The organism is Streptomyces sp. 3211.6, assembly GCF_003634815.1.
Classification (GTDB): domain Bacteria; phylum Actinomycetota; class Actinomycetes; order Streptomycetales; family Streptomycetaceae; genus Streptomyces; species Streptomyces katrae_A.
The window spans coordinates 280,858-722,645 of the sequence record NZ_RBXC01000001.1; the positions used below are offsets into that span (position 1 = coordinate 280,858).

Below are 441,788 nucleotides of genomic sequence, written 5' to 3' on the forward strand. Positions count from 1 at the left end.
GGGTCCTCCCCGGTCACGGCGACCGCCGCCGGCTGCCCGCCGACGATATGGCCCGGCGGTTGAGCGCGCTGGCGGAGCGCACCCGGCTGTTGCGCCCCCGGCCGATCGACTTCACCGCCGTGCGCTGGTGAACGCACAGGCCGGAGATCCGGCCCGCCGCGTCAGTCCGTCCGCGTCCGGTACGACGGCGCGGGATGCGTGCGCCGTGTCCGCCAGCATCAGGGAGAATCCCGGCATCCGTGACTTCGAAGAGCGTGTCGGCCCCGCCGGGGTAGTTCCTGTGTGCCAGTTCGCCAGGCGGCAGCGGGGCCACGAACGCGGTGAAGTCGTCTTGAAGGAGCTGGGCTCTGGGGCTGAGTTCCGGCTCGACGGCCACGGACACCAGCGAACGGAGCCGCAGTAGTCGGGCCACTGCGGCTGTGCTCTCCGGCGTCACGCGGAACCATCTGCACCCGTGAGCGCCGTGCGCCCAGCGCGCTCGCAGAGCAGGGTCAGGCGCTCGGATGCCTTCGCCGCAAGCGGTCGGCGCGAAGGCGGGCGGGCGGGCGACCGCGAGGGCGCACGCTCTCGTGGCGGCGCCTTGGTGTGCCGTGTCGTGTCGTGCCGTGGCTAGGCGTGCCGTGCCGTGCCGTGTCGTGTCGTGGCTGACTCCAGCAGGCCTGTCCCCCATCCACCAGCGCCCTTCCGTGACGATCACGTCCGGCCCAGTCGGCCGGGCCGTCTCTTGCTCGTTCCCCGGATGTCCGGGGGCTCGGCCGGCATCGCCGCCTCGGCATCCGCTGCCCAGGGGGTGGGGGCCGATGCATCCATAGGCCCCTCCTATGAGGAGCGCCGTGGCCGGCATCCGGCACCCTCCGGCGTGCATAGGTTCGGTCTATGGGCTCATCGGGTCGACCGCCCTACTGCCGGACGTCCTCCCCGGTCGAAGGTGAGAGAGCAACCGCACCAGGTAGGGACGAAGAAGTGAACGTGAAGCACATGGCGGCGGCCACCGTGGTCGCAGCGATGGCACCGATGGCCCTCGGGGCCGCCCCCTCGATCGCGGCCGAGCGGTCCGACACCGGGGCGAGCGTGCCGGGCCGGGGCTCGGCGGCCGACGCCGGGTCGCCCGCCGAGGAGGACCGGCCGTCCACCTCGCTGGTACATCCCCCGGAGGAGGGGACGCCCTCGCCCGAACAACCGACGGCCACCCCGACACCGCCGCCCAACCCCGCTCCGGCTCCGGCTCCGGCTCCGGCTCAGGGGGCGGATGGCGCCCGGGCCGCCGAGGCGCCGGTCCTGGGGCTGGAGGACGTGCCGGAGTCGTTCGAGGCGGGCGGGGGCTGGGGCGAGTTCTCCGTCACGGTGGACCACTCCGGAGGCAGCGAGCCGGAGCGCTACCGCCTCGTCCTGATCGTCGGATCCCCGCCGGTCAGCACGACGACGGCGGGGTCGTCGTTCCCGTGCACGCTCCCGGCAGCAAGGGCCACCTTGCCGAGACCGGGGCCGACGCCCGTCCGCAAGCACCGGCGCCGCAGGCGGGCAGGCTGACGGCCACCCGGCATCGGCCGGCTCGCGCTGCTCGGGATGCGGTCGGGGCCGACGCGACGGGGGACTACGGCGAGGACGGCGCCGCTCCCCCAGCGTTCGTGGGTCAGCCCTGTTCCCTGATCGGTTGCCTCAGGCCGTCTGCGCGTGCAGGGAGAGCACCGCGCTGAGTGCGACGCCGCCGTCGAGAAGGGCTCTGGAACGGGTGGTGATGCTCGCGTCCCGGGCGGTCAGGGCAGCTGCGACGTCCGGCGATCGGGGGGTGCGCCTCAGCTGCGGCATGAGGGCCCGAAGGGGCGGGATGCGGTACCCGGCCTTGCGGAGCTGGTGGACGATCCGTGCGTCGCGCACCTGGGCCGGCGTGTACCGCCGCGTTCCACTCGGGTCCCGGTCCGGGACGACGAGTTGCTCCGCGTGCCAGTGCCGCAAGGTCGACGGACGCACGCCGAGCGCAGCGGCGAGTTCGGAGACGGTCATCGCGTCCGTGGGGTGCACGTCTTCGATGCGCTCGGCGGAGATCGCGCGGGCGGCCTCTCTGGCCTGGCTGAGCTCGGCGCGCTCGGCGGCGAGGCGGGCGTGGGCGGTGTCGAGCAGGGCCAGAGCCGGGGCGGTGGGGAGCTGGTGGAAGGCACGCACGATCTTCTTCGCCTCGGTGGGCCCCGTGGCGGCGGCGAGGGCCCGGTAGGCCAGTGCGGACTGCAGGTGCACTTCCGCGTAGATCCGGTAGCCGGTGGCCGTGCGTGTCGCCGGGGGAAGCACGCCGTCGCGCTCAAGGTTGCGGATCTGCTGGACGGAGTACCCCGTGCGTCGCGCGACGGCAGCAGTACGCAAATGGCCTGATTTGAGACTTACCATCCTGCATTCCCTCTGTTCAGGCCTTCAACTCTCCACAAGCACTTCAATGCAACGCTAGAGCACATGACCATCGACGAGATCATCGGCTTCGTGGGCGGCCTCGACGGCGTCCTGATCACCCAGCCCGCACCCGGCGACGGCACACCGGAGATCAGCTGGGGCGACACCTTCTTCTCCTACGCACCCGACGGCACCACCCCGACGGCTGCCCAGCCCTTCGCGACCATCGTGACCAAGGACTACCCCGGCGACGAGGCGTCGCGCCTGGACCGGCCGGACACCTTCCGCGTGAACATCGCTGCCGGGCAGGAAGCGTTCCGCAAGTGGACCGGCCGCTCGCCCCGCGACCCGTCCGGCACCGAGCCGGACCCCAGCGCCACCGACACCGTCATCGCGCACCCCGTCTACGGCGCCGCCGGCTGGCTGACGGTGGTGAACCCGGGCGAACGCACCCACGCCGCGACCCGTGAACTGCTGCGCACGGCCCATGGACTGGCACGCGCACGCCACGAGCGACGCACCCGATCGACCACCTGCTGAAATCGCCCCGCCCCGCCCCACGGCCGGCCGCCTGCCCGTCGGGCGACACCCATCGCCGCGTCCCGGCAGTCCCCGTCCCTGGCCTCCACTACCCTTACGGCGACGATCATGGGATGGGGGCGGTCCGGGCATGACAGCGGGGAACGGGGCGGGAGCGCGGCTGCGGGCGGAGGACCCGCTGGAGATTTCGGGATACAGGCTGCTGGCCCGAATCGGCGAGGGCGGCATGGGAACCGTCTACCTCTCCCGCACGCGCGGCGGGCAGCCCGTCGCGCTGAAAGCAGTCCGCCGTGAATACGGAGACGATCCAGGATTCCGTCGGCGGTTCGAACAGGAGGTCCAGGCAGCCCGCCGGGTCCAGGGCTACCACGTCGTCCCGGTCCTCGACCACGACACCACCGGCGAGCGGCCCTGGCTGGCCACCGCGTTCGTCCCCGGCCTCTCGCTGCACGAGGCCCTCACCGCGCACGGCCCGCTGCCGCTGCCCGCGGTCCTCCAGCTGGTCGGCTGCACCGCCCGGGCACTGGAGGCGATCCACGCGGCCGGCATCGTGCACCGCGACCTCAAGCCCGGCAACATCCTGCTGAGCGACCAGGGCCCGTACGTCATCGACTTCGGCATCGCCCGCGCCGCCGACGCGACCCAGCTCACCGCCTCCGGCGGCGTCGTCGGCACGCCGCAGTTCATGTCCCCCGAGCACGCCCTGGGCGAACCGGTCGGACCGGCCTCGGACATCTTCTCGCTCGGCCTGATCGCTGCCCTCGCAGCCACCGGCCGCCACCCCTACGGCGACGGCGGCGCCCTCACCCTGGCCGCGCAGATCGCCAACACCGCCCAGCGCCCGCCCCGCCTCGACCTCTACGACGACACGCTCCGCCCCCTGCTCGAACGCTGCCTCTCCCATGACCCGGCCCGCCGCATCACCCCGGGGGAACTGGCCGCCCTGTGCGAGAGGGCGACGGGCCGCAGGCTGGACGACTTCACCCGCTGGCTGCCGGACCCTCTGGCCGAAGAACTGACCGCCCGCAGGCATGCCGCACTCAGGCCGGAGCCGGAACGGGAGCCCCAGCCGAAGGCGGAGCCGGAGCCGACGGTCGCCGATTCGGCACAGCCTCCACCGCGTCCACCGCACAGCCCGACCTTCGCCTCCGCCCCGACCTCGGCACCGTCCACGCATCCCCCCACCGCACCGGACGCCCCACGCCGCAAGCGGGCCGGTCTCGTGGCCGCCGCCGCGGCCGTCGTCCTGGCGGCGGCCCTGACGTGGGCGGTGTCCCACTCCGGCAATACCCACGTCGACACGCCTGAGCAGAGCGAAGGCAAGCCGCCCGCATCCCCCTCGCCGTCCGCATCCGACGACTCCGGGTACACCGTCGTCTTCCGGGACCGACCCCTTGTCCTGCGCTCGCCGGGCGGCGCCAACATCGTCAGGGTCGACCTCGACGTTCCCGAAATCGTGCAGGACTCCCCGGGCAGGGAGATCATGCTCAGCGAGGTATCGGGGGGAAGGTGGGAGTTCTACACCCCGATGGGCAAGAGCACCGGAAAGACGCCGCAGCAGTGCCTCCAGGGCGCGCAGGCTGACGTACTGCCCTCCGAGATCAAGGCACAGGACCTTCCCGCCACCCTGCCCGTCGGAACTCTCATGTGCACGGTCACCACCGACGGGCAGCTGGCCATGCTGGAAATCACCGCCATCACCACCGGACACGGCAACCTGCCCGACTACGCCACCCGACTCACCCTCTGGCAGAAGCGGTAGGAGCTGTCCTTAGCCGGTCGGCTGGGCCGCGTACCTGCTGTCCGCGGACCTCTGGGGCCGGGTCCTGCAGAACGCGGAGGAGCGGGCGGCACCAAGGCTGCGGGAGGCGTCATCCCTTGCGCAGCTTCCTGGGGCCCTCCTGGGCGTCCACGCCGGTGTAGGCGTCGTCGTCCTTGCCGCCGCTCGGACGCTGTGAGCGGCCGCGGGGTCCCAGGTCGTGGTGGCCCTTGTTGCGGCTGCCCTTGGCGAGGTCCTCGCCGCTGCGCGACGTGCTCTCCACCGGTACCACCTCGTCGGCGCCGTCGGACGGCGCTGCCTTGCCCGTCTGACCCCTGGCCTTCTCGGGCGGTGTGTCGAAGGAGCGCCGGGCGCTGGGGTTGTCCTGCGTGTGGGTGGCGTCGACATCCGGTGACCAGCCGTGTTGCTCGGTGCCTTCGTGCCGGCCGGGTCCCTCACCGTGCGGGACGTGCGATTTCGGGCTTGTGGACATCAGGTCGCCCTCCTCGGATCGACGGAATGACTCGCTCCTCGCGCCTGCCCAGGGCTGAGCGGTCCAACCCCTGCGGCGGCGGATGTCGCGGTTACGCCCGTGACTCAGCAGGCCTGCGACCCTGAGATACGTCGTCCGACGGCGACCATGTGGCGCATGACGGGGATCGGGATGACAGGGTTGTGGGCGGCGTGTTCGGCGCTGTCGGCATCGAGTAGGAGTCTCACGAGCGCATCCGGCGGGAGGGACGGGTTCTTCCAGGCCCGCCGGCGCACGGCCTGGTCCGGATCGGCGGTGAGCCGTCGCAAGGAGTCCGGCGAGAGCCGGCGGTCTTCGCCGGCGGCCATGCGAACGAGCGGGTCTGCGTCCAGGCTCAGCTGCTCGATCACGGCGCCCGTGGCTGCGGGGTCGTCGAGTGCGAGTGCCCGCAGGCGCGGGTTCGGGTCGGTCGCGTAGCGCAGCAGGCCGTCGCGCGGGAAGTTCGGGTGCCTGCGCGGCCGGCCCGGGAAGGAGAGGCTGCCGTCCCACCACGATGCGACCTCCAAAAGCACCTCCGGCGGCGCGTCGTCACAGGACTCGGCGAGGAACAGCCGTACCACGCGGTCCTCATCGCGAGCGAGCAAGGCAGCCACGTCCTCGGGGAGGCGCGCTGCCCGCGCAACGCTGCGGCGTACGAGCAATTTCGGCGAAGCTGCGAGCCGGCGCATGGCTTCGGCGTCGTCGTGGAGAGCACCGACCCACCACAGCCCGGTCGTATGGCCGTCCGGATCGATATCGGGCATCTCGGCGGCTGCGGCCGCGATCTCATCGGGGGTCGCGGGCGGTGCGGCACCGGGGTGCGGAGCGCGTCCGATGCCACGGCCGCCGCGCGCGAGCCGCCGTGCTGCCAGGTCCTCTTCCGCGAATTCGGTCAGCAGCTGTCGCTCGCGCGGACTCTGAGCGGTGGCGATCAGCCGCTCCCACTGCTCCTCGGCCAGGCGGCCGCAGTCGGCGGCGGTGGCACGTACACGCCTTCCGGTGTGGACGACCGCCGCGTCCAGGACGTCGGGTGGCAGGTCTTCACGCCACAGGAGACCGGGTTCGTCAGCGTCCAGGAGGTCAAGGAGCACGTTCACGGGCGCCGCGCGATTGAAGCACAGCCCGGACAGCCACGAGAGTCCCACTCTCCGTTCGACGTCGCTGGTGGAAGTGAGCGTGAGCCAGGCGTCGCACGCGTCGACGAAAGTGTCTGTCACCGGGGAAGGCTAACGCCCCTGCGGTTCCTCCGACGCGGCGCGACGGAGTCGGACTCGGTGGCCCGAGACCGCCGGCCCAAATGCAGTCCGCCGCCCCGGTGCGTCAGGCCGGGGCGGGAATCGGTTGGGTCCTAGCGTGGGTCCGGAACGATCCGGGCGTACCGGCGCCCGGATCCCGGTCTTTCGGAGGCACCTGACCATGACCGTCGAACTCTCTGAGCTCACCGGGGACTACGTCCTCGACCCCGCCCACACCCGGATCGGCTTCGTCGCCCGCCACGCCATGGTGACCAAAGTCCGCGGTGCCTTCCACCAGTTCGAAGGCACCGCCCACCTGGACGGCGCCGATCCGGCCCGCTCCACTGTCCAGGTGGTGATCAAGGCCGAGAGCATCGACACCGGGGTGGAGCAGCGTGACCAGCACCTGCGCACCAACGACTTCCTGGACGCTCCCAACTTCCCCGACATCACCTTCCGCAGCACGTCGGTGGAGGCTCACTCCGACACCGAGTACCGCGTCACCGGCGACCTGACCATCAAGGACACCACCCGCCCGGTCACCGTCGACTTCGAGTACACAGGCAATGCCGTCGACCCCTACGGCAACCTGCGGGTCGGCCTGGAAGGATCGGTGACCATCTCCCGCAAGGAGTTCGGCGTGACCTGGAACGCGGCCCTGGAAGGCGGCGGCGTGCTGGTCGGCGACAAGGTCGTCCTGGAGTTCGACATCTCCGCGATCAAGCAGGGCTAGCGGTGCCCCGCCGGCCGCTTCACCACTTGCCGGACAGCTTGCCGAGGGGGTCACCCCCCGTACCGGCCCGCTTGACGCGGCCGGCGACCACGAGGGCGTCGCTGATCCATGCATGTGCCCTCAGCGTGCTGCCGAGGTGGCCGGCGAGGGCCTGCGTGAGCTCCTTGAGGCGGGCATCGCGGTCGAAGACGTCGAGGACGAAGGCGGCCATCGGTGCGAAGTCGCCGCCCCGGGCCGCGCGCACGGCGGAGGCCATCGTCGACCGTATGCGGGGCAGGCCCGCGGCGTTCTTGAGTGCACGCCAGAACCGGGCGTCGCTGTACCCGGGCAGCTCGTCGAGGAGGGCGGAGAGCTGTTGCTCGTCGTACGTCACGGTCGGCTCCTTCGTGTAGGCGTCCAGTATCGGAGCCGCCGTTCACGGAAGGGGAGGTTCCGCGGAACGTGCCGCGGGACGGGGCGGCCGCGGTCGATGCCCCGGCTTCGGGAACATGGACATCCGCCCCTCCCGACGCCCCTTTCACTACTTCCTTAGTGAAAGGGTGGTGAGTCGACGTGGTCGAGTACCGCATCGACCGGCGCAGTGGTGTGGCCACCTACCTCCAGATCGTGCAGCAGACCAAACAGGCCCTGCGACTGGGCCTGTTGCGACCCGGGGACCGGCTGCCCACCGCCCGCGAGGTGGTCGAGGCACTTGCCGTCAACCCCAACACCGTGCTCAAGGCGTACCGGGAACTCGAACGCGAGGGCCTGGTGGAGGGCCGCCGGGGGCTCGGCACCTTCGTCCGCCGGACGCTCGGCGAAGGCGGCGCCGCCGACGCCGCGTTGCGCACCGAGCTCGCCCGGTGGCTGGCGCGGGCCCGGCGCGCGGGACTGGAGGAGGACGACATCACCGCACTGTTCACCGCCGTGCTGACCGGATCCGAGGACGAAACCAATCAGGGGGACGAGACATGACGGCAGTTTTAGAAGTGCACGGCCTCGGACGGAGGTTCAGGCGCAGCGGCTGGGCCCTGCGCGACTGCCCCTTCCGGCTCCCCGCCGGGCGCGGGGGCGTACGCGGCGGTGGACGAGGGCCCGCGCTTCGGGGCGTGCGGGCCGCTGCCTATGCTGCGGCTCATGGGATTGGACCTCACGCTGTTCATGGCGGACTGGGGGCGGTTGGGCGCCTTCCCCGTCGGGGAACGGATCGACGCGCTCGACGGGACCGTCTGGCCGCCCGGTGGTGACGAGAGCCTGAGGTACGGGCGGTCCGGCGGGTGGCAGTGGCCGCCGGGCCCGGGGGCGGCGTGGTGCGCCGCGTACGAGTTCTTCACCACGACCGGCTCCTACCGCCCGCACTCCCGCGCCGGCGACGGATGGGCGGACATGCGCCCGTTGGCCGACGTGTCCGTGCGGGAGGCGATGGACGCCTTCCTCGGTGGGCTGATCTGGGATGCGGATCCGGACGATGATCCGGCGCTGACCGGTGGGGAGGGGTTCTTCCCGCCGGTCACCGACCCGCGGCGTCCGCACCTGCTTCTGGTCTGCCCTCCGGAGGAAGTGGAGAGGAAGGTTCCGGCCTGGGATGGGGTCGAGCCGTGCCTCGACGGACTGCGTGCGCCGTTCGCCTCCGAGTGCGAGGGCTGGGCGGGCCGTCCGGACAGCTTCGAGGGCTTCGCCGCGCTGCTGCGTGAGTGGGGCGATGTGGTCAGGGAGGCGGCCCGGCGCGGTTGGGGGTTGGTGGGGGTGCCGTAGCCGGGGCGGGATGCTGCGGCGAGGAGGCGGTCTGCCTCCCGGCCCCCGAGAAGGCGCTGCGTCTGCGGCCGGCAGCGGTACTTGGCACCTGGTCAGCGGCCCCGGGCGAAGGCTGCGATCTCGGCCGTGCCGGGGCGGTATCCGTCGGACGTGTCCACGAGGAGGGTGGGCGCGGCCAGGGAGATGTCGACGAACTCCTCGGGGCGGTAGGCGCCCGTGGAGAGGCCGGTGAGGAGCCGGCGGTCGTCGTGTGCGGCTCGATGCGGGTCCGAGTCGGCCCGGTCGGTCATGCGCTCGGTGATGGTGTGTGTGGGTGCGGTGCAGCGGATGATCCGGAGGTCGGCGAGACCCGTGAGGGGTTCGAGGCCGGGGCGCCAGATGCGGTCCTGGTAGGCGGCCTCGGCGACGACGGTGACGCCGGCCCGGAGGAGTACGCCGAGGGTGTCGAAGAAGGCGTGCAGGGCCGGGACGTTGAGGGGGTCGTCCCCGCCGGCCCGGTGCGCGGCGGCGTTCATGACCATGCCCTGCTTGATCTCGTCGCGGACGATCGCGGGGCATCCCAGTTCCCGCGCGAGGCGGTGCGCGAGGGTGGTCTTCCCGGTTGCGGGCGGTCCGCTGACCACCACGATGGTGGGTCTGACTGGCATGCGGCGAGCTCCCGAGGGTGAGCCGGTGCGCCGGAATCGTTCGGTTGGGTGTGGGGCGATCCGAGGGGGCGCGGCGCGGGGGCCAGCCTATCGGTCCGGTGCCTCGTACGGGGCCGGCGGAGGGCCGCATGCATTGATTCCGGCCATCGGCTCGTGCCGCCTCGCCTCTGACGATTGGACAAATGATCGAATGGACGACCACGATGACGCATCCACATCACGACTGCCCGGGGGGCGATCCGGGCAGGTGGTGCTGTTTCTCCGCTCGGTCCGCACCGTCCGCACCGTTCGCGTTTTCGACCTCGGAGAGACTCGTCATGAATTTCGACGACCCGAACAGCCACCGCACCCAGCAGCCACCGCCGTACGGCTACCCCCCACAGGCACCGGAGCTCGCGCACTGGGGCCTGCGCGTGGGCGCCGACCTGCTGGACACGCTGATCATCCTCGGCCCGATGTACGCCCTGGGCTTCATCGACCTGGCCATCGCCGCCGATCCGGACACGGCCGGACCCGGCGTCTTCTTCACGGTCGGTATCCTGTACGCGATCGCCATGGGCTTCTTCCAGATCTTCCAGGAGGGTTCGACGGGACAGAGCATCGGCAAGAAGGCGGTCGGTATCAGCCTGCGCCGCGAGGCGGATGGCAGCACCCTCGGCTTCGGCAGGTCCTTCGTCCGCAAGCTGGCCCACGTCCTCGACAGCCTCCCCTGCCACATCGGCTGGCTGTGGCCGCTGTGGGACGAGAAGAAGCAGACCTTCGCCGACAAGGTGTGCGGCACCGTCGTCGTCCGCATGCCCAAGGGGTGAGGCCGCTCCCCCATCCGGGAAGCCGCGCGGCGGGAGGTGTCGGTTCTGCGCATGGAGGGATGGGACATGGTCGAGCTGTACCCCGCGATCGAGCCGTACGAGAAGGGCATGCTCGACGTCGGTGACGGCAACCTCCTGTACTGGGAGGTCTGCGGGAACCCGGACGGCAAGCCCGCCCTCGTGGTGCACGGCGGACCGGGTTCAGGCTGTGGCACCGGCGTGCGCCGGTACTTCGACCCGGAGCGGTACCGCGTCGTCCTGTTCGACCAGCGCGGCTGCGGACGCAGCACCCCGCACGCGAGCGACCCGGCGACCGACATGCGGTACAACACCACCCGGCACCTGGTCGCCGACATGGAGCGCCTGCGCGAGCACCTGGGGATCGACCGCTGGCTGCTGCACGGCGGCTCCTGGGGCTCCACCCTGATCCTGGCCTACGCCGAGGCGCACCCCGGGCAGGTGTCGGAGATCGTCATCTCGTCCGTCACCACCACCCGGCGCTCGGAGATCGACTGGCTCTACCGCGGCGCGGGGCGCTTCTTCCCCGAACAGTGGGAACGCTTCCTGGCGGGTGCCCCGGGCACTGCGCGCCACGGGGATGTCGTCACGGCCTACGCGCGGCTCACGGAGCACCCGGACCCCGCCGTGCGGAGCAAGGCCACCGCCGACTGGTGCGCCTGGGAGGACGCGGTCCTGTCCGGGGAGACGAACGGCGCTTCCAGGCCCTACGGCGACCGCCCGCCGGCCGCGCAGCTGGCCCTGGTCCGCATCTGCGCCCACTACTTCTCGCACGGCGCCTGGCTTGAGGAAGGAGCCCTGCTCCGCGACGCCCCTCGGCTGGCCGGCATCCCGGGCGTCCTGGTGCACGGCAGGCTCGACCTGGCGGGCCCGCTCGACACCGCGTGGGAGCTCGCCCGCGCGTGGCCCGACGCCGAGCTGGTCATCGTCGACGACGCCGGGCACCTGGGCGGCGATACGACCACCGCCCACGTACTCGGCGCCCTCGACCGTTTCGCCGGCCGGCCATAGGACGGGAGGGCCGGCGCGCCCACCAGATCTGCGAGAGCCCCTGCCGAGCGGGATCGGCTATCGGTCGCGGGTCACGCTCCAGGCCGGCATGTGCTCGAAGAACGCCACGGCCTCCGGCCGCCAGTGCTCCCGCCACGTCGCGGTCTGGGCGGCGGCCTGGCGTGCGTAGCGGTCGGCGTCGGCGCGCAGTTGCCGGTCGATGCCGTGGGCTCGCGCGAGGGCACGGATGCGGTCGAGGGTGTCGTCGTCGCAGCCCGCGGCTCCCAGAGCGTCGTTCAGCAGCTTGCGTTCGCTCGCGTCGCAGACGGCCAGGAATGCGCGGACGGCGTAGCTGCGGCGACCGGAACGGATGTCGGAGCCGACCGGTTTGCCGAGGGTTTGCGGATCGCCGAACAGGTCGAGCCAGTCGTCGTGGATCTGGTTGGCGATGCCCAGGGCGGTGGCGTAGCTGCGGAGTTCACCGTCGTGCGGGGCGAGGTCGGCGCCGGCGGCGAGCAGGCCCAGACGCAGCGGGGCGAGGATGGAGTAGCGGGTGGACTTGTACTCGGTGACCTCGTGCAGGAGCTCGGTGTCGGGCGCGGGGTGGAAGTCGCGTTCCAGGTCGAGGAGTTGACCTGCCACGGTGGCGGCCGCGGTGTCGGCGTGGACGGCGGCCATGGCCAGGGCGCGGTCGGGGGGCAGTGGGCTGGTGAGCAGGACGCGGCCGGCGAGGAAGGCGGCCAGGTCGCCGGCGAGGACGGCGAGGGCGAGCGCGGTGCCGGGCCGGTCCGGGAAGTCCTGGCGGTACGCGTAGTAGGTGGAGGGTCCGCCGCGGCGTGTGGGTGCGTCGTCGATGATGTCGTCGTGGATCAGGCCGTGGGTCTGCAGCAGCTCGATGCTGATGGCGGCCTCGTCCAGTCCGGGAACGCTCTCGTCGGTGACCAGGCCCGCGGCTTCGTGGAGCAGGGTCACGCGCAGCCGCTTGCCGCCGCGCAGCGACAGCTCGCGCACCAGTTGGAGGGCGCGGGCGGCGAAGGTGCCGTGCCGGGGTATCTCCAGGCGGCTGCCCGCGGGGTCGGTCAGGGAGTCGAAGTAGGTGGCGAAGCGGGCGTCGAACCGGCGCTGATGGCCGGCCGCGCGCCGCCAGGCGGCGGTGAGGGCGTCGTTCACCGGCCCAGCCTGCCACGTTCCGCGCTCCGCGCGCTTCTCCTGCCGATCCGGCCGGGCGCCCCGCCTCCCCGGGCCCGCAGGACGGACGACTGGCGCCGGGGAGGGGGCTGCGCCGCGCCGCTCCGGCGCGGCGGGTCGCTTCGGCCGTGTGCCGTCAGTCCATGAGCTTGTACGTGCACGGCGCGGCCGACTTGCCGCCCTGGTTGTCGGCGACCTGCTTGCCGTCGACCTTGATGGTGCACGGGGCGGGTACGAGCATTCCGTCCGCGCCCTTGACCGAGCCCGGCACCACCAGCACGGTGACGCCGACCTTGAGCTCTGCGTCCTCCAGCTGCATGGATTCCGTCTTCGTCCAGGGCAGCGTCACCTGGTCGAAGTGGTTGGTGTTCCCGTTCCACATGATCTTGGCCTCACCGGTGCCGCCCACCTCGAAGACCACCTGGTGGGGAACGCCCTTCTTCTTGGCCGCCGAGCCCTTCGCGCCGCCGCCGGCCGGGGCGCTCGGGGCAGCGGGCTCCTTGGACGGGCCGGCGTCCTTCTTCTCGCTGCCGCATCCGGTCAGCAGCGCCGCCGATGCGAGCAGGGTGATGGTGAGGGTTGCCGTCTTGCGCATGTGTGTACGTTCCCCGTGAGTTGACGTGAGACCTGTGCAAGAGGAGACCGTAGATCATGGGCTCCGGCGGAAGGACACCGCCCGGCGGACTCGGCGACCTTCAGGGCTCCGCCGGGGTGGTACCCCTGTGCAATGATGTAATGATCCTTATGGCAATGGGATCATTACAGGTGGGGGGAAGCGTGTCCGAGGAGCAGCTCACCGGCTGGGTGAAGCAGTGGATCGACGGCTGGATCGTCTCGCGCGGTGCGGCCGACCCGGTCGTCGAACCGTGGGGCTGGACCGTCGCGGTGGGGGTTTCCAAGGAGGTCGCGCGGCATGTGCTGCCCGTGCCGGCGGAGGCCGACGTCCGGAAGCTGGCCGACGCCGCCCCGCCGGCGACCTGGCTCAAGCTCTTCGCCCCGGACGAGGTGGTGCGGCCCTGGGCGGGGGACGAGTGGGAGATGGGCGTCGCCGGCTTCCTGATGACCCTTCCGCTCGCCCCGGCGTCTCCCGGCCCGGCGCCGGCCGGGTACACCGTGACGACGTGGTGCCGGGGCGGGGTGGTCAAGGTCCTGGTCCGCTCCGGGGACGGGCGGCTCGCCGCCCGGGGTCAGGCGGGGCTGGCCGGTCCGGTCGCGGTGCCGGACCAGATCGAGACCGCCCCGGACCAGCGGCGCAGGGGCCTGGGCGCCCTGGTGATGCGCACGCTGCAGCACGCCGCGCGGGAGGCGGGGGCGCGGGACGGGGTCCTGGTGGGCACCCCCGACGGCAAGGCCTTGTACGAAGCCCTGGGCTGGACCCTCCGCTCCCCCATGGCGAGCCTGGCCCGCCGCGCCGACTGACGTCGCCTACGCCCCGGGCCTGTGCGGCCCGTTGCCAAGGGCTGCCCAGTAATCCCCGGTGGATCAGCGCACGGCGTCAGATGCGGTGCATCGCAAGGCGGAGGGGCGCCCGCATACTGGGCGTATTCGGGCGTCCCGACAACGCCGCGAGGTGCCGTAGCCGGCGTCGTGCGCCCGCCGGGGATTATCGTCGCCACCCTCGCCCACGGGCGGGAGCGCGACACCGCCCTCGCGGCGGGACGCGCCCTGCGCAACGCCGGGCTGGGGGCGGGGGCGCTCCTCGCCATGGCCTGCCTGGCGGGCGGGACCTCGGCCCTGCGGGCGGCGGCGGGGGTCACCGCGGCGGCGTATCCGGCCGCCGCCGTCCTGGCGTGGTCGGTGCGCGTGCGCGCGGGGAGGCCGGGGGCGGGGGCGGACCGGTCCCCCGGGGTAGCGGGGCAGGAGGAAGCGCCTCCGCGCATGCGCGCCCTCCTGGCCGCCAACGTGGTGTACGTCTTCTGCCTCAACGTCCCCGAGATCGCGCTCCCGTTGGTCGCCGGTGTGGTCCGCGGCGGTCTTCGTGGCCAACACGGTGCTCGTGGTCACGCTCCAGGTCCCGGTCACCGTCCTGATGGCGCGCTACGCCCGGCGTACCGCGCTGTTCATCGCCGGTGTCGTCCTCGCGGCCTCGTACCTCGGCTTCCTGACGGTGACGCTGCTCGGCGAGGGTGGCGGGCACGGGCAGGGCTGGGCCGCGGCGGGCATCGCGGCCGTCTCCGTCGTCTGCACCCTCGGCGAGATCGTCTACGCCGGCAGCGCCACCGCCCTGGTGACGGCCCTCGCTCCGCCCCGGGCCCTGGGACGCAGCCTGGCCCGCTTCGAGCTCTCCTCCGGCTTCGGGCTCGCCGTCTCGTCGGCCGTGATCACCGCCCTCGCGCCGCACGGGCCGGCCGCCCTCTGGGGCACCCTGGCCGCGGCCACGCTCTTGTCCGCCTCGGCGGTCGCCACCGAAGCGGACCCGGCGGCGCCGAAGTGATGGCGGCTGCGGCTGCCCCCTCCCCCGGCCCTCGTTGCCCCGGGGGTGGCCGGGGAACGAGGGAGCCCCGTGCACAGGAGTCACTCAGCGGGTTTAACGGAGGGTGATGCGGCAACAACACGTGGTGACAGGAAGTCAGAATCGACGGAAGGAAGGGAACATGGCCCTCGTCACCGTGCTCATTCTCGTCGCCGCCCTCACCCTCGTCGCCCTGCTGGCCCTGGCCCCCAGCGCCCCGGCGCGGCGAAATCCCTCCCCGGGCCGACGCCGCCGGGTCACCGGCGGCCGTGCCCGTGCGCGCAGCCTGACGGACCTCCCCCACCAGCGGGGCTTTCGGCACCACGCCCGCTGACACGGATCCCCGCAGACACCGGCGGCGTTCAGGCCCGGGGCGGCGTGTCATCCCTGGTGGGAGGTGAGGGTGAAGTTGCTGTAGCCGCCGCTGTCCGTGGTGGCCGGCGAGGGGCTGTACACGGTCCCGGTGTCGTTTTGGCGTGCTTGAAGGGGAAGCGCGTCGTAGGCGGACAGCGGCGCGCCGTCGACGGTGACGTAGGAGAACGGAACGTTGACGGCCGGCGGCCAGGTCGAACCGAGCGTGAAGACGTGCGGACGCTCGACGACGACCTCGGCGCTCTCCGAACGGGCCGCAGGAGCCTTCTTGGTCAGGGTCTGGCGTTGCCCTGGGCGTGAGAGGTTGTCGAGGGTGAGGATGTAGTCGGCGGGGTCTGCGGTGCTGCGGACCACTGAAGCCGACATCCGGTCTCCCGCCTGCACGAGCATGGGGACGGGCTGTTCGCGCGTGTCGACGCCCGCGTTGACGACCTCCCAGAACGCCCGGTGCTCGGGGTAGAGGTCGCCCAGGCAGGTGGCGTGGACGCCGACCTGGACCAGGCTTTCCGTGGAGCTTGCGTCGAACCCGTCGAGACCCACCCAGACGCTGAGCTGGTTGTCGGGGTTCTCCTGACGGCAGCTGAAGGCGGGTTCGGTCCACACCGCGGTCACGGCGCGCGGCGCGGCGTTGACCGGGCTGCTGGGTACCAGGTAGCCGGCCCAGTTGCTGTACGGGCTGTCCGCCAGGGAGATGTCGTCGATCTGGACCCAGGAGTCGGTGCCGGGGGCGTTGTAGCCCGCGTAGAGCGTGACGGAGGTGTTGGTGCCGGAGTTGAAGGCCATGCGCAGGAACTGGTAGGCGCCGTTGCTGATGACCTTTCCGTAGTTCTTCTGGACGATCGTGCGGCCGTTCGTTCCACGGGCTCCGAAGTAGCCGGTGGTGTAGTTCCCGGAGGTGCGCACCCAGCCTTCGAGGTAGTACACGGTCTGGGGTTTGACGGGGACCTTCTGTGTGACGGCGTTCCAGTTACGGCTCGAGGTACGGATGAACGCGTTCTTCCGGCCGGTTTTCTGGTAGCCGAGATCGATGTCGATGCCTTTGTAGTCCGGGCCCTCGCCCGACCAGGGAGCGGAGATGACGCGGCTGTTCTGCTCCTCGAAGCCGGCGTCGCCGACGGTGCCGATCGGCAGTGCCGACGCCCGGCCGGCGAAGCCGGTCAGCAGCGTGGCGACGAGCGCTGCCACCAGGAACAGGTGCCACGTGTGCCGCCGTTCGAACGCCTTGTTCCGTCGTGCCTGGATGTACACCGGCCCCCCTCGCGTCGCGTCCCTCCGGGGCGCGTGTCCGTACCCCGGCTACCGGGACGGTAGGGGCGTTGGCTGCCGGCGGCCATGTCTTCCTCTCGGCGCACCGGGGCGTCGACGGGGCGTGCGCCTCCGGCCGCGCGCCTGTATCCGGACGGGCCGTCCGGGTGCTGCGGCCTTCCCGGGAACGTCCGGCCGGCCGGGCGCGGCAGGCCTGGGTCGGCCCGTGGGTCACAGCCAGCCGTTGCGCTGGGCCTGGAGGGCCAGCTGGAAGCGGTTTTCGGCTCCCAGGCGGGCCATCAGGATCTGCAGGCGGCGGAAGAAGGTGCGGCGGCTGATGCCCAGTTCGCGGGCGATGACCTCGTCGCCCGCGCCACCGGCGAGGAGGCGGAGCAGGCGGCGGTCGGCCGGCGGCAGGCCGGCCGGGCGGGTGGCGCGGCCGTGGAAGGGCAGGGCCTGCTGCCAGGTCTGCTCGAACAGGGCGACCAGGGCCGAGAGCAGGCCGCACGGCTGTACCACCAGCGTCGTGTTGTGCACGTCGGCCTCCCTGATCGACAGGGACACCAGCGCGTACGCCTCGTCGATGATCATCAGCTTGACCGGGACGGTCGGCGCCACCCGGGCCTGCTCGCCCGCCTCGATGCACGGCTCGATGGCCGTCTCCAGCCGCCCAGGCACCTCCAGTGACGCCTTCGAGTAGACGACCCGCTGCGTCACTCCGCGGGCGAGGGTCGCCAGCGCGTCGTCGAGGGCTTCGGTCTGCGGGACGTAGGGCGGCGATTCGAGCTGGCGGATCTGCTCGCGGGCACTGGCCCAGGCCTGGCGGAGCCTGGGGCCGACGGCGTCACCGGTGACGACTTCGACCAGGTTGTCGTCGCGGGCCGTGAGCCGCCGGCGGCGGAACGATTCGAATGCGCCGCCCACGGCGATGCGGGAGGCCTCCAGCTCGGCCGCGCGGCGCCTGGCCAGGATCTCCAGGCCGGCGGCGGGAGGGACCGGCGCCGCCACGTCCGCGCCCTCCTCGGCGGCGGCGGCCAGCCCGGCGTCCACCAGCTCCCCGTACGCCCTGGCGAATGCCGTGGCCTCCAGCCCGGCCGCCCGCCGCAGCTTGGCGAGCGGGGCGGGGGCCAGTTCCAGGAGTGACCGGTAGACGCGGCCCGCTGCGGGGCCGATCCCCAGCATCCGCAGGGCCTCGTCCAGTTTCGCGTTCGCCATGCACCGCATTATCGACGACCAGGGGGCGGCTGTGGCCGATCGGTGCCACTGGCACGGCAGGGCCTCCGGAGGACGTGCCGCCGCAGTACCGTCCGGGCATCGCCGGGGGCTCCCGGCAGCCGAAACCGTCCGGAAGAAGGTGCACGACGTGGCGAACGGTCGCAAGAACGGCCTCTACTCGGAGATCTCCGAGGAACTGTCCGCTCTGATGAAGACGGGCTGGGCGGACACCGAACGGCACGACCTCCCGACCGACGCGCAGGCCCCGTACGCGGCCCTGCGCCGCGCCGCCCTCTCCGCGCTCTTCCCCGGCGAGCGGCTGGTGGTCCCGTCCGGCAACCTCAAGACCCGCTCGAACGACGACCCCTACCCGTTCCGCCCGTACTCCGGCTACGTCCACATGACCGGGGACCGGGCCCGCGACGGCGCGCTCGTCCTCGAACCCCGCCCGGACGGCGGCCACGACGCCTCCTGCTACCTGCTGCCGCGCGACGGCCGGGACACCGACGAGTTCTGGCTGGGCTACACCGCCGAGCTGTGGATGGGCCGCCGGCGCTCCCTCGCCGAGTCGGAGCGCGTGCTCGGGCTGTCCTGTCGCGACGTCCGCACGGCGGTGGGCGACCTGGCGGCCGCGCCCGACGTGCCCACGCGCATCGTCCGCGGCGTCGACCCGGCCCTGGAGGCCGCGGTCACCACCGACGCCGGACGCGACGCCGAGCTGGAGGAGGCGCTGAGCGGGCTCCGCCTCGTCAAGGACGACTGGGAGATCGGCGAGATGCGCAAGGCGGTCGACTCCACCGTGCGCGGCTTCACCGACTGCGTCGGCGAGCTCTCGCGGGCGGTCGCCTCCTCCGAGCGGTGGATCGAGGGCACCTTCTTCCGCCGGGCACGGCTGGAGGGCAACTCCGTCGGATACGGCTCGATCTGCGCCGCGGGCGAGCACGCCACGATCATGCACTGGACCGACAACGACGGGCCGGTGCGTCCCGGCGACCTGCTCCTGCTGGACGCCGGTGTGGAGACCCACACCCTCTACACCGCCGACGTCACCCGCACCCTGCCCGTCGACGGCACGTTCACGCCCGTGCAGCGCAGGGTGTACGAGGCGGTGTACGAAGCCCAGGAGGCGGGCTTCGCCGCCGTGAAGCCGGGGGCCGCGTACCGCGACTTCCATGTGGCGGCGCAGCGGTACCTCGCGGAGAAGCTCGTCGAGTGGGGCTTCATCGAGGGCCCGGCGGACCGCGCGTACGAGCTGGGTCTGCAGCGCCGTTTCACGATGGCCGGCACCGGCCACATGCTCGGCCTGGACGTGCACGACTGCGCCCAGGCCCGCACCGAGGAGTACGTCGAGGGCGTGCTGGAGCCGGGCATGGTGCTCACCGTGGAGCCGGGCCTGTACTTCCAGCCGGACGACCTCACGGTGCCCGAGGAGTGGCGCGGCATCGGCGTCCGGATCGAGGACGACCTGCTGGTGACGGCCGACGGCCACGAGAACCTGTCCGCGGGCCTGCCGCGCTCGGCGGACGAGGTCGAGGCGTGGATGGCCCGCGTGGCGGGCTGACCGGCGGCCGGCGGCGTCAGTGGCCGGTGCCGGCCTTGACCACCGCGACGGCCGTTCCGATCGCCGCGTCGATCACACCGGCGAGCAGGGCGAGGGCCGTTCCTCCGCCCATCCGGATGCCGCCGTAGCAGCCCCACCCGAACAGGGTGGCGACGTTGACCCCGGCCGCCGTGTACAGCGCCGTCCTCAGTTCCATCGCGCCCAGTGCCGAGACGCCGATCAGGAGGAGCGGGCCCACGGCCGACAGCAGCAGGGGGCTGCTGACGAAGAGCATGACGCGCAGGTCCCGTCCCCGGGCGAGGGCGCCGTGCGTGACGCGGTGGGCCTGCTGGTCGGCGACGAGCGCGGCCAGCCACAGGCCCACTGCGGCGGTCGCGACCGTGGCCGCGGCACCGGCGGCGTCCGGATGACCGGTGCCCGCGAGGCCGATGACGACGGAGATCATGGTGATCGTCGCGTAGAGCCGCTCCTTGAGGTGCGCCGTGACCGTCGCCGTACCCACCGCGTCCGCCACCCGTTCCGCCACGGGACCCACCGTAGGGTGCGGCCGCGGCGGGCCGGCGGAGCAACACCCCGGGGCCGGCCGGCCACCCCGGGTGCCCCGGGTGCCCCGGCTTCAGGGGCCGTCGGCGCCTGAAGCGGGGTTGCGGCGGCGGTCGCTGCTGCGGCGCAGCCCGTCGGTCTTGCGCACCAGGACGTCGATCCGGTCCGCGAGGGCGGGGTCGTCGGGGCGGACGTGCGGTCCGGCGGCGGCCAGCGGGCCGAGCAGGTCGGCCGGGTCGCTGCCCGAGAGCGCTTCGCGGACCTCTCCGAGCGAGGCGCGCCCGGGCGAGCCCGGGGCCGCGAGGTCGGCCAGCGCGGTGACCTGGCCGGCGAGCTGGCGCAGGTCGGCGGCGTGGTCGCGGGCCCAGGCGTCGACGGTGCGCTGGGCGGCACGGGAGTCTCGGGTGGCCTGCACGCGCTGTTCGCCGGTGCTGCCGGCGGCGCCGGGCCGCAGCCGGAGGTAGCGGCGTTCGGCGGCCTGGCGGCTGGCGACGCCGAGCGGGCCGGCGAGGTCGGCCCAGCTGGCGCCGGCGTCCCGGGCGGTCTCGATCAGGCCGGACTCCCAGCCCGCGAGCCGTTCGCGGACCTCGCGCAGCAGGAGGAGCGCGGCGAGGGCGGCCGCCGGGTCGGCCGGCACGTCCGCGTCGTGCGCGTGGGCGCCTGCCATGGCCCGGTCTATCGCGCCGAGCGCCGCCGCGGCCGCGAAGAAGGAAGAGGGCGGGCCGGGCGGCCTGGCCTCGTCGGATGCAGGGGGCGGGACCACGGCGCCTCCGGAGGTTGTGGGACCTGGTGATGACCGCCGGGCAGTCCGACGCGTCATCCATTGGATGCCAGATCGGGTTGTCATCGTTTCGATGACATGTTACAACAGTGGTACCTGAAGCGCACTGGCACCCTTTGCAGACACATCAGGAGGTTCCCATGCTGATGCGCACCGATCCCTTCCGTGAGCTCGACCGCCTCACCCAGCAGATGATGGGACCGGGTACGTGGTCGAGGCCGTCGGCGATGCCTATGGACGCCTACCGCGACGGCGACGCCTATGTGATCGCCTTCGACATCCCGGGTGTGGCCAAGGACGCGATCGAGATCGACGTCGAGCGGAACATGCTCACCGTCAAGGCCGAGCGCCGGCCGACCGCGAAGTCGGAGCAGGCCCAGATGGAGCTCTCCGAGCGGCCGCTCGGGGTCTTCTCCCGGCAGATCGTCCTGGCCGACACCCTGGACACCGAGCACATCTCCGCCGACTACGAAGCGGGCGTGCTGACCCTGCGGATCCCCATCGCCGAGCGCGCCAAGCCGCGCAAGATCGCCATCGGCGACGGCAGCGTCAAGCAGATCAGCAGCTGACCGTTCCGGCGGCCCGCCCCAGGGCACCCCGCGGTCGGCCGGGAGGCGGAGGGACGTCCCCCTCCCCCTCTGCCTCCCGGCGCCGCCCGCACCCGCTACAGGACGCTCCACCTGCGGAGGCACGCGCCATGACCTTGCGCTGGGACGCCTTCATCGAGCACATTCAGGAGCGCGGCGCATACACCTCCCGCGCGGAGGCCGACCGTGCCGCCCGGGTGGTCCTCGCCCTCCTGGGCGCCCACCTCGTCGGGGAGGACCGGGCGCGGGTGGCCGCCCGCCTGCCCGAGACGTACGCGCTCATCCTGCTCAACCCGCTGCCCGCGCACGAGCCCCTGGACGCGCGGCGGTTCGTCCGCGCGACCGCCGCGTGGATCGACGGGGCCACCGAGAACACCGCCCGCTGGGACGTCAGCGCCGTGCTGTCGACCGTCGCCGACGCCGTGGACGAGGAACTGCTGCAACGCGTCCTCCTCCAGCTCCCGCCCGGCTACGACCTCCTCTTCGGCCGCCCCCGCTCCGACTGACACCCTCCCCGTCCGCCGCGCCCCGTGGGCCTGCGGCTCCGAAGCCCTGCCCACCGGAAGGCGCTGATACGAAAGGCAGAGCCAGACACCATGTTCGACCAGGCCGAACTCCACCGGCCCGCGCCGGTGATGACGTACGAGCAGATGCTGGAAGCCGTGCGTTACGAGGGCGCCTACCCCGACACCGGGCGCGCGGCCGAAGCGGTCCACCACGTCCTGGCCGGGCTCGGCCGACGACTGACCGGGGACGAACGCGTCGACCTCGCCGCCCGGCTCCCCGCCGAGGCCGCCCTCACCCTGACCACCCAGGTCCCCGCCTTCGACACCCTCACCGGCTGGGGCTTCGTCAAAGACCTGGCCTCCCGCACCGGCACCAGCCAGGCCGTCGCCCGCTGGGACACCGGTGCCGTCCTCGCCGTCGTGGCCCGCATCGCCGGCCCCGACCTCCTCACGCGCATCCTGCGCACCCTCCCCAGCGGATACGCCCTGCTCTTCGGACAGGCCGAACTCGCCGTCCGGCCAGGGTGACCGGAGAGGGACGAGCCGGCTGTGAGGCTCAGGCCGGGGCGGCGGTCCAGGCGGTCGTCAGTCCGTCGAGCCACGCCGGCGGCAGCTCCGCGGCCTCCCACTGCTCCCGCAGCGCCCCGGGGGAGGCGATCAGCCGTTCCAGCACGGCGATGCTCGTCACCGAGTGGAGGAGGGAGTAGCGGCCGTGCACCACGGTGGCGCTGTCGGGTCCGTACGCCGCGAACAGCCGCTCGAGCCGGCTGCGGTGGAGCGCGGCGAACTCCGTCAGCCGTCCGGCGTAGCCGGCCCGCTCCCGGGGGCTCATCGTCCCGAGGACGGCGACGAGCACTTCTTCGGTCACCTCCGGGTCCAGCTCCGAAGCCGGGGTGAACGACAGGTAGAGGGGGGTGAGCGCGACCTTGGCCCGCTCCACTTCCATCCGCCGGGCCCGGGGGTGCCCACCGGCCCCGCCCTGGTCCCCCTCCGGTCCCGTGACCCCCGCCAGGGTGCGCTCGGCCACGGCGCCGAGCTCCTCCAGCAGGGCCTCGGCGCCGTCGAGCCAGCCCGACCGGTACTCCTCGCCCTTGTCCCCCGGGACGGTCCGGCCGGCGCCGTCGAGTTCCGCGTGCGCGAGAGCCAGGGCGCCCGCCTCGACGAGCCCGATCAGCTGGCGCGCGTCACCGGAGGGGACCCCCGCCCGGGCGAGGAGCTGCAGCAGCGTCGTCCTCGCGTTGTCGACGCTGACTTCGTCCGGCCATGGCCGTGCCTCGTGGGCCGCGCTCATCGGCTCCTCCTCCTCACCCGGTAGTGAAGTGTCTACAAAGAGATCGCTCCCTGCAACGTCCGACGTCCGCGGGGCCCGCCGCGTTCCCGAGCGTATGCCCCGCGCACCGGCACGGTCAGGCGAGGCTCCACGACCACGTCCCGTCGGCGGTGACGAGGCAGGCGAGGACGACCAGGTCGGCCACGCCCAGGGCGATGCCCAGGCGGGCGCGGCCGGGCCTGCGGGTGCGCCGCCGCAGGGCGACGACGCCGAGGACGACGGCGACCGGGCCGAGCAGCAGGTTCGTCACGAGCAGTCCGACGAGGCCCAGGACGAATGCCGTCACGGCCATCGCATCGGCGTCGCGCCGGGCACGGGCGGGGGCGGGGGCCGCGCCCCGGGCGCTCGCCTGCGACCGGTCGCGGGAGCGGGAGTGCGGAGCCGCTTCGGCACGGGCACGGCGCTTGTCTTCGGTCCGCGTGTTCACCGCGCACCCCCGTGCACCCGGCCGGCCCGCGCGGGGCGGCGGCGGCCCGAGAACCGCTCGCGGGCGGCGAACACGGCGAGCCACAGGGCGATGGCGAGGCCTGCGCCCACGCTGACGGGCACGGGGACGTGGACCACGGCACCGAGCACGACTCCGAGCACCAGCAGGGCACCTACGAGGAAGAGCATGGTTTCGTCCTTCCATTCAGGTAACAGTTGTGCACTGACTACCCAGTCTAATTGGCTTCATGCTGGCGCAGCGCGAGTGTGACGCGCTTGACTGCGCGTCATGACCTTGCACACCACCGGAGTCCGCGAGATGCAGCGCCGCCGCACCCGACGGGCCCTGCTCGACGCGGCCCTCTCGGAGCTGGAGGAGCGCAGCCTCGGCAGCCTGGGCCTCAGGGAGGTCACCCGGGCCGCCGGCGTCTCCCCCACCGCCTTCTACCGGCATTTCCGGGGCATGGACGAACTCGGGACCGCACTCGTCGAAGAGGCCCTGGCCAGCCTGCACGTGACGGTACGGGGGATGCTGGCCGCGACCGGTGACGCCGAGCGGCGCGGCGACGCCGCGGTGCGGCTGGTCGCCGCGCTGGTGCGCAGCAGGCCCGGGCACGTCCGCTTCCTGGTCCGCGAGCGCCACGGCGGGGTCCCGGCGGTGCGCGAGGCCATCGCCGCCCAACTCGACGCCTTCGCCGACGAGATCGGTGCCGTCCTGCGTGCGGATCCCGGCGGCGCCGGCTGGACTCCCGACGACGTGCGGATGCTGGCCCGGCTGCTGGTCGACCACATGTTCATGACGGCGTCGGCGTTCCTCGCGGCCTCGCTGCGGGGCGAGGACTGGTCGGCCGCCGCCGCCACCGCCCGGGCCCAGCTCCGGCTGATCCATCTGGGGCGGGCGCACTGGAGGGCGTGACCCGCCGGGGATGGCCACCGGGCGCCGGCGCGGCGGGGGCGGGCGGGCCGGTACCGCTCAGCAGTCGCGGCCGCCGGGGCGGGCAGCGCGTGTGGCGTCGTGCAGGCGGCGCCGGCCCTCCTCGCCGCGGGACCACATGAACGCCCTCGGCGCACGGGGCACTTGGTTGCTCCACTCGCGGAACTCCATGACGGCCACCACGTCGGACATCCTCCACCCCAGCATCGGCCCCGACGCTTCGGCGACCTCGGTGAGGCCGTCCAGTCGGCCGGCCACGGCGTGGCCGTCGGCTTCGATCGGCCAGGGGTCCCATCCCGCGACCGCGTCCATGACGGCGTGGGACTCGATCAGGTGCGTCGTCGAGGAGGCGATCTCCCGGAACACTCCGTCGCCGGCCTCCACTCCCACGCGCCCGTCGGTGTGGGCGAGGTAGCGGACGGGGCTGGAGACGAGCTCTCCGGTCCACTCGAAGTACCAGCCCCCCGCCGGATCCGGCCACACGGCCGTACCCAGGTCCCAGTTCCACTCCGAGGCGCTTTCCCGCTGCTCGCCGGGGACTCCCGGAGTGCTGCGCCGGACCGTGTAGCGCAGCCCGCCGAGCCTCTGCGCGAAGCCCTCACGAGCGGTCACCAGCTCCAGCGGGGCGGGGACCCGCCGGCCGGTGCCGGTGCGGTCGGGGACCGTCAGCAACTCCGTCGGGATCCGGGGGCCTGCCGGCTCCTGGCGGCGGCCGGTGCGCTCGAGCAGCTTGCGGGCGAGCGGCGAGAGACCGGGGTGGTGGTCCTCAAGGAGGTGCATGTGTTCTTTTCCGTCGGGCGGCTTCTCCGGCGGGCCCCACGTTAGCGAACGGCCAGGGCGCAGGACACGCCGCGGGCCGGGCGCCGGTAGCAGGTGCGGCCCCTTCGGTGCAACGGGCTGGGCATACAGGCTGTACCGGGGCATGTGGACCGCCGCACCATTCTCCGGGGGTGGACGCGGCGCCTACGGTCAAGGACGCCCCGGTGCCGCGTCCACCTGCGCGGATGGACGGCCGGCTCCGCGGTCCGGCGATCGAGTCGGTCCTGTGTTCCTCCGTATCCGTACAGGGAGCCGCCATGTTCATGCGTGAGACACGGCCGCGGCGGGCGTCTTCCGCCGGGGCGAGGGGCCGGCGCGGGCAGCGGCGCGGGCGGACGGCCGCGGTGGCCGCGGCGGTGGCCGTGGCGGCGGGGGCGGTGCTCGTCACCCCCGCTCCGGCCGCCCGGGCCGCCGTCTCGCTGGAGAAGGCCGGCGACTTCGGGCCGAACCCTGGTGCGCTGAACATGTACGTCTACCGGCCCGCCGGTCTGCCCCGGAACGCGGCCGTGGTGGTGGCGCTGCACGGCTGTACGCAGAGCGCCCAGGTCTACGCCGACAACTCCGGGCTGAGCACGTTCGCGGACCGGTACCACTTCCTCCTCGTGTTCCCCGAGACCACGCCGGCCAACAACGGCAACCGGTGCTTCAACTTCTTCGAACCCGGCGACAACCGCCGCGGGCAGGGCGAGGCCGCCTCGATCCGGCAGATGGTCGCGGCGGTGGCGGCCGGCTACGGGACCGACCCGGCCCGCGTCTACGTCACCGGGCTTTCTGCCGGCGGTGCCATGACCGCCGTGCTGCTCGCCGCCTACCCCGACGTGTTCCGGGCCGGTGCCGTCGTCGCAGGCATCCCCTACGACTGCGCCGGCACGGTGGCCGCTGCCTACACGTGCATGAATCCGGGCGTGGACCGCACCCCGGCGGTCTGGGCCGACAGCGTCAGGAACGCCCATCCCGGCTACGGCGGGCCCTGGCCGAGGGTGGCCGTCTGGCACGGGGACCGCGACACGACGGTCGTCCCGGCGAACGCCGACGAGCTGCGCGACCAGTGGACCGCCGTGCACGGCCTGGGCCAGGTCCCGGACCGCACCTCCACCATCGGCCCGGACGGGACCCGCCGCGAGCAGTACCTGGCGGCCGACGGGAGCGTGGCCGTCGAGGTGGACCGGGTGCCCTCCATCGGGCACGGCACGCCGGTGGACCCGGGAACGGGCCCCCAGCAGTGCGGCGCCACGGGGACGGCCCACTTCATCCGGTCGGTCTGCTCCAGCTACTGGATCACCGGCTTCTTCGGCCTGGACGGCTCGGGTCCGGGGGCCGGGGACCTGCCCGCCCCGGGCGGGCTGTCCCTCACCGGTGCCACCGACACCTCGCTCACCCTGGCCTGGAACGGCGTCGGCGGAGCCGCCTCGTACGCGGTGTACCGCGACGGGGTCCGGATCGCGACGCCCGGCGGGCCCCCGTTCACCGACACGGGTCTGAGCCCGGGCAGCACCCACACCTACAGCGTGGCGGCCCGGGACGGCGCCGGCGCCGAAGGGGCCCGCTCGGCCGGGATCAGCGCCTCGACCACGGGCGTGTCACCGAGGTGCTGGACGGCGGACAACTACCAGCAGGTCCGGGCAGGACGCGCCACCACGGACGGCGGTCACGCCTACGCCAAGGGCTCGCACCAGGACATGGGCCTCTACAACACCTTCACCACGCACACCCTGAAGGAGTCGCCGGCCGGATATTTCGTCCTCGCCGACGGCGCCTGCCCCTGATTCCCCCTCCCCTGACTCCCCTCCCCCATACACACGGCCCGCAGGAGGTACCCGTGCACCTTTGCGCACCGGCGGCGCAACGACCACCACGACCCCGGCCCCGTCGCAGCTCACGCTTCGTCCCGCTGCGCAGGGCTTTCGCGGCGGCGGCCGCGTTGGTGACCCTCGCCGCGGGGCCCGCAGCCGCCGGGGACCGCGGCGCGGCGGCCCCGGCGGACGGTCACTGTGCCGGGATGTCGCGGCTGAAGGTGCCCGGAGCCGAACTCCAGGTCCCGGCCTGCCTGGACGAGCTGACCACGGCCGGGACCGTCGCCTCGGGACACACCGACCCGGCCGACTGGGCGGGGCTGACCCCGGCCGGTCTGAGCGTGCCGAGCGGCGTACCGGGGATCCAGGTCGACGGATACTTCCCGGACTCCTCCACCGGCAACACCGATCACGGCTGGAACCACGACTCCCAGTTCGTGATCCGCCTGCCGGACCACTGGAACGGCGGCCTGGTCGTCACCGGCTCGCCCGGGCTGCGCGAGCAGTACGCCAACGACCGGGCCATCGGCGACTGGGTCCTGGCCCGCGGATACGCCTTCGCGGCGACCGACAAGGGCAACACGGGCACCGCCTTCTACCGCGACGGCAAGGCACCGGGGGATGCGATCGCCGAGTGGAACGCACGGGTCACGCAGCTCAACCGCGCGGCCCGCGCCGTCGTCGCCCAGCGCTACCTGCGGCCGCCCTCCCGCACCCTCGCCACCGGTATGTCCAACGGCGGCTACCTGGTGCGCTGGCAGCTGGAGAACCATCCCGAGCTGTACGACGGCGGCGTGGACTGGGAGGGCACCCTCTGGCGGGAGCAGGGGCCGAACCTGCTCACCTTCCTGCCGCCGGCCCTCGCCGCCTACCCCCGCTACGCCGCGGGAGGCGCGGGGGCGGAGCAGGCCCGTCAGGAGCTGCTCGCCGCCGGATTCCCGGCCGGATCGGAGTTCCTGTGGCCCTTCCACCACCAGTACTACTGGGACCTGACCCAGCGGATCTACCGCGAGGAGCTGGACCCCGGCTATGACGGCCGGCAGGAGGCGGGGACCCCGTTCTGCGCGCCGGGCACCCCCGCCTGCGACGCGGACTACGACTACCGCCTGCGGCCCGGGAGCGTTCACGAGGCGGTGGCGAAGATCTCGCTGACGGGCCGCATCGGCAAGCCCCTCATCACGCTGCACGGCACGCTGGACGTCCTGCTGCCCATCAGTCAGGACTCCGACGTGTACGCGCGGATGGTCGCCGACGCGGGCCGCGGCCCTCTGCTGCGGTACTACCGGATCGAGGGAGGAACACACGTCGACTCCTTGTTCGACGCCTTCCCCGGCGAGCTCCGTCCCCTCGTCCCGTGTCACCGCTCCGCCCTGGCCGCCCTGGAAACCTGGCTCGGCCGCGGTGTGCCGCCGCCGGCCGGCCGCACGCTGCCGCGTCCGCCCGCCGGCGAGGACCCGCTCACGAGCTGCCCGCTCACCGCGTAGCCGCGGATCCGGACGGGCCCGGGGGCCGGTCCGGGCGTCAGGTGGGCGGGGCGGCGGGGAATTCGGGGGCGGGGCGGGTGGCGTAGCGGGCCATGGCGGTGACGTGCGCCTGCGGGGTCAGCGGGTGTCCGCCGGCGAGCATGCCCTGGAGGTCGCGGAAGTACTGTGCGTACCGGCCGGGGGTGAACGTGCTGAGCATGACGGCCGGCTCGTCGGTGACATTGGCGAAGGTGTGCGGGGCGCCGGGCGGGACCACGACGAGCGTGCCGGCGGGCGCGTCGTGGCTGTCGGGGCCGACGGTGAAGCGCACGGTGCCGGAGAGGACGTAGAAGCCCTCGTCGTGCTCGGCGTGGCGGTGTTGCGGCGGTCCGGGGGTGTGCGGGGCGAGGACGGACTCGGCGAATCCGATGCGGTGCCCCGTGGTGCCGCCGTCCTCCAGGATGCGCATCACGGTGGTGCCCAGGACGATCTCCTCCCCCTGGCCGGGGAGGACCACGGACACGGCGGGGTCGGCCCCGGGGTGTCCGGCAGGTGCGTGTGCTGTCATGTTCCGATTGCAGCTCCGGGGCCCGGTGCCCGTCCAATACCGTCTGGAGGGTCCCGATACCGGCTGGGTATCGTGGCCGGTCATGGAGCTGAGAACGCTGGTCTATTTCGTCGCCGTCGCCGAGGAGCTCCACTTCGGCCGGGCCGCCGCCCGGCTGCACATGAGCCAGCCGCCGCTGAGCCGGGCCGTCAAGCGGCTCGAAGCGGACGTCGGGGCCGTCCTGCTGGACCGCTCGGCCGGCGGCGTCGCGCTCACCGCGGCCGGGGCGGCGCTGCTGGACGAGGCGCGCGCCCTGCTGGAGCGGGCCGAGCGGGCGCGGGTGCGGGTGGCCGCCGCGGCCGGCGCCGGCACCCTCACGGTCGGCATGCTGAGCGACCAGGCCGACCCGGGCGCCCGCCGGCTGGCCGCCGCGTACCGGCGGCGCCATCCGGGTGTGGAGGTCCGCGTCCGCGAGACCGGCCTGGCCGATCCGACGTGCGGACTGCGGGCCGGGCTCGTCGACGTCGCCCTGACCCGCGGGCCGTTCGACCGGACCGGTCTGACGGTGCGTGAGCTGCGCGCCGATCCCGTGGGGGTGCTGCTGCGCGCGGACGACCCGCTGGCGGGCAGGGCCCGCCTGGAGCTGCCCGAGCTGGCCGGCCGCCGCTGGTTCCGGTTCCCCCCGGGCACCGATCCGCTCTGGCAGGCCTACTGGAACGGTGGCGAGGAACGCGAGGGGCCCGTCGTCCGGGCGGTGCAGGAGTGCCTTCAGGTCGTGCGGTGGAACGGGACCGTCGGCCTGGCCCCGCTCGGGCACGCCCCGCCCGAGGGGCTGGTCCTGGTGCCGCTGGCCGACATGGCTGCGAACCCCGTGGTGGTGGCCTGGCAGCGGGGCGAGACGAACCCGCTGGTGACGGAGTTCGCCCGGATCGCCGTGGCGGCGTACCGGGGGTGAGGGGCGGGCGGGGGCGGTTACGAGTCGTGTCCGTGCTCCTCGTTCCCTTCCTTGTCCCGTTCCTTGGTCGGCCCCCTGTTCCGCTCCTTGCTCCGCTCCTTGTTCCGTTCCTGCCGGTCCCGGAGCTCCTGCGGTGTCCTGCCCCCAACGAGCCTGCTTGCCTCGGGGTGCACGGGGTCCGGGCCGGGGTGGGCGCTGGTCTGCTCCTCGCGGCCGATGCCGGGGGCCTGCCGCTTCTTCTCCATGCCGCCGGCCGCTTCCGCTTCGTGCCGTGTGCCGCCGTCCATGACGCAGCTCCTTTCGTCGACCGGTGGCGTATACCCACATCGAGCCGCCCCACGTCCGCGGCCTGCGGCCCGCGGCCGACCCGAATACGGATGAAGGTGATGAAAAGCACTGATAGGAGGGGCCTCCACTGGGTAGGCCGTGTGGGTACGAGGCCGGAGCGGCGATACGGAGGAGCGAAGGATGTCGAACGAGCGAGCGGGGCAGCGGGCGCGGGCGGAGGACCTGGTCGACGTGTCGCGGCTGGTGACCGCGTACTACGCCCTGCACCCGGACCCCGCCGATCCGGCCCAGCGCGTGAGCTTCGGTACCTCGGGGCACCGCGGGTCGTCCCTCGCCACCGCGTTCAACGAGGACCACATCGCCGCGACGAGCCAGGCCATCTGCGAGTACCGGGCCCGGCAGGGCGTGAACGGGCCGCTGTTCCTCGGGGCCGACACGCACGCGCTGTCCGAACCGGCCCGGGTGACGGCGCTCGAGGTGTTCGCGGCCAACGACGTGGACGTCCTGATCGACACGGCGGACGGCTACACCCCGACGCCCGCCGTCTCCCACGCCATCCTCACCCACAACCGCGGACGCACCGGCGCCCTGGCCGACGGGGTGGTCGTCACTCCCTCGCACAACCCTCCGGGTGACGGCGGGTTCAAGTACAATCCGCCCCACGGCGGACCTGCCGGATCGGACGCCACCGGCTGGATCCAGGACCGGGCCAACGAGATCATCGCCGGCGGCTCGAAGGAGGTCCGCAGGCTCCCGTACGCGCGGGCCCTCGCGGCCCCGGCCACCGGGCGGTACGACTTCCTCGGGGCGTACGTCGGCGACCTGCCCTCCGTACTGGACCTGGACGCCGTCCGAGCGGCCGGCGTGCGCATCGGCGCCGACCCGCTCGGCGGCGCGTCGGTCGCCTACTGGGGGCGCATCGCCGAGGAGCACCGCCTCGACCTGACCGTCGTCAACCCGGAGACCGACCCCACCTGGCGGTTCATGACCCTGGACTGGGACGGGAAGATCCGTATGGACTGCTCTTCCCCGTACGCGATGGCCTCGCTGATCGAGGACCGGGACCGGTTCGACGTCACGACCGGCAACGACGCCGACGCCGACCGGCACGGCATCGTGACCCCCGACGGCGGCCTGATGAACCCCAACCACTACCTCGCCACCGCCATCGACTACCTCTGCCGCCACCGCGCCGGATGGCCGGTCTCCGCGGGCATCGGCAAGACCCTGGTGTCCTCCGGGATGATCGACCGGGTGGCCGCCGACCTCGGCCGGGAACTGGTGGAGGTCCCGGTCGGTTTCAAGTGGTTCGTCGACGGCCTGGCCGGCGGCACTCTCGGCTTCGGCGGAGAGGAGTCCGCGGGGGCCTCCTTCCTCCGCCGCGACGGGTCCGTGTGGACCACCGACAAGGATGGCATCCTCCTCGCCCTGCTCGCCTCCGAGATCCTCGCGATCACCGGGCAGAGCCCGTCCGAGCGGTACGACGCGCTCACCGCCCGGTTCGGCGCGCCCGCCTACGCCCGCATCGACGCACCGGCCACCCGGGAGGAGAAGGCCGTCCTCAGCCGGCTGTCCCCGGAGCAGGTCACGGCCGACGCCCTGGCCGGCGACGCGGTGACCGGCGTGCTCACCAGCGCGCCGGGCAACGGGGCGGCGTTCGGCGGGATCAAGGTGACCACCGAACACGCCTGGTTCGCGGCCCGCCCCTCGGGCACCGAGGACGTGTACAAGATCTATGCAGAATCGTTCCGGGGCCCCGCGCACCTCGCCGAAGTCCAGGAAGCGGCGCGTTCGGTCGTTGCCGCCGCCCTGTCCTCCTGAACCGGAGCGGGGGGGCACATGGGGCGAGCCGCACGGCGCGCCGCTCGCTCCTCGGGTGCTGTCCGGGGTGGTTGCCGGGCCGCCCTCGGGGCAGGAGCGGCCACGGGAATCGGAAGAGGGGGTTTCATGTCCGACGAAACAGAGGCCGTGGTCGAGGCGGAACTCGAGCCGCACGAGCCGTCTCCGGGCGAGGTCGCGGCCCGCGACCGGGTACGGAGGGAGGCCGTCGGCATGACCCACCATCAGGCGGCGGCCGCGCTGGAGCGTGTCCAGGCCGCCTTCGACAGCGCGGCCGAGGCCGATGCGCCCCTGCGGGCGGCTCTGGCGGAGTGGCACCGGATCACCGGACTCCTCGCCGGTCACGGCGGGCCGTACACCCCCGAAGCCGACCCCTACGCCCAGGGCCAGCTGACCGCGCGCCACCGCTGACCCGGCCCGGCGGCGGAGCAGCATTCGGCGAGCTGTCCCCGGTCACGCGCCCCGCCAGCGCCGTTGACCGTCCTCAGGGCATGTGTGCCAGTACCTAGTGGGAGGCGCCTATTCCGGTGGATTCCGCGAACGCCCGGGAACCTGCATCCCCTGAAAATCCCGATGGGAAGCCTTCTTCCTGGAGGGATGATCTCCTCATGGACAGAATTGTTGATCTTGACGAGGCGGCCGTGGTTCTGGCCGGACGGGCGGTGGGCTGGCGGTCGGCCGGTCTCGAGGTGGGGCCGGTGACCTGGAGGGATGCCGAGGCCGTCTGGCCCCAGCCCCTGGAGACCGACAGGGCCCGGGTCCGCGATCCCGACTCGGTGGGCGTGGCCATGGTCGGGCCGGGAGAGGCCGAGCTGTCGGTCGTGCTGTTCCGGGGCGGGTGGGCCGATGTGGACTTCTTCGACGGCCTCGACGACTGGGGTCCCCTCCCGGCCTCGGACATCACCTCGGCGGTGGACTTCGAGGCCCGGATGGATCAGTGGGTCTCCCGTGTCTTCGGGGTCTGCGGCGGCGCCCGGTGAGTGCTGGTCCGGGTCGGTGAGGGTGTCGGTGGTGCCGCGGAGGAGCAGGGTGAACAAGCCGTCGACGGTGGCCGGCCCGGAACCGTGAGACCCCATCCGATGGTCTGGGTCTCGGATGCCCGCAGGTGCAGGTGGTGCGCCCACGCCGAAGGGCCGGTAGAAGCCGCCGGAGGGCCAAGGGCCGACCGGGTTCGCGGCCACGGATCAGCTGCGGTTCAGGTCGGTGTGCAGGACGTGGTGGTCCGAGTAGGGGCTGGGGCGGACGCGGTGGGTGTGCGGGGTGGGGCCGCGGAGGAAGACGTAGTCGAACTTGAGGTTCCAGTCGGTGGTCGGCGTACAGGGGGCGCCGGCCGTCGGCTCGGGGCGGCAGGCGGGGTCGGTGTCCGCGGCGAGGGGCCACATCGGGGCGAGTTCGGGCGCGGTCGGGACCGCGTTGAAGTCGCCGAGGACGATCGCGCGGTCGTGGCGGGCGACTTCCGCGGCGAGCACCCTCACCTGGCCCGCCCGTACCCCTCCCTGCCGGCGCTCGGCGAGGTGGGTGTTGAAGACGCGGACGGGCCGGCCGGCCACCAGTGTGGTGACGGCCAGGTAGCCGCGGTTCTCGGAGCCGCCGTCGGGGTAGGGGACGCTCTCCCGGTCCGTCATCGGCGCCGCGGACAGGATCGCCTGGCCGAAGCCGCCCGGCCGCCAGGGCAGGCCCCCGCAGCGGTTCCAGTTCCGCAGGACCGTTCCGTACTCGACGTGGTAGACCAGCCCGTAGACCTCCTTGAGGTAGGTGCGGATCTCCTCGACGTCTCGTACGCACGCCTCTTGCAGGCCGATGACCTGCGGGGCGGAGGTGGCGATCTCCGTCGCCCGGCCGAAGTTCCGTCCGCTCCCGCCGCACGGATTGCAGATGTTCCACGTGGCGACCCGTTCCGGTACGGCCTCCCCGGGGGCGTCGAACGGCAGCCGGCCGGCCAGGGAGGCCCCGCTGCTCGGCGCGGCACTGGGGCCCAGGAGCAGCAGCATGCAGACCGCGGCCATCACGCCCGCGGCCCACCGCGCGCCCCTTTCCCGCACCATCGCCGCCTCCCCGGAGTGGAACCACATGATCACACGGCGTCCTCGACGCACGATCGAGGTGCTGTCGCGGCGATCGGATCAGTCATGCATCGCGCCGCGGACGGCGAAGGCGGACGCGCCTTCGCGCACCACCCGGCCTCGTCGACGTTCACCAACCGCACACGTGGCCGACGCCCGAGCTGCCGCTCGCCGAGCCGGAGGCCCGGGCAACGGTCGTGGCAGCGGCGGACTCTCGCCAACTCATGCGAAACGATGGGAACTTGAAGCACTCATCAGTAACATCCGACCGGCCAGTGGCACTCCGTCCGAGAAGCCCCCCTCGAAAGGGTCTCCTGCATGCGCCGGACCTCCCGCTTCGCCCCCGTCGCCCTCGCCGCGGCGGCCCTGCTGCTCGGTGTCCTCCCCGTGCGGGCCGAGGCCCGGCCGGCGCGCGCCCCCGACCGCGTCACGGTCGGTGACCGTACCTTCATCGCCGACGGTCAGGGCCGTGCGCTGCAGTGGCGCGGCTTCAACCTCGCCGACAAGAGCGGCCGAGGCGCCGACGCGTTCGCCGACATCCACGAGAGCGACCTCAGGGACATGGCCGCCCGGGGCTTCAACCTGGCGCGCCTGGCGTTCTTCTGGGACGACCTCGAGCCCGCCCCCGGGCACTACGACCGCGGCTACCTGAGCAAGATGCGGCGGATCCTCGACTGGGCCGACCGCTACCACGTCAAGGTCATCCTCGATGCCCACCAGGACGTGTACGGGCCGCACTTCGGCTCCCGTGGCGTTCCCGACTGGGCCACCCGCGACGACGGACTGCCGTTCACGCCGGTACCCGAGGACTGGTTCTCCGAGTACTTCGAGCCGTCCGTGCAGGCCTCCTTCGACCACCTCTACAAGGACGCCGACCTGCGCGCCGCGCACGCCCGGATGTGGATGACGGTCGCCTCCGCCCTGGGCGGGCACCCGGCGCTGCTCGGATACGACCTGATGAACGAGCCGTTCGCGAAGTTCCTGGAGGGCGAAGACCTCCCCGCCGCCGCGGGCCGTTTCGAGGCCGGCGAGCTCACCGAGATGTGGAACCGCCTCGCGCGGGCGGTCCGCCTGGCCGACCGCACGTCGTGGGTGTTCGTCGAGCCCACCGTCATCGTCGGTCTCGGCGTGCCCACCCGGTTGGGACGCATCGACGACCCGCACGCCGGGTACGCGCCGCACTTCTACGAGACCGCGATGGAAACCGGCGGCGACTACGATCCCGACGGCACCTTCATCCCCGCCTACGAGGCCGCGATCGGCGACTATCCGGCCCGCAACCGCATGCCGGTGATCGTCGGCGAGTGGGGCGGCAACCCCTACGTTCCGCACGCCGCCCGGTTCGTCACCGACATGACGGCGTCCCTGGACCGCTTCTCCAGCGGCTGGACGTGGTGGCAGTGGTGCCGGGGCGGCGGCTACTGCTTCCTCGACCAGACGGGATCGGCGAAGCCCAACGCGCGGCTCCTCGTCCAGCCCTACGCGCCGGCCGTCGCCGGTGACCCGCTCGGCTTCGCCTACGACCCCGCCACGCGTACGTACGCGCTCACCTTCCGCACCCGTGACAACGCCCAGGGGCCCACCCTGATCAGCGTGCCCGAGGACACCTACCCCGCCGGATTCCGCATCACGGTCGAGGGCGGCAAGGCCAGGTGGAACGGCCACGGCCAGACCGTCACGGTGGACGCCCACGGCAAGGCCGGAACCACCTACAAGGTCACGGTCAGGCCGAAGTAGCGTCAGGCGAAGCGGCCGCTGCTCACCGGGCCCGAGGAACGGATCCGCTCGCGCGGGCCGTCCGCCCACAGCCCCGCCGCGCGGGTCGCGAACGCGGCCAGGGCGGCGTCCGGGTCCTCGGGGGTCTGCCCGTCGCCCTCCGGCGGGGCGGGGTCCGCCGCCAGGATCGCCTCGGCCAGTTCCTCCGCCGGCCGGCCGTCGGGCTCCCCTTGCCCGGGCCGGCCGTCCTCGGAGAGCCGCAGGCCGGGCTCCCACGGAGCGGTCACGCTCTGCACCAGCAGGGTGCAGACGTCGGCCGTCGCCCCGGGCGTCTCGGTCCAGCAGGTGGCGTGCTCGAAGAGCAGCTCGCCCGGCGCCCGCTCGGTCAGCGCGGCCACCGTGTCGGGGTCGCACGCGGTCAGGTCGTACGCGACCACCAGCACGTCCGGGGTGCCGGGCCGGTAGGGGGAGGCCGGGACACCGAGCAGCCGGGCCGCCGCCAGGCCGAGCGCCCGGCTGCCGCGGTCCGGCAGCAGGCCGACGGAGGCGGGCTTGCGGCCGGTGGCGTCCAGGACCGTCCGCAGCCGCTCCAGGCCGTGCCGGCAGGAGTCGAAGTCGTCCCGGAGGTAGGCCCAGCGGCCGGTCATGCCCTGGTCGTAACCGTGCGGGGAGAGGGTCAGGAGCAGCCCGCCGGTCAGCACGTAGTGCCAGCCGCGCAGGTCCTGGGAGCCCTTCGGCGTCAGGGCCGCGGCCCGGTCGAGCATCCGCCCGACGCGTCGGCCCGGACCGGCCCAGACGCCCTCGGGCTCCGACAGGCCGTCGAACACCTGCCGGGCCGTGTCGATGTGCCCGGCCATCAGCGCGTTGTAGACCGTCAGGTAGCGGTCAGGCCAGTCCTCCATGAGGGAGTCGTGTTCCCGCAGGAGTGCCAGGGCGTCGGAGTGGCGCTCGAGCTGCTCCAGTGACGTCACCAGTTCGAGGAGCACCCGCCGGGGCGCGAGCCGCGCATCGGTCCGGGCCTTGGACCAGCGGCGGAAGAGTCCCCCGGTGCGCTCCGGCGCGGCCGGCTGCGCCAAGGTCAGGCGCAGTGCCTGCCGCAGCGCGGGGGCGGCCAGGGCGGGGAGCCCGCGCTCGACGCACGCGTAGCCGAACCGGTACAGGCCCTCGGCCTCCGCGGGGCGTGCCGCCAGGTCTGCCGAGGCCTCGGCGAGGTCCGTGAATCCGGCGCCTTCGGCCAGCTTGGCCACCAGCGGGGCGATCTCTGCGGACGCGATCTCTTCGGCGGCGAGCCGCAGGGTCCGCATCGACTCCTGGGGGTCGCCGGATGCGAAGAGTTCCCAGGCCTTGGACAGTTCGCTGCTCATGTGTCTCCGGGGATCGGGGGCGAATCCCCTGGATGATCGCTGGCACCCGGCCGTCCGGGCAACCTGTTGTGCGGCCCGTGGTGGAGCAGGTCGTGTCCGGGTGCCGGTCAGTCCTTCTTCAGCTCCTGGGCGAGCATCACGATGATGCCGCTGGGGCCGCGGACGTAGGTGAGCTTGTAGACGTCCTCGTAGGTCGCCACGCCGCGAAGCGGGTGGCATCCGTGCCGTGCCGCGGTCTCCAGGGCCTGGTCGATGTCGTCGACCGAGAAGGCGACGCGGTGCATGCCGATCTCGTTGGGGCGCGTCGGCTGCGTCTCGATCGCTTCGGGGTGGATGTACTCGAAGAGTTCGAGGCGGCCTTGGCCGTCCGGTGTCTGGAGCATCGCGATCTTGGCGTGGTTGCCGTCGAGGCCGACGGCGGTGTCGGTCCACTCGCCGCTGACGGTGTCACGGCCGATGACCGTCAGGCCGAGGTCGGTGAAGAACGCGATGGCTGCTTCCAGGTCGCGGACGGCGATGCCGACGTTCTCGAGTGTGATGGGCATGCGGCGCATGCTACCGAGCCGGGGTGGGCCTCGGCCGTCCCCCGGCCATCGGCATCCGGAGCGTGTCCGCACGGAACGGAACGGAGCGCGGTCCGCGGCCGGTTCAGGGTGTCGGGATGCGGGCGGCCGCCAGGACGAAGGCGTGGCCCGCCGGGTCGGCGTAGCGGCGCTGCGTCGTCCTGCTGCCGGCGGCGTGGTCGTTGCCCTCCGCCGACACGGGACGCGCTCCCAGGGCCACGGCTTCGCGCTCCGCCTCGTCGAGCGTTTCCGGCGTGACGAGTATCCGCAGGTGGGGCTGCTCGGGGCCGTCGGGGAGCGGCCAGCTGGGCGGTACGCGGTCGGGGTCACGGCGGATCCCGAGCACCGCGCCCGCGGGGCCGGCCACGAGGAGGAGGCCGGGTTCGCCCTCGGCCGGGGCGGTCCGGGCGCCCAGCAGGGCGGCGTAGAAGCGGGCCAGGGCTTCGGGCTCCGCGCAGTCCAGTACGAGAACGCTTGTCTTGGGTACCGTCATGAACCCCGTGTGCCCGGTGCGGCCGTTCGTATACGTGACGTGCTGCCCGGGTTCGCACGCGCCCGGCTCCCCGGTGTCTGCCGGGGAGCCGGGGCCGTGTCCGGGGCCGTGTCCGGGGCCGGGGCCGTGTCCGGGGCCGTGTCCGGGGCCGGGGCCGTGTCCGGGGCCGTGTCCGGGGCCGTCAGGGTCGGCGGCCGCGGTGGGCCCTACGGCTGCCGGTTCAGAGGGGGCGGCCTCCGAAGGGAGCGCCCGGGAGGTAGTAGGCGGCCAGTTCGTCGTGGTAGTCGGTGTTGCCGAGGTGCTTCTCGCGGTGGAACTCGGGGGCGTTCTTGATCTGCTCCTTGGTGCGGTCCACGTAGATCTTCTCCTCGTCCACGTCGATGCGCGAGATGGTGCCGGCCGGCAGGAGGACTTCCCTGCCGAAGATCCACACGCCGGTGTCGACCACGATCCAGGCGGAACCTGCCTCGTCCGAGTGCTTGTCGACCTTGCCGATGCTCCCGTCGACGGCCTCGACCTTGAACCCGCGGAGGTCCATGCCGTGCGGCCGGCCCGCGGATTCGCCGTAGTTCCAGAAGTTCTCGGTCATGAGGGGTGTCCTTTCGGGTGGTTGGTTGCTGACCTGTCTCCTTTCCCGGCTGCCCCGTCCGCCGGATCTCACACGGGCCCGGGACGCCCGGTATCGTCGGGGGTGTCCGGGCCGGTCAGGGCGGTCAGGATCCGGTCCGGGGTCAGGGGCAGCTGGCGCAGGCGGCGGCCGGTGGCCTGGCTCACGGCGTTGCCGATGGCCGCGGCGGCGCCGACGATGCCGATCTCGCCGATGCCCTTGCTGCCCATCGGGTTGAGGTGCTTGTCGTGTTCTTCGATCCAGTGGGCCTCGATGGCGGGGACGTCGGCGTTGACCGGTACGTGGTAGGCGGCCAGGTCGCGTTCCGCGAAGTCGCCGAACGCCGGGTCCAGGGTGCCGTGTTCGGTCAGGGCCATGCCCAGTCCCATCACCATGCCCCCGATGAACTGCGAGCGGGCCGTGCGCGGGTTGAGGATGCGGCCGGCGGCGAAGACGCCCAGCAGCCGGCGGACGCGTGCCTCGCCGGTGACCGTGTCCACCTGGACCTCGGCGAAGTGGGCCCCGAACGCGTGCCGCGCGTAAGGGGACTTCTGCTTCGCCGACTGGGTGGTGTCGGCGGACGCGGAGAGCCCCGTGCCGGGCAGCGGGCCGTGGTGGCGGGCCAGCCGGTCGGTCAGGGCGGTGCAGGCGTCGTGCACCGCCCAGCCCCAGGACGCCGTCCCGGCGGAGCCGCCGGCGACGGGGCCGGCGGGCAGCGCGCTGTTGCCGAGGGACAGTGCGACGGCGTCGAGCGGGACGCCCAGGGCGTCGGCGGCGATCTGGGACAGGACCGTGCGGGCGCCGGTGCCGATGTCGGTGGCGTTGACCTCGACCAGGTAGGTCCCGTCGGGCCGGGCGTGGGCCCGGGCGCCGGCCGGGGCGATGTACACGGGATAGGTGGCCGCGGCCATGCCGCTCCCGACGAGCAGCGGCCCCTCCCGCCGGGGCGGCCGGCGGCCGGGCCAGCCGAAGCGCGTCGCGCCCTCGCGCAGGCACTCCACGAGGTGGCGGCTGCTGAAGGGGTGGCCGCTGTCGGGTTCGGTGGCCGCGTCGTTGCGCACCCGGAGCTCGACGGGGTCCATGCCGAGGGCGTCGGCGAGCTCGTCCATGGCCGACTCCAGGGCGTACATGCCGGGGGTCTCGCCGGGGGCGCGCATCCAGGAGGGGGTGGGCACGTCGAGGGCCGTGACACGGTGGGTGGTGCGGCTGTCCTGGACCGCGTACATCACCCGGGCGGGTACGGCGGCCTGCTCGACGAACTCGCGCACCTGTGAGGTGTGGGTGGTGACCTCGTGGGTGAGGGAGGTGAGGGCGCCGTCGGGGCGGGCGCCGAGGCGGACGCGGTGCAGGGTGGGGGCACGGTGTCCGACGATCGCGGCCATGTGCTGCCGGGGCAGGGCCACGGTGACGGGGCGTCCGCAGTGCCGGCTGGCCATGACGGCGAGGACGAGGTGGGGGCGCGGTGTGCCCTTGGAGCCGAATCCGCCGCCGACGTGCTCGGCGAGGACGGTGACCCGCTCCTGCGGAAGCCGGAACAGTCCGGCCAGGACGGCGCGCACCACGGTGGTGCCCTGGCAGGAGTCGTGCACGGTGAGGTGGCCGCGGGCGGCGTCCCAGTCCGCGGTGGCGGCGTGCGGTTCCATGGCGTGGTTGTGCAGGGGCGGCACCGAGTAGCGGACGTCGACGCGTACCGGGGCGGCGGCGAACGCCGCGTCGGGGTCGCCGTGTTCGCGGTGGGCGGGGTAGCCGCCGTTGACTTCCTCGGGGGTGTACAGGCCCGGGTGTCCCTCGCGCAGGGTGACGTCGTGCGGCTCCGTCTCGTAGCCGACGCGCACCGCGTCGGCTGCGGCCCGGGCCCCCTCCAGGGTGTCGGCGACGGCGAGCGCCACGTGCCAGCCGCGGTGCGGTACCCGCAGGTCCTGGAGCACCTGGAGGGTGGGGTCGTCGGAGGGGCCCAGGCGCGGGGCGTCGTAGGGGGTGAGGACGCCCAGTACCCCTGGCAGGGCGAGGGCGGCGGCGGTGTCGACGGAGGTGATCCGGCCGCGGGCGATGGTCGCGGGCACCGGCCAGCCGTAGGCCCGCCGGGGCAGGTTCTGCTCGGCGGCGTAGCGGGCGCTGCCGGTCACCTTGTCGTGGGCTTCGCGCCGCGGGACGGGGGCGCCCAGGGAGGTCCGGGCGGCGGTGTCGAGGGTGGCGGAGGTGGGGCTCATGGTGTTCCTGTCCTGGTCGGTGGCTCCGCTCACGCGGTGGCGGGGGGACCGGGGCGCGTACCGGCGAGGGTGGCGATGGTGTCGCAGGCGAGGTTGCGGGCGAGGGGGATCTTGTACGCGTTGTCGCGCAGTGGCTGCGCCCGGCCGAGTTCCGCGTCGACGGCCGCGCGGACGGTGGCGGGGTGCGGCGCGGCTCCGGTCAGCAGGTCCTCGGTGGTGGTGGCCCGCCAGGGCCGGGGGGCGAGGCCGCCGAAGGCCAGGGCGCACCGGCGGACGCGGCCGTCGCCGGGATCGAGGTCGAGGACGACGGCGACGGAGGCGAGGGCGAAGGCGTACGAGGCGCGGTCGCGGGCCTTGCGGTAGAGCGAGCGGGTGCCGGGCGCCGGGGCGGGCAGGAGGACGCCCGTGACGATCTCGCCGGGGCGGACGACGGTGTCCTGTTCGGGGTGGTCGGCGGGCAGCCGGTGGAGTTCGGCGGCTGGGACGGTGCGGGTGGTGTCCGGTCCGCCGTACAGCTCGACTTGGGCGTCCAGGGCGGCGAGGGCCACGGCCATGTCGGAGGGGTGGGTGGCGATGCAGTGTGCGGAGTGCCCGAGTACCGCGTGGTCGCGGTGGATTGCGTCGCGGGCTCCGCAGCCGCTGCCGGGTTCGCGCTTGTTGCACGGCTTGGAGGGGTCCTGGAAGTAGGCGCAGCGGGTGCGCTGGAGCAGGTTGCCGCCGGTGGTGGCGACGTTGCGCAGCTGGCCGGAGGCGCCGGCGAGGAGTGCCTGGGCGAGCACCGGGTAGCGGGCGCGCACCCGTGGGTCGGCGGCGAGGTCGCTGCCGCGGACCGTGGCGCCGACGCGCAGGGCACCGTCCGGGAGCTCGGTGATGTCGTCCAGGGGGAGGCGGGAGATGTCGATGAGGGCGGTGGGGGTCTCGACGCCCAGTTTCATCAGGTCCACGAGGTTGGTGCCGCCGCCGAGGTAGCGGGAGCCGGGGTGCGCGGCGTGGGCTTCGGCGGCCTCTCGGAGGCTGGTGGCGCGCACGTAGGCGAAGGGCTTCATACGATCGCCTCCGCGCCGGTCCTGGTGGCCGCGGCGTCGGCGCCCGCTTCGGCCACGGCGCGCACGATCGCCGGGTAGGCGCCGCAGCGGCAGAGGTTCCCGCTGAGCCGTTCCCTGAGCTCCGGCGCGGTCAGTGCGACGGGCCCTGCCTGTGGAGCGGGGGCGGTGACCAGCGAGGGGTGTCCCGCTGCGGCTTCGCGGAGCGCGCCGACGGCGGAGCAGAGCTGGCCGGGGGTGCAGTAGCCGCACTGGAACGCGTCGTGTTCGATGAAGGCGCGCTGGAGCGGGTGGAGGGATCCGTCCGGTGCGGCGAGGCCTTCCACGGTGGTGATGGCGCAGCTGTCGAGGGTGACGGCGAGCAGCAGGCAGCTGTTGGCGCGCCGGCCGTCCACGAGGACGGTGCAGGCGCCGCACTGCCCGTGGTCGCACCCCTTCTTGGAGCCGGTCAGGTCCAGGTGCTCGCGCAGGGCGTCGAGGAGGGTGACGCGGTGGTCCAGGTCGAGGTCGCGGCGGACACCGTTGACGCGCAGGCTCACGCGGGAGCGTGTCCCACCGGGGGCGGCGTCGTCCGGGGTGCCGTGCGCGGGCTGGGGTGCGGGCGGGTCGGTTGCGTGGGCCACGGCGAGCTCCCTTGTCGTCCGTTGGGGGAGGAACCTCCGTCCCGCCGTCCAGCCTGGCCCCTCGCGGGCCCGCGCACGGCCCGCGCCCCCGGCGGTCTGCGCGGGCCTCCCCCGTACGGCCGACGGCGGGCGGCCCTTCGAGGGCCGTCCGGGGGGTGGCGGGGCCGTCCCGGGGGATGCCGCCGCCACCGCGTACGTGCAGAGCGCGGCGGGGCTCCTTGCATCACCACGGCCGGCCGTGTCCCCGCCCGGGTCTTGGGAGCGGTGCTCGTGGGCATCCTCGGGCCATGGCCCTGAAAATATCCTGGCTGAACCGAACCGCCGCCCGAGCCGGTCTCGCCGTCGCGTACTGGTTCCCCGAGGAGGCCGGCGGGACCGAGCCGCCCGTCCTGGACGGGCTCGGCACCTCACGCCTGTCGCGCACCGGAGTGCGGGTGGACGGCGACCCGCGGGAGCTGGCCGCGTGGAATGCGGCCGCTCTCGTCTACCTGCGTGAGCTCCTTCCCGCCGTGGAGGAACTGGAGCGGGTCGAGGACCGGGTCCGGCCGTGGCGCAGGCGGCTGGTGGGCCGGCGGTGGGCGCAGGCGGCCTACGGGAGGGCCGAGGAGGCGTTCCTGGACCGGATGGGGCCGGCGGCCGCCGCCTACCGGCCGGTGCGCGAGGCCGTGGAGCGGCGCATCGCCGAACAGGAGGCCCAGCGCGCCGAGGCGGGCCGGCGCGCCTACCGGGAGCAGCAACGGCGGCTGGAGGAGGCCCGGGCGCGGTTCGAGGAGTGGGAGTGGCGCCAGGCGGCCGCGGACCGGCCGCTCCCGGGCGGGAGCACTCCGCGTGAGCTGGCGGTGAGGGGCGAGACGCCTCCGGCGTGGCCGGCGGAGCTGCGGGAGACGGTCGGTGACGTCGACGCCTGGTGGCGGCGCGTCCACGCCTCGGTCCGCAACGGGCGGGCGCGGGAGGAAGCCGTACGGACGGTGGTCGAGGCGATCACCGCGGCGGGGGCGGCCCTGGAGGCCGCCGGCCGGCCCGGCATCAGTGCCGTCAAGGACAGGCCGCACGAGACGCGCCACGGATGGTGGGTGCACTTCGACTGGTCCGGCCTGCCCGAGCCCACGTGGCTCAGGACGCCGCCGGGGATGCCGACGGGACACCTGTACGCGGGGCAGTGGCGCGACAACGACTTCCATCCGGCCCGGATGCTGCTGGTGCCGGGGCCGGCCTACGGTCTGTCGCTCGTGTCCAGCGAGAGCGTCGCGAACGGGATGGCGACCCTGTACAAGTGGCGGGACTGGGAGTCCGACCGGTTCGCGCGGGCCCTGGTCCCCGACCGGCTCGCCCACCACACCTCCCACACGTCCGAGGTAGCGGTGCGCCTGCCCCTGGCCGACCACGCGGATCCGGCCGTCTACGTGCCGTACGCCGAAACGGTCGCACGCCGGGCGGCCGAGGCCTTCCGCGCGGTCGTCACCGACGCCGCCGGGTAAGGGGCGCCCGCGCGACTCCGCAGACCTCGCCCGACGTGCCGCTACATGACGTGCCGCTACATGGGGTCCATGGTGGCGCTCTCCGGGCCGTGCAGCTCCTCGAGCTTCTGGCGGATGTGCAGGGCCTTGTCGGTCAGCCGCCGGCGTTCGTCGGGGTCCGTGGAGCGCTGGGCCGCCCGTTCGAGCTCCTCGGCCTTCTCCCGGATGTGCCGGACCTGTTCGTCGGGCCGGCTCTCGCTGCTCATGGTCTCCTCCGGTACGGGTCGGGTCTGGGCGGGCCTTCACTGAACCACCCGGGGCGGCCCCTTCTCGGGACCTCTGCCGTGGCGTTCGTGGTCTTCACCGGAACAGCCGGGGGCGCGGGACGCCCTCCCGTGGCGGGGTGCGGGTCATCGGCGGGCCGGTGGGGGCGTCGGGGCAGGGGTCCAGGCGGTTTCGAAGTACGTGACGCGCTCGTCCTGCCCGGCCGGCCGCATGCCGGCCGCCGTCATGACGTGGTGGGAGGCGAGGTTGTCGTGGTCGGCATCGCCCTTCACGCGGGTGATGCCCCGGGACCGGGCCAGTCGCAGCAGCGCGCGGAGGGCTTCCGAGGCGTATCCGCTGCCGCGCGCCGACGGGACGAGGCCGTAGCCGATGGTGACGGTGCCCTCCGCGTCCGCGGGTCCGTGGAAGCCCACGCCGCCGATCGCCCGGCCGTCCGGGCGCAGGCGGATCTCGTAGTTGCCGAAGGGCCCCGGATCGCCGGTGTCGGCGCAGGTCCTCAGGAAGCGCCGGGCGGCGAGCACGTCCCCGTCGGTCGGGTACCCCGCCGCCCATCGGGCACCGCCGCCGGGCGAACCCGCCACGACCCGCTCGGCCTCGGCCACGGTCATCGGGTGCAGCACGAGCCGCGCCGTCACGAGTTCGTCCATGGAAGCAAGTTCGTCCATGGAAGCGAGGAGTATCACGCGGGACGGCCGGACCGCACGGGGATTACCGGGCCGCGAGGAGGAGGGCGCGGTGCGCTCGGAGCCAGGAGCGTTCCGCGGTCGTTTCGGCCGCGTCGCCGCGGGCCGGGAACGTCGCCCACGCCTCCTGGCCCAGGCCGCCGAGGCGTTCGGTGCGCGCCGCCTCGCGGGACCGGAGGGCGTCCAGGGCGTCCAGGACCGCCTCCGGGTGTGCGCCGTAGGCGGTGCACAGGGTTTCGCCGTCGCCGCCGTCGGTGCCGGGGGCGCGCGGGGCCCGGGTGAAGCCCGCCGACTCCAGGTGGGCGAGGAGGGCCTGCACCGCGGGCGTCCACGGGCCGGCGGGGCGGCGTATCGTCTCGCCGACCCGTCGTACCGTCGTCACGCTGCCCCGGTCCGTCGCTCCGTCCTCGATCACCGGGCCGGCTTAGGGCCTGTCTGACAATTCCCGCCGGCGGGCCAGCAGGTGGGCGTCGAGGAAGCCGCGCTCGGAGGCCGGGTCGTGGAGCAGCCGGGCGAAGACGGTGAGGCCGGCCCCAGCCAGCAGGTCGGCCAGGCGGTCCGCGGGCCAGCTGTAGGCCGGGGTCACCTTGTGGTCGAAGCGGACCGGGTCCGGGCCGCCGGTCCCGAAGAACGAGACCAGGAACAGGCCCCCGGGTGCCAGGACGCGCGCCTGTTCGGCGAGGAGGGCGGGCAGTTCCTCCGGCGGGGTGTGGATCATCGAGTAGTGGGCCAGTACACCGCCCAGGGCCCCGTCCTCGACCGGGAGCGCTTCCATCCGGGATTCCTCGAAGCGCAGTGCCGGATGGGTCCGCCGGGCGTGGTCGACCATGCCCGGGGAGAGGTCGAGGCCGAAGGCGTCCACGCCCAGGTCGTGCAGCATGGCCGTCAGGTGGCCGGGCCCGCAACCGACGTCGGCCGTCCGCAGGTTCCCCGTCGCGCGCACCAGCTCGGCGAAGGTGGCGATCACGGCCCGGGCGAAGGGCTGGGTCTCCAGGCGTCGGTCGGCGAACATCGAGGCGTAGAGCTCGACGACCCCGTCGTAGGCGGCCCTGGTCTCGTCCTGGTGTTGCGGCACGGAGGAGAAGCTAGCAGCCGCTGTCACGGTGCTGCCGCGCCCGGTGCCGCGCCCGCGGCGGCGCCCGCGGCGGCGCCGGGCGCGCCGCCGGTCACGCCCCGGCCGTACGCGTCGCGGACGCGGAGCCCGCGACCGGGTTGCCCGCCCAGGCGGTGCCCGCCGGGAGGGTCTCGCCCCGCATCACCAGGGAGGCGGGGCCCACGGAGGTGTGGGCGCCGACGGTGCTGCCGGGGAGCACGACGCTGTGCGGGCCGAGCGATGCTCCCGCGTCCAGTCGTACGGTGTCCATGCGCATGATGCGGTCGTGGAAGAGGTGGGTCTGCAGGACGCAGCCCCGGTTGACCGTGGCCCCGTCCCCCAGGGTGACCAGATCGGTCTCCGGGAGCCAGTGCGTGTCGCACCACACGCCGCGGCCGATCCGCGCCCCGAGGGTGCGCAGCCACCAGTTCAGCACCGGCGTACCGGTGAAGGGGCCGGCCAGCCAGGGCACGGCGAGGGATTCGACGAAGGTGTCGTACAGCTCGTTGCGCCAGACGAACGGGGTCCACAGCGGGTGTTCGGCCACCCGGAACCGGCCGACCAGCAGCCACTTGGCGGCGGTCGTCGTCAGCGCGGCGGCCACCCCGGCGGCCAGCAGCAGCGGTACCGCGGCCGCCGCCGCCCACAGCGGCCCGCCGGCCAGCAGGGCGTCCTGCTCCCCGAGGAACACGCCCTCGGCCAGCAGCAGTCCGCAGACCAGCGGCACCAGCCGGCACAGTTCGACGGCGGCCCGGGCGACGACCAGGCGCCGGGGCGGGGCGAAGGTGCGGCTCGCGTCGACGGCCGGGGCGGTGCGCGGCAGTTCGAGGGCGGGCCGGCCCAGCCAGGAGCTGCCGGGGGCGGGGTCGGCCGGGGCGTCGGAGAGGACGCCGACCAGGGCGCCGTCGGGGACGTGCCGGCCGGGGCCCACGATGGCGGAGTTGCCGACGAAGGCCCGGCGGCCGATCCGCGCCGCGCCCAGGTGCATCCGGCCGTCCCGGAGTTCGTAGGGGGCGGCGAGGGTGTCGTCGGCGAGGAAGGCCCCGTCGTCGACGCGCAGCAGCGAGGGCAGCGGGAGGACGGTGGAGATCTCGGTGTTGCGGCCGACCCGGGCGCCCAGCAGGCGCAGCCACAGCGGGGTGGCGAGGCTCGCGTAGAGAGGGAACAGGCTGCTGCGGCAGCCGTCGAGGAGCCGGTGGACCAGCCATGCCCGCCAGGCCACGCCGCCGTCGGCGGGGTGGCTGCCGGGGGTGATACGGCGGCCCAGGAGACGGACCACCAGCGCGACCAGGGCGATCCAGCAGAGCGTGGCCACGAGGACGGAGGGCGCAGCGGCGAGGACCAGGCGCCCGGCGACCTCGCCGAGCGTGGTGCGGTCCTTGACGAGCTGGTAGGTGGCGAGGAGCACCGGCAGCGCCGCGACGGCCGGCAGCAGGGGCAGCAGGAGCAGTGAGAGCGCGTAGGCGGCCCGCCAGCGGCGCCGCCCCCGCGGCCGGGCCGCCGTGCGGAGGGGGTCCCGGCCGGCCCCGGCTCCGGTCCGGAGCCCGGCCGGGGAGCCGTGCCAGGTCTCGCCCGGCGGGATCCGGCCGTCGAGGCAGGCTCCCGCGGCGAGTTCGGCGCCCTCGCCGAGCTCCGCGCCGGGCATCACCACCGCGCGGTGGCCGACCCGTGCGCCGGCCCCGATCCGGACGGTCCCGACCACCAGCCGGTCCCCGTCCAGCCACCACCCGCGGACGTCGGCCTCCGGCTCCACCGCGCAGCCGGCTCCGAACTCGGCGAGCCCGGTCACCGGCGGCATCGCGTGCAGGGCTGCTCCCGGTCCGGTGGCGCAGCCGAGGGCGCGGGCGTACCGGGCGGCCCACGGGGTGCCGAGCAGCGCGGAGACCCCGAAGACGGCGACGGCCCGTTCGGCCGCCCAGAGCCTCAGGTGGGTGCGGCCGCCGCGCGGATGCACGCCCGGGCGCACGCCCCGGGTCAGCAGCCGTGCGGCGAGGGTGCCCAGGGCGAACCGGGAGGGGGCGGCGAAGAGCACGAGCCAGCCCGTCAGTACGAGCCACCAGGGGGTGTACGGGGTCCACACGTGCGGGGTGAGCAGGCCGAGGACGTTGTCGAGGCCGGCCAGGACGACCACCCCGCGCAGGCCGGTGACGGTGTAGGCCGCCGTCTGCGTGAGGAACTGGACCAGGCCGGCCCGGCGCGGGACGGGACGGACCGGGGGCCGCGGGTCCCGGCCCGCGACGAGGGTGCCGGCGTGGGCCGCCATGTCCCGCAGGACCGGCCGCCGGTAGAGGTCGGCCACCGAGATGCCGGGGTGGTCGGGGCGCAGCGCGGAGGCGAGCCGGGCCGCGCCCAGGCTGGTGCCGCCGAGGGTGAAGAAGTCGTCGCCGGGGCCCGGGCGGACGCCGAGCTGGTCCTCCCACAGGGCCGCCAGCCGGGCCTCGGCCGGGGTCAGCCGGGCCGGGGGTGCCGGGTCGGCGGGCAGCGGCCAGGGCAGGGCGTCCCGGTCCACCTTGCCGGAGGTGCGGGTGGGCAGCTCCGGCACTTCGGCGAGGAGCGGGACGAGGGCGGCCGGCAGGAGCCGGGCGAGCTCCTCGCGGGCGCTGTCGCGGACGTAGTCCGGGCCGGGCACCACGTAGCCGACGAGGATCCGCCCGCCCGCCGGGGTCTCGCGCAGCGCCGAGGCGGCCGCGCGCACGCCGGTCAGCGCGCTCAGCGCGGCGTCGATCTCGCCGGGCTCCACCCTCCGGCCGCCGATCTTGACCTGGTCGTCGGCACGGCCTGCGAACACCAGGCCCTGCGGGTCGGCCCGTACGAGGTCGCCGGTGCGGTAGGCGCGGTCGGTGCCCAGGGCCGGGCAGGGCCGGTAGCGCTCGCGGTCCTTGGCGGGGTCGAGGTAGCGGGCCAGGCCGGCGCCGGCGACCGCCAGTTCGCCGACCTCCCCGTAGGGCAGCGGCTCGCCCGCCTCGTCCACGACGGCCAGGTCCCAGCCGTCGAGCGGCAGCCCGATCCGTACGGGTTCGCCGGGGCGCAGGCGGGCGGCGCAGGCCACGACGGTGGTCTCGGTGGGGCCGTAGGTGTTCCACATCTCGCGGCCCGCCACGGCGAAGCGGTCCACGAGCTCCGCCGGGCACGCCTCGCCGCCCACGATCAGCAGCCGGACCCGGTCCAGGGAGCCGGGCGGCCAGAGCGCGGCCAGGGTGGGCACCGTGGAGACGGCGGTGACACCCCGCTCGGCCAGCCAGGGTCCGAGTTCGTGCCCGGCCCGGACGAGCGAGCGGGGCGCGGGGACCAGGCAGGCGCCGTGCCGCCAGGCCAGCCACATCTCCTCGCAGGAGGCGTCGAAGGCCACGGAGAGTCCCGCGAGGACGCGGTCCCCCGGTCCGAGCGGCCGGTCGGCCAGGAACAGCCCGGCTTCGGCGTCGACGAAGGCGGCGGCGCTGCGGTGACGGACCGCCACCCCCTTGGGGAGGCCCGTGGATCCGGAGGTGAAGATGATCCAGGCGTCGTCGCCCGGCAGGACGGGGCGCGGCGCGGTTCCCGGGCCGCGCCCGAGGGGCGGGACCGCGCCGGGTGCGATGGCGGCCCCCTCCCCCAGGACCAGGCAGACGCCCGCCTCGCGGAAGACCGTTGCGGCCCGCTCCTCGGGGTCGTCGGCGTCCACGGGTACGTAGGCCGCGCCGCAGCGCAGGACCGCGAGCACCGCCACGTACAGCTCCGCCGTGCCCGAGGGGACGCGTACGCCGATCCGGTCGCCGGGGCCCGCCCCGGCCCGGCGGAGCAGCGCCGCCAGGGCCTGCGCCTCGGCGGCGAGGCCGCGGTAGTCGAGGACCCGGTCCCCGGTGTCCAGGGCGGGGGAGCTCGGGTGTGCGGCGGCGGTGGCGTCGAAGACGTCGAGGAGGGTGCGCGGCGGGTGGGCCGGGGCGCCGCGGAGTACGGCGGCGTCGCGGGGGCGGCTGCGCGGGTTCGGGACCGGGGGGAGGTGGTGGCCGGAGGGGAGGGTTGACATCGGCAAGGCCTCGGTTTCACGTGCTGGGGTGTGCGGTCCGCCGCTCCGGGGAACAGTAGCCGCACGCCTGCACAGATACCGCCGAGCCGCCCGCGGTTCACCCGTCGCGGGTCGCTGTCCTGAGCGATCGAACAGGTCCCGGCTCCTCCCATGGCCTGGTCAAGTCGCCCGCCGCGCACGGGACCGTGTGGCCGTCGCCCGCGTGTCAGGGCCGGTCCGGCCGCCTCCCCTTGATCAGGATTTGGCCGGCTCATGGCCCGGTGTTCGGTTCCGGCATCCCCCGTTCGACCGCCCGGGCGGAACGGGGGGCGGTCGGCGGTCGGCGGTGGGGCTGGCTGTCAGGCGGACGGGCCGCGGCCGGGGCCGCGGGTTCCCTGTCCCCAGCCGTCCGGGCCGCCTCCGGGGCCGCGCGAACCGCTCGGGCGGTGGGCCGGGGTGACGCCGTGCCGGGCCAGGCACTGGCGGTAGGCGTCCGGCGAGGTGGCGCCCGGCGAGGGCGCCGTGCCGGCGGCGCCGCCGGAGCCGGAGGCGCAGCCCGCGAGCAGCAGCCCGGACGCCGCGAGGAGTACGGCGGTCAGGGCCGCCCGGGACGCGGGGCCGGTGGTGGTCCAGGGCATGTCCGTGGTCTCCTCGGGGCCTCGGTTTCACCGGCGGCCCGTGCACACCGGCGACCGGGACTGAACCGTACGGACGTGGGAGCGGGCCGGGCGTCGCCTGGGAGTTGTCTGGGAACGGGCGGGGGTTCGGGGGCCGTGGCGGCCCGACGGGCGAGCGTTACGCCCTGTTCGTTGCCGTACGTTGCATTCGTCCGGGCCTGCGGCTCCCAGGGAACTCCCAGGAAGTTCCCAGGACCTCCAAAGTGCCGGCGGCCAGCATCCCCTCCATGAAGGTGCTCCCCCGGCGGCGCAGGGCCGTCCTCATCAACTCGACGCTCGCAGTGGCCGTCCTCGCGGGCGTCGGCGGCGCCTGCGCGGCGGTGACCAGTGGTGCCGGCGCTCCCGCTCGCGGCGGTGCGCGGACCGCCACGGTCACCAAGGCGACCGTCCTCGCGACCGTCTCCGGTTCGGGTTCCCTGAGTTCGCCCAACGACGCCGGGGTGAACTTCGCCACCGGCGGCCGGCTCACCGAGGTGGCCGTCAAGGCGGGCGACAAGGTCACCGCGGGACAGGTGCTGGGGAAGGTCGACGCGACCGCCGCCAAGGAGACCCTGGCCCAGGCCGAGGCCGCGCTGACCGCGGCGCAGGCGAACGTCACCAAGGCGGAGGCCGGGCAGGCCCCGGCCACGTCGGGCAGCGGCTCGTCCGCGCGCGGCGGCTCCGCGCCGGCGGCCGCGCCCACCGTGGATCCGGCGCAGGTGGCCCAGGCCAACGCCCAGCCGCGGCACCCGGGGCGCCTCCGGGGACGTCGCCGCGGCCACCGTCGCGCAGGGCGGCGCGGGAGGCTTCGCCGGCGGTGGCCGGGGCTGAGCCGAGAGGGAGGACCGCATGGACACGGCCGTGCCCGAGGCGAGCCTGCTCGTCGTCGACGACGAGCCGAACATCCGGGAGCTGCTGTCGGCCTCCCTGCGCTTCGCCGGCTTCAAGGTGACCTCGGCGGCCACCGGTGCCGACGCCCTCGCCGCGGTCTCCGGGGAACGCCCCGGCCTGGTGCTGCTCGACGTGATGCTGCCCGACATCAGCGGTTTCGCCGTGGTGCGGCGGCTGCGCGAGGCCGCCGGCACCCGGCCGGGCGCCGACACCTGCCCGTGCTGTTCCTCACGGCGAAGGACGGGGTGGACGACAAGATCAGCGGGCTGACGGCCGGGGGCGACGACTACGTCACCAAGCCGTTCAGCCTGGAGGAGCTGATCGCCCGGATCCGCGCGATCCTGCGCCGCACCGGCGCCCCGGGCGGGGACGGCCGGCTGCGGGCGGGCGACCTCGAACTGGACCCGGTGGGGCACCACGAACTGCGGACGGCGCCGGGCCGGGGGGCGTTGTTCCGGGTCCGACTGCGCCCCTGCGCCCGCTGAGCGCGGCACCGGCCGCCGGATCCGGGGTCCGCCCACGTCCCCACCGAACGGGCGACAGGCCCTAGCCCGGTTCACGCCCTGACCCGTGCGGGCCGGGCCGCACGGGTCAGGGTGCCCGCCAGATGTTGGCGAAGGCCGCGTTCTCGATGGACCGCCGCTGGCGAACGGCCTCCAGTTCCATCACCGCGTCGCCGACGGCGGCCAGGACGGTGCCGGCCTCTTCGTCGCCGGGGTCCGGATCGGGCCCGTCTCCGGGCCCCGTGTCGTCCAGGCCCACGGCCGAGGCGAGGACGGCGAGCACGGGTTCGTCCCGCTCACGGCGGTCGAGGGCACGCCGGCGGTCGGGGGTGTCGGCCGGCTCCACCCGGTCGGCCCCGAACGGCGAGCGGCCGCCGCGGGTGCGGACGATCTGCCCCTCCGCCTCCAGGGAGGCCAGGTAGGCGGTGGCGAGGTCCCGGCCCCGCCGCCACAGCCAGTCCTCGACCCGTTCGTAGGGGGTCTCCCGGGTGAGGGCCGACGCCGCCTCGGCCAGCAGGCGGTCGGCGGGAGCCTCCCCGGTGCCGGCCGGCACGATGCGGTCGCCGTCCAGGGTGACGGTCCGGGCCGCGATCAGATCGATCAGCTCCGCTCCCGCGAGGGCGAGCGAGAGGTCGCCCTGCCCCACGGGCCGCTCCGCCTCCGGGTCCATGGCGATGACGAACAGGTCCTTCGCGGTACTCATGTACGGCTCCCCTCGCAGACACCGACGATGGTAGGCCCAGCCGACGGCCCCGGGCGCGAGGAACGCTCCGTTCCGGGGCGCTGGACCGGTCCGCTGCGGCCGGGCCGCCGGGGGTGCGCGGGTGACCCTTGCGCGGCCGGCGGCCTACAGCGCCGGGTAGTCGGTGTAGCCCCGGGCGTCGCCGCCGTAGAAGGTGGCCGCGTCCGGGGTGTTGTACGGGCCTTCCGTGCGCAGCCGGGCCGGCAGGTCGGGGTTGGCGATGAAGAGGCCGCCGAAGGCGATGACGTCGGCGACGCCCTGGTCGATCAGGGCGAGGGCGCGGTGGTCGGTGGGGCCCTCGGTGGCCGGGTTGAGAACCAGCCGGCCGGAGAACTGCTCGCGCAGGGCGAGGGTGGTCTCGCGGGTGCCGGCGGGCTCCATGATGTGCAGGTACGCCAGGCCCAGCCCGTCGAGCTCCTTGACCAGCGCCTCGTACGCCGGCCGCGGGTCGGGCTCGTCGATGTCGTTGAACGGGTTCCCGGGCGAGACGCGCAGGGCGGTGCGCTCGGGGCCGATCTCGGCGGCCACGGCCTTGACGGCCTCGACGGCGAAGCGGATGCGGTTTTCCGGGGTGCCGCCCCACTCGTCGGTGCGCCGGTTGCTGCCGGGGGCCAGGAACTGGTGGATCAGGTAGCCGTTGGCGCAGTGGAGCTCGACGCCGTCGAAGCCGGCGTCGACGGCGTTGCGGGCGGCGGCGGCGTAGTCGGCGACGGTCTGGCGGACCTCGGCGGCCGTCAGTTCGCGCGGGGTGACGAAGTCCTGGGGGCCGTCGGCGGTGAAGACCTGGCCCCTGGCCGCGACGGGAGAGGCGCCGACCGGTACCAGGCCCTCCGGGAGCAGGGACGGGTGGCCGATCCGGCCGGTGTGCATGAGCTGCGCGAAGATGCGGCCGCCGGCGGCGTGCACGGCGTCGGTGACCCGGCGCCAGGCGGCGACCTGCTCGGTGCTGTGCAGCCCCGGGGTGAAGGGGTACCCCTGGCCCACGACCGAGGGCTGGATGCCCTCGGTGATCACGAGCCCGGCCGAGGCGCGCTGGGCGTAGTACTCGGCCGTCAGCACCGTCGGCACTCCGCCCGTTGCCGCACGGCTGCGGGTCATCGGAGCCATCGCGATGCGGTTGGCGAGCTGGGTGCCGCCGACGGTGATCGGTTCGAATGCGCTGGTCATGTGCCCTAGCCCTGCGGCGCCGTGGCGCCCTGTCCGGGGCCGCCGGGCGCGGTCCTGGACGGGCCGGTCAGCCATGCCCTGAGCCGGGTGGCCCGGCTGCACCGCATCGCCGCGGGGCGGCTGCTGCGGGACCTGGGCCTGCACCCGGGGCAGGAGTTCCTGATGATGCACCTGTGGGACAACGGGCCCGTGCGCCAGTCGGAGCTGATCAAGAGCGTCGGCCTGGATCCGTCCATCGTGACGAAGATGCTCCAGCGCCTCGAACAGGCGGGGCACGTCCGCCGCGGCCCCGACCCGGCCGACCGCCGGGCCTCCCTGGTCGAGGCCACGGAGGCCAGCTGCGGGCTGCTCCGGGAGGTCCGGGAGGCCTGGGCCGAGCTGGAGCGTCAGACCCTGGCCGCACTGGACGGCGCGGAGGGCGAGGAGCTGCTGCGGCTGCTGCGGAAGGTGGAGGCGACGCTGTGCGCCCCGGCGGCCGCCGACCCGCAGTGCGGGACCGGGGGCGGCGGCCGCTGAGGCTGCCGGGCCGCCGCTGTCAGGAGAGCTTCACGGCGTCCGGGTTCTCCTTCAGCCAGGCGCGGACCGCCTGCTGCTCCTTGCCCTTGCCGGTCTGCTGGATCTTCGCCTCCAGCCCGGTCAGCTGCTCCTCGGTGAGCTTGAAGTCGCGCAGCCAGCGCGCCACTTCGGGCTCGTCCGCCGCGAAGCCCTTGCGGGCGAGGGTGTGGATGCCGTCGCCCTGGCCCCAGGCACCCTTGGGGTCCTCGAGCTTGGTCAGCGCGTAGGAGGAGTACGCCCAGTGCGGGGACCACAGCGCGACGGCGACGGGCTCCTTCTTCTCGTAGGCGCGCTTCAGCTCGGCGAGCATGCCGGGCGTCGAGCCGTCGACGACCTGGTACTCGCCCTCCAGGCCGTACTCCCCCAGCACCTTCTCCTTGAGGAGCGACATCTCGCCGGCGCTCGGCTCGATGCCGATGATCCGGCCCTTGAAGCGGCCGGACTTGCCCTTGAGGTCGGCCAGCGAGCGCACGTCCTTCACGTAGGAGGGGACGGACAGCTCCAGCGAGGTCGGGCCGTACCAGGAGCCCAGGTCCTCCAGCCGGTTCCCGTACTTCTTCCAGTACTGGGCGTGGGTGACGGGCAGCCAGGAGTCGGTCTGGAAGTCGATGCCCCCGCCGGCGAGGCCGGTGTAGAGCGCTCCGGCCTCCAGCTGGCGGGCGTCGACCTTGAAGCCGCGCCGTTCCAGGAGTTCCTTCCAGAGGAAGGTGGAGGCGATGCCCTCGTCCCAGGGGATGTAGCCGAGGGAAAGGGTGCGGCCCCTGCCGGTGTCGGCGGCGCCCGCCGGGCCGCCCTCCCCCTGGTCCGATCCGGCGAAGGCGCCCAGGGCGCCGGCGGTCAGGGCGAGGACGAGGACCCCGGCGACGGCGTGGACGGGCTGGGGGCGGTGGCTCCACAGCCGGGCCGCGCCGCCGGCGGCCGAGCGGGCCCCGGCCAGGGCGCGCCGGCCGAGCGGGGAGACCTGGCGGCCCAGGGCGCCGGTCATCCGGTCGAGGTACATGGCCAGGATCACGATGGAGAGGCCGGCTTCGAAGCCGAGACCGATGTCGACGTTGCCGATGGCCCGGTAGACGGCGCCGCCCAGTCCGCCGCCGCCCACCATGCCGGCGATGACGACCATGGACAGGCCCAGCATGATGACCTGGTTGACCCCGGCCATGATCGTCGGCAGGGCCAGCGGCAGCTGGAGGCGGAGCAGGACGTCGCGGGGCGCGGTGCCGAAGGCCTCGGCGGCTTCGACGAGTTCGCCGTCGACCTGGCGGATGCCGAGCTCGGTCATCCGCACGCCGGGCGGCAGCGAGAAGACGATGGTGGCGATGATGCCGGGGACGACGCCCACGCCGAAGAAGATGATGCCGGGGATCAGGTAGACCATGGCGGGCATGGTCTGCATGAAGTCCAGCACGGGGCGCAGGACCGCGCTGGTCCGGTCGGAGCGCGCGGCCAGGATGCCGAGCGGGACGGCGATCACCAGGGTGACGAGGGTCGCGACCAGGACCAGGGACAGGGTGGACATGGCCTCGGACCACAGGCCGAGGGAGTCGACGAGCGCGAGGCCCGCGAAGGCGAGCAGTCCGGCGAGGAGGCCGCGCAGCCACCAGGCGGCGATGGCCAGGATCCCGGCGAACAGCAGCGGGGCGGGCGCCGACAGCAGTGCGTCGATGCCGTCGTCGAGGGTGGTGACGAGCGAGCCGATGGCGTCGAACAGCCAGGACAGGTGGCGCTGGAGGAAGCCGACGCCGCTGTCGGCCCAGTCTCCGAGGTGCAGGCGGGGCATCAGGCGGCCACCTCCGTGCAGCGGAGCGCGGGCCGTTGCTCGTCGCCGATGAAGCGCACGAGGCGGCCCTGCGGGACGGCGCCGACGACGGTGCCGTCCGCCGCGGTGACGGCGACCGGGTGCGGGACGCGGACGCTGACGGCGCAGACGTCGGCGAGCGGGGTGTCGGCGCTGACCGTGGGGCAGCCGCACCGGTCGGCGCCGGTGGGGGCCGGCGCCATGACGGCGTCGGCCGTCAGCACGCGCGAGCGGTCGACGTCCTGGACGAAGGAGGCGACGTAGTCGTCGGCGGGACGGGTGAGGATGTCCTCGGCGGTGCCCTGCTGGACGACCCGGCCGCCCCGCATGACGGCGATGCCGTCACCCAGCCGCATGGCCTCGTTGAGGTCGTGGGTGATGAAGACGATGGTCTTCTTCAGGGTGCGCTGGAGTTCGAGGAGCTGGTCCTGCATGTCGCGGCGGATCAGCGGGTCGAGGGCGCTGAAGGACTCGTCCATGAGGAGGAGGTCGGCTTCGGTGGCCAGGGCGCGGGCCAGGCCCACGCGCTGCTGCATGCCGCCGGACAGCTCGTCGGGCCAGGACTTCTCCCAGCCGCCGAGCCCGCACAGCTCCAGGGCCTCCGCGGCCCTGCGCTCGCGCTCGGCCCGGGGGACGCCCTGGACCTCCAGTCCGTAGCCGGCGTTCTCCAGGACGTTGCGGTGCGGGAACAGCGCGAAGTGCTGGAAGACCATGCTGATCCTGGTGGAACGGACGCGGCGCAGCTCGCGCGGGTCGAGGGCGGTGAGGTCCTCGCCGTCGAAGAGGACGCGTCCGGAGGTGGGCTCGAGGAGCCCGTTGAGCATGCGCAGCAGGGTGGACTTGCCGGATCCCGACAGGCCCATGACGACGAAGATCTGTCCCGGTTCCACTCTGAACGAGACATCGATCACAGCGGCCGTCGTGCCGTCGGCGCGCAGCCCCTCGCGGTCGGCGCCTTCTTCGAGCGCGCGGACCGCGGCCGCGGCGTGGCCGGGGTTCCTTGCGAACACCTTGTAGACGTGCTCGGCCTGGAGCGTGGACACATACACCTCACGGGTCGTACCTGAAACGGCGCGCCGCCTCCCGGGAGGACCGGGGGGCGGCGGCGCCGTGGAGCGGGGCGGGATCGGCCCGCGTGCGCCCCGCTCCGGCCGACCGGCCGGAGGGCGGGGTTCCGCTCCAGCGGCCCCCCTGCCCGGCATTCACGGCAGCAAACGCAAAGGTGAGTTACCTCACGTGCCGGCGTCCGCCGGGCCCAGGAGCGCGGCAGCCTCCCGGCGGGCCCGGTCCAGCCAGGAGGCGCGTTCTTCGGCGGTCGAGTCCCCGACGGTGCGGAACACCACCCGGCGTACGTCGCGGATCCCGACGTACGGCAGGACGCACGCCGACCAGATCCGGTCCAGGGGGTCGCCGAACTCGCCCTCCTCCCGCGCCGCGGGGGTGTCGGAGGTGTTCAGCACCAGGGCCCTGCCCGCCTTGAGGAGCCCGGCGGGCTCCCCCTGCGCGGTTCCCGGCTTGTAGGCCACGCGGTCAGCACGGCGGGCGGCATGCCCCACCAGTTCGGGTGGACGAACGCCAGGGCGTCGAGCGTCGCCACCTGTGTCCGGTGCAGCGCGACCTGCGCGACCTGCGCGTCCTGCGGGCTCGCGGCCTCCTCGACCGTCCCCGTCTCGTCGGCCGACAGCAGCGGCGCGAACCCCTCGGCGTAGAGGTCGTACGCCGACACCTCGGCTCCGCGCAGGCGCAGTACCCCGATGTGCATCCGTCCCCCGATGACCGACTCGAATTCGGATCCCCTGCCCCGTCATTGTCTCCGGCCCGGCGGGAAGCCCGGCGCGTTGGGGCGGGCGGCGCAAACGCGGCCGGTCCCCGTCGAAGCGCGCCGAGACCGCCGCACCGGGACGGACGCCCGACCGATGAGTTCTCGCGTGAACGGCAGTCATGGATCATGGCTGGTGCGCGTCGCCCGCGAGGCGGGCGACAGCGCACGAGCCGGATCCGGTTGACAACCGTCGTACGAGACACCGAGGACCGCAGATGCGCACTCTGATCAGCACCGCTTTCATCTCCCTCGACGGCGTCGTCGAGGCCCCGGGCGGCGAGCCCGGCTACCGCAACGCCGGATGGACCTTCAAGGACGTCGAGTTCCTTCCCGAGGCGTTCGCCATCAAGGGCGCGGAGCAGAAGGAGGCCACCGCGATGCTGATGGGCCGGACCAGCTACGAGGCGTTCAGCCCCGTGTGGCCCGACATGGCCGACTTCGCCGACTACAAGGTGCTGCCGAAGTACGTCGTCTCCACCACCCTCGCCGAGGAGGACCTGGTGGCGAACTGGGGCGAGACGACGATCCTGCGCTCCCTGGAGGAGGTCGCCGCGCTGAAGGAGACGGACGGCGGTCCGGTCATCGTCCACGGCAGCGCCACCCTGAACCAGGCCCTGTCGGACGCCGGCCTGATCGACCGCTACCACCTGCTCGTCTTCCCGCTCCTCCTCGGGGCGGGCAAGCGGCTCTTCAGCACCACGGACAAGGACGCCCAGAAGCTGAAGCTGGTGGAACACGAGGCCTACGCCAACGGCCTGCAGAAGCAGGTCTTCGACGTCCTGCGCTGAGGCCGCGCAGCCCCGCCACCGGGCCTCGCTCGTGGCGGGCTGGGGCATCGCGGCGGCCGCGGCACCCGGGGCGGTGACCTGGCCGGACCCTTTCCGTGCCATTACACGTGAGGGGGAATTCCGTGGATTCTCATGAGGGTTCGTCTCACTGCCGTTCACCCGGTGGTGTGTTGCCCGTCGCCTCGGGAGAGGAAGTTCGCCCCCATGGAACTGGACGTACCCGATTTCGGGATCCCTCAGAAGCTCGCCGCCCGCATGAGCATGGCCGAGCAGCACGAGTACCTGCGTGCGCGGTTCACCCGGCGCGGCGCGCTGCGCGCCGGCGCGGTGACGGCGGCCGTGGCGGGGCTGGGCCTGGGCGCGGGCGCGGCCTCGCCCGCGTACGCCGCCGCCCCGGCCCTGCTCTCCTCCGGGGAGCGGCGCGGGGTCGACGGCTCGCTGGCCGCGCCGTTCGGCCGGCACCTGCAGTTCGGGGCCGACCCGAAGACGCAGATGCGGGTCTCCTGGCAGGTCCCGTTCGCGGTGCGCAAGCCGTACGTGCGGGTGGGCACCAGCCCCATGGCGCTCGGCGTGAAGATCGACGCCGAGGTGCGGCACCTGACCACCCCGGTCCTGAACGGCGGCAAGATCGCGGCGGCGGAGCAGTTCTACCTGCACGCGGCCCTGGACCGGCTGCGGCCGGGCCAGACCTACTACTACGGGGTGGGGCACGACGGCTTCGACCCGGCCGACCACCGCAACCTGGGCACGCTGGGCACCTTCACCACGGCTCCGGCCCGCCCCGAGGGCTTCACCTTCACCGCCTTCGGCGACCAGGGCGTCAGCTACCACGCGCTGGGCAACGACGCGGTGCTGCTCGCCCAGAACCCCGCCTTCCACCTGCACGCGGGGGACATCTGCTATGCCGACTCCTCCGGCTCGGGCGGCCCCGGTGACACCTACGACGCCCGCACCTGGGACCAGTTCCTCGCGCAGACCGAGACGGTCGCCAAGACCGTGCCGTGGATGGTGACCACCGGCAACCACGACATGGAGGCCTGGTACTCGCCCCAGGGCTACGGCGGCCAGAAGGCCCGCTGGTCGCTGCCGGACAACGGCCCCGACCCGGTGAACCAGCCCGGCGTGTACTCGTTCGTGCACGGCAACGTCGGGGTGATCGCGCTCGACGCGAACGACGTCTCCTACGAGATCCCCGCCAACTTCGGCATCAGCGGCGGCCGGCAGACCGCCTGGCTCGACCGGCGCCTGGGCGAGCTGCGGCACCACCGCGACGTGGACTTCATCGTGGTCTTCTTCCACCACTGCGCGTTCTCCACGACGAGCTCGCACGCCTCCGACGGCGGGGTGCGGGACGTGTGGGTGCCGCTGTTCGAAAAGCACCAGGTGGACCTGGTCATCAACGGCCACAACCACGTGTACGAGCGGACCGACGCCATCAAGGGGAACAAGGTCGGGCGCAAGGTGGCGATCGGTGAGCGCACGGACCCGACGCGGGACGGCATCGTGTACGTGACCGCCGGCGCGGCCGGACGCTCGCTGTACAGCTTCCCGGTCCCCGACTCCTACGAGGGGCACGTCGCCGACCGCGACAGCGTGGACACCTACCGCTGGGTCAAGGGCGCGACGAAGGCGTCGGAGACGGTGGAGTGGTCGCGGGTGCGGTACACCGACTACTCCTTCCTCGCGGTGGAGGTGGAGACGGGGCGCTTCCCGAAGCTGAAGGTGAGCGCGCTGGCGGAGACCGGCCGGCGGATCGACCACTTCGAGATCCAGCGCGGTCCCGGCCGCTGAGCCGGCCGCGGCGCTCTGTCGCCCGGGGCGCCCGGGTGGTAGACCTGCGTCCTGGAGCAGAGGGGGCGGGGCGGCGTGGCGGACATCAGGCTCGGGGTCCTCGGATACGGCCTGCGCGGGGCCCTGGCCCGGACGGCGCACCGTCCGGGCCGGGGCGCCGTGGTGGCCGCGGTCGCCGATCCCGACCCGCGGGCCCGCGCCGGGGCCGCCGAGGCGTTCCCCGGCGCGCGGATCCACGCGGATCCGCGGGAGGTGATCGGGCAGCCCGGGATCGACGCCGTCCTGGTCCTCACCCCGGACCACACCCACGCCGAACTGGCGGTCCGCGCCCTGCGGGCCGGCCGGCCGGTCTTCGTGGAGAAGCCGCTGGACATCAGCGTGGAGCGCTGCGACGAGGTGCTGCGCACGGCGTACGAGACCGGCACCCGCCTGTACGTCGGGCACAACATGCGCCACATGCCGGTGGTCCGCCTGATGCGGGAGCTGATCGGGCGGGGCGCTGTCGGCGCCGTGAAGACGGTGTGGATCCGGCATTTCGTGGGCTACGGCGGCGACTGGTACTTCAAGGACTGGCACGCCGAACGCCGTTTCACCCACGGGCTGCTGCTGCAGAAGGCCGCCCACGACCTGGACGTCCTGCACTGGCTGGCCGGCTCCTACACCGAGGACGTTCAGGCCCTGGGCGACCTGATGGTCTACGGCGCGGTCCCGCACCGCCGGGCGGCGGGCGAGCCCAAGACGGCCGACTGGGACACCGAGGAGGGGCACTGGCCGCCGGGCACCCAGCGGGACCTCAACCCGGTGATCGACGTCGAGGACGTGTCGCTGATGAACCTGCGCCTGGGCAACGGCGTCCTCGCCGCCTACCAGCAGTGCCACTTCACCCCCGACTACTGGCGCAATTACACCGTCATCGGGGACGCGGGCCGGCTGGAGAACTTCGGGGACGGCCCGGGCGGCGAGGTCCGGGTCTGGAACGCCCGGCGGTCCTCCTACCGGGCCGAGCCGGACGCCCGCCATCCCGTGCCCGCGGGCCCGGCGGGCGGCGGGCACGGCGGGGCCGACCCGCTGCTGATCGACGAGTTCCTGCGCTTCGTCCGCGAGGGCGGGCGCACGGACACCTCCCCCGTCGCCGCCCGGATGGCCGTGGCCGCGGGGTACGGGGCCACGCGGTCGCTGCGGGACGGCGGGACCCCGCGCAGGGTCCCGCCGCTCGATCCGGTGCTGGCCGCCTATTTCGAGAACGGGCAGCGCAGGCCGGCCGGGTGAGGTGCCGTGCCGTGCCGTGCCGCTGGGCGCCTTCGTCTCCGCCCCGGCCGGCCGGAAACGGGGCGGGCGGGCGTTCGGGGGAACGCACGTCAGAGTGGAGGGCGGGGCCCGGGTGGGCCGAACAGGGGACGCGGGCGTTGTAGGGGGTGTCGTCGTTCCTGTGCCGAAAGGAAACTTCTGTGCCCCCTCTGGCCTTACCCGCCGCCGAGACCCTCCTGAAGCGGACCCTCGGCGAGCGCCGCATCGGGCTCGTGGCCTGGCGGCTGCTCGTGCTGCAGATCGCCCATCCCGTCGTCGCCGCGGGCATGGACCGGTACTCGACCTACCGCGCCCACCCCTGGCGGCGGATCGAGCACACCATGGAGAGCGGCAGCCGGCTGTTCTTCGCCGGGCCCGAGGAGCGGCATCTGGAGGTGGCCCGCCTCCAGCGGACGCACCGGCGCATCCGGGGGACGGACGCGGCCGGCCGGACGTACAGCGCGGAGGACCCCGAGGTCCGCGGCTGGGTGATGGTGACGCTGTACGAGTCCATGACGGCCATGCGCGAGCTGTCCGGGGATCCCCTGTCGCCCGCCGAACTCGACGTGCTGTACGCGGAGTTCCTGGACGTGTGTGCCGCCCTCGGGATTCCCCGGGAGGTGCTTCCGGCGAGCGCCGCCGAGGTCCCGGCGTACGTCGAACGTACCGTGCGGGAGGTCCTGGAGAACGGCCCCGAGGTGCGGCACATGCTCCACGGGGTGCTCCGTGAGGCCCCCGTCCCGCGTCGGCTGGGGCGGCTGGCACCCGCCTGGCCCCTGTTGCGCGTGGTGATCGCCCGGGCCGTGGCCGCCCTCACGGTCAGCGATCTGCCGCCGGCCTGGCACGAGAGGTTCGGGACCTCGCGCGGGCCCGCCGGCGCCGCGCTGTCCTGGACGCTGCACCACGGGCTGCGCCACGCCATGCACCTGGCCCCCGACCGGGTGCGCTACCGCCGCCGGTCGGTGAGTGGCGCCCCCGCGCCCGTGCGCGTCGCGGTGCCGCGGGCCCGGAGCGGCGGGGACGCGCGGCCGGCCCGGCTGCGGGCGTTCTTCCGCCAGGTGCTGGACCAGACCGGCAACGGCCGGGTCGACTCCGCGGACCTCCAGGCCATGGTGCACACCCTGTGCTGGCGGCTCGAACTGCCCGCCGAGCGGGAGGACGAGGTGTACGCCGCGTTCGAGGACTGGTGGCGGCAGCTCCGGGAGGCGGCCGACTCCGACGGTGACGGGGGCGTGGACTGCGGGGAGTTCGTCTCCGCGATGCTGGCCGGGGTGGACCGGGACCCGGCGTACCTGGAGGAGGGCCTCGTGCCGGCGGTGCGGGCGCTGTTCCGGGCCGCCGACGCCGACGGCAGCGGCTGCCTGGGGGCGGACGAGTACCGGCTGCTGTTCGGGGGGCCGCGGGTGCACCCGGCCGAACTCAACGAGGGCTTCCGGGAACTGGACGCCGACGGGGACGGCCGGGTCGAGGAGGCGGAGTTCGTGGCCGCGTTCTGCGCGTTCTTCACCGCCCGGACCGACAGCACCGCCGGGACGGGACTGCTCGGCCGGGCCTGAAGCCCGGGGGCGGCTCCGTGCCCCGGTGGTGACGGAGCCGCCACCGGTGGGCCTTGCCTGCATGGCCCTCGCCGCCGTGGCCCCGGCACGTTCCCTCCGTGGGTACTGCTTCCACGGGGGGCGGCCGGCGCCGTCGGCGCGGGTCAGCCCCGGGGCGCGGGCAGGGCGTAGCGCACGCAGCCGTCGTCGGTGGAACCGGTCCGCTCGAAGCCCGCCCGGGCGACCACGCCGTGGGACGGGGCGTTGTCCGCGTCGACGGAGGCGTGCAGCGTGGTCAGGCCGGGCTGTCCGAAGGCCCAGCCGGCGAGGGCGCGCAGCGCCTCGGTGACGTAGCCGTTGCCGCGGGCCGACGGCACGAGGTCGTAGCCGATCTCGGCGTTCCCGTCGGCGTCGGGGGCACCGTGGAAGCCGATGCCGCCGATCGCGCGCCGGTCGTCCTTCCGGACGATGACGTACGGGCCCCACCCCGGCCGGTACGTCCCCTGCTCCCTGGCCTGGCCCACCATCCCGGAGGCGACCCGGGTGCCCTCGCCGGGGCCGTCGGCCGCCCAGGCGAAGCCGCCCGTGCCGCCCGCGTGGAGATCGGCGGCGACCTGCGGGGAGACGTCGCAGAGGACGACACGCTCCGCTTCGACGGGGTCGGAGTACCAGCGCCAGACGGTGCGGCGGGGCAGGTCGCCGAGAGCGGCCCGGCCGGTCACCCACAGCAGGACCTGCCACGGGGTGCCGGCGGTGCGCGGCGCCTGCGGGAAGAGCCGGTCGAGGACCTGCTCGCACAGGCCGGAATCGGGCTCCCAGTCGTGCGTGCCCAGGGCGCCCAGGATGTCGTGGGTGTGCAGCAGGGTCTCCACGACGCCCATGGCGGCGAAGCCGTCCCCGCCGGCCATCCCGTACGGGTGCCAGGCGCGGTCCCCGGGGCGGGCCACGGCCACGGCGGCGGACAGCAGGCCTCCCGTGGCCTCGATGATCTCGATCAGCCCCTCGGGGGTGGTGCCCGGGTCCGCGCTGATCTCGAACGGGACGTACGCGCCGGCCGCGCGCCCGGTGAGCTGGGCCGCGTACGCGGCGAAGTCGCTGCCTATGTGGACGGCGGTGTCGTAACAGCTCCATTCCAGCCCGGCGGCGGGGGCGGACCAGTCGAGATGGGCCACCTTCCGGAGTGCCTCCGCGGTGAGGGATACGGACCGGTCGACTGCGTGGGGGGTCATGATCGTCATGGCTGGACCCTAGGGTCACCGCCTGCGCCGGAGCCACTGGATATCCGCGCGACGTCGGCCGGCCTGTTCCGCCGGGGCCGGCGGATCCGGGATTTCCCCGACCTCACGCCCACGGAGCCGCCGTGTCGGTCCGCTGTCGGAGCCGTCGGTCCGCTGTCGGCGGCTCGTCGGCGGCCCGTCGGCGGCGCACGACACCTTTACGGGAGACGGCCGGCCCCTCCAGCAGGGGCCCCTCTCCCAAGGAGTCATCGTGCACACACCCGTCACGGTCATCGGCGCCGGACTCGGCGGCCTCGCCCTCGCCCGCGTCCTGTACCTCCACGGCATCCCCGTCACGGTCTTCGAGGCCGAGCCCTCCGCGTCCGCGCGCCCCCAGGGCGGACTGCTCGACATCCACGACTACAACGGGCAGCTCGCCCTGGAGGCCGCCGGTCTCATGGACGAGTTCCACGCCATCGTCCTCGAAGGCCACCAGGCGATGCGGGTCCTCGACCCGGAAGGCACCGTCCTGCTCGACCAGCCCGACGACGGCACCGGCGGGCGGCCCGAGGTGCAGCGCGGGGCGTTGCGGCAGGTCCTGCTCGACTCCCTCCCGGCCGGCACCGTCCGGTGGGGGTCCAAGGTCCACGAGGCCCGCTCCCTCGGCGGGGGCCGCCACGAGGTGGCGTTCGCCGACGGCCACCGCCTCGTCACCGGCCTGCTGGTCGGCGCCGACGGCGCGTGGTCGCGGATACGGCCGCTGCTCACCCCTGCCGCACCCCGTTACACCGGCACCTCGGTCGTCGAGACCTACCTCTTCGACGCGGACACCCGCCACCCCGCCGCCGCGAAGGCGGTCGGCGGCGGGTCGATGATCGTCCCCGAGCGGGACGGCAGGGAGATCTTCGCGCACCGGGAGAGCGGGGGAACCCTGCACGCCTACGTGGGGCTGACGGAGCCGCAGGAGTGGTTCGCCGCCGTCGACTTCACCGATGCCGCCGGTGCGACCGCCCGGATCGCGCGGGAGTTCGCCGGGTGGGCGCCCGAACTCACGGCGCTCATCACCGACAGTGACACCGCGCCGCTCCTGCGCCCCCTCCACGCGCTGCCGGCCGGGCTGCGCTGGGACCGGGTGCCCGGGGTGACCCTGCTCGGCGATGCCGCGCACCTCTCGGCCCCGAACGGCGAGGGCGCCAACCTCGCGCTGCTCGACGGCGCCGAACTCGGCCGAGCCCTCGCCGCGCACCCAGACGACACCGAGGCCGCGCTCACCGCGTACGAGCAGGCCATGTTCCACCGGAGCAGCGAGGCCGCCACCTCCTGGGACGCCGCCGGCCACGACCCGGTGCTCGCGCTGATCCACGCCGCCACCGAGAAGCGCGCGTGAAACGGGCCGCGGCGGGCCGGGAGCGGGAGGTTCCCGTTCCCGGCGCGGCCGTGACACGATCCGGCGAGCGGGACCACGTGCCTCAGCGCCGTACGGTGACGCAGGGCTGGCCCGGCTGCAAGCTGCCGCCCTCGTAGAAGTAGCCGCAGATCCGGACGCCGTCGGCGAACGTCCACTGGACCGTCACGTTCACGTAGGCCCGGCCGTAGACGCAGCCGTTGTGGTAGCTCCCCCAGTAATAGGTGTCGGGCTTGCCGGGGTACTTGGCGACCAGGGCGGCCCGGTAGTTGCAGATGCCGTCGGGCTTGGTGCGCACGACGTTGCCCTTGTTGACGCGCAGGCCCGATCCGTCCACGTTGACGCAGACGTAGCCGGGGCCGGTGGAGGCGGTGCAGCCGCCCGCCGAGGCCGCCGCCTGGGGCGCCGTGGCGAGCGAGAGGGCGAGGGCCGCGGTGGCGCCGGCCGCGGCCGCGAGGAGTCGGCTGCCGGTGTGGCGGGCGCAGCGGTGTCCGGTGGCGGACTTGTCCATGACTGGCTCCCCTGCTGGTCGGAGGGGGCACAGTCGAACACGGGCCCGGGGGGCGCGGGAAGGCGTGCGGTCCGGGCGCGCCGAGGCCGCACGCGCGCCCCTGCCCGTCGCCCGCGGCGGGCTCAGTGGAGGCAGAGGCAGAACGGATGGCCCGCAGGGTCCGCGTACACGCGCCAGTTGGCGTCCGGGCGCAGCTGGTCGGTCCGTTCCAGCACGGTCGCGCCCAGGGCGAGCGCCCGGCTCTCTTCCCCTTCGAGGTCGTCGACGTCGAAGTCGAGGTGCAGTTGCTGCGGGCGCTCCTGGCCGGGCCACGCGGGCGGCCGGTAGCCGTCCACGCGCTGGCAGGCCAGGGGCGTGCCCTCGAACCCGTGCACCTCGAACCAGTCCGGATCGTCCGGGTCGGCGACCACCCGGCCGCCGAGCAGCGCCGCGTAGAACTCCGCCAGGCGTACCGGATCGGCACAGTCCAGCGCGACCGCCTGCAGCTTTCGAATCACCTACGACACCCCGTTCCTGGGTCACGGCCATCATGCCCCGTACGGAATCAGCCGTACCCGCGGCCACGACCGGCATGCGTCGCGGCGGGCGGACGCATGCGGCCGTCCGGGCGAAACCCGGGCGGGAGGACCACGTCCCGTCGAGATCCGTGTGCACGCCCGGGCGGACGGCGCCGCGTGGAGCGGCTGGTCCCCCGCGGTCGACGAGGTCGGCCAGGCCCTGGCGCAGGGCCGGCACGAACTCGGTGGACAGGCTCGTCAGGACGGGGTTGGCGGCCGCCGCCACGACGGCCGCGTGCAGGGCGATGTCCGCGTCGACGAACTCCGCCGTGTTCCCGGCGGCGGCCCTCGGCGGCCTTCCAGGGCCGCGCGGATGAGGGCCTCTCGGCGTCGGTCCACGCCGTCCTCGCGGCCGTCAACCGCGCCCGGCGGTCCGGCGCGGGCGCGTAGCGCCCGGCCGGGTGTCCCGGGCGGCCGGTGTCAGCGGTCCGCGCTGCCGTGCGGGCCGCCGAAGGCCTCGGCCAGGAGGGCGGCCGTCCGGGCCACCAGTGCGTTGTCGGCGTCCGCGTCCTGCGCGGGCTTGGTCGTCAGTACCGCGAGGACCAGGGGGGCACCGGCCGGGCGCCAGGCGATGCCGACGTCGTTGTTGGTGCCGTGGGAGCCGCCGCCCGTCTTGTCGCCCAGTCGCCACCCGGCGGGCAGCCCCTTGCGGAACCGCTCGCTGCTGGTGGTGTTCGCGCACAGCCACCGCGTCAGCAGCTCGCGGTCCGGGCGGGCGAGCGCGTCGCCCAGGACCAGCCGGGCGTAGGTGCGGCCGATGGCCCGGGGGGTGGTGGTGTCGGTGACGCGCTCCGGTTCGGCGCTGTTCAGTTCGGGCTCCCACCGGTCCAGGCGCGTCACCCGGTCGCCGAGGGAGCGGGCGAAGCGGGTGACGGCGGACGGGCCGCCGAGTTCGCGCAGCAGCAGGTTGGCCGCCGTGTTGTCGCTGTAGGTGATGCTCACCTCGCACAGCTCGCCGATCGTCAGGCCGTTGGCGAGGTTCTCCGGCCGCTTGGTCCACTCGGAGATTCCGGACCGCTCCACGTCGTCCAGGGTGTAGTGGATGCGGCGGGCGAGGACCGAGCCGTCGTGGTCGAGGTCGCGCAGGACCGCCGCGGCGGCGAGGGTCTTGAACAGCGAGCACATGGGGAAGAGCTCGTCCGCCCGGTGCGTGACGGCCCGTCCGGTGCCGGTGTCCAGGGCGTACACCCCGAGCCGGGCACCGTGCTCGCGTTCGAGCCGCTTCAGGGCCTCGGCCACCCGGGACCCGGCCGGCAGGGGTATCGGTACCGGGGCCGCGGAGGCGGGGGCGGCGCCGGCGAGGACGGCTCCGGCTCCGGCGGCGAGGGCGGTGAGCACGGTACGGCGGGCAGGGCGCATGGGCAGGGACCTCTTCCTTCGGGAAACCTTGTCGATCATGACGCACCGGGCGCATGCGGTGGTTCCGTCCCGGTTGCACCGGGTTCGGCCCCGTCGTCGTCCGGCGGCAGGGTCCAGAAGCGGTCCAGGGTGGCGAGCACGAGCCGGCACACCGTCTCCGGGTCGGCGCTGGCGAGGGGTTCGCGGGCGGCGACCGTCCGCATCAGGCCAATGCCCAGCAGCCAGGCCATGGCCAGATCGGCGCGCAGGGCGCCGTCCTGACCGGGGGCGAGGCCGGCGAGCACCTTCTGGTACTCCCCGCCCAGCTCGCGCAGCGTCCCCGTCGCCTCGTCCCCCCGGCCGACGGACCGCAGGTACACCTCCAGGGAGCGGTCGGCTCCCGGGGCGCTGCGCGTGAGCATCGAACGCAGGGCGGTCTCGAAGAGGTCCTCCGGCGCGGTCGCGTGCAGTTGCTCCAGGCTCCCCCGGGCCACGACCTCGGTCAGCAGGCCGTGTTTGGACCCGAAGTAGCGGAAGAGGAGCGCCTGGTTGGCGCCGGCCCGCTCGGCTATCGCCCTGACCGTGGTGCGCTCGTAGCCGCGCTCGGCGAACAGCTCGCCGGCGGCTTCGAGCAGCCGCAGCCGGGTGGCGGCGGCGTTGCGGGGGCGCTCCGCGGGCTGCGCTCGGGGGGATTCGTCCACGCTGTCGGTCCTCTCGGAAGGTCCGTCAGGATAACGGCCACAAAGCGTCGTTGACCGGCCGGATGGCCGGTCCTAGGTTGTAAGCAGCTGCTTACACCTCAGGGAGGCCGAAGTGACGACCAGTGGCACCACCCCCGTCGCCTATCCCTTCAACACCGCCGAGGGACTGCTGCTCGCCGAGGAGTACGAGCGCGTCCGCGACCGGCCCGGCCTGTTACGCGTGCAGATGCCGTACGGGGAGACCGCGTGGCTGGTCACCCGCTACGCGGACGCCCGCCTCGTGCTCGGGGACGCGCGGTTCAGCCGGGCGGCGGCGGCCGCGCACGACGAGCCCCGGCAGGCCGAGGGCCGTACCGACAGCGGCATCCTGGGCATGGACCCGCCCGACCACACCCGGCTGCGGTCCCTGGTGGCCAAGGCCTTCACCGTCCGGCAGGTCGAGAAGCTGCGCCCCCAGGTGCGCGCGCTGACCGCGGGCCTGCTCGACGAGCTCGAGGCGGCGGGCCCGCCGGCCGACCTCGTCGACCGGTTCGCACTGCCCGTCCCGGTGGCCGTGATCTGCCGTCTGCTGGGCGTACCGGTCGGGGACCGGCCGCGGTTCCGGGTGTGGAGCGACGCGGCGCTGTCGACCAGCTCCCTCACGGCCGAGGAGTTCGAGGCCAACCAGGAGGAGCTGCGCACCTATATGGCGGGGCTGATCGAGCTGCACCGCCGGGACCCGCAGGACGACCTGATGACGGCGCTCATCGAGGCCCGGGACGCGGACGGCGACCGTCTCTCCGAACTGGAGCTGGTCGACCTGTGCGTGGCGGTCCTGGTGGCCGGGCACGAGACCACGGCCTCCCAGATCCCCAACTTCGTGCTCACCCTCCTCGACCACCCGGACCAGCTCGCGCTGCTGCGCCGCGACCCCGGCCTGATCGCCCAGGCGGTGGAGGAGCTGCTGCGGTTCGTCCCCCTGGGCAGCGGGGCGGGCCAGGCCCGCTACGCCACCGAGGACGTCGAGGTCGGCGGCACCCTGGTCAGGGCCGGGGAGCCACTGCTCGTCGCGACCGGCGCGGCCAACCGTGACGCGCTGCGCTTCACCGCCCCCGGGGTCCTCGACATCCGCCGCCCGGCCAACCAGCACCTCGGCTTCGGCCACGGGGTGCACCACTGCCTGGGTGCTCCGCTGGCCCGCATGGAACTCCAGGAGGCCCTGGGGGCGCTGCTGGTGCGCTTCCCCGGGCTGAAGCTCATGGGGGACGTCACGTGGAAGACCGAGATGCTGGTGCGCGGGCCGCGCGTCATGCCGATCGGGTGGTGAACGACGTGACGTGGACCGTACACGTCGACGCCGGGCTGTGCCTGGGGTCGGGCATCTGCGCGGGGACGGCGCCCGAGGTGTTCGCGCTGGAGGACGACCGCGCCCGGCCGCGCGCGGAGCGGGTCGCCGCGCAGGAGCGGGTCCTGGAGGCCGCCGACATGTGCCCGGCGCAGGCCATCACGGTGCACGACGGCACGGCCGTGATCGCCCCCAGGCCCGGCTGACCCTGCGCCGGTCGGGGAGCGATCACTGCGTCGCCGGGGCGGGATGGACGGCCACCGCGTCGCCGGTACGGACGGTCCCCGGCTCCAGCACCTCCAGGTACACGCCGACGCAGGACAGCCGGCCCAGGTCGAGCACCGGCACGCGGTGCTCGCGGGCCACGGCACGCATGATGCCCGCGTCGGGCGGCAGTTCGCCGTGGCCCAGGTTGGGGACCACGCAGCGCGGCGTGGGCACGACGACCCGGAACAGGGCCGGGCCGATCCGGAGCGTGCCGCCCTGCCAGGAGTCCTCGGGGAACCCCGGCCCGCCCGGGAGGTCGACCACCAGGTTGGGCCGGAAGCGCAGGGCGTCGAAGTCCCCCGCCGGGTGGGTCCGCCGGAGGCTGCGCAGGCTGTTGGTGGTGACGAGGTGGACCCGGCCGAAGTCGAAGAAGGTTCCGGCGGCGACCCGTCCCGCGGTGATCGTTTCCCCGGTCGGGTCCACGGACGCACGCGGCCGCAGGACTTCGGGGAGCCCGCCCTCGTAGTCGGGCACCGCGCGTTCGAGCAGCCCTTGTTCCGGCGGCTGGCCCGACAGGGTCACCCGGCGGCCCAGCAGGGACGACAGCCGTGCGTCCAGCTCCGCGTCCCCGGCCGGCAGCACCGCGCCGCCGGGCAGCTCCACCCGGGCCACTCCCGGACCGGCCGACGTGCTCCGGCAGCCCAGCAGGGCGCCCCACTTGCGCGGGTGCTTCGCACTGGCGACCGCGCCGGCCTCGTCCAGCACGGCGAACGTCCGGTCGCCGGCCATCCCTTCCTCCGTGATCCGGGCGCTGGCCAGCGCCTCGCCGAGCATGGACTTGACCGGATACCGGCGCAACGCCGCCACAGTTCCCATGGACATGGACCGATTATCCGATCACTCCCGGCCGTCTCGGCAAGATCGGCGGGGTCGGCCGCCCGGCCCGCTCCGGGGTGCCACCCGTTCCGGGGTGCCACCCGTTCCGGGGCCGGGCGCCTCGGCCGGAACGTCGCCCGGTGACCTGCTCAGACCCCGGTGCGGGTCACCGGGATCCACAGCTGCGCATCGGAATGCGTCGGCTCGTCCCGGTTCTGGCGGGTGCGGAGGAGCTCCGGGCCCGGACGGTACTCGTACGGGTTGGAGGGGATCCACTGTGCGGCCACGTCGGCCCACATCTGCTGCAGTGCCTGCGGGAACGGCCCGCTGTTGTCGAACACGGCCCAGGTGCCCGCCGGGCAGTCCAGGACGTCGAGGTCCTCGGGCAGCGCTTCGGGAGCCGCGGCGGTGACCACGCAGTGGTAGTAGTCGAGTTCGCTGCCTTCCTCGAAGCCGTCCGACAGGCGCACCGTCGCCGAGACCACGCCCTCCGGGTCCTGGTCCGAGAGGCCGGCGATCCGCAGCATCGTCTGCGCCGGGATGCTCTGGATGTGCTCGGCGATGTGCGGGTTGACGCCCCGGTAGATCAGCGGGACGCGGGCCTTCTTGCCGACGACCCGAAATGCTTCCTTCTCCACGATGCGGTATCGCATGGTGCTGTTCCCTTCGATGGTGAGGCGGAAGGACAGCCGGGGCTGTGAGCTGAGAGCGGCGCCGGTACGCCTGGCCTCGCCGGGCCCGACGCCGTGCACGGCACGGAACGCCCGGGCGAAGGCCTCGCCTGAGGTGTAGCCGTAGCGGACCGCGATCTCCAGCAGGGTCGGCTCCCCCGCCAGGACCTCGGCCCCCGCGACGGTGAGCCGCCGGCGCCGGACGTACTCCGACAGCGGCATCCCCGCCAGTGACGAGAACAGCCGCCGGAAGTGGTACTCCGACGTGACCGTGATCCGGGCCAGTTCCGACACCTCGATGCGCTGGTCGAGATGCGCCTCGATGTACTCCATGGCCTGGTTCAACCGCTCCAGCAAACCCCGGCCTCCTTCCCTTTCGATCACCACGTTAGGAAGACCCAAGCCTGCCGCACCCGACAACCTGTGCCCGCTCCGGTCGGGTCCTGCCCGCTCCGCCGCTCCTGCGGGGTCCGGGCTGCCGGTCCCGGTCGGCTACCCTGCCGTAGCCGCGCGGCCGGGGAGGCCGTGGGGGGAGGGAGACATGGAGCACGATCTGGCCGCCCGGCCTGCCGAGGGACAGCTGTGTCCCGACTGCGGGCACACGCTCGTGGCCACCGACGAGCGGTTCCCCCGCTGGTGCGCGGACTGCGACTGGAACGTGGACCCCGCTCCCCCGGACTCGGAGCCCGGGCGGCTCGCCGCGGTCCGGCGCCGCCTGGCACGGCGGCACGGCGAGGAGCTCGCGGCCGCCATGACCGGCGGAGGGGCGGAGCGGCCGCGGCGCGACGCCGCCGCGCTGCTCGCCCTCGGGCTCGCCCTGCTGGTGCACGGGGTCACGCTGGTCCTGGCGGTGGCCGGGATGCTGCTGGTCGTGCTCGGGTGGGCGACCGTGGTCCAGCCGATCGCCGGGGCGGTGCTGCTCGTGGTGGCGTTCGTCCTCCGGCCCCGGATGCACCGGATCCCGCAGGACGGGCCCGTGCTGTACCGGGCCGACGCGCCCCGGCTGTTCGAGCTGATCGACGACGTGGCCGCCGTCACCGGCACCACGGGAGTGCACGCCGTGGTGGTCGGCGGCGACGTCAACGCCTCGGTGACGGCCTGCGGATGGCGCCGGCGCCGCGTGCTGTTCCTGGGGCTCGGGCTGTGGGAGGTCCTCGCACCGCCGGAACGGGTCGCCCTGCTGGGCCACGAGCTCGGCCACTTCGCAGGCGGCGACGTCCGGCACGGGCTGCTCACCCACCAGGCGCTGCGCTCCCTGGACCTGTGGTTGGACACGCTGGCCCCCAGCCGCGCGCACACCGTATGGGACACGCTGTTCAACATCCTGGCGTTCCTGCCCCGCTGCGCGGTGTACGGGCTGCTGGTACTGCTCGATCACCTGACACTGCGCGCTGCCCAGCGCGCGGAGTACGAGGCCGACCTGAACGCGGCACGGGCGGGTTCGACCGGCGGCGCGGTGGCGCTGATGGAACGGCTCCTCGTCGCCGGCTCCGTCCACACGCTGCTGCGCCGGGAGTCGGTGGCCGCCCAGATGACGGGCGGGGCGGCCGGGCGCAAGGCGCGGGAGGCGGCCGAGCGGGGGCTGTGGGAGCGGGTCGCCGCACACGTGTCGTCCATCCCGGCCCACGAGTACGAGCGGCTGCTCCGGGCGTCCGCACGGCGCGGGCACGGCGTGGACGACACCCACCCGCCCACCCACCTGCGCCTGCAGTGCCTGGCCCGGAGCGAGCCCCGGCCGGCCCGGGTCGACTTCGGTGAGGAACGGTCCACGGCGGTCGCCGCGGAGCTCGCCCCGGCCCGTGCGACGGTGGCCCGGCAGGTCGTCAGCACGGTGCGGTAGCGCGGCGGGTGCCTGACTCCTCGCCGTCCGCAGGCACCGCGCGCGCACGCAGGACCATGAGCGTGCCCTCCAGCTGCGCCACCATGGCGAAGGGGAACCGGTCGGCCTCCAGGCAGAGGGCCACGTCATCGCGATGGACCCCTCGGAACCCCTGCCGCACGCCCTCCGCCAGATCGGCGGCGGCGCGCGCCCCGGCGGCGCGCCGCAGGAACTCGTCCGCGGGCACATCGACCCCCGCGGCCCGCCCGGCGATGTACTGAGCGCACGCCAGATCCTCATCGGCCCGGCCGTCGTCGCCCGTGACCACGAACGTGACGCTCGGGCTCCCGCATCCCCGCAGGACCTGAGCCGTCGCCTCCGCGACCACGAATCCGGCGCACAGGATAAGCGGCGCGTCCATGACCGCGAGGGCGCCGACGGTCCCTGCGGCGGTCTTCTGCACGACGGTACGTCCGCCGAGGTCCGTTGACCGGAGGAAGCCGGGCGAGTTGACCGCGTCGAATCCCGGTGCGGGCGCGCCTCCGCCTGCGCCGGGCGCCGGGTGCAGAACCGCAGGGCCACTTCCCCCGGCCCGCCGGGCCCGCTAGATTGAACGCGTTCAGTTGAATGCGTTCAAATCAATAGGGGGAGATCATGGACGTCGGCGAGAGCCAGGCCGTCGCGGTGACCGCCGCTCACAGGCTCCAGCAGGCCTTGGCCGTGGCCGCGGCGGTCATCGCCGCGCCCGTCACGGTCTGGGGGGTCTCGTCCGGGATCGGCGGCCTGTTCGTGGTGACCTGCCTCGTCGCGGCGCTCCCCCTGCCGGCACTCCGAGCGCCCCAGCACTTCGTCGTCACCTGCGTGGCCGCGGGGCTCGGACTGCTCGCGTGGGGGGTGCTGGCCGTCATGTTCGGGATGTTCGTGTACTGGCCCTCGGCGCTGGTGCTCCTGTGCGCCGCGCTCGCGGACCCGCGCCAACGCCCCGTCACCGCCAAGGTGACCGGCGGCCTGGGGGCGGCGATCGCCGCGGCCGCCCTCGCCGGCTACGCCGCCTTCGCCTGGCACTTCTACATCGCTCCCGCACTGGCCGAGCCCCACACCTACCGCGCCGTCACCGAGCGCGGGAACTACCGGAACCTGGGGGACATCGAGCAGCGCCTGGCGCCGCTCGGAGCGACCGGCGTGACGGGCACGGAATCCGACGAGGGCTCCTACCTCGACGTCCGCTTCCCGGAGCACCTCTCGGCACCGGAGCGGGAGCAGCTGAGGGCGTGGATCGCCCGGCTGCCCGGCATCACCGGGGTCGGCCTCTGCCCGGTGTCCACGTGCGGCTGAGGAACCGCGCCCGCGGGTGGCGTCCGGCCGTTCTCGCACCGGTGGGGGGCGGGCCTGACCACATCCTGCGGGTTCGGCAGCGAACCACTCGGCGGAGATCGCGCCGGGGCAACCGGTAGGCCATCCCGGGCCGGTCGCGGGCCCACCGGGCTGCGGACCGAAGAATCTGCCGCCGGCGGCAGCCAGGTCCCCGTAGCCTCCGGTCATGGCCGGCCGGAGCGGGCGGTGCGGGTCCTGGTCTGACGGGGAGGAACGCTTTACCTGTTACTGGATGGCATGTTCCGGTCAACACTGCGAGGCTGCGTAGCGCCGTCCCCCGAACCGGGGCCCGGCGCGTCTCACCCACGGCGCCCGCGCGAGCGGGCCGCCCCCCGCGGTCGTCCGCCGGCTCACCCGGCCGGGGCGGGGCGACCACCGAGCCGGCCGGGATCCCGGCCGCCGAGAAGGAGTTGAGTGTGAGAGCCACCCCCCACAAGGCCTTCGCCGCCACCGTGAGCACCGTCGCCGCGCTGGCCGCGGCCGCGCTGCTCCCCGCCGCGCCGGCCGCCGCCGCGCCGGCGCGCGACACCGCGTCACAGGCCGCCGCCGTGCACGCCGGCCCCGCGTCCCGGGCCGACGCCTGCACCCCGGCCCAGGTGGTCGCCAACGGCGGCTTCGAGAGCGGCACTTCGCCCTGGAGCCAGTCACAGACCGGGCTGATCACCAACCGCACGGGGCAGAGCGCCCACTCCGGAGGCTACTTCGCCTGGCTGAACGGTGTCGGCACGACGCACACCGACACCCTCTCCCAGAGCGTCACCGTCCCGGCGGGATGCAGCACCGCCACCCTGACCTTCTGGCTGCACGTCGACACCGCCGAGCGGACCACGTCGGTCAAGTACGACACCCTGACCGCGAAGATCGGCAGCACGACGCTCGCGACGTACTCGAACCTCGACAAGAACACCGGGTACGTACAGAAGTCCTTCGACGTCTCCGCCTTCGCCGGGCAGACCGTGACGGTCGCGTTCGCCGGCTCGGAGGACTCCAGCCTCCAGACCAGCTTCGTCGTCGACGACGTGGCCCTCGACACCTCCGGCGGCACGGTCCCGCCGACGGACTCCACCCGGACCCCGGCCGCTCCCTCGTACACCGTGAACCTCAGCAGCGACACGAGCGGCTTCGTGTGGACCGGCCATGAGACCGCCTCGTTCACCAACGCCTCCGCCACCCCGCTGAGCGAGGTGTACCTGAGGCTCTGGGACAACTACCACGGCACCTGCCAGGCCATGCCGATCGCCGTCGGCAATGTCACGGGCGGCACCGCCGGCGCGCTCTCGGTCGCCTGCACCGCCCTGAAGATCGACCTGCCGGCCCCGCTCACCCAGGGCCAGAGCGCCACGATCGGCTTCGACCTGTCGATCACCGTGCCCAGCGGCGCGGACCGGTTCGGCCACGACGGGGCGTTCAGCAACATCGGAAACGCCCTGCCGGTGCTCGCGGTCCGGGACGGCGCGGGCTGGCACCTGGACCCGTACACCAACAACGGCGAGTCCTTCTACTCCCTGGCCTCCGACTTCAACGTGACGCTCGACCACCCGAGCAGCCTGCTGGTACCGGCCACCGGCACCTCGGCCGACACCCCCGGCACGAGCGGACGTACGGTCACCAAGGCGACCGCCTCCAAGGTGCGCGACTTCGCCTGGGGCGCCGGACCGTTCAGCAAGATCTCGGGGACCTCGGCCGCGGGCACGCCGATCAACATCTACTCCGTGTCCGGGATCAGCGCGAGCGACGCCCAGTCGATGCTGAGCACCGCGAAAAGCGCCGTCGACGCGCACGCCGCGCGGTTCGGCGCGTACCCGTACGGCGAGCTGGACGCGGTCATCGACAACAACTACTGGTTCGGGGGCATGGAGTACCCCGGCTTCGTCCTCGACCTGGTGAGCACCACGGCGCTGACCCACGAGATCGGGCACCAGTGGTTCTACGGCATCGTCGGTGACGACGAGTACGCGAGCCCCTGGCTGGACGAGGCGTTCACCGACTACGCCACCGACCTGGCGCAGGGCAAGACGGGCACGAGCTGCTGGAACAGCGTCTCGTGGGCGTCCTCGGCCGAGAAGATCACCAACTCGATGGCCTACTGGGACGCGCACTCGTCGCGGTACTCGACCGTCGTGTACGGCTACGGCAAGTGCGCCCTGCACGACCTGCGGCGCCAGCTCGGCGACAGCGTGATGGCCAAGCTGCTGAAGGACTACGCCGCCTCGCACTGGTACGGCGTCTCCACTACGGCCGAGTTCAAGGCGGCCGCCCAGGCGGTGTCGCCCACAGACCTGACCTCGTTCTGGACCCAGCACCGCATCGAGGGCTGACACCGACGGGCACGGTCCCGCCCGGGGGCAGGCCCCCCGGGCGGGACCGGTGCCGGTCCGGCGGTCAGGGCCTGAGGCGTCAGGCCCGCCCGGCCCGCTCGGCGGCCCGGCTGCGGAGCAGTTTCTTGTCCGGCTTTCCCGCGTCGGTCAGGGGGAGCTCGTCGACGAAGACGATGCTCGCGGGCTCGTACATGGCGCCCTTGCGCTCGCGCACCACGGCGCGCAGCTCCTCCTCCCCGACGTCGCCGCCCGGCGTGCGGACGACGACGGCGTGGACCCGTTCCATGCGGTGGGCGTCGGGGACGCCGAGGACCGCGCTCTGCAGGACCTGCGGATGGGAGTTCAGCACGTCCTCCAGTTCCACCGTGTACACGTGGCCGCCCACCACCACGATCATGTCCTTGAGCCGGTCCACGATGGTGACGTAGCCGTCCCCGTCGACGAACCCGATGTCGCCGGTGTGCAGCCAGCCGTCGCGCAGCACCTCCGCGGTGAGTCCGGGCTGCTTCCAGTAGCCCTTCATCACGTGCGGGGAGCGGACGCAGATCTCTCCGTGCTCGCCGGCCGGCAGGTGGCGTCCTTCGGGGTCGCGGACGGCGACCTCGACGCCTTCCATGATCTTCCCGGCGGTCCGCAGCAGCTCCGGGCGCCGGGGATCGTGGTCCTGGGGGGAGAGCATGCTGATGCCGCCCGCTTCGTTCTGGCCGTAGAACTGGTTCAGCACGGGGCCGAAGCGGCGGACGGCCGCCGCGAGGCGGGCCGGGGAGGAGGCGCAGCCGCCGTAGGTGAGCATGCGCAGGCTGGAGGTGTCGGTGCGGTCGACCTCGGGGTGGTCCATCAGCTGGTAGAGGAGCGGCGGCAGCAGGAAGGTGTGGGTGATGCGCTCGCGCTCGACGGCCGCCAGCACGGCGCCGGGCTCGAACCCGTCCAGCAGGACCACGGCGCCGCCGCGGTGCAGCGTGCTGTCCGCCATGAAGCCCGCCGCATGCGCGAGGGTGGTGCACACCAGGGTCCTGACCTGCCCTTCCTCGGACCAGTCGGGGCCGATCGACACCCACTGCCCGAAGGTGGTGCAGATGGCCTTGGGGTGGCCGGTGGTGCCGCCGGTGTGGCGGATCGTGCAGATGTCCTCGGGGAGCGCGGCGCCCTGCAAGGCGTCGGCGGACTCCGCGGCGGCGAGCGCCAGCAGGTCGACGCCGAGGCCGGAGCCGAGGCCGGCACCCTCGCCCCCGCCGAGGAGCAGTACCCGCTCCAGCGGCACCCGCCGCGCCAGGTCGGCGGCGCGCTCGGCGTAGGCGGGGTCGACTATGAGGGCCCGGGTCTCGACGTCCCGGAGGATGTCGGCGTGCACTTCGGCCGAAAGACCGGCGTAGAGGTGGTTGACCGCACAGCCGAGCAGTCCGGCCGCGTAGCGGGCCGCGATCGTCTCGGGGAGGTTGCCGGCGAGGAGGGTGACCGTCTGGCCCCGCTCCACCCCTTGGGACCGCAGGGCACGGGCCATGGCGTGGACGAGGCCGCGCAGTTCACCGGCGGTCAGGCGCCGGTCGTGGTGTACGAGGGCCTCGCGGTCCGGTTCCTTCTCCAGGGCGTCGAGGATCTCCTCGACGTGGCTGTGGAAGCGTCCGGTGGTGTCGTCCATACCCATCCCTATTGGTTGACTTGAGCAACTAGCGGGAGGTTAACGGCCGATGATCCACAAGCCCAAGCCGGACGCCGACATCCAGCCACGTCCGCCGGGCGGTTACGACGACGGGCGCGCCGTCGTCGGCGAGGGGGGTCAGGGCTGCGGTGCCTGGCGGCGGAACACGGGGAGGGCGACCGCGATCTTCACCCCGGTGGAGATCGTCAGGGCCTGGAGGAAGGGCATGCCCATGAGCCACAAGGCCACCATCATGACCGTCAGGACCAGGAACGCGGGCAGCAGGTGGGTCCGCGTGATCACCGTCTTGAGGTGGCCGGCCCGGCTCCGCCGCCGCTCGGGCGTCCCCGGCGGGGGCGCGGTCAGGCCCTGCTCCTCGGCTCGCGACATCGGCGGCTGCCCTTCCCTCGCGCTCGGCCCCGGCAACGAGCCTCGTGCGGGCTCCGGCGGCCTGCCACCGCTGCCGCCCGCCCGCGCCGCCATCCGGGGTACGGGTTCACCTTGCCGGGCAGGTGGGCCGGTTGCGCCGCGGCGGTCGGCGGGGGTGCGTACCCGCAGGTGCTCTGGCGGGCCGGGGGCGAACCATGATTTATGCTTCTGAGCGGCCACGGGGCGGTGGCCGCCGCCGATGCGGCAACTGCGGAACGGTCGGTCCGGCCGGTCGAGGGGGCGACCCGCGTCGCGGCCTTGGTCCGGACGGGGACCACAAAGCTGATCATGTAGATCCTGGGGAATCGAGTGGCCGCCGACAGGCGTCTCGGTGGTGTGGGGCGCCCAGCCCGCCCGCCCCGCGAAAAGAAGATCCCCAGGGAGAAGTGAGGTATGCCAGTGATCTGCGTCGGAGGCATGATCGGGATCGGCAAGACGACCGTTGCCGAACTGATCGCCAAGGAGCTGGGCAGCGAGGTCTTCTACGAGAGCGTGGAAGACAACCCGATCCTGCCGCTCTTCTACACGGCGAGCCCCGAGGAGATCCAGGCGAAGCGGTACCCCTTCCTGCTCCAGCTCTACTTCCTCCAGACGCGGTTCGCCGCGATCAAGGAGGCGTACAAGCAGGGCGACAACGTCCTCGACCGCTCCATCTACGAGGACTGGTACTTCGCCAAGGTCAATCACGACCTGGGCCGGATCAGCTCCCTCGAAATGCAGGTGTACGAGGGGCTGCTCGACGAGATGATGCGCGAGATCGAGGGCCTGCCGTACCGCAAGGCGCCGGACCTGATGGTCTACCTCAAGGCGGACTTCGAGACGGTGCTGCACCGCATCGGGCTGCGGGGCCGTGATTTCGAGCAGGACGAGAGCCTCGTGGAGTACTACCGGACGCTGTGGTCGGGGTACGACGACTGGGTGCACAAGCACTACTCGGCCAGCCGGGTCCTGGTGATCGACATGAACCACACGGACGTGGTGAACAACCCGGAGGACGCGGCCCGCGTGGCACAGGAGGTCAAGGACGCCCTGGCAACGGGCGAGCGCCCGCTCTAGGGGCGGTCCGGGCCTCCGGCTCGTGACCGGAGGATTCGGGTACTCCATCGCCCCGGCCCGGTGGGGTCAGGGCGTGTGGTCGCGGGCGCGTTCGTAGCGTTCGTAGACCACCTGGGAGCCGAAGGTCCTGGTTTCGAGCAGGTTCAGCCGGATGTCCTCGGGGACCGGCGGCAGGAAGGGCGTGCCGCCGCCGACGACGACCGGGTAGCGGAACACGCGCAGTTCGTCGACGAGGCCCAGTCCGATCGCCGCCGCGGCCAGGCCGGCGCCACCGATCCCGACGTCCTTGCCGGTGGCTTCGCGCGCCGCCGCGGCCTCCTCGGCCACCGGCCGCCGGGCCAGCCGGGCGTTGCCCCGGACGGTGTCGAGCGTGCGGCTGAAGACGGTCTTCGGGAGGGCGCACCAGACGTCGGCGAACGCGGACCTGAGGTCGTCCTCGCGCAGCGACGGGTCCGTCTCCCAGGGGAGCATGCACTCGTAGAGCCTGCGGCCGCACAGGAAGGCGCCGAGTTCGCTCGTCTGCTCGAGGTGGGCACGGAACTGCTCGTCGTCGGGGACCGACCACTCGAACCCGCCCTCGCGGTCGGTGATGAACCCGTCCACCGAAACGCCCATGGAGTAGACCAGCACGGCGCCACCACCTTCGCGGGGGGAGTGCGGCGGTGCCCCGGCCGCAGGGCGAGGCAATCACGAAGCCGGCCGCCGGCGCCACCCGGACACACCGAAAGGCCCGGCCGGGAAGTCCCGCCGGGCGTTCGATGTGGCCGGCCTGCGCGCCTGTGCGGCGGCTTAGTACCAGTGGTTGGCCTGCCAGAAGTTCCAGGCGCCGACGGGGCTGCCGTAGCGCTCGTTCATGTAGTCCAGGCCCCACTTGATCTGGGTGGCGGGGTTGGTCTTCCAGTCCGAGCCGGCGGAGGACATCTTCGACGCGGGGAGGGCCTGGACCAGGCCGTAGGCGCCGGAGGAGGAGTTCGTGGCGGTGTAGTCCCAGCCGCTCTCGTGGGTGACGATCTTGTCGAAGGCCGCGAACTGCGCCGGGTCCTTGATCATCTGCTGGGCGATCGCCTTGGCGCTCGTCGGGGCGGCCTGCGCGGGGACGGTGGCGAGCATCGAGCCCGCGACGCCCAGGGCGAGGACGGTACCGGCGAGGGTCTTCTTCGAAGCGGCGATGCGGCGGATGACGGCGTTGGACACGGAGGAACCTTCCGACGGGAACAGGGGCGGTCGCGGCGCATGCCGGAGCATGCGTGAGCCACTCACACGGGGGAGAGGGGTTCGACCGGGCGGGGGGCGCTGCGCCCCGGCCGCCGTGGCGACAACACCAGTTAGCCAGGCCCCCGCCGCCCTGGCAACGCCCCCCTGCTACTAACGCCCTTCGGGGGCGGGGCGGAAGGTCCCGGCCCGGCCGTGAGGGTGTTCCCGCTGGTGAGGAGCGGGGCGGGGGGCCGGGGCGGGGGCTACTAGGCGGGGCCGGATGTGACGTGGGTCCTGTGGGCCGCCTCACCGCCCAGCGGCCCGGATGTCACGTTATGTGTCCGCTCGTACCCTGTCGGGTGCGTGGCCCGGGCCACTTCCGGCCGGTGAATCGAAGGAAACGGGCGCGTCGAACGCAGCTTTCCGGCCCTACGGCTCGCGCGACGGCCGTGGCAGGCCGGTGGTCACGCGGCTCCACAGGGAGCGCGTGGCGCCGAATCCGCTCTCGTGCGTCCAGACATGGGCGCAGCCGGGGCACTGGAGGTGGAGGAGGCTGCCCTTGTTGGAGAGCAGGTAGCGCCAGTGCCGGGAGCAGGTCCGGCGCTCCGCGCACGGCTCGCAGTCCCGGGTGTCCTCACAGCCTGGGCAGGGGACCCACGCCCGGCGGCCGATGTCGGCCTGCGGGTCAAGCGGCAGCACGGCCGCCCCCGCGCACGGGCAGGACTCCGGCCGCCACCAGGTCGTCGTAGAGGCGCTGCTGCTGCGCGTCGAGGCCGGAGTAGAGCAGGTCGTACGCCTCCTCCTCCCCTCTCAGCACCTCCAGCGGGTCCCAGTCGGGGCCGAGCGCGGCCATCACCTGGGCGCGCCGGAGGATCTCCTGCGAGGTGAGGTCGACGGAGAAGTCGGCCGGTTCTTCGGGCGGTGTGACGTGGTGCGAGGACATGAGGCCGAACTTAGGTAAGCCTTCCTTCCCGGTCAAGGGAGGGTGCGCGGAGTCACATCAGGCCACCGGAGGGCGGCGTCAGGGTGCCGGCGGGCGCGGGGTCCGCGGCCCGGCGGGCCGACGCCCAGGGGGTTCGCGCAGGCGTTCCGCATCGGCGGCACCGGTCGGATGCAGCCGAATCGTTTCGACAGCTCAGGGCGGTATCGCGGGGCCGGATCCCGGGGAGCCTGAGGGGGACCGACGGCTCCGGATACCTCGCCCCGGGCGGCCGCGCGCCGCTCCGCGGCAGGGCACGCGCCGCCCGGCGCGGCCGCCCGGCCCCTCCCCCGCAGCCCACCGCCCGCCGCTCCGCCCGCGCCACGACACGGCCGGGACCGCTGTCCGCGACACCCTCACGCCTGGAGGCACCCCCCATGAGCACACCCCAGTGGAGGCAGCTCACCGACCACCTCATGAGCGTTCCCGAGCAGGTCTACGAAGGCTGGAACAGCCGGGACGGCTGGGACAACTACACGCGCTGGGGCGAGGAGTTCGGCGAGAACGGCGTCGCCTGGTGCGTGATCTTCGACTGGTGCATGTACCACGACACCGGCCTCGACGCGATCGTGCCGAAGGTCGACAACGTGAGCGCCTTCGCCGCGTGGGCCAGGGCACGCGGCCAGTGGTCCGAGTACCCCTCCGTCGGCGCCTGGGTCGACTTCGGCGACGGCGCCCACACCGAGATCGTCACCGGCTTCGACGCCGACACCGTGTACACCAAGGGCGGCAACAGCATCCAGGCCGGATCCGAGGACCACGGCCAGGGCAACGGCGTCTGGTCGCACTCCAACCCGCGCCGCAGCAGCTACGTCACCGGCTACTTCGCCCCCCGCTACCCCGACGGGCAGTGCCCGCCCACCGCCGACCCCGGCGACCCCCGCGGCGGGCCCGCGGTCACGGCCTGGCGGTGGTCACCGCCCGCGGGCGCCTTCGAGCCGTTCCCCGGGGCCGGGTTCTTCACCGCCGGCCGGTGCAGCCCGGTCGTCGCCGCCCTGCACGGCCGGCTCGTGGCCGTCGGGTGCGACCGCTACGAGAGCTCGGCGGACGCCGACGTCTGGGGTCCCGGCGACGTCCGCTCCTACCGGGCCTGGCAGCACACGCTCGGCTACACCGGCTCCGCCGCCGACGGGATCCCCGGTCCCACGTCCTGGGCCAGGCTCCAGGTGCCCCGCGTCGAGGACTGACGGTGGGGGCGGACGGCCCGCAGACCGCACGGCCCGTCAGTACGAGTGGTCGACCGTCACGTCCGCCGACAGCCGCAGGGCTGCCTCGGCCGGGGCCCCGCGCAGGCCCAGCAGGGTGAGGGTCAGGGCGTCGATCACCGTGAGGTGGGCCAGCCGGCTGGCGACGGTCTCGAGTCCGAACACCAGGTCCTGGCCGCCCGCGACCAGCGTGCAGTCGCCAGCCTCGCTCAGCGGCGAGCGGGCGTAGCTGGTGAGGGCGACGACCTTGGCCCCGGCCCGCCGCGCGCGCCGGGCGGCGTCCACCGTGCTGCGCGTGGCGCCCGTGTGGCTGATGGCCAGGCAGACCCCGGCGGGCGGCAGCTGCGAGGCGACCAGCTGGGCGGTCAGCGGGTCGGCCGGTGCGTCGACGGCGAAGCCCAGCGCGCGCAGCCGGTACGCGGCGTCCAGCGCGACCGCGCCGGACAGTCCCGCTCCGACCACCAGGACCCGGGGGGCCGCGCCGACCAGTCCGGCCGCGGTGCGCAGCCGCTCCGGGGTCACCGTCACCGCCACGCCGTCCAGCGCCTCCCGGGCCGCGCGGACCGTGTCGCCCAGGGCGCGGGCGGCCGGGTCCCGCCCTGCTCGCCACGCTGCGCCCGCTGTGGGGCCGCGGTCTGGCGGGCGGGCTGCTCTCGCTGCTGGCGTACGGGCTGGTCGTCTGGGCGCAGTCCCGCGGCGACCTCTCCACGATCGCCGCCCTGCGGGAGACCAGCATCGTCTTCGGCGCCCTGATCGGGGCGGTCGTATTCCGTGAGCGGCTCGGGCACCGGCGCATCACCGCCAGCCTCGCCGTCCTGGCGGGCATCGCCGTGCTCCAGCTCGCCGCCGGCTGATCAGGCGGGGACGAGGACGTCCTCGTGGGCCCCGTCGAGGACGAACCCGTTGTCGAAGCGGACGCGGACCGTGACCCGGCTCCCCTCCCCGTGGAAGGCGGTCCACTCCGCTTCCAGGGCGGCGACCTCGTCCTCCAGCCGCTTCCTGCTCTGGGCGGGCATCGTGTGGCCGTAGTCGCCGAGCAGCGCTTTCAGGCGCTCGTACTCGAGGACCGCGTGGCTCGGGGGCCGCTGACCGTCCACCCGCTCGACGGTGCCCTCGGTGCCCGCCGCCAGGGACAGGAAACCGACGACGGCGTCCCCCGGCCGCGCGACCGCCTCGGCCAGCCCGATGTCCACGGTGAGCCTCACCCGCCGGCCTTCCTTCAGGGTCATCGTTCCTTCGCCCCTCTCCCTCGACGCGTGCCCCGGGGACCGCCCGCGGCGCTGCCATTATCGGCGGGGCGGGCCGGCTTCCCCACCGCGGCCGCCGGGCCGGGAGAGTGCGGCGGACTACCGGCGGGGGCTCCCCAGGCCGGTCAGCAGGACGTCCAGGGCCAGGTCGGTCGCCTCCTCCAGGGGGGTGTCGTCGAGGAGGGAGCCCACGGCCAGGGTGGCCAGGCCGTGGACGGTGGAGAAGGCGACCTGGGCGAGGCGGACCGGGTCTCCCGGGCGGACGACGCCCTCCGCCTGGGCCCGGGCGATGAGTCCGGCGGTGGTGTCGAGGCTGCGGTGGCCCAGTTCCCTGAGTTCGGCGCTGGAGTCCTCGGCGTGCTTGGCGCTGAACATCAGGTCCAGCAGGGGCGCGTGGGCGACGGCGAACTCCACGTACGCCCGGCCCAGGGCCGCCAGGCGCGCCGGTACCGGCCCGGGCGCCTCGGCGGCCCCGCGCAGGCGCTCGTTCAGCCGGGTGAAGCCGCTGACGGCGAGGGCGTCGAGCAGGGCCTGCCGGTCGCGGAAGTGGCGGGACGGCGCGGCGTGGCTCACGCCGAGGTCGCGGGCCAGGGCGCGCAGGGACAGGCCGTCCGCGCCCGACTCGGCCAGGACGGTCTCCGCGCGCTCCAGCAGGGCGGCCCTGAGGTTGCCGTGGTGGTAGGGCCCCTCGGTCAAGGCGGGCTCCCCTTTCCTGATGGTGTCATGTTGTCATTGACTACAATGATGGCGCCGCCTACATTCGAGTTCCTTCGACACGTGGAAACGGAGCAGCCGACGATGCCTATGACATACCAGGGAACCGTGGCCCTGATCACCGGGGCGAGCGCGGGCCTCGGTGTCGAGTTCGCCCGCCAGTGGGCCGAGCGCGGAGCGGACCTCGTCCTCGTCGCCCGCCGGCTCGACCGGCTCGAAGGGCTCGCGGCGCAGCTGGAGAAGCGCTACGGGGTCACGGCCCACGTGGTCGCCGCCGACCTCGCCCTGCCCGGCGCCGCCGCGGCACTGCGCGCGGAGCTCGACGCCCGCGGGATCGCCGTCCAGACGCTGGTGAACAACGCCGGCTTCGGCAGCCACGGGCCCTTCGCCCGGCAGGATCCCGCGCAGATCAACGAGATGATCCAGCTGAACGTCGTGGCCGTCACCGAGCTCACCCGGGAGTTCCTGCCCGGCCTCGCGGCCGACGGCCGGGGCGCCCTGGTCACCGTCGCGAGCGCGGCGGCGTACCAGCCGACCCCGGCGATGGCGGTGTACGGCGCGACCAAGGCCTTCGTCCTGAGCTTCACCGAGGCCGTCGCCTACGAGACCCGGCACTCCCCCCTGCGGGTGCTCGCCGTGTCGCCGGGGCCGGTCAGCACCGAGTTCTTCGACGTCGTCGGCAGCCGGGACGCGGCGGTCGGCCGGATGGCCACCCCCGAGCAGGTGGTGACGGCGGCACGCCGCGCGCTGGAGCGGAGCACGACGCCGCCCAGCATCGTCGCGGGCCTGGCCAACCGCGTCTCCGCCGTCGCCGCCGCCCTGACGCCCCGGCGCCTCACCCTGGCGGTGTCGGGGCGGATCCTGAAGGCCTGACGCGCGCCGGCGGGCCCCCGGAAACCGGGGGCCCGCCTCGTCCGCGGCCGGCCGTTCCTCCGCGGCGGGAGGGCGGCCGGGGCCGTCAGTGCGCGGTGATCTGCTGGAGCGCCGCTCCCTGGTAGCGGGCGCCCGCGTTCCAGAGGATGAAGGACTCCATCTTGTTGGCCTCGGCGGCCTTGATCTGCGCCGCCACCTCGGCCGGCCCGTAGCTGCTGCCCATCGAGAAGTCCTGGAGCCACGGGACGATCTCGGTCTGCGTCCCCTTGGCCAGGCGGGCGAAGTCGGCGAGCGAACGCTGCACGATCGCGTACGGGGAGGTGTCGGGCTGCGCGACGCCGTACTCCCCCGGCGCCCAGTGGGACGGGTAGACCATCGGCGCGATGTAGTCGGTGACCTTCACCAGCGCCCCGATGTCCTGGGCGATCTCGGTGGGCCGGGTCGCGGCGATCCCGAAGACCGAGACGCCGAGGTACTTGGCCTGGGGGCGCAGTGCGGTGCGGGTGTCGGCGACGAACGAGGTGATGGACTGCTCGGGCGTGGCGGCGCCGATGCCGGGGAAGCGCATCTGCGTCAGCGGGCCGTCCGGGCGGCGCACGTAGTCGTAGAGGATGTCGTCGAAGCCGAGTCCGGCCGCCTCGACGGCCAGGTCCTGGTTGTACTTGCGGACCACGGGGTTCGCGAAGTTGGTGAAGGACAGGGCCCCGTAGTGGCCGCCGTCGTAGGGCTGTCCGGACGGGGTCAGCACGAGCTGGTCGGACTTGCCGTCCTTCCAGGAGGCGGCGGCGAGCTTGGGGTCGCGGAAGGCCACGATGCGGCCGATGACCTGGGCCCCGGCGGCGTGGAGCTCGTCGATCGCCTTGCGGGCGTCGTAGTAGCCCTTGGCCGCGCCGATCTGACGGGCCAGCGGCACCTTGGAGGCGTAACCGACCTCGCCGTCCTCGTCCTTGACGTCCAGTTCGACCGCGTTGAGCTTGCCGCTGCGGACCAGGGCGAGGACGCCGCCGCGCAGCGAGTCGTCGCCCCAGCCGATGGCGGTGATGTGCGCGGCCCGGATCATCGGGCGGCGCCCGCGGGCGGAGACGGCCTTGGTGGTGGTGTTGCCGGCGCGGTCCACGGCGGTGACCGTCACGAGGGGGGTGCCCTTGGGGAGCGTGACCCGGAAGGCTCCGGTCTTGTCGAGGGTGATCTTCTTGCCGTTGACGGTGACCTCTGCGTCGGTGGAGGCGCTGCCCGTGACGGCCACGGGGGCGGCCGGGTCCTTGATCTGGGGGTCGGCCACCTTCAGTTCGGGCGGGGTGGTGTCCACGCTGAAGCCCACGACCCTGCGGTGCGAGGCGAAGGGCAGGCTGCCGGCACCGTCCACCACCAGGGTGTGGGGGCCTTCCTTGAGGGGCGGGAGGCCGAGTCTCAGCCGGGCGCCCTCGGGGGTGAGGGGGACCGCCGCACCGTCCAGGGTGGCGTGCAGTCCGTTCCCGCCGCCGGGCGCGCCCGCGGCGAGGTAGGCGCTGACCTGGGCGGCCGCGCGGCCGCCGAGGACGGCGCCGTCGCTGACGCCCTCGATGCCGGGTCCGGGGGCGAGGAAGGTCCAGGCCCCGAAGCCCGCACCGGCCAGCGCGAGCGCCCCGGTCGTCGCTATGAGGGCGCGCCGGCGGGCCGGGCGGCGGAGGCGGGAGGAGCGGCCGGAGCGGGGTATGCGGGTGCGGGACATCATGACGTCCTTCGTGCCGGGGGCTGATGGGGCCGGATGTTGCCTCCATTCATTTCCGCTGTGCGGCCCGGCCGCCTCGTTCCGCCGACATTTCACACGAACGGCCGCGAAGGGCTCCGGCGCGGCGGCTACGCCATGCAGGGGACAGTGCGGTATGCGGGCTCCCGGGGCCGGTAGGCATGGCAGGACACCTTCGCCCTGGAGAGGCTCCCGATGCGCCACCCCCTCGTCCCGCTCGGCGCCCTGGCCGGCGCCGCCGCCCTGCTCGCCACCGGCTGTTCCACCGGCTCCTCACCGGCCGCCGGGCGGCCCCCCGCCGCCGCGTCCCCGGCGGCGGCCGCTCCCGTCGTCGCCCCCAAGAGCGCTGCCGAGGTCGGCGCCAACGAACTCGGACAGGTGCCGGTGCTGATGTACCACCAGCTCACCGAGAAGCCGGCCAGCGTCTACGACCGCACCCCGGCCGACTTCCGGGCCGAGCTGGAGCGGCTCGCGCGGGAGGACTACGTGCCGGTGACCGCCCGGGACTTCCAGACGGGTCACATCGACATCCCGGCCGGCGCGCACCCGGTGGTCCTCACCTTCGACGACTCGACCAACAGCCAGGTGCGGCTGGGCGCGGACGGCGCCCCGGCGCCGGACACCGCCGTCGCCATCCTGGCGGAGACGGCGAAGAAGCACCCGGCGTTCAAGCCGGTGGCGACCTTCTTCGTCAACGCGGACGCCTTCTCGGCCACGGGCTCCGCCAAGGCCCTGACCTGGCTGAAGGACCACGGCTACGAGGTCGCCAACCACACCGACCGGCACGAGAACCTGCGTTCCCTGGACCGGGCGGGCGCCGAGCGGGCGATCTCGGCCGGCCAGCGGGCGATCGAGCAGGCCGCGCCCGGGACACGGGTCACCTCGCTCGCCCTGCCCTTCGGCGCCATGCCCGAGCCGGCCGGGATCGCCGCGCGGGGGCCGGGCTACCGCTACGACGGGGTGTACCTCGTGGGGGCCAACCCGTCGGTCTCGCCGTTCGCGAAGGCCTTCACCCCCGGCGCCATCCCCCGGATCCGTTCGGCGGGCCCCAAGGACGAGGACGCCGAGTTCGGTTCCTCGCGCTGGCTGGACAAGCTCGCCGCGGGCGGCAGCCGGTACGTCTCGGACGGCGACCCGGCCACCGTCTCCTTCCCGCGCGCCGCGCAGGGCGAGCTCGCGCCCGCCTTCGCGCAGCGGGCCCGGCCGTACTGAGACCCGCCCCGCGCGGCCGCCGTTCAGCCCCGGACGTGCAGCCCGAATCCGGTGCGTCCCGCGGGCTCCAGCCCCTCCTTCAGGTGCAGGGAGGGGATCTCGTAGTCGCCGGAGTTCTGCCGCCGGAAGGCGATCGGCTCGGTCGTCTCCAGGGTGAGCAGGCGCTCCTCCCAGGCCTTGGCGACGGCCGGGTACTCCTCGTCGGTCATCCGGTCCGTGCCGTACAGGACGAACGGCGGCAGCACGTCGATGCCCGGGTAGTAGAGGATCCCGTGGTGAATCGGGAACAGCAGGTCCTCGATGGGGCCGTTGATCCCGCGGGCGGCGTAGTGCGGCTGCGGACCGCCGGTGGTCACCGACAGCAGGGCCCTGCGGCCCGCGAGGGTGCCCTCGCCGAAGCGCTCCCCGTACTTGGTGTCGCTGTGCTCGCCGACTCCGTAGGCGAAGCGGTAGGTGAACACCCGGTCCACCCAGCCCTTGAGGATCGCGGGCATGGAGTACCACCACAGCGGGAACTGGAAGATGACCGTGTCGGCCCAGAGCAGCTTCTCCTGTTCGGCGAGGACGTCGGGGGTGAGCGCCCCGGCGTCGAAGGCCCGGCCCGAGTCCAGGGCCACCTTCAGCGGGCGCGAGGCGTGGACGCCGTAGTCCCCGGCGTCCACGACCGCCTTCCAGCCCATCGCGTACAGGTCGCTCACCCGTACCTCGTGGCCCGCGCCCTCCAGAGTGGAGACCGCGAGGTCCTTCAGCGCGCTGTTGAGCGACTGCGGCTCGGGGTGGGCGTGGACGATCAACGTCTTCATGACGGCTCCTTCGGATCGGATGCCCTCGATCCTGGGTGCTGCGGCGCCCGCCGTTCAGGGGCTCCGCTTCCGTAGGACGGGACTTCCTGGTACTGGCAGGGCCACCCTCGCGGGGCGGCGGCGCGGCGATACTGGGCGCATGGACGATCTCGCGGGCTTCCTGCGGACCCGGCGCGCCCGGGTCGACCCGGCGGCCGCCGGCATTCCCCCCGACAGCCGCCGCCGGGTCGAGGGGCTGCGCCGCGAGGAGGTCGCGCACCTGTCGGGCGTCAGCGTCGACTACTACGTACGCCTGGAGCAGGGCCGCGCGACCCAGCCCTCCGACCAGGTCCTCGACGCGCTCGCCCGCGTCCTCGGTCTGGACGAGACCGAGCGCGGGCACCTGTGCCGGCTCGCCCGGAAGCGCCGCCGGCCGGCGAAGACCCCGGTCGGACGGGTCCGGCCGGAACTGCTGCGGGTGCTGGGGCTGGTGACCGGCGCACCCGCGCTGGTCATGGACCACCGGCTGGACGTGCTCGCCGGGAACCGGCTGGCCGAACTCCTCTTCGGACGGCCGCTGCCGTCGCTGAACATCGCCCGCAACCTCTTCCTCGAGGAGGCCGAGCACGGTCTGTACGCGGAGTGGGAGTCGTGCACCCTCGACGTCGTCGGGCACCTGCGCCTGGCCGCCGGCACCCACCCGGACGACCCCCGGCTGGCCTCGCTGGTCGGCGAACTGGCGATGGGCAGCGAACGCTTCCGCCGCCTGTGGGCCCGCGCGGACGTGCGGGCCCGCACGCACGGGCGCAGGGCGTACCGGCACCCGCTGGTCGGGCCGCTGGAACTGCACCAGGAGAACTTCGCGCTGCCCGACGGGTCCGGCATGGAGCTCCTGGTGCTCTCGGCGCCCCCCGGCAGCCCCGCCGAGGACGGGCTGCGCCTGCTGGCGGCCCTGGACGCGGACGGCGGGAGCCCCGCGGGCGGCGACCCGTCGCAGCCCCGGTCCCCGGCCGTCACCGACCGGTAGCGGGCCGCCCCGGGTCAGCCGCCGGCGCTGCCTCCCTGGGCCGGCCCAGGCGTACGGCGAGGGCGGCGATGTCGTCGTCGAGGCGGCCCCTGCTGTGGTGGAGGAGGTCGCGGTGCAGGGCCGTGAGCAGTGCGCGGGGCGGGGTCGGGGGCTGCCCGCCCATCCAGGAGGCCAGCGGGAAGAACTCGCCGTCGCGGCTGCGGGTCTCGGCGATGCCGTCGGTGTAGAGGAGCAGCAGGTCGCCGGGTTCGAGGCCGAAGGTGTCCACGTGGTACTGGCCGCCGAGCAGTTCCGCGAGGCTGAGCAGGGGTGAGGGGGTGGCGGATTCGAGGACGCGCAGTCCGTTGCCGTTCAGGAGCAGCGGGGGCGGGTGCCCGCAGTTGAGGATGTCGATCCTGCCGCCCCGGTGCGGGATCTCGGCGAGCAGGGCGGTGGCGAACCGCTCCATCGGCCCGTCGGGGGGAAAGGCGGCGTTGTAGCGGGTGCTGCTGGCGTCCAGTCTGCGTGCGACGTCGACCAGGCCGGCCTCGTCGTAGGCCGCCTCCCGGAAGGCGTTCACGATCGCCGCGGCCGCTCCGACGGCCGGCAGGCCCTTGCCCCGGACGTCGCCGATGAGCAGCCTGACCCCGTACGGGGTGTCGACCACCTCGTAGAAGTCCCCGCCGATGCGGGCCTCGGCCGCGGCCGCGAGGTACAGCGACTCGATCTCGACGTCGCCCAGGCGGCGGGGCAGGGGGCTGAGCACCACCTGCTGGGCCGCGTCGGCCACGAGCCGCACCTGGAAGAGGGTGCGCTCCCGCTGGAGCCGCAGGTGGCTGCCGTAGGCGGCGGCCACGGTGACGGCGATGATCCCGGCGGCGGTCCACCACGTCCCGAGGTCGGGGAAGACGAGGCTGAGGCCGATCATCAGCACGAGGCAGACCGTCCCGAGCAGGACGGTGGGCAGGACCGGCCACATGGCGGCGGCCAGGGCCGGCGCCGCGGGGAGGAGCCGGCTGAAGGCCATCTCCGGCGGCGTGGCGTAGGCCAGGCCGGCGATCACGACGGTCAGGATGACCGGCGACAGCCGCACGAGGCTCCCCCGACCGTAGCGCCGGGGGAGCCGCGGCCGTCCGGACTCGATCACCCTGCCAGGATATCCGGGCAATACGGGCATAGCGCTCTGACGGACCCGCCCCGGCCGCCCGGACGACTACCCTTCGTCACATCGTCCGTCCACTGCGAACGAGGGGAGGGCCCACGGCGGCACCTGGGGCCTGTCGTCAAAGTCCCGTCCGCCCCGGGCGACGACGGGACTTCGACGACAGACCCCAGGCCGCCCGGCACCCGCCATGACCCCCGCCCGGCCGAAGATCACCGACGAGCACCGCCGGAGCCTGCTCACCGCCCGCCACCGGCTCACCCCGGCGCTGCGGGCCGAGACGCCCGAGCAGGTCGCCGACGCGCTGGTCGCCCTGCACGCCACGGACGCCGCCACCGTCCACCTGAGCCTCGCCGCCCGCCTGGTCACCCCGTCGGCGGCCGAGGTGGAGCGGGCCCTGTACACCGACCACACCCTGGTGCGGATGCTGTGCATGCGCCGCACCATGTTCGTCGTGCCGCGCGCCCTGGCCCCCGTGGTCGACGCCTCCACCGCGCGTGCCGTCGCCGCCCGGGAACGCCGCAACCTCCTCAAGGTGCTGGGCGAACAGCTCGGCCATGACGCGCACTGGCTCGCGGCCACCGAGGAGGCCGTCCTCGCCGCGCTCGCCGGGCGCGGCGAGGCCTCCGCCGCCCAGCTCGCCGCGGCCGTGCCCCGGCTGCGCGAGCAGATCGTCATGGCGCCGGGCAAGCCGTACGAGTCCAGGCCGCGCCTGACCAGCCGCGTCCTGTCGGTCCTGGCCGCCGAGGGCCGGATCCGCCGCGGCCGTCCGCTGGGCACCTGGGCCTCCTCCCAGTTCCGCTGGATGCTCGCCGAACCCCATGACGAGCTCCCCGCCGAGCAGGCCCGGGCCGACCTGGCGACCGCCTACCTCAGCGCCTTCGGGCCCGTCACCACCGAGGACCTGCGGTGGTGGACCGGCTGGACCCTGACCGACACCCGCAAGGCCCTCGCCCGTACCCGCGCCGTCGAGGCGGAGCTGACCTGCGGCCCGGGCCACGCCCTGCCCGAGCACGTCGAGGCCCACGCGGCCGGCCGGCCGGGCGCGGCCCTGCTGCCCGCGCTCGACCCGACCCCGATGGGCTGGCGGCACCGCGACTGGTACCTCGACCCCGCCCACGTCCCCGAGCTGTTCGACCGGTACGGCAACGTCGGCCCCACCGTGTGGTGGGACGGCCGGATCGTCGGCGGCTGGGCCCAGCGCCCGGACGGCGAGATCGTCACCCGGCTGCTGCCGGGCGTCCGCACCGGCCGCGAGACCGAGCGGGCGGTCGCCGCCGAGGCGGAGCGGCTGACCGCCTTCTTCGGCGAGACCCGCATCCGCCCCAGCTTCCGCACCCCGCTGGAACGGCGCCTCGCGGACGGGGACTGACCCGCGGGGCGGCAGGGATCCGGCCGGGGGTCAGGGGCGGAAGCGCAGGGGGTGGTCCGCCGGCACCTCCACGACGGCGATGCGTACGCCGTCGGGGTCCGCGATCCACATCTCGATCAGCCCCCAGGGCTCGCGCAGGGGCGGCCGCAGTACCTCGGCGCCCCGTTCCCGCAGCTCACGGTGGGCCGCCTCCACGTCCTCCACCTGGAGCCACAGCCGCAGTCCGGGCGCGGGCGGGGCGTCGGCGCGGCCCGAGACCTCCAGGAACCCGCCGCCGAGGAAGTAGACCGTGCCCCGCTCGGGGCCGGTCCCGAACTCGCGGTGGACCGCGAGGCCGAGGGTGGCGCCGTAGAAGGCGCGCGAGCGCTCGGGATCGGTGGGACGGAGCAGGATCCTGCTGCCCAGTACGTGAACCATGGACCCACTGTGCCGCACACCCGCGTCCGAGCGGTGCGCACTCCTGTGAGAAAGTCGGTGCCCGGTCCGAGCGGGGACGGTGACGGGAGGCGCGATGAACACGGCGGTGGTACTCGTGGCGGACGACGACGCCGCCATCCGGCGGTCGCTGGAGCGCGGGCTGCGGCTGAGCGGATTCACGGTGGTCCTCGCCGAGGACGGGCCCGGCGCCCTCGCACAGGTCGGCGCCAGGACGCCCGACGTGCTCGTCCTGGATGTGTCCATGCCGGGGCTGACCGGAACCGAGGTGTGCCGGAGCCTGCGGGCGCGCGGCGACGAGACCCCCGTGCTGATGCTGTCGGCCCTGGACGAGCTGGCCGACCGGGTGGCCGGCCTGCAGGCGGGAGCCGACGACTACCTCGTCAAGCCCTTCGCGCTGGAGGAACTGGTGCTGCGCCTGCACGCCCTGCTGCGGCGCAGCCCGGCGCGCGGCGGGCGCGACGTGCTGCGCGCCGGGCCGCTGGAGATGGACCAGGCGACCCGGCAGGTGCACCACGGCGGTGCGGAGGTGCACCTCACCCGCCGGGAGTTCGAGCTGCTGGCCGCCCTGGTGCGCAACGCGGGCATCGTCCTGACCCGGGACCAGCTGCTGGACCGGGTGTGGGGCTACGACTTCGAGGTGCGCACCGACGCGGTCGACACCTTCGTCAGCTATCTGCGCCGCAAGCTGGAGGAGGGCGGACGGCCACGGCTGATCCACACGGTGCGCGGTGTCGGCTTCGTGCTGCGGGTGCCCGGGGCGGGGAGCGGATCGTGAAGCTCGCCACCCGGATCGCGCTGTCGGTGACCGTGGTCATGCCGTTGCTGGTGCTGGCCGCGGGCCTGCTGGTGCTCGGGCTCGTCAGCCGCGACCTGCGCCAGCAGCAGGACGCGCGGCTGCAGGACCGGGCCTCGGCCGTGCTGCCCGACGCCCGGGCCCTGCTGGCCGCCGACCGGGGCGGCAGGCCGAAGGCGGAGCAGAACCAGCACCGCAAGGTGCTCGGGGACGCCCTCGACGCGGGGATCCGGGTCCGCGGCGTGGACGGGACGACCGTGCTGGAGGGCGGTCCGCAGCCCGATGCGGCGGTGCGGCTGCCGGACCGGACCCCGGACGGGCCGGTCACGGTCCGCGCCAAGGGGCACGCCTGGCGGGTGCTGAGCGTGCCGGTGACCGGCCCCGCGCCCGGGAACCTGTGGATCTACACTCCGGCGTCGAGCACCGATCCGCAGGTGGCCGCCGTGCGGCGGCGGGTGCTGCTGGTGGCCCTGCTGGCGGCCCCCGTGTCCGGGCTCCTGGCGTACGGGCTGGCGGGGCGGGCGACCGCCTCCGTACGGAGCCTGAGCCGACGGGCCGCCGCCCTCGACCCGGCGGCCGGGGCGGGGGCGTTCGCCGGGACGCCGGTGAACATCGCGGAGGTGGACGAGCTGTCCGCGGCCATCGGCCAGCTCCTGACCCGCTACGACGAGCAGGCCGCGCGGACCGCGCAGGCGCTGGAGACCGCCCGGTCCTTCTCCTCCGCCGCCTCGCACGAGCTGCGGACGCCGCTGATGAGCATGCAGACGGACCTGGACGTGCTCGCCGCCCACCCCGACCTCTCCCCCGGTGAACGGGCCGAGGTGGTGCGGGACCTGCGCGGCGACCACGCCCGGCTGCTCGAACTGCTGGGCGCGCTGCGGATGCTGGCGCTGGGCGATCTGGTGGAGGTCTCCGCCTTCGCCCCCACCGACCTGTGCGAGCTGGTGGACGCGGCCGCCGGCGAGGCGGCGCGCCGGCACGCCGGCTCGGGGCTGGTCCTGGACGTGGAGCTGCCGCCGGAGCTGCGGGTCTTCGGCTGGGACTCCGGTCTGAAGATCATGCTCGACAACCTGCTGCGCAACGCGGTGGTGCACGGCCGCCGGCCGGGCGAGCCGCCCCGGGTCACCGTCCGGCTGCGCGCCCAGGGCGGCTTCGCCGTGCTGACGGTGGACGACGAGGGGCCCGGTGTGCCGCCCGGCGAACGCGACGCCGTGTTCGGCCGGTTCCACCACCGGCCCGGCAGCCCGGGCTCCGGGCTGGGGCTCACGCTGGTGGCCCAGCAGGCGGCGCTGCACCGGGGCACGGTCACCCTCGGCGACGTGCCCGGCGGGCCGGGCGCGCGCTTCGAGGTGCGGCTCCCGCTGGTCTCGCGGGACGAGCCGACGCTACGGCTGCCCGCACGGCGCGACTGGATCTCCCGGGGCCGCTGACGGGGCACGGACCGGCCGACCGGGCCCGGGGCGGCCCGCGGGCACGGCCACGCGTGGGGGGGCGGCCGGCGGGCGCGGCCGCGTGGGGATGCGGGGCGGCCCGCGGCCGCGGCCGCGCGGGGCGCCGGACGGCCGGTGCGCCGGTCACAAGGAATCCACAAAAAGGCTCCCTAGCGTCCTGTCCGGCCGGCGCGCCCACGCCCCGGCCCGTCGCACCGAAGGGGATACCACCATGTTCGTGAACCGTAGGACCTCCGCCGCGATCGGCGCCGTCGCCCTGGCCGGTGCGCTGCTGTCCGCCGGCCCCGCGCAGGCCGACTCCACGGCGCCGAGCCCGGCCCCGTCGGCGAAGGCCTCGAAGCCGGCGCCGAAGGGCGACGGCGCCAAGTCGATCTGCAAGCGCCTGCCGAAGACCGAGTCCCGGATCAGCACGGCCCTGACCCGGCTGAACGGCGACGCCACCGTCCCGGGTTCGATCGCCCGCCTGGAGCAGCGCGTCAACGAGGCCAAGAACGCCGGCCACACCGAGGTCCAGAACTACCTGAACGACCGTCTGACCTTCCGCAAGGGCCTGGTGCCGACCCTCCAGAAGCGCCAGGAGGACCTGAAGGCCGTCTCCACCTGGTGCACCGCGCAGGGGTCCAAGTGAGCTCCGCCCGCCGCGGCGCCGCCGCCCTCGCCGCCCTGGCCGCCGGGGCCGTCCTGCTGCTGACCGGATGCGGCGGCGGCGCGGACGCCCGTCCGAAGGCCGGGCAGTCGGCGGGGGCGGACGACCAGGCCGCGGACATGCAGGCGAAGCTGGACGCCGCCGAGAGCGCGGCCGCTCAGGCGGACGGGGACGCCTCGCAGAACAACTGACCGGCCCTCCGCGCCGACGGCCCGCCCGGCCTCCCCGGGCGGGCCGTCGGCGCGTGGCGGACCCGCTTCCCCCGAAAGGGATCCATCCGGGCGGCCCTCGGAGCGCCTGCGTGCCCCGGACGGCCCGGTCCTTTTCCATGGGTGCCCGTCCCCCACCGGAACAGGCGGCTCCATGACCTCCACCCCGTTCACCCGGATCTCCCGCCGCGGCGTTTTCCTCGCCGCGCTGACCCTCGGATCCGCCACGCTGCTGCCCTCCGCGGCGCGCGCCGCCGCCAACGGCGGGGAGTCCGGGGGCCGGAAGGGCGTCACGGCGCCGGAGATCACCGGGTGCGCCGGGTGGGGAGCCCGGGAGGCCTCCGAGGACGTCGTGGTCCTCGCCACCCGGCCCGACCGGATCATCATCCACCACACCGCCACGGCGAACGTCTCGGACTACTCCCGGGAGCGGGCGCACGCGCTGGCCCGTGCCATCCAGACGTACCACATGGACATGCAGGGCTGGATCGACACCGGTCAGCACTTCACCGTCAGCCGGGGCGCCTTCGTCCTGGAGGGCCGCCACCAGAGCCTGGCCGCACTGGACTCCGGGGAGCAACTGGTGCGGGGCGCCCACTGCGTGGGGCAGAACAGCGTGGCCGTCGGGATCGAGAACGAGGGCACGTACATGACGGAGGAGCCGCCGGCGGCGCAGTTCTCCGCCCTGGCCGACCTGTGCGCCCACGTCTGCCGCCAGTACGGCATCGGCGCCTCGGAGATCTACGGGCACCGGGACTTCAACAGCACGGCCTGCCCCGGCGACAAGCTGTACGCGATGCTGCCGAAGCTGCGCCAGGACGTGGCCCGGCGGCTCGGTGACGACCGGCAGGTGCCGCTGCCGCACTGGTCGGAGCACCTCCCGGCCGACTGGGCCACGGACCCGCAGGCCGTGGCGCGCGCCCTCTCCGAATACCTGCCCGAGGGTCTGCTCGACCCGGCACGCCGCCACTGACCGCCCGGCCGCGCGGACAACCGCCCCCCGGGCGGGCTGACATGACCGCGCTTCGGCCGCGGTGGCTGGCCGAACTGATCTGGCGAAAAACCTTCCGGAACGTTGCAGCATGTGAAATTTTACATGTCACATGTCAACAGCCCGTGTCCCCATCACGCGGCTCAACGGCCCCGGAGGCCCCCACAGATGCGTCCCTCCCGGATATCGAAGGCCGGCGCGCGCAGACTCCCTGCGCTCGGCGCGGCCGTCTTCATCGCGCTCGGCCTGTTCGCACCACCGAGCCAGGCCGCCTCCGGCGGCGCCCAGGCCCCGGCCCGCGCACAGGGGGGCCGGGCCGCGGCGGCAGCACCGGCACCCCGGTCCATCCCGGTCCCCAAGTCCCCCGACGCGACGCGCAACGCGCCCCGGCTGCGGATCTCCGCGCAGGACAGCGCCGAGGTGTCGGCCCCGGCCCCCGCGCCCGCCCCCGCCGCCAAGCCGGCCAGGAACGACAAGTCCGCGCAGCAGTCCCCGTCCGCCACCGCGGCCGACTGCGCCGACCTCTCCGGCGTGATCAACGCCACCGGCGGGGCGCTCGTCCAGCAGCTCACCGCCCTCCCCCGGATCACCTGCACCTACCCGCTGTTCGAGCTCACCGGGGAGAACGCCCGCAAGGCCTTCGGCGAACCCCAGATGGTGACCGTCGCCAACGCACTGCGCGACGCCTCCGCGTCCTACGCGGGCGACAACAGGGCCGCCATCGGGCAGCTGGTGATGTTCCTGCGGGCCGGCTACTACGTGCAGGACAACCACGCGGACACCGTCGGCGACTACGGCACGGCACTGGACGGCGCGTCGCGCGCCGCCCTGGACGCCTTCTTCGCCGCCCCGCACGCCAAGGACCTCACCGACGCCAACGGCGAGATATTCAACGAGGCCGTCACCCTGATCGACAGCACCCACACGGCCGGCCGGTACGCCGGCGTCGTCAAGTGGATGCTCGGCAGCTACGACGGCACCTGGCCGGCCCAGATGGACCTGGCCATGCAGCACGTCGAATGGGTCGTGCAGAACGGGTTCAAGGCCAAGAACGACGACCGCGGCTGGCGGGCCGCCCTCAAGGCCGACCCGTCCCTCCTCGACACCTGGGCCGGCTTCATCACGCGCAACGGCGCGCAGCTCAACCGCCTCGACGTCGTCAGCAACGTGGGCCGCTACCTCGGCTACGCGCTCGACGTCCCCGAGCTCAAGGACCGGGTCCGGCCGCTGCTGAAGGACCTGATCAACCGTTACCCGAACGTCGGCCCCACCGGCCCGATCACCATGAACCTGGGCTGGTACACGCGCGAGTACGACAAGGGCAACTGCGCGGCGTACGCCATCTGCGACCTGGGGGCCCGCGTCCTCCCGTCGGTCCTGCCGATCCAGCAGACGTGCACCCCGGGCCTGAAGATCCGCGCCCAGGACATGTCCCCCGGCCAGCTGGCCGCCACCTGTACCGGCCTGGTCAACCAGGACGCCTACTTCCACCGGATCATCGGTGACAAGGGCGCGATACCCGGCGACCTGAACACCAACCTGGAGGTGGTCGTGTTCGACGACCACAGCCAGTACTCGCTGTACGCGTGGGCCCTCTACGACATCGACGTGGACAACGGCGGGATGTACGAGGAGGGGAACCCGGCCGTCCCCGGCAACCAGGCCCGCTTCATCGCCCACGAAGCCGACTGGCTGCGGCCGTCCTTCCAGATCTGGAACCTCAACCACGAGTACACCCACTACCTCGACGGCCGCTTCGACATGGCGGGCGACTTCGAGGCCGGCATGACCACGCCGACCATCTGGTGGGTGGAGGGCATCGCCGAGAACATCTCGTACGGCTACCGGGGCGAGCGCAACGCAGACGCGATCAACGAGGCCGCCAAGGGGACGTACAAGCTCAGCGACCTGTTCGACACGGTCTACGACCAGGACCCGAACCCCGACGTCAACTCGAACCGGATCTACCGCTGGGGCTACCTCGCGGTCCGCTACATGCTCCAGGCGCACCGCCCCGACGTCGACACCGTGCTCGACAAGTACCGGGCCGGTGACTGGAACGGCGCCCGCGCCTTCCTGAAGCAGACCATCGGCACCCGCTACGACGCCGGGTTCGCGACCTGGCTGACGACCACCTGCGCGACCGGCGACTGCGGTCCCCTGCCGCAGGCCCCGTCCACCCCGGCGTGCACCCTCGCGGACCCGCGCCAGTTCGACGGGAACTGCCGCCGGGACGGCCTCGCGGCCTCCGCCGGCAACTACAGCCACCACTTCGTGTACCTGCCGGCCGGCGTCAAGAAGCTGACGATCACCAGCAGCGGCGGCACCGGCAACGCCGACCTGTACTACAACGGCAGCACCTGGGCCACCACGGGCTCTTACCAGGCCAAGTCCACGGGCGCCGGCAACAACGAGACCCTGACCGTCGACAACCCGCCCGCCGGGTGGGTCTACTTCAGCCTCGCCGCCACGCAGGACTTCAGCGGGGTGAGCCTCTCGACGCAGACCGGCTGACTCCTGTGCCGGGGCCCGGCCGGGCCCCGGCACACACGCCTTCCCGGCCGATCCTGCCCCGGCCCGGCTCTGACCCGGCGGGACGTCAGCGGCCTGACGTCAGCGGCCGAGCGCTCCGCGGACCGTCAGCCCGTGGTGGCGGCCCAGGCGGCGCAGCTCCCACCAGGACAACGCCGTGACGGTGACGGGGGCGCCCAGGATGAACACCGTTCGGACGGCCGCCGGGACCTGGGGATAGGCGCCCGTGACCACGTCCACCAGCGCCATCTCCCACACCAGGACGCCGGCGAGGACCGGTGGCAGCACCTCGTGGATGTCGGCGGTGCGGAAGACGTGGACGAGCGAGAGGCCGATGCCGTACAGCGCGAAACCGACCGACCAGAGGCAGAGCACACCCATGACGATCTTCCCGGGCAGCCCTACGGTCTCGCGCAGTCCGGCCAGTTCCGGCGCCATCGCCACGGGGAAGGTGGCCATCGACGCCATGAGGGCCAGGACCGAGCCGAGCGGGCGCAGGGCCCGGCGCAGGTAGACCCCGCGCTGCGCGCCCCGTGCGGCGGCCACGAAGGCGCCGACGACCAGCGGGAAGGTGCAGACGAGGACCAGGACGCTGGACCAGCTCTGGTCGAGGCGGTCGTCCGCCGCGGCCTTGACGTCGGCGGCGCTCACGACGGCCTTGTAGGTGAGCGTGAGCCCCACCCAGGCGACCAGGCCCAGCGCGGTCCGCCACAGCTGGAGCGTACGGACCTGGGGGTCGTGGACGATCCCGGCCCGGGAGGGACGGAAGGTCCGCTGCGCGGCGTAGAAGGGGTTGCGGATCCCGCGCAGGATCTTCCTGCCGCGCGAGGGTTCGACGTGCGGCGGCACGGCCGGCGGGGGCGGCAGCAGGTGCGCGGGGTACGGGGGGTGGGGGGCCGCCTGCGGCGGGACCGGCTGCGCGTACGGGTTTCCCTGCGGCGGGACCGGCTGCGCGTACGGGTTCCCCTGCGGCGGGTACGGCGGGGGCGGGTACCCCTGCGGGCCCTGGGCGGGCCCTCCGGCCGGTGGCGGACCGCCGCCGGGGACCCCGTATCCGCCGCCGTGGTATCCGCTCATACCCTGCCCCCCGTCCCGCCCCGCCCGACCGATGGCACGCATCGTATCGACGGTTTCACCCCTGGGGGGACACCGGCCGCGGGGTGGTCAGGGCCGAGTCCGCGTGGAGCGTGACGCGCACCGGGGTGAAGGCCGTCGCGTCCACCGGGGGCGCGCCGGTCCCGGGGTTGCGGGCGTAGCGGGGGTGGGCTCCCGCGCTGATCTGCCAGCGTATGCGGTGGCCGGCGGCGAAGCGGTGGGCGGTGGAGCCCATCGGAACGGAGATCCGTGCCTCCTCCCCCGCCTCCGCGCTGACCCGGCCCAGTCCGTCGCAGACGTTGACGGAGCGCCCCTGGGGGTCCACGTCGCACAGGCGGGTGAAGACGTCGGCGTGCCCGGTGTCGGTGGAGACCGTCAGCCGTGCCCGGACCGCTCCCATGACGTCCAGCGGCTCGGCCAGGGGCGGACCGGTGAAGGTCAGGACGTCGTCGCGGGCCTCCAGGGCGGTGTTGTCGCGCGGACCGGCGGTGCGGGAGAGCAGGGGACCGCCGAGGGAGGGGGTGGGGTCGGCCGGGTCGTAGCGGAAGGTGGCCAGCGGCGCGGAGTCCGTGGGGGCCCGTTCGATGAGGTGTCCGCCCGGGGCGGCGTACCAGGTGTCGTCGGTCCCGGGCGGCGGCCAGGCCGCCAGGTCCCGCCAGGGGTCTTCGCCGCCGGTGTGGACGCGCACGGGCGCGGGGCGCAGAGCGGAGGAGTCCTCGCAGAGGTGGGCGCGCAGCCAGGCGAGGCTTTCGCCGAACACCTCGGGCCATCCCCGCTGGAAGGCGGAGGCGTGGGTCCAGGGGCCGACGAGCAGGCTGGTCTCGCATCCGGCGCGCCGCAGCCGGGCGTACTGGTCGAGGGTCTGTCCGGCGAGTGCGTCGTGCCATCCGGTGATCAGGGCGGTGGGCACCCGCAGCCGGTCCGCCGCCCCGGCGAGCGAGGCGCCCCGCCAGTAGGGGTCGTCGGCGTCCGGGTGCGCCATCACCTCGTCCAGCCAGGGGACTTCACCTCCGAGGGCGCGGACGTGCCCTCCGCGCAGGGGCTGCGCCGTGGTGGCCTCGCGCAGGCGGCGCTGCAGGCGCAGGGTGGCCTTGAGGAAGGGCAGGGCGCCCCGGTGCTGGTAGGTCATGCCGAGGCCGACGACGAGGGCGTTCTCCAGGTGCAGCGCGCCGTCCGTGTGGAAGAGGGCGTGGGGGTCGTGGAGGCCCACCTGCACGACCATGGCCTTCAGTTCGGGCGGCGGGTCGAGGGCGAGGGCCCACTGCACGTAGCCGAGGTAGCTGGGGCCGACGGTCCCGAGCCTTCCGTCGAACCAGGGCTGTTCCCGCAGCCAGGAGAGGGTGGCCAGGCCGTCGGCCGCCTCGTTGCGCCAGAGGTGGAACGTACCGCCCGAGCCGCCGGTTCCGCGGCAGCTCTGCACGACCACGTGGAAGCCCTGTTCGGCGAAGAGCAGCCCGTACATGGGGGACCAGGGGATGCCCCGGCCGTAGGGCGAGCGGACCAGGAGGGTGGGGAAGTCGCCCTCTCCCCGGGGGAAGTAGTGGTCGGTGATCAGGGGGGTGCCGTCGGCGGCGGGGACCTCCAGTCCCGGTTCCCAGCCGGCCGCGTGCCGTGCGGCCGGCAGTCCCCGCCAGGTGGCCCGCATCAGGCGGGAGGACAGGGGCGGCTTTCCGGCCGGCGGGGTCCAGGCGGGTCCGGTGGCGGCTGCGGGGGCGGATCCGGCGCGGGGGGTGCGTGCTGGCATGTCTCTCCTCCATCTATTCCCGTACGATGTACGAGAATAGATCATGCTTGGATGACCTGGCGACATCCGCCCCGAAGACCACCGACAGGGAGTGCGAAACCATGCCCGGCGAGGGAAAGTCCGGCGGCGCCGGCGTCGACCCGGAACGGCTCTGGCTGCGCCCGGCCGAGCCCCGCAGGGGCCGCCGGCCCTCCTTCACCCGGGAGGCGATCACGGTCGCGGCCGTAGCGGTGGCGGACGCCGAAGGGCTGGAGGCCGTCACCATGCGGCGGGTGGCCTCCGAGGTCGGCGCCGGCGTGATGTCGCTCTACAGCTACGCCCCCGACAAGGAGACGCTGGTGGAGCTGATGGTCGATCACGTCAGCGCCGAGCTGACGGTCACGGACGCGCCGGCCGGCGACTGGCGCGCAGGCCTGAAGGCCGTCGCCCGCCTCCAGCGCGCCCACATGCTGCGCCACCCCTGGCTGCCGGCGGCCCTGGCCACCAGGCGCTCCCCGGGCCCGAACACCCTGGCCTTCCTGGAGCACGTGCTCGCCGTCCTGCGGCCGAGCGGACTGGCCGGCGCCGCGAGGATGGAGGTCTTCGCCCAGCTCACGGGCTTCGTGGCCGGACACGTCGGCTACGAGATCGCGCAGGCGCGGGCCGCGGAGCCCCCGGGCCGGGCCGAGGCCGAGGCCGAGGCCCGTTACCTGGCCGCCGTCGCCGCCGACGGCCGCCACCCGGAGCTCGCCGAAGCCCTCGCCTCCGCCGGGGCCCCCGCCACCCCGGACGAGACCTTCGCCCGGTTCCTCGACCGCCTGGTCGACGGCCTGGACAGCACCTGAGACCTGGGGCCTGACTCCGCTCAACGGGCCTGCGGATCAAATCGGTTGAACGATCTGATCCCCCTGCTACCGTGGCCCGGTGACTTCGATCAAACAGTTCCAGGTGACCTTCGACTGCGCCGACCCGGAGCGTGTCGCCCGCTTCTGGTGCGAGGTGCTGGGGTACGTCGTCCCGCCGCCGCCGAAGGGCTTCGCCGACTGGAACGAGTTCGACCGCTCGCTGCCCGCCGAACGGCAGGGCTCGGCGTTCGCCTGCGTCGACCCCTCGGGCGTGGGCCCGCGGCTGTTCTTCCAGCGCGTTCCCGAGGGCAAGGCCGTCAAGAACCGGGTCCATCTCGACGTACGGGTCGGCACGGGACTGGTCGGGGACGAGCGCGTGGCCGCGCTGGAGGCCGAATGCGCGCGGCTGGTCGCGCTGGGCGCGGTCCGCGTGCAGCTGCTGCGGGCCGACGGCTTCGACGAGTCGTGCCTCACGATGCAGGACGTCGAGGGCAACGAGTTCTGCCTCGACTGAGCCCCTGCCCCGGGCCCCTGCGGTCTCAGCCCCCGCCCGGCCCGGCCAGGAGGGCGGCCAGTTCGGCGGGGCGGCTGAGCGCGACGCAGTGGCCCGCCGCGATCTCCTCCGGGACCACTCCCAGGCGTTCCCGCACCAGCCGGCGCAGGAAGCCGGGGGGAAGGAAGCGGTCCTCGGTGCACAGCACGAACCGCGTCGGCACATCCGGCCAGGCCTCCAGGGGCCACGGCTGCGCGGTCGCCGCCGGCGAGAGATGGGCCCGTTCCCTCCTCAGCGCCTCGTCGGCCAGGCCGCGGGGCACGTCGTGGTAGAAGCCGACGTAGGGGTCCGTGCTGCCGGTCAGCCCCCGTCCCGGCCCGCCTGGGCCCGCACGGCCTCGGCGTAGCCGGTCTCGACCCACCAGCGGTCCGCCGACTCGCCCGGGGCGGGCACCATCCCGGCGACCAGGACCAGCGAGGCGACCGGGCGCCGGGCGGCGACCAGCGGGGCGGTGAACGCACCGAACGACTGGCCCACGACGACGAGTTCGCGACGGTCGCCGACCGCCCGGACGACGGCGTCGGCGTAGTCGTCGAGCGTCAGCGCGTCGTCACCGCCCGGAAGGTCCGGGGCCACCACGCGGTGCCCACGCGCCCTGAGATCGGCCGCGACCAGGTGCCAGTACCAGCCGACGTCGCCGGCCCCGTGGACCAGCACGAACGTGCTCACGCCAGGACCCGCACGGAACCCGGTCCACGCGTCTTCCAGGAGCGCGGCATACCGCCGACCCTACCGCCCGGAAACCACACTCCACGGCTCCGCCGCCCGTGTCAGCCGGGCCACTCCCAGGGGGTCCTCAGAACGCGAAGACCGGGTCGTCCTTGAGGGCCGCGGACATCATGCACGCGTTGGGAAAGGTGTGCTTCCAGGCGAGGCGTTCGCCGTGCCAGACGCCGTCCGCCGTGAGGGTGAGGGGGTCGTAGCGCTTCGGGCAGGCGCGGCCGGGGGCCGGGGCGGTCAGCAGGCGGCCGAAGTCGCCGCCGGCGGCGTTGACGGCGTCGCACGCGGCCCGGGGAGCGGGGTGCGTGCCGCCGGCGGTGTAGGCGCAGCTGAGGACGGCTGCCCGCAGGACGGTGCCCGAGGCGGCGTCGTTCCCCTGGGTGATGGTGAAGACGAGCGCGGACGGGCCGGACGGGCCGGAGGGGCCCGCGGGCTCGGCACGGGCCACGCCCGCGGTGCCGCCGAGGCAGAGGAGAGCGGCGGCGGAAACTGCGGCCAGGCGGTGACGCATGATCAATTTCCTTTCGAATCGCAGGCTTTGACGGCCTCGGAGCTTTCATCCAGCACCCGAGCAGGAGCGAGCCTTCCAGATACCCAGGCCGACCGCACATGGACGATCGGCTTACGGACACCCGGTCCGGATACCGGAGAGCGGACTTCCGCCCGGTGGCGGCCTTGGCGGGCCGGGCCGGCGGGCCGCCCAGGCTGACCGGATCGGGGCGGTGACGGGCCCCGCGGCCGGTGGTGGCGGCTCCCGTCACGCCCCAGGCGACCCGTGCGCAACGCACGCCGGGCTGGTGACAAACACGACTGTCGCGGGCTCCCCGCGGCGTGCCACCTTTGCTCCCGTCACCGACCGAGGACCGAGGGAGCAGGTGTGAACAACGGGCACGCGGCCTTCTGCGACGCCGACCGCTGGTTCTACGACGCACCGTACCGGCGCGCCGGCGAGAGCTTCCCGGCGGCCGTCGCCCCCGTACCCGAGGGGTGGGGTGCGCACCGCAGCGGCGACTGGCTCGCCCTGCGCCCCGCCGGCCTCGAACTGCCCTCCCAGGGCTGGAAGATCCACGTATCGGCCGGCCTCGACAACGCGGAGCGCGTCCTCGACCGGGTCCACGCCTACTGCACGGAGCGGCGGATCGCCTTCAAGTTCGTGCCCAGCCGCTACCTGCTGCACCTGCGCAACGCCAAGTACGCGGACCGTGCGGCGAGCGGCAAGTTCATCACCGTCTACCCGGCCGGCACGGACGCCTGCCGGCGCATCGCCGAGGACCTGGACGCCCTGCTGGCCGGCGAACCCGGCCCGTACATCCTGAGCGACCTGCGCTGGAACGACGGCCCGGTCCACCTGCGCTACGGCAGCTTCACCCTGCGGCACTGCTACGACGAGCGCGGCGAGCTGGTCCCCGCCGTCGAGACGCCCGACGGACGCCTGGTGCCGGACGCCCGCGGCCCGGTGTTCCAGCCGCCCGCCTGGGCGGAAAAGCCCGCCTTCTTACGGCCCCACCTGGAGCGGCGCGCGGCCGTCACCCTGGAGGACGTCCCGTACTCCGTGGAGCGGGCCCTGCACTTCTCCAACGGCGGCGGGGTCTACGCGGGCCGCGACACCCGCACCGGCGAGCCGGTCGTCCTCAAGGAGGCCCGCCCCTTCGCCGGGCTCGCCGCCGACGAGGCGGACGCCGTGGCCCGGCTGCACCGGGAGCGCAGGGCACTGGAGCGCCTGGACGGGCTGGACTGCGTCCCCGCCGTCCGCGGCACCTTCACCGTCGGGGACCACCACTTCCTGGCACTGGAGTACCTGGAAGGCAAACCGCTCAACACCTACTTCGCCCGCCGCCACCCCCTGATCGAGGCCGACCCCGACCCCGCCGAGCTCGCCGCCTACACCGACTGGGCCCTGAAGATCCACGCGCGGGTGACGGAAGCCGTGGACGCCGTCCACTCCCGCGGCATCGTCTTCAACGACCTGCACCTCTTCAACATCATGGTCGCCGAGGACCCGGACACGGGTGAACCCTCCGTCGCCCTGCTGGACTTCGAGGCCGCCGCCCCCGTCGAGGAGGGCCTGCGCCAGACGGTGGCCAACCCGGCCTTCGTCGCCCCGCCCGACCGGCGCGGCTTCGCCGTCGACCGCTACGCCCTGGCCTGTCTGCGCCTCGCCCTGTTCCTGCCGCTGACGAGCCTGCTCGTCATGGACCGGGGCAAGGCCGCCCACCTGGCGGACATCGCCGCCGCGCAGTTCCCCGTGCCCCGGGACTTCCTCGACGCGGCCGTGCGGGAGATCCTCGCCGGACCGCAGGACACCGCCCCCGGCGGGACGGCACCCGCCGCCGCCCGGCCGTACCTGCCAGCCGCGCCGCAGGACTGGCCCGCCGCCCGCGCCTCCCTGACCGCGGCCCTGCACACCACCGCCACCCCGGACCGTGAGGACCGCCTCTTCCCCGGCGACCCGGCCCAGTTCGCCACCGCCGGCGGCGGGACCGCCTTCGGCCACGGAGCCGCCGGCGTCCTGTACGCCCTGGCCGAGACGGGTGACGCGCCCTGGCCCGAGGCCGAGGAATGGCTGCTCGCCCGTACCAAGGAACCGGCGTCGGGCACCCCGCTCGGCTTCTACGACGGCCTCGCCGGACTGGCCTGGACCCATCACCGGCTCGGCCACCACGACCGTGCGCTCGCCCTCGCGGAACGCCTCCTGGACGAGCCCTGGCAGTCCGCGGGCCCCGACCTGAACGGCGGCCTCGCCGGCATCGGCCTCGCCCTGGACTCCCTCGGCACGTCCACGGGCGAGAGCTCCCTGCACGAGGCGGCCCTGCGCTGCGCCGACCTCGCCCACGCCGCGGCCCCCGCGCTGGGCCGGACGGGCCTCCTCCACGGCCACAGCGGGATCGCCCTGCTGCACCTGCGCCTGTACGAACGCACCGGTGACCCCGAACTGCTCCTGCGGGCCGGCCGCTTCCTCCACCGCGACCTCGACCACTGCGTCACCAGTGCCTTCGGCACCCTCCAGGTGGACGAGGGCTGGCGCACCATGCCGTACCTCGGGGCGGGCAGCGTGGGCATCGGCATGGTCCTCGACGACCATGCGCGCCACGCCCGCGACGAGCGGTTCGAGGAGGCCCGGGCCCAGATCGTCCGGGCGGCCCAGGCGACCTTCTACGCCCAGCCCGGCCTCTTCCGCGGCGCCGCCGGAATGATCCTGCACCTGTCCCGGACCACGACCCCCGGGCCCGGCACCCGCGCCGGGGACATCGCCCGGCAGATCGAGGCCCTGGCCCGCCACGCGCTGCCGTACCGGGGCCACCTCGCCTTCCCCGGCGAGCAGATGATGCGCCTGTCCATGGACCTGTCCACCGGGACCGCCGGCGCCCTCCTCGCCCTCGGCAGCGCCGCGACCGGCGGCCGCGCGCACCTGCCCTTCCTCCCGCCGCCGCGCACCGCGGCGGCCCCAGAGCCGGTCCCCCACCGGGGGGCCGTGACCCCGCACGACACACCCTCGAAGGAAAGGAAACAGCCATGACGCTCCTCGACCTGCAGTCCATGGAGACCCCGAAGGAAGAGAACACCGAGGCCGCCCACCTCCACGGCGGCGGCAGCCGCGCCAGCCTGCTCCTGTGCGGTGACAGCAGCCTGAGCGTCACGACCTGTAACTGACCGGTCCCTTCGGGCCCGGGCGACGTCCTGTCGCCCGGGCCCGCACCACATCCCGCACCACGTGACCGGGGCACCCCGTCCGGGCCCCGGGACAGACGAGGAGCCGCTGCCGATGACCCCGCCCGACGTCCCCGGTGAGAGGGCGACGGCCGATGCCGCCGACCGGGCGCTGAAGGCGGCCGCCCGGCACAGCGCCGGCCGCACCGCCGCGGTGTCCGGCTGCTCGCTGGCCGCCGCGTGCGCGGCGCTCGCCGAACCGGCCGTGCTCGGCCACGCCCTCGACCTGCTGCTGCGCCGCGACCCCTCGGGGACCGCGTGGGCCCTGGGGTGCGCGGCGCTGACCGCCGCCGAAGTGCTGCTGGACGCGGCGACCGCGCGGCTCACCGGCAGCGTCGACGCCCGTTCCACGGCCTGGCTGCGCCGGCGCGGACTGACCGCGCTGCTGCGTACCGCACCGCACCACGCGGCCCGGCACTCCCCCGGCGAGCTCTCCGCCCGGCTCACGGCCCACGCCGCCGGCGCGGGGACCGTCCCCGCCGCCGTGGCGACGGCCGTCACGGCGCTGCTGCCGCCCCTCGGGGGTCTCGTCGCCCTGTTCCTCGTCGACGTGTGGACCGGCCTCGCCTTCCTGGCCGGGGTTCCCGTACTGGCGTTGCTGCTGCGGACCTTCGCCCGTGCGTCGGGAGCCGGCGTCGCCCGGTACCAGCGCGTGCAGCTCGCGCTCGCCGGACGGCTGGCCGAGGCCCTGGCCGGTGCCCGCACCATCGCCGCGGCCGGCACCGTGCGGCGGGAGGCGGCCCGCATCCTCGCACCGCTGCCCGAACTGGCCCGCGAGGGGCGGGAGATGTGGCGGGTCTACGGGGGCGCCATAGCCCGGACCAGCGCCCTGATGCCGCTCCTGCTGTACGTGGTCCTCGGCGTGGGCGGGATGCGCCTCGCCGCCGGGGCGCTCGGTGTCGGCGGCCTGTTCGCCGCCGTCCGGTACGCCGGGCTCGCCGCCGGAGCCGGAGCCGTCACGGGCCGGCTCGCGGCGGTGGTGCGCGGCCGGGCCGCCGCACGCCGCACGGCCGCCCTCCTCGAACTGCCCGAACTCCCGCAGGGGGACCGGGAGTACACCGCGGACGGCCCCGGCACGCTGGAGCTGCGCGCGGTCCGCGTCGAGCGGGCCGGACGGACCGTCCTGAGGGACGTGGACCTGTGCCTCCCGGGCGGCACCACCACCGCGGTGGTGGGCCGGTCGGGCTCCGGCAAGAGCTTGCTGGCCGCCGTCGCCGGACGCCTCACCGCCTGCGACGGGGGCCGGGTGCTGCTCGACGGGACCCCGCTGGAGGACCTTGCCGCCGACGCGCTGCGCCGGGAGGTCGGCCACGCCTTCGCACGGCCGGCGCTGTTCGGGGAGAGCATCGGCGCGGCCATCGCCTTCGGGACCCGGCCCGAGCCCGGCCCGGACGCCGTGCGCGCGGCGGCCCGGGCAGCGGGGGCCGACGCCTTCGTACGCCGCCTGCCCGAGGGTTACCGCACCCCGCTCGCCGACGCGCCGATGTCGGGCGGGGAGCTGCAACGCCTCGGCCTGGCCCGGGCGTTCTGCGGGGCGGGCCGGGTGCTCGTACTGGACGACGCCACCTCCGGCCTGGACACCGTCACCGCCCGCGAGGTGGAGCACGCCCTGGCCCACGGGGTACGGGCCCGGACCCGCCTCGTGGTGACCCACCGCGCCGCCACGGCCGCCCGCGCCGACCTCGTCGTCTGGCTGGAGAACGGCACGGTCCGCGCGACGGGGACCCACGCGCTGCTGTGGCGCGAGCCCGGCTACCGCTCGCTGTTCGGCTGGGACGGGGACCCCGTCGCCGGGCCGGAGGCCGGCGACGGACCGCACCCCGGCGCCGGGCCGGCCGCCGGCGGGGCGGGCCGGTGAGCGGGGACGGCACCGGCTCCTGGCGGCGGGTCGGCGGCGAGGGGCGGCGCTTCCTGCGCGGCCGGCTGCGGACGCTGCGCACCCTCGCCCTGTGGTCACTGCTGGAGTCCGCCCACACCTTCCTCGGCGGGTACGCGGTGGCCCGTGCCCTCGACGACGGCTTCCTCGCCGCCCGCCCCGCGACCGGCCTCGCGTGGCTGGCGGTGGCCGGGGCCGGCGCCCTCCTCGGCGGGCTCGCCCTGCGGGGGGTGTTCGGCGGGCTCGCGGACCTGGTGGAACCGCTGCGCGACGGTCTGGTGCGCCGGGCCGTGCGCCAGGCCCTGGAGCGGGCGGTCGCCGATCCGGCGCGGGCCGGCCGGGACGGGGCGGTGTCGCGGCTGGCGCAGCAGACCGAGATGGCCCGGGACTCCTTCGCGGGGCTGGTGCTCGTCGCCCGGTCCTTCGTCTTCACCGCGGCCGGCGCCCTGGCCGGGCTGGCGGCGCTGGCACCCGTCCTGCTGCTGTTCGTCCTGCCGCCGCTGCTGCTGGGGACGGCCGGCTTCCTGCTCACCCTCCGTCCCGTGGCCCGGGTGCAGCGCAAGGCGCTCGACACCGACGAGGCACTGGCCGCGCGGACCGGTGAACTGGCGGCGGGCCTGCGCGATGTGGTCGCCTGCGGGGGCGGTGCGCGGGCCGGGGCCGGGCTGCGGGAGCTGATCGCCGGACAGGAACGGCTGACGCACCTGCTCGCCCGGTGGACCGCCCTGCGCACCCTGGCGCTGGGCGTGGCGGGCCGGCTGCCCGTCGTCGCGCTGCTCCTGGGCGCGCCCTGGCTGCTCGGCCACGGGCTGAGCGCGGGCGCGCTGGCCGCCGCGCTCACCTACCTGGTGCAGTCGCTGCTCCCGGCGCTCGACGCGCTCATGGGGGCCCTCGGCTCCTCGGGCACCAGGCTCGTGGTGGTCCTGGACCGCTTCTGTCCCCCGCAGCCGTCACCGGCCGCCGGGACACCGGAACCGGAACCCGGTGCGGCCGGTGCGGCTTCCCCGCTGCGGGCCGGCGGGGGGCGCGCGGCCGAGCTGCGCCGGGTGCGCTTCGCGTACGGCGCCCACGCCCAGCCGGTGCTCGACGGCCTCGACCTGGACCTGTCCGAGGGGGAGCACCTGGCCGTCGTGGGTCCGAGCGGCATCGGCAAGTCCACGCTCATGGCGCTGCTGGCCGGCCTCCTGCCGCCCGGCGGCGGGAGCGTGCTGCTGGCCGGCGCCCCGGCCCGCCGCCCGGGCCCCGCCCGGGGCCCCGATCCACGGCGGACCCTGCTGCCGCAGCAGGCGTACGTGTTCACCGGCTCCGTCCGCGAGAACCTGACCCACCTGTGCCCCGGGCCGGTACCCGGGGCGCGGCTGGAGCAGGCCGTGGCGGCCCTCGGGGCGGACGGCCTCGTGGAGCGGCTGGGCGGGCCGGACGCGCCGGTCGATCCGGCGGCGCTCTCCCAGGGCGAGCGGCAGCAGCTGGCCCTGGCGGCCGCCTACCTCTCCCCGGCTCCGCTGCTGCTGCTGGACGAGGCCACCTGCCACCTCGACCCGGCGGCCGAGGAACGCGCCGAGCGGGCCCTCGCCGGCCGGCCCGGCACGCTGGTCGTGGTGGCCCACCGCATCTCCTCCGCGGCGCGGGCCGACCGGGTCCTCGTACTCGACGGAAGCCGTGCGGTCGTCGGCACGCACGCGGACCTCCCGGCCAGGTCGGCCCTGTACCGGGAACTGGTGGGGGTGTGGGACGCCCGGGTGTGAGGGGCCGGGCTCAGACCCAGCCGGCCCTCCGGGATATCCGGATGGCATCGATCCGGTTGCGGGCGCCGGTCTTGCGGGTCACGGCGGCCATGTAGTTGCGTACGGTGCCGCTGGCCAGGTGCAGTGCGTGCGCGATCTCCGCGACGGAGTCGCCTTCCGCGGCCCGGGCCAGCACGCTCAGCTCGCGCGGGCTGAGCGGCATGGGGTCGGCCTCCAGCAGGGCCGAGGCCAGGGAGGGGTCGACGAACCGCTCTCCGGCGGCGACCTTGCGGACGGCCCGCATGAGCCGCCCGGGCGAGCCGTCCTTGTCCACGTAGCCGCGGGCCTCGGCCTGGACCCCGCGCCGGAGCGAGCCGGGCGCCCCCGAGGTGGCGAGCACCAGCAGCGGTGCGCCCGGCTCGGCGAGCGGGCGGGCGGTGCCTCCCGCGAGCCCCAGCGTGGCCGAGGCCCCCGGACAGTCGAGGTCGACGAGGGTCACGTCCGGCCGTAAGGACTCCGCCTCGCGCGTGGCGGACCGCCAGCCGGCGGAGGTCACGTCGAACCCGCCCTCGGATCTGAGCAGGGCGGCGAGCGCCGACCTCACGAGGCTGACGCTGTGCAGGACGAGGACCTTGGTCATCGGGGGCTCTCCTAGCCTGGTGATCGCTGGGCACCAAGCGGGTGCCCAGCAACCAGGCGGTCGGAACGTGCCCGTCCGCGGCGCCCGGGCGCGCGTGGCCGAAGCCCGGCGCCCGGCCGGACCCCGGCGCGGGCCGCCGCACCCGCGCCACGCTCCGCAGGTACGGCCCCGGCACCGGTGGGAAGACGCCGGCCCCGTGAAGCGGTAGGGCTGATTCCGGGCGCCTTCGGGCTCAGCGCGGGGCCGGGCCGCCGTCCCGAGGCTCCGGCCGCCGCCGTTCGCCGTCGCCCTCGGGCGGCAGGAGTCCGGCGACGATCTCGGTGCCGAGTGCGTAGGCCGGGACGCCCGCGGTGATGAGCGCCGTCTCGGCGACGCCGACCAGATCGGCGATCCCCGCTCCCGCGTGGAGCGCGCCCCGGGCGTGGATCCGGGCGGGTTCGGCCCGGCCGAGGGCCAGCAACTGCCCGAAGTGGACGAGCTGTTGGACCCGTGCGCCCAGCGGACTGTCCGTCAGCACGATGTGGCGCAGCGCCGCGAGCGCCTCCTCGGTCGGCAGCCGGCCGGACTCCTGGGCCAGCCTGAGCCGCTCCTGCACGCCGCCGGGGACGGTTCCGAGGGTGGAGCGGTACCGGTCGCGCACGGCCTCGGTGCGGGCGGCGACGGAGGAGGGGGAGGCGGCGTCGGTCATCGTGCGGCCTTCGCGATCGCGTCGCGCACGGCTTCCTGGGCGCCGGGCGGGAAGTCCACGGCCCCGCCGATGGCGGCGGCGGCGATCTCGGCTTCGGCGCTCTCCTCGATCGCCACCACCAGGTGGGCGGTGGCCTCGGGATCGGGGCCGAACACCAGGAGGCCGTGGTTGGCCAGCAGGACCGCGGAGGTGGTGGGGCGCTGCCGCAGCACCTCGGCGATGCCGCGCACCGAGACGTCCGATCCGCGCGGCCCCCAGGGGACGACGGGGACGTCCTCGGCCTGTCCGAAGCGCAGCATCGGCTCGGTGCGGCAGGGCAGCGGCCGGTGGGCCAGGGCGAAGGCGGTCGCGGAGGGCGAGTGGGTGTGGATGACCGTGCCGACTCCGGGCCGGGCCCGGTAGACGGCGGTGTGCATGGCGATGATCTCGGCGCTGACCGACTTGAGCTCGCCTTCGAGGACCTGCCCGTCGAAGCCGACGGTCGCGAGCTGTTCGGCCCGCAGGCCCCGGACGTGCCCGGGCGTCAGGAGCAGGCGCTCTCCGTCGAGCCGGGCGCTCAGGTTGGCGTGCCCGGAGTGGGACATCACCCCGGCCGCGAAGAGCTGCTCCGTGGCCGCCACCAGCCGGCCGGCCCGCTCGTTGCGTACGTAGGCGTCACTCATGACGGATCTCCCCTGCGCTGTCGACGGCGGCTCGTCCGCCGCCGTCCTCGTGCCGACCACTCTTCAACTTGAACTAAGGTTCAAGTCAAGCCGCCTGACCGGGGAGGGCGGGGAACAGGAGGAGTGGAACGTGCGCATGACGATCGGCCGGCTCTCCGAACTCACCGGGGTGCCCGCCTCGGCCATCCGGTACTGGGAGCGGCACGGCCTGCTGCCCGCGCCCGAGCGCCAGAGCGGGCAGCGGCGCTATCCCCCGGAGGCCGCCGAGCGGATCACGGTGCTGCGCAAGTGCCAGCAGGCCGGGCTGACCCTGGTCGAGATCGCGGAGTTCCAGCGGGAGCAGTCGCACAGGGAGGCGATGATCCGGGCGAAGATCGGCGAGATCGAGCAGCGCATGGTCGACCTCGAGCACGCGCACCAGCTGCTGACCCACGCCCTCAGGTGCGGGGAGGAGGACATCGTCAGGTGTCCGAAGTTCCGCGAGCAGATGGCCGCCTGGCGGACCGGGGACCCGGCGCCCTGACCGGCGGGACCGCGGACGGCGCCGGCCGGACGGTCCCCGCCGCGGTGTCGGCGGCGGGGACCGTGCTCCCGGTCTGCCGGATCCGGCGGCCGGTTACTTCTTGATCTGGTTCAGGCAGAGCACGAACTGCTTGCCCGAGCTGCGCCGGGAGCCCCTGGTCTGCTCGTAGTAGCCCAGGTCCGACTTGCCCTCGCAGCGGTTGGTGTCCAGCGTCCCGGAGATCACCTCGACCACCTTGTAGGCGGCGCCGGTGCTCCCGCAGTCCACCACCTGGAGGTCCAGGCTCGCCGCCGTGGTCCCGTTGTTCTTCAGGCAGTCGCCGGCCTTGGCGTGGTCGGCGTCGTCCTGGCTCAGGAAGTAGCCCACCGCGGCCGCGATGAGGACGACCACGATGCCGATGCCCTTGAGGATCTTCATGACGCCGATGCCGCCGCTGCGGGCGGGCGGGGCGGGCGGCGCGGACCACTGCTGCGGCGCCGGATGCCCGGGCATCCCCGGCTGGTTCGGGTACATCTGCTGCTGCGGCGCCCCGGCGTACGGCGGCTGGGCCTGCTGCGGCGGGTACGCGTACCCGGGCTGGGGCGGGTACCCCTGCGGCTGCTGTGCGTACGGGCCGGGCTGGCCGTAGGGGCCGGGGCCCTGCTGCGGCGGATAGGTCATACGGGATTCCCTCGATGATCGGACTTTACGTCGTTTTGACGTGGGCACGCTATAACACCCGGTCACCATCGCCTGAATCCGGCCGCTCCGGCGCGATCCGTCCGCCGGCGCGGGTGTCAGTGCCGCCCGTTCCCGACGCCGCGGTCGGGGGCGGTCATGTCCCCGGTGGCGGGCGTGCCGTCGGCGAGCCCGTACCGCAGGAAGACGGTCCCCTTGGCGCTGGCCTGCGGGGGCTGGAGGAGCGTGAGGCTGGTGGGCACCTCGCCGCCGTCGAACACCTTCTTCCCGACGCCGAGCACGACCGGGTGCAGCCAGAGATCGAGCCGGTCGAAGAGCTTCTCGCGCAGGAGGGTCTGTACGAGGTTCAGGCTCCCCACCACCTTCACGTGCTCGTGCCGTTCGCGGATCTCACGCACCGCGTCCACGAGGTCCGGGCCGAGCAGCGAGGACCCGGCCCAGGAGAGGTCGGGCCGGCCGCGCGAGGCCACGTACTTGGGGACGCTGTTGAAGAGCGAGGCGAAATCGCCGTCCTGGCCGCCCTTCTGGTGCGGCCAGTACGCGGCGAAGATCTCGTAGGTCCGACGGCCGAGCAGGAGGGCGTCCGTCCCCTCGTACGCGGCCGCGATCTGCGCCCCGACGGCCTCGTCGATCAGGGGCGCCTGCCAGCCGCCGAACGGGAACCCCACCGGGTCCTCGTCGGGACCGCCGGGCGCCTGCCCGACCAGGTCGAGGGTCGCGAACATCTCGATGTCGATGAGTCCCATGGCTTGCTCCCTGTGCGTCGGTCTTCTCCGTCAAGAGATAGACCGACGGCAGCCCGCGAACTCATCGCCGCGCCGGACGCGGCCTCACCCCGGCGGCGGCGAGCCGTACGGGGACGGTGCTCACGCGCGGGGACCGTCATCCGCCGCCACCGGGGCGGCACCGGGCTCGTCGTCCCAGTCGGGAACCGTCGTCGTGCCCGACAGCCAGTCGCGGCGCAGGATCGCGTATCCGACGGCGTCGCGCACGCCGCCGTCGGGGGCCGGCCAGGCGTCGCGGTGGTGCGCCTCCTTCACGTAGCCGTTGCGCAGCAGGACGCGGCGCATGGCCGCGTTGTCCTGTCGCGTGTTGGCCTCGATCCGCCGGACGTCGGGGAACTCGTCGAACACGTAGGCCGTGAGCCAGGCCACGGCTGCGGTGCCCAGGCCCCGTCCCCGGTGTCCGGCGCGGATCCGCAGGTCGAACAGCGGCGTGGGGTCGCGCAGGTCCATCAGCCGGATGAGTCCTGCCCGTTCACCGTCCCGGGTGATCCAGAAGGCACGGTGGTCCTCGCCGTCGTAGCCGCCCTCCTCGATCCACTGCCGGGCCTGCGCCGGTTCCACGACGGCCGCGCCGTGGAAGGGCCAGGTGTCGCCGGAAAGGAACTCGACCAGCTGCTCGGCCTGGGCGGGTTCGTAGCGGTCGAAGGTGATCTCCACGGCCGCACTCTAGGGTCGGGGACGCCGGGCCCGGAAACGGTTTACCGGTGGGTAAGGGCCCCGCTCGGGTCGCCGGACGGTGCCTCCTGGGCGGCGGCGGGAGCGGGCCGGCCGGCGCCGCGGGTCCACAGGAGGGCTCCGGCCAGGAGCGCGGCGCCTCCCAGGAGCCAGGGCAGCGGCCCCGCCGGCAGGTGTCCGACGATCAGACCGGCCAGGGCTCCGGCCAGTTGCAGTGCGAGGGACTGGACGGACAGTGCGGTGGCCCTGCCCCGGTCGGTGACGCGGCGGTGCAGGACCTCGTTCTGGCTCGGGCCCGCCGCCCCGAGCCCGAGGTAGACCAGGCCGTAGCCGGTGGCCGCGAGGACCATGGCGACCGCTCCGGTGGCCGCCGAGGTGGCGCCGAGCAGGAGCACGCCGCTCGCGCCGGTGCCGAGGCCCAGCATGACGGCGCGCTCGCCGCTCCCCGCGAGCCGGGCGGCCAGCGGTGCGAGGTGGCTGCCGAGGGCCGCGCAGAGGAATCCGGCGCAGGCCAGGGCGGCGAAGAGCACGGCCCCCGACTCCGCCGCCCCCGTGAGGCCGGCGGCACGGCGGGGGGTGAGCAGTTCGATCGCGGCCACGGCGCCGCCGGCGGCCCCCGCGCTGAGGAACACCCGGCGGACCAGCGCGTCGCGGCCCCCCAGGCGCAGCCCGCCCGCGACGGTGGCCGGGACGTCCCGCAGGACGTGGCGCAGGGTGGCCTTCGGGCGGGGCGGTTCGGGCAGCGACGTCACGACGTACGACACGAAGGCGGCCTCGACGGCCGCGCCCAGCAGCAGCGGCAGGCACAGGGGCACCACCAGCCCGGCGGTGGCTCCGGCGAGCCCGGCCCCGAGGCCGGGTACGAGTCCGGTCAGCCACGGGAGGGCGCCGCCGAGCAGTGTCCCGGCGGCGAGCGCGGCGGAGGTCGCGGACGAGCCTCGGGCCAGCCCGGTGCGCAGGTCGGCGCCGGGGCCGGAGTGCGCCCGGACGGTGTCGACGTACCAGGCTTCGGCCGGCCCGCTGGACAGGGCGCGGCCCGTGCCCAGGAGGGCCATGCCCAGCACGAGCAGCCAGGGCGCGGTGCCCAGCGCCACGAGGGTCAGGGCGGCCAGGTTCAGCAGGCCGGCGGTGGCCAGGACGGCGCGGCGTCCCAGCACGTCGGACAGGCCCCCGGTGGGCAGTTCCAGGGCGGCGGCGGTGAGCGAGTGGACGGCGAAGAAGCCCGCGATGGCCGCCATGGGTATGCCGCGTTCGGTGAACAGCAGGATGAGCGGGGCGATGGTGAGGCCCAGCGGGAGCCAGAAGAGCGCGCAGATCTTGACGTAGCGGCGCAGTGCGGCGGCCGGGGCGAGCGCAGGCCTGGTCACGGGGCGCCGGCGGCGTCGGGCCGGGCGGTGGCCGGCTGCGTGTCGGCCGCGGGGGTGTGCGCCGCCAGGGGCAGTCCGGCGGTCAGCAGGACGACCTGCGCCGCGCGCGGGTCCGCCGCGTCGCGGGCGGTCAGTTCGTCGAGCTTGTGGTGGAGCGCGTCCCAGAGTTCGCCGAGCGACTCGGGGGTCAGACGGGGCAGCAGGTCGCTGATCCCGGCCGCCCCGGCCCACTCCTCCCCCAGCCGCCCGGCGGCCATGTCGGCCTCGTGCCGGGCGAGGGAGGTCTCCAGGTGCTCGATCTGGACCCGGCGCGACAGCCCGACGTAGGCGCGGCTGTCCGCCGTGGCCGCCATCTCCCCGCCGCTCCAGGAGGTCGCCGCGTGCGCCGCACGCCAGCGGCGCTCCCTGCCGTCGCGGTGCTCGGCCTCGGCGACGAAGGCGTACTTCGCCAGGACGCGGAGGTGGTAGCTGGTGGCGGCGGACGACTCCCCGGTCCTGACCGCGAGTTCACTGGCGGTGGCAGGGCCGTCTTGCCGGAGCAGGCCGAGGAGTCTGATGCGCAGGGGGTGGGTGAGGGCCTTCAGGGCCGCGGCGTCGTGCTCGGGATCGAGGACGCGCCGCTGTTCATCGCTGACCATGACGGCAGGCTAGGGCCCGCGAAGGCTTTCCAAAAGTATTTTTGCAGAATTTCTTTGGGAGTTGGCGGAGGGGACGGACCCTCGGCCCTCGACTGGTCAGGGGTCAGGACTGCTGCGGCCGGTCGCGGTCGATGAACTCGTTGGCCTTCTCCTGGCCCATGTCGACCTTGTCGGTGTATTTGCCGCCCGTGCGCTCGTCAATCATGTCGCCCCCGCGTTCCACGGCTTCCTTGGCCTTGTCCGGGTGCTGGCCGAGCATTCCCTTGAGCTTGTCGACGATCGACATGGTGTCCTCCTTCGGACGTGGACGCGTACGTCCCCTCCCAGCGTCCCCCTCCTTCCGGCGGACCGCATCCGCGCCCCGGATCACGTCCGGCGGACACGGACACGGCGGAGGCGGAGACGGCGGCGGGCCCGCACCCATGGGGTGCGGGCCCGCCGAGCCGATGCGTCCGCCTGGCGGACCGGCCGCGGCTACCAGCGGTACCAACGGCCGCTGCCGGCCCGCGGACGGGCGACGAACCCGAGGAGCCAGATCACCAGTACGGCGAGCGCGACCCACCAGAGGACCTTCAACGCGAAACCGGCACCGAACAGGATCAGGGCGAGCAGGAGAACGAGGAGCAGGGGAACCATGACTATCACCTCCGGGCCCTCGCATGCCCCCGGAACCGCCGCGCATGCACGGCCCCGCCGCGGGCCGCGTCACCACTCGGGGTGGACCTCGTGGCTGTCGTAGCGTTCGCCCGAGGCCGTCAGCCAGGGGCGGAAGCGGCCGGGGCCGCTGCGTTCGCCGGTGTAGCGGACCGCCTCACCGGTCTCGTCCGTGACGACCACCGCCCCGGCCTTCTGGGCGCTGCGCAGGGCGTGGGTCCAGTGCCGGCCGCGGTGGCCGGTGCGGTAGTCGGGGATCTTGCACTGGGACATCGGTGTCACCGCCTCGTCGGGCTCGTCGGTCCCGGCGCCCGGGCCGCCGCGGGGTCCGGGCGCCGTGGCACGGGCTGGACAGACGCTTCTACCCGCAAGGGACCGGTTCGAACGTCGTACGGGGCCGGTCCACCGGTCCGGGGGACGGAACGGTTCGGCGGCGGCCGCGCGGGGCACACGCGGGGTCTCGGCACCGTGACGGTGGGGTCACGGCCGGCCGTGCGGACTGCGGGGAGGTTGCCATGGCGGTGGGACCGGTGGGCGTGCCACCAGGGGCCGGTACCGTCCGGAGCACGGTGCCGCAGCGGCTGGACCGGCTGCCCTGGAGCGGCTTCCACTGGCGGGTGGTGATCGCCCTGGGCATCACCTGGGTGCTGGACGGGATCGAGATCACCATCGCCGGTTCGATCGCCGACCGGCTCAGGGACCAGCACACGCTCGGGCTCTCCTCCTCCCAGGTGGGGCTGACGGCCAGCATCTACCTGTTCGGGGAGGTCGTCGGAGCGCTCGTCTTCGGCCGGCTCGCCGACCGGCTCGGCCGGCGCAGGCTGTTCATCGTCACCCTCGGGATCTACCTGCTGGGCAACGCGCTGACGGCCCTGTCCCCCGCTTTCGCCTTCTTCGCCGTCACCCGCTTCATCGCCGGCACGGGCATCGGCGGCGAGTACGCGGCGCTGAACTCGGCCATCGACGAGCTGATCCCCAGCCGCCACCGCGGCCACGCCGACCTGGCCGTCAACGCCACCTACTGGCTCGGCGCGATGATCGGCGCGGCTTCCAACCTGCTCTTCCTCAACCCCGGCCTGTTCGCGCTCGACACCGGCTGGCGCATCGGCCTGCTCGTCGGGCCCGCGATCGGCGTGGCGATCTGGGGGCTGCGGCGCAACCTGCCCGAAAGCCCCCGCTGGCTGCTCACCCACGGCAGGCCCGAGGAGGCCGAGCAGGTCGTCGCCGGGATCGAGCGGGCGGTCGAACGCACGGGGGTCCGTCTGGAGCCCGTTGCCGACAGCCTGGCGGTGGAGTACCGGCAACGTCCGCCGGTCGGCTACCGCGAGCTCGCCCGGATCCTGTTCCGCGACTACCGGCGCCGCTCGGTCCTCGGGTTCATGCTCATGGTGACCCAGTCGTTCCTCTACAACGCGATCTTCTTCACCTACGCGCTGATCCTCGCCGAGTTCTACGGCATCCGGGACGGCGCGGTCGCCTACTTCATCTTCCCCTTCGCCGTGGGAAACCTGGTCGGGCCGCTGGTGCTGGGCCGGTACTTCGACTCCCTGGGGCGGCGCAGGATGATCGGCACGACCTACTGCCTCTCCGGCGCCCTGCTCCTGGTCACCGGCTGGCTGTTCGCCGCAGGGCTGCTGAGCGCGCTCACCCAGACCCTCCTGTGGTGCGTGATCTTCTTCATCGCGTCCGCGGCGGCCTCCTCCGCGTACCTGACGGTCAGCGAGATCTTCCCGGTGGAGATGCGGGCCCAGGCCATCTCCTTCTTCTTCGCCCTGTCCATGCTGTTCGGCGGTGTCGTGGCCCCCTGGCTGTTCGCCACCCTCATCGGCGCCGGCCACGACCCCTGGCGGGTGTGCGCCGGATACGCGGCCGGCGGCGTGCTGATGGTCCTCGGCGGGCTGACCGCGTTCCGCTGGGGGGTCGACGCCGAACGGCGCCCGCTGGAGGAGGTGGCCGTCCCGCTGTCCGCGAGCGTCCGCGCCGCGGGCGGATCCGCCGCGCCCGCCCCGGCCCACGGGGTACGGCCTACCCGGCGGACGCGGTGGTGAGGCGGGTGCACTCGGCGACCACGGCGCGCAGGTCGCCGGTGGTGCGCAGGAGGCGGCGCTGGAGGCGGGCACCGTTGCCGCGTCCGAGGAGGCGGGCAAGCCCCTCGCGGACGCGTTCCAGGTCGCCGGTGTCATCGAGCGCGTCCCGTACGTGCTCCACCAGCAGGTCGAGGACCGCCTCGGGCGGGGCGGGGCTCATGCTGCGCGGGTCGAGCAGCGGGCCGTCCAGGCCCGACCTGGCCGCCCGCCAGGAGGCGAGCCGCAGCAGGCCGACGCCGATGCGGGGCGGGGGCCGTCCGGCGTCCCAGTCGCGGGCGGCGGTCTCCACCAGGGCGCGGGCCAGGGCGGCGAGGAGGACCGGGGTTTCGGGTTCGAGGCAGACGTCGGCGACGCGGATCTCGACCGTGGGGTAGCCGGCGGAGAGGCGGGCGTCGAAGTAGATCATGCCGTCGTCGCGCAGGACGCCGGTGGCGATCATGTCGCGCACCTGCTGGTGGTAGCGCTCCGCACTGCCGAACGCCTCGGTCGGGCCGGCGGACGGCAGGCGGTTCCACACCCGGCTGCGGTAGCTGCCGTACGCACTGTCCTGGCCCTGCCAGAACGGCGAGTTGGCGCTGAGGGCGGTCAGCACCGGCAGCCACGGCCGGATGCGGTCGAGGACGGCCACGCCCTCCTCGTCCGAGGCGATGGAGACGTGGACGTGGCAGCCGCAGGTGAGCTGTTCCTGGGCGGTCAGCCCGAACTGGCGGGTCAGCCAGCGGTACCGCTCGCCGGGCATCGTGGACGGCCGCACCGGCAGCGGGGAGGTGGCCAGGGCGGCGAGGGCCCCGCCGGCGTCGGCGGCGTGCCGGGCCGCCTCGGCGCGCCAGCGGACGATCTCCTCGGCCAGTTCCCCCATCCGCAGGACGGGGCGGGTGGCGAACTCCACCTGCTCGCACTTGAGCTCCGGCTCCAGCGCCCCCTCCTCCGGCCGGTGCGTGCCGTTGCCCTCGCGGGAGGCGGCCGACATCACCGCGGCCGACAGGGCGATCGGTTCCCCCGTCCCGGGATCGACCAGCAGCAGTTCCTCCTCCACGCCTACGCTGCGCATGCCCGTCACGTTCCTTTCGCCGGCTCCGTGCACCCGTCACGTGTCACGTGCCCAGCAAAGACGGTCGCACCCCGCGGACGCCCGTTCCCACGCCGCCGGGCGGGACGCCCGGATCCGATCCCGGAGCCGGCGCGGACTGCGGGAAGGGCAGGCCCGGCCCCGGCCCGCTGCTACGGCGTCGTGCGGAGGCATTCGATCAGGTAGTCGCCCGTCTCCGGGTCCACGGTGACCCCGTGGGCCTCGCTGCCGAAGCCCGGGAAGGCGCGGTCGAAGGCCTCCAGGGCGCCGAGGTAGCGCAGCAGGGGGCCGTCCGGGGCGCCGAGGGATTCGCCGGGCATCAGGACGGGGATGCCCGGCGGGGTGACGGCCACCATCGCGGCCGCGACCCGGTGGGCCGCTTCGGCCAGGGGCAGGCGTTCGGTGCCGCCGCGGATGAGCTGCTGGTAGCAGTACCGGGGCGGGTGGACCGGCTCGGGCAGGTTCTGGAAGGCCTCGTCGAGGGCGCCGATGAACGCGCCCCGGGTGAGGTGCCCGTGCATCTGTGCGCACAGCTCGCGCAGGGTGGTGTCGCGGTAGCGGCCGGGGTGGCGTGCGGTGAGGGCGGGCAGGACACGGTCGAGCGGGGCGTCGCTGTCGTAGTGGGCCTTGAAGTCCATCAGGGCGTCCATGAGGGTGCCCCACTTGCCCTTGGTGATGCCCATCGAGAAGAGGACCAGGGTGGTGTAGCTGTCGGTCTTCTCGACCACGATGCCGCGGGTGGCGAGGTACTCGGTGAGGATCCGGGCGGGGATGCCCCAGGGCCGGGTCTCCCCGGTGGCGGTGACGCCGGGGCAGGTGAGGGTGACCTTGACGGGGTCCAGGAGGCCGTAGCCGTCGGTCAGGTCCGGGAAGCCGTGCCAGGCGGCGCCGGGTTCGAGCTGCCAGCAGGAGGGTTCGCCGGCCAGCAGGGCGGCCGGAGCGTCGGCGAAGGGGATGCGGGTGCCGGTGGCGGGGTCGGTGACCTCCTCGGGCTGCCAGACGCCGAAGAACCAGTCGGGCCGGTCCCCCGCGGCGGCGATGCGGCGGCCGGTGCGGACGACGGCCTGCCGGAACCGGATCGCCTCGGTGACGGCCTCGTCGATCAGCCACCGCCCCTGCGGCCCGTCCATCATCGCCGTCGCCACGTCGAGGGACGCGATGCCGGGGTAGAAGGCGGAGGTGGTGCCGTGCATCATGAACGCCTCGTTGAAGCGGTCGTGCTGGACGGGCGCCCGGGGGGCGGGCCGTACGTGGACCATGGCGCACTGCGACAGCGCGGCGAGCAGCTTGTGCGTGGAGTGGGTGGCGAACACCGTCGGCCGGCCGTCACCCTCGAGGGTGTCCGGGCCCACGGCCATGCCGAACCGCCCCCGGTAGAGGGGGTGGAAGCGGGCGTAGGCGAACCAGGCCTCGTCGAAGTGCAGGCGGGGCGTGCTCGGGGCGAGGGCGCGGGCGGCGGCCAGGGTGTCGTAGCACAGGCCGTCGTAGGTGGAGTTGGTGAGGACCGCGTACTGGGCGTCCGGCGATACGGCCCCCGCCGTGAGGGGGTTGGCGGCGATCCGGGCCGCGACCGCGTCCGGGGCGGTCGCGGTGGGCGGCACGGGGCCGGCCAGTCCGTAGCCGTTGCGGGTGGGCACCAGGTAGACGGGGCGGGCGCCGGAGACGACCAGGCCGTGCAGGACGGACTTGTGGCAGTTGCGGTCGACCAGGGCGATCTCGTCGGAGGTGACGCTGAAGTGGCCCACCATGCGGTTGCAGGTGGAGTCCCCGTGCAGGACGAAGTAGGTGCGTTCGGCGCCGAAGACCCGGGCGGCGTTGCGTTCGGCCTCGCCGATGGGGCCCGTGTGCTCGTACAGGGACCCCAGTTCGCCCACCGAGATGGACAGGTCCGTGCGGAACAGGCGCTCGCCGTAGTAGTCGAAGAAGACCCGTCCAGCCGGGGACTTCAGGAACGCGACGCCGCCGGAGTGGGCCGGGGTGTGCCAGGAGTACTCGTGGGCGTCGTCGAAGCGGCGCAGGGCACGGAAGAACGGCGGCAGGATCTCCTTCATGTAGGTGTGCGCGGCGGCCGCGACCCGGCCGGCGATGAAGGCGGGGGTGTCCTCCAGCGGCCAGATGTAGCCGACGACCGTCTCCGAGACCCACAGCGGCAGGTGTTCGAGGTCGTGGTCGGAGCTGTCGGTCATCAGGAGGAAGACGGGCAGGTCCTTGAAGCGGTGCCGGATCCGGTCGAGGACCTCCGCCCCGCCGGTCGGCAGGTGCGCGTTCCCGCCGGGGGCCGGTCCGGTCGCGGACGGGGAGGGGGCGCCGCCCGTGCGGGTGGCGGCGGACGGGCGGGGCAGGTCCCAGGCCACCACGGCGGCGGCGATGCCCGCCTCCGTCTGGAGCATCGCGCGGGCGTCCCGGGAGTCGGCCGCCCGGCGCAGTTCCAGTCCGCGCTCCTCCAGTTCCTTGCCGATCCGGCGCAGTTGCTCGACGCTCACCCCGCCGCCGAGCGGGTCCTCGCGCAGGGCCAGCAACACCGTGCCGTTCGCCATGGGTTCCATCCGCCTTCCGTCACGGGTGCCCCGGCGGGCCGGGACCGGGCGGGGCCAGTCTGGTCCGGCCCGCCGGGCCGCCGGGCGGTCTTCGGAGGCGGTTCACCCGCAGGTGGGCGCGGCGGTCCCACCCGGTTGACCACGGGCGCGGCAGCGAGCGGACTGGGCCCTGCGGACTAGGGATTGTCAGGCAGGCCCTAGCCGCCCTTGAGGCGGCGGTTGATCTCCTCGCCGATCCGGCGGTTGAGTTCGGCCAGCTGCTCGGGGGTGTAGGCGGTGAGGTCCCCGAGGTCCGGTGGGGCGGCCTGGGGTTCGTCCTTCTGTTTCTGCTCCTCGCGCCGTTTGAGCTCCTGCTCCTCCGGTGAGCCGGGCGCCGCGTACGCGCACCGGATCAGTGCGCCGTCCGCGGCGGTCAGGCAGGTCGCCTCGCGGCCCGCGACCTGGCCCCGGCCCACCACCCGGTAGCGGATGTCCTGTTCGCTGCCGATGGTGGCGGTCCAGGTGGTGCCTCCGGTGGGGACCACCTCGAACACCTGGTCGTCGTTGTAGCAGCAGACGTCCCGGTATTCGGCCTTGATCAGCGCGACGATCGCCTTCGGCGAGGACCAGGTCGGGTCGAGCCGGTGCACGGTCAGGGGTGCCAGCCGGGTGCCCTCATGGCGTGCCGGTACGGTCGCGACGGCGACGACGGAGCTGGCCTCGCCCTGGGGGGTGAGGGGGGTGACGTAGACGCTGTGTCCGCTCGAGTCGCCGTAGCGGAGGGTGAACTCCGAGTCGTTCCCGTCGTTCGCGCCGTCCTTCGAGGCGTCCCAGCCGCTGCGTTCGAACCACCAGTCGGCGAAGCTGCCGACGGCGGCGACCGATTCCCGCTGCCGGGCGGCGAGGCTCAGGGGGTAGGAGGGGCCGGGGACCCGGTCCGTGTCGGTGGTGAAGGTGATCTTTCCCGTGCGGCCGTCGTAGAGCGCGACTCCGGCGGGGCGTTCCGTCACGACCAGGAGCCCGGTCTGGCGTTTGAGGGGGACGACCACCACGGGTGTGTCACCCGAGCAGGTCACGTACGCGTCGTCCGCCTCGAAGCGGACCCAGCGCTTGTGTTCGGAGATCTTCCGGCCCAGGTTGTGGCCGAACCAGCCGCTGATCCGGGCGTCCGCCACGTCCACGTCGAACGGACAGCGCTGCTGCGCGCGGCTGGTGCCGCCGAGGGGAACGTCCTGCACGAGCCCGACCTCGTACCCGGACAGCCAGCCGCTCCGCTCGACGAGGGTGGCGAACCGGTCCGAGTCCGGCAGGTAGGTGATGTCGGCGATCTCACCGGTGACGTCGCCCAGATGCGGGGCGGCCTGCGCCTTGCCGACGAGGTAGGGGGCGCGGGGCGCCAGTGCGGGCACCGGCTCCGTCACGACCTGCGTGGCCTGCATGTAGGCGCGGTCCTCCAGGTACGCGCCGTAGACCAGCCACGCGACGGCGAGCGCGAGCCCGGCTATGGCCCCCAGGCAGCCGAGGACCCCCGCCACGCCGCCCGGCCCGGCGGCGGCCTTGCCGCGCCGCCTGCGCACGAGCCACCGCACGAGCCACACCGCCGCGACGAACGCCGCGGCCAGCAGCGGCAGGGCCAGCCAGGCGAGGAGCTTGCGCAGCTCCCACACCAGGACGGTGCTGTAGTACGGGGCGTACAGGGGCGCGCAGGCCACGAGGACCACGAAACCCACCGGTATGCCGATCCGCAGAGCCCGGCCCATCAGCGCCTCCCCCGACCGCCTGGTTCAGGTCAAGTGTGGGGTGCGGGGCGGACCGTGTCACGGCCCCGCACGCATCGTCCCGTGCCCGTCGGCGGCCGTCAGCCGGGTCCGGGGGCCGTGATGGCGACGAGTTCCACCTCGAAGCCGTCGGCGTTCTCCAGGTAGGCGGCGTAGGTCCGTTCGCCGCCGGCGTGCGGGTGGCGGTCGGGGAACATGAGGGTCCATCCGTGCCGCGAGGCCCGGCGGGCCAGTTCCTCCACGGCGTGGTGGTCCTGGACGTGGAACGCCAGATGGTTGAGCCCCGGCCGGCAGCGGTCGTGCCGGCCGGCGGTGAGGGCGGGGGACTGTTCGAAGACCAGGTAGGCCGCGCCGAGCCGCCAGCTGCGGCCGTTGCTCCAGCTCTGGAAGGGCGTGTACCCCAGGGCTTCCAGCAGCCACCCGAAGGAGGCTGCGGCCCGCTCCAGGTCGGGCACCCAGATCTCGACGTGGTGCAGCGCCCCGTGCTGCCGGCCGGTCCCTTCGGGGCCGGCCGTCGCGTGGGGTGTGGGCTCCTCGGTCATGGGGGTCATCCTCGGCCTGCAGAATCAAAGAATCCGCCCATTCGTAGTGCGGGAATCGGGGTGGTTTCGCCCCTACTGCCGCCCGGGCGCTCCCGCGAACCGGGCACGGGGTGAGGTGTCGCGCAGCCGGCGGTCGAGGAGGACCACGGAGGCGAATCCCGCGGCTCCCGCCGGGCCGCCGCCCTCGATTCCTGACAGCAGGGTCGCCAAGCCCCGTTCATGGGTGGCGAAGACGCGGGGCGGGGCCAGGCGCCGGCGGGCGCGCTGGCCCGAAAGGGCCTCCCGGGTCCCGACGTCGAGGAGGACCATGTGCGCCTGGCGCCCCGCCCGGCCGGCGCTGTGGGCGAGCCATCGGCGCAGCCAGGTCCGGGTGCCGCAGTCGTGCAGGAGCAGCGGGCCGGAGCCCCGCATCGCCCTGCGTATGCGGCGCATGTGGTGCAGCCGCGCCAGGGGCCGGTACGCGCCGTAGGGGAGCCAGGCCGGCGCGAGCGCCTCGCAGGCGGCGCGGGTGGCGCGCGGATCCAGGACGGTTCCGTGACCGGCCCACGCGCGCAGCAGGGTGCTCTTCCCGCTGCCGGGGAGGCCGGCTATGACGACGACCGCGTCCCTCGGGTAGGACAGGCATATGCCCGTATCGGTACGGCCGCGCAGGTCGACGACGCCTCGCGGGGCGATCGGGCGGACGGCTCGGCGGCCGGGATCCACGGCGGAGTTCGCGTTCTTCACGTCAGGGCCGGCTTCGGACACAGCGGACCGTACATCGCGTTTCGGCTCCAGGTCAGGGGGTGGGCGCCAGGCCCCGGTGTCATCGGGCGACGGCCACCACCGTGGCGGCGTACGGCCCCCCTCGACCCTATCCGTCCCCCGGTCGACACCATCGCGCACGCCCCCCACAAGGGAGGGTCATGGAAATGTCTAGATTAGGCAATATGCAATGTCCTTACCGGTTTCGGGGGTGATGGAACGTCAGAGTATGCCCTGCCCGGCCGCACGCCGGGAACAGTTCGGAGCCCGCCCGGCCTGTACCGGGCCGGGCCGTGCCGACCTTTGAGGAGCCACCTGCATGTCCGCTTCTTACGCCACCCGCCGCGCCGTCGCCGCCCTCCTGGCCGTCGGCGCCCTGATCGGCGCCGCGGCGGTACCGGCCGCCGCCGACGACCACCGGCACGACCGCCACGGCGCGCACTCCTCCATCGTCATCGGCGACGTCGAGAACGCGGGCCGCGGACAGGGCAACCGCGCCCTCAACGGCGAGTGGGTCGAGGTCAAGAACACCGGACGCAGCAGCGTCAACCTGCGCGGCTACACGCTGACCGACAAGCAGGGCAACCGCTACCGCTTCAACAGCCTCCGCCTGGACGGCCGCTCCAGCGTCAAGGTCCACACCGGCAACGGCCGCGACACCCACCGCGACGTCTACCAGAACCGCCGCCGGCAGATCTGGGACGAGCGCGACACCGCCACCCTGCGCGACGCCCGCGGCAAGGTGGTCGACACCGAGTCCTGGGGCCGGCGCGGACACCACCACCACGCCTGATCCGCTCCAGCGGCGGCCCGGCCCACCCGGCACGGGCCGCACCCCCGGAGGAACCACGGCGTGCCAGGCGAACCGGCCTGGCACGCCGTGCCCGTGCGCGGGGTCCGTACCCTGGAGGCATGCGCATGCGCCCCACCCTGGACTGGACCCCCGCGGAGGACCTGCCTCCGGGCACCACGGACCTTCGGCCGGTCACGGACGCCCTGCGCGCCGGCGGTGTGCTGGTGCTCAGCGGGGCGGGGATCTCCACGGAATCGGGCATCCCCGACTACCGCGGCGAGGGCGGGAGCCTGAGCCGGCACACGCCGATGACGTACCAGGAGTTCACCGCCGACGCCGGGGCCCGGCAGCGGTACTGGGCGCGCGGCCACCTCGGCTGGCGCACCTTCGGCCGGGCCCGGCCCAACGCCGGCCACCGGGCCGTCGCCGCGTTCGCCCGCCACGGCCTGCTCTCGGGCGTGATCACCCAGAACGTCGACGGTCTGCACCAGGCCGCCGGCAGCGAGGACGTGGTCGAGCTCCACGGGAGCCTGGAGCGGGTCGTCTGCCTCTCCTGCGGCGCCCTCAGCCCGCGCCGCGAGCTGGCGCGGCGGCTGGAGGAGGCCAACGCCGGTTTCGCGCCCGTGGCCGCCGGCCTCAACCCGGACGGTGACGCGGACCTCACCCGCGAGCAGGTCGGGGACTTCCGCGTGGTGCCGTGCGCGGCCTGCGGCGGCGTCCTCAAGCCCGACGTGGTGTTCTTCGGCGAATCCGTCCCGCCGCGCCGCGTCGAGCACTGCCGCTCGCTGGTCCGGGAGGCGGCCTCACTGCTGGTCCTGGGCTCCTCGCTGACGGTGATGTCGGGGCTCCGCTTCGTCCGGCAGGCGGCTGAGGCCGGGAAGCCCGTGGTGATCGTCAACCGGGACCGGACCCGGGGCGACCGGCAGGCCGTCACCCGGGTCGCCCTGCCGCTCGGGGCGGCCCTCACCACGGTGGCGGGCCGGCTGGGCGTGCCGGTCGACGGCCCCGGCTGACCGGGGTCGGCCGCCGCCCGCCGGCCGGGCCGCCAGCGGGGTGCCGCAGCCGGAGCAGTAGCGGGCGTCGACCTCGATCGCGTGCCGGTGGCAGTGGGCGCAGACGAGATGCAGGGCGCAGGTCCGAGGCGGCGTGGCGGGGGCGGCCGGCGCGATGCTCATCCCCCGGCGCCTGCGGTGGACGGTCAGCACGACCAGCCCCTGGGGGCCGGCCAGCAGCGCCCGGACGGCACCGCGCGGCAGCAACGCCATGAATCCCGGGGAGAGATGGGACTGCTCGCCGTCCAGGGTCAGGACGCCCGTACCCGAGACGACGACCATCATGACGTCGACGGATCCCTCGGTGGAGGGCGCTCCCCCGGTCCCGGGCAGATGGCGCACGAGATTGGCGTCGAGCTGCCGCTCGGCCCCTCGCAGTCGCCACAACGCCCCGCCCTGCCCCTCGGCAGCCGCCGCGAGCAGCCCCGCGACGGTCGCGGTCTGCGTCGTGTGCTCCACCTCCGTCAAGGCGTCCCCTCCAGGTCCGGCCGGCGTTCGACGCCCTCATGATCCCGCACCGACGGGCCGGCGCGGGACCGAGGCGGCCGGATGGTGATCCGTAACCCCGCCGGAGCCCGCCCGGTTGTGCCGAGCACCAGGTCAAACCCACGAGTGTGAAGGCACAGTCCATGACGAGCAGTACGACGGCAGCACCCGTCTTCGGCCGGATCCTGATCGCGACGGCGCTCAGCGGTGCGCTGGCCCTCGGCGCCGGAACGGCGGTGGCCGCCGGCCCCGCCGACGAGGGCTGGAAGGGGGAGGGCGGGCTCACGCTGAGCAGCGCGGACAACGCCGAGGTCGACGCCTACGTGGACCGGGCGAAGCAGGCCGAACGGTCGATCAGCACGGACGTGCGCGCCGCCGCCCTCGTCTCGGGCGCCGAGCTGATCGGTTACGAGAACCGCCTCAAGTCCCCCGACTCGCTCAAGCGGAAGGTCGCCACCTCCCTGCGGGAACATCCCGGGCAGCCGGTCGGGGCGGTCCTGGCGGGGCTGGGCGACGCCGTCAGGTACACCCTCCAGTGGCCGGACGGCTCCTACAGCGACGGGGTGTCCGCCGCGTCGGCGCTCCTTTCCGCCTGGGGCAACGACTCCACCAAGTGGTCCAACACCTGGGGCCGCAGCAGCGGTTACAAGGGCCTGAACACCGGCTGGCGCGCGCCCCGCTCCGGGCAGCTGTTCGAGGTCCAGTTCCACACCCCCGCCAGCAAGCACGCCCAGGAAGTCACTCACGTGCTGTACGAGGAGCAGCGGCTGCCCTCGACTTCCCCGGCCCGGAAGAAGGAGCTCCAGGCGCGGCAGGACGCCGAGTTCGCCGCGGTGCCCGTACCGGCGGGCGCCGACCGGCTGACTGCGCCCGCCCGGCTGCCCGCCCCGCTGCCCGTACCGCTGCCCGCCCCGGCGTGACGCTCCGGTCGTGGCGTGGCGGCCGGGCTGCGACCGCCACGCCACGGCTCCGCGGCCGTGGTGTCAGCGGCCCTGGAGGGTCCTGGCGTTGTCGCCGAACGTCCAGTTGCGGGAGCCGTCCCAGTTGAGGGACCAGGTCATCAGGCCCTTGAGCCGGCCGCCGTAGGAGTTCCACGCCTGGGCGACGAGAGCGGGGGTCATGTAGCCGCCGCCGGCGCCCGGTTGGGCCGGGAGGCCGGGGACCTGCTTGTCGTAGGGGACCTTGACGGTGGTGTTCTGGACGACCAGCCCGCGGTCGAGGCAGTCCGTCTGCGCCGTGAAGCCCCTGACGGTGCCCGCCGCATAGGAGTCCGCGTTGCAGCCGTACATGCTGCCGTTGTAGTACTGCATGTTCAGCCACCACAGGCGGCCGTTGTCCGCGTACTTCTTGACGATGGGCAGGTACGCGCCCCAGATCGAGCCGTACGCCACGCTGCCGCCGGTGACGTAGGCGGTCTCGGGGGCCATCGTGAGACCGAAGCCGTCCGGCATCCGGGCGAGTACGCCGTCGATGATGCGGATCAGGTTGGACTGGGACGGGGAGAGCTGCGTGATGCTCCCCGAGCCGACGAGACCGGTCTCGATGTCGATGTCGATCCCGTCGAAGTTGTACTTCTTGAGGAGGGGGACGATGGTCTCCACGAAGCGGTCGGCGACGGCGGCGGAGCCGAGGTCGATGCCGGCCGCGGCGCCGCCGATGGACATCAGCACGGTGAGTCCGTCCTGTTTGGCCTGGCACATCTCCGCGGGGGTGGGCACCTTCACCGTGCTGTCCATCCCGTCCTCCCACAGCACGGTGCCGTCCGAGCGGATCACCGGGAAGGCCGCGTTGACCACGTTGTAGCCGTGGCCGCGGATGCGGCTGTCGGTGAGGGGGATCCAGCCGAGGGGCGGGTGGACTCCGTTGGCGGCGCCGTCCCAGTTCTCCCAGTACCCCTGGAGGACCTTGCCGGAGGGCTTCGGCCGCAGGGCGCAGGTGTCGGGCGCACGCGGGCCGGGGGGCGGCGGGGTGGCCGCCGCGGCGGACAACGGGCTCAGCACGGTCGCGGCGAGCGCGAGTCCGAGTCCCACGAGGCGGATGGTCCGACGGGCCATGGGTGTGCTCCCTTCGCGCCGGCCGCGCCCGGGCGGGCGGGCAGGCGGACAGGCCGGAGTGACCGGGAGGGAAGTGCTGCCGTGGGCGCGGCCGCCCGCGGGGACGGGAGCCCCAGGGGCGGCCGCGGTGTGACGCGCTCCACGGTGATTTGGTCCAGACCATCTGTCAAGGGTGCTGTACGCGTCGGAGGGGAGTCCGGGAGGTCAGGAGACGAGGGGGCCGGCCTCCGCCTCGGTCAGTCTGACCGTGCACAGGCCGCCGCGCTCGGTCTTCACGTCCGTCACCTTGAGCTGGGTCCCCGGGGCGAGGATGTACTCCTCCTCGCCGGTGAAGGCCGAGAAGCTGCGGATGCCCACCGCGCGGGCGGGGGTCACCTCGAAGAGCGTCCGCTTGCCGCGGCTGCCGAGGAAAGAACGGGCCACGCTCAGCTCCGAGGTGCACGAGGAGACGCCCCACCAGGTCACCGTCCCCCCGACCGGGTACTGGGCGCGCAGGTCCAGCGATACGCCGCGCCACAGCGGCCGGGTGTGGGCGGGCAGTTGCGAGACGGCGGAGAACAGCAGCCGCAGGTAGGGGAGGTACGGCACGAGTGCGGTCCGGTCCGGGGAGCGGAGGACGGCGTTGATCTCACGGTAGAAGGCGGACTCGCAGGTGTAGAGGTAGAGCGCGGCGATCGCGTCGGCGGACGGCCGGCCGGCGCCGGCGGCCTCGTCCGCTCGCCGCTTGCCGAACTCGTGGGACCGGTCGATGTGCCGGCCCAGGCCGGGCAGCACCTCGGCCACCGGTGCGAGCGCGTCCCGGAAGTCCGTCGGCGGGGTGTCGAACACGCCGGTGATCGCCGGGAGGACCAGGCCCTCGTCCTTGACGCTGGTGAGCCGCTCCAGGTACAGCTGGTGCAGTTCCATGGTCGAGGCGATGAAGGCCCCCATGCGCGCCGCGACCTCGCCGTCCGCGCCGCCGGGCGGGGCGCCTTCGGGGCTCTGGTTCCAGCCGGTGCTCGGCAGCCAGTCGACCGGCTCGGCGCCCAGGGACGCGAGGGCGTCGTTCACCGTGGCGAAGTGGTCGCCCTCGCAGAAGATGTCGCCCTGGGCGGCGGGGTTGGCGTGGTCGATGTGCCGGACCTCGACGTCCGGGTACTTCTTCTGCAGGCGCAGGACCACCTTCTTCAGGCTGCGGGCGTGCGCCCCCCACCAGGCGAAGACCACACTGCGGTCCTCCTCGTCGGCGTCCTGCTTGGCCTGGAGGATCTCCTCGACGATCCGTTCGGCGACGGGCCTCCAGAACGCGGTGTGCCGGTCGGCACCCATCGCGCCGTCGGCGCTGGCGGTGAGCGCGGCGTTCAGCAGGAGGACGCCCTGGGTGAGCATCGCCTGGAACCACTCCGGCGGCTGGACCGTGTCCCGCTCCTTCAGCAGGGCGCGGACGTCGGCGATCGGGGTCTTCTTCGCGATGCCGTACTTCCACATCGCGGCGGCCTTGATGATGCAGCGGATGCTGACGACCCGGCCGAACTGGCTGTCCTTCCAGTCGTTGAAGGTGTTGTCGAACATGGCGATGCCGGTGGCGCTCTCCGGCCGCGGATAGGGGTTCTGGCCGAAGACGACGACCTTCCACTTGTGCGGCGGGTGGGGCTTGAGGGCCTGGAAGGTCAGCTCGCGGACCGGGACGACCTCCGGGCTGCGGCCCTGGCCGATGAACCGGGCGGCGTCCGGCTGCGCCTCGATGACGGGCTTCAGCAGCGGGAGCCAGGGTTCACCTCCGCCCTTGAAGAGCTCGCTCAGGTGCAACGGGTCGGCCGCGTCGGGCTGGGCGGGGGCGGGGTTGGCGTCGTTCATGGGGGAAGGGCTCCCGGGCGTCGTGCTGGTGGGGTGCGGGGGGCCGGCGTGCCCGCCGGCGGGGTGGGCGCCGTCAGCGGCGAAAGGAATGCCCTTTCGGTGGCACGATCCGCACCCGCCCGGCGGCCGGCCCGTCCTCGATCCCGTCGAGCTGGGCGGTGATCGTGGCGCGCAGCTCGTCGTCGTCCTCGAACCAGTGGTCGTGGAAGAGGGTGTAGCCGGTCCACATCAGGTTGGCGCAGACCCGGGCGGGGACCCGGCCGGTCTGCGCGCCCATCCCGACCAGCGCCACCGACCGGATGCTGCCCGGCGCCCGCCGGTTCTGCCGGTGCACTGCCTGGAACGCGGCGGCGCAGGCCAGGGCCACGTTCAGCGTGTCCCTCACGTTCTGCGAGGACTGCGCCATCGTCGGCGTCGATATCAGGTAGCGGGGGACGGCCGCCCCCGACGGGACGCAGACCGCGCTGCCCACCGGGAGCGTCCCGGCGAACCGGTCCCGGATCGCCCGCTGCACGCGCAGCTGGATGCCGGCTCCGAGGTGCCGCTTGATGGCGGCGTCGACCCCGCCGTCCATCCGGCCCCGGGAGTTGGTCGGCGTGACCCAGGCGTCGACGTCCTCGTCGAGGATCGAACCCCTGCGGATCTCGATCCCGGGGGTGTCCGCGAACGCCGTCCGCCATGCCTGGACCACTCGCTCGTTGACGTCGGTCAGCACCACCTTGAGCGCGGGCTGCACACGGTTGTCGGTCATCGTCCACTCCTGTCGGGAAACGGCCCTTCCAATACCCCCGACGCTAACGGCCGCCACTGACAACGCGGCTGCGGGAAGGGGACGATGACCTGCCGTCACGGCTCCGGAGGCGCTGGTGTGGGCGATGGCGTGGGCGATGGCGTGGGCGATGGCGTGGGCGATGGCTGGAAGGAGACCGTCAACGGGCCTGGGGACGGGGTCGTTTCGGAGGATTCCGTGAAGGCCGCGTGATGCCGCGGGGGCCAGGCGGCAAGCGGCCGCCACACTGAGGGCGTGAGGATCGCCATCATGACGGCCGGGTCGCGCGGGGACGTCGCGCCGTACACGGGCCTGGGAGCCGGACTGGTCCGGGCCGGACACGAGGTCACCCTGGTGACCCACGGACTGTTCGAACCGCTGGTCGCCGGGTCGGGGGTGCGCTTCCGGGCCGTTCCCGGCGACCCGAAGGCCGAGTTGCACTCGGCGCGGGGCCGGGGGCTGCACCGCAGCCGGACCGGGGCCGTGAAGCTGCTGCGGGCCGTGGCGCTGGCGAGGAGGATCGCGCCCGAGATGACCCCCGCGATGGTACGGGAGGCGGGCGAGGCGGACGTGGTGCTGGCCGGCGGCCCGGTCGCCCCCCTCGCCCACGCCATCGCGCAGGGCCTGGACCGGCCGAGCATGGGCCTCTTCCTGCAACCGCTGCACGGAACCAGCGCGTTCCCGCCGCCGATGCTCGGCACCCGCTCCCTGGGCCCGCTGGGCAACCGGATCGGCGGTGACGCCGTCACCGCGGCCGTCGACCACGTCTTCACCCGGGCGGCGCGGTCGCTGGCCGCCGAGCACGGCCTGCCGGTAGGCCGCCTGCCCGCGGCCCGCCGCGCCCGCGAGCGGCAGGGCTGGCCCGTCTGGCACGGCTTCAGCGAGCTGGTCGTGCCCAGGCCCCGCGACTGGCGTCCCGGCCTGGAGGTCTGCGGCTACTGGTGGCCCCACGAGACGACCGGCGAACTCCCCGCGGAGCTCGTCGGCTTCCTCGACTCCGGCCCGGCCCCGGTATACGTGGGGCTGGGAAGCGCCACCGCTCCCGATCCCGGGCGGGTCAGCGCGCGGATCGTCGGCGCCCTGCGCGCGGCCGGACTGCGCGGGGTGATCCAGCGGGGCTGGGCGGGGCTGTCGGCCGCCGGCCAGGACGACATGATCACCATCGGCGACGTTCCGCACTCCCTGCTCTTCCCGCGCATGGCGGCCGTCGTCCACCATGCGGGGGCGGGCACGACCGGCGCGGCCCTGCGCGCGGGCGTTCCCTGCGTCCCCGTCCCCGTGCAGTTCGACGCCCACTTCTGGGCCTCGCGCCTCGTGGAACTGGGCACCGCCCCCAGGGTGGTGCCCCTGCGCCGGCTCGACTCCGCCGCCCTGGGGTCCGCGCTGCGGCAGGCCGTCACGGACCCCTCCTACGGGGAGCGCGCCCGGGACATCGCCCGCCGGCTCGCCGCGGAGGACGGCGTGGCCCGGGTCGCCGCCGCGCTCGAACGGGCGGGGCGGCACTGACCTGTACGAGCAGACCGACTGATCGTCCTTCGCGTAGAGCCCCCAGTCCCGAGGAGAACCCGATGAGCACCTCGCCCATGACACGGCTCGTCCTTGCCGTGGCGGCCACGACCCTGTTCGCGGCGACCGCGGCACCCCGTGCCGGTGCCGCCGCCCTGTCCCCGGAGCCCAAGGCACCGCGGGAGTTCGTCGCGCTGGCCTCCGTCGACCCCACGATCATCCAGGAGATGCGCTACCCGTCGGGGCACAACTTCGTCGGGGAGCGGATCGACGGCTACCGCCAGGCCGTCTGCATCCTGACGCGCCCGGCGGCCCAGGCCCTGCACCGGGCGCAGGCGCAGCTCCTGCGGCAGGGGTACTCGCTCAAGGTGTACGACTGCTACCGGCCGCAGCGCGCCGTCGACCACTTCGTGCGGTGGGCGAAGGACCTGGCCGACGAGCGGATGAAGGCGGAGTTCTATCCGCGGGTCGACAAGTCGCGCCTGTTCGAGGACGGTTACATCGCGGAGAAGTCAGGGCACAGCCGCGGCAGCACCATGGACCTCACGATCGTGGCGCTGCCGGCGCTCCCCGCGCCCCCGCCGCGGCCGGGGCAGGAGTCCGTTCCCTGCTACGCGCCCCAGGCGGAGCGCTACCCCGACAATTCCGTGGACATGGGGACGGGTTTCGACTGCTTCGACACGCTGTCGCACACCGACGACCCGCGCGTCCAGGGGACCCAGCGCGCGCACCGCCTGCTGCTGCGGACGGCGCTGGCCGCGGAGGGATTCGTCAACCTGCCCGAGGAATGGTGGCACTTCACGTACAAGCCCGAGCCCTTCCCGGACACCTATTTCGACTTCCCCGTCGCGCGCCGGTCGGTCGCCGGGCACCGTCCCTGACGGGCGGGGCCGGCGCGTACGCGTCCTCACGCGGACTCCCCCGCGGCGCCGCCGGGGCCGGCCGGGCCGAACCAGCGGGTGAGCGTCTCGGTGAGACCGGCGCCGCCGGCCCAGCAGACGTACCCGTCGGGGCGGACGAGTACGGCCCCGGCGTCGACGGCACCCTCCTCCGCCCGGGCGCGCACCCGCACGATCCGGTCCTTCCAGGGGTCCGCGGCGTCGAGCGGGGTGTCGGCGAGGTCGAGCAGGACGCCGCGCCCGCCGCGCGTCAGGTCGCTGAAGCGGACCTGCTCGCCCTCGCCCCTGACGAGGTCGAGGTCGGGCATCCGCAGGCCCAGCAGCGGGTGTTCGGCGGCGTCGGGAGAGGGGAGGCACAGGTCGAGTCCGGCCATCACACCGGCCATGTACCGGTTGGCCTCGGGCACGCGGAGCAGGTCGGTGAGCACGTCGCGCAGCTCGCCCAGCCCGCCGTCGCGCTGCGGGCCCATGACGACGCCCTGCGCCCGGGTGAGGGCGAGCACCCGGGCGGCGACGGGGTGCCGCTCGGTCTGGTAGGTGTCCAGCAGTTCCTCCTCCGCCTCGCCGCGCAGGACCGCGGCGAGCTTCCAGCCGAGGTTGAACGCGTCCTGGACACCGAGGTTGAGCCCCTGGCCGCCGGCCGGGGAGTGGATGTGGGCCGAGTCCCCGGCGAAGAACACCCGGCCGTGCCGGTACTGCTCCAGCTGCCGGCTCGCGTCGCTGAACCGGGAGGCGTAGCGGATCTCGGCCACGTCGAGCCTGCCGCCGTGGGTGGCGCGCAGCACCTCGCGGACCTCCTCGGCCGTCACGGGGGCGTCGCGCTCGGCCAGCGCCGTGCGCGGGCCGCTGAAGAGGAGCTTGTGCAGTCCGTTCGCCAGGGGCGTGATCATGGCGAAGTGGCCCTCGGGCGAGGTGTGGATGCGCGAGCTGATGTGTCCGGCCGTGCTGTCGTCGACCTCGCCCGTGAGGAGCAGATCGGCGGTGGCCATGCGGACGGTGGCGGCCCGGCCGGGGAACGCGGCTCCGAGGGTCTTGCGCACGCTGCTGTGGGCGCCGTCGCACGCGACGAGGAAACGGCCCCGCAGCGAGCGGTCGCCGGCGGGCGTGGCCATGGTGATCACGACCCCGTCGGCGTCCTGCCGGAGCCCGGTCAGCAGGTGCTCCCTGAGCACCCGGCCGCCGAGCTCGGCGAGCCGGTCCTCGAGGACGGCTTCGAGCTGGTCCTGCGGGAGCAGGACGGGGTGCGGGTAGCGGGTGTCCCACGCCGCGTAGTCCAGCGGGACGGGCAGTCCGGCGAAGTGGCCGCCGACGAGCCGGTAGTCGACCGACCGCCCGAGGGCTCCGTCCAGCAGGCCGCGCAGCGCGAGCACCTCGGCGGTCCGGGGCTGGATCGCCCCCGCCCGGGACTGGAGGTTGCGGCCGGGCATCCGGTCCAGCACGACGGCGGGGACGCCGGCGAGGGCGAGCTCGGTGGCCAGCATGAGTCCGGCGCCGCCGGCCCCTACGACGATGACGCCCGTGACCTGCGTGTTCATGGAGCCTCCCAGGACGATTCCTTCACTTGGTCGATAACTATACCAGGTGCAACTTTCGCCCGAGTACCCCTTCTGCTCTACCGTGTGCGCATGACTGAGCACCTGGGACTGCGCGAACGCAAGAAGCAGAAGACCCGGCAGACGATCTTCGAAGCGGCCCTGCACCTGTTCCTGACCCGCGGGTTCGACGAGGTGTCGATCGTGGAGATCGCCGAGGCCGCCGAGGTCTCCAAGCGCACGCTGTTCACGTACTTCCCGACCAAGGAAGACCTGGTCCTGCACGTGTTCGCCGACCACGAGGACGAGTCGGCCCGCGTGGTCCGCGCCCGCCCGGCCGGCATGTCCCCGCTCGACGCCCTGCACGCGCACGAGCTCGACGCCCTGGCGCGGCGCGACCCGGTCACCGGGCTGACCTCCGACCCGGAGGCGGTGGCCTTCGCCCGGCTGCTCAGCACGACGCCGAGCCTCAGCGAACGGCTGCTGCGGTACGCGGGGCGCAGCATCGACGCCCTGGCGCAGGCCCTGGAGGAGTCCGGCGCCGACGAGCTGACCGCGCGGCTCGCCGCCGTGCAGATCGTCACCGCCCTGCGGGTGCTCGCCGACCGCAACAGCGGGCAGGTGCAGGCCGGCCGTCCCGCCGACGAGGTGTACCCGGAGGCCGTCGCCGCCGCCGACCGCGCCTTCCGGCTCCTCGGGTCGGGCCTGGCCGGGGCCCTTCCGGCCTGAGGCACCGGACGCGCCGCCCGTCAACCCCGACCTTCGTCGGGGTGGCGGGCGGCCGTTCGGCCGGGGTGCGCGCGGGCCCGGCTCCCTATCGTCGGGAGCATGCAAACGATCAAGGAATTCCGGCGGCGGCGCCGCGTGCCCCTCGCGGGCGCGGCGGCCGGAGCCGCAGCGGTGGCCCTCCTGGCACTGGCCCCTGACGGGGCGCGGGACGCGGACGCGCCGGCCCGGGTGACGGGCGGCGCCTCCGCCACGGTGTACCGGACGCTGAGCGGGACCGCGGCGGACCTGCCGGGCTGGACCCGCGCCCTGCTGGAGGCCGCGAGCGACGGCACGCTGGTCGTCCTCGGCCTCCTGCTGGCCTGGACGGCGTGGCGGGCCTTCCGTACCCGCGACGCACGGGGGCTGGGCGGGCTCGCCACGGCCGCCGCGGGCACGGTCGCGGGCTACGGGATCAGCGAGGTGCTGAAGGTGCTCGTCGACGAGGAGCGGCCGTGCCGCGCCCTGCCGTGGGCGCGGGCCCTCGCGGAGTGCCCCGCGCCCGGCGACTGGTCCTTCCCGAGCAACCACGCGACCCTCGCCGTCGCACTGGCCGTCGGCGTCTCGGCGGTGCGGCCGCGGCTCGCGGCCCTCGCCCTGCCCGTGGCGGGCGCGGCGGCCCTGCTGAGGGTGCTGGTCGGCGTGCACTACCCGCACGACGTGCTCGCGGGTGCGGTACTGGGGGCGGCGGCGGTGGCCGTCGTACGGCTGCTGGCGCTGCCGGCGGCCGCCCGGGGCGCGTCAGCGCTCCTTGGCGGACCCCCCGGCCGGCGGCGCCGGCACGACACCGGCCTCGTGGGCGGTCACGGCCGCGGCGGCGCGGTTGTCGACGCCCAGCCGCGCGAGGATCGAGCTGACATGGGCCTTCACCGTCCCCTCCGCGAGACCCAGACGGCGGGCGATCTGCCCGTTGGACAGCCCCCCGCCGAGGCAGCCGAGCACGTCCCGCTCCCGGGCCGTCAGGGATTCCACCCGGGCGCGGGCGGCTGAGCGGCGGGCGGCCCGGGCACCCGCGCCGTCCGCGGCCAGGTGCGCCACCACCCGGGCGGCGACCTTCGGCGACAGGTAGGCGGCTCCCTCGGCCACGGCCCGCACACCGGCCAGGAGTTCCTCCGGCTCCCCCGATTTGATCAGGAAGCCCGCGGCGCCCTCCCCGAGGGCGCGCAGGATGTACTCGTCCTCGCCGAACGTCGTCAGCATGACCACCGCCGTCCCGGGGACCGTCCGGCGTATCTCGGCGGCCGCGTCGATACCGCCGCCGCCGGGCATCCGGACGTCCAGGACGGCCACGTCCGGGCGGTGACGCAGGACCAGCTCCACCGCCTCCCGGCCGTCGGCCGCCTGCGCGACGACCGAGAAGCCGGGGTCGCAGGCGAGGACCGCGCAGATGCCGGCGCGGATCATGGGTTCGTCGTCGGCGACCAGGATCCTGATCATCGGACGTCCTTTCCCTCGTAGGTGTCGGCCGAGACCAGGCGTCCGGCACGGAAGCAGAGCCGGTACAGGTCCCCCGAACGGTCGTCGAACAGGTCGGCGGTCGGCACGTAGAACTCGCACACCGCCCCCGGCGGCGCGGGGGCGGGTACCAGGGGGCGGTGGGAGGTCTGGCGCTCGGGCAGGTGAGCCGCCAGCTCGGCCCTGGGCTGACCGAGGGTCAGGCGGGCGTAGTCCCGCGGATCGAGGACCGACCATCGGGCGGTGACGGCCTCCCAGGCCCGTACCGCACTGACGAGGAGGGCCGCGGAGCACAGGGGCACCAGGACGGCCGCGGCGGCCGTCCGCCCGAGCCGGCGGCTCGCGGTGCGGTGCGCCACGGGCAGCCGGGTCCCGTGGACGGCCGGTCCGCCGGCGGCCCGGCCCGGTGCGGGGCCGGAGTCCCGGGCGTGCGGGAGGACGGCGCGGACGGCATAGCCCGCCCCCTCGGGGCCGCAGGAGAAGGTGCCGCCGGCCAGCCGGACCCGCTCGTCCAGACCGATCAGGCCGAACCCGCTGCTCCCGCCCCCTCCGGATGGGCGGGCGGTACGGCCCGCGTCCGGGCGCGGCCCGTCCGTGACCGTGACGTGCGTGCTCCGTTCCCCGTACCGGAGGGAGACGGTGGCGCGGTGGCCCGGAGCGTGCTTGGCGACGTTCGTCAGCGCCTCCTGGACCACCCGCTGGACCGCCGCCCGTCCCGCGGCGGCCGCCCCGTCGGCGCGCTCCGGCTCCCCCTCCACGCACAGCCGTACGTCGAGTCCCGCCCCGCGGGCCCGCTCGACCAGAGCCCGCAGCGCCGCCGGTCCAGGGCCGTCGGCGTCCTGCGCGGCGCCGTCGGCGGCCGGGCCGGGGCCGGACTCCTGCGGACCGCGCAGGACGCCGATCACCTCGGCGAGCCGTTCCACGGCCTCCCCCGCCCGCGCCCGGATCTCCCCGGCGGCGGCCCGGCCCTCCTCGGACAGACCCGGTGACAGCTTCAGCGCTCCGGCCGACAGGGCGATCAGGCTGAGGTCGTGGCCCAGCAGGTCGTGCATGTCCTGGGCGATCCGGGTCCGTTCACGCAGCCGCGCCTGTTCGGAGACCAGCCGCTGCTCCCGTTCCAGCTGCGCGGCCCGCTCCCAGCCGGCCCGCACCAGCGCGCGGTACTGGCACAGGAACCGGCCCGCGAACCAGGGCAGCATCGCCCCCACCAGCAACATCCCGACGAACATGCTGGCCAGGCCCAGCCACTGGGGCACCAGCAGCACGGCCACCGCGGCGGCCACCAGCACCGCGGCCAGCGCCACGAGCACGTCCGCGCCCCGGCCGGGGCGGCTGCCGGCCACGAAGGCGCACACCGCCGGGGGAAGGCCCCACCACAGGACCGGCCCGCCCGCGCACACGGCGACCACCGCCGCGGCGAACAGCACCACCGCGGCCGGCAGGGCCGCCCTCCGGGTCCTGATGATCATCGAATCCATGGACGAACCCTACGGAATCCCCCGCCCGGCCGGTCCGCCCGGGCGGTCCCCGGGGGCGGTCCGCCGGGGCGCCCCGGGCACCGTGGCTCACGGCCGCGACGGCGGCGCCCTCCAGCGGTCGTGCTCAGCGGGCGGGTCGTCGGCCGGGCGCAGGCCCAGTATGTCGAGCAGGGTCCGCAGGTCCTCGCTGTCGGTGGCACGCGAAGCGACGGCGCGGCGGGCCGCAGCCCGGTCCGCGGTGCCGGTGCGTGCCAGCAGGGCCGGCTCCTCGCAGGCGAAGGGATCCTTCATCCCACCGATGCCACCACCCTCTCGGCCGGTCCGCAGCCGAGGTTGCTCCATCAGGCCCCGCGCGGGCCCTCCGCGCCGGGCGGCGCCCCAGGGCGGGCTACGTGCGGGCGGGAGTGGGGGCCGGTGCCGGGTCGGGGTCGTTGAGCTCGGCGATCAGGGCGTTGCGGCCCACCAGCATCTCCGTGAGGATCCGGCGCGCGGCGCGCAGGAGTTCGGCGACGTCGCCGCCGGCGAGTGCGTAGGTGACGGTCGAGCCCTCGCGGGTGGAGACGACGATGCCCGAGCGGCGCAGGACGCCGAGCTGCTGCGACAGGTTGGAGGCCTCGACGTCGATCTCGGCGAGCAGGTCCCGTACGGGCATCGGGCCGTCCTGGAGGAGCTCCAGTACGCGGATGCGGACCGGGTGGCCGAGCATCCGGAAGAACTCGGCCTTGGCCTGGTACAGCGGGACCTGCATGCCCACCACGCTCCTGTTCCTCCTCGAACGGTGTCCGTCCCGGGCGGGGACGACGCCATCCCGCCCATCGTCGCGTCCGGTCGGCCCACGCGGAACCGATGTTGACCGGTTTCACATGTTCCGAGTTGAAGATTTCTTCAACTCATGGGCGTGCGTGGGCCCGACGGACGCCGCGGCTAGACCTCCAGATCGGACTCGATGCGGGCCAGCTGGTGCCGGGCCATCGCCAGGTTCGACCTGCCGCGGTCCAGGACGAGGTAGAGGAACAGACCGCCGCCGGACCGGCCGCGGCGGATCCGGATCAGGTGGTACTGGCTGCCGAGGGTGATGAGGAGGTCCTCGATCTCGTCCTGGATGCCGAGCATCTCCATGGTCCGCAGCTTGGCCCGGATGACGTCGGTGTTCCCGGCGGCCGCCACCATCAGGTCCAGGTCCTTGCCGCCGCCGAGCGTGCCGAGGGCCATTCCGCTGGCGTAGTCGACCAGCGCCACCCCCAGGGCCCCCTCGATCGAGGTCATCGCTTCCTTGAGCGACACTTCCACATTCGCCATGGCTGTCCTCCGTCGGTGTCGTGTGCCGGGCGCGGCACAGGTCTTACGTATCGGGACGCTACCGATCGCGCGGCTCCTTACGGCCGGATCCGCGGAATTGGCGCGATACCGCCCCCGCCCCGCCGTCCCCGTCACCCGTCGTACGCGGCCGGCTCGCGCAACCGGGCGGCCGCGGTGCGCCATGCGTCGGTGACGGCGGCGTGCGCCTGGAGCGTCCGGGCGGCCACGTCACCGGTCAGCTCCAGCGGGGGGCCGACGTGGACGTGCAGCCGCGGCCGCCTCAGCGGGGCGGTGGCGACGCCGGCCAGCTGCTTGGCGACGCCGCCGGAACTGACGCGGCGGGCCCCGGCCTGGCCCACGGGGACGACGGGCGCTCCGGTGCGCTCGACGAGCCGCGCGAGCCCGCTGCGGAAGGGCAGCGGCGCGGCTTCGGCGGCGTCACGGCGGGAGGGGATGCCCCCTTCGGCGTACAGCAGCACCGAGCGGCCCGCCGCCAGGGCCGACACGGCGTGGTCGAGGGCTTCGGCGGCCCGCCGGTCCCCCCGGCGGACGGGGATGTGGCCCTCGCGGACGAGCAGCCGCCCCAGGACCGGGGCCCGCCAGAGGCCGGCGGCGGCCATGACGACGGGCTCGACCCCGCACCGGTGCAGGGCGGCGAGCACCACGGCCGGGTCGGCGAGCGACGTGTGGTTGGCGACGATGACACTGCCGGACGGCAACCGCGCGTCGGACGCGGTGGTGACGCGGATCCGCGCCAGGGCGGGAACCACGAGGCGGGCGAGGCGGCTGAGCACGGCGATTCCCGTTCACGAGGACGACGACGACCACCCCAGCCTGACCACCCACGCACCCGCACCACATGAGTCGTCCTACTCAGCCCCGCCCGCCGGCGTACCCAGACGAGCCGGTCCGGGCCCGGTCGGCGGGATGGTACGTGGAGCCGCGGGTCAGGCGGATTCCCCCTCGTCGCTCTGCTGTGCCCGGGCCCGTTTGGCGACGACCGCGGCCGCCGCCAGGGCGCTCGCGGTGAACGCCAGGCCGAGCATCCACCGCTGGTCGAAGGTGTGGCCGGTGGCGTGGTCCAGGGAGTAGCGGCCCGCGCCGGCCAGGCCGATGGCGGCCGCGGTGAATCCGAGGAAGGCCGGGTACTCGTATCCCCCGGCCTGGGCGAAGAACCCGGCCGGGGCGTGGACGGACACCGCTCCCGCCATGGCGCCCGCCGCCGCCGCGCCCGCCGCCGGGGTGGCCAGGCCCAGGACCAGCAGCGCGCCCCCGCCCGTCTCGCCGAGTCCCGCGGCCAGGGCGCTCTGCCGGCCGGGGGTGAAGCCCATGTGCTCCATCGCGGCCGCGGTCTTGTCCAGACCGCCGCCCCCGAACCAGCCGAACAGCTTCTGCGTTCCGTGCGCCATGAGGACGGCTCCGGTTCCGGCGCGGAGCGCCAGCAGTGCGAGGTCTCGCCGGTTGATGCAGCGCATCGGGTCTCCCTGGGGCGATGGGGGCGGGCAGCGGGAACATCCGTATCCCGTCCGGGCGGCCGCGCCCCGCACCCCTGGATACGTACGCCGAACGGGCGCGCCCCGGTGGCGGATCGGGCCACCCGAGGCCGCCCGGCCGGAACCGGGGGGTCGTGTCGCCGGTTCGTGACAACGGCGTCCTGGAACGAAGACGCGGGCGGTCCCCGGCCCACGGCTCCCTCATAGTGATCCCGAAAGCGCCGATCCGACGGCACGGAGGCACGGTCGACCGCCCGGTCGTCACCAACTGGCACACCGCTCAGAAGGACGCCGTCCCCGTGAAGCGACGCGGACCCGATCAGCCCGTGCCGGGCCCCGGAACCGCCGACGGGCGCAGGGCCGAGCGGCCCTGGTCCCACGCCGTACGGATGTGGGCGGCGAGCCGATCTTCCAGCAGGAGGGTCGCCGCGCAGCCGAAGGCGACGTCGGGCTCCAGCTCCGGCTCGTCGGCGAGCAGACCGCCGATGACCTCGTGGCGCACGACCTGTTCGTGCACCGCGTCGGCCTCCACGTGTTCGGCATAGAAGTGCTCGGCCGCGGGGCCCGCGCCGCACCGGCGCATGGCCCGGGCGAGGCGGCGGGAGCCGGGCGAGGAGGTGACCTCGACGCACGCGAAGTGCCCGACCAGGGCCCCCCGCAGGGCGCGGTGCAGGCCCAGGAGGGACATCAGGTTGACGGTGGCGAGCAGGGGCGCGGGAGCGCGGTCCAGGTAGTGGCCGTACGTGGTGTCGAGGCCGAGGTCGGCCATGAGGCCGGCGAAGAGGCGGGCGTGGACGCGGTCGGGGTGGCCGGCGCCGAACTCGTCGTACTCGATGGCGACCATGGCCGCCTTGGCCCGGCCGTGCAGCCGGGGGATCACCCAGGCGTGCGGGTCGGCCTCCTTCAGGTGGTAGAGGGAGCGCAGGGCCGCGTACTCGCGCAGCTGCCAGAGTTCGCCCTCGGTCTCCAGGTGGTGGCTGAGGCTTCCGCCGAGGTCCACGGGTTCGACGAGGAGGGGGCCGAAGGCTTCCGTCACCGTCCCCGGGGCGTCGGCCGTCGCCGTCCGCAGGGCATTGAGGAAACGTTCCTCCAGGGCCCCGCGCAGCCCCAGCAGCGCCGGATCCCATTCGAGGGCGTCGTCCACGCCCGCGAAGCCGCGGTAGTGCAGTTCGTAGAGCAGGTAGAGGGAGAGGTGGAGGTCCTCTCCCCACGGGTCGGTCCTGTCCACGGCCCCGCGTACGGCCGTGCTGCCGGCGGCCGCGGTACCGGCGGACGGGGGAGGGCCGCCGCGCAGGGCGGCCACCACGGCGCGGGACAGCGGGCCGCGGCCCTCGACCAGGACGGGGCCGCGCGCGGCCGGTTCCGCCGCGTCGGTCCGGGCGGGCGCGCCGGCGGGGGTGCTGGCGGGTGCGGTCATCGGTCGGTCCTGTCCTCGGGTTCGTGGCCCCCGGCGGGCGCCCGGGGTCCGTCGGGTGCGTGGGGTTCCCCGGGACGCCCGGATGCCGGGGCGGCCCGTTCGCGGGGACGGTGGCTGGTGTCGCACCAGGGGTACGTACGGCTGCGCCGGCAGGTGCACACGGCGACGGTGAACCGGTCCGACCGGACGGTGGTCCCGTCGTCCAGGGTGATCTCGACCGGGCCCTCGACCAGGACCGGGCCGCCGCGCTCCACGCGGACCCGCCGGGGGCGGGGCCCCTCCCCGGCCGGTGCCGGCGGGCGGGTGCGCTCGGGGTCAGGCGTACTGGGCACGGACCACCACCAGCTCCTCCTGGTCCTCGCCCTCCGCCGCCAGCCCGGCCTGCCGCAGCCACGCCGCGCGGGACCGCAGCACGGGCCCCCAGGGGATCCGGGCGCGTTCGGTGACACGGGCGGACAGGCCCTGCCCGGCCAGCAGGGCGAGGGTCTTCTGCACCCCGCACATGCCCGAGTGGACCATCAGGAGGACGCCTCCGGGGCGCAGCAGCGCCGGGGCGGCCGTACAGATGCGGTCGATGACGGCGCGGCCTTCGCGGCCGGCTTCCCAGGCGCGCCCGGCCCCGCTGGTGGGCAGCCGCGAATCGGGGCCGGGGACGTAGGGCGGGTTGGCCAGGATCAGGTCGAAGCGGTGCCCACGCGTCCGGTCGACGAAGTCGCCGTGCAGGACGCGCAGCCGCAGACGCCGGCGCCATCCGTTGAGGCGGGCGGCCAGGACGGCCGGCCACGCCACGTCGACGGCGGTGACGTGGGCGCCCCGGGCCGCCGCGCGCAGGGCGAGCGCTCCGGTGCCCGTGCCGATTTCGACGACCTGTGCGCCGGGGCTCAGCGGCTCCCGGGCGAGGGCGTCGGCGAGCAGCAGGGTGTCCGCCTGCGGGCGGTAGACGCCCGGCAGGGCGATCAGGCGCTGCAGGGGGACGGCGTCGAGGTGGGTCAGTGCGGTGCTGGGCACGGGGGTCTCCTGGTCAGCCGCGGGCCATGACCGGGACGGGGGCCCGGGGGCCGCGCGGCGAAGTGGGCCGATCATGGGCCGCGCCTACCCTCGATCGCGCGCTTTGCACCTCGGCGCCGCACTTCCCGCTCGTCCGCCGGGGGTCCGCCCCATGACGGTGCACGGCCCCCGGCGTCGGCTCAGGTCCGGTCCCGGGTCTCGTCGACCACCGGGAGGGCGGCGGCGCGGCGGCGGCGCAGGACGCTGCTGTAGACGCCGAGTCCCAGCAGCCCTCCGGCCATCATGATCAGGCCCACCACGTCCAGGTTGACGCCCTTCATCTGCCAGTCGCTCGCGAAGGTGAGGATGGCCCCCACCACGAACAGGGTGATGCAACCGCCTATGCCGGCCATGGATGTTGCCTCCTCATCGGGGGTGGTGGTCCGTGACCGCGCGGTTACCCGGGCCGCCGGGGCCGAAACGGCGTCAGGCCCGGGTCCGGCGCATGGCGCGGACCGCAGGGGGCAGGTGCGGCGTGCGGGATCCCGCACAGGAAGGGTGGAGCATGGCCGGACCGTCGGGCGGTGGAACGACGGCACGTGAGACGCGCGCGGCGGTGGCCGTGGCCGCCCGGTGCGGGCTGGCCACGCGCGGGGTGCTGTACGTGCTGGTGGGCGTACTGGCCCTGCGGGTCGCCTTCGGGAGCCCCGGGCAGGCGGCCGACCGCACGGGGGCGCTCGCCGAGCTGGCGGGCCATCCGTTCGGACGGGTGCTGGTGTGGGCCGTCGGGGCCGGTCTGGTGGCGATGGCGCTCTGGCGGCTCTCGGAGGCCGTCTTCGGTTCCGCCGGCCCCGACGGCCGGGGGCCGGCGAAGCGGGTGGCGGCGGCCGCCCGGACCTGCTTCTACGGGGTGACGGCCTTCTCCACGTTGTCCTTCGCCGCGGGGCACGGCGGTGGGCGTTCGAGCGACGAGCAGTCCCGGGACGTCACGGCCGGGGTGCTGGGCATCCCGGCCGGCCCGTGGCTCGTGGGGCTGGCGGGGCTCGGTGTCGCCATCGGAGGGGTCGTCATCATCGTGGGCGCGGCCCGGCTCTCCTTCCGTGAGCAGATGGAGACGAGCCGCCTTCCCCGGGGGGCCCGGCGGGCCGTGGACGTCCTCGGCGTGGTGGGCGGAGTGGCGCGCGGGGCCGTGTTCACGGCGGCCGGCGCGTTCCTCGTCCACGCCGCCGTCTCGTACGACCCGCGGAAGGCGAAGGGGGTCGACGACACCCTCCGCTCGTTCGCGCAGACCCCGGCGGGCCCCTGGCTGCTGGCCGCCGTCGCGGCGGGGCTGCTCCTGTTCGGGGTGTTCTCCTGGGCGATGGCCGCCCGGCCCCGGGTGTGAGGACGCGGGGCGGGAAGGCGGCCCCGGCCATTTCCCCGGGAATGGGAATGCGCTCCCCGCCGTGCCGTCCGTGAATGCTCCTTTGAGCGATATGGGGAATCCGGGCCGTAGTGCACGGGAATGCCATGCGTGTTCTCGTGGCTCTGGAGCCCGCGGTGCGCGACCATGACGGACGCCGATACGGCTCGAACATCCGACTCCCGACAGCGACAGGAAAGAAGGACGGACGTGTCCGGTAGCGAGAGCGAGAACCCGGTAATCCCCTCACCCTCCCCCACGGCGACCCGGCCCCGCACGAACCGGGACTGGTGGCCGAATCAGCTGGACCTCCAGGTTCTCCATCAGAATTCCCCCCTGGCCAGTCCGATGGGCGAGGACTTCGACTACGCGGCGGAGTTCGCCACCCTCGACGTCGACGCGCTGAAACGGGACGTGTTCGAGGTGATGACCACCTCCCAGGACTGGTGGCCCGCCGACTACGGCCACTACGGGCCGCTGTTCATCCGGATGAGCTGGCATGCGGCGGGCACGTACCGGATCGCCGACGGCCGGGGCGGCGGGGGTGCCGGCGCCCAGCGGTTCGCCCCTTTGAACAGCTGGCCGGACAATGCGAGCCTCGACAAGGCGCGGCGCCTTCTGTGGCCGGTCAAGCAGAAGTACGGACGGAAGATCTCCTGGGCGGATCTTCTCGTGTTCGCGGGTAACTGCGCCCTGGAATCAATGGGCTTCAAGACGTTCGGATTCGGCTTCGGCCGGGAGGACATCTGGGAGCCCGAGGAGATTTTCTGGGGGCCGGAGGACACCTGGCTCGGAGACGAGCGATACAGCGGTGACAGACAGCTCACGGGCCCTTTCGGCGCAGTGCAGATGGGCCTGATCTACGTGAATCCGGAAGGCCCCAACGGAAACCCGGATCCGCTGGCCGCCGCCCGGGACATCCGTGAGACGTTCGGCCGTATGGCGATGGACGACACGGAAACGGTCGCGCTGATCGTCGGCGGCCACACGTTCGGCAAGTGCCACGGTGCGGTCACCGCCGAGTACGTCGGCCCGGAGCCCGAGGCGGCCCCGCTGGAGCAGCAGGGCCTCGGCTGGCGGAACACCTTCGGCACCGGCAGCGGCGTGCACACGCTGACCAGCGGCCTCGAGGGCGCGTGGACGACCGAGCCGACGCGGTGGGACAACGGCTACCTGGACAACCTGTTCGGGTACGACTGGGAGCTGACCACCAGCCCGGCCGGGGCGCACCAGTGGAAGCCGAAGGATCCGGCGGCCGAGGGCACCGTGCCCGACGCGCACGACCCCGCGAAGCGGCACGCCCCCATGATGCTCACGACCGACCTCGCGCTGAAGCTGGACCCGGTGTACGGGCCGATCTCACGCCGGTTCCGGGAGCATCCCGAGGAGCTGGCCGACGCCTTCGCCAAGGCCTGGTACAAGCTGCTGCACCGCGACATGGGGCCGGTCACGCGCTACCTCGGCCCCTGGGTCCCGGAGCCGCAGCTGTGGCAGGACCCGGTGCCGCAGGCCGACCACGACCTGGTCACGGACGAGGAGGTCGCCGCGCTCAAGGAGACGATCCTCGCGTCGGGCCCGTCCGTCTCCGAACTGGTCGCCACGGCCTGGGCGTCGGCGGCGAGCTTCCGCGGCACCGACAAGCGCGGCGGGGCCAACGGGGCGCGGATCCGGCTGGCTCCGCAGCGGGGCTGGGAGGTCAACGACACCCCGGAGCTGTCGCGGGTGCTGGACGCCCTCGAACAGGTCCGGGAGGAGTTCAACGGCTCGCGATCGGGCCGCACGAGGGTTTCGCTGGCCGACCTGATCGTCCTGGGCGGGTGCGCGGCCGTCGAGCGGGCGGCGCGGGACGCCGGGCACGACGTCAAGGTGCCGTTCGCGCCCGGGCGCACGGACGCCTCGCAGGAGCAGACGGACGTGGAGTCGTTCGCGGTACTGGAGCCGAGCGCGGACGGGTTCCGCAACTACTGCCGGGCCGGGGAGAAGCCGGAGGCCGAGACGCTGCTGCTGGACCGGGCCTCGATGCTGACGCTGACGGCTCCGGAGATGACGGTGCTGCTCGGCGGGATGCGCGCCCTGGACGCCAACTTCAGGCGGTCCCCGCACGGTGTGTTCACGGACCGGCCCGGGACGCTGACCCCCGACTTCTTCGTCAACCTGCTGGGCATGGGGACGGAATGGAAGGCTTCCGCCACGGTGGAGGGCGAGTTCGAGGGTCGGGACCGGTCCACGGGTGAGGTCAAGTGGACCGCCACGGCCGTCGACCTCGTCTTCGGCTCCAACTCCCAGCTGCGGGCGCTGGCGGAGGTGTACGCGTGTGAGGACGCGCGGGAGAAGTTCGTGCGGGACTTCGTGGCCGCGTGGGACAAGGTCATGAACCTCGACCGGTTCGACCTGGCCTGAGCCGAGCCGCCCGGCCGGGGGCAGGGCCGGCCGGGGGCAGGCCCTAGCGCGCCGGGGCCTGCTTCCAGTCCTGGACGAGGAGCCCGAGGAGCACCTGGTCCAGGAACTCGCCCATCACCCAGGCCGAGTTGCGCAGTACGCCCTCGCGGACGAAGCCGTTGCGCTCGGCGGAGCGCAGCATGGCGGCGTTGTCCGCGAGGGTTTCGATCTGCAGCCGCTGGAAGCCGCGGACGGTGAACCCGTAGTGGCACAGGACCGCTACCACGTCGGTGCCGTACCCCTTGCCGCGAGCGGCCGGGAACAGGCCCAGCCCGATGTGGGCGTTGCGGTTGTGGTTGTCGATGCCCCACAGCGTGGCGGAGCCGATGAGCGTGCCGCCGTCCAGCTCCACCACGGAGAACGAGACGCTCCGCTCCTGCTTCTCGTCGACCACGAGCCGCGGGTCCTGCGTTCCGGGGGTCACCGGCCGCCACGGCCCGGCCTCGGAGCGCGAGGAGTTGACCACGTCGTCGTAGAGCTCGGTCCGCAGGAGCGGGATGTCCTCGTCGAAGCGGGCCCTGAGCCCGACCTTGTCGCCTGTCAGCATGCGAGCTTCCTATCCGGCGCGGCGTGCCCGCGGCAAACGAATATGCGGATGCGGGGGCAGAGCGCCGAGGAAGGTCCGGACGGCCTCGGCGAACCCTTCGGGGTCGGTGGCGTGGACGCTGTGCCCGGTGGGGAGTTCGACGAGCCGCGTGTGCGGGCGCGCGGCCGCCATGGCCCGGGCGTGGCGGGCCGACAGGACGCCGCTGCGGGTGCCGCGGAGCAGCAGGGCCGGGCAGTCGCTGCCGAGCCAGGCCCGCCAGTGGTCGCCGTTGAGGGCGCGCTGGGAGGCCGCCATGTCCTGCGGACGGAAGGCGAGGCCCCAGCCGTCCCCGTACTCGCGGACCGCGTCCGTCAGGTGGGGGGCCGATGCGCCCAGGGCCTCCAGCAGCGCCGGCCGGGTGGGGGCGCGGTGCGGCCAGGTGAGGCAGAACGACAGGTCGCCGTCGACTTCGGCGCCGATGTCCTCGATGACCAGGGCACGGACCAGCCGGGGATGGCGGGCGGCGAGGTGGTAGGCGTTGACGCCGCCCAGGGAATGGCCGAGGACGACCGCCGGGCCGGGGCCGCCGAGGTGGTGCAGCACGGCTGCGGTGTCCTCGACGTATCCCTCGCGGGAAAAGTCCGGCGGTCGCCCGGAGTGGCCGTGGCCGCGCTGGTCGAGGGCCACGACCCGCCAGTCGGGGGCCAGTTGCCAGGCCGGCGGGGCGAACGTACGGGCTTCGCCGAAGTGCCCGTGCAGGGCGAGGAGGAGCGGGCCGGGGCCGCCGGAGTCGAGGTAGGACAGGCGCCGGCCTGACAGCTGGAGGGTGGCCCGGACGGGCTCGGGCTCGGGCTCGGGGGTTGCGGACATGCGCGCCAGCCTGCCATGGGCATGTCGGCTCCCGCGGGGCCCGCAAGGGGTGGGGTCTGACAGGCTTCGATCATGAACATGCACAGTGTTGTGCTCTACGGGTGCGCCGCGGCCGTCGTCGTGCCCGGCCTGCAGCTCCTGGCTGCGCTCGCCGCGGAGGGCGGCCCCGCCCAGGTCCCTCCTCCGGTGGCCCTGCTGCGGGCCTGGCGGCGGCCGGTCCCCCGGGTCGCGGTGGTGCTGTTGGCCGTGATGGTGGTGCTCGGCGTGGTCCAGACGACCGTCCCCGGCACCGTCGACGCGCTGGCGCGGCAGCCCCACGGGGCGTGGTGGCGGGCGGTCACCGCCCTGCTGGTGCAGTCGTCCGGATGGTTCCAGCTCCTGGTCAACCTGGCCGCGCTCGCGGTCGTCGCTCCGGTGGCCGAGCGGCGGTTCGGGGCCTGGCGGACCGTGCTGGTGCTCGCGGTGAGCGGTGTCACCGCCCAGGCGGTGAGCATGGCCGGCTGGAGCCCCCGGGGAGGCGGCGATTCGGTGGCGATCTGCGGCCTGGTCGGCGCACTCGCCGCCTGGTACGCGGTGCGCGGCAGCGCCGTCGCCCTGCGGTGGGCGGCGCTCGCCGTCCCCGCGGCGGGCCTCGTGCTGTGCCTGCTCGCCAACAACCACGGCGTGGGCCTGCTCGTCGGCTGCGCGCTGGGGCTCGTGCCGGCGGCCCGCTCCCGCCGGCTCCCTGCGGCGGCCACACCCGCGTGACGGCGGACGTCGACCTTCAGGCCGGTCGAAGCCCGGTGACGACGAGGCTGCGCCGTGCCGTGCGGGCGCGCCGGCCCGAGGCCGGGACCTGGTGCGCGGCATCGACGGTCCGCGACGTACCGGTCGCCCAGGCCGGGAACGCCGAGGAGCCGGCCCGGGTGCTCTCCGCCCACATGGCGGGCCGGCCCGGTCGCGACCCGCTCCGGCGGGCCGGAAACCCCGCGCACCCTGCGCACGCCCCTCAGCGGTTGCCGGCCCCCCGCCCGGCCGGCCGCGCCGCCCGCGTACCGGGCCCGCCGGGCACCCCCCGCGCGGGCCCGTCATTGAGCTCGGCGCACGAGGCGGGGTCCTCAGCCGGGGAGGGTGAGGACCACCTCGTCGGTCTCCACCCCCGCGTGCGGCCTCGGGAGCGCTCGTGTCGGCGTGGAAGACCGCCGGGTCCTCGTCCCGTACCGCGCGGAGCGTGACGTCCGTCCAGACCTGCGGGTGCGTGTCCGTCTCAGGCGGGGTCGCGGACCTCGACCAGCCGGGCCACCGCGTCGACCACGGCCGCGCGGTGGCCGGCGCGGTGGCGTGCGGTGTCCGGGTCGCCGCCGGCCGTGGTGTACCAGGCCTGGGCCAGGCCGAGGACCAGGGTGAGCAGGTCGGCCGGATCGTGCGCGGGGTCGACGTGGCCCCCGCGCTGGGCCGCGGCCAGTGAGGCGGTCTTGCGGGCGTAGGACTCCGCTTCCGGGGCGGTGGCCTGCGGGCGTTCGAGCCGCTTCCACATCAGCAGCCGCATCAGCCGCGGGTCGGCCGTGAGGTGGTCGAAGATCGCACCCGCGTAGCGGGGGAGGTCCTCGGCGTCGAAGGGGACGGATTCCGCGCCCTGCTCCACGGCCTGGAGGAGAACCTGGTCGAAGAGCTGTTCCTTGTTGCCGTAGTACACGTAGATCATCCGCTTGTTCGCCCCGGCCGTGTCGGCGATGCGGTCGACCCGGGCGCCGGCGATACCGTACTCGGCGAACTCGTCGAAGGCCGCCGCGAGGATGCGGGCCTTCGTTGCGCTGGAATCACGTGCCATGCCGCCCAGGCTAGCAAGTAACTATCTGGTTATTGACATGACGGCCCAGGCTCGTGCATCGTGTAGGTAACCAGTTAGTTATTTCCCTTCCCCTCCTCCAGGAGAACAGCATGGAACTGCGCGCACTCGGCTCCCAGGGGCTGCACGTCGGCGCCGAAGGCCTCGGCTGCATGGGCATGAGCGCCTTCTACGGCGCCACCGACGAGGCCGAATCGCTGGCCACCATCGACCGGGCCCTCGAGCTGGGCGTCACCCTCCTCGACACCGCCGAGGCATACGGTCCCTTCGTCAACGAGCAGCTGGTCGGCAAGGCCGTCGCCGGCCGCCGCGACCAGGTGGTCATCGCCACCAAGACCGGTATCGAGATCGACGACAACGGCACCGTCCACGGCCACAACGGCCGCCGCGCCTACATCCACCGCGCCGCCGAACGCTCGCTGCGCCACCTGGGCACCGACTACATCGACCTGTACTACCTGCACCGCATCGACCCCGACGTGCCGGTCGAGGAGAGCATCGGCGCCATGGCGGAGCTGGTGACCGCGGGCAAGGTCCGCTACCTCGGCATCAGCGAGGCCGCCGCGGCCACCATCCGGCGCGCGCACGCCGTCCACCCCCTGACGGCGGTCCAGACCGAGTACTCGCTGTTCGAGCGGGGCCTGGAGGACAACGGCGTACAGGCCGCCCTCGACGAGCTCGGCATCGGCCTGGTCGCCTACTCCCCGCTGGGGCGCGGCTTCCTCTCCGGCGCCATCACCAGCCCCGACGACTTCGCCGAGGACGACTTCCGCCGCACCGACCCCCGCTTCCAGGGCGAGAACTTCTCCCGCAACCTCGCCGTCGTCGACGCCGTCCGCCGCCTCGCGGAGGCGAAGTCGGTCACCCCGTCCCAGCTGGCCCTCGCGTGGGTGCTGCACCGGGGCGCGGTGCCGATCCCGGGCACCAAGCGGCGCCGCTACCTGGAGGAGAACGTCGCCGCCACCACGGTGACGATCACCGAGGAGGACATCGCCGCGATCGAGGCCGTGGCCCCCCGGGGTGTCGCCTCCGGCGACCGCTACTCCCCGGAGTACATGCGCAACCTGAACGGCTGACGTCCGGCCCGGACGGGACCCGGCTGCCGGTGGGCGCCCCGCGCCCGCCGGGCGGCCCGGCGGGCCGTGGGACGCGGCCGGGGGTCAGTGCGTGAGGACGTAGGCGGCCCGGTCGCTCTTGTAGGGGGCGAAGCCGGTGTTGTCCTTGCAGCCCAGCCGCTCCCAGGTCTTGTCGTTGGTGACCGGGTCCGTACCCGTCAGACGGTACTTGCAGGCCCCCTTGATGAACTTGCCCTGCACACCGCCCGGGAAGTCGATCTCCTTGTTCCACAGGTACGGCGACTGGTAGCCGTTCACCCGGGCCGTCGCGTTCACGTCGATGCCGCCGGGAGCGTAGATCTCGTACACCCAGCCGGCCTTCTCCGTGCCGTACGTCGCGAACCGCTTGGCCACCGACGGGTCACAGCTGGTGCTGAGGTGCGCGCTGAGCTGGCCGCCTCCCTTGACGATGTACTCGGCGAGGGGGATGAGCTGGTCGCCGCGCGGGGTGAAGCCGGTCCGGAAGATGTCCTCGACGTTCTCCCTGGTGTCGCCGCGCCACAGGGTGTTGACGTCATCCCGCCACTGCCAGCGCTCCCCGGCCGCCGTGGACGCGACGGTCGGGGCGATCCCCGGGTTCGTCGTGGTCCGCCACCAGTCCCAGGCCCGGTATTCGACGACCGGGCCGCAGGGGGCGCTGGAGTCCTCGCCGGCCGCCGGGGCGGCCGCGGCGGGCGGTGTCAGGGCGGCGGCGGAGAGGACGAAGGTGGCGGCGAGCACCCGCAGGGCGGCGTTCAGCATGGTGTGACGACCCATCAGTGGAGGCAACGGGGGAAGATCATCCCGTTTATAGAGGGGCCGTCAGGGTCCGGGACCGGGCCGCGGGGGACGTCCACCCGTGCGGGTGGATCAGTCGTACCGGGAAAAGGATTCACCGCGACGGGACCCGGACGGGCCCGGACCCGGGCCGCGTGGCGGCCGCGGGCCGGTCCGGAGGGCGCGGGCCGGTCCGGAGGGCGCGGCACGGACGCCCTCTGGCGCGCGGAAGGACACGTCGGGCACCATCGCGGTGCCCCACCCGCACGGACCCGGCCCCACCTCTCACGGTCACCCCAGCAGGAGGCTCACGAAGTGAAGACCCGATCCGTCCTCACCGCTCTCTTCCTCGTCCTCGGCGTGCTCTTCGCACCCGGCTTCGGAGTTCTGACCGGCGCGTCCCAGGCCCAGGCCGCGACCAAGATCACCCATGCGACGGCGACCTCGATGTTCCGCCAGGCCGGGATCACCTGGTCCTCCTCGGGCAACTGCTCGGACCGCTCCAACCCGGCCTGTACCTCCTTCGAGCAGCTCAACCTCGCCACCGCCCAGGGCGCCCAGACCCTCAAGGGCGCCAGCGGCTGCGCGCTCAACATCACCGGCGGCACCGAGACCGGCCACGCGAGCGGCACGTACTCCCACTGGAACGGCTACAAGCTCGACTACGCCAAGGCCACCTGCCTCACCAACTACATCAAGGGCACCTTCGCCTACATCGGCCTGCGCGGCGACGGCGCTCCCCAGTGGCAGTCGGGCTCGGGCAACGTCTACGCGGACGAGGGCAACCACTGGGACGTCCTCTACTACAACTGCGGCGGCTGCTGAGGCCTCCTCCTCCCCCGGAGCTCCCGGCTCCGGGGGGATCCGCGCGGCCGGGCTTGACCTTGACACGGTGGCAAGGTCTTGGCTGTCCGCCGAGGAGGTGGTCCCGGTGATCACGCAGGAGACGGAAGCGGGGCTGGTACGGGCCCTGGAGGGACTGGCGCACGGCAGTGCGTCGGTGCGGCTGCGGGCGGCGCTGGAGGTGGGGACGGCCGCGGATCCCCGCTGCGCCGACGCGCTCGTCGCACGGTGCGCGGTCGAACCCGAGTTCTTCGTGCGGGACATGCTGACGTGGGCGCTGGTCCGCCAGCCGGCCGCGGTGACGGTCCCGAAGCTCGTGGCGGAGCTGGACTCGGAGTGCGCCCAGGCGCGCAGCCAGGCCCTGCACACACTGTCCAAGATCGGGGACCGGCGGGCGTGGCCGGCGCTCACCCGGGCGCTGCTGACCGACTCCGACGACGCGGTGGCGCGCAGCGCCTGGCGGGCGGCGGTCGTGCTCGTCCCGGAGGGCGGGGGCGGGGACCTGGCCGCCGTGCTGGCGACGCAGCTGGGGCGGGGCGGGCGCGAGACGCGGTTGAGCCTCAGCCGGGCGTTCGTCGCCCTGGGCGAGGAGGGGATGCCCGTGCTGCGTGCCGCGGAGGCGGACCCCGCCCCCCGGGCGCGGGAGCACGCGCTCGCCACGCAGCGGCTGGTGCGCGACCCCGACGCGGGGTTCGAGTGGGCCGTCGAGGAGGCGAGGCGGATCATGGTCGGAGGGTAGGGCGGGGACGGCCGGAGGGAGTGGACGGGCAGTGCTGATCGGTGAGGTGGCACGGCGGTCGGGGGTCAGCGCCCGGATGCTCCGGCACTACGAGTCACTTGGCCTGCTGCGGCCGGCCGGCCGTTCCGGCACGGGCTACCGGGAGTACTCCGGCGAGGACGTCCGGCGGATCTTCCACATCGAGAGCCTGCGGTCGCTGGGCCTCGGGCTGCGCGACGTCGCGCGGGCGCTGGACGATCCGGGTTTCACTCCCGCCGGGCTCATCGACGACCTGGCCGGGCAGCTGCGCGAGCGGATCGCGGCCGAGACCCGGCTGCTGACGCGCCTCGAGCGGATCGGTGCGGCGGAGCCCGCCGGCTGGGACGAGGTGCTGCGGGCCGTCGCGCTCCTGCAGGCCCTCCGGTCGCCCAGCGCCGGGGAGCGCCAGCGGGCCGCCCTGGGCGCGGCCGACGGGGGCCCGGCGCCGGTGGAGGCCCTGGCCGAGGCGGCGTTGGGCGAGACGGAGCCGAATGTCGCCGGCGCCCTGCGGTGGGCGCTGGCCCGGGCCGGCGGCGCCGCGGTCGGGCCGCTCGCGGAGGGTCTGCGGTCGGCGGCGGCGGAGGTGAGGGGACGCGCCGTACGGGCCCTCGCGGAGCTCCCCGTCCCGGAGGCGACCGCGCTGCTGGAGGAGGGGCTGAAGGACGGCGACGCCGGGGTGCGCCGGGCCGCGGCCCTGGCACTGGGGCTACGGGGGGTGGCGCGGGCCGTCCCGGCGCTCACCGACATGGTCGTCGAGGGGGCGAACGACGTGGACGCCGCCGATGCGTTGGGCGCGCTGGCCGGTGATCCGGCGTCGGCGGACCGGATCGCCGCCGGGCTCCTCGACCGCCTCGGTCACGGCCCGGCCGCAGCGCCCGCCCGGCTTCGGCTGGTGCAGGCCCTCGCCGGCATCCCGGGAGGGGCGGCGGCGCGGGGCCTGTCGGACCTGTCCCGGGACGAGGACCCCACCGTCGCCCGCACGGCGGCGTACCTGCTGCAACTGCGCGGCACGTGAGGGGCGTCGCCACCTCCCGGGCCGGGGTCCCGGCACGACGCCCGGGCGGTCCGGGGCCGGTGCGCGGGCGGTTCGGGGGCGATGCGCGGGCGGTTCGGGGCCGGTGCGCGGACGGTCCCCGGCCGATGCGCGGGCAGTTCGGGGCCAATGCGCAGGCAGTCCCCGGCCGATGCGCGGGCAGTTCGGGACCGATGCGCGGGCGGTCGGGGCCGGTGCGCGGACGGTCCCCGGCCGATGCGCGGGCAGTTCGGGGCCAATGCGCAGGCAGTCCCCGGCCGATGCGCGGGCAGTTCGGGACCGATGCGCGGGCGGTCGGGGCCGGTGCGCGGGCGGTTCGGGGGCAATGCGCGGGCAGTTCGGGGGCGATGCGCGCACGATCCCCGGGCCGATGCGCGGGCAGTTCGGGGCCAATGCGCAGGCAGTCCCCGGCCGATGCGCGGCCGGTTCCGGGCCAATGCGCAGGCGGTCCCGGGCCGATGCGCGGGCAGTTCGGGACCGATGCGCGGGCGGTCCCGGGCCGATGCGCGGGCAGTTCGGGGGCGATGCGCGGACGGTCCCCGGCCGATGCGCGGGCGGTTCGGGGCCGGTGCGCGGGCGGTCCCGGGCCGGCGTGCGGGCGGTTCGGGGGCGTCCTAGCCTGAAAGGGTGGCGGAGAGGGCCGCGCGCCGCGGCGCTCCCGCCGCCCTCGCCGTACTGCGCGGAAGGAGCAGGCCATGGCCGTGACCCGTCACAGGATCGTGTCCGTCCGGAGCGCGGTCGCCGCCGTGGCCGCCGCGGCGGCGTTGTGCGTCGTCGCGGACGGCTCCGCCGCGGCGGTGGCGCCGGCGCGCCCCGTCGCGTCCGCCCCGGAGGTGACGGTGCCCGCCCGCGACTCCTTCACCCAGCCGGCCCTCGACACGCTCGACGAGGTGGTGCGCGGGGACTTCGACGCCGTCTGGGCCCGGTTCGACACGGCGCTGCGCGGGCAGGTGTCCCCGGAGGCGCTGCGCAAGTCCTGGGACGCCTACCAGCTCGAGTTCGGGCGCTACCTGTCGCACGGGGAGCCCCGCCAGACCGTGGTGGCGGCCGGGACGGTGGTGAGCGTGCCCCTGCGGATGGCGAAGCAGCCCGGTGAGTTCCGCGTCACGTTCGACAAGGACGGCCGGCTGGGCGGGCTCTGGTTCCTGCGCGCCGGGGTACCGCTCTCGTAGCCCCCGACCCCCGGGGCACCGGGCCGCTCCGGCCGCTGTGGCGCCCGGTTCGCCGATGGGGCGCCGCGAGCGGCCTCCCTGGCGGCGGCCCTGACCGGGCACCCGCCGCACCCCGCGGACGCCTCGGGCTCCGCCCCTCCCCCGCCGCCGGCGCTCCTCGCCGGGACCGCCGCCGGCACGCACCGCGCGGTCCTGCGCGGGCTCGGGCGGCACATCACGGCCGGGGAACCGCCCGGGAGCGCGCGTGACGCCGCCCTGCCGGGGGTGGTCCCGGGGGTTCGGCCTGCTCTGCCGCGGACCGCGCCCACCCGCCCGGCCGGCGTCGGCGGGGCCGCCGGACCCGCTTTCCCGAGCCCTGCCTTCCGGATCCGGACGGGGGCGCGACACGCCCGGCGCGGGGAAGCCCGTGTCTGCCGACCGGCTCCCGGCCCTGCGCGCCGTCGGCCGGCTGCGCCCGCCCAACCCGAGGACGTCAGCGAGGCCATCAGCGCCTCGGGGGTGTGGGCCTCCGGCGGCATGGTCTCCACCCCCCGGGAACTGGCCGCCTTCATCCGGGCGTACGGCGGCCCCGCCCTGCTGCCGGAGAAGACCCGCAAGGACCAGCTGGCCTTCCGCCCCGGCGACTCCTGCGAACCCGCGGGACCCGGCAACAACGCCGCCGGGCTGGCGATCTCCCAGTACACGACCCGGTGCGGCGTCCTCTACGGCCACACCGCCAACTTCCCCGGCTGCGCCCGGTCCAGGAGGACTTCGCCTGCGCGCTCCTCAAGGACCGCTGACCCCGCGTGCCCGGCGCAGGGCGCGGTGCACCCGGGTGCCGCCCTCGCGGCGGAGGCGGGAGTGGCGGTCCAGTTCCTCCATGAGGCGCTGGGAGCGCTTGTCCACGTCGAGTTCGTCCAGCACCCGGTCGACGTCGGCGAGCAGGGCGCCGTGCAGCTGCCACTGCCCCGGTGCGGTGCGCAGCTGCTCCAGCAGCAGGCCGGCCAGCAGGTCGCGGGCCTCGCGCGCCATGCGCAGTTCGCGGGCGAGCCGGTCCTCCTGCTCCTCGGCGTTGGCGGTGACCTGGGCGGTGATCAGCCGGGAGAAGCTGTGGACGGCGAGCGCCATGTGCCCGAACAGGTCCTGCAGGGCGCGGGTCACCGGCGGGGAGAACAGCGGCTCGTCCGTGCGGGCCTTCGCCAGGTCGGTGAGCGCCCGGGCCGAGACGCGCAGCACGACCGCGCAGATCTCCAGCGTGTCCAGGCCCGTGCGCAGGACCAGCCGGAACATCAGCCCCTCCCGTACGCGGGGGTTCATGCGCAGGCTGTCCTCCGCCTGGCGCAGCGCGGCGTCCACCCCGGCGATGTCGTTGTCGAGCCGGCGGGCCTCGTGCAGCCGGGTCGCGGCCTCGGCGACGGTGGTGCGCCCGGTGAGTTCGTCGGCCATGCCGTTCATCAGCGCGGCCATGCGGGCGGCGAGGTCGTCGATCGCCCGGCTGGCGGGCTCCACCCAGACGGGCGGGGCGAACAGGAGGTTGAAGGCCAGTCCGACCACCGCGCCGATCAGCGTCTCCAGCACCCGGTCCCAGGCCGTGTCGGCCACCCGGGTGACTCCGAGGACGAGCATCGCGCTGATCGCCACCTCGGGGATGAACTCGTCCACCCTGACCAGGTGCCCGACGACCAGCGAGGCCAGGATGACCAGCCCGAGGCTCCACCAGGTGAGTCCGACGAGCACGCTGAACCCGATCGCCACCAGCACCCCGGCCACGACCGAGTTCACGCGGCGCACCCCGGTGGTGAGCGTGGAGTACAGGGTGACCTGGACGACGAGCAGGGCGGTGAGCGGGGCCGTCAGCGGCGCGGGCTCGTTGCTGAGCCGCAGTGCGACCACGTACGAGAGGACCGCGGCCCCGGTGGACCGTACGCTCTGCACCACCACGGGGTCCCGCCGTCTGGCGGCCAGGCGGCGCGGGAGGCGGCGGAGGGGACGGAAGGGCCGTGCGAGGTCGGGCATACTTTCGCCTCTTCCCCGTCGGCGGCCGTGATCACGCGGCGGACGTCCCCCGTACGGCGTCCAGCGGGGGCCGTACGGGGCGGGTACGGATGGGCAGTGAGCGATTCCCGTAGTGGTTCCCGTAGCGAAGCCCGTAGCGAATCCCGTCGTGGTTCCCGTGGCGGAGCCCGCCGTCCCGGACGGCTCGTACGGTCGTTGACCGGTCTGGCCGCGGCCCTGCTGATGGGGGCCTGCGGCGGCGCGCCGCCCGCCCCGGTCCCCCGGGCCGCCGAGCCGGCGCCCCGCTCCCCCGTGGGCACGACGGGGCCACCGGTTCCCGCCCGGCCGGCGCCCGTCGACTGCCGCAGGACCGCGTGCGTCGCCCTGACCTTCGACGCGGGGCCGGGGCCGGACACGGCGAAGCTGCTGGACGTGCTGCGGGCGAAGGACGTCCACGCGACGTTCTTCCTGCTCGGCAAGAACATCGAGGCCCGTCCCGGACTCGTCCGGAGGGAGGCCGTCGAGGGGCACGAACTGGGCAACCACACCTGGACGCACGCCCTGCTGCCCTCGGCCTCGCCGCAGGGGATCCGCCGCGAGCTGGTCCTCGTCCAGGACCGGGTCAGGGAACTCACCGGCCGGACCCCCACCCTGATGCGTCCGCCCCGGGGCCTGACCGACGCGCGGGTGGCCGAGGTCTGCCGCTCCCTCGGGCTCGCGGAGATCCTGTGGAGCGTGACCGCGAAGGACTACCGCGACCACGACCCCCGGGTGATCGCCGACCGGGTGCTCCAGGGCGCGCAGCGCGACGGGATCATCCTGCTGCACGACGTCTACCCCGGGACGGTGCCCGCCGTCCCGGCCGTCATCGACGGGCTGCGCAGGCGCGGCCTGACACCCGTGACGGTCTCTCAGCTGTTCGCTCCCCGCCGCCCGGAACCGGGCCGGGCCTACCGGAACGCCTCCGAGCCCTGACCGTCACGGCCGCCTCGCCGCCTCGCCGCCTCCGGGCGGTACGGCCGCCTCCGGGCGGTACGGCCGCCTCCGGCCGGTTCGGCCGATTCGGCCGGCTGCCGCGCCGGATGGCGGGGCCGGTCCGGGCCGGGCAGGGTGGTGGGCCCACGCCCCTTGGCCCCGGAGGGTGGTACGCCGATGCCCCGCCGCACCCTCGCCGAGCCGCCCGCTCCCCTCTCCGCCGTGCTCCGGGACCTGCGCCTGCTGGGGGCGGTCGCCGCCGGGTACGCCCTCTGCCAGCTCCTGCTGGTCGTGCCGGGCACCGGGCTGGGATGGGACGAGACGGTGTACGTCAGCCAGGTGTCCGGCCGGGCGCCGGCCGCCTTCTTCAGCGCCCCTCGCGCCCGCGGGATCACCTGGCTGGTGGCCCCCGTCGCCGCGGTCACCTCCTCCGTGCCGGTGCTGCGGGTCTGGCTGGCGGTACTGGCGGCGGGCGGGCTGCTGCTCTCGCTGTGGGTGTGGCGGCCGCTGCTTCCCGTTCGCGTGCTCGCCCTGGCGGGCGGGCTGTTCGCCGGGTTGTGGACGACCCTGTTCTACGGTCCGCAGGCCATGCCCAACCTGTGGGTGGCCTTCGGGGCGCTGTTCACCGTCGGCTGCTTCCTCCGGGCGGCCCGCGATCCGGCGGACCGCCTCGCGCCGGCCGGGATCGTCGCGGGGGTCGCGTTCACGGCGCTCATGCGGCCGGGTGACGCGGTGTGGCTGGTGCTGCCCCTGCTCTGCGCGACACCGGCCCTCGCGCCCCGGCGGCGGGCCCTGCTCGTGACGGTCCTGGTCGGCGGGCTCGTCGCGGGCGGGGCGCAGTGGGCCGTCGAGGCGCAGCTGCACTACGGCGGGCTGCTGCCGCGGCTGCGGAGGGCGAGCGAGATCCAGGGCGGTCTGGGCTGGAACCCCGCCTTCACCGACCAGTTGCGCTCCCTCGACGGGCGGACGCTGTGCCGGCCGTGCGACGTGCCGTCGACCCGGCCCGTCACGGCCCTGTGGTGGTTCGCCCTGCCGCCGCTGACCGCGGGCGGGCTCGTCGCCGCCCGGCGCGGCGGCCGGTGGGCGCCGGCCGCCCTGGCCACCGGCGTCGCGGTGTCCCTGGCCGTGCCGTACCTGCTGATGGTCGGCTACGCGGCTCCGCGCTTCCTGCTGCCCGCCTACGCGCTGCTCGCCGTGCCCGTCGCCCTGGGCCTGTCACGGCTGTTCGCCCTGGGCCGGGGCCGGCCGCTCGCCCTGGGCGCCCTGTGCGCCGCCCTGGTGGCCCATCTGGTCCTGCAGGCCGGGATCGCCGATGCCGCGGCGGACCGCAGTCGCGCCGACCGGGTGGCGTTCTCGGCGGTCGCGGCGGAGCTGCGCCGGCTGGGCGTGCGCCCGCCGTGCGTGCTCAGCGGCACGGAGGCGGTGCGGGCCGCGTACGCCACCGGATGCGCGGCCCGGCAGGTGTACGGGGGCCACGACGGCAGCGTCACCGCCCGGGAACTCGTCGCCCTGTCCGGCACCAGGCCGACGGCGCTGCTGCTGCCCGGGCGGCTGCGGCCGCCGGCGTGGGCCCGCCACTGGGCCCCGCACCGGCTGCCCGAACCGCCTGGGCAGCCCGGGTACCGCGCCTACCTGGCCCCCGCCGCCCCGGCGTACAGCGGGCGGCGCTCCTCCTCGGTCAGGCCGCCCCACACGCCGTAGGGCTCCTGCACCCGCAGGGCGTGGCGCAGGCACTCCACCTGCACCGGGCACAGGGCGCATATCTCCCTGGCCGCCTCGTCGCGTTCGGCGCGGTCCTCGCCGCGCTCCCCCGCCGGGTGGAAGAACCTGTCCGGTCCGAGGTCGCGGCAGGCGGCGCGTTCCTGCCATGCCCAGTGGTGCTCCGCTCGGCCCGGCAGCCGTGACACGTTCGACATGGGTCTACTCCTTTCCCGCATGACGGGGTGGATGGGGCGGATGGCTGGATTCGGGTGGATCGGGTGGATCGGGTGGATCGGGTGGATCGGGGGGAGGGGGGTGGACCGGATCGCCGCGTGCGCCGTGGCGTCCGTCGGCCCTCCCGGGTCCGCCTTCCCCTCGTCTGGCCTCATCGCGGCGCGCGAAACCCCTCCGTCCGCGCGGAATCCGCCTGATCCTGCGGGGCGGGGACGGCCGGGGAGGTGGAGACGCGCGGGAGGGCGTACGGGTGCTTCTCGGCGATCCAGGCGACGAGTTGCTCGCGCACCGTGCAGCGGGCGGTCCACAGGTCGTCGGGGTCCTTGGCGGTGACGATGGCCCGCAGGACGACGGTGGTGGGGGTGGTGTCGGTGACCGCGAGGTTCCAGCCGCGTCCGTCCCAGGCCTCGCAGCCGTCGAGGATCTCCTTGAGCCGTTCGCGGATCAGCGGCACGGGGGCGCTGTGGTCGCAGTGCAGGAACACGGTGCCGGTCATCTGGATCCCGCCGCGGGACCAGTTCTCGAACGGTTTGCCGGTGAAGTAGGAGACGGGCATGGTGATGCGGCGCTCGTCCCAGGTGCGTACGGCGAGGAAGGTGAGGGTGACCTCCTCGACCACGCCCCACTCCCCGTCGACGACGACGGTGTCGCCGATGCGCACCAGGTCGCCGAAGGCAATCTGGAACCCGGCGAAGAGGTTGCCGAGGGTGGACTGGGCGGCGACACCGGCGACGATGCCGATGATGCCCGCGGAGGCCAGCACCGAGGTGCCGACGGCCCGGAAGTCGGGGAAGGTGAGCAGCATCGCGGCCGCCGCGACCAGTGCGACGAGGGCGGTGACGATCCTCATGATGAGGGTCACCTGGGTGCGGACGCGGCGCAGCCGCGACGGGTCGCGGGTGCCGGCGGCGTAGCGGGCGTACGAGGACTCCACCACCGCCGAGGTGACGAGCACGACGCACCAGGCGCCCGCGCCGATCGTCACCAGCGACAGGGTCCTGCCCACGGCGGCCTCGTGCGTCCGCAGGGGCTGCCATGCGATCTGCCGGTACGAGCCGCGCAGCAGGGCGGCCAGCAGCAGGAGCCGCAGGGGCAGGACGCAGCGGCGCAGCAGGCTCCACAGGGGGGTCTCGGGGTGGCGGGCGTCCGCGCGCCTGAGCAGCAGGTCGGCGAGGCGGCCGGCCGCGAAGGTGATCAGGACGGAGCCGCCCAGGACGGTCAGCAGTCTCAGAACGCCGTTCATGACTCCTCGGAGGTGTCGGGGGCGGAAGGTACGCGATGGGTCCGCGCGTGCCCTGCCGCTCCCCCCGCAAACCGACGGCCGGCCCGGCCGGGACGGGTGCCCGGTGCGCCCGGTGCGCCCGGTGCGCCCGGTGCGCCCGGGCGGTGGTGCATGCCCGTCGGCCACCGGACGGCGCTTTCCGGCCGATTCGGGGTGTTCCGGGCCGGTCCGCCGGGAGATGGGGGCGTTCGGGGGCAGCCGCGGGGTGTGGCGGGCTGTGCACCGCCCGCGCCGCGCGGGACCGGTCGGGTCCCGTGGCGGCGTGCTGCCGGACCAGGAAGGAAGGGACCATGCTGATCACCGTGACCCGCTCCGGGGGCTTCGCCGGGGGCGAGGAGGAGCGCGAGCTCGACACCTCGGGCCGCCGGGACGCCCCGCAGTGGGAGGAGCTGGCGCACCGGGCCGTCGCGCCCGCACCTGACGGCTACCACTACCGGATCACCGTCGACGGCCGGGCGGTCGACCTCCAGGACCCCTATCTCTCCGAGGACCAGCGGCGGCTGATCCGCGGCGTGCTCGGCGAGGGTGCCTGACGGGGTAGCGGGCGGGCGGCCGGGTCCGGCCGCCCGCCCGGGGGTCACGCCGTCGCGTGGGGTTCCGCGCCGGCGGGGGCTTCGACGGCCGCCGCCGCGGGGGCCGGGAGCGCCGGGGCGGGCAGCGGGGCGGCGAGGTAGGCGAGCAGGCCGGCGATCTCGTGGTCGGCCTCCGCCGGGTGGCGGAAGCGCGCGCCGGGGGCGATGACGTAGCGGTTGCGCCGGCCGTCGCGGGTGCGGGTGAGGTACCCGTCCGCCTGGAGGTCCGTCACGATCGCCTGCACGGTGCGTTCGGTGAGTCCGCAGACGGCGGCGATGTCGCGCAGGCGGACGCCCGGGTCGCGCGCGATGGCGATCAGGACCCTGGCGTGGTTGGTCAGGAAGGTCCAGCGGTTCCGGCGGGGTCCCATGTACTCGTTCTCCACCCGGCCATTCTTGGGGGACCACGAAGGAAAGGCAAATCCAGAAATGAATTTCCGGTATCCCTTGACGTGTGTCCGCTTCAGCGGGCAGGGTTCAGGGTGAGCGGAATCCGACTTCCGCTTGACCGGAACGACCGAGAACGCACCGCAAGCACCCGTGCCCAAGGAGCGCAGACGATGACCTTTACGGCTACTGCCGAGGTGACGACACCGGCCACTGCTGCCGAAGCCGCCGCAGCTCCCACGGCCGCACCTGCCGCCGCGGACACCCCCGTGCCCGACGGCCTGCCGGACGTCCCCTGCCCCCGGGAGGTGGATCCTGGCGAGGCCCGTCAGCTGACGCGGGTGTTCTTCGAACGGCTGCGCAGCCTCGACGAGGGCAGCCCCGAGTACCAGTACGTCCGCAACACCCTGATCGAGATGAACATCTCACTGGTGAACTTCGCCGCCCGCCCGTTCCGCGACCGCCCAGGCGGCCCGGAGAACGAGGACATCGTGCAGGTCGGCACCATCGGCCTGATCAAGGCCATCGACCGCTACGAGCTCGACCGCAACACCCAGTTCTCCACCCTCGCCCTGCCGTACATCACCGGCGAGATCAAACGCCACTTCCGCGACACCACATGGGCCGTACGGGTCCCGCGCCGGCTCCAGGAGCTGCGGACGCAGCTGGCCAGGTCCACCGAGGACCTGACCGCCGCGACGGGCCGCGCACCCACTCCCGCCGAACTCGCCGAGCACCTGGACCTCGACGAGGAAGAGGTCCGCCAGGGCCTGGTCGCGGCGAACGGCTACTCCGCCCAGTCCCTCGACGCCCCCGCGGGCACCGCCGACGAGCCGGCACCCTCGGCCGCCCGGTCCCCGCACACCCTCGCCGAGACGCTGGGCGACACCGACCACGCACTGGAGACGGTCGAGGACCTGCACTCCCTGGCGCCGCTCCTGTCCGAGCTGGACGAACGCACCACGCGCATCCTGGAGCTGCGCTTCGGGCAGGAGATGACGCAGCGGCAGATCGGCGAGGAGATCGGCATGTCCCAGATGCACGTCTCCCGCCTGCTCACCCGCACCCTGGGCGCCCTGCGCGAAGAGCTGCTGCGCGACGACTGAGCCCCGCCCCTCCGCCGGCGCCCCGGGCGGCCCGTCTCACGGCGGGCCGCCCTGCCGCGCCCGTCCGCCGGGCGGCCTGAAGCACGCGGTGACCGTCTTGCGGTGCTCGCCCGGGTGGACGTCCCAGGTGTCGGCGAGCGCGGCGACGATGCCCAGGCCCCGCCCGGACGTGGCCCGTTCGCCGGCCTCCCGGGGCCGCGGCAGGTGCGGGTCGGCGTCCGCCACGCTGACGTGCAGACAGCGGCCGTCCCAGGTGAGGACCAGGTGCGCGGTGCTCGCGGCGTGCACATGGGCGTTGGTCACCAGCTCGGACACGGCGAGCAGGACGGAGTGCACCGTGTCGGGGTCGTCCCGGGCCCAGTCGAGGGACTCCAGGTGCCCGGCCGTCCACACCCGGGCCGCACGGGCCCCGTTCGCCACCGGGAACGCATGCGCCCAGCCGACCGCCCGCAGCTCCAACGCCCTCACCGCCCTTGTCCCGAGCCTGGTTCCGACCCCTTGCGGGTGCGCGCCTACCCGCGGCCCGGACCCGCATTCACCGCGCCGCGGAACCCGCCCCGGGGCGGCGCTGGTGGCGGAGCCAGGCCGTCAGGGCGGCCTGGAGTTCGGCCACTTCGCCGGGGGTGAGGTCTTCACCGGCCCGGCCCACGCGCAGGCGCACGGCCGTGCCCGTGACGGTCCAGCCGGCGCCGCGTCCGGGGCGGGACGCCAGCGGGCGGCCCTCGGCCAGGCTGCGCAGGCCTTCACGGACCGCCGGAGGGACGCCGGGCGGGGGTACCGCAACGGCGGTCTCCGGGCGGGGGGCGGGGGTCTTCGGGCGGGTGGTCAGGCCGATCGCCGTGTAGAACTCGGCCAGGGCGTCCTCGAGCGACCCCGGCCCCGAGGGGGCCGCGCCGGTGAACTCGGCGATCAGCCCCGGGTGGGCCGGCGGCGCGTGCTCGCCCCACGGGCGCGGGTGGAGGGGGTGTTCGTCGGTGTCGAGGCGGACGCAGGCCGGGGGGATCAGCTCCTGGGTGTAGCCCTGGTGGAGCAGGTCGGCGTACAGCCTGCGCAGGGTCGCCGCCTGGCGCGGGACCGGGTGCGGGTCCCGGGCCGCCGGGGCGTGCGGCCGGGCGGGCCGCACCGCCAGGCCGAGGAGGCCCATGCTGTGGTGCAGGACGCCCGCCCGGGTGAGCACCACCGTCGCCTGCCGGCCCTTCGCGTCCCAGCCGAGCCGGAACCCCACCACCACGGTGCCCATCAGGCCCGCTCCTTCCCGGCCGCCGGGCGGCATGGCCGTCCCCACACGGTAGTCAGGCCGGGCCCCGGCACGGGCGGGCATCGCGGAGGTTCGCACCCGATGGGGTCGAATGTGCTAGGCCCGGCGCGGCCTCATGAACTCATGAACTCATGAACTCATCGCGGACCCGCGGGATACGCACCGGCCGGCGGCGTCGCGGCGGCGGAGGCGAGCAGGGCCTCGGCGAGGTTCTCCTTGCGGATGCGCTGGTCGACGTAGAGCAGGGACAGGACCAGCTGCGGGTACCCGAGCTGGAAGACCGCACCGACCGCCGTGCCGAGCAGTATGCAGGCCACGTACACGACCATGCCGAACAACAGCGTGGACGGGTCCGCCGCGTCGCCCGTCGCCAGTACGGTGGGGAAGAGCGCGAACATCCCGAGGAAGGCGAACGGCAGCTGGACGGCGTACCCGACCGCCGCCCCCAGCAGGTTTCCGAGCGCCGCGATGCCGAACGTACGCCACCAGCCGCCGCTGACCAGACGGGAGGAGCGCCGCATCGCCTCGACCGGGCCCAGCCCCTCGCACACCGCGACGGCGGGCGCCAGGCTGAAGCGGACGGTGAGCCACAGCATCACGGGCATCCCGACCAGGAACACGATCATCATGAAGACGGGCAGAGCCGTGACCCACCGGTCCCCGGACGTCACCAGCCACGAGAAGAACAGGGCGTAGAGGACCAGCATCGGCCCGCCGGCGAGCAGCCCCGTGCACAGCAGGGTCCCGAGCACGGACGGCAGCCGCGACCAGCAGCGCCGCCACATCGCCCCGAAGGTCGCGGGGCGGCCGAGCACCGCCTCCTGGATCACCGCGGGAGCCAGCGAGGTGATCAGTCCGCCGAGCAGGACCATGGTGAGCACCAACAGCACCACGACGGGCGCCAGATACAGCAGCAGGGCCGCCACGTCCTCTCCCGCCGGGCGCTCGCCCGACGGGACGTCGAACACCGCGGCGAACCTGGGGCGGATCCCGGCGACGGTGATGCCGATGGCCACGGCGACCAGCAGGAACCCGATGCCCTGGACCAGCATGATGATGCCGACCAGGGGCTTCCAGTAACTGCGGAACGCCCTGAAGGCCCCGCCTATCACATCGCCCGTCCCGAGCGGCGCGAGCGGGATGACGCCCGGCTGGGGCGGCCGCGGCGCCCATCCTCCCCACGGCGGTACGGGCTGTCCCGGGTGGTGCTGTCCCCACCCCGCGTGTTGCGACATCGCTGTTTCTCCCCCTTGGAAAAGGCACACCGTAACCCGTCCCCTCCGCACCAGGTCACGGCGCCCCCGGCGGAGCAGCGTTGCGGCCGGGGCGCGCGGGGTCCAGGCTCGGAAGGGGGCGGCGGGCGCACCGCCGCAGGAGGGACGGGAGCGAGTCCATGACGGTCAAGGGGACGAGCCCGGCGGGTACGCAGCCCACGGGAACGGAGCCGGCCGGCGACCTGTGCCTGGTCACCGGTGCCACCGGCTACATCGGCGGCCGCCTGGTGCCCGAACTCCTCGACGCCGGCTACCGGGTCCGGGCGCTGGCCCGCTCCCCGGAACGGCTGCGCGACCATCCCTGGGCCGGCCGCGTCGAGGTGGTGCGCGGTGACGTCACCGACGGGGACTCGCTGGACGGGGCGCTGGGCGGGGTGGCCGTCGCCTACTACCTGGTGCACGCCCTCGGCGGCGGGCCCGGTTTCGAGGAGCGCGACCGGGTCGCCGCCCGCCTGTTCGGCGAGCGGGCCCGGCTGGCCGGCGTACGGCGCATCGTCTACCTGGGCGGCCTCACCCCGTCCGGGCCGCCCCCCGAAGAGCTCTCCCCGCACCTGCGTTCCCGGGCCGAGGTGGGCGCCGTGCTGCTGGCGTCCGGCGTCCCCTGCACGGTGCTGCGGGCGGCCGTGGTCATCGGGTCGGGCTCGGCCTCGTTCGAGATGCTGCGCTACCTGACGGAACGGCTGCCGGTCATGATCGCGCCGAGCTGGGTGGGCACCCGGGTGCAGCCCATCGCCGTGCGCGACGTGCTGCGCTACCTCGTCGGGAGCGCCGCGATGCCGCCCGGGGTGAGCCGGACCTTCGACATCGGCGGGCCCGACGTCCTGACGTACGAGCAGATGATGCACCGTTACGCCGAGGTCGCCGGACTCCCGCACCGGCGCATCCTGCGCGTGCCCATGCTCAGCCCTGGTCTGTCCAGCCTCTGGATCGGCCTGGTCACGCCCGTGCCCCGGGCGCTGGCCCGGCCGCTGGCCGAGTCGCTGCGCCACGAAGTGGTGTGCGCGGAGCACGACATCACCCGCTGGGTGCCGGATCCGCCGGGCGGCCCGCTCCCCTTCGACCAGGCCCTGGTCCTGGCCCTGCAGCGGGTCCGCGAGGCGCGGGTGAGCACCCGCTGGTCCAACGCCTCCCTGCCCGGCGCACCCAGCGACCCCCTGCCCACCGACCCGGACTGGGCGGGCGGCAGCCTGTACACCGACCACCGCACCGCCCCGGTGGCGGCCCCGCCGGGGGTCCTGTGGCGGGTGGTGGAGGGCATCGGAGGGGAACACGGCTGGTACTCCTTCCCGCTCGCCTGGGCGGTACGCGGCTGGCTGGACCGGCTGGCGGGGGGCGCCGGCATCCGCCGGGGCCGCCGGGACGCCGGCCGGCTGCGGGTGGGCGACGCCCTGGACTTCTGGCGGGTCGAGGAGATCGAGCCGGGCCGGCTGCTGCGGCTGCGCGCGGAGATGCGGGTACCCGGGCTGGCCTGGCTGGAGATGTACGCCGAACCCGACCCGCAGCACGCGGGCCGCTCGCGCTACCGCCAGCGCGCCCTCTTCCACCCGCGCGGGCTGCTCGGCCACCTGTACTGGTGGTCGGTCAGCCCCTTCCACGCGGTGGTCTTCGGCGGCATGGCCCGCAACATCGCCCGCGCCGCCGAACAACTCCCCACGGAGGAAACCGCTCCGGCTTCACCCGGATGAGGCGGCGCCCCGCTCCGGGCTGGCGCCGTCGGGGCGGGGCGCCGCGTCAGGTTCACCGTTCCCGGGTGAGGCGTCCGGTCCCGGGTCCGCAGCCGGAGCGGGGGAGCGCGGGAGCAGCAGCGGGGTGGTGAGGAGGAGGACACCGGCCAGGGCGAGGGCCTGGCGGGGGCCCAGGAGGGTGCCCAGGGCGCCCCAGCCGGCCGTCAGGAGGGCGGTGGCGGCCTTCGTCGTCACCGACCAGGCGGAGAGCGTGCGGGCGACGCGGTCGGACGGGGTGCGTTCGAGCCGGTAGGTGGCGCAGACGGGGTTGAAGACCCCGCAGCACAGGATCAGCCCGAGCTCGACGCCCATCACCAGCAGCAGCCCCCCGGTGCCCGGCCCCACGAAGGCCAGGCCGACGGACCAGAGGGCGCGCAGGGATCCGGACACCGTCAGGACCCGGTGCCGCCCGTACCGGGTGACCAGCGGCCGGGCCAGCCGCGAGCCGATGAGCCCGGCGACCGAGGGCAGGGCGAAGGCGAGACCGTACTGCCAGGGCTCGAATCCGAGCCGGCCGAGCATCAGGACGGTCAGCAGCGGCGAGGTGGCCATCACCAGGCCGTTGAACAGGGCGGTGTTGAGGAACAGCGGACGCAGGCCCGCGTCGGCGAGGACGAACCGCCAGCCTTCGAGGAGGCCACCGGTCGGCGGGAGCCCGGTCTCCGGGCGGCGGGGCGGCGGCGGTTCGTGCCGGCCCGTCGCCCGGATGCCCAGGGCCGACAGCAGGTAGCTCGCCGCGTCGGCCGCCACCGTCGCCACCGGACCGAGCAGCCCGGTCAGGGCGCCGCCCAGCGGCGGCCCGATGATCGTGGTCGTCCAGGAGGTGGACTCCAGCCGGGCGTTGGCGGCGAGCAGGTCCTGCGCCGGCAGCAGGGACTTCAGGTAGGCGCCGGAGGCGGCGCGGAAGGTGATGTCGGCCGCCGCGACGACGACGGAGACCAGCAGCAGCTGGACGAAGGTGAGCGCGCCGAGCACGAACGCGGCCGGCACCGTCAGCAGTGCCGCGCACCGCACCAGGTCCGTCGCGATCAGCACGGGCCGCTTGCGCCGGAACTCCACCCACGGGCCCAGCGGCACCGCCGCGGCCGCGCCCGCCGCGGCCCCGGCGGACGAGAGCGCGGCCACCTCGGCCGGCCCGGCGTGCAGCACCCGGACGGCGATCAGGGGGAAGGCCCCGAAGGCGAGCCAGGTCCCGAGCGCACTGGCCCCGTACGCCCCCCAGAACCACCCGAACGGCTTCCCCGGCCCGTGACCCCGCGGAAATCCCCGCAGCCGCCCACTACCCATCCCCGACACTCCTGCCCCTGCCCGTACAGCCGACTGCGACCGCTGCAACCGACCACAACCGATCGGCGTTCCGGAGCATCAAAGCGGGCTTCGCACCGGCGGATCAAACAACCGGGAGGCCGACTGGTCACAACCCCTGGTTGTGGACCTAGGCTGAGGGCATGGACCTCGACGCCGTACGGACCTTCGTCGCCGCCGCCGACGCGGGGCGCTTCCAGGAGGCCGCGGCCGAGCTGGCGGTCACCCAGCAGGCCGTCTCCAAGCGCATCGCCGCCCTGGAGCGTGCTCTCGGCGTGCGGCTGTTCACCCGCACGCCGCGCGGCGCCGAGCTCACCATCGACGGGCAGGCCTTCCTCCCGCACGCCCGGGAGCTGCTGCGCACCGCCGAGCGGGCGGTGGCGTCCGTCAGCACCGGCCACCGTCCGCTGCGGGTCGACGTGATCAACTCGCGGGGCGCGGCGACGGGGCTGATGCGCGAGTTCCACCGCGCCCATCCCGAGGTCGAGCTCGACGTGGTAATGCTGTTCGAGATCGACGCGGCCGTGTCCGCCATCCGCTCCGGGGCGATCGACGCGTCCTTCCGCGCCGTGACCGCGCCCGGCCGCCCCCTTCCGGCGGACGTCGAAGCCGTACGGGTGCTGGACGAGCCGCTCCAGCTGCTCACCGGGCCCGCCCACGCCCTGGCGGGCGCCAGGTCGGTGACCGTCGCCCAGCTGGCCGGGCACCGGATCTGGATGCCCGGCGTGGTCCCCGGCACCGAGTGGACCGCCTACTACGACGACCTGGTCGCCGCTTTCGGCCTCACCATCGAGGCGACGGGCCCCAATTTCGGCTCCGACGCGCTCCTCGACACCATCGCCGACACCCCGGCCCTGGCCACGTTCATGAGCGAACGGACCCGGCTCGTCTGGCCGGCCGGCCACGGTCTGCGCCGCATCCCGGTGACCGATCCGACACCGGTCTACCCGCACGCGCTGCTCTGGCGCCGCGACAACCCCCACCCGGGGCTGGCGGCCCTGCGCGCCCATCTCGCCGGAGCGGCGGGCGGGCGGGACACCGCAGGGACCTGGATGCCGGACTGGGTGATCCCGCGCTGAAACGCGCCGCCCGCGCGGGCGCGCGCCGCTGCCGCCCGGGCCCGCGCCGGTGGGGGCGGGGCGCCGGGCGGCGGCTCGGGGAGGGGTCAGCAGGGGCGGATGTGGTAGACCGGGGTCCAGGAGGCCGTGCCGGTGTCCTTGGCCACGTTCGACCAGCGCTCGCTGCCGTTCTGGTTGTAGAAGCGGGCCCGGGTGCCCGTGCTCTGGTTGTTGTTGAACGTGCCGTCGCCGATCCCGTTGAAGTCGTAGTAGCCGCAGTAGTAGTAGTCGTAGTTGCTGCCCTGGCCGTCCCTGATGCACAGGTGGCCGCTGGCGCAGGCCAGTGCCTGGCCGGGGGCGGCGAGGTCGCGGGTCTCGGTCTGGCCCGGGGCCTTGAGGACGAGTTCGCCGCCGGCGATGGCGAGCTTGTTCGCGGAGATCTGGCGCGCCCGCGGGTCGGACGCGAGGATGGCGTCGGCCCGCCGCTGGAGCCCGGCCGCCTGGGCGGCGGTCAGCCCGGCGGCGCGGGCCTGCTCGGAGAAGGCGCTCTGGGGTGAGGCGGAGGCATGGGCGGAAAGTACCGGGCCGGCGACCAGCGCGGCGGTCGCGGTCATCATCGCCAGGATCCTGCGCGGTGACATGCGTGTTTCCCCTCTAGTTTCGGCAGCCAGGAAGCCACCGCTCGCAGCGGTGGCCCGGGAGTCGCGGAGCTCATCGTTCCGAAGTTGCGACGGGGCCTGAAGGGGGGAATCGGCCGGATCGCGGCTCTTGTGTGGATACCTCGGGTGCGCCGGGGCCCCAGCCGGCACAGGAGTAACCGATCAGATGTGTGGTCCATGCATCGTTTTCCCTGGCGGGGCGGGGCTTCCCCGTGCGGGGCACGGCGGCCCGGCCCGGGTGGCGCGATGGAAGGGGCGGCGGGATGGCCGCCCGGGCCGCCCGGGTGGCGGCGGGGCCGCCGAAAGGTTTCGCTGGCCGGGCGAACCTGTTCCGCTCCTCCTGCCGCCGGAGTCACGATGAGTGCCACCTGGGACCCTCCTCCCCCGCGCCGCTCCGGGACGTCGCTCCTCCCCGTCCTGATCCCGATCGCGGTCCTGATCGTGGCGGCGGTGGCCGTCGGGTCGTGGCTGCAGTTCTCGGAGCGGCAGGCCGGCGACAGGGTCCGCACCGCCGGGTCCACCGCCGCGGACCGGGTGGACGTGGAGGCCACCGTCCAGCGCGTCGACGCCGCGGGCCGGGAGCTGGTGCTCCGGGTCCGGGTCGTCCCGCGCGGGGCCCTCGGCGAGGAGGACGGCACCGCCCCCGTGGCCGGCCTGGGCCTGCAGACCTCGGCGGCGACCCTCGGCGACCTGGCGTTCAAGGCGCACGAGCGGCTCACGCCCAGGGACGTCCAGGTCGCCCTCACCGGCGGCTCGATCGGCGACTACCCGTTCGACACCTACAAGACCGACATCGAGTTCCGCGCCGTCATGGACGGCAGGCAGGTACCGGTACGGATCCTGTTCTCCAACAACGACACGCTGTTCTCGGTCACCGCCGAACCCCTGACCGCCCGGCAGGAGGCCGTCCTCGGGCTGTCCGTGGCCCGGTCGGGCAGTCTGCTGGTCTTCGTCGGGTTCATGATGGTGGTGATGTGGGCGCTGGCGGCGTCCGTGATCATCGGCACCTGGTACCTGATGACGCGGGGCGAGGGCCTGGTCTGGCCCGCCCTCGCCTGGATGGCCGCCACCCTGTTCGCCCTCTCGGCCTTCCGCAACACCGCCCCGGGCACACCGCCGATCGGCTGCGTGCTGGACTGGTTCGCCTTCCTGTGGGCCGAGAGCATCATCGCCCTGTGCCTGATCGCCGTGGTCGTCACCGGCGTCCGCACCTCCCTGCGTCAGAAGGACGCGGCCTAGCCCGGACGGCAGGGGCGGCGGGGCCGGTTGCGCCGGTCCCGCCCACCGCCCGCGGAGCCGGATCAGCCGAAGCTGCACTCGGTGAGGCCGGTGCGCCAGGCGTTGGAGTCGTCCACGTAGGGCGCGTACACCCAGCCGGCCTGGTTGTAGTACCCGCCGTTGACGTGCCACTCGTTGTCGATCCAGTACCAGACGTTGCCCTGGTTGTTGATGTTGTCACCGCGCTTCCAGCACACGATGTCGACGTAGTCCCCGTTGAACAGGTCCGCGGTGACCTTCGAGGACGACCCGGAGTGGTACGAGTAGACGCCCACGCCGTGCGAGGTGCTCAGGCGGGTCCATCCGCTGGTGGCGGAGGCGGTGGTGATCCCCGTGGCCAGCGCGCCGGCGGTGAGGGCCGCGACCGTCGCGGCCATGGCGCCACGGCGACCGAGAGCGAGCTTCATGACTGTCTCCTGTCGGGACTCGACTGCCGGGCCCGTCCTCCGGGTCCGGCGACGGGGCCAACCATCGGCAGCGGCGCCGGTGTCCGACAAGCCCCTTCGACGTGCTGGGACAACCCTGGACGGCTCGGGACGGGACGGGCCGCCCGGCGCGGCGGAGTTGGCCGGTGGAGCCGTTCCCCGGCCGGGCCGCGGCCTCGTAGGATCCGGCCAGCCGGCCGCCGTGGGACACCTCGGGACGGGCCGGTCCAGGGGGACGGAGCGGGGGACGCATGACGACGCGGGAAGAGCAGGCGGAAGAGCGGGGGCCGGGGCGGCCGGAATCGGTCGCGGAGTTCATCGGGGAGTTACGGGCGCTCAAGGCGGTGGAGGGGCTGTCCCTGCGGGAGTTGCAGCGGCGCTCGGGGCTGCCCCGGTCCACCATCGCGCACGCGCTGCGGACGGACCGGCCGGGGCTGCCGCCGTGGGACCGGGTGGCGGGGCTGCTGCGGGCGCTGGGTGTGGCGGAGGAGGCACTGCCGCAATGGAAGGCGCACTGGACCCGGTTGCGCCTGGCCCGGGAGGCCGAGCGGCCACCGACCGGGCCCCAGGAGCCGGGCGGGGCGGGCGAAGGCGCCGGTACGGCCGGGTCGGGCACTGCGGCTGGACCGGGCGCGCCCGGCAGTACGGGCGGGCGCGGCGAAGGCGTTGCTACGGGTGGAGCGGGCGGGTCCGGCCGGCCGAGCGCTGCGGGCGGCGCGGCTGGTTCGGGTTGGCCCGGTGGTGCGATCGGGCCGGTCGGTGTGGCCGGTTCCGGAGTGGGGGGTGGGGCCGGCGGGGCCGGTGCTCAGGCCGCCGTGCAGCCTGCCGCCCCCGGGCCGGGCCGGCGGCCGGGGGCGCGGTGGTGGCCCTGGCGGCAGCGGCTCGCCGCGCATGTGGCGACCCTCCTGCTGGGGGCCGGCATCGGGGCGGGGGCGGTGCTGGCGCTGGGCGGGGGCGCCCCGGCCGGGGCCAAGGCCGGGTTCCCCGTGGAGGAGCAGCCCTGCCCGCCGCCCACCGCGAACCCGCACCCGTCCTTGCGGGCTCCGGCCGCGGGAGGGGCCGGTACGGCGAAGGAACCGCCCTCCTGGGTGGGCCGGGTCACCTCCGGGCAGGAGATCCTCTCCGGCTCCGACGTGGTGCTGCCCGTGCTGTCCCCGGTCAGCGAGGGGGACGCGCTGGTGGTCACCGTCATGCTGACCAGCTCCTGTCCCGGCCCGGTCGCGGTCACCGACACGCAGGGGGACACGTTCCGCATCGTGGGCGACGAGACCGACACCGCCCGCCACCGCACGCTGGTCCTGGCCGCCTTCGGGGCGCACCCGCTCGGCACGGCCGACTCCCTGCACGCCACGTACCCGCACGCGAGCAAGTACCACATCGCCGTGGACGAGTTCCGCGGCATCAGCGCGGCCGTGGGCTCCGCCGAGGCCCACGGGGATAACGGCGGGACGGCCTTCAGCACCGGCTCGACCCGGCTGGACTGCGCCGCCGGTGACCTGATGGTGGGCGCGGTCGGCACCAACACCGGGTCCGCGCCGGTCTTCACCGCCGAGTGGACGCCGCTGCCGATGCTCCAGCTCTCGTCCTACCGGCTCACCACCGCCTACCGGGTGGTACCGGCGGCCCAGACCTGCGCGGCCACGGGCACCACCACGGCCCAGTGGGCCGCGTCGGCGGTGGTCTTCCGCTGACGCCGCCGAGCGCACCCGCGGGCTCAGCGGTCCGGGTGCGTGCGCCCTTCACCCGGAGGGACGTTCCGGCAGCCCCGCCGTCACACCGTCCGGGATTCCGACCCAGCGGGGGGACCGCGCCGCACGGCCCCATAACCGCTGGTACTGGACGGGAGCAGGAACCTCTATTGGAGTCGCGGCCGCCCGGCCAGCACACTTGATCAGCATGAAGAGGGATACGGAACAGACCGGCCGACAGGGCGAGTTCACGGGCGGGGCGATCGACGTCAGGGCCGCCATCGCGGCGGAGCGGCGGGAGTTGGCCGATCTCTTCGAGGGCCTGCCGGCCGAGGCCTGGGACGCGCCCAGCCTGTGCGCGGGGTGGCGGGTCCGTGAGGTCGTCGCGCACATGTCCATGGGGTTCCGGCTGTCGCTGCCCGCCACACTGGGCGAGCTGGTCAGGGCCGGGGGCAACCTGCACCGCATGACGGACCGCGTGGCCCGCAGGGACGCCGCCGCCCACTCCGTGGGCGAGCTCTGCGCGTTCGTGCGGGACAACGCCGGCCATCCGTGGAAGCCGCCGGTCGGGGGCTTCCGGGCCGCGCTCGGGCACGACGTGGTGCACGGGCTGGACGTCACCGCCGCCCTCGGGATCGACCGGCGGGTCCCCGAGGACCGGCTGCGCGTGCTGCTCGAGGACGTCCGGCCCAGCGGCCTGAGGTTCTTCGGCGTCGACCTGCGGGGCGTGCGGCTGTGCGCCGAGGACACGGACTGGTCCTACGGCGCCGGGACCCCCGTCTACGGAGCCGCCCAGGACCTCGTCCTGCTCGCCTTCGGCCGCCGCCTGCCCCCCGGCCGCCTCCACGGCGGACAGGCCGCCCGCTTCACCGCCCTCCGGTGACGGGGCGTGCTCCGTGCGCGCCTCGTCCGGCCGGGGCCGGCCTACTCGGAGCGGCTGCCGTACGCGCCGAGGCGGACGCACTCGGCGCGGTCCACCGTCACCGGCCGCTCGCGCAGGATCTCGCGGGCCCGGTGCCGGCCGAGGCTGGTGGCGTACCAGGGAAGGTCGCCGGCCTGGCGGAGCTCGTCCCGGATGCCCATCAGGGCGCAGGAGCGCCGGGGTTCGGGCAGCTGGTCCAGGGCGGGGGCGGCGTCCGCGGACAGGTCGCGGAGGTAGGCGAGGTCGATCTTGCCGTCCTGCTGGTACCGGGTGACGTTGCTCTCCGCGATGATCGCGTCGGGTGAGAGCAGCCCGAAGGCGAGGACGGCCGCCGCCGCGCTGCCCGCCACCGCACGGGCCAGCCAGCGGCCGCCGGCCGCTCCGGCCGCCATCAGCAGCACGATGACCAGGCCCAGCCACAGCTCCATCGTGACCACGGACAGCCGCAGCCTGGTCAGTCCGTACGCGTCGACGTACAGGTCCATGCGGCGTACGGCGGAGGCCACCACGACCAGCGTCAGCAGGCACAGGGTGCCCAGCACCGCCCGGACCAGGCGGCGGTCGCCGGGTGTGCTCCGGGGCGCCCAGCGCAGGGCGAGGGCGATGACCACGAGGACGAAGACGGTGGCCCACAGGAGCTGCCAGAACCCCTGGCGCGCGTACTCGGCGTGCGAGAGCCCGGTGCTCTCCAGCACCTTGTCGTAGCCGCCGAACAGGACGGCCAGCTGGACCGCGTTGAAGCCGGCGAAGAGCAGGTTGAGCAGGATCAGCGGCAGGCTCCACTCCAGCCGGGAACGCGCCTCGCCAGGGCGGGACTTCATCCGGTCCCAGCGGTGCGGGGCGGCCGCGGTGCGGGCAGTGGCGACGGCGAGGAGGGTGCCGGCCAGGAAGAGCAGGGCCCGCAGCGGCCCCTCCCCCACGGAGACGTCGGGGACCAGGCCGTCGAGCAGATCGGCGAAGGCGGCGTCGGCGGAGGCGAACAGCGCGCCGAAGACCCCCAGCAGGACCGCCGCCACCACGGCCGCCTTGGCCACGGGCACCCAGCGGTCCCGGGCCGCCCCGCCGCCGCGTGCCCGTATGCCGGCCCAGGCCCAGCCGACGCCGGCGACGGCGCTGCCGAGGAAGCCGATGGGGGCCAGCAGGACGCCGGGCCACCTGCGGGTTCCGTGCAGGGCCAGGGCGGCGAGCAGCACGGCCGCCAGGACCGCGAGCGTGGACGGCCAGGCGGAGTCGCGCAGGGCCGGCACGGCGAGCAGGGCCACGCAGCCGGCCGCCCACAGCAGGGTCCAGGGGCGGGCCTTGCGGCCCGCCGCCCGGGCCGAGACGTACGCGGCGGCCATCGCGGGCAGCGCGGCGAGGAGCAGGCCGGGGCCGACTCCGTCGCCGAGGAGCGCGGCGGCGGCGAGTCCGGCGGCGAGCACGGCCACCAGGGTGACGGTGGGGATCGGGGCGGCCTCGGCGGGCCGGATCCGGTGCCACATGGAGTTCTCCGCCCTCGCGGCGGCGGCCTCCATGGCCCTGCGCTGCCGGAGTTGCTGCTGGTGAACCAGCCAGGCGGCCGGGTCGTACCCGGGCAGGCCGGGGGCGGGAGGGGCGGGCGGTGCCGGTGCGGGCCCCCACGGGTTGTGCTGTTCGGGCTGTTTCGCCTGCTCGGCCCTGTTGTCGGCGTTCTCGGACATGGAGTCCTCCCCTGGTGCGGAGGGGACAGAGTAGGCCCGCACTCCAGGGTTTTGAACACATTCAACTAGCCCTTGTTGCATGATCGTGACAATGCGCGACCGGGTGCGGGAACGCCGCGGGGGCGGACCGACGTCGGTGTCGGCCCGCCCCCGCGGTGCGGAGTCGTCCCGGGCTCAGGCGCCCAGGTGGCTGCCCTTGAGCCACTCCTTCTCGCCCTCCTTGGCACAGCTCGAGCTGTAGACCGGGCCGGCGAACGACGGGAGGTTGTGCGGCACCGCGGCGAACGAGGAGCAGTTCGAGGAGAAGGCCTTGTGACCGCCGGAGAAGTAGTCGATGTCGACCCCCTCGTTGGCCAGGGCGGCGCCGGCCCCGCCCAGGAGGATGCCGGCGGCCAGGACGGAAGCGGTGACGGCGGAACGAATACGCATGACTCCCCTAAGGATCCGGTGAAACGACGCGCGGTCGGTATGCGCGTCGGCCGGTCCAACCGCCCCGGGCCCCCGATGGGAACGGCCGTTCACCCGGATGCCACAGAGGTAACGTTTCGCCTCTCCTGGCCCCGTTCTGACGGGGCGTTCCCCCGGCGGCCGGGGCCGGTGCGGGCCCATTGTCAGTGGCGGGTGCGAGGATCTGGGCATCGGTTCGAAAAAGGGGGAGCGGCCATGTCCGGAAACCAGAACTACATCAATCACGTCGCCCTTGTACTGGACGCCAGTTCGTCCATGTCGCACCTCAGCGACAAGGTCGTCGAAGTCGCCGACCAGCAGATCGCCTATCTGGCCCGCCGGTCGCAGGAACTCGACCAGGAAACCCGTGTGACGGTGTACGTCTTCGCCAATGCGGTGGAATGCGTCATCTACGACAAGGACGTGCTGCGCATGCCGTCCCTGAAGCAGCTGTACCGGGTCGGCGGAATGACCTCCCTGCTGGCCGCGACGCTGAAGTCCCAGGGGGAGCTGGCGCAGACGGCGCAGCTGTACGGCGACCACAGCTTCCTGACGTTCGTGCTCACCGACGGCCAGGAGAACGCCAGTCACCGCTGCCCGGACGCCCCTTCCCAGGATCCGCGGGCCCTGGTGGACGCCCTGGCGACGATGATCGGGACGCAGCAGGACAACTGGACCCTGGCCGTGCTCGTGCCGGACCAGATGGGCAGGCGGGAGGCCATGCGGTGCGGGTTCCCGAAGGACAACATCGCCATCTGGGACGCCACGAGCACGCGCGGCCTGGAGGAGGCCGGACAGGTCATCCAGGAGGCCACCGAGAAATTCATGGTGGGCCGCACCAAGGGAATCCGGGGTTCCCGTGCGGTGTTCTCCACGGGCGCCGACGCGGTCAACAAGGAAACCATCAAGGCGGCCGGGCTCACTCCCGCCGACCAGACGCAGTATCAGCTCATTCCGGTGTCCCGTGATGCGGGGATCCGCGAATGGGTCGTCGAATGCGGGCACACGTACCGTACCGGTGGCGCCTATTACCAGCTGAGCAAGTCGGAAAAGGTCCAGGCGCGCAAGCAGATCGCCGTTCTGGAGAAGAAGACCGACCGGGTGTACACGGGGCCGGCGGCGCGCGCCCTGCTGGGGCTGCCGGACGCCGAGGTCCGGGTCAAGCCTGACCAGAACGACGAGTTCACGATCTTCGTGCAGAGCACCAGCGTGAACCGGAAACTGGTGCCGAACACCCGGCTGCTGCTGATGAGCTGACGCCGTGACCGCCCCGCCGGCGGGACCGGCGGGGCGGTCGGCACGCAAGGCCGCGCCCGGCCCGCTATGCCGCCTGGAGGGCCAGGGTCGGGGAGAGGCGCGCGGCGCGGACGGCCGGGTAGAGGCCGGCCAGGGTGCCGATGGCCAAGGTGGCCCCGAAGCCGCCGGTCACCGCCCACAGGGGCACCACCCAGGGGAGGTCGCCGGTACGGGCGTACACCCAGGTGGCCGCGGCCCCCTGGGCGATGCCCGCGAGCCCGCCGAGCCCGGACAGCAGCAGGGACTCCGTCACGAACTGCACGCGGATCTGGCCCCTGGTCGCGCCCAGCGAGCGGCGCAGGCCGATCTCGTGGCGGCGCTCCAGCACCGAGATGATCATCGTGTTGGCGACGCCGACCCCGCCGACGAGCAGGGCGATCCCGCCCAGCCCGAGCAGCAGCGTGCTGAAGGCTCCTTCGGTGGCGGCCTTGGCCTGGAGGGCTGCGGAGGGGTCCGTCACCGATACCGTGGTCGGGCTCTGCGGGTTGGCCGTCCGCGCGATCAGGGCCCGTACCTGCGCGACGCGGTCGTCCGCGGAGCGTTCGTAGACGGCCGTCGGGTGGCCGTCGAAGCCGAGCAGCTCCTCGGCCGCCCGCCAGCCGATCAGCGCCGAGCGTTCGATCTCGGGCGCGAGCGGAACCGGGTCCAGGATGCCGATGACCGTGAAGTACCGGCCGCCGATGAAGACCTGGCCGCCGGGGGCGCTGATGCCCAGCCGCTCCGCCGTGACGTGCCCCAGCACCACGGAGGGGTAGCGGGAGGTCGCGTCGTTCAGCCAGACGCCGGAGCGCATGCGGGCCCGCAGCACGCCGGGCAGATCGTCCTTGGCCGCCTTCACCGCGATGCCGCCGGTCTCCTCCTTGGGGATCTTCTCCGAGCGGCGGACCGACTCCGGTACGTCGCCCGTGGTGCCGACCGACTGGACGCCCTCGATCCGCGAGAGCATCCCGGGGGCCTCCTTGGGCAGTGTGGTGTCCTGGCCCGCGAACATCGACTGCCCGGGCGTGACGACCAGCATGTTCGTGCCCAGTTTCTCCAGTTCCCGCAGCAGTTTGGCCTGGCTGGAGGAGGAGACGCCGACCACAGCGATCATCGTCGCGATGCCGATCGCGATGCCGAGGGCCGACAGGAACACCCGCATCGGGCGGGAGCGGAGCCCGGCCGAGCCGACGTGCAGCACGTCCCGGGGGCCGAGGCGGGGCGGTCGCAGCCGGACCGGGGCCGGCGCCGGGGCCGTCACGAGGCCTCCCCGAGGTGCTCCGGCCGCGGGCCGGGGTGCGCCGGGGGTCGCGTCCGGGGCGGTGTCCGGGGGTGCGGGTGCCAGGCGTCGGAGACGACCTCCCCGTCGCGGATCCGGACCGACCGGGGCAGGCTCGCCGCGATCTCCTGGTCGTGGGTGATCACGGCGATGGTGGCCCCGTCGCCGTTCAGCTCGTGCAGCAGTTCCATCACCGACCGGCCCGATGCCGTGTCGAGCGCGCCCGTGGGCTCGTCGGCGAGCAGCAGGTCCGGCTCCCCGGCCACGGCCCGGGCGATCGCCACGCGCTGCTTCTGTCCGCCGGACAGCTCGTGCGGCCGGTGTTCCATCCGGTCGCCGAGGCCGACGCGTTCCAGGGCGGCCGCCGCACGGCGGCCGCGTTCGGCCCGGGAGAGGCCGGAGTAGAGCAGTCCCTCGGCGACGTTCGCCCGGGCGCTGATGCCGGGGACGAGGTGGAAGGACTGGAACACGAAGCCGACGTGGCGGGAGCGCAGGGCCGACAGGGCCCGGTCGGACAGGGCCGCCACGTCGTGGCCGGCGATGGCGACCCGGCCGGCCGTCGGCCGGTCCAGGGTTCCGACGATGTGCAGGAGGGTGGACTTCCCCGAGCCGGACGGGCCGACGATGCCGAGGAGTTCCCCGTCCAGGACGGTCAGGTCCACCCCGCGCAGGGCCTTGACCCCGCCGGGGTACTCCTTGGTGACGCCGGTCAGCTCCACGACCGGGCGGGCGTGGCGGGCATCGGGGGTGTGAGCAGTGCCGGGGGTGTGAGGGGTAACGGGGGTGTGGGGCGCGGGGGTCATACGTTCGGCACCCCCACCCGGACGCCCTCCTTCAGGGCGTCCCCCTTGACCTCGACCCGGCCCTGGCCGAACATCCCGAGCTCCACGGGGACCTCCCGTACGGCGCCGTTCTCCACGACCTGGACGCCGAAGCCTCCTCCGGCGAGGGCGAGCAGGGCGTTGACGGGGACGGAGAGCACGCCCTTGCGCGTCTCGCCGGTCAGCCGGACCGACACCGGGGCCTGGTCGGGGCCCTTGGCCTGGGCGGCGTCGTCCAGGGTCACGGTGACCTGGACCTTCGGCTTTGCGTTCCCGCCCCCGCCTCCGCCCCCGCCTCCGGAACCGCCGGAGCCGTTGCCGTCGCCGTCGGGGCCGGCGGTGCTGCCCACCGAGTCGATCTTCCCGGTGGCACTCCCGCCGCCGGGCAGGGTCACGGTCACCGGATCGCCGCTCTTCACCGTGCCCGCCTTGGCGGCGTCCAGCTGGAAGCGGACCATCCGCTCGGTGCCGGTCAGGGTGAGCACGGGCTTGCCGGGGCCGGGCTCGTCACCGACCTGGCTGTCGCTGCGCTGGACCCGCTGCGGGCCGGAGGCGAAGACGATGTCCTCCTTGCCGACCTCGCCGGTCTCCGGTGCTTTGTGGGCCTTCTGCCAGCGCTTGACGGCCGTCGCGGTGCCTGCCGTGAAGGTGGCGTCGTCCGGGTCGAGCCCGGTGCCGTAGCCGAGTGCGGCGAGGTTGCGCTTGAGCTGTTTGACGTCCTCGCCCTTGTCGCCGGCCTTGAGCCCGCGGTACATGGGCGTGGTCCCGTACATCAGGCGGACCGGTCTGCCGCCGAGCTCGTAGAGCCGGCCGTCCCGCTCGACGGCCGCGCCGGCGGCCGCGGCCCAGGTGAGGACGCCGGGGCCGGGGGCGTTCAGCCGGCGTTCCTGCGCGTAGCCGAGGGTGCCCTCGACGGTGAGGCCCGAGCTGAGGTCGCCCCGGCGGACCGGTTCGGTCCGCTGCGGCAGGCCGTCGGCGTGCCGGTCCTCGTCCGCCGTCCGGTCCGCGCGGGGCTGGGCGGTCACCGCGTAGCCGCCGCCCGTGGCGGCGACGACGACGGCGAGCGAGCCGAGCAGCCACTTCCCGCGCCGGTTCACGCGGCCTGGCACTTCTTCTGGGCCTCCTCGAAGGCCTGCTCCTGCCCCTCGGGGATCTTGGTGGCGCTCATCGCGTTGCCCTTGAACTCCGGGTCCGGGATGTTGACGCCGTTGTCGCGCATGCACTTGGCCCACTTCAGGGCCTTGTCCTTGTCCGCCTGCGGCATCTCGCCGGTGCCGGGGGCCTGCATCCCGCAGGCCTCGAAGGCCTTCTTGAGGGTGTCGGGGTCCTCGCTGCCGGTGCCGAGGGTCATGCCGCGGGGGTCCTGGCCGGGCTGCGGGTCGGGGGCGTCTATGCCGTGCTCGCGCAGGCACTTGCGTACCTGGAGGGCCTTGTCCGCGTCCTTGCCGCTGGTGCCGGAGCCGGAGCCGGACGGGCCGTCGCCCTTGCCCGAGGCTCCGGCGTTCTGCTGCGCGGCGTCGTCCTTGCCGCCGCCGGAGGAGCCGGTGCCGGTGCCCGTGCACGCGGTCACGAGGAGGGCCAGGCCGGTGACGGCGGCGGCCGCGGTCATGGTCATGGTCGAGGATCGGTTCATGGAGCGGAGCCTGCCGGGGAGGTCGGTTTCGCTTCCTTCACCGATCATGTTTACGACGAGGAAATGCGGCCTTCGAGTAGAGAGGGCACATGCGAGTTCTGGTGGTGGAGGACGAGGAGTTCCTCCGGGAGATGATCGCGGAGGGGTTGCGCCGCGACGCGCTGGCCGTCGACGAGGCGGGTGACGGGCTGGAGGCCCTGCGGCGCCTGCGGCTGGGCGAGTACGACGTGCTCGTGCTGGACCGCGATCTGCCCGGGCTGCACGGGGACGAGGTCTGCCGCCAGGTCGTGCGGGAGCGGATGCTGACGCGGGTGCTGATGCTGACGGCCTCGGGGACGGTGCGCGACCGGGTGGAGGGCCTGGGGCTCGGCGCCGACGACTACCTCACCAAGCCGTTCTCCTACGACGAGCTGCTGGCGCGGGTGCTGGCCCTGGGGCGGCGGGCGCATCCGGCGCTGCCGCCGGTGCTGGAGCGGTGCGGTGTCGCCGTGGACACGGCGCGGCGGACGGCGACCCGGGACGGGCGGCGGCTCGCGCTGTCACGCAAGGAGTTCGCGGTGCTGGAGGCTCTGCTGCGGGCCGAGGGAGCGGTGCTGGGCAACGACGATCTGATCGAGCAGGTGTGGGAGCAGGACACCTCGTACCGGACGAACGCCGTCCGGGTCACGCTCAGCAAACTGCGGGCGAAGCTGGGCGAGCCGCAGCTGATCGAGACCGTGCCGGGGGCCGGCTACCGGATCGCCGATCCGCTGTGAGAGCGGTGCTCCGTTCCGAGCGCGCCCGTCTGACGGCGCTGTACGGCTCGCTGCTGGTCCTGGCCGGGGGCGGCCTGATCGCCCTGGTGAACCTCCTGCTGCGGGGCGGCCTGTACGCCCGGATCAGCGGCGCCGTGACCACGGCCGTGCCGCGCGGCGACTTCGAGAAGGCCCTGGTGGAGGCGGGCAGGACACCCGTCCCCGCCCAGTCGGTGCCGGCCGGCCGGGTCCCCGCCCAGGAACAGGTCCAGGGGTACGCGGTGACCCGGAACCTCTCCACCGCCGTCGAGCAGGCCACCCTGCACGAGCTCCTGCTGGTGTCGCTCGTCGCGCTCGCCGTGTTCGCCGTGCTGTCGATCTGGCTGGCCTGGTGGATGGCCGGCCGGGTGCTGCGGCCGGTGGGGGTGATCACCGAGACGGCGCGCCGGCTGTCGGGGGCGAACCTGCACGAGCGGATCTCCCTCCAGGCCCCGCCCGGGGAGCTCAAGCGGCTGGCGGACACCTTCGACGGGATGCTCGACCGGATGGAGAGCCTGGTGGGGGCGCAGCGGCGGTTCGCCGCGAACGCCGCCCACGAGCTCCGTACGCCGCTGGCCGTGCAGCGGGCGGCGGCGGAGATCGGGCTGGCCGGGGATCCGCCGCCGGAGAAGGTGGCCCGGATCCGGGAGCGGCTGATCGGCGTCGCGGACTCCAGCGAGCACCTGATCGAGTCGCTCCTGCTGCTCGCCGTGTCGGAGGAGGGCCTGGAGGCCACCGAGCCGGTGGACCTCGCGGAGCTGGCCGAGGCGGACCTGGCGGCGACCGCGCACGAGGGGCTGACGGCCGTCACCTCCTTCGCGCCGCTGACGGTCGAGGGCGACCGTGCGCTGCTGGACCACCTGATCCGCAACCTGCTGACCAATGCCGTACGCCACAACCGGCCGGGGGGCCGGATCGAGGTGAGCACGGCGCAGGGCCCGGCGGGAGGGGTCCTGACGGTCTCCAACACCGGCCCGGTGATCGACCCGCAGGACGTCCCCCGGCTGCTGGAGCCGTTCCGCCGGCGCGCCGAACGCCGCCACACGGCAGGCGAGGGCGCCGGGCTCGGTCTCTCGCTGGTCGCCTCGATCGCCCGCGCCCACGGCGCCCGGCTGCGGGCGGAGGCGAATCCGGCGCCGGAGGGTGGCATGACCGTCCGGGTCCGGTTCCAGGCCGGGGCCGCAGCGGCCGGAGCCGGGGCGGCCGGCGGAAGGAGCAAGTAATCCGCCCGATTCGCCGGATTTGCCCGGTGTGAGCCGTCCCACCCTTCCTTGACCGGGGAAGGAGGGCTCCCTAGCGTCGATGGGGAGGCCGGGGGATCCCCGGCCGTACGGGCAGGCCGGCCGCCTCGGCCGTTCGGGGGAAGACGGCTCCGGCGCCCCCTGACCACACTGGAGCGGACCCCCGGGACCACAGGATCCCGCGGCCGGAACGACACATGCAGAGGAAGAGCACGTCCATGGGCATGAGCAGCAGTTCCGCGCGCCGTCGTCGGCCGGGCGCCGCGGTGGTGGCGGCCGTCCTCGGCCTCCTGGCGGCGGCCGCCGCGCCGGCCCTCGCCGCGGCGGACTCCTCCTCCCACGGCCGTTCCCCGGCGGCTTCCTCCTCCCGGCCGGTCCACGGCGCGGCCGTCCCGCAGGGCATATCCCGCCTCGCCCAGGGCGCGGGCCGGGACGTCGCGATCACCGTGGACGACGGCCCGGACCCGACGTGGACCCCGCAGGTGCTGCGCGTACTGCGGCAGAACCACGTGAAGGCCACCTTCTGCCTGATCGGCACGCGGGCGCAGAAGTACCCGGAGCTGGTGCGCGAGATCGCCGCCGACGGGCACCAGCTGTGCGACCACTCCGCCGACCACGACGAGACGATGGACCACAAGCCGGTCGCCTACCAGCGGCAGCAGGTCCTGGACGGCAAGGCCATGATCGAGGCGGCCGTACCGGGGGTCGCGGTGAGCTACTACCGCGCCCCGGGCGGTGCCTTCACCCCCGAGAGCCGGGCCGTCGCCGCGGCGAACGGGATGCGCCCGCTGGGCTGGAGCGTGGACCCCAAGGACTGGAGCCGCCCGGGCCTGCCGGCCATCGTCTCGGCGGTGGAGGACAAGCTGCCCGAGCTGCCCACGGTCCTGTTCCACGACGGCGGCGGCGACCGCAGCCAGACCGTGGCCGCCCTGGAGCAGTACCTCCCCTGGCTCCGGTCCCAGGGCTACGCGTTCACGTTCCCGGCGCGGACCGCCCCCTGACGGGTGCGCGGAGCGCCGCCGCGAGGTCGGACGGGGAGTCCACCGAGGTGTAGACCGTCGTCACCTCCAGCCGCCCGGCGCGGCCCAGGTCCAGGCGGACGGGCGGGTCCAGGTACAGGGCGGCGTTGAGGGAGGCCTCCACCGAGCAGGCCACGGCGCCCGGTTCGCCCGGTACGGGGCGCGGGCCACGGCCCGGCACGGTGCGGACGGCCGGCGCCGTGGACCGCACCGCCGCCCGGGGCAGCGTCAGCTCCCCGAGGAACCCGGTCCGCAGCACCACGTGCTCGTCGTCCACCGTGTGCGGATGCCGCAGGAGCGCGGCCACGAGGCCCAGCCCGGCCAGGATCACGAGCAGTTCGCACCCGGCGTGCACCGGCCGTACGGCGGGCGGCAGTACCGAGGAGAGCACGAAGGCCGTCACGACCTCCGTCACCGCCATGACCAGCACCAGTTGCCGCGTCGACGCCGAGTGCCGCAGCCCCGGTTCGGCCCGGCGCAGAAGCGCCCACCGGACCAGGGAGGCGCCCCACACCCGTACGATCACGGCCGCGGGGGGCCTGGCCGTCACGGTGCCCGTCATCCGCTCCTGCTCCGTCACGTGCTCTCCCCCATCCCGGCGCTCCTCCGTCGTCCCTCTCAGGGTCGGGCCGGACCGCACGGGCCGGAAGTGACGTATGTCAGCGATCGCCCGTGCGCCCTAGTGCGGCTGTCCGGCGGGCGTGAGGAGTTCACGGGCGGGAGAGCCGGCTTCCGGTGCCGGCCCGCCGTCACGGCCGGCCGGGCCGGGGACTTCGTCCGGCCGGGCGGGGCCGTCCGGGCGCAGGGCGGCGATGCGGGCGCGGGCCCACGCGGGGTGGCACATGGGGTGACTCCTGTTCGTCGGGTCCGGAAGGCTTCGGCGGGGTTCCTGATGGCGGATCAGGCGTCCCGGGCGCCGCGGAAGGCGCGGTCACGGACGGTGAGGTCCATGAGCGGCAGGCTAAGTGCGGGCAGGGGGCGCGCGCTTCTCCGTTCGTGACCGATGAGGAGGCGTACCGGCCCGGACGGAGGGCGGAATGCGTCCAGGGGATACTAGGGCGCGGCCGATGGTCACATCATCCGCTCATCCGTCCCCGCCCTGTGCCTCGACGCCCAGTCGGCGGGCTTGTCCCACCCGCCCGCGAGGAGCACCACGCGCATGTCGACACCCCCTCAGCCCCCGCCGTACCCGCAGCAGCCGTACGGGCAGCCGGGGCCGTACGGCCAGCCCGGCCAGCCGCCGCAGGGCGCGATGCCCGGGCCCGCGACGCCGTACGGCGATCCGCAGGGCTGGTACCAGCCGCAGCAGCAGAAGACCAACACGGTTGCCGTGGTGGCGTTCGTGATGTCGCTCGTCTGCGCGGTACCGACGGTTCCGCTCATCCTGGGCATCGTCGCGATGTCCCAGATACGCAAGGAGGGCGGGAAGGGCAAGGGGCTGGCCATCGCGGCCGTGGTCATCCACAGCGTGAGCCTCCTCATCATCGTGCTGGCGGTGATCCTCGGACTGACGAGGGCGGCTGACGGGGGCTCCACTCCGCGGCGCGACACCCACGGCCAGGTCACCACGCCGGGATCCAGCAAGGTGGAGGACATCCGCAAGGGCGACTGCTTCAACACCGACGACGACCTGTCGAAGACCCAGAAGGGCGACGGCACGCAGGCCCGCCTCTCGGTGCGGACCGTGCCCTGCACCCAGCCCCACGAGGGCGAGGCGTACGCGGTCTTCACCCTGGACAACGGGGCGTTCCCCGGCGCGGACAAGATCGTCACGATGTCCGAGGAGAAGTGCGGCGGTTCCGCGCTGACCGACTACGTGGGCGAGGCGGAGAAGCTGCCGAACAACCTCGAGGTCTTCTACTACTACCCGCAGGCCAGCAGCTGGCTGCTCGGCGACCGCACGGTGACCTGCTTCCTGGGCACCTCCAACGGCACGAGCACCGGTTCCGCCCGGGCCGCCGGCTCCTGACCCCCCGTCCGGGCGATGCCCGGCAGGCGGCCGGCGGCTGCGGCGCGCCTCGGTCCGCCGGGCGCCCGGGGGTGCAGGATCGAGGGACGGCTGCCCCGGCTGGGGGCGGCCGGCTCCGCCCCCGCCGCGTGAAGAGGTCCGGCCATGACGCAGTCCGAAGATCCGCCGTCCCCCGGCAGCGGCCGGGCGGTCCGGTGAACGCCGGGGAGCCCGGCGGGCGTTACGGGGAGGCGGTGTTCCGGCCGGAGCAGGCGGGTGAGGGCGAGCGCATCGACTTCGGCGCCCTCGCGTACGACGACATCACCATGGCGCGGCTGCGGGCGCTGGGGGCCGGTCCCGGGTGGAGCTGCCTCGACGTGGGCGCGGGCACGGGGACGGTCTCGCGCCGGCTGCTGGACGAGGCCGGGGTGGCGGCCGTGCTGGCGGTCGACCGGGACGTGCGCTTCCTGCGGGAGCGGCCCGGGCTCGAGGTGCTGCAGGCCGACGTCACCGGCCCGGAGTTCGCCGCGGGCCGCCGGTTCCGGCTCGTCCACGCGCGCTTCGTGCTGATGCACCTGCCCGAGCGCGAGCGCCTGATCGCGGCGCTGGCCGAACGGGTCGAGCCCGGCGGTGTGCTGGTGCTCAGCGACGCGGTCGACCTGACGAGCGGCTCGGAGCCCGGCACGCCGTACGCCGCCGCCATGCGGGCGATGTGGCAGGGGCTGCGGGAGACCATCGGGACGGACGTGTCCTGGGTGCCCTCGTACCCGCGGCTGCTGCGCGCGGCGGGACTCGTGCCGGTCGCCGCCGAGATGCACGTACCGCCGCTGGAGCCCGGCAGCCCCCTCAGCCGTTTCTGGGCGGACACGTGGGAACGCAGCCGGGCGGCGATGACCGGCACCGGCCTGGTGGACGACGCCGCGGTCGACGCGGCGGTGCGGTACCTGGACTCCGAGGAGTGCGCCGCGCTGTCGGCCGGCATGCTCACGGCGTGGGGCTGGAAGCCCGCCGGGGCCGCCCCGGGATGACGCGCGCGGCGGGCACGGCGTAGGCGTACGCCGTGCCCGCCGCGCGCGGCCGGTGGTCACCGGTTCGCGTCGTGGATCTTCCGCATCTGGGCCGCCGCGTCCGCCTTGGACTCCTTCGCGCGGCCTGCGGCCTTCTCCGCCTTGCCCTTCATCTCCATCGTCTTGTCGTCGGCCATGTCGCCGATCTCTTCCTTCGTCTTGCCCTTCAGCTGCTCGGCCTTGCCCTTCATCTTGCTCATGACGGCCCTCCCGGCTTGGGGTAGCGAACGCCTGGCGGCTACCCGGAATGCGCTGCTCCATGCTCCGGGGAATCCGCCGGCGTTTCCGCGCATGCATGAATCCGCGCGGGGGTGGTAGACGCGGGGAGTCCCCATTCGAGAGGGACACAGGAGGTACTCATGATTATCCTGGGCGTCATTCTGCTGATCATCGGCTTCTTGACCGGGATCTCGATCCTCTGGACGATCGGCGTCATCCTCGTCGTGATCGGCCTCGTCCTGTGGGTGCTGGGCGCCGTCGGGCACGCCGTGGGGGGCCGCCGGCACTACTATTGACCGCCACTCCGAGGCACACCGTGCACCGTCGTGACACCCCAGCCCCCTGCCTCCCCGGCGACCCCGTGCCGCCGGAGGGCAGGGGCTCGGCGGGGTCCGGCGAAGGGCTTCTGCCGAAGGACCACACCCAGGCGATCCTGGAGACCACCAAGAGGGTGGCGACCCTGCTCAAAGGGTCCGGGCGCCCCTTTCGCCCTGGCCGGCAGCGTCGCCGCCTTCGCCCACGGACTGCCCGCGACCTTCCAGCACGACACGGACTTCTGCGTCCGTCCCGAGGACGCCGACGAGGCCGTGCGGGCACTGGAGGCCGGGGGCATCGCCATGCGCCGCGCCCCCGAGGACTGGCTGGTCAAGGGGCGCGCGAGCGGTGAGGAGATCGACCTGATCTTCGAGCTGGCCCGGCGTCCGGTGAGCACCGCGCTGCTGGAACGGGCGCCCGTCAAGGCCGTGGACTCGGTGTGGATGCCGGTCCTGTCCCCCACCGACCTCATGGACAGCCGCCTCGCCGCGTTGTGCGAGCACTACTGCGACTTCGGGGACCTGCTGCCGATGGCGCGCATGCTGCGCGAGCAGATCGACTGGGAGCGCCTCGACCGCGACCACCGGGACTCCCCGCTGGCCGACGCCTTCTTGTACCTGCTCGGCACGCTCCGCGTCATCAACCGCCCGGCCAGGACCGTATGACCGGGCGGAGGAACGGCGGTCTTTTCCTCCGCCAACGCCCTGCTGCCCGACATCACGCCGGCGGAGGCGGCGCTCGGGGTGCTGGCGCGCGGGTTCGGACCGCGGCAGACCATCGTCTCCTCCGATGGGGCCGTCCACCGGCGCCACCGCGCCCCGCTCAACCGGGCCCTGTCCACCGCGCGGTCGGCGGCGGTGCTGCCGTACGCGCGGGAGTGCGCCCGGGAGCTGGTGGCCCGGGTCGCCGAGGCCGGGTCCGCCGAGCTGGTGGAGGCGTACGCGCGCAAGCTGCCCGGGCTGGTGGTGGGGCGGGTGATCGGGCTGGACCCGGCGGACGTACCGGCCGCGGTGCACGGCGGGTACCGGGCCGGGGAACTGCTGTTCCGCCCGCTGGCGCCGCAGGAGCAGGTGGCCGCCGCCGAGGACGTCGTCGCACTGCAGCAGTTGCTCGACGGGTACGTCCGCGAGCGCCGGGCACGCCCCCGTGAGGACCTCTGCTCGGACCTGGCGGCCGCCGCCGCCCCGCCGGGCGCCGGGCTCGGCGAGGAGCAGCGCCACGAGCTGGTGGCCCATCTGCAGAACCTGCTGATCGCCGGGTTCCTGACGACCAGTGCGCTGATCGCCACCACCCTGATGCACCTGCTCGCCGACCGGCGCCAGTGGGAACTCCTGTGCGCCGATCCGGGGCTCGTCCCGGCGGCGGTGGAGGAGGGGCTGCGTTTCGACTCGGCGGTGCAGGCCTTCCGCCAGGTCACGACCCGGCCGCTGGAGCTCGCCGGGACGCGGCTGCCCGCCGGCGCCGCCCTCCTGGTGGCGTACGCGTCGGCCAACCGGGACGGGCGGCGCCACGAGGAGGCCGGCGTCTTCGACATCCGCCGGGCCGCGAACGGCCGGCACCTCGCCTTCGGGCACGGCGCCCACGCCTGCCCGGGCCCGCACCTGGCCCGCGGCCAGCTGCGGCTCACCCTGGAGCTGTTCACCGGGGCCCTGCCGGGCCTGCGGCTCGACGCGGCCCGGCCCGCTCCGCGGATGCGCCCCACCCTTGTCCACCGCTCGCCGGAGGCCCTGTACGTGACCTGCTGAGTGTCAGTCGGCAGCAGCCGGCGGGCGGTTCCTCCTGGAGTGCAGCGTCCAGTGGAACTTGCCGCCGCCGACCCACCGGACCTCGTCCAGGTCGTCGAGGTCGTGGATGACGACCCCGACCTCGGCGGCGATCAGCAGCACGTCCGTCATCGACGTCGCCCTGCCCACGACCTCTCCGTCCACCTCGACGATCCGGAACGGCGGGTCGCCCTGCTGGACGGAGAGGACGGTGATGCGCGCCGGGGACATGTGGGGTACCGATCCTTCAGTCATGGGAAGACGGTTCCACGAGGTGGCCGGTGACGGGCGCGGCGACACGATTTCGGGGCTCCGATCCGCCGCTCGCGGCGCCCGTCGGCGCTCACCGCGCGCGGGCCGCCCCTTCGACCGCTTCGAGGACCCGGGCCGCTCCGTCCTCGGCGGCGATGTGCCGCGCCGCGGCCCGCGCGGCCCGGGCGTACGCCTCCTGTCCGACCACCCGCTCCAGCGCCGCGGCGAGCGATTCGGCGGTGAGGGAGCGGAAGGGGACGGGAGCGGTCGCGGCGCCCAGCGCGGCGAGGCGGCGCGCCCAGAACGGCTGGTCCGCGGTCACGGGGACCGGCACCGCGGGGACCCCGGCCCGCAGCGCGGCCGCCGAGGTGCCGGCCCCGGCGTGGTGGACGACCGCGGCCAGCCGGGGGAAGAGGAGGGCGTGCGGGACGTCGCCGACGACGAGGACGTCCGGGCCGGCGCCGGCGGCGGCGAGTCCGGCGGCGCCGCTCTGGAGGATGCCGCGCAGTCCGGCGCGGCGCAGGGCCCGTACGGCGAGCTCGCCGAGGCGTTCCCCCTCGCCGGAGGCCATGCTGCCGAAGCCGATGAGGACGGGGGGCGGGCCCGCGCGGAGGAAGTCCTCCAGGTCCCCGGGCAGCCGTTCGGCCGGGTCGAGGTGGGGCCACCAGTTGCCCACGACGTCCAGGCCCGGCCGCCAGTCGGCGGGGGTCGGCACCAGGGCCGTGCTGCAGCCGTGCAGTACGGGCCAGTGCGCCCGCTCCCGGCGCCGGCGCATGGCCGAGGCGGTGAGCGGCGGCAGGGCGAGGCGGTCGCGCAGCCGGGCGACGCCCTGCTCGCTGATCCGGTCGGCCATGCGCAGGGCGAACCGTCCGGCCGCGCGGTTGCCGGGCCGGCCCAGCGAGCGGGCGCCGGTGACCACGGGCGGGAAGTCGCCGGTGGGGGCGGTGGGCTGGAGGTAGACGCCGAGGCTGGGCGTGCCGGTGGCCTCGGCGAGGTGCCAGCCGAGCGGGGCCGTGGTGGTGGACAGCAGGAGCAGGTCGGTGCCCTCGTCCACGGCGTCGGCGAAGCCCTGGCCCAGTTCGGTGAGGAACGCGGCGGCGGTGCGCATCAGCTCGCGCCGGCCGGTGACGTCCCCGCGCGGCCGGGTGTCGGCGTGCAGGGCGCGGAACTCCAGGCCCGCGGCGTGCACGAGGGGCGCGAAGGGGGCGGTGGTGGCCAGGGCGACCTCGTGTCCGGCGGCGCGCAGTGCGGCGCCCAGGCCGGTGTAGGGGTCGACGTCGCCGCGTGATCCGGCGGCGGCGATGAGTATCTTCAGTGTCTTCATCGGGTTTCTTCCGTGTCGGTACGGCCGTCCGCGCGGCGCGCCGCGTTGGCGTGGACGGCCTTGCAGAGGTAGGCGGCGAGGCCCGGGCGCTGCTGCGAGGGCGGTACGACGAGGGCGAAGGCGCGGGGGTCGGCGAGGAAGTCGTCCGCGATGCGCCGGTGCATGTCGGGCGGGCAGGAGGTGAACCACCGCGAGACGTGCAGGCGGTGTTCCTCGGCGAGGTCCATGGCCCGTTCGCCGTCGCTGGGCTGCGCCTCGTCGAAGGCGGTGAGCAGTTCGGCGCGCCATGCGGTGGCCTCGCGCATGAGCCGGCGCCAGTCCTCCTTGGTGTGGGCGGCGGCGCGGGCCATCGCCTCGCGGCGGCCCTGCGAGCCGGTCCACTTCAGCTCCGCCTCCGTGGCGTAGCTCAGGTCGAAGGTGATCTCGCCGAACACTTCGAAGCGTTCCTCCGGGGTCAGCCGGACCCCGGTCTGCTGGACCTCGATGGCCCGCGCGGCCACCTCGGCGAGCTGCCGCAGGCGGGCGATCTCCTCGCCGAGCTGCCGCTGCCGGGCCTGGAGGTGTTCCAGGACGTTCGCCTGCGGGTCCCGGAGGATCGCGGCCGTGTCCTCGAGGGTGAAGCCGAGCTCGCGGTAGAAGAGGATCTGCTGAAGGCGCGCCAGGTCGGCGTCGTCGTAGAGCCGGTAGCCCGCCTGGCTGCGGCTGCCCGGGGAGAGCAGCCCCGCCTTGTCGTAGTGGTGCAGCGTACGCACCGTCACCCCGGCGAAGGCCGCGACCTGTCCCACCGAATAGCTCATGCACCTGCCCTTTCGTCGGCGTCCAGCCTGGAGCCTGACGTGGGGTGAGGGTCAAGTCCGGACGGTGGCAGCCGGGTCGGCGCAGGCTGCGGCGACCGTGTCGGCGAAGGCACGGGCAAGCGGGGTGAGGGCGTCCCAGCGGCGGACCGCCCAGCCGACCGGGAGCGGGGGCAGGTCCGTCACGGGGACCAGGCGCAGCGGCCCGCCCGCCGGTGCCCGCAGTCCGGGGACGGCCGGTACGACGGTGTGCCCCAGGCCGAGTTCGGCGAGCAGGAGGGCGGTGTCCCAGTCGGCCACGCTGGTGTCGGAGCCGACGCGGACGCCGAGGCCGGTGAGGGCCGCGTCCAGGCGGGCGCCGGAGAGGGAGTTCGGCGGGAGGCGCACCAGGCGCAGGTCCGTGAGGTCGGCGGCGCCGATGGCCGGGCGGGCCGCGAGCGGGTCCTCGGCGCGTACGGCGAGGACCCAGGGCAGGTCGACCACGGGGCGCTGCTCGATGCCGGGGACCGGCGGGCCGATGGTGACCCAGGCGAGGTCGAGGGTGCCGGCCAGCAGGGCGTCGAAGCAGCGGCGGCTGGAGGTCTCCGTGCGGAACTCCAGGCTCACCGCGGCGTGGCGGCGGCGGAAGCCGACGATGGCCTCGGCCATGAAGTGGCGGACGGTCGCCCCGCCGGTGCCGACCCGTACGGAGCCGCCCTCGCCGTCGGCCAGTTCGCCGATGCGGCGCAGCGCCCGGTCCAGGGCGCCGATGCCCTCGGCGGCCGCCTCCTGGAGGATGCGTCCGGCGGGGGTGGGCACCACGCCGCGCGGCCGGCGCTCCAGCAGGACCGCCCCCGTCTCCCGCTCCAGCCGCTTCACGTGCTGGCTCACCGCGGACTGCGTGCATCCCAGTTCCCGCGCCACGCCGCTGAGGCTTCCGGCCCGGCAGACGGCCAGGAACACCCGTAGATCGTCCAAGGTCACAAACCCCAAGCTAATGCTTGGGGTTGCCTTAGAAAACCCCAGGATTGACTGGGCTCGTGGGGAGGGGCAGGATCTTCCGTGGGCCCAGGCGGCAACCCGTCCGGCGCCCGGACCGGTTCCGGAGCCGGTCCGGGCGCCGGACGGGTGCCGACCACCACACCGCACGCTCCGCGTCGCCCGTCCCGGCGCCGTCCGGGCAGGGCGCTCGTCAGCGCCTCAGTTCGGCGGCCAGGAGGTCCATCAGGAGGCCGTCGTGCCAGGTGCCGTCGGCGCCGCGCTCGTACTGGCGCATGACGCCGACCGGCCGGAAGCCCACCTTCTCGTAGCAGCGGATCGCCGCGGTGTTGTCGGCTGCCGGGTCGATGACGAGCCGGTGGTGGCCGTGGTCGTCGACGAGGTGGCGGGCGAGGGTGCGGACCGCGTCGGTGCCCAGGCCCCTGCCGTGCACGGCGGGGTCGAGGAAGAGGTCGATGCCGGCGTGCCGGTAGTCCGGCTCCTCCTCGGAGTACCACTGGATCATGCCGACGATCCGCTGCTCGTACCTGATGGTGAGGCAGACGATGCCGGGGTCCTCCAGGTCCCCGGCGATCTCCCCTTCGAGGTCGTCCTCGCCCCGCCACCGGGCGCGGACCTCGGGCATGGCCCGGATGGCGGCCAGGGCGGGGATGTCCTCGGTGAGGGTGGGGGCGAGGACGACGGACACACCGTGCAGCACTGTCATGGGCAGGGAGGATAGGCGACCGGCCGCGTCACCAGCCGAGGACCGGTCCCAGGTCGAAGACCGGCGGGAGGGCCCCTCCGGGGTCCAGGTTGACGAACGTCCGCCCGTACAGCACCGTCCGGTCCCCCATCGGGAGGTCGCGCACGCGCAGCACCGCCGGCTCTGCGGTCGCGGTGCCGGTGCGCGGGTCCAGGTCCCACAGGTGGCTGTACGGGCCCCGGGAGACCACGGCGACGCGGCCCCCGGCAGCGGCGCCCAGCGTCCGGACCGACCAGTCGTCGCCGAGGGGACGGCGCCACAGGAGGCGGCCGTCCGTCAGTGAGAACCCGGCCAGGACCTCCCGCTCCTCCCGCTCCGGGACCGCCACGACCAGGACGTCGCCGAGGCGGATCCGGCGTCCGTCCGCCGACGGGACGTACGGGGAGCCCTCCGTGTGCTGTCCGCCCCGCGCGTCGAAGACCAGGAGCCGGCCGCCCGCGATGACGGCCGCCGCCGGGGCGGCCGAGACGATGGTCGCGGGTTCGGCCCCGGCCGGCAGCGAGGCCCGCCAGGCGGGGGTGCCGGTGGCGGGGTCCAGTGCGAGGAGTTCGCTGCCGCCCGGGGCGGAGCGGGCCGTGACCAGGACGCGGTCCGGGCCGGCCCGGAGGCCGGTGGCGGTGGCGCCTTCGGGCAGGGGGGAGCGCCAGCGCTCGGTGCCGGTGGCGAGGTCACGGGCCACGACGGTGCCGCCCGGCGCCGTCAGGACGAGGGAGCCGCCCGCGGACACCGTGCCCGACGGGTCCGGGACGTCCTGCGCCCACAGCTGCCGGCCGGAGGCGAGGTCCACGGCGACGAGGCGGCTGCCGCACACGCCGCCGCGCCCATACACCAGGAGCCCGGTCCGGGCGGGGGTCTCCTCGCTCATCCCGCAGACCGCCGCCCCGTCCGGGGGCGCGGCGATGCCCCAGCCGTGGCGGCCCTCGCCGTCGTACGCGCTCACCCCGTCCGTGCGGACCCGGATCACGGAACCGGACCCGTGCTCCTCCCAGGCCCCCAGCGGCCTGCCTGCGGCCGGCCCCTCCGGGACCTGGTAGCCGAAGAGGGTCAGGTGCGGGCCGCGCAGCCACTCGAACCCCTGCCAGGCCGGCAGCAGCGCGGCCGGGGACAGGAAGAGGGCCACCGCCCAGAGCGCCGCGGACCGGTACGCGCGGCCCCGCAGCACCGCCCACCACAACAGGGAGGCCCCCGCCACGGCGGCGAACGCCCACAGCAGCAGCCACCCGAGCCCGCGCGGGCAGCCGCCGGCGCTGCACACGACCTCCGTCATGTCGACGGCGACCAGCTTCACGCACAGCACGGCGTACAGCACCGCCACGGCGGTGAGGGCGCAGGCGGCGACGAGCCGCGCCCCTGCCCACAGCCGCGCCCCGAACGACGATCCGTTGTCCACGTTTCCCTTACCTGCCTGCCGGCCTGCCGCCCGCGGTGCGGGCGGCAGGCGACCGCTGTTAGTTTCGGTGCCTCTCCGTCTCTGAAAGTGGTTGACGTGCTCGTAGTCCGCTCGGTTGCCCTGTTCGCCGCCGCCGCCCTCTTCGAGATCGGCGGCGCCTGGCTGGTCTGGCAGGGGGTGCGGGAGCACCGGGGGTGGGCGTGGATCGGTGCGGGGGTGATCGCCCTGGGCGTCTACGGGTTCGTCGCGACCCTGCAGGAGGACGCGCACTTCGGCCGGATCCTGGCCGCGTACGGCGGGGTGTTCGTGGCCGGGTCGCTCGCCTGGGCCATGGTCCTCGACGGCTACCGTCCCGACCGGGCGGACGTCATCGGGGCGCTCATCTGCCTCGCCGGGGTGGGCGTGATCATGTACGGGCCGCGCGGATAGCCGTCCCCGGAGGCGTGGTCACGCCACGCCGGGCGGCCGGAAACCCCCGGCACGGCGTCGCGGCCGGGCCGAGACCGGCCCGATGGACATCGGAATAGCGCTGCCCCAGTACGGAGGCCACGCCCGCCCCGAGTGGATCGTGCCGTTCGCCCGCCGGGCCGAGGAGGCCGGCTTCGGCCGGCTGTGGGTCGGCGACCGCTCCCTCGCACCGGTCTCGCCCAGCCGCGGCCGCGATGAGCAGCCTCGGACCTGGCGACGTGGACACGATCACCGCGCCCAGCCTCCGCTTCCACTCGGGCTGATGACCTCCACCGAGGACGATCCCCTGCGTGCGGTGCGCAGCAGCGGGCCCTTCGTCGCCTTCCCGGCCGTGGTCGCCAACATCACCGGCGCTCCGGCCATGTCGGTCCCCCTGTACTGGTCGGACGAGGGGCTGCCCGTCGGGGTCCACTTCCTGGGCCGCGTCGGCGGCGAGGCCGCCCTGCTGCGCCTGGCCGCACAGCTCGAACGGGCCCGGCCCTGGGACGGGCGCCGGGCGCCCGAGGCCCGCGCGTGACGCCGTACGGGCCACGGGCGGGGGCCTTCGCGGTGGTTCAGGCGGCGCGGCGTCCCCGGGCGGCCCAGGCCCGGGCGTGGAGCGGGACCGAGCCGTCCGCCGCCCGGGGCAGCGCGGCCTTCAGCCGCTCGCGCAGGGCGGCGCGGCGGTCCTCGGGGAGTCCGGCCAGGTAGGTGGGGGCGGGGCCCTGTCCGCCGAGGAAGGGGGTCCAGTAGTCGTCGAAGTCCGGGAAGGGGGTCGGTACGCGGATCTCCTCGGTCTCCACGTCCGCGAGTCCGGCGCCAACCAGCAGCGCGCGCAGTGCCGTCCGGGTGCACAGGGGGAACCGGACGGCCTCGTCCAGGGTCCGGGCCTGCGGGTCCAGGGCGGTCGCGGCGTCCCAGAAGGCCCGGATGGCCTCCATCCCGCCCTCGCCGTAGTCCCAGAGGTAGACCCCCACCAGTCCGCCGGGGCGGACGACGCGCACCATCTCGGCGGCCGCGCGCGGGGCGTCCGGCACGAAGTTGAGGACGAGTCCGCTGACGGCCGCCGAGGCGGCGGCGTCGGCGAACGGCAGGTGCACGGCGTCGGCCCGGACGAACCGGGCCCGTGGGTCGCGGACGTGTGCGCGGGCGTACGCCAGATAGCCCTCCGAGGGGTCGATGCCGACCACCGCCGCCGGGTCGGCCGCGTCCAGCACCGCCTGGGTGACGGCGCCGGTACCGCATCCGACGTCACGCCAGCTGCCGCCCGGGGCCGCGTCCAGCCAGCGGACGAACCGGGCGGCCACCAGGCGGCTCCACCTCCCGACGTACGGCTCGTACGCCTCACCCGCTGCCCACATCGGCCCGTCCTCCCGGAACTCCCGCGCCCGTCCCGGCCATCATGCCGGGCGGCCGGCGCCGGGGGCGGCGGCGCACCGGAGCGGCGGGGCCCTCACCGCCCGGCCGGGTCCGGGCCGACGCCGGCGAGGGAGCGGAAGCGGTCCGGCAGGGCCCGCAGCCAGGCCGCGCGCTCCGCGGCGATCTCGCGCAGCCGGGCGTCGTCGTTGCGGGCGACGAGGTGGCCCATGTAGCGCTCGTCGAACCGGGTGTACTCACGGTGCAGCGCCTTCAGTGCGCGCGCCACCCGCCGTTCGTCGGCCTGCGCGAGATGGGCGAGCGCGGCGACGTGGACCTTCCAGCGCCCCTCGACGGCCTGGTGCAGCAGGCCGACGAGTTCGTTGTCCCGGTCGAGGACGCCGAGCAGTCCCTCCAAGCTCAGGCCGAGGGCGTCGGCCAGGAGCAGGGTCTGGCGGTCGGTGCCGGGCCAGCGGTGTTCGGCCTCCGCGCGGGCGTACGCGTTCGGGTCCATGCCGATGCGCTGGGCCAGGCGTTCGGCGGTGAACCCGCGGGCCAGCCGGTGTTCCCGCAGGGTGGCGGGCGTGACGGCCATGAGGACCGCGACCGGGCACCACAGGGCGTCGGCCAGGGCGAGGAGCTCGGGTTCAGACGGGGCGGCCGTACCGGATTCCCAGGCGTGGACCGCTTCGTGCGGCCGGTGCATGCCCAGCTGCGCCATGGCGGCGACGACGTGGCCGGGCGTCATGCCCAGGCGCTCGCGCGCGGCCCTGGCCTCTGCGGGGGAGAACGGGGGTGTGGACACGGGCGGATCACCTCGCCGGCGGGGCGTCGGCGAGGGTGTCCCAGTCGATCTCCTCCCGTGCCGTGCGACCGGTCAGGCTGTGGAAGAACAGGTTCAGCAGCACGGCGGTGAGGCTGCCGAGGGTGATGCCGCTGCCGAGGACGGCGCGCAGCTCCGTGGGCATGCGTTCGAAGAACGGCCCCACGGCGGCGGGCAGCATCGCGGCGCCCAGGCTGAGGGCCAGGATCAGGGCGTTGCGTTCCTCCCTCAGGTCGACCTTGGCGAGGATCTGGATGCCGACGGTGGCGACCATGCCGAACATCGCGACGGCGGCGCCGCCGAGGACCGGGTGGGGGACGGAGGCGACGACCGCTCCGGCCTTGGGTACCAGGCCCAGGAGGATCATCAGGAAGCCGGCGGCGACCACGACGAACCGGCTGGTCACCCGGGAGATCCTGACGAGGCCGATGTTCTCGGCGAAGGCCACGTAGGGGAAGGAGTTGAAGACGCCGCCGAGGACGGTGGCCATGCCGTCGGCGCGCAGCGCCCGGCCGACGGTCTCGCCGTCGACCTCGCGGCCGGTGATCTCGCCCATGGCGTAGACGTCCCCGGTGGTCTCGACCATGGTGATCACCATGACGACGACCATCGCGAGCATCGGGAAGAGCTGGAACTGCGGTACGCCGTAGTGGAACGGGGTGCTGACGCCGAGCCAGTCGGCCTGTTCCACCGCGCCGAGGTCGGCGTCGCCGAGCAGCCAGGCGGCGGCGGTGCCGCCGACGAGGCCGAGCAGGATCGCGACGCTGCGCAGGAAGGGGCCGCCGAAGCGGGAGAGGAGCAGGATCAGCAGGAGGGTGCCGCCGGCGTAGGCGAGGTGCTGCGGGGCGCCGAAGCCGGGCTTGCCGATCAGGTCGGTGCCGCCTCCGACGTCTTGCAGGGCCACGGGTATGAGCACGATGCCGATGACGGTGAGGAGGGTGCCGGTGACGATCGGGGGGAAGTACTTGGCGAGCCGTCCGACGAACGGCGCGAGCAGGAAGGTGGCGACGCCGCCGGTGATCACGGCGCCGTAGACCACCAGCAGTCCGGCCGTCCCGCCGCCCGCGCCCTGGCCGATGGCGATCATCGGGGAGACGGCGGTGAAGGTCGCACCCTGGACGAGCGGCAGGCGGGCGCCGATCCGCCAGAAGCCCCAGGCCTGGATGATGGTCGCGATGCCGGCCGTGACCAGGTCGGCGTTGATCAGGTAGACGAGCTCCCGGGGGGAGAGTCCGAGGCTGTTGCCCAGGATGATCGGTACGAGGACCGCGCCGGCGTAGAACGCCAGGACGTGCTGGAAGCCGTACAACGACAGCTGGGAGAACGGGGGGACCACGTCCACGGGGTGACGGTCGGCTGCCGGGGTACGTCGGCGCGAGGCCAGTGGTGCCATCTCTGCCTTGCCTTCGAGGGTAGGTGAATGAGAGGGAACGCGACGCGGGGTCGCGTGAAAAGGGGGATGTGCCTCGGAGGAGGGCGCGTACGGGCGACCGCTCGGATCGGGCGGCTCGCGGGGCGTGGGACGGCACGGGGTTGCCGGTGCTCGTCCGGGCGCTGTGAGGCGGAACGGGGCCGATACTGTCGGAGGTCACGGGGTTACGCAAGTCATCGGCCGTGTTTTTGTTAGTCAAACCCGCAGGTAACTTGCGAATCGATGGTGAAGTGGCTTCTTCGCTTCGGATTCCGTTGCGTTGGGCACCATTGCGCAACTGTCCTTGGAGCGGCGCGACTTCACGGCCCCGGACGGGAGCGGCGGGCGGCTCGCCACGCACAGGACCGGCCCCTCGGCGCCGGGGGGCGCGTCGAGGGGCCGGTCCTGTGCGGCGCGGCGAGCCGGGTACGGCACGCCGTCGTGCGGCCTGGGCCGCTCGGTCAGGCCTTCGTGGTCAGGGCCAGGGGCTGCTCGGGGGATTCCTGCGGAGTCCGCGGAGCCTGTCGGGCCGGCTGCGGGGCGGCCGGGCTGCGGGCGGCGGAGGGCTTGCCGGCCGATTCCCGGGCCGCGGCCGCCTCCTCCTCTTCCCAGAGGCTGAGGTAGCGCTCGCCGGTGTCGGGCAGCAGCGTGACGATCGAGGCGCCGACGTAGTCCGGGTGGGCGGCCAGCCGGGCCGAGGCGTGGGCGACTGCACCCGAGGAGACCCCCGCGAAGATGCCCTGGCGGCGGGCGAGCTGCCGGGCGCCGGCGACCGCGTCCTCGTCGGTGACGGTCACCACGTAGTCGATCAGCGAGACGTCGGTCGTGGGGGCCACGAAGCCGCCGTTGAGACCGGGGATGCGGTGCAGGCCCCCGGTGCCCTGGGTGAGGACCGGGGAGTTCTCCGGCTCGACCGCGACGACGCGTATCCCCGGGTTCTGCTCCTTGAGGTACGCGGCCGTACCGGTCAGGGTGCCGCCGGTGCCCACACCGCAGACCAGGACGTCGACGCGGCCCTCGGTGTCGGCCCAGATCTCCGGGCCGGTGGTCTCGTAGTGGGCCCGGACGTTGTCGGCGTTCTCGTGCTGGCGGGGGAACCAGGACCCGGGGGTCGCCGCGTGCAGCTCCTCGGCCTTGGCTATCGCGCCGGAGTAGCCCTGCTCCCGCGGGGTGCGCACGACGTCCGCGCCGAGCGCCCTGAGCATGCCGATCCGCTCACGGGTGGCGCTGTCGGGGAGCACGATGACGCAGCGGTAGCCACGGGCGGCGCAGAGCGCGGCCAGAGAGATGCCCGTGTTGCCGGAGGTGGCCTCGATGACGGTGCCGCTGCCCGGGGTGAGCTCACCGCGCCCCTCGGCGGCCCGCAGCATGTAGAGGGCGGCACGGTCCTTGCTGGTGGACATCGGGTTGGCGGCCTCGAGCTTGGCCAGCACTTGAGTGCCCGGGGCGGTGTCCTCGAAGTGGAGGCGGATCAGCGGGGTCGAACCGATCAGGTCCTCGATGCTGTCGGCGATGGGGCGCGTCTTACGGCTTTCCACGTGTGGTTCCTCACAAGTCGGGTCGTGCGGCTGCCTGTCGGGGGTGTTCGTACGGTCCGCCCGTACGCCGACGCAGTTCGTGGGGGGCAGTGCGAGGCGGGGAAGGGGAACGGCGGCCGGGGCCTACCAGGAGCCGGCGGAGGCGGTCACCGCGTACAGGTCCTCCATGGGCTGCGGCTGCTCGCCGACCGCCTTGATCACGGCGGTGGCGGCCAGGACGCGGGCCCCCGGGGGGACGTCCTTGTTGACGAGGGCCTGGGCCCCGATGACGGCGTGCTCGCCGATGGTGACGGGGCCGAGGACCGTGGCGTTCGTGCCGAGCACGACGTGGTGGCCCACCACGGGGTGGCGGCGTTCACCCACGGGCCGCTTGTTGTCGCTCCACCAGCCGACCGCTCCCAGGGTGACCTGGTGATAGATCGTCACGTCGTCCCCGACCACCGCGGTCTCGCCGATCACGACGGCCGCGCCGTGGTCGATGAACACGCGCCGGCCGAGGACGGCGCCGGGGTGGATCTCCACCGAGGTCTTGCGGCGCGCCTGCCAGGCGATGAGCCGGGCGGTCATGCGCATGCCACGCCGGTGCAGGCGGTGGGCCACGCGGTGCGCCCACAGGGCCGGCAGGGCGGCGTGCAGCAGGGCCTCGCGGCGGTTGCGCATGGAGGGGTCCTGGGCGACGACGACGTCCAGGTCCTCCTTCATGATCCGGAGCAGCCCGGGCTCCCGGGCGGTGGTGTTCAGCGGGGCCCGTCGGGTACTCCCCGACTTCGGAACGGTCTTCACCAGGGCAACTCCTTTGTTTCTCGGCCTCCCGGCCGGCAGGCTCCGCGCACGCGGGGGACGGGTGGGCCCCGCAGGACCGCCGCATCCGGGTCGGAGCGGCGGTGGAATGCGCATGCCCTCCGGCCCGCGTCCGTGCCGATACGGTGCCAGCGCCGGCCGCAGCCCGGCTGGACCACGGCTCGCACCGCACCGGAGGACGGCTGGAGGACCGCCCGGGAACACCTGCGCGAGCGCCCCGCACGCGGTCCGGGCCGCCCGGCGCGGTCGCGCGCCTGACCGGCGCGGGGTGGCGGGTGGGGTTACCGTCGGCGGCATGGACGGTGATCGCCGGGGATGGCGGCAGTGTGTGCTCGGCGGGGCGGTGTTCGCGGTGTGCATGACCGGCACCACGCTGCCCACCCCGCTCTACGGCCTGTACCAGGAGAAGTTCTCCTTCTCCGAGCTCACGGTGACGGTCGTCTACGCGGTGTACGCCTTCGCGGTCATCGGTGTCCTGCTGCTGGCCGGCAACGCCTCGGACTCGGTGGGCCGGCGGCCGGTGCTGCTGACGGGGCTGGGCTGTGCGGCGGGGAGCGCCGTCTGTTTCCTGGCCGCCTCCGGACTGCCCTGGCTGTACGCGGGCCGGCTGCTGTCGGGCCTGTCCGCCGGGCTGTTCACCGGCGCCGCCACGGCGTACGTCCTGGAGCTGGCCCCGGAAGGGGGCAGGGGCGGGGCCACGTTCGTGGCCACGGCCGCCAACATGGGCGGCCTCGGCTGCGGTCCGCTGCTCGCCGGGGTGCTCGCGCAGTACGCTCCCTGGCCGCTGTACCTGCCGTTCGCCGTGCACTTCGCCCTGGTGGCCGGGGCGGCCGCCGTGGTGCTGGGGTTGCCGGAGACCGTGCGGGAGCGGGGCCCCCTGGCTGCCGTGCGGCCCCAGCGGCCGGGGCTGCCCGCGCAGGTGCGGCCGGTGTTCGGGCCGGCGGCGATCGCCTCGTTCGTGGGCTTCGCCCTGTTCGGGGTGTTCACCTCGGTGAGCCCGGCGTTCCTCTCCGCATCGCTCGGGGTGCACGACCACGCCGTGGGCGGACTGGTCGTCGCGCTGGCCTTCTTCTGCTCCACCGCCGGGCAGCTGGCCGCCGGGCGGTTCGGGGTGCGGCGTTCGCTGCCGCTGGGCTGCGCGGGCCTGCTGGGCGGGCTGGCACTGCTGGCGGGGGCCCTGCGGTGGGAGCTGCTGGTGCTGGTGGTGCTGAGCGCGCTGGTCGGCGGCTGCGGGCAGGGGCTGGCGTTCCGCGGGGCGCTGTCGGCGGTGGCCGGGGCCTCGCCGGAGCACCGGCGGGCCGCGGTGATCTCGACACTGTTCGTGGTGGCGTACTTCGGCATCTCGGTGCCGGTGATCGGTGTGGGGCTGCTGGTGGGTCCGGTCGGGCTGGAGGGCGCGGGGCTGGTGTTCATCGCCTGCATGGCCGTCCTGGTCGCGGCCGCGGGCGCCTACCTGCTGTGGCGGCCGGTGCGGACCGAGAGCTGAGCGGCCGGGGCCGGGTCAGCCGCCCGCCCGCGGGCCGCCTTCCCCGCCGGCCGTCCCCCGGCCGCCGTCCTCGTGCCCGCCCGGGGCCGGGGCGGCGGCCGGATCCAGGACGCGGTTGAGGAAGTCACGGGTACGTTCCTGGGCCGGCCGGGTCACCACCTGCTCCGCGGGCCCCTGTTCGACGATGACACCGCCGTCCATGAACACCACCCGGTCGGCGACCTCGCGGGCGAAGCTCATCTCGTGGGTGACGACCATCATCGTCATCCCCTCCCCCGCCAGGACCCGCATCACCGACAGCACCTCGCCGACGAGTTCGGGGTCCAGGGCCGAGGTGGGCTCGTCGAAGAGCATCACCTCCGGTCCCATCGACAGGGCGCGGGCGATCGCCACGCGCTGCTGCTGCCCGCCGGACAGCTGGGCCGGGTAGGCGTCCGCCTTCTCCGCGAGGCCCACGCGTTCCAGGTTCTCGCGGGCGACGGCGGCGGCCTTCTCCTTGTCCCGGCCCAGGACCCGGCGTTGCGGGAGGGTGAGGTTGCCGGTGACGCTCACGTGCGGGAACAGGTTGAACTGCTGGAAGACCATGCCGATGCGGCGGCGCGCGGCGTCGATGTCGACGTCGGGGTCGGTGAGCTCCGTGCCGCCGACGAAGACCTGGCCCCGGCTCGGTTCCTCCAGCAGGTTGACGCAGCGCAGCAGGGTGGACTTGCCCGAGCCGGAGGGCCCGATGACGCACACGACCTCGCCGCGCGCGACGTCGAGGTCGATGCCGCGCAGCACGTGGTTGTCGCCGAAGGACTTGTGCAGTCCCCGGATCTCGATCTCCGCGCGCTCCGCGCCCATGGTGTTCCCCGCCGTTCCCGTGGTCCGTGGCATGGTGTCCTCCTCCTCACGTGGCCCGGTCCGCGCGGGCCTCCAGGCGGCGCACCACGAAGCTCAGCGGCACGGTCACCAGGAGGTAGCACAGGCCCGCGACCAGGATCGGGGTGGAGTTGGCGGTCTCGCTGGCGAGGTCCCGGCCGAACTTGGTCAGCTCCCGTTCCTCCAGGGTGACCCCCAGGAACAGCACCAGCGAGGAGTCCTTGAACAGCAGGACGAGCTCGTTGGTGAGCGGGGGGATGACGATCCGGAAGGCCTGCGGGATGATCACGGACACCATGGCGCGGCCGTAGGAGAAGCCGAGCGAGCGAGCCGCCTCCATCTGGCCCTTGGGCACGGCCTGGATGCCGGCGCGGATCGTCTCCGCCATGTAGGCGGCGGCGACCAGGCCGAGGCCCAGCGCGACCTTCCCGTACGTCCCTCCGGGGATCGCGGTGCCGGGGAACGCCAGGGGCACGGCGACCCCGACGAAGATGAAGATCAGCAGGGCGGGCAGGCCGCGGAACAGCTCGATGTAGACGCTCGCGACCCAGCGGTAGGGGGCCACCGACGACAGCCGCATCATGGCGATGACCAGCCCGAGCACCAGGCCGAAGGCGAACCCGGAGAAGGTGTACACCACCGTGTTGCGCAGGGCGGTGGTGATGATCTGCGGGAAGAGCCGCGCCACCAGGTCCTTCTGCGCGAACTGGTTCTGCAGCCGGTCCCAGTCGGCCAGCACGCCCACCAGGACCAGCACCGCCACGAAGACCGCGTACTGGACGCCCTGCCAGACGCGGCGCCGCTGGCGCCGGGTCAGCCGAGAGGTCACGACGCTGCCTGGGGCAGCGGGCCGATCCACTGCTCGTAGATCTTCTTGTAGGTGCCGTCGGCCTTGGCGGTGGTGATGGCCTTGTCGATGGCGGCGAGGAGGGCGGAGTTGCCCTTCTTCACGGAGAAGCCGTACTTCTCCCCGGTCTCGATGTTCTGTCCGAGGACGAACGCGGAGGCGTTCGCCTTGTCCTTGAGCCAGCCCTGGACGACCGGGTAGTCGATGACGACCGCGTCGACCTGGCCGGTGCGCAGACCGTTGAGGACCGCGTCCGAGCTCTCGAACGCGACGGGGTTGAACCCCTGGCTCTTGGCGTAGCTCTCGCCGGTGGTCTCGGCCTGGGCGCCGAGCTTGGCGGACTTGGCCTTGACGTCGGCGAGGGAGGTGATGCCGCTCTTCTTGGTCGCCAGCAGGGCCTGGGTGGCGTCGAAGTAGGGGACGGAGAAGTCGACGTTCTTCTTGCGCTCGTCGGTGATGGTCATGCCGGCCGCGGCGAGGTCGCACTGGCCGGAGTTCAGGAAGGCGCCGGTCTTGAAGTTCTCGAACGGGGTGTCGAGGATCTTCTGTTCGACCTTGAGGTTCTGGGCGACGAGGTCGATGAGGGCCACGTCGAAGCCGACGACCTTGCCGTTCTGCTCGAACTGGAACGGGGGGTAGGGCAGATGGGTGCAGGTGGTGAGCTTGCCCTTCTGCACGACGGGGACTCCGCCCGCCGCCTCCCCGGGCCCGCTGTCGCCGGAGGAGGAGCAGCCCACGGCGAGGAACATGCCCGCCGCGGCGGCGGCGCAGGCCGTTGCCCGGAGGCCGGAGCGGCCGCGGGGGCCGCGGCGGGTGCTGTTGCGCTGACTGCGGTGTCCTTCGGCCGTGCGGAACACGGTTGACCTCCACGGGTGCAGGGCGGGCGGCGGTCGCGGGACGGGACCGTCCGATCGAGATCGTAAGCCCCTGTGGAGCGCGGCGGCGGGTGATTCGCGATGCGGCGGGTCCGGGGACGGGTCCGTGGCCCCGTCCCCGGACGCCGCGTCAGCGTGGGGGCCGGTGGGGGTTCGCGGCGGGCGCCGGGGCGGGCGAGCCGCCGGGGTCTCCGAGGGGCTCGGACTCCTCCAGGCCTTCCAGGCCGGGGAACCGGTAGGGGTCGAGTGCCCAGCGGGGCGTGCGGGATGACAGTGCGTACGTCGGTGTGGTGTCCATCGAACCTCCCGAATGTAGTTACTGACTGTGATGAGTTATTACTCTGTGCACTCGGTTGCGAGGCGGCTGCGACTCCCACCCGAACGCCCCCAATGACATTTCTTCACATGACGTACACACCGTCAGCCCAGGAGGACGCAGCCGGCTCGGCGTAGCGGAGCCGCAGGCCGGCGGGGGCGCTGCGGAGGCTGACTTGTCGGGGGCCGGTTCGCGGTCGACGCGGGCCCGGATCACCGCGGCCGGGCCTTCGACGCCAGGGCCCTGGCTCACAGCCGGGCGGCGGCCGGTCCGAGCAGGTCCCGGCCGCCGAGGGCGGCGAGACGGGCGGCTCCGCCGTGCTCGAGCAGGTTGAGGCAGCCCACCGCCTCCGCGTCCGCCGGGCGACCGGTGTCAGCGGCGCTGCGGGCAGGTCTTCCAGGTGAAGTGGTACTTGGTGTTGATGCTGCCGTCGGTGGAGTCCATGGTGAGGAAGCTGGTGGTCCTGGCCGGGTCGGAGGTGCCGGCCTGGGTGAGCAGTTCGGTGTTGATGTTCAGGTTCCGCTTCGCCCCGCAGGGGTGGAAGACCAGGGCTTCGACGGGGACGGTGTCGGAGACCTGCCAGCCGTTCTGGAGGGGGCCGCGCAGGGTGTGGCTGCGGCTGGCGGTCTGGGACATGCCCTGGAAGTAGTAGCTGGCCTTCTGGGTGGCGCTGGCGCCCTGCTGGAGGCTGGCGAAGCCGCGGTAGTCCGCCTGGGCGATGGCGAAGGTGTAGCCCTGCGGGACGTTGAGGCTGAGTCCGAGCTGGCAGTTCTTGCGGAAGTCGGTCGGCTTGGCTTCGGGGCCCACCTGGGCGAGGTATTCGCTGTACGTCACGGTGAAGGCCGTGTTGTCCGGGGCGACGGCCACGGTGGCGCTGCCGGGGCGGCAGCCCGAGCCGTTGACCTGGACCACGTCGATGGTGATCTGCTCCGGCGGTGCGAAGGACGCGTTGCCGCCGCTCGCGGCTCCCGCCGAGGGGGTGAGAGCGGCGGCGGCGAGCGCGGCGGCCGCGCCGGCGGTGAACACCGTTCTGAACATGTGGGGGTCCTTCCGATCGCTGCGATGCGTGATCGGCTCGAACCGTTCCACACTCCCCGGGCCCGGCCGGGCAGGCGCGGCAGGCACCACCCCGGGGACCGGGCCGCGGCCACCCGTCCGGGGGAAACCGCCCCGCCATCGGCCGCCGAAGCGCGGGTATGAGCCGACGAATGCGGCGTTTTGGCTCACAAGTGGCGGCCGTCGCGGCCGCGCGACGGCAGACTGGGCGGGTCGGCGCCCCCACCGGGAGGAACTGCCCGTGCCCGTACCGATCATCATCGACTGCGACCCCGGACACGACGACGCCCTGGCGATCATGCTGGCGGCGGCCGATCCCGCGGTCGACCTGCTCGCCATCACCACGGTCGCCGGGAACCAGACCCTGGAGAAGACCACCCTCAACGCCCGCCGGGTGTGCACCGTCGCCGGCATCACGGGCGTGCCGATCGCCGCCGGCTGCGCGCGGCCGCTGCTCCAGCCCCTCTCCGTCGCCGACGACGTGCACGGCGCGTCCGGGCTGGACGGGCCGCGGTTCCCGGAGCCCTCGGTGGATGTCGTGCCCGAGCACGCCGTGGAGCTGATCCACCGGATCCTGAGCGAGCACCCCGAGCCGGTGACGCTGGTCCCCACGGCACCGCTGACCAACATCGCGCTGCTGCTGACCCGCTACCCCGGATGTGCCGCCCGGATCCGCGAGATCGTGCTGATGGGGGGATCCACGGAGCGCGGCAACCGGACGCCCGCGGCCGAGTTCAACGTGTACACCGACCCGGAGGCCGCCGACATCGTCTTCCGCAGCGGGGTACCGGTGACCATGTGCGGCCTCAACGTCACCCACCAGGCCCTGGCCACCCCGGACGTCGTGGCCCGCTTCGCGTCGCTGGGGACGGAACTGGGCACGGTCTGCGCCGAGTTGCTGACCTTCTTCGCCTCCGCCTACAACCGGCTGTGGGGCATGCCCCACCCTCCGCTGCACGACCCCGTCGCGGTGGCCCGGGTCATCGACCCGGCGATCGTCGCGTGCGTGGACGCGCACGTCGCGGTGGAGCTGCGGGGTACGCACACCCGCGGGGCCACCGTCGTGGACCCGCACGGCTACCTCGGCCGGCCGGCGAACGCGCGGGTCGCCGTCACCCTGGACCGCGAGGCGTTCTGGGACCGCATGGTCGGCGCCGTCGCCACCCTCGGCGCCCGCACCCTGTGAAGCGGCGCGGGCCGCTAGCCCGCGACCGGGTACATCAGTCCGCGGCGCCCCTCCGGCGAGGTCAGCCACTCCAGCTTCTCGGCGGTCTCCGTGCCCGGCAACGGGGTGTGCAGCACGATCGCCAGGTCGGGGCGGGCGGGCACGCGCAGCTGGGTCGACTCCACGTGCAGGGTGCCGACGACCGGGTGCTCCATCTGCTTGCGGAGCTGGCCGCCGGGCCGGATGTCCTGGCGCTCCCACAGCTCGGCGAACCGGGGGCTGAGTTCCCGCGCCTGTTCCAGGACCGCCTGGAAGCCCTCGTCCTCGGGGTGTTCGGAGCAGGCCGCCCGGAACTGGGCCACGACCTCCACCGCGAGCTCCTCCCACTGCGGGGAGCGGGACATGTAGACGGGGTCGGTGAAGAAGGCGATCAGGCAGTTCTGCACGATCTCCGGGCGCATGCCGAGGACCAGCGCGGCCGCGTCGTTGTACATCACGGTGTTCCAGTAGGTGTCCATGATGTGCGCGGGGAAGGGCATCCAGGCGTCGATGAGCCGCTGCAGGCCCTGACACATGTCCCGGTCCGCGGGGGCGACTTCGAGGGCGGGCGGGTTGAGCCCGGCGAGGACGTACAGGTGCCGGCGTTCGGCGCTGGTCAGTCGCAGGACGCGGCTCACCGCGTCGAGGACCTGCCCGGACACCGTGATGTCGCGGCCCTGTTCGAGCCACTGGTACCAGGAGACCCCGACCCCGGCGAGGACGGCGACCTCCTCGCGGCGCAGCCCCGGGGTGCGGCGGCGGGCTCCGCCGTCCGGGAGGCCCGCCTGCGCCGGGGAGATCCTGGCGCGCCGGCTCATCAGGAACTCGCGTAGTTCCGTACGGCGGTTGCGGTCGATCGGTGTGGCCACGGATTCCCCCTGTCCGGCTGCCTGGTGGTGCCACCAACAGGATAAGTTCCCACTCTTCACGAGCATTCCCGGGACACCAGGGTGGTGGTCATGACGACAGACACCCGGACCCCCGAGGTCACCGGGCCGCGTACGGCGGCCCCCGAGGAAGGCCGGCTCACCGGCCGGGCACGGCTGGTCCTCTTCGTGCTCTGCGCCGCCCAGTTCATGGTGGCGCTCGACTTCTCCGTCCTGAACGTGGCCCTGCCGGTGCTGGGCAAGGACCTGGACCTGAGTCCGTCCGCCCTCCAGTGGGCGGTGACCGCCTTCAGCCTGCCGTCCGGCGGGTTCCTGCTCCTCTTCAGCCGGATCGGCGACCTGTACGGCCGCAAGAAGCTGTTCCTGGCCGGGCTCCTGGTCTTCGGCGCGGCCTCGTTGCTGGCCACCCTCGCCTGGAACCCGGCTGCCTTCCTGACCGGGCGCGCCCTCCAGGGCCTGGGAGCGGCCGCCGTCGTGCCGGCCGGCATGTCGCTGCTGACCACGACGTTCCCCGAGGGCCCGCTGCGCGACCGGGCGCTCGGCATCTCCGGCACCCTGCTCTCCCTGGGCTTCACGGTCGGCATGGTCCTCGGCGGTGTCATGACCGACCTCCTCGGCTGGCGCTCGACCATGGGGCTGCTCGCGGTCGCCGCGCTCGTCGTCCTGGTCCTCGCCCCCGGGCTGCTGGCCGAGTCCCGCACCCCGGAGCGGCCGCGCCTGGACGTGCCGGGCGCCGTCGCGGTCACCGCGGGGCTGCTCGCGCTGATCTACGCCCTGTCGACGGCGGCCGACCGCGGGTTCGGCGGGCTGGACGTGCGGGCCGCCCTGGTGGCCGGGCTGGTGCTGCTGGCCGTGTTCGTGGTGGTGGAGTCGAAGGCCGCGGCTCCGCTGGTGTCGCTGCCGATGCTGCGGCGGCGGACGGTGGCCTGGGGCAACGTGGGCGGGCTGGTGACCTTCTCGATGATGTCGACGGTCATCTTCGTCCTGACCCTCTACCTCCAGGAGACGCTGGGGCTGTCCTCCTTCCTGACCGGTCTGGTCTTCGGGGTCCAGGGCATCGCGTCGGCGCTCGCCGGTTCGGTGGCCGCCCGGTTCATCGGGCGGTTCGGCGCCCGCCGCACCCTGGTGGGTTCGCTGGCCGGGCAGGGGCTGTTCACCGGGGCGCTGCTGGCGGTGGGTGCGGACTCGGGCGCGCTGGTGGCGACCGTGGCCGTGTCGCTGGCCAGCATGTGCCACCTGGGCGCGATCATCTCGTACGGGCTGACCGTGACGAGCGGGGTGCCGGACGGGGAGCAGGGGCTGGCCACGGGTCTGGTCACCACCACCCAGCAGGTGGGCCTCACGATCGGGATCCCGCTGCTGGGCGTGCTGGCCACGACGGGGACCTCGCTCTTCGACGGGGTGCGCACGGTCCTGGCGGTGGACGCGGCCCTGGTGGTGGGCGCGGCCCTGCTGGTGGCGGCCGGCCTCGGGCGGCGCAAGGCCTGAGCCGTACGAGCGGGGCCCGGTCCGGAGGAATCCGGCCCGGGCCCGCTCGGCTTTCCGCCCGCCGTCCGGCGGGGCGGAAGGCCCTCGCTAGTAGGTGGACGACAGGACGGTGGCCTCCAGGCCGGTGCGCCCGGAGGGTTCGGGACACTGCCAGAGCGCGGCACGGGGGTCGAACGCGGGCCGTGCCGGGGTGGGATGGGTGCTGCCCGCGACGATCAGGGCGAGTAAGACGGCGGCGGCCTCGCTCTGCAGGATCCGGGCGGCCTGCCTGAGCCGGGCCGGGTCGGGGACGGGGATGGACAGGGCCACACACTCGGCGTTCGGGCCGGCCTTGATCGGTACGGCCGCGCAGACCGTGCCCACCGCGTACTCCTGGAGGTCGAGCAGCGGGGTGTTGGGCCGGCGGGTGTCGAGCTGGTGGAAGAGGGCCTCCTGGCTGGTGACGGTGTGGGAGGTGAAGCGGGACATCTCGTGCCGGGCGAGGTGGTCCTTGCGCTCGTCGTAGTCGAGCTGGGTCAGCAGGGCCTTGCCGACGGCGGACGCGTGAGCGGCCTCGCGGAAGTCGACCCACTCGTGGACTGCGGGGGCGCTCGGACCGTCGGCGTACTGGGTGATGGAGACCTCGCCGTCGGTGTAGCGGGCCACGTAGACGGCCGCTCCGACGGCGTCGCGCACCCAGGCGAGGGTCTCGCGCAGGTGTCCCCGGCCCTCTCCGCCGGCCGCGTCCGCCAGCAGCAGGGCGTGGCCGGCGACGTAGGCGTCCGGTCCGGTGGGAGTGGCGAGGTTGGCCCGGACGAGCTGGTCCGTGGCCCGGGCGAGGGCCAGTTGGGGCAGTTTCGTCTCGCGGGCGATCTGGGTGAGGCTGACGCCGCCGGAGTAGCGGTTGACGACTTCCAGCACGCGCAGGGCCTGGTGGACGGAGGCCAGCGCGGCGGGGGCCGGCGGGCCTTCGGGGGTCTTGCGCGCGGCGTGCGTCAACTGCGGTTGTTTGAGGGCGTCCAGGGCCCAGGCGTTCGCCTCGTCCGTCAGGTGCACGGGGTTGAGGCGGGCGTGCCGGGCGACGGCCACGGCGACGGGTGGGCTCGGGGTGATGATGTCGCCCAGGTCCGGGTGCTCCTTGCGGGGGCGTGCCGCGACGGCCTGCCGCAGCCGCGCGGGCAGCCGGTACGGAGGGCGTTCGGCCCGGCCGGGGCCGGTGGTGAGGGTGGTGAGGTCCTGGGTGCTGATCGGCGGCGAGGTCCAGATGACCGAGGCACCGAGGGTGTCCTCCAGGTTGTCCGGGACGGGGGGCAGCGGCGGCAGGTGCTCCTCCACGGGCAGGACGCGGGCCTGCTGCTTCCAGTGGCGGGCCGTGCGGACCTCGGCGCGGGACAGGTGGTGGAGGTAGAGGCACTGGGCGGCGGTCCGCGAGCCTGCTCCGGCGGCGTACTGGAACCAGAACTGCGCGGCCTCCAGCCGGTCGGTCAGGTGCAGCAGGCAGCCGAACAGCAGGGCCGAGTCCACGCCGTGGGGCCAGGAGCCGGTCTGCAGGGCGAGCTCGGCGAAGTCCCGGCTCTCGGCCAGGGACCAGGTCAGGTCGTCCAGGCAGCGTGCGGCCCGCACGTGGCAGGCGGCGTCGAGCACCAGGTCGTCCCAGGCGGTCGCGGCGGCCCGGGCCTGGTCGGCTCCGGAGGTGCCGATCGCCGAGCGGGCGCGGTCGGCGGCGATGCGGCGGGCGACGCGGCGCCGGGCGGCACCTTCGTCGTATCCGGCGTACTCCTCGGCGAGCACCGCCGCGCTCTCCAGGGCCGCGTCCAGTTCGCTCAGCGGCATGTCACGGTCAGCGGGCATGTCGCTCACAGGTCCTTCTCCTCTCCGGGGATCCAGTCCACCCCGAGCTTGCGGGACAGGGTTCGGCGTGCGCCGCGGATGTGCGACCGGACGGTCGCGGGGGAGATCCCCATCATCCGGGCGACCGTTTCGGAGTCGTTGCCCAGCAGGAAGGCCAGCAGCACCACGTCGTACTGCCGCTCGGACAGTTCGGCGATCGCCGCGTACAGGCCGAGCTTCGACTCCAGCAGTTCGAGCCGCTCCCTGGAGGAGCGGCGCAGTGCCGAGAACCATGCCGTTTCCACCATGGCGACCTGGCGGCCGAGGGCCGCCAGGCGCCGTTCCACGTGTTCGCGCAGCACCGCCCACGCGAAGCCGTGGAGGCTCGCTTCCTTCAGCGCCTGGCGCCACACCTTCAGCAGGAAGGTGAACACGTCGTCGACGACTTCCTCGGCGTCCTTGGCGTTGCCCAGTTGCAGGTGGGCGTAGCGCAGGTACGCGCGGTGCTGCTGGGAGTGGAAGGCGGTGAACTCCACCGGGAGCACTCCCGCCAGTTCGCTGGAGACCGTCTGGTCCCCCGATGGGTCGAACTCTCCTTCGCTCACGTGTTCCCCCGTCGTCGCTCGTCGCCGCCGGTGCGGGCGGTGGGCAGCCGCGGGTGCGCGGGCACCCCGGTCGAATCGTCCGAGAGGAGCCCTCTCGGGTCGTCTTGGACCGCGGTGGGGTCTATCAGCACGAGGGTGACGGTCTGGGCAGCGTTCACTTCTGCGTGGAACCTTCCGAGTGGCTTGTGAGTAGCGGGCCGCCTGCCCCCGTGTCCGGCAGCCGTGGAGCGACAAGCTCCCCCCATGACCACCCCATCGGAAAAGGCCCCCGATCGTGCAAGCCGGGGTTCGGAAATCTTCCGGAAGAGTCGCATCCGCCCCCGTGCGCGCCCCCCGCACAGCACCGCACGCCCCGCCTTCGGGCGAAGGCGGGGCGTGCGGTGACGGATGGGGGCGGGGGCGGCCGCGGCGGTTCAGTCCTGGGCGCGCGCGGTGACCGGTGCGTCGGTCCGGTCGCCGAGGAACTCGTACCAGCGGCGTTGCAGGCACAGGTAGCGGGTGTCGGCCTCGGCGAGGTCCAGGAAGGCGCCGACGGTCGAGGCCAGCCGCTCCCCCAGGCCCCGGTCGGCGAGGGCGCCGTCCTCGGTGAACTCCTGGTGGGCCGCGGCGAGGCTGAACATGTCGGGGTAGACCCGCGCGCCGAGGTGCTCCAGCGGGACGCGCAGCGCCCACAGGCCGCGGTTGCCGCCCACCATCGAGGGGGACGCGGAGACGAGCAGGACCTGCTTGTCCTTGAAGGGCTGCGGCCGGACGCGGGAGACCCAGTCGATGGCGTTCTTGACCGGGCCCGGGACGGAGGCGTTGTACTCGGGCGAGGAGATGACCACGGCCTGCGCGGCCTCGATCCGCTCGCGCAGGGCCAGCGCGCCCGCCGGCACGCCCCCCTCGGCCTCCTCGTCCCCGTCGTACAGCGGCATCGGGAAGTCCCGGAGCTGTGCGGGCTCGGCGGTGGCCCCCGTGCGCTCGACCAGGGCGGCGACGAGGGCCGCGAGGCGGACGTTGACCGAGCCGGTGCGGGAGGACCCGGAGAGCACGAACACGTGCATGGAGGCGCGGGCGGCGAGGTGCCCGTCCTGCGGGCGGGCCGGATCCGCGGGGAAGTGGGCCTGGTCGTTCGAGGTCACGGCTGTCTCCCTTGCCGGTGCGCGCCCCCGGCGCCGGAGGCGGAGGTTCCCAGCGGACTGTACGGGCGGGCGGGCCGCCCCGGCCGGGTCCGCGCGCGGGTCCGGCCGTACGTCACCCGGCTGCCCGGCAGGGGCGTGCGCGTCGCCGGGCGCCGCCCGCTCCCCGGACCCCGCGGTCCGGGGAGCGGGCGGTTCAGGCGGCTACCACCAGATGACGACGTAGCCGTCGCCGCCGCCCTGGCCCGGGCCGCCGGGGCCGCGGCCCGCGGTGCCGCCGCCGCCGACGCCGCCGTTGCCGCCCGCGGCGGTGCGCGGGGGGAGGCCGACGATGCCGTCGGGGACGGCGGTGGCACCCGTGAGGCCGGGGCCGCCGTTGCCTCCGGGCAGGTTCACCCCGCCCGTGGAGCAGCTGCCGGTGCCTCCGGTGCCGGGCGTGCCGGGTGCGCCGGGGGCCGTGGGGGTGGCTCCGCCCCCGCCGCCGCCTCCTCCGCCGCCGTTGGCGGTGAGCAGCGTGGTGTTGGTCGCGGACGCCGTGACCGTGCTGGCGGTGCCGCTGGTGCCCGCCGTTCCGTCGACGCCCGTGTCCCCGGCTGCTCCCCCGCCGCCGCCGCTGCCCGCCGCGCCGACGTCGACCCCGTAGTCGGTCAGCGGGACGACCCTGAGGGCGCACCAGGTGAAGCCGCCCGCTCCCCCGCCGCCGCCGTCCCCGCCGCGGCCGCCCTCCGCGTTGGAGCCGCCCCCGCCACCGCCCCCGCCGCCCGCGCCCCAGGCCTGGACGAAGACGGAGGTGACGCCCGCCGGCGGGGTGAAGGTGTTGTCGGAGGTGAACTGGCGCAGTCCGTGCGCGACCGGGGACGGCTTCCTCTTCTGCGGGTGTTCGTCCTTGTCGTGCTCCCGCCCCGGGTCCTCGTCCCGGTCCGGTCCGGGGTCGCGGCGCTGGTCGCCCGCCGGGGGCCGCTGCTGGGCGGGGGGCTGCTGCTTCACGGGGGTCCGCTGCTTGGCGGGGGCGGCCGGGGCCGGGTCGGAGGGCTTGGGGCCGGCGGCGGACGCGGCCGGGGCCGTCGCGACCAGCGGGCCGGTCAGGGCCGCCGCGGCGGCGAGGGAGGCGAGCAGGACCCGGGTGCGTGCCCGGGACCGGCGGGTCTCCTTGTGCGCGTGGAGGTTCATGACCGCACATCCCACCGGCCCCCGCGGAGGCCGGTGGTCCGGCGGGGCCGGGGTGTGGGCCGGGCAGGTGAGGAGTTCGCCGGGCCGGAGCAACTGCGGCGTGCCGCCCGGGGCGCCGGCGGGAGTGCCAGGGCCTGTCGTCGAAGTCCCGTCGTCGCCCGGAGGGCGGCCCCGCGGCGTCTGGCGCGTGCTCTCGGTGCGGCGAGAGCGCGTGCCTGGGGGCACCTCCCAGCGGCAGCTGGGGGAGCGTCGCGGGGCAGACGGGACTTTGACGACAGGCCCTGGCTCCCGGGTCACCACCAGTACGCGGGGTAGCGGACCGTCCCCCGGGCGGCGCGGGAGGCAGCGCAGCCGACCAGCACGAGCAGGACGGTGGCCAGGGCCAGCGCGGCGAGGAAGGAGGGGGCCGCGGGACGGGTGAGCACGACGATGACGGCGGTGGCGGCGGCGGGCGAGTGGGGGGTGCGGGTCAGGGCCATCGCGCCGATGGCGGCCCCGCCCGCGACGGCGGCCGTCCACATCGCGCTCCCGCCCAGCGCCAGCGCGGCGAAGCCGACCCCCGCCGAGACCAGCTGGCCTCCGACGACGTTGCGGGGCTGGGCCAGCGGGAGGGCCGGGGCGGCCATGACCAGGGCGGCGCTGGCGGCCAGGGGCGGTATCAGCAGCGGGTGGTGCAGGAGGCCCCCGAGGGCGACGAGGAGCAGCAGGCCGGCGATGCCGGCGCCGGTGGCCAGGGCCACCGTCCCGGCCGGCGGGCGCGCCGGCGCCCGGCCGGACAGCCGGGCCAGGCCCCGGCGGGGGCCGGGCGGCGCGGGGGTGGCCGGGGTGGTGCGGGGCTCGGTCGTCGCGGGCGGCGTGGGCATGGTGTTCCTCTCCGGGGAGCGCTAATGTCGAGGGTGAATGAATTCCATTAGTAACACGCCGGAGGCGGGGACATGACCGAGAGCGCGGAACGTCCTGCGGAGACCTCGGCAGTGGACGGGATGCCGCTGGTCGGGGAATCGCTCGCCCTGGACCTGGTCAACACCACCTTCATCAACGGCGGGCTCCGCGGGGTCCTCGTCGACGCCCTGGCCACCCCCGCCGACCTGGACCGGTGGCTCGCCAACCGGGCCGGGGACTTCAGCGCGCCGCTGCGCCCCCGGCTGTCCGAGCCCGCCACCCGCGCCCACTTCGAGCGTTTCCTGGAGCTGCGCCACGCGCTGCGCGAGGTGGCGGCGGCCCACACGGCCGGGCGGACCCCGCAGGAGGCCGACGTGCGCACCGTCAACCGGGCGGCCCGGCTCGCGGCCCGCTGGGACGAGCTCTCCACCGCAGCCCCGGCCGGCTCGGTGACCCGCTGGAACGAGCCCGATCCGCAGCTGGCCGCGCTCGGCGAGGTGGCGGCCGAAGGGGTGCGCCTCTTCGGCGGGGCCCCGGAGCGGCCGGTCCACGCCTGCCCCGCACCGGGCTGCATCCTCTACTTCCTCAAGACCCACGCCCGCCGCGAATGGTGCACGGCCGCCTGCGGCAACCGGGTCCGCGTGGCCCGCCACAGCCGCCGCCACCGCGACCCGCAGGCGGGATGAGATCCGCGCCACAGGGTTCGTTCTTTCGGTGGATCCCCGGCCGCGGGGTCCTTGGGCATGCTCTTACTAACGCGTCGAACACGACGCACTGATTAGGTGCAGGGCCTGGCATCCAGCCGCCCGCACGCATTCTCCCCCGGCGACGGGCACCCCCGCGCAGGTCCCCCACGGCCCTGCGCGGGACTCCCCGCCCGTCCCCGTTCCCCCGGACGGACCCGGCACCGCCACGCCCGTGGACCTCCACCACCCCTTTTTCCCCGAAAGGCACCGCCATGTCCGGAATCGAGTACATCGCCAACGCGTTCCGCAGCGGATTCGACATGCAGGACCTCGACTGGACCGCCTGGTCCGAGCCCGGCCGTGCGGGCGTCGAGCACCACGTGCTCTGGGCCCCCGACCCGGCCGGCGGCGAGGACAGCGTCGGCCTGCTCCTGCGCTTCCCGCCCGGCGCCCACGGCGACTTCCACGAGCACCTCGGCCACGAACTGATGCTCGTCCTCGACGGGCGCCTCGACCACAGCGACGGCACCTCCTACGGCAAGGGCGACCTGGTCGTCGAGGGCCCCGGCACCCGGCACCAGATGTCCAGCGAGACCGGCTGCACGGTCCTCGCCGTCCGCACCCGCCCCGCCGCGCCCCGCACCCCGCGCCAGGCCGAACTCCTGCGCACCCCGGCCGCCGCCTGACCCCCCGGCCGCCGCCGCCCGACAGATCGAGAGAAGCCCATGTCCCGGACCTTTCCCGTGGCCCCCGCCCCCGCCCACACCCCCTCCCGCGCCCGGCGCCGGATCCTCGTCTCCAGCGTCTCCTCGGACTCCCACACCTGGAACCTCGTCTTCCTCCAGCTGCTGCTGGAGGAGATGGGCCACGAGGTGTTCAACGCCGGCGCCTGCGTCCCCGATGAGCTCGTGATCTCCGAATGCCGCCGACTGCGCCCTGACGCGCTGGTCATCAGCACGGTCAACGGCCACGGCGCCCTCGACGGCCGCCGCCTGATCACCCGGCTGCGCCGCGAGCCCGACCTGCGCGACCTCCAGGTCGTGATCGGCGGGAAGCTCGGGGTGCGCGGCGCCGAAGCGGGCAGCCACGCCCCCGCGTTGACGGCCGCCGGCTTCGACGCCGTCTTCGAGGACGCGGCCGGCACCGAGGAGTTCCGGCGCTACCTCGGCGAGGCCGCTCCCGTACGGGCGCTCGCCGCGGCGCCCGGCCGGCGCCCGGCTGCTGCTGTTGCGGGTGCCCGGTGAACGCCCCCGCCGTGCGGCTGTCCGCCTTCGCCTCCGCCGTCAACACCGCAGCCCACGAGGGCGAGTTGGTGGTGCAGCCCCGCATGGGCTTCCCCACCGTGCCCGGCATGCGCGGGGGCCTCCTCGCGGTGCGCGGGGCCCGGGCCCGCAGCGTCGGCACCGTCACGCTCGACAGCTACACCCGGGTCGGCGACCACGCCTCCGCCCGCAAGGCCCTCGACACCGGCGCCGACCTCAACGGCTTCCCCCTGGTCGCCCACGGGGCCGCCGCCACCCGGGACATGCTCGCCCCCGTCCTCGGCGGCGCCCCGGCCGGGCACCCCTTCGCCGTCCAGGTCCGGCACGGGTCCGCGAACCCGTTCGGCATCGTGGAAACCCTCCTCGACGCCGGTCTGGACGCCACCGAGGGCGGGCCCGTCTCGTACTGCCTGCCGTACAGCCGTACACCGCTGGCGGAGGCCGTGGACGCGTGGGCCAGGAGCTGTGAGCTGCTGGCCGAACGCTCCGGCGGAGCCGCGCACATGGAGAGCTTCGGCGGCTGCCTGCTGGGTCAGCTGTGCCCGCCGGGGCTGCTGGTGGCGATGGCGGTCCTGGAGGGGATCTTCTTCCGCGGACACGGGCTGCGCAGCATCTCGCTGAGCTACGCCCAGCAGACCCATCCGGACCAGGACGCCGAGGCGCTCGCCGCGCTGCGCCTGCTGGCGGGCGAGTACCTGGCGGACACGGACTGGCACGTCGTCCTGTACACCTACATGGGCGTCTTCCCCCGCACGACGGCGGGCGCTCTGGCGCTGCTGCGGTCCAGCGCGGTACTGGCCGCGCGGACCGGCACGGAGCGGCTGATCGTCAAGACGCCGGCGGAGGCCCACCGCATCCCGACGGTCGAGGACAACGTCCGAGCCCTCGAGGAGGCCGCCGCGCAGGCGGCGCGGGCCCGCGGCGCGGTCCACCGGCCCGTCGAACACGGCGAGTTCGGTGTTCTCGCCGAGGCCCGCGCCCTGGTGGAGTCGGTCCTGGAGCTCGGCTCCGGGACGGGCCCCGCCCTCGTGGAGGCCTTCCGCCGGGGCTATCTGGACGTCCCGTACTGCCTGCACGCCGACAACGCGGGCCGCTCCCGGGGCTTCATCGACGCGCGCGGCAGCCTCCAGTGGCGCAGCGCCGGCGCGATGCCGGTGCGCGCGGCGGGCCGGGCCGCGGGTCCGCTGCGCGCCGAGGACCTGATCGGCATGCTCTCGCACGTCCAGCAGGGCTTCGACCGGGCCGCCGTCGAGCCCGCTCCCGGGCCGCGGGCCGTGCCGCCGGCCGCCTGAAGCCCGCCCCGCCCCCACCTCTCTCCCCTCCCCTTCCCCTCCCCCCAAGGAACACCCATGTCCGCCATGTCCCTCTCCACCACCCCCGCCGCCGCCCGTCCGCACACCCTGGCCGTCGTCGGCACCGGTCCGCGCGGCCTCGCCGTCCTCGAGCGGCTCGCCGTCCGCCTCATGGACCGCGCCGAACGCGCCGCCGCGCACGGCACCCGCCCCCGGCCCGTACGGATCTACGCCATCGACGCGGTCGAGGTCGGGTCGGGCCGGATCTGGCGCACCGACCAGGACGACTGGTTCACCATGAACACCGTGATCAGCCAGGTCACCCTCTACTCCGGCCGCCCCGACGGCGGCCCGGCGCGGCCCGGGGCCGGCCCCTCGCTCGGCGAGTGGATCGAGGCCCGCGCCCTGCCGGGCGAGGAGGTCCCCGGCCCGGACGACTACGCGCCCCGCGTGGTCTACGGCCGGTACATGCAGGACGTCTACCGGACGATCGCCGAACACCTGCCGCCGTTCGCGGAGCTCGTCCCGGTGAGGGCCCGCGTCACCGCGCTCACCCCCGGACCGGACGGCGGCCGGCTGCTCACCCTGGACGGTGCCCCGCACGTCCTGCGCGCCGACGGCGTGGTGCTCGCGACCGGCCACCCGCACAACGAACCCGACGCCTTCGAACGGGACATGCTGGCCTTCGCGGACCGCCACCCGGGCCTGCGCTACCTGTGCGGGGACTCCGCCGCCGACCTGGACCTCGGCGAGGAGGCGATACCGCCGGGCACCGCCGTGGGCATCCGGGGGCTGGGCCTGTCCTTCTACGACGTGATGCTGAGCCTGACCGTCGGGCGCGGCGGCGCCTTCGAGCCCGACGGCCGGGGCGGGCTGCGCTACCTGCCCTCCGGCCGTGAGCCGCGGATCGTGGCGGGCTCGCGCAGCGGGCTGCCCATTCCGGCCCGGGGCCGCAACGAGAAACCCGCCGACCACACGCACCGGCCGCTCTTCCTCACCCCGGCCGCCCTGGCCGCGGCCCGTACCCGCCGCGCGGCCGCCACGGGCGACGACCGGCTGGACTTCAACCGGGACGTGCTGCCGCTGCTGCTCCAGGAGGTGCACCACGTCTACTGGACGGCGCGGGTACGGGCCCGTTCGGGGGCGGCGGCGGCCGCGCGGTTCGCCGGCCGCCACGCGGCAGCCCTGCACGCCGGCCGCGACCCGCGTCCCGTCCTGGCGGAGGCCGGGCTCGCGGGCCTGGCGCCGCTGGACCTCAACGCGCTGGCCCGGCCCTTCGACGGGGAGCGGTTCGAGGGGCCGGAGGCCTTCCGCGAGCGGCTGCTCCAGGTCGTGGAGGCCGACCTCGCCGAGGCCGCGCTGGGCAATGCGAGCGGCCCGCTCAAGGCGGCGCTGGACGTCCTGCGGGACGTCCGGGGCGTCCTGCGCCAGGCTGTCGACCACGGCGGGCTGCTGCCCCGGTCGCATGCCGAGGACTTCCACGGCCGGTTCCTGCCGGTCAACTCCCTGCTCTCGGCGGGTCCGCCCGCGAGCCGGGTGCGCCAGCTCGCCGCCCTGGTCCGGCGGGGGATCGTGGAGATCGCCGGTCCGGCGTCGGAGTTCGCCGGGGACGAGCGGAGCGGGCGGTTCACCGTCTCCTCTCCCTCCGTCCCGGGCTCGGCGCGGGAGGTGGACGTGCTCGTGGACGCCCGGATCCCCTCGCCGGCGCTGCACCGCGACACCGCGCCGCTCACCCGGCAGCTGCTCGCGGAGGGCCTGATCCGCGCGTACGAGACCACCGGCCCGGACGGCCTGCGGTACCCCACCGGGGGTCTCGACGTCACCCCGGACTCCTTCCACGTGGTGGACGCGGTGGGCGATCCGCTGCCCGGAGTGCTGGCGCTGGGCATCCCCACCGAGCACACCCGCTGGTTCACCCAGGTCGGCAGCGGCCGGCCCGGCGTGGACACCCTCTTCCACCGGGACGCCGACACCGTGGCGCGCGGACTGCTGGACGTCCCGTCACCGGCCCCGTCCGCGTACCCGGCCGCGTCCCCGGCCGCGTCCCCGGCCGGCCCCGCAACCGCCGCCGCCCGCTGAGCACCCCTTCCTCCCCTTCGAAAGACGACGGACCACGCCATGTCCCAGAACACCCCCGTCACCTCCCCCACCGAGGCCTTCCGGGCCGCCCGGGACCTGCTCCTGGCCCACGGCGACGACCTCGACGCCGCCCACCGGGCGTTCCGCTGGCCCCGCCCGGCCGCCTTCAACTGGGCCCTCGACTGGTTCGACGCCGTGGCCGCCCGCCGCGACGGCCCCGCACTGCGCCTGGCCCGCGCCGGAGACCCCGCCGGCGACGTGACCGTCACCTGGCGCGCGCTCTCCCGCCGTTCCGCGCAGGTCGCCAACTGGCTGCGCGGCCAGGGCCTGCGGCGCGGGGATCCGGTCATGCTGCTGCTCGACAACCGGGTGCCCGTGTGGGAGACCATGCTGGCCGCGATCAAACTCGGCGCGGTGCTGATCCCCACCTACATCACGGCCACCCCCGCCGAGCTGGCCGACCGGGCCGACCGGGGCGGCGTGCGGTTCGTCGTGGCCGAGGCCGCGCTCGCCGGGCGGTACGGGCCGGGGCCGCACCCCTGGCGCGGGGTGGCCGTCGGCGGACCGCCGCCGCCGGGCTGGTCCTCGTACGAGGAGTCCCGCACGGCCCCGCAGGAGTTCGTCCCGGACGGCCCGACGGGCGCGGACGACCCGCTCTTCCGGTACTTCACCTCGGGCACCACCTCCGCGCCGAAGATGGTGGAGCACACCCACACCAGCTACCCGGTGGGGCACCTGTCCGGGATGTACTGGAACGGGGTGCGCCCGGGGGACGTGCACCTGAACGTCTCGGCGCCGGGCTGGGCCAAGCACTCCTGGAGTTCGTTCTTCGTCCCGTGGAACGCGGAGGCGACGGTGCTCGCCCTGGACTCCGCCACGGCCGCCGACGCCGGGGACGTGCTGGAGGTGCTGCGCACCCGCGGGGTGACGACGTTCTGCGCCCCGCCCACCACCTGGCGGGCGATGGTCGCGGCGGGGCTCGGGCCGCGTCCGGCGGGGCTGCGGGAGGCCGTGGCGGCGGGCGAGCCGCTGGAGGCCGCGCTGGCGCGGGCGGTGCGCGAGGCCTGGGGCGTCGACGTCCGGGACGGGTTCGGGCAGACCGAGACCACCGGCCTGATCGGCAGTCCCCCGGGCCGTCCGCCGGTGCCCGGCAGCATGGGGCGGGCCCTGCCCGGCTACCGGCTGGCCGTCGTCGACCCGGGGACGGGGCGGGAGGTGCCCGACGGGGAGAGCGGGGAGCTGTGCGTGGACCTCGCGGAGCGGCCGGCGGGGCTGATGCGGGGATACGCCGACGACCCCCGCAAGACCGCCAGGGCCTTCGCCGGGGGCTACTACCACACCGGCGACCTGGTGGTACGGGCGCCGGACGGCTCGTTCACGTACGTGGCGCGGGCGGACGACATGTTCAAGTCCTTCGACCACCGGATCTCCCCGCTGGAGCTGGAGCGGGTCCTGCTGCGCCATCCGGCGGTGGCGGACGCGGCGGTGGTGCCGGTGCCGGATCCGGTGGGGCTGTGGGCGGCCAAGGCCTACCTGACCCTCGTACCGGGGCGGGCGGGGGGCGCGGAGGCGGCGCGCGGGGTGTTCGCCCTGGTGCGGCGGGAGCTGCCGGAGGAGAAGTGGGTGCGGGTGGTGGAGTTCGCCGACGGCCTGCCGCGCACCCGGTCGGGGAAGGTGCGCCGGGCTGCGCTGAAGGGGCGGGCTCCGGGGATGGAGTTCCGTATGGAAACCCACGCCGGTGCCGACGCCTTCACCGACGCCGGGGCGAGCACCGGCCCGGGCACCGACGCCGGGGCGGGCGCCGACGCCGGGGCGGGCACCGGCCTGGGCAGCGGCGCCGACGCCGGGGCGGGCTCCGCGGCCGCCCGCTGAGCGGGGCCGGGGCCGGGCGGGCGGCGGCTCCCCCGGCCCCGCTGCGGGGTCCGCGGGGGGATGCGGCAGGATGACAGTCCGTTCGGAATGCGCACGTCCGCTCGAACGGGCCCCCGCACAACGCGACCTGACAGGTGACATGGTGACGACACGACACATACGGCGGCCGGACCTCGCGCGAGCGGAGGCCCTGCGTTGACCCGGGACCTCGTGCTGCACGACTGGGTGGTGGCCGCGATCGCCCTGGCCTCGGGCGGGGCGGCGGGGCTGCTGCTGCGGGCCCTGCTGAAGTGGCTGGCCAAGCACGCGGAGCGGACCAAGTGGACCGGCGACGACGTCATCGTCGACGCGCTGCGCACCCTCGCCCCCTGGGCGGCCGTCATCGCGGGAGCGGCGGTGGCCGCCACCGCGCTGCCGCTCACGGCGCGCGTCGGGAGCCTGGTCAGCCAGTCGCTGACGGCCCTGCTCATCATCTTCGCCACGTTCACGGCGGCCCGGGTGGTCGCGGGGCTCGTCCAGTCCGTGGCGCAGTCGCGGACCGGGGTCGCCGCGTCCGCCACCATCTTCGTCAACATCACCCGCATCGTGGTCCTCACGATGGGCGTCCTGGTCGCGCTGGAGACCGTCGGGGTGTCCATCGCGCCGCTGGTCACCGCCCTGGGCGTCGGCGGTCTGGCGGTCGCGCTGGCCCTCCAGGACACCCTCGCCAACCTCTTCGCCGGCGTGCACATCCTCGCCTCGAAGACCGTGCAGCCGGGGGACTACATCCGGCTCAGCAGCGGGGAGGAGGGCTACGTCGTCGACATCAACTGGCGCAACAGCGTGGTGCGCAACCTGTCGAACAACCTGGTCATCATCCCCAACGGCCGTCTCGCGCGGACCAACATGACCAACTTCACCCAGCCCGAGCAGAAGCTCTCGCTCCTGGTCCAGGCGGGGGTCGGCTACGAGAGCGACCTGGAGCACGTGGAGCGGGTGACCCTGGAGGTGGTGGACAGCGTGATGGCCGACATCACGGGCGGGGTCCCCGACCACGAGGGGAAGGTCCGCTTCCACACCTTCGGGGACTCCCGGATCAACTTCACGGTGATCCTGGGCGTCGGCGAGTTCAGCGACCAGTACCGGATCAAGCACGAGTTCATCAAGCGCCTGCACCAGCGCTACCGGGAGGAGGGCATCTCCATCCCCGCCCCCACGCGCACGGTCTCCTTCCGCCCGGAGGAGGACCCCGGTCCCGGCGCGTTCCGCGCGGCCCCGGTACCGCACCAGCGCGAGGGTTCCTCCGCCGCCCGGACGGCGTAATCTGGGGGAAAGGTGGCATACGGCGCGCTTCGGGCGCGCCGTACCGCGCCTCTCACCCTCTCGCACCCCGGGCCAGGGAGGCGGCGCGTGACCGATCCGTTCGGCTTCCTCAGGATCCCCCGCAGGGCCGTCGCGCCACGGCCCGTCGAGGAACGGCTCGGGGACTGGCGCGAGGTGTACGCGGGGCAGGCCCTGCTGCCGCTGGTCCGCGAGCAGGCCGACCGCTGCATGGACTGCGGCGTCCCGTTCTGCCACACCGGCTGCCCGCTGGGGAACCTGATCCCGGAGTGGAACGCCTACGCCGCCCGCTCCGACTGGCGTGCCGCGTACGAGCGGCTGCACGCGACGAACAACTTCCCCGAGTTCACCGGCCGGCTCTGCCCGGCGCCCTGCGAGGACGCCTGCGTGCTCGCGATCAACGCCGATCCGGTGACCATCAAGAACGTCGAGCAGACCATCGCGGACGAGGGGCTGCGGCGCGGCTGGATGGCCCCGCGCCCGCCGGAGCGGCGCAGCGGGCGGTCCGTGGGGGTGATCGGCTCCGGTCCGGCGGGGCTCGCGGCGGCCCAGCAGCTGACCCGGGCCGGGCACCGGGTCGTCGTCCACGAGCGGGACGACCGGCTCGGGGGGCTGCTGCGCTACGGCATCCCCGAGTTCAAGATGGAGAAGTCGCACCTCGACCGCCGGATCGAGCAGATGCGGGCCGAGGGCACCTCCTTCGTGACGGGTTCGGACGTCGGCGGCGCCGAACCGGCGGACGGGCTGCGCGCCCGCTATGACGCCCTGGTCGTCGCCGTCGGGGCCGGGGAGCGCCGGGAGCTGCCCGTTCCGGGGCGTTCACTGAGCGGAATACACCAGGCGATGGACTATCTGACCTGCGCCAACCGGGTCCGCGAGGGCGACCTCGCGGTGTCCCCCGTGACGGCCGACGGCGTCCACGTGGTGGTGGTCGGCGGCGGTGACACCGGCTCGGACTGCCTCGGTACGGCCCTGCGCCAGGGCGCGCTCTCGGTGGTCCAGCTGGACATCAACCCCGAGCCCGGGCCCGGCCGCGCCGAGGGCGAGCCGTGGCCGGTGCATCCGAGGGTGTACCGGATCTCCCACGCCCACGAGGAGGCCCGCGGGCGGGCCGGGCGCGACCCCAGGCTGTTCTCCAGCGCCACCCTGTGCTTCGAGGGGGACGCCCGCGGCCGGGTGCGGGCGCTGCGGCTGACCGCCGTCGAGCCCGCGGGGCGCCGGCCGCTGGCGGGCACCGAGCGGGTGCTCGAGGCCGGGCTGGTGCTGCTGGCGCTGGGTTTCTCCGGCCCCGAGCGGGCCGGCGGGCTGTGCGAACAGCTGGGGCTGGAGTACGACGGGCGCGGCAACTTCGCCCGTGACGCGCACTTCGCCGCCACCGGCGGGCGGGCCCCGGGGGTGTTCGTCGCAGGCGACGCGGGGCGGGGCCAGTCGCTGGTGGTGTGGGCCATCGCCGAGGGCCGGTCGGCGGCCTCGGCCGTGGACCGCTACCTGACCGGCTCCACCGTCCTGCCGGCCCCGGTCGCGGCGCACGACCGGCCCATGACGGCGCTGGGGCGGATGCGGTACTGGTCCGACCCGGACGAACCGTAGGGTCCCCCGGGGTTCAGGGCCGCTCCTCGTAGCGGAGGTGATGGCGGGCCGCGATGGGGTTGATCTTCGCCGGGTCCAGCTCCCCGTCGGTGAGGACGCCGGGGCCGGCCTCGATCAGGTCCTCCACGTAGCGCTCCCAGCCGCCGGGCGCCGAGATCTGCAGGACCCGCGGGGGCGGGTCGGAGGCGCGGCGCAGGGCGTGCGGGACGCCCCGGGGCAGCAGCGCGAAGGTCCCGGCCGGGGCGGAGTGGGTCCGGTCGTCGAACTCGATGCCGAGGACCCCGTCGAGGACGTAGACGCACTCGTCGGCCAGGTGGTGGGTGTGCCGGGGGATGTCCTTCACGAGGGTCACCTCCAGCAGCGACAGCCGTCCTTCGGTGTCGGCCACCCCGGCCTTCACGGCGAAGGCGGGCGGCAGCGGGACACGGCCCGGCCGGGCGGCTCCGGGCTCCAGCAGGATGAAACGGTCCTCGTCGGGCATGGCTCGGCCCCTCCTCGTGTGACACAATGTGAACCGGAATCCGATTCCGTTTCGATTGGGTGTTCACCTTAGGTACAGGAGTGGTCGTCTTGTCAACGCCCCCCACGCCGGGCGGCCGGCGGCCGCGCGCCGACGCGGAGCGCAACCGCGCACTCGTCCTGGCCGCCGCCCGCGCGCTGTTCGAGGAGCGCGGCGAGGAGGTGCAGATGCCCGAGGTGGCCCGGGCGGCCGGGGTCGGCATCGGCACCCTGTACCGGCACTTCCCGTCCAAGCAGGCCCTCGTGGAGGCGGCGGCGGAGCAGCGGTTCGCCGGGATCCTGGAGCTGGCACTGACGGACTGCCTGCGGGAGCCCGAGGCCGGCCAGGGGCTGGCCCGGTACCTGCACCACGTCGGCGCGACCCTCGCGCGCAGCCCGGGCCTGACGGCCGCCGCCCAGTCCGCGACGGGCTCGTCCGCACCGGGAGGGGAGACGCGCGGACGGCTGGAGGAGGCCGTCGCGGCGCTGATCACCCAGGGGCAGGCCGTGGGCACCCTCCGGGCGGACCTCGCGGTCGCGGACGTCTACATGATCGTCGGCGGGCTGTCCGGGATCATCCGGACCGGGAGCGGGGACTGGCGCCGCTTCCTGGACCTGGCCTTCGACGGCCTGCGCCCGCGGGGCGACGGCTGAGCCGGGCCGCGTCTCGGGGGCCGGCCGGGGCGGGGGGCCCGCTGGAGCCGGGGACCTCGAAGCCGTGGGGACGACAGCCGTCCATCCGGCCCCCGGGCGGGTGGCGTGAACGCGGGGGCGGCGGTCGGGCGTGTAGAACCGAGGCATGACAGCGGTGAGTGAGCAGAAGGCCGTGAACGTGGGCCCGTCCGGGATCGAGGTCGCCTATGAGCGCCTGGGCGACCCCCAGGCGCCGCCGGTGCTGCTGGTGATGGGCCTCGCCCTCCAGATGTACGGCTGGCCCGACGGGTTCTGCGCCGAGCTGACGGGGCGCGGGATGCAGGTGATCCGGTTCGACAACCGCGACTGCGGCCTGTCGTCGCACTTCCACGACGCCCCGGTGCCCGACCTGCAGGCGGCCCAGCGGGGCGACCTGTCGTCGGTCTCGTACGACCTGTCCGACATGGCGGCCGACACGGTGGGGCTCCTGGACGCGCTGGGCCTGGCGAGCGCGCACGTGGTCGGCCTGTCGCTGGGCGGCGCCATCGGGCAGCTGATGGCGATCGGGTATCCGGACCGGGTGCGGTCGCTGACCTCCCTGATGTCCACGACGGGCGCCCCGGGCGTCGGGCAGCCGGACCCCGGGGTGCTGGGGGTGCTCGCGGGGCCGCCGCCGGCGAACCGTGAGGAGGCCATCGAACGGACCGTCCGGGCGGTCCGGGTCATGGGCTCACCCGGGTTCCCCTGCGACGAGGCCGCGGAGCGCGAGCGGGCCACCCGCGCCTTCGACCGCGACTACGACCCGCTCGGCGTCGCCCGCCAGGCCCTGGCCTCCCTCGCCTCGGGCGACCGGACGGCCCTGCTGGCCGGGGTGCGGGTGCCCACGCTGGTGATCCACGGCAACGACGACCCGGTCTGCGACGTCAGCGGCGGGCGGGCCACGGCGGCGGCCGTCCCGGACGCCGAACTCGCCGTGTTCGAGGGCATGGGCCACGACCTGCCCCGGGAGCTGTGGCCCGAGATCGCCTCGCGGATCACCGCCCTGGCCGGTCGTGCCGAGCGGGCCCCGGTCAGCGGCTGACCCCGGTCCGTACGGCCCGCTCCGGGTGGGCGTGGGTGTGGTCGGTGTGGACGGTCGCGGCGGTCAGCCGGGGCACCGCGCGGATCAGGGCGGACTCCGCCGCCACCGCCAGCCCGTGCGCCTGGACGACGGTCAGGTGGGGTCCGACCACGATGTCGGCCTCCGCGCGCAGGGCGTGGCCGATCCAGCGCATGCGCAGCTGTCCGACGTCCAGTACGCCGTCCACCGCGCGTAGCGCGCCCTCGGCGGTGTCGACGAGGGCGGGGTCCACGCAGTCCATCAGGCGGCGGCAGACCTCGCGGGCGGCGCTCACGAGGACCAGCAGGATGGCGAGGGTGATCAGCAGGCCGACGACGGGGTCGGCGGCGGGCAGGCCGAGCGCGGAGCCGGCGGCGCCGAGCAGCACGGCCAGGGAGGTGAACCCGTCGGCGCGGGCGTGCAGTCCGTCGGCCACCAGCGCGGCGGAGCCGATCCTGCGGCCGGTGCGGATGCGGTGGCGAGCCACCCACTCGTTGCCGGCGAACCCGGTCAGCGCCGCCGCGGCCACGGCCCACAGGTGGGTGACCTCGCGGGGGGACAGGAGCCGGTCGGCCGCCGCCCAGGCGGCGAGGGCCGCGGACACCGCGATGACCGCCACGACGAGGACGCCCGCCAGGTCCTCGGCGCGCCCGTAGCCGTAGGTGTAGCGGCGGTTCGCGGCCCGTCGGCCGAGGAGGAGGGCGATGCCGAGCGGTACGGCGGTCAGGGCGTCGGCGGCGTTGTGGACGGTGTCGCCGAGCAGCGCGACGGAGCCGGACAGTGCGGCGATCAGGGCCTGGAAGAGGGCGGTCGCGCCCAGGACGGCGAGGGAGGTCCACAGGGTGCGCATGCCCTCGCGGGAGGTCTCCATCGCCGCGTCCACCTTGTCGGCGGGCTCGTGGTGGTGGGGGGTGATCAGGTGCGCGAGCCGGTGGCGCAGCCCGGCGGCGGTGTGGGCGTGGTGGCCGTGGTCCTGGCCGTCGGGCGCGTGGACCTGGTGCGGGTGGGCCTCGTGCGGGTGGGCCTCAAGGGTGTGGGCCTCGTGCGGGTGGGCCTCAGGGGTGTGGGCTCCGGCGGAGCCGCCCTCGCCGGGCGGCGGGGAACCGTCGTCGCGGTGGGTGCCGTGGGTGCGGGATGCGTGGTGGTGGGGTTCGTGGGTGCTCCGGTTGCCCTCCATGCGTCCACCGTGGCACAGGGAACCCATCGCGGCTACGGCCGTCGTACCTGCCGTGACCAGGTGCGACGGGCTCGCAGGTGCGCACGCGGAGCCGCCGGTCCGCTCGACCGTCCCGGACGGCGAACTCGCGGCGCAGAGCTGCGCGTTCCGTTCCCCGGGGGAGCGCAGGCCCCGCGGCGGGGCCGGTCAGCCCAGGGCGTTGACGAGTGCGACGAGGAGCGCGGCCGCCACGCTGAGCACCAGCACGGCGGCCAGTCCGGCCAGCGCCGCGAGCAGGTGGGCGGCCCCGTTCCCGGCGCGGCCGCGGCGGGCCCAGCCGAGCAGCCAGGAGGCGAGGGCGAGGAAGGGGACCAGGAGGAACCCGGTGACGGCCCCGATGCGCCCGGTCGCGGGTCCGGACGGCTCGTACGCCCTTCCCCGGACGATCCGGACCCGCACGGCGCTGCCGGGCTCGTGCTTCGCGGCGGCGCCGTCCAGCAGGAGTTCACCCCGCGGGGCGGCGGTGCGCCGCGGGGTGAAGACGCCCTTGCACTCGGTGCCGCCCGGATAGCCCTCCGCGTCGGGTGCGTCGTAGCACTCGGACACCGCCAGGGTGCCGTCGACGGGCCCCAGGCCCAGGACGGCCACCAGTTGCGGGCCGGGCAGGAGCCAGACGAGCCACCCGGCGAGGACGAGGAGCGCGACGGATCCGAGGAGGGCCAGGCCCCGCACCGCGTTCCTCGCGCCAGCTGTCACGACTCCCCCTCCCGGGGGTGAGCCCTACCCCGGGAGGGGGCCGCTCTCACGTCAACCCGGCGGCCGGGCGGGGCAGAAGGAGCCACTGCGCCCGATATCCGCCATATGTGCCAAGACGGCGTGAACCGCACTCTCCGGCTCCTAGGATGGGGCCGCCGTGGCCCCGGGGTGAGGCAGCAGGGGCCCACATTCAGGGAGTTGAGCATGAAGCGGTTGCGTGTGCTGGTCGTCGCCGGGGTGCTGGCGCTGGGTACGGCGGGGGCGGGCACCGCCCACGCGGCCCCGCTGCCGGACGCGGCGGCCTGCCCGGCCGGGGAGGTCTTCGCCACGAACAACACCGCGGTCATCACGGATCCGGGCGACCCCCGGCTGAGGACGCACCTGACCGGGTTCGACCGGGAGGTGCGCGGGATCGTCCGGGCCAACGGCGCCCGGACGGCGCGTTCGACCCTGCTGGACGGGGTGTTCTGGTCCGAGGAGCAGAAACAGACCACCTACGAGCGGTCGCGGGAGTTCGACGTGAACGGTGTCGGCCGCGACGGTCTGCACCACATCGCCGGGGTCATCGCCAAGCGGTACCAGCAGGAGTCGGTGCTGACCTTCCGCTGCCTGCCGCGCGACTCCGCGGAGACCGACGCCGTCGAGATCCAGGCCGAGGGCGTCAGCGCCACCCGGCTGCGCGACGCGCTGGCCGCCGACCCCGAGGCCCGGCAGCGGCTCGGCGGCGGCTCCGTCACCCTCGGGGGACGGCTGATCCTGATCGCCCCGCTCACCGACCTGCCTCTCGCCCAGCGGTTCTCGCAGCGGCTCGGGGTCGACTGGGACAAGACCAGGGTCCGGTACGGCGACGAGGAGTTCGTCAGCTAGGGGACCGGCGGGGGTGGTGCCGGCACCACCCCCGATACGGGCACTGGGGGGATCGTCCGGGCCTCCCCGTTCCCGCAGGATCGGGGCGTACCGAATCGCTCCGACGGGGGGACCCCGCCACATGTACCTCTTCAAGAAGCCCGCGCGCTGGGCCACGGCCGCCGCGTGCGGGCTGCTCGCACTCGCCGCCCTGCCCGCTTCCCCGGCGGCCGCCGCCCCGGCCGGGGGCGGCGCGCCCGCGGTGCCGGCCCGGTACGCGCAGCAGCGGCTCGACTGGCAGCCGTGCCGGGACGGCGCGCTGGAGTGCGCGACCATGACGGTGCCGCGTGACTGGTACCACCCGGGCACGGGCGCGGACCTGACCGTCGCGGTGTCCCGGCACCGGGCCGCGGACCCCGCCGCGCGGCGGGGCGTGCTGATGATGGCGGCCGGCGGGCCGGGGGCCTCGGGGCTGGGCCGGCCCGCGGGGCTGGCGGGGTACTCGCCGAAGCTGGCGGCCGCGTACGACATCGTCGGCTTCGACCAGCGCGGGGTCGGGGCCAGCACACAGGTGGTCTGCTCCGACCAGGACACCGTCGACGCCCTGTTCACCAGCGGCGACCTGCGCGACCGCTCACCGGCGGCCGTGGACGCCACCGTGGAGCGGGCGCGCAACTTCGTACGGGACTGCGAGCGCCGGTCGGGCGGGCTGCTGCCGTACATCACCACCGATCAGGCCGTGCACGACATGGACCTGTTCCGCGCGCTGCTCGGCGAGTCGAAGGTGTCCTACTACGGGCCGTCCTACGCCACCTTCCTCGGCGCCTACTACGCCACCGAGTTCCCGCGCCGGGTCGACCGGGTGGTGCTCGACAGCAACATCGGCTTCACCGGCAGCTGGCAGGAGTTCCTGACGGGTCAGCCGATGAGCTTCCAGCGCCGGTTCGAGCAGGACTTCCTGCCCTGGCTCGCCGCGAACGACGCGACGTACCACCAGGGGCGGACCGCCGAGGAGGCCAAGGCCTCGTACGAGCGGCTACGGAGCTCGCTGGGCGAGCACCCGCTGGACCTGGAGGGGACCACGGTCACCCCCAACCACCTCGACGCCGCCGCGACCTCGGTCATCTACAGCGGCGACGCCTTCCCCGACCTGGCGATGCTGCTCGGCGTCCTGCAGCACCCGGACGCCGCCCCGCCGGCGGTCCGCAAGGCCCTCGCCGACAAGCTGAAGCACCCCGTGGCGGACCGCTTCGCGGCGGACTTCTTCTCCGTCATCTGCCAGGACACCCCCTGGAACCACGACAGCGCCTTCTGGGTGCGGCGCAGCGCGGCCGACACCCGGGCGTACCCGATGGCCGGGGCCCGGGAGCTGACCTTCGCGTCGGTCTGCGCGGCCTGGCCGCGCTCCCGGGCGCCCCGGGTGCAGGTCACCGGCCGCGGGCTGCCGCCGATGATGATGCTCAACTCGCTGCACGATCCCGCCACTTACTACGAGGGCGCGCTGCGTGCCCACCGGGGGACGGCCGGGTCCCGGCTGATCACGGTCGGCGGCGGTGACCACGGGGTCTACCAGTCGCACAACGCCTGCGTGGACGCGTACGTCGAGGGCTTCCTCGTCGACGGCCGGATGCCGGCCGAGGACGCCTCGTGCGAGGGCAAGCCGCTGCCCTCCCCCGCCGGCGGCCGGTGAGCTCCCGCCCGCCGGGCCCTCAGGCCGAGGAGCCGCTGTCGACCACGAGGTCGGTTCCGACCACGGCTCCGGCCTCCGGCGAGGCCAGGTACAGCACGGCCGCGGCCACCTCCTCGGCCTCCGCGAGGCGGCCGAGGGGGTTCTCGCCCTTGATCCGCCGGGCGCGGTCGGCCTCGGTCTCCCCCGGGCGCAGGGACATGGGCGCGGCGGTGGCGCCGGGGCTGACCGCGTTGATGCGGACACCCTCGCGGATGTGGTCGAGGGCCGCGGCGCGGGTGAGGGCGGCGACGGCCGCCTTGGAGGTGACGTAGGCGGCGGCGTTCGGGATGCGGGTGTGGGCGCCCAGGTTGGAGGAGATGTTGACGATGACGCCGCCACCGTTCTCGCGCATGTGGGCTATCTCGTGCTTCATCGCCAGCCAGACGCCGGTGACGTTGGTGTGCAGCACCGCGTCCCAGTCCTCCTCGGCGATGTCGGCGGCGGGGACGGTGCCCCGCAGGATCGCGGCGTTGTTGACGGCGACGTCGAGCCCGCCGAAGCGCTCCACGGTATCCCGCACGAGGCCGGCGAGCCGGCCGGAGTCGGTGACGTCGGCGGGGACGGCGGCGGCGGTGCCGCCGGCGGCCGCGATGAGGGCCACGGTCTCCTCCAGCGGGGCCGCGGTGCGTCCGGCGGCGACCACGCGGGCCCCCTCGGCGGCGAAGGCGAGGGCGGTCGCACGGCCGATGCCGGAGCCGGCGCCGGTCACCAGGACGGTCTTGCCGGTGAAGCGGTTCATGTTCGGTGACTCCCTTGAGGGCCACGCAGGGCCCATATTTGAACGAACGGTTCAGAATGAAGGCATACGGAAGAGAGCCGCGAGGCTCTCCTCGTCTTTGTTCCGTGGGTCGGGTCAGTCCAGCAGGGCCAGGGCCTGTTCGGCCGCGTCCCGCACCCGGGCCGGGTCGTCCGAGGCCTTTCCGACGACCCGGACGCCCTGGAGCAGCACCAGCAGCATGCGGGCCAGCGCCTGCGGGTCGCGCCCGTCCGGCAGCTCGCCCTGGCCCTGGGCCCGCACGAGCGCGGAGTGCAGCAGGGTCTCGAAGCGGTCCCAGTTCGCCTGGACCCGGCGGGCCGCGCCGCCGTCGTGCGCGGCCAGCTCGGCGGCGGTGTTGGTGACGAAGCACCCGGTCCGCCGCCGGTCCGGGGAGGCCGCCTCCGCGGCGAAGCGGCGGACCACCTCCCGTACGGCGGGCAGTGCCGGCCCCGGCCGGGACAGCTCCGCCAGCAGGAGCGGGTTCTGCGTCTCGGCGTAGCGGTCCAGCGCCTTCAGGTAGAGCTCGCGCTTGCTGCCGAAGGTCGCGTAGATGCTGGCGCGCCCGATGCCGAGGTGCGCGACGAGGTCCGCGACCGACGTCGCCTCGTAACCGCGCCGCCAGAACAGCTCGAGGGCCGACTGCAGCGCGGCGTCCGGATCGAATTCCTTGGTCCTGGCCACATCGAAGATCATAAAGCCGTCTGGAACGGTCGGTCAAGAACGATCGGTCAAGAACCACGCGGGGGTCGAGAACCGCGCGGGGTGCGGGCCGGCCGTTCGGCGCGCCGGGCGGGCCCATCCGTGCTGTCCTCGAAGGGGAGGGTGTACAAGGCACGGACCACTCGTCGAAGCCGAGGAGGAGCCATGACCAGGAACCTGCGGGCCCGGGACATCATGACCAAGGGGGTCCAGTGCGTCCGGGAGGACCAGAGCCTGCTGGACGCGTCGCGGATGATGCGCGACCTGAACGTCGGCTGCCTGCCCATCTGCGGGGACGACCAGCGCCTCCAGGGGCTGATCACCGACCGCGACATCGTCGTCAAGTGCTGCGCCGAGGGCCGGGACCCGGCCGCGATGAAGGCCGGGGAACTCGCCGGGACGCTGTTCTGGGTGGACGCCGACAGCAACGCGCAGGAGGCGGTGGACACCATGGAGATCCACCAGATCAAGCGGCTGCCGGTCATCGACGTGGCCGGCGGGCACCGGCTGATCGGGATGATCACCGAGGCCAATCTGGCGAGGAACCTCTCGGACGCGGAGATCGCGGAGTTCGCGGTCCGCGTCTACGCCGCGAACTGACGGGATCCGCGGCGTCCGCCGGCCGGTCCCCGCGACCTCCCGCCGGACACCCGTAACCCCCCGCCGGTCCCCTCGTTGAAGCAACCGGTCAGCGAAGTGGTGATGCGCCGGCCGGGCTCCTGGAGCCCGGCCGGCGCATTGCGTCGACGAGGGGGAAGTACCGCGTGCCAAGCCGCCGATCACGGCACACGAGCGCCGCAGTGACCGTGACCGCCGCCGTGATCTGCGCGCTCACCGCCACGGCCGCGACCGGGGACCAGCCCGCCGCCCCTCCCCCCGCGACCGCCCGGGCCTTCACCCTCACCGCCGGCACCACGGGTCCCGTCCTCACCGCCGCGCACACCTCGGGCTTCAGCATGCTGGCCGTCACCGAACCCGCGGGCCGGCCCCCCGCCCCCGGCGGGTACCGGGTCCGTACGAGGTCCCGTGCCTCCGGCTCCTGGTCCGGCTGGACGGTGCTGGAGCCCGGCGAGCCCTGGTGGGCCGGGCCCTCCACCGGGGTCGAGGTCCGGGCCGCGGACGCGGACGCCGCCCTGGCACCCGGACTGCGCCTGGACCTGGTCGACCCCGGCCCCGGCCCGTCGGCCCGTCCCCGGTCCGCCGCCCCGGCATTCGGCCCCGTGAGGGCGGCCTACGAGGGGGCCGGCGCCCTCCCGCGCCGCCCGAGGGTGGTCCCCCGCGCCGACTGGGGCGCGGCGCAGGACGACGGCAGCCCGGTGGTGTACGGCCGGGAGGTCAAGGCCGTGTTCGTCCACCACACCGCGCAGACCAACGCCTACGACTGCGCCGACTCCCCCGCGATCGTGCGCGGGCTGCAGACCCTCCACGAGCGGGTCAACGGCTGGAAGGACCTCGGCTACAACTACGTGGTCGACAAGTGCGGGACGGTCTTCGAGGGCCGGGCGGGCGGCTCCGACCGGCCCGTCACCGGCGCGCACACCCTCGGCTTCAACACCGACACCCTGGGCGTCGCCGTGATCGGCTTGTACACGGACGAGGAGGCCCCGCCCGCGGCGGTGGAGGCCGTCGCCCGGCTCGCGGGCTGGGCCCTGCGGCGGTACGGGCACGACCCGTCCGGCACGGTGACCCTGACCTCCTCCGTCGACAACGGCCGCTTGCGGCGCGGTGAGCGGGTGACGGTGGAGCGGGTCTCCGGCCACCGCGACGTGTTCGCCACCGAGTGCCCCGGGACCGCCCTCTACCGGCAGCTCCCCGCGCTGCGCCGGCTGGCCGCGGACCCGTTCGGGGGTCTGCTCCCCGGCATCGGGGAACTGCCCGCCTGACCGCCCGGCCGACGGCATGACGGGGGGTCAGGGGCCCGTCGTGGGGTGGCCGTTCGCGTCGGTGTGGTCCGCCTGGCTGGAGAACTTGTTCAGGAAGACGTCGTACCGGCCGTCCGGGCGCCGGGTGAGGGTGGCCCCGTCCTGCCAGGTGCCGTTGTCGGGCCACCACTGGCTGCCGGAGGGGTCGCCCTGGTTCTGGTGGACGTTGTGCATCCCGAGGCCGTGGTCGAAGGGCTCGCCGAAGACCAGCACTTCACGCCCGGGGACCAGGATGGGCTCCAGGGCCTGGGCGGCGTCGAGGTTGGAACCCGAGACCCACGGGTGCGGCGGGTGCAGCCGGTCCACGAGGGCCTGGAGCCAGGCGGGGGGACGGCGCGGGAACAGGCAGCCCGGACGGTCCGCGAGGGCCGGGTGGCGCTGGTAGTCGAGGGCGCCGGAGCCGCTGGACATGGACAGTTCGTGGTAGCCGGGGCCCATGGCCGGCACCGGGTCGAGGATCGAGGCGGCCAGGGTGAACACCTTCCACTGGACGCCGGTGGCGGACTGTTTGCTGTCCACGTCGACGGCGCACCGGTAGCGGCCGGCGGGCGCGTCGACCTCGAGGTTGACGTGGAACCAGCGCCCCATGGTGTCGGGCTGGTCGCGGAAGTGGCGGTGCAGCGTCCCTGACAGCACGCCGTAGGAGTCGAGCGGCATGCGGCCAGTGAACCACCGGTCCCCGCGCCGGCCGGGGAGCGGGGTCAGTTCGGGCAGTCGGTGTCCCGGGCGGGGCGGACCCCGGTGGTCAGGAAGCGGGTGACGGCGCGGTCCCCGCATGCGTTGCCGTTGCCGAGGTACATGCCGTGGCCGCCCTGCTCGACGGTGACCATCACGGCCCGGCCGCCCAGGGCCCGGCGCATCTTCAGGCTCTCGGAGTGGGGCGTGGCCGGGTCGCGGCGGCTCTGCACCATGAGGACGTCGGAGGGGCCGTCGTCGGTGATCCGGGTGGGCTTCTGTACGGGCCGGTCCTTCCAGAAGGAGCACGGGGTGACGTTGACCGGCATGCCCGCGGTCAGGGGGTGACGGGCGCGGTCCTCGTCCACGGCGCGCTGCCGGCCGGCGGCGGGCAGGAGGGGCCAGGCGACGTCGTTGCAGATGACCGCGACCATCTGGGCGGCGTCCTGGTCGCGCAGGGGCTGGGCCAGCTCCGGCGGGAGGGCGGGCGTGGCCGCCGGGTCCCGCAGGGAGACGAGGAGCCGGGCGAACGCGGGGAAGGCGGAATCCGAGTAGAGGGCGTTCTGCAGGGCCTGGCGCAGGCCGTTGCCGGTCAGGGGCACCCCCTCGGTGGCGGACGGGCGCGGGATCCGGTCGAGGGCTTCGGCGAGGGAGAGCACGAGGGGTTCCACCTCCTCGGGGCGCTGGGCCAGGCGCAGGCCTTCGCGGTCCCGGTCGGGGTGGGCGGCCCAGGCGGCGAAGTCGGGGAAGCGGTCGTCGGCGCCCTTGGCCATGTTGGCGAGCCAGCCCCGGGCGACCCGCTGCGGGTCGGGGTCGCCGCTGCTGTCGAGGACCCAGCGGTCGGTGCGCCCGGGGTAGGTCTGCGCGTACACGGCGCCCACGTAGGTGCCGTACGAGACGCCCCAGGCGGAGAGTTTGCGCTCGCCGAGGGCCGTGCGCAGGCGGTCCATGTCACGGACCTGATTGGCGGTGGTGAAGCTGCGCAGGACGGGGCCGCCGTTCGCGGCGCAGGCCTCGGCGATGCGCCGGGAGCGGTCGACGTTGCCGCTGATGTCGCCGCCCGGGCCGGGCCAGGAGCGCAGGGCGGTGAGGTAGCGGTCCTCGGGGGCGATGCCGCAGTGCGCGGTGGTGCTGCCGCCGACACCCCGGGGGTCGAAGGCGACGAGGTCGTAGGTGCCGCCGAGCTCCTTCTGGAGGGCGGCGCCCTTCTGCGTCAGGCGCTGTACGCCGGAGCCGCCGGGGCCGCCGGGGATGACGACGAGGGTGCCCCGGCGGGCGGCGGGGCGGTCGCTGCGGATGCGGGAGACGGCCACGCTGATCCGCGGGCCGGCCGGGTCGGCGTAGTCGAGGGGGACGGGGAGGTCGGCGCACTCCTGCGCGGCGGGGCCGCCGGGCTTGGCGCAGGGGTGCCAGTCGAGGCGGGGCGCGGGGGTGCGGGGGCCCTCGGCGGCCACCGGTGCCGCGGAGGCGGCCGGTACGGCGGCCGCGGTCAGGGCGGTGGCGGTGGCGAGGGCGAGCAGGGAGGCCTTGGTCCGGTGCGTCGTCATGGGGCAAGCCTCGCCGGTCCGCGGCCGGGTCCCCATCCGGCGGCCCGGTGACCGCCCGGTGGGGTTAACCCCCGTGCTGGTGGGGGGTGTTGCAGCAGGCGTCGCGCTGCATCTGGTGCCGGACGGGGTGCCAGGCGGCCGGGACGGACGCGGTGGCCGGCGGGGCGGGAGCGGGGAAGGCGGCTTCCAGGGCGTCGCGTTCGTGGAGGATGCCCGCGCGCAGCACCGCGCGGACCCGGACCAGGTCGGCGAAGTCGGTGAAGGGGTCGCCGTCGACGAGGGTGAGGTCGGCGTACTTCCCGGGTTCGACCGTGCCCAGGTGGTCGTCGGCGCCGAAGACGCGGGCCGGGGTGCGGGTGGCGGTGGTGAGGGCCTCGGCCGGGGACAGGCCGTAGCGGTGCAGGGCGCGCAGGGCGAGGTGGAGATGGAGGCCGACGGGGGTGAGGGGGGCGTCGGTGCCCAGGGCGACCCGGCCGCCGCCGGCCAGGACGGCGCGGTAGACGGCCACTTCCCTTTCCATGGCGTCGAGTTGTTCGGCGGCGGGTGGCTGGGCGGCCGCGGCCTTGACGGCGGCGGCGTCCCAGGGCGGCATCAGTGCGGTGACGCGGGCATCGGCGGCGAGGGAGGGGTCGGCGCCGATGAGGGGGAAGGCCGTGAAGGGGGTGGCGATCAGGTCGAAGCGGCCGCGCGTGTACACCTCCAGGGTGTCCTGTTCGGTGTGGCCCGCGGGAGTGGCGCCGTGGCCGTACTCGGCGCGTTCGGTGGCGATCAGATGGGTGGTCAGGTCCTGGCCGGACTGGATGCCGGGGGCGCACAGGTGGGAGCCGGACAGGACGCCGAGCCGTTCGTGGGCGAAGCGGGCGGCCTCCTCCATGGCGGCGTAGGGGGCGCGGACGTAGGTCTTGACGAAGTCCCAGTCCAGGGCGGCGGCCCGGGCCAGGGAGCGGGTGAAGCCCTCGGGGGTGCGGTGGGCGCGGCCCATGCTGTAGGCGACGCGGGAGCCGTCGAGGAGTTCCCCGCCGGCCAGCAGCCGGGGCGCGGCGAGCAGGCCGGCCCGGATGTCCTCGCGCAGCCGGGCCTGTTCGTAGGCGGAGCCGCCGAGGGAGACGGCGGTGGTGACCCCGTAGGCGAGGTGGAGCACGCCCTGGCGGGCCCCGTAGGTGTAGGGGTACGGGTGGACGTGGGAGTCCCACAGGCCGGGCAGGACGGTGCCCCGGGAGGCGTCGACGGTGCGGGCGGCGCGGCGGCCGGGGCGGTGGGGTTCGACGGCGGTGACGCGGCCGCCGCTGACGAGGACGTCGACGTCGGCGCGGGGCGGGGTGCCGGTGCCGTCCCACAGCAGTCCGGCGTGCACGACGGTGTCCACGGGGGCGGGGCGGCGGTGGGTGAGGGCGAGGGGGACGGTGCGCGGGGCTCCGGCGGGGCGGCCGTCGGCGTCGAGGGGCAGCAGGCGCAGGCGGCCGGCGGACTGGTAGAGCAGGGTGCGGGAGTCCCCGGACCAGGAGGGGTGGTCGGCGCTCTCGTCGGTGAGGCGGCGGGCGGCGCCGGTGGGGGTGCCGTCGGGGGTGACGGGCAGCAGCCACAGGGCGGACTCGCTGACGCAGGCCAGGAAGCGGCCGTCGGGCGACCAGACGGGCCCGGAGGCGTAGCGGTCGGAGAGCGAGGCGTGCGGGGCGAGGGCCTGGAGGCGGGCCGTGCCGGTGGTCGTGTCGACGATCCGGATCAGGTTGTAGCCCTCGCGGAAGCGGCGGCTGAGCCGGTTGCGGTCGCAGAGGGCGAGGTGGCGTCCGTCGGGCGACCAGCTGGGCGGGCTGGGCAGTCCGCCGCCACCGAGGGCGGTGACGAGGGGGGTTTCCGTGCCGGTGGCGAGGTCGCGGACGCAGAGCCGGCCGGAGAGGTCGAGGGCGGCGAGGCGGGTGCCGTCCGGGGAGAGGGAGCCGTAGACGCGGCCGGGCGGGGACAGGACGCTCTCGCGGCCGTCGGCGAGGTCCCGGCGGCGTACGGTGTTCAGCCCGTCGCGGTCGTCGGTGTAGAGCAGGGCGCGGCCGTCCGGGGTCCACACCGGGTTCTGGGGGTAGGCGGTCGTCTTCGCCCGGAGGATGCGGCGCGGGGCTCCGCCGGTGACGTCCGCGACCCAGAGGCCGCCGAGGGCGGCGAAGGCCACGCTGCGGCCGTCGGGCGAGAGGGCGGGCAGGTGGATCCCGCGTACGGGCAGCGGCCGTTCGGCCTCCAGGGCGTACTCCTTGATCCGGTGGCGGGGGCGGGCCACCTCCAGGGTGGCGTCGAGGGGGATCTCCTCGCCGGTGCGCTCGCGGTGGGGGCGGACGGCGCGGAAGCGCCCGTCGAGGGTGACCAGCAGCCGGTCCTCGCCGAGCCAGCGCGGGGGCGCCGGGGCGAGGTCGCCGTCGAGGGGGACGGGCCGGCCGTCGGCGTAGAGGGTCAGGTGCTCCGCCTTGCGGGGGCCGGGGGTGGCGCAGAGCCAGGCGGTGCGTCCGGCCGGGGAGAGGGCGGGGGCCAGCAGGCTGCCTTCGCCGGCGGTGTGCTCGGTGCGTACGGGGCCGGTGCCGTCGGCGGCCGCGGAGGCGAGGGTGCGGGCGGTGAGGCTGCCCTCGCCGGCGGGGGTGGCGCGGACGAACAGCACGCGGGAGCCGTCGGGGGTGAAGACGGGGTCGAAGTCCTCCCAGGCGCCGCCCTGTTCCGGGCCGTCCTGTCCGGGGACGCCGGTGAGGCGGCGCAGGCCGCCGTCGCCCAGGGCCACGGTCCAGATCCGGTACGGGCTGCCCGTCACGGGGTCGCCGCCGCGTTCGGAGCAGAAGGCGAGGGTGCGGCCGTCGGGCGACCAGGCCGGGGCGCGGTGGTCGAAGGGGCCGTCGGTGAGCCGGCGCAGCCCGGTGCCGTCGGCCCGCATCACCCAGATGTGGAAGTTCCCGCCACGGTAGGCGCACAGGGCCACCCGGCTGCCGTCCGGGGAGAGGACGGGGCGGCCGGGTTCCAGATCGGGCGGGGTGAGCCGGGTCGCCGGGGAGCCGTCGCGCGGCAGCGACCACAGGACGCCCTGGACCTCGGCGACGACGCGGTCCAGGGAGGGGGTGGCCGTGGCGGCGCCGTTGGTCGCACGGGTGAACCGCAGCCGGACCGTGTCGGACGGCTGCGCCGGGGCCCGGCCGGGGACGGCGGGCGCCGCCACCGCCTGCGGCCGGCGCAGCAGCGTCGCCAGCGTTCCGGCCGAAGCCGCCTGCAGTACCGTCCTGCGCGCGATCCGCATCCCGGCCGCCCCTCCGCGTCCCCGGTCCCGCCCTCCGGTCCCGTCGGCCTGCCGAACGACGGGGACCCCGCCCGGGCAACGGGCCCGGGAACGGGCTCACCCCGGCGGGCCCGCGTCCGCCGGGGTGAGGATATGCGGCGCGGAGGGCGTCAGGAGATGCGCATATTGGCCATCATGCCCATCGCGCCGTGGTCGAACAGGTGGCAGTGGTACACGTAGGTGCCGCGGTAGCCGGTGAAGGTGGCCTGGAGCTTGACGGTCTCGCCCGGCTTGAGCGGGACGGTGTCCTTGAGGCCGGTCTCGGGGCCGGAGGTGACCGGCTGGCCGTTGCGCTCCAGCACCCGGAACTGGACCAGGTGCATGTGGAAGTTGTGCGGGGCGAGCTTGTTGGTGTTGTGCACGGTCCAGATCTCGGTGGCACCGTAGGCGATCTCGGTGTCGATGCGGTCCATGTCGAACGTCTTGCCGTTGATGTACGCGCTGCCGCCGGGGGCCTCGTCCATGTGCATGTCGAAGTCGCGGTTGACGGTGGCCGTGCCCAGCGGGGGCAGCGTGCGCAGCGTCTCCGGGACGGAGCTGTGGTCCGGGGCGGTGTGGGTGACGCGGAACTGGAGCACCTTGCCGACGACGTCCGCCGACTCGAAGGGGGCGATGTCCTTGTTGCGGAGCTCGATGACGGTGCCGACCGGGTAGCGGGAGAAGTCGATGACCACGTCGGCGCGCTCGCCGGGGCTGATCTTGACGACGTTCGTGCGGTACGGGGCCGGCAGGAGGCCGCCGTCGGTGCCGATCTGCACCAGCTCGGAGTCGTCGGCGAGGGACAGGTCGAAGAAGCGCTGGTTGGAGGTGTTGGTGAGGCGGAAGCGGTACTTGCGGGAGGCCACCTCGAAGTACGGCCAGGCCTTGCCGTTGGCGAGGACCACGTTGCGCTTCATGAAGTCGCCCATGGCGTAGACGAGTTCGCCGCTCTCCAGGAAGCGCGCGTCGCGCAGCGAGATCGGCACGTCGTACTGGCCCGCGGGCAGCGGCAGCCGGCGCTCGACGTCGTCGGTGAGGATGTACGTGCCCGTCATGCCGCGGAAGACGTTCTCCGACTCCATGTGGTGGGCGTGGTCGTGGAACCACAGGTTCGCGTGCGGCTGGGTGTTGGGGTACGTGTACGTCTTGGTGCCGCCGCCGGCCGGGATCAGGTCCATCGGCGAGCCGTCGCTGTCCTGGGGGACGTGGGCTCCGTGGAGGTGGATCGAGGTGGGGACGGCGAGGTTGTTCGTCTGCTTGATCACCACGCGGCGGTTGGACTCCGCCTTGATGACCGGGCCGGGGAAGGAGCCGTTGAAGGTGCGCAGCGGGGTGCTCAGCCCCGGCACGATCTCCTTCGTGGCCTCCTTGAGGGTCATCCGGTAGTAGCTGGTGGTGCTGGTGGAGAAGTAGGGCGAGAGGACCGGAGGCAGCGGCATCTTCTGCGTGAACTTGGCTATGCCGGCCGCGTCGAGCTCGGCCGCGGCGGCGCGCGCGGGCTCCTTCGCGGTGGCGTTCACGACGGGCAGCAGCATGCCGCCGGTACCGACGATGCTGGTGGCCGCGACGCCTGCCTTGAGTGCGGTCCGTCGAGTGATCACTGTTCCCCCGGTGGGTACTGGCCCGGCGCCTCGCGTGCCGGTCGGACTGGTGGGCGTACTGATGTGCGGTGGTGGACGAGGAGAGAGTGCGCGAAGCCGGTGGTGCGCCGCTGGTGCGGCTGTGGAGGACCGGTGAAGAGGTGCGTCCGAACGGGGGACTTCGCGGAGTGTCCCGGGCGTGGTGTGCGCATACGGGACCAACGTGTCGCCCGGGCCGGGGATATTGGATGAATAGCGCCGTCCACGCGCCCTGCCAGGCTTTTTGACGGTTCGTCACTGTGGAGGCAATTTCGTGATGATGCGATCCGGTTCCGTTCTGGCGGCCACCGCCCTGCTCACGACACTGCTGCACGCGGCGGACGGCGCGGTCGTCGCGACTGCCAGGGCCGCTACGGGCGGGCCCCCCGCCCAGGCCCGGCGGGCGGCGCCGGACCGGCAGGCCGGGCACGCGGCGGCCCTGGCCGGGATCGGCGGGGCCGGGAACGCCGGGGCCCAGGAGTTCACCACCGCGGCCGGCCGGCTGGACCGGGTGAGCCTGTACCTGAACAGCTCGGCGGCGGCCGGACGGGTGCGGGTGCAGGTCCGGACCGTCCGGGACGACCCGGGGTCCGCGGTCGCGGACGCCGCCGTCGACCTGGCTTCGCTGGGCGGGCCCGGCGCGGGCTGGGTGGAGGTGGCGCTGTCGGCCTCCGTGCGGCCGGGCACCCGCTACTGGCTGTTCGCCCAGGCGACGACGGCCGACGGCAAGCCGGTGGTCTGGTACGGCACGCGCGGGGACACGGCGGGAGCCCCCGGTTCCCGGTACGACGAGGGCGGCTGGCGGGAGAGCGGGGGGCGGTTCGCGTTCTACGTGAACCCGTCGGGGCCGGAGCGGTGCGGGGAGGTGGAGCCCTGTTACGTCCCCGCCTCCCTGAAGCCCGCCCGTACGGCGGGGCTGCTCGCCGACGGGGGCGGGGCGGTGGAGGCGGTCGATCCGGCCTTCGCCGTCGGCGCCCGTTACGTGCCGGGCAGCAACGTGCTGGAGCTGCCGTCCGGGCGGTGGCGCTACCTGCCGGCGGGCGCGTCGAAGTCGCGGGTCGTCGCCGCGGACGACCCGGGGGCCCTGGCGCAGATCGCCGAGTCCCGGCGCTGGCTGGCCTCGGGGACGGTCCCGGGCGCTGCGGGGGCCCGGCGCGAGGCCGCCGAGCGGGCGCTGCTGTCGATGCGGGCGCTGCTGCGGCCCAACGGGGCCTTCGCCGCGGCCTGGTACCCGTTCTGGGACTTCTCCTGGCCGCGGGACTCGGCCTTCGCCGCGGCCGCGTTCGCGCACACGGGCCATGCCGAGGAGGCGTACCGGATCCTGCGCTACAACGCCGCGACCCAGCGGCCGGACGGCACCTGGGAGGCCCGGACCCGCCTCGACGGGTCGGGGCCGCCCGACTCCCGGCCGTGGCAGCTGGACGCCAACGGCTGGGTCCCCTGGGCGGCCTGGCAGTGGTACCGGACGGCGCCCGCGGCGGGCCGGGCCGAGCGGCTGCGGGCGCTGTACCCGGCGCTGGCGAAGGCGGCCGACTTCACCGCCGGCTCGCTGGACGCGCAGGGGCTGCCGCCCGCTTCCCCCGACTACTGGGAACTGCCCACCACGACCGCGAACATCGGTACCGCCGCCCCGCTGCTGGCCGGGCTGAACGCCGCCGCCGGCCTCGCCCGGGAACTGGGCCGGGACGCGGACGCCGGGCGCTGGGCGCAGGCCGCCGGCCGGCTGGAGGCGGGCATCGCGAAGCGGTTCGCGCCGCTCGGCTACGGGCGTACGGCCGACGGGCTGCACGGGCGCGACAGCGCGGCGGCGTTCATGGCGCCCCCGTTCAACACGGCGCCCGCGGACCTGCCCCGGGCCCTCGACGACACCTACCGGGAGCTGCGGCGCCCCAACGGCGGGCTGGTGCCGGGCAGCGACCCCGACCCCGGCACCCCGTGGGGGAACATCACCTGGACGGCGAGCACCTCGTTCTTCGCCCTGGCCTGGACCGCCTCGGGCGAACGCGCCAAGGGCGGCGCGGTGCTCGACTGGGTGGTGGCCCAGCGGAACCTGCTGGGCGAACTCCCGGAGACGGTGGACGCCCAGGGCCTGCCGAAGGCCGTCGTGCCGCTGGGCTGGACGGACGCCCTGGTGCTGCTGACCCTCGGCGCGCAGGAGGGCAGGGGGGCGGAGACACCGCCCAGGGCCCGTAGTTGACCCAGGAGTACACAATGGTGTTGAATCACGATCATGGGAAGGCCGAAGCAGTTCGATCCTGAAGCCGCCGTCGAGCAGGCCATGCAGGTGTTCTGGCGGCAGGGTTACGCCGCCACCACCCCGCAGGACCTGGTCGACGCGCTCGGCATCGGCAAGGGGAGCCTCTACCACGCCTTCGGCAGCAAGCACGCCCTGTTCGAGCTGGCCCTGCGGCGCTACCGCGACAGCCAGGCACTGGCGGTGATCGAACTGCTGGGCGGGGACGGCCCCGTGAAGGAGCGGCTGCGCGCCGCCCTGCGCATGCTCGTCGAGATGGACCTCACCGATCCGGACCGGCGCGGCTGCATGGCGGTCAACACCGCCGCGGAGCTGGCGGGGGCCGACGAAGTGGCCTCCGAGCTGGTGCGGCGGATGTTCGACCGTACGGAGGAGGCCCTGCGGGCGCTGGTCGAGGAGGGCCGGCGCTCCGGGGAGATCTCGCCGGACCGCGACGCCCGCGCCGTGGGGAGCATGCTGCTGAGCACGGCCGTCGGGCTGCGGCTGCTGGCGCGCGTCGCCGAGGGGCCCGAGCGCCTCTGCCTGGTGGTCGAGGCCACCGTCGACTCGCTCTGACACCCCGTCCCGCCCGCCCCGTACGGGGCGGTCTCCGGCATGCCCATGTTTTGTACCTGTAGCTCAAGAACTGGGGAACCCATGAAGCTCGGACTGCACGACAAGACCGCCGTCGTCACCGGCGCGAGCCGCGGCATAGGCCTCGCCACGGTGCGGCTGCTGGTGGAGGAGGGGGTGCGCGTCGTCGGCGCCGCCCGGACGGTCACGCCGGAACTCGCCGCCTCCGGTGCCCTCGGGGTCGCCGCCGACCTCGGCACCGCCGCCGGCGTGGCCGCCCTCGCGGAGGCCGCGCACGCCGAACTGGGCGGCGTCGACCTGCTCGTGAACAACGTGGGCGGAGGCGACCCGGAGGGCGGCCTCACCGGCTTCCTGGACAGCGACGACGCCCAGTGGGCCCGGTACCTGGACCTCAACCTGATGAGCGCGGTGCGGCTGACCCGCGCCGTCCTGCCGGGACTCGTCGAACGCCGGGGCGCCGTCGTCAACGTCTCCTCCGTCTGTTCCCGCCTGCCCGCGACCGGCCCGGTCGCCTACAGCGCGGCCAAGGCGGCACTGGGCGCGGTGACCAAGTCGCTCGCCGAGGAGTTCGGGCCCCGGGGGGTGCGCGTCAACACCGTCTCCCCCGGTCCGACCCGCACCGCGATCTGGGAGGACCCCGAGAACTTCGGCGGGCTCGTGGCCGAGGCGGCCGGGGTCGCGCACTCCGTCCTCCTGGAGCGCCTCCCGGCGGACTTCGGCCTCACCACCGGCCGGATGACCGAGGCGCACGAGGTGGCCTCGGTCGTGGTCTTCCTGCTGTCCGGCGTCGCCGGCAACGTCACGGGCGCCGACTACGTCGTCGACGGCGGGATGGTCAAGACGGTCTGACGCCGGCGGCGTCCGGGGGCCGAGGGGGGTGGGGTCATGTCGTCGGGTCGAGCCGGGAGGCGGCGGCGTCCGTGCGGGGGGCGGGGTGGGCGGAGGCGGGGGCCAGGGCGCTGCCGGCCAGCCAGGTCCGCCAGTCCACGTTCCAGTCGCCGAAGCCGTTGTCGAAGGGGGACATCCGGTCGCCGCCGCTGTTGACCACCTCGACGATGTCCCCCTCGCGGACGGTCTCGTAGAACCAGGCGGCGTCCTCGGTGGACATGCCGGTGCAGCCGTGGCTGACGTTCTCCGCCCCCTGCGCCTCGACCGACCAGGGCGCGGCGTGCACGTACTCGCCGCTCCAGGTGACCCGGGTCGCGTAGAGGACGGGCAGGTCGTAGAACTCCTTGGTGCCCTTCTGGATCCCCACGGTGTCGCCGCGCATGCGGACCTTGGCCTCCTTGCCGAGGACGACCTTGATGCCGCTGCGGGTGAGGAAGCCGGCCTTGCCGGTGGTGACCGGGATGGTGCGGATGACGCGGCCGTTGCGGCGCACGGTCATCTCGTGGGCGGCGGAGTCCGTGACGGCCTCGATCCGGTCGGCGACGGTGAACTCCAGGGGCTCGGAGGGGCCCCCGTATCCCAGGTCGCCGAGTGCGACGCCGTCGAGTCCGCTGCGGACGCGGACGACGGTGTGGGCGGGCCAGTAGGTGCGGGGCCGGAAGTGCAGGGTCGCGTCGTCGACCCAGTGCCAGGCGCCCTCGACGTGGGGTTCGGAGGTGACCTGGAGGGCCTGTTCCACACGGGCGCGGAGCTCGGGGGCGCCGGCGGGCACGGGGTGGCTGAGTTCGGCGGTGACGATCTCCCCGGCCCCGTACGTGCCGGGGCGGGGGCCGAACTCGGCGGTGAGGCGGCCCCCTTCGGTGGCGGGGCGGGCGGTGCGGAAGGCGAGGGTCACGCCGACGGGGCGGCCCTCGCCGTCCTGGGCCCCGACCCGGACGGTGTAGGCCTCCCCCGCGCGCAGGGGCTCGGTGTTGTGCCAGCGACCGCTGTCCGGGGCGACCTCCCCGGCGAGCAGGCGGCCGTGTCCGTCGTGCACGGTCACGTCGGTGAGGCGGCCCGCCTCGGCGTGGGCGAGGGCGATCTCCAGCGGGCCGCCGGCGGCGGTGGGGAGCGTGCCGGTGCTGCCGAGGGCCGGGTTCCACAGGAGGTCCGCGGTGCCGTGGGCGGTGGCCCGTACCCGCTGCTCCCGCCACGTGCCGCACGGCCCGCTCGCGAAGGCGGGGGCGGCGCACCAGCGGGCGGCGGGGGCGGGGCCGCGGTCCAGGGCCCGGGCGTCCAGGGCCCGTCCGACCACGAGGGTGACGGCCGCGTCCCGCGCGGCGGGCGCGCCGGTGTCCCGCGGGGCGTCGGCGTCCGGGGTGCGGCCGGGTGCGGCGGCGACGGCGAGCAGGGCCCCCGTCACCGCGGCCGTCGTGGTCCACGCCTTCGTCCGCGACATAGCCACGCGGCCCTCCCAGTTGTCGTGCGTGCCGGATGGCAGCATCAAAGCGACCGGAAGCCGGACCGATGATCGTACGCTCGGTCCTGCGGCCGAACGGGCACCGCAAGTGAACCCGGACGGAGCAGGGGCGGGTGGAGCGGAACGGCCCCGTCCCCGTCCCGTAGGCTCGGCGGATGGCGAAGTACTTCGACGTGCACCCCGAGAATCCTCAGCGGCGCACCATCAGCGGCGTGGCCGACAGCATCCGCTCCGGCGCGCTCATCGCATATCCCACGGACTCCTGTTTCGCGCTGGGCTGCCAGCTGGGCAACCGGGAGGGCCTGGCGCGGATCCGGCAGATCCGCGAGCTCGACGACAAGCACCACTTCACGCTCGTGTGCCAGAACTTCGCGCAGCTGGGGCAGTTCGTGCACGTGGACAACGACGTGTTCCGCGCGATCAAGGCCTCGACCCCGGGTCCCTACACCTTCATCCTCAAGGCCACCTCGGAGGTGCCGCGCCAGTTGCAGCACCCGAAGAAGAAGACGGTCGGTGTGCGGATCCCCGAGCACCTGGTGACCCAGGCGCTGCTGGAGGAACTGGGTGAGCCGCTGCTCTCCAGCACCCTGCTGCTGCCCGGCGAGGACGAGCCGATGACCCAGGGCTGGGAGATCAAGGAGCGGCTCGACCACGTGGTGGACGCCGTGGTGGACTCCGGGGACTGCGGGACCCGGCCGACCACCGTCATCGACTTCTCCAGCGGGGAGGCCGAGATCGTCCGCAGGGGTGCGGGCGACACCTCCCGCTTCGAGTAGCCAGGCAGCGGCCCGGCGGCCGGGCTCCGGGCCCGGCTCCCCTCAGGTGATCCCGTAGCGGCGGACCGTCTCCTCCTGCTGGGCGATGCGGTGCATGGCCCGGAGGATCGGTTCGAGGAGGATGGTGGCGGCGACGGCCGCCTCCACCTGCTCGGTGTCGGAGGGGTAGGTCTCCGTGAAGTCCAGGTCGTGGACGGCGACCTGGTGCATCATCCGGGCGTAGGGGGTCATCATCTCCGCGTCCCACGGATAGCCCAGCCTGATCAGCGAGGCGACGGCCTCGACCAGAGACCTGTGGTCGGGGTTGAGGGGGGCCAGTTCACGGGCGCTCTCCCAGCCCACGTCGTCCAGCAGCCGGTCCACCTCCCGCCGCGCCGTGGCCAGGGCCTCGTCCTCCTCCCCGGCGTCCGGCGCGGACGGGTGCGGCAGCGCCCAATGGGCCGCGCCCAGGCGGATCGTGCGGCCCAGGGAGTCGTCGTCCACGTGCTTGAGCACCTCCCGCGCCGCCGCCACCGAGAGCCCGCCGACCTGGAGCAGGGTGCGGACCAGGCGCAGCCGGCGCAGGTGGGCCTCCTCGTATTCGGCGGTGGTGGCGCTGATCCGTCTGCCGGGCGGCAACAGGCCTTCGCGCAGGTAGTACTTGATGGTCGCGGTGGAGACGCCACTGCGCTCGCTCAGCTCTGACAGCCGCATCCCTTGCGCCTTTCCTCGGATAGCGTCACTATCTCATCAGGCCCTGTTGGACAGCGACGCTATCCAACCCCAGACATCCGGAGGCCCCGTGTTCGCCAAGCCGGTTCCGGGCCGCGCCACGGCAGCCCTCGAGGGTGACGCCGTGGTCCTGCTCATCGGGATGCGCATCAACCGCTTCTGGGCCGTGCACTCCTGGCTGCCCCTGTTCACCGGCATGCCGCGGATGCTGCGCGAGCTGAAGAGGGACCGGGCCCGCGGACTGCTGAACCACGTGCTGCTGACGGCCTCGCCGCGCACGTACTACGTGGTCCAGTACTGGGAGTCCAAGGAGAAGCTCTACGCCTACGCGGCGGCGCCGGACGCGCTGCACCACCGGATGTGGGCGGCCGTCAACCGCAAGGACCGGGCCGGGAAGATGCGCCGGCACGTGGGCCTCTGGCACGAGACGTACGTCGTGCCCCAGGGCTCGTACGAGGCGATCTACTTCGACATGCCGCCCTTCGGGCTGGCGGCGGCCACGGGGGTGCTGCCGCTGGAGCAGCGGGGGCGCCGCGCCGCCGACCGCTTCGCCTACCGTCCGGCGGCGGCGGACGCACCGAAGCGATAGGGAGAACCATGTTCCAGCAGGGCAGTACCCGCAGCACCGCCGTACGGCGGGCCGGCCTCGTGGCGGCGCTCGGACTGAGCCTCGCGCTCGTGACCGCGTGCGACGGGAAGGGCGGGGCGTCCGGGGCGTCCTCCTCGTCGAAGGACAGGAGCGGGTCGTGGCAGGCCGGCGACTGCGGCGGCCCCGACCCCAAGCAGACGCCGGACGGCTACCGGGCGCTGGGCTGCGACGACCCCGGCGCCACCTTCAAGGCGCTGGAGGTCACCTCGGCCGGGATCCTCCCCGGCTCGGTCCAGTGCCCGGCCGGGACGGACCTGATGATTCGGGTGTCCGTGTCGTACGGGTCCTCCAAGGACGGGTCCAAGGGCGGCGGGATCCCCACCCACACCGTCTGCGGCCGCAACCTCTCCGGCGACCACCCCGGGGACGCGGGGGCCGGCGGCGGGCAGCTCGTGAAGGGCGACTGCGTCTCCTCCTCCGCGCAGGAGGTGGCCTGCGCGACCGCCGGGCACGACGCCTTCAAGGTGCTCGACCTGGTCAAGGAGAAGGAGCAGTGCCCGGCGGGCACCAGCGAGCCGATGGAGCTGACCCTCTCGATCGGGCGCCCGTACGACGTGATCTGCACGGCGCCCGTGTAGGGCGTGCCGCCGGGCCCGGCAAAGAGGGGGCAAAGCCGGAAGGCGGGCCGGGCGGGGGCGGCCCACGATGGAGACATGAGCACGGGACGCTACGAGCTGACGTTCCCCGGCGGCGCCGGGACGGGCGAGGACACCGTGGTCGTGGACCGCACCGAGGCGACCGGGCCCGGCGGGCACCCGGTGTACGCCGACGCCACGGGCATCGTCCGCGCGGAGATCAGCGACCGGGGCGAGGTCCGCATGCTGGCCACGGGCGGGCACCAGGCCCCCTCCCAGTCCGTGACGGCGCGCCCCGTACCCGGCTCCTGACCGCGCCTTCCCGGGTGTGGGCCGACGGTGCGAAACCCGGCCGCTCCCCCTCGCGCCTGCGGCCGCCACGCCCGCGCCCCGTCCGATAGTCGCCTGGGCCCCCGTACAGGGGCCCGTTCGGCGACCCCGGAGGGACAGCGATGGACAGCGCAGGACTGCCGCGCCGCACGGCCCTGCTGGCCGGCGGGCTGGCGGCGTTCGCCGTGGGCACGCTCTCGGCCTGCACGGCGACGGCCACCACCCCGTCCGGCGGTGTCAGGGGCCGCCCCGAGCCCGCCGCACCCAACCCCACGGCGAGCACGCCGGCCGCAGCCTACGCACGGCTGATGGAGGGCAACAAGCGGTGGGTGGACGGCAACCTCCAGCACCCCGACCGGGACCCGACGCGCCGTCAGCTGGTGGCCCAGAGCCAGACGCCGTTCGCGGTGGTCCTGTCCTGCATCGACTCCCGGGTGGCGCCGGAGCTGCTGTTCGACACCGGGCTCGGTGACATCTACGTCCTGCGCACCGGCGGGCAGGCCGTCGGCCCGGTGGTCACGGGCTCCGTGGAGTACGGGCCGATGACCTCCGCCACCCCGCTGGTCCTCGTACTCGGCCACCAGCGCTGCGGGGCGATCGACGCCGCGTACAAGTCGGCACGCGACGGGAAGCCCCTGCCGGGGAACCTGGAGGCGATCGCCAAGGCCCTGCGTCCGGCGTACGAACAGGCGGTCAGGGAGGGCGGCCCTGACCCGGTGGACCGGATGGTCCGCGCCCAGGTCCGGCTGACCGCCGACGAGCTGCGCGCCAATGCCGACCTCGCTCCCCTGGTCCGCAAGGGCTCCCTGTCGGTGGTCGGCGGCTACTACTCGCTCGACACCGGCGCGGTGGAGATCCTGACGGGCGCCCCGCCGGGCGGCACGGCCAGCACCACCCCGGAGCCCTCCGGGACGCCCGCCGGCACCCTGACGCCCTCCGCGGCCCCGGCCCCCAGCGGCAGCGCGACGCCCTCCGGGACCGGCCTGCCGACGGAGAAGCCCCTGCCCACCGGCCTCCCCTCCTGAGCGGCTCCGCCGCCGGGAACGCCACAGCCCCCTGCCGGGCCGCGGGAACGCGGTCCGGCAGGGGGCTGACCGGGCACACCGGCGGCCTCAGGCCGGCTGCGCCCGCGCCGGCTCGGCCGGGGCGCTCTGCACCGGCTTCGGGGCCGGGTAGACCGCCTCCCGCGGCAGCCTGGGCTCCAGGCGCAGCACGCCCAGGGCCGAGACCGTCGCGCCCACCGCGAGGACCAGCCACATCGCCGTCGGCGACAGGGTGAGCAGGGCCGTGAGGACGGCCGGGGCCAGCGCGCTGGGCACCGCCCAGGAGAGCTGGTAGACGGCCAGGTGGCGGCCCCGCGTCTCCTCGGGCGCGGCCTGCGCGCACAGCGCCGAGGCCGTGGCGCCGTGCAGCAGCTCGCCCGCCGTGAACAGGACCGTCGCGGCGAAGATGCCGACCAGGATGACGGAGTTGTCGCCCACGGCGGCGAGGGTGGCGAAGACCACGAACGAGGCCGCGAACACGGCCGCGCCCAGGGCCACCGCACGGGAGCGGCGGAAGGCGACGAGCGCCCGGGTGACCGGGATCTGCAACAGCGCGATCCCGACCGTGTTGACGGCGTACAGGACACCGACCAGCGAGGTGGACGCCCCCAGGTCCTGGGTGACGTACGCCGGGATGCCGACGGCGAGCACCGTGTAGCCGAACGCGGTCGGCACGTTGAGCAGGGTCAGGGCCAGGAAGGGCCGGTTGCGCGCCACCAGCCGGTAGCCGCCCTTGCGGGAGACCCGGGTGGCCGCCGCGCCGGGGGCCGTCCGCGGGATCGGGATGGACCCGAAGCAGACGGCCGCCAGCACGTATCCGGCCGCGGTGCAGAACACGATCACGTAGTAGAACGCGTCGCTTCCCAGGGCCAGGACCCCGCCCGCGATCAGACCGCCCACGCCCAGGCCGGCGTTGCGCAGGCTGCGCTGCGCGGCGAGCAGCTTGTCCCGCTCCGTGCCCTTGACGAACTCGGCGATGAACGACTGGATGGCCGGCGGGAACGAGGTGTCGCCCAGGGCCACCAGCAGGATCACGCAGAACATCGTGTAGCCGTTGTCCACCAGCGGGTACGTGCAGAAGCCCGCGGCCCGCAGCAGGTACCCGCCGGTGACGACGGCCTTGGCGCCGAACCGGTCGATGAGGACGCCCGCCGCCGGGTTGCTGATCAGGCCGATCACGGCGGCGGCCGTCATCAGGGTGCCCACCTGGGTCAGCGGCAGCCCCGTCACGTGGTGGAAGTACAGCAGCGACAGCGGCAGGTACATGCCGGCGCCGGTGGCGTCGACGACCATGCCCAGCATGTAGCGCGTCTTCGCCGACAGGCGGCCCCCCGTCATGACGCGTCCCCGATCACGCTGTGTTCGCGCACCCACTCGCCGAGCTCGCGCAGCCGGCGCTCGCACTCCGTGCGGTTGGGCGCGTTGCCGACGGCGGCGGCCAGGAAGTCGGAGGAGCCGGAGGCCGGGGCGATGACCTGGCCCTCCTCGGCGTAGAGCCAGAACCCGTCGAGCCAGGGCTCGTCGGGGACCGCGGGCAGCTCGCGCACCAGACCGGGCCGCTTCATCATCAGCAGCTGGCCCGCCATGTGGCGCGGCCTCGGCAGCCCGGCCGGGTCGTCGCCCTTGCGTACGGCCTCATGGAGCGGGTGACCGGCCTCGGCGCGGACGGCGTACTCGCCGATGTGCACCCCGAACAGGCTGTGGAAGACCTCGCGGATCTTGGCGCCGCCGGGGCGGCAGGCGATCTCGCACAGCACCAGACGGTCGTCGGGGGTGAGGAAGACCTCCATGTGGAAGGCGTGGTCGCGCAGCCGGGAACCCTCGGGGGCCAGGGCGGCCAGGACCCGCTCGGCGAGGTCGAGCAGGCGCGGGGTGACCGGGTCGTCCTCGTCGAGGGTGAGGTCGATGCGCGGGCCGGGGTCGGAGGCGAAGGAGGACAGGTCGTACTGGTACTGCGAGGGCCAGGCCATCGCGACGCGGCCGTCGCGCACCACGCCGTCGACGTGGCACATGCGGCCCGGGACGAAGCCCTCCAGCAGGACGTCGTCGCGCTCGCCGGCCGCGTACACCTCGCCCAGGGTCTCCTCGAAGGAGGCCTCGTCGTGGAGGATGCGCAGGCCGATCGCGTTGAAGCCGCTGCGCTCCTTGAAGACCAGGGGGAAGCCCTCGGCTTCGGCGAAGGTGCGGGCCTCGTCGGCGGTGCGGGGCTGGACCCAGGCGGCGACCTCGATGCCCGAGGCCTGGGCGCGGGTCTTCATCAGCGCCTTGTCGCGGAAGGGCTTGACGTCGTCCTTCCAGGGGCCGCGCAGCCCGAGGCGCTGGCGCAGCCGGGCGGCGAGGTCCATGTCGCCCTCGTGCAGGGCGGCCACGCCGGTGATGCGGTGCTCCGCCATGAGTTCGAGGGCGCGGGCCTCGAACTCCGGGGCGTCGAAGTCCTCGTGGATCTCCAGGCGGGTGTAGCCGAGGTTGCCGTCGGGGACCCTCTCGCCGGCGAGCTCGATCTTCTCGCGGTTGGCGAGGACCACGATGTCGCCGGTGTGGTCCGGGAGCCAGGATCGGTACGGGAACGGCTCCAGCGGGTTGCGGTGGATGATCAGCAGGTTCTCGCGGGGGGCGATCTCGGAGGGCTGCGCGAGGACGGTGGCGCCGTCGGGGTGGGCCAGGGTGATGCGGATGTGCTCGCGGATCACCTCGGCGCCGCGGCGGATCGCCGCCGTGGTGTCCTCGGCGGCGACGGCGATCAGGCCGAGCCGGTCCCAGTTGTCGGTGAGCACGCGCACGCCGTCGCCGGGCTTGGCGCCGACGGTGACGGAGATGACCCCCTCGGCGGCGCGGGCCTCGTCCAGGCCGGCGACGGACTCCACGGTGGTGCCCGGGGTGCCGACCAGGGCGCGCACGGCGGCGCCGCCGTGCGCCTGCGGCCGGTCGGGCAGCTCCTCGACCAGGCCGAAGGGGTGGCCGACGGCGAGGGTGACCAGGTCGACGCCGAAGGCGCTGCGCACCAGTTCGGGGATGGAGTCGCCGCCGATGCGGTTGTGGCCCTCGATGACGCGCGGGCCCTTGGCGGTGAGGCGGACCTCGGTGTGGCAGACGCCGTCGCGCATGCCCATCACGTCGAGGAAGCCGCGTATGCCCTCGCGTATCGCCGCGTCGTCGGCCTCGGAGAGCCGGGCCGGGACCGCGTGGCCCAGCTCGGCGAAGTGGCCGTCCGAGGTGAACTTCTCGGTGATGGTGACGATCACGTGGCGGCCGGCGAAGCTGAAGGACTCGACGCTGAACTCGGGGCCGTCGAGGAACTCCTCCATGAGGAAGTCCTTGAGGACGAAGAGGGAGGAGACCCGGTCGGTGCGGGTGCCGGAGAGCCGGGTGACCTCGTCCCAGACCCGGTCGGCGTCCTCGGGGCCCGCCACCCGCATGACGCCGATGCTCGCGGTGGCGTCGACGGGCTTGACGATGAAGGGGAAGCCGTAGGAGGCGCCGAAGGCGTCCAGGTCCTCACGGGTCTTCAGGGAGCGGGCGCCCACCGCGTGGTCCGGGTCGTGCTCGGCGACGTAGCGGCGCATGGCGGCCTTGTCCCGGATGCGGGCGGTGACCTCGTAGCCGGTGCCCCCGAGCCCGTAGAGGTCGTTGATCCGGCCCGCGTTCTCCAGTCCCGGCTCGGTGAGGGAGACGGCCGCGGCGAAGCCGGGGCTCTCGTGCCAGGCCCGCACCAGGGGCTCGACCAGGGACCACTCGGTGAAGTCGACGACCTCCACGGCCGCGGCGAGGCGGTTCTGCAGCTCGCTCACCTTGGTCGGGTGCTGAAGGAGCAGCACGTTCAGCCCCAGGTCGTGGGCCTTCTGCACGGTCTCGTCGGTTCCACCGACGAGCAGCAGGGTGCGCTCGGGGTTCATTCGCTCTCTTCTCCCCCTGCGGCGGCAGGGAATTTCGGGCTCGTACTCGGGCGGGCGTCGGGGTGCGGACGGTGGGGGGCGGGGCCCGGTCGGCCGTTCAGGGCCGGCCGGCGGTGTGGTCTTCCGGCCACCAGCTGAGGTAGCGCTCGCCGCTGTCGGCGAACACGGTCGCCACGACCGCGTCCGACAGGTCGTGCCGGCGGGCGAGTTCGAGGCAGCCGTACGCGGCGGCGCCCGCGGAGATCCCGACGAGGAGCCCCGTGCGGGCGGCGAGGGCACGCGTGGTGGCGGCGGCGTCCGCGTCGTCGACGGCGATCACCTCGTCGATGAGGTGGACATCGGTGACGGGGCTGATGAAACCGCCGTTGAGGCCGGGGATGCGGTGCGGGCCGGGCGCGCCGCCGGAGAGCAGCGCGGAGCCGGCGGGCTCGACGGCGACCACCTTCAGGGCGGGGTTGCACTCGCGGAGGTAGCGTGCGATGCCGGTGAGGGTGCCGCCGGTGCCGACCCCGCACACCAGGTAGTCGACCTGGCCGCCGGAGTCGCGCCAGATCTCGGGCCCGGTCGTCTCGTAGTGGGCGCGCACGTTGTCGGGGTTCTCGTGCTGGCGCGCGTACCAGGAGCCGGGCATCTGCGCGTGCAGCTCCTCGGCGCGCTCGACGCAGGCGCGGAAGCCGAGGGTGTGGTCGGTGAACTCGACGTCGGCGCCCAGCATGCGCAGGGTCAGCACCCGCTCGCTGGAGGCGTTGGAGGGCAGGACGATCAGACACCGGTAGCCGCGGGAGGCGGAGAGCGCGGCGAGGGCGATGCCGGTGTTGCCGGAGGTCGACTCGATGACGGTGGCACCGGGCACCAGCGCGCCGGACTCCTCGGCGGCCCGCAGCATGAAGAGGGCGGCCCGGTCCTTGATGCTGGACAGCGGGTTGGCGGCCTCCAGCTTGGCGAGGACCCGGGCGGTGGCGGGCAGACCGTCGAGCTGGAGCCGCAGGAGCGGGGTGTCGCCTACGAGGTCCTCGAAGGATGCCGCGATGCGGCGGGTGGTGAGCGCGTTGTCCACGTGCCTCCCCCTTTGGTGCTGGACGTGCGGGCGGTCCTTCGAAAAGTAGCCAGCTGCGGTGGTGCGCGATTGGTGCCCGGCTCGCGGGGGGCTTGAGTCTCGCTCGCGCACCACCCGCGGTGGTGACCGGCCTGCCCCTGCCCTAGAGGGCGTTGAGGTCGACGGCCTCGGCCATCGCCCGGTAGCCGGCGTCGTTGAGGTGGAGGCGGTCGGCGAAGGCGAAGTCGGCCTTGAGCTTCTCCGGGTGCTCCGGGTCGGCCACCGCGCGGTCGAAGTCCACGACGGCGTCGTAGGCTCCGCTGGTGCGGATCCACTGGTTGACCTCGGCCCGCACCTGCTCGCCCTGCGCGGTCCAGTAGGCGGAGTCCCCGTAGGGCGGGACCGTGCCGCCGATGATCCTCACGCCGCGGGCGTGGGCCTCGCGGATCAGCTCGCGGTATCCGGCGATGATCTGCTGGGCGGTGACCCGGGGGCCGGTGGTGCAGCGGTCCTGGACCCCGTCGGGCTGGACGATGTCGTTGGTGCCCTCCAGGACGATCACGGCGGCGGTGTCGGGGCGGCCGAGGGCGTCGCGGCGGAAGCGGTTCAGGGCGCTCTCGCCGAAGCAGGGCGAGTCGGTGAGCACCTTGTTGCCGCCGATGCCCGCGTTGAGCACCGGCCGCGCGGCCCCCTGGGCGGCGAGGCGTCCGGCGAGGGCGTCGGAGTAGCGGCGGTCGGCACCGGGGGTGGCGCCGAAGCCGTCCGAGAGGGAGTCCCCGAAGGTGACGACCGCGCTGCGGCGCGGTCCGGGGGCGGCCGGGTCCAGCACGTCGATCCCGGCCAGGTAGTACCAGGAGAAGCTCTGGTCGCCCGCGCCCGAGAAGGCGTCCGCGGCGGAGTCGCGCAGGTGGTTGCCGGCGGCCCGGAAGGAGGTGGCCATGGCGACGTTGTGGAAGGTGGCGGGGCCGGTCGGGCCCTGGAAGTACAGGGTGACGGTGAGCTGTTCGAAGGCCTGGACGGGCAGGGCGACGGCGTCGCTGGACCGCTCCGCGCCGGCCGGGAGGGTCACCGAGCCCGCGCCCCCGAAACGCAGCGTGCGGACGGTCTCCGGCCGGACGGCGGCGCCCCCGGCGCTCTTGGCGACGGTCGCGCCGGTCAGCCGCAGCGGGGTCTTGCCGTAGGCGTTGGAGAGCCGGACGCGCAGCTCGCCGCCCTGGGCCCCGGCCCGGATCACCTGGCGCACCGACTGGTCGGCGAAGCCCTCCTCGGACCAGTTGGGGAACCAGTCGGTGTGGGTGGGGGCCTGCGGGGAGGTACCCCAGGCGCTGTGCCAGGGGCTGCCGTACGCGGCTGCGGCGGGGGTGGCGGTGGTGGCGGCCGCGGCCAGGAGGGCGGCGGCGAGCGGGGCGGCGAGAGCGGTCTTGTTCTTGTTCACACCACCCTGACGCGGTCCGGCCCGCGGATGTGACAGGAGGGACGGAGTTTTTTCCGGCCGACCGAGCCCGGCCCGGCCCGGCCCGGCCTGGGCAGGGCAGGGCAGGGCAGGGCGGTCCTTCAGCGGCGCAGGCCCGCGAGCTTGTCCGGGTTGACCTGGATGCGGAGGTTGCGGACCAGGCCGTTCTCCAGGTCGTAGGTGAGCGCGGCGGTCGGGGCGCCGTCCAGCTCCGCGAGGACGCCGAGCTCCCCGTTGATCAGGGCGGGGGTGATGGTGACCCCGGCGTTGGCGGGCCTGGCGAGCACGCCGAAGAGCCAGCGGGCCACGTGGTCGGGCCCGTACAGCGGGCGGCGGGCGGCACTGACCTTGCCGCCGCCGTCCGACCAGGCGGTCACGTCGGGGGCGAGCATCTCCAGGACGGCGTTGATGTCGCCCCCGGCGCAGGCGGTCAGGAAGCGGTCCGTGACGCGCTCGCGCTCCGCGGCGTCGGTGTCGAAGCGCGGCCGCCGGGCGGCGATGTGCTTGCGCGCACGGGAGGAGATCTGCCGGACGGCAGGCTCCTCGCGGTCGAGGAAGCCGGCGATCTCCGCGTGCGAGAAGCCGAAGACCTCGCGCAGCACGAACACCGCCCGTTCCAGGGGCGAGAGCGTCTCCAGGACGACCAGCATCGCCATGGAGACGCTTTCGGCGAGCTCCCGGTCCTGCGCCACGTCGGGCGAGGTGAGCAGGGGCTCCGGGAGCCAGGGGCCGATGTACTCCTCCCGGGTGGCACGGGCGGAGGTGAGGCGGTTCAGGGAGAGGTTGGTGACCGTGCGCACGAGGTACGCCTTGGGGTGGCGCACCTCCGAGCGGTCGGCCTTGTTCCAGCTCAGCCAGGCGTCCTGGACGATGTCCTCGGCGTCGCTGACGGTACCGAGCATGCGGTAGGCGGTGGCGAAGAGCAGCCTTCGGTGCTCGTCGAAGGGGTCCGTCTCGGATTCGGTCGTGATCACCGTTCGATTCTGCCCGGGGTGCGGTGCCCGTATCTCCCCGGGGCCGCCGGGCGGTGGGGAGTTGGGGCTAGGTCGTCTCTTTCGGATCTTGCCGGTTAAGCCCGCGTCGGTCGGTGCCGTGCATCGGCGCCTTGGCGGGGCGCCGCCGTACTGGACGTACTTGGTGCCCCGCCAAGGCTGGGGGCACCTCCCAGCGGTAGCTGGGGGAGAGGTGCGGTGCCGGGCGGCGCGGGCCAGGCGAGATCCGGAAGAGACGGCCTAGACCAGGGTGCGTACTCGCTGGTCGCGGAGGTCGTAGCGGGCGGCGGCCACGACGAGTCGGCCGGCGGAGACCGCGCGGGCCAGGTCGGGTTCGGCGGCGAGCCGGTCGCGGGTGCGGCGGGCGTGGGCGTCGATGGTGGCGGCGACGCGGGCGTCGCCCTGCTGTGCGTGGTCGATGGACGGGCGTATCTGGTCGGCCAGGTACTGGATGTGGGCGGGGAGCCGGCCGCCCGTCTCGTCGGCGTGGACGGCCGCGCCGACGGCACCGCAGGACTGGTGGCCGAGGACCAGGACCAGGGGGACGGCCAGTTCCAGCACCCCGTAGGCGATGCTGCCGAGCACGGCCTCGTCCAGTACCTCGCCGGCCGAGCGGACGGTCAGCAGGTCGCCGAGCCCCTGGTCGAAGACGAGCTCGGGCGGGACGCGGGAGTCCACGCAGCCGAGGACGACGGCGAAGGGGTGCTGCCCGGTGGCGAGCCGCAGCCGGGTCGACGGCGACTCGTGCGGGTGCTCCTCGCGGAGGGTGCGCCAGCGCCGGTTGCCGGCCTCCAGTTCGCGCAGGGCCTGCCGGGGTGTGGTGGGGCGGCCGGCGGTGCCCGGCGACGGGGCGGCGGAGGCGGGGAAGGCGGGGCCGAGGGCGAGGACGGATCCGGCGGCGGCCGTACCGGCGACGGCGGTGCGCAGCAGGGCGCGCCGGCTGGGCGCGGCCCCGTCGCGCATCGGATTCACGTTCGGCGCGTGCGTGTTCGACGACATGCGCGCCAGCATGGCGCTTTACCGGCCCTTGACCCAAGCGTGCGGGAACGGTTGTCCGAAACACCCCTGTCACCGGCTCAATCGCCCGTGCCGGACGTCCGCAGTGCGACGACGGCCGTCCGGCCTGCGGTGCGGACCCGGCACGGCTCCGGCGGGGCTTGCAGCAAGACGGCGTCGTACGGGCCGAGTTCGACGGGCCCCTCCGGGTGGTCGAGCCGGGCCGGGCCGTCCAGGGCGACGACCAGGAGCGTGGTGCCCGGCGGGGCGGAGAGGGGGAGCACGCCCCGGACGACGGCGGTGTGCGCCTCGACGCGGCCGCGCCGGTACATCACGTTGAAGTTCACCACGGGACCGCCCAGCAGCCGGCAGCCGGTCGGCTCGTCCCCGGGGAAGTCGCAGGGCGCGTACCGCTCGTCCACGCGCCGGGGTGCGCCGGCGACCGTGAGGTCCATGCCGGCGCCCTCGGCGAGGGTGAGGGTGCGGTCGACTCCCGGGAACTGCGAGAAGGGTCCGTCGGCGGCGACTTCGGCGAGGCTGACCCGCCAGCCGAAGTCCTCCGTCCCGGCGCCCTCGGGCGCGGCCGCGATCTCGCGGGTGACCCCGCCGCCGTTCTTCCAGGGCACCGCGCTGCGGTCGGCGGCGCGCAGGATCCGGAGGACGGCGGGGCCGGGCATGCGGGGGTTTCCTTCCCTCGGTGGACCGGTACGGAGCCGGGCGGTGGGCCGAGCCTAACCCGCCTGGTTCACGGCGAAGTCGTCGCCGCGGACGGGGCCCTGCGCGTACCAGCCGTGGAGGTAGACCGTGACGGTTCCGGAGGCGCCGGTGGTGAAGGGCACCGTCAGCTTGGTCCAGCCGGTGGCGCTGGTCCACGTGCTGGCGTTGGCCCCGCCCCGGACGCCCAGGTAGGCGTAGCTGCCCTGGACCCAGCCGCTGAGGGCGTAGGCGGTGTTGGGGGCCAGGGTGAGGGTCTGGGCGCATTCGCCGGTGTGGGCGGAGTCGGGGTTGCCCTGGAGGGCGTACGTGCCCGCGTGGACCGGGGCCGTCACGACCGCGCCGCCGTTCTCGCAGGTCCAGGGGGCCAGGGAGCCGCTCTCGAAGCCGCCGTTGACGAGGGCGCCGCTGCCGCCGCCCGGGCCGGAGACGGTGAGGGTGAAGGCGGCGCCGTGGCTGGTCTTCCCGGCGGCGGTGACGGTGAGCGGGTAGGTGCCGGGTGCGGCGGTGGCCGAGGCGGCGACCGTGAGCTTCGCGGTGGCCCCGGCGGTGACCGAGTCGGGGGTGAGGGTGGCGGTGACGCCGGCGGGGGCCCCGGAGACGGTCAGCGCGAGGGGCTGGGCCGCACCGGAGGTCACCTGGGTGGAGACGGTGGCGGTGGCGGTCCCGCCGGGGGCGACGGAGGCGGAGCCGGGGGCCACGGAGACCGAGAAGTCGTCGGCGGCCGGTCCGCCGCCGCCGGTGAACGGGGCGAAGGTACGGGTGAAGTACCAGGGGTCCTGGGCGATGCCGGAGCAGGTGTCGGAGCCGCCGGTGCCGGGGCAGCCGCCGTTGTCGCGCTGGAGGGCCCAGAAGGAGAGGGTGTTGATGCCCTTGGACACCGCCCAGTCGTAGACGGCGGTGGCGTTGGCGGTGGTGAAGGTCTCGGCGGGGCCGTAGTCGTCGATGCCCGGCATCTCGGTGACCCCGATCATGCCCCACAGCTGCGCGGGGGTCCGGTCCGGGTAGAGGGCGGCCAGCTGGTCGTGGAGGCCGGTGGCGGCGGTGCGGGTGTCGGCGGCCATGTCGTGGGCGGCGCCGTCGTAGTAGTCGAAGGTCATCAGGTTGACCACGTCGACCCTGGCCCCGGCGGCCTTGGCGCTCTTGAGGACGGCCAGTCCGCTGCTCGCGAGTCCGCTCGTGGTGGTGGGGAGGGTGTAGGAGATCTGGAGGGGGCGGCCGGAGGCGGCGGCCCAGTCCTGCAGCTTCTTGATCGCTTGGTTGCGGCGGTCGACGGCCGCCTTGTCGGTCAGGGACTTGTCCTCGATGTCCATGTCGAGGCGGCTGACGTCATAGGTGGTGACGAGCTTCTGGTAGGCGGCGGCGATCGAGTCGACGCTGGTGCAGCTGTCGGCGATCTCGGTGCCCCCGCTGTCGGCCGCGTAGCCGCCGAAGGAGGGGATGACGTCGCCGCCGCGCGCGCGGATCGCGGCGAAGTCGGCGCCGAAGACGGAGTCGGCGACGGGCTGCTGGGTGGAGCCGTTCCAGTACGGGGTGCAGGAGCCCTTGGCCTCGGTCTGGACGAAGGCCATCGTCAGGTACTTCGCACCGGACTTCTGCGCGAGGTCGGCGGGGCTGTCGGAGGAGTACGCCTCGAAGTAGGGGGCGAAGACGTGCGCGGGCAGTGGGGTGGCCGCGCGGGGAGTGGCCGCCTGGGCGGGCCCGGCGCCGGCGGCGGCTAGCAGTCCGGCGGCGGTGGCGAGGGTGGCGCAGGCCGCGCTTAAGCGGCGGAGGGCATGCTGACGCAGTCTCAACGAAGGCTCCCGGTGGGGCGCGAGCGAACGGGCGGACGCCTCATGATTGGTCTGGACCAGCCCTGGGTCAAGGGGTCCGTCCGATGCCCGCGCCAGCGGGGGCCGGGAGGCTCAGCGCAGGATGCCCGCCTGCCGGGCGGCGCGGATCCAGGAGGGGAACTCCGACAGGAGCCGGTCGTACAGCTCGGGGTCCGGGATCCGGTCGATGTCGTCCACGGCGAAGAAGCCGACGTTGTCGACCCGGCGGCCGGGCATGGTGCCGAAGCGTTCCAGCACACCGAAGCCGGCCCTGCCGAGGCCGACGAACTGCCAGAACACCGGCTCCTCCACGGCCTCCCGCAGCTCCCGCTCGATCTCGGCGTTGCGGTAGACCCCGCCGTCGGAGAAGAACAGGACGAGGGTGGGCGCGGGCACCGGGTGGGCCCGGACGAAGGCGCGTACCTCGGCGATGACCTTCTGTTCCTCGTTCTGGAATCCCACCTGCCGCATGTCCACCTGGCCGGGGAGCAGGCCCTTGGGCGGCTTGTTGCGGCCGAAGAGGCTCATCTGGCCGACGCGCACGTGCAGCCGCAGCCACTCCGGGAGGTCGCCGATGGCGAGGTCGGGCAGCCGGGCGGGGTTGGTGGCGAAGGTCCAGGCCTGCATCTCGCCGTCGTCGTCCAGCTGCGCGGCGACCGCGGCCATCCGCTCCACCACGCCCGCCACGGTGCCGCGGGCGTAGAGGGTGCTCATCGAACCGGAGGCGTCGAGCACGAGGACGACACGGGCGGTGACGTCGGTGGCGCCGGCCTTGCGGAGGCTGACGGCCACCTGCTCCTTGCGCAGCGAGAGGCGCTCGCGCATCTCCGGCGGGAGCCACTCCTCGCCCTTGACCAGGCGTACGACGGCCTCGGCGGGCGCCGGGCCGGTACCGGGGAGCGTGGCCGGGGCTGGGGCCGGAGCTCGCGTGGCCGCCGGAGCCATGGGCCGTACCGGCTCGGGGGCCGCGACCGGGGCCGGGGAGGGGTTCGGCGCGGACGCGGGCCAGGACGTGGGCGCGGCCGGGGGCCGGGCCGGGGCGGGAGCCGGCGCGGAAGACCGCCCGGGCACCCGGGCCTGAGGGGGTGTCGGGGCCGGCGGGGCGTCGTCCACGGTGATGCCGTAGTCCGTCGCCAGTCCCGCGAGGCCGCTCGCGTACCCCTGGCCGACGGCCCGGAACTTCCAGGCGCCGGCCCGCCGGTAGAGCTCCCCGCCCACCAGGGCGGTCTCCGGCCCGGCCTCCATCGGGAAGTGGGCCACCTCGGCCCCCGACACCGCGTCGAGCAGCCGCAGCCGGAGCCCGGGGACCTGGCCGAAGGTGCCGCCGTCGGCGGAGGCGCACAGCAGTACGCGCTCGATGTCCGGCTCCAGGGCGGCCAGGTCGACCTCGAGCGCGTCGGCTCCCGGCCGCTTGCCCGCGTGGCGTACGGCGCCGGAGGCGTGCCCGGGTTGGTTGTAGAAGACGAAGTCACCGTCGGAGCGGACCCGTCCGCGGCCGGTCAGCAGCAGCGCGGACGCGTCCACGTCGGGCACGCCCGGCCCCGCGGACCAGCCGAGCACGGCTCTGACGGAGGCTGCCGCGACCGGCAGGTTGGCGCCTTTGCTCATGGTCGTCACATCGCACAGTCTGCCCGGTGGATCCTTCCCCGGGCACCCGAACGCGGACGGGCGGCGGCCGGACCGCCGGTTCCGGAGTCCGGAGCCCGGGGGTCCGGGGTCCGGGCCGCCGCCCCGGGTGCTCAGCCGCTGAACTCCGCCGTGCGGACGGGCGAGGCCTCGGCCAGGGCGCGGGTGACCCCCTCGACGCCCGCGCGCAGCCCGTAGACGGGGGTGGCGGGCTGCTGGCGCCAGGAGTCGTCGATGCCGCCCGCGTCGACGGTGTCGAAACCGAGCTCGTCGATCAGCGCGCGGACGGCCTTCTTCGCCCCCTCGTCGTCACCGGCGACGGGCAGGGCCATGCGGTCCGGGTCGCCGGCGGGGCGGGGCCGCTCCAGGAGGTCGATCGCGTAGGTGCCGTTGAAGGCCTTGACGACCGGGTGGCCCAGCTGGCGTTCGATCCAGCGGCTCTCGGTCAGGCCCTCGTCCTCGACGGCGGCGATGCGGCCGTCGCGCTCGCGCGGGTAGTAGTTGTTGGTGTCGATGACGGTGAAGCCCTCCGCGGCCCCCTCGAAGATTCCGGCGGGCAGTCCGGGCACGTTCTTGAAGGGGACGGTGACCACGACGATCTCGGCGCCGCGGGCCGCCTCGGTCACGGTGACGGGGGTGGCCCCGGTCTCCTCGGCGAGGGCGGCCAGGGTCTCGGGGCCGCGGGAGTTGGCGACGCGGACCTCGTGACCGAGGGAGGTGAGCCGGCGGGTGAGGTTGCCGCCGATGTTGCCGGCGCCGATGATGCCGATCTTCATGAGCTCTCCAGTGCGTACGGAGTCGGATATCGCGTCCTTCGCAACCTCCGGCCCCTCCACCGCATTCCGCCGCCGCCCGGACCCGGGGGAACAGATCACCCGTACGGGCGAAATCCCGCCATCTCCGGGACAAGGAGAACCTGTTGCCGTCGTGTCCGCGTCTTCCGGGGCAGCCGGGGACCGTACCGGCAGCAGCACGCGATCAGGGGAAAGGTACCGACCGATGCTCCAGTTCCCGTCCAAGCGCGCCACGTCCGCAGCCCTCGCCGCCACCGCGGGTGCGGCCGCCCTCTCCTTCGCCCTCGTCTCCGGCACCTCGGCCACGGCCGCCGCGCCGCCGTCCGTCTCCGGCAGCCCGGAAGGCGCGTTCACCCGGATCGCCGACTTCTACGGCTCCTACATCGACGCGGTCTACGACGGCGACGGCCGGACCGCGGACCAGCTGCGCGCCTTCTACCTCTCCGAGCCCCTGCGGCGTGAGCTGACGCAGTGGGAGGCCGCCAACCACGCCGACGGGGTGCTGCGTGCGCAGAACGTGCCGCTGAAGTGGAAGGTGACCTCCGTCGACAGCGGGATGGGCAAGACCAACGCCGCCATCACCCTGACCTGGAGCGGCACCACCACCACGGTCCACGTCCAGGCCGACCTGGCGACCCGGAAGATCACCTCGATCCGGGACTGATCCCGCACGCGCCGGTGGGGCCCGCCCGGGGCGGGCCCCACCGGTCGCCGGGCGGCGTCTCAGGCGCCGCTCGCCCCGAGCATCTCCTCGCGCTCCACGATCTTCACGCGCTCGCGGCCCTGCGGCTCGCCCAGCGCCTTCTCGGCGGCGTCCAGCGCGTACCAGCCCTCCCAGGTGGTGTAGCGGACCTGCCGCTCGGCGAGGAAGGCCTCGACCGCCTCCGGCTCGGGGGCGGCGGGGGTGAGGAGCCGGCCCCGGGCGTGGTCCTCGAGGAGGTTGGCGACGGTCTCGTTGGCGTCGCCCTTGGTGTGGCCGATCAGGCCGATGGGGCCGCGCCGGATCCAGCCGGTGACGTAGGTCGAGGCCATGTGCTCGCCGCCCTCCATCACGCGGCCGCCCTCGTCCGGGACGGTGCCGGACTCGACGTCCCAGGGGAGCTTGGGCAGTTCGTCGGAGAGGTAGCCGACGGCCCGGTAGACGGACTGGACGTCCCACGTGGTGAACTCGCCGGTGCCCTTGACGTTGCCCGTGCCGTCGAGCTCGGTGCGCTCGGTGCGCAGGCCGACGACCTTGCCGTCCTCGCCGAGGATCTCGGCCGGGGACTCGAAGAAGTGCAGGAACAGCTTGTGCGGTCGGTCGCCGATGTCGCGGATCGCCCAGTTCTCCAGGGTCTTGGCGACCATGTCCGCCTGCTTGTTGGAGCGGCGGGTGGTGATCGAGCCCTCGTCGTAGTCGATGTCCTCGGGGTTGACGATGACCTCGATGTTGGGCGAGTGGTCGAGCTCGCGCAGCTCCATCGGGCTGAACTTCGCCTGCGCGGGGCCGCGGCGGCCGAAGACGTGGACCTCGAGCGCCTTGTTGGCCTTGAGGCCGTCGTAGACGTTCGGCGGGATCTCGGTGGGCAGCAGCTCGTCGGCGGTCTTGGCGAGGATGCGGGCGACGTCGAGGGCGACGTTGCCGACGCCGAGGACGGCGACCTTCTCGGCCTCCAGCGGCCAGGTGCGCGGCACGTCCGGGTGGCCGTCGTACCAGGAGACGAAGTCGGCGGCGCCGTAGGAGCCGTCGAGCTCGATGCCGGGGATGCCGAGGGCCCGGTCGGCGGTGGCGCCGGTGGAGAAGACCACGGCGTCGTAGAAGGAGCGCAGCTCGTCGAGGGAGATGTCGCCGGGGTAGTCGACGTTGCCGAAGAGGCGGACCTGCGGCTTGTCGAGGACCTGATGCAGGGCGGTGATGATGCCCTTGATGCGGGGGTGGTCGGGGGCGACCCCGTAGCGGATCAGGCCGAAGGGGGCGGGCATGCGCTCGAAGACGTCGATGGAGACACCGGGGTCGGCAGCCGCCTCGGACTTCAGCAGCGCGTCGGCCGCGTAGATACCGGCGGGGCCGGCGCCGACGATTGCTACCCGCAGAGGGCGAGGCATGACTGGGTTCCCTTCGACCGACAATCTGACTGATCAAGGAAACCCTAAACTAAGGCGACCCTAACCCCGTACCCGCCTCCCGTTTATGCCCCCATAAGGCGATCTTATGACAAGCCAAAGCCTGACTTCTGCCTGACCGTACGCTGACCCCGGACACGGGGCTCCGGGATCAGCCCGCGTATTCGGTCAGGTCGAGGCTGTGCAGGGTGACCGGCGCTCCGGTGGCGGGGTCGGCGGCTTCGCCGTCCTGGGCCATGCCGAGCTTGCGGATCACGTTGGCGGACTCGTCGTTGCCGGCCCGGTTGACGGCGACCACCCGGTCGAGGCCGCGGTCCTGGAGGGCGAACTCCAGGGTGGCCTGGGCCGCTTCGGAGGCGTAGCCCTGGCCCCAGAAGGGCCGGCCGATGCGCCAGACGATCTGCACCTGGTGTCGCGTCTGGGGCAGGTCGTCATCGGCGGCGGACAGGCCGACGGCCCCGATCAGCTCGCCGGAGGCCAGCAGCTCGACCGCGAAGACGCCGAAGCCCTCGTCGTCCCACTCCTCCTCCCAGAGCTCGATGGTCTCGGCGGTCCCGTCCAGGTCGAGGACGGAGCCGTCGCCGATCCAGCGCATCACCTCCGGATCCGAGGTGATCTCCGAAAGGGGGACGAGGTCGTCGTCGGTCCAGCGGCGCAGGAGCAGGCGGGGGGTGCGGATCTCGGTCATGCCCCCCATCCTGCCGAACCGGCCGCGACCAGGGGTAATCGGGGCCGGGCCGCGGCCGGGCTCAGCCGACGGTGATCTGGTCCAGCTTGGCGCGCAGGTAGGCGTGCGAGTCGACCGGCTCGTGCGCCACCCGGCCCACCGGGGCGGGCAGGGGTTCCACACGGGTGTGGGCGTCGCACTCGTAGAAGTAGACCAGCGAGACCAGCTCCTCCGCCGGGGCGTGCGCCGGCGGCGGCAGGACCCGGTGGCGGCCCGCCCGCCACCGGTCGCCGGTCCAGCGGGCCAGCAGGTCTCCGATGTTGACGGTGAGCGCCGCCGGATCGTACGGGGCGTCCTGCCAGCCGTCGGCATCGGTGTGGATCTGGAGCCCGCCCGCGCCCTCCTCGCGGTCCAGGACGGTGACCGTGCCGAAGTCCGTGTGCGGCCCGATCCGGAACTGTCCGGGCAGCGGCTGCCCGACGGTCTCCGCGCCGGGGTACCAGTTGAGGTTGAACCCCCAGGTGGGGTGGCCGGTGTGGCGGGTGAAGTGGTCCTCCGGCAGGGCCAGGGCCACCGCGAGCAGTTCCAGCAGCTCATCGGAGAGGGCCCGCATCGCCGCCAGGTAAGCGGTCACGGGCTCCCGCAGGCCCGGTACCTCGGCGGGCCAGACGTTCGGCCGGAACCATTCGGCGTCCACCGAGGGCACGCCGGTGGGCTCGTCGGCCGCGAAGGACCAGGACTCCTTCAGGTCGGGGGGCGAGGCCGTCCCCTCGGTGTAGCCGTTGGCCTCGGCGCCGGGGCCGAGCCAGCCCCGTCCGCCGACGCTGACCGCGTACGGCTGCTTCACCTCGGGCGGCAGCCGGAAGAAGGACCTCGCGGCCTCGCGGATCCGGGCGGGCAGGCAGGGGTCCACCCCGTGCCCGGTGACCAGCAGGAACCCCGCCGATCGCAGCGCCTCGTCCACCCGGCCCGCGATCCGGGCGCGTTCGGCGGGGCCGCCGGAGCGCCAGGGGCCGAGATCGATGACGGGGACCTGGGAGCTCGCCATGGAAGCCTGCCTTCCGCACGGGGACGTGACGAACAGTAGGGGTTCAGGGGCGTTCGAGGCCGCTGCACGGCGGCGAGTAGTCCAGATAGGGCATGTACGAGGCCCACTGCGCGCGCGTGATCCGCGGGCCGGTGTGCGCGCAGGCCCCGGCGAGGGCGCGGTCGAGGTCGGTCGCGGCCAGCCGGAGGGTGCTGTCGTAGCCGCCGGAGGCCAGGACCGTCCCGTCGGGGCTGAAGGCCACGGAGCCGACGGCGGTGACGTGGCCGGTCAGGGTGGCGAGCGGCGCGGGGCGGGCGCCGCGGGCCACGCTCCACAGCCGGACCGTCCGGTCGTCGCTCGCGCTGGCGAGGGTGCGGCCGTCGGGGCCGAAGGCCACCGCGCCGACGACGTCGGTGTGTCCGGTCAGGGTGGCGAGCGGGGCGGGCCGGCGCGGCTCGGTCAGGTCCCAGAGCCGGACCGGGGTCCGGCCGCCGGAGGCGGTGGCGAGGGTGCGGCCGTCGGGGGCGAAGGCCACGGAGAACACGGGGGTGTCGTGGCCGCCGACGACCGCCAGCGACTCGGGCCGGGTGCGGTCGCCCACGTCGGTCAGCCGGACGGTGGTGTCCTCGCCGCCGGTGGCGAGGATCCGGCCGTCCGGACTGAAGGCCACCGCGCGCACGGTGTCCCGGTGTCCGGGCACGGCGGCGGTCTCGGTGGGACCGGTGGGGTCGGTGACGTCCCACAGGCGGACGGAGCCGCCCGCTCCGGCGGTGGCCAGGGTGCGGCCGTCGGGGCTGAAGGCGAGGGCGCGCACGTCGCTCTCCCGCGCGGGGAGTGCGGCGGCGACGCTGGCGTGGGCGGGGTCGGTGACGTCCCAGAGCCGGACCGCGCCGTCGGCCGCGGCGGTGGCCAGGGTGTGGCCGTCCGGCCGGTAGGCGAGGGCGCGCAGGGGGGCGCCCTCGCCGCCGAGGGTGGCCACGGGGTCGGGCCGGCCGCCGCCCCGGGTCTGCCACAGCCGGGCGGTGCGGTCCCCGCTCGCGGTGGCGAGCTGGCGGCCGTCGGGACGGTAGGCGACGGCGACGACCTCCTTGGCGTGCGCGGGCAGCGAGGTCATCAGCGCGGACAGGAGGCCGTCGCGGGTCCGGGCGGTCGGCGAGAGCCGGTAGGCCGTCAGACCCAGCTGGACCGCGAGGCCCGGTTCGGCCGCGGCCACGCCGGCGGAGGTCTCGGCGAGGTTCTGGGCGACCGCGTCGTTGCGCTGCCGGGTGACCTCGTCCTCCGCGCGTACGGCGCTGCCGGTGGCGACGGCGGCCACCACGACGAGGCCGGCGAGCGCGCCGACCAGCAGCCGCAGCCGGCGGGTGCGGCGGCGGGCCGAGTCCCCGGCGGCGGCCTCGGCGGCGGTGCCCGCGGCCAGGAACTCCGCTTCCGCGGCGGTCAGGACGGGGCCCCCGGCGGCGGTGAGTTCGCGGGCCAGGGCGAGCGGGGCGCCGCGGAGCAGGGCTCCGGGGTCACGGCCCACGGCCTCCCAGGCGCGGGCGGCCTCGGCGAGCTGGCGGTGGCGGCGCAGCCGCTCGCGGTCGTCGGTGAGCCAGCCGCGCAGCCGGGGCCAGGCCCGGATGAGGGCCTCGTGGGTGAGCTCGACGGCTCCGTCGCCGAGGGTGAGCAGGCGCAGGGCGGCCGCCCGGGCGAGGACGGTACGGGTGTCGGCGTCCTGGCCGAGTTCGGACCGGTCGACGGGCCGTTTGGTGTCCTCGGTGCCCTCGCCGAGGGCGATGAGGTGGACGAAGATCCGCCGGGCCAGGCGCTGCTGGGGGGCGGAAAGGGAGTCGTACAGGGCTTCGGCGGACTGGGCGAGGGCCCCCTCGAAGCCGCCGGCGGCGTGGAACCCGTCCAGGGTGAGGGCCGCGCCCCGGCGCCGCCGCCAGGTCTCCAGCAGGGAGTGCGAGAGCAGCGGCAGGACGCCGACCTGGCCGTGCGCGTGGGCGACGAGGGTGGCCTGGAGGCCTCCTTCGACGGTGAGTCCGGCCCGGCGGGCGGGTTCCACGACGGCCCGGCGCAGTTCGGCGGCGCTCATCGGGCCGACGACGACCTGGGCCTCGCGGAGCACGTCGACGAGTTCGGGGTGGCGGGTGCAGTGGGCGTAGAAGTCGGCGCGCACGCCGAGGACCACCCGGCAGCCGGAGCCGGGGCGCCGGGCGGCCGCGACGAGTCCGGTGACGAACCGGGTGCGCTCGGCGGGGTCGGCGCAGACGGTGAAGACCTCCTCGAACTGGTCCACGACCAGCACCCGTTCGGCCGTACCGGGGCCGGTGGCGGGGTCCGTGCCGGGCTCGGGGGCGGCGGCGAGGGCCCGGCGGGCGCGGTCGAGGGGGTGCGGGCCGGGGGTGAGGACGGTGACCCCGCGGGCCGGGGTGTCGGCGTGCAGCCGGGGCAGCAGGCCCGCGTGCAGGAGCGAGGACTTGCCGGCCCCGGAGGCGCCGACGAGGGCGACCACCCGGTGCCGGGTCAGGGCGTCGAACAGGTCCTCCACGAGGCGTTCTCGGCCGAAGAAGAGGGCCGCGTCCTCGGTCCGGAAGGGCGCCAGGCCGACGTACGGGAGCCCCTGCGCGGCCGGCGCCCGCGGCTCGCCGGCCCCGGCGGGGCGCGGTCCGGCGCCGTCCGCGGCGAGTTCCACGGCGGCGGCGTGCCAGCGGGCTTCCCACTTCCCCACGTCCCCGCCGCAGGCGCGGACGTAGGCGAGGGTGACGTCCAGGCTGGGCAGCCGGCGTCCGGCGGCGGCGCCGGACAGGGTGGCGACGGAGTAGTGGGCGCGCTCGGCCATGTCGCGGTACGGCGGCGAGCCGGCCTCGTGGCGCAGCCGGCGCAGGGCGGTGGCGAACTCCAGCAGAGGCCCGTCCTCCCCTTCCAGCGGACGTTCCTTGCGTGCCATGCGCCACCCCTTCCCCCGGGCCCGCTTTCGACCTGCCGGGGTGGATTGTTCAGCAATTGTTTGTTCAGTTCCAGGGCGCCGACGGCGAACAACGCGGGACGGCTACACCTGGGTCGGACGGCGGACCGCACAGGGCGGCGCCCACACCCTCGGAGGGGGTCGGGACGGATGAGGCGAGGACGAACGGCCCCGGTGGCGGCGGCCCTGACGGCGGCGCTGGCCCTGGCCGGATGCGCGGCCTCAGGGGCTCCGGAGCCGGAGCGGGCCGCCGCGGCGGAGCGGGCGTCCGCGGCGGAGCCGACCGCCGGGCAGTCCCGCGTCCTGGCCCGCGCCGAGCAGATCCTGATCAGCCGCTGCATGTCCGCGCGGGGCTTCGCGTACGCCGTCACCGAGCCCGTCCGGGAGGAGGGGGCCGCACGCTCCTTCCCGTACGGGGTGGACGACGTGGACTGGGCCCGCGCCCACGGCTACGGCGGGCGGGCGGAGCGGGCCGCGGCCGAGGCCCGGGCGGCCGACCCCAACCAGCTCTACTTCCACCGGCTCCCGGCCCGCGAGCGCGCGGCGGCCCGGACCGCGCTGATGGGCGCCTCCCCCACGGGCCTGTCGGCCACCGCGCCCACCGGCATGACCCTGACGGCCAGTACCGACGGGTGCATCGCCCGGGCGCAGCGGGCCCTTTACGGGGATCTGGCCGTCTGGTTCCGCGTCAAGGTCGTCACGATGAACCTGCGGCCCGCCCGGGAGGAGCGGGTGCGCCACGACGTCCGGTACGCGGAGGCGGTCGGCCGGTGGGCGGCCTGCATGAAGGAGGCGGGCCGGCCGTACGCCTCGCCGGCCGATTCCCGGCAGGCGGCGGCCGCCCTCGCCGACGGCCTCCCGCCGGACCGGGCCGACGCCGCCGAGACCGCCCTGGCGGTCACCGAAGCGACCTGCGCGACCAGCACTCCGCTGGGCCGGGTCTCCCAAGCTCTGGACCGTGCCTACGGGGAGGAAGTCCGCTCGCGCCACCAGGACGACATCACCCTCGGCCACCGGCTCCAGAACGCCGCGCTCCCGACCGCGGAGCGCGTCGTGTCCCAGTTCGACCGAGCGACATCATCCGGAGGTTCCCGTGGATAAGTTCCGTACGACGATGCTGGCCTGCGCCCTCGCCCTGCCCCTGCTGGCCTTCCCCGGCGCGCTGGGCACCGCAGCCGCCGCCCCGGCCGACGCCTCCGGCGTGGCGGCCGACGGCAACTACTGGGTGTGGGCGGACACCAACCGGGGCGGTCCGGCCTGCGGCTGGAGCGGCAACGACGCCGACTGGCGCACCTGTGGCGCCGGGAACAACTTCGACATGAACGACCGGGCCTCGTCCTGGTGGAACAACGGCTACTCGGGCGCGCTGGGCGACGTCCGGGTCTACGAGGACATCAACTACGGCGGGGCCTCGACCTGTGCCCCGAACGGCTCGGCGGGCAACATCCCGTGGGAGTGGAACGACCGGATCTCCTCCCACAAGTGGGTGACCAACTGCGGCTTCTGACCCGCCGCGCCCCCACGGCCCGCCGCCCCCACCGGGCGGCGGGCCCCGGCGCGGGGCGGACCCTTCCGTGGCCCCCCGCGGCGCGGGCGGCCGCTATCCGGGCAGTTCCGTCCCGCAGCGGGAGCAGTAGGCGGCCGCGGGTTCGGTGGTGAGGCGGCCGCAGGCGGGGCAGACCCGGTTCAGGAGGCAGGCCGGTTCGCCGCCCTCGGCGGGGGCGGCGGGGGCGATGCCGAGGCCCGGGCGGCGGGTGTGCACCGTCAGGTACGCCAGGCCCTCGGGCCCCGCCGTCAGCGCGCGCCGGGTGCCGCGCGGCAGCCAGCACGCCGAGTGGGGCCGCAGCGCGTGCGGGCCGTCCGGCGTGTCGAGCCGGCCCCCGCCGGTCACGACCACGAGCAGGACGTCGAGAAGGGGCTCGGTGTGCTCCTCGATGGCCGCGCCGGGCCGCAGCCGGACCAGGTTGGAGTCCAGTGCGCGCCCGGCGCCGGTGAGCCGCCACAGCGCTCCGGTCGAGTCCTCACGGGCTTCGGCGATCACCGCGTCGAGGTCCGTCAGGACCCCGGCGGGACGGGGTGGGGTCATCATCCGTGCCGGTCCTTCCCTGCTTTCGGCCTGCCTTCGCAGTCATACACGATCACGTCGGCCGCCCCGCCGCGGTTCGCCGCGGGTCCTCCTCCCGGGGGACGGCGGCCGGCCCCGCTGCCGGGCCGTGCACACGTGGCCGATACAGTCATGTCCGGATCGCGTCGGCCGCACACGCGCCGGCCGCGCGGCCCCGCCCTCCGGTCGACCACCGCGACGGGTGCGGCCGCCCGCCCTCCGTGCCCCCGGCCCCGCACCGAAATCCTGCTCCCGCATGCCTACCGCGACCACCCGTACGACCACTACGACCACCACCCACGTATCGCCCGCCACGCACGTCACGCCCGTCACGGCGCCCGGAGCCCCGCCCCGGCCGAGTGCCGTCGCGGCCTTCCACAGCGTCAGCGCCGCCACGACCGTCCTGCTGGCCCTCGTGGCCATCGGCGCGGCGATCCACGAGCCGGTGCTCATACCCCCGCTCGCCGCCAGCGCCGCGCTCGTGCACAGCGCCCCCACCCTGCCGCTGGCCCAGCCGCGCGGGGTGGTGGTCGGCCATCTGATCGGCGCGGCCTGCGGCTACGCGGTGCTCGCCGCGGCCGGGAGCTCCGCCTGGGCGGCGGCCCTGGCGGCCGGGCTCACCCTGGCCCTGCTGACCCTGGCCCGCACCCCGCACTCCCCTGCCGTGGCCACGGCGGTGGTGACCGTGCTCCAGTCCCCGGCGCCCGCCCGGTTCGTGCCGCTGCTGTTCGGCTCGACGGTCCTCCTGGTCCTCACCGGTTACGCCGGCTCCCGCATCCGCCGCACCGCCCCGAGGTACCCCGCCTACTGGTGGTGATGACCTGCGGGCGCGCCTGCGCCGCACCGAGGGGGCCCGGGCGCTACTCCTTGTCCGTGGAGATTTCGACGAGGGACGTGTTCGGGGCCCCCTGCTGGGTGAGCCTGATGGCCCGCGACCTGGAGGCCTCCCAGCGCTTCTACGGTGCGGTCGTGGGCTGGACCTTCCGTCCGGCCCGCTTCGGTTCGGCCTTCTCGCTGGCCATTCAGGACGGCGTGCCGGTCGCGGGGATCGGGGCGCTGGCGAGCGATCTGGCCGTGGCGGTGGCCTGGACCCCGTACTTCGCCGTCGACGACGTCGACGTGGCGGCGGCCCGGATCCGCGAGCGCGTCGGCACGGTGGCGGTGGGGCCGGTCTCCTTCCCCGGCGGCGGCCGGGCGGCGCTGGTCGCCGACCCCGACGGGGCGGTGTTCGGGATCTGGCAGGGACCGGTCACCGCGGGCTGGCGCGTGGGCCTGGGCCCGGCGCCCGCCTGGCTGGAGCTGCGCACCCGCAACGCCTTCGACGCGGCCCTCTTCTACGGGGAGGTGCTGGAGTGGGCCACGGGCCGCACCGGCTGCTGCGAGGTCTCGTACGAGGAGGAGCAAGTCGTCCTCCGCCAGGGCGGGGAGCCGGTCGCCCGCCTGGACAGCGGCCCCGTGGAAGTGGGCGCGTACACCCCCCACACCCGTCCGCGCTGGCACGTCCACTTCCGCGTCCCGGAGCTGGAACCGGCGGTGGAGGCGGCCCTCGAACTCGGCGGCCGGACCGTCTCGGTGGTCACCTCGGACGGCAGGGAACGGTCGATCATGCTGCGCGACCCGGACGGCGCCCTGTTCACCCTCACCGAACGGGTCGCGGGGCCGGAGGCCGAGGGACCGGCCTGAGCCGGCCGCCGGGCCGCCCGGACGCGAGGTGCCGGGGAGCCGGATCAGCCCAGGAAGCTCAGCCGGACCCGGCGCTCGGGGTTGTCCCGGTTCGTGTCGACCAGGCAGACGGACTGCCAGGTCCCGAGCTGGAGCCGGCCGCCGACGACCGGCAGGGTCGCGTGCGGGGGGACGAACGCCGGCAGGACGTGGTCGCGGCCGTGCCCCGGGGAGCCGTGCCGGTGCTGCCAGCGGTCGTCGGCGGGGAGCAGGGTGCCGAGCGCCGCGAGCAGGTCGTCGTCGCTGCCGGCGCCCGTCTCGATCACGGCGATGCCCGCGGTCGCGTGCGGGACGAAGACGTTGAGCAGGCCGTCGCGGCCGGCCGCCTCCTCGGCGAGGAAGCGCTCGCAGTCGCGGGTCAGGTCGGTGACGGTCTCGGCGCGGCCGGTGGTCAGGTCGAGGACGCGGGTGGTGAATCGGTCGGACATGCCGCCCATGATCGCGCACCCGCCGCCGTTGCGCCGCCGCGCGCTCGCCGCCGCCCGGGGGCGTTGGGACACTGGCAGCGTGAGGAGGTGCCCATGGACCCCGTGGCGGCGCTGGACCGGATCGCCTTCCTGCTGGAACGGGCGCAGGCCCCCACCTACCGGGTCCGGGCCTTCCGTACGGCGGCGGCGGCGCTGACCCGCATGGGCGAGGCGGAGACGGCCGGGCGGGCGGACGCCGGGACGCTGGAGGCCGTCAGGGGCATCGGGCCGAAGACCGCCCAGGTGGTGCGCGAGGCACTGCTCGGGGAGGTCCCGGCTTACCTGCGGGTGCTGGAGGAGGAAGCCGCGGCGATGCCCGAGGGGCCGCCGCCCGACCCCGCCGCCGTCGCGCTGCGCGCGGCCCTGCGCGGGGACTGCCACCTGCATTCGGACTGGTCGGACGGCGGGAGCCCGATCGAGGCGATGGGCCGGGCGGCGGCCGGGCTCGGGCACGACTGGGCGGTGCTGACGGACCATTCGCCGAGCCTGACGGTCGCCCGGGGCCTGTCGCCGGAGCGGCTGCGCGAGCAGCTGGACGTGGTGGCGGAGCTGAACGGGCGGTGGGCGCCGTTCCGGCTGCTCACCGGGATCGAGTGCGACATCCTGCTCGACGGCTCGCTCGACCAGGAGCCGGAGCTGCTGGACCGGCTCGACGTGGTGGTGGGGTCCGTGCACTCCAAGCTGCGGATGGAGGCTCCGGCGATGACCCGGCGCCTGCTGGCGGCGGTGCGCAATCCGCTGATGGACGTCCTCGGGCACTGCACGGGCCGGCTGGTGACCGGCCGGACCCGGCCGGAGTCCACGTTCGACGCCGCGGCCGTGTTCGCGGCCTGCGCGGAGTCGGGTACGGCCGTGGAGGTCAACAGCCGTCCCGAACGGCTGGACCCGCCCCGCCGGCTGCTGCGGCTGGCGGTGGAGGCGGGTGTCTTCTTCGCGATCGACACCGACGCCCACGCCCCGGGCCAGCTCGACTGGCAGATCCTGGGCTGCGAACGGGCGGTGGAGTGCGGGGTCCCGCCGGAGCGGGTGGTCAACACCTGGCCGGCCGAGGACCTGCTGGCCTGGACCCGCACCCGGCGGGCGCCGGCTTAGGGCCTGTCGTCAAAGTCCCGTCGTCGCCCGCGGGGCAGACGGGACTTTGACGACAGGCCCTGGGCCGCGGCGGCCGGGGCGTCCCCTGTGCGGCCGGGGCCGCTCCCCGGCCCCGGGGACCGGCACGGGACGCCGCGGAGCGGTCCGGCGGGCCCGTCACCAGGCCGGTGCCTGGCCGGCGCTGCGGGCCAGGAGCAGCAGGACGTCGCCGCCCGCGACCGCCAGCACCCCGAGGAACGGGATCCGGCCCGGCGCCCGGGCCGTGGCCAGGAGCAGGGCGCCGGTCAGGGCGAGGAGGGTCCAGCCGTACGGGGTGACGTGCCCCGGCGGGCCCAGGACCAGCAGGGCCGCCGAGCCGAGGACCAGGAGCGCGGCCAGCGCGGCCGAGGCGCGGGCGCCGAGACGCTGCGGGAGCCCGCGTACGCCCGTGGCGAGGTCGTCGGCGATGTCGGGCACGACGTTGGCGAAGTGGGCGCCCGCGCCGAGCAGTGCGGCGGCGCCGGTCAGCCAGGGTGGCGGCCAGGGCGCGCCGGGCAGGCCGAGGGTCACGAAGGCGGGGAGCAGGCCGAAGGCGAGGGCGTACGGGAGCCAGGAGGCGGCCGTGCCCTTGAGCCGCAGGTTGTACGCCCAGGCCGCCGCGACCCCGGTGAGGTGCGCGGCCCCGGCCGCCGGGCCGGCGGCCAGGGACAGCGGTACGCACAGGGCCAGCGCGGCGAGGGCGGCGGCGGTCACGGCGGCGGCCGGGACCCCGCCCGTGGCCAGGGGTTTGTCACGGCGGCCGGCGGCCCGGTCGCGGCGCAGGTCGAGGCGGTCGTTGGACCAGCCCACCGAGAGCTGCCCGGCCGCGACGGCGCCCGCCGTCAGGGCGGAGCCGGCGGGCCCGCGCCCGGCGGCGGCCGCGAGGACGGCGGCGAAGACGGTGACGGCGGCGGCCGGAAGGGGGTGGCAGGCCCTCAGCAGGCCGCCCACCGGGACCGCCGGCAGGGGAAAGGCGGGAGAGCGGGCGGGCACGGCGCCACGCTACGCCGTGACGGCACATCGGGAGGCTCCCTTTCGCGCGCTTCTGCCCGATTGGCACCGTTCTTCCCTATGTTGGGCCAATGACCCGTGTCCTGTCGGTGAGCAGCGTGTTCCCGCCCCACCGGTATCCGCAGGCCCAGATCACGGAGGCGCTGGTGCGGTGTCTGCCGCCCGGCGCCGACGCGGCGCTGCTGCGCCGGGTGCACGCCTCGGTGCGGGTCGGGTCCCGCCACCTGGCGCAGCCGCTGGAACGTTACGGCCCGGACGGCGACTTCGGCACCTCCAACGCCCTGTTCCTGCGTACGGCCCTGGAGCTCGGCGCCGAGGCGGTCGGGCGCGCCCTCGACGGGGCCGGCCTGGCGGCGCCGGACATCGGGCTGGTGGTGTCGACGACCGTCACCGGGCTCGCCACCCCGTCCCTGGAGGCCCGGCTCGCCTCCCGCACCGGACTGCGGCCCGGCGTGCGGCGCGTCCCGCTCTTCGGGCTGGGCTGCGCGGCGGGCGCAGCCGGGCTGGGGATGCTGCACGAGCAGCTGGCCGGACGCCCCGGGCAGGCCGCGCTGCTGCTGTCCACGGAGCTGTGCTCGCTGACCCTCCAGCCCACCGACACCTCGATGGCGAACCTGGTGGCGGGCGCCCTGTTCGGCGACGGCTGCGGCGCCCTGGTCGCCGTGGGGGCGGAGCACCCCCTCCACGACCGCGGCACCGGCGGGCCGTGGGTGCTGGACGCGCGCGGGCGCCTCTACCCGGGCACCGAGCACCTCCTCGGCTGGGACATCGGCCACTGGGGCCTGCGCATGGTGCTGGGCCGGGAGCTGCCCGAGCTGGTCGGGCTGCACGTGGTGGAGGAGGTCGAGTCCTTCCTGGCCGGGCACGACCTCAAACCCGCCGACGTCGACGTGTGGATCTGCCATCCGGGCGGCCCCAGGATCCTCGACGTGCTGGCCGGCTCCCTGGGGCTGCCCGGGCACGCCCTCGCGGCGAGCCGGCGTTCACTGGCGACCGTGGGGAACCTCTCCTCCGCGTCCGTCCTGCACATCCTCGGCGCCGTCCAGGCCGCCGGGCCGCCCGCGCCCGGATCGACGGGGCTGATGCTCGCCTTCGGTCCGGGTTTCGCCTCCGAACTCGTCCTGCTGCGCTGGTGAGGTGCCCATGCCGCTGTTCCCGTCACTCCAGACGCTGACCCCGTCGACCCCTCTGACCTGGTACTTCCTCCTCCTTGCTCTGGTCGCCGCAGAGCGGCTGGCCGAACTTGCCACGGCCCGGCGCAATGCCGCCTGGAGCCTGGCGCGCGGCGGCCGGGAGTACGGCCGCGGCCACTACCCGGCCATCGTCGCCCTGCACGTCGCCCTGCTCGCGGGCTGCGCGGCGGAGGCCGCGCACCGGTCCTTCCTGCCCGCGCTCGGCTGGCCGGCGCTCGCGGTGGTGGTGGCGGCGCAGGGGCTGCGCTGGTGGTGCGTGCTGTCCCTGGGCCCGCGCTGGAACACCCGGGTCATCGTGGTGCCCGGGCTGCCCCTGGTGGCGGCGGGGCCGTACCGGCTGCTGCGGCACCCGAACTACGCGGCGGTGGTGCTGGAGGGTCTGGCGCTGCCGCTGGTACACACGGCGTGGGTGACCGCGCTCGTTTTCACCCTGCTCAACGCCCTGCTGCTGCGGGTGCGGATCCGCTGCGAGAACACCGCGCTCACCTACGCCCGGACGGCCGATCCGCTGCTGGGCCTGGTCCGGTGATCGACCTGCTGGTGGCGGGCGGCGGCCCGGCCGGGCTGGCGACCGCGATCCACGGGGCGCTGGCCGGACTGGAAGTGGTGGTCCTGGAACCGCGGCCCACGCCGATCGACAAGGCCTGCGGAGAGGGGCTGATGCCGGGCGCGGTGCGACGGTTCGAGGAACTGGGCGTTGCGGTGACGGGCCGTCCGTTCCGTGGCATCGGCTATGTGGACGAGGTGACGGGGCTGCGCGCGGAGGCGCTCTTCCGCTCCGGCCCCGGGCGCGGCTGCCGCCGTACGGACCTCCAGGCCGCGCTCGCCGACCGCGCGGCGGGGCTCGGCGTACGGGTCCTCGCGCGGCGCGTCGGGGAGGTCCGCCAGGACGGACGGCGGGTGTGCGCGGCCGGGCTGACGGCCCGGTACCTGGTGGCGGCGGACGGACTGCACTCGCCGGTGCGGCGCGGGCTGGGCCTGGGGGTACCGGCCGCGCCGGGACGGGCCGCCCGGTACGGGCTGCGCCGCCACTACGCGGTGGAGCCGTGGAGCGACCTGGTCGAGGTGCACTGGGCGCGCGGCGCGGAGGCGTACGTGACCCCGCTCGGGGCGGACCGGATCGGGGTGGCGGTGCTGACCTCGGAGCAGGCCCCGTTCGACGTACAGCTGGCCCGCTTCCCCCTGCTGACGGCCCGGCTGCCGCCACCGCCCGGCCGGGGCCCGGGGGTGCGCGGGGCCGGACCGCTGCGGCAGCGGGCGCGGACCCGGGTGGCGGGGCGGGTGCTGTTCGTGGGGGACGCGGCGGGGTACGTGGACGCCCTGACCGGGGAGGGACTGACCCTGGCGGTGTCGGCGGCGGGCGCGCTCGTGCGCTGCGTACGCGAGGGCCGGCCGCAGGAGTACGAACGGGCCTGGCGGGACCTGTCGCGCGGCTACCGCACGCTGACCTCGTCCCTGCTGTGGGCCCGCCGCCGGGCACCGCTGGCGGGGCGGATCGTCCCGCTCGCGGCCCGGATGCCGCGGGTGTTCGCGGGGGCGGTGAACCTGCTGGCCCGGTAGGCCGGGCGGGCTCCGTTCCCGGCCGGGGAGCGCGGGGCCTCCTGGTCGTCGGGGCCGCTCGGGGTGGTCGCTCACCCCGGGGATCCCTCCGGGAGTCGTACCTGCCGGCCGGCGGCGGCCCGGCCGGGAGTACCCGGCCGGGCCGCCGCCGCGTGGGGGTCAGGCCCCTTCGTCGGTGCGGGGGCAGGGCGGACGGTACGTCAGGGCCACGCCGGCCAGGATCGCTGCCGTGGCGGCGCCGAGAACCGTCGCAACGCCGGCCCACGGGTAGGGCGCGCCGAGGGTGCCGTCGAGGGGGTTGAAGTACGCGACTCCGCCGACGATGTGCAGCGCGACCACGGCCAGCGTCGCCACGGCCGCCCCCCGCCACACCGCAGGGGTGTCCCGGACGGCGAGCAGGGCGCCGAGCGGCAGGCAGAGCAGGGCCACCGCCAGGGGCACCAGCCGGCCGGGCTCGGGCGGCTGCGCGAGGTTCCCCGGCAGGTGCAGCACCCCGCAGAACAGCAGGGCGGCGGCTGTGGGCCAGCGCAGCACGTGGCCCAGCACACCCCCGCGCCGGGCCGCCCGGGCCGCCATGGCGTCGGCCGCGGTCGGGGCGGGTACGGGGACCGTGGCGCGGACCGGCGGGGGCTGCGGGGCGGGACCGGGCGGGGTCGCGGCGGCCCCGGCCGGGGGCCGGCCGGGCCGGGCGGCCGGGTCGGCCGTGCCCGCCACCCGCGCCGCCGGGCGGGCCGCGGGGGCGCCGTCGGGGCGGGCCGCGGGAGCGGGCGCGGTGCCGGGCGGGGTGCCGGGAGCAGGTGCGGGCGCGGTGCCGGGCGGGGTGCCGGGAGCGGGTGCGGGGCCCGCGTCGGGTGCCGGGTGTATGGCCGACACGGCGTGGAGGGCGGGGGCTGGGGAGGCGGGGGGTTCGGTCGGGGGGTCGAAGGTCGGTTCCGGGGTGGCGGCGGGGAGGGCGTCGCGGTCGCCGTGGTTCGTCGCCGCGAGGGGGCTGGGGTCATTCATCGAAAGCTCCGTCTCGCCGACGCGCGGGTCTACGCATCGCGCGCCGGTCATCGTGCGTCATGGGAAGCGCACGCTTGGTGACATTCAGCGGCATGGGGCGGCACTGCGCCATTCGGGGCGGGCAAACGGGGGCTCCCCCGGGGCGTCCGGGGCGCCGGAGCGGACACGCCGGGGCCGAGGCGGTCCGCGGGGCATCGGGCGGGGCACAGTGGCGGGGTGCCGGCCCCGCTCCCCGGGACCCCGTCGTCACGTTCCCGCCGTCGCCCGGAGGCCGGCCGAGCGGTGTCCGGCGCACGGCTCCGTGCGGGAAGGGTCCGTCGTCCCTGTCCGGCGCACCACCGGGAGCGTGTCCCGGCAACGCGGGGCGGGCGGAAGCGCGAGGCCCGGGGTCCGGTCCGGGAGGGGCACCCCACTCGTTCAGGAAGGCCACCCCCCGGGAGGGACGACAGCCGTGCCGGATCCCCACACCGACCCCGCCGACCGCAACATCCCGGTCGACCGCGCCGACCCCGGCGGCCCCGGCGGGCGTGACGGATCCGCCGACCGCGGAAGCCCCGCAGGCCGCGGGGACACCGGCAGTCCCGCCGGCCAGGCCGTCCGCGCCGACCCGGCCGACCCAGCCGACAGCGGTACCCGCAGGGCATGGCGCCGGCAGGCGCGTTTCGGCCGGGTGCTGCTCCCCCGGGTGCGCCCCGCGCGCCGCCTGGGCGGCGGGCTGCTGGCGGCGTTGCTGCCCGTGGTGGCGGTGTTCTGCGCCGCCGGGTACGGGAGCCCGTCCGCCGTGCGGCCGGAGGGGGGCGCGGGGCGGCCCGTGGTGCGGACCGCCGAGGGGCCGGTGCGCGGGCGGGTGCACGGGGCGTACGCGAGCTTCGAGGGGATCCCGTACGCCGCCCCGCCGACGGGGCGGCTGCGCTGGCGGGCGCCGCTGGCCGCGCCGCACCGGGCGGGCGTGCTGGACGCGGGGGCGCCCGGGGCCCGGTGTCCGCAGCTTCCGGCGGTCGGGCCGGGCGGGGTGAGCGGCTCGGAGGACTGCCTCTACCTCAACGTCACCGCCCCGGCGGGCCGGGGCCCGGCCCGTCCGGTGATGGTGTGGTTCCACGGCGGCGGTTTCCGCTTCGGCTCCGCGGACTCCTACCGGCCGCAGCCGCTGGCCGTGCGGGGTGACGGGGCGGTGGTGGTGACGGTCAACTACCGGCTGGGGATCTTCGGCTTCTTCGGCCATCCCGAGCTGGGCGGCGCCCCCGACTTCGGGCTCGCCGACCAGCAGGCGGCGCTGCGCTGGGTCCGGGCGAACGCGGTGGCGTTCGGGGGCGATCCGGGCCGGGTGACGGTGTTCGGGGAGTCGGCGGGCGGGCTCGGGGTCTGCGCCCACCTGGTCTCCCCCGCCTCTGCGGGCCTGTTCCAGCGGGCGATCGTGCAGAGCGGGTCCTGCTCGACGACGATGCCGCCGTACTCGGTGCTGCCGACGGCCGGGACGTACGAGCCCTTCGTGCCGCAGCGGCGCGTGGCCGAGGCCGGGGCCGGGGCGGCCGCGGAGCTCGGCTGCGGCGGCCGGCCGCCCGGCGCGGTGCTGGACTGCCTGCGCGGCCTGGACGCGGCCCGGCTGGTGACGGCCTCTTTGATGGAACGGTTCTCCGCGGTGGCCTACGGCAACGCCCTGCTGCCCCTGGAGCCCCGCCGGGCGCTGGAGTCCGGCCGCTTCCACCGGGTGCCGGTGGTGCAGGGCAGCACCCTGGACGAGATGCGGCTGTTCATGGCCCAGACCCTCGCCTCGTACCCGGTGGACGGGGAACGGGGCTACGGCGAGCGGCTGCGGACCTCCTTCGGGGCGTCGGCCCCGGCCGTGGCGGCCGCGTACCCGCAGGCGGCCTTCCCGACGGCCGCGATCGCCTTCGCGACCCTGCTGTCCGACGCCTCGTTCACCTGTCCGACGCTGCGCGACAGCCGCGCTCTGGCCCGCCACGTCCCGGTGTACGGCTACCTGTTCGGTGACAGGGGGGCGCCCAACTTCACCGGCCTGCCGGAGCTCGCCGGCTTCCCGTTCGGGGCGGCGCACGGCTTCGAACTGCCGTACCTGTTCACGATGGTGCCCATGACGGCCCCTCAGGCGGAGCTCGCGCAGCGGATGACCGGGTACTGGACCGGTTTCGCCCGCACCGGAGCTCCCGGGGCGCCGGGAGCTCCGGCCTGGCCCCGGTTCACGGGACGGGCCCCGTCGGTCCTGAGGCTGGCGCCCGGCCCGGGGGGCGTCCGGGCGGTGGACGCGGCGGCCGCGCACCACTGCGCGCTGTGGGACGGCCTGCCGGTGCCGGAGGCCGGCACCGGCGGCTGAGCGCGTACTACAGCCGGACGTCCCAGGTCGCGGTGGAGGACAGGCTCCGGGCGATCTCCGGGTCGCGGACGGCCGGGGTGCGGTCCTCGGCGGTCACCGACAGCTTGTGGGTGCGCAGGTCCAGCAGCCACAGTTCCGCCACCCGCACCTCCGTCCGGCCCGCGAACCGCTTCAGCTCGCGGCCGTCGAGGTACCAGCGGACCGTCGGCTGCCGCCCGTCGGCGGAGGCCAGGTGCGCGACGGAGGCCTTCGCGGTGTTCCGCAGCCGCAGGGGCCGGTCGGTGGGGGTGAGCGGGGTGACGAGGCGGGTGTGCCGCTGGAAGCCGGCGATCATCGCCTCCACGCCGGGGAGGTTGAACGGTTTGCCCAGCACCCGCATGATCGAGTTGTCGGTGGGCCGGTAGAGGCCGGTCACGTAGTAGCCGCCGCCCTCGTAGGCGCCGACGGTACCCCCGTCGGGGGAGGTCTCACCGAGCCAGCGGTACCACTTGGCGCGCTGCGCGGCCATCGCGCCGGCGTCCAGGGTGGAGGTGTTGGGGGCGGCGGGCTCGGCGCCGGTGTACTTCTCGTAGTCGGGGACGCCCGGGTAGAAGTACTCGTCGGCGAGCTTGCCGAGGGAGTGGCCGGTCTCGTGGATGGCGACCTGGCCGGACTTGGGGTGGCCGGCGGAGGCCGTGGAGATGCCCTCGTAGCCGAGGGTGGGGCTGGGCTCGTTGTAGCCGGCGCCGCCGTACTTGGCGCTGTTGGCGAGGACGACGACCAGGTCGGCGGCGGGCGCCTTCGCCACGTACGCGTCGACCTTGGGCTGGTCCACGCACAGGAGCCGTTCGATCGACTCGCACCAGAAGTAGGAGCCGAGGGCGGTGTCGCGGACGGTGTCCGGGCCCGGGTCGCCGGAGACCCCGGACTGGGCCGAGACGGCGTCCACGGTCCACACGTTGAACAGGTCGCGGTAGGTCGTGTAGGGCTCCACGGCCGTGACCTCGGCCCATTTGGCGCGGACGTCGGCGTGGAAGCGGTCCAGTTCGGCGGCGGTGTAGCCGTCGCCGACGAAGACCACGTCGAGCCGGTCGGCGGTGGGCCCGTTGTCGACCGTCTTGGTGACCTGCCCGTCGGCGGCCCGCGCCGACTCGGAGAGGCGGGGCGCGGCCTTCGCCCGGCCGGCGGCCGGGACCCGGGTGTGGCCGGATCCGGCTTCGGTGCCGTGTTCCGGCCCGGGTATCTCGACCTCGACGCCGGGGCGGGCGGTCGGGCCGGGCGGCGGCGCCGCTGCCGCGGGTACGGCCGGGGCGGCCAGGAGCGCGGCGCTCGCGCAGACGGCCGCGAGCGCCGCGCGCAGGGCAGGCCGGATGGTTCTCTTCATGAAGTCCTCCGCCGGGGCAGGGAGTTGAGGGGGGTTAAGTGAACGGTTAACTCGACTGAACCGGCTGCTTAAACTAGGGGGCGCGCGAGGGCGTGCGCAATGGATGACTCCCACCGGATACTGGGGAGTTGAGGAAACCTCGTGGACAACAAGGGGAGTTCATGGACGAACCGTCCGAGATCGGGCGCCGGGTGCAGCGGCTGCGCGGCGAGCGCGGGCTGACCCAGCGGCAGTTGGCCGAACCCGAGTACACCCCGGCGTACGTGTCCACCCTGGAGGCGGGGAAGGTGCGGCCCTCGGAGACGGCGCTGCGGTTCCTCGCCGGGCGGCTCGGCACCTCGTACGAGGAACTCACCACCGGGCGCCCGGCCTCCCTGGGCACGGAGCTGCGCCTGGCCCTGACCGACGCCCAGCGGACCCTCGCCACGGGCTCGGCCCGGGAAGCCGCGGGCCACTTCCGGCGACTGCTCGCGGAGGCGGAGCGGCACGGGCTGGCCGACGAGCGCGCGGAGGCCCTGCTGGGGCTCGGCGACTGCGCACTGGAGGCGGGGGAACTGACCGAGGCGGCCGGGCACTTCGAGGCGGCGGAGCAGGTGCTGGCCGGCGAACCGCTCCCCCGCCGGGCCCGGCCGATCCGCGGCCGGGCCGTCGCGCACCTGCTGGCCGGTGAGCTGCGGTACGCCTGCTACCTGCTGGAGTCCGCCATCGACGGCCTCAACGCGGGCGGGCTCGCCGACCCCGAGGCGCTGGTGCTGCTGTACTCGGCGGTGATCGGCCCGTACATCGACATGGGCGCCCACGCCCGCGCGGCGCACGCGGCGGAACTGGCGCTGGCGCTGGCCCCTCAGGTCGCCGACCCCGCGCTGGTGGCGGGGATGCACCGGCAGGTGGCCCGCACCTTCCTCGCCGAGGGGCGGGTGGCGGACGCCGACGCCTCACTGGCCAAGGCCCAGGCCGTCTACCGGCAGCTGCGGCTGCGCACCGATCTGGCGCACTGCCACTGGATGCGGGGCTACGTCCAGGCGCAGCACGGGGAACTGGCGGCGGCGGAGCGGGAGCTGCGGATCGCCCGGGAGATGCTCACGGCCCGGCGGGCCGCGCTGTACACGGCGCAGGTGGAGGTGGAGCTGGCGGACGTGCTGCGCCGGCTGGGCCGGTACGAGGAGGCGGCGGAGCTGGTGTCGGGGCTGCTGGCGGAGGGCTCGGACCCGGGCGCGGTGCACGCGGGCGGGGCGCACCGGCTGCTGGGGCTGATCGCCGAGGAGCGGGGGGACACGGAGGCGGCGGAGGAGCACTACGTACGGGCGCTGGCGCTGCTGGAGCGCAGTGGGGCGGGCGGGGACCTGGCCGACCTGTGCCGGCTGCTGGGGGATCTGCTGCGCAGGGGCGGCCGGACCGAGGCGGCCCTCGACGCCTACCGCACCGGCCTGGGGCATCGCGCGGCCCCCGGCACCACCACCCTGGGCCCGGCCCCGGCGGCCCCCGCGTTCCGCTGAGGCCCGGTTCCGCTGCGCGGGGCTGGTCCCCTGCCCGGCCTTCGCCCGTTCCTCCCCCGGCTACCGCTGGGCGGTGCCCCCGGGGGCACGGCCCCAGACCCCGCGCCTCAAACGCCGGCGGGGCCGGATTTCGCCGCTGCGCGGGCCGGGATCAGGAGGGCTACTGCTCTCCCGGCTTCCGTGCGCGGGCGCCCTCGCGGGTGCGGGCCGAGGCGGGGGCGCGCTGCGGGTGCCGGCGGAGGTATTCGTCCTCCAGTTCCTTCAGCCGCTGCGTATGCGTGGCCAGCGCGTCGTCCGAACCGTGGAGCAGGGTCTCGTGCCGGGTGCGGTGGATGGTCTCCAGTTCCTTCAGCAGCCGGTCGTCTCCGAGATTCCGCGGCGCCGGTCCGCCGGAGCGCTCTGCCATGGCAACCACCTCCACGTCCTACGGTAAACGGGTCGCGCCGGTTCAGCCGTCCGGCCCGGGCCCCGCCAAGGGCGGCGGCTCCGGCGGCGGCAGGGGCGCGGCCGCCGCCGCGGCGTGGGCGCGCAGTGCGGTGCGGACCGACCAGGTCACCGAGACCAGCGGCACGGCGACCACCGCGCCGACCACCCCGGCCGCGATGGCCCCCGCGACCACGGAGACGGCCACGACCAGCGGGTGCAGCGCCACCGCCCAGCTCATCACCAGCGGATGCAGCAGATGGCCCTCGATCTGGCCGATCACCACGATGAGGGCGATCACCACCCCTGCGATGACCGGCCCCTTCGCCGCCAGCGCGACCACCGCGGCGACCGCGAGCGCGACCGGGGAGCCGATCAGGGGGACGAAGGCGGCGAAGAACTCCAGCAGCGCCAGCGGGAGGGCCAGCGGGACCCCGAGGAGGTAGAGGGCGAGTCCGACGAGGGCCGCGTTGGTGGCCGCGACCAGCACGATGCCGTGCGTGTAGCCGGTGAAGGTGCGCCAGGCCGCGCGCCCGGCGACGCCCACCCGCTCGCGCGCCGCCTCGGGCAGCTGGGCGCAGAACCAGGCCCACTGCCGGTCGCCGCCGTGCAGGAAGAAGACGGACGAGAACACCGCGAGCGCCAGGACGGTCAGGACCTGCACCACGTGCCCGGCGCCGCTGACGGCCGTGCTGAGCAGGGTCGAGCGGTGGGAAGAGAGGTAGGCGCCGATGCGGGACTGGATGTCGGTGAGGGCTTCCGACTTCAGCCGGAACGGCGGCCGCTCCAGCCATTTCTGGATGCTGACGAGGCCTTCGCGGAACTCCCTGACCAGGGTCTCGCTCTCTCCCGCCACCGCCTCCCCGACCAGGGCGAACACGCCGAGCAGCACGACGGCGCTGCCGAGGAGGCTGACGGCCACCGCCAGGGAGCGGGGGACCAGCAGGGCCAGCCGGCGCGACAGGGGTGACAGCAGCGCGGTGATGACCAGGCCCAGGAACAGGGCGACGCCGATCTCGTGGAAGCGGCCCAGGAGCACGAAGACCGCGTAGACGGCAGCCCCGACGACCAGCAGGCGCCACGCATAGGACGCTGCCGTACGCAGGAACGGGGACACCGGCGGCATGACCCATGGTTGCCACCGGGGACGGGCCGTGCCACGCACCGGGCGCCGTTTTGACCCGTCCGGGGGAAAATGCGTTGCCGGACGGCGAGGCGGGCCCGCACGATGGCCCGTTGTGAGTAGCTCCCGTCTGTCCTCCGTACTGCCCGATCTGTCCCCCTGGCGTTCCAGCCGTGACTTCCGGCTCCTCTTCTTCCAGGGCACGGTCACCTACTTCGGCTCGTTCATGGCGATGATCGCCCTGCCACTGCAGATCAAGCACATGACGGACTCGCCGCTGGCGGTCGGTGCGATGGGTGCGGTGGAGCTGGTACCGCTGGTGGTGTGCGGGCTGTACGGGGGCGCGCTCGCGGACGCGGTGGACCGGCGGCGGCTGATCCTGCTGACGGAGGCCGGGCTCGGGGTGCTGGCGCTGGTGCTGCTGGTGAACGCGCTGCTGCCGGACCCGGTGCTGTGGCCGCTGTACGTGGTGGCGGCCGGGGTGTCGGCGCTGAGCGGCCTCCAGCGGCCGGCGCTGGACTCGCTGATGGCGCGGATCGTGCCGCACGACCAGCTGACGGCCGCCGCCGCGCTGAACGCGCTGCGCTACCAGTCGGGGGCGATCGCCGGACCGGCGCTGGCCGGCGTCGTCGTCGCGTACGCCGGCTACGCCTCGGCGTACGCGGTGACCGTGGTGGGCTTCGCCGTCTCGGTGGCCTTGTGCGCGCGGCTGCGCCCGGCGCCGCCCGTGGGCGGCGCGGAGCGGCCCTCGCTGCGGTCGATGGCCGAGGGGGCGCGGTACGCGTGGAGCCGGCCCGTGCTGCTGGGCACGTACGCCGTGGACCTGGCGGCGATGTTCTTCGCGTTCCCCAACACGATCTTCCCGTTCCTCGCGGACGAGCTCGACGCCGAGTGGGCCCTGGGGCTGATGTACGCGGCGGGCGCGGTGGGTTCGCTGGTGCTGGGGCTGACCAGCGGCTGGGTCTCGCGGGTCCGCCGGCACGGGCTGCTGGTGGTGTCCGGGGCGGCCGCGTGGGGTCTGGCGATCGCCGCGGCGGGCTGGTTCTCCAGCGTCTGGCTGGTGCTGGTGTGCCTGGCGGCGGCGGGCGCGGGCGACATGCTGAGCGCGCTGGGCCGCTCCACCATCTGGAACCAGACGATCCCGGAGGAGCTGCGGGGACGGCTCGCGGGGATCGAGGTGCTCTCGTACAGCGTCGGGCCGCAGCTGGGCCAGGTGCGGGCGGGCACGATGGCGGGCTGGACGGGCACCCGGCCGGCGTTCTGGAGCGGGGGCCTGGCCTGCGTGGCGTCGGTGGCGCTGCTGGCCGCGCTGCTGCCGAAGCTGATCTCGTACGACGCGGACACCGACGCGGACGCGCTGCGCCGCCGGGCCGCCCGGGAGGGGGCCGCCCGGGAGGCGGACCCGGCGGGCGCGGCGGCCTGAGCGGGCGCGGCGGGCGGATCCCGCGTGAGGGGCGGATCCGGCGCGGCGGTCAGGTCCGGCGCCGGTCGCGGGGCGCCCGAACGGCGGTCCCCGTGGTGCGCGGGGCGGCCGTCACCGGGAGGGTGACCGCATGGGCGACTGGTGGTACCGCAACATCCTGGAGCCGGGGAAGCTGCCCCTGCTCCTGGCCCTGACGGCGTTCGTCGTGACCTTCGTGGCGACCCGGGTGATCACCCGGATGATCCGGGCCGGGAAGGGCCCCTTCCGCAACGTCACCCCGGGGGGTCTGCACGTCCACCACTGCGTGCCCGGGGTGATCCTGATGACCGTCGGCGGTTTCACCGCGATCGCGGGTGGCCGCGCGGGGTGGGGGTCGTGGGTGGCGGCCGTGCTGTTCGGGATGGGGACGGGCCTGGTGCTGGACGAGTTCGCGCTGATCCTGCACCTGAGCGACGTCTACTGGAGCAAGGAGGGCACGCTCAGCGTCGAGGTGGTGGTGATGACCACGGCCCTGGCGGGGCTGCTGCTGTGCGGGTTCCTGCCGCTGGGCGTGGACGGTCTGACCGAGGACCAGCTGGAGAACCGCCTGTTCCTCGTGCTGACCGTGCTGTTCAACCTGATGCTGGCCGTGGTGGCCCTGTTCAAGGGCAAGCCGCGGCTCGCGGTGTTCGGGGTGGTGGTCCCGCTGATCGCCCTGATCGCTGCGGTGCGGCTGGCCCGGCCGGCCTCACCGTGGGCGCGCCGGTTCTACGGCCGGCGACCGAAGACGCGGGCCCGGACGCTGCGGCGGGCCTACCGGCACGACCGGCGCTGGAGCGGGCTCGAGCGCCGGATCGGCTACCTGATCGGCGGCACGCCCAGCCGGTGAGAGCGGTGCTCAGGCCGAGGCGGCGGGGGCCGCGTCGAGCTCCCAGGCGTGGCGCTTGAACTCCTTGCGGAAGTCGGCGTGGTCCTCCCACTGGCGGGCGATGCCGCGCAGTACGTCCCAGTGGTGCTCCACCGACTGGTCGATGACCTTGCGCACCAGCGGCTCGGCCGTCTCCCGCGTCGCGATGAGCCCCTTGACGGCGGAGGCCTCCAGCACGCTGTTGCGCAGCGCGCGCAGGGCCCGGGAGGTGTCGTCCATGGCGAAGCCGCGCTCGCTCCCGGTCTCCGCGTCGAACAGCGGGGTGAGCCGGGCCTCGATGAACGCGGTGATCCGCTCGAAGTGCTGCACGTCCATCAGGGTTCTCCCGTTCCCGCCGGGCCGGCGCACGGCTCGGCACGGCTCGTCTCGTCGGAGCTGCTCCGGCTGAGCGCTCGGGTGCAGGATACGAGGTCAGGGGCGCCCGGGGTGACGCCGGGCGGGCCGTCGGCCGTCGGGCTCAACGCCGCAGCGGGTCAGGTGCGGTGACGGCGAGGAGGGGCGGCGCCGGGGAGGTGTGGCGGTGGCCGCAGGGCTCGAAGAGCAGGACCACGGGCTCGCCCGGGCGCTGGCGCCAGGAGATCCGCTCCGGCGGGGTGGCGCAGCGGGGACATGCGGGCAGCGGGCCCGGCTCGGTCCGGCACTCGGGCGCGGCCGACAGCAGCGGCGGCACGGTGTGCGGGTCAGGCATGGAGGCTCCCTCCGGAGGTTGCGCTCCAGGCACTGTGCCATGGGCGGCGCCTCCCGCGCACGGGTGAATCGGCCCGCGTTCGGGCAGGTCAGAGCCTCCGGGGCCGGGGAAACCGGGCCGTGGGGGGGGCAGTTGGTGATCAACTGCTCCTCCGTTCGGCCTCCACCAGGCCCGACTCGTAGTTTGCGGGCGTTGGCGGGTGCCGGCCGGCTGAGGGCCGGCCGGCCCGCCCGGATCGCGCGCGGCGGGCCGTCAGCTGACGCGGAAGGCGATGGCCTCGGGTTCCCGGTGGAAGGTGACCTGGTCCCATGCGGGGAAGGCCAGGTCGGTGACGGCGAGCAGCCGGCCGGAGGCGTCGTGCACGGTGCGGCGTACCGAGAGCCCGCAGGCGGGGGACGCGGCGGCGGGGTGGCTGGTCCGGGTCATGGTGATGGTCTCGGCGGTGCGTCCCCGGGCCGTGACCCGCTCCAGCCAGCGGTGCAGCGGCCGCAGGTCCTCCTCCCGTGCGGCGGACGGCCGTTCCAGGTAGGGGGCGAGCTCCGGGGTGCGGGCCACCACGGCCGGGCAGAGGTAGGTCACGGTGTGCTGGAGGGTGCGCCCGTCGGCGCCGTACACGCGGTGGTGGTGGACCAGCGTGCGTTCCCCGCCGCGCATGCCGAGCAGGGCCGCGAGGGAGGGCGGCACGGTGACCAGACCGAGCCGGGCCCGGGCCGCCGGGCGGGCCGGGCCGCGGGCGGGCGGGGCGGGGTACGGGGAGAGGGGCGCGTCCGCCCGGCCGGCGGGCCGGGCCGGCCGCGGGGACGCCTGCGGCGGGGCGGCCCGGGTGCCCCGGCGGCCGGTGACCACCAGGCCGTCGGCCCGCAGCTCCTGGAGGGCGGCCCGGACGGTCTGCCGGTTGACCTCGTAGCGGGCGGCGAGGGTGCGTTCGGAGGGCAGTCTGCCTCCGGCGGTCCGGGCGGCGTGGTCGAGTTCGTCCCGCAGCGCTGCGGCGATCCGCTGGTACTTGGGCATGGCGGCGGGGCCGCCGCCCCGCGAAGGGGAGGGCATGGCTTCTCCTCTGACGGGTGGTCAAGGACTGCGCGGTCTGCCCGCCCAACCTAGCATTGGTCTATACCTTTCTCCATGCGGTCCGCGCCCCCCGCCGCACCTTGGCCGGATCCGGCACCGCCCGCCCCGCGCCCGGGTCCGCCGCCGCCCTCCGCTATCCGCGCAGGGGGTTGGGCAGTTCCAGGTAGCGCGCGTCCGCACCGTCCGCGCGGGTCCACCGCAGCAGCAGGTTCGTCTTGGCCGGAAGCGCGGGGGCGTCCAGGAGCCGGGCGATCTCCGGCAGGCCGTGCTCGGTGTCGTAGCGCAGGAACTCCTCGCGCACCGCCGGCCACACCCGGCCGGCCAGCTCCGGGCGGTGCTCGGCCAGGGCTGCGGCCACCTCCGCCAGGTGGTTGACGACCAGGCAGTACACGAGCCGTTCCCAGGCCGCCTCCCGCGGCATGTCCTGCGGGAGTTTGACCCCCTCCGCGTCCCGGAACAGGGCCTGCACGGGCGTCCCCCGGCCGTCGACGGCGACCAGGCAGTTCTGCAGGTGGGCCTCCAGCACGATCCCGTGCCGCGCGAACAGGTCGAGCACCGGGGGGACGACGTGGCGCAGGTACGCCCGCCACCACCCCGCCGGATCGGCCGCGCCCTCCAGCGGGCTGCCGGGGAACCCCTCGGCGAGCGCCGCGCACAGCAGGGGTGTCGCCCCCGGCAGCACCCGCCCGCGCAGCCCGTCGCGGACCAGGACGGCGAGCTCCTCGAAGGCGAAGGCGGCGGTCCGGTAGCCGCGGTCGCACAGCCACACCGCGCTCGCACCGGTGCGGCGGCGCAGGTCCGCGAAGCCCTCCTCCACGGCGCGGTCGGTGCGGCGCAGCTTGAGCAGGTCGTGGCGCCACAGCCGGCGCACGTCGTTGGTGATGCGGACGTCGAGGCTGAACTTCGCGAACAGGTCGGCGTCCGGGCCGGACGCGTGCACGGTACGGATCGAGGCGGTGGGCCACACCGGCAGCCGGGTCGGCCCGAGCCGCAGCAGGCGCCCGTCGGCGAGGGCCCCGCACACCTCCGGGCGGCCGGCGACCAGGTCGAGCTGCCAGGGGTGCGCGGGCAGCGCCCGGTAGCCGGCCGGCGGACGGGGGCCGTCGAGGAGTCCGGCCAGCGCGTCCACCGCCTCCTGGGCGGCCGCCCCGCCCTCCTCGGCCACCTGGTCCTCGCGCAGGGCCAGCATCACGAGCGGGAAGCGCGCGTGCGCCTCGGGGGCGTACGGCAGCCACCCGGCGGAGGGGCCGCCGCCCCGGGTCTTGGGCGCGGGGTGGTGGGGGTGGCCCATGAGCAGGGCCTGCTCGGAGCGGACGTAGGGGTCCTCGGGCACCTCGGCGCCGGCCCGGGCGGCCAGCAGCGCGGCGACCGTGTCACGGCTGTCGGCCATCTCCACCGGCAGCTCGTCGTTGGCGACGCCGGTGTGGCGCAGCAGCTCGTCGGAGGCGAGCTTGACGAGTTCGGCGTGGCTGAGCGGGTGCCAGCCGGCCGCGGTGTGCAGCTCGGGGTCCGCGGGCCGGCGGCCGCCGCCGACCCGCAGGAGCCGGCCGCTGCCGCGCAGCCGGTGGACCTGCCCGCCCTGGGCGTCGGTCACCTCCCGCAGCAGGCAGTTCAGGAGCGGGGCGGCGGCATATGCGTCGGCGGCGGCGTTGAGGTCCACTGGATCCATTCGGGGCTTCGGAGCTTCGATGCGCCGGGGTCCGCGTGCGGGACCACCGGCCGTGATCTTCAGTATCCGGGATGATGACCTGATCACCGGGTAAACCCCCCGGTCGAAGCGATCCGAAAGGAACAGGACCCTGGACGGCAGCACGCACGTTCCCCCGCCCTCCCCCGGGCCCGCCCCGGCGGGTACCGCCGAGGGCGCGGTCGCCGCCGCGCTGGACGGCGTACGGCCCGGGCTCGGGCCCGCGTACGAGGCCGCGCTGGACGGCGCGCGCTCCGCCGTGCTGACCCGGCTCTGGCGGGCGCTGGCCTTCGAGCCGCTGCCCTGGGTGGTGGGCCGGGAGCAGGGGCCGGACTCGCTGAGGCTGCGGCTGGCCGGGGGCGGCCTGCTGGAGGGGCCGCGCCCGGACCCGTACGCGACGGACGCCCACGTCACCGAGGTGCGGCTGGACGGACGGGCGTACCGGCAGGCGGCCCGGCTGGTCGCGGCGCTGCGGGTGCCGCACGGCGCGGCCGGCCCGCTGGGGGCCGCCTTCGCCTCCTTCGCGGCCGAACTGGACGACAGCACCGCCTCCCTCGCCCTGTCCCGGGCCGGGCAGCCGCCCGGGGAGCGGGCCGAGCCGGCCACCACCTGGGAGTGGGAGCAGCGGGTGGTCGACGGGCACCCCTACCACCCCAACTGCCGCTCCCGTCCGGGGTTCTCGGTGGCCGAGCAGCTGGCCTACGCGCCGGAACACGGTCCCCTGGTCGGGCTCGGGCTGGTCCGGGTCCGGGCGCGGGAGTGCCTGGTCTCCGGGGACTGGCCGCGGGAGCTGCGCGACGGGGACCGGATCCTGGTCCCGGTGCACCCGTGGCAGGCCGAGCACGTGCTCAAGGGCGAGGAGGTGCTGGCCGGTCCGGCGGCGCACCCGCTGATGGCCCTGCGCACCCTCGCCCCGGCGGCGGGCGGCGCCCATGTGAAGACGGCCCTGAGCACCCGGCTGACCTCCTCGGTGCGGGACATCTCCGCCTATTCCGTCGAGACGGCCGCCGTGGTCTCGGAGTTCGCGCACGCGCTGGCCGGGCGGCTGGACGGCCGCCTGCACGTCACCCGCACCCTGGGCGCGGCCACCGCCTACAGCCCGGACCTGGCGGCGGTGCTCCGCGAGGCCCCGGAGGACTACGCGCGGGCCGGCGAGCGGGTGGTCCCGGTGGCGGCGCTGGCGGGCACCCGGCTCGCCCGGTCGGCGGAGTGGCAGGCCCGGTTCACCCGGCTGGCCCTGTCGGTGTGCCTGCGGGTGCTGGAGCTCGGGGTGGCGCTGGAGGCCCACGGCCAGAACCTCCTGGTGGTCCTGGCCCCCGACGGCACCCCGGTGCGGCTGGTCTACCGCGACCTGGCCGACATCCGGATCAGCCCGGCCCGGCTGGCCCGGCACGGCCTGCCGGTGCCCCCGCTGTCGGGCCGGCTGGTGACGGACGACGAGACGGTGCTGCGGCGCAAGATGTTCGGCTCCCTCGCGGCCGGGGCCCTCGCCGCGACGGCGGGCTCGCGGCGGGCCTTCGGCGCGGCGCTGGCCGCGGGCCTGGACGCCCTCCCCCCGACGGCCGACGCGCAGGCGCTGCGGGGACCGCTGCCGGTGAAGGCCCTGACCCTGATGCGGCTCAGCCCGGGCGTACCCGGGGACCAGTGGACCCAGCTCCCGAGCCCCCTGTCCGGGGGGTGAGGCAAGGGGGCGGCGGACACCGGTGGGCGCGGCCGTCCGCCCCGTCGGCGCAAGGCGAGCGCCGCGACGTCAGGTCGTGCCCCGGCCCCGGCCGGCGCCCCTGGGACCACCCGGCACGGCGGCGCTAATGTGCGGGAGCATGACAGCCACCTCGCGCCCCGGTGCCGTACCGGCGCCCTCCGCCCGCGTCGCCGTCGACCACGCCGGGCCGCCCCGGGACGAGCCGCCGGTGCGGCCGCTGGACCGGGCGGTGCTGGACGCGTTCGCCGCGTACGCGCGCGGTGCGGGCGGGGCGGTCGCCGACGTGGGCTGCGGGCCGGGCCGGGTGACGGCGTACCTGGAGCGGCGCGGGGTACGGGCCTTCGGCGTCGACCTCTCCCCGGCGATGGTCGCGGTGGCCCGGCGGACGTATCCGGGGCTGCGGTTCGAGGTGGGCCCGATGGCCGCGCTGGACGTGGCGGACGGGGCGCTGGGCGGGGTCCTCTCCTGGTACGGGACCGCCCAGGGCCGGGTGGAGGAACTTCCCGCCCTCTTCGCCGAGTTCGCCCGGGTGCTGGCCCCCGGCGGCTACGCCCTGATCGCCTTCGAGGCCGCCGGGGAGGAGCACCCCGGCGACCGTCCGGGCGCGTACGGGACGGCGCCCGGGCTGATCGCCGGTCTGCTCGGGGAGGCCGGGCTGGCGGAGGTGGCCCGCGTGCTCCGGGCGCCGGACGGACGGGAGCGGGCGCCGCAGGGCTTCGCCTTGGCCCGCAAGCCGCCGCGGTCCTGACGGGGCGGCAGCTCGCGCCCGCAGCTGCCGCCGGGAGGTGCCCCAGGCCCGCGCCGCCCGGCGAGATCCGGAAGAGACGACCCGGGTGGCGGGGGCCGCGCGGTGTCCGCCGTTCGGGGGACAACTCGGCTCCGGCGGGCCCGCCTTCGCCCCGATCGGGGCGGGTGGTGGCAGGAAGGAAGTATGAAGATTACACGTCGCCGGGTCCTCACGGGGGCGGCCGCCGCCGTGCTCGGCGCCGCCGGAGCGGGCTCCCCCGCCCGGGCGCGGACCCCGTTGGCGGGCGCCGCGGGCGGGCCGGACTTCGGGGCGCTGGCCCGGGCGATGGACGGGCGGCTGGTCCTTCCGGGGGACGGGGACTACGCCGAGGCCCGGCAGCTGTTCCAGCCCCGCTTCGACTCCGTGGCCCCCGGAGCCGTGGCCTATCCGGCCCACGCCGGTGACGTGGCCGTCTGCCTGGACTTCGCGCGGCGCTCGGCCACCCCGGTGGTGCCGCGCGGCGGCGGGCACGGCTACGCGGGCTGGTCCACGGTGGAGGCAGGGCTGGTGGTCGACGCCGGGGCCATGGCCGGGGTGGCGGTCGAGGGGGACGAGGTGCGCGTCGGCGCGGGGGCCCGGCTGGCCGACGTGCACGCGGCCCTCGCCGGACGCGGCCTCGGCGTCCCCGCCGGGCTGTGCCCCTCCGTCGGCATCGCCGGACTCACCCTCGGCGGCGGCCTGGGCCTCTCCTCCCGGGCCCACGGCACCACCTCCGACCGGCTCATCGGAGCCCGCGTGGTCACCCCCGACGGGGTGGTCCGCGAGGCCGGACCCGACCGGGACCCGGAACTGTTCTGGGCGCTGCGCGGCGGCGGGGGCGGCAACTTCGGGGTGGTCACCGAGTTCCGGCTGCGCACCCATCCGGTCGGGGACGCCGCCTTCGCCGAACTGCACTGGCCCGGCGCGGACTCGGCGGCGGTGGTGCGCGGCTGGCAGAGCTGGCTCGGGGGACTGCCGGACCCGTTCTGGAGCCAGGCCGAGTTCACGGTGGAGGCCTCCTCCGCCGCCGTCCTGGCCGTCCGGGCGGTGTGCCTCGACGGGCGGGCGGAGCTGGAGCGGGAACTGGCCCGGCTGGCGGGGCTGGTGGGGCGGGAGCCGCGGGACTCCTGGATCACCGTGCGGAGTTACGGGGACACCGTGCGGGCCATGGCGGGCTGTCCCGACGGCGGACCCGAGCGGTGCCGGCTGCCGGGGCGGCTGCCCGGCCGGGATCCGCGGGGCCTCCTCGGCCGGGACTCGTACGCGGCCCGCTCCGACTTCTGGGACGGGCCCGGGCTGCCGGAGGCGGCGGTCGGCGCGGTCCTCGACGCCGTCGGACGGTACGGGCGGGCCGTGCCGCCGGGCGGGCTGGGCGTGGTCCAGTTCGACGGGGTGTGCGGCGGGGCCGTGAACCGGGTGCCTGCCGGCGCCACCGCCTTCGTCCACCGCGACAGCGCCTTCCTGGCCCAGTACCTCGCGTACTGGCCGCCGTCCGCGACCGCCGCCGAGGCGGCCCGCCACCAGGACTGGCTCGACGGGCTGTGGCGGGCCCTGCGCCCGTGGGCGGGCGGCCGGGCCTACCAGAACTACGCCGACCCGAAGCTGACCGGCTGGCGCGAGGCCTACTACGGGCCGAACCTCCCCCGCCTGGAGCGGGTCCGGCGCGCCTACGACCCGGACCGGCTGCTGCGTTTCCCCCAGGCCGTCTGAAACCCCGGCCCACCCGTGCGACCGCCGGGCCCGCCGGGCCGTCACGAACAGGAACGAGACATGCTGCGTACGTTCACCCTGGCGGCGGCGACCGCCGCCCTGCTGCTGCCGGGCGGGCCGCTGCCCGCTGTGGAGACCGGGACCGCCGAGGCCTCGGCCGGGCACTGGACCGCGCGGGAGGCCGCCGCGTTCTGGACCCCGGAACGGATGGCCGCCGCGGTCCCCGTCCCCGACCCGCCGGCGCCCGGCACCCCGGCCCCGGCCCCGGCGCCCGTCCAGGGCACCGCCCCGGCCCCGGCCGCCCCGCCCTCTGCCGCCCCCTCCGCCCCCTCCGCCGCTTCCGCCCCCTCCGCCGCTTCCGCCCCCTCCGCCGCTTCCGCTCCTTCCGCTCCTTCCGCTCCTTCCGCCGCGGCGGGGCCCGCCGCCTCCGCGGCTGCCGTGTCGGCGGTCCCGCTGCCCGTGCCGGCGGCGAGCACCCTGCCCGCCCCGGTGCCCGCGGTCCCCGCGCCGACGACGGCCCCCTCCCCGCTGCCCGCGCCGGTGATCCCGTCCGCCGCGCCGGGGGTGGGGCAGGACTTCGACGGGATCCCCGTCGTCGGCAGGATGTTCGTCATGCAGGGGGCCGGCGCCTACTTCTGCACGGCCAGCGTGGTCTCCTCCCCCGGACGGAACCTGGTGCTCAGCGCCGCGCACTGCCTGCTCGGCACCGACACCCGCCAGGTGGCCTTCGTACCGCAGTACACGCGCGCCAACCCCCGCCCGTACGGCATGTTCCCGGTCCTGCGGGACGCGGCGGGGAAGTCCAAGGTGTGGATCGCCTCCCGCTACCGCGCCGAGGGCGCCGCGAAGGCCGCCACCCTCGACGTGGCCTTCGCCCAGGTCGGCCCGGACGCCGACGGCGAGGACGTCGAGGACGTGGTCGGCGGGAACCGGCTCGTCACCGGGGCCACCTTCAACCACCCCAAGGTCCTGCTGATCGGCCACCCCGCGCCCGCGCCGCGCCCCCGCGCCTGCGTCAACAAGACGACCAAGTTCACCAGCACCGACCCGGGGAGCCCCGGATCGTTCCTGCGGATCGACTGCACGGGCTACCCGGGCGGAACCAGCGGCGGGCCGTTCATCACCCGCTTCGACGAGGACACCTCGACCGGGGACGTGGTGGGGGTGATCGGCGGCTGGGAGACCGGCGGGCCCACGGCCGACACCTCGTACAGCGCCTACTTCGGCGCGGAGATCAGGAAGCTGTACCAGTCGGCGGTCGCCGGGGTGCGGGCGGAGTGAGCACCCGCACCCATCGGGTCCGGCGCGGGTTGCCGACCGTCCGGGGGGTCACCGGGACCCCCTCGACGCTCAGCGGGTCGGCCGGGGGCAGTTCGAGCTGACGGCGCAGATCGGCGAGGGCCGCGTGCACCGGCGCCAGGATGACCTCGGCCCGCGGGTGGACGTGCGCGAGGGCGTGGGCGGTGGTCTCGATCGTCTCGGCGGCGTCCTCGGCGGCGGTCCGGCTCCACCCGCCCGGCCCGCCGGCGCTCCAGGGGGCGACGGCGTCGTAGAGGTGGCAGGCGGCATCGGCCGCGGCGTCGGCCCGTTCGCCGACCCCCGGCGCCGCGATCATCGGCAGCAGCTCCATACCCGGCACAACGAGCGGAGCCCCCGGGGGGAACGAGTCTCGGACGCCGCTAGGAGGCGACCGTCTGGAGCCAGAGGGGCAGGAGCAGGAGGGAGACCACCGAGCTCTTGATCACGACCGAGGCGGAGAGGCCGACCCCGACGTCGTAGCGCTGGGCGAAGATGAAGAGGTTCTGCGGGGTCGGCATCGCGGCGATCAGGACGAGGTAGGCCAGCCACGGCCCCCGGACCCCGAAGAGCCCCGCGCACACCGCCCAGGCCAGCAGGGGGAAGGCCAGGCACTTGAAGGCGATCAGGGCGGCCTCCTCGCGGGTGGTGCCCCGGACGTCCAGGCCCGCTCCGCCGAGGTGCAGTCCGAGGGCGAACAGGGCCACCGGGGAGGCGCTGTCGCCGACGAACGAGGCGCCGTCGAGGAGCACCTTGGGGACGTGCACCGACAGCAGGTTGAGCACGATGCCCGCGTTGCAGGCCAGGACGAGCGGGGTGGCCAGGGAGGCGGCCAGGGCCCGGGAGAGGCGGGCCGCGGGTCCGCCCCCGTCGGCGCGGCCCAGTTCCATCAGGGCGATCACCACGAGGGAGAGCACGCACACCTGGAACAGCAGCACCGGGAAGATCGGGGCGGCCGTGCCGAAGAAGGTGATGAAGACGGGGACGGCGAAGTAGGCGGTGTTGACCTGGACCCCGGCCATCACGCGCAGCGCCACCGCCCGGGGCTCCCGCACGCCGAAGGCGGAGGCGCCGAGGACCACGAGGAGCACGGCGAGCGCGGCGGCGGCCGCGTAAGCGCCGATGGCCCGCCAGTCGAACAGGGCGCCCAGGTCGGCGGCGTAGATGTTGCCGAAGAGGTAGCAGGGGACCGCGAAGAGGAAGGCGTAGTCGGAGAAGGCCTTGGAGGCCTCCGCCGGGACGGTCTTGCGGCGGGCGAGCAGGACCCCGCCGCCGAAGGCCAGCAGGACCGGCACCAGTTTCTCGAGTGCGGCTGCCCCGCCCATGTGTACGGCTCCCCCGGTCGTGCCGGACGACGTTGTCCGACGGTGTGCAGCCTATCCACCCCCGCCCTCGCCCCTTCCGGGCGTCCCGGCGCATAGGCTGGCGGATCATGAGGTTCACACCGCGCGTCCCCGGCCGCGCCCGCACGACCCCGGCGGCGGCAGGCAGGGGCCAGGGCAACGGCAGGAGCAAGGGCAAGGGCAAGGGCAAGGGCAGGGAGAAGGCTGAGGGCGCGGGCCGGTTCGGGCAGCTGGCCGCGGCGCTGCGGACGCCGGCCCGGCCGGGCGAGCCGCTGCTGGCGCGGGCGCCGCGCCGCTGGCAGCGGCTGCTGCCCTTTACCGTCGCGGGCGTCTTCGTGGTGGTGCTGCTCCCCGTGACCGTCGCGGTGCTGACCAACGACTACCGGCTGGGCGGCGGGTGGGCGGGGGCCCTGGGCGTGGCGCAGACGGTGCCGCTGCTGCTCGCGGTGACCCGGCCGGTGCCCGCCTGGGCGGCGGTGCTGGCCGCCGACCTGGCCGGGGCGGTGCTGCTGGGCTTCACCGACGGGGTGGCGGGGCGTCCCTGGCCGTGGCCGCCGATGGAGATCGTCGGGTACCTGGTGCTGATGGCCTGCCTGGGGCTGCGGGAGTCGGTCCGGACGCTGGTCGGGGTGTGGCTGGCGACGGGGGCGGCCGGAGTGGTGCTCGGGTTCGCCGCGCCGGACGGGGTGACGAACACGGGGGCCCTGCTGTTCGTGCTGGGCGGCGTCGTGCTGGCGCTGACCGGTGCGCTGCGCGGGCTGGGCGACGCCCGGCAACGGATCGCGGAGCAGGAGAGCATCAGCGGGGCCGAGCGGGCGCGGCGCACGCTGCTGGAGGAACGGGCGCGCATCGCACGGGAGTTGCACGACGTGGTGGCCCACCACATGTCGGTGATCACGGTGCAGGCCGACTCCGCGCCGTACCGGCTGCCGGGGATGGAGGAGCCGGTGCGCGAGGAGTTCGCCGCGATCGCGGCGAGCGCCCGCGAGTCGCTGGGCGAGATGCGGCGGCTGCTGACGGTGCTGCGCGGGGACGGGAGCGACGGCGGCGCGGACGCAGCGGGGGCGGCCGGCGGGGAGCGGGCGCCGCAGCCCGGGGTCGGGCGGATCCAGCAGCTGGTGGAGGCGACCGTGCGGGCCGGGCAGCCGGTGGAGCTGTCCCTGGCGCCGGGCGTGGCGGAGGCGGCGCGGGCGGACCCGGCCGTGGACCTGTCGGCGTACCGGATCGTGCAGGAGGCCCTGGCGAACGTGGTGCGGCACGCGCCGGGGGCGCGGACCCGGGTGTCGGTGACGCACTCCGCCGGGGAGGGGGAGGTACTCGTGCTGGTGGTCAACGGCCCGGCGCCGGAGCCGCTGGTGGCGCTGGAGGGGGCGGGTACGGGGACGGGGCACGGCCTGGTGGGGATGCGCGAGCGCGTACGGTTGACCGGCGGGACCCTGGACACGGGCCCGCTGCCCGAGGGCGGTTTCCGGGTCGCCGCCCGGCTGCCGCTGACCTCCCGGACCGAGGACTCCAGTTGACCATCCGAGTGATCATCGTCGACGACCAGGCCATGGTGCGCGCGGGGTTCGCCGCGCTCTTGTCGGCGCAGGCCGACATCGACGTCGTGGGCGAGGCCGCCGACGGCCGGGAGGGCGTGCGGCTCGCGAGGACCGTGCACCCGGACGTGGTGCTGATGGACGTACGGATGCCGGAGCTGGACGGGCTCTCGGCGGCCCGGGAGGTCCTGGACCCGCCGCCGGGGGTGACGCACCGTCCGAAGGTGCTGATGCTGACCACCTTCGACATCGACGACTACGTGTACGAGGCGCTGCGCGCGGGCGCGTCCGGGTTCCTGCTGAAGGACGCCCCGCCCGCCGACCTGATCGCGGCCGTCCGGGTGGTGGCCTCGGGCGAGGCGCTGCTGGCGCCCTCGGTGACGCGCCGGCTGATCGCGGACTTCGTGCGGCAGCGGCCGGCGCCGCGCAAGGATCCGGCGCTGCGGCTGAACGGTCTGACCCCGCGCGAGACGGAGGTGCTGGAGCTGATCGCGCGGGGGCTGTCGAACCAGGAGATCGCCGCGCATCTGGTCCTGGCGGAGCAGACGGTCAAGACCCATATCGGGCGGGTGCTGGGCAAGCTGGACCTGCGCGACCGGGCGCAGGCGGTGATCTTCGCGTACGAGGCGGGGCTGGTGCGTCCCGGCGACGCGGGGTAGGGCCTGTCTGACCGTTCGCGCCGGCCCCGGCGGGAACGGTCAGACAGGCCCTGGCACTCCTCCACCCCCTACCGGGGTATGAGGCACCGCTTGGCTCCCCGGTCCGACGCGCGGCCGGGTACCTGCTTCCTACCTTCCTCTCCGTCACGAGGAGAAAGGGGACGGGTCATGCGCCGCTTCGGGAGGACGACCGGCACGGCCGGGCCGGCCGCGATCGCGCGGGGAGAGGTCCGATGAGCGCGCCGGCCGCCCTGCGGCGGGCCGCCGGGCGGATCGACCGGCGGACTCCGGTCCACCGGGACCGGGCGGTCGACGGGCTGCGGGCGCTCGCGCTGCTGGCGGTGCCGACCGGGCACTGGCTGCTCGGCGGTTTCACCCTGGACCCGGAGGGCGGGCTGCACAACGCCAGCCCGCTGTCGGCCGTCGGCGCCCTCGCCCCGGCGAGCTGGGTGCTCCAGATGCTCGGCATCTTCTTCCTGGTCGGCGGCTACGCCTCGGTGCTCTCCTTCCGCCGTCGGCCGGGCTCGACCCGGGCCTGGCTGAAGGGGCGGATGGTGCGGCTGGGGCGGCCGGTGCTGGGGGTGACGGCGGTGTGGGCGCTGGCCGCGCCGGTGCTGTACGCGGCCGGGGTTCCGGAGGCCACGCTGCGGACGGGGGCGACCCTGGTGGTCCAGCCGTTGTGGTTCGTGGGGGTGTACGCGGTGGTGACGGCGCTGACCCCGTACTGCGTCCGGGCGGCGGGCCGGCTGGGCGGCTGGGCGGCGGCCCCGCTGCTGGTGTCGGTGGCGGTGGTGGACTTCCTGCGCTACGGGCCGCTCGCCGGGTCGGTGCCGTCCTGGCTGTCCCTGCTGAACGTGCTGCCGGGCTGGCTGTTCGCCTATCAGCTGGGCGTCTCGTGGGGTGAGCGGCGGATCGGCCGGCGCGGGGCGTGGCTGCTGCTGGCGGGCGGGGCGGCGCTGTTCGCGGTGCTGCTGGCGGTGTTCCACTACCCGGCCTCGATGGTGGGCGTGCCGGGTGCGGCGCGGACCAACTCGCATCCGCCGTCGCTGCTGGTCCTGGCGCTGGCCTCGGCGCAGTCGGGGGCGGCGATCCTGCTGCGGGACCGGCTGGCGCGGCTGCTGGCCCGGCCGGCGCTGTGGGCGCCGGTGGTGGTGGTCAACCTGTCGGCGATGACGATCCTGTGCTGGCACCAGACGGCGATGCTGGCGGCGGCCGTGCCGGCCTCCTTGTCCGGCGGGCCGGTGGCCGGGCTGACGACGGCGCCCGACGGTCCGGGGTGGATCGCGGCGCGGATGGTGTGGCTGCCGGTGTTCGCGGTGCTGCTGGTGGGGATCGCCCGGTATGCGCGCCGGTTCGAGGTGGCGTCGGCGCCGGGACGGCGGGGGTCGGCGGCCCGGGCGGCCGTGGCGGGGGTGCTGGCGGCGGGGTTCGGGGTGTTCGCGTTGGGGCTGGCGTAGCCGGCCGGGTCCCGGGGGTGGTCGTCGCGGAGCACCCGTACGCGAAGAGAGCGCCGCTCCCGGTGGGGAGCGGCGCTCTCTCGTCGTGTGAACGCGGCGGTCGCCGCCGGGGGTCAGGCGATGGAGGCGGCCACGATCGCGGCGACGGCGAGGTTGCAGCAGGCGGTGACCCAGACGGCCGGGTGCGGCTCGGGGTCGACCACGATGGCGCCGAGCTTGCCCGGGGTCACCAGGTCCAGCACCAGGAAGGCCACGGCCATCAGGACCAGGCCGAGCAGGCCGAAGGCCGCCGTGGACAGCAGGCCCTTGCCGAAGTCCTCGTACGTCGTCCAGATCGAGGTGAAGACGATGCCGCCGATGCCCAGGAGCGCGGAGCTGAGCAGCAGGGCCGCGTTGCGGTTGCGCTCCTCCCAGATCTGCCTGGGGAGCTTCCCGGGGGTCAGCACGTCCACCAGCACGATACCGAGGATCAGCAGGACCAGTCCGAGGGCGCCGTAGGCGGTCGTACGGCCGAGTCCGTTGACGATGTCGCTCATGGAGAAGCCTGTCTGACGCGGGGGTGGACAAGGATGTGCCAAGGACGAGCCGAGGGGAGGCCGAATCTATCGCACGGCCCAGCCCCGGACCATGGGGAGGTCAGGAGATGGCAAAGGTCAGGCCCGCGCGGCCCGGAGAGGCGGCGGCGCTGACCGCGCTGATCAGGCGGTCCAAGGCGCACTGGGGCTACGGCGCGCGGTTCCTCGCGGCGTGCGCGCAGGAACTGCGGGTCGGGGAGGAGGAGCTCACGGTCCGGCGGATCGTGGTGGCCGAGAGCACACGCGGGGAACTGCTGGGCGTCGCCTCCCTCGAGGACGTCGACGCGGGCGCGGGGGGCGAGGCCGGTGACGGGCCCCGGACGGCGCGGCTGGGGCTGCTGTTCGTGGAGCCGTCCGTGATCGGCCGGGGTGTGGGGCGGCTGCTGTACCTGGACGCCGTGCGGCGGGCCGCCGCGCTGGGGTCGCGGCGGCTGCTGATCGACGCCGACCCCCACGCGGCGGGCTTCTACCGGGCGATGGGCGCGGTCCCGGCGGCGGGCTCACCGCCGGGGCTGGTCCGGTTCACGGTGGCGCCCGCCCCGCTCGCGCGGTGGGCGCGGGCCTGGACGGGCGGGGGCGCGGCGGTGCACGTGGGCAACGTCGCCGAGTTCAACGCCCAGTTCGCCGACGCCTCCCTCGGCCGCGGACAGCGGGCCGCGCACGACTACTCCTGCCTGGCCGCCTTCTACAGCCCCCGTCCGGCCGCGCTGGTCCTGCCGCGGCCGGTGCCCCGCTGGTGGGCCGGTGCGGTCGGGCGCGCACTGGGCTGGGGGCCGGAGGTGAAGGTGGAGGTGTACGACGCTCTGGCCGGGCCGGGCCCGGGCCTGTCGGAGGCGGTGCTGGCCCGGCCGGCGCTGGCCGGGCGGGTCAGGGGAGCCGGGCTGCCGCTCGTACCGTGGGGGCTGACGGAGCCGTACGCGCGGCTCGCCGGTCTGCCGTGGCGGCCGGACGCGCTGCGGTACGAGTCGAAGTCCGCGGCCCACGCCCTGTTCGCCCGGATCCTGGCGGACGGGGGCCATCCGGAGGTCACCCTGCCCGCGCAGTGGCGGACGGGATCACGCCGGGCGGCGGTGCGCCGGGCGGCGGCTCGGGCCCGGGCGGGCGAGAGCACCGTTCTCAAATCGGAGCACGGTGTGGGGGGTTCGGGCACCACCCTGGTGACGCCCGGGCTGCTCCGGGCGGCCGGCGGGGCCCGGGCGCTGCGGGGGCGGCTGCCGCGCGGCCCGCTGCTGGTGGAGGAGTACGTGCACGGCCCGGCGGACGCGGGCGCGGACGCGGACGCACCACGGGATCTGACCTACGACGGGTTCGTGGACGGCGAGGGCCACCCGCACCGGGTCGGGGCGGCGCTGATGGACGTGGCCGGCGGGGGCTACCGCGGTGCCACGGTGGGCCCGGGGGTGGTGCCCGCGCACCTGGAGGGGCCTCTGCTGGGGTTCGGGGCGGCGGTGGGCCGGGAGCTGGCCGCGGCCGGCCACCGGGGCTGGTTCGACGTGGACTTCGTGGTGGACGCCGCTGGGCGGCTCGCGCCGACCGAGGCGAACCTGCGGCTCACCGGCCCGTCGGTGGCGTTCATGGTGGCTGCCCGGCTCGACGCGCTGCGCGGTGCGGGGCACCTGGTGCGGATCGCGGACCGGGTGGAGCTGGGCGCCCGGCTGCCGGAGGCCCAGCTGGAGGAGGTGTGCGGCGCCCTGGCGCGGGACTGCGCCGCTCTCGGGGCCGTGTTCGTGCCGGCGATCCCGACGGGGGCGTTCGACCCGGCGCCGTGGCTGGGCGTGCTGGTGGCCGCGCACAGCCGGGAGGTGCTGGACGCGGCCGGGGCGCTGGTCCGGGAGCGGGCCCGGGCGGTGGGCGAGGACTTCGCCGCCGGGGAGCAGGGTCAGCCGTCGGAGCCGGAAGGCGGGGCGGCGGACCGACGGGTGAGGTAGACGGCCACGATCAGAGCGGCGATCATCAGCGGGATGTTGAAGGAGTAGACGAGGGCGGCCTGCCGCGGCCAGTCGTGCTTGGCCGCGAGCCGGTAGAGGTTGTCCTGCGGCCACCAGGCCAGCAGCAGGTAGGCCACGGCCAGGTGGGCGGCGGCCGTCAGGCGCCGGGCCGGTCCCGGGCGCGACATCCGCCGGCGGCCCGCGAACAGGAACAGCAGGCCCGCGGCGAAGGCCGAGCACTCGAAGAGGTACAGGACGGAGAAGAGGAACGACCACGGGCCGGGCACCCCGGTGAGGTCGGTGGAGCCGGGCCAGATCAGGTCGGTGGCGAACAGGGCGACCACGGTCAGCGGCACCGCCGCGCAGCCGAAGCCGAAGCAGCCGGGCAGCTCCCCGCCCGCCGACGCCCCGTACTTGCCGCCGCCCACGGGCCGGGCCCCCGGCTGCTGGGGCTGCGGGACCGCCGCCCGGTCCTCCTGGCCCGCCCGGGTGCGGGGCAGGGTGGGCAGACGCACGACGCGGACCGGGATCGCGGCGGAGGGCACCCGGCCCGCGAGGTGTTCGCGGAGCCCGTCGGCGTCCACGGGGGCGCCGTCGCCGTCCCGGCCGGAGCCGTCGGGGGGCGGGGCGACGTACGCGACGAGCCGGGTGTTGCCGCGACTGCCGACGGGGGTCAGGACGGCGGCACCGACGCCGGGGTGGGTGCGCAGGGCGGACTCGGCCGGATGCGGGTCGAGGGGGCTGCCGTCGGCGAGGGTGATCCGGTCGCGCAGGCGTCCGGCGAACTCCAGCAGCCCGTCCGGGCGGAGCACGGCCAGGTCCCCGGTGGCCAGGGCCTCGCCGCCGCCCGGCGGGGTCAGGAGCAGCTCCCCGGCCCGCAGTTCGACGCGGCTGCCGGGGAACGGGGTGCCCAGCAGGGAGAGCCGTTCGGGTTCGTCCAGGAGGCGGGGCAGCTGCGGCAGTTCGAACCAGGTGCCGGCGCCGGCCGCCTCGGTGGGGCCGTAGACGCCGAGGACGCGGGCGCCCGGGCGGAGCCGGTCCTGGAGGGCGGTCTGCTGGTCGAGGTAGAGCCGGTCGCCGGTGACGGTGAGCAGACGCAGGGCCGACAGCCGCGGCGCGGGTTCGCGCCGGCCCCGGCGGGCGGCGCCGGCCGGGTCGAGGCTGCGGTCGAGGAGGCGCAGGGCACCCCCGGGGTCGGTGTGCAGTGCGCTGACCTCGTACTCCGAGACGGCTTCCGGTATCTCGGCGGGCGTCCAGGCCGGGCCCTGGGGCAGGACGAGGGCGCCTCCGGCGCACAGGGCGCGGGTCCAGCCGGCGGCGAAGGCCGTGAGGTCCGGGCCGCCGGTGAACAGGTGGCGGTCCTCGGGGGTCAGGCGGGCGAGCTGGGCCCAGGCCTCGTGGGCGGCGAGGAGCAGGGCGTGGCCGACGGGGACGGGGCGGGGCACGGCGGTCGCGGTGAACAGGATTGCCGCCGGGGCGGGCTGCGCGGCGCGGGCCGGAGGGTGGCCCGGCCCGGCCGCGATCGCCTCGGCCTCCGCGTCCGCGAGGAGGGCCGGCAGGCCCTTGCCCAGGTCCAGGCGGGCCGCGCCCGCGGCGTCGGTGAGCAGCAGGTCGGGCGCCAGGGCGAGGAGCTGGTCGCGCGCGGTGCGGGTGTCGGCGGGGTCGACCAGGGCGTAGGCGGCGCCCGCCTTGAGGGAGGCCAGGAGGGCGAGGACGGTCTCCTCGCGGCGGGTGGGGGCGATGGCGATGCGGGCGCCGCCGGGCAGTCGCCGGGCGAGGAGGTGGTGGGCGAGCCGGTTGGCGGCCGTGTCGAGTCCGGCGTAGGAGAGGGGACCGCCCGGTGTGATGACGGCGGGGGCCCCGGGGGTGTCGCGGGCCCACTGCTCGAAGCGCTCCAGGACGGTGTCGGCGGCGGGCCGGCCGGGGCCGGCGGAGGACGATGCCTGCGTCATTCCCCCGATGATGCCACCGGGCCCGCGGCGTGCCGGGCGTTCCCGGAAATCCCTCCCGTCAGCGGGAGTTGACCGTGGGCGGACCCCGGCGGGTGGTCCTGCGCCGGTCCCTTGACCTGAAGTTTGGTCGAGGTTCTACCGTGGGGGTCATGGACATGGAAGTCACCGCCTGGCATTCGCTGCACAGCGCGATCAACGCCCAGCAGGGCGACCGGCCCCCGTTCTCCCCGGCGAGCCTGCGCAGGATCGCCGCCTTCGCCCGCCCGCACCGGCGCGGGCTGACCTTCTTCCTGCTGCTCAGCGTGGTGGGCGCGCTGCTGGCGGTGGCCACCCCGCTGCTGGCCAGCCGGATCGTGGACGCGATCGTCCAGGGGGCGAAGGCGGGCGGCGACGGCGACACCGGGGAGGTGACCCGGCTCGCGCTGCTGATCGCGGTGATCGCGGTGGCCGAGGCGGGGCTGGGCCTGCTGACCCGCAAGCTCTCCGCGACGCTCGGGGAGGGCCTGATCCTCGACCTGCGCCGGGCGGTCTTCGACCACGTCCAGCGGATGCCGGTGGCCTTCTTCACCCGGACCCGGACGGGCGCCCTGGTCAGCCGGCTCAACAACGACGTGATCGGTGCCCAGCGGGCGTTCAGCAACACCCTGTCCGGGGTGGTGTCCAACGTGGTGACCCTGCTGCTGACCCTGGGGGTGATGCTGAGCATCTCGTGGCAGATCACCCTGCTGGCACTGGCGCTGCTGCCGGTGTTCGTCCTGCCGGCCCGCCGGATGGGCACCCGGATGGCCGGGATGCAGCGGGAGGCCTCGGCGCTGAACGCGGCGATGGGCACGCAGATGACGGAACGGTTCTCCGCGCCCGGCGCCACCCTCGTCAAGCTGTTCGGGCGGCCCGCCGACGAGTCGGCCGAGTTCGCGGCCCGCGCGGCCCGGGTCCGGGACATCGGCATCCGTACGGCGATGGCCCAGTCGGCGTTCATCACGGCCCTCACCCTGGTCTCGGCGCTGGCCCTGGCCCTGGTCTACGGCCTGGGCGGCTACTACGCCCTGCGCGGCGGCCTGGAGGCGGGCTCGGTCGTCGCCCTGGCCCTGCTCCTGACCCGGCTGTACGCCCCGCTGACCGCGCTGGCCGGGGCCCGCGTCGAGGTGATGAGCGCGATGGTCAGCTTCGAGCGGGTCTTCGAGATCCTCGACCTGAAGCCGCTGATCGCCGAGAAGCCGGACGCCCGCCGGGTGCCCGAGGGCCCGGTGGCGGTGGAGTTCGACCGGGTCTCCTTCGGCTACCCCTCCCCCGACAAGGTCTCGCTGGCCTCCCTGGAGGAGGTGGCCGTCCTCGACGCCCGCGGCGGCACGCAGGTGCTGCACGAGGTGTCCTTCCGTGCCGAACCCGGCCAGATGATCGCCCTGGTCGGCTCCTCCGGCGCCGGCAAGTCCACCATCGCCCAGCTGCTCCCCCGCCTCTACGACGCCGACGCGGGCGCGGTGCGCCTGGGCGGGATCGACGTGCGCGACCTCACGGCGGACTCGATCCGCGACACCCTGGGCATGGTCACCCAGGACGGGCACCTGTTCCACGAGTCGGTACGGGCCAACCTGCTGCTGGCCCGGCCCGGTGCGGCCGAGGAGGACCTGTGGGAGGCCCTGCGCCGCTCGCGCCTCGACGGCCTGGTCGCCTCCCTCCCGGACGGCCTGGACACCGTGGTCGGCGAGCGCGGCTACCGGCTGTCGGGCGGCGAGCGGCAGCGGCTGACCATCGCCCGGCTGCTGCTGGCCCGGCAGCGGGTGGTGATCCTGGACGAGGCCACCGCCCATCTGGACTCCACCTCCGAGGCGGCCGTCCAGGAGGCGCTGGCCGAGGCGCTGGCGGGGCGGACGGCGGTGGTGATCGCGCACCGGCTGTCCACCGTGCAGGCCGCCGATCTGATCCTGGTGGTGGAGGAGGGCCGCATCGTGGAACGCGGCACCCACGCCGAGCTGCTGGCGTCGGGCGGGCGCTACGAGGAGCTGTACCGCACCCAGTTCGCGACGCGGGGCACGGCCGCGACGGGCTGAGCCACGGCCGCCCCGGCGCCGGGACGCGGCCGGGGGTGCGCTTGAGTGGTACCCGGCGAAGACGGTGCGACGGCGAGGACGGTGAGGACGGCGAGGTACGGCATGGACCCCCGGGGCGTCATCGTGGTGATGGGCGTGGCCGGGACGGGCAAGTCGACGGTTGGCCGGCTGCTCGCGGACGCCCTCGGCGTCCCGTACGCCGAGGGGGACTCCTTCCACCCGGCGGCCAACGTGGCCCGGATGTCGGCGGGGATCCCGCTGGAGGACGCCGACCGGTGGCCGTGGCTGGACGCCGTGGGCGCGTGGGTCCGGGGCCGGGGCGGGGAGGGCGGGGTGGTGGCCGCCTCCTGCCTCAAGCGGGCGCACCGCGACCGGCTGCGGGCCGCCGCACCGGGGGTGGGCGTGGTGTTCGTCCACCTCACGGGAGGGCGGCCGCTGATCGGGGCGCGGATGGCCGCCCGGACGGGGCACTTCATGCCCGTCTCCCTGCTGGACTCCCAGTTCGCCGCGCTCGAACCGCTCGGCGCGGACGAGCCGGGATTCGCCGTCGAGGTGTCGGGCACCCCCGAGGAGATCACCGGACGGGCGCTCGCCGCCCTGCGCGCGCCGGGGAGCGGGGGAACCGCGCCGTGACGGGCCTCCCGGCCGGAGCCGGCGTTCCGGCGGGCGGAAACCCGCGGCCCGTCTTCACGTGCACGTCCTCCACGTGCACGTGAAGACGGCCCCGAGGCCGGGCAGCCGCTCGATCCGCGCCCCGAGCCGCTCACGCGCCCCGGCGGCCCCGTCGCCCTCGGGGAGCTCGACGGTCAGGTAGCCGGCCCGCCCCCTCCGAGGCCCCCTCACCCGGGTCAAGACCGCCGGGGATCCGGTCCGTCGAGCTGGGCCGCCGCGAGGGCGAAGCCGTCGGCCGCCCGGGCGCAGCGGTCGGCCAGCGCCGCCACCTCCGCGCGGAGGGCGTCGGCCTGCGGTCCGCGCCACTCCAGCGCCGCCGCACCCGCGCGCAACCGCCGGGCGTGGCTGCGCAGGACGGTGCAGTGGCCGCGCAGGCCGTCGGCGGGTGCGGACGGGGCGGGGCGCGGGGGGCGGCAGTCGGTCACGGGGTGCTCCAGGGGGACGGGGAGGTGCGGCCGTGGTCGGCGGGGGTGCCGGGCGTGCCGGGTTCCCCGGAGGCGACCCGGCCGGGGTCCCGGCCGCCGCCGCCCGGTTCGCGTGCGCAGAAGGCCCGTACGGCGGCGCCGAGGCCCAGCAGCGGTTCGGCGGTGACGGCCCGTCCGGTGGCGACCTGCCAGCCGGCGTGGTCGTTGAAGGGGTTCTCGTCCGTCAGCGCGTGCCAGGCGAGGATGTCCGCGAAGGCCGGGGCGAGCAGGGTGAACGCCGGCCCGGTGCCCCGCTCGCGCAGGATGTGCCGGAAGGCGCGGGCGGCGTCGGCCTGCCGCCCGCCGTCCACCGCCCGCAGCACGGCGGCGCAGCCGGGGTCCGCGAGGAGTTCGGGCCGGCCCGCGGTCGCCACCCGGATCCGGGCCTTCAGTCCGCAGACGGCCGCGCTGACGGCCAGGTTCTCCCGCCGGGCCAGGATCCCGGCGAACCATCCGGCCCGGGCCACCCCCCGGCCGCGCGGGGCCCAGCCGAGGCCGGCCGGGTCGGTGAGGGTGCGCAGCAGGGTCCGCCAGGCGCGGCGCCGGCGGCTGCTGCGGGCCACGAGGGCCCCGGCGGGCAGGCGCGCGCCGAACGCGAGCCCGGAGGCGTACCGGGCGGCTTCGCCCACGGCGTCGGCGGCCTCGGCCAGTTCCCGGCACAGGGCGTCGAGCGTGTCGACGTCCGGGTCGGCGGCCGGCGCGGTCACGGCGTCGGACATGGGCTCCTCGCGGGGGCTCGGTACGGCGGCTGCGGACGGCTGACGCCCTCACCGTACGACGGCCCCGCGAGCGGCGCGCTCCGACTGCGCTACGAGGGTGGGCCGCCGGTCAGGGCCGGTTCGGTCAGGGCCGGTTCGGTCAGGCTCGCGCGGGTGAAGGCCGCCTCCCGGAAGGCGGTGCGCAGCCGGGAGGCGGATCCGGCGGCGGGGCCCGGGATCAGGACGGCCCAGCGGTCCTGGCGCGGGGCGACCCACAGGGCGGGGCCGGGGCCGGACGGGGGGTGGTGGGACCAGACGCCGGCGGGCGCGGGGTGCCAGAGCAGGCCGCGGGCGGGGGTGAGCTCCCCGGTGCGGATGCGCAGGGACTCGGCGGTCCAGGCGCGCGGGACGGGGTGGCCGGCCGGGGACAGCAGGTGGCGCAGGAACCGGGCGAGGTCGGCCAGGGTGGTGTGCAGGGCGCCTTCGGCGAGGCGGGTGCGGGTCATGCCGAGCGGCTGCCAGATCCGGGTCGCGGCGCAGTCGCCGAGGGGGGCGCCGGCGAGCCGTTCGGCGAGGGCGGTGAGGGCGGCGGGGGCGGCCGGGCCCTCGCCGCGCGTGAGCAGCTGGTGGGTGGTCGTGCCGGCGGGCGCTCCGGTGGCGGGCGGCTGCCCGTAGGCCGTGAGGGGGGTGTGCAGGGCCAGCTCCCCCTGGGCCACGAGGGTGCCGAGGACGGGCCAGAGGGCGAGGGCCGGGGTGAGGGCGTCGGCGGTGAGGGGGGTGTCCCAGTCGCCCGGCGGGCCGGGACGGGCGGCGTGGACGGTGTCCGCCGAGCCCACCGCCCAGACCGCCTCCGGGTCGGCGGTGCGCATGAATGCCTCGATCTGCGGCGTCATGCCCGGCACGGTACGTCGGCCCGCTCGGCCCCCCGGGCAGGTCGCGGGGAACGCGCGGACGCGTTGCCGCCCGCCACCCGAATGCCGGGGGCGGCGCCCGCCGTGCCGGCGCCGGGTCCGAGGCCGCCGCAGTGGCCCGCTGGACCTTCGGGGGCGGGCGGGTCAGCCTGGAGGGATGAGCGCCCTACCCGGTGAACCCGTGCCCCGCCCCGGTACGTCACCGCCGCCGCCGGCCTCCCCCGTCTCCCCCGTCTCCCCCGTCTCCGGGGGCGGTGCGGAGCCGGGGGTGGTGCTGCGGTCCGCGCGGGGGCGGTGGGTGCTGCTGGCCACCGTGCTCGGGTCCGCGATGGCCCTGCTGGACTCGACCGTGGTCAACGTCGCCCTGCCCCGCATCGGGCGCGACCTCGGCGCCGATCTCGCGGTGCTCCAGTGGACCGTGAACGCCTACCTGCTGACCCTGGCCGGGCTGATCCTGGTCGGCGGGGCGCTCGGCGACCGGTTCGGGCGGCGCCGGATCTTCGTCCTCGGGGTGGTGTGGTTCGCGGTCGGCTCCCTGCTGTGCGGTATCGCCCCGGGCGCCGGGGTGCTGATCGGTGCCCGGGCCCTCCAGGGCGTCGGCGGGGCCCTGCTGACCCCCGGGTCGCTCGCGCTGATCCAGGGCTCGATCCGGTCCGACGACCGGGCCCGGGCGGTGGGCCTGTGGTCGGGGTTCGGGGGCGTGGGCGCGGCCGTGGGGCCCTTCCTCGGCGGCTGGCTGGTGGACGGGCCGGGCTGGCGGTGGGTGTTCCTGCTCAACGTGCCGGTGGCCGCGCTGTGCGTGCCGGTGGCGCTGCGGCACGTTCCGGAGTCACGGGATCCGCAGGCCGGGGGGCGGTTCGACGTGCTCGGCGCGGTGCTCGGGGCGGCGGCCCTGGCCCTGATCACGTACGCGCTGATCGAGGCCCGTTCCGCGACCGGGGCCGTGATCGGGGCGGGGGTGGCCGGGGTGCTGCTGGCGGCCGCGTTCGTGTACGTGGAGCGGCGGCGGCCGCATCCGATGGTGCCGCCGGACGTGTTCGCCTCCCGCCAGTTCACGGCCGTCAACCTGGTCACCCTGTGCGTGTACGCGGCCTTCGGCGGGTTCTTCTTCCTCATCGTGCTCCAGCTCCAGGTGGTGTCCGGGTACTCGGCCCTCGGCGCGGGGGCCGCGCTGCTGCCGACCACCGTTCTGATGCTGCTGCTGTCGGCCCGCGCGGGGGCGCTGGGCGAGCGGATCGGGCCGCGGATCCCGCTGACGGTGGGACCGCTGCTGTGCGCCGCCGGGATGCTGCTGAGCCTGCGGGTGGGGCCGCACGCCTCGTACGCCGGGGACGTGCTGCCCGCCATGGTGGTGCTCGGCGCGGGCATGGCCGCCCTGGTCGCGCCGCTGACCGCGACCGTGCTGGCCTCGCTGGATCCCGGCCGGGCGGGCCTGGCCAGCGGCATCAACAACGCCGCCGCACGGGCGGCGGGGCTGTTGGCGGTGGCCGCGCTGCCGCTGCTGGCCGGGATGGGCCCGGACGCCTACCTGTCGGCCGGCGCCTTCGATGCGGCCTACGGGCGGGCGATGGCCTGGTGCGCGGGGCTGCTGGTGGCCGGCGCGGCCCTGGCGTGGGCGACCGTGCGCTCCCCCTCACCCGGGGCCTGCCATCCGGAGTGCCGGACCTCCTGCGCGGTCGGCTCCCCTCCGCTGGAGCACCCGCACGCGGCGGAGCACCCCCAGGAGCCCGCCCCCTGAGCGGTCCCGGAGGCCTTCGGTGTGCTGGAGCGCGTCGGCGGACCTGGCGGCGGGCGGGGCCGTGGCCACCGCCGGGGTGGTGTGCCTGGTGCGGGTGCGGCGGGTCCGGGACCTGCCTGTGGCCGCGCTGCCGCTGCTGCTGGGCGCGCACCAGCTGGTCGAGGCCGCCGTCTGGGACGCGGGCGGCGGCTGCGGTCCGGCCACCACGGCCTGGGCGGTGATCGCCCTGCCCGTGCCGGCGGTGTGGGTGCCGTTCGGGGTGCTGCTCGCCGTAGCGCCCGGGGGCCGGCGCCGGCTGTGGGGGCCGGCGGCCGTCGGTCTGGCCACCGCCGCGGTGCTGGCGTACTGCCTGGCCGTGCGGCCGGTGTCCGCCGAGGTGCGGGGGCGGGTGCTGGGCTACGCGGTGGACGTGCCGTACGCGCCGCTCGTCCTGGCCGGGTACCTGTACGCCGTCCTGGGCTCCCTGCTGCTCTCCGGGGACCGCGCGCTGCGGGTGCTGGGCGCGGTGCTGGCCGCGGGGGCGGCGGTGTGCGCGGCGCTGTGGCGGCTGGAGTTCGCCTCCACCTGGTGCGCCTTCGCGGCGGTGGCGTCGCTGCTGGTGCTGGGCTGGGTCCGGCGGGCGGCGCCCGCTACTGGTTCCGGCCGCCCAGGACGAAGAGCAGGTAGACGAAGAACGCGAAGAGGTGACCCACGAAGAGGTACGCGATCAGCCTGATGACCAGGCCGCGCGGGAACTTGGACTCGAAGCGCCGGAAGACGCCGAGCGGGGCCTTCTGTTCGGGCGTGGTGGACATGTTCTCTCCTCGGGACGGCATGACGGCTGGCTCCTCGGCTGATCAGCGGTGGCGGCTATGACGGCTAGGGGTGGTGCTTGGCGGTGCCGCCGAGGCACATCCCGGCGAGGCTGCTCTGCAACAGCGTGTGGACGAACAGCAGCTCCGCCCCGCCGGGACCGGCCGCGCCGATCCGGTGCGGGGTCAGCGAGTCGAAGTGGGCGCTGTCCCCCGGCTCCAGCAGGTGCTCGGCCTCCCCCAGGTGCAGCCGCAGCCGCCCGCCGAGCACGTACAGCCACTCCTCCCCGGGATGGACGCGCACCAGCTCGCCCTGGCTGCGCCCCGGGGGGACGTGCACGCGCAGCGCCTGCATGCCCCGCCCGGAGCCCCCGGCCTGCCAGTACGTCCACCCGTCGGCCTCGCGGGCCCCGGGACCGCCGGCCCGTACGATGGGATCGGCGACTCCCTGGGTCTCGCCGAGCAGTTCGGAGACGGTCGTACCGTAGGTGCGGGCGAGCCCGAGCAGCAGCGGCAGCGAGGGCTGGCGCCGGCCGGTCTCCAGCCGCGACAGGTGCGCGGGCGACAGCCGGGCCCTGGCTGCGGCCGCCTCCAGGGTGAGCCCGGCGCGCCGGCGCAGCTCGCGCAGCTGCGGGGCCACGGCGGGCAGCTCTTCGGCGCCGCCGGGGGCCTGTGGGGCCTCGGTGTCCGGGGGGTCCTCGGGACGGGGGGTCATGTCCCGATTGAGCCAGAATCTTGCCTCGCTGGCAATCTTCCTTGCCTCTGAGGCAAATTCCCCGGTCAGCCGCGGCGCTGCTCCAGCACCGTCTCCACCGTGTCGGCCGCCCCCGGCGCCTTGTCGGGGCGGTGCCTCAGGACCCGGGCGAAGCGCAGGGCCACCCCGGCCGGGTAGCGCGGGGAGCGCTGGAGGCCGTCGTAGGCGATCTCCACGACCAGCTCCGGCCTGACCCGGACGGTGAACCCGTCGTCCTCCACGGCGAGCTCGCGCAGCCGCTCGGTCTGCCAGCGCAGCATCTCGTCGGTGAGGCCCTTGAACGTCTTGCCGAGCATGGCGAAGCTCCCGTCGGCGGCGCGGGCGCCCAGGTGCAGGTTCGACAGCAGGCCGGTGCGGCGGCCGTGGCCCCATTCGGCGGCGAGTACCACCAGGTCGAGGGTGTGCACGGGTTTGACCTTCAGCCACTGTTTGCCGCGCCGGCCCGCCGCGTACGGGGAGCCGAGCCCCTTGGCCATGACCCCTTCGTGCCCCCGGCCCAGGGTCTCGGCCAGGAACTCCCGGGCCCGCTCTTCCTGGGCGGCCGGGTCCTCCACCACCAGCCGGCGGACCCGCGCGGCCTGCGGGACGAGGCCGGCCAGGGCGGCGTACCGGTCACGGACCGGCAGGTCCAGCAGGACCCGTTCGCCGAGGGCCAGCACGTCGAAGAAGAACGCGCCGACGGGGAGGGTCCGCCGTGCGGCGTCCACGTCCACGCGGGAGCCGACGCGGCTCGCGATCTCCTGGAACGGGACCGGCCGCCCGGCGGCGTCGTGCCCGATGACCTCCCCGTCCAGGATGAACCGCTCCCCGGGCAGGCTCAGGGCGAGCTCGACGACCTCGGGCAGCCGGGCGGTGATCTCGTCCAGGGAGCGGGTGTAGACGTGGACCTCCCCGCCCTCCCGGTGGACCTGGACCCGGATCCCGTCGAGCTTCTCCTCCACCGCGCACGGCCCGAGCGCGCGCAGGGCGTCCTCCAGCGAGCGGGCGGTCCCGGCCAGCATCGGCTGGACGGGCTGCCCGATGCGCAGGGCCACCCCGCTCAGCGCCGCGGCCCCCTCGGCCAGTACCGCGGCCGCCACCCGGGGCAGCGAGCCGTCCAGCATCACCGCCCTGCGCAGGTCGGCCGCCGGCACCCCGGCGGCGGCCGCGACCCCCTCCAGGGCCACCGCGTCCAGCGCGCCCTGGCGCACCTCCCCGGAGAGCAGGCTGCGCAGGAACCGTTGCTCGGGCGCGGTGGCGGCGCCCAGCAGGGCGGCCACGATCCGGCGGCGCTCGGCCTGCGCCCCCGGGCCGGAGACGGCGGCCAGCTCGGCCACGGCCGCGTCGACGGCCCGTACGGTCAAGGTGGGCTCCGCCGCCGGCCCGGTGTCCTGGGCCAGGGTGCGCCAGCCGATGCCCGGGCGGCCCTGCGGCAGGCGGCCGGAGAGGTAGGCGATGACCAGGCCGGCCTCGTCGGCGGGCGCGGCCGCGAAGAGCTCCGCGAGCAGGGCGGTCTTGCGCGACCGGGCGGAGGTCTCGGCGACCTCCCGGGACACGCGCGCGACCTCGGCCAGCAGCATGCGCCCCATCCTGCCGCCGCCGGGGCCGCCCCGCAGCCCGGCGCCTACCGCGGGTGCGGTACGCGGGGCCGCGCGGGTACTCCTGGAGAAGGGGCGGGGCTCCCCCTGAGGGAGCTCGGGGAAGGAGATCACGGCCCTTAGGGTTCCCCTATGAAGCTCCGACTCCCCCGGCGGCCCCGGGACCGCCTGCTCGCCGGTGCCGCCGCCCTCGCGGTGCTCGCGGGCGCCGGCACCTGGACGGCCGCGGCCGCTTCCGGGGAAGGGCCGGCCGTGCACCGCCAGGACCAGGTCCTGCGGATGCCCGGCACGGACGCAGGCGGTCCCACCGGCATCGACACCTCCTTCTTCACGGCCGGCGACACCACGCAACGCCGTCCGGCCGTCCTCCTGGGCCACGGCTTCGGCGGCAGCAAGGACGACGTCCGCGCCCAGGCCGAACGCCTGGCCCGCGACGGGTACGCGGTCATGACCTGGTCGGCGCGCGGTTTCGGCCGCTCCGGCGGGAAGATCGGGCTGAACGACCCCGAGCACGAGGTCAAGGACGTCTCGGCGCTCGTCGACTGGCTGGCCCGCCGGCCCGAGGTCCGGCTGGACGCGGCCGGCGACCCGCGCGTGGGCGTGGCCGGCGCCTCCTACGGCGGGGCCGTGGCGCTGCTGGCCGCCGGGTACGACCGGCGGGTGGACGCGATCGCCCCGCAGATCACGTACTGGAACCTCGCGGACGCCCTGTTCCCGCAGGGCGTGTTCAAGAAGCTCTGGGCCGGGATCTTCTTCACCAGCGGTGCGGCTGACGGCCTCCAGCAGGCCGGCGGCCCGGCAGTCGCGGCGAGACCCCCGGCGGCCCCGGGCTGCGGACGGTTCGAGCCGCAGCTGTGCGCCATGTACGAGCGGGTCGCGGTGGCGGGGAAGCCCGACGCCGAGGCGCGCGCCCTGCTGGAGCGGCGCAGCCCCTCGGCCGTGGGCGACCGGATCAGGGTTCCGGCGCTGATCGTGCAGGGGCAGGACGACTCCCTGTTCCCGCTGGACCAGGCCGACGCCATGGCCAGGGCCATCTCCGCGAACGGCGCGCCGGTGGCCGTGGACTGGGCGGCCGGCGGGCACGACGGCGGCATGGGCGAGTCCGGCCGGGTCGAGTCCCGGGTGGAGGCCTGGTTCGACCGCTATCTCAAGGATGACGCGGGCGCGGACACCGGCCCGGCCTTCCGTGTCTCGCGCACCGGCGGCGTCGACTCCACCGACGGGCGGATCATGGTGCGCGGCGCGAGCGGCGACCGCTATCCCGGGTTGGTACCGGAGCCACGGCCGTATTCCCTGGCCGGGCCCGAGCAGACCTTCCAGAACCCGGCGGGCGGGGCCCCGCCGGCGCTGTCGGCGCTGCCCGGGATCGGCGGGCAGCTGGCCTCCCTCGGGACCGGGTTCTCCCTGGACTTCCCCGGGCAGAACGCCCGTTTCGAGTCGGAGCCGCTGGCCGAGGAGGTCCGGGTCACCGGCACCCCGACCATCACCCTGAACCTGAGGTCGACGGCTGCGGACGGTTCGGCCGTGCTGTTCGGCAAGCTGTACGACGTGGGGCCCGACGGGCGCCAGCAGGTGCTGCCGAGCCAGCTGGTGGCCCCCGTCCGGGTGACGGACGCCGGGCAGGGCCGCAGCGTGCAGCTGCGGCTGCCCGCCGTCGACCACGCCTTCCAGGCCGGGCACCGGCTGCGGCTGGTGGTCGCGGCCACCGACCTGGGCTACGCGTCCCCGGCAGAGCCCGCCTCGTACACCGTCTCGGTGCACGAACCGCTCCAGGTGCCCGTCGCCGCCGGAGTGCGGACCGCCACCGCCGGTCTGCCCGGCTGGATCTGGTGGCTGCCGCTGGGCGCGGTGGCGCTGGCCGCCGCGCTGCTCGGGATCCGCCGCACCGGCGGGAGCCGGGCCGGTGCGGCGGCGCCGGAACCGGTACTGGCCGGCGTACCGCTCGACATCACCGGTCTGACGAAGCGCTACGCGAAGTCCCAGGACCGGTACGCCGTGCGGGACCTGTCCTTCCGGGTGGAGCGGGGCCAGGTGCTGGGTCTGCTGGGGCCCAACGGGGCCGGGAAGACCACCACGCTGCGGATGCTGATGGGCCTGATCACGCCGGACGCCGGGGAGATCCGGGTGTTCGGGCACGCGATCCGCCCCGGGGCGCCGGTGCTGTCGCGGGTCGGCGCGTTCGTGGAGGGCGCCGGGTTCCTGCCGCACCTGAGCGGCCGGGCCAACCTGGAGCTGTACTGGCAGGCCACCGGCCGCCCCGCCGAGGACGCTCACCTGGCCGAGGCCCTGGAGATCGCCGGCCTCGGCGACGCCCTGGAGCGCGCGGTGCGCACGTACTCGCAGGGCATGCGCCAGCGGCTCGCGATCGCCCAGGCGATGCTGGGGCTGCCGGACCTGCTGATCCTGGACGAGCCGACGAACGGTCTGGACCCGCCGCAGATCCGGGAGATGCGCGACGTGATGATCCGCTACGCCGCCGGCGGGCGGACGGTCATCGTCTCCAGCCACCTGCTGTCGGAGGTGGAGCAGTCCTGCACCCATCTGGTGGTCATGGACCGCGGGCGGCTGGTGCAGGCCGGTCCGGTCGCCGAGATCACCGGCGGCGGGGACACCCTGCTGGTCGCGCTCGGTGGACCGGTGGACGAGGCGGCCGTGGGCAAGGTCGCGGCGCTGGAGGGCGTCGCCTCCGTGGTGCCCGCCGACGAGGGGCTCCTCGTACGGCTCGACGGTGCGACGCCCGCCGCCCTGATCGCCGAACTCGTACGGCTGGAGCTGCCGGTGACGGCGGTGGGGCCGCACCGCCGGCTGGAGGACGCCTTCCTGACCCTGATCGGAGGTGCGGCATGAGCGCCGTACGGACTTCGGCACCCGCCGAGGAGACCGCCCCCGGCTACCGGCCGGGGCGGACGCTGCCGCTGCGGGTGGAGGCGCTGCGGCAGTGGCGCCGGCGGCGGACGCTGGTGATGGGCGGGGTGCTGGCCGCACTGCCGTTCGTCATGATCATCGCCTTCGCGGTGGGCGGGGCGGACAACGGGCGGGGCGGCAGCGACGGCCGGGTCAGCTTCATCGACACCGCCACGGCCTCCGGCGCGAACTTCGCCGCGACCTGCCTGTTCGTGTCGGCCGGGTTCCTGCTGGTGGTGCCGGTGGCCCTGTTCTGCGGGGACACCGTGGCCTCGGAGGCGAGCTGGTCCTCGCTGCGCTATCTGCTGGCCTCGCCGGTGCCCCGGTCCCGGCTGCTGTGGAGCAAGCTGGTGGTGGCGCTGGGGTTCAGCCTCGCCGCGATCGTGCTGCTGCCGGTGGTGGCCCTGGCGGCGGGCACGGCCGCGTACGGGTGGGGGCCGCTGAAGCTGCCCGCGGGCGGGGCCCTCGCGGCCGCGGACACGGTGCCCCGGCTGGCGCTGGCGGTGGCCTTCGTGTTCGTGTCGCAACTGGTCACGGCCGGGCTGGCGTTCTGGCTGTCGACGCGGACGGACGCGCCGCTGGGCGCGGTCGGCGGGGCGGTCGGGCTGACGATCGTGGGGAACGTGCTGGACGCGGTGACCGCGCTCGGGTCGTGGCGGGAGTTCCTGCCCGCGCACTGGCAGTTCGCCTGGGCGGACGCCCTGCAGCCGCAGCTGGAATGGGGCGGGATGGCCAAGGGGGCGGTGGTGTCGGTCTCGTACGCGCTGGTGCTGTTCGCCCTCGCGTTCCGCGGCTTCTCCCGCAAGGACATCGTGTCCTGAGGACCGCCGCGCACCCGGGCCGGGGGCCCTCCCGGCCGTGGCGGGGAGGGCCCTCGGTGCGTCCGGTGCCAGGGCCTGTCGTCAAATTCCCGTCTGCCCCGCGACGGGCGACGACGGGACTTTGACGACAGGCCCTAGAAGACTGATGAAGATGTTGGGTTCTGGCCCCGCCGCGTCAGCGGTGGGGCCAGACTCGTGTTGTGGTTCAAGGGGAGTGGGTCGGGGAGACGGTCGGACCTGATGTGTGGGCGACGTGCCGGGAGTTGATTCCGGCTGGGAGTGTGTTCGCGTTCCTGGCCGAGCACCGTGGCCGGTTGTTCCCCGCGGCGATGTTCGCGGACATGTATCCGTCGGCGAACGGGCGGCCGTCCATGCCGCCGCAGATTCTGGCCGCGGCGATCACATTGCAGGCCCTGCACGGCATGTCGGACTTCGAGACGGTCCAGGAACTGCGGTGTGACCTGCGGTGGAAGGCCGCGTGCGGGCTGGGACTGCATGACACCGCGTTCGACCCGTCGCTTCTGGCGTACTTCCGGCGCCGGCTGGCCCGCTCCACCAGCCCGAACCGGGCCTTCGAGGCCGTGCGGGAGGTCGTGAAGGCCACCGGTGTCCTCAGGGGCAAGCACCGGCGGGCACTGGACTCCACCGTGCTGGACGACGCGGTCGCCACCCAGGACACCGTCACCCAGATCATCGGCGCCATCCGGGTGGTGATCCGGGAAGTCCCCGGCGGCGCCGAGGCTGCCGCCGCGCAGTGCACCGCCCACGACTACACCGACCCGGGCAAACCCCGCATCACCTGGAACGATGCCCAGGCACGAGCCAACCTGGTCGACGCGCTCGTCGGCGACGCGGTCAGACTGCTCGGGCATCTGCCCGAGCAGGAACTGGGCGAGAAGGCAGCGAACGCGGTCGGCATCCTCGCGCTGGTCGCCGGGCAGGACGTGGAACCGGCCGAGGACTCCGACGGCCGTGACGGCCGCTGGCGCATCACCCAAGGGACCGCCCCGGACCGGATGATCTCCACCGTCGACCCCGAGTCCCGGCACATCCACAAGACCCGCTCCCATCAGCAGGACGGATACAAGGCCCACCTCGCCGTCGAGCCGGAGACCGGGTTATACACCGCCGTCGCCCTGCGGCCCGGGGCCGGGCCAGAGCACCACGAGGCAGCCGTCGGCCTTGAACTGCTGGCCGAGGAGGACACCCCGGTGGACGCCTTCGGTGACACCGCCTACTCCACCGGCGACGCCCGCCAGGCCCTCGAAGAGGCCGGACACCGGCTGTTCCTCAAACCCGCCCCGCTGCGGCCGGCCGTCCCAGACGGCTTCACCCTCGACGACTTCGCCATCGACACCTCGGCCGCCACCGTGACCTGCCCCCAAGGCCACACCGTCGGCCTGTCCGAGCCCGGCGGCCGCCACCACCAGCGCAGGGCCGTCTTCGGGAACGTGTGCACCCGATGCCCGCTGCGTGAGCAGTGCACCAAGGCCAAAGCCGGACGCGTCCTGACCATCCGCCCCCACCACGATCTCCAAGCCGCGGCCCGCCGCCAGGCCGCCACCGACCCCGCCTGGCAGGCCGACTACCGCCGCTGGCGGCCACCAGTCGAACGTGCCGTCGCCTGGCTCGTCCACCACGGCAACCGCCGACTCCGCTACCGGGGCACCATCAGCAACAACGCCTGGCTCCACACCCGAGCAGCCGCCCTCAACCTCCGCCGCCTGATCAACCTCGGACTCACTCACACAGGCGGCACCTGGCACCTCGCACCGGCCATCACATAACCAGAGGGGCCGCCCGGCCTACGGCCGGACGGCCCCTCAACAAGATCTTCATCAGTCTTCTAGGTCAGGACGCGGACGGGTGCGCCGTCGAGGAAGGCGAGGACGTCCTCGACCGCCTCCCCGTAGTACGTGGTGTAGTTGGCCCGGGTGACGTAGCCGAGGTGCGGGGTCGCCAGCAGGTTCGGTGCGGTGCGCAGCGGGTCGTCCGCGGGCAGCGGCTCGGTGTCGAAGACGTCCAGGCCGGCTCCCGCGAGCCGCCCGGCGCGCAGGGCCTGGGCCAGCGCCTCCTGGTCCACGATCGCGGACCGGGACGTGTTCACCAGGTAGGCGGTCGGCCGCATCAGGGCCAGCTCGGCCGCGCCGATCAGCCCCCGGGTGCGTTCGCCGAGGGCGAGGTGGACCGAGACGAAGTCACTGTCCGCCAGCAGCGCCTCCTTCGACGGGGCCAGGGAGACCCCTTCGGCGTCGGCCCGCTCCTTGGTGAGGTTCTGGCTCCAGGCCGTGACCTCCATGCCGAAGGCGAGCCCGATCCGGGCCACGCGGCTGCCCGTCTTGCCCAGGCCCAGCAGGCCGAGGCGGCGGCCGTGGAGGTCGGCGCCCACGGTCTGCTGCCAGGGGCCGCCCTCGCGCAGGGCGGTGTTCTCCGTGACGATCCCGCGCGCGAGGCCGAGGAGCAGGGCCCAGGTGAGCTCGACGGGCGGGGTGGAGGAGCTGGCGGTGCCGCACACCGTGACGCCGGCCCGTTCGGCGGCGGCGTGGTCGATGACCGAGTTGCGCATGCCGCTGGCCACGAGCAGCTTCAGGCGGGGCAGCCGCTCCAGCAGGCTCGCGGGGAACGGGACGCGTTCGCGCAGGGTGACGAGGATGTCGTAACCGGCCAGGCGGGCGGCGAGTTCGTCCTCGTCGGCGAGGTGGTCGCGGTAGGTGACCACCTCGACGCCCCGCGCGGTGACGGGCGACCAGTCCGCGAGGGTGGTGGCCACCCCCTGGAAGTCGTCCAGCACCGCGCAGCGCAGGGGGGCGGTCATCCGGCGTGGGCCTGGGCGACGGCGTCGATCTCGCCCAGCAGCTGCGCGTCCAGCGGGCGGTCGGCGACGGCCGCGTTGGCGCGTACCTGCTCGGCGGAGGTGGCGCCGGCGATGACTGAGGCGCAGCCGGGCTGGGCGGAGAGCCAGCCGATGGCGAGCTCCAGCACCGTACGGCCGTGCTTCTCGGCGATCGCGGCCAGGGCTTCGACGGTGTCGAGGCGTTCCTCGGTGAGGTAGGAGTCGCGGCCGTCGAGGCGGGAGCCGGGCGGGACCGGCGCGCCGCGGCGGATCTTGCCCGTGAGCAGGCCGTTGGCGAGGGGGAAGTAGGGCAGGACGCCCAGGCCGTAGTGGCGGGCGGCGGGGACCAGTTCGCGTTCGGCCGACCGCTGCAGGAGCGACCATTCGTTCTGGGCCGAGACGAAGGGCACCGCGCCGGTCTCGCGGGCGGTGTGGGCGGCTTCGGCGAGCTGCCAGCCGCTGAAGTTGGAGTGGCCGATGTAGCGGACCTTGCCCTCGGCGACGAGTTCGGTGAGCGCCGCGAGGGTTTCCGCGATGGGCGTGGCCGGGTCGGGGCTGTGCAGCTGGAGCAGGTCGATGTGGTCGGTCTCCAGGCGGCGCAGGGACTCCTCGACGGCGCGCCGGATGTAGCCGCGGCCGCCGCGGGCGCCGGCGGCGGGCCCGTAGCCCATGTCGACGCCGTCGTAGCCGAACTTGGTGGCGAGGACCACCTGGTCGCGGCGGCCCTTGAGGGCCTGGCCGAGGTGGCGCTCGGAGCCGCCCTGGCCGCCGTAGATGTCGGCGGTGTCGAGCAGGGTGATGCCGGAGTCGAGGGCGGCGTCGACGACGGCCCGGGTGGCCTGGAGGTCGAGGCGGCCGCCGAAGTTGTTGCAGCCGAGGCCTACCGCGGAGACCAGGAGACCTGAACTGCCCAGGGGGAGATAGCGCATGACGGACCGTCCTCCACACTCATCGGTTGCATGATCGACGAGCGGCCAGTCTAGGCATACCGTCCGGTCGGCGGACCCGGCCTGCGGCCCCGGGACGTGAACACCGTGTGTCAGCACGGAGGGGCGCCGCCGGCCCGGTGCCGGCGACGCCCCTCCCCCGTGTTGCGGATCAGCCGTTGGCGGCGGCCAGCAGCACGTCCACGAGCCGCTCGGCGGCGTCCGGCCGTCCGTACGCCCGGGCCCGCTCGGCCATCTGGGCGCGCCGGCCGGGGTCGGTGAGGAGCGGGCCGACGGCCTCGGCGAGGCCGTGCGCGGTGACCTCGCCGAGCAGGGCGACGGCCGCGCCCGCGTCCGCCAGGTACTGGGCGTTGTGCGCCTGCTCGTTGCCGGCCGAGGTGGCCAGCGGGACGAACACAGCCGGCTTGCCCAGCGCGGTCAGCTCCGCCAGGGTGCCCGCGCCGGAGCGGGAGATCACGATGTCGGCGAGCGCCAGCACGTCGGGCAGCTCCGGCCCGACGAACCCGGTCACGTGGTAGCGGCCCGCGAGCACGGGGTCCAGCCCGGCGGCCGCGAAACGGAGCTCGTCGACGTTGGCCGGGCCGCACTGGTGGATCACGTTCGCGTGGCTCAGCAGCCACGGGAGCACCTCGCGCACCACGCCGTTGATCTGCTGGGCGCCCTGCGCGCCACCGGTGACGTAGACGGTGGGGAGGCGGCGGTCGAACCCGACGAGGTTCAGCGCGTGCACGGCCTTGTCGGGGTGCCCGGACAGCACCTCGGGGCGGACCGGGTTGCCGGTGACGACCGCGCGGTCGCGGACCTCGGCGGGGAGCAGCGGGAGCGAGGACTCCGAGGACACGGCGATGCGCGTCGCGGACCCGGCGAGCTTGCGGTTGGCGAGGCCGAGGCGCACGGTCTGCTCGTGCAGCACGAGCGGCCGCTTGCACAGCCGCGCCGCCAGCCCGGCGGGCACCGCGACGTAGCCGCCGGTGGCCAGGACCACGTCGGGCTCGAACTCGGACACGATGGCCCGGGCCTGGGCCACGCCGAGCGGGACCCGTGCCATGTCCTTCATGTTCGCGGCCGACAGCATCTTCAGCGGGTTCGCCGAGCGGCGGATCTTGCCGGTGGCGACGGTCTTGAACGCGATCCCCTCGGCCGGTGCGACCCGCGCCTCCAGACCGTCGGCGGTGCCGATCCACAGCACGTCGAGCGTGCCGCCGGCGGCCGCGAGTCGGCCCTGGAGGGTACGGATCGCGGTCAGGGCGGGGTACGTGTGTCCCCCGGTCCCCCCACCCGTGACGAGCAGCCGGAAGGAACGCGGAAGCGCGGAAGAAAGGTTCACCCGGCCCACCCTACTGTCCCTACGGGAACACCTCCCTCCGGGGCCACCCGCCCGGTGGTGACCCGGGCCCCCGCTCCGAAGCCGCACACGAGGTCGGCCCGGCGGCGCGGTTCCCCAGGGGCGCGGTACGCCTGGCCGCCCGGGCCGAACCGGGCCCGGACCCGGCGACCCAGCGGCCGTCGGACCCGGGGACGGCCGGCCCGGCCTCAGGATGCGGCCGCCGCTCGGTTCGCCGTCCGAGTCGGTACGCGTCACGCGGTGACCGAGGTCCGCGTGTCAGGATGCTCGGCATGTCCGATCGCGCACTGAGCTTCGGGACGAGGGCGGCGGCCTACGAACGGTTCCGCCCCGGCTATCCCGACGCGCTGGCCGACCTGGTCGTCGCCTACGCCGGCCGGCCGGTCCGGACCGCCCTGGAGATCGGCGCCGGAACGGGCAAGGCGACCCGCGTGTTCGCCGCGCGGGGCATCTCCGTCACCGCGACGGAACCCGACCGGGCCATGCTCGCCGAGCTGCGCCGGCACGCGCCGCCGACGGTCCGCACGGTCCGGGCCGCCTTCGAGGAGCTGCGCCCCGGCGAGCGGTACGACGCCGTGTACGCGGCGGCGGCGCTGCACTGGACGCGGCCGGAGGGCCGGTGGCCGCGCGTGGCCGCCCTGCTGCGGCCGGACGGGGTCTTCGCCTGCTTCGGCGGGCCGGTCCACTTGGCGGACCCGGACGTGGAGGAGGCCGTCCGCGCGGCCCGGGCACCGTTCCTGGAGAGCGACGAGGCCCCGTCCCCGGACGGCGCACCCGCTGGGTACGACCCGAGGTGGCCGGGTACGGAACTCCGGCGGTCCGAATGGTTCACCGACGTCCGGCAGTCGGCCGTCGAACGCCGCCTGACCATGACCGCCCACGACTACCTGGGGCATCTGTCGACCGTCTCCGCCTATCTGATGCTGCCGGCCCCGGAACAGGAGCTGGTCTTCGCCCGGATCGCACGGGTCCTCCCGCCGACGGTCGGGATCGTCGCCGACATCACCGTCCACCTCGCCCGGCGGCGCGCCGCGGCATGACGCCCCGGCTCCGCCGCGCCCAGCTCCCTGGGCCATGATCACTGCATGAACTCCCCTCGTCTCCCGACGACCGAGTCGGCCGTCCGCGCGATCCGCGAGATCGCGGAGGAGTACCGGCGGACGGCGACGGTCACCGACGACATCGGCGCCGACCGGACCTCGCGCCGCACCGCCGCCGACCCCTTCGCCACCCTCGACCCCGACTGCTCCCTGCCGCACGAGGCGTTCGTCGAAGTCGACGGCACGCCCGAGGTCAGCGTCCGCCTGCACCCCGAGGGCGACGCGAAGATCACGGTGGACCAGGTCGAGTTCCACGACGTCCCCCGCGACGCGGTCCCCGCCTTCCTCCGCTCGGTCTACGGAGGCCTCGCCCACACCAGGGGCCGTTTCTTCCCGCCCGGCCTGTGGCTGGTCGTCCCGCTGCCCGGGGACGAGGTCTACAAGGAACCCGTCACCTCCCTCCACCCCACACCCTGGCTCCTGCGCAACTCCCGCGCCACGTAACGCTCGTCGCGCAGCGTTCCGGACGAAAGACCCTCGGACGCCCTCCCTCAACCGGTCCACCTCGACGCGTGGTGACCGCTACCGGCCGGAGCCGGCGGCTGTGGCCCTCGCAGGCTGAGCAGGGCGGCCGCTGCCCCTAGGCTGGGGGCACGGTCACGGTGGCGGGCCGGAAGGAGGTGCCGGTATGACGGAGGCCGGGGAGGGGCTCGCCGAGGGCCAGCGGGAGCACTGGGAGCGGACCTACGGCGCACATCCCGGTATGTACGGCGAGCGGCCCTCGGAGGCGGCGGTCCGCGCCGCCGGGGTCTTCCGGACCGAGGGTGCCCGTCAGGTGCTCGAGCTGGGTGCGGGGCACGGCCGTGACGCCCTGTACTTCGCCCGCGCCGGCTTCGAGGTGCTGGCCACCGACTTCAGCCCGGCCGGCCTGGAGCAGCTGCGCCGGGGGGCCGCCGCCCAGGGGCTGGCCGGGCGGGTCGCCACCGCGGTCCACGACGTGCGCGAGCCCCTGCCCTTGGACGATGCCTCGGTGGACGGCGTGTTCGCCCACATGCTCCTGTGCATGGCTCTGTCCACGCGCGAGATCCACGCTCTGGTCGGCGAGGTCCGCCGGGTGCTGAGGCCAGGCGGCACCTTCCTCTACACCGTCCGCCACACCGGCGACGCGCACTACCGGGCCGGGACCTTCCACGGGGACGGCATCTGGGAGCACGGCGGGTTCGCCGTCCACTTCTTCCCGCGCGCACTCGTCGACGCCCTCGCCGAGGGCTGGACCCTCCGGGAGGTCCACCCCTTCGAGGAGGGCGCTCTGCCGCGCCGGCTGTGGTGCGTCACCCAGACCACCCCGGAGTGAGCGCCGGCCGGAGCCCCCGGCCCAGCTCCCGCCCCCGTAGGCCGGGGGCCGACCCGATCGGGTAGCCACGCGGCGCCGCTGACGGGGCCCGGCCTGATCGGGCCTGCGGGTGAACCACGGCGCCCCGTGCCCCGTGTCGCCGCTCCTGGGCCGCCCGGCTCTGTGAGCATCGTCCTGCTCCCTCCCCGTTCACGGCCTGCGGCCTCCAGCGCCTCCGGCGTCCGGGTTCCACCGCAGGAGAGGACCGATTGACCAGATCCGCCGTCTCCGCCCGGCCCGCCACCGTGCTCGCGATGAGTCCGGACACCCGGGCGGCCGTTCTCCGCGGCCGGGCTCTGGCCGAGCTGGTCCGGGTCGCCGATGTGGAGCCCGAGCTCCTGCTCACCGACTTCGCGCGGCCCGGCCCCGTACTCGGGGCCCGGCTCGCCCACGCCGAGGTGCTGTTCACCGGATGGGGCTGTCCGGTCCTCGACGCGGACGCGCTGCGCCGGATGCCCCGGCTGCGGGCCGTCGTGCACGCCGCCGGAAGCGTCAAGGGGCATGTGACCGACGCCTGCTGGGAGCGCGGTCTGCTGGTCTCCAGCGCGGCCGCCGCGAACGCCCTGCCGGTCGCGGAGTACACGCTCGCCGCGATCCTGTTCTCCAACAAGCGGGTCCTGGAGGCCGCCCGCGCCTACCGGACCGCGCGCGGCCCGGTCGGCCCCCTGGTCCGCTTCCCGGAGGCCGGCAACTACCGGCGGACCGTCGGGCTCGTCGGCGCCTCCCGCACCGGCCGCCGGGTGCTGGAGCTGCTGCGGCCGTTCGACCTGTGGGTCCTGGTGCACGACCCGTACGCCGATCCCGCCGAACTCGCCGCCCTCGGCGGCGAGCCCTGCGGCTTGGACGCCCTGCTCCGCCGCAGTGACGTGGTGAGCCTGCACGCCCCCGAACTCCCCCGCACCCGTGGTCTGCTGGACGCCTCCCGGCTGGCCCTGATGCAGGACGGCGCCACGCTGATCAACACCGCGCGGGGCTCCCTGGTCGACACGGCGGCGCTGACGCGGGAGCTGGTCACCGGCCGGCTCCACGCCGTCCTCGACCACACCGAACCGGAGGTGCTGCCTGCCGGGTCCCCCCTGTACGACCTGCCGAACGTCCTGCTCACCCCCCATGTGGCGGGTTCGCTGGGCGGAGAGCTGGACCGGCTGGCGGTGGTGGCGGTCGAGGAGCTGGAGCGCTACGCGCGGGGAGTCGGCTTCCGCTACCCGGTGGACCCGGGCCGGCTCTCCTACTCGGCCTGAGCGGCATGGGCCACCAGCCCCTCGAGGTGTTCACGGCCCCGGGTGAGCCGGGGGCCGGCCAGCTCGGCCGCCTCGGGGTACCAGCGTCTCTCGTACTCCCAGCACAGCCACCCGTCGGCCGGTGCCGCGGCCACCGCCCCGGCGAGCGGCAGCACACCCGCACCCAGCCCGACCGGGGTCAGGTCCTCGGCCGACGCCACGTCCTTGACCTGGACGTAACCCAGATGCGGCCCGAGCCTGCGTCTCGACTCGGCCGGCCCCTCGCCTCCCAGCCAGGTGTGCAGCACGTCCCACAAGGCGCCTGCCGCCGGGTGGCCGACCACGTCGAGCACGCGGGCGGCTGCCGCCGCCGTGCGGTGCGAGTCGTGGGTCTCCAGCAGGATCCGTACGCCGTTCCGCTCGGCGTAGGGAGCGGCTTCCCGCAGGCGGCGTACGGCGTTGGTGTCGGCCTGCGGTCCGGGCAGGCCTTCCCCGCCGGGGAAGACCCGGACGTAGGGGGCTTCGAGGTCGGCGGCGAGCCGGACCAGGGACCTCAGCTCGCCGAGGACCGGCTCGTCGCCGCCCGGCGCCGCCACCCTGGTGTAGCCCGCCACCCCGAGGACGCGTACGCCGGCGCGCGTGAGGGTCCGCAGCCCGGCTGCCCGGTCCCCGGGCGGGCTCTGGGGGTGCAGTGGTTCCTCGGGGTGGGCCCGCAGTTCGAGGCCGTCGTAGCCGTGGCCGGCGGCCAGTGCGGCGCTGCGGGCGAGCGGGGTCCCCGGCAGGCCGAGGGTGGAGAAGGCGTACCTCACGGCGTCCTCCGTGCCGGTGGTGGTGGCGCGGTCGAACCGCGCACCATGAGTTCGGTGGGCAGGGTGGTGATGCCTCCCGGCGGCAGGGGCCGGCGGCTGGTCACCAGTTGGGCGGCGAGCACGCCCGCCTCGCGCAGCGGCACCCGGACGGTGGTGAGGGCGGGGGCGGTGTCCTGGCTGAACGGCAGGTCGTCGAAGCCGGTGACCGAGACGTCCTCGGGTATGCGCAGGCCCGCTTCGCGCAGGGCTGCGGCGACGCCCGCGGCGGCCGTGTCGTTGGCTGCCGCGACGGCGGTGAAGGGCTCTCCCCTGCGCAGGAGTTCGCGGGTGGCGTCATAGCCGGCGGAGCGCTCGGACCCGGCGTGGACGGTGAGGGCGGCGCAGGCTCGGGGCAGGGCCGGGTCGTGGCGCTGGAGGGCTTCCTGGTGTCCGGCGAGGCGCTCGCGGGTGGTGCTCTGCCCCGACGGGCCGGCGATGTAGGCGATGCGCCGGTGGCCCAGTGTCAGGAGGTGTTCGGCGAGGCGGAAGGCGCCCCCTCGGTCGTCGAACTCGACGGTGGCGACGGGCAGTGCGGAGGGCACCGGCACCGGCGGGCGCCCGCAGAGGACCACACGGGTCCCGGCGGCGGCCATGCGGGCCAGGCGCAGGGTGAGGGCGTCGCTGTGTTCGGGGTCCTCGGTGGCCGCGCCGGTGAGGACGACGCCTCCGGCGCGCTGGCCTTCGAGCAGGGTGAGGTAGGCGGTCTCGGTGGCGGGAACGCCCTGGGTGTTGCAGACGACGGCCAGCCGGCGCGGCTCGACCCCGCCGGCGGGGTCGAGGGCGCTCTGCAGGGATCCCGCGAGGATGCCGAAGTAGCTGTCGGCGATGTCGTGCACGAGGATCCCGACGAGGTCCGAGGTGGCGGCCGCGAGGGCGCGGGCGGGGGCGTTGGCGATGTAGCCGAGCTCTTCGACGGCCCGCTCCACCCGGGTCCGGGTGCCTCCGGCCACCGGATAGCCGCCGTTCAGTACCCGCGAGACCGTGGCGGGCGAGACCCCCGCGCGCACCGCGACCTCCGCAAGCGTCACTGCCATCGGGATCCCCTCCCCTGGTGGCCCGCCGCTGCCGCGGGCCGTCGTCCGATCTGCTCCGTCCTCCTCATGATGCCCGAATCAGAAAGCGCTTTCCATCACTCGATCGGGTAATTGAAGAGACTCGATTTCCAGGCCTACCGTGAAACGCAGAAAGCGCTTTCCATCGCTTTCACACACGAGCCGACGGACCGGAGGAAGGTCATCATGGAACGCAGGACGATCAGGATCGCGATGAACGGCGTGACGGGCCGGATGGGGTACCGCCAGCACCTGGTGCGGTCCGTCCTCGCGCTGCGCGAGCAGGGCGGGCTGGACCTCGGCGACGGCACGCTGCTGTGGCCGGAACCGGTACTGGTCGGGCGCCGCGAGGCCGCCCTGCGGGCCATCGCCGAACGGCACGGCCTGGAGCACGTGAGCACGGACCTGGAGGCGGTCCTGGCCGATCCGGGGGTGGAGGTCTATTTCGACGCCCAGGTGACCGGCGCCCGGGAGGCGGCTCTGCGCCGGGCTCTGGCGGCCGGGAAGCACGTGTACTGCGAGAAGCCGACGGCATCGGACTTCCCCACGGCACTGGAGCTGGCCCGGCTGGCGGCGGCGGCCGGGGTCAAACACGGCGTGGTGCAGGACAAGCTGTTCCTGCCGGGCCTGCTCAAACTGAGGCGGCTGGTCGAGGACGGCTTCTTCGGCGAGGTCCTCTCCGTCCGGGGGGAGTTCGGCTACTGGGTCTTCGAAGGGGACGGGCGGCCCGCCCAGCGCCCCTCCTGGAACTACCGGGCGCAGGACGGCGGGGGCATCGTCGCCGACATGTTCCCGCACTGGGAGTACCTGCTGCACGAGCTGTTCGGCCGGGTCCGGACGGTGCAGGCCCTGACCCGCACGCACATCGGCCGCCGCTGGGACGAGGAGGGCAAGCCGTACGAGGCCACGGCCGAGGACGCCGCGTACGGGATCTTCGAGCTGGAGGGCGGCGCCGTGGCGCAGATCAACTCCTCCTGGGCGGTGCGGGTGCACCGCGACGAGCTGGTGGAGTTCCAGGTGGACGGGACGCACGGTTCGGCGGTGGCCGGGCTCAGGAGCTGCCGGACCCAGCACCGCGCGACCACCCCGAGGCCGGTGTGGGATCCGGACCTGCCGTCGGCCGAGCCCTTCCGGGCGCAGTGGCAGGAGGTGCCGGACGACGGCCCGCCGGACAACGGGTTCAAAACCCAGTGGGAGCTGTTCCTGCGGCATGTCGTCCGCGACGAGCCCTGGCGGTGGGACCTGCTCTCCGGGGCCCGGGGAGTACAACTGGCCTCGCTCGGCCTGCGTTCCTGCGCGGAGGGGCGGCGGCTGCCGGTGCCGGAGGTGACACTGTGACCGGGATCCGGCTCCCCTCGGCGGACGGGGGATCGCGCCTGTACCGGTCCTCGGCAGCTCCGCTCGGCCCGTTCGACGGCAGGCCGGCCCGCAGTCGTGTCCTCTACGCCGCCGCCCATGTGGCCGCCGCCCCGCAGGCGGCGCCGGGCGGGGGCGGGCCGGTGGTGGACTGGGAGGCCACCCTGGGCTTCCGGCACCGGCTGTGGGGGCTGGGGCTCGGGGTCGCGGAGGCCATGGACACCGCGCAGCGGGGCATGGGCCTGGGCTGGCCGGAGGCGGCGGAGCTCATCCGCCGTTCGTCGGACGAGGCCCGGGCGGTGGGCGGCCGGATCGTCTGCGGCGCGGGAACCGATCAGCTGGCCGCCGACCGGACGCACTCGCTCGCCGCGGTCACGGCCGCCTACGAGGAACAGCTCGCGCACGTCGAGGGCTGCAGGGCCGGAGCCGTCCTGATGGCCTCCCGCGCCCTGGCCGGGGCGGCCCGGGGCCCCGAGGACTACCTGGAGGTGTACGGAGCACTGCTGAGGCAGAGCTCCCGGCCGGTGGTACTGCACTGGCTGGGCCCGGTCTTCGATCCGGGGCTCGCGGGGTACTGGGGCCATGACGGCCTGGACGAGGCCGCGGACCTGCTCGTGAAGATCGTCGCCGGGCATCCGCGGAAGGTCGACGGCGTCAAGATCTCGCTGCTGGACCCGGAGCGGGAGAAGGACCTGCGGCGCCGGCTCCCGGCGGGCGTGCGCTGCTACACCGGCGACGACCACCACTATCCGGAGCTGATCGCCGGGGACGGGGAGCTGGCCAGCGACGCGCTCCTGGGGATCTTCGGCCCCATCGCCCCCCTCGCCGCCCGGGCGGCGCTCGCCCTGGACCGGGGGGATCCCGGCGGCTTCCGGGCACTGCTGGACCCGACGGTCGAGCTGGCCCGGCACCTGTTCGCACCGCCGACTCCGCTCTACAAGACCGGTGTGGCGCTGCTGGCCTGGCTGGCGGGCCACCAGGAGCACTTCGCGATGCTGGCCGGCCTGGAGTCGGCCCGTTCGCTCCCCCATCTGGCGCGGGCCTACGAACTGGCCGACCTGCTGGGCCTGTTCCCCGATCCGGAACGCGCCGAGCGCCGGATGCGCCGGCTCCTGTCGGAGCGGGGGGTGGCGGAGTGACCGGGGTGGTGGCGGCCCCGGCCCGGTTCAGTCTGAACCAGGAGACCGTGCGGCAGTGGTCGCTGCCGGAGCTGGTGGCCGGGTGCGGTGCGGCCGGGGTGACGACGGTGGGTCTGTGGCGGGACCCGGTGCGCGGGTTCGGGGTGCGGGAGACGGCGAGGCTGGTCGCGGCGGCCGGACTGCGGGTCAGTTCCCTGTGCCGGGGCGGGTTCTTCACCGCGTCGGACCCCGCGGGGCGGGCGGTCGCGCTGGAGGAGAACCGCCGCGCCGTCGAGGAGGCGGCCGAACTGGGTGCGGACGTCCTGGTCCTGGTCGCGGGCGGGCTGCCGGAGGGCGAGCGGGATCTCGCGGAGGCGCGGCGGCGGATCGCCGGGTTCCTGGGCGAGCTGGTTCCGTGGGCCGCGGGGCACGGGGTGCGGCTGGGGATCGAGCCGCTGCACCCGATGTTCGCGGCGGACCGGTGCGTGGTCTCCACACTGGGGCAGGCGCTGGACATCGCCGAGCAGTTCCCGGCGGAGCGGGTCGGGGTGGTGGCCGACTCCTACCACCTGTGGTGGGACGAGCGGCTGGCCGCCGATCTGGACCGGGCCGGTGCGGGCGGGCGGATCGTGTCGGTCCAGGTGGCCGACTGGGTGACTCCGCTGCCCGAGGGCGTCCTGCTGGGCCGGGGGCAGCTCGGTGACGGGTGTGTCGATCTGCGGGCGTTCCGGCAGCTGGCCGACCGGGCGGGATACGGGGGGCCGGTGGAGGTGGAGATCTTCCATCCGGGCCTGTGGGCGCGGGACGGCCGGGAGGTGCTGCGGGAGGTGATCGCCCGCTACCGCGAGCACGTCGAGTGAACCGGGCCGCGGGACCGGCACGGCCTGCCCGGGGCGCTGTACGGATCGGACCAAGGAGCATGTGATGACACGAGTGTGGAGCCGGCGCGCCTTCCTCTCGGCCGCGGGCGGCGGCGCGGTGCGGGCGGGGGCTCCGGCGGGACGGGCGGGCGCCCGGGAGGGGGGCGACGTCCACGCGGCGATGCGCGAGGTCTGGCGCGGACTGGTGCTGGGCGGTGGGTTCTCCGAGGCCGCCGAGCCGTTCCGCTCGCGGCTGGCCGAGCTCGGTGCGGAAGCGGGCCGGTGGGCCGCCACGATGGCTCCGGCGCCCGGTCCGCTCTGGCCGGACCAGCGGTTCGCCTCGGATCCCGAGGCGATGGTGGGCAGCTGCCGCCGGCTGCGGGCCATGGCGGAGGCCCAGGTACGGCCGGGCACCGGGCTCACCGGGGACCCGGCGCTGCTGCGGACCGTGCTGGACGGCGTGGAGCGGTTGCACGCGCAGGTCTACCACGCGGGCCGGGAGCCGTTCGGCAACTGGTGGTGCTGGCAGATCGGCGCACCGCAGGCGCTGCTGGACGTCTGCGTCCTGCTGTACGGGAAGCTGCCGGAGGGCCTGCGGACCGGGCTCTGTGCGGCGGTGGACCATTTCGTCCCGGACTCGGCGGTGGCCGTGTACGGCGGGACGAGTACGGGCGCCAACCGGGTCGACCTGTGCCGGGTGCTGGCTCTGCGCGGTGCCGTGGGCGACGGTTCCGCGAAGGTCGCCCTGGCCCGGGACGCGCTCGGGCCGGTCTTCCCGTACGTCACCGCCGGGGACGGGCTCTACCGGGACGGGTCCTTCGTGCAGCACCTGTCGGTCGCGTACACCGGGACGTACGGAGCGGTGTTCCTGGAGGGGCTCGGCCTGCTGTTCGCGCTGCTGAAGGGGACTCCGTGGCAGATCACCGATCCCGGGCGGCAGTTGGTCTTCGATGGCGTGGAGCGGGGCTGGGCGCCCTTCCTGTTCAACGGCCTGGTCATGGACTCGGTGTCGGGGCGGGCGGTCAGCCGGGGGCTCGCCGCCTCGGACGTGCGGGCGGTCCAGCAGGACGACCACACCCGTGGCCATGCGGTGCTGGCCGCGCTCCTGCTCCTCGCCGAAGGGGCCGGCGGCGGCGAGCGGGCCCGTTGGCGCGGCCTGGTCAAGGGCTGGGCGGCGCGGGCGCACCACAGCCCTCCCCTGGCCGACCGGACGCTGGGGCTCGCCGCCCTGTCCCGGCTGGCCGCGCTCGAAGCCGACCGTTCGGTGGCGCCGCTGCCCGAGCCGGTGGGGCACCGGCTGTTCGCCTCGATGGACCGGGCCACCCATCGGAGACCGGGCTGGGCCGCCTCGCTGTCCATGGCGTCGCGCCGCATCGCCCACTACGAGACGGGCAACGGCGAGAACCTCCGGGGCTGGCACACCGGCAGCGGGATGCTCTGCTGGTGGGGGTCCACGTTCGGCAACGACCAGTACTCGGACGCGTTCTGGCCCACGGTGGACCCGTACCGGCTGCCGGGCACCACCGTGGCACGCAGGGTGCTGGCCGACGGGGCGGGCGGTCCCTGGGGTCAGGCGCGGCCGGACACTGCGTGGGCGGGAGGGTCGAGCGACGGGGAGTTCGCGTCGGTGGGCCAGCACCTGCGCGGTCTGGGGAGCACCCTGGAGGCCCGTAAGTCCTGGTTCTTCCTCGCCGACGCGGTGGTCTGCCTGGGGGCGGGGATCCGCGCCTCGGACGGGGTCCCGGTGGAGTCGGTGGTGGACAACCGCAACCTCGGTGCGGCCGGGACGCACAGGCTGACGGTCGGCGGCCGTGCGCAGCCGCCGGACCTGGGATGGTCGGCGGAGTTCGCTTCCCCCGGCTGGGCGCACGTGGCGGGATTCGGCGGGTACGTCCTCCAGGGCCCGGGCACCTTCAGGGCCCTGAGGCAGGCGCGCACCGGCAGGTGGCGCGACGTGAACCTGGGCGGGTCAGCCGCCGGGCTCACCCGGCGCTACCTCACCCTCTGGTACGACCACGGCACGGACCCGGTGGACGCGGGATACGTGTACCAGCTGCTCCCCGGGGCGTCGGCGGCCCGGACCGCGGCGCGGGCGGCGATGCCGCGATGGCCCGTCGTGCTCGCCAACAGCGCGCAGGCGCAGGGAGTGGCCGTCGGCCCGCTCGGTTTCACGGGGGTCAACTTCTGGCGGGCCGGGGCGGCCGGTCCGCTGGAGGCCAGCGCCCCGTGTTCGGTCACGGTACGGGAGCGGGCCGACGGGACGGCCGGGGTGTACATCGCGGATCCGGCCCGGGAGGCCGGGGAGCTGGAGCTGGTGTGGGACCGGCCCGTCTCGGCGGTGCTGTCCGGGCCGCCGGGCCTGGTCTCGGCGGGGACGGGGACGCGGCTGCGGCTCCGCTTCGGGGACCTCAAGGCCACGGCGGGGGTGAGTCATGAGGTGGTGGTGCGGCTGCGGTGAGGGCTGGGCGGGGGTGGGGAGGCCCCTGCTCCCCGGGTGCGGAGGGGTACGGGGTGTCATACCGTGCCCCGCATGGATCAGGAGCACATACCCGGGGGCGCCGGGGGCGCGGGCAGGCGGCGGTTCCTCGCCATCGCGACGGGCGCGGCCACCGCCGCCGGCCTCGGCTCGGCCGCCGGCTGCGCGAACGGCGAGAGCGGGGCCACGCTGAAGGGCAAGAGTGCGGGCAAGCCGTCGCCGGCAACATCCGGCGGTCCGGCCGGTTTCGACGTCAAGGCGGAGAACGCCCGGCCCGGCCACGCCGACTGGCGCGTGACCAAGGCCGGATCCGCGCGCGCCATCGAGGGCTTCACGGACAAGGTGAGCGTGCTTCCCGGTGAGTCGTTCGGTCTGCACGTGTCCACCACCGCCCCGCGGTTCACAGTCTCCGCCTACCGGATGGGCTGGTACGGCGGGGCCCGCGCCCGGCTGGTGTGGCGTTCCGAGGCCCTGCCCGGGGTCCGCCAGCCGGAGCACACGGTGGAGGCGGGCACCCGTATGGTCCGCACCCGGTGGCCGCGCACCGCCACGGTGGACACCAAGGGCTGGCCGGAGGGCTGCTACCTGCTGCGGCTGGACGCACAGGGCGGCGAGGGGCAGCGGTTCGTGCCGGTGACCGTCCGCTCGGCGGCCGCCGCGGGCCGGACGGTGATCGTCAACGCGGTGGCGACCTGGCAGGCGTACAACCGCTGGGGCGGCTACGGCAGCTACGATGGGCCGAGCGGCGCATACGCCTCGCGTTCGCTGTCCGTGACCTTCGACCGGCCCTACGACTACGACGACGGGGCGGGGCTGTTCCTCGTCTACGAGGCCCCGCTGGTCGCGCTCGCCGAGCGGCTCGGGATACCCCTCGCGTACGCCACGACCACCGATGTGGCACGCGAGCGGCGCCTGCTGGAAGGGGCGGCGGCCGTGCTGTCGCCGGGCCACGACGAGTACTGGTCGCCGGAGCAGCGCGCGCACGTCACCGCGGCCCGGGACGCGGGCAGCAACATCGCGATACTGGGCGCCAACTGCTGCTTCCGGCGCATCCGGCTGGAGCCCTCCGAGCTGGGCCCGGACCGTACGGTGGTCTGCTACAAGTCCTCGTACGAGCAGGACCCCGGCTTCAAGCGGGGGCATCCCGCGACCGTCGACTTCCGCTCCGCGCCGGGGGCCGACCCGGAGAGCTCGCTGCTCGGGGTGATCTACGACGGCTACCCGGTGGACGCCCCGTACGTGGTCACGAACCCGGGCCACTGGCTCTTCGAGGGGACGGGCGTGAAGGCCGGCGACAGCTTCGCGCACCTGGTCGGCGTGGAGTACGACAAGGTCGACACGGGCTTTCCGACACCGCGCCCGATCGAGATACTGGCCCACTCGCCGGTGGTGTGCGAGGGCCGGCCGAGCCATCAGGACACGGCCTACTACACCGTGCCGAGCGGGGCGGGAGTCTTCGCCACCGGCACGATGCGCTGGGTCGAGGCCCTGGACGCGACCGGTGACGGCCGCAGCGGCGCCAACCACGGCCTGGACGCCCGTTCCGGCGCGCTGACCACCCGGGTGACGGAGAACCTGCTGCGCGCCTTCGCCGCCGGCCCGGCCGGGCGGACGCACCCGGCGCAGGACAACGTCAAGGCGGTGTACGGGGGTTCCTGATCCCGGCGGGGGCAGAGATGCGGTGGACCGGACGCGGACCGAGTGCTTAGGATCAACGTGACGGCATCGCGTGCCGGTCACCGGCCGGGTGAGGCATGGAGGTGCCGTGAGATGCCTTGTGGAGGCATTCACACATGTCCGTCCAGTTGAACCACACGATCGTCCACTCCCGTGACAACCGGGAGTCCGCCGAATTCCTGGCGCACATCCTCGGTCTCGAAGTGGGCCCGGAGTGGGGACCGTTCATCCCCGTGGAGACCGGGAACGGCGTGACCTTGGACTTCGCGACGATCCCCGCCGAGTCCATCACCCCGCAGCACTACGCCTTCCTCATCTCGGAGGAGGAGTTCGACTCCGCCTTCGAGAAGATCCGGGCGGCCGGCGTCGAGTACTTCGCCGATCCGCACCGCAAGCACCCGGGCGAGATCAACCACAACGACGGCGGGCGCGGGGTCTACTTCCTGGACCCCGTCGGACACGCCATGGAGATCATCACCCGCCCGTACGGCGGCTGACGCACCCCTGAGGGGCCCGCGGCACACCACGCCGCGGGCCCTGCGCACGTCCTCCCCGCCCCGCCGGACACCCGCCCCGCATCCCTCGTCGCGGAGCCCCGCGGCGGTACCCTGGACAGATAGTCTCTGCACAGATAATCTCTGAACAGAACGAATGAGGGCGACAGAGGAGAACGCGCATGTGGACGTACGAGCACACCATCGAGACCGCCGCCACCCCCGCCGCGATCTGGCGCCTGTGGGCCGACGTCGAGCACTGGGGTGACTGGAACCCCGGGATCGAGCGGATCGAGATCGACGGCCCGTTCGCGGCCGGCGCCCGCATCACGATGACCCCGCCCGGCGAGGACCCGGTGCCGCTGGTCGTCGCCGAGGCCGTCCGGGACGAGCTCTTCGTCGACGAGGCCCGGTTCGACGGGCTGCTGCTGCGCACGGTGCACCGGATCGACCCCGCCGGGGACGGCCTGGTCCGCATCACCTACCGGATGGAGATCTCCGGCCCCGGCGCCGAGGAGGCCGGACCCGCGATCGGCCCCGGCATCACCGCCGACTGGCCCGAGACCCTGGCCGCGCTGGCGAAGTCGGCGGCGCGCTGATGGCCCTCAGCCCCGGCGAGAGCCCCGGGTTCCTGCTCTGGCACGCCACCCTGCGCTGGCAGCGGGAGGTCTCCGCGGCACTGACCCCGCTGGACCTCACGCACGTGCAGTTCGTGCTCCTCGCCTGCGCGTGGTGGCTCAACGGCCAGGGCGAGCACCCCAACCAGCTCACCCTGGCCCGCCAGGCCGGCACCGACGTCAAGATGACCTCCCAGGTGCTGCGCGCCCTGGAGCAGAAGGGCCTCGTCGAGCGCGAGGTCGACCCGGCCGACACCCGCGCGAAGCGCCTGCGCGTCACCGCCGCCGGGGCCGAGCTGGCGCCCCGGGCCGTGGCCGCCGTCGAGGAGGCCGACGCGCACTTCTTCCGCACGGTCCCCCTCGACGACGCGATGCCCCTGCTCAGGCGGCTGGCCCGGCCGCAGGAGTGAAACCGGCGGGCCGCTCCGGGAGGTAGACGCTGCTCGGAGCGCCCGTCCCCGGATGGACGGCGATCCGGGTGCCGACCCCGTGGACCTCCGCCAGCAGCTCCTCCGCGAGCACCTCGCCGGGCGGGCCCTGGGCCACCACCCGGCCGCCCGCCGGACGTACAGCCGGCCGCAGAAGGACACAGTGGCGGGAGCGGCCCGTACGGAGGATCGTGGGCGGCGAGGGGAGGTGGAGGAGGTCGCCCCATGCGTCACGGCAGCCACACGGGCCACCGCCGTCCCGCGCACGCGGCCAGGGCCGCCCGGCTCCTCATGGCCCCCCTCCTCGCGGCGCTGCTGCTCGGCGCCGGCCCCGACGGCTCCGGCGAGACCGTCTCCCTCGACGGCGACAGCCCCGGGGAGCGCCTCGACGTCACCCTGACCCGGTTCGTCGATCCCGCCGGCCCGGCGCCGGCGGGCGGTGCGGACCGGCTGGTGGCCGTCGGGCTGCGCCTGGAGAACACCGGCACGGTCCCGTACGAGGACTCCCCCGCCCCGGCCGCGCACCTGCTCGACACCACGGGCGGCCGCTTCACCGGCCTGAGCGTCCCGACGGACGCCGGACCCTCCCTCCCCGGCACGGTCACCCTCGAACCTGGCCGGTCGGCCGAGGGCTTCGTCACCTTCCGGCTGCCGGAGGGGTCGGCCCCGGCGGCGGTCCAGTTCGCCCTGGAGTCCGGGGCCGGGGACGACGTCGCCCAGTGGAGCCTTTCCTGAACCACGCCCGGAGACAGAGCCGAAACCGGCCGGAAATTACCTCGACGTATCTAGTGACTTAGCGGGCGGTCGACAGTAGAACTTGTTCCCACTCCGTCGAGAGTGAGGAACGCCACATGCGTGACAAATCCCTGCACAGCAAGGTATCCACGGGCGTATCGCGACGCGGATTCATCGCTGGAACCAGTTCTCTTCTGGGAGCCATGGCCCTCGCGGTCAACACCACCCCGGCCCGCGCCAATCCCGCCACCGGCTCCGCCTTCGCCCCCGCTCCCATCGCGTCCGGGGCCCATGTCCCGGCCCTCGTCATCGGCACCGGCTACGGCGGCTCCGTGGCCGCGCTGCGGCTCGCCCAGGCCGGTGTCGACGTGCACATGATCGAGATGGGCATGGCCTGGGACACCCCCGGCACCGACGGCAAGATCTTCGCCAACACCACCAGGCCCGACTACCGCTCCTTCTGGCTGCGCACCCGCACCAAGGCGCCCCTGAGCAACTTCCTCGGCTTCCCCATCGACAAGGACGTCCCCAAGTACACGGGCATCCTCGACGCCGAGGAGATGGGCGGGATCATCGTCTACCAGGGCCGCGGCGTCGGCGGCGGCTCGCTCGTCAACGGCGGCATGGCGGTGACCCCCAAGCGGCAGAACTTCGCGGCCATCCTCCCCACGGTGGACGCCGACGAGATGTACTCCACCTACTACCCGCGGGCCAACGCCGGCCTCGGGGTGGGCCTCATCGACCCCGACTGGTTCGAGACGGTGGACTGTTACCAGTTCGCCCGCGTCGGCCGCAAGCACGCCCAGCGCTCCGGCTTCCCCTTCGTCTTCGTGCCGGACGTCTACGACTGGGACTACATGAAGCAGGAGGTGGCCGGCACCGTCCCCAAGTCCGCCGTGGACGGGGAGATCCTCTACGGCAACAACGCCGGCAAGAAGTCCCTCCAGAAGACCTACCTCGCCGCCGCCCGGGCGACCGGCAAGGTGGCCATCTCCCCCCTGCACCGGGTCACCACCGTCTCCCCCTCGGACGGTGGCGGCTACACGGTCGCCATGGAGGAGCTGAACACCACCGGCGACGTCGTCGCCGTCAAGACCGTCACCGCCGACCGGGTCTTCTTCGCCGCCGGCAGCGTCGGCACCAGCAAGCTCCTCGTCCGCCTGAAGGCCACCGGGGCCCTGCCGCTGCTCAACGACGAGATCGGCAAGGGCTGGGGCGACAACGGCAACGTCATGTGCGGCCGGGCGAACCACATGTGGGACCCGACCGGCAAGGTCCAGGCGTCCATCCCCTGCGGGGGCATCGACAACTGGGACGCGGGCGGCGCCTTCGCCGAGGTGGCCCCGCTGCCGACCGGCATCGAGACGTACGCCTCGTTCTACCTGTCCATCACCAAGAACCCCAACCGCGCCCAGTTCTCCTGGAACGCGGCGACGGGCAAGGTCGAGCTGAACTGGCAGACGGCCTGGAAGCAGCCGTCCATCGACATGGCGAAGACCATCTTCGACAAGATCAACGCGAAGGAGGGGACGATCTACCGCAGCGACCTCTTCGGCACCAACAAGGTCTGGGGCGACCACCTCACGTACCACCCGCTCGGCGGTGCGGTACTGGGCAAGGCCACCGACAACTACGGCCGCCTGCACGGCCACCCGGGCCTGTACGTCATCGACGGAGCGCTGATCCCCGGCAACACCAGCGTCAACCCGTTCGTGACGATCACGGCCCTGGCCGAGCGGAACATCGAGAAGATCATCGCCACGGACCTCTGACGCGGGACGGTCACGGTCACCGGGGCCGGCCGGGCGCAGCGCGCGCCCCGGCCGGCCCCGGCACCGTTCAGCTGCCCGGCAGCACACAGACGCTGTCGAGGCCCAGGACGTGGTTGAGCCGGCCGAAGGCGAGCCAGGAGCCGATGCTCATGCTGAGCTCCACGATCTCCACCTGGCTGTAGTGCGCCGTCATCCGCTCCCAGAACTCCTCGTCGAGGTTGTGGTGGTCCAGGGCGTAGCGCTCGGCGTATTCGGCGGCCAGCCGGGTGCGGTCGTCGAAGGCCTTGGTGGTGCGCCATTCGGTCACCGCGTCGGCGAAGTCCTCCTCGACCTTCTCGCCGTCCCGGTCGGTGCGCCAGTCCAGGCAGAAGACGCATCCGTTGATCTGCGCGATGCGCAGCCGCGCCGCCTCGAACTCGCGCAGGCCCAGGGTGGTGTGGGCGTAGACGGACAGGGAGAAGTTGGCGGCCGCCATGCCGATGCCGGGGACCAGGTCGCCCCATACGTACTCGATGGGGTGCTGGCCGTCGGGGACGTCGATCCTCATGGCTGTTTCCTTCCGAGTTTGCCGACTGCGGGGCGCAGCGGGACGTCGAGGGCGTCGTAGAGCCCGGGTTCCGCTTCCACCAGCCAGTCGATGGCGCCGACCAGCCGTCCGACGGCGGTGGCGTTGCCCCCCGCCGAACGGTTCTCGCCCTCGTCGGTGGCCTCGACGGTGACCTCGATGCGGGGGCGGCCCTCGATCACGACGCGGTGGGCGCCGGCGCCGCCGTCGGGCGGGGCGGGCCAGTCGGGGGCGCAGGAGGCGTGGATGCGGGTGACGTGTTCGATGACGAGCCGGGGTTCGCCCCCGACGATGCCCTGGACCTCGAAGCGGATGGCGCCCTGGGTGCCGGCCTCGAACTCGCCCATGGTGGGGGTGGTGACGGTGGTGTCGAGGGCGCGCCGGTCGCAGGTCTCGCGGATGTCCTCTAGTTCGACGCCGAGGGCGCGGGCCATCATCCGGATCTGCCCGCCCCACACCATCGTCGGCACGGAGGGCATCAGCATCATCGGCTGGTAGTCCATGGGCTGGCCCATGCCGACCAGGTGGCGGACGGAGTCGGGCTGGTCGTAGGTGGAGTAGTCGAAGATCTCCTGGCAGCGGATCGCGTCCACCGTGGTGCCCAGGCCGCTCAGCAGGAGCGGGAGCACGTCGTTGCCCCAGCCGGGGTCGACGCCGGAGGCGAAGAGGGAGCCGCCGCCCTCGGCTATCGCCGCGAGCACCGGGTCGCGGAACTCCGGCGGGGCGCTGCGGTGGTCGTAGAGCGGGTAGAGGGCGGGGCTGACGACGGCCGCGCCGGCGGCGACGGCCCGGGTGATGTCGGTGAGGGCGTCGTCGGGGCGGACGTCGCCGGAGGCCGCGTAGACGAGGGCGGCCGGGCGGGCGGCGAGCACCGCCGCGATGTCGTCGGTCGCCGCCACCCCCAGCCTGCGGTCGAGGCCGGCGAGTTCGCCCGCGTCGCGGCCGACCTTGGCGGGGTTGTGGACGATCACTGCCGTGAGTTCGAGCGCCGGGTGGGCCTCGACGGCGCGGATCGCCGCACGTCCTACGTTGCCCGTGCCCCAGACCACCGTGGGAATCATGCGCGGAGGGTAGCGACGGGGCGCGGAGGAGCCCAGGGGCGTGGACGATGTTTTTCGGACCGGGCCGCACCCCGGAACCCTGCTGCGCAGAAAGGATTCGGCAGGGCCCCTTCCCACCCCGTACCCTCCCCCGCCATGAACATGAAGAACTCGACGGTACGGGCGGTCAACCGGCTCACGGCGCGCTGGGCCGAAGCCCACGGAGGTGACGCCGGTACGGTCTTCACCGCGGCCGGGGTCTGGCCGCTGCTCGCCCCGCTCGCGGACGGGGCGGCGGGCCCGGCCCGGACGGAGCTGGCGGAGGCCCTGGGCATGCCCGCCGAGCGGGCGGCCGGGGCCGCGCGGGAGCTGCTGGCCGCGCTGGACGGCGTACGGGGGCTGCGGGCGGCGACGGGCCTGTGGACCCGGGCGGACCTGCCGCTGGAGGCCGCCTGGCTGGAGCGGCTGGCGCCGGGCGGCCACGGCACCCTCAGCGGCGACGCGGCGGCCGGCCACAAGGCACTGGACGCGTGGGCCGACCGGCGGACGGGCGGGATGGTCAAGCACATGCCGGTCACGCTGACCGAAGGGCCGCACGGCACGAAGCTGGTGCTGGCTTCGGCCCTCACCCTGAAGACGAAGTGGATCCGGCCGTTCCTGGAATGGCCCGGCAAGGCGGCCGAAGGCCCCTGGGCCGGGCTGCCCCTGCGGATGCTGTACCGCAGCACGGCCCTGCTCGAACGGGCCGCGGTGGCGCAGGGACCCAAGGGGGCGGTGACCCTGCTGGAGGTGGTCGGGGACACGGGCGTGGACGTCCACCTGGTGCTGGGCGAACCCGGCGCCGGGACCGGCGGGGTCCTCACCACCGGCATCGAGGCCGTCACCGGCGCCCGCCCGCTCACCCCCGCGAGCCTGCTCCCGGAGGGCCGCCCCGGTCCCGGCCTCACCATCGCCCGGGAGCTCGCGCTGACGCCCGAGCCCCGGCTCGTGGTCGAGACCCCCGCTTTCGAGGTACGGGCCGAGCACGACCTCCTGGAGCGGGCACGGCTGTTCGGCCTGGAGCAGGCGCGCGACGACAGCCGCGGCCACTTCCCCGGGGTGAGCTCCGAGCCCCTGGCCATCGGTTCGGCCCGGCAGTCGGCGGTGGCGCGGTTCCAGGCGGAGGGCTTCGAGGCCGCCGCAGTCACGGCCGTCGCCGCGGCGCCGGGCTGCGCGGCGCCCCCTCGGCTGCGCTACCGCACCCGCCGGGCCGAGGTCCGCTTCGACCGCCCCTTCGGCTTCCTGGCCGTGCACCGCACCTCGCGGCTGGTCCTGGCGGCGGGCTGGGTCACCGATCCGCTCCCGTACGCGCGGCCGGCGGAGAAGAGCCTGGAGGAGAAGCTGCGGGAGGAAGCGGAGGCCTGGGCGGAAGAGGAGGTGTGGGCGGAAGGGGAGGCCCGGGCGGGAGGGGAGTAGGCGGCGGGAGCGTCGCGGCCAGCGCCGCCGTCTGCGCGAAGGAGGGGACCCTGCCGGTGCCCCCGCGCCCCGACACCGACAGGGAGGCCGCCGCGACGCCGTGGGCCACCGCCTCCGCGAGGGGATCCCCGAGGGCGAGCCGGGCGGTGACGGTGCCGGTGAAGCAGTCCCCGGCACCGGTGGCGTCGACGGGAGCGGGGTTCACCGGGACGGGGTGGTACGCCGCGCGGGCGCCCTCGTCCAGGAGCAGCCGGCCTGCCCCGGCGGTGACCGCGACGGCGCGGGCGCCCAGCTCCCGGTAGCGCGCGGCGGCCGTGCGGGGGTCGGCGGTGTCGACGAGGGCGAGGGAGTCGGCGGGGCAGGAGGCCTTGAGCAGCCCGGTCAGCGGGGCCACCGCCGCCAGCAGGGAGCGGGCCTCGCCTCGTCCGGTCAGCCGGGGGCGGAAGTTGGGGTCGTACGTGACGTGGCCGCCGGCCCCGTGGACGGTCCGGGCGGCGGCGAGCACCGCCTCACGGCTGGCCGGGGAGAGCGCACCGGCGATCCCGCCGGTGATGAGCGCCCCGGCGCCGGTCAACAGCCCCTGCCAGGCCTCGACATGGGACGGGGAGAGGGTGGACCCGGCGCTGCGGGTACGCCAGTAGACGAACTCGCGCTCCCCGTCGGTGTCCGCGCTGAGCAGGTAGGCGCCGTTGGGGTACGGGGCGCGGTGGACGTGGGAGACGTCCACGCCCACCTCGGCGGCCCGGCGCAGCAGCGGAACGCTCAGCTCGTCCTCCCCGACGACCGCGAGCAGGGCGGTGCGCGCTCCGGCCGCCGCTGCGGCAGCGGCGGCGTTGAGGGCGTCGCCGGAGTAGGAGATCCGGGCGGCGGTCCCGTCGGCGGCCTCGCGCAGCGGGGCTTCGGCATGGACCTCGACGAGCACCTCGCCGAGCACGAGGACGTCGTACGGCCCGGCGTCCGGGGAAGCGGCCACGACTACCCTTCCCCGCCCGGCCCGGCCGGCCCCTCGACCGGAACGGACAGCTCCGCGCCCGGCCCGGCCGGTCCCCCGGACAGTACGGAGGCCCCCTCGGGCGGTACGGCCCGGCTGGCAGCGTGCGCGGAGGCCCGCCGGGCGCCCGGCCCGGCCGGGTACGCCGCCAGGGAGGCGAACAGGGCCGCCAGTTCGGCCGGGTCCGTCGGCAGGCCGCCGCCGATGCCGACGGCCGTCGCGCCCGCCGCGAGCCAGGTGCGGACCTCGCCCGGTGCGATGCCGCCGGTCGGGATCAGCAGGGCGCCGGGGAGGACGGCGCGCAGGGAGCGGAGGAACTCCGGGCCTCCCACGTGGGCCGGGAAGACCTTCGCGGCGCCCGAGCGGCGGACGGCGGCGGCGATCTCGCCGGGGGTGTAGCCGCCCTCCACGAAGGCCGCCCCGCGCCGCGCGGCGGTCTCGCGGACCTCGGGGGCGGGGTACGGGGAGACCAGGAAGCCCGCCCCGGCGTCGAGGGCCGCCTCGGCGTCGGCCGCGGTGGTGACGGTGCCCACGCCGATGAGCGCCGGGCGGCCCAGCGCGTCGCGGAGGGCGGCGGCGCGGGCGACGGCCCCGGGCCAGCCGGGTATGGAGGTGGTGAGCTCCACGGCGCGACAGCCGGCGGCGAGCAGGGTCCGCGTGGTGCGGACGGTCTCGTCGGCGCCGCCGCTGCGCAGCACCGGGAGCAGGCGCTGGGCGGCTATGACTTCGTACGGACGCAGGGACACGGGCGGGCCCTCCCGGACGTTCCCCGCAGGGAACTCGGCATCGTGCACGGGGACTTATTGGTCCAGACCTTACACATCCGGGGCCCGGCTGGCGCCGGAGATCCTCCTCCGGATAAAAAGTTCTTCCGGATAAGTGTTATCGGGGTCCCTCTCGACGGTCTCCCAGTTGTCGGACATCATCGACCGCCGGTACGGACAGGGAAGTTCACATGAGTACACAGCACACGGCAGAGCTGGTGGCAGCGGCCCGCGCGGGCGACCCCCGTGCGCAGGACGAGCTGGTCGGCGTCCACCTGCCGCTCGTCTACAACATCGTCGGCCGGGCCCTGAACGGTTCCGTGGACGTGGACGACGTGGTGCAGGACACCATGCTGCGGGCGCTCGACGGCCTGGGCACCCTGCGTGCGGACGAGAACTTCCGGTCCTGGCTGGTGGCCATCGCCATGAACCGCATACGGGCGCACTGGCAGTCCCGCAGTGGCGTCCCGGGCGCCAGTGGTCTGGAAGCGGCCCAGGACATCGCCGACCCCGGCGCCGACTTCGCCGACCTGACGGTGGTCAGGCTCCAGCTGTCGGGGCAGCGCCGGGAGACGGCCCGCGCCACGCGCTGGCTGGAGCCCGACGACCGGGCGCTGCTGTCGCTGTGGTGGCTGGAGTGCGCCGGTGAGCTGACCCGGGCCGACGTGGCGGCGGCCCTGGAGCTGACCCCGCAGCACACGGCGGTGCGGGTGCAGCGGATGAAGGCACAGCTGGAATCGGCGCGGGTGGTGGAGCGGGCCCTGGAGGCGCAGCCGCCGTGCGAGCAGATACGGGCGATGACGGGCACCTGGGACGGCCGGCCCTCGCCGCTGTGGCGCAAGCGCATCGCCCGGCACGCCCGGGAGTGCCTGCGCTGCTCCGGGCTGTGGAACGGTCTGATGCCGGCGGAGGGGCTGCTGGCCGGGCTGGCGCTGGTCCCGGTGGCGGCGGCGCTCATGACGGGCGTACGTGCCGCGGTGACGGCGAACGCCGCCCCGGTGGCCTTCGCCGACGCGGCGACGCAGCTGAGCCCGGTGGTGTCCGGTCCGGGCAGGGCGGCCCGGCGCAAGGGCGGGGACACCGGTGCGGGTGACCCGTCCGGCGGCCGGGGGGCGCAGCGCAAGCGGCGTCAGAACCGCCGCCGGGCGATCGGCGGGGCGGTGATCGCCGCGTGCGTGGCGGGCGGCGGTCTGGTCTACCTGACGACGACGCCCGGCGAGAAGGGCGTCGAGGCGGGCGGTGCGACCTCCGCCTCGCCCCTGGCCGCGCTCTCCGCGCCCGACACGGCCTCCGCGCAGCCCTCCGGCTCCCCTTCGGCCTCGCCTTCCGGTTCGGCCTCGCCCTCCCCCTCGGCCTCGCCCTCCCCTTCGGCCTCGCCGTCGCCGTCCGAGGGCAGCCCGAAGTCCTCGGCCCCGGCGCCCGGGCCGGCCCGCAGCAACCCGCCCAAGCCCGCGCCGCCCGCGCCCGCGCCCGCCCCGGCGGGGGTGGTCGGGCAGGTGATCGCCCTGGTCAACTCCGAGCGCGCGGCGGCCGGCTGCGGTCCGGTCAAGGAGGACGCGCAGCTGGACAGGGCCGCGCAGGGCCACTCCGACGACATGGCGCGGCGGGGCTTCTTCGACCACACCAACCCCGACGGCGCGGACCCTGGCGACCGGACGACGGCCGCCGGGTACCGCTGGTCCACCTACGGCGAGAACATCGCCAGGGGGCAGCAGACGGCGCAGGACGTGATGGACTCGTGGATGAAGAGCCCGGGCCACCGGGCGAACATCCTCAACTGCTCCTTCAAGGACATCGGTGTCGGCATGCACCCGGGGGCCGGCGGCCCGTGGTGGACGCAGAACTTCGGCGCGCGCGGCTGACGGGTCCCGTCCCGCATCCTCCTCTTTGACTCAGAATGCAGGCAAGATAGACCCTGGAGGCCGAGGAGCAGATCAGCGAGCGGGCGGGGTGAGGTGCGTGCCGAGGAAGGAGCTGCGGCCCCATCAGCGCGAGGCAGTCGACGCCGTCGTGCGCGCCCTCCAGCTGCCCGCCGACGGCCGGGTGCCCGCGCAGGGGCTGCGGACCCAGGTGATCATGGCCACCGGGTCCGGGAAGTCCCTGGTCGCCGTGCGCTCCTCCGAGGAGCTGCGGGCCGGCCGGGTCCTGGTCCTGGTGCCCTCCCTCGACCTGCTCGTGCAGACCGTCGCCGCCTGGCGGGAGGGCGGCCGCACCGGGCGGGCACTGGCGGTGTGCTCGCTGCGCGGCGAGGACGTGGGGGTGCCCACCACCACCGATCCGCGCGTCCTGGCCCGCTGGAGCGCCCGGCCGCTGGAGCGGGTGACGGTGTTCGCCACGTACGCCTCGCTGGGCCTGGGCACCATCGAGCGGGCGCACCTGGCCGGGCTGCCGTCCTGGGACCTGGTCGTGGTGGACGAGGCGCACCGGACCTCGGGCCGGATCGGCAAGCCCTGGGCGGTGGTGCACGACAACGCGCGGATCCCCTCCCTGCGCCGGCTGTACATGACCGCCACGCCCCGGGTGTGGCGCGACGGCAAAGAGGCCGACGAGGAGGAAGAGGAGCAGGGCGGCGGCCGGGAGCCGCGGGGGCGGGGCGAGCTGGTCGCCTCGATGGAGGACGATCCCGAGGGGCCGTTCGGCTCCCGCTGCCACACCCTGTCGCTGTCCGAGGCCATCGACCGGGGCATCTGCGCCCCGTACCGGGTGGTGTGCGTGGACGTCAGCGATCCCGGGTTCCAGTCGGCCGTGCTGCTGGGGGCGGACGGGCGGTCGGACCGGGTGCGCGGGATGCGGCTCGCGGCGCTCCAGGCGGCGCTGGTGAAGGCCGCGGCGGACCAGGGCTTCCGGCGGACGCTGGTGTTCCACCACCTGACGAAGGAGGCGGAGGCCTTCGCCGCGGGGCTGCCGGCGGTCGCGGCGCGGATGCGGGCGGCGAGCCGGAGCCCGCGGCCGGTGTACCCGCGGACGGTGTGGGCGGACTGGCTGTGCGGGCAGCACACGGCGGCGCACCGGCGGCGGGTGCTGGACGCGTTCGCCGCGGACCGGGTGGCGGACAAGGCCTTCCTCGGCAGCGTCCGGGTGCTCGGCGAGGGGGTGGACACCAAGGAGTGCGACTCCGTCTTCTGGGCGGACGTCCGCGGTTCCATGCCGGATCTGGTGCAGGCGGTCGGGCGGGCGCTGCGGATCCGGCCGGGTGAGGGCAAGGTGGCCTCGCTGGTGGTGCCCGTGCTGCTGGGGCCGGGCGAGTCGCCGGAGTCGATGCTGACCTCGCGGGCGTACGGGGACCTCGCACGGCTCCTGGAGGCCCTGCGGGCGCACGATTCCCGGCTGGTGGAGGCCCTGGCCCAGCCGCAGGCCCCGAGCGCGGCGGCGAAGGCCCCGGCGGCGGCCGAGACCTCGGCCGGGCCCGGTGCGGGGGCGCGGGCCCTGCTGAGCTTTTCCACGCCGCGCGATCCTGCGCTGCTGGCGGCCTTCATCCGGCTGCGGGTGCTCAACCCCGAGCACACCCGGTGGCGGCGCGGGGCGGAGGCGGCCCGGGTCTACGCGGCGACGGCCGGGGACCTGAAGGTGCCATTCGCGTTCAGGGTTCCGGCGGACCGGGAGGAGTGGCCGTCCGCCCTGGCGGGGTTCCCGCTCGGCCAGTGGATCGCGGACGCGCGGCGCACCTACCGGCGCGGCGCGCTGGGGCGGGAGCGGATGCGGGAGCTGGACGAACTCGGCATGGTGTGGAGCCATTTCGACGTGGCCTTCGAGGAAGGGCTCGCGGCGGCCCGCGCCTGGGCTGCGGAGCACGGGCACCTGCTGCCGCCGGTGGACGCCACCTGGCACGGGGTGCCGGTCGGGGTGTGGATGAAGAACAACCGGGCCGCCGCGCGCCGCGAGGGCCCGGGCGCGCTCGCGCAGGAGCGCCGGGACGCGCTGGAGGCCATCGACCCGGCCTGGTGTCCGGCCTGGGACATCGGCTGGCAGCGCGGCTTCCAGCTGACCCGGGCCCATCTGGACGCGGGCGGCACCGTTCCGTCCGGACCGGGGCAGGTGGTGGTGCAGGGCGAGGACCTGGGGCTGTGGGTGCGGGCCCAGCGGCTGGGCTGGGAGCGGCTTGCCTTTGCGCAGCGGTGGCTGCTGGAGCACACGCTGGGGCTGGCCCCGGCCGCGGAGGAGGAACGGCCGCCGCCGCGGCTCAGCCACGCCGAGGCCTGGGCCGCGCACCTGGAGGCGGCCCGCCGCTTCCACGCCCGCGAGGGACACCTGCGGGTGCCGCGGCCCCATGTGGAGCGGGTGGGCGGGCAGGAGCTGCGGCTGGGCTCGTGGATCGCCAACCAGCGCTCCCGGGCGGCGCGCCTGGCGCCGGAGCGGGTGGCCGCGCTGACGGCCCTGGGGATGCGCTGGCAGGCCTCGTCGGGCTGAGGGGGCGCGGCCGGGTCAGTGGTGGAAGCCCGAGCGGCTGGGGGTGGCCGGGGTGAGCTGCGGGACCGCGCGCAGGTGGGCCACGGCCCGGCGGATGTCCTCGACCAGCAGGGCGATCTGGTCGCGGGTCACCCCGTGCCGGATCAGGACGCGCTGGATGACGGTCTCCTCGCGGTCGGCGGGGAGCGGGTACGAGGGCACCTGCCAGCCGCGCATCCGCAGCCGGTCGGAGAGGTCGTAGAGGCTGAACCCGGCCCCGCCCGGATCGGCGAGGGTGTAGGAGACGGCGGGCAGGGCGCCCCGGCCGTCGTAGAGCAGGGTGAAGGGGCCCAGCCCGGCGATCTCGCCGGCCAGGTACTGCGCCGTGTCGGCGCAGGCCTGCTGGACACGGCGGTAGCCGGCCCGGCCCAGGCGCAGGAAGAGGTAGTACTGGGCGATGACCTCGCCGCCGGGGCGGGAGAAGTTGAGGGCGAAGGTGGGCATGTCCCCGCCGAGGTAGTCCACGTCGAAGACCAGCTCGGCGGGGAGCAGGTCGGCGGTGCGCCACACGATCCAGCCGACGCCCAGCGGCGCGAGCCCGTACTTGTGGCCGGAGGTGTTGACCGAGGCCACGCGCGGCAGCCGGAAGTCCCAGACCACGTCGGGGTGGAGGAAGGGGGCGACGAAGCCCCCGCTGGCGGCGTCGACGTGGACGGGGACGTCCCAGCCGTGCTCCTCCTGGATCCGGTCGAGGGCGGCGGCGAGCTCGGCGACGGGTTCGTAGTCGCAGGTGTAGGTGACGCCGAGGATGGCGACGACGCCGATGGTGTTCTCGTCCACGTGGGCGGCGAGCTGGTGGGGGCGCAGGCCGGTGGCGCCGGGTTCCAGGGGGACCTGGCGGAGTTCGACGTCGAAATAGCGGGCGAACTTCTCCCAGCAGATCTGGACCGGCCCGCAGACCAGGTTGGGGCGGTCCGCGGGTTCGCCCTCGGCCTTGCGGCGGGCCCGCCAGCGCCATTTGAGGGCGAGTCCGCCGAGCATGGCGGCCTCGCTGGAGCCGGTGGTGGAGCAGCCGGTGCCGGTGGTGCCGGCCGGGGCGTTCCAGAGGTCGGCCAGGATGTTGACGCAGCGGGCCTCGATCTCGGCGGTCTGCGGGTACTCGTCCTTGTCGATCATGTTCTTGTCGAGGCACTCGTTCATCAGCCGGTGCACGCCGTCATCCGACCAGGTGGTGCAGAAGGTGGCGAGGTTCTGGGCGGCGTTGCCGTCGAGCAGGAGCTCGTTGCGCAGGAGCGAGTAGACCACTTCGGAGGACGCGTGGTCCTCGGGCATCCGGTACTTGGGGAGGACCTGGCCGCTCAGGGCGGACACGAAGACGTCCGTGTCGGTGTCCTCGGTGCGCGTGTCCTTCGTCTGATGAAGAGCCATATCGGGACTATAGGGCGTGAGTCGCTGCAAATAGGACTTCAAGGGCGCTTGAGGACTGATCGGGAATGGCGGATTCCGGCACCGCTTCCGGCCGACTCCAGAGCGTGACCCCGTCCACATGCGTACCATCGGACCGGAAAACTTACCGCCGGATGACATTTCCGCCGTCAATCTTCCCGTCCGGATCACTGGAGCCGATCCGGACAGGAAGATCATTTAATTTGTTCTACATAGAACTTATCCGCCGATGTCCGGATTCCGGCCAACTGCCCTCCGGCCGCTGATAGTTCTTCGGCCATGAACAAGATCACCCGCCGGCAGGCCCTGGGCACCACCGCCGGCGCTCTCACCGTCCTCGGCATCGCAGGCGCCACCGCGCACGCCGCCGCCACCGACTCCCGCGCCGCGGCCACCACCCCGGCCGGCACGGTCGACGAGGTGTACATGGGCCGGCGCATCCAGATATCGCCCGCCTTGGGCGGCGGACACCACGGCGGCCACCACGGCGGCGCCGGAACGCCCAGCGTCCGGATAGACGGCCGCGAGCTGCACGTCATGCAGAACGCCGACGGGACCTGGATCAGCGTGGTCAACCACTACGAGACCTTCGCCGACCCGACCTCGCTGGCCCGTGCCGCCGTGCGCGAGCTCCAGGGCTCCCAGCTGGCCCCGATGCAGATGGGCGGTATGTGATGACCGTGCGCAAGAACCAGGCCACGCTGACCGCCGAGGAGAAGCGCGCCTTCACCAACGCGCTGCTCGAACTCAAGCGCACCGGCCGCTACGACCGCTTCGTGACGACCCACAACGGGTTCATCATGAGCGACACGGACTCGGGCGACCGCGTCGGCCACCGCTCCCCCTCCTTTCTCCCCTGGCACCGCCGCTTCCTCCTCGAGTTCGAGGCGGCTCTTCAGGCGGTGGACAAGAGCGTTTCGATCCCGTACTGGGACTGGACCGCCGACCGCACCACCCGTTCCTCCCTCTGGGCCGCCGACTTCCTCGGCGGCACCGGCCGGGCCCGCGACGGACAGGTGATGGACGGCCCGTTCGCGTACGCGACCGGCAAGTGGGAGGTGTCGGTCCGCGTCGACGGCCGCTCCTACCTGCGCCGTGCGCTCGGCGAGGGCGTGGCGCAGCTGCCGACGCGCGCCGAGGTGGACGCGGTACTCGCGATGCCGGTCTACGACATGGCCCCGTGGAACAGCGCCTCGAACGGCTTCCGCAACAACCTGGAGGGCTGGCGCGGCGCCAACCTGCACAACCGGGTGCACGTGTGGGTCGGCGGCCAGATGGCCACCGGGGTCTCGCCGAACGACCCGGTGTTCTGGATGCACCACGCCTTCATCGACAAGCTGTGGTCCGACTGGCAGGCGAAGCACCCCGACTCGCCGTACCTGCCGGCCGCCGGCACCCCGAACGTCGTCGACCTGCGCGACACCATGCGCCCCTGGAACGACGTGACCCCGGCCGACATGCTCGACCACCGGAAGTTCTACGCCTTCGACACCGAGCCCGCCTCCGCCGCCCGCCAGCGGTAGTGCAGCTCGGGGCGGCCGACCTGGCCGTACCGGGGGGCGCGGTCCGCACGGCCGGTGTCCACCAGGTGCTCCAGGTACCGGCGGGCGGTGATCCGCGAGATCCCGGCCGCCCCGGCCGCCCCCGCGGCGGTCAGCCCCTCGGGGGCCTCCCGCAGCAGCGCCGCGACCCGGTCCAGGGTCGGGGCGCTGAGCCCTTTGGGCAGCTGGGCGGCGGCGGGCGCGCGCAGGGCGGCGAGCGCCCGGTCCACGTCGTCCTGGCCCACGGCCTCGCCGGCGGCCGCCCGGAACTCGGCGTAGCGCAGCAGGCGTTCGCGCAGGGTGGGGAAGGCGAAGGGCTTCAGCACGTACTGGACGACTCCCAGGGAGACGCTCTCGCGGACCACGGCCAGGTCCCGCGCCGAGGTCACCGCGATCACGTCGGCCGGATGCCCGGAGGCGCGCAGCGCGCGGGCGAAGCGCAGACCGTTGCCGTCCGGCAGGGTGAGGTCGAGCAGCAGCAGGTCGACCCGGGTGCGCTCCAGGACCCGGCCGGCCTCCGCGAGGGTGTGGACGGCCGCCACGGCGGTGAACCCGGGCACCCGGCCGACGTAGAGCGCGTGCGCGTCGGCGGCGACGGGGTCGTCCTCGACGACGAGGACCCGCACGGGCGCGCTCATACGGCACCGCCCCCGACGGGCGGACGGGCAACGCGGTAGGCCGCCGGAACGCCCTCGGCCCCGGCACGGCCGGGCGGGCCGTCGGGCGGGGCCGGGCGGTCCGCCGGAGGCAGCGGCAGGCGGGCCGTGAAGGCCGCCCCGCCCGCGGGGGCGTCGCCGGCCTCCACCGAGCCCCCGTGCCGGTGGGCCACCTGGCGCACCAGGGCCAGGCCCAGGCCCCGGCCCTCCCCCTTGCCGGACCAGCCCCGCCGGAACACGTCCACGCCCTCCGGCAGCCCGGGCCCGTTGTCCGCGACCCGCAGCAGCAGCCCGTCGGCGTCCCGGCGGACCGTGACGGCGATCCGGCCGCCCGGTACCCCGGTGAGGGCGTCGAGGGCGTTGTCGACGAGGTTGCCGAGGACGGTGACCAGGTCCCGGGCGGGCGGCAGCCCCGGCCCGGCCTCGATCGCGCCGCTGTCCGGGGTGACGTGCAGCTCGATGCCCCGCTCGTGCGCCTGGGCGGCCTTGCCGAGCAGCAGCGCGACCAGCACCGGCTCGCCGACGGCGGTGACCACCTCGTCGGTCAGGGCCTGGGCCAGCTCCAGTTCGGCGGTGGCGAACTCCACCGCCTCCTCGCTGCGGCCCAGTTCGATGAGGGAGACCACGGTGTGCAGCCGGTTGGCCGCCTCGTGGGCCTGGGAGCGCAGCGCCTGGGTGAAGCCCCGTTCGTGGTCCAGCTCCCCGGTGAGGGCCTGGAGTTCGGTGTGGTCCCGCAGGGTGACCACCGTCCCGCGGCGGCCGCCGCCCGCCACCGGCGCGCTGTTGACCACCAGCACCCGCTCCGCCGTCAGGTGCACCTCGTCCACCCGGGGCCGGTCGGCGAGCAGGGCACCGGTGAGCGGGGCGGGCAGCCCGAGGGCGTCCACGCCGGCGCCGGTGACCTCCCCGGACAGGCCCAGGAGTTCCCGGCCCGCGTCGTTGATCAGGGTGATCCTGCGGTGGCCGTCGAGCAGCAGCAGCCCCTCCCGCACCCCGTGCAGGGCCGCCTGGTGGTAGTCGTACATCCGGCTCAGCCCGGCGGCGTCCAGCCCGTGGGTGTGGCGGCGCAGCCGGGCGTTGACCACGTACGTGCCGACGCCGCCGAGTGCCAGCGCCCCCGCCGCCACCCAGGCGAGGGCGGTCAGCTGCTGGGCGAGCCTGGCGCTGATGGCCCGGACCGTGATCCCGGCGCTGACCAGGCCGACGACGGCACCGCCCGGCCCGGTCAGCGGGGTGATCACGCGGATGGACGGGCCGAGGGTGCCGGTGTAGGTCTCGCTGAAGGTCTCGCCGCGCAGTGCCCGGGCGGTGTTGCCGAGGTAGCGCTCGCCGATGCGCCGCGGGTCGGGGTGGGTCCAGCGCCGCCCGTCGGGGGCCATGATCGTCACGAAGTCCACCCCGGCGTCCGCCCGCACCTGCTCGGCGTACGGCTGGAGCGCGCCCGTGGGGTCCGTTCCCGCGCGCGCCGCGTCCCGTACGGCCGTCCGCACGGACGGTGAGTCGGCGACGGCCCGGGCCACGGCCCCGGCCTGGCGCCGGGCGGCGTCCTCGGCCTGGCCGCGGGCGGTCGCGTACGCGAAGACCGCGCAGCCGGCGACGACGAGGGCGACGAGCAGCACCTGCATGGCGAAGAGCTGGCCGGCGAGGCTACGGGGCGGACGGGCGAAGCGGAACATGGCGCTCAGTGTGCACCGGGCCGTGAACTCAATGAACGCAAGGGTGACCGGGGTCACAGCGTGGGCGATGGTCTCCCGGAACGCATTCACCTCCAGGAGGCGCACGTGGCCGCCAGACGCGACAGAACCCATTACCTCTACATCGCGGTGATCGCCGCGGTGCTGCTCGGCATCGTCGTCGGCTTCGCCGCGCCCGGTACCGCGGTCGAGCTGAAGCCGCTGGGCACCGGCTTCGTCAACCTCATCAAGATGATGATCTCGCCGGTGATCTTCTGCACGATCGTGCTGGGGATCGGCTCGGTCCGCAAGGCCGCCAAGGTGGGCGCCGTCGGCGGTCTCGCCCTCGGCTATTTCATGGTGATGTCCACGGTGGCCCTGGCCATCGGGCTCGTCGTCGGGAACCTGCTGGAGCCCGGCAGCGGGCTGCACCTGACGGAGGCGGCCCGGCACGCGGGCGAGGCCCAGGCCAAGGCGGGCGGGGCGCAGAGCACGCCGGAGTTCCTGCTGGGGATCATCCCGACCACCCTGGTCTCGGCCTTCACCGGCGGCCAGGTGCTCCAGACGCTGCTGGTGGCGCTGCTGTGCGGGTTCGCGCTCCAGGCGATGGGACCGGCGGGAGAGCCGGTGCTGCGCGGGATCGGGCACGTGCAGAAGCTGGTGTTCCGGGTGCTGGCGATGATCATGTGGGCGGCGCCGGTGGGTGCGTTCGGGGCGATCGCGGCGGTGGTCGGGGCGACCGGTGTCGACGCGCTGAAGTCCCTGGCCGTGATCATGATCGGCTTCTACACCACCTGCCTGATCTTCGTGGTCGTGGTCCTGGGCACGCTGCTGCGGCTGTGCACGGGCGTCAGCATCTTCGCGCTGCTGCGCTACCTGGGACGGGAGTTCCTGCTGATCCTGTCCACCTCCTCCTCGGAGTCGGCGCTGCCGCGGCTGATCGCGAAGATGGAGCACCTGGGCGTCTCCCGACCGGTCACCGGGATCACCGTGCCCACGGGCTACTCCTTCAACCTGGACGGCACGGCCATCTACCTGACGATGTCCTCGCTGTTCGTCGCGGAGGCCATGGGCAAGCCCCTGGCCCTGGGCGAGCAGGTCTCGCTGCTGCTCTTCATGATCGTGGCCTCCAAGGGCGCGGCCGGGGTCACCGGGGCGGGACTGGCCACCCTCGCCGGGGGGCTCCAGTCGCACCGGCCGGAACTGGTCGACGGGGTGGGCCTGATCGTGGGCATCGACCGCTTCATGAGCGAGGCGCGGGCCCTGACGAACTTCGCGGGCAACGCGGTCGCCACGGTCCTCATCGGCACGTGGACCAAGGAGTTCGACCGGGAACGGGCCGCGGAAGTCCTCGCGGGGCGGCTGCCCTTCGACGAGTCCGTGCTCGTGGACGACGCCCCCACGGATCCCCCGGCCGCCCTCCCCGGCCCCGCGGCGGGCCCCAAGGACGGTGTGCCGGTCTGAACCGGCACACCCCGCAGGCCGGCCGGGCAGGGCTCGCCCCCACGGTGCCCAGCCCGGCCGGTGCACGGCCCGGCGCCGCCCCCTCCTCCCGGCGCCGGGCCGGATCCGGACCCTCCGCGCCCGGCGGGCCGCACGAGGGCGCAAGTCCGGCGAAGGGGAGCGGAACGCCCACACCGGCCGCGGACCATCGGGTTTCGGCCACGGCGTCTCAAGTCGAGCGCTGCAAAAGGTACTTCCCTACCGGGCCGCGCGTCTGACATCTTGCGTCCACCACTCGTTTCGTACGGCCCCGCAGGTGCCACCCGCACCAGCGCCGGGTCATCGGAGGACGCTTTGATACCCCACATATCCAGTCGACCTCGACGTGCCCTGGTGGTGGCTGCCGCCCTGGGCGCCGCCCTCACCTTCGGAGCTCCCGCCGCGCTCGCCGGCACCGCTCCCGTCGGCCCCTCGGGCTCCCCCGTCGCGGTGGCCCCCAAGGCCCCCAAGGCCTCGGCCCCGGCTTCTTCCCAGAGTGCGACCTGGGTTGCCGGCACCCGTGCCTACCTCGTGATCACCGCCCCCGGCGACAGCTCGGCGGTGCGTTCGGCCGTCACCGCCAACGGCGGCACGGTCTTCTCCTACTTCGACCAGATCGGCGTCATCGTCGCCCACTCCTCCTCGGCCTCCTTCGCCGCCACGATGCGCGGCGTCAGCGGGGTCCAGCAGGTCGGCGCGACGCGTACCTCGGACGTGCCCGCCGACGCCTACAACCCGGCGCTGCCCGCCAACCCGGCGCAGGCCACCACCCCGGCGGGCGAGCCGGCGCGGGCCGACATGACGCAGATCAAGGCGGACCAGGCCTGGGCCGTCAACCCCGGCTCCGCCTCGGTCAAGGTCGGCATCCTCGACACCGGTGTGGACGACCAGCACCAGGACCTGGCGCCGAACTTCAACGCGGCGGACTCGGTGTCCTGCGCCTACGGCAAGCCCGACACCCGCACCGGCGCCTGGCGTGACGTCGACACGCACGGCACCCACGTCGCGGGCACCATCGCCGCCGCCAAGAACGGCAAGGGCGTCGTCGGCGTGGCTCCGGGCGTGAAGATCTCGGCCGTCCGCGTCGCGGAGCCGGGCAACTCGTTCTTCTTCGCCGAGAACACCATCTGCGGGTTCGTGTGGGCCGGTGACCACGGCTTCAAGGTCACCAACAACAGCTACTACACCGACCCGTGGCAGTTCAACTGCCCGGACAACATCGACCAGGCCGCCATCATCGAGGGCGTCAAGCGCGCCCAGGAGTACGCCGAGGGCAAGGGCTCGCTCCAGGTCGCCGCTGCGGGCAACGAGAACTACGACCTCGCCCACAAGACGACCGACACCGCGAGCCCCAACGACTCGACGCCGGTCACCCGCACCATCACCAACGCCTGCCTGGACATCCCGACCGAGCTGCCGGGCGTGGTCACGGTCGCGGCGAACGGCACCGGCACCACCAAGGCCTCGTTCTCCAACTTCGGCCAGGGCGTCATCGACGTCGCGGCCCCCGGCCAGGACGTCTACTCCACGCTGCCGGGCGGCAAGTACGGCACCAAGAGCGGCACCTCGATGGCCACCCCGCACGTGGTGGGCGTCGCCGCGCTGATCGCCAGCGCCAACCCGGGCATCACCCCGGCGCAGATCCGCGACAAGCTGGCCACCCAGGCCAACGACATCGCCTGCCCGGCGGACGGCCGCTGCACCGGTACGACGGCCAGCAACTCCTTCTTCGGCGAGGGCCAGGTCGACGCCCTGAAGGCGGTCGGCGCCACCCCGCCCGCGGGCAAGTACTTCGAGAACACCGCGGACTTCGCGATCGGCGACAACACCACGGTGGAGAGCCCGATCACCGTCAGCGGTGTGACCGGCAACGCCCCGGCCACCCTCAAGGTCGGAGTGAACATCGTCCACACCTACATCGGTGACCTGAAGGTCGACCTGGTCGCCCCCGACGGCACCGTCTACACGGTCCACAACCGGGCCGGCGGCAGCACGGACAACATCAACCAGACCTACACCGTCGACGCCTCCTCGGAGGTCGCCAACGGCACCTGGAAGCTGCGGGTGAACGACAACGCCGGCGGCGACACCGGCAAGATCGACTCCTGGAACCTGACCTTCTAGCAGGGACCGCGAGCGGGGCCGTCGGGAGGCAACTGCCCGACGGCCCCTTCGCGCTACCTGGTCCGCAGGACGCAGTCCCCGCACAGCCCGCCGCCGGGCACCTTGTAGTAGAGGCAGCAGCTGCGGCGCACGAAGGCCACCCCGAGGCCCTCCTCGTGGACGAACTCCCCGGTGCCCGCCAGCGCCCCGCCGTCGGCCAGCAGGGCGGCGGCCAGTTGCACGGCGGTGTCCCCCGGCACCCGGTCGAGCAGCACCCGCAGGGAGCCGACGAGCCCGGAGGCGGCGTTGCCGCGCAGGACCCGCTCCGAGACCCCGTACGCCCGCCGCAGCGCGGAATCCAGCACGGCCAGGTTGCCCAGCACGGTCTCCCCCAGCGCCTCCGCGGGCAGGACGGCGGCCGGGGCCGGCAGCCACAGCTGGAGCGGACCGGCGTCGGGCAGCCGCCACCACACCCGGTCCGGGGCCAGGTCCGGCACCCGCCCGCCCAGGGCCGCGCAGCCGAGGCCCAGCGACCAGAGCCGGGAGACGATCCCGAACTGCGCGGTCGAGGCCGCCACCCGGTCCGGCCCGCAGCGGATCCGCCGGCCCACCTCGGCGACGTACGGGCCGAGCTGCTTCCCGTACAGCTCCGTCAGCGGCCGGAAGCCCGGTCCGGGCGGCTCCTCGCCGTACGGAACGGTGAAGAAGGGGCCGACGGCGGCCAGCCCGCCCAGTACGTCCTCGAAGTCCATCCCCGCATGATCGCAGGGGCCCGCGCGGCCCGGGGGCGCCGGGAGGGGATCAGGAGAGCCCGGGCGAGGCCGCGCCGGCGCGCGTCCGGCCGCTGTCGCCCGCGGCCTTGGCCCCGGCCCGGCGGGCCGCCGGGCCCATGGCGAACGAGGCCGCCAGCAGCAGGCCGCCGAGCAGCAGCCAGCCGGGGATCCCCCACAGCAGGAGCAGCGCGGTCAGCAGCAGCGGGCCCAGGGTGCGGGCGACGGGGACGCCGGTGCCGAAGAAGCCCTGGTACTGCCCGATCCGCTCGGCGGGGGCCAGCGAGAAGCCGATCTGCCAGGACCCGGCCGACTGCCGCATCTCGGCGTCGGACAGCAGCACCGCGCCGGCCACGAGCAGCCCCGCGGCCGCCCACCCCGAGGAGGGCAGTGCCGAAACGGCGAACACCGCACAGGACAGGGCCATGACCACGCCGGAGGTGCGCAGGGCCCGCCCGGCGCTGTCCAGGCCGGTGACGGGCCGGGCCAGGCGCACCTGGAACAGCATCACGGCGAGGGTGTTGAGCACGAACAGCGCCGACACCAGCCAGCCCGGCGCCTGGGTGCGCTCGGCGATCCACAGCGGGATCGCCAGGCTCAGCAGCGGCATCCGCAGCAGCAGGACCGCGTTCAACAGCGTGACCAGGGCGTACGGCCGGTCGCGCAGCACCGCCAGCCGTGGCTCCCCCGCCGCCCGGCCGGGGGCGGGCCCGACCGGGGGCAGGCCGCGCAGCACGGCGGCGCAGGCCAGGAAGCTCGCCGCGTCGAGGGCGAACACCACGAGGTAGGCCCGCTCGGTGCCGGCGCCGAGGGCGAGGCCGCCCAGGGCCGCGCCCAGCGCCAGTCCCGCGTTGAGGGTGGACTGGAGGTGGGCGAGCACGCCGGTGCGCTCCTGCGGGGCCACCAGGCCGGCGAGGAGGGCCTGGCGGGCGGCGGCGAGCCCGCACTGGGAGACGGCGTAGAGGACCACGGCGCACAGGAAGGCCGGGAAGGAGCGGATGAACAGGAAGGAGGCCACCGAGGCGGCGGTGGCCAGCGCCAGCAGCACCGAGGTGCCGCGCGGCCCCCGCCGGTCCGCGAGGGCGCCCAGCGGCACCCCGGCGACCGAGCCGACCGCCCAGGCGACGGTCAGGCCGAGGCCGATCTGGGCGGGCGAGAGGCCCACCACGCGCGTGAAGTAGAGGGCGGAGCACACGTAGTAGGCGCCGTCGCCGACGGAGTTGCTCAACTGGGCGGCGGCCAGGCGGCGGGGCGCACCGGGCGCGGGCAGGAACCGTATCGTCACCGGTCCATTGGATCACCGCAGCGGCCCGCCGGAGTGGGCCGGTCGGCGGTCTGCCAGATGGGCCAATCGGGGTCCGCGGGCCGGGCCGCACCGGGCCGCCCCCGAAGCCCCGGGCGGCCCCCGGCAGGACACCGGGGCCCCGGGCGGCCCGGTGCGGAGCGCTTCAGAGGCCGCCCAGGAACTCCAGCAGGGCCCGGTTGAAGGCCTCCGGCTGCTCCACGCCCGGCAGGTGCCCGGCCCGCTCGATCACGGCGAGCCGGGCGTGCGGGACGAGGGCGCACAGGGCCTCGGCCTCCGCGACCGGGGTGTAGACGTCGTCGGCGCCCACCAGCACCAGGCAGGGCACCTCCGGGGGCAGGGCGGCGAGCACGGGCCGGTAGTCGGGCCGCTCGGCCCGGCCGCGCAGCGCGGCGGCGGCGCCCCGCGGGTCGGTGGCCCGCATCATGGCGCTGACCCGGGCGGCCGCCTCCGGCTGGCCGGTGACGTTGTAGGGCGCCAGCATCTTGTCAATGACTTCTTCGGCATACGGATCCATCCCCTCCGCAAGAAGCCGCTCGGCGGTCCTCCGGCGGAGCTCCGCCCCTTCCTCCGTCTCCGGAACCGGGGAGGTGTCGGAGAGGACCAGGGCCCTCACCAGACCCGGGTGGCGCAACCTGAGCTCCATCGCGATCTGCCCGCCCATGGACACTCCTCCGACGACCGCCTGTTCGATACCCAGGTCCCGGAGGAGCGCCGCCAGGTCGTCGGCGAAGACGGAGAGCGGGGTCTTCTCCTCCGTCGCCGGATTCTCCCCGTATCCTCGCAGGTCAGGGGCGATGACGCGGTACCCGGCCGCGGTCAGCGCCGCCGTCTGCGGGGCCCACATCGAGCGGTTGAACGGGTGTCCGTGGACCAGGATCACGGGCGCTGCGGCCGTCGGACCAAAGTCATCGAAAACACACTTTGCGCCATTGCCAAATAGGGGGTTCATGAGAGGACCCTAAGGGGCTACATTGAGCCACCCGCGTTCACCTGACAGCCCGTTGCCTTTCACCCGCGTTTTGCGCGGGGGGTGACGTCAGTGACGCAGACTGTGCAACCACCCCACCGCCCAGAAGGACCGAAGGCTCCGTGCCCGTACCCGTACTCCTCGCCGGCCGCTCCGTGCGGCTCGAGCCCCTCGCCCCCCACCACACCGAGGCACTGGCCGAGGCCGGGGCCGAGGATCGTACGACTTACGCCTTCACTCCCGTGCCGCACGGGTTGCAGGCGTCCCACGAGTACATCGACCGTGCCCTCGCCGATCAGGCAGCGGGTCGATCCCTTGCGTTCGCCGTGGTCAGAGCCTCTGACGGGCGGGTGGTCGGGTCGACCCGGTTCCTGGAACTCGACTACTGGCAGGGGCCCCTCGTCTGGCCCGCCGTGCCCGGGGTGCCCTTCGGGGATCCGGCGACGGCGATCCCGGACGCGGCCGAGATCGGGAACACCTGGCTCTCCCCGGCCGCGCAGGGGACCGGCATCAACACCGAGGCCAAGCTGCTCATGCTGCGCCACGCCTTCGAGACCTGGGGCGTGCGCCGCATCTCGCTGCGGGCGGACGCCCGCAACGGGCGCTCGCGGGCCGCCATGGAACGTCTCGGTTTCACCTGCGAGGGGGTCCGCCGGGCCCATTCGCGGGGGCTGGACGGGGCGGTGCGCAGCACGGCCTTCTATTCGATCCTCGACGAGGAATGGCCCACGGTCCGCTCGATCATCGAGCTGCGCCTGCCGGCGGCCGCGCCGCGCCGGCGCAGGCGCAGGACGCTGATTCCGGCGTAACGGTCCTGCGGGCTCCCGCCCGCCCGGATCCGCCCTCCCGCGGCGCCCTGCGCCGCGGGACTCCCCGGCCCTCGTTCCCGCCCCTGCCCCGGCCGCTCAGCCGAGGAAGGCCGGGGCGAGGGCCGAGGCCGTCACCCGGGCCGGGGCGCCGCTGCCGTCGGCCGGCACGGAGTACAGGTCCGCGCCGAAGTCGCCGGGCAGGGAGTAGACGACGGTCCTGTCGTCGGTCCACACCACCTGGTCGTCCACGCTGCGCTCCTCGGCGAGCGGGGTCTCCTTCATGGAGGCCAGGTCCAGGACGTAGAGCCGCCAGGGGGCGTCCTCGGGCAGGCCGGGCACCCGCTTCTTGAAGACCAGCCGGGTCCCGTCCGGGGAGAGCGAGGGGCACTCCAGGTTCTCGCGCAGGACGGTCACCGTGCGCTCGCCCAGGTCGCCGCGGACCAGGTGGGTGCGGCCGCCGGTGGCGAGGGTCGCGTAGAAGGTCTTCTCGTCGGCGGCGAAGGTGACCCCCCAGAAGTTGACGTCGGCGTTGCGGTAGGCCTTGCCGTCCATGAGGACGGTGAAGTCCTCCAGGGAGGCGTCGTACTTCCCGGTGCGCAGGTCGAGCAGGGAGGTCCGGGTGGAGAAGTTCGTCCCGGCGTAGGAGTCCCCGCCGACGAAGACCGTCCAGGCCACCAGGTGCCCGCCCGGCGAGACACGGGCCCGGGTGGGGATCCCGGCGAGGGGGCGGGAGGTGACCTCGCGCAGGCCGGCGTCGAGGACGACCGCCCGGTAGCTCTCCTGGACCCCGCCCTTGTCGGAGCGCAGGCAGATCCCGGTTCCGGCGGCCGCGTGGAAGCGCAGGCACTTCACCCCGGAGGCGGTGCGCGGGCCGTCGGGGGCCCCGGCCGGGACGGAGGCCAGCTCGTCGCGGTGCGGGCCCCAGGCCATGTTCCGGAAGACCATCCGCCGGCCACCGTCGCCGGGAGCGAGGGAGACCGTGCCCGGGGTGACCTGCGGGCCGCCGGGCCGGGCCTGGTCCTTCTCGTCGGCCCGCGACCCGGCGCGGACCACGGCGATCACGCCGACGGCGGCGAGCAGGACGACGGCGGTGACCAGGATCAGGATCCGGCGCTGGAGGGTCATGGGGGGCCTTCGGTCCTTCTCGTGTGGGGATGCGGCGGTGCGGGCGGCGGCCGGGGTCAGGTCCCGTCGGGCCTCAGCCGGGCGCAGCCGGCGACGGCGACGGCGAGCAGGACGGCGGCCACGGCGAGCGCGGGCCGGGCCCCCCAGACGGTCCAGGCGGCGCCGAAGCCGAGGGAGGCGGCGAACCGGGCGAGGGCCTGGCCGGTCTGGACGAGGGCGAGCCCGCCGCCCCGGTGTTCCTCGGGGACGGCTCCGGCGGCCTCGGCCATCAGCACGCCGTCGGTGGCGGCGTAGAAGGCGCCGTGCAGCAGGAGGACCGCGTAGGGCAGGGCCGGGTGCTGCGCTCCGGTCAGGAGCAGCGCGTACGCGAGCAGCAGCGCGAGGTGCCCGCCGAGGAAGACCCGGCGGCGGCCGGCGCGGTCGGCGAGGCGGCCCAGCGGCATCGCGAGCAGGAAGAAGGCTGCGGCGGTGCCGAGCGGCAGCAGCGCGAACCAGCGGTCGGCGATCCCGGTGGCCTTCTGGAGCAGCAGGAAGACGAAGGCGTCGCTGACGGTGCACAGCCCCAGGAGCAGTGCGCACAGGGCGGTGCGGCGCAGGTCCCGGCGGCGCAGCAGCCCGAGGGAGGCCCGCAGGGAGACCGGGGCGGCGTCCGGGGCGGGCTCGGTGCGCCGGCCGGGGACGAAGAGCACGAGCACCAGGACGCCGAGCGCGGCCACGCAGGCGCTGACGGTGAAGACGGCGTCGTAGCCGTCGGCGGCACCGCGCAGGATGAGGAAGGCCAGGAGCGGCCCGACGAGCGCGCCGGCGGTGTCCATGGCCCGGTGCACGCCGAAGGCCCGGCCGCGGTCCTCGGGGGCTGCGGCCAGGGAGATGAGCGCGTCGCGCGGGGCGGTGCGCAGCCCCTTGCCGGTGCGGTCCAGGGCGAGGACGGCGCCGATGGCGGGCAGGGTGTGGGCGAGCAGCAGCAGCGGCTTGCACAGGGCGGAGAGGCCGTAGCCGATGCCGGCGAGCGCCTTGTGCCGGCCGAGCCGGTCGCCGAGGTGGCCGCCGGTGAGGCGGACCAGGGCGCTGACGCCTTGGTAGACCCCGTCGAGGAGGCCGAAGCCGAGCGGGGTGAGCCCGAGTCCGGCGACGAGGTAGAGCGGGAGCACGGCCGTGACCATCTCCGAGGAGACGTCGGTGATCAGGCTGACCGTGCCCAGGGCGAGGACCGTGGGGGCGAGGGCGGCGCGCCGCCCCGGGCTGGTGCCCGGGGCGACGGCCTGCGTCTCGGGGGCCACGGCGGGCGCGGGGGTACCGCGACTGTCCGCGACGTACATGGTCAGGAAGCCCAGATCCCCGTGATGTCCTTGGCGGTGGCGGCGTTCCCGGCGTGGGTGGTCAGCCCGGCCAGGCCCTCCAGGGTCCGCAGCATGTCGTAGTGGTTGTAGGTGGTGGCCGAGGTGGATCCCGGGGTCACGGGCTGGCCGTAGAGCACGGTCGGGATCTGGTTGCCGGCGAGCCGGTTGTCCTCGTCGAAGGTGACGACGAGGAGGCTGTTGTGGGTCGTGGCCCAGTCCGCGTAGGCCTTGAGGTTGTTCTTGAGCCAGGTGTCGCCGGTGCCGACGGAGCAGTCGTGCATGTCGCTGCAGAGGTTCGGGACGACGAAGGACACCTTGGGCAGGGTGGTGAAGTCCGTCGGGAACTGGGTCATCGTCTTCGCGGTGCTGGTGGGCACGTTGGAGAAGGCGAACCAGGGGTTGTGCTTGCGGGCGTACTTGCCGCTGGAGCAGGTGGTGGAGCCCTGGCTGGGCAGGGTCTCGTTGTAGCTGCCCCAGCTCTTGCCGGCGGCTATCAGCTCGGAGGCCAGGTTGGGCGCGGAGCTGAAGCCGGGGGTGTAACAGCTGTCGTCCGTGACGCCCTGGTTGGAGCCCGAGAAGAGCTGCATGTAGTTGGGCTGGCTGGGGTGGGTGATGCCGAAGGACTGGGTGAGGTTGGCGCCCCCGGCCTTGAGGGAGTTGATGTAGGGGGCGCTGGAGCTGCCGATGACCTGGTTGTAGGCGTGGTTCTCGAAGACCACGACGACGGTGTGGTCGGGGGCGGGCAGGCCCGCGGCGTGCGCGGGCTGGGCGGCCCCGACGCCGGCCCAGAGGGCGGCGCCGGCGGCGGTGATGCCGAAGGCGGTGGCGAGGGCGGTCCTGCGGCGAGGCCGTGAAATGGTCATGCCAAACACGGGATGTACCTCCGGGCACATGGGGGAAGTCTTGGGGGTGGCGGCGCGGACGCACCATACCCAGGGCCATGTGCATGGGCCAGGGACGTGCGGGTAACAGCAGGGGAACTCCGTGCGCCCTCCAGACGATGGGCAACACCCCGCCCCTCGGACCGTCAAGAAAAGGAAAAATAGGGAACCCCGAGGCACTATCGTTCATCATTCGAACGGAAGCAGTCCTCCCCACGACGGGGCCAGCAACAGCCGGAGAGCCACCGCACATGTCGTACTCACCCGACGGCCAGTACCAGCCGCCGTACAGGCCGGAAGGTCAGAACCCGCCGCCGCGCCCGCCCTACGGCCAGCAGCAGGGGCGGCCGCAGCCCACCCCCCAGGGCGGCCGGCAGCAGCCGCCCTACGGCCGGCCCCCGCAGGGCGGACAGCCCTACGGCGGCGGCCCCGGCTACGGCGGCCCCCAGCAGGGCCGGCCGCAGCAGGGCGGGCGCCCGCCGTACGGGCAGGACCAGTACGGGCAGGACCAGTACGGGTACGACGCGCCGACGCAGGTCCAGCCCCGTTTCGAGCAGCAGCAGTACGAGCAGCAGCGCTACGAGCAGCAGCAGTACGACCAGTACGAGCCTCCCTACGGGGAGGAGCCGCCGCGCCGCAAGTCCAGGGCGAAGAAGTGGATCATCGCGGGCGTCAGCGTGCTGGCCCTCGCCGGCATCGGCGCCGGCGTGATGGCGTACTTCGACATACCGCCGTTCACCGACAAGGGCGAGGCCGTGTCCTTCGGCAAGCCCGGCGGCGGCCAGACGGCGGGCAAGCAGGCGCCGAACTCCAAGGCGCTCATGCCGACGAACCCGACGGCGCAGTTCAAGAACGCCTCGACCCTGCCGGACGGCACCCACGTGGCGGTCACGGAGCTGGACGGCAAGAAGTCCGGGTTCAAGGGGAAGGTGTGGGTCTGGGCTCCGAAGGAGTACAACGACCCCAAGTTCGCCAAGAGCGGCTTCCCGGTCATGATCGCCCTGCCCGGCGGTGCCGGCTACCCGATCAACTACTGGATGGGCACGGACCTCAAGCTCCAGGCCAGCATCAGCAAGTGGTACAGCGAGGGCAAGAGCAAGCCCTTCCTCCTGGCCATGCCCGTACTCAACCCCGAGAACCACGACCAGGACCCCAAGGACCCGCAATCGGGCACCTACTGGGACGGCAGCGACATCCCCGGCCAGCCGAAGATGGACACCTGGCTGACCGAGGACGTCCCGGGCCTGATGAAGGAGAACTTCCGCACGGTCAAGTCGCGTGACGGCTGGGCCTTCATGGGCTCCTCCACCGGCGGCTTCGCGAGCCTGAAGGCCGTGCTGAAGTACCCGGACAAGTTCAAGGCCGCGATCGCCTCCGGCCCGGACATCGTCCCGGACTCCCCACTGTGGAAGGGCCACGACAAGGAGAAGAACGAGAACAACCCCAACCTGCTCTCGAAGGCGCTCATCGAGAAGAAGGGCGCGCCGGACGTCTACCTGGCCTTCCAGGTCGGTGACAGCGAGAGCAACAAGGACACCCTGCCGAACGTGCAGAAATACATCGCCACGTACGGCAACAAGGGGCCCATCCACACCAGCCTGAGAGTCATCCCGGGCGGCAAGCACAACGCCGCGACCTACGTGCCCAATATGGGTGAGGGACCGATCGAGTTCATCAGCAAGGTCATGGAAGGACCAGTGGAGTAACAGCCTCCGCACGCACTGCCTCCGGCTCCGGCCCGTCGAACACCTTCGGCGGGCCGTTGCCGTTCCACGGGGCCCAGCCGGGGTCCCCGGTGGTGGCGAAGCGGACCCAGGCCCCGTGCATCTCGTCCGCGAGGGCCTGGGGCGCGTCCGGCCCGGCCAGCCAGGAGGACTCCGGCAGGCCGAGGGTGTCGAAGACGAAGCCCAGCTCCAGCGCGTGGCAGGCCCCGAGACCGGGTACGCCGCTGGGCCAGCGGAACTCGTAGAGGTGGCTGGGGGCCGGCCGCCGGGCCCCGGCGATCCGGCGCAGGGGGTCGCGCAGCAGCCGGTCGGTGACCAGGTGTCCGGCGAGGTCGGCCGGAGAGGCGTCCGGCAGCGCGGCGCGCAGCGCCCGTACGGCGGCCCGGTCCTTGCCGCCGCGCAGCCTGCCGTACGCCACGGCCAGCGGGCCGAGCCGGTCCAGCAGCCGCCCCCCGCCGGTCGGGGCGAGCCACAGCCGGTGCTCCTGGGCGGTCCAGCCCATCAGCAGCGGTACGGCGGAGGCCGCGGCGGCCTCCAGCGGGTCGGCCGGGAGCGTGTCCGGGTCGGCGACCAGCCCGAAGGCGGGGCCGCCCAGCACCGGGGAGGAGCGGCGCAGCGCCGCCGCCTGGGCGGAGAGCAGCGCGGGCAGCCCCACCCCCTCGAAGGCCCGGGCGGTGGCGGGTACCCGCAGCCGCGCGGCCATCCGCCGCACCATGGTGCGGACCTGGTCGCGCGGAAGCACCTCGGGGGCCCCGCTCTGCAGGACCGCCCGGGCGAAGAGGCCCGCGGCGCGGGGGGCTGCGAGCAGGGCGCCGATGCTGATGGCGCCGGCGGACTCCCCGAAGACGGTGACGCGGCCGGGGTCCCCGCCGAAGGCGGCGATGTTGTCCCGGACCCATTCCAGGGCGGCGATCTGGTCGAGGAGGCCCCGGTTGGCGGGGGCGTCGGGGAAGAGCCCGTAGCCGAGCACCCCGAGCCGGAAGTTGAACGAGACCAGCACGACCCCGTCGCGGGCGAAGGCGGAGCCGTCGTAGACGGGGACGGCGGCCGATCCCCGGGTGTGCGCGCCCCCGTGGATCCAGACCATCACCGGCAGGCGGGCCCCGGGTGCCGGGTCCGGGGTCCAGACGTTGAGGGTGAGGCAGTCCTCGCCGGGGATCTCCGGGTCGGACAGCAGGGCGGCGAAGGCCGGCGGGTAGGGCACCTTGGGCGCCGTCGGCCCGAACGCCCCCGCGTCGCGCACGCCGTCCCAGGCGTCCGGGGGCCGCGGGGCGGCGAAGCGGAGGGGGCCGGTGGGCGGGGCGGCGTAGGGGACACCCCGGAAGACGGCGGTGCCGCCGGCCTCCCAGCGGCCCTCCACGACGCCGTGCCCGGTGCCGGCCCGGGGCCGGTGGACGCCGCCCGCTGTGCTCATCCGCGCTCTCCTCGGTCGGCCCCGGTCTCCGCCCGGGCTTCGCTAAGGCCCGGTTCCGCTTCCGGGCGTTGCGAGCACGGTCGCACAACCGTCCGGAGGGTGACAAGGAGTGACCGGCTCCCGGGCGCGCCGGGTTGGACCGGCATGCGAGCGAACCTCATCCCCCCTGCCGCGGCCGCCTTGGCCCTGGGCGCCCTGCTGTCGGCGGCGGCCGGCCCGGCGCAGGCCGCCGGACCCGGCTTCCAGTACGTCGGCCAGGACGACCGCGTCCACGGCGTGACCTCCCCGAAGGGCTGCGTGGAGGCGGCGGGCGGCGGTGGCCGCGCGGTCACGAACCGGACGCCGCTCACCGCGTCCCTGTACCGCGAACCGCACTGCAAGGGCCCGGTGGTGGCGGTTATGCGGCCGGATGCGGTCAGTCCGGTCCAGCCCTCCTTCGCCTCTGTCCGTTTTTCTCTCCCCGAGTAGCCCCCTCGACCGTGACCACTCGGCCCTCGCCGCGTTGTATGCCATGTCAAATGCCGCAGAGGATGCGGCGCCCACATCTCACGAGGAGATCTTGATGTCGCGTATCGCGAAGGCATTCGCCATCACCGCCGTCGCCGGTAGCACCGTGGCCGCCGGCGCCGGTCTGGCCGTCGCCGATGCCGGAGCGCAGGGTGCGGCGGTCGGCTCCCCGGGTGTCCTGTCGGGCAACGTCGTTCAGGTTCCGGTTCACATCCCGGTCAACGTGTGCGGCAACACCGTCAACGTGATCGCCCTGCTGAACCCGGCCTTCGGCAACACCTGCGTCAACGCCTCGGGCGGCGGCAGCCACCACCACACCGAGGGCGGCAGCTACGGCGAGTGATCGCCTCCCCCGCCTGACCGGCTGAGAGGCCCCCGCCCTGTGGCGGGGGCCTTTTCGCGTGCGGCCTTTCTCCGGACGAAGACCCCTCACGCCTGGGAAGACCTCTGAAGCCCGAGGGGCCGCGGTCACTCGTAGCGGTAGACGCCCCCGTGGCCCAGCATCTCGCGCGGGGTGACGTCCCACGGGGGCATCGGCTCGTCCAGGGAGATCACCCGGCCGCGCTGGAGGTCGCCGAGCTCCAGGGGGGCGGCCGGCAGGTAGCCGGAGCCGGGGTGGCGCTGCTGCCAGCGGTCCCAGATCAGGTCGATGAAGGCGTGGTGCAGCCAGAACGCGGGGTCGTTCGGGGAGGTCGCGCCCGTCATGTGGCCGCCGATCCACTGGTGGACCTTGTTGTGGTTGCGCCAGCGCTCGCTCTTCGGGGCGGCCCAGCCCTCCAGCTTGTTGCGGAAGCTCCCGCCTTCGGTGGTGGAGTTCCAGGGCGAGGAGTCGTAGACCGGGTCGTCGATCGCCCACTGGAGTTCGGCGGCCGTCGGCAGGGAGACGGGATTGCCCGGCCGGCCGAGGTTGCGGGTGAGGAACGGGGCCTCGCTGACCCCCTCGGTGATCGTCCAGTTCCCGTGCCGGTGGGCGAAGGGGCCGGTCATCACCTGGAGGTCGCCCTCCCGGCCCGTGCCGCCGAGGAAGTCCTCGGCCCACAGGGAGGAAACGGGGCTGGAGTCGGCGGTCCAGTCCCAGTACGGGATGGAGACCTGGGGATCCACGGCCCTCAGCCGCTTCTCGAACTCCAGCAGGTAGCTGCGGTGCCAGGGGAAGAACGACGGGGACATGTGCCCCACCCGCCGCTTGGTGTCCCGGTCGGGCACGAAGTAGGTGCCGTGGGTGCGCACGAACTCGTCGTAGGTGCCGTTGCGCTTGAGTTCCAGCAGCGCGGACGTGAACCGCTTCTTCTGCGCGCTGGTGAGGTGCTTCTGGTTCTGCCGGGTGTACACCGCGGGGGTTCTCCTGGTTCCCGGCCGGTCAGCCGTGGTGCGGGGCGGCCAAGGCCAGCTGGGTGGTGCCGAGTTCGTCGACGGCGGCGCGGGCCGCTTCCAGGGGGGTGTCGTAGGACTGGAAGTGGTTGACCGCGCTGAGGTAGCTGCCGTCGGCCCGGCGCATCACGTGCAGGGGACGGCCGTCGATGCGGACCGCCGCCGAGGCCGGGTCGACGCTGATGTGCCGGCCCCGGTAGGTCTCCTCGGTGAGCGGGGCGGGGCCGAGCGTCTGCCGGGGGCGGCGGGCGCGCAGCACGGGGGCCAGCGCGGCGGCGGTGCCGGCGAGCGCGGCCGCGCCGAACACCGAACGGAGGAAGGCGCGGCGGGTGCGGGTGGCGCTCGCGCTGGCGTGCATGGGTCTCCCTCGCTCGGTGGTCCGCGTACGAGGGTCTAACGCGAAGTGGCGGGGGGAGGTCACCTGTGCGGACGGTTCCGCTGCGCGGGGCATGGTCCCCGACCCGCCCTTCACCCGTTCTCCGGGGCTCCGCCCCGGCCCCCGTTGCGCTCAAACGCCGCGCGGGCTGGACGACCCCTTCGGCTACGGAGCCGGGAGCTCGGCGAAGTCGGCCACCAGGCCCCGGTGGTGGCCTGCGGTGCCGAGGGCCAGGGAGTCGGCCTTGGCCCGTTTGAGGTAGAGGTGGGCGGGGTGTTCCCAGGTCATGCCGATGCCCCCGTGCAACTGCACGCACTCCTCGGCCGCGCGGACCGCGACCCCGGAGCAGTGGGCCTGGGCGACGGCCACCGTGAGCGGGGCGTCGGGGGCGGCCGTGGCGAGGGCGTCGGCGGCGGCGCGGGCGGCCGCGCGGGCGGAGGCCACGTCCAGCCACAGCTGGGCCAGGCGGTGCTTGAGGGCCTGGAAGGAGCCGACGGGGCGGTTGAACTGGTGGCGGCCGCGCAGGTACGCGACGGTCTCGGTGAGGCACCACTCGGCGAGCCCGAGCTGCTCCGAGGCGAGCAGACCCGCCCCGGACAGCAGGGCCCCGGCGACGGCCGCCCGCGCGGTGGCGGGGTCGGCGAGGCGGGTTCCGGCGGCGGCCTCCAGGGTGACGGTGGCCAGCGGGCGGGTCAGGTCGAGCGGGACCACCGGGTGCAGGACCGCGCGGTCGGCGGGGACCGCGTGCAGCCCGGTGTCGGCGAGGACCAGCAGGACGTCGGCGGCCACGGCGTCGGCGACCGAGGTGACGGTGCCGCTGAGCACCCCACCCCCGGCATCGTGCAGCGGCGCCGGCAGGGGTGCGCCGGGGGCCAGGGTCAGGGGCAGGGCGGGGACGCAGACGAGGCGCCCGGCCGCGAGCTCCCGTACCAGGTCCGCCGCTTCGGGGCCGTCGCAGGCACAGGCGAGCAGGATCTCCGTGGCGAGGACGGAGCCGGTCAGGTACGGGACGGGCGCCACGGCCCGGCCCAGCTCCTCCAGGACCACGGCGGCCTCACGGTGTCCGGCGCCCGCCCCGCCCAGCTTCTCGGGGACGAGCAGTCCGGCGGCGCCGATCCCGGCGGCCAGGGTGTGCCACAGCTGCGGGTCGTGGGGGCGGCCGGTCTCCGCGCGGGCCAGGACCGCGGCGGGCTCGCAGCAGTCGGCGAGCAGGGAGCGTACGGCCGCGCGGAGTTCGTCCTCGGTGCCGGAGTAGAGCAGGTCGATGGGTGCGCGGGGGGCCGGGTGGCCCGGCCGCGGCGGGAGTGCGGTCATCGGGCGAGGTCCTTCCAGGGGGTGTCCTTGTCGTCGCGCGGTTCGGCGGGCAGTCCGAGGACGCGTTCGGCGACGATGTTGAGAAGGATCTCGCTGGTGCCGCCCTCGATGCTGTTGCCCTTGGCGCGCAGGTAGCGGTATCCGGCGTCGCGGCCGGTGAAGTCGACGGTCTCGGGGCGGCGCATCGTCCAGTCCTCGTACACCAGGCCCTCCTCCCCGAGGAGTTCCACCTCCAGGCCGCTGATCTCCTGGTTGAGGCGGGCGAAGGTGAGCTTCATCCCGCTGCCCTCCGGGCCCGGCTGGCCGGCGGCGAGCTGCTGGCGCAGCCGTTCGCCGGTGAGGCGGGCCACCTCGGCCTCCACCCACAGTCCGAGCAGCCGCTGGTGGAGGGCGTGGGTGCGCAGGCCTGGGCGTTCGCGCCAGGCCGCGGCGACGGGGGCGATCATGCCGCCCTCGCGCGGGAGGCGCATGCCGCCGATGGAGACGCGTTCGTTCATCAGGGTGGTGCGGGCGACGGCCCAGCCCTCGCCGACGGCGCCGAGGCGGTGGGCGTCGGGGATGCGGACGCCGGTGAGAAAGACCTCGTTGAACTCGGCCTCCCCGGTGATCTGGCGCAGCGGGCGGACCTCGACGCCGGGGGCGTGCATGTCGCACAGGAAGTAGGTGATGCCCCGGTGTTTGGGGACGGTGGGGTCGGTGCGGGCGATCAGGATGGCCCAGCGGGCGGTGTGGGCGCTGGAGGTCCATACCTTCTGGCCGTCGACCACCCATTCCCCCGCCTCCTCGTCGAGGACGGCGCGGGTGCCGAGGGCGGCGAGGTCGGAGCCCGCCCCGGGTTCGCTGAAGAGCTGGCACCAGACCTCCTCCCCCAGCCACAGGGGGCGCAGGAAGCGGTGCTTCTGCTCCTCGGTGCCGTAGGCGAGGATCGTGGGCGCGGCCATGCCCAGGCCGATGCCGATCCGGCGCGGGTCGTTGTCGGGGGCTCCGGCGGCCTCCAGTTCGCCGTCGACGACGGCCTGGAGGGTGCGGGGCGCGCCGAGCCCGCCGAGGCCCTGGGGGTAGTGGACCCAGGCGAGTCCGGCGTCGAAGCGGGCGCGCAGGAAGTCGGCGGGGGCGGTGGCGCCGGGCGGGTGGGCGGCGAGCAGGTCCCGGGTGCGGGCGAGCAGGTCCGCGGCGTCGAGGGTCATCGGGCGCCGCCGTCCGGGAGGGACGGTACGACGACCAGCCGGCCGGTGGTGGTGCCGTCGGCGACGCGCTGCACGGCGTCGGCGGCCCCGGCGAGCGGGATCCGTTCGCTGACCAGGGGTTTGATCGCGCCCTGGTCGGCGAGGCGGGTGAGTTCGGTGTGGCAGGCGAGGACGGCGGCGGGGTCCTTGGCCGCGTACAGCCCCCAGTGCAGGCCGAGGATGGCGTAGTTCTTCACCAGGGCGTGGTTGAGGGCGGGGGCGGGGACGCTGCCGCCGGCGAAGCCGACGACCACGATGCGGCCCTCGAAGGCCACGCACTTGGCGGAGGCGGCGTAGGCGTCGCCGCCGACGGGGTCGTAGACGACGTCCGCGCCGCGTCCGCCGGTGAACTCCTTGACCCGGGCCGCGATCCCGGCGGCTTCCTCGCCCGTGCGGTCGAGGACCAGGTCGCAGCCGAGCTCCTCGGCGGTGCGGGCCTTGGCCTTGCCGCCGACGACCCCGATGACGGTGGCCCCGGCGGCCTTGCCGAGCTGGACGGCGGCGCTGCCGACCCCGCCGGCGGCGGCGTGCACGAGGAGGGTCTCGCCGCTCCGGATGCGGGCCCTGCGGTGCAGGCCGAACCAGCCGGTCTGGTAGCCGATGTGCAGGGCGGCGGCCTCGGCGTCGTCGAGGGAGCCGGGGGCGGGGAGCAGGGCGCGCGCGGGGGCGGTGACGTATTCGGCGAACCCGCCGTGGGGCAGGCTCGGGTTGGCGAGGACCCGCCGGCCGTCCTCGGTCTCGCCGCACACCTCGACGCCGGGGGTGAAGGGCAGCGGGGGCCGGATCTGGTACTGGCCCCGGGCGAGGAGGGCGTCGGGGAAGTTGACGTTGGCGGCGAGCACCCTGAGTCTGACCTCGCCCTCGCCGGGTACCGGGTCGGGGACCTCCTCGAGGCGCATGGCCTCGCGGGGTTCGCCGGTCGTGTGTACTCGCCATGCCTGCATCCGGGGCCTCCAGCCGCCGTCGAGGAACCACGCTCGGCGGCATACTAAGCGGTCGCTTGACACCTTGGGAACCCTCGGCGGGCGGGGCGGACCGGGCGGGTGGGCCCGCCCCCGCCGGGACCGGAAGACCGTTCCGCTCATCGAACGCACGAACCACGAGTGAACGGGAGTCCCGGGAGATAGCATCAACAGGCCCCATTCAAGGGGCATATGACGCATCGGCACACCGGGGGAAGACAACGATGGCCGGCACACGCACCAGCACAGGCACCCGCCGCACCGCCGCGGCGGCGACCGCCGCCCTCGTCCTGGCGGGACTCGTCACCGCCGCCGGACCCGCCGCCGCGGCTCCCGCCTGCACGCCCCGGATCCAGGTCCTCGGCTCGATCGGGTCCGGCGGCTACCAGGTGGGCAACCGGCAGACCGAGATGGTCCTCGGCCTCGGCGCCGGCAACCTCTCCGTCGGCCGCTCCGGCGGCAAGCCGGTCTACTGGACCGGCACCCGGCTCCACAAGGTCCCTATGCCCGACGCCGCCCTCTCGGGTGCGGTGCTCGCCGTGAACCAGGGCGGGCTGATGGTGGGCGCCGTCTACGGCGCCGAAGGCTACCTCTTCACCTTCCGGGCCGGCGACGCCGCGGTCACCCGGCTGCCCGGGAGCGACTTCCAGTCCGACGACGCCGACGTCAACGACGCCGGGTACGTCGTCTCGCGCAATCGGAGCGGTGCGGGCGTGGTGTGGAAGGACGGTCGGAAGGTCCGCGACCTGCCCGTGCCCGCGGGCGCCGCCCCCGGCACCAGGATCGACCTGGTCACCGGCATCAACACCCAGGGCGACGTCCTCGGCATGGCCCGCGAGGACTACGAGGTCCCGGAGACCGGCGAGCACCGCGAGGGGACCTTCCCGGTGCTCTGGCCCGCCGACGGCGGACCCGCCGAGGCCCTGGCCCCCACCGGACACGACAGCTACGTACAGGACCTCGACGAGAGCGGCCGCATCGTCGGCTACGACTGGAGCGGCATGGCGTACCGGTACACGCCGGCGGTCTGGACGCCGCCCCACACCGGGCCCGCCTTCTTCCCCGGCACGCTGAAGACCCACCCGTACGGCACCTTCGAGGCGATCAGCCCGACGACCGGCGTGAGCGTGGGCACCGCCAGGTTCCACCCGGACGAGCAGACCCTCCCCGACCAGGCGCAGCTGTGGCCGGGCACGGGTCCCGTGCTGGCGCTGCCCCGGCTGGCCGCGAACCAGGCCGGCGCCGCCGCGTCGGCCGCCGACGACGGCCGGGTCGGCGGCGCGGCCGTCAACGCCGCCGGCATGCTGAAGCCGGTGATCTGGACCTGCGCCGCGCAGCAGGCGTACCTGCCCGAGTAGCCGGCGGCCGCGCGGGCCTGGTCATCCGAGGGCCCACGCGCTATCGATGCCCCATGACGGACGAGACCAGGCGCGGGCTGCCCGCGCCCCCGCCGCTCGGCGCGAGCGCCCTGCCCCCCGGTACGTACGGGGGCCGGGTGGTCCTCGTGACGGGCGGCGGCACCGGGCTGGGCAAGGCCATCGCCGCCGAGTTCGCACGGCTCGGCGCCGATGTGGTGATCGCCGGCCGCCGCGCCGAGCAGCTGGCGGCGGCCCGGGAGGAGCTTGCGGCGGTACCCGGTGCGGGCCGGACGGCGGCCGCCGTCTGCGACATCCGCGACCCCGAAAGGGTCGCGGAGGTCTTCGACGCGGCCGAGGCGGCGCTCGGGCCGCCGGACGTCCTGGTCAACAACGCCGCGGCCAACTTCCCCTGCCCCGCCGAGGACCTCTCCCCCAACGCCTGGCGGGCGGTGGTGGACACCACCCTCACCGGCACCTGGTTCATGACCCGCGAGTTCGGCCGGCGCCACCTCGCCGCGGGCGCCCCCGGCGCGATCGTCAGCATCGGCGCCTCGTACGCGTGGACCGGTGGCCCCGGCTTCGCACACAGCGCCGCGGCGAAGGCCGGGGTGAAGAACCTGGTCGAGACCCTTGCCGTGGAGTGGGGCCCGTACGGGATCCGGATCAACGGCCTCGTGCCGGGGCTGTTCCCGCACACCGACATGACCCGGGACATCCGGGGCGGGCTGGAACGGGCCGCGCCGCAGGGCCGGGACGGCCTGCAGCCCGCGCTCAGGGTGGGGGCGCCGCGCGAACTCGGCTGGGCGGCCACCTTCCTGGCCTCCCCCTACGCCGCCTTCATCACCGGCCACACCCTGGTGGTCGACGGGGCGAACTGGCAACGGCGGTCCCTGGTCCAGCCGGAGGTGGTACCGGTGCGCGAGCAGCTGGGGCGGGGCCCCTTCACCCTGTGAACGGGCGGCGGGACGGACCCGGCCCCCTGCGCGGGGCGTTGTCAGTGGCGTGGGGCAGCATCGGGAGCATGAAGATCCACGACTGGAAACCCTTCCTGCGCACCTGGAGCGCCGAGCGCGACGCCGCCCGGCAGGCCGAGGACCCCTCGGAGCCGCCGCTCGGCCGGCTGGGCTTCGATCCGGCCCCGCCGGAGCGGATCGCCGCGCTCGAGGCCCGGCTCGGGGCCCCGCTGCCCCCCTCCTACCGCTCGTTCCTGGAGGTCACCGACGGGTGGCGGTGGGCCGGGGAGTTCGTGGAACTGCTCGCGTCGGCGGCGGAGGTGGGCCTGCTGCGGGAGATGACGCCCTCCGTCCACCAGGACCTCACCCTGTGGGAACAGGAGGACCTGGACGAGGAGGAGGACGAGGAGGAGGACGAAGACGAGGCAGAAGGCGAAAAAGCGGACGGGGACGGGGACGAGGAGTACGGGAGCGCGAGGTGGAACCGGGCCGTCCAGATCTCCCTCTGGGGGGACCAGACCTGGCTGCTCCTCGACCCCGGTGACATCGGCGCCGACGGCGAGTGGGCGGCGTACCGGTACTCCGCCTGGAGCGGCTGCGGACCCGTGCGCCACGACTCGTTCGCCGACCTGATGCGGGCCGAGTACGAGGGCTTCCGCGCCCTGCGCATACCGGGGGCCGCTTCCTAGACACCGCCGAAGTGCGGGGGCCGGCGGGCGGCCTGGGCGGAGTAGCCCTCGCGGGCGTCCTCGGAGGTCAGGGTGAGGGCGGCGGTCATCGCGACGCGGTCGAGGGCCGGCGCCAGGGCGGCGTCGGCGTAGGCGTCGACCGCGCGCTTGATCCCCTGGACGGCGAGCGGGGCGTTCGCCGCGATCTCCGCCGCCAGGGCGCGGGCAGCCGTGTCCAGCTCGGCCGGGGGCACCACCAGCTGGACGAGGCCCAGCCGCTCGGCGGTCGCGGCGTCGATCCGCCGGCCGGTCAGCGCCAGCAGCTTGGCCCAGCCCGCGCCCGCCTCCCGGGCGATGCGCAGGTCCCCGCCGGCGTCCACCGCCACCCCCAGCCGCGCCTCGGGCAGCGCGAAGACCGCGTCGTCGGCGGCCACCCGGATGTCCGCCATCAGGGCCAGTTCGAAGCCGAAGCCGAGGCAGTAGCCCTGGACGGCCGCGACGACGGGCTGCGGGAGGCGGGAGAGGACCGCGAAGCGCTCGTGGACCCAGCGGATGCCCTCGTAGTAGTTACGGGTCCGCTGGGCGGCGGAGTCGCCCGCGATGGCTCCGCCGGGGGCGCTCACGTCGATGCCGGCGCAGAAGGCCCGGCCCTCCGCCCGCAGCAGGACCGCGCGCACCTCCGGGTCGAAGCGGATCCGGTCGGCGAGGAGGCCCAGCTGGCGGGTGGACTCCCAGCTCCAGCCGTTGAGCTTGCCGGGGCGGCAGAGGGTCAGGAGCGCCAGCCCGTCCTCGACCTCCAGCCGAAGGCGCTCCTCACCCTCCCCGAAGTCCGTGCTGATCGTGTCGATCACCTGAACCACCCCCGGACCGAGCAGAGCTGACGGCTCGTCAGGTTAGGCGGGGGTGGTTACCGGGTCAACGGGGGAAGACCTCGAAAGCGACCGCCGGGGTGCCGCCGAAGCGGGCCGCCGCCTGCTGGACGTTACCGGTCAGGAAGTCCCGGACGTACTCCTGCGGGTCCTGGTCGGTCAGCGCGGCGATGTAGGCCTTGTGTTCCAGCAGGGAGTGCACGGCGCGCTCCAGCCCGGGTCCGGCCTCGACCGCGTGCGTGGGGGTGGTGGTGCCCGACACCGCGACCCAGCGCACTCCGTCCCAGGGCTCCAGGCCCTGCTCGGAGATGAGCTCGGGGAAGATCCATCGGTTGCCCGCGTCGCCTGCGGCGTCCAGGACGGCCCGGCCGACGGCCTTGTGGTCGGGGCTGTTCCAGTTCCCGCCGCCGTCCGCTCCACCCCAGGTGTCCCGGTGGTTGAGGGTGATCACCAGCTCGGGGCGGTGGCGCCGGATGGCGGCGGCGATGTCCCGCCGCAGGGCCGGGCCGTACTCGATGACGCCGTCGCGGTGGTCGAGGAACTCCACCGTCGAGACCCCGACGACGGCCGCGCTGGCGCGCTGTTCGGCCTCGCGCAGCGCGCCGCACTCGTCCGGCGCGACCCCGTCGATCCCGGCCTCGCCGCGGGTGGCGAGCACGTAGGCGACCTCGCGGCCGCCGTCCGTCCAGTGGGCGATGGCCGCCGCGCAGCCGTACTCCAGGTCGTCGGGGTGGGCGACCACCGCGAGCGCGCGCTTCCATTCGGTGGGCATCGGCTGCAAGGGCGCCTGCTGATCAGCTTGTTCGGTCATGCGTCGCACAATAGGCGAAGGGACCGTCGTCCTCTCAGTCCTCCAGGAGGGTGAGCAGGCGGTCCAGCACCCGCGGGCCGCCCGCGCGGACGCCGTCGTGTTCGTACTCGTCCGTCACCCAGGTGCGCAGGCCGCGGATCGTGCGGGCCGTGCGCAGGGAGTGGTCGGTGTCGACGTACATGTCGTCGTGGTAGACGGCCGCCGCCACGGGGACCTCGTTGGCGGCCAGGCGCGCCGGATCGTAGAGGGGCTGCCAGCCGGTGCGGGCCGCCAGGAGTTCGGCGGTGTCGCGCAGGGGGGCCAAGGCGGGGTCCACGGTGAAGTGCCAGGGGTGGATGGTCTCGCCGGTGAACAGGAGGGGGTCCGTGCCCCCGAGGGTCTTCGCGGCGTCGAAGCGCGGGTGGGCGGCGCGGACCCGTTCGGCGGCCCAGCCGGTGGGGGTGGCCGGATCCTGGGCGTAGATGGCCTCGTGGAGGAGGGCGTAGAGCGGGTGGCCGGCGAAGGAGAGGTGGGAGCGGACCGCTTCGAGGAAGGCGTCCGAGAGCGCCGGGCCGGACGGGGTGGTGACGAAGGCGTCCTCGAGGAGGTAGTGGAGCTGGTGGCTGCCGTCGCCGGTGCCCAGGAGCAGGCCGAGGGACTGGAAGGCCTCGGCGGTGAGCCGGTAGCCGCCCGGGAGTTCGGCGGGCCGCTCGGCGAGGTGGGCGGCGATGCGCCGGGCGCGTTCCACGTCCATCGGGTAGCGGGCGTAGTGGGCGAGGTTCTTGCGCTCGACGCGGGGGTAGGCGGCCTCGTACACCTGGGTCGCGGTGGCGTCGAGGGAGGGCAGGCCGCCGGTGATCAGGGCGGCGGTGAGTCCGTCGGGGGCGGTGGAGAGGTAGTGGGTGGTGCAGAACCCGCCGAAGCTCTGGCCGAGTACGGTCCAGGGGGCGCCGCCGGTCAGGGCGAGGCGGATGTGCTCGGCGTCGCGGACGATGGAGTCGGCGCGGAAGTGGGCGAGGTACGCGGACTGCTGCTCCGGGGTGCCGCGCAGGGGCAGGGTCTGCCGGCCGGCGGGGGTGGAGCGGCCGGTGCCGCGCTGGTCGAGGAGCAGGACGCGGTAGTCGGCGAGGGCCCGTTCCAGCCAGGCCTGCCGTCCGGTGAAGCGCCGGGCCCCGAAACCGGGGCCGCCCTCCAGGTAGAGCAGCCAGGGCAGCCGCTCGGGGTCCTTGCCGGTGGCCACGGCCTCGCGCGCGTAGAGCTCGATCCGCTCCCCGTCGGGGCGGGAGTGGTCGAGCGGCACGGTGAAGTGGTGGTCGGTCAGGACGACACCGGGCTGGCGGTAGCTGTGGCTGCGCTGGCGGGTCACGGACGGCCCCTGGGGTCTGGGTGCGGGCCCCGCCCCGGCCCCGGCCGGGTCGCGGCCGGGGTGGGCGGAGGTGTGGTCCGGCCGAGTCTACGGAACCTTCCGCGGGTCACCCGCTCAGAACTGCACCACCGAGCGCAGCACCTCGCCGCGCTCCATGCGGGCGAAGGCCTCCTCGACCCCGTCGAGCGGGATGGTCTCGGAGACGAAGGCGTCGAGGTCGAGCCGGCCCTGGAGGTAGAGGTCGATCAGCAGGGGGAAGTCCCGTTCGGGCAGGCAGTCGCCGTACCAGGAGGACTTCAGGGCGCCGCCGCGGCCGAAGACGTCGAGGAGCGGGAGTTCGAGCTTCATCTCCGGTGTGGGAACGCCGACCAGGACCACGGTTCCGGCCAGGTCCCGGGCGTAGAAGGCCTGCTGGTAGGTCTCGGGGCGGCCGACGGCCTCGATGACGACGTCGGCGCCGTTGCCGCCGGTCAGCTCCTGGATCGCCTTGACCACGTCCTGCGCGCGCCCGTTGACGGTGTGGGTGGCGCCGAGTCCGCGCGCCCACTCCAGCTTCCGGTCGTCCAGGTCCACGGCGATGATCTTCGATGCGCCGGCCAGCCGGGCGCCGGCGACCGCCGCGTTGCCCACTCCCCCGCAGCCGATGACGGCCACCGAGTCGCCGCGTCCGACGTTGCCGGTGTTCAGGGCGGCGCCGAGGCCGGCCATCACCCCGCAGCCCAGGAGCCCGGCGGCGGCGGGCGAGGCGGCCGGGTCGACCTTGGTGCACTGGCCGGCGGCGACGAGGGTCTTCTCCGCGAAGGCCCCGATGCCCAGCGCCGGGGAGAGCGGGGTGCCGTCCTCCAGGGTCATGGGCTGGGTGGCGTTGTGCGTGGCGAAGCAGTACCAGGGGCGTCCGCGCTTGCAGGCCCGGCAGGTGCCGCACACCGCGCGCCAGTTGAGGACGACGAAGTCGCCGGGGGCGACGGAGGTGACGCCGGGGCCGACGGACTCGACGACGCCGGCCGCCTCGTGGCCGAGGAGGAAGGGGAACTCGTCGTTGATGCCGCCCTCGCGGTAGTGCAGGTCGGTGTGACAGACCCCGCAGGCCTGGACCTTGACCAGGGCTTCGCCCGGCCCCGGGTCGGGCACGAGGATCGTGGTCGTCTCCACCGGTGCGCCCTTGCTCCGCGCGATGACTCCTCGTACGCGATGTGTCACGTCGTACCCCGTTCTGATCGGATCGGTCTGGATCACCGAACGTACACGGGCGGGACGCGGTACGGGAGTTGTGTCACGAGCTGTGTCACCCACCGGCGGGCGACTCGGCCAGATCCCGCGGTACGGCGGCCCGGAGGGAGGCCGCGAAGGCGGCCACGGCGGGATGGGCGCCGGCCCCGCTGCGGAAGGCGATCTTGGTGCGGCGTTCCATGTGGAGGCGGGTCAGCGCGACGGCGGGGTCCGGGGGGCCGGTCATCCCGAGCTGCGGTACGACGGCCACTCCCTGTCCGGCGGCGACCAGCGCGAGGACGGTGGCGAACTCGTCGATGCGGTGGCGGACGCGCGGGGTGAACCCGGCGGCCTGGCAGGCGCGCAGGGTCATGGCGTGGCAGAGGGTGCCGGGGGTGGCGGTGATCCAGGGCGCGTCCCGGTGGGCCCGCAGCACCGCGCCCTGGTCGGGGGCCGGGGCGGGCGCGGCCGGTGCGGGCCCGGGGTCCGGCCGCGGGTGCGTGTCCGCTTCCGGAGCCGGCTCCGCCCCCGGGGCCGGCTCCGGCTGCGGGCCCGGCCGGGCCGTCGTCGCCGGGGCCGCCAGGTACATCGCCTCCCCGTAGAGCGGCCGGGTGTCCAGCCCCGGCTCGGGGTGCGCGGGGACGAAGTCGTACTCGTGGACCAGGGCCACGTCCAGCTCCCCGGCCCGCAGCGCGTGCGCGACCGCCGCAGGGTCGGTCTCGTGGACCATCGGCTCCAGCGCCGGATGGCGCCGGGCCAGGTGGAGGAGGGCGGCGGGGACGAGGGCGCGGGTGGCGGTGGGGAAGGCCCCGATGCGCAGCACCCCGGCGAGGCCGCTGCGGGCCTCGGCGAGCTCGGCGTCGGCCTGTTCGAGCCGCTTCAGGACCGCCTCGGCGTGCCCCACCAGGTTCTGGGCGGCCGGGGTGAGCCGGACCCGGCGGCCGGTGCGCTCCAGCAGGGGCAGTCCGGCCTCGCGTTCCAGGACGGCGAGTTGCTGGGAGACGGCGGAGGGGCTGTAGGCAAGGGCTTCGGCCACGGCGGCGATGGTGCCGCGGCGGGCGAGTTCGCGCAGGAGCCGCAGACGGCGTACGTCGAGCATCGGCTCAGCTTACGGATCACGTAAGGAACGTGAACTGGATTCGGCGCTCGGGGCGGGCGACGCTCTTACGCATGCGACAGGACACGAACCACACCGAGCAGGACACCGGCCGGACGGCGGACACGGCGGCGGGGCTCTCCCTGAACGGGATCCACGTCCCGCTCGTCACCCCCTTCACCCGTGGCGGGGAGGTCGCCGCCGGGGCCCTGGAGGCCCTGGCGCACGAGGTGATCGACGCGGGCGCCGCCGGGATCGTCGCCCTGGGCACCACCGCCGAGGCGGCCGCGCTGGAGGAGGACGAGCGCGACCTGGTCACCGGCGTCTGCGCGCGGGTCTGCCGGGAGCGGGGCGCGCTGCTCACGGTGGGGGCGGGGGCGAGCGGGACCCGGGCGAGCGAGGTCGCGCTGGCGCGGCTGGCGCGGTGGCCCGAGGCGCGGGCCGCGCTGGTGACCGTGCCCGCGTTCGTCCGGCCCTCGGCGGCGGGGGTGCTGGCGCATTTCGCGCGGCTGGCCCGGACGAGCCCGGTTCCGCTGATCGTCTATCACATCCCGTACCGGACAGGGCAGCCGCTGGACGCGGCGGCGCTGCGGGAGCTGGGTTCGCTGCCCGCAGTGGCCGGGGTGAAGTACGCGGGCGGCGGGATCGACCAGGAGACGGTGGCGCTGCTGGGTGATCTGCCGGACGGGTTCGCGGTGCTGGCCGGGGACGACGTGTACGTGTCCCCGCTGCTCGCCCTCGGGGCCTCGGGCGCGGTCCTGGCGTCGGCGCACCTGGCGACGGAGCAGTTCGCGGAGCTGGCCGGGGCCTGGCGGGACGGCGACGCGGCACGGGCCCGGGTGCTCGGGCACCGGCTGGCGCGGCTTTCGGCGGCGCTCTTCGCGGAACCGAACCCGGGGGTGGTCAAGGGGGTGCTGTACGCGCAGGGGCGGATCCCGACGCCCGACGTACGCCTTCCGATGCTGCCGGCGTCCGAGGCGGCGGTGACGGCCGCCCTCAAGGAGCTGGCGGGACTCTGATCCGGGCGCAGCCCCACGAAAGCGCGCCCGATTCCTCCCTTTTCATTGGGATTCAGCACTCTCGCACGAGTCGCCCCAATCAGCGGCATCGGCCCGCGAATTGGCCAGAATGAGCAAGGGGACGAGGGGACCGGCGGGGTCGTGATGTGAGCCACACCCGCCGGGCCAACATCAATTTCCCCAGAAGGGTCGATTCCCTTTTCCCGGAAAGGAAAACCTCGATTTCCGGAGAAGTTTTCCAAGGTCATTTACCGGGGGCCCGGCGGGAAGTCGATCTCCGGAGTGAATTCGCGTCTTGTTCGGCCCCTCGCGCTCGCCTACGGTCACCCTCATTCCCGGCGGCCGAATGCCGAATCCGGCCGCCGCCGGGGCTCTCCCGTACCCCCACGTGAGGAAATGCGCCATGCCCGCATCGGGTAAGCACCGTCGGCCGAAGCAGCACAAGACCGCCCGCAGGCTGGCCTTCGCCGGCACGGGCGGAGCGGCCCTCGCCCTCCCCCTGATCAGCGCGACCACGGCCGGGGCGGCCGTCGCGCAGCCGGCCGCGGCGCCCGCCGTGCACACCGTGGCACTTCCCGCCGGAGAGCCGGCCGCCAAACCGGCCGCGGAAAAGGCGGCGGCTCCCGTGACCTATTCCGTGGTCGGCGGCGACACCCTCGTGAAGATCGCGGCGGAGCATTCCGTGAGCGGCGGCTGGCAGGCCCTCTACGCCGCCAACCGCGAGGCCATCGGCAGCAACCCGTCCGTCATCCGCCCGGGCCTCAAGCTGGCGCTGGGCGGGGCCGCGAAGGCCGCCGCCGCCCGGGCCACCGCCCTCGCCGCCAAGCCCGCCGCGGCGCCCGCCGCCGTGAAGACGTACGGGAACAACCTGGACGGCTGGATCCGGCAGTCGCTGGACATCATGGCCGCGCACGGGATCCCCGGCACCTACGCCGGAATCCACCGCAACGTGATGCGGGAGTCCTCCGGCAACCCCCTCGCCATCAACAACTGGGACTCCAACGCCGCGGCCGGCATCCCCTCCAAGGGGCTGCTCCAGGTCATCGACCCGACCTTCCGGGCCTACCACGTGCCGGGCACGGCGATGGACTCCTACGACCCCGTCGCGAACATCACGGCCGCCTGCAACTACGCGGCCGCCCGCTACGGCTCGATCGACAACGTCAACGGCGCCTACTGAACCGGAAGGTGCCCCGGGGCGATCGGCAGCCGGCGCTTGTGGTCGGTGAGCCGGTAGCGGCGCACGATCGTCTCGAAGGCCCGCGCGTCGACCGGCTTGCCCTCCAGGAAGTCGTCGATGTCGTCGTAGGTGACCCCGAGGGCGTCCTCGTCGGCCTTGCCCGGGTCCAGGGTCTCCAGGTCGGCGGTGGGGACCTTCCACACCAGCTCGGCGGGCGCGCCCAGGGCGTCGGCGACCGCGCGCACCCGGCGCTTGGTCAGGCCGGTCAGCGGGACCAGGTCGGCCGCCCCGTCACCGAACTTGGTGAAGAAGCCGGAGACCGCCTCGGCGGCGTGGTCGGTGCCGACCACCAGGCCGTCGTGGGCGCCGGCCACCGCGTACTGGGCGATCATGCGCTGGCGCGCCTTGATGTTGCCGTGGACGAAGTCCTGGTGATGGGCGTCGCGGAACTCCACCCCGGCGGCCCGCGCGGCCTCCAGGGCCGCGTCGCTCGCCGGCTTGACGTCCACGGTCAGGACCTGGTCGGCGCGGATGAAGGACAGGGCGAGCTGGGCGTCGTGCTCGTCGGCCTGGACCCCGTAGGGCAGCCGCATCGCGTGGAAGCGGGCCTCGTGCCCGGCCGCGCGGGCCCGCTCGACGGCGAGCTGGCACAGCCGGCCCGCGGTGGTCGAGTCGACCCCGCCGCTGATGCCGAGGACGAGGGAGCGCAGACCGGTCGAGGTCAGCCGCTCGGCGAGGAAGGCCACCCGGCGCTCGATCTCCCGCTCGGCGTCGAAGGTCTCGGCGACCTCCAGGTCACGGGCGATCTCCTGCTGCAGGGCGATGGACGCCGGCTCGCTCACGTCTGCTCCTCGTTCTCGGCGGTGTCCGCGCCGTCCGCGCCGTCCGCGGGGGTCGCGTTCCGTTCGACGGTGTGTGTCGCCCCCACCCTACCCAGCGGCCTCGGCGGCCCCGAGGGCCTGTCGCCGGTCACAGCCAGCCCTGGCGGCGGGCGGCGCGGACGGCCTCCATGCGGTTGCGGGTGCCGGTCTTGCCGATGGCCGCCGAGAGGTAGTTGCGCACGGTCGACTCCGACAGGTGCACCCGGGCCGCGATGTCGGCGACCGTGGCTCCGTCGACGGCGGCGTTCAGCACGTCCGCCTCGCGCGGGGTCAGCGGGTTCGGGCCGGCGCTGAGCGCTGCCGCCGCGAGGGCGGGGTCGATCACGGTCTCCCCCGCCAGCACCCGGCGGACCGCGGCGGCCAGCTCCTCCACCGGCCCGTCCTTGACGAGGAACCCGGCGGCCCCCGCCTCCATCGCCCGGCGCAGGTAGCCGGGGCGGCCGAAGGTGGTCAGGATCAGCACCCGGGTGCCGGGGCAGGCCGTACGCAGCTCGGCGGCGGCGTCGAGGCCGCTGCGCCCCGGGAGTTCGATGTCGAGGAGGGCCACGTCGGGCCGGGATTCGAGGGCGGCGGGCACGATCTCGTCCCCGGCGGCCACCTGCGCCACGACCTCGATGTCCTCCTCCAGCCCGAGCAGCAGGGCCAGGGCGCCGCGCATCATCCCCTGGTCCTCGGCCAGCAGCAGCCTGATCATCCGGTCCCCTCGTCCCCTTCCGCGCCTGCCTCCACGGGGAGTTCGGCGGTGACCCGGAAGCCGCCGCCCGGTACGGGGCCGCTGGTGAGCGTGCCGCCCGCGGCCGCGAGGCGTTCTCCGAGGCCGGTCAGTCCGCTGCCCGGCGGTGTCGAGCCTACGCCCCGGCCGTCGTCGGTGATCACCAGCCGGACCCGTTCCGCCGCACCCTGCACCTCGATGTCGCAGGTGGCGGCCCCACTGTGGCGGACCGCGTTGGTGGCCGCCTCGCGCACCACCCAGCCCAGCAGGGCGGCGGTCTGCGGGGGCAGCGGGGGGCCGGACCGGTGTACCCGGGGCTCGATGCCGGCCGCGCTCAACGCGACCCGGGCCCGGTCCAGTTCGGCGGCCAGGCTGGCCTTCCGGTAGCCGGTGACGGCTTCCCGGATCTCGGTGAGGGCCTGGCGGCCGACGGTCTCGATGTCGCGGACCTGGCCGATGGCGGCCTCCATGTCGCGGGGGGCGATGCGCCGGGCAGCCTCCGACTTCACGACGATCACCGAGAGGGTGTGGCCGAGCAGGTCGTGCAGGTCGCGGGAGAAGCGCAGCCGCTCCTGGTCCACCGCGGCTCGGGCCAGCTCCTGGCGGGTGTCGCGCAGCTCCCGCACGGTCTCGGACAGGGCGAGGATGGACGCGGTGACCATGCCGGACAGGAAGGTCCCGTAGACGATGCCGATGGCGTCCCAGCCCTCCCGCATTTCCCCGATCACCCCGGCGAGGGCGCTGATGGCGAACATCACCTGGGCGAGCCGCCGGCCCCGGATCACCGCGCCCGCGGCCAGGCCCAGCAGCGGGAAGAACAGCAGCCAGCTGTCCCCGTACGCGCCGGCCAGGGCGCAGGTGACGGCGCCGAGGGCGACCAGGCACCAGCGGGTGGCGGGCGCCTGCCGGGCGCGCTGGTCGAAGGCCCGGAACGCCAGGGTGACGTAGAGGGAGTTGAAGGCCAGCAGGCCCAGGACCCCGATCCACGGGTTGGGTGTCTGGCCGTGGACCAGGTTGGAGACGGCGCCCATGCCGAGGAGCAGCCAGGGCAGGAGGGCGAAGGCGTTGGGCGGGCCCATGGGGCCGCGGCCGTAGTCGGGGGCGTCACCACGCGCCTTGCGGGCCTTCTCGGACGCGCGCCACGCGGCCTTGCGGGCGGGCCACTCGGCCTTCCACTCGGCCTTCCAGTCGGCCTTGCTCCGGCACTGTTCCCGCATGTCCGTTCCCGCTTCCCGTTCCACCGCCGCGCCGTCCGGGAGGAGGGCCGGCGGGGAGAGCTGTTCTGTCATGACCACCACGTTAGGGACCGGGACGGGGCCGGTGGCAGAGCCGCCCGTACGGTCCCGGGCAGTACGAATGTCACCACGCCCGGCGGCGGCGCAGTGCGCGCAGCAGGGTGCCGGCCGGGGCCGTGAGGCCGTAGCCGACGTCCTTGCGCAGCACGCCCGCCCCGGCCCGCTCCACCGCGGCCAGCTGGTGGCCCATCAGCTCCGCCATGGCGGCGACCACCGGACGCAGTCCGGGTTCGGTGAGGTGGAGGATCCCGTCGTCGGCGGCGGCCAGGGCAGTGCGGGCGAGCCGGCATTCGGCGGCGAGGAGGGCGCGGACGGCCGGGGTGTCGCGGGCGCCTTCGAGGTCGGCGCGGGTGACGGAGTGCTCGGCGAGCCGGGCGCGCGGCAGGCACAGCCGGCCCTCGGCGAGGTCGCCGGCCAGGTCGGCGAGGAAGTCGACGCGCTGGGCGGCGTCCACGAAGGTGCGCCAGCCGGCTGCCTGAGCGGCGTCCGGCCCGCCCTGGTACTGGAGTCCGGTGAAGACCAGGACCCCGGGCCAGGCGTAGGCGTCGAGGTAGGCCTGGAAGTCCTCCTCGGTCCCGAACCCGTCGAACCCTGCCTCGGCGGTGGCGGCGCCGTCGAGGAAGCGGGTGATCCAGTGGGCGGGCAGCCCGGTGGAGCGGACGGCGTGGGCGTACGCGCGCAGCAGCGGGTCGGGGCTGTCGCCGGTCTCCAGGGCCTCGGTGGTGCGGGCGGTCAGCGCGGCGAGGCCGGCCGTCCGCTGCCCGGGGGTGCCGGTCTCGGCCACGTCGTCGACGAGGTTCATGAAGGCCAGGCCCGCGGCGAGCCGGGGTACCAGGGGTGGTGCGGCCAGCAGGCGCAGGGTGACGAACCGTGCGGGGTCGCGGCGCAGCACTCCGCGCGCGGCCCGGGTGTAGTCGTCCCGCAGCCCGGGGCCGGTGATCCCGGCCCGGGTCAGGGTGGTGCGCCAGCTGGGCATGGTGTGCGTGCTCCCTTGGACCGTCCGCGTACCGGGTGAGGTGGTACGGGGACACGATGTCAGGAGCGGTAGACCTTCTTGACGTTGCCCTGGGCGTCGGCGTACAGGTAGCCGCCCCGGCCGTACTCGTCGCTGAGGTAGGGCCGCACGGAGGTGGCGCCGGTGTCGAAGAGCCAGGGTTCGACGATGACGTAGCGGGAGGTCGGCTTGGTCACGCCGAGTTCCTGCCGGGCCTTGTCGAGGAGGCCGGGCAGGGCGTCCCAGTTCACGGCCGCCATGTCGATGAGCGGCTTGTCGCCGTCGATCCGGCCGCCGGGGCCCGTCCGCGTGGCCCGGCCGTCGCGGTATTCGTAGCGGTCGTAGGTCCCGGCGTCGTCGGCGGTGGGGATGGAGGCGAGCACGTACCCCTCGTAGACGGTCATCTCCACGAAGGTGGTGGTGCCGGACAGCTGCTTGAACGCCGTGAGGGCGGTGCGGACCCGGTCCGGGGTGAGCATGCTGCCCTTGGCCTCGCCGGCGGGGCCGTTCTGCTGTGGCGACGGGAGGGCGGCCGGGGTGGCCCGGCCGCCGGAGGCGGGGGTCGCGCCGCCGGTCGTGGCGGGGGCGGTGGTGGTGGGGCCCTTGGCGTTCGTGCCGGCCGAGCCGGAACCGCCGTCGGGGAGGGCCTGGACGAGGCCGATGGCGCCGCCGGTGAGGGCCACGGCGAGGAGGGCGCCGATCAGGACCGGCCGGAGGCGGCCGCGGGGCGGGGTGACGGGGGCCGTGGCGTCGTACGGGGAGCCGCCGCCGGGGGCGAAGGGCCGGGTGCCGGACGCCGGGGGCGCGGGTGCGTACGCGGGCGGGACCGCCGGGGCGACGGGGGCGCCCGGGGTCCCGCCGGTGGTGAGAGCGGTGCTCGCGGCGCGGAGCAGGGCTTCCAGTGCGGCGCCGTCGGGCCGTACGGCCGGGTCCCGGACGAGCAGCCGTTCCAGTACGGGGCCCAGCGGGCCGGAGCGCACCGGGGCCGGGATCGGTTCGTCGAGGACGGCGACGACGGTGGCGAGGCTGGTGGCCCGGCGCAGCGGGTGGGTGCCCTCGGCGGCCACGTACAGCATCATGCCCAGCGACCAGAGGTCGGAGGCGGCCAGCCCCTCCTCGCCCCGGGCCCGTTCGGGGGCGATGTACTCGGGCGAGCCGATCAGGACGCCGGTGGAGGTGAGGGCGGTGGCCCCGCCCAGCGCGGCGATGCCGAAGTCGGTGAGCACGGCGGCTCCGTCGGGCCGCAGCAGCACGTTGGCCGGTTTCACGTCCCGGTGCAGGACCCCTTCGGCATGCGCGGCGCGCAGCGCCGACAGCACGTCGAGCCCGAGCCGCAGCACGTCGGCGACGGGCAGGGGGCCTTCGGTCAGCCGGTCGTGCAGGGAGCCGCCCTTGACCAGCTCCATCACGATCCACGGGTGGCCGTCGGTGCCGGGCACGGGCTCCACGATGTGGTGGATCGTCACCACGCCGGGGTGCGCGAGGCGGGCCAGGGCCCGGGCCTCGCGCACGGCGCGTTCGCGCATCTCGGCGGAGAGCCCGGGGTTGGCGGCCTCGGAGGCCGGGTCCGGCGGGCGCACCTCCTTGAGGGCGACCTCACGGTGCAGGGCGATGTCGCGGGCGCGCCACACCGTTCCCATGCCTCCGGCGCCCAGGGGTGCGATCAGTTCGAAACGGCCGTCGACCAGCCGTCTGCCGGCCTCACTCGTGTCCATGGCCGGTCATCGTAGAGGGCGCCTGTGTCAGCAGCGGCGGCGGTCCGCCGTCAGGGCGCCCTGCGCGGTGGACACCGTCCGGTCGTAACAGCCGCCTGCTGTTGCGGTCCCGTACAGCTGATAGCGGGCGGTGGTGGTGCCGACGGCGTGGCGCTGGTCGCGCGGGACGTTGGCGGTGTACGAGGCGTCGCCCGTGTACCGGTCGTCCAGGCGGGTCCGGCCGGTCTGCCGGCCGCCGCGCAGGGTGACGGTGTCGGCGCGGTCGCCCAGTGACAAGACGGTGCGCAGCCGGTCGCCGGCGCCGAGGGTGGTCTCGCCGTCCATGGTGTAGACGCGGGTGGTGCGGGTGGTGGTGGCGCCCCGGGTGACGCTCTCCTCGTCGTTCCAGGAGGCGGTGAGGGCGTCGCGGTTCTCGCCGTCGGTCCAGCGGTGGACGGAGGTGGCCCGCACGGCCCGGGTGACGGTGGTGGTGACGCGGCCGTGGGAGGTGTCGAGGTATCCGGCGGTGGTGAGGCGGTGGGCGCCGTCGGTGTCCAGGCGGTGTTCGCCGCCGGGGGTGGCGGGCGTCCAGCGGGAGGAACCGGTGGGGGCCGCCTCCTCGTGGCGGGTCAGGGCGCCGGTGACCACCTCGCGGCCCCGGTCCTGCCACAGCAGCAGGTTGGCGGGGGTGCTCCAGCCGCTCTGGCCGGCCGGGACCCCGGCGACGGCCACCTCGATGCGGTGGGGGCGGCCGTCGTCGAGGAGGGCGGCGTAGGGGGTGAGGTCGTAGACGGCCGGCTGGACGTCGAAGGCGCGCGGGCCGGGGGTGACGTACCAGAGGAAGGGGTTGGACCAGCCGCCGGTCCAGACGGTCGGGAAGGGGGCGGCCAGCCCGGCGAGCTGTCCGTCGACGGAGACGCGGACCTCGCGGTAGGGGCCGTCGGCGGCCTTGCAGGAGTAGGGGGCCGCGTCGGGGACGGTCATGTACCAGTACTCCTCGCAGCCGCCGCCGGAGCCGGTGGCGTAGACCTCGGCGAGGACCCGTTCGGTGTTGCGCGGGGTGGTGACGGCCGGGGTGGTGAGCGGGAGGACGCGGTCGGGGGCGGCGGCCGGGCGGGTGCGGCCCTCGGCTGCGTAGAAGGTGAGGGTGACCTTGACGTCGATGACCCCGGTGTAGGTGTCGTCCACGACGTTGCCGATCAGCATCTCGACGGGCTGCGGGCGGCTGAGGGTGTGGCGGTAGCGGGTGACGTCCTTCTCCACGGACCACTCGATGCCCTCGGGCGAGGGTTCGGGGGTGGAGGTGCTCAGGACCTCCACGCCTCCGACGGTGAGGTGGCCGAGGCGGTCGTACTGGCGGCCCTTGACCTTGCCGTCGAGGCGCAGCACCACCTTGGCCCAGTCGGCGCGGCCGCAGCCCGCGGGCGGGGTGTAGTCGCCCCGGTAGGGGGTGAAGTCGCGGAACTGGGCCTCGGCGAGGGTCACCCGGCAGGAGGTGGTGGCGGGGTGTTCGACGGGCGGGGCGGCGGTGAGGGGGTCGTGCCAGTCGGTGCCGAACTCGGCGAGCGGGGTGTCCGCGGCCGCCGCCGGAGTGGCGCCCGCGGGTCCGGCGGCCGCGGCCAGGGTGCCTGCGGCGAGGGTGAGCGCGCCGAGCAGGGCCATGATCCTGTGTCGTCTCATGGGCCCGCAGTGAAGCGGCTCACCCGTCCCGGCCGCCAGGGCCCGTGGTCCGGTCCTGGCGCGATCTCGCCCCCAGGGCGGGTCAGCCGGCGGGCAGGACCGCGACGCCGTCCTCGTCCGCGTACACGGTGTCGCCGGGGCGGAAGGTGACCCCGCCGATGGTGACGGGCTCGTCCACGGCGCCCGCACCGGTCTTGCCGCTCTTGCGGGGGCAGGTGCCGAGCGCCTGGACGCCGAGGTCGAGCCCGCCCAGCGCCACGCTGTCGCGGACCGCGCCGTTGACGATCAGTCCGGCCCGGCCGGAGCGCTCCGCTGCGCCGGCGATGAGGTCGCCGACGAGGGCGGTGCGCAGCGAGCCGCCGCCGTCGATGACGAGGACGGCGCCTTCGCCGGGGGTGTGGGAGGCCCGGCGTTGCCGGGTGTCTGCCGTGAGCGGACAATGGATCTCAGTGGTATGCCTCAGGAAGGAGCTTCCGATGGCATGGCAAATCGAGGGGACGTATTTCGAGAACTGCAGTTGCGACATGGTGTGCCCCTGCTCCACCTCCGGCCTCACGGCTCCGGCGGACTCCGACCGCTGCCGGGTGGTCCTGGCCTTCCACATCGATTCCGGCCAGGTCGACGACGTCGCCGTCAACGGCCTGACGGTCGCCGTCGTGGCCGACACCCCGCAGCTCATGAGCGAGGGCGGCTGGCGGATGGGCATGTTCATGGACGAGGCGGCCTCGCCGGAGCAGGCGGAGGCGCTCGGGGCGGTCTTCTCCGGTCAGCGGGGCGGCCCGATGGAGGGTCTCAGCCCGCTGGTCGGCGAGATGCTCGGGATGGAGTCCGCCAGGATCGAATACGTCGATGACGGCCGGCGCCACCGGGTGAGGATCGGCGACGCGATCGACATGGAGGTCGAGGACTTCGTCTCTCCTCTGGACGCGACCGGCAAGGGCGTCAGGGTCAGCGGGGTGGGATTCCCGGCGGACACCCTCGCGGCCGGGGTCGCGACCAGGTCGCGGGTGGACGCCTTCGGCCTCTCGTTCGGGAACGAAGGGAAGAACGCCTTCTCGGCACCGTTCTCCTGGGCGGCCTGAATGGCGACACCGCTCACTCGGCGGGCCGTCGCCCCGGCGAGCTGGGCGTCCTTGCTGGCGGCCGCGGCATTGGCCTGGCTGCTGACGTTCCGCGGTGCGTCCGGCATGACGCCCGGACCGGGCACGATGGGGCGGGGCCTGTGGGGATTCCTGGTCCTGTGGGGGCTGATGATGGCCGCGATGATGCTGCCCGCGGTCGCCCCGTTCGTCTCCCTGTACCTGCGGACGCTGCGCGCCCGCTCGACGGGCTGGGTACGCGCGGCCCGCAGTACCGGCCTGGTCCTCGGATACCTCTGCGCCTGGGAGGCCTTCGGCCTGGTCGCCTTCGGCGCGGCCTGGGCGGGCGGCGAACTCGCGGCCCGGGCCCCGGACGCCGCGCCGTGGGCCGGCGCCCTGGTGCTGGCCGGGGCCGGGCTGTACCAGGTGACCCCGCTCAAGGACCGCTGCCTGAGCCACTGCCGCTCGCCCCTCGGCTTCCTCCTGCACTTCGGCAACCGCTCGGGGCGGCTGCGCGACCTGCGGGTGGGCTTCTGCCACGGCGGCTACTGCGTCGGCTGCTGCTGGGGCCTGATGGTCGTCCTGGTCGCGGTCGGCGTGATGAACCTGGCGTGGATGGCCGCTCTGGCCGGCGCCGTCTTCCTGGAGAAGGTCTGGCGCCACGGCAAGGCCTTCAGCCTGGTGCTCGGCGTGGCCCTGATCGGCTACGCCTGTTTCGTCCCCTGGCATCCGGGCCTGGTCCCGGGGCTGCACATGGCGCCGGGCATGCCCATGTGACCGTCAGTCGCGGGAGTTGCCGAAGAGGATGCGGTAGCCGATGAGCAGGACGAGGGAGCCCGCGATGGCGGAGCCCCAGGTGGCGAGGTCGAAGAAGTGGTTCTGGATGGGGCGGTCCAGGAACTTGGCGGAGAGCCAGCCGCCTGTGAAGGCGCCCGCGACGCCGATGAGGGTGGTTCCGATGAGGCCGCCGGGGTCCCGGCCGGGCAGCAGGATCTTGGCGATGCCTCCGGCCAGCAGGCCCAGGACGATCCAGCCGATGATGCCCATGGTCGTTCACTCCGCTCGTTGGTCCGCGTCTCTACGGTGGGGAGGACGCAGGCGCAGGCCCGGCGGTTCTCAGCCGCGGCGGGTCCGCAGCAGGCCGGTGGCCAGGGCGGCGGCCGTCACGGCGCCGACTGCGGCCACCGCGAGGCCGCCCCGGGAGCGGTAGGAGAAGAGGGAGAAGACGGAGCGGGCCGAGAAGGCGGAGCCCGCGCTCAGCCAGGAGGCCGCCGAGCCCACGGAGAGGGCGGAGCCGAGGGAGCCGGCGGAGAGCACGCTGCCCACCGAGCCGACGGAGAGCACCGAACCCACCGAACCGATGGACAGCACGGAGTCCCGGGACCACAGGGAGAGGTACGAACGGTCGGCCATGGCGTCAGGCTGCCACATGCCCGGCCGGCACGGGGTGGTTTTCGCCGGTCCGGGCTCCGGGCGCCGTCCGGGTCAGCAGCAGGACGCCCCGGGCGGCGGCGAGGGCTCCGGCGACGGCGAGCACGATGCCGAGGGCTCCGCCCTGGAGGCGTTCGCCGAGCAGGACCATGCCGATGACGGCGGCGGCGAGCGGGTTGGAGAGGTTGACCACGGCGAGCGGGGCGCCGAGGCCGCCCCGGTAGGCCCGCTGCGAGAGCAGCATCCCGCCGACCGCGAAGACCACGACGAGCAGCGCGACGGTGACCACCCGGACGCTGAGCAGGGAGCCGCCGCGGCCGCCCGCGACGGCGACGGTCTGGGTCAGGGCGGAGGCGACGGCGGAGGCCAGCCCGGAGGCGGTGGCGTGCCGCAGGCCGGGGCCGGGGTCCTTGCGGGCGGTGAGCAGCGCGATCACGGCCAGGGTGGCGCCGGAGACGGTGAGGGCCTCGGCGACGCTCAGGGTGTCGTCGGGGGCCGGGCCGGAGGCGGGGAGCAGCAGCAGGCCGAGCCCGGCGACGGTGGCCAGGGTGCCCCGCCACTCGGTGGCGGCGACCCGCCGGCCGGCGCCGCGCGCCCCGAGCGGGACGGCGGCGACGAGGGTGAGCGCGCCGAGGGGCTGGACCAGGGTGAGCGGGCCGTAGCGCAGGGCGGCGGCGTGCAGCAGGGCGGCGGCGGCGTTCAGTCCGGCCGACCACCACCAGGCGCCGTTGCCGAGGAGGTCGCGGGCGGAGCAGGCGACGGCCCGGCGGGCGAGCCGTTCCTGGGCGACGGCGGCGGCCGCGTACGTGACGGCCGAGGCGAGGCAGAGCGCGACGGCGAGCAGGGTGGCGTTCACCGCTCGCCTCCGGCGGGGACGGGCAGGGTCGCGGCGGGGTCCGGCTCCCCGGCGCCCCGCCCGGCCGGCACGGAGGCGGGAGCCGCGGGGTGCGGCGCCGTCGGCGCGGCTGCCCCGGCGGAGGCGGGTGCGTCCCCCGGCGAGGGGGCGGCCGGGGCGGCCGTCCGGCGGGGGTGCGGGAGGCTCCGTACCGCGTCGGCGGCGGCGTCCGTGCGGGCCGCCGGGCGCGGGATGACCAGGAGGGCCGCGCCCAGGAGCAGGGCGGCCACGATCGCGTCGGCCCAGTAGTGGTTGGCGGTGCCCACGACCACCAGCAGCGTGACCAGGGGGTGCAACAGCCACAGGGCCCGCCACCGGGAGCGGGTCGCGGCGATCATCCCCAGGGCCAGCATCAGCGCCCAGCCGAAGTGCAGCGAGGGCATGGCGGCGAACTGGTTGGCCATGGTGTCGGCCGCCGGGGCCGCCCGGTAGACGGTGGGCCCGTAGACCTGCCCGGTGTCCACCAGGTGCGCGGACTCCAGCATCCGCGGCGGGGCGAGCGGGAAGTACAGGTGCAGCGCGAGGGCGGCGCCGGTGAGCACGGCGAGCGCCCGCCGGGTCCACAGGTAGTGCCCCGGGCGGCGCAGGTACAGCCAGACCAGGAACAGCACGGTCGCCGGGAAGTGCACGGCCGCGTAGTAGGTGTTCGCGGTGTGGACGGCGGCGTCCGAGTGGAGCAGCAGCCGCTGTACGGCCCCTTCGCCGGGCAGGTGCAGGGCGCGCTCGGCGTCCCAGACCCGGACGGCGTTGTGGTGGGCCTCATCGGTGCGGCCCGTCGAGAGCATCCGGCCCGCCTTGTACACGGCGAACAGGCCCGCGACGAGCAGCAGCTCGCGTATGAGCCGGCGCCGGGCCCCGCCCGCGGGGGCGGGTGGCCGGCCGGGTGTGGTGTGGGAGGTCATCCCCCGGTCTCACTTCTTTCGGGTGCAGCGGCTTTCGGTCGGACCGTTTCCGATCGACACGCCAGTGTATCGATACATTCGCGTATCGATACGATGGTGTAGCGATAAGCCCCCGGGGCCTTACACTCGGGAGCACGACCCACCGCCCGTGAGCTCACGAGGAGAGCCGCACCCCATGACGTCCACGCCGCAGGCCCCCGTGCGCCGCTCCAAGATCAGCCCGGAGCGCGAGCAGGAGTTCTACGACGCCGTCCTGGACCAGCTGCGCGAGCACGGCTACGAAGCCCTCACCATGGAGGGCGTGGCCGCGCGGGCCTGCTGCGGCAAGTCGACGCTCTACCGGCAGTGGAAGACCAAGCCCCAGCTGGTCGCCGCCGCCCTGCGCGCCGGCCGTGCGCGGCGCGGCGAGCGGACGCTGGCCGACGTGGACACCGGGAACCTGGCGGACGACCTGCGCGAGGCCGCCCGGATCGCGGCCGGCACCTCCGGGCGCGACACCCGGCTCACCCAGGCCCTCGGCAACGCCGTGCTCAGCGACGAGGAGCTCCAGCGCGCGCTGCGCGAGGCGCTGGTCGAGCCGGAGCTGGCGGCCTTCGGCGCCATCGTGGCGCGGGCCGTGGCACGGGGCGAGATCACCGCGGACCACCCGGCCGTGGAGTTCCTGCCGGCTCAGCTGATGGGCGTGCTGCGGATCCGGCCGGTGCTGGAGGGCCGCTACGCGGACGCCGACTACCTGGTCCGGTTCGTCGACGCGGCCCTGCTGCCGGCCCTGGGCATCGGCCCGGGGGACCATCCGGCCACCTGAACCGGTGGGCCGCCGTTCACGATGACCGGACGGCGACCCGCTTCGCGCTGCCTCGTGGGGACGGCGGCAGCGCGCCACCCGGACGGGTCGGCGGCCCTCCCGAGCAGGGGGACCGCCGCCCCGGCCGGTCCGGACCCTCCTCAGTCCCGTGCCGCGCCCATCAGCCGGGTGTACTCCTGCGGGTCCGCGTCGAAGCCGTGGGCTCGGGCGTCCAGCGTCCAGCCGCTCCCGCCGTCGCGGACGAACTCGGCGACGGTGGCCGCCGTGGCCCCGGCGAGCTCGGTGAAGTCGCCGGTGGCGAGGTCGGTGTGGCCCTCGCGGATCCGCAGGCCCGTGCCCGCGACGGCGGAGAAGACCGTACGGCCGGGCGCGCCTGCCGGGCCCGGGTCCTGGATCACCACCCCGACCACCACGCGGACCAGGTCGGGGGCCAGCCGGTCCAGTTCGAGGGTCATCACCTCGTCCCAGCCGAAGCCCTGGCCGTTGCGGCTGTCCCGGTCGAGGGTGATCGTGCCGTCGGGGGCACGGCTGCCGAAGTGGACGAGGTAGACCGGCTGCCCGTGCGGGTCGCCGGCCCCGAAGACCCCGGCGACCAGGTCGAGGTCGTGCGGGGGCGTGCCGGCGGGGCTGGGGTCCCAGCGCAGGGCTATCTCCACCTTGGCCAGGCTCTTGCGTACTCCGGTCACCGGACTCCCCCTCGGCTCGGCCGCCGCGGGCCGTGTCCCCCGCGTCCGGCCCGGCCATGCTGCCACGCGTTGCCGATCACCGGGTGAACCACCGTACACAACCGGCCAGTTCGCGGCTCAGTCCAGGGGGGTCACCCGTACGGTCTCCACACCGTCCGGCGGCTGCGGGGCGTCCGGTCCGATCAGTGCGGCGATCACCCGGCAGGGCAGGGCGCCCTCCGGCCAGGGGGTCAAGCCGTCGGTCAGGACCACGACGATGTCCGGCCGGTCCGGCACGTCCAGCGCGGCCGCGATGCCCACCCGCATGTCGGTGCCGCCGCCCCCGGCGAGGGTCACCTGCTCGGCGCTGGTCACCCGGTTCACGGCCTGTACGTCGGCGTCGCAGGCCAGTACCGCGACCCGGTTGCCGCCGACGCCGACCTCCCGCAGCACCCCGGTCACCTCGCCCAGCGCGGCGGCGAGTTCGGCGTCCCCCATGGAGCCGGAGGTGTCGACGACGATCGCGACCCGGGGCAGTGGCCTGCGCAGGCTCGGCAGCACCACCCGGCCGCCCAGCGCGGGGGTGCGGCGCGAGGGGCGGCGGTAGGTGTAGTCCACGGCGCCGCAGGCCCAGGCCGCGGCCTCCCGGACCGCCCCGCGCAGGGCGCGCCGCCAGTCCACGACCGGCTCCAGCACCTGCTCCGCCCAGCGTTCCCAGCCGGCCGGGAGGCTGCCGCGGCCCCGGGTGCGCCGGTGGGCGCGGACGGCCTGGGCGGTGGTCCGGCGCAGGGCCTCCGCCTCCACCGGGCCGATCCGGGCGGCGCCGTCCGCCGCGCCGAGTTCCCAGGGCGCGGGGACGCCGTGCGCCCCCGAGCCGCAGTCCACGTGCGCGTGCGGGGGCGTGTGCGGGATGGCGGGCAGGTAGCCCTCGAACAGCCCGCCCGCGGGGAGGCCGAAACGGCCCGGCTCCATCCGGCCCTCGGGGAGCCTGAGCCCGTCGGCGAGGAGGTCGTCGTTGATCTCGCAGTCCTGGGCGATGTTGATCCGCAGCGGATCGCGCTGGTCGGCGGCGGGGAGGCGGTCGGCCCGGCCGTGGTGGTCGCGCAGCAGGTGGGCGACCTCGTGGATCCACACGCCGGCGAGCTCGGGCACGGGGGTCCGCTCGACGAACGCGGGCGAGACGTAGCAGCGCCAGTGCCGGTCGACGCCCATCGTGCTCACCCCCGTCGGCCCCGGGGAGGGGACGACGGTCAGCGCGTACAGGGCCGAGGCCAGGTAGGGCCGGGCCTCGGCAGCCGCGTAGCGGGCGGCGAGCAGCTTGGCCCGGTCCAGGGGTCGGTCCACGGGTGCGGCCGGCCCGGTCAGCGGGGGCCGGGGAGGGCCCCGGCCAGCTGGAGCAGTTCCACGAAGGCGTCGATCCCGGCGGGTACGGGCCAGGACGGGTCGCGCATCGCGGCCAGGTCGGCGGCGGCCCGCGCGGCCACGTCGGGCACGCCCGCGTCGACGGCCTTGGCGAGCACCGCCCAGCCCGCCTCCCAGCGGGGCCGGGTGAGTTCGCCCTGGACGGCGGCCACGACCGCGATGAGGAAGGCCAGCTGCCGGTCGCCGCGCCCGGGCAGGGCGAAGGCGTCGGGGTCGGCCAGCACCTTCTCCGGGTCGGGCAGGTCGAGGTTCTCCAGGTAGGCCAGCAGCTCCAGGCCCGCGCCGTCGCCGACGGCCCCGGTGAGCGCGGCCGACAGCGCCTCCCGGCCCGCGCCGGACGCGTAGCCGGTGGCCAGCATGCGCAGGGCCATCTCCCAGGTGCGCGGGGAGGGCCAGGCCCGGCCGCGGCCCTCGGCGTCGTTCGGCATGTGGTGGACGAGGCCGGGGCGGGCGGTGAGGAAGCCGGAGATCACGCCGCGGGCCCGGGCGGCCGCGCCGGCGGCCCGGGCGGGGTCGACGGCGGGCAGGGCCGTCTCCGGCCAGATCCCGGCCATGCCGCGGGCGACCGTGCGGGCGTCGTGCGTCCAGTCGAGGTGGACGAAACGGTTGGCGAGGGGCGGGCTGAGGTGCCAGCCGTCCGCCGCGCTGGAGGGCGGGTTGGCCGCCGCGACGATCCGTACGGAGGCGGGCAGTTCGAGGCTGCCGACCCGGCGTTCGAGGACCACGCGCAGGAGGGCGGCCTGGACGGCGGGCGGGGCGGAGGACAGCTCGTCGAAGAACAGCAGCCCGTGCCCGGTGCGGGCCAGGCGCACCGCCCAGTCCGGCGGGGCCATGGGCACGCCGGTGGTGGCGGGGTCCTCGCCGACGATGGGCAGACCGGCGAAGTCGGAGGGCTCGTGGACGCTGGCGATGACGGTCTCCAGCCGGACGCCGAGGGCGGCCGCGAGCCGCTCCATGCCGGCGGACTTGCCGATGCCGGGCTCACCCCACAGCAGGACGGGCTGATTGGCCGTCACCGCCAGGGCCAGGGCCTCCAGCTGGGGGTTGGCCGCGGGTTCGGTGCGGGTGGCGCCGAGCCGGGCGGCCAGGGCGTCGGCGGCGGCCAGCGCGGGGGCGGGCCGCATCGGTGCGGTGGTCATGCTCTCCCTGCCTGGCCGTCGACCGGACCCGTGGGATCGCCGAGGACCGCGTAGCCGTCGTGGTCGTCGTACTCCCGGTCCTCCTCCCACTCCTCGCGGTCGTCCATGAACTCGTCGTACTCGCCGAAGCCGAGGCCGGGGTGGCGCTCCTCCACCAGCTGCTTGAGGAAGGCGAGGTCGGTCCGCTTGTAGCGGCGCACCACCTGGCCCAGCGCCAGGCCCATGGTGTCGACCACGTCGGTGCGCGCGCCGGCCGCGAGGAGCGCGCGGACCAGGGCGGCGGTGCCGCCGTTCTGGACGGCGCACTGGAGCGGGGTGCGGTCGGCGTCGTCCGCCTGCTCCAGGTCGAGTCCGGCCTCCAGGAGCCGGGGCAGCAGCTCCTCGTGGCGCACGAACGGCAGCAGGTGCAGCAGGCCCTGGCCGCGGCCGTTGCGCACCCCGGGGTCGAGGCCCGCGTCGAGAAGCGCGAGGACGCCGGGGGTGTCGCCGTGCTGGACGCGTTCGAACAGCTCGCGCCGCTCGGCGCGCAGGGCGCGCGGGAGGCGGCCCTTGCCGGTGGTCCACGCCTCGCGCACGGCGAAGCAGCCGGCGATGGCCCCGCCGAAGGCGCGCAGGGCGCGCTCGCGCTGCTGCTCCTCGGCGGTGTGCGGGAGTTCGAGTGCGCCGTCCCGGGAGCGCACCTCGTGCCACTCGCCGACGCAGCGCACCCGGACGGGCCGGGGCGCGGCGGGGCCGGGCGGACCCTCGGCCGGCCCTGCTCCGGGGAACAGCGCGGCGGCGACGAGCGGGTGCAGTTCGTGCGGGGCGGTCCGGCCGGTGCGCACGAGGTACGGGTCGGGCAGCGGCTGCCAGACGTAGTCGGGCAGCCGGGTCACGTCGCCCACCGCCTGGGGGTCGGCGAGCCGCAGCCGCAGGCCGCTCGCCGCCCCGTCCCCGGCGGGCTCCAGCAGCAGCAGGGCGCGCCAGTGCGGGGCGAAGCGGAACCGCTCCCCCGCGCCCGCCGCGGTCAGGCGGCGGAACTCCTCCACGAGCCGGACCGGCTCCAGCGGGACCGATTCCAGCGCTTGCCGGGCGTCGTGGGTGGGGTAGAGGCGGCCGCGCCGTTCGAAGGGCGAGAAGTCCAGCTCGATCCCGGCCGAGGCGAAGGCCGCCTCGAGGTCGCCGCGCCGGTAGAGCTCGGCGGCCCACTCCGTGCGGGCGGCACGGTCGCCGGGGGCGGGTTCGGCGGAGGGCAGCGCGTCGGCGCCGAGCGGGGTGCCGTCGGCGTGGAAGAAGGGGAGACGGCCGACGGGGCCGGCGCAGGAGCGCAGTGCGGCGGTGTGCCGGGAGTCCCAGAACCAGGGCGCGCCGGTCCAGTCCTCGGTGACCCAGCCCGCGTAGGCGTGGCGCTTGCGCGCCGGGTCGACGGGCGCGCAGTGCAGCCGCAGCCGCTGCGGGCCGTCCACCATGGCGCGGGTGGTGGCGTACAGGACGGGCGCGGCCCCGTCCCGGCCGTAACGGGCCAGTACGACGCGCCGGTTGGGGGCCAGGACGGTGCGGCCGCCCAGGACCCGGGGCAGGTGCCAGCGCAGCAGCTCGGGGACCAGGTGGAGCAGGTCGGCCTCCGCCTCGCGGGCGACTGCGGTCCCGTACGCGGAGGCGAGCGCGGGCAGGTCGAAGGCGACCTCGACTCCGGCGGCGGCGCAGGCGGCGCGCCAGTCCCCGGCCAGGCGGTGCGCGGTGGCCTGCTCGATCATCCAGCGGGGCACCGCGTAGCGGCGGACGCGCTGCCAGGCGGCGGCGTCCTCGTCGGGCAGGGCGCCGGGCGGCAGGTCGGCGAGGGGCTGCTCGCCGGACGCGCTCACCGGTACACGCTGCCGATGGCCCGCAGGTCCGGGTGGCCGGGCCGGGCGGGGCGCAGCCGTTCGGCGAAGGAGCGCTTGATGCGCCGGGGGGTACCGGGGCCGAGGCCGACGTGCTCCAGGGGGCTGCCGTCCGGCAGTGCGGCCAGCAGGCGCTTGGCGCCGCGGCCGGTGATGCCGGTGTGGCGCAGTTCGAGGCGGCGCAGCGCGCTGCCGGGCAGCGCGTCGGCCAGGGCGTACGCGCCCTCGTCGCCGGTGGCGTTGCCGGTGGAGCCGAGGCTGCGCTCGGACATGACCCGGCCGAGGTCCAGGGACTCGATCCCGCCGAGGGCCGCGGCCAGGGCGCGGGCTCCGGGAACGCCGATGCCGTTGCCACCGAGGCCCAGGCGCACCGGGCGGCCGGGTCCGGCTTCGGCGGCGGCGGCCGCCAGGATCGCGGCGCCCTCGTCGCCGAGGTGGTTGGCGGGGACGTACAGCTCGCGGACCCCGGCCTCGCGGATGAGGGCGGCCAGCAGCGGGGCCGCTTCGGCGGTGAGGCCGTTGCCGCCGAGGTAGATGCGTTCGAGCGGGGTCTCGCGGGTGCGCAGCGCGTCCAGGAGGAGGCGTACGCCGTCGGCGGTGATGCCGGTGTTGACGAGGTCGAGGGTGCGCAGCGCGGTGTTGCGGCGCAGCAGGGCGGCCAGGATCCGGGCGCCGTCCTCGTGCAGCGGGTTCCGCTTGAGCCAGAGGGCGCGGACGCCGGTGTCCTCGGCGAGGGCTCCGGCGAGGGCGAGGAGGCCGTCGGGGCCGATGCGGTTGCAGCCGAGGTAGAGGGTGTGCAGCCCGTGGTCCGGGCCGGCCGCGGTGAGGGCGGCGGCGAGGGTGCGGGCGCCTTCGTCGGCGAGGGAGTTGGTGCCGAGCAGGAGGTGCGCGGCGTGCGGGGAGGCGGTGGCCGCGGGCAGCAGCCGGGCGGCTCCGGCGGGGCCGAGGCCCTGCTTGCAGAGGTCGACGCGGCCGTCGGCGCGCAGGGTGCCGAGGGGGAAGGTCTCGTCGGTGGCGACCGGGTGGTCCTGCGCGAGGCGGGCGAGCAGCGGGTCCAGGGCCGCCGGGTCGGCGAGGGGCAGGTCCGGGTGCTCGATCGCGGGGCACCGTACGGGCGTCGGCCGTGTCATCACCACTCCACCGGTTCCTTCGCCGGCTTCCGGCGACCGAGCAACTTCGGGTACGAGCGTCCTGACGGCACGGCACGGCGGTGCGCGCCGGCCGTCAGGACGGGAAAGAAGACGCAAGACCGGTCGGATTCGAACCGACGTCCTCCAGCTCGATGCTTGGGCGCGACGACCTCTGCGCTACGGCCTTGCTGCGGTGATCATAGCGGCCGTACCGCCGGAAATCGATCACCAGTTTGAATGCCCTGGGGTCCCGCCGCGCCCGGCTTACCAGTCCCCGTCCTGCACCGGGCGCGGCGCCTTCCCGAGGTGCTTGACCTGTCCCGGCACGGGGGGCGCCCACGGCGTGTGGTCCTCGCCGAGCCAGTCGCCCACCGGCTTGACCTGCTCCAGCGGTCCGGCGGCCGGCAGATCGGTTCCGCTTTCGTCGTAGTAGTCGTACCAGGGCAGTCCCGCCTTGGTGTAGGCGGCCCGGTCCACGGGCGAGGGCGGGGCGTCCTCGCCCGTGATGCGGCGCCACTCGGGCGGGGTGACCAGGTGGACGAAGACCCGCGCGGCGGGGGTGTCCGCCCAGGCGGAGGGCTTGCGCTCGTCGCGGTAGACCTCCTGGCGCATCGACCCGCCGACGCCGAGCCCCATCACCGGGGCCGCGGCCCGCGGGGCGGCCGGCGGGGCCGGCGCGGCGCCCGGAGCGGCCATCGCCATCGGCGCGGGCGGCGGGGCCCCGTAGCCGCCGGGCGCCGATCCGGGCGCGGGCGGCGCCCCGCCGAACACGGGACGCGCGGGACGCGGGCGGTTCGCGTCGCGCCACGCGGCCAGGGCGTCCGGTTCCAGCGGGAACGCCTGGAGCTGCACCCCGCCCATGGTCTCCTCGCCGGAGACCTGCCCCTCGACCGTGGCACCGAGGCCGAGCGGGACGGCGACGAACTGGCGGACCGTCCCGTCGCCCGAGTTGATCCCGTCCAGCCACGGCTGACGGGGCAGCACCACGTAGTTCTGCGGGTCGCGCGCCAGCCGGCCGGTCCACGGCTTCCCCGACACGGCGCACACCTTGCCGACCCCGACCTGGAGCGCGGCCGGCTCGGTCGAGCCGCCGAAGGCCAGCCACATCGCCTCGCGCAGGTACACCGGCAGCATCACGCCGCCCTTGGCCCGCCATTCCGCGGGGACGGTGTCCGGATAGTCCTCGACGCGGCGCAGCGGGAACTCCCCGAGCCCCGGCGGGAGCGCGTGCGTCCCCGACTCCGGGAGGCGCAGTGTCCGGATGAACCTGATTCGTACCCCGTCGCCCAGCAGCAGGGTGTTCCCCTCGACCCGCGCCGCGCCCGTCGTCCCGCCCGTTGCCATGCACCAGCCCCCTTCTTCGGCTCCGGAGCACAGCCGCCGCAGGATCTCCGACGGAACCGGATCGTTATCCTCAAGTTTTCCTCAGATGCAGTGACGCTGCGCCCGTCACCCTCCTAGCTTCCTCATACACGTGCCCACGCGCCCCCGCGGTTCCGCACGTCCCCCCACGTTTCCGCGAGGCCCTTCCTGTGGTTCCGCGTTCCCGAGGAAAGAGCAGCACATGAAGGTTCCCAAGGCCGGTGCGGTCGCCGCAGTGATCGCCCTCGCCGCCACTGCCTCCGGCTGTGGCGGTGAAGCCAAGAAGGAGCCCATCCCGGTCGGCATCAAGTTCGACCAGCCCGGCATCGGCATGCGCGAGCCCGACGGAACGTTCACCGGTTTCGACGTCGACGTGGCCACGTACGTCGCCAAGGAGCTCGGGTACAAGCCGAACGAGATCGAGTTCAAGCAGGTCTACAGCAACGACCGGGAACTGCTGATCCAGTACAACGAGGTCAAGTTCGTCGCGGCCAGCTACACGATCAACGACAAGCGCCGCGAGAAGGTCGACTTCGCCGGCCCCTACTTCGTGGCCCACCAGGACCTGCTGGTCCGCGCCGACGACACCACGATCACCAAGGCGGAGGACCTCAACACCAAGCGGCTGTGCTCGGTGTCGGGGTCCACCTCCGCGGAGAACGTGCGCAGCAAGCTGGCCCCGAAGGCGAGCGTGCTGGAGCTCGGCGGGTACTCGGAGTGCCTGGTCGCCCTCCAGGACAACCTGGTCGACGCCATGACCACGGACAACTCGATCCTCGCCGGGTACGCGGCCCGCAAGGGCAACGAGGGCAAGTTCAAGCTGGTCGGGCTGAACCTGAGCAACGAGAACTACGGCATCGGCATCAAGAAGGGCGACTCCGCGCTCCAGAAGAAGATCAACGCGGCGCTCACCAAGATGGTCTCGGACGGTTCCTGGGACGCGGCCGTGAAGAAGAACTTCGGCCAGGCGAACTACAAGTACGAGCCGGCCCCGCGCGTCACCACGGGCAGCTGACCCGGCGGTCCCGCACGCACACCGAGGGGCCCCGCCGGACCGGCGGGGCCCCTCGGGCATGCCCGCACCCCCCTACGCCAGCGGCGCCTTGGCGCGCAGCACCGTCAGGAACTCCCGCATCCAGGCGGAGTGGTCGGGCCAGGCCCGGGCGGAGACCAGGGTGCCGTCGACCACGGCCTCGGAGTCCCGGAACTCGGCCCCGGCCGCCCGCATGTCCGGCTCCAGCGCCGGATAGGCGGTGACCGTGCGCCCGGCGAGGGAGCCGCTCGCGGCGGTGATCAGCGGGCCGTGGCAGATCTGGGCGATGGGCTTGTCGGCCCCGGCGAAGGAGGCCAGGATCCGGCGCACCTCCGGGTCGTTGCGCAGGTACTCGGGGGCGCGCCCGCCCGGGACGACCACCGCGGCGTACTCCTCCGGGACCACCTCGGCGAAGGCGAGGTCGGCGGGCCAGGTGTAGCCGGGCTTCTCCGTGTAGGTGTCGAAGCCCTCCTCGAAGTCGTGCACGACGAAGCGCAGCTTCTTGCGCGCGGGGGCCGCGATGTGGACCTCGTACCCCTCCTCCCGGAGGCGCTGATAGGGGTAGAGGACCTCCAGGGACTCCGCGGCGTCACCGGTCACGATGAGGATCTTCACTGCCATGGGCTGCTCCAGGGGCGCTGGTGACGGCCGGTCGGAGGCCGTCCGGGCACCGCCTACCGTGCCCAGGGCCGCCCACCGGGAAACCCTTGCGGCGTGCCTGTCCGACACGTGGTTTTAACCTGTTCGATACATGACAATGTGAGCCTCGCTTCGCCACCCGACACCCCGCCAACTGCCAGGGCGGGGACGGTGCTTGTGGAGAGGTATCCCCCACGTCATGAGAATCTCCCGTACGGCCCCCTGGGCCGCCGGTCTCGCGGCCGCCGCGCTGTTCCTCATACCGGCCACCGCCACGGCGGGCCCGCAGCGGACGGCGGCGGCTCCCCGCGCCGCGGCCGCCACGACCAGCGTCGACGACTACTACGCGCCCGCCGCGGGCAAGACCGGCGCCGCGCTGAAGACGGCGCTGCACGACATCATCAAGAACCAGTCCACCGTCACGTACGACGGCGTGTGGAACGCGCTGAAGGTCACCGACCAGGACCCCGCCAACCCGAACAACGTCATCCTGGTGTACTCGGGCCGCTCCCAGTCCAAGAACTCCAACGGCGGCGGGGTCAACGACTGGAACCGCGAGCACGTCTGGGCCAAGAGCCACGGAGACTTCGGCACCGTCACGGGCCCGGGCACCGACCTGCACCACCTGCGTCCCGAGGACGTCACGGTCAACAGCACCCGCGGCAACAAGGACTTCGACATGGGCGGCAGCCCGGTCGCCGAGGCCCCCGGCAGCTACACCGACGCCGACTCCTTCGAGCCGCGGGACGCGGTCAAGGGCGACGTCGCGCGCATGCTGCTCTACATGGCCGTGCGCTACGAGGGCGGGGACGGCTTCCCCGACCTGGAGATGAACGACAAGGTCAACAACGGCACGGCCCCGCTCTTCGGCCGGCTCAGCCTGCTGAAGCAGTGGAACCAGATGGACCCGCCGGACGCCTTCGAGCAGCGGCGCAACCAGGTCATCTTCGACACCTACCAGCACAACCGGAACCCGTTCATCGACCACCCGGAGTGGGTCAACTCCATCTGGTAGCGGTCCCGGTGGACTACTTGACGTAGATCTCGTCGAGGGTGTCGATGACCCCTTCCGCGTTCAGGTGGTAGTGGAAGGGGAGCCCCTTGTCCGGGTGGGTGTCCAGCCACCCGGTCAGCTCGCTGGTGGAGATCGGCTTGCCCATCACCGTGCCGGGCCCGAGGATCGGCGCCGTCGCGGTGATCTTGGCCTTCTCCGAGATCGGGATGTACGTCCACGGGCCCGACGGTTCGAATCGCCCGGGGCAGCCGTACGTGCCGTGCTGGACGATGAGGCTGGTCATGCCGCCCTCGGGCGTGTAGCGCTGCACTGCGATCGTGTCGGGCGAGACCGGCATCCGGTGGTCGGCGCCGCAGGTCGGCGCGGGCGGCGGGGCCGGGGCAGGGGGATTCTTCCCCGCCGGGGTGGCGGTCGCCGAGGGCTTGGGCGCCGCGCCGGTCTTCGAGGGGGCCGGCACGGCGGCCGTGGCGCCGGCGGAAGGCTCGGCCCCGCCGGAGGGCGCGGCCGGTGCGGCCGCGCTGGGCTTCGCGTCCGGCGCGGCGGCCGGGTCGTCGCCGTTCTGACAGGCGCTCAGCGCCAGTATCCCGCACACCGCGAGGACGGCCGCGGCCGCCTGCCCCCGTACCGCTCCCATGGTCTTCTCCCTCTGCGCGTTCCTGCGTCGGGCCAGACCGTAGCCGCCGGGATCCGGCCGGGGCGACGGCCGGATGCGTTTCGTCACCGGGCCGGGATCGGCTTGTTGCGGAGCGGGGACTTCCGGCCCCGTTCGGCGGACGCCCGCGACCGCTCGGCGGTCACCGCTCAGGGGGCCAGGCGCCCGGCGAGGGCCTGGAACTCGGACCAGGCCGCCTGCGGCGGGCGGGGGTCCCAGAGCTTCTGGGAGAGCGCGGCCAGGGGCATCCGGATGCCGGCGGCCACCTGGGCCGGGGTCTGGGAGCCGGCCAGGTCGCACCAGACGGCGAGGCGGGCGCCGAGGATCTGGGCGTCGTACGAGGCCGGGACGGGGGTGGTGCCGTGCAGGACGAGCGGGGTCCACTGTTCGTAGATCCGCTTGCCGGTGGGATAGGTGAACTGGTTGGGCTCGCCGAGGACGTAGTAGAGGTAATCGTCGTTGAGGTTGACCACCTTGCGGCCCGTGCTCAGGTACTCGGCCGGCGGCCGGGCTCCGTTCTCCTTGCCGGTCCAGTACTCGGCCTGGATGTCGGCGGCGGCCTGGGCGACCCCGCCCTTGAAGATCCCGTCGTTCCACGCCTTGAGGGCCTTGCCCGACGGGCGGACCACCGCCGCCCGGTCGTTGAGCCAGCCCGTCGCCAGGTCCCGCACCCGGGCCGTGGCCCCGTAGCGGGCGCGCGCGGCGCTCGCGAGCTGCGGGAAGGAGGCCTGCGGGTCCTTGACGACCAGGGCCTGGTACTCGTCGGCGCCCAGGTGCCAGGCCCCGGCCGGGAACAGCGGCAGGTACTCGCGCAGCAGGTCGTCCACGAGCTTCGCGGACGCCGGGTTCGATATGTCCACGGCCCCCTTGACGGCCCGGCCCGCCGCGTCGCGCAGCTGGAGCTCCGGGTGGGCGCGCAGGACGGCGCCGAGGTGGCCGGGCGAGTCGATCTCGGGGACGACCGCGATGTGCAGCCGGGCGGCGAGGGCGGTGATCTCCCGTACGTCGGCCTTGCCGAGGTGCGGGGTGGAGACGATCTCGGGGTGGGTGTCCGACTCGATCCGGAAGGCCTGGTCGTCGGAGAAGTGCAGGCCGAGCTGGTTGAGTTTGAGGTCGGCCATCTCGCGCAGCCGGTCCTCTATCCAGGCGGGGGTGAAGTTCTTGCGGGCGATGTCGAGGTTGAGTCCGCGCTGCGGTTTGGCCGGGGCGTCCTTCACCGTGCCCTCGGGGGCCGAACCGGCGCCGCGTATCTCCTGTTTGAGGGTGCGGGTGCCGTAGAAGACGCCCGCCTCGTCGGGGCCGGTGACGGTGACCCGGCCGCCCGCGACGGTGAGGGTGTACGACTCGGGCGGGCCGGAGTCCTTCGCGCCGAGGGCGAGCCGCACGTCCCCCGGCTGCGTCTGGTCGGATTCGGCGTACCCGAGGTGGAGTTCACCGGCCAGCAGCCTGCCCTCGTCGGCGAGGGCGGCGCTGTCGGCGGGCGATACGAGGACCCGCGCGGCGGGAGCGGGCTTCCAGCCGGGGCCCCGGGCGGGCGTGTGCTCCCGGACGGACGGGACGGTGCGCGGGGCGCTGGAGAGCGGGTACGGGGAGGCCGGCGGCGGGGTCGGGGTGGCGGAGGCCCCGGTGGCGGGCGCCCGGGTGCCCTGCGGGGCGGTGGCGCTGGGAGCGGCGCCGTGCTGCTCGGCCCCGGCGGAGCACGCCGGCACGGCGAAGGAGACCAGGGCGGCGGCCGCTGCCGTCGCGATGGTCCGTCCTCTTCGGAGCCTGCTGTTCGTCTGCCGCATGATGCACCGGTCCCCCGTACCAAGCTGGCACGGGGGACCGGTGGGCGCGACCCGGAGCGGAAGGGGGTGCCCCGGGCCGGCGGGCTCAGGCGCGGGCGAGGGCCTCCAGGGCGGCCTCGCCGAAGCCGTGGTCCTGCTCGGGCGCGCCGCCGCCGATGCCCACGGCTCCGATGAGGTGGCCGTCGCGGTGGACGGGGAGGCCGCCCGCGATGAACAGCAGCGGCCGGTCGAGGGCAGTGGGCAGGGAGTGGAAGGGGCCGCCGGGCAGGACGGCGTCGGTGAGGGCGGCGGTGGGGGCGTTCAGCTGGAGGGCCGTGTAGGCCTTGCGGGTGCTGGTCTCGCCGGAGATCAGGACGGCCCGGTCGTCGCGGCGGAAGGCCAGCGGGTGGCCGCCCGCGTCCAGGACGGTGACGCTGACCGCGACGCCGGCCGCCCCGGCGGCGGTGCGGGCTGCGCTGACGAGCAGTTCGGCGTCCTCGGTGGTCAGCGGGGAGACGGCGGTGCGGGCGGTGGTGCGGGACATGGCGGTGTGCTCCTGTTGCGGGGGGATCGGTGGGGGTCAGTGGTGGACGGCGGCCGGGGCGGGGGCGGCCGAGGGGGCTGCGGCCGCGACGACACGGGCCCCGGCCGCGGCGCGGCGGTCCGTACGGCGTTCCAGCGCGCCGGAGACGAGCGCCAGGACCAGGGCGGAGGCGGCGAGGGCGGCGCCGACCCAGTTCGGGGCGGTCCAGCCGAGGCCGGAGCTGATGACCAGGCCGCCGAGCCAGGCGGCGAGGGCGTTGCCCAGGTTGAAGGCGCCGATGTTGACGGCGGAGGCCAGCGTGGGGGCGCCGGAGGCCTGGTCGAGGACGCGCTTCTGCAGCGGCGGCACGGTCGCGAAGCCGAGGGCGCCGATGAGGGCGACGGTCACGGCGGCGCCCGCCTTGCTGTGGGCCGTGAGGGTGAAGGCGGCCAGGACCACGGCCAGGGAGCCGAGGGACACGTACAGCATCGGCATCAGCGCCCGGTCGGCGAACCGGCCCCCGACGAGGTTGCCGGCGACCATGCCGAGCCCGAAGAGGACGAGCAGCCAGGTCACGGAGGTGTCGGCGAAGCCGGCGACGTTCGTGAGCATCGGGGTGATGTAGGTGATCGCCGCGAAGACGCCGCCGAAGCCGAGGACGGTCATGGCCATCGCGAGCAGCACCTGGACGTTGCGGAAGGCGGCCAGTTCGTGGCGGATCCGTACGCCCTCGGGACGGGGCGGCTCGGGGACCAGGCGGGCGATGCCGAGCAGGCCGAGGAGGCCCAGGGCGGCGACGATCAGGAAGGTGACGCGCCAGCCGAGGTGCTGGCCGACGAGGGTGCCGAGCGGGACGCCGATCACGTTGGCCACGGTCAGCCCGGTGAACATCATCGCGATGGCGCCGGCCTTGCGCTCGGGCGCCACGAGTCCGGCGGCGACGACCGCGCCGATGCCGAAGAAGGCGCCGTGGGCGAGGGAGGCGACGACCCGGCCGGCCAGCATCACCCCGAAGGCGGGGGCGAGCGCGGAGAGCACGTTGCCGGCGACGAACAGGACCATGAGCAGCATCAGCATCCGCTTGCGGGGGACGCGGGTGCCGAGGACGGTCATCACGGGGGCCCCGAGGACGACGCCGAGGGCGTAGCCGGTGACCAGGAGGCCCGCGGTCGGGATCGAGACGCCGTACCCGGCGGCGACCTCGGGCAGCAGGCCCATGATCACGAACTCGGTGGTGCCGATCCCGAAGGCTCCGATGGCGAGGGCGAGGAGCGCGAGAGGCATGACGTGCGGCCTTTCGGGGGTGGGGGGTCAGTGCGGGGAAGCGGCCGGGACGTTGCGCCAGCCGTTTACAGTCGTCCACATTAATTGCAGACGCGGGATAGTTGCAAACGCGGGCTATTGCGCGGGTCGCCTATCCTGGGAGTACGCGCACGCGCACGCGGTACGCGCATGTCTTGACGACGGAGGGACCCCATGACGGCCACGGACAGCGCCCCGACCCCCCTCGCCCAGGGCTGGTGCGCCCTCTCCCTCCTCCACGGCCGGATCGAGGCGCACCTGGAGCGGGCCCTCCAGGCGGGCCACGGGCTGAGCGTGCGCGAGTACTCCCTGCTGGACGTGCTCAGCCGCCAGCACGACGGCCCGGGCGGCCACCTGCGGATGCACCAGGTCGCGGAGTCGGTGGCGCTCAGCCAGAGCGCGACGACCCGGCTGGTCAGCAGGCTGGAGGACCGGGGCCTGCTCAACCGCTACCTGTGCGACACCGACCGGCGCGGCATCTACACCGACGTCAGCCAGGCGGGCCTCGACCTCCTGGCCGAGGCCCGCCCCACCAACGCCGCCGCCCTGCGCGAGGCCCTGGACGAGGCGGCCGGCCGCCCGGAACTGGCCCCGCTGGTCACGGCGGTCGAGAACCTGCGCGCGTAGGCTCCCGGCCGGAGGGCCGGGGGCCTGTGCCAGGAGGCTTGCGCCTGGGGCGTGAGCCGTTGGGCTTGGGCTCTGGGGCTTGGGGTCCGGGGCTTGGGCTCTGGGGTCTGAGCCCGGGGGCGTCACCCAGGAGCGGCTAGGAGCTGTCCGGCGGGCGGGTGCGGGTCACCTCGGCGCGGATCGCGGAGCGGTTCGGGCCGGAGCGGCTGCCGGTGGCAATGGACCGCTCGGCGCGGAGGAGGGCCGGTTCCGGTGACCGCGTACGACTCGGGTCCGCTGGTGGTGTGCGCGCCCGGCGGCTCCTCCGGGTCGGCCACCGCCGCCGGCGGATGATGCTGCGGGCCCGTTCGGAGGCTGTGCCGGCGGGGGCGTACGAGGCGGTGGAACGGCTGGTCGACGAAGCGGCACGCGGAGGTCCGGACGGAACTCCTGGGCACGGGCGCCGTGGTGGAGGCCAAGCGGGCACGGCTGAAGTCCCCCGAGCGCGGGCCGGTGCCGTCCCCCTGGCTGGGGTCGGCACCCGCCCGTACGCCGCCGCCGTCAGTCTTCCTCCCTGCGCCGACGACGGTAGTAGGCGATCGTGACCACGGCCAGGAGCGGGCCCCAGGCCAGCAGCGGGAGGTAGCAGGCGGTCATCAGCCAGGCGGACGCGCCCTTGGGTGCATCGGCGGCACGCATCTCCTCGTTCCACCCGCCACACGCCGCCAGGGTCGTGATCGCGGTGAGCACGGCCGCTCCCCCCGAGGCCGGGACCACCGCTGCCAGGGCGGGGATCCGCCGGCCCCCGAGAACCGGTATCCAGCGGGGCACTCTCTCGCCCCACGGCCGGATGAGGCCCAGGGTGAGCAGTCCCAGGCATTCGGCGAACACGCTCAGCGCGATCAGGTAGAGGGACGTCCACCCCGGGAAGTTGCCCTCATGCAGCTCATTTCCCTCGCCGAATCCGGAGGGCATGCCGAGGGCCACCGCGCACCGCCACAGGCCCGAAGGCACCAGGCTCAGGGCGGCAGCGTGCGCTGCCCACCGGATCGGACGGGAAACCACCGGCCGGTCCGGTCTCGTGGACGGGGGGCGGGTCGTCGTCGGAAGTGCCATGACGTCTGTGATCCTCTGCCTCTGCTGTCTGTTCCGTGCCGTTTTCCGGACCGTCTTTCCGTGCTGTCACCGGCCCGCGCCGGGCTGCCATCCGGCCGGCAGTGCGGGCAGGTCCGCGTGCGTGACCTTGAAGCCTCCTTCGGTGACCGGTGCGAAGGGGGCAGGGGCCATGCAGGTGCCGACCCTGGGCATGACGGGCTTGCCGTCGACGACGTCGAGATTGCCGACGCCCCAGCTGAAGGAGAACCGGCCGCGGCCCGGGCCTCCGCTCTTGACGCTGAACCCGTAACGGGTGCCGATCTCTTCGGGGTCGACCGACTTGGTGATCACAGCGGTGAGCGTCGCCGTATCGCCGCCCGTGACCAGGCAGTCCACGGCCGCCTCCGCCGTCCGGGTCTCGTTCGTCTCGGCCACCCAGTGGGAGATGGTGACCGTGCCCCGGGCATCGGTGGGCATGCCCTTCGGCAACGTGTCGACGGGGCGGCTGAAGGGCGCCGCGGTCGCATCCACCGTGAAACGGATGTCGTCGTCGGGCGCGTAGGTGTAGAAGATCCGTCCCTGCCCGCTGACCTTGGCCGGGCCGTCCGGCTTGTTCGCGGACGCGGATGCCGGTGCGGAGCCGGATGAGGAGGCCGCATCCGTGGCCGAGGCGAAGGAGGACGGTCCGCTCAGCGCGGCGAAAACCGTCGCGGCGGCGACCGCCCCGGCGGCGATCCGGCGGCGCGGGGTGGAGAGGAGGGCGGGCATACAGGGCTCCTTGGTGGGCGACCGCCCGACGGCGGCCGTGGTTTCGGTGACGGGTTCCACCCTCGCCGCGGTGGCGGCGGGCGGACCATCTGCCGATCAGCGGATCTCCCGCCCCGGCAGGTCCTTCCCCCTCTGCCGTTCGGCAGAGGGACCGGCCCTGCACCCCACCCGTAGGATCAAGACGTGGGGAAGATCAAGGACTTCGGGCACCGAGACGTCATCCTGACCGCGGCCGCCGTTGTGACGGGGTGTACGGCGCTCGGGGCCGTCGCCGTCGTGCACGGCGGCCTGTCGGGGCCCTACGGGGCCACGTCGGCGATCGCGACCGCCACGACGTTGCTGTGGGTCCTGGCCGGCTGGCCCCGCTCACGCGAACGCCTCGCCCCGCCCCTCGCGTTCGCCGGAGTCCTGTCCCTGGCCACCACCGCCGTCGCGACCCCGCCCACGGAACCCGACGCGTCATGGGCGCGACTGGTGGAAGTGGTCCTCCTGCTGGTGCTTCTCGTCGTCGCGGCCCGCTGGGTCCCCTTGCGGCAGGCGGTGGGGGCGGTCGTACCGGCGGGTGCGGCGGTGGCGGCGTGGACCCTGCCCCTGCTTCCGGAGCCCTCGCTGCTCTCGCTGGCCGGCGCGGCGGCGTTCTGGTCCCTGCCCGTACTGGGTGCGGTTGTCATCGGGGGCTATCCACGGCTGATGGAGCACCGGCGGCAGCGCCTGGTCGTCGAGACCCGTCGCTCCCAGCGGCTCGAACTCGCCCGTGACCTCCATGACTTCGTCGCTCACGACGTCAGCGGGATCGTGGCGCAGGCGCAGGCGGCACGTTTCGTGGCGCAGGCGGATCCCGGCCAGGCGCTGTCGGCGCTGGAGCGCATCGAGGCGGCCGGGCTCAGCGCGCTGGCGTCGATGGACCGGATGGTGAAGACACTCCACGAAGCGGACGGCGGTGATGCCCGGCCGCCGGGCGCCGGCGGTGTCGAGCCGCTGCCCGGCGTGGACGGGCTGCCCACTCTCGTCGCGCAGTTCTCCTCCGCGGGCGCGGCCCCGGTGGCGCACCTTCACGTGGCGCCCGGAGCCACGGACGGGCTCTCGCGGGCCGCCGGTTCGACGGCCTACCGGGTGGTCGTCGAAGCCCTCACCAACGTCCGCCGCCACGCCCCCGGCGCCTCGCGGGTCGAGGTGTCCCTCACCCCCGCCCGTACCCTCGACGGCGCGCCCGCGCTCCAGGTCGAGGTGTGCGACGACGGCGGCAGCGGGCGGAACGCAGAGCGGTCCGGCCCGCGTACGAGCATGCGGCGGCCGGGGGACGGCCACGGCGGACGCGGCCTGAGCGGTATGCACGAGCGCGTACGGGCCACGGGTGGCAAGCTGACGTACGGGCGCTGCGGCAAGGGCGGTTGGCGGCTCGTCGCCGTGCTGCCCCTGGCATCGGAGTCCCAGGCGTCGGAGCCGACAGGCGACCTCGTGGCGGCGGAGACCCCGTCGTGAACCACGCCCCCATCCGCATCCTGCTGGCCGACGACCAGGACGACGTCCGCAGCGGCTTCCGTCTTGTCCTGGACTCACAGCCCGACATGACCGTGGTCGGCGAGGCCGCCGACGGAGCCACGGCCCTGGAGCTGGCCCGGAGCCTGCGGCCGGACGTCGTCCTGGCCGACATCCGCATGCCGCGGCTCAACGGCCTTGAGCTCACCCGCCGCCTCGCCGGTCCTGACGCCCCGCATCCCACCCGGGTCATCGTCGTGACCACCTTCGACCTGGACGAGTACGTGCATACCGCCCTCCACCACGGCGCCAGTGGTTTCCTCCTCAAACGCTCTGGGCCCACCCTGCTGATCGAGGGCGTCCGGGCGGCCATGGCCGGTGACGCGCTGATCAGCCCGCAGATCACCGTCCGCCTCCTGCGCCGGCTCACCACGGCCCCGTCACTCCCGGCCACCGCCTCCCCGCCGGCGGAGGCACGCGCGGCGGATCCGCTGACCGACCGCGAGCGACAGATCGTCCGTCTCATCGCCCGCGGCCACACCAATGCCCGGATAGCCGCCGAGCTCTTCATCTCGCCGGGAACCGCGAAGACCCACATCGCCAACATCCAGACCAAGCTGAAGACCGCGAACCGTGTCGGCATCGCGGCATGGGCCTGGAAGACGGGGCTGGCCACCCCGGAGCCGTGAACCGGCGTGCGGACCCGTCAAGGCTTTTCGCAGGCCCGCGACGGGGTAGCCGACCAGGGAAAGGGAGCGCGCCAGGACAGACGAGGAGCAACGGTGATCACTCCGGAGCAGCTCGCAGCCATGGCCGGCTGCACGGCTTACACGAGCGAGGGCCAGCGCGTGGGCGGGGTGGAGTACGTCCTGGTGGACGACACCACCGGCAGGCCCGAATGGGTACGCATCACCGACCGGGCCTCGGGGCTGGGCGGGGTCTTCGTCCCGCTGCGGCACGCGGTGCTGGAGGAGGGGCGCCTGGTCCTCCCGTATCCGGTGGCAGTGATCGAGGAGGCTCCGTGCGCGGCGCTGGACTGCGGCAGCGTGCTTTCCGTGGCGGAGGAGCAGCAGCTGTTCGGCCACTACGACCTGCGGGACGTGCGCGAGGAGGTCAACGCCGAGGCGGGCGCGGGCTGGGGGCAGATGGACCGGGCGCAGGCCATTCACGAGGGCACGGCCGGCCACGAGAGCACCCTGTCACGTCTACGGCCGGCCCGGCCCGGGCGGTGAACCGGGCCGGGCAGTGAACCGGCCACGCCCGGGCAGTGGACCGGCCACGCCCGGTCGGCGAACCGGGCCGGGCCGGGCGGCTGGGTGAGCCGGGGGCGCGGCGGGTCTGCCTGCCGCGTCAGACGGTGAGCACCGCCTTGCCCACGAGCTCGCGGGACTCGATCGCCTCGTGCGCCGACGCCGCGCGTTCGAGGGGGAAGGTGCCGCCGATCACCGGGCGGAGGGCGCCCTCCGCTGCCGTACGGAGAGCCTGCCCCGCGAGCTCGGCGTGTTCGGGGGCGGTCAGCTGGACGTCCCCTATGCCGAGCAGGCGGACACCCCGGGCTGCCGCGTCCGCCGGGTCCACCTGGGCGAAGCCGCCCGTGGGGGCGCCGTGGGCCGAGAACCGGCCGCCCTGGGCGACCAGGGCGAACGCGGCCAGGCCGACCTCCCCGCCCACCCCGTCCAGAACGACGTCAGCACCCGCGCGGCCCAGTGCCTCGCGGGCCCGCTCCACCCAGTCCGGGCCGGCCGCGTCGACGACGACGTCCGCGCCCAGTTCCCGGACCAGGGCGGTCTTGCGGTCACCACGTGCCACACCGATCACCCGGGCGCCCGCGGCCTTCGCGAGCTGGACCAGTACGGTGCCCATGCCGCCGGAGGCGCCCACGATCAGGACCTGCTCGCCCGGCCCGACAGCCGTGGTGGCCAGCAGCCTGGCCGCCGTCACCCCGTCGTGCACCAGGGCCGCTGCGTCCGTGAAGGAGACCCCGTCGGGCACGACGGCCAGCGCCTCGGCCCGGGCCACGGCCAGCTCCGCGTAGCCGCCGGTGGAGCCGATCGAGGCGACGACACGGCGGCCGGTCCACGCCGGGTCCACACCCTCGCCGGTCGAGCGGACGGTGCCGGCGATACCGCCACCGGGGACGTACGGGGGGACCACCGGGAAGAACGCCCGGCCCCAGCCGCTGCGCACCTGGGTTTCCACGTAGATCGTGTCCACGGCGGCGACGGCGACCAGCACCTGCCCCGGTCCCACCACCGGCTCGGGCACCTCCACCGGAACCAGTACCTCCGGACCGCCGAACGCGATCGCCTGTGTCGCGCGCATGGCACCCACCCCTCACCTCGGCCGCCGGACCCTCCGGCGGCCGTGCCGTGAGTCTCGAACATCAACTGCGGTTGAGGTCAACCGAGGGGCGCCGCCCCTCCCCTGCTCCCGGCGACCCGCCGTTCGGCGTCCCGGCCGCCGCGCGTCTCGTAGCGGCCGGCAGCCGCTCGTACGCGGCGAGTTCGTCGGGCCCGGGCAGGTGCAGCCGGGCCTCGGCCGAGGGGATGCGGTGCTCCAGGCCCAGGCAGGTCTTCAGCTCGCGGTAGTCGTGCTCGATCCGCCACCGGGCCTTCGCCAGCCGCACCAGAGGGCGGGGCGCGAGCCCGCTGTAGGCGGGCTGATGCGGCTCGGCATCCTCACCGTGGGCGGTCATCTCGCCCTTGGCCTGCAGGACGTAGGCCAGACCCCGGTCCTCCAGGCCGTGACGGAAGTCGGCGTTCGCGCCGTAGCCCGTGTCTGTGACCAGGGCGGCGGGCCGCAGGCCGGTGGCGGCGAGTTCGTCGAGCATCTCCAGCGCGAGCTGCCGCTTCGGGCGGTGATGTTCGCTGTCGGGGATCCGGCAGGCAGCCCGGCGTGCGGCCGCTTCGGGCCCGTCCCACGACTGTGGCAGGAACAGCCGCCATGACAGCGGGCACGAAGCCGTGTCCGAGGCGGCGTGGACGCTGACACCGATCTGGCAGTTGCCGACCTTGCCCAGCGTGCCCGAGTACTGGCGGGCCACCCCGGGCGAGGCAGTGCCGTCCTTGGGGAAACCGGTGTCGTCCACCACCCACACCTCAGGGCGGACCCCGGCCACCGCCCGCCAGGCCAGCCGGTCCCGCACGCCAGCGACCGGCCAGGTCGAGGACGTCATGAACTGCTGCAACCGCTGATGGTCAACCCCAAGACGCTCGGCCATCGGCTTCATCGACTTGTGTCGGCCGTCCAGCAGCAGACCCCGCAGATACAACTGGCCCTTCTCCAGCCAGTCCCGCCGCACCAACGGCGCGAACACCTCGGAAGCGAACCCCTCCAACCGGACCCGCACCGCCGCAAGCTCCCCAGCCCTCATACAGCCAGCGAACTACCAGACACCCGACGTGACAAGACCGGATAACAAAGCACTACTACCCCTTGGATGCCGAAGGGGCCGCCGTGACCGGGGGGCGGCCGGCGCCCGGGCCCTGGGAGGGCATGGCCGGGCCCTGCACCGGGCCGTGCGTGCCCGGTGACGTCGGAGGGGCCGGACGGCCCGAGGACGGCGGCGGGCTCGGGGTCGGCGTCGGTGTGACGCGGGGGCCCGGGCTCTGCGACGGCGGCACCGACGGCACCGCCGAGGGCGACGGACTCGACGGCGCGCTCGGGGTCGGGGCCGGCACGGGGGTGAGCTCCGGCGGCGCGGCGGGCGGGACCGGGCGCACCGGCGCCCCGTCGGGGCCGAGGACCAGGTAGCCGGCCAGCGCCGCCGCCGCCAGTCCGGACAGGCCCGCGAAGGCCCAGGCCGAGCGGCGCAGCCAGACGCGGGGCGCCGCGAGGTGCGGGCCGGGCGGGTCGGCCGGGCGCAGCGAGCGCACGGTCACCTCCTCGGCCCGGGCCTCCAGGGCCTCCCGGAGCCGGCGCTCCACGGGGCGTTCGCCGGTCATACCCGTCCCTCCAGAATCCGTTCCAGCGCGTCCAGGGCGCGGCTGGCGTTCGACTTCACCGAGCCCCGGCTGATGCCGAGGGTCTCGGCGATCTCCGCCTCGCTGAGGTCGGCCCAGTACCGGAGCACCAGGACCTGGCGCCGCCGCGGCGTCAGCCGGCCCAGCGCCGCCAGGACCTCGCGGTGGGCCTCGTCCAGGACGACGGACGCCTCGGCGGAGGGGACGTCGGCCGTGACCGGGGGGACCCAGGCGCGGGCCGTGCGGCGGCGGCGCAGCACGGAGCGCGCGGTGTTCACCACGGCGGTGCGCAGGTAGCCGAGCGCGTTGTCCACCTCCGCGATCTGCTCTCCGTACCGGCGGTAGAGGGCGGTGAAGGCGTCCTGCACCACGTCCTCGGCGGTGCCCAGGTCGTCGACGAGGAGCACCGCGAGGCGGACCATGGACAGCCGGTGGGCGTGGTACAGCTCGCTGACGGTCGGCGCGGGCGCGGTGTCGCCCGGGTCCCGGCCGGCCGGGCCGTAGGTGTACGGGTAGGGGCGCGCGCCGGGGCCGGCCGGCGGGGCGGGGGTTTCGCGGCGGGTGAGCCACCACCACAAGCCCCGCCGTGCCCGAGGGGATACGGGCACGGCGGGGCCGGCGGACGGTGCGAGTGCGAGCACGGGGTTCCTCAGTTGCCGGCGCGGCGCCGCACGGTGTAGAGGGCTCCCGCGCCCACGGCGACGAGCCCGGCCGCTCCGGCGCCGAGGGCGACGGTGGTCGCCGAGGAGCCAGTATGCGCGAGCTCGGAGCCCTCGCCGGAACCGGGCGCCGCCGACGGCTGTGCGCTGCCGGGCTGCGAGACGGACGGGCTGGGCTGGGCGCCCGGCGGCAGCGTGGGCACGGCCGAGGGCCGGCCGCTGCCGCCGCCCGGGTGGGTCGGGACCGGGCTCGGCTTGGCGCTGCCGGGGTGCGAGGGCACGGGGGTGGGCTGCCCGTTGGCCGACTGCGAGGGGGCCGGGTGCGGCGCCGCGGAGGTGGCGGGCGGCGCCGGCGTGGCGGAAGCCCCCTGCGCGGCGAAGGCCGGCCCGCCGAGGGCGACGACCGCCCCGGCGGCGGCAGCGACGGCGGCCGCCCGGCGGGCGGACTGGGGAATGCGCTTCAGGTTCTTCACGGTGCATCTCCACGGTCGGTTCGAGGGCGCGGAACTTCGCCCTTCACCCCCGCACGACGCGCGACCGCCCGATCGGTTGCCGCCGTTCCCGGAAATTTTTTCCGGGCCCTCCGTCAGGGGCGCGGCGGCGGCCACGGGACCTCGGCCAGCAGGGGCAGCAGGGTCTCCTCCTCGTGGTCGAGATGGGCCGTCAGCTCGGCCGTCATCCGGGCCAGTCCGGCGCGGAACCGCTCGGGGTCGGCGATCTCCACCCCGGCCAGCAGGGTGACGAGCTCCTCCTGGATCCGGGCGACCGTGCGGTGTTCCTCGCGCAGCCGCTCGAACGTGCCCGCCAGGTGCGGGTGGTGCGCGAGGGTCCCGGGGAAGATGTGCCCGTCCTCGCCGGCGTGGTGGAAGGCGAGGGCCTGGCAGAAGGCCAGGCAGCGCTGGCGGATCTGGAGTCCGAGCCCGGGTGCGGGCGGCCGGCCGGGTCCGGTGTGGGCGGCGCGGGCCGCGAAGTGGGCCTCGGTCTCGGCGCTGACGTGGCCGAGTTGCGCCCGCAGCCAGGTGTGGACCTCAAGGATCTTGTCGGCCAGGGTGCGGACCTCGCCCGGGGACCGCCATCCGTCGGGGGCGGCGGGCTCCAGGGCGACGACGGGGAGGAGGCGGTCGGTACGGGCCTGGTATTCGGCGAATCCGGGGGCCGTGCGCAGGACCTTCGCGAAGAGTTCCTCGCGCCGGGCCCCTTCGGCGGGGACGGCGAGGGCGTCGAAGGCGTCGGCGCCGAGCTCCACGCGGACCTGGGGGTGGGCGAGGAGGTTGTGGTACCAGGCGGGGTGGCGGGGTGCTCCGAGGTTGGAGCCCACCACCAGCAGGGCGTCGCCGTGGCGGACGTAGCCGAGCGGGGTGGTGTGCGGGGCGCCGGACCTGGCGCCGGTGGTGGTCAGCAGGAGCAGGTCGGCGCCCTCGAAGGGGCCGCCGACCTTGCCCCGGCGGGCCCGGAACTCCTCGATGACGGACTGGTTGAAGGAAAGGGGCGTGGGCACGGGTGTGTCTCCAGGCAGGGCTGGGCACGCCTGCGGGCACCTCCTGGGGAGGCGTCGGCGGGCGTACGCGGGAACGCGCGGGTGCGCGGAGAGGAAAGGGGTGCTGCGGCGCGAGGGGCCGGAGCGGCGCGGGAGCCGTGCGTACGGCTGCGCTACGTCAACTGCGGGGTGTGGATGGCCTGTTCATGGCGGTCCCCTGAAGTGAAGGGTGTTTCGCCCGATCTCCGGCCGGCCCACTGCTCTTTGGCCGGAGTCACGCGACACCGCCCGCTATTAGACGCGTCCGGCGCCGCGGTGTCAACGCCGTTGATCTTGGGCGAGGGTGCGCAGGGCCCGGCCCAGCAGGGCGACGCCCTCCTCCGTCTCGCCGGCCGGGCCGGCCGCGTAGCCGAGGATCAGGCCGGGCGGGCCGGGGGTCAGCCGGTGCCAGGAGAGGGGGTGGGTCTTGACGCCGAGGGCCAGTGCGCCGGTGGCCAGGGCGGTGTCGGAGAAGTCCGCGCCGTCGAAGGTGACCATCAGGTGCAGGCCCGCCGCCGCGCCGTGCACGCGGGCGCCGGGGAGGTGACGGGCGATCGCGTCGAGCATCGCGTCCCTGCGGCGGCGGTGGCGGCGGCGTACGAAGCGCAGGTGGCGTTCCAGTTCGCCCGTGTCCATGAGCCGGGCGAGCACGAGCTGGGCGAGGACCGGGTTGCCGAGGTCGGCGTGGCGCTTGGCCTCCACCACCTCGTCGCGCAGCCGGCGCGGCACCAGCAGCCAGCCCAGCCGCAGCGCGGGCGCGAGCAGTTTGGAGACGCTGCCCGCGTAGGCGACCGACTCCGGGGCCAGTGCCCGCAGCGCGGGCACGGGGGCGCGGTCGTAGCGGTGTTCGGCGTCGTAGTCGTCCTCCAGGACCAGCCCGCCGGCCGCCGCCCAGGCCAGCAGCTCCCGGCGGCGCTCACCGTCGAGCACCACCCCGGTCGGGAACTGGTGCGCCGGGGTCAGCAGGACCGCCCCGGCTCCGCTCGCCAGCAGCGCGGCCACGTCGAGCCCCGCCCCGTCCACGGGCACCCCCACGGTCTCCAGCCCGCCGTGCTCCAACTGCTGCCGGGCCCCGAGCGAGCCGGGGTCCTCCACGGCCACCCGGCGCACGCCCGCGCGCGGCAGTACCCCCGCCAGCAACCAGAGGGCCTGGGCGACCCCGGCGACGACGACCACCTCGCCGGGGTCGGCGCGGACGCCGCGGTTGCGGGCCAGCCATCCGGCGACGGCCGCGCGCAGGGCGGGCGCGCCCTGCGGGTCCCCGTAGCCGAAGTCGGCGGCGGTGAGGCCGGCGAGCACCCGCCGCTCGGCCTGGAGCCAGGCGGTGCGGGGGAAGGCGGTGAGGTCGGGCACCCCGGGCGAGAGGTCGATCCGGCAGGGCACGGCACGCAGCGCGTCCACCGGTCCGCCGCGCGGGGCGGCCCCGGCCGGGGCGGCGGGGGCGGGTGGCGGGGCCGCGACGACCACCGTGCCGCCCCGGCCGCGGCCGGCCACCTGTCCCGTCTCGGCGAGCCGCTGGTAGGCCTCCGTCACCAGGCCGCGCGAGACGCGCAGTTCGGCGGCGAGGACCCGGCTGGCGGGCAGCCGGCTGCCGACGGGCAGGGTGCCGTCGGCGATGGCGGCGCGCAGCCGGCCGGCGAGCCATTCCGTGCGGCCGCCGGCGGGGGCGCGGCCGATGTCGAGCTGGAGGAAGTCGGAGCCGGCCGGATGGGCCGGGAGCGCCGCTATGGACCTGTCCTCAGGGGTTTCTTTGGACCTGCTCACCGGACCATTGTGCCTCCAGGCTGGTCCGTATGAGCGCCTCCACCCCTCCTTCCACGTCTCCCTCCCCCTCTCCCTCGCGTTCCGCCCCGCCGGTACGCCCGTCCCTCCTCCCCGTCTCCGTCCGCGAGCTGGCGCCGGGCGTGGCCGCCATGGTCCTGGTCGGCAGCAGCGTCACCGTCTCGCGGTCCCTGGCCGAGGCCCCGCTGTTCACCGCCCAGGCGGCGCGCTACGCGGCCGCGGCGCTGATCCTCGTCCTCCTGGCGCGGGCCACCGGGGTCCCGCTGCTGCGTCCCCGGGGGCGGGAGTGGCTGTGGCTGGCGGGGATCGCGGCGACCGGTCTGGTGCTGTTCAACGTGGCCGTCGTACGGGGGGTCGCGCATGCCGAGCCGGCGGTGATCGCCGTGGCCATGGCGTCCGCTCCGGTCCTGCTCGGGGTGGTCGGCCCCCTGCTGGAGGGGCGCCGGCCCAGCCGCCGGGTGCTGCTGGCGGCGCCGGTGGTGGTCGCGGGGGCGGCGCTGGTCGAGGGGAGCGGGCGCACGGACGCCGCCGGGGTGGGCTGGGCCGCGCTGGCGCTGGGCTGCGAGACGGGGTTCACCCTGCTCGCGGTGCCGGTGCTGGGGAGGCACGGGGCGTGGGGGGTGTCCGTGCACGCCGTGTGGATGGGAGCCGTGATGCTGGCGGGGCTGGCAGTGTGCACGGAGCCGCCGTCCGCGGTGACGGAGCTGGGGGCGGCGCAGTGGGCGGCGGTGGGCTACCTCGCGGTACTGGTCACGGCGGTGGCGTTCCTGCTCTGGTACCGCACGGTGGCGGCCGTGGGCTCCGGCCGGGCGGGGCTGCTGACGGGGGTCGCCCCGCTCGCGGCGGCCGGGGCGGGGGCGCTGACGGGCGGCGGGGTGCCCGGCCCGGCGGTGTGGCTGGGCCTGGTGGTGGTGATCGCCGGGCTGACGGCGGGGCTGCGCGCCGGCCCGAAGCCGGCCGGCTTCTGAACGGCCGGCGCCCGATGGGCCGGCGGCGGCCTCTTGATGGTGGCGTCGTCGTGGATCACAATCCGCAGATGCCGACGCAGCCGCGCACTCCCCCGGGCCGGCAGCCCGCGTACAGCAGCTGGATGCGGTACTTCTCCCCCGCCCCGGTCCACCGCCGGCTCGGCCTGGTCTGCCTGGGGGTGGGCGTGCAGCAGGGGGCGCTGCCGGTGGTCGGGCCCCGGGTCCTCGACCACCACGTGGCCGTCGTCCTCACCCGGGGCCGCGGCTGGTTCGGCCACGGCGGGCGGGCGCCGCAGCCGGTGGCCGCGCCCGCCCTGCTGTGGCTGGTGCCGGGGGTCGAGCACCACTACGCCCCCGACCCGGAGGGCGGCGGCTGGGACGAGTGCTTCGTCGATTTCACGGGCGCCGCCGTCGGCGCGTACACCGACCTCGGCTACATCACCCCGGACCGGCCCGTGGTGCCGCTGAGCGGGACCACCGGCGTGCGGCACGTGGTCGACGGGATCGCGCGGGCCGCCCGGCGCGGCGGGCCGCTGCTGGAGGTGGAGGCCGCGGCGCAGGTGCACGGGCTGCTGGTGGCGCTGCGCTACGCCCGGGCGGAGGTGTCCCGGGACGGGGAGGCGGTGGTGGACGCGCTGGCCCGGGACGCGCTGCTGCCGATCTCGGTGGCCGAGCACGCCGCACGGCTGGGCATGCCCCTGCCGGAGCTGCGCGGGGCGGTGCGGCGCAGCACCGGCGAGGGGGTCAAGGAGTACCTGCTCGGGATCCGGGTGAGCCGGGCCAAGGAGCTGCTGGCCCGGACCGATCTGCCGGTGGCGGGGATAGCCCGGCGGGTCGGGTACGAGGACCCCGCCTACTTCAGCCGGCTGTTCAGCCGCCGGGTGGGCATGCCCCCGGTGCGGTTCCGTGCCCAGCAGGCGGTGGGGGTCTCAGGCCACGGGCCGCCGGGCGTAGCAGAAGAGGTGTTCCTCCGGGTCGGCGAGCCCGCCGGCGGGGTGGTAGAGGGTGGTCTCGTGGTGCAGGACCTCCAGCCCGGCGGCCTCGATCCGGTGCAGGTACTCCTCGGCCGAGAGGCTGCTGACGGTGACCCGGTGGCCCATGAACTCGATGTCGAGGGCGTCGATGTCGCCGGGGACCGTGGCGACGACGAGGTAGCCGCCGGGCGCGGTCCAGGAGGCCAGCCGCTCCAGTGAGGCGGCGACCTCCCGCTGGTCCATCATCAGCAGGGGGAAGAAGGCGCAGACCGCGTCGAAGCCCCCGGCTCCGGGCGGTGCGTACGTGCGGACGTCGGCCTGTTCGAAACGGGCACCGGGGACCCGGGAACGGGCGAGGGCGACCATCTCCGCCGAGACGTCGATGCCGGTCACGGCGCAGCCCGCGCGGGCCAGGGTCTCGGCGGTGGGGCGGCCCGTGCCGCTGCCGACGTCGAGCACGCGGGCGCCCCGGGGCAGCCGCCCGGTGAGCCATTCCAGGGCCTCCCGCTGCGCGGGGATGGTGCCGAAGGCCTCCTCGTAGCGCCCCGCGAGCGCGTCGAACACCTCTGCGGCGGTCTTGCGACCCGTCATCGTGCGGCCTGCCTCTCATCGTCCTCCCCGGTGCTTCCGGGCCTCTCGGCGCAGGATGCCGCCGCGCGGGCCGCCGTACCGGGGAACGCGGAAATCCGGGACCGCGGAAATCCGGGAGGAGGAACCCGGGACGGAGGAAACCCGGGAGAGGAACCCGGGGAGGCGGGGAGGGCGTCAGCCGGAGACCGCCTCCCGGACCGCCGTCAGGAACTCGGGTGTCCCCGGGTGCGTCGGGTGGTGCGGGTAGGAGACGTAGACGGTGGCCGGCGGGGCGTCGGAGACCGGGAGGAAGCGGACGCCCGGGTGGCCGTGGCTCTCGGCGGTGCCGGCCGCCGCGAGCCCGAAGGCGCCGCCGGTGGCGATGAGGTTCAGCCACTCGTCGACGTTGCCGACCTCCACCGTCCGGGCGGGGCGGGCCTGCGGCGGCCACAGCTCCGGGGAGGCGGTGCCGGCCTCGGGCCATACGGCCAGGGGCAGTTGCGGGGCGGCGGTGAGTTCGGCCAGCAGGACGGCGTCCCGGCCGGCGAGCGGGTGGTCGTCGGGGAGGGCGGCGACCCGGTCCTCCGTGTAGAGGGCCTCGCTGCGGATGCGCGGGTCACCGGGGAGGGTGCGCAGCACGGCGACATCGGTCTCGCCGGTGGCCAGGCCCGCGGTGCCGTTGTCGCGCCGGACCACGTCGAGCGGGGTGCCGGGGTGGGTCCGGCGCCAGTTGCGCAGCAGCGGTACGGTCTGCTGCCCGAGCACGGCGCACGTGTAGCCGAGCCGCAGCGGGCGGGACACCGCCCGGGTGTCGGCGAGGGCGGCTTCCAGGCGGGAGAGGATGGCGCGGCCGTGTCCCAGCAGGGTGCTGCCGGCCTCGGTGAGGGCCAGGTGCCGGGACGAGCGGTCCACCAGCCGGACGCCGACGCGGGCCTCCAGCTGGGCCAGGGTCCGGGAGAGGGCCGGCTGTGTCATGTGCAGGCGGGCCGCGGCGGCGGTGATCGTGCCCGCTTCGGCCACGGCGTCCAGGGCCCGGAGGTGCCGCAGTTCCACATCGTCCATGCCTGTGGAGCATAGTCGCTGCCCAGACGGCATTTCCGGACGGGCGGCGCGGTCCATAACGTCGGAGGTGTGCGGGGGAGGTTCCCCCGGGCGACGGATCTCCGGAGGTCGGGATGAGGATTCTGCTGGTCGGCGCGGGCGGCACGCTGGGCACCGCGGTGCACAAGGCGCTCGCGGGGCGCGGGCACGAGGTGGTCGCGGTGGGCCGCTCCGGCGGCGACCTGGTGGCCGACGTCACGGACCCGGAGCAGGTGGCCCGCCTGTACGCCGAGGCGGGCCCGCTGGACGCGGTGGCGGTCGCGGCGGGTGACGCGGTGTTCCGCCCGCTGTCCGAGCTGAGCGCCGACGACTTCGGGGCGACGCTGCGCGGCAAGGCGCTGAGCCAGGTCGAACTGGTCCGCCAGGGTGCCCGGAA

General features: G+C 74.7%; 431 protein-coding genes, 1 tRNA gene and 7 pseudogenes (2 of these 439 only partly in view). 190 read left to right on the forward strand and 249 right to left on the reverse strand.

Annotation, left to right across the window (positions count from 1 at the left end; genetic code table 11):
• Together BX286_RS01445 and BX286_RS01455 are read left to right on the forward strand one after the other, a co-directional pair.
• A protein-coding gene (locus BX286_RS01445) for an MBL fold metallo-hydrolase (protein WP_079431303.1) crosses the window boundary here: on the forward strand, positions 1 to 131 show its 3' portion. The gene continues 739 nt to the left of window position 1, outside the view; only the last 131 of its 870 coding nucleotides appear in the window; the start codon falls outside the window, past its left edge; its stop codon occupies positions 129 to 131.
• Between the two features lie 832 nt (positions 132 to 963).
• Positions 964 to 1,530 carry a hypothetical protein gene (locus BX286_RS01455; RefSeq protein WP_121014361.1) on the forward strand — a complete coding sequence of 189 codons (567 nt, stop codon included), beginning with the start codon at positions 964 to 966 and terminating at the stop codon, positions 1,528 to 1,530.
• A gap of 129 nt (positions 1,531 to 1,659) precedes the next feature.
• Here the strand turns inward: BX286_RS01455 and BX286_RS01460 are convergent, their stop codons facing one another.
• The gene (locus tag BX286_RS01460) at positions 1,660 to 2,358 is read right to left on the reverse strand and encodes a MerR family transcriptional regulator (RefSeq protein WP_261993295.1); all 699 of its coding nucleotides are present in this window, start codon (positions 2,356 to 2,358) and stop codon (positions 1,660 to 1,662) included.
• Between the two features lie 87 nt (positions 2,359 to 2,445).
• Here BX286_RS01460 and BX286_RS01465 point away from each other — a divergent pair, with 87 nt between their 5' ends.
• Both BX286_RS01465 and BX286_RS01470 read left to right on the forward strand, forming a co-directional pair.
• On the forward strand, positions 2,446 to 2,922 hold the full coding sequence (locus BX286_RS01465; protein ID WP_121014363.1) for a DUF6194 family protein: 477 nt from the start codon (positions 2,446 to 2,448) through the stop codon (positions 2,920 to 2,922).
• 130 nt (positions 2,923 to 3,052) lie between these two features.
• Positions 3,053 to 4,684, forward strand: a complete 1,632-nt coding sequence (locus BX286_RS01470; protein ID WP_121014364.1) for a serine/threonine-protein kinase — start codon at positions 3,053 to 3,055, stop codon at positions 4,682 to 4,684.
• A 109-nt stretch (positions 4,685 to 4,793) separates the two neighbouring features.
• Here BX286_RS01470 and BX286_RS01475 read toward each other — a convergent pair whose 3' ends face one another.
• Both BX286_RS01475 and BX286_RS01480 read right to left on the reverse strand, forming a co-directional pair.
• Positions 4,794 to 5,174, reverse strand: coding sequence for a hypothetical protein (locus BX286_RS01475; protein ID WP_079431296.1), 381 nt, complete (start codon positions 5,172 to 5,174; stop codon positions 4,794 to 4,796).
• Between the two features lie 104 nt (positions 5,175 to 5,278).
• Positions 5,279 to 6,409 (reverse strand): hypothetical protein, encoded by a 1,131-nt coding sequence (locus tag BX286_RS01480; RefSeq protein WP_121014365.1) that lies wholly within the window; start codon positions 6,407 to 6,409, stop codon positions 5,279 to 5,281.
• Positions 6,410 to 6,608: 199 nt separating this feature from the next.
• On the opposite strand from BX286_RS01480, the gene BX286_RS01485 reads away from it, so the two are divergent.
• A complete protein-coding gene (locus BX286_RS01485; protein WP_079431294.1) occupies positions 6,609 to 7,160 on the forward strand; it encodes a YceI family protein in 552 nt (183 codons plus the stop codon).
• A 19-nt stretch (positions 7,161 to 7,179) separates the two neighbouring features.
• On the opposite strand, the gene BX286_RS01490 is transcribed toward BX286_RS01485, so the two are convergent.
• Complete coding sequence (locus tag BX286_RS01490) at positions 7,180 to 7,533, reverse strand: hypothetical protein (RefSeq protein ID WP_121014366.1); 354 nt, start codon at positions 7,531 to 7,533, stop codon at positions 7,180 to 7,182.
• 179 nt (positions 7,534 to 7,712) lie between these two features.
• On the opposite strand from BX286_RS01490, the gene BX286_RS01495 reads away from it, so the two are divergent.
• Both BX286_RS01495 and BX286_RS01505 read left to right on the forward strand, forming a co-directional pair.
• Positions 7,713 to 8,114 (forward strand): GntR family transcriptional regulator, encoded by a 402-nt coding sequence (locus tag BX286_RS01495; protein WP_079431292.1) that lies wholly within the window; start codon positions 7,713 to 7,715, stop codon positions 8,112 to 8,114.
• 162 nt (positions 8,115 to 8,276) lie between these two features.
• Positions 8,277 to 8,894, forward strand: a complete 618-nt coding sequence (locus BX286_RS01505; RefSeq protein WP_121014367.1) for a hypothetical protein — start codon at positions 8,277 to 8,279, stop codon at positions 8,892 to 8,894.
• Between the two features lie 92 nt (positions 8,895 to 8,986).
• Here BX286_RS01505 and BX286_RS01510 read toward each other — a convergent pair whose 3' ends face one another.
• The gene (locus tag BX286_RS01510) at positions 8,987 to 9,541 is read right to left on the reverse strand and encodes an AAA family ATPase (protein ID WP_100862100.1); all 555 of its coding nucleotides are present in this window, start codon (positions 9,539 to 9,541) and stop codon (positions 8,987 to 8,989) included.
• 317 nt (positions 9,542 to 9,858) lie between these two features.
• On the opposite strand from BX286_RS01510, the gene BX286_RS01515 reads away from it, so the two are divergent.
• Entirely contained in the window at positions 9,859 to 10,350 is a 492-nt protein-coding gene (locus tag BX286_RS01515) for an RDD family protein (RefSeq protein ID WP_079431289.1), read from the forward strand.
• A 66-nt stretch (positions 10,351 to 10,416) separates the two neighbouring features.
• Positions 10,417 to 11,379 carry a prolyl aminopeptidase gene (pip, locus tag BX286_RS01520; RefSeq protein ID WP_121014368.1) on the forward strand — a complete coding sequence of 321 codons (963 nt, stop codon included), beginning with the start codon at positions 10,417 to 10,419 and terminating at the stop codon, positions 11,377 to 11,379.
• 57 nt (positions 11,380 to 11,436) lie between these two features.
• Here pip and BX286_RS01525 read toward each other — a convergent pair whose 3' ends face one another.
• Together BX286_RS01525 and BX286_RS01530 are read right to left on the reverse strand one after the other, a co-directional pair.
• Positions 11,437 to 12,528, reverse strand: coding sequence for a polyprenyl synthetase family protein (locus tag BX286_RS01525; protein WP_121014369.1), 1,092 nt, complete (start codon positions 12,526 to 12,528; stop codon positions 11,437 to 11,439).
• Positions 12,529 to 12,682: 154 nt separating this feature from the next.
• Positions 12,683 to 13,141 (reverse strand): hypothetical protein, encoded by a 459-nt coding sequence (locus tag BX286_RS01530; protein WP_079431287.1) that lies wholly within the window; start codon positions 13,139 to 13,141, stop codon positions 12,683 to 12,685.
• 182 nt (positions 13,142 to 13,323) lie between these two features.
• On the opposite strand from BX286_RS01530, the gene BX286_RS01535 reads away from it, so the two are divergent.
• The 3 genes and pseudogenes from BX286_RS01535 to BX286_RS01545 all read left to right on the forward strand — a co-directional run bounded on the left by BX286_RS01535 (position 13,324) and on the right by BX286_RS01545 (position 15,332).
• Complete coding sequence (locus BX286_RS01535) at positions 13,324 to 13,965, forward strand: GNAT family N-acetyltransferase (protein WP_261993296.1); 642 nt, start codon at positions 13,324 to 13,326, stop codon at positions 13,963 to 13,965.
• 186 nt (positions 13,966 to 14,151) lie between these two features.
• Positions 14,152 to 14,980: pseudogene (locus tag BX286_RS01540) on the forward strand (MFS transporter); the annotation flags it as partial.
• Between the two features lie 160 nt (positions 14,981 to 15,140).
• Positions 15,141 to 15,332, forward strand: coding sequence for a hypothetical protein (locus tag BX286_RS01545; RefSeq protein ID WP_121014371.1), 192 nt, complete (start codon positions 15,141 to 15,143; stop codon positions 15,330 to 15,332).
• Positions 15,333 to 15,379: 47 nt separating this feature from the next.
• On the opposite strand, the gene BX286_RS01550 is transcribed toward BX286_RS01545, so the two are convergent.
• Positions 15,380 to 16,618 (reverse strand): G1 family glutamic endopeptidase, encoded by a 1,239-nt coding sequence (locus tag BX286_RS01550; protein WP_100862102.1) that lies wholly within the window; start codon positions 16,616 to 16,618, stop codon positions 15,380 to 15,382.
• A gap of 228 nt (positions 16,619 to 16,846) precedes the next feature.
• Positions 16,847 to 17,830, reverse strand: a complete 984-nt coding sequence (locus BX286_RS01555) for a helix-turn-helix transcriptional regulator (RefSeq protein ID WP_187344060.1) — start codon at positions 17,828 to 17,830, stop codon at positions 16,847 to 16,849.
• 148 nt (positions 17,831 to 17,978) lie between these two features.
• Here BX286_RS01555 and BX286_RS01560 point away from each other — a divergent pair, with 148 nt between their 5' ends.
• On the forward strand, positions 17,979 to 19,391 hold the full coding sequence (locus tag BX286_RS01560) for an aminopeptidase P family protein (RefSeq protein ID WP_121017478.1): 1,413 nt from the start codon (positions 17,979 to 17,981) through the stop codon (positions 19,389 to 19,391).
• A gap of 16 nt (positions 19,392 to 19,407) precedes the next feature.
• On the opposite strand, the gene BX286_RS01565 is transcribed toward BX286_RS01560, so the two are convergent.
• Positions 19,408 to 19,917: a hypothetical protein gene (locus BX286_RS01565; protein ID WP_261993297.1), complete on the reverse strand. Its 510-nt coding sequence runs from the start codon at positions 19,915 to 19,917 to the stop codon at positions 19,408 to 19,410.
• A 90-nt stretch (positions 19,918 to 20,007) separates the two neighbouring features.
• Complete coding sequence (locus tag BX286_RS01570) at positions 20,008 to 20,754, reverse strand: hypothetical protein (protein WP_398898047.1); 747 nt, start codon at positions 20,752 to 20,754, stop codon at positions 20,008 to 20,010.
• A gap of 101 nt (positions 20,755 to 20,855) precedes the next feature.
• On the opposite strand from BX286_RS01570, the gene BX286_RS01575 reads away from it, so the two are divergent.
• The 3 genes from BX286_RS01575 to BX286_RS01585 all read left to right on the forward strand — a co-directional run bounded on the left by BX286_RS01575 (position 20,856) and on the right by BX286_RS01585 (position 22,336).
• Positions 20,856 to 21,284, forward strand: coding sequence for an Hsp20/alpha crystallin family protein (locus BX286_RS01575; RefSeq protein WP_079431281.1), 429 nt, complete (start codon positions 20,856 to 20,858; stop codon positions 21,282 to 21,284).
• Between the two features lie 128 nt (positions 21,285 to 21,412).
• A complete protein-coding gene (locus BX286_RS01580; protein WP_079431280.1) occupies positions 21,413 to 21,808 on the forward strand; it encodes a DUF2267 domain-containing protein in 396 nt (131 codons plus the stop codon).
• Positions 21,809 to 21,898: 90 nt separating this feature from the next.
• A complete protein-coding gene (locus BX286_RS01585; RefSeq protein WP_079431279.1) occupies positions 21,899 to 22,336 on the forward strand; it encodes a DUF2267 domain-containing protein in 438 nt (145 codons plus the stop codon).
• 28 nt (positions 22,337 to 22,364) lie between these two features.
• On the opposite strand, the gene BX286_RS01590 is transcribed toward BX286_RS01585, so the two are convergent.
• The 3 genes from BX286_RS01590 to BX286_RS01600 form a co-directional block, all read right to left on the reverse strand.
• Complete coding sequence (locus BX286_RS01590; protein WP_079431278.1) at positions 22,365 to 23,099, reverse strand: hypothetical protein; 735 nt, start codon at positions 23,097 to 23,099, stop codon at positions 22,365 to 22,367.
• A gap of 115 nt (positions 23,100 to 23,214) precedes the next feature.
• Positions 23,215 to 23,565 carry a DUF4190 domain-containing protein gene (locus BX286_RS37290; protein WP_121014374.1) on the reverse strand — a complete coding sequence of 117 codons (351 nt, stop codon included), beginning with the start codon at positions 23,563 to 23,565 and terminating at the stop codon, positions 23,215 to 23,217.
• Complete coding sequence (locus BX286_RS01600; protein ID WP_079431276.1) at positions 23,562 to 23,753, reverse strand: hypothetical protein; 192 nt, start codon at positions 23,751 to 23,753, stop codon at positions 23,562 to 23,564. Before BX286_RS01600 ends, BX286_RS37290 begins: the two co-directional genes overlap by 4 nt.
• A gap of 100 nt (positions 23,754 to 23,853) precedes the next feature.
• On the opposite strand from BX286_RS01600, the gene BX286_RS01605 reads away from it, so the two are divergent.
• Entirely contained in the window at positions 23,854 to 24,480 is a 627-nt protein-coding gene (locus tag BX286_RS01605; protein ID WP_100862106.1) for a TetR family transcriptional regulator, read from the forward strand.
• Positions 24,481 to 24,537: 57 nt separating this feature from the next.
• Here the strand turns inward: BX286_RS01605 and BX286_RS01610 are convergent, their stop codons facing one another.
• Positions 24,538 to 25,278 (reverse strand): hypothetical protein, encoded by a 741-nt coding sequence (locus tag BX286_RS01610; protein ID WP_121014375.1) that lies wholly within the window; start codon positions 25,276 to 25,278, stop codon positions 24,538 to 24,540.
• A 296-nt stretch (positions 25,279 to 25,574) separates the two neighbouring features.
• On the opposite strand from BX286_RS01610, the gene BX286_RS01615 reads away from it, so the two are divergent.
• Together BX286_RS01615 and BX286_RS01620 are read left to right on the forward strand one after the other, a co-directional pair.
• The gene (locus BX286_RS01615; RefSeq protein WP_398898052.1) at positions 25,575 to 27,083 is read left to right on the forward strand and encodes a PHB depolymerase family esterase; all 1,509 of its coding nucleotides are present in this window, start codon (positions 25,575 to 25,577) and stop codon (positions 27,081 to 27,083) included.
• 233 nt (positions 27,084 to 27,316) lie between these two features.
• Positions 27,317 to 28,594, forward strand: a complete 1,278-nt coding sequence (locus BX286_RS01620; RefSeq protein WP_100862108.1) for a 3-hydroxybutyrate oligomer hydrolase family protein — start codon at positions 27,317 to 27,319, stop codon at positions 28,592 to 28,594.
• 37 nt (positions 28,595 to 28,631) lie between these two features.
• Here the strand turns inward: BX286_RS01620 and BX286_RS01625 are convergent, their stop codons facing one another.
• Positions 28,632 to 29,141 carry a cupin domain-containing protein gene (locus BX286_RS01625; RefSeq protein ID WP_079431273.1) on the reverse strand — a complete coding sequence of 170 codons (510 nt, stop codon included), beginning with the start codon at positions 29,139 to 29,141 and terminating at the stop codon, positions 28,632 to 28,634.
• 82 nt (positions 29,142 to 29,223) lie between these two features.
• Here BX286_RS01625 and BX286_RS01630 point away from each other — a divergent pair, with 82 nt between their 5' ends.
• The gene (locus tag BX286_RS01630) at positions 29,224 to 30,075 is read left to right on the forward strand and encodes a LysR family transcriptional regulator (RefSeq protein WP_121014376.1); all 852 of its coding nucleotides are present in this window, start codon (positions 29,224 to 29,226) and stop codon (positions 30,073 to 30,075) included.
• A gap of 17 nt (positions 30,076 to 30,092) precedes the next feature.
• Here BX286_RS01630 and BX286_RS01635 read toward each other — a convergent pair whose 3' ends face one another.
• Positions 30,093 to 30,362, reverse strand: coding sequence for a hypothetical protein (locus tag BX286_RS01635; RefSeq protein WP_121014377.1), 270 nt, complete (start codon positions 30,360 to 30,362; stop codon positions 30,093 to 30,095).
• 181 nt (positions 30,363 to 30,543) lie between these two features.
• Between BX286_RS01635 and pgm the strand changes: the two genes are divergently transcribed.
• The 3 genes from pgm to BX286_RS01650 all read left to right on the forward strand — a co-directional run bounded on the left by pgm (position 30,544) and on the right by BX286_RS01650 (position 33,182).
• A complete protein-coding gene (pgm, locus tag BX286_RS01640) occupies positions 30,544 to 32,184 on the forward strand; it encodes a phosphoglucomutase (alpha-D-glucose-1,6-bisphosphate-dependent) (RefSeq protein WP_079431270.1) in 1,641 nt (546 codons plus the stop codon).
• Positions 32,185 to 32,310: 126 nt separating this feature from the next.
• Positions 32,311 to 32,613: a hypothetical protein gene (locus BX286_RS01645; RefSeq protein ID WP_079431269.1), complete on the forward strand. Its 303-nt coding sequence runs from the start codon at positions 32,311 to 32,313 to the stop codon at positions 32,611 to 32,613.
• A 197-nt stretch (positions 32,614 to 32,810) separates the two neighbouring features.
• On the forward strand, positions 32,811 to 33,182 hold the full coding sequence (locus BX286_RS01650) for a hypothetical protein (RefSeq protein WP_261993299.1): 372 nt from the start codon (positions 32,811 to 32,813) through the stop codon (positions 33,180 to 33,182).
• 204 nt (positions 33,183 to 33,386) lie between these two features.
• Here BX286_RS01650 and BX286_RS01655 read toward each other — a convergent pair whose 3' ends face one another.
• Positions 33,387 to 34,274: an endonuclease/exonuclease/phosphatase family protein gene (locus BX286_RS01655; RefSeq protein ID WP_261993606.1), complete on the reverse strand. Its 888-nt coding sequence runs from the start codon at positions 34,272 to 34,274 to the stop codon at positions 33,387 to 33,389.
• 309 nt (positions 34,275 to 34,583) lie between these two features.
• Here BX286_RS01655 and BX286_RS01660 point away from each other — a divergent pair, with 309 nt between their 5' ends.
• Positions 34,584 to 36,002, forward strand: coding sequence for a cellulase family glycosylhydrolase (locus BX286_RS01660; protein ID WP_121014378.1), 1,419 nt, complete (start codon positions 34,584 to 34,586; stop codon positions 36,000 to 36,002).
• A 2-nt stretch (positions 36,003 to 36,004) separates the two neighbouring features.
• Here the strand turns inward: BX286_RS01660 and BX286_RS01665 are convergent, their stop codons facing one another.
• From BX286_RS01665 to BX286_RS01695, 7 genes are all read right to left on the reverse strand, one after another.
• The gene (locus tag BX286_RS01665) at positions 36,005 to 37,345 is read right to left on the reverse strand and encodes a hypothetical protein (protein WP_121014379.1); all 1,341 of its coding nucleotides are present in this window, start codon (positions 37,343 to 37,345) and stop codon (positions 36,005 to 36,007) included.
• 107 nt (positions 37,346 to 37,452) lie between these two features.
• Positions 37,453 to 37,890: a VOC family protein gene (locus tag BX286_RS01670; protein ID WP_079432158.1), complete on the reverse strand. Its 438-nt coding sequence runs from the start codon at positions 37,888 to 37,890 to the stop codon at positions 37,453 to 37,455.
• Between the two features lie 103 nt (positions 37,891 to 37,993).
• Entirely contained in the window at positions 37,994 to 38,401 is a 408-nt protein-coding gene (locus BX286_RS01675) for a VOC family protein (protein ID WP_079431266.1), read from the reverse strand.
• 220 nt (positions 38,402 to 38,621) lie between these two features.
• A complete protein-coding gene (locus BX286_RS01680) occupies positions 38,622 to 38,990 on the reverse strand; it encodes a PRC-barrel domain-containing protein (protein ID WP_079431265.1) in 369 nt (122 codons plus the stop codon).
• Between the two features lie 68 nt (positions 38,991 to 39,058).
• Positions 39,059 to 41,218 carry a xanthine dehydrogenase family protein molybdopterin-binding subunit gene (locus tag BX286_RS01685; RefSeq protein ID WP_121014380.1) on the reverse strand — a complete coding sequence of 720 codons (2,160 nt, stop codon included), beginning with the start codon at positions 41,216 to 41,218 and terminating at the stop codon, positions 39,059 to 39,061.
• A gap of 29 nt (positions 41,219 to 41,247) precedes the next feature.
• Complete coding sequence (locus tag BX286_RS01690) at positions 41,248 to 42,264, reverse strand: xanthine dehydrogenase family protein subunit M (protein WP_079431263.1); 1,017 nt, start codon at positions 42,262 to 42,264, stop codon at positions 41,248 to 41,250.
• Positions 42,261 to 42,884 (reverse strand): 2Fe-2S iron-sulfur cluster-binding protein, encoded by a 624-nt coding sequence (locus BX286_RS01695; protein ID WP_121014381.1) that lies wholly within the window; start codon positions 42,882 to 42,884, stop codon positions 42,261 to 42,263. Before BX286_RS01695 ends, BX286_RS01690 begins: the two co-directional genes overlap by 4 nt.
• Positions 42,885 to 43,171: 287 nt before the next feature.
• Here BX286_RS01695 and BX286_RS01700 point away from each other — a divergent pair, with 287 nt between their 5' ends.
• Positions 43,172 to 44,362: a hypothetical protein gene (locus tag BX286_RS01700; protein ID WP_121014382.1), complete on the forward strand. Its 1,191-nt coding sequence runs from the start codon at positions 43,172 to 43,174 to the stop codon at positions 44,360 to 44,362.
• A 56-nt stretch (positions 44,363 to 44,418) separates the two neighbouring features.
• On the opposite strand, the gene BX286_RS01705 is transcribed toward BX286_RS01700, so the two are convergent.
• The 6 genes from BX286_RS01705 to BX286_RS01730 all read right to left on the reverse strand — a co-directional run bounded on the left by BX286_RS01705 (position 44,419) and on the right by BX286_RS01730 (position 51,025).
• Positions 44,419 to 44,607, reverse strand: coding sequence for a DUF6381 family protein (locus BX286_RS01705; protein ID WP_079431260.1), 189 nt, complete (start codon positions 44,605 to 44,607; stop codon positions 44,419 to 44,421).
• 144 nt (positions 44,608 to 44,751) lie between these two features.
• The gene (locus BX286_RS01710) at positions 44,752 to 45,273 is read right to left on the reverse strand and encodes a GNAT family N-acetyltransferase (protein ID WP_100862117.1); all 522 of its coding nucleotides are present in this window, start codon (positions 45,271 to 45,273) and stop codon (positions 44,752 to 44,754) included.
• 61 nt (positions 45,274 to 45,334) lie between these two features.
• Positions 45,335 to 45,691, reverse strand: a complete 357-nt coding sequence (locus tag BX286_RS01715) for a hypothetical protein (RefSeq protein WP_222842095.1) — start codon at positions 45,689 to 45,691, stop codon at positions 45,335 to 45,337.
• A gap of 42 nt (positions 45,692 to 45,733) precedes the next feature.
• A complete protein-coding gene (locus tag BX286_RS01720) occupies positions 45,734 to 46,384 on the reverse strand; it encodes a class I SAM-dependent methyltransferase (RefSeq protein ID WP_121014383.1) in 651 nt (216 codons plus the stop codon).
• A 91-nt stretch (positions 46,385 to 46,475) separates the two neighbouring features.
• Positions 46,476 to 50,408, reverse strand: coding sequence for a Pls/PosA family non-ribosomal peptide synthetase (locus BX286_RS01725; protein WP_121014384.1), 3,933 nt, complete (start codon positions 50,406 to 50,408; stop codon positions 46,476 to 46,478).
• Between the two features lie 338 nt (positions 50,409 to 50,746).
• Complete coding sequence (locus BX286_RS01730) at positions 50,747 to 51,025, reverse strand: hypothetical protein (protein WP_121014385.1); 279 nt, start codon at positions 51,023 to 51,025, stop codon at positions 50,747 to 50,749.
• Between the two features lie 266 nt (positions 51,026 to 51,291).
• Between BX286_RS01730 and BX286_RS38010 the strand changes: the two are divergent.
• The 3 genes and pseudogenes from BX286_RS38010 to BX286_RS38015 form a co-directional block, all read left to right on the forward strand.
• A pseudogene (locus BX286_RS38010) lies at positions 51,292 to 51,630 on the forward strand (biotin/lipoyl-binding protein); the annotation flags it as partial.
• Positions 51,631 to 51,892: 262 nt separating this feature from the next.
• Positions 51,893 to 52,204 (forward strand): response regulator, encoded by a 312-nt coding sequence (locus BX286_RS01740; protein ID WP_398898063.1) that lies wholly within the window; start codon positions 51,893 to 51,895, stop codon positions 52,202 to 52,204.
• Positions 52,180 to 52,419 carry a hypothetical protein gene (locus BX286_RS38015; RefSeq protein ID WP_398898910.1) on the forward strand — a complete coding sequence of 80 codons (240 nt, stop codon included), beginning with the start codon at positions 52,180 to 52,182 and terminating at the stop codon, positions 52,417 to 52,419. Before BX286_RS01740 ends, BX286_RS38015 begins: the two co-directional genes overlap by 25 nt.
• A gap of 106 nt (positions 52,420 to 52,525) precedes the next feature.
• On the opposite strand, the gene BX286_RS01745 is transcribed toward BX286_RS38015, so the two are convergent.
• On the reverse strand, positions 52,526 to 53,140 hold the full coding sequence (locus BX286_RS01745) for a GPP34 family phosphoprotein (RefSeq protein ID WP_079431253.1): 615 nt from the start codon (positions 53,138 to 53,140) through the stop codon (positions 52,526 to 52,528).
• A gap of 144 nt (positions 53,141 to 53,284) precedes the next feature.
• Positions 53,285 to 54,346 (reverse strand): alkene reductase, encoded by a 1,062-nt coding sequence (locus tag BX286_RS01750; protein ID WP_121014386.1) that lies wholly within the window; start codon positions 54,344 to 54,346, stop codon positions 53,285 to 53,287.
• A 21-nt stretch (positions 54,347 to 54,367) separates the two neighbouring features.
• Between BX286_RS01750 and BX286_RS01755 the strand changes: the two genes are divergently transcribed.
• On the forward strand, positions 54,368 to 54,862 hold the full coding sequence (locus tag BX286_RS01755; protein ID WP_121014387.1) for a MarR family winged helix-turn-helix transcriptional regulator: 495 nt from the start codon (positions 54,368 to 54,370) through the stop codon (positions 54,860 to 54,862).
• Between the two features lie 19 nt (positions 54,863 to 54,881).
• Here BX286_RS01755 and BX286_RS01760 read toward each other — a convergent pair whose 3' ends face one another.
• The 4 genes from BX286_RS01760 to BX286_RS37300 all read right to left on the reverse strand — a co-directional run bounded on the left by BX286_RS01760 (position 54,882) and on the right by BX286_RS37300 (position 58,458).
• Positions 54,882 to 56,678: an ABC transporter permease/substrate binding protein gene (locus BX286_RS01760; protein ID WP_079431251.1), complete on the reverse strand. Its 1,797-nt coding sequence runs from the start codon at positions 56,676 to 56,678 to the stop codon at positions 54,882 to 54,884.
• Positions 56,678 to 57,739 (reverse strand): glycine betaine/L-proline ABC transporter ATP-binding protein, encoded by a 1,062-nt coding sequence (locus BX286_RS01765; protein ID WP_100862122.1) that lies wholly within the window; start codon positions 57,737 to 57,739, stop codon positions 56,678 to 56,680. The genes BX286_RS01760 and BX286_RS01765 overlap by 1 nt, the downstream gene beginning before the upstream one ends.
• Positions 57,740 to 57,928: 189 nt before the next feature.
• Positions 57,929 to 58,156 (reverse strand): hypothetical protein, encoded by a 228-nt coding sequence (locus tag BX286_RS37295; RefSeq protein ID WP_261993300.1) that lies wholly within the window; start codon positions 58,154 to 58,156, stop codon positions 57,929 to 57,931.
• The gene (locus tag BX286_RS37300) at positions 58,150 to 58,458 is read right to left on the reverse strand and encodes an NAD(P)H-dependent oxidoreductase (protein ID WP_237293219.1); all 309 of its coding nucleotides are present in this window, start codon (positions 58,456 to 58,458) and stop codon (positions 58,150 to 58,152) included. The genes BX286_RS37295 and BX286_RS37300 overlap by 7 nt, the downstream gene beginning before the upstream one ends.
• Before the next feature lie 275 nt (positions 58,459 to 58,733).
• Here BX286_RS37300 and BX286_RS01775 point away from each other — a divergent pair, with 275 nt between their 5' ends.
• The 4 genes from BX286_RS01775 to BX286_RS01790 all read left to right on the forward strand — a co-directional run bounded on the left by BX286_RS01775 (position 58,734) and on the right by BX286_RS01790 (position 63,940).
• The gene (locus tag BX286_RS01775; protein ID WP_121014389.1) at positions 58,734 to 59,306 is read left to right on the forward strand and encodes a dihydrofolate reductase family protein; all 573 of its coding nucleotides are present in this window, start codon (positions 58,734 to 58,736) and stop codon (positions 59,304 to 59,306) included.
• Positions 59,307 to 59,516: 210 nt separating this feature from the next.
• Complete coding sequence (locus BX286_RS01780; protein ID WP_121017484.1) at positions 59,517 to 61,097, forward strand: metallophosphoesterase family protein; 1,581 nt, start codon at positions 59,517 to 59,519, stop codon at positions 61,095 to 61,097.
• A 75-nt stretch (positions 61,098 to 61,172) separates the two neighbouring features.
• Positions 61,173 to 62,366 (forward strand): Gfo/Idh/MocA family protein, encoded by a 1,194-nt coding sequence (locus tag BX286_RS01785; RefSeq protein ID WP_121014390.1) that lies wholly within the window; start codon positions 61,173 to 61,175, stop codon positions 62,364 to 62,366.
• A gap of 179 nt (positions 62,367 to 62,545) precedes the next feature.
• Positions 62,546 to 63,940 (forward strand): oxygenase MpaB family protein, encoded by a 1,395-nt coding sequence (locus BX286_RS01790; protein ID WP_121014391.1) that lies wholly within the window; start codon positions 62,546 to 62,548, stop codon positions 63,938 to 63,940.
• Positions 63,941 to 64,083: 143 nt separating this feature from the next.
• On the opposite strand, the gene BX286_RS01795 is transcribed toward BX286_RS01790, so the two are convergent.
• Complete coding sequence (locus BX286_RS01795; RefSeq protein ID WP_079431246.1) at positions 64,084 to 65,157, reverse strand: GNAT family N-acetyltransferase; 1,074 nt, start codon at positions 65,155 to 65,157, stop codon at positions 64,084 to 64,086.
• Positions 65,158 to 65,407: 250 nt separating this feature from the next.
• On the opposite strand from BX286_RS01795, the gene BX286_RS01805 reads away from it, so the two are divergent.
• Positions 65,408 to 66,523, forward strand: a complete 1,116-nt coding sequence (locus tag BX286_RS01805) for an NAD(P)/FAD-dependent oxidoreductase (RefSeq protein ID WP_121014392.1) — start codon at positions 65,408 to 65,410, stop codon at positions 66,521 to 66,523.
• 82 nt (positions 66,524 to 66,605) lie between these two features.
• Here BX286_RS01805 and BX286_RS36335 read toward each other — a convergent pair whose 3' ends face one another.
• From BX286_RS36335 to BX286_RS01825, 4 genes are all read right to left on the reverse strand, one after another.
• Positions 66,606 to 67,052, reverse strand: coding sequence for a hypothetical protein (locus BX286_RS36335; RefSeq protein ID WP_187344061.1), 447 nt, complete (start codon positions 67,050 to 67,052; stop codon positions 66,606 to 66,608).
• Positions 67,053 to 67,174: 122 nt separating this feature from the next.
• Positions 67,175 to 67,549: a VOC family protein gene (locus BX286_RS01810; protein WP_079431244.1), complete on the reverse strand. Its 375-nt coding sequence runs from the start codon at positions 67,547 to 67,549 to the stop codon at positions 67,175 to 67,177.
• A 480-nt stretch (positions 67,550 to 68,029) separates the two neighbouring features.
• A complete protein-coding gene (bla, locus tag BX286_RS01820; RefSeq protein ID WP_237293218.1) occupies positions 68,030 to 68,968 on the reverse strand; it encodes a class A beta-lactamase in 939 nt (312 codons plus the stop codon).
• Between the two features lie 35 nt (positions 68,969 to 69,003).
• Positions 69,004 to 69,648, reverse strand: coding sequence for a TetR/AcrR family transcriptional regulator (locus tag BX286_RS01825; RefSeq protein ID WP_100862127.1), 645 nt, complete (start codon positions 69,646 to 69,648; stop codon positions 69,004 to 69,006).
• 112 nt (positions 69,649 to 69,760) lie between these two features.
• On the opposite strand from BX286_RS01825, the gene BX286_RS01830 reads away from it, so the two are divergent.
• Both BX286_RS01830 and BX286_RS01835 read left to right on the forward strand, forming a co-directional pair.
• Positions 69,761 to 70,954 (forward strand): cytochrome P450, encoded by a 1,194-nt coding sequence (locus BX286_RS01830; RefSeq protein ID WP_121014393.1) that lies wholly within the window; start codon positions 69,761 to 69,763, stop codon positions 70,952 to 70,954.
• A 5-nt stretch (positions 70,955 to 70,959) separates the two neighbouring features.
• The gene (locus BX286_RS01835; RefSeq protein WP_261993301.1) at positions 70,960 to 71,178 is read left to right on the forward strand and encodes a ferredoxin; all 219 of its coding nucleotides are present in this window, start codon (positions 70,960 to 70,962) and stop codon (positions 71,176 to 71,178) included.
• A gap of 22 nt (positions 71,179 to 71,200) precedes the next feature.
• Here the strand turns inward: BX286_RS01835 and BX286_RS01840 are convergent, their stop codons facing one another.
• Together BX286_RS01840 and BX286_RS01845 are read right to left on the reverse strand one after the other, a co-directional pair.
• Positions 71,201 to 72,061 (reverse strand): MOSC domain-containing protein, encoded by an 861-nt coding sequence (locus BX286_RS01840; protein WP_261993302.1) that lies wholly within the window; start codon positions 72,059 to 72,061, stop codon positions 71,201 to 71,203.
• A 143-nt stretch (positions 72,062 to 72,204) separates the two neighbouring features.
• Positions 72,205 to 73,083, reverse strand: a complete 879-nt coding sequence (locus BX286_RS01845; RefSeq protein WP_121014394.1) for an AraC family transcriptional regulator — start codon at positions 73,081 to 73,083, stop codon at positions 72,205 to 72,207.
• A gap of 184 nt (positions 73,084 to 73,267) precedes the next feature.
• On the opposite strand from BX286_RS01845, the gene BX286_RS01850 reads away from it, so the two are divergent.
• The gene (locus BX286_RS01850) at positions 73,268 to 74,566 is read left to right on the forward strand and encodes a M48 family metallopeptidase (RefSeq protein WP_121014395.1); all 1,299 of its coding nucleotides are present in this window, start codon (positions 73,268 to 73,270) and stop codon (positions 74,564 to 74,566) included.
• On the opposite strand, the pseudogene BX286_RS01855 reads toward BX286_RS01850, so the two are convergent.
• Positions 74,550 to 75,086 (reverse strand): annotated as a pseudogene (locus BX286_RS01855) (2-phosphosulfolactate phosphatase); the annotation flags it as partial. The gene BX286_RS01850 and the pseudogene BX286_RS01855 overlap by 17 nt on opposite strands.
• A gap of 113 nt (positions 75,087 to 75,199) precedes the next feature.
• Here BX286_RS01855 and BX286_RS01860 point away from each other — a divergent pair.
• Both BX286_RS01860 and BX286_RS01865 read left to right on the forward strand, forming a co-directional pair.
• A complete protein-coding gene (locus BX286_RS01860) occupies positions 75,200 to 75,880 on the forward strand; it encodes a hypothetical protein (protein ID WP_121014397.1) in 681 nt (226 codons plus the stop codon).
• Between the two features lie 455 nt (positions 75,881 to 76,335).
• Positions 76,336 to 78,237: a M1 family aminopeptidase gene (locus BX286_RS01865; protein ID WP_121014398.1), complete on the forward strand. Its 1,902-nt coding sequence runs from the start codon at positions 76,336 to 76,338 to the stop codon at positions 78,235 to 78,237.
• A gap of 79 nt (positions 78,238 to 78,316) precedes the next feature.
• On the opposite strand, the gene BX286_RS01870 is transcribed toward BX286_RS01865, so the two are convergent.
• Both BX286_RS01870 and BX286_RS01875 read right to left on the reverse strand, forming a co-directional pair.
• Complete coding sequence (locus BX286_RS01870; protein WP_398898075.1) at positions 78,317 to 79,876, reverse strand: AMP-binding protein; 1,560 nt, start codon at positions 79,874 to 79,876, stop codon at positions 78,317 to 78,319.
• A gap of 138 nt (positions 79,877 to 80,014) precedes the next feature.
• The gene (locus BX286_RS01875; RefSeq protein WP_100862135.1) at positions 80,015 to 80,266 is read right to left on the reverse strand and encodes a hypothetical protein; all 252 of its coding nucleotides are present in this window, start codon (positions 80,264 to 80,266) and stop codon (positions 80,015 to 80,017) included.
• Positions 80,267 to 80,698: 432 nt separating this feature from the next.
• Here BX286_RS01875 and BX286_RS01880 point away from each other — a divergent pair, with 432 nt between their 5' ends.
• Complete coding sequence (locus BX286_RS01880; RefSeq protein ID WP_079431233.1) at positions 80,699 to 81,361, forward strand: deoxynucleoside kinase; 663 nt, start codon at positions 80,699 to 80,701, stop codon at positions 81,359 to 81,361.
• A gap of 66 nt (positions 81,362 to 81,427) precedes the next feature.
• Here the strand turns inward: BX286_RS01880 and BX286_RS01885 are convergent, their stop codons facing one another.
• The 4 genes from BX286_RS01885 to BX286_RS01900 form a co-directional block, all read right to left on the reverse strand.
• Positions 81,428 to 81,991 (reverse strand): dihydrofolate reductase family protein, encoded by a 564-nt coding sequence (locus BX286_RS01885; protein ID WP_079431232.1) that lies wholly within the window; start codon positions 81,989 to 81,991, stop codon positions 81,428 to 81,430.
• Between the two features lie 159 nt (positions 81,992 to 82,150).
• Positions 82,151 to 82,555, reverse strand: coding sequence for a transglycosylase SLT domain-containing protein (locus BX286_RS01890; RefSeq protein ID WP_237292811.1), 405 nt, complete (start codon positions 82,553 to 82,555; stop codon positions 82,151 to 82,153).
• Between the two features lie 429 nt (positions 82,556 to 82,984).
• The gene (locus BX286_RS01895; RefSeq protein ID WP_079431230.1) at positions 82,985 to 83,254 is read right to left on the reverse strand and encodes a hypothetical protein; all 270 of its coding nucleotides are present in this window, start codon (positions 83,252 to 83,254) and stop codon (positions 82,985 to 82,987) included.
• Positions 83,241 to 83,498 carry a DUF6400 family protein gene (locus BX286_RS01900; RefSeq protein WP_079431229.1) on the reverse strand — a complete coding sequence of 86 codons (258 nt, stop codon included), beginning with the start codon at positions 83,496 to 83,498 and terminating at the stop codon, positions 83,241 to 83,243. The genes BX286_RS01895 and BX286_RS01900 overlap by 14 nt, the downstream gene beginning before the upstream one ends.
• A 413-nt stretch (positions 83,499 to 83,911) precedes the next feature.
• On the opposite strand from BX286_RS01900, the gene BX286_RS36340 reads away from it, so the two are divergent.
• Positions 83,912 to 84,721 (forward strand): peptidoglycan-binding protein, encoded by an 810-nt coding sequence (locus BX286_RS36340; RefSeq protein ID WP_261993303.1) that lies wholly within the window; start codon positions 83,912 to 83,914, stop codon positions 84,719 to 84,721.
• A gap of 36 nt (positions 84,722 to 84,757) precedes the next feature.
• Here the strand turns inward: BX286_RS36340 and BX286_RS01910 are convergent, their stop codons facing one another.
• Positions 84,758 to 85,273, reverse strand: a complete 516-nt coding sequence (locus BX286_RS01910) for an SIS domain-containing protein (protein ID WP_261993304.1) — start codon at positions 85,271 to 85,273, stop codon at positions 84,758 to 84,760.
• Between the two features lie 125 nt (positions 85,274 to 85,398).
• On the opposite strand from BX286_RS01910, the gene BX286_RS36970 reads away from it, so the two are divergent.
• Positions 85,399 to 85,593, forward strand: coding sequence for an EamA family transporter (locus tag BX286_RS36970; RefSeq protein WP_398898872.1), 195 nt, complete (start codon positions 85,399 to 85,401; stop codon positions 85,591 to 85,593).
• Here the strand turns inward: BX286_RS36970 and BX286_RS01920 are convergent, their stop codons facing one another.
• Positions 85,594 to 85,968 carry a hypothetical protein gene (locus BX286_RS01920; protein WP_100862137.1) on the reverse strand — a complete coding sequence of 125 codons (375 nt, stop codon included), beginning with the start codon at positions 85,966 to 85,968 and terminating at the stop codon, positions 85,594 to 85,596.
• 117 nt (positions 85,969 to 86,085) lie between these two features.
• Positions 86,086 to 86,682, reverse strand: coding sequence for a TetR/AcrR family transcriptional regulator (locus tag BX286_RS01925; protein ID WP_079431226.1), 597 nt, complete (start codon positions 86,680 to 86,682; stop codon positions 86,086 to 86,088).
• Between the two features lie 102 nt (positions 86,683 to 86,784).
• Between BX286_RS01925 and BX286_RS01930 the strand changes: the two genes are divergently transcribed.
• Positions 86,785 to 87,573 (forward strand): SDR family oxidoreductase, encoded by a 789-nt coding sequence (locus BX286_RS01930; RefSeq protein ID WP_079431225.1) that lies wholly within the window; start codon positions 86,785 to 86,787, stop codon positions 87,571 to 87,573.
• A gap of 85 nt (positions 87,574 to 87,658) precedes the next feature.
• Here the strand turns inward: BX286_RS01930 and BX286_RS01935 are convergent, their stop codons facing one another.
• Complete coding sequence (locus BX286_RS01935; RefSeq protein WP_100862138.1) at positions 87,659 to 89,284, reverse strand: putative glycoside hydrolase; 1,626 nt, start codon at positions 89,282 to 89,284, stop codon at positions 87,659 to 87,661.
• Between the two features lie 213 nt (positions 89,285 to 89,497).
• Here BX286_RS01935 and BX286_RS01940 point away from each other — a divergent pair, with 213 nt between their 5' ends.
• Positions 89,498 to 90,514: a polysaccharide deacetylase family protein gene (locus BX286_RS01940; RefSeq protein ID WP_100862139.1), complete on the forward strand. Its 1,017-nt coding sequence runs from the start codon at positions 89,498 to 89,500 to the stop codon at positions 90,512 to 90,514.
• 23 nt (positions 90,515 to 90,537) lie between these two features.
• Here the strand turns inward: BX286_RS01940 and BX286_RS01945 are convergent, their stop codons facing one another.
• Positions 90,538 to 91,317, reverse strand: a complete 780-nt coding sequence (locus BX286_RS01945) for an NAD(P)H-dependent oxidoreductase (protein ID WP_079431223.1) — start codon at positions 91,315 to 91,317, stop codon at positions 90,538 to 90,540.
• A 139-nt stretch (positions 91,318 to 91,456) separates the two neighbouring features.
• Between BX286_RS01945 and BX286_RS01950 the strand changes: the two genes are divergently transcribed.
• Complete coding sequence (locus BX286_RS01950; protein ID WP_079431222.1) at positions 91,457 to 92,323, forward strand: helix-turn-helix transcriptional regulator; 867 nt, start codon at positions 91,457 to 91,459, stop codon at positions 92,321 to 92,323.
• On the opposite strand, the gene BX286_RS01955 is transcribed toward BX286_RS01950, so the two are convergent.
• Positions 92,310 to 93,449, reverse strand: a complete 1,140-nt coding sequence (locus tag BX286_RS01955) for a PP2C family protein-serine/threonine phosphatase (protein ID WP_261993305.1) — start codon at positions 93,447 to 93,449, stop codon at positions 92,310 to 92,312. The genes BX286_RS01950 and BX286_RS01955 overlap by 14 nt on opposite strands.
• Positions 93,450 to 93,654: 205 nt before the next feature.
• Here BX286_RS01955 and BX286_RS01960 point away from each other — a divergent pair, with 205 nt between their 5' ends.
• Positions 93,655 to 94,836 carry a winged helix DNA-binding domain-containing protein gene (locus tag BX286_RS01960; RefSeq protein WP_121014400.1) on the forward strand — a complete coding sequence of 394 codons (1,182 nt, stop codon included), beginning with the start codon at positions 93,655 to 93,657 and terminating at the stop codon, positions 94,834 to 94,836.
• A gap of 30 nt (positions 94,837 to 94,866) precedes the next feature.
• Here the strand turns inward: BX286_RS01960 and BX286_RS01965 are convergent, their stop codons facing one another.
• Entirely contained in the window at positions 94,867 to 95,253 is a 387-nt protein-coding gene (locus BX286_RS01965) for a VOC family protein (RefSeq protein WP_079431219.1), read from the reverse strand.
• Between the two features lie 94 nt (positions 95,254 to 95,347).
• Here BX286_RS01965 and BX286_RS01970 point away from each other — a divergent pair, with 94 nt between their 5' ends.
• The 6 genes from BX286_RS01970 to BX286_RS01995 all read left to right on the forward strand — a co-directional run bounded on the left by BX286_RS01970 (position 95,348) and on the right by BX286_RS01995 (position 101,878).
• The gene (locus tag BX286_RS01970; protein WP_079431218.1) at positions 95,348 to 96,049 is read left to right on the forward strand and encodes a response regulator transcription factor; all 702 of its coding nucleotides are present in this window, start codon (positions 95,348 to 95,350) and stop codon (positions 96,047 to 96,049) included.
• Positions 96,046 to 97,497 (forward strand): sensor histidine kinase KdpD, encoded by a 1,452-nt coding sequence (locus BX286_RS01975; RefSeq protein WP_121014401.1) that lies wholly within the window; start codon positions 96,046 to 96,048, stop codon positions 97,495 to 97,497. Before BX286_RS01970 ends, BX286_RS01975 begins: the two co-directional genes overlap by 4 nt.
• A 232-nt stretch (positions 97,498 to 97,729) precedes the next feature.
• A complete protein-coding gene (locus tag BX286_RS01980; RefSeq protein ID WP_121014402.1) occupies positions 97,730 to 98,146 on the forward strand; it encodes a hypothetical protein in 417 nt (138 codons plus the stop codon).
• A complete protein-coding gene (locus tag BX286_RS01985; protein ID WP_079431215.1) occupies positions 98,143 to 98,355 on the forward strand; it encodes a hypothetical protein in 213 nt (70 codons plus the stop codon). The genes BX286_RS01980 and BX286_RS01985 overlap by 4 nt, the downstream gene beginning before the upstream one ends.
• Positions 98,356 to 98,527: 172 nt before the next feature.
• Entirely contained in the window at positions 98,528 to 99,346 is an 819-nt protein-coding gene (locus tag BX286_RS01990) for a peptidoglycan recognition family protein (protein WP_079431214.1), read from the forward strand.
• A gap of 186 nt (positions 99,347 to 99,532) precedes the next feature.
• The gene (locus tag BX286_RS01995; protein ID WP_261993306.1) at positions 99,533 to 101,878 is read left to right on the forward strand and encodes a M9 family metallopeptidase; all 2,346 of its coding nucleotides are present in this window, start codon (positions 99,533 to 99,535) and stop codon (positions 101,876 to 101,878) included.
• Between the two features lie 99 nt (positions 101,879 to 101,977).
• Here the strand turns inward: BX286_RS01995 and BX286_RS02000 are convergent, their stop codons facing one another.
• A complete protein-coding gene (locus BX286_RS02000; protein WP_167747616.1) occupies positions 101,978 to 102,973 on the reverse strand; it encodes a hypothetical protein in 996 nt (331 codons plus the stop codon).
• Positions 102,974 to 103,028: 55 nt separating this feature from the next.
• Positions 103,029 to 104,636, reverse strand: coding sequence for a CocE/NonD family hydrolase (locus BX286_RS02005; RefSeq protein WP_121017490.1), 1,608 nt, complete (start codon positions 104,634 to 104,636; stop codon positions 103,029 to 103,031).
• A 200-nt stretch (positions 104,637 to 104,836) separates the two neighbouring features.
• Here BX286_RS02005 and BX286_RS02010 point away from each other — a divergent pair, with 200 nt between their 5' ends.
• Together BX286_RS02010 and BX286_RS02015 are read left to right on the forward strand one after the other, a co-directional pair.
• Positions 104,837 to 105,559: a TetR/AcrR family transcriptional regulator gene (locus BX286_RS02010; RefSeq protein WP_121014404.1), complete on the forward strand. Its 723-nt coding sequence runs from the start codon at positions 104,837 to 104,839 to the stop codon at positions 105,557 to 105,559.
• Positions 105,560 to 105,638: 79 nt separating this feature from the next.
• A complete protein-coding gene (locus tag BX286_RS02015; protein ID WP_079431211.1) occupies positions 105,639 to 106,073 on the forward strand; it encodes a VOC family protein in 435 nt (144 codons plus the stop codon).
• Between the two features lie 25 nt (positions 106,074 to 106,098).
• Here the strand turns inward: BX286_RS02015 and BX286_RS37310 are convergent, their stop codons facing one another.
• The 3 genes from BX286_RS37310 to BX286_RS02025 form a co-directional block, all read right to left on the reverse strand.
• Positions 106,099 to 106,473 (reverse strand): alpha/beta hydrolase, encoded by a 375-nt coding sequence (locus tag BX286_RS37310; RefSeq protein WP_261993307.1) that lies wholly within the window; start codon positions 106,471 to 106,473, stop codon positions 106,099 to 106,101.
• The gene (locus BX286_RS37315; RefSeq protein ID WP_261993308.1) at positions 106,413 to 106,781 is read right to left on the reverse strand and encodes an alpha/beta fold hydrolase; all 369 of its coding nucleotides are present in this window, start codon (positions 106,779 to 106,781) and stop codon (positions 106,413 to 106,415) included. Before BX286_RS37315 ends, BX286_RS37310 begins: the two co-directional genes overlap by 61 nt.
• Before the next feature lie 127 nt (positions 106,782 to 106,908).
• The gene (locus BX286_RS02025) at positions 106,909 to 107,343 is read right to left on the reverse strand and encodes a subtilase-type protease inhibitor (protein ID WP_121014405.1); all 435 of its coding nucleotides are present in this window, start codon (positions 107,341 to 107,343) and stop codon (positions 106,909 to 106,911) included.
• Positions 107,344 to 107,709: 366 nt separating this feature from the next.
• Here BX286_RS02025 and lanKC point away from each other — a divergent pair, with 366 nt between their 5' ends.
• The 4 genes from lanKC (at position 107,710) to BX286_RS02045 (ending at position 114,161) form a co-directional block, all read left to right on the forward strand.
• The gene (gene lanKC / locus BX286_RS02030; protein WP_121014406.1) at positions 107,710 to 110,349 is read left to right on the forward strand and encodes a class III lanthionine synthetase LanKC; all 2,640 of its coding nucleotides are present in this window, start codon (positions 107,710 to 107,712) and stop codon (positions 110,347 to 110,349) included.
• Entirely contained in the window at positions 110,346 to 110,483 is a 138-nt protein-coding gene (locus tag BX286_RS02035; RefSeq protein ID WP_079431206.1) for a SapB/AmfS family lanthipeptide, read from the forward strand. Before lanKC ends, BX286_RS02035 begins: the two co-directional genes overlap by 4 nt.
• A gap of 112 nt (positions 110,484 to 110,595) precedes the next feature.
• Entirely contained in the window at positions 110,596 to 112,398 is a 1,803-nt protein-coding gene (locus BX286_RS02040) for an ABC transporter ATP-binding protein (protein ID WP_121014407.1), read from the forward strand.
• Positions 112,395 to 114,161, forward strand: a complete 1,767-nt coding sequence (locus BX286_RS02045; protein WP_121014408.1) for an ABC transporter ATP-binding protein — start codon at positions 112,395 to 112,397, stop codon at positions 114,159 to 114,161. Before BX286_RS02040 ends, BX286_RS02045 begins: the two co-directional genes overlap by 4 nt.
• Before the next feature lie 10 nt (positions 114,162 to 114,171).
• On the opposite strand, the gene BX286_RS02050 is transcribed toward BX286_RS02045, so the two are convergent.
• The 3 genes from BX286_RS02050 to BX286_RS02060 all read right to left on the reverse strand — a co-directional run bounded on the left by BX286_RS02050 (position 114,172) and on the right by BX286_RS02060 (position 116,130).
• Entirely contained in the window at positions 114,172 to 114,780 is a 609-nt protein-coding gene (locus BX286_RS02050) for a response regulator transcription factor (RefSeq protein WP_079431203.1), read from the reverse strand.
• A gap of 232 nt (positions 114,781 to 115,012) precedes the next feature.
• A complete protein-coding gene (locus BX286_RS02055) occupies positions 115,013 to 115,468 on the reverse strand; it encodes a carboxymuconolactone decarboxylase family protein (RefSeq protein WP_079431202.1) in 456 nt (151 codons plus the stop codon).
• Positions 115,465 to 116,130 carry a class II aldolase/adducin family protein gene (locus tag BX286_RS02060; RefSeq protein WP_079431201.1) on the reverse strand — a complete coding sequence of 222 codons (666 nt, stop codon included), beginning with the start codon at positions 116,128 to 116,130 and terminating at the stop codon, positions 115,465 to 115,467. Before BX286_RS02060 ends, BX286_RS02055 begins: the two co-directional genes overlap by 4 nt.
• A 136-nt stretch (positions 116,131 to 116,266) precedes the next feature.
• On the opposite strand from BX286_RS02060, the gene BX286_RS02065 reads away from it, so the two are divergent.
• The gene (locus tag BX286_RS02065; protein ID WP_079431200.1) at positions 116,267 to 116,653 is read left to right on the forward strand and encodes a MerR family transcriptional regulator; all 387 of its coding nucleotides are present in this window, start codon (positions 116,267 to 116,269) and stop codon (positions 116,651 to 116,653) included.
• Positions 116,654 to 116,746: 93 nt separating this feature from the next.
• On the opposite strand, the gene BX286_RS02070 is transcribed toward BX286_RS02065, so the two are convergent.
• From BX286_RS02070 to BX286_RS02105, 8 genes are all read right to left on the reverse strand, one after another.
• A complete protein-coding gene (locus tag BX286_RS02070; protein WP_079431199.1) occupies positions 116,747 to 117,313 on the reverse strand; it encodes a hypothetical protein in 567 nt (188 codons plus the stop codon).
• Between the two features lie 116 nt (positions 117,314 to 117,429).
• Complete coding sequence (locus BX286_RS02075; protein WP_121014409.1) at positions 117,430 to 118,077, reverse strand: dihydrofolate reductase family protein; 648 nt, start codon at positions 118,075 to 118,077, stop codon at positions 117,430 to 117,432.
• A gap of 120 nt (positions 118,078 to 118,197) precedes the next feature.
• On the reverse strand, positions 118,198 to 118,773 hold the full coding sequence (locus tag BX286_RS02080; RefSeq protein WP_100862150.1) for a GNAT family N-acetyltransferase: 576 nt from the start codon (positions 118,771 to 118,773) through the stop codon (positions 118,198 to 118,200).
• Positions 118,774 to 118,814: 41 nt separating this feature from the next.
• Positions 118,815 to 120,158 (reverse strand): MFS transporter, encoded by a 1,344-nt coding sequence (locus BX286_RS02085; RefSeq protein ID WP_100862151.1) that lies wholly within the window; start codon positions 120,156 to 120,158, stop codon positions 118,815 to 118,817.
• On the reverse strand, positions 120,155 to 120,796 hold the full coding sequence (locus BX286_RS02090) for a helix-turn-helix transcriptional regulator (protein WP_079431195.1): 642 nt from the start codon (positions 120,794 to 120,796) through the stop codon (positions 120,155 to 120,157). The genes BX286_RS02085 and BX286_RS02090 overlap by 4 nt, the downstream gene beginning before the upstream one ends.
• A gap of 103 nt (positions 120,797 to 120,899) precedes the next feature.
• Positions 120,900 to 121,082, reverse strand: a complete 183-nt coding sequence (locus tag BX286_RS02095; protein ID WP_079431194.1) for an antitoxin — start codon at positions 121,080 to 121,082, stop codon at positions 120,900 to 120,902.
• 188 nt (positions 121,083 to 121,270) lie between these two features.
• The gene (locus BX286_RS02100) at positions 121,271 to 121,432 is read right to left on the reverse strand and encodes a hydrophobic protein (RefSeq protein WP_079431193.1); all 162 of its coding nucleotides are present in this window, start codon (positions 121,430 to 121,432) and stop codon (positions 121,271 to 121,273) included.
• 69 nt (positions 121,433 to 121,501) lie between these two features.
• Positions 121,502 to 121,723 carry a hypothetical protein gene (locus BX286_RS02105; protein WP_079431192.1) on the reverse strand — a complete coding sequence of 74 codons (222 nt, stop codon included), beginning with the start codon at positions 121,721 to 121,723 and terminating at the stop codon, positions 121,502 to 121,504.
• A gap of 242 nt (positions 121,724 to 121,965) precedes the next feature.
• Here BX286_RS02105 and BX286_RS02110 point away from each other — a divergent pair, with 242 nt between their 5' ends.
• A complete protein-coding gene (locus BX286_RS02110; protein ID WP_079431191.1) occupies positions 121,966 to 123,498 on the forward strand; it encodes an MFS transporter in 1,533 nt (510 codons plus the stop codon).
• On the opposite strand, the gene BX286_RS02115 is transcribed toward BX286_RS02110, so the two are convergent.
• The 5 genes from BX286_RS02115 to BX286_RS02135 all read right to left on the reverse strand — a co-directional run bounded on the left by BX286_RS02115 (position 123,476) and on the right by BX286_RS02135 (position 130,189).
• A complete protein-coding gene (locus tag BX286_RS02115) occupies positions 123,476 to 124,588 on the reverse strand; it encodes a glutamate--cysteine ligase (RefSeq protein ID WP_121014410.1) in 1,113 nt (370 codons plus the stop codon). The genes BX286_RS02110 and BX286_RS02115 overlap by 23 nt on opposite strands.
• 170 nt (positions 124,589 to 124,758) lie before the next feature.
• The gene (locus BX286_RS02120) at positions 124,759 to 127,143 is read right to left on the reverse strand and encodes an Orn/Lys/Arg decarboxylase N-terminal domain-containing protein (protein WP_121017491.1); all 2,385 of its coding nucleotides are present in this window, start codon (positions 127,141 to 127,143) and stop codon (positions 124,759 to 124,761) included.
• A 197-nt stretch (positions 127,144 to 127,340) separates the two neighbouring features.
• Positions 127,341 to 128,882: a hypothetical protein gene (locus BX286_RS36350; RefSeq protein ID WP_187344064.1), complete on the reverse strand. Its 1,542-nt coding sequence runs from the start codon at positions 128,880 to 128,882 to the stop codon at positions 127,341 to 127,343.
• 98 nt (positions 128,883 to 128,980) lie between these two features.
• A complete protein-coding gene (locus BX286_RS02130; protein WP_100862154.1) occupies positions 128,981 to 129,442 on the reverse strand; it encodes a VOC family protein in 462 nt (153 codons plus the stop codon).
• Positions 129,443 to 129,514: 72 nt separating this feature from the next.
• Positions 129,515 to 130,189: an AAA family ATPase gene (locus tag BX286_RS02135; protein ID WP_100862155.1), complete on the reverse strand. Its 675-nt coding sequence runs from the start codon at positions 130,187 to 130,189 to the stop codon at positions 129,515 to 129,517.
• Positions 130,190 to 130,505: 316 nt separating this feature from the next.
• On the opposite strand from BX286_RS02135, the gene BX286_RS02140 reads away from it, so the two are divergent.
• The 3 genes from BX286_RS02140 (at position 130,506) to BX286_RS02150 (ending at position 133,437) form a co-directional block, all read left to right on the forward strand.
• Entirely contained in the window at positions 130,506 to 130,979 is a 474-nt protein-coding gene (locus BX286_RS02140) for a lamin tail domain-containing protein (RefSeq protein WP_121014411.1), read from the forward strand.
• A 119-nt stretch (positions 130,980 to 131,098) separates the two neighbouring features.
• Entirely contained in the window at positions 131,099 to 131,992 is an 894-nt protein-coding gene (locus BX286_RS02145; protein ID WP_121014412.1) for an NAD-dependent protein deacetylase, read from the forward strand.
• A 668-nt stretch (positions 131,993 to 132,660) separates the two neighbouring features.
• A complete protein-coding gene (locus tag BX286_RS02150; RefSeq protein ID WP_121014413.1) occupies positions 132,661 to 133,437 on the forward strand; it encodes an ATP nucleotide 3'-pyrophosphokinase in 777 nt (258 codons plus the stop codon).
• Positions 133,438 to 133,500: 63 nt separating this feature from the next.
• On the opposite strand, the gene BX286_RS02155 is transcribed toward BX286_RS02150, so the two are convergent.
• From BX286_RS02155 to BX286_RS02165, 3 genes are all read right to left on the reverse strand, one after another.
• A complete protein-coding gene (locus BX286_RS02155; RefSeq protein ID WP_121014414.1) occupies positions 133,501 to 134,571 on the reverse strand; it encodes a chitinase in 1,071 nt (356 codons plus the stop codon).
• A 204-nt stretch (positions 134,572 to 134,775) separates the two neighbouring features.
• Positions 134,776 to 136,407, reverse strand: coding sequence for an ADP-ribosyltransferase domain-containing protein (locus BX286_RS02160; RefSeq protein WP_079431184.1), 1,632 nt, complete (start codon positions 136,405 to 136,407; stop codon positions 134,776 to 134,778).
• A 73-nt stretch (positions 136,408 to 136,480) separates the two neighbouring features.
• Positions 136,481 to 137,158, reverse strand: coding sequence for a macro domain-containing protein (locus BX286_RS02165; protein ID WP_079431183.1), 678 nt, complete (start codon positions 137,156 to 137,158; stop codon positions 136,481 to 136,483).
• Positions 137,159 to 137,446: 288 nt separating this feature from the next.
• On the opposite strand from BX286_RS02165, the gene BX286_RS02170 reads away from it, so the two are divergent.
• Together BX286_RS02170 and BX286_RS02175 are read left to right on the forward strand one after the other, a co-directional pair.
• Positions 137,447 to 138,682, forward strand: coding sequence for a glycosyltransferase (locus BX286_RS02170; RefSeq protein WP_121014415.1), 1,236 nt, complete (start codon positions 137,447 to 137,449; stop codon positions 138,680 to 138,682).
• 62 nt (positions 138,683 to 138,744) lie between these two features.
• Positions 138,745 to 139,563, forward strand: a complete 819-nt coding sequence (locus BX286_RS02175; protein ID WP_187344065.1) for a M15 family metallopeptidase — start codon at positions 138,745 to 138,747, stop codon at positions 139,561 to 139,563.
• Positions 139,564 to 139,589: 26 nt separating this feature from the next.
• On the opposite strand, the gene BX286_RS02180 is transcribed toward BX286_RS02175, so the two are convergent.
• Positions 139,590 to 141,116 carry an FAD-dependent monooxygenase gene (locus tag BX286_RS02180; RefSeq protein ID WP_121014416.1) on the reverse strand — a complete coding sequence of 509 codons (1,527 nt, stop codon included), beginning with the start codon at positions 141,114 to 141,116 and terminating at the stop codon, positions 139,590 to 139,592.
• 90 nt (positions 141,117 to 141,206) lie between these two features.
• On the opposite strand from BX286_RS02180, the gene BX286_RS02185 reads away from it, so the two are divergent.
• Together BX286_RS02185 and BX286_RS02190 are read left to right on the forward strand one after the other, a co-directional pair.
• Entirely contained in the window at positions 141,207 to 141,842 is a 636-nt protein-coding gene (locus tag BX286_RS02185; RefSeq protein WP_079431179.1) for a TetR/AcrR family transcriptional regulator, read from the forward strand.
• Between the two features lie 99 nt (positions 141,843 to 141,941).
• Positions 141,942 to 142,574, forward strand: a pseudogene (locus BX286_RS02190) (phosphatase PAP2 family protein); the annotation flags it as partial.
• Positions 142,575 to 142,619: 45 nt separating this feature from the next.
• Here BX286_RS02190 and BX286_RS37320 read toward each other — a convergent pair.
• From BX286_RS37320 to BX286_RS02245, 11 genes are all read right to left on the reverse strand, one after another.
• Positions 142,620 to 143,315: a response regulator transcription factor gene (locus BX286_RS37320; RefSeq protein ID WP_079431177.1), complete on the reverse strand. Its 696-nt coding sequence runs from the start codon at positions 143,313 to 143,315 to the stop codon at positions 142,620 to 142,622.
• On the reverse strand, positions 143,312 to 144,811 hold the full coding sequence (locus BX286_RS02200; RefSeq protein WP_261993309.1) for a sensor histidine kinase: 1,500 nt from the start codon (positions 144,809 to 144,811) through the stop codon (positions 143,312 to 143,314). The genes BX286_RS37320 and BX286_RS02200 overlap by 4 nt, the downstream gene beginning before the upstream one ends.
• Before the next feature lie 87 nt (positions 144,812 to 144,898).
• Positions 144,899 to 145,102 (reverse strand): hypothetical protein, encoded by a 204-nt coding sequence (locus tag BX286_RS02205; protein ID WP_079431175.1) that lies wholly within the window; start codon positions 145,100 to 145,102, stop codon positions 144,899 to 144,901.
• Positions 145,103 to 145,199: 97 nt separating this feature from the next.
• Positions 145,200 to 145,559, reverse strand: a complete 360-nt coding sequence (locus tag BX286_RS02210) for a helix-turn-helix transcriptional regulator (RefSeq protein ID WP_079432146.1) — start codon at positions 145,557 to 145,559, stop codon at positions 145,200 to 145,202.
• Between the two features lie 176 nt (positions 145,560 to 145,735).
• Positions 145,736 to 146,110: a hypothetical protein gene (locus BX286_RS02215; protein ID WP_079431174.1), complete on the reverse strand. Its 375-nt coding sequence runs from the start codon at positions 146,108 to 146,110 to the stop codon at positions 145,736 to 145,738.
• A gap of 131 nt (positions 146,111 to 146,241) precedes the next feature.
• On the reverse strand, positions 146,242 to 146,904 hold the full coding sequence (locus BX286_RS02220; RefSeq protein WP_079431173.1) for a lysophospholipid acyltransferase family protein: 663 nt from the start codon (positions 146,902 to 146,904) through the stop codon (positions 146,242 to 146,244).
• Positions 146,905 to 147,057: 153 nt separating this feature from the next.
• A complete protein-coding gene (locus tag BX286_RS02225) occupies positions 147,058 to 147,585 on the reverse strand; it encodes a DoxX family protein (RefSeq protein WP_079431172.1) in 528 nt (175 codons plus the stop codon).
• Between the two features lie 337 nt (positions 147,586 to 147,922).
• Positions 147,923 to 149,020: an iron-containing redox enzyme family protein gene (locus tag BX286_RS02230; protein WP_121014418.1), complete on the reverse strand. Its 1,098-nt coding sequence runs from the start codon at positions 149,018 to 149,020 to the stop codon at positions 147,923 to 147,925.
• Positions 149,017 to 149,352: a CDGSH iron-sulfur domain-containing protein gene (locus tag BX286_RS02235; protein WP_079431170.1), complete on the reverse strand. Its 336-nt coding sequence runs from the start codon at positions 149,350 to 149,352 to the stop codon at positions 149,017 to 149,019. Before BX286_RS02235 ends, BX286_RS02230 begins: the two co-directional genes overlap by 4 nt.
• Positions 149,336 to 150,028, reverse strand: coding sequence for a HemK2/MTQ2 family protein methyltransferase (locus BX286_RS02240; RefSeq protein WP_261993310.1), 693 nt, complete (start codon positions 150,026 to 150,028; stop codon positions 149,336 to 149,338). The genes BX286_RS02235 and BX286_RS02240 overlap by 17 nt, the downstream gene beginning before the upstream one ends.
• 179 nt (positions 150,029 to 150,207) lie before the next feature.
• A complete protein-coding gene (locus tag BX286_RS02245) occupies positions 150,208 to 150,420 on the reverse strand; it encodes a hypothetical protein (protein ID WP_079431168.1) in 213 nt (70 codons plus the stop codon).
• Positions 150,421 to 150,572: 152 nt separating this feature from the next.
• Between BX286_RS02245 and BX286_RS02250 the strand changes: the two genes are divergently transcribed.
• Positions 150,573 to 151,391 carry a DUF1206 domain-containing protein gene (locus BX286_RS02250; protein ID WP_079431167.1) on the forward strand — a complete coding sequence of 273 codons (819 nt, stop codon included), beginning with the start codon at positions 150,573 to 150,575 and terminating at the stop codon, positions 151,389 to 151,391.
• A gap of 228 nt (positions 151,392 to 151,619) precedes the next feature.
• Positions 151,620 to 153,809: a catalase/peroxidase HPI gene (gene katG / locus BX286_RS02255; RefSeq protein WP_121014419.1), complete on the forward strand. Its 2,190-nt coding sequence runs from the start codon at positions 151,620 to 151,622 to the stop codon at positions 153,807 to 153,809.
• Between the two features lie 43 nt (positions 153,810 to 153,852).
• Here the strand turns inward: katG and BX286_RS02260 are convergent, their stop codons facing one another.
• Positions 153,853 to 154,395 (reverse strand): GNAT family N-acetyltransferase, encoded by a 543-nt coding sequence (locus BX286_RS02260; RefSeq protein WP_079431165.1) that lies wholly within the window; start codon positions 154,393 to 154,395, stop codon positions 153,853 to 153,855.
• 9 nt (positions 154,396 to 154,404) lie between these two features.
• Positions 154,405 to 155,244, reverse strand: coding sequence for an alpha/beta fold hydrolase (locus BX286_RS02265; protein WP_121014420.1), 840 nt, complete (start codon positions 155,242 to 155,244; stop codon positions 154,405 to 154,407).
• A 72-nt stretch (positions 155,245 to 155,316) separates the two neighbouring features.
• Here BX286_RS02265 and BX286_RS02270 point away from each other — a divergent pair, with 72 nt between their 5' ends.
• Positions 155,317 to 155,991, forward strand: a complete 675-nt coding sequence (locus tag BX286_RS02270; protein ID WP_148710244.1) for a rhomboid family intramembrane serine protease — start codon at positions 155,317 to 155,319, stop codon at positions 155,989 to 155,991.
• Between the two features lie 499 nt (positions 155,992 to 156,490).
• On the opposite strand, the gene BX286_RS02275 is transcribed toward BX286_RS02270, so the two are convergent.
• Complete coding sequence (locus tag BX286_RS02275) at positions 156,491 to 157,054, reverse strand: TetR family transcriptional regulator (RefSeq protein ID WP_079431162.1); 564 nt, start codon at positions 157,052 to 157,054, stop codon at positions 156,491 to 156,493.
• A 110-nt stretch (positions 157,055 to 157,164) separates the two neighbouring features.
• On the opposite strand from BX286_RS02275, the gene BX286_RS02280 reads away from it, so the two are divergent.
• Positions 157,165 to 158,148, forward strand: coding sequence for an aldo/keto reductase (locus tag BX286_RS02280; RefSeq protein ID WP_079431161.1), 984 nt, complete (start codon positions 157,165 to 157,167; stop codon positions 158,146 to 158,148).
• A gap of 84 nt (positions 158,149 to 158,232) precedes the next feature.
• Here BX286_RS02280 and BX286_RS02285 read toward each other — a convergent pair whose 3' ends face one another.
• Positions 158,233 to 158,943, reverse strand: a complete 711-nt coding sequence (locus BX286_RS02285) for a hypothetical protein (protein WP_121014422.1) — start codon at positions 158,941 to 158,943, stop codon at positions 158,233 to 158,235.
• 315 nt (positions 158,944 to 159,258) lie between these two features.
• On the opposite strand from BX286_RS02285, the gene BX286_RS02290 reads away from it, so the two are divergent.
• The 4 genes from BX286_RS02290 (at position 159,259) to BX286_RS02305 (ending at position 162,748) form a co-directional block, all read left to right on the forward strand.
• A complete protein-coding gene (locus tag BX286_RS02290) occupies positions 159,259 to 159,768 on the forward strand; it encodes a hypothetical protein (RefSeq protein ID WP_079431159.1) in 510 nt (169 codons plus the stop codon).
• A 67-nt stretch (positions 159,769 to 159,835) separates the two neighbouring features.
• Complete coding sequence (locus tag BX286_RS02295) at positions 159,836 to 160,525, forward strand: HEAT repeat domain-containing protein (RefSeq protein ID WP_222842049.1); 690 nt, start codon at positions 159,836 to 159,838, stop codon at positions 160,523 to 160,525.
• A 31-nt stretch (positions 160,526 to 160,556) separates the two neighbouring features.
• Positions 160,557 to 161,558 (forward strand): HEAT repeat domain-containing protein, encoded by a 1,002-nt coding sequence (locus BX286_RS02300; RefSeq protein ID WP_121014423.1) that lies wholly within the window; start codon positions 160,557 to 160,559, stop codon positions 161,556 to 161,558.
• Between the two features lie 713 nt (positions 161,559 to 162,271).
• Positions 162,272 to 162,748 (forward strand): DUF3887 domain-containing protein, encoded by a 477-nt coding sequence (locus BX286_RS02305; protein WP_121014424.1) that lies wholly within the window; start codon positions 162,272 to 162,274, stop codon positions 162,746 to 162,748.
• A gap of 765 nt (positions 162,749 to 163,513) precedes the next feature.
• Here BX286_RS02305 and BX286_RS02310 read toward each other — a convergent pair.
• Positions 163,514 to 164,743 carry an aromatic acid exporter family protein gene (locus tag BX286_RS02310; protein WP_079431156.1) on the reverse strand — a complete coding sequence of 410 codons (1,230 nt, stop codon included), beginning with the start codon at positions 164,741 to 164,743 and terminating at the stop codon, positions 163,514 to 163,516.
• Between the two features lie 195 nt (positions 164,744 to 164,938).
• Between BX286_RS02310 and BX286_RS02315 the strand changes: the two genes are divergently transcribed.
• Both BX286_RS02315 and BX286_RS02320 read left to right on the forward strand, forming a co-directional pair.
• Positions 164,939 to 165,697, forward strand: coding sequence for a polysaccharide deacetylase family protein (locus BX286_RS02315; protein WP_261993311.1), 759 nt, complete (start codon positions 164,939 to 164,941; stop codon positions 165,695 to 165,697).
• Positions 165,698 to 165,874: 177 nt separating this feature from the next.
• Complete coding sequence (locus BX286_RS02320) at positions 165,875 to 167,398, forward strand: hypothetical protein (protein WP_261993312.1); 1,524 nt, start codon at positions 165,875 to 165,877, stop codon at positions 167,396 to 167,398.
• On the opposite strand, the gene BX286_RS02325 is transcribed toward BX286_RS02320, so the two are convergent.
• Both BX286_RS02325 and BX286_RS02330 read right to left on the reverse strand, forming a co-directional pair.
• Entirely contained in the window at positions 167,326 to 167,613 is a 288-nt protein-coding gene (locus BX286_RS02325; protein WP_045947434.1) for a WhiB family transcriptional regulator, read from the reverse strand. The two genes, BX286_RS02320 and BX286_RS02325, sit on opposite strands and share 73 nt — an antisense overlap.
• A 170-nt stretch (positions 167,614 to 167,783) precedes the next feature.
• On the reverse strand, positions 167,784 to 168,875 hold the full coding sequence (locus BX286_RS02330; protein WP_121014425.1) for a mechanosensitive ion channel family protein: 1,092 nt from the start codon (positions 168,873 to 168,875) through the stop codon (positions 167,784 to 167,786).
• A 329-nt stretch (positions 168,876 to 169,204) separates the two neighbouring features.
• Here BX286_RS02330 and BX286_RS02335 point away from each other — a divergent pair, with 329 nt between their 5' ends.
• Positions 169,205 to 169,447 (forward strand): protealysin inhibitor emfourin, encoded by a 243-nt coding sequence (locus BX286_RS02335; RefSeq protein WP_079431154.1) that lies wholly within the window; start codon positions 169,205 to 169,207, stop codon positions 169,445 to 169,447.
• A gap of 44 nt (positions 169,448 to 169,491) precedes the next feature.
• Here BX286_RS02335 and BX286_RS02340 read toward each other — a convergent pair whose 3' ends face one another.
• Positions 169,492 to 169,857 (reverse strand): helix-turn-helix domain-containing protein, encoded by a 366-nt coding sequence (locus tag BX286_RS02340; protein ID WP_079432141.1) that lies wholly within the window; start codon positions 169,855 to 169,857, stop codon positions 169,492 to 169,494.
• Positions 169,858 to 170,046: 189 nt separating this feature from the next.
• Between BX286_RS02340 and BX286_RS02345 the strand changes: the two genes are divergently transcribed.
• Entirely contained in the window at positions 170,047 to 170,979 is a 933-nt protein-coding gene (locus BX286_RS02345) for a SigB/SigF/SigG family RNA polymerase sigma factor (protein WP_079431153.1), read from the forward strand.
• A 36-nt stretch (positions 170,980 to 171,015) separates the two neighbouring features.
• Here BX286_RS02345 and BX286_RS02350 read toward each other — a convergent pair whose 3' ends face one another.
• From BX286_RS02350 to BX286_RS02360, 3 genes are all read right to left on the reverse strand, one after another.
• Positions 171,016 to 171,447: an ATP-binding protein gene (locus tag BX286_RS02350; protein WP_237293207.1), complete on the reverse strand. Its 432-nt coding sequence runs from the start codon at positions 171,445 to 171,447 to the stop codon at positions 171,016 to 171,018.
• A gap of 67 nt (positions 171,448 to 171,514) precedes the next feature.
• Complete coding sequence (locus tag BX286_RS02355) at positions 171,515 to 172,219, reverse strand: hypothetical protein (RefSeq protein WP_121014426.1); 705 nt, start codon at positions 172,217 to 172,219, stop codon at positions 171,515 to 171,517.
• Positions 172,220 to 172,374: 155 nt separating this feature from the next.
• Positions 172,375 to 173,472: a hypothetical protein gene (locus tag BX286_RS02360; RefSeq protein WP_148710245.1), complete on the reverse strand. Its 1,098-nt coding sequence runs from the start codon at positions 173,470 to 173,472 to the stop codon at positions 172,375 to 172,377.
• 158 nt (positions 173,473 to 173,630) lie between these two features.
• Between BX286_RS02360 and BX286_RS02365 the strand changes: the two genes are divergently transcribed.
• Positions 173,631 to 175,196 (forward strand): SDR family oxidoreductase, encoded by a 1,566-nt coding sequence (locus tag BX286_RS02365; RefSeq protein ID WP_261993313.1) that lies wholly within the window; start codon positions 173,631 to 173,633, stop codon positions 175,194 to 175,196.
• Here the strand turns inward: BX286_RS02365 and BX286_RS02370 are convergent.
• Positions 175,185 to 176,522 (reverse strand): MFS transporter, encoded by a 1,338-nt coding sequence (locus BX286_RS02370; RefSeq protein ID WP_079431149.1) that lies wholly within the window; start codon positions 176,520 to 176,522, stop codon positions 175,185 to 175,187. The two genes, BX286_RS02365 and BX286_RS02370, sit on opposite strands and share 12 nt — an antisense overlap.
• Before the next feature lie 161 nt (positions 176,523 to 176,683).
• On the opposite strand from BX286_RS02370, the gene BX286_RS02375 reads away from it, so the two are divergent.
• Entirely contained in the window at positions 176,684 to 177,619 is a 936-nt protein-coding gene (locus tag BX286_RS02375) for a LysR family transcriptional regulator (protein ID WP_079431148.1), read from the forward strand.
• Positions 177,620 to 177,705: 86 nt separating this feature from the next.
• Here the strand turns inward: BX286_RS02375 and BX286_RS02380 are convergent, their stop codons facing one another.
• Complete coding sequence (locus BX286_RS02380; protein ID WP_121014428.1) at positions 177,706 to 178,239, reverse strand: hypothetical protein; 534 nt, start codon at positions 178,237 to 178,239, stop codon at positions 177,706 to 177,708.
• Between the two features lie 375 nt (positions 178,240 to 178,614).
• Here BX286_RS02380 and BX286_RS02385 point away from each other — a divergent pair, with 375 nt between their 5' ends.
• Positions 178,615 to 179,496 carry a DUF4436 family protein gene (locus tag BX286_RS02385; protein WP_121014429.1) on the forward strand — a complete coding sequence of 294 codons (882 nt, stop codon included), beginning with the start codon at positions 178,615 to 178,617 and terminating at the stop codon, positions 179,494 to 179,496.
• A gap of 62 nt (positions 179,497 to 179,558) precedes the next feature.
• On the opposite strand, the gene BX286_RS02390 is transcribed toward BX286_RS02385, so the two are convergent.
• Positions 179,559 to 179,942, reverse strand: coding sequence for a hypothetical protein (locus BX286_RS02390; protein ID WP_121014430.1), 384 nt, complete (start codon positions 179,940 to 179,942; stop codon positions 179,559 to 179,561).
• 269 nt (positions 179,943 to 180,211) lie between these two features.
• On the opposite strand from BX286_RS02390, the gene BX286_RS02395 reads away from it, so the two are divergent.
• Positions 180,212 to 181,651, forward strand: a complete 1,440-nt coding sequence (locus tag BX286_RS02395) for a helix-turn-helix transcriptional regulator (protein ID WP_121014431.1) — start codon at positions 180,212 to 180,214, stop codon at positions 181,649 to 181,651.
• A 205-nt stretch (positions 181,652 to 181,856) separates the two neighbouring features.
• A complete protein-coding gene (locus BX286_RS02400) occupies positions 181,857 to 182,531 on the forward strand; it encodes a maleylpyruvate isomerase family mycothiol-dependent enzyme (RefSeq protein ID WP_079431143.1) in 675 nt (224 codons plus the stop codon).
• A gap of 41 nt (positions 182,532 to 182,572) precedes the next feature.
• On the opposite strand, the gene BX286_RS02405 is transcribed toward BX286_RS02400, so the two are convergent.
• Both BX286_RS02405 and BX286_RS02410 read right to left on the reverse strand, forming a co-directional pair.
• Positions 182,573 to 184,249: a DUF4173 domain-containing protein gene (locus BX286_RS02405; RefSeq protein WP_261993314.1), complete on the reverse strand. Its 1,677-nt coding sequence runs from the start codon at positions 184,247 to 184,249 to the stop codon at positions 182,573 to 182,575.
• A gap of 174 nt (positions 184,250 to 184,423) precedes the next feature.
• Entirely contained in the window at positions 184,424 to 184,678 is a 255-nt protein-coding gene (locus BX286_RS02410; RefSeq protein ID WP_237293206.1) for a hypothetical protein, read from the reverse strand.
• A 234-nt stretch (positions 184,679 to 184,912) separates the two neighbouring features.
• On the opposite strand from BX286_RS02410, the gene BX286_RS02415 reads away from it, so the two are divergent.
• Entirely contained in the window at positions 184,913 to 185,953 is a 1,041-nt protein-coding gene (locus BX286_RS02415; RefSeq protein WP_100862180.1) for a vWA domain-containing protein, read from the forward strand.
• A gap of 64 nt (positions 185,954 to 186,017) precedes the next feature.
• Here BX286_RS02415 and BX286_RS02420 read toward each other — a convergent pair whose 3' ends face one another.
• Genes BX286_RS02420 through BX286_RS02435 form a run of 4 tightly spaced genes read right to left on the reverse strand, consistent with a single transcriptional unit; the run spans position 186,018 to position 189,704 of the window.
• Entirely contained in the window at positions 186,018 to 187,232 is a 1,215-nt protein-coding gene (locus BX286_RS02420) for an ABC transporter permease (protein WP_121014433.1), read from the reverse strand.
• Entirely contained in the window at positions 187,229 to 188,053 is an 825-nt protein-coding gene (locus BX286_RS02425; protein WP_261993315.1) for an ABC transporter ATP-binding protein, read from the reverse strand. The genes BX286_RS02420 and BX286_RS02425 overlap by 4 nt, the downstream gene beginning before the upstream one ends.
• Positions 188,050 to 189,180, reverse strand: coding sequence for a peptidoglycan-binding protein (locus BX286_RS02430; RefSeq protein WP_261993316.1), 1,131 nt, complete (start codon positions 189,178 to 189,180; stop codon positions 188,050 to 188,052). The genes BX286_RS02425 and BX286_RS02430 overlap by 4 nt, the downstream gene beginning before the upstream one ends.
• Positions 189,165 to 189,704 (reverse strand): hypothetical protein, encoded by a 540-nt coding sequence (locus BX286_RS02435; protein ID WP_121014434.1) that lies wholly within the window; start codon positions 189,702 to 189,704, stop codon positions 189,165 to 189,167. Before BX286_RS02435 ends, BX286_RS02430 begins: the two co-directional genes overlap by 16 nt.
• An 89-nt stretch (positions 189,705 to 189,793) precedes the next feature.
• On the opposite strand from BX286_RS02435, the gene BX286_RS02440 reads away from it, so the two are divergent.
• The 3 genes from BX286_RS02440 to BX286_RS02450 all read left to right on the forward strand — a co-directional run bounded on the left by BX286_RS02440 (position 189,794) and on the right by BX286_RS02450 (position 192,719).
• On the forward strand, positions 189,794 to 190,459 hold the full coding sequence (locus tag BX286_RS02440; protein WP_079431136.1) for a response regulator transcription factor: 666 nt from the start codon (positions 189,794 to 189,796) through the stop codon (positions 190,457 to 190,459).
• A gap of 5 nt (positions 190,460 to 190,464) precedes the next feature.
• Entirely contained in the window at positions 190,465 to 191,700 is a 1,236-nt protein-coding gene (locus tag BX286_RS02445; protein WP_079431135.1) for a HAMP domain-containing sensor histidine kinase, read from the forward strand.
• Between the two features lie 236 nt (positions 191,701 to 191,936).
• A complete protein-coding gene (locus BX286_RS02450; RefSeq protein WP_398898873.1) occupies positions 191,937 to 192,719 on the forward strand; it encodes a polysaccharide deacetylase family protein in 783 nt (260 codons plus the stop codon).
• Here the strand turns inward: BX286_RS02450 and BX286_RS02455 are convergent.
• Complete coding sequence (locus BX286_RS02455) at positions 192,691 to 193,317, reverse strand: hypothetical protein (RefSeq protein WP_079431133.1); 627 nt, start codon at positions 193,315 to 193,317, stop codon at positions 192,691 to 192,693. The genes BX286_RS02450 and BX286_RS02455 overlap by 29 nt on opposite strands.
• Before the next feature lie 99 nt (positions 193,318 to 193,416).
• Positions 193,417 to 193,581, reverse strand: coding sequence for a hypothetical protein (locus BX286_RS36355; protein ID WP_159036678.1), 165 nt, complete (start codon positions 193,579 to 193,581; stop codon positions 193,417 to 193,419).
• Between the two features lie 315 nt (positions 193,582 to 193,896).
• Here BX286_RS36355 and BX286_RS02460 point away from each other — a divergent pair, with 315 nt between their 5' ends.
• Complete coding sequence (locus tag BX286_RS02460; RefSeq protein WP_079431132.1) at positions 193,897 to 194,706, forward strand: DUF4190 domain-containing protein; 810 nt, start codon at positions 193,897 to 193,899, stop codon at positions 194,704 to 194,706.
• 194 nt (positions 194,707 to 194,900) lie between these two features.
• Positions 194,901 to 195,713 carry a trans-aconitate 2-methyltransferase gene (locus BX286_RS02465; protein WP_079431131.1) on the forward strand — a complete coding sequence of 271 codons (813 nt, stop codon included), beginning with the start codon at positions 194,901 to 194,903 and terminating at the stop codon, positions 195,711 to 195,713.
• Between the two features lie 56 nt (positions 195,714 to 195,769).
• On the opposite strand, the gene BX286_RS02470 is transcribed toward BX286_RS02465, so the two are convergent.
• A complete protein-coding gene (locus BX286_RS02470) occupies positions 195,770 to 195,952 on the reverse strand; it encodes a CsbD family protein (protein ID WP_079431130.1) in 183 nt (60 codons plus the stop codon).
• A 159-nt stretch (positions 195,953 to 196,111) separates the two neighbouring features.
• Here BX286_RS02470 and BX286_RS36360 point away from each other — a divergent pair, with 159 nt between their 5' ends.
• The 3 genes from BX286_RS36360 to BX286_RS02480 all read left to right on the forward strand — a co-directional run bounded on the left by BX286_RS36360 (position 196,112) and on the right by BX286_RS02480 (position 198,031).
• Positions 196,112 to 196,267 (forward strand): DUF6131 family protein, encoded by a 156-nt coding sequence (locus BX286_RS36360; RefSeq protein WP_167747614.1) that lies wholly within the window; start codon positions 196,112 to 196,114, stop codon positions 196,265 to 196,267.
• A 291-nt stretch (positions 196,268 to 196,558) separates the two neighbouring features.
• A complete protein-coding gene (locus tag BX286_RS37325; protein ID WP_261993317.1) occupies positions 196,559 to 196,951 on the forward strand; it encodes a hypothetical protein in 393 nt (130 codons plus the stop codon).
• A gap of 78 nt (positions 196,952 to 197,029) precedes the next feature.
• Positions 197,030 to 198,031, forward strand: coding sequence for a cytochrome P450 (locus BX286_RS02480; protein WP_315974687.1), 1,002 nt, complete (start codon positions 197,030 to 197,032; stop codon positions 198,029 to 198,031).
• A gap of 3 nt (positions 198,032 to 198,034) precedes the next feature.
• On the opposite strand, the gene BX286_RS02485 is transcribed toward BX286_RS02480, so the two are convergent.
• The 6 genes from BX286_RS02485 to BX286_RS02510 form a co-directional block, all read right to left on the reverse strand.
• Entirely contained in the window at positions 198,035 to 198,304 is a 270-nt protein-coding gene (locus BX286_RS02485) for a hypothetical protein (RefSeq protein ID WP_079431128.1), read from the reverse strand.
• Between the two features lie 88 nt (positions 198,305 to 198,392).
• The gene (locus tag BX286_RS02490; RefSeq protein ID WP_121017500.1) at positions 198,393 to 199,616 is read right to left on the reverse strand and encodes a glycosyltransferase; all 1,224 of its coding nucleotides are present in this window, start codon (positions 199,614 to 199,616) and stop codon (positions 198,393 to 198,395) included.
• 5 nt (positions 199,617 to 199,621) lie between these two features.
• Positions 199,622 to 200,422: a MerR family transcriptional regulator gene (locus BX286_RS02495; RefSeq protein WP_079431127.1), complete on the reverse strand. Its 801-nt coding sequence runs from the start codon at positions 200,420 to 200,422 to the stop codon at positions 199,622 to 199,624.
• A 51-nt stretch (positions 200,423 to 200,473) separates the two neighbouring features.
• On the reverse strand, positions 200,474 to 201,382 hold the full coding sequence (locus tag BX286_RS02500; RefSeq protein ID WP_100862186.1) for a LysR family transcriptional regulator: 909 nt from the start codon (positions 201,380 to 201,382) through the stop codon (positions 200,474 to 200,476).
• A 208-nt stretch (positions 201,383 to 201,590) separates the two neighbouring features.
• A complete protein-coding gene (locus BX286_RS02505; protein WP_121014436.1) occupies positions 201,591 to 202,103 on the reverse strand; it encodes a GNAT family N-acetyltransferase in 513 nt (170 codons plus the stop codon).
• 28 nt (positions 202,104 to 202,131) lie between these two features.
• Positions 202,132 to 203,532, reverse strand: coding sequence for a PQQ-binding-like beta-propeller repeat protein (locus BX286_RS02510; protein WP_121014437.1), 1,401 nt, complete (start codon positions 203,530 to 203,532; stop codon positions 202,132 to 202,134).
• A 96-nt stretch (positions 203,533 to 203,628) separates the two neighbouring features.
• Between BX286_RS02510 and BX286_RS02515 the strand changes: the two genes are divergently transcribed.
• Positions 203,629 to 203,961, forward strand: a complete 333-nt coding sequence (locus BX286_RS02515; protein WP_079431123.1) for a YnfA family protein — start codon at positions 203,629 to 203,631, stop codon at positions 203,959 to 203,961.
• Between the two features lie 82 nt (positions 203,962 to 204,043).
• The gene (locus BX286_RS37330; RefSeq protein WP_079431122.1) at positions 204,044 to 204,517 is read left to right on the forward strand and encodes an amidase family protein; all 474 of its coding nucleotides are present in this window, start codon (positions 204,044 to 204,046) and stop codon (positions 204,515 to 204,517) included.
• A 37-nt stretch (positions 204,518 to 204,554) separates the two neighbouring features.
• On the opposite strand, the gene BX286_RS02525 is transcribed toward BX286_RS37330, so the two are convergent.
• From BX286_RS02525 to epsC, 5 genes are all read right to left on the reverse strand, one after another.
• Positions 204,555 to 205,340 (reverse strand): class I SAM-dependent methyltransferase, encoded by a 786-nt coding sequence (locus BX286_RS02525; protein ID WP_079431121.1) that lies wholly within the window; start codon positions 205,338 to 205,340, stop codon positions 204,555 to 204,557.
• A 92-nt stretch (positions 205,341 to 205,432) separates the two neighbouring features.
• Positions 205,433 to 206,140 (reverse strand): helix-turn-helix transcriptional regulator, encoded by a 708-nt coding sequence (locus BX286_RS02530; RefSeq protein WP_100862190.1) that lies wholly within the window; start codon positions 206,138 to 206,140, stop codon positions 205,433 to 205,435.
• Positions 206,141 to 206,147: 7 nt separating this feature from the next.
• Positions 206,148 to 207,500 carry a nucleobase:cation symporter-2 family protein gene (locus tag BX286_RS02535; RefSeq protein WP_237293203.1) on the reverse strand — a complete coding sequence of 451 codons (1,353 nt, stop codon included), beginning with the start codon at positions 207,498 to 207,500 and terminating at the stop codon, positions 206,148 to 206,150.
• 530 nt (positions 207,501 to 208,030) lie between these two features.
• Positions 208,031 to 209,107: a PLP-dependent cysteine synthase family protein gene (locus BX286_RS02540; RefSeq protein WP_079431118.1), complete on the reverse strand. Its 1,077-nt coding sequence runs from the start codon at positions 209,105 to 209,107 to the stop codon at positions 208,031 to 208,033.
• 123 nt (positions 209,108 to 209,230) lie between these two features.
• Entirely contained in the window at positions 209,231 to 209,809 is a 579-nt protein-coding gene (gene epsC / locus BX286_RS02545; protein ID WP_185117220.1) for a serine O-acetyltransferase EpsC, read from the reverse strand.
• Positions 209,810 to 210,203: 394 nt separating this feature from the next.
• Here epsC and BX286_RS02550 point away from each other — a divergent pair, with 394 nt between their 5' ends.
• Positions 210,204 to 211,394, forward strand: coding sequence for an MFS transporter (locus BX286_RS02550; protein WP_079431117.1), 1,191 nt, complete (start codon positions 210,204 to 210,206; stop codon positions 211,392 to 211,394).
• A gap of 15 nt (positions 211,395 to 211,409) precedes the next feature.
• Here the strand turns inward: BX286_RS02550 and BX286_RS02555 are convergent, their stop codons facing one another.
• The 5 genes from BX286_RS02555 to BX286_RS02570 form a co-directional block, all read right to left on the reverse strand.
• The gene (locus BX286_RS02555; RefSeq protein WP_269467134.1) at positions 211,410 to 212,270 is read right to left on the reverse strand and encodes an amino acid ABC transporter ATP-binding protein; all 861 of its coding nucleotides are present in this window, start codon (positions 212,268 to 212,270) and stop codon (positions 211,410 to 211,412) included.
• A gap of 13 nt (positions 212,271 to 212,283) precedes the next feature.
• Entirely contained in the window at positions 212,284 to 213,084 is an 801-nt protein-coding gene (locus tag BX286_RS02560) for an amino acid ABC transporter permease (protein WP_079431115.1), read from the reverse strand.
• Positions 213,081 to 213,851: an ABC transporter substrate-binding protein gene (locus tag BX286_RS02565; RefSeq protein WP_121017501.1), complete on the reverse strand. Its 771-nt coding sequence runs from the start codon at positions 213,849 to 213,851 to the stop codon at positions 213,081 to 213,083. The genes BX286_RS02560 and BX286_RS02565 overlap by 4 nt, the downstream gene beginning before the upstream one ends.
• Before the next feature lie 256 nt (positions 213,852 to 214,107).
• Positions 214,108 to 214,275, reverse strand: a complete 168-nt coding sequence (locus BX286_RS36365) for a hypothetical protein (protein WP_159036679.1) — start codon at positions 214,273 to 214,275, stop codon at positions 214,108 to 214,110.
• A 390-nt stretch (positions 214,276 to 214,665) separates the two neighbouring features.
• Positions 214,666 to 215,331 (reverse strand): DUF4360 domain-containing protein, encoded by a 666-nt coding sequence (locus BX286_RS02570; protein ID WP_079431114.1) that lies wholly within the window; start codon positions 215,329 to 215,331, stop codon positions 214,666 to 214,668.
• A 259-nt stretch (positions 215,332 to 215,590) separates the two neighbouring features.
• On the opposite strand from BX286_RS02570, the gene BX286_RS02575 reads away from it, so the two are divergent.
• Positions 215,591 to 216,535: a nucleoside hydrolase gene (locus tag BX286_RS02575; protein WP_100862191.1), complete on the forward strand. Its 945-nt coding sequence runs from the start codon at positions 215,591 to 215,593 to the stop codon at positions 216,533 to 216,535.
• Positions 216,536 to 216,549: 14 nt separating this feature from the next.
• Here the strand turns inward: BX286_RS02575 and BX286_RS02580 are convergent, their stop codons facing one another.
• The gene (locus BX286_RS02580) at positions 216,550 to 217,371 is read right to left on the reverse strand and encodes a helix-turn-helix transcriptional regulator (protein ID WP_237293399.1); all 822 of its coding nucleotides are present in this window, start codon (positions 217,369 to 217,371) and stop codon (positions 216,550 to 216,552) included.
• Positions 217,372 to 217,512: 141 nt separating this feature from the next.
• Here BX286_RS02580 and BX286_RS02585 point away from each other — a divergent pair, with 141 nt between their 5' ends.
• Positions 217,513 to 218,928 carry an MFS transporter gene (locus BX286_RS02585; RefSeq protein WP_079432134.1) on the forward strand — a complete coding sequence of 472 codons (1,416 nt, stop codon included), beginning with the start codon at positions 217,513 to 217,515 and terminating at the stop codon, positions 218,926 to 218,928.
• Positions 218,929 to 219,138: 210 nt separating this feature from the next.
• On the opposite strand, the pseudogene BX286_RS02590 reads toward BX286_RS02585, so the two are convergent.
• The 5 genes and pseudogenes from BX286_RS02590 to BX286_RS02610 form a co-directional block, all read right to left on the reverse strand.
• Positions 219,139 to 219,906, reverse strand: a pseudogene (locus tag BX286_RS02590) (IclR family transcriptional regulator); the annotation flags it as partial.
• 857 nt (positions 219,907 to 220,763) lie between these two features.
• Positions 220,764 to 221,342: an RNA polymerase sigma factor gene (locus BX286_RS02595; RefSeq protein ID WP_079431111.1), complete on the reverse strand. Its 579-nt coding sequence runs from the start codon at positions 221,340 to 221,342 to the stop codon at positions 220,764 to 220,766.
• A 413-nt stretch (positions 221,343 to 221,755) separates the two neighbouring features.
• The gene (locus BX286_RS02600) at positions 221,756 to 222,388 is read right to left on the reverse strand and encodes an NADPH-dependent FMN reductase (RefSeq protein WP_121017502.1); all 633 of its coding nucleotides are present in this window, start codon (positions 222,386 to 222,388) and stop codon (positions 221,756 to 221,758) included.
• A 279-nt stretch (positions 222,389 to 222,667) separates the two neighbouring features.
• Entirely contained in the window at positions 222,668 to 223,633 is a 966-nt protein-coding gene (locus BX286_RS37335; protein WP_100862192.1) for a hypothetical protein, read from the reverse strand.
• 293 nt (positions 223,634 to 223,926) lie between these two features.
• Complete coding sequence (locus tag BX286_RS02610) at positions 223,927 to 224,496, reverse strand: HPP family protein (RefSeq protein WP_121014438.1); 570 nt, start codon at positions 224,494 to 224,496, stop codon at positions 223,927 to 223,929.
• 72 nt (positions 224,497 to 224,568) lie between these two features.
• Between BX286_RS02610 and BX286_RS02615 the strand changes: the two genes are divergently transcribed.
• From BX286_RS02615 to BX286_RS02650, 8 genes are all read left to right on the forward strand, one after another.
• Complete coding sequence (locus tag BX286_RS02615; protein WP_121014439.1) at positions 224,569 to 225,201, forward strand: ABATE domain-containing protein; 633 nt, start codon at positions 224,569 to 224,571, stop codon at positions 225,199 to 225,201.
• Between the two features lie 272 nt (positions 225,202 to 225,473).
• A complete protein-coding gene (locus BX286_RS02620; RefSeq protein ID WP_187344067.1) occupies positions 225,474 to 225,887 on the forward strand; it encodes a cupin domain-containing protein in 414 nt (137 codons plus the stop codon).
• Positions 225,888 to 225,926: 39 nt separating this feature from the next.
• The gene (locus BX286_RS02625) at positions 225,927 to 226,445 is read left to right on the forward strand and encodes a cobalamin B12-binding domain-containing protein (RefSeq protein WP_121014440.1); all 519 of its coding nucleotides are present in this window, start codon (positions 225,927 to 225,929) and stop codon (positions 226,443 to 226,445) included.
• Complete coding sequence (locus BX286_RS02630) at positions 226,442 to 227,755, forward strand: methylaspartate mutase (RefSeq protein WP_261993318.1); 1,314 nt, start codon at positions 226,442 to 226,444, stop codon at positions 227,753 to 227,755. Before BX286_RS02625 ends, BX286_RS02630 begins: the two co-directional genes overlap by 4 nt.
• Before the next feature lie 57 nt (positions 227,756 to 227,812).
• Positions 227,813 to 229,834, forward strand: coding sequence for an FAD/NAD(P)-binding protein (locus BX286_RS02635; RefSeq protein WP_121014441.1), 2,022 nt, complete (start codon positions 227,813 to 227,815; stop codon positions 229,832 to 229,834).
• Between the two features lie 39 nt (positions 229,835 to 229,873).
• Positions 229,874 to 231,706, forward strand: a complete 1,833-nt coding sequence (locus BX286_RS02640; protein ID WP_121014442.1) for an AMP-binding protein — start codon at positions 229,874 to 229,876, stop codon at positions 231,704 to 231,706.
• A 195-nt stretch (positions 231,707 to 231,901) separates the two neighbouring features.
• On the forward strand, positions 231,902 to 233,008 hold the full coding sequence (locus BX286_RS02645; protein ID WP_079431104.1) for a mechanosensitive ion channel family protein: 1,107 nt from the start codon (positions 231,902 to 231,904) through the stop codon (positions 233,006 to 233,008).
• 87 nt (positions 233,009 to 233,095) lie between these two features.
• The gene (locus BX286_RS02650) at positions 233,096 to 234,616 is read left to right on the forward strand and encodes a glutamate synthase subunit beta (protein ID WP_121014443.1); all 1,521 of its coding nucleotides are present in this window, start codon (positions 233,096 to 233,098) and stop codon (positions 234,614 to 234,616) included.
• A gap of 13 nt (positions 234,617 to 234,629) precedes the next feature.
• Here the strand turns inward: BX286_RS02650 and BX286_RS02655 are convergent, their stop codons facing one another.
• Positions 234,630 to 235,097 (reverse strand): cupin domain-containing protein, encoded by a 468-nt coding sequence (locus BX286_RS02655; RefSeq protein WP_079431102.1) that lies wholly within the window; start codon positions 235,095 to 235,097, stop codon positions 234,630 to 234,632.
• Between the two features lie 89 nt (positions 235,098 to 235,186).
• On the opposite strand from BX286_RS02655, the gene BX286_RS02660 reads away from it, so the two are divergent.
• A complete protein-coding gene (locus BX286_RS02660; protein ID WP_121014444.1) occupies positions 235,187 to 235,768 on the forward strand; it encodes a TetR/AcrR family transcriptional regulator in 582 nt (193 codons plus the stop codon).
• A gap of 145 nt (positions 235,769 to 235,913) precedes the next feature.
• Positions 235,914 to 236,828 (forward strand): alpha/beta fold hydrolase, encoded by a 915-nt coding sequence (locus tag BX286_RS02665; protein WP_079431100.1) that lies wholly within the window; start codon positions 235,914 to 235,916, stop codon positions 236,826 to 236,828.
• Here BX286_RS02665 and BX286_RS02670 read toward each other — a convergent pair.
• Together BX286_RS02670 and BX286_RS02675 are read right to left on the reverse strand one after the other, a co-directional pair.
• A complete protein-coding gene (locus BX286_RS02670) occupies positions 236,818 to 238,023 on the reverse strand; it encodes a cation diffusion facilitator family transporter (RefSeq protein WP_261993319.1) in 1,206 nt (401 codons plus the stop codon). The two genes, BX286_RS02665 and BX286_RS02670, sit on opposite strands and share 11 nt — an antisense overlap.
• A 186-nt stretch (positions 238,024 to 238,209) precedes the next feature.
• Positions 238,210 to 238,758 (reverse strand): hypothetical protein, encoded by a 549-nt coding sequence (locus BX286_RS02675; RefSeq protein WP_123995192.1) that lies wholly within the window; start codon positions 238,756 to 238,758, stop codon positions 238,210 to 238,212.
• A gap of 204 nt (positions 238,759 to 238,962) precedes the next feature.
• Here BX286_RS02675 and BX286_RS02680 point away from each other — a divergent pair, with 204 nt between their 5' ends.
• Both BX286_RS02680 and BX286_RS02685 read left to right on the forward strand, forming a co-directional pair.
• Entirely contained in the window at positions 238,963 to 239,625 is a 663-nt protein-coding gene (locus BX286_RS02680; RefSeq protein ID WP_079431098.1) for a hypothetical protein, read from the forward strand.
• Positions 239,626 to 239,746: 121 nt separating this feature from the next.
• Positions 239,747 to 241,294: an alpha/beta hydrolase gene (locus tag BX286_RS02685; RefSeq protein ID WP_107438364.1), complete on the forward strand. Its 1,548-nt coding sequence runs from the start codon at positions 239,747 to 239,749 to the stop codon at positions 241,292 to 241,294.
• 19 nt (positions 241,295 to 241,313) lie between these two features.
• Here the strand turns inward: BX286_RS02685 and BX286_RS02690 are convergent, their stop codons facing one another.
• Both BX286_RS02690 and BX286_RS02695 read right to left on the reverse strand, forming a co-directional pair.
• Positions 241,314 to 242,072 carry an SDR family NAD(P)-dependent oxidoreductase gene (locus BX286_RS02690; RefSeq protein WP_121014445.1) on the reverse strand — a complete coding sequence of 253 codons (759 nt, stop codon included), beginning with the start codon at positions 242,070 to 242,072 and terminating at the stop codon, positions 241,314 to 241,316.
• Positions 242,073 to 242,186: 114 nt separating this feature from the next.
• Positions 242,187 to 242,771: a TetR/AcrR family transcriptional regulator gene (locus BX286_RS02695; protein ID WP_100863994.1), complete on the reverse strand. Its 585-nt coding sequence runs from the start codon at positions 242,769 to 242,771 to the stop codon at positions 242,187 to 242,189.
• A gap of 183 nt (positions 242,772 to 242,954) precedes the next feature.
• Here BX286_RS02695 and BX286_RS02700 point away from each other — a divergent pair, with 183 nt between their 5' ends.
• Positions 242,955 to 243,389 (forward strand): CBS domain-containing protein, encoded by a 435-nt coding sequence (locus BX286_RS02700; protein WP_079431095.1) that lies wholly within the window; start codon positions 242,955 to 242,957, stop codon positions 243,387 to 243,389.
• A 200-nt stretch (positions 243,390 to 243,589) separates the two neighbouring features.
• On the forward strand, positions 243,590 to 244,672 hold the full coding sequence (locus BX286_RS02705; RefSeq protein ID WP_100862198.1) for a peptidoglycan recognition protein: 1,083 nt from the start codon (positions 243,590 to 243,592) through the stop codon (positions 244,670 to 244,672).
• 27 nt (positions 244,673 to 244,699) lie between these two features.
• On the opposite strand, the gene BX286_RS02710 is transcribed toward BX286_RS02705, so the two are convergent.
• The 4 genes from BX286_RS02710 to BX286_RS02725 all read right to left on the reverse strand — a co-directional run bounded on the left by BX286_RS02710 (position 244,700) and on the right by BX286_RS02725 (position 251,817).
• The gene (locus BX286_RS02710) at positions 244,700 to 245,368 is read right to left on the reverse strand and encodes a DUF2278 family protein (protein WP_079431093.1); all 669 of its coding nucleotides are present in this window, start codon (positions 245,366 to 245,368) and stop codon (positions 244,700 to 244,702) included.
• A gap of 44 nt (positions 245,369 to 245,412) precedes the next feature.
• Positions 245,413 to 246,933 carry an alpha/beta hydrolase gene (locus BX286_RS02715; RefSeq protein ID WP_079431092.1) on the reverse strand — a complete coding sequence of 507 codons (1,521 nt, stop codon included), beginning with the start codon at positions 246,931 to 246,933 and terminating at the stop codon, positions 245,413 to 245,415.
• A gap of 64 nt (positions 246,934 to 246,997) precedes the next feature.
• Positions 246,998 to 250,198 (reverse strand): amidohydrolase family protein, encoded by a 3,201-nt coding sequence (locus BX286_RS02720; protein WP_121014446.1) that lies wholly within the window; start codon positions 250,196 to 250,198, stop codon positions 246,998 to 247,000.
• Between the two features lie 149 nt (positions 250,199 to 250,347).
• The gene (locus tag BX286_RS02725) at positions 250,348 to 251,817 is read right to left on the reverse strand and encodes a multicopper oxidase family protein (protein WP_079431090.1); all 1,470 of its coding nucleotides are present in this window, start codon (positions 251,815 to 251,817) and stop codon (positions 250,348 to 250,350) included.
• A 295-nt stretch (positions 251,818 to 252,112) separates the two neighbouring features.
• Here BX286_RS02725 and BX286_RS02730 point away from each other — a divergent pair, with 295 nt between their 5' ends.
• The 3 genes from BX286_RS02730 to BX286_RS02740 all read left to right on the forward strand — a co-directional run bounded on the left by BX286_RS02730 (position 252,113) and on the right by BX286_RS02740 (position 255,511).
• Positions 252,113 to 254,032: a choice-of-anchor R domain-containing protein gene (locus tag BX286_RS02730; RefSeq protein WP_079431089.1), complete on the forward strand. Its 1,920-nt coding sequence runs from the start codon at positions 252,113 to 252,115 to the stop codon at positions 254,030 to 254,032.
• A 33-nt stretch (positions 254,033 to 254,065) separates the two neighbouring features.
• Entirely contained in the window at positions 254,066 to 254,644 is a 579-nt protein-coding gene (locus BX286_RS02735) for a TetR/AcrR family transcriptional regulator (protein ID WP_079431088.1), read from the forward strand.
• Positions 254,645 to 254,725: 81 nt separating this feature from the next.
• Positions 254,726 to 255,511 carry an oxidoreductase gene (locus BX286_RS02740; protein ID WP_079431087.1) on the forward strand — a complete coding sequence of 262 codons (786 nt, stop codon included), beginning with the start codon at positions 254,726 to 254,728 and terminating at the stop codon, positions 255,509 to 255,511.
• 34 nt (positions 255,512 to 255,545) lie between these two features.
• On the opposite strand, the gene BX286_RS02745 is transcribed toward BX286_RS02740, so the two are convergent.
• Positions 255,546 to 256,988, reverse strand: coding sequence for an Ig-like domain-containing protein (locus tag BX286_RS02745; RefSeq protein WP_121014447.1), 1,443 nt, complete (start codon positions 256,986 to 256,988; stop codon positions 255,546 to 255,548).
• Positions 256,989 to 257,164: 176 nt separating this feature from the next.
• Here BX286_RS02745 and BX286_RS02750 point away from each other — a divergent pair, with 176 nt between their 5' ends.
• A complete protein-coding gene (locus BX286_RS02750) occupies positions 257,165 to 257,785 on the forward strand; it encodes an L-threonylcarbamoyladenylate synthase (RefSeq protein WP_079431086.1) in 621 nt (206 codons plus the stop codon).
• Positions 257,786 to 257,827: 42 nt separating this feature from the next.
• Here the strand turns inward: BX286_RS02750 and BX286_RS02755 are convergent, their stop codons facing one another.
• Positions 257,828 to 258,478: a MerR family transcriptional regulator gene (locus tag BX286_RS02755; RefSeq protein ID WP_079431085.1), complete on the reverse strand. Its 651-nt coding sequence runs from the start codon at positions 258,476 to 258,478 to the stop codon at positions 257,828 to 257,830.
• An 88-nt stretch (positions 258,479 to 258,566) separates the two neighbouring features.
• Here BX286_RS02755 and BX286_RS02760 point away from each other — a divergent pair, with 88 nt between their 5' ends.
• The 4 genes from BX286_RS02760 (at position 258,567) to BX286_RS02775 (ending at position 261,075) form a co-directional block, all read left to right on the forward strand.
• On the forward strand, positions 258,567 to 259,085 hold the full coding sequence (locus BX286_RS02760) for a DUF4188 domain-containing protein (RefSeq protein WP_187344068.1): 519 nt from the start codon (positions 258,567 to 258,569) through the stop codon (positions 259,083 to 259,085).
• A gap of 8 nt (positions 259,086 to 259,093) precedes the next feature.
• Complete coding sequence (locus tag BX286_RS02765) at positions 259,094 to 259,723, forward strand: hypothetical protein (protein WP_121014448.1); 630 nt, start codon at positions 259,094 to 259,096, stop codon at positions 259,721 to 259,723.
• Positions 259,724 to 259,798: 75 nt separating this feature from the next.
• The gene (locus tag BX286_RS02770) at positions 259,799 to 260,032 is read left to right on the forward strand and encodes a DUF6296 family protein (RefSeq protein ID WP_079431082.1); all 234 of its coding nucleotides are present in this window, start codon (positions 259,799 to 259,801) and stop codon (positions 260,030 to 260,032) included.
• 140 nt (positions 260,033 to 260,172) lie between these two features.
• Positions 260,173 to 261,075: a carbonic anhydrase gene (locus BX286_RS02775; protein WP_187344069.1), complete on the forward strand. Its 903-nt coding sequence runs from the start codon at positions 260,173 to 260,175 to the stop codon at positions 261,073 to 261,075.
• An 87-nt stretch (positions 261,076 to 261,162) separates the two neighbouring features.
• Here BX286_RS02775 and BX286_RS02780 read toward each other — a convergent pair whose 3' ends face one another.
• The 10 genes from BX286_RS02780 to BX286_RS02825 form a co-directional block, all read right to left on the reverse strand.
• Entirely contained in the window at positions 261,163 to 262,431 is a 1,269-nt protein-coding gene (locus BX286_RS02780) for an MFS transporter (RefSeq protein WP_079431081.1), read from the reverse strand.
• Positions 262,428 to 264,986, reverse strand: a complete 2,559-nt coding sequence (locus BX286_RS37340; RefSeq protein WP_261993321.1) for an ATP-grasp domain-containing protein — start codon at positions 264,984 to 264,986, stop codon at positions 262,428 to 262,430. Before BX286_RS37340 ends, BX286_RS02780 begins: the two co-directional genes overlap by 4 nt.
• 97 nt (positions 264,987 to 265,083) lie before the next feature.
• Positions 265,084 to 266,043: a PLP-dependent cysteine synthase family protein gene (locus BX286_RS02790; protein WP_079431080.1), complete on the reverse strand. Its 960-nt coding sequence runs from the start codon at positions 266,041 to 266,043 to the stop codon at positions 265,084 to 265,086.
• A gap of 142 nt (positions 266,044 to 266,185) precedes the next feature.
• Positions 266,186 to 267,457 (reverse strand): SGNH/GDSL hydrolase family protein, encoded by a 1,272-nt coding sequence (locus tag BX286_RS02795; protein WP_121014449.1) that lies wholly within the window; start codon positions 267,455 to 267,457, stop codon positions 266,186 to 266,188.
• A 119-nt stretch (positions 267,458 to 267,576) separates the two neighbouring features.
• Positions 267,577 to 268,449 carry an RNA polymerase sigma-70 factor gene (locus BX286_RS02800; RefSeq protein ID WP_121014450.1) on the reverse strand — a complete coding sequence of 291 codons (873 nt, stop codon included), beginning with the start codon at positions 268,447 to 268,449 and terminating at the stop codon, positions 267,577 to 267,579.
• 258 nt (positions 268,450 to 268,707) lie between these two features.
• Positions 268,708 to 269,466: a carbonic anhydrase gene (locus BX286_RS02805; protein WP_100864000.1), complete on the reverse strand. Its 759-nt coding sequence runs from the start codon at positions 269,464 to 269,466 to the stop codon at positions 268,708 to 268,710.
• Between the two features lie 77 nt (positions 269,467 to 269,543).
• Positions 269,544 to 270,140, reverse strand: a complete 597-nt coding sequence (locus BX286_RS02810; protein ID WP_079431077.1) for a HutD family protein — start codon at positions 270,138 to 270,140, stop codon at positions 269,544 to 269,546.
• Between the two features lie 54 nt (positions 270,141 to 270,194).
• On the reverse strand, positions 270,195 to 271,970 hold the full coding sequence (locus BX286_RS02815) for a glycosyl hydrolase family 18 protein (RefSeq protein WP_100862202.1): 1,776 nt from the start codon (positions 271,968 to 271,970) through the stop codon (positions 270,195 to 270,197).
• A 111-nt stretch (positions 271,971 to 272,081) separates the two neighbouring features.
• Positions 272,082 to 273,596: a VWA domain-containing protein gene (locus BX286_RS02820; protein WP_121014451.1), complete on the reverse strand. Its 1,515-nt coding sequence runs from the start codon at positions 273,594 to 273,596 to the stop codon at positions 272,082 to 272,084.
• Positions 273,597 to 273,727: 131 nt separating this feature from the next.
• Positions 273,728 to 274,390, reverse strand: coding sequence for an NADPH-dependent F420 reductase (locus BX286_RS02825; protein ID WP_121014452.1), 663 nt, complete (start codon positions 274,388 to 274,390; stop codon positions 273,728 to 273,730).
• Between the two features lie 223 nt (positions 274,391 to 274,613).
• Here BX286_RS02825 and BX286_RS02830 point away from each other — a divergent pair, with 223 nt between their 5' ends.
• On the forward strand, positions 274,614 to 275,072 hold the full coding sequence (locus BX286_RS02830; RefSeq protein WP_100862204.1) for a hypothetical protein: 459 nt from the start codon (positions 274,614 to 274,616) through the stop codon (positions 275,070 to 275,072).
• Positions 275,073 to 275,131: 59 nt separating this feature from the next.
• Here the strand turns inward: BX286_RS02830 and BX286_RS02835 are convergent, their stop codons facing one another.
• The 4 genes from BX286_RS02835 to BX286_RS02850 form a co-directional block, all read right to left on the reverse strand.
• Positions 275,132 to 276,493: an FAD-dependent oxidoreductase gene (locus BX286_RS02835; protein ID WP_079431073.1), complete on the reverse strand. Its 1,362-nt coding sequence runs from the start codon at positions 276,491 to 276,493 to the stop codon at positions 275,132 to 275,134.
• 169 nt (positions 276,494 to 276,662) lie between these two features.
• Positions 276,663 to 277,199, reverse strand: coding sequence for a GNAT family N-acetyltransferase (locus BX286_RS02840; RefSeq protein WP_079431072.1), 537 nt, complete (start codon positions 277,197 to 277,199; stop codon positions 276,663 to 276,665).
• Positions 277,200 to 277,260: 61 nt separating this feature from the next.
• Positions 277,261 to 278,226: an isopenicillin N synthase family oxygenase gene (locus BX286_RS02845; protein WP_121014453.1), complete on the reverse strand. Its 966-nt coding sequence runs from the start codon at positions 278,224 to 278,226 to the stop codon at positions 277,261 to 277,263.
• 43 nt (positions 278,227 to 278,269) lie between these two features.
• Complete coding sequence (locus BX286_RS02850; RefSeq protein WP_121014454.1) at positions 278,270 to 281,137, reverse strand: hypothetical protein; 2,868 nt, start codon at positions 281,135 to 281,137, stop codon at positions 278,270 to 278,272.
• A gap of 168 nt (positions 281,138 to 281,305) precedes the next feature.
• Between BX286_RS02850 and BX286_RS02855 the strand changes: the two genes are divergently transcribed.
• Positions 281,306 to 282,256 (forward strand): hypothetical protein, encoded by a 951-nt coding sequence (locus BX286_RS02855; protein WP_148710246.1) that lies wholly within the window; start codon positions 281,306 to 281,308, stop codon positions 282,254 to 282,256.
• Positions 282,249 to 282,662 (forward strand): peptidase inhibitor family I36 protein, encoded by a 414-nt coding sequence (locus tag BX286_RS02860; protein ID WP_123995196.1) that lies wholly within the window; start codon positions 282,249 to 282,251, stop codon positions 282,660 to 282,662. The genes BX286_RS02855 and BX286_RS02860 overlap by 8 nt, the downstream gene beginning before the upstream one ends.
• Positions 282,663 to 282,755: 93 nt before the next feature.
• On the opposite strand, the gene BX286_RS02865 is transcribed toward BX286_RS02860, so the two are convergent.
• Complete coding sequence (locus BX286_RS02865; protein ID WP_079431067.1) at positions 282,756 to 283,244, reverse strand: hypothetical protein; 489 nt, start codon at positions 283,242 to 283,244, stop codon at positions 282,756 to 282,758.
• A 271-nt stretch (positions 283,245 to 283,515) separates the two neighbouring features.
• Here BX286_RS02865 and BX286_RS02870 point away from each other — a divergent pair, with 271 nt between their 5' ends.
• Positions 283,516 to 284,076: an HPP family protein gene (locus tag BX286_RS02870; RefSeq protein ID WP_121014455.1), complete on the forward strand. Its 561-nt coding sequence runs from the start codon at positions 283,516 to 283,518 to the stop codon at positions 284,074 to 284,076.
• Positions 284,077 to 284,183: 107 nt separating this feature from the next.
• Positions 284,184 to 284,942: a VOC family protein gene (locus BX286_RS02875; protein ID WP_079432122.1), complete on the forward strand. Its 759-nt coding sequence runs from the start codon at positions 284,184 to 284,186 to the stop codon at positions 284,940 to 284,942.
• A gap of 44 nt (positions 284,943 to 284,986) precedes the next feature.
• On the opposite strand, the gene BX286_RS02880 is transcribed toward BX286_RS02875, so the two are convergent.
• A complete protein-coding gene (locus BX286_RS02880) occupies positions 284,987 to 285,409 on the reverse strand; it encodes a secondary thiamine-phosphate synthase enzyme YjbQ (RefSeq protein ID WP_079432121.1) in 423 nt (140 codons plus the stop codon).
• 93 nt (positions 285,410 to 285,502) lie between these two features.
• Here BX286_RS02880 and BX286_RS02885 point away from each other — a divergent pair, with 93 nt between their 5' ends.
• Entirely contained in the window at positions 285,503 to 286,540 is a 1,038-nt protein-coding gene (locus BX286_RS02885) for a PHP domain-containing protein (protein ID WP_079431065.1), read from the forward strand.
• Positions 286,541 to 286,696: 156 nt separating this feature from the next.
• Here BX286_RS02885 and BX286_RS02890 read toward each other — a convergent pair whose 3' ends face one another.
• A complete protein-coding gene (locus tag BX286_RS02890) occupies positions 286,697 to 287,551 on the reverse strand; it encodes a UbiA family prenyltransferase (protein ID WP_261993322.1) in 855 nt (284 codons plus the stop codon).
• Positions 287,552 to 287,640: 89 nt separating this feature from the next.
• Here BX286_RS02890 and BX286_RS02895 point away from each other — a divergent pair, with 89 nt between their 5' ends.
• Genes BX286_RS02895 through BX286_RS02905 form a run of 3 tightly spaced genes read left to right on the forward strand, consistent with a single transcriptional unit; the run spans position 287,641 to position 290,322 of the window.
• Complete coding sequence (locus tag BX286_RS02895) at positions 287,641 to 288,705, forward strand: type III polyketide synthase (protein WP_121014456.1); 1,065 nt, start codon at positions 287,641 to 287,643, stop codon at positions 288,703 to 288,705.
• A 52-nt stretch (positions 288,706 to 288,757) separates the two neighbouring features.
• On the forward strand, positions 288,758 to 289,291 hold the full coding sequence (locus tag BX286_RS02900) for an isoprenylcysteine carboxyl methyltransferase family protein (RefSeq protein WP_079432119.1): 534 nt from the start codon (positions 288,758 to 288,760) through the stop codon (positions 289,289 to 289,291).
• On the forward strand, positions 289,288 to 290,322 hold the full coding sequence (locus tag BX286_RS02905) for an NAD(P)/FAD-dependent oxidoreductase (protein WP_121014457.1): 1,035 nt from the start codon (positions 289,288 to 289,290) through the stop codon (positions 290,320 to 290,322). Before BX286_RS02900 ends, BX286_RS02905 begins: the two co-directional genes overlap by 4 nt.
• 159 nt (positions 290,323 to 290,481) lie before the next feature.
• Here the strand turns inward: BX286_RS02905 and BX286_RS02910 are convergent, their stop codons facing one another.
• Positions 290,482 to 291,324: a hypothetical protein gene (locus BX286_RS02910; protein WP_261993323.1), complete on the reverse strand. Its 843-nt coding sequence runs from the start codon at positions 291,322 to 291,324 to the stop codon at positions 290,482 to 290,484.
• Positions 291,325 to 291,775: 451 nt separating this feature from the next.
• Between BX286_RS02910 and BX286_RS02915 the strand changes: the two genes are divergently transcribed.
• Positions 291,776 to 293,656, forward strand: a complete 1,881-nt coding sequence (locus BX286_RS02915) for a carboxylesterase/lipase family protein (RefSeq protein ID WP_261993324.1) — start codon at positions 291,776 to 291,778, stop codon at positions 293,654 to 293,656.
• A 7-nt stretch (positions 293,657 to 293,663) separates the two neighbouring features.
• On the opposite strand, the gene BX286_RS02920 is transcribed toward BX286_RS02915, so the two are convergent.
• On the reverse strand, positions 293,664 to 295,019 hold the full coding sequence (locus BX286_RS02920; protein ID WP_079431061.1) for a M64 family metallopeptidase: 1,356 nt from the start codon (positions 295,017 to 295,019) through the stop codon (positions 293,664 to 293,666).
• Positions 295,020 to 295,180: 161 nt separating this feature from the next.
• Between BX286_RS02920 and BX286_RS02925 the strand changes: the two genes are divergently transcribed.
• Positions 295,181 to 296,515 (forward strand): tetratricopeptide repeat protein, encoded by a 1,335-nt coding sequence (locus tag BX286_RS02925; protein ID WP_121014459.1) that lies wholly within the window; start codon positions 295,181 to 295,183, stop codon positions 296,513 to 296,515.
• A gap of 160 nt (positions 296,516 to 296,675) precedes the next feature.
• Here BX286_RS02925 and BX286_RS02930 read toward each other — a convergent pair whose 3' ends face one another.
• Complete coding sequence (locus tag BX286_RS02930; protein ID WP_079431059.1) at positions 296,676 to 296,921, reverse strand: DUF6158 family protein; 246 nt, start codon at positions 296,919 to 296,921, stop codon at positions 296,676 to 296,678.
• A gap of 42 nt (positions 296,922 to 296,963) precedes the next feature.
• The gene (locus BX286_RS02935; RefSeq protein ID WP_121014460.1) at positions 296,964 to 298,064 is read right to left on the reverse strand and encodes an AI-2E family transporter; all 1,101 of its coding nucleotides are present in this window, start codon (positions 298,062 to 298,064) and stop codon (positions 296,964 to 296,966) included.
• Positions 298,065 to 298,176: 112 nt separating this feature from the next.
• Between BX286_RS02935 and BX286_RS02940 the strand changes: the two genes are divergently transcribed.
• Entirely contained in the window at positions 298,177 to 299,484 is a 1,308-nt protein-coding gene (locus tag BX286_RS02940; protein WP_121014461.1) for an MFS transporter, read from the forward strand.
• Between the two features lie 130 nt (positions 299,485 to 299,614).
• Positions 299,615 to 300,352, forward strand: coding sequence for a hypothetical protein (locus tag BX286_RS02945; RefSeq protein WP_100862213.1), 738 nt, complete (start codon positions 299,615 to 299,617; stop codon positions 300,350 to 300,352).
• Positions 300,353 to 300,361: 9 nt separating this feature from the next.
• On the opposite strand, the gene BX286_RS02950 is transcribed toward BX286_RS02945, so the two are convergent.
• The 4 genes from BX286_RS02950 to BX286_RS02965 all read right to left on the reverse strand — a co-directional run bounded on the left by BX286_RS02950 (position 300,362) and on the right by BX286_RS02965 (position 303,816).
• Positions 300,362 to 300,706, reverse strand: a complete 345-nt coding sequence (locus tag BX286_RS02950) for a hypothetical protein (RefSeq protein WP_079431055.1) — start codon at positions 300,704 to 300,706, stop codon at positions 300,362 to 300,364.
• Between the two features lie 142 nt (positions 300,707 to 300,848).
• Positions 300,849 to 301,079 carry a hypothetical protein gene (locus BX286_RS02955; RefSeq protein ID WP_079431054.1) on the reverse strand — a complete coding sequence of 77 codons (231 nt, stop codon included), beginning with the start codon at positions 301,077 to 301,079 and terminating at the stop codon, positions 300,849 to 300,851.
• A gap of 252 nt (positions 301,080 to 301,331) precedes the next feature.
• Positions 301,332 to 302,126 carry a GntR family transcriptional regulator gene (locus BX286_RS02960; RefSeq protein ID WP_100862214.1) on the reverse strand — a complete coding sequence of 265 codons (795 nt, stop codon included), beginning with the start codon at positions 302,124 to 302,126 and terminating at the stop codon, positions 301,332 to 301,334.
• A 154-nt stretch (positions 302,127 to 302,280) separates the two neighbouring features.
• The gene (locus tag BX286_RS02965; protein ID WP_079431052.1) at positions 302,281 to 303,816 is read right to left on the reverse strand and encodes an IucA/IucC family protein; all 1,536 of its coding nucleotides are present in this window, start codon (positions 303,814 to 303,816) and stop codon (positions 302,281 to 302,283) included.
• 130 nt (positions 303,817 to 303,946) lie between these two features.
• On the opposite strand from BX286_RS02965, the gene BX286_RS02970 reads away from it, so the two are divergent.
• From BX286_RS02970 to BX286_RS36000, 4 genes are all read left to right on the forward strand, one after another.
• A complete protein-coding gene (locus BX286_RS02970) occupies positions 303,947 to 305,515 on the forward strand; it encodes an IucA/IucC family siderophore biosynthesis protein (RefSeq protein ID WP_121014462.1) in 1,569 nt (522 codons plus the stop codon).
• A 139-nt stretch (positions 305,516 to 305,654) separates the two neighbouring features.
• On the forward strand, positions 305,655 to 306,284 hold the full coding sequence (locus tag BX286_RS02975; RefSeq protein ID WP_100862217.1) for a class I SAM-dependent methyltransferase: 630 nt from the start codon (positions 305,655 to 305,657) through the stop codon (positions 306,282 to 306,284).
• A 183-nt stretch (positions 306,285 to 306,467) separates the two neighbouring features.
• Positions 306,468 to 308,012 carry an FAD-binding oxidoreductase gene (locus BX286_RS02980; RefSeq protein ID WP_261993325.1) on the forward strand — a complete coding sequence of 515 codons (1,545 nt, stop codon included), beginning with the start codon at positions 306,468 to 306,470 and terminating at the stop codon, positions 308,010 to 308,012.
• A gap of 60 nt (positions 308,013 to 308,072) precedes the next feature.
• Positions 308,073 to 309,293, forward strand: coding sequence for a trypsin-like peptidase domain-containing protein (locus tag BX286_RS36000; protein WP_148710248.1), 1,221 nt, complete (start codon positions 308,073 to 308,075; stop codon positions 309,291 to 309,293).
• Here the strand turns inward: BX286_RS36000 and BX286_RS02990 are convergent.
• Both BX286_RS02990 and BX286_RS02995 read right to left on the reverse strand, forming a co-directional pair.
• Entirely contained in the window at positions 309,247 to 309,642 is a 396-nt protein-coding gene (locus BX286_RS02990) for a hypothetical protein (RefSeq protein WP_079431048.1), read from the reverse strand. The genes BX286_RS36000 and BX286_RS02990 overlap by 47 nt on opposite strands.
• A gap of 49 nt (positions 309,643 to 309,691) precedes the next feature.
• On the reverse strand, positions 309,692 to 310,633 hold the full coding sequence (locus BX286_RS02995; protein WP_079431047.1) for an AEC family transporter: 942 nt from the start codon (positions 310,631 to 310,633) through the stop codon (positions 309,692 to 309,694).
• A gap of 107 nt (positions 310,634 to 310,740) precedes the next feature.
• Between BX286_RS02995 and BX286_RS03000 the strand changes: the two genes are divergently transcribed.
• The 3 genes from BX286_RS03000 (at position 310,741) to BX286_RS03010 (ending at position 314,305) form a co-directional block, all read left to right on the forward strand.
• On the forward strand, positions 310,741 to 312,171 hold the full coding sequence (locus BX286_RS03000; protein ID WP_121014463.1) for a sensor histidine kinase: 1,431 nt from the start codon (positions 310,741 to 310,743) through the stop codon (positions 312,169 to 312,171).
• Positions 312,168 to 312,848: a response regulator transcription factor gene (locus BX286_RS03005; RefSeq protein WP_079431045.1), complete on the forward strand. Its 681-nt coding sequence runs from the start codon at positions 312,168 to 312,170 to the stop codon at positions 312,846 to 312,848. Before BX286_RS03000 ends, BX286_RS03005 begins: the two co-directional genes overlap by 4 nt.
• A 233-nt stretch (positions 312,849 to 313,081) precedes the next feature.
• Positions 313,082 to 314,305 (forward strand): acyltransferase, encoded by a 1,224-nt coding sequence (locus BX286_RS03010; RefSeq protein ID WP_079431044.1) that lies wholly within the window; start codon positions 313,082 to 313,084, stop codon positions 314,303 to 314,305.
• 113 nt (positions 314,306 to 314,418) lie between these two features.
• On the opposite strand, the gene BX286_RS03015 is transcribed toward BX286_RS03010, so the two are convergent.
• The gene (locus BX286_RS03015) at positions 314,419 to 314,841 is read right to left on the reverse strand and encodes a DUF350 domain-containing protein (protein WP_079431043.1); all 423 of its coding nucleotides are present in this window, start codon (positions 314,839 to 314,841) and stop codon (positions 314,419 to 314,421) included.
• Positions 314,842 to 314,948: 107 nt separating this feature from the next.
• On the opposite strand from BX286_RS03015, the gene BX286_RS03020 reads away from it, so the two are divergent.
• A complete protein-coding gene (locus BX286_RS03020; protein ID WP_121014464.1) occupies positions 314,949 to 316,808 on the forward strand; it encodes a GNAT family N-acetyltransferase in 1,860 nt (619 codons plus the stop codon).
• On the opposite strand, the gene BX286_RS03025 is transcribed toward BX286_RS03020, so the two are convergent.
• Entirely contained in the window at positions 316,760 to 318,760 is a 2,001-nt protein-coding gene (locus tag BX286_RS03025; RefSeq protein ID WP_121014465.1) for an AMP-binding protein, read from the reverse strand. The genes BX286_RS03020 and BX286_RS03025 overlap by 49 nt on opposite strands.
• Positions 318,761 to 318,909: 149 nt before the next feature.
• Here BX286_RS03025 and BX286_RS03030 point away from each other — a divergent pair, with 149 nt between their 5' ends.
• Both BX286_RS03030 and BX286_RS03035 read left to right on the forward strand, forming a co-directional pair.
• Complete coding sequence (locus BX286_RS03030; protein ID WP_079431041.1) at positions 318,910 to 320,811, forward strand: ABC transporter ATP-binding protein; 1,902 nt, start codon at positions 318,910 to 318,912, stop codon at positions 320,809 to 320,811.
• A gap of 102 nt (positions 320,812 to 320,913) precedes the next feature.
• Positions 320,914 to 321,444 carry a gluconokinase gene (locus BX286_RS03035; protein WP_121014466.1) on the forward strand — a complete coding sequence of 177 codons (531 nt, stop codon included), beginning with the start codon at positions 320,914 to 320,916 and terminating at the stop codon, positions 321,442 to 321,444.
• Positions 321,445 to 321,659: 215 nt separating this feature from the next.
• On the opposite strand, the gene BX286_RS03040 is transcribed toward BX286_RS03035, so the two are convergent.
• The 3 genes from BX286_RS03040 to BX286_RS03050 form a co-directional block, all read right to left on the reverse strand.
• The gene (locus BX286_RS03040; protein ID WP_100862224.1) at positions 321,660 to 321,908 is read right to left on the reverse strand and encodes a hypothetical protein; all 249 of its coding nucleotides are present in this window, start codon (positions 321,906 to 321,908) and stop codon (positions 321,660 to 321,662) included.
• The gene (locus tag BX286_RS03045; protein ID WP_121014467.1) at positions 321,905 to 322,666 is read right to left on the reverse strand and encodes a hypothetical protein; all 762 of its coding nucleotides are present in this window, start codon (positions 322,664 to 322,666) and stop codon (positions 321,905 to 321,907) included. The genes BX286_RS03040 and BX286_RS03045 overlap by 4 nt, the downstream gene beginning before the upstream one ends.
• A gap of 89 nt (positions 322,667 to 322,755) precedes the next feature.
• On the reverse strand, positions 322,756 to 323,538 hold the full coding sequence (locus BX286_RS03050; protein ID WP_079431037.1) for a hypothetical protein: 783 nt from the start codon (positions 323,536 to 323,538) through the stop codon (positions 322,756 to 322,758).
• Between the two features lie 175 nt (positions 323,539 to 323,713).
• On the opposite strand from BX286_RS03050, the gene BX286_RS03055 reads away from it, so the two are divergent.
• Entirely contained in the window at positions 323,714 to 325,294 is a 1,581-nt protein-coding gene (locus BX286_RS03055; RefSeq protein WP_121014468.1) for an MFS transporter, read from the forward strand.
• 19 nt (positions 325,295 to 325,313) lie between these two features.
• Positions 325,314 to 326,009: a DUF6629 family protein gene (locus tag BX286_RS03060; RefSeq protein WP_079431035.1), complete on the forward strand. Its 696-nt coding sequence runs from the start codon at positions 325,314 to 325,316 to the stop codon at positions 326,007 to 326,009.
• Here the strand turns inward: BX286_RS03060 and BX286_RS36005 are convergent.
• The 3 genes from BX286_RS36005 to BX286_RS03070 form a co-directional block, all read right to left on the reverse strand.
• The gene (locus tag BX286_RS36005; RefSeq protein ID WP_123995197.1) at positions 325,924 to 326,109 is read right to left on the reverse strand and encodes a DUF6126 family protein; all 186 of its coding nucleotides are present in this window, start codon (positions 326,107 to 326,109) and stop codon (positions 325,924 to 325,926) included. The two genes, BX286_RS03060 and BX286_RS36005, sit on opposite strands and share 86 nt — an antisense overlap.
• Positions 326,110 to 326,152: 43 nt before the next feature.
• Entirely contained in the window at positions 326,153 to 326,800 is a 648-nt protein-coding gene (locus BX286_RS03065) for a helix-turn-helix domain-containing protein (protein WP_079431034.1), read from the reverse strand.
• A 65-nt stretch (positions 326,801 to 326,865) separates the two neighbouring features.
• Positions 326,866 to 328,398, reverse strand: coding sequence for an ATP-dependent DNA ligase (locus BX286_RS03070; RefSeq protein WP_121014469.1), 1,533 nt, complete (start codon positions 328,396 to 328,398; stop codon positions 326,866 to 326,868).
• A gap of 150 nt (positions 328,399 to 328,548) precedes the next feature.
• Here BX286_RS03070 and BX286_RS03075 point away from each other — a divergent pair, with 150 nt between their 5' ends.
• The 3 genes from BX286_RS03075 (at position 328,549) to BX286_RS03085 (ending at position 333,928) form a co-directional block, all read left to right on the forward strand.
• Complete coding sequence (locus BX286_RS03075) at positions 328,549 to 331,263, forward strand: alpha/beta fold hydrolase (RefSeq protein WP_100862228.1); 2,715 nt, start codon at positions 328,549 to 328,551, stop codon at positions 331,261 to 331,263.
• Complete coding sequence (locus tag BX286_RS03080; RefSeq protein ID WP_100862229.1) at positions 331,260 to 332,141, forward strand: ABC transporter permease; 882 nt, start codon at positions 331,260 to 331,262, stop codon at positions 332,139 to 332,141. Before BX286_RS03075 ends, BX286_RS03080 begins: the two co-directional genes overlap by 4 nt.
• A gap of 242 nt (positions 332,142 to 332,383) precedes the next feature.
• Positions 332,384 to 333,928: an IS1182 family transposase gene (locus BX286_RS03085; RefSeq protein ID WP_079423731.1), complete on the forward strand. Its 1,545-nt coding sequence runs from the start codon at positions 332,384 to 332,386 to the stop codon at positions 333,926 to 333,928.
• Between the two features lie 59 nt (positions 333,929 to 333,987).
• Here the strand turns inward: BX286_RS03085 and BX286_RS03090 are convergent, their stop codons facing one another.
• The 3 genes from BX286_RS03090 to BX286_RS03100 all read right to left on the reverse strand — a co-directional run bounded on the left by BX286_RS03090 (position 333,988) and on the right by BX286_RS03100 (position 337,248).
• On the reverse strand, positions 333,988 to 334,956 hold the full coding sequence (locus BX286_RS03090) for a D-2-hydroxyacid dehydrogenase family protein (RefSeq protein ID WP_079431030.1): 969 nt from the start codon (positions 334,954 to 334,956) through the stop codon (positions 333,988 to 333,990).
• Entirely contained in the window at positions 334,953 to 335,903 is a 951-nt protein-coding gene (locus BX286_RS03095; protein ID WP_079431029.1) for an aldo/keto reductase, read from the reverse strand. Before BX286_RS03095 ends, BX286_RS03090 begins: the two co-directional genes overlap by 4 nt.
• A 169-nt stretch (positions 335,904 to 336,072) precedes the next feature.
• Positions 336,073 to 337,248: a glycosyltransferase gene (locus BX286_RS03100; protein ID WP_079431028.1), complete on the reverse strand. Its 1,176-nt coding sequence runs from the start codon at positions 337,246 to 337,248 to the stop codon at positions 336,073 to 336,075.
• Positions 337,249 to 337,538: 290 nt separating this feature from the next.
• Here BX286_RS03100 and BX286_RS03105 point away from each other — a divergent pair, with 290 nt between their 5' ends.
• The 4 genes from BX286_RS03105 to BX286_RS03120 all read left to right on the forward strand — a co-directional run bounded on the left by BX286_RS03105 (position 337,539) and on the right by BX286_RS03120 (position 340,940).
• Positions 337,539 to 338,306 (forward strand): trans-aconitate 2-methyltransferase, encoded by a 768-nt coding sequence (locus BX286_RS03105; RefSeq protein ID WP_100862232.1) that lies wholly within the window; start codon positions 337,539 to 337,541, stop codon positions 338,304 to 338,306.
• Between the two features lie 45 nt (positions 338,307 to 338,351).
• Positions 338,352 to 338,810 carry a hypothetical protein gene (locus tag BX286_RS03110; protein WP_121014470.1) on the forward strand — a complete coding sequence of 153 codons (459 nt, stop codon included), beginning with the start codon at positions 338,352 to 338,354 and terminating at the stop codon, positions 338,808 to 338,810.
• A gap of 184 nt (positions 338,811 to 338,994) precedes the next feature.
• Positions 338,995 to 339,660, forward strand: a complete 666-nt coding sequence (locus BX286_RS03115) for a class I SAM-dependent methyltransferase (RefSeq protein WP_121014471.1) — start codon at positions 338,995 to 338,997, stop codon at positions 339,658 to 339,660.
• 293 nt (positions 339,661 to 339,953) lie between these two features.
• On the forward strand, positions 339,954 to 340,940 hold the full coding sequence (locus tag BX286_RS03120; RefSeq protein WP_121017514.1) for a hydroxyacid dehydrogenase: 987 nt from the start codon (positions 339,954 to 339,956) through the stop codon (positions 340,938 to 340,940).
• Here the strand turns inward: BX286_RS03120 and BX286_RS03125 are convergent.
• Together BX286_RS03125 and BX286_RS03130 are read right to left on the reverse strand one after the other, a co-directional pair.
• A complete protein-coding gene (locus tag BX286_RS03125) occupies positions 340,928 to 341,728 on the reverse strand; it encodes a sugar phosphate isomerase/epimerase (RefSeq protein WP_121014472.1) in 801 nt (266 codons plus the stop codon). The genes BX286_RS03120 and BX286_RS03125 overlap by 13 nt on opposite strands.
• Entirely contained in the window at positions 341,725 to 342,801 is a 1,077-nt protein-coding gene (locus tag BX286_RS03130; RefSeq protein WP_121014473.1) for a LacI family DNA-binding transcriptional regulator, read from the reverse strand. The genes BX286_RS03125 and BX286_RS03130 overlap by 4 nt, the downstream gene beginning before the upstream one ends.
• A 204-nt stretch (positions 342,802 to 343,005) precedes the next feature.
• Here BX286_RS03130 and BX286_RS03135 point away from each other — a divergent pair, with 204 nt between their 5' ends.
• From BX286_RS03135 to BX286_RS03170, 8 genes are all read left to right on the forward strand, one after another.
• On the forward strand, positions 343,006 to 344,157 hold the full coding sequence (locus tag BX286_RS03135; protein ID WP_079431022.1) for a Gfo/Idh/MocA family protein: 1,152 nt from the start codon (positions 343,006 to 343,008) through the stop codon (positions 344,155 to 344,157).
• Positions 344,154 to 345,314 carry a dihydrodipicolinate synthase family protein gene (locus tag BX286_RS03140; RefSeq protein WP_261993326.1) on the forward strand — a complete coding sequence of 387 codons (1,161 nt, stop codon included), beginning with the start codon at positions 344,154 to 344,156 and terminating at the stop codon, positions 345,312 to 345,314. Before BX286_RS03135 ends, BX286_RS03140 begins: the two co-directional genes overlap by 4 nt.
• Positions 345,311 to 346,153 carry a sugar phosphate isomerase/epimerase family protein gene (locus BX286_RS03145; protein WP_398898149.1) on the forward strand — a complete coding sequence of 281 codons (843 nt, stop codon included), beginning with the start codon at positions 345,311 to 345,313 and terminating at the stop codon, positions 346,151 to 346,153. Before BX286_RS03140 ends, BX286_RS03145 begins: the two co-directional genes overlap by 4 nt.
• 64 nt (positions 346,154 to 346,217) lie before the next feature.
• Positions 346,218 to 348,611: a polysaccharide lyase 8 family protein gene (locus tag BX286_RS03150; protein ID WP_121014474.1), complete on the forward strand. Its 2,394-nt coding sequence runs from the start codon at positions 346,218 to 346,220 to the stop codon at positions 348,609 to 348,611.
• A 72-nt stretch (positions 348,612 to 348,683) separates the two neighbouring features.
• Positions 348,684 to 350,288 (forward strand): N,N-dimethylformamidase beta subunit family domain-containing protein, encoded by a 1,605-nt coding sequence (locus BX286_RS03155; protein ID WP_261993327.1) that lies wholly within the window; start codon positions 348,684 to 348,686, stop codon positions 350,286 to 350,288.
• A 134-nt stretch (positions 350,289 to 350,422) separates the two neighbouring features.
• On the forward strand, positions 350,423 to 350,803 hold the full coding sequence (locus tag BX286_RS03160) for a VOC family protein (protein WP_079431020.1): 381 nt from the start codon (positions 350,423 to 350,425) through the stop codon (positions 350,801 to 350,803).
• Between the two features lie 179 nt (positions 350,804 to 350,982).
• Positions 350,983 to 351,399, forward strand: a complete 417-nt coding sequence (locus tag BX286_RS03165) for an SRPBCC family protein (RefSeq protein ID WP_079431019.1) — start codon at positions 350,983 to 350,985, stop codon at positions 351,397 to 351,399.
• Positions 351,399 to 351,827, forward strand: a complete 429-nt coding sequence (locus tag BX286_RS03170; protein WP_079431018.1) for a MarR family winged helix-turn-helix transcriptional regulator — start codon at positions 351,399 to 351,401, stop codon at positions 351,825 to 351,827. The genes BX286_RS03165 and BX286_RS03170 overlap by 1 nt, the downstream gene beginning before the upstream one ends.
• Here BX286_RS03170 and BX286_RS03175 read toward each other — a convergent pair.
• Entirely contained in the window at positions 351,799 to 351,966 is a 168-nt protein-coding gene (locus tag BX286_RS03175) for a hypothetical protein (protein ID WP_237293197.1), read from the reverse strand. The two genes, BX286_RS03170 and BX286_RS03175, sit on opposite strands and share 29 nt — an antisense overlap.
• Positions 351,967 to 352,070: 104 nt before the next feature.
• Between BX286_RS03175 and BX286_RS03180 the strand changes: the two genes are divergently transcribed.
• Both BX286_RS03180 and BX286_RS03185 read left to right on the forward strand, forming a co-directional pair.
• Positions 352,071 to 352,580 carry a hypothetical protein gene (locus tag BX286_RS03180; protein ID WP_079431017.1) on the forward strand — a complete coding sequence of 170 codons (510 nt, stop codon included), beginning with the start codon at positions 352,071 to 352,073 and terminating at the stop codon, positions 352,578 to 352,580.
• Between the two features lie 116 nt (positions 352,581 to 352,696).
• The gene (locus BX286_RS03185; protein ID WP_100862241.1) at positions 352,697 to 354,352 is read left to right on the forward strand and encodes a GMC oxidoreductase; all 1,656 of its coding nucleotides are present in this window, start codon (positions 352,697 to 352,699) and stop codon (positions 354,350 to 354,352) included.
• 67 nt (positions 354,353 to 354,419) lie between these two features.
• On the opposite strand, the gene BX286_RS03190 is transcribed toward BX286_RS03185, so the two are convergent.
• Together BX286_RS03190 and BX286_RS03195 are read right to left on the reverse strand one after the other, a co-directional pair.
• The gene (locus tag BX286_RS03190; protein WP_121014475.1) at positions 354,420 to 354,899 is read right to left on the reverse strand and encodes a carboxymuconolactone decarboxylase family protein; all 480 of its coding nucleotides are present in this window, start codon (positions 354,897 to 354,899) and stop codon (positions 354,420 to 354,422) included.
• Positions 354,896 to 355,978 carry a dihydrodipicolinate reductase gene (locus tag BX286_RS03195; RefSeq protein ID WP_121014476.1) on the reverse strand — a complete coding sequence of 361 codons (1,083 nt, stop codon included), beginning with the start codon at positions 355,976 to 355,978 and terminating at the stop codon, positions 354,896 to 354,898. Before BX286_RS03195 ends, BX286_RS03190 begins: the two co-directional genes overlap by 4 nt.
• A 135-nt stretch (positions 355,979 to 356,113) precedes the next feature.
• Here BX286_RS03195 and BX286_RS03200 point away from each other — a divergent pair, with 135 nt between their 5' ends.
• Positions 356,114 to 357,412 (forward strand): serpin family protein, encoded by a 1,299-nt coding sequence (locus tag BX286_RS03200; protein WP_187344070.1) that lies wholly within the window; start codon positions 356,114 to 356,116, stop codon positions 357,410 to 357,412.
• 64 nt (positions 357,413 to 357,476) lie between these two features.
• On the opposite strand, the pseudogene BX286_RS37345 reads toward BX286_RS03200, so the two are convergent.
• A pseudogene (locus tag BX286_RS37345) lies at positions 357,477 to 358,385 on the reverse strand (PfkB family carbohydrate kinase); the annotation flags it as partial.
• Positions 358,386 to 358,387: 2 nt separating this feature from the next.
• Complete coding sequence (locus tag BX286_RS03210; protein WP_261993328.1) at positions 358,388 to 359,149, reverse strand: bifunctional 4-hydroxy-2-oxoglutarate aldolase/2-dehydro-3-deoxy-phosphogluconate aldolase; 762 nt, start codon at positions 359,147 to 359,149, stop codon at positions 358,388 to 358,390.
• 209 nt (positions 359,150 to 359,358) lie between these two features.
• Between BX286_RS03210 and BX286_RS03215 the strand changes: the two genes are divergently transcribed.
• Together BX286_RS03215 and BX286_RS03220 are read left to right on the forward strand one after the other, a co-directional pair.
• The gene (locus tag BX286_RS03215; protein WP_100862243.1) at positions 359,359 to 361,029 is read left to right on the forward strand and encodes a sigma-70 family RNA polymerase sigma factor; all 1,671 of its coding nucleotides are present in this window, start codon (positions 359,359 to 359,361) and stop codon (positions 361,027 to 361,029) included.
• Between the two features lie 97 nt (positions 361,030 to 361,126).
• Entirely contained in the window at positions 361,127 to 363,574 is a 2,448-nt protein-coding gene (locus BX286_RS03220) for a DEAD/DEAH box helicase (RefSeq protein WP_121014477.1), read from the forward strand.
• Positions 363,575 to 363,589: 15 nt separating this feature from the next.
• Here BX286_RS03220 and BX286_RS03225 read toward each other — a convergent pair whose 3' ends face one another.
• Positions 363,590 to 364,981 (reverse strand): glutamate decarboxylase, encoded by a 1,392-nt coding sequence (locus BX286_RS03225; RefSeq protein ID WP_121014478.1) that lies wholly within the window; start codon positions 364,979 to 364,981, stop codon positions 363,590 to 363,592.
• Positions 364,982 to 365,278: 297 nt separating this feature from the next.
• Here BX286_RS03225 and BX286_RS03230 point away from each other — a divergent pair, with 297 nt between their 5' ends.
• Positions 365,279 to 365,674, forward strand: coding sequence for an apotyrosinase chaperone MelC1 (locus BX286_RS03230; RefSeq protein ID WP_121014479.1), 396 nt, complete (start codon positions 365,279 to 365,281; stop codon positions 365,672 to 365,674).
• Positions 365,674 to 366,522, forward strand: coding sequence for a tyrosinase MelC2 (locus BX286_RS03235; protein ID WP_079431008.1), 849 nt, complete (start codon positions 365,674 to 365,676; stop codon positions 366,520 to 366,522). Before BX286_RS03230 ends, BX286_RS03235 begins: the two co-directional genes overlap by 1 nt.
• Here the strand turns inward: BX286_RS03235 and BX286_RS03240 are convergent.
• Positions 366,477 to 367,178, reverse strand: a complete 702-nt coding sequence (locus tag BX286_RS03240) for a response regulator (RefSeq protein ID WP_079431007.1) — start codon at positions 367,176 to 367,178, stop codon at positions 366,477 to 366,479. The genes BX286_RS03235 and BX286_RS03240 overlap by 46 nt on opposite strands.
• Positions 367,175 to 368,821, reverse strand: coding sequence for a sensor histidine kinase (locus BX286_RS03245; protein WP_261993609.1), 1,647 nt, complete (start codon positions 368,819 to 368,821; stop codon positions 367,175 to 367,177). Before BX286_RS03245 ends, BX286_RS03240 begins: the two co-directional genes overlap by 4 nt.
• 156 nt (positions 368,822 to 368,977) lie before the next feature.
• Between BX286_RS03245 and BX286_RS03250 the strand changes: the two genes are divergently transcribed.
• Both BX286_RS03250 and BX286_RS03255 read left to right on the forward strand, forming a co-directional pair.
• The gene (locus BX286_RS03250) at positions 368,978 to 370,333 is read left to right on the forward strand and encodes a cation:dicarboxylate symporter family transporter (RefSeq protein ID WP_121014480.1); all 1,356 of its coding nucleotides are present in this window, start codon (positions 368,978 to 368,980) and stop codon (positions 370,331 to 370,333) included.
• Positions 370,334 to 370,705: 372 nt separating this feature from the next.
• Entirely contained in the window at positions 370,706 to 372,475 is a 1,770-nt protein-coding gene (locus BX286_RS03255) for a S8 family serine peptidase (protein ID WP_079431005.1), read from the forward strand.
• A 53-nt stretch (positions 372,476 to 372,528) separates the two neighbouring features.
• Here BX286_RS03255 and BX286_RS03260 read toward each other — a convergent pair whose 3' ends face one another.
• The 3 genes from BX286_RS03260 to BX286_RS03270 form a co-directional block, all read right to left on the reverse strand.
• Positions 372,529 to 373,206 (reverse strand): (2Fe-2S)-binding protein, encoded by a 678-nt coding sequence (locus BX286_RS03260; protein WP_079431004.1) that lies wholly within the window; start codon positions 373,204 to 373,206, stop codon positions 372,529 to 372,531.
• 49 nt (positions 373,207 to 373,255) lie between these two features.
• Positions 373,256 to 374,509 carry an MFS transporter gene (locus BX286_RS03265; RefSeq protein ID WP_079431003.1) on the reverse strand — a complete coding sequence of 418 codons (1,254 nt, stop codon included), beginning with the start codon at positions 374,507 to 374,509 and terminating at the stop codon, positions 373,256 to 373,258.
• Between the two features lie 163 nt (positions 374,510 to 374,672).
• A complete protein-coding gene (locus BX286_RS03270; RefSeq protein WP_100862246.1) occupies positions 374,673 to 375,479 on the reverse strand; it encodes an alpha/beta fold hydrolase in 807 nt (268 codons plus the stop codon).
• Between the two features lie 140 nt (positions 375,480 to 375,619).
• On the opposite strand from BX286_RS03270, the gene BX286_RS03275 reads away from it, so the two are divergent.
• Positions 375,620 to 376,306, forward strand: a complete 687-nt coding sequence (locus tag BX286_RS03275; protein ID WP_079431001.1) for a GNAT family N-acetyltransferase — start codon at positions 375,620 to 375,622, stop codon at positions 376,304 to 376,306.
• Between the two features lie 96 nt (positions 376,307 to 376,402).
• Here the strand turns inward: BX286_RS03275 and BX286_RS03280 are convergent, their stop codons facing one another.
• Genes BX286_RS03280 through BX286_RS03290 form a run of 3 tightly spaced genes read right to left on the reverse strand, consistent with a single transcriptional unit; the run spans position 376,403 to position 379,634 of the window.
• Positions 376,403 to 377,431 (reverse strand): hypothetical protein, encoded by a 1,029-nt coding sequence (locus BX286_RS03280; RefSeq protein WP_121014481.1) that lies wholly within the window; start codon positions 377,429 to 377,431, stop codon positions 376,403 to 376,405.
• Between the two features lie 56 nt (positions 377,432 to 377,487).
• Positions 377,488 to 378,750, reverse strand: a complete 1,263-nt coding sequence (locus tag BX286_RS03285) for an MFS transporter (protein WP_100862248.1) — start codon at positions 378,748 to 378,750, stop codon at positions 377,488 to 377,490.
• A 2-nt stretch (positions 378,751 to 378,752) separates the two neighbouring features.
• Positions 378,753 to 379,634, reverse strand: a complete 882-nt coding sequence (locus BX286_RS03290) for an alkaline phosphatase family protein (protein ID WP_185117142.1) — start codon at positions 379,632 to 379,634, stop codon at positions 378,753 to 378,755.
• 269 nt (positions 379,635 to 379,903) lie between these two features.
• Here BX286_RS03290 and BX286_RS03295 point away from each other — a divergent pair, with 269 nt between their 5' ends.
• Positions 379,904 to 381,358: an esterase family protein gene (locus tag BX286_RS03295; protein ID WP_121014482.1), complete on the forward strand. Its 1,455-nt coding sequence runs from the start codon at positions 379,904 to 379,906 to the stop codon at positions 381,356 to 381,358.
• Here the strand turns inward: BX286_RS03295 and BX286_RS03300 are convergent.
• A complete protein-coding gene (locus BX286_RS03300) occupies positions 381,336 to 382,790 on the reverse strand; it encodes a carboxylesterase/lipase family protein (RefSeq protein WP_079430996.1) in 1,455 nt (484 codons plus the stop codon). The two genes, BX286_RS03295 and BX286_RS03300, sit on opposite strands and share 23 nt — an antisense overlap.
• 144 nt (positions 382,791 to 382,934) lie before the next feature.
• On the opposite strand from BX286_RS03300, the gene BX286_RS03305 reads away from it, so the two are divergent.
• Positions 382,935 to 383,258: a hypothetical protein gene (locus tag BX286_RS03305; RefSeq protein ID WP_079430995.1), complete on the forward strand. Its 324-nt coding sequence runs from the start codon at positions 382,935 to 382,937 to the stop codon at positions 383,256 to 383,258.
• A gap of 94 nt (positions 383,259 to 383,352) precedes the next feature.
• Positions 383,353 to 383,640, forward strand: a complete 288-nt coding sequence (locus tag BX286_RS03310; RefSeq protein ID WP_079430994.1) for a chaplin — start codon at positions 383,353 to 383,355, stop codon at positions 383,638 to 383,640.
• Positions 383,641 to 383,765: 125 nt separating this feature from the next.
• On the opposite strand, the gene BX286_RS03315 is transcribed toward BX286_RS03310, so the two are convergent.
• From BX286_RS03315 to BX286_RS03335, 5 genes are all read right to left on the reverse strand, one after another.
• On the reverse strand, positions 383,766 to 384,629 hold the full coding sequence (locus BX286_RS03315) for a tyrosinase family protein (protein ID WP_079430993.1): 864 nt from the start codon (positions 384,627 to 384,629) through the stop codon (positions 383,766 to 383,768).
• Between the two features lie 28 nt (positions 384,630 to 384,657).
• A complete protein-coding gene (locus BX286_RS03320) occupies positions 384,658 to 385,026 on the reverse strand; it encodes a tyrosinase cofactor (protein WP_237293195.1) in 369 nt (122 codons plus the stop codon).
• 183 nt (positions 385,027 to 385,209) lie between these two features.
• On the reverse strand, positions 385,210 to 386,358 hold the full coding sequence (locus BX286_RS03325; protein WP_100862249.1) for an acyl-CoA dehydrogenase family protein: 1,149 nt from the start codon (positions 386,356 to 386,358) through the stop codon (positions 385,210 to 385,212).
• A complete protein-coding gene (locus BX286_RS03330) occupies positions 386,355 to 387,545 on the reverse strand; it encodes an acyl-CoA dehydrogenase family protein (RefSeq protein WP_079430991.1) in 1,191 nt (396 codons plus the stop codon). Before BX286_RS03330 ends, BX286_RS03325 begins: the two co-directional genes overlap by 4 nt.
• Positions 387,542 to 388,528, reverse strand: coding sequence for an NADPH:quinone oxidoreductase family protein (locus tag BX286_RS03335; protein WP_079430990.1), 987 nt, complete (start codon positions 388,526 to 388,528; stop codon positions 387,542 to 387,544). Before BX286_RS03335 ends, BX286_RS03330 begins: the two co-directional genes overlap by 4 nt.
• A gap of 242 nt (positions 388,529 to 388,770) precedes the next feature.
• Here BX286_RS03335 and BX286_RS36370 point away from each other — a divergent pair, with 242 nt between their 5' ends.
• The 3 genes from BX286_RS36370 (at position 388,771) to BX286_RS03345 (ending at position 391,546) form a co-directional block, all read left to right on the forward strand.
• Positions 388,771 to 389,904: a hypothetical protein gene (locus tag BX286_RS36370; RefSeq protein ID WP_100862250.1), complete on the forward strand. Its 1,134-nt coding sequence runs from the start codon at positions 388,771 to 388,773 to the stop codon at positions 389,902 to 389,904.
• 53 nt (positions 389,905 to 389,957) lie between these two features.
• Positions 389,958 to 390,857, forward strand: a complete 900-nt coding sequence (locus tag BX286_RS03340) for an SDR family oxidoreductase (protein ID WP_079430988.1) — start codon at positions 389,958 to 389,960, stop codon at positions 390,855 to 390,857.
• A 68-nt stretch (positions 390,858 to 390,925) separates the two neighbouring features.
• Positions 390,926 to 391,546 carry an SMI1/KNR4 family protein gene (locus BX286_RS03345; protein ID WP_121014483.1) on the forward strand — a complete coding sequence of 207 codons (621 nt, stop codon included), beginning with the start codon at positions 390,926 to 390,928 and terminating at the stop codon, positions 391,544 to 391,546.
• On the opposite strand, the gene BX286_RS03350 is transcribed toward BX286_RS03345, so the two are convergent.
• The 5 genes from BX286_RS03350 to BX286_RS03370 all read right to left on the reverse strand — a co-directional run bounded on the left by BX286_RS03350 (position 391,543) and on the right by BX286_RS03370 (position 396,858).
• The gene (locus BX286_RS03350) at positions 391,543 to 392,376 is read right to left on the reverse strand and encodes an enoyl-CoA hydratase/isomerase family protein (protein ID WP_121014484.1); all 834 of its coding nucleotides are present in this window, start codon (positions 392,374 to 392,376) and stop codon (positions 391,543 to 391,545) included. The genes BX286_RS03345 and BX286_RS03350 overlap by 4 nt on opposite strands.
• A 64-nt stretch (positions 392,377 to 392,440) precedes the next feature.
• Entirely contained in the window at positions 392,441 to 393,205 is a 765-nt protein-coding gene (locus BX286_RS03355) for a PIG-L deacetylase family protein (RefSeq protein WP_100862253.1), read from the reverse strand.
• Positions 393,206 to 393,239: 34 nt separating this feature from the next.
• Complete coding sequence (locus BX286_RS03360) at positions 393,240 to 394,550, reverse strand: alpha/beta fold hydrolase (protein ID WP_121014485.1); 1,311 nt, start codon at positions 394,548 to 394,550, stop codon at positions 393,240 to 393,242.
• 114 nt (positions 394,551 to 394,664) lie between these two features.
• Positions 394,665 to 395,750 carry an S-(hydroxymethyl)mycothiol dehydrogenase gene (locus BX286_RS03365; RefSeq protein ID WP_079432110.1) on the reverse strand — a complete coding sequence of 362 codons (1,086 nt, stop codon included), beginning with the start codon at positions 395,748 to 395,750 and terminating at the stop codon, positions 394,665 to 394,667.
• An 85-nt stretch (positions 395,751 to 395,835) separates the two neighbouring features.
• Entirely contained in the window at positions 395,836 to 396,858 is a 1,023-nt protein-coding gene (locus BX286_RS03370; protein ID WP_121014486.1) for a LysR substrate-binding domain-containing protein, read from the reverse strand.
• A 71-nt stretch (positions 396,859 to 396,929) separates the two neighbouring features.
• On the opposite strand from BX286_RS03370, the gene BX286_RS03375 reads away from it, so the two are divergent.
• Together BX286_RS03375 and BX286_RS03380 are read left to right on the forward strand one after the other, a co-directional pair.
• Complete coding sequence (locus BX286_RS03375; protein WP_121014487.1) at positions 396,930 to 397,874, forward strand: dihydrodipicolinate synthase family protein; 945 nt, start codon at positions 396,930 to 396,932, stop codon at positions 397,872 to 397,874.
• Positions 397,875 to 398,277: 403 nt separating this feature from the next.
• Positions 398,278 to 399,054 carry a LysM peptidoglycan-binding domain-containing protein gene (locus tag BX286_RS03380; RefSeq protein ID WP_121014488.1) on the forward strand — a complete coding sequence of 259 codons (777 nt, stop codon included), beginning with the start codon at positions 398,278 to 398,280 and terminating at the stop codon, positions 399,052 to 399,054.
• Here the strand turns inward: BX286_RS03380 and nadE are convergent.
• From nadE to rraA, 7 genes are all read right to left on the reverse strand, one after another.
• Positions 399,048 to 399,896, reverse strand: a complete 849-nt coding sequence (gene nadE / locus BX286_RS03385; RefSeq protein WP_100862257.1) for an ammonia-dependent NAD(+) synthetase — start codon at positions 399,894 to 399,896, stop codon at positions 399,048 to 399,050. The genes BX286_RS03380 and nadE overlap by 7 nt on opposite strands.
• 127 nt (positions 399,897 to 400,023) lie before the next feature.
• Positions 400,024 to 400,629, reverse strand: a complete 606-nt coding sequence (locus tag BX286_RS03390) for a response regulator transcription factor (protein WP_079430979.1) — start codon at positions 400,627 to 400,629, stop codon at positions 400,024 to 400,026.
• Complete coding sequence (locus BX286_RS03395; protein WP_121017521.1) at positions 400,626 to 401,864, reverse strand: sensor histidine kinase; 1,239 nt, start codon at positions 401,862 to 401,864, stop codon at positions 400,626 to 400,628. Before BX286_RS03395 ends, BX286_RS03390 begins: the two co-directional genes overlap by 4 nt.
• 142 nt (positions 401,865 to 402,006) lie before the next feature.
• Entirely contained in the window at positions 402,007 to 402,918 is a 912-nt protein-coding gene (locus tag BX286_RS03400) for a squalene/phytoene synthase family protein (RefSeq protein ID WP_079430978.1), read from the reverse strand.
• A gap of 59 nt (positions 402,919 to 402,977) precedes the next feature.
• Entirely contained in the window at positions 402,978 to 404,651 is a 1,674-nt protein-coding gene (locus tag BX286_RS03405; protein WP_121014489.1) for a serine/threonine-protein kinase, read from the reverse strand.
• Between the two features lie 27 nt (positions 404,652 to 404,678).
• Positions 404,679 to 406,310 (reverse strand): peptide-N4-asparagine amidase, encoded by a 1,632-nt coding sequence (locus BX286_RS03410; RefSeq protein ID WP_187344071.1) that lies wholly within the window; start codon positions 406,308 to 406,310, stop codon positions 404,679 to 404,681.
• A gap of 82 nt (positions 406,311 to 406,392) precedes the next feature.
• Positions 406,393 to 406,836 (reverse strand): ribonuclease E activity regulator RraA, encoded by a 444-nt coding sequence (gene rraA / locus BX286_RS03415; RefSeq protein WP_079432108.1) that lies wholly within the window; start codon positions 406,834 to 406,836, stop codon positions 406,393 to 406,395.
• On the opposite strand from rraA, the gene BX286_RS03420 reads away from it, so the two are divergent.
• Positions 406,835 to 407,392, forward strand: coding sequence for a DUF1326 domain-containing protein (locus tag BX286_RS03420; RefSeq protein ID WP_237293194.1), 558 nt, complete (start codon positions 406,835 to 406,837; stop codon positions 407,390 to 407,392). The genes rraA and BX286_RS03420 overlap by 2 nt on opposite strands.
• Positions 407,393 to 408,166: a DUF2182 domain-containing protein gene (locus tag BX286_RS03425; protein ID WP_121014491.1), complete on the forward strand. Its 774-nt coding sequence runs from the start codon at positions 407,393 to 407,395 to the stop codon at positions 408,164 to 408,166.
• 3 nt (positions 408,167 to 408,169) lie between these two features.
• Here BX286_RS03425 and BX286_RS03430 read toward each other — a convergent pair whose 3' ends face one another.
• The 4 genes from BX286_RS03430 to BX286_RS03445 form a co-directional block, all read right to left on the reverse strand.
• Positions 408,170 to 408,436, reverse strand: a complete 267-nt coding sequence (locus BX286_RS03430) for a GlsB/YeaQ/YmgE family stress response membrane protein (RefSeq protein ID WP_079430973.1) — start codon at positions 408,434 to 408,436, stop codon at positions 408,170 to 408,172.
• Positions 408,437 to 408,505: 69 nt separating this feature from the next.
• Positions 408,506 to 408,802 carry a hypothetical protein gene (locus BX286_RS03435; protein ID WP_100862261.1) on the reverse strand — a complete coding sequence of 99 codons (297 nt, stop codon included), beginning with the start codon at positions 408,800 to 408,802 and terminating at the stop codon, positions 408,506 to 408,508.
• 4 nt (positions 408,803 to 408,806) lie between these two features.
• On the reverse strand, positions 408,807 to 409,676 hold the full coding sequence (locus BX286_RS03440; protein ID WP_261993329.1) for a DMT family transporter: 870 nt from the start codon (positions 409,674 to 409,676) through the stop codon (positions 408,807 to 408,809).
• Positions 409,673 to 410,617, reverse strand: a complete 945-nt coding sequence (locus tag BX286_RS03445) for a phosphatase PAP2 family protein (RefSeq protein WP_121014492.1) — start codon at positions 410,615 to 410,617, stop codon at positions 409,673 to 409,675. Before BX286_RS03445 ends, BX286_RS03440 begins: the two co-directional genes overlap by 4 nt.
• A 175-nt stretch (positions 410,618 to 410,792) precedes the next feature.
• On the opposite strand from BX286_RS03445, the gene BX286_RS03450 reads away from it, so the two are divergent.
• Positions 410,793 to 411,422, forward strand: coding sequence for a TetR/AcrR family transcriptional regulator (locus tag BX286_RS03450; protein ID WP_079430970.1), 630 nt, complete (start codon positions 410,793 to 410,795; stop codon positions 411,420 to 411,422).
• Positions 411,423 to 411,562: 140 nt separating this feature from the next.
• On the opposite strand, the gene BX286_RS03455 is transcribed toward BX286_RS03450, so the two are convergent.
• The 7 genes from BX286_RS03455 to BX286_RS03480 all read right to left on the reverse strand — a co-directional run bounded on the left by BX286_RS03455 (position 411,563) and on the right by BX286_RS03480 (position 418,984).
• A complete protein-coding gene (locus tag BX286_RS03455) occupies positions 411,563 to 412,108 on the reverse strand; it encodes a TerD family protein (RefSeq protein WP_079430969.1) in 546 nt (181 codons plus the stop codon).
• Positions 412,109 to 412,225: 117 nt separating this feature from the next.
• Positions 412,226 to 413,431, reverse strand: a complete 1,206-nt coding sequence (locus BX286_RS03460; RefSeq protein WP_121014493.1) for a DUF2201 family putative metallopeptidase — start codon at positions 413,429 to 413,431, stop codon at positions 412,226 to 412,228.
• A gap of 17 nt (positions 413,432 to 413,448) precedes the next feature.
• A complete protein-coding gene (locus BX286_RS03465) occupies positions 413,449 to 414,648 on the reverse strand; it encodes an AAA family ATPase (protein WP_079430967.1) in 1,200 nt (399 codons plus the stop codon).
• Positions 414,645 to 416,492, reverse strand: coding sequence for an ankyrin repeat domain-containing protein (locus tag BX286_RS03470; protein WP_187344072.1), 1,848 nt, complete (start codon positions 416,490 to 416,492; stop codon positions 414,645 to 414,647). Before BX286_RS03470 ends, BX286_RS03465 begins: the two co-directional genes overlap by 4 nt.
• Entirely contained in the window at positions 416,489 to 417,640 is a 1,152-nt protein-coding gene (locus BX286_RS03475; RefSeq protein ID WP_079432107.1) for a gala protein, read from the reverse strand. The genes BX286_RS03470 and BX286_RS03475 overlap by 4 nt, the downstream gene beginning before the upstream one ends.
• A gap of 114 nt (positions 417,641 to 417,754) precedes the next feature.
• Positions 417,755 to 417,827, reverse strand: a tRNA-Arg gene (locus BX286_RS36010).
• Positions 417,828 to 417,904: 77 nt separating this feature from the next.
• The gene (locus BX286_RS03480) at positions 417,905 to 418,984 is read right to left on the reverse strand and encodes a hypothetical protein (RefSeq protein WP_121014494.1); all 1,080 of its coding nucleotides are present in this window, start codon (positions 418,982 to 418,984) and stop codon (positions 417,905 to 417,907) included.
• A 220-nt stretch (positions 418,985 to 419,204) separates the two neighbouring features.
• Here BX286_RS03480 and BX286_RS03485 point away from each other — a divergent pair, with 220 nt between their 5' ends.
• A complete protein-coding gene (locus BX286_RS03485) occupies positions 419,205 to 420,017 on the forward strand; it encodes a glutamate ABC transporter substrate-binding protein (protein ID WP_079430965.1) in 813 nt (270 codons plus the stop codon).
• 72 nt (positions 420,018 to 420,089) lie between these two features.
• Here BX286_RS03485 and BX286_RS03490 read toward each other — a convergent pair whose 3' ends face one another.
• Positions 420,090 to 420,656 (reverse strand): DJ-1/PfpI family protein, encoded by a 567-nt coding sequence (locus BX286_RS03490; RefSeq protein WP_079430964.1) that lies wholly within the window; start codon positions 420,654 to 420,656, stop codon positions 420,090 to 420,092.
• Positions 420,657 to 420,873: 217 nt separating this feature from the next.
• Here BX286_RS03490 and BX286_RS03495 point away from each other — a divergent pair, with 217 nt between their 5' ends.
• Entirely contained in the window at positions 420,874 to 421,689 is an 816-nt protein-coding gene (locus tag BX286_RS03495) for an endonuclease I family protein (protein WP_079430963.1), read from the forward strand.
• A gap of 13 nt (positions 421,690 to 421,702) precedes the next feature.
• On the opposite strand, the gene BX286_RS36375 is transcribed toward BX286_RS03495, so the two are convergent.
• The 4 genes from BX286_RS36375 to BX286_RS03515 form a co-directional block, all read right to left on the reverse strand.
• Positions 421,703 to 422,323: a hypothetical protein gene (locus BX286_RS36375; RefSeq protein WP_187344073.1), complete on the reverse strand. Its 621-nt coding sequence runs from the start codon at positions 422,321 to 422,323 to the stop codon at positions 421,703 to 421,705.
• 167 nt (positions 422,324 to 422,490) lie between these two features.
• Positions 422,491 to 424,128, reverse strand: a complete 1,638-nt coding sequence (locus BX286_RS03505; RefSeq protein ID WP_121014495.1) for a glycoside hydrolase family 20 protein — start codon at positions 424,126 to 424,128, stop codon at positions 422,491 to 422,493.
• A gap of 85 nt (positions 424,129 to 424,213) precedes the next feature.
• A complete protein-coding gene (locus BX286_RS03510; protein ID WP_121014496.1) occupies positions 424,214 to 424,651 on the reverse strand; it encodes a heme-binding protein in 438 nt (145 codons plus the stop codon).
• A 36-nt stretch (positions 424,652 to 424,687) separates the two neighbouring features.
• Positions 424,688 to 425,914, reverse strand: coding sequence for an MFS transporter (locus BX286_RS03515; RefSeq protein WP_079430959.1), 1,227 nt, complete (start codon positions 425,912 to 425,914; stop codon positions 424,688 to 424,690).
• A 192-nt stretch (positions 425,915 to 426,106) separates the two neighbouring features.
• Here BX286_RS03515 and BX286_RS03520 point away from each other — a divergent pair, with 192 nt between their 5' ends.
• Positions 426,107 to 426,559: a MarR family winged helix-turn-helix transcriptional regulator gene (locus BX286_RS03520; RefSeq protein ID WP_100862269.1), complete on the forward strand. Its 453-nt coding sequence runs from the start codon at positions 426,107 to 426,109 to the stop codon at positions 426,557 to 426,559.
• A 540-nt stretch (positions 426,560 to 427,099) separates the two neighbouring features.
• Here the strand turns inward: BX286_RS03520 and BX286_RS03525 are convergent.
• A complete protein-coding gene (locus BX286_RS03525; protein WP_261993330.1) occupies positions 427,100 to 427,552 on the reverse strand; it encodes a hypothetical protein in 453 nt (150 codons plus the stop codon).
• A gap of 168 nt (positions 427,553 to 427,720) precedes the next feature.
• On the reverse strand, positions 427,721 to 428,401 hold the full coding sequence (locus tag BX286_RS03530) for a hypothetical protein (protein ID WP_261993331.1): 681 nt from the start codon (positions 428,399 to 428,401) through the stop codon (positions 427,721 to 427,723).
• Between the two features lie 183 nt (positions 428,402 to 428,584).
• Here BX286_RS03530 and BX286_RS03535 point away from each other — a divergent pair, with 183 nt between their 5' ends.
• The 3 genes from BX286_RS03535 (at position 428,585) to BX286_RS03545 (ending at position 431,112) form a co-directional block, all read left to right on the forward strand.
• Complete coding sequence (locus BX286_RS03535) at positions 428,585 to 429,883, forward strand: sensor histidine kinase (protein WP_261993332.1); 1,299 nt, start codon at positions 428,585 to 428,587, stop codon at positions 429,881 to 429,883.
• Positions 429,880 to 430,569 carry a response regulator transcription factor gene (locus BX286_RS03540; protein ID WP_121014498.1) on the forward strand — a complete coding sequence of 230 codons (690 nt, stop codon included), beginning with the start codon at positions 429,880 to 429,882 and terminating at the stop codon, positions 430,567 to 430,569. The genes BX286_RS03535 and BX286_RS03540 overlap by 4 nt, the downstream gene beginning before the upstream one ends.
• Before the next feature lie 93 nt (positions 430,570 to 430,662).
• Entirely contained in the window at positions 430,663 to 431,112 is a 450-nt protein-coding gene (locus BX286_RS03545) for a PRC-barrel domain-containing protein (protein ID WP_079430955.1), read from the forward strand.
• A gap of 118 nt (positions 431,113 to 431,230) precedes the next feature.
• On the opposite strand, the gene BX286_RS03550 is transcribed toward BX286_RS03545, so the two are convergent.
• The 7 genes from BX286_RS03550 to BX286_RS03580 form a co-directional block, all read right to left on the reverse strand.
• On the reverse strand, positions 431,231 to 432,202 hold the full coding sequence (locus BX286_RS03550) for a zinc-binding dehydrogenase (RefSeq protein ID WP_100862271.1): 972 nt from the start codon (positions 432,200 to 432,202) through the stop codon (positions 431,231 to 431,233).
• 61 nt (positions 432,203 to 432,263) lie between these two features.
• Positions 432,264 to 433,196, reverse strand: a complete 933-nt coding sequence (locus BX286_RS03555; RefSeq protein WP_261993333.1) for an IS701 family transposase — start codon at positions 433,194 to 433,196, stop codon at positions 432,264 to 432,266.
• Between the two features lie 112 nt (positions 433,197 to 433,308).
• Positions 433,309 to 433,824, reverse strand: a complete 516-nt coding sequence (locus BX286_RS03560) for a hypothetical protein (RefSeq protein WP_079430953.1) — start codon at positions 433,822 to 433,824, stop codon at positions 433,309 to 433,311.
• On the reverse strand, positions 433,821 to 434,483 hold the full coding sequence (locus BX286_RS03565) for an RNA polymerase sigma factor (protein ID WP_237293190.1): 663 nt from the start codon (positions 434,481 to 434,483) through the stop codon (positions 433,821 to 433,823). Before BX286_RS03565 ends, BX286_RS03560 begins: the two co-directional genes overlap by 4 nt.
• Before the next feature lie 8 nt (positions 434,484 to 434,491).
• Positions 434,492 to 434,974, reverse strand: a complete 483-nt coding sequence (locus BX286_RS03570) for an LAETG motif-containing sortase-dependent surface protein (RefSeq protein WP_121014499.1) — start codon at positions 434,972 to 434,974, stop codon at positions 434,492 to 434,494.
• Positions 434,975 to 435,087: 113 nt separating this feature from the next.
• Positions 435,088 to 435,999, reverse strand: coding sequence for a nitroreductase/quinone reductase family protein (locus tag BX286_RS03575; RefSeq protein WP_079430951.1), 912 nt, complete (start codon positions 435,997 to 435,999; stop codon positions 435,088 to 435,090).
• 297 nt (positions 436,000 to 436,296) lie between these two features.
• Positions 436,297 to 437,781 carry a PLP-dependent aminotransferase family protein gene (locus BX286_RS03580; RefSeq protein ID WP_079430950.1) on the reverse strand — a complete coding sequence of 495 codons (1,485 nt, stop codon included), beginning with the start codon at positions 437,779 to 437,781 and terminating at the stop codon, positions 436,297 to 436,299.
• 29 nt (positions 437,782 to 437,810) lie between these two features.
• On the opposite strand from BX286_RS03580, the gene BX286_RS03585 reads away from it, so the two are divergent.
• Positions 437,811 to 438,767 carry a DMT family transporter gene (locus BX286_RS03585; protein ID WP_121014500.1) on the forward strand — a complete coding sequence of 319 codons (957 nt, stop codon included), beginning with the start codon at positions 437,811 to 437,813 and terminating at the stop codon, positions 438,765 to 438,767.
• A gap of 122 nt (positions 438,768 to 438,889) precedes the next feature.
• Positions 438,890 to 439,702: pseudogene (locus BX286_RS03590) on the forward strand (helix-turn-helix domain-containing protein); the annotation flags it as partial.
• Here the strand turns inward: BX286_RS03590 and BX286_RS03595 are convergent.
• A complete protein-coding gene (locus BX286_RS03595) occupies positions 439,697 to 440,332 on the reverse strand; it encodes a trans-aconitate 2-methyltransferase (RefSeq protein WP_121014501.1) in 636 nt (211 codons plus the stop codon). The pseudogene BX286_RS03590 and the gene BX286_RS03595 overlap by 6 nt on opposite strands.
• Positions 440,333 to 440,506: 174 nt before the next feature.
• Complete coding sequence (locus BX286_RS03600) at positions 440,507 to 441,373, reverse strand: LysR family transcriptional regulator (protein WP_079430947.1); 867 nt, start codon at positions 441,371 to 441,373, stop codon at positions 440,507 to 440,509.
• Between the two features lie 113 nt (positions 441,374 to 441,486).
• Between BX286_RS03600 and BX286_RS03605 the strand changes: the two genes are divergently transcribed.
• On the forward strand, positions 441,487 to 441,788 hold the 5' portion of the coding sequence (locus tag BX286_RS03605; protein WP_121014502.1) for a short chain dehydrogenase. 298 nt of this gene lie beyond the right edge of the window; 302 of the gene's 600 nt are visible here — the first part of the coding sequence; it begins with the start codon at positions 441,487 to 441,489; its stop codon lies beyond the right edge, outside the window.

Coding starts and splice junctions, on each gene's coding strand:
- BX286_RS01950 (WP_079431222.1), top strand. CDS start 91,457: ATGGACGATCTCGCGGGCTTCCTGCGGACCCGGCGCGCCCGGGTCGAC.
- BX286_RS02875 (WP_079432122.1), top strand. CDS start 284,184: ATGGCCCGCGACCTGGAGGCCTCCCAGCGCTTCTACGGTGCGGTCGTG.
- BX286_RS01970 (WP_079431218.1), top strand. CDS start 95,348: ATGAACACGGCGGTGGTACTCGTGGCGGACGACGACGCCGCCATCCGG.
- BX286_RS03195 (WP_121014476.1), bottom strand. CDS start 355,978: ATGATTCCCACGGTGGTCTGGGGCACGGGCAACGTAGGACGTGCGGCG.
- BX286_RS01590 (WP_079431278.1), bottom strand. CDS start 23,099: ATGAGCGCGGCCCACGAGGCACGGCCATGGCCGGACGAAGTCAGCGTC.
- BX286_RS01795 (WP_079431246.1), bottom strand. CDS start 65,157: ATGACGATCATGACCCCCCACGCAGTCGACCGGTCCGTATCCCTCACC.
- BX286_RS02700 (WP_079431095.1), top strand. CDS start 242,955: ATGACCAGGAACCTGCGGGCCCGGGACATCATGACCAAGGGGGTCCAG.
- BX286_RS02825 (WP_121014452.1), bottom strand. CDS start 274,390: ATGAAGATCGGCATCATCGGCGCCGGCAACATCGGCGGCAACCTCACC.
- BX286_RS02955 (WP_079431054.1), bottom strand. CDS start 301,079: ATGCCTGACCCGCACACCGTGCCGCCGCTGCTGTCGGCCGCGCCCGAG.
- BX286_RS02410 (WP_237293206.1), bottom strand. CDS start 184,678: ATGCGTATTCGTTCCGCCGTCACCGCTTCCGTCCTGGCCGCCGGCATC.
- BX286_RS02710 (WP_079431093.1), bottom strand. CDS start 245,368: ATGCCGCTCGACTCCTACGGCGTGCTGTCAGGGACGCTGCACCGCCAC.
- BX286_RS02665 (WP_079431100.1), top strand. CDS start 235,914: ATGACAGCGGTGAGTGAGCAGAAGGCCGTGAACGTGGGCCCGTCCGGG.
- BX286_RS02975 (WP_100862217.1), top strand. CDS start 305,655: ATGACAGCCACCTCGCGCCCCGGTGCCGTACCGGCGCCCTCCGCCCGC.
- BX286_RS02680 (WP_079431098.1), top strand. CDS start 238,963: ATGAAGCGGTTGCGTGTGCTGGTCGTCGCCGGGGTGCTGGCGCTGGGT.
- BX286_RS03010 (WP_079431044.1), top strand. CDS start 313,082: ATGAGCGCGCCGGCCGCCCTGCGGCGGGCCGCCGGGCGGATCGACCGG.
- BX286_RS02025 (WP_121014405.1), bottom strand. CDS start 107,343: ATGCGTCACCGCCTGGCCGCAGTTTCCGCCGCCGCTCTCCTCTGCCTC.
- BX286_RS37340 (WP_261993321.1), bottom strand. CDS start 264,986: ATGAACCCCGAGCGCACCCTGCTGCTCGTCGGTGGAACCGACGAGACC.
- BX286_RS02505 (WP_121014436.1), bottom strand. CDS start 202,103: ATGACAGTGCTGCACGGTGTGTCCGTCGTCCTCGCCCCCACCCTCACC.
- BX286_RS03215 (WP_100862243.1), top strand. CDS start 359,359: ATGAGTACACAGCACACGGCAGAGCTGGTGGCAGCGGCCCGCGCGGGC.
- BX286_RS02440 (WP_079431136.1), top strand. CDS start 189,794: ATGCGAGTTCTGGTGGTGGAGGACGAGGAGTTCCTCCGGGAGATGATC.
- BX286_RS02285 (WP_121014422.1), bottom strand. CDS start 158,943: ATGGGTCGTCACACCATGCTGAACGCCGCCCTGCGGGTGCTCGCCGCC.
- BX286_RS02155 (WP_121014414.1), bottom strand. CDS start 134,571: ATGGCCCGTCGGACCATCCGCCTCGTGGGACTCGGACTCGCGCTCGCC.
- BX286_RS02930 (WP_079431059.1), bottom strand. CDS start 296,921: ATGGCAGAGCGCTCCGGCGGACCGGCGCCGCGGAATCTCGGAGACGAC.
- BX286_RS02115 (WP_121014410.1), bottom strand. CDS start 124,588: ATGCGCAGCGTAGGCGTGGAGGAGGAACTGCTGCTGGTCGATCCCGGG.
- BX286_RS03405 (WP_121014489.1), bottom strand. CDS start 404,651: ATGGACACGAGTGAGGCCGGCAGACGGCTGGTCGACGGCCGTTTCGAA.
- BX286_RS02065 (WP_079431200.1), top strand. CDS start 116,267: ATGACGATCGGCCGGCTCTCCGAACTCACCGGGGTGCCCGCCTCGGCC.
- BX286_RS03390 (WP_079430979.1), bottom strand. CDS start 400,629: ATGATCAGGCTGCTGCTGGCCGAGGACCAGGGGATGATGCGCGGCGCC.
- rraA (WP_079432108.1), bottom strand. CDS start 406,836: ATGTCGCAACTGCAGTTCTCGAAATACGTCCCCTCGATTTGCCATGCC.
- BX286_RS01700 (WP_121014382.1), top strand. CDS start 43,172: ATGGCCCTGAAAATATCCTGGCTGAACCGAACCGCCGCCCGAGCCGGT.
- BX286_RS02000 (WP_167747616.1), bottom strand. CDS start 102,973: ATGAGCGGATACCACGGCGGCGGATACGGGGTCCCCGGCGGCGGTCCG.
- BX286_RS02580 (WP_237293399.1), bottom strand. CDS start 217,371: ATGAGCCGGCGCGCCAGGATCTCCCCGGCGCAGGCGGGCCTCCCGGAC.
- BX286_RS01740 (WP_398898063.1), top strand. CDS start 51,893: ATGGACACGGCCGTGCCCGAGGCGAGCCTGCTCGTCGTCGACGACGAG.
- BX286_RS01670 (WP_079432158.1), bottom strand. CDS start 37,890: ATGCCCATCACACTCGAGAACGTCGGCATCGCCGTCCGCGACCTGGAA.
- BX286_RS01645 (WP_079431269.1), top strand. CDS start 32,311: ATGTCCGACGAAACAGAGGCCGTGGTCGAGGCGGAACTCGAGCCGCAC.
- BX286_RS01625 (WP_079431273.1), bottom strand. CDS start 29,141: ATGACAGCACACGCACCTGCCGGACACCCCGGGGCCGACCCCGCCGTG.
- BX286_RS03080 (WP_100862229.1), top strand. CDS start 331,260: ATGAGCGCCGTACGGACTTCGGCACCCGCCGAGGAGACCGCCCCCGGC.
- BX286_RS01575 (WP_079431281.1), top strand. CDS start 20,856: ATGCTGATGCGCACCGATCCCTTCCGTGAGCTCGACCGCCTCACCCAG.
- BX286_RS36000 (WP_148710248.1), top strand. CDS start 308,073: ATGCTGCGTACGTTCACCCTGGCGGCGGCGACCGCCGCCCTGCTGCTG.
- BX286_RS01710 (WP_100862117.1), bottom strand. CDS start 45,273: ATGGACGAACTCGTGACGGCGCGGCTCGTGCTGCACCCGATGACCGTG.
- BX286_RS02855 (WP_148710246.1), top strand. CDS start 281,306: ATGAGGCGAGGACGAACGGCCCCGGTGGCGGCGGCCCTGACGGCGGCG.
- BX286_RS03260 (WP_079431004.1), bottom strand. CDS start 373,206: ATGGACTTCGAGGACGTACTGGGCGGGCTGGCCGCCGTCGGCCCCTTC.
- BX286_RS02305 (WP_121014424.1), top strand. CDS start 162,272: ATGGCCGTGACCCGTCACAGGATCGTGTCCGTCCGGAGCGCGGTCGCC.
- BX286_RS02870 (WP_121014455.1), top strand. CDS start 283,516: ATGCCTACCGCGACCACCCGTACGACCACTACGACCACCACCCACGTA.
- BX286_RS03550 (WP_100862271.1), bottom strand. CDS start 432,202: ATGCGCGCGACACAGGCGATCGCGTTCGGCGGTCCGGAGGTACTGGTT.
- BX286_RS02750 (WP_079431086.1), top strand. CDS start 257,165: ATGGCGAAGTACTTCGACGTGCACCCCGAGAATCCTCAGCGGCGCACC.
- BX286_RS01850 (WP_121014395.1), top strand. CDS start 73,268: ATGGAGCACGATCTGGCCGCCCGGCCTGCCGAGGGACAGCTGTGTCCC.
- BX286_RS03475 (WP_079432107.1), bottom strand. CDS start 417,640: ATGACACGGCCGACGCCCGTACGGTGCCCCGCGATCGAGCACCCGGAC.
- BX286_RS01675 (WP_079431266.1), bottom strand. CDS start 38,401: ATGACGGTACCCAAGACAAGCGTTCTCGTACTGGACTGCGCGGAGCCC.
- BX286_RS03410 (WP_187344071.1), bottom strand. CDS start 406,310: ATGAGACGACACAGGATCATGGCCCTGCTCGGCGCGCTCACCCTCGCC.
- BX286_RS02495 (WP_079431127.1), bottom strand. CDS start 200,422: ATGAGCTATTCGGTGGGACAGGTCGCGGCCTTCGCCGGGGTGACGGTG.
- BX286_RS02365 (WP_261993313.1), top strand. CDS start 173,631: ATGACGGTCAAGGGGACGAGCCCGGCGGGTACGCAGCCCACGGGAACG.
- BX286_RS02130 (WP_100862154.1), bottom strand. CDS start 129,442: ATGACCGAGGAGCCCACACCCCACGCGACGGCCGGCCCCGAAGGGACC.
- BX286_RS02925 (WP_121014459.1), top strand. CDS start 295,181: ATGGACGAACCGTCCGAGATCGGGCGCCGGGTGCAGCGGCTGCGCGGC.
- BX286_RS03245 (WP_261993609.1), bottom strand. CDS start 368,821: ATGCAGGTGCTGCTCGTCGCCCTCGTCGTCGCCGGCTGCGCGGTCTTC.
- BX286_RS03065 (WP_079431034.1), bottom strand. CDS start 326,800: ATGACCCCCCGTCCCGAGGACCCCCCGGACACCGAGGCCCCACAGGCC.
- BX286_RS02140 (WP_121014411.1), top strand. CDS start 130,506: ATGTCCGCTTCTTACGCCACCCGCCGCGCCGTCGCCGCCCTCCTGGCC.
- BX286_RS01875 (WP_100862135.1), bottom strand. CDS start 80,266: ATGTCGCGAGCCGAGGAGCAGGGCCTGACCGCGCCCCCGCCGGGGACG.
- BX286_RS02745 (WP_121014447.1), bottom strand. CDS start 256,988: ATGTCGCGGACGAAGGCGTGGACCACGACGGCCGCGGTGACGGGGGCC.
- BX286_RS02425 (WP_261993315.1), bottom strand. CDS start 188,053: ATGACCCCCGCGCCCCACACCCCCGTTACCCCTCACACCCCCGGCACT.
- BX286_RS36350 (WP_187344064.1), bottom strand. CDS start 128,882: ATGGGCCGGGCTCTGCGGATCGGCATACCGGTGGGTTTCGTGGTCCTC.
- BX286_RS01685 (WP_121014380.1), bottom strand. CDS start 41,218: ATGAGCCCCACCTCCGCCACCCTCGACACCGCCGCCCGGACCTCCCTG.
- BX286_RS01840 (WP_261993302.1), bottom strand. CDS start 72,061: ATGTCCATGGGAACTGTGGCGGCGTTGCGCCGGTATCCGGTCAAGTCC.
- BX286_RS02355 (WP_121014426.1), bottom strand. CDS start 172,219: ATGGGCACCGTGGTGGTGGGGTTCCGGCTCGGCTGGGACGCGAAGGGC.
- BX286_RS02100 (WP_079431193.1), bottom strand. CDS start 121,432: ATGGTTCCCCTGCTCCTCGTTCTCCTGCTCGCCCTGATCCTGTTCGGT.
- BX286_RS02555 (WP_269467134.1), bottom strand. CDS start 212,270: ATGCCACGGACCACGGGAACGGCGGGGAACACCATGGGCGCGGAGCGC.
- BX286_RS02330 (WP_121014425.1), bottom strand. CDS start 168,875: ATGAACGGCGTTCTGAGACTGCTGACCGTCCTGGGCGGCTCCGTCCTG.
- BX286_RS02090 (WP_079431195.1), bottom strand. CDS start 120,796: ATGGTCAGCGATGAACAGCGGCGCGTCCTCGATCCCGAGCACGACGCC.
- BX286_RS03000 (WP_121014463.1), top strand. CDS start 310,741: ATGAGGTTCACACCGCGCGTCCCCGGCCGCGCCCGCACGACCCCGGCG.
- BX286_RS02620 (WP_187344067.1), top strand. CDS start 225,474: ATGTCCGGAATCGAGTACATCGCCAACGCGTTCCGCAGCGGATTCGAC.
- BX286_RS02840 (WP_079431072.1), bottom strand. CDS start 277,199: ATGACCGAGATCCGCACCCCCCGCCTGCTCCTGCGCCGCTGGACCGAC.
- BX286_RS03160 (WP_079431020.1), top strand. CDS start 350,423: ATGTCCGTCCAGTTGAACCACACGATCGTCCACTCCCGTGACAACCGG.
- BX286_RS02150 (WP_121014413.1), top strand. CDS start 132,661: ATGACGAGCAGTACGACGGCAGCACCCGTCTTCGGCCGGATCCTGATC.
- BX286_RS01470 (WP_121014364.1), top strand. CDS start 3,053: ATGACAGCGGGGAACGGGGCGGGAGCGCGGCTGCGGGCGGAGGACCCG.
- BX286_RS03035 (WP_121014466.1), top strand. CDS start 320,914: ATGGACCCCCGGGGCGTCATCGTGGTGATGGGCGTGGCCGGGACGGGC.
- BX286_RS02880 (WP_079432121.1), bottom strand. CDS start 285,409: ATGTCCGACCGATTCACCACCCGCGTCCTCGACCTGACCACCGGCCGC.
- BX286_RS01860 (WP_121014397.1), top strand. CDS start 75,200: ATGGACGTCGGCGAGAGCCAGGCCGTCGCGGTGACCGCCGCTCACAGG.
- BX286_RS02230 (WP_121014418.1), bottom strand. CDS start 149,020: ATGACCGCACCCGCCAGCACCCCCGCCGGCGCGCCCGCCCGGACCGAC.
- BX286_RS02755 (WP_079431085.1), bottom strand. CDS start 258,478: ATGCGGCTGTCAGAGCTGAGCGAGCGCAGTGGCGTCTCCACCGCGACC.
- BX286_RS02400 (WP_079431143.1), top strand. CDS start 181,857: ATGAAGAGGGATACGGAACAGACCGGCCGACAGGGCGAGTTCACGGGC.
- BX286_RS02340 (WP_079432141.1), bottom strand. CDS start 169,857: ATGGGACCCCGCCGGAACCGCTGGACCTTCCTGACCAACCACGCCAGG.
- BX286_RS03320 (WP_237293195.1), bottom strand. CDS start 385,026: ATGCACGCCAGCGCGAGCGCCACCCGCACCCGCCGCGCCTTCCTCCGT.
- BX286_RS03230 (WP_121014479.1), top strand. CDS start 365,279: ATGAACAAGATCACCCGCCGGCAGGCCCTGGGCACCACCGCCGGCGCT.
- BX286_RS03435 (WP_100862261.1), bottom strand. CDS start 408,802: ATGGCCGACCGTTCGTACCTCTCCCTGTGGTCCCGGGACTCCGTGCTG.
- BX286_RS02720 (WP_121014446.1), bottom strand. CDS start 250,198: ATGCGGATCGCGCGCAGGACGGTACTGCAGGCGGCTTCGGCCGGAACG.
- BX286_RS02385 (WP_121014429.1), top strand. CDS start 178,615: ATGAGTGCCACCTGGGACCCTCCTCCCCCGCGCCGCTCCGGGACGTCG.
- BX286_RS02775 (WP_187344069.1), top strand. CDS start 260,173: ATGGACAGCGCAGGACTGCCGCGCCGCACGGCCCTGCTGGCCGGCGGG.
- BX286_RS03155 (WP_261993327.1), top strand. CDS start 348,684: ATGGATCAGGAGCACATACCCGGGGGCGCCGGGGGCGCGGGCAGGCGG.
- BX286_RS01775 (WP_121014389.1), top strand. CDS start 58,734: ATGCGCACTCTGATCAGCACCGCTTTCATCTCCCTCGACGGCGTCGTC.
- BX286_RS02920 (WP_079431061.1), bottom strand. CDS start 295,019: ATGAAGAGAACCATCCGGCCTGCCCTGCGCGCGGCGCTCGCGGCCGTC.
- BX286_RS03480 (WP_121014494.1), bottom strand. CDS start 418,984: ATGGCAACGGGCGGGACGACGGGCGCGGCGCGGGTCGAGGGGAACACC.
- BX286_RS01990 (WP_079431214.1), top strand. CDS start 98,528: ATGACCTCCACCCCGTTCACCCGGATCTCCCGCCGCGGCGTTTTCCTC.
- BX286_RS02550 (WP_079431117.1), top strand. CDS start 210,204: ATGGACGGTGATCGCCGGGGATGGCGGCAGTGTGTGCTCGGCGGGGCG.
- BX286_RS02850 (WP_121014454.1), bottom strand. CDS start 281,137: ATGGCACGCAAGGAACGTCCGCTGGAAGGGGAGGACGGGCCTCTGCTG.
- BX286_RS02685 (WP_107438364.1), top strand. CDS start 239,747: ATGTACCTCTTCAAGAAGCCCGCGCGCTGGGCCACGGCCGCCGCGTGC.
- BX286_RS02450 (WP_398898873.1), top strand. CDS start 191,937: ATGGGCATGAGCAGCAGTTCCGCGCGCCGTCGTCGGCCGGGCGCCGCG.
- pgm (WP_079431270.1), top strand. CDS start 30,544: ATGTCGAACGAGCGAGCGGGGCAGCGGGCGCGGGCGGAGGACCTGGTC.
- BX286_RS03300 (WP_079430996.1), bottom strand. CDS start 382,790: ATGAGCACAGCGGGCGGCGTCCACCGGCCCCGGGCCGGCACCGGGCAC.
- BX286_RS03240 (WP_079431007.1), bottom strand. CDS start 367,178: ATGAGCGCGCCCGTGCGGGTCCTCGTCGTCGAGGACGACCCCGTCGCC.
- BX286_RS02395 (WP_121014431.1), top strand. CDS start 180,212: ATGACGACGCGGGAAGAGCAGGCGGAAGAGCGGGGGCCGGGGCGGCCG.
- BX286_RS03120 (WP_121017514.1), top strand. CDS start 339,954: ATGAGTCCGGACACCCGGGCGGCCGTTCTCCGCGGCCGGGCTCTGGCC.
- BX286_RS01960 (WP_121014400.1), top strand. CDS start 93,655: ATGACCCCCGCCCGGCCGAAGATCACCGACGAGCACCGCCGGAGCCTG.
- BX286_RS02845 (WP_121014453.1), bottom strand. CDS start 278,226: ATGGCGAGCTCCCAGGTCCCCGTCATCGATCTCGGCCCCTGGCGCTCC.
- BX286_RS01880 (WP_079431233.1), top strand. CDS start 80,699: ATGCCAGTGATCTGCGTCGGAGGCATGATCGGGATCGGCAAGACGACC.
- BX286_RS02280 (WP_079431161.1), top strand. CDS start 157,165: ATGGAACTGCGCGCACTCGGCTCCCAGGGGCTGCACGTCGGCGCCGAA.
- BX286_RS03025 (WP_121014465.1), bottom strand. CDS start 318,760: ATGACGCAGGCATCGTCCTCCGCCGGCCCCGGCCGGCCCGCCGCCGAC.
- BX286_RS02265 (WP_121014420.1), bottom strand. CDS start 155,244: ATGTCCGCAACCCCCGAGCCCGAGCCCGAGCCCGTCCGGGCCACCCTC.
- BX286_RS03095 (WP_079431029.1), bottom strand. CDS start 335,903: ATGCGCTATCTCCCCCTGGGCAGTTCAGGTCTCCTGGTCTCCGCGGTA.
- BX286_RS02640 (WP_121014442.1), top strand. CDS start 229,874: ATGTCCCAGAACACCCCCGTCACCTCCCCCACCGAGGCCTTCCGGGCC.
- BX286_RS02565 (WP_121017501.1), bottom strand. CDS start 213,851: ATGTTCCTCGCCGTGGGCTGCTCCTCCTCCGGCGACAGCGGGCCCGGG.
- BX286_RS02865 (WP_079431067.1), bottom strand. CDS start 283,244: ATGATGACCCCACCCCGTCCCGCCGGGGTCCTGACGGACCTCGACGCG.
- BX286_RS03030 (WP_079431041.1), top strand. CDS start 318,910: ATGGACATGGAAGTCACCGCCTGGCATTCGCTGCACAGCGCGATCAAC.
- BX286_RS03585 (WP_121014500.1), top strand. CDS start 437,811: ATGAGCGCCTCCACCCCTCCTTCCACGTCTCCCTCCCCCTCTCCCTCG.
- BX286_RS01610 (WP_121014375.1), bottom strand. CDS start 25,278: ATGCACCTCCTTGAGGACCACCACCCCGGTCTCTCGCCGCTCGCCCGC.
- BX286_RS02200 (WP_261993309.1), bottom strand. CDS start 144,811: ATGGATTCGATGATCATCAGGACCCGGAGGGCGGCCCTGCCGGCCGCG.
- BX286_RS36370 (WP_100862250.1), top strand. CDS start 388,771: ATGGCCGGCACACGCACCAGCACAGGCACCCGCCGCACCGCCGCGGCG.
- BX286_RS03530 (WP_261993331.1), bottom strand. CDS start 428,401: ATGCCCGCCCTCCTCTCCACCCCGCGCCGCCGGATCGCCGCCGGGGCG.
- BX286_RS03285 (WP_100862248.1), bottom strand. CDS start 378,750: ATGTACGTCGCGGACAGTCGCGGTACCCCCGCGCCCGCCGTGGCCCCC.
- BX286_RS03445 (WP_121014492.1), bottom strand. CDS start 410,617: ATGACCTCCCACACCACACCCGGCCGGCCACCCGCCCCCGCGGGCGGG.
- BX286_RS01555 (WP_187344060.1), bottom strand. CDS start 17,830: ATGGCGAACGCGAAACTGGACGAGGCCCTGCGGATGCTGGGGATCGGC.
- BX286_RS01900 (WP_079431229.1), bottom strand. CDS start 83,498: ATGTCCTCGCACCACGTCACACCGCCCGAAGAACCGGCCGACTTCTCC.
- BX286_RS02770 (WP_079431082.1), top strand. CDS start 259,799: ATGAGCACGGGACGCTACGAGCTGACGTTCCCCGGCGGCGCCGGGACG.
- BX286_RS03050 (WP_079431037.1), bottom strand. CDS start 323,538: ATGACGCCGCAGATCGAGGCATTCATGCGCACCGCCGACCCGGAGGCG.
- BX286_RS02250 (WP_079431167.1), top strand. CDS start 150,573: ATGGCCGGACCGTCGGGCGGTGGAACGACGGCACGTGAGACGCGCGCG.
- BX286_RS03225 (WP_121014478.1), bottom strand. CDS start 364,981: ATGGCTCTTCATCAGACGAAGGACACGCGCACCGAGGACACCGACACG.
- BX286_RS03450 (WP_079430970.1), top strand. CDS start 410,793: ATGACGTCCACGCCGCAGGCCCCCGTGCGCCGCTCCAAGATCAGCCCG.
- BX286_RS01660 (WP_121014378.1), top strand. CDS start 34,584: ATGCGCCGGACCTCCCGCTTCGCCCCCGTCGCCCTCGCCGCGGCGGCC.
- BX286_RS37300 (WP_237293219.1), bottom strand. CDS start 58,458: ATGCACATCGGGGTACTGCGCCTGCGCGGAGCCGAGGTGTCGGCGTAC.
- BX286_RS02625 (WP_121014440.1), top strand. CDS start 225,927: ATGTCCCGGACCTTTCCCGTGGCCCCCGCCCCCGCCCACACCCCCTCC.
- BX286_RS03600 (WP_079430947.1), bottom strand. CDS start 441,373: ATGGACGATGTGGAACTGCGGCACCTCCGGGCCCTGGACGCCGTGGCC.
- BX286_RS01655 (WP_261993606.1), bottom strand. CDS start 34,274: ATGTGGTTCCACTCCGGGGAGGCGGCGATGGTGCGGGAAAGGGGCGCG.
- BX286_RS02225 (WP_079431172.1), bottom strand. CDS start 147,585: ATGCGCTGCATCAACCGGCGAGACCTCGCACTGCTGGCGCTCCGCGCC.
- BX286_RS02310 (WP_079431156.1), bottom strand. CDS start 164,743: ATGCCCGACCTCGCACGGCCCTTCCGTCCCCTCCGCCGCCTCCCGCGC.
- BX286_RS02435 (WP_121014434.1), bottom strand. CDS start 189,704: ATGAACCGATCCTCGACCATGACCATGACCGCGGCCGCCGCCGTCACC.
- BX286_RS02075 (WP_121014409.1), bottom strand. CDS start 118,077: ATGGGACTCATCGACATCGAGATGTTCGCGACCCTCGACCTGGTCGGG.
- BX286_RS02570 (WP_079431114.1), bottom strand. CDS start 215,331: ATGTTCAGAACGGTGTTCACCGCCGGCGCGGCCGCCGCGCTCGCCGCC.
- BX286_RS01870 (WP_398898075.1), bottom strand. CDS start 79,876: ATGGACGACACCACCGGACGCTTCCACAGCCACGTCGAGGAGATCCTC.
- BX286_RS02010 (WP_121014404.1), top strand. CDS start 104,837: ATGCCCGGCGAGGGAAAGTCCGGCGGCGCCGGCGTCGACCCGGAACGG.
- BX286_RS03015 (WP_079431043.1), bottom strand. CDS start 314,841: ATGAGCGACATCGTCAACGGACTCGGCCGTACGACCGCCTACGGCGCC.
- BX286_RS03295 (WP_121014482.1), top strand. CDS start 379,904: ATGTCGTACTCACCCGACGGCCAGTACCAGCCGCCGTACAGGCCGGAA.
- BX286_RS01920 (WP_100862137.1), bottom strand. CDS start 85,968: ATGACCCTGAAGGAAGGCCGGCGGGTGAGGCTCACCGTGGACATCGGG.
- BX286_RS36360 (WP_167747614.1), top strand. CDS start 196,112: ATGATTATCCTGGGCGTCATTCTGCTGATCATCGGCTTCTTGACCGGG.
- BX286_RS03325 (WP_100862249.1), bottom strand. CDS start 386,358: ATGACCGCACTCCCGCCGCGGCCGGGCCACCCGGCCCCCCGCGCACCC.
- BX286_RS03310 (WP_079430994.1), top strand. CDS start 383,353: ATGTCGCGTATCGCGAAGGCATTCGCCATCACCGCCGTCGCCGGTAGC.
- BX286_RS02835 (WP_079431073.1), bottom strand. CDS start 276,493: ATGCCTCGCCCTCTGCGGGTAGCAATCGTCGGCGCCGGCCCCGCCGGT.
- BX286_RS02270 (WP_148710244.1), top strand. CDS start 155,317: ATGAACATGCACAGTGTTGTGCTCTACGGGTGCGCCGCGGCCGTCGTC.
- BX286_RS03075 (WP_100862228.1), top strand. CDS start 328,549: ATGAAGCTCCGACTCCCCCGGCGGCCCCGGGACCGCCTGCTCGCCGGT.
- BX286_RS03105 (WP_100862232.1), top strand. CDS start 337,539: ATGTCCGATCGCGCACTGAGCTTCGGGACGAGGGCGGCGGCCTACGAA.
- BX286_RS01750 (WP_121014386.1), bottom strand. CDS start 54,346: ATGACCAGCGCATTCGAACCGATCACCGTCGGCGGCACCCAGCTCGCC.
- BX286_RS01635 (WP_121014377.1), bottom strand. CDS start 30,362: ATGGACGGCGGCACACGGCACGAAGCGGAAGCGGCCGGCGGCATGGAG.
- BX286_RS01995 (WP_261993306.1), top strand. CDS start 99,533: ATGCGTCCCTCCCGGATATCGAAGGCCGGCGCGCGCAGACTCCCTGCG.
- BX286_RS02370 (WP_079431149.1), bottom strand. CDS start 176,522: ATGGGTAGTGGGCGGCTGCGGGGATTTCCGCGGGGTCACGGGCCGGGG.
- BX286_RS03115 (WP_121014471.1), top strand. CDS start 338,995: ATGACGGAGGCCGGGGAGGGGCTCGCCGAGGGCCAGCGGGAGCACTGG.
- BX286_RS02615 (WP_121014439.1), top strand. CDS start 224,569: ATGACCGAGAGCGCGGAACGTCCTGCGGAGACCTCGGCAGTGGACGGG.
- BX286_RS37330 (WP_079431122.1), top strand. CDS start 204,044: ATGGACATCGGAATAGCGCTGCCCCAGTACGGAGGCCACGCCCGCCCC.
- BX286_RS01630 (WP_121014376.1), top strand. CDS start 29,224: ATGGAGCTGAGAACGCTGGTCTATTTCGTCGCCGTCGCCGAGGAGCTC.
- BX286_RS03165 (WP_079431019.1), top strand. CDS start 350,983: ATGTGGACGTACGAGCACACCATCGAGACCGCCGCCACCCCCGCCGCG.
- BX286_RS02945 (WP_100862213.1), top strand. CDS start 299,615: ATGGGCGACTGGTGGTACCGCAACATCCTGGAGCCGGGGAAGCTGCCC.
- BX286_RS02335 (WP_079431154.1), top strand. CDS start 169,205: ATGCTGATCACCGTGACCCGCTCCGGGGGCTTCGCCGGGGGCGAGGAG.
- BX286_RS03070 (WP_121014469.1), bottom strand. CDS start 328,398: ATGCTGCTGGCCGAGGTCGCGCGCGTGTCCCGGGAGGTCGCCGAGACC.
- BX286_RS02805 (WP_100864000.1), bottom strand. CDS start 269,466: ATGTCGTCGAACACGCACGCGCCGAACGTGAATCCGATGCGCGACGGG.
- BX286_RS01545 (WP_121014371.1), top strand. CDS start 15,141: ATGGCCCTCGTCACCGTGCTCATTCTCGTCGCCGCCCTCACCCTCGTC.
- BX286_RS02610 (WP_121014438.1), bottom strand. CDS start 224,496: ATGCCCACGCCGCCCGCGACGACCGAGCCCCGCACCACCCCGGCCACC.
- epsC (WP_185117220.1), bottom strand. CDS start 209,809: ATGAAGGAGGACCTGGACGTCGTCGTCGCCCAGGACCCCTCCATGCGC.
- BX286_RS02105 (WP_079431192.1), bottom strand. CDS start 121,723: ATGTCCCAGTGCAAGATCCCCGACTACCGCACCGGCCACCGCGGCCGG.
- BX286_RS02360 (WP_148710245.1), bottom strand. CDS start 173,472: ATGTCGCAACACGCGGGGTGGGGACAGCACCACCCGGGACAGCCCGTA.
- BX286_RS02600 (WP_121017502.1), bottom strand. CDS start 222,388: ATGCACGTGTTCGTGCTCTCCGGGTCCTCCCGCACCGGCTCGGTCAAC.
- BX286_RS03090 (WP_079431030.1), bottom strand. CDS start 334,956: ATGACCGCCCCCCTGCGCTGCGCGGTGCTGGACGACTTCCAGGGGGTG.
- BX286_RS01935 (WP_100862138.1), bottom strand. CDS start 89,284: ATGTCCCGCACCCGCATACCCCGCTCCGGCCGCTCCTCCCGCCTCCGC.
- BX286_RS02095 (WP_079431194.1), bottom strand. CDS start 121,082: ATGTCGATCGTCGACAAGCTCAAGGGAATGCTCGGCCAGCACCCGGAC.
- BX286_RS03395 (WP_121017521.1), bottom strand. CDS start 401,864: ATGCGGGAACAGTGCCGGAGCAAGGCCGACTGGAAGGCCGAGTGGAAG.
- BX286_RS02765 (WP_121014448.1), top strand. CDS start 259,094: ATGTTCCAGCAGGGCAGTACCCGCAGCACCGCCGTACGGCGGGCCGGC.
- BX286_RS02035 (WP_079431206.1), top strand. CDS start 110,346: ATGACGCTCCTCGACCTGCAGTCCATGGAGACCCCGAAGGAAGAGAAC.
- BX286_RS02375 (WP_079431148.1), top strand. CDS start 176,684: ATGGACCTCGACGCCGTACGGACCTTCGTCGCCGCCGCCGACGCGGGG.
- BX286_RS02070 (WP_079431199.1), bottom strand. CDS start 117,313: ATGACCTATCCGCCGCAGCAGGGCCCCGGCCCCTACGGCCAGCCCGGC.
- BX286_RS02950 (WP_079431055.1), bottom strand. CDS start 300,706: ATGGACGTGCAGCACTTCGAGCGGATCACCGCGTTCATCGAGGCCCGG.
- bla (WP_237293218.1), bottom strand. CDS start 68,968: ATGCGCCCTGCCCGCCGTACCGTGCTCACCGCCCTCGCCGCCGGAGCC.
- BX286_RS02060 (WP_079431201.1), bottom strand. CDS start 116,130: ATGAGTGACGCCTACGTACGCAACGAGCGGGCCGGCCGGCTGGTGGCG.
- BX286_RS02205 (WP_079431175.1), bottom strand. CDS start 145,102: ATGAAGGATCCCTTCGCCTGCGAGGAGCCGGCCCTGCTGGCACGCACC.
- BX286_RS03505 (WP_121014495.1), bottom strand. CDS start 424,128: ATGCGGCAGACGAACAGCAGGCTCCGAAGAGGACGGACCATCGCGACG.
- BX286_RS01620 (WP_100862108.1), top strand. CDS start 27,317: ATGTCGCGGCTGAAGGTGCCCGGAGCCGAACTCCAGGTCCCGGCCTGC.
- BX286_RS03495 (WP_079430963.1), top strand. CDS start 420,874: ATGAGAATCTCCCGTACGGCCCCCTGGGCCGCCGGTCTCGCGGCCGCC.
- BX286_RS01465 (WP_121014363.1), top strand. CDS start 2,446: ATGACCATCGACGAGATCATCGGCTTCGTGGGCGGCCTCGACGGCGTC.
- BX286_RS03430 (WP_079430973.1), bottom strand. CDS start 408,436: ATGGGCATCATCGGCTGGATCGTCCTGGGCCTGCTGGCCGGAGGCATC.
- BX286_RS03510 (WP_121014496.1), bottom strand. CDS start 424,651: ATGTCCCGCACCACCGCCCGCACCGCCGTCTCCCCGCTGACCACCGAG.
- BX286_RS03055 (WP_121014468.1), top strand. CDS start 323,714: ATGAGCGCCCTACCCGGTGAACCCGTGCCCCGCCCCGGTACGTCACCG.
- BX286_RS03305 (WP_079430995.1), top strand. CDS start 382,935: ATGCGAGCGAACCTCATCCCCCCTGCCGCGGCCGCCTTGGCCCTGGGC.
- BX286_RS01965 (WP_079431219.1), bottom strand. CDS start 95,253: ATGGTTCACGTACTGGGCAGCAGGATCCTGCTCCGTCCCACCGATCCC.
- BX286_RS01980 (WP_121014402.1), top strand. CDS start 97,730: ATGTTCGTGAACCGTAGGACCTCCGCCGCGATCGGCGCCGTCGCCCTG.
- BX286_RS36335 (WP_187344061.1), bottom strand. CDS start 67,052: ATGGACAAGTCCGCCACCGGACACCGCTGCGCCCGCCACACCGGCAGC.
- BX286_RS03485 (WP_079430965.1), top strand. CDS start 419,205: ATGAAGGTTCCCAAGGCCGGTGCGGTCGCCGCAGTGATCGCCCTCGCC.
- BX286_RS02415 (WP_100862180.1), top strand. CDS start 184,913: ATGTCCGGAAACCAGAACTACATCAATCACGTCGCCCTTGTACTGGAC.
- BX286_RS36375 (WP_187344073.1), bottom strand. CDS start 422,323: ATGGGAGCGGTACGGGGGCAGGCGGCCGCGGCCGTCCTCGCGGTGTGC.
- BX286_RS01615 (WP_398898052.1), top strand. CDS start 25,575: ATGTTCATGCGTGAGACACGGCCGCGGCGGGCGTCTTCCGCCGGGGCG.
- BX286_RS02165 (WP_079431183.1), bottom strand. CDS start 137,158: ATGACCGACAACCGTGTGCAGCCCGCGCTCAAGGTGGTGCTGACCGAC.
- BX286_RS02405 (WP_261993314.1), bottom strand. CDS start 184,249: ATGTCCGAGAACGCCGACAACAGGGCCGAGCAGGCGAAACAGCCCGAA.
- BX286_RS02180 (WP_121014416.1), bottom strand. CDS start 141,116: ATGAACACGCAGGTCACGGGCGTCATCGTCGTAGGGGCCGGCGGCGCC.
- BX286_RS02585 (WP_079432134.1), top strand. CDS start 217,513: ATGACGACAGACACCCGGACCCCCGAGGTCACCGGGCCGCGTACGGCG.
- BX286_RS03045 (WP_121014467.1), bottom strand. CDS start 322,666: ATGTCCGACGCCGTGACCGCGCCGGCCGCCGACCCGGACGTCGACACG.
- BX286_RS03185 (WP_100862241.1), top strand. CDS start 352,697: ATGCGTGACAAATCCCTGCACAGCAAGGTATCCACGGGCGTATCGCGA.
- BX286_RS03280 (WP_121014481.1), bottom strand. CDS start 377,431: ATGACCCTCCAGCGCCGGATCCTGATCCTGGTCACCGCCGTCGTCCTG.
- BX286_RS03020 (WP_121014464.1), top strand. CDS start 314,949: ATGGCAAAGGTCAGGCCCGCGCGGCCCGGAGAGGCGGCGGCGCTGACC.
- BX286_RS02830 (WP_100862204.1), top strand. CDS start 274,614: ATGCTCCAGTTCCCGTCCAAGCGCGCCACGTCCGCAGCCCTCGCCGCC.
- BX286_RS02470 (WP_079431130.1), bottom strand. CDS start 195,952: ATGAGCAAGATGAAGGGCAAGGCCGAGCAGCTGAAGGGCAAGACGAAG.
- pip (WP_121014368.1), top strand. CDS start 10,417: ATGGTCGAGCTGTACCCCGCGATCGAGCCGTACGAGAAGGGCATGCTC.
- BX286_RS02910 (WP_261993323.1), bottom strand. CDS start 291,324: ATGAATGACCCCAGCCCCCTCGCGGCGACGAACCACGGCGACCGCGAC.
- BX286_RS03150 (WP_121014474.1), top strand. CDS start 346,218: ATGACACGAGTGTGGAGCCGGCGCGCCTTCCTCTCGGCCGCGGGCGGC.
- BX286_RS02325 (WP_045947434.1), bottom strand. CDS start 167,613: ATGTCGAACGTGTCACGGCTGCCGGGCCGAGCGGAGCACCACTGGGCA.
- BX286_RS03355 (WP_100862253.1), bottom strand. CDS start 393,205: ATGACCGAACAAGCTGATCAGCAGGCGCCCTTGCAGCCGATGCCCACC.
- BX286_RS02345 (WP_079431153.1), top strand. CDS start 170,047: ATGACCTTTACGGCTACTGCCGAGGTGACGACACCGGCCACTGCTGCC.
- BX286_RS02040 (WP_121014407.1), top strand. CDS start 110,596: ATGACCCCGCCCGACGTCCCCGGTGAGAGGGCGACGGCCGATGCCGCC.
- BX286_RS02145 (WP_121014412.1), top strand. CDS start 131,099: ATGCGCATGCGCCCCACCCTGGACTGGACCCCCGCGGAGGACCTGCCT.
- BX286_RS02895 (WP_121014456.1), top strand. CDS start 287,641: ATGACCCGTGTCCTGTCGGTGAGCAGCGTGTTCCCGCCCCACCGGTAT.
- BX286_RS01745 (WP_079431253.1), bottom strand. CDS start 53,140: ATGAGTACCGCGAAGGACCTGTTCGTCATCGCCATGGACCCGGAGGCG.
- BX286_RS03340 (WP_079430988.1), top strand. CDS start 389,958: ATGACGGACGAGACCAGGCGCGGGCTGCCCGCGCCCCCGCCGCTCGGC.
- BX286_RS02175 (WP_187344065.1), top strand. CDS start 138,745: ATGAGCACCTCGCCCATGACACGGCTCGTCCTTGCCGTGGCGGCCACG.
- BX286_RS02210 (WP_079432146.1), bottom strand. CDS start 145,559: ATGCAGGTCCCGCTGTACCAGGCCAAGGCCGAGTTCTTCCGGATGCTC.
- BX286_RS36365 (WP_159036679.1), bottom strand. CDS start 214,275: ATGGACACCACACCGACGTACGCACTGTCATCCCGCACGCCCCGCTGG.
- BX286_RS03335 (WP_079430990.1), bottom strand. CDS start 388,528: ATGCAGGCATGGCGAGTACACACGACCGGCGAACCCCGCGAGGCCATG.
- BX286_RS01940 (WP_100862139.1), top strand. CDS start 89,498: ATGCGCCACCCCCTCGTCCCGCTCGGCGCCCTGGCCGGCGCCGCCGCC.
- BX286_RS36355 (WP_159036678.1), bottom strand. CDS start 193,581: ATGTGCCACCCCGCGTGGGCCCGCGCCCGCATCGCCGCCCTGCGCCCG.
- BX286_RS01930 (WP_079431225.1), top strand. CDS start 86,785: ATGCCTATGACATACCAGGGAACCGTGGCCCTGATCACCGGGGCGAGC.
- BX286_RS01665 (WP_121014379.1), bottom strand. CDS start 37,345: ATGAGCAGCGAACTGTCCAAGGCCTGGGAACTCTTCGCATCCGGCGAC.
- BX286_RS02185 (WP_079431179.1), top strand. CDS start 141,207: ATGACTGAGCACCTGGGACTGCGCGAACGCAAGAAGCAGAAGACCCGG.
- BX286_RS02110 (WP_079431191.1), top strand. CDS start 121,966: ATGGCGGTGGGACCGGTGGGCGTGCCACCAGGGGCCGGTACCGTCCGG.
- BX286_RS01505 (WP_121014367.1), top strand. CDS start 8,277: ATGGGATTGGACCTCACGCTGTTCATGGCGGACTGGGGGCGGTTGGGC.
- BX286_RS37320 (WP_079431177.1), bottom strand. CDS start 143,315: ATGATCAGGATCCTGGTCGCCGACGACGAACCCATGATCCGCGCCGGC.
- BX286_RS03520 (WP_100862269.1), top strand. CDS start 426,107: ATGACGGCCACGGACAGCGCCCCGACCCCCCTCGCCCAGGGCTGGTGC.
- BX286_RS02960 (WP_100862214.1), bottom strand. CDS start 302,126: ATGCCCTCCCCTTCGCGGGGCGGCGGCCCCGCCGCCATGCCCAAGTAC.
- BX286_RS03110 (WP_121014470.1), top strand. CDS start 338,352: ATGAACTCCCCTCGTCTCCCGACGACCGAGTCGGCCGTCCGCGCGATC.
- BX286_RS03270 (WP_100862246.1), bottom strand. CDS start 375,479: ATGAACCCCCTATTTGGCAATGGCGCAAAGTGTGTTTTCGATGACTTT.
- BX286_RS02485 (WP_079431128.1), bottom strand. CDS start 198,304: ATGACTGAAGGATCGGTACCCCACATGTCCCCGGCGCGCATCACCGTC.
- BX286_RS01570 (WP_398898047.1), bottom strand. CDS start 20,754: ATGACGCGTCGGACTGCCCGGCGGTCATCACCAGGTCCCACAACCTCC.
- BX286_RS01705 (WP_079431260.1), bottom strand. CDS start 44,607: ATGAGCAGCGAGAGCCGGCCCGACGAACAGGTCCGGCACATCCGGGAG.
- BX286_RS03595 (WP_121014501.1), bottom strand. CDS start 440,332: ATGACGGGTCGCAAGACCGCCGCAGAGGTGTTCGACGCGCTCGCGGGG.
- BX286_RS02820 (WP_121014451.1), bottom strand. CDS start 273,596: ATGAGCAAAGGCGCCAACCTGCCGGTCGCGGCAGCCTCCGTCAGAGCC.
- BX286_RS02690 (WP_121014445.1), bottom strand. CDS start 242,072: ATGAACCGCTTCACCGGCAAGACCGTCCTGGTGACCGGCGCCGGCTCC.
- BX286_RS01605 (WP_100862106.1), top strand. CDS start 23,854: ATGACCTTGCACACCACCGGAGTCCGCGAGATGCAGCGCCGCCGCACC.
- BX286_RS02460 (WP_079431132.1), top strand. CDS start 193,897: ATGTCGACACCCCCTCAGCCCCCGCCGTACCCGCAGCAGCCGTACGGG.
- BX286_RS01485 (WP_079431294.1), top strand. CDS start 6,609: ATGACCGTCGAACTCTCTGAGCTCACCGGGGACTACGTCCTCGACCCC.
- BX286_RS02810 (WP_079431077.1), bottom strand. CDS start 270,140: ATGCCCGGCCCCGCCGTCCTCCGGATCCTGCGCGCCGCCGACCGCAGC.
- BX286_RS02990 (WP_079431048.1), bottom strand. CDS start 309,642: ATGGAGCTGCTGCCGATGATCGCGGCGCCGGGGGTCGGCGAACGGGCC.
- BX286_RS02320 (WP_261993312.1), top strand. CDS start 165,875: ATGCCCCGCCGCACCCTCGCCGAGCCGCCCGCTCCCCTCTCCGCCGTG.
- BX286_RS03380 (WP_121014488.1), top strand. CDS start 398,278: ATGCCCGCATCGGGTAAGCACCGTCGGCCGAAGCAGCACAAGACCGCC.
- BX286_RS01530 (WP_079431287.1), bottom strand. CDS start 13,141: ATGCGCAAGACGGCAACCCTCACCATCACCCTGCTCGCATCGGCGGCG.
- BX286_RS03400 (WP_079430978.1), bottom strand. CDS start 402,918: ATGCCCAGCTGGCGCACCACCCTGACCCGGGCCGGGATCACCGGCCCC.
- BX286_RS01730 (WP_121014385.1), bottom strand. CDS start 51,025: ATGCCCTGGACCACCACCGGCCCCGCGTCCCGGGCGGCCCTGACCGCC.
- BX286_RS02885 (WP_079431065.1), top strand. CDS start 285,503: ATGGACCCCGTGGCGGCGCTGGACCGGATCGCCTTCCTGCTGGAACGG.
- BX286_RS02995 (WP_079431047.1), bottom strand. CDS start 310,633: ATGGGCGGGGCAGCCGCACTCGAGAAACTGGTGCCGGTCCTGCTGGCC.
- BX286_RS01585 (WP_079431279.1), top strand. CDS start 21,899: ATGTTCGACCAGGCCGAACTCCACCGGCCCGCGCCGGTGATGACGTAC.
- BX286_RS02055 (WP_079431202.1), bottom strand. CDS start 115,468: ATGACCGACGCCGCCTCCCCCTCCTCCGTCGCCGCCCGCACCGAGGCC.
- BX286_RS01690 (WP_079431263.1), bottom strand. CDS start 42,264: ATGAAGCCCTTCGCCTACGTGCGCGCCACCAGCCTCCGAGAGGCCGCC.
- BX286_RS03375 (WP_121014487.1), top strand. CDS start 396,930: ATGCGACAGGACACGAACCACACCGAGCAGGACACCGGCCGGACGGCG.
- BX286_RS01650 (WP_261993299.1), top strand. CDS start 32,811: ATGGACAGAATTGTTGATCTTGACGAGGCGGCCGTGGTTCTGGCCGGA.
- BX286_RS03290 (WP_185117142.1), bottom strand. CDS start 379,634: ATGACCATTTCACGGCCTCGCCGCAGGACCGCCCTCGCCACCGCCTTC.
- BX286_RS03370 (WP_121014486.1), bottom strand. CDS start 396,858: ATGCTCGACGTACGCCGTCTGCGGCTCCTGCGCGAACTCGCCCGCCGC.
- BX286_RS37335 (WP_100862192.1), bottom strand. CDS start 223,633: ATGAACCTCCACGCGCACAAGGAGACCCGCCGGTCCCGGGCACGCACC.
- BX286_RS36340 (WP_261993303.1), top strand. CDS start 83,912: ATGAGCACACCCCAGTGGAGGCAGCTCACCGACCACCTCATGAGCGTT.
- BX286_RS03190 (WP_121014475.1), bottom strand. CDS start 354,899: ATGAGGATCGACGTCCCCGACGGCCAGCACCCCATCGAGTACGTATGG.
- BX286_RS02965 (WP_079431052.1), bottom strand. CDS start 303,816: ATGGATCCAGTGGACCTCAACGCCGCCGCCGACGCATATGCCGCCGCC.
- BX286_RS02215 (WP_079431174.1), bottom strand. CDS start 146,110: ATGGCGAATGTGGAAGTGTCGCTCAAGGAAGCGATGACCTCGATCGAG.
- BX286_RS02980 (WP_261993325.1), top strand. CDS start 306,468: ATGAAGATTACACGTCGCCGGGTCCTCACGGGGGCGGCCGCCGCCGTG.
- BX286_RS01945 (WP_079431223.1), bottom strand. CDS start 91,317: ATGAAGACGTTGATCGTCCACGCCCACCCCGAGCCGCAGTCGCTCAAC.
- BX286_RS02735 (WP_079431088.1), top strand. CDS start 254,066: ATGGGAAGGCCGAAGCAGTTCGATCCTGAAGCCGCCGTCGAGCAGGCC.
- BX286_RS03490 (WP_079430964.1), bottom strand. CDS start 420,656: ATGGCAGTGAAGATCCTCATCGTGACCGGTGACGCCGCGGAGTCCCTG.
- BX286_RS02380 (WP_121014428.1), bottom strand. CDS start 178,239: ATGTCACCGCGCAGGATCCTGGCGATGATGACCGCGACCGCCGCGCTG.
- BX286_RS01725 (WP_121014384.1), bottom strand. CDS start 50,408: ATGTCAACCCTCCCCTCCGGCCACCACCTCCCCCCGGTCCCGAACCCG.
- BX286_RS03465 (WP_079430967.1), bottom strand. CDS start 414,648: ATGACCACCGCACCGATGCGGCCCGCCCCCGCGCTGGCCGCCGCCGAC.
- BX286_RS36005 (WP_123995197.1), bottom strand. CDS start 326,109: ATGCCGTCCCGAGGAGAGAACATGTCCACCACGCCCGAACAGAAGGCC.
- BX286_RS01510 (WP_100862100.1), bottom strand. CDS start 9,541: ATGCCAGTCAGACCCACCATCGTGGTGGTCAGCGGACCGCCCGCAACC.
- BX286_RS01580 (WP_079431280.1), top strand. CDS start 21,413: ATGACCTTGCGCTGGGACGCCTTCATCGAGCACATTCAGGAGCGCGGC.
- BX286_RS01515 (WP_079431289.1), top strand. CDS start 9,859: ATGAATTTCGACGACCCGAACAGCCACCGCACCCAGCAGCCACCGCCG.
- BX286_RS02120 (WP_121017491.1), bottom strand. CDS start 127,143: ATGGCGAACGGCACGGTGTTGCTGGCCCTGCGCGAGGACCCGCTCGGC.
- BX286_RS02390 (WP_121014430.1), bottom strand. CDS start 179,942: ATGAAGCTCGCTCTCGGTCGCCGTGGCGCCATGGCCGCGACGGTCGCG.
- BX286_RS02245 (WP_079431168.1), bottom strand. CDS start 150,420: ATGGCCGGCATAGGCGGTTGCATCACCCTGTTCGTGGTGGGGGCCATC.
- BX286_RS01600 (WP_079431276.1), bottom strand. CDS start 23,753: ATGCTCTTCCTCGTAGGTGCCCTGCTGGTGCTCGGAGTCGTGCTCGGT.
- BX286_RS03135 (WP_079431022.1), top strand. CDS start 343,006: ATGGAACGCAGGACGATCAGGATCGCGATGAACGGCGTGACGGGCCGG.
- BX286_RS02160 (WP_079431184.1), bottom strand. CDS start 136,407: ATGAACGACGCCAACCCCGCCCCCGCCCAGCCCGACGCGGCCGACCCG.
- BX286_RS02740 (WP_079431087.1), top strand. CDS start 254,726: ATGAAGCTCGGACTGCACGACAAGACCGCCGTCGTCACCGGCGCGAGC.
- BX286_RS01760 (WP_079431251.1), bottom strand. CDS start 56,678: ATGCCCCGCCTGCACCTCGGAGACTGGGCCGACAGCGGCGTCGGCTTC.
- BX286_RS03330 (WP_079430991.1), bottom strand. CDS start 387,545: ATGACCCTCGACGCCGCGGACCTGCTCGCCCGCACCCGGGACCTGCTC.
- BX286_RS01475 (WP_079431296.1), bottom strand. CDS start 5,174: ATGTCCACAAGCCCGAAATCGCACGTCCCGCACGGTGAGGGACCCGGC.
- BX286_RS03345 (WP_121014483.1), top strand. CDS start 390,926: ATGAAGATCCACGACTGGAAACCCTTCCTGCGCACCTGGAGCGCCGAG.
- BX286_RS02715 (WP_079431092.1), bottom strand. CDS start 246,933: ATGACGACGCACCGGACCAAGGCCTCCCTGCTCGCCCTCGCCACCGCC.
- BX286_RS02780 (WP_079431081.1), bottom strand. CDS start 262,431: ATGACGGGGGGCCGCCTGTCGGCGAAGACGCGCTACATGCTGGGCATG.
- BX286_RS02525 (WP_079431121.1), bottom strand. CDS start 205,340: ATGTGGGCAGCGGGTGAGGCGTACGAGCCGTACGTCGGGAGGTGGAGC.
- BX286_RS02935 (WP_121014460.1), bottom strand. CDS start 298,064: ATGCCGCCGGTGTCCCCGTTCCTGCGTACGGCAGCGTCCTATGCGTGG.
- BX286_RS02050 (WP_079431203.1), bottom strand. CDS start 114,780: ATGACCAAGGTCCTCGTCCTGCACAGCGTCAGCCTCGTGAGGTCGGCG.
- BX286_RS02260 (WP_079431165.1), bottom strand. CDS start 154,395: ATGCTGACAGGCGACAAGGTCGGGCTCAGGGCCCGCTTCGACGAGGAC.
- BX286_RS03560 (WP_079430953.1), bottom strand. CDS start 433,824: ATGACCGGCGAACGCCCCGTGGAGCGCCGGCTCCGGGAGGCCCTGGAG.
- BX286_RS01680 (WP_079431265.1), bottom strand. CDS start 38,990: ATGACCGAGAACTTCTGGAACTACGGCGAATCCGCGGGCCGGCCGCAC.
- BX286_RS02170 (WP_121014415.1), top strand. CDS start 137,447: ATGACGGCCGGGTCGCGCGGGGACGTCGCGCCGTACACGGGCCTGGGA.
- BX286_RS03130 (WP_121014473.1), bottom strand. CDS start 342,801: ATGGCAGTGACGCTTGCGGAGGTCGCGGTGCGCGCGGGGGTCTCGCCC.
- BX286_RS02730 (WP_079431089.1), top strand. CDS start 252,113: ATGATGCGATCCGGTTCCGTTCTGGCGGCCACCGCCCTGCTCACGACA.
- BX286_RS03425 (WP_121014491.1), top strand. CDS start 407,393: ATGGCGACACCGCTCACTCGGCGGGCCGTCGCCCCGGCGAGCTGGGCG.
- BX286_RS02275 (WP_079431162.1), bottom strand. CDS start 157,054: ATGGCACGTGATTCCAGCGCAACGAAGGCCCGCATCCTCGCGGCGGCC.
- BX286_RS03515 (WP_079430959.1), bottom strand. CDS start 425,914: ATGCCTCTCGCGCTCCTCGCCCTCGCCATCGGAGCCTTCGGGATCGGC.
- BX286_RS02670 (WP_261993319.1), bottom strand. CDS start 238,023: ATGGAGGGCAACCGGAGCACCCACGAACCCCACCACCACGCATCCCGC.
- BX286_RS02635 (WP_121014441.1), top strand. CDS start 227,813: ATGTCCGCCATGTCCCTCTCCACCACCCCCGCCGCCGCCCGTCCGCAC.
- BX286_RS03235 (WP_079431008.1), top strand. CDS start 365,674: ATGACCGTGCGCAAGAACCAGGCCACGCTGACCGCCGAGGAGAAGCGC.
- BX286_RS03420 (WP_237293194.1), top strand. CDS start 406,835: ATGGTGTGCCCCTGCTCCACCTCCGGCCTCACGGCTCCGGCGGACTCC.
- BX286_RS02655 (WP_079431102.1), bottom strand. CDS start 235,097: ATGCCCGACGAGGACCGTTTCATCCTGCTGGAGCCCGGAGCCGCCCGG.
- BX286_RS03170 (WP_079431018.1), top strand. CDS start 351,399: ATGGCCCTCAGCCCCGGCGAGAGCCCCGGGTTCCTGCTCTGGCACGCC.
- BX286_RS03200 (WP_187344070.1), top strand. CDS start 356,114: ATGAACATGAAGAACTCGACGGTACGGGCGGTCAACCGGCTCACGGCG.
- BX286_RS02005 (WP_121017490.1), bottom strand. CDS start 104,636: ATGCGGGCCACCTGGCGGGGACTGCCGGCCGCACGGCACGCGGCCGGC.
- BX286_RS03180 (WP_079431017.1), top strand. CDS start 352,071: ATGCGTCACGGCAGCCACACGGGCCACCGCCGTCCCGCGCACGCGGCC.